General features: G+C 68.9%; 413 protein-coding genes, 8 tRNA genes, 1 other RNA gene and 15 pseudogenes (2 of these 437 cut by a window edge). 193 read left to right on the top strand and 244 right to left on the bottom strand.

The genetic code is table 11. The features are described from left to right. The 3 genes from fbaA to E1P53_RS09245 form a co-directional block, all read right to left on the bottom strand. A protein-coding gene (gene fbaA, locus E1P53_RS09235) for a class II fructose-bisphosphate aldolase (RefSeq protein WP_006900405.1) crosses the window boundary here: on the bottom strand, window positions 1–361 show its 5' portion. 677 nt of this gene lie to the left of the window's left edge; 361 of the gene's 1,038 nt are visible here — the first part of the coding sequence; its start codon is at window positions 359–361; its stop codon lies beyond the left edge, outside the window. 172 nt (window positions 362–533) lie between these two features. Further along, a complete protein-coding gene (locus E1P53_RS09240) occupies window positions 534–986 on the bottom strand; it encodes a hypothetical protein (protein ID WP_006900404.1) in 453 nt (150 codons plus the stop codon). Beyond that, window positions 976–2,625: a GMC oxidoreductase gene (locus E1P53_RS09245; RefSeq protein WP_244941149.1), complete on the bottom strand. Its 1,650-nt coding sequence runs from the start codon at window positions 2,623–2,625 to the stop codon at window positions 976–978. The genes E1P53_RS09240 and E1P53_RS09245 overlap by 11 nt, the downstream gene beginning before the upstream one ends. A 209-nt stretch (window positions 2,626–2,834) precedes the next feature. On the opposite strand from E1P53_RS09245, the gene E1P53_RS09250 reads away from it, so the two are divergent. Beyond that, window positions 2,835–3,560, top strand: coding sequence for a DedA family protein (locus E1P53_RS09250; RefSeq protein WP_131734110.1), 726 nt, complete (start codon window positions 2,835–2,837; stop codon window positions 3,558–3,560). A gap of 88 nt (window positions 3,561–3,648) precedes the next feature. On the opposite strand, the gene E1P53_RS09255 is transcribed toward E1P53_RS09250, so the two are convergent. The 5 genes from E1P53_RS09255 to E1P53_RS09275 form a co-directional block, all read right to left on the bottom strand. Continuing rightward, window positions 3,649–4,320, bottom strand: coding sequence for an MspA family porin (locus E1P53_RS09255; protein WP_131734111.1), 672 nt, complete (start codon window positions 4,318–4,320; stop codon window positions 3,649–3,651). A 261-nt stretch (window positions 4,321–4,581) separates the two neighbouring features. After that, window positions 4,582–5,289, bottom strand: coding sequence for a TrmH family RNA methyltransferase (locus tag E1P53_RS09260; RefSeq protein WP_131734112.1), 708 nt, complete (start codon window positions 5,287–5,289; stop codon window positions 4,582–4,584). Beyond that, window positions 5,282–5,863, bottom strand: coding sequence for an orotate phosphoribosyltransferase (locus E1P53_RS09265; protein WP_006900399.1), 582 nt, complete (start codon window positions 5,861–5,863; stop codon window positions 5,282–5,284). The genes E1P53_RS09260 and E1P53_RS09265 overlap by 8 nt, the downstream gene beginning before the upstream one ends. Window positions 5,864–5,936: 73 nt before the next feature. After that, window positions 5,937–6,902 (bottom strand): TtfA family protein, encoded by a 966-nt coding sequence (locus E1P53_RS09270; RefSeq protein WP_006900398.1) that lies wholly within the window; start codon window positions 6,900–6,902, stop codon window positions 5,937–5,939. Window positions 6,903–6,939: 37 nt separating this feature from the next. Continuing rightward, window positions 6,940–7,941, bottom strand: a complete 1,002-nt coding sequence (locus E1P53_RS09275) for a D-2-hydroxyacid dehydrogenase (RefSeq protein WP_109238589.1) — start codon at window positions 7,939–7,941, stop codon at window positions 6,940–6,942. An 88-nt stretch (window positions 7,942–8,029) separates the two neighbouring features. Between E1P53_RS09275 and E1P53_RS09280 the strand changes: the two genes are divergently transcribed. The 6 genes from E1P53_RS09280 (at window position 8,030) to E1P53_RS09305 (ending at window position 17,764) form a co-directional block, all read left to right on the top strand. After that, window positions 8,030–9,337: an aspartate aminotransferase family protein gene (locus tag E1P53_RS09280; protein ID WP_131734113.1), complete on the top strand. Its 1,308-nt coding sequence runs from the start codon at window positions 8,030–8,032 to the stop codon at window positions 9,335–9,337. A 4-nt stretch (window positions 9,338–9,341) separates the two neighbouring features. Next, window positions 9,342–12,407: an FAD-binding and (Fe-S)-binding domain-containing protein gene (locus E1P53_RS09285; protein ID WP_131734114.1), complete on the top strand. Its 3,066-nt coding sequence runs from the start codon at window positions 9,342–9,344 to the stop codon at window positions 12,405–12,407. Next, on the top strand, window positions 12,404–13,909 hold the full coding sequence (locus tag E1P53_RS09290) for an NAD-dependent succinate-semialdehyde dehydrogenase (RefSeq protein ID WP_131734115.1): 1,506 nt from the start codon (window positions 12,404–12,406) through the stop codon (window positions 13,907–13,909). Before E1P53_RS09285 ends, E1P53_RS09290 begins: the two co-directional genes overlap by 4 nt. A 115-nt stretch (window positions 13,910–14,024) precedes the next feature. After that, entirely contained in the window at window positions 14,025–15,218 is a 1,194-nt protein-coding gene (locus E1P53_RS09295) for a M24 family metallopeptidase (protein ID WP_131734116.1), read from the top strand. Between the two features lie 90 nt (window positions 15,219–15,308). Further along, window positions 15,309–16,550: an aminotransferase-like domain-containing protein gene (locus tag E1P53_RS09300; protein ID WP_131734117.1), complete on the top strand. Its 1,242-nt coding sequence runs from the start codon at window positions 15,309–15,311 to the stop codon at window positions 16,548–16,550. Continuing rightward, a complete protein-coding gene (locus E1P53_RS09305) occupies window positions 16,547–17,764 on the top strand; it encodes a M20 family metallopeptidase (RefSeq protein WP_131734118.1) in 1,218 nt (405 codons plus the stop codon). Before E1P53_RS09300 ends, E1P53_RS09305 begins: the two co-directional genes overlap by 4 nt. Window positions 17,765–17,774: 10 nt before the next feature. On the opposite strand, the gene E1P53_RS09310 is transcribed toward E1P53_RS09305, so the two are convergent. The 4 genes from E1P53_RS09310 to E1P53_RS09325 form a co-directional block, all read right to left on the bottom strand. After that, on the bottom strand, window positions 17,775–19,169 hold the full coding sequence (locus tag E1P53_RS09310) for an MFS transporter (protein WP_131734119.1): 1,395 nt from the start codon (window positions 19,167–19,169) through the stop codon (window positions 17,775–17,777). 135 nt (window positions 19,170–19,304) lie between these two features. Then, window positions 19,305–20,087, bottom strand: coding sequence for a GntR family transcriptional regulator (locus E1P53_RS09315; protein WP_131734120.1), 783 nt, complete (start codon window positions 20,085–20,087; stop codon window positions 19,305–19,307). A 14-nt stretch (window positions 20,088–20,101) separates the two neighbouring features. After that, complete coding sequence (locus E1P53_RS09320; protein ID WP_006900388.1) at window positions 20,102–20,608, bottom strand: DUF3830 family protein; 507 nt, start codon at window positions 20,606–20,608, stop codon at window positions 20,102–20,104. Continuing rightward, on the bottom strand, window positions 20,605–22,011 hold the full coding sequence (locus tag E1P53_RS09325; protein WP_131734121.1) for an amidase: 1,407 nt from the start codon (window positions 22,009–22,011) through the stop codon (window positions 20,605–20,607). The genes E1P53_RS09320 and E1P53_RS09325 overlap by 4 nt, the downstream gene beginning before the upstream one ends. Before the next feature lie 55 nt (window positions 22,012–22,066). On the opposite strand from E1P53_RS09325, the gene E1P53_RS09330 reads away from it, so the two are divergent. Next, window positions 22,067–22,813, top strand: a complete 747-nt coding sequence (locus E1P53_RS09330; RefSeq protein ID WP_131734122.1) for a maleate cis-trans isomerase family protein — start codon at window positions 22,067–22,069, stop codon at window positions 22,811–22,813. A gap of 16 nt (window positions 22,814–22,829) precedes the next feature. Here the strand turns inward: E1P53_RS09330 and E1P53_RS09335 are convergent, their stop codons facing one another. The 4 genes from E1P53_RS09335 to E1P53_RS09350 are packed head-to-tail and all read right to left on the bottom strand — an operon-like array spanning window position 22,830 to window position 25,598. Further along, on the bottom strand, window positions 22,830–23,777 hold the full coding sequence (locus E1P53_RS09335) for an aminoglycoside phosphotransferase family protein (RefSeq protein ID WP_131734123.1): 948 nt from the start codon (window positions 23,775–23,777) through the stop codon (window positions 22,830–22,832). A gap of 47 nt (window positions 23,778–23,824) precedes the next feature. Continuing rightward, a complete protein-coding gene (locus tag E1P53_RS09340; RefSeq protein ID WP_131734124.1) occupies window positions 23,825–24,223 on the bottom strand; it encodes a PPOX class F420-dependent oxidoreductase in 399 nt (132 codons plus the stop codon). Then, a complete protein-coding gene (locus E1P53_RS09345; RefSeq protein WP_131734125.1) occupies window positions 24,220–24,975 on the bottom strand; it encodes a maleate cis-trans isomerase family protein in 756 nt (251 codons plus the stop codon). Before E1P53_RS09345 ends, E1P53_RS09340 begins: the two co-directional genes overlap by 4 nt. Before the next feature lie 29 nt (window positions 24,976–25,004). Continuing rightward, the gene (locus E1P53_RS09350; protein WP_131734126.1) at window positions 25,005–25,598 is read right to left on the bottom strand and encodes a DNA-3-methyladenine glycosylase I; all 594 of its coding nucleotides are present in this window, start codon (window positions 25,596–25,598) and stop codon (window positions 25,005–25,007) included. 229 nt (window positions 25,599–25,827) lie between these two features. On the opposite strand from E1P53_RS09350, the gene sigK reads away from it, so the two are divergent. Then, window positions 25,828–26,388 (top strand): ECF RNA polymerase sigma factor SigK, encoded by a 561-nt coding sequence (sigK, locus tag E1P53_RS09355; protein WP_131734127.1) that lies wholly within the window; start codon window positions 25,828–25,830, stop codon window positions 26,386–26,388. A gap of 20 nt (window positions 26,389–26,408) precedes the next feature. Here sigK and E1P53_RS09360 read toward each other — a convergent pair whose 3' ends face one another. Both E1P53_RS09360 and clpB read right to left on the bottom strand, forming a co-directional pair. Beyond that, entirely contained in the window at window positions 26,409–27,518 is a 1,110-nt protein-coding gene (locus tag E1P53_RS09360; protein ID WP_131734537.1) for a GIY-YIG nuclease family protein, read from the bottom strand. Between the two features lie 122 nt (window positions 27,519–27,640). Beyond that, window positions 27,641–30,193, bottom strand: coding sequence for an ATP-dependent chaperone ClpB (gene clpB / locus E1P53_RS09365; RefSeq protein ID WP_131734128.1), 2,553 nt, complete (start codon window positions 30,191–30,193; stop codon window positions 27,641–27,643). Between the two features lie 478 nt (window positions 30,194–30,671). On the opposite strand from clpB, the gene E1P53_RS09370 reads away from it, so the two are divergent. Both E1P53_RS09370 and E1P53_RS09375 read left to right on the top strand, forming a co-directional pair. After that, window positions 30,672–31,919 (top strand): esterase/lipase family protein, encoded by a 1,248-nt coding sequence (locus tag E1P53_RS09370; protein ID WP_131734129.1) that lies wholly within the window; start codon window positions 30,672–30,674, stop codon window positions 31,917–31,919. 151 nt (window positions 31,920–32,070) lie between these two features. Beyond that, a pseudogene (locus E1P53_RS09375) lies at window positions 32,071–33,305 on the top strand (cytochrome P450). 22 nt (window positions 33,306–33,327) lie between these two features. Here E1P53_RS09375 and E1P53_RS09380 read toward each other — a convergent pair. Then, window positions 33,328–33,621, bottom strand: coding sequence for a metal-sensitive transcriptional regulator (locus E1P53_RS09380; protein WP_109238573.1), 294 nt, complete (start codon window positions 33,619–33,621; stop codon window positions 33,328–33,330). Between the two features lie 141 nt (window positions 33,622–33,762). Here E1P53_RS09380 and E1P53_RS09385 point away from each other — a divergent pair, with 141 nt between their 5' ends. Genes E1P53_RS09385 through E1P53_RS09395 form a run of 3 tightly spaced genes read left to right on the top strand, consistent with a single transcriptional unit; the run spans window position 33,763 to window position 36,959 of the window. Then, the gene (locus tag E1P53_RS09385) at window positions 33,763–35,925 is read left to right on the top strand and encodes an MMPL family transporter (protein WP_131734130.1); all 2,163 of its coding nucleotides are present in this window, start codon (window positions 33,763–33,765) and stop codon (window positions 35,923–35,925) included. 33 nt (window positions 35,926–35,958) lie between these two features. Then, window positions 35,959–36,360 (top strand): DUF302 domain-containing protein, encoded by a 402-nt coding sequence (locus tag E1P53_RS09390; protein WP_006900374.1) that lies wholly within the window; start codon window positions 35,959–35,961, stop codon window positions 36,358–36,360. Beyond that, window positions 36,357–36,959: a mycothiol-dependent nitroreductase Rv2466c family protein gene (locus E1P53_RS09395; RefSeq protein WP_131734131.1), complete on the top strand. Its 603-nt coding sequence runs from the start codon at window positions 36,357–36,359 to the stop codon at window positions 36,957–36,959. Before E1P53_RS09390 ends, E1P53_RS09395 begins: the two co-directional genes overlap by 4 nt. Window positions 36,960–36,984: 25 nt before the next feature. Here the strand turns inward: E1P53_RS09395 and E1P53_RS09400 are convergent. Continuing rightward, window positions 36,985–37,586 (bottom strand): annotated as a pseudogene (locus tag E1P53_RS09400) (DUF427 domain-containing protein); the annotation flags it as partial. Between the two features lie 60 nt (window positions 37,587–37,646). Next, the gene (locus tag E1P53_RS09405) at window positions 37,647–39,038 is read right to left on the bottom strand and encodes an IS256 family transposase (protein WP_131734132.1); all 1,392 of its coding nucleotides are present in this window, start codon (window positions 39,036–39,038) and stop codon (window positions 37,647–37,649) included. A gap of 297 nt (window positions 39,039–39,335) precedes the next feature. Between E1P53_RS09405 and E1P53_RS09415 the strand changes: the two genes are divergently transcribed. The 11 genes and pseudogenes from E1P53_RS09415 to E1P53_RS09465 all read left to right on the top strand — a co-directional run bounded on the left by E1P53_RS09415 (window position 39,336) and on the right by E1P53_RS09465 (window position 52,251). After that, on the top strand, window positions 39,336–40,232 hold the full coding sequence (locus tag E1P53_RS09415) for an MBL fold metallo-hydrolase (RefSeq protein WP_006900371.1): 897 nt from the start codon (window positions 39,336–39,338) through the stop codon (window positions 40,230–40,232). Between the two features lie 58 nt (window positions 40,233–40,290). Next, a pseudogene (locus E1P53_RS20925) lies at window positions 40,291–40,443 on the top strand (DivIVA domain-containing protein); the annotation flags it as partial. A gap of 107 nt (window positions 40,444–40,550) precedes the next feature. Beyond that, window positions 40,551–41,399: a 3-hydroxybutyryl-CoA dehydrogenase gene (locus E1P53_RS09425; RefSeq protein WP_006900369.1), complete on the top strand. Its 849-nt coding sequence runs from the start codon at window positions 40,551–40,553 to the stop codon at window positions 41,397–41,399. Between the two features lie 223 nt (window positions 41,400–41,622). Then, window positions 41,623–42,639 (top strand): ferritin-like domain-containing protein, encoded by a 1,017-nt coding sequence (locus tag E1P53_RS09430; RefSeq protein ID WP_131734133.1) that lies wholly within the window; start codon window positions 41,623–41,625, stop codon window positions 42,637–42,639. A gap of 250 nt (window positions 42,640–42,889) precedes the next feature. After that, window positions 42,890–43,354, top strand: coding sequence for a cupin domain-containing protein (locus E1P53_RS09435; RefSeq protein ID WP_131734134.1), 465 nt, complete (start codon window positions 42,890–42,892; stop codon window positions 43,352–43,354). A gap of 230 nt (window positions 43,355–43,584) precedes the next feature. Next, a complete protein-coding gene (locus E1P53_RS09440; RefSeq protein WP_131734135.1) occupies window positions 43,585–44,649 on the top strand; it encodes an MBL fold metallo-hydrolase in 1,065 nt (354 codons plus the stop codon). A 240-nt stretch (window positions 44,650–44,889) separates the two neighbouring features. After that, a complete protein-coding gene (locus E1P53_RS09445) occupies window positions 44,890–45,321 on the top strand; it encodes a Fur family transcriptional regulator (RefSeq protein ID WP_109238726.1) in 432 nt (143 codons plus the stop codon). A 49-nt stretch (window positions 45,322–45,370) separates the two neighbouring features. Continuing rightward, window positions 45,371–47,605, top strand: coding sequence for a catalase/peroxidase HPI (gene katG / locus E1P53_RS09450; RefSeq protein WP_109238567.1), 2,235 nt, complete (start codon window positions 45,371–45,373; stop codon window positions 47,603–47,605). Window positions 47,606–47,751: 146 nt separating this feature from the next. Then, window positions 47,752–48,117, top strand: a complete 366-nt coding sequence (locus E1P53_RS09455) for an ArsR/SmtB family transcription factor (RefSeq protein ID WP_006900363.1) — start codon at window positions 47,752–47,754, stop codon at window positions 48,115–48,117. After that, window positions 48,114–49,784: a SulP family inorganic anion transporter gene (locus tag E1P53_RS09460; RefSeq protein ID WP_006900362.1), complete on the top strand. Its 1,671-nt coding sequence runs from the start codon at window positions 48,114–48,116 to the stop codon at window positions 49,782–49,784. The genes E1P53_RS09455 and E1P53_RS09460 overlap by 4 nt, the downstream gene beginning before the upstream one ends. 223 nt (window positions 49,785–50,007) lie before the next feature. After that, on the top strand, window positions 50,008–52,251 hold the full coding sequence (locus tag E1P53_RS09465) for an NADP-dependent isocitrate dehydrogenase (protein WP_131734136.1): 2,244 nt from the start codon (window positions 50,008–50,010) through the stop codon (window positions 52,249–52,251). Between the two features lie 99 nt (window positions 52,252–52,350). Here E1P53_RS09465 and E1P53_RS20930 read toward each other — a convergent pair whose 3' ends face one another. After that, complete coding sequence (locus tag E1P53_RS20930; protein ID WP_269076034.1) at window positions 52,351–52,479, bottom strand: hypothetical protein; 129 nt, start codon at window positions 52,477–52,479, stop codon at window positions 52,351–52,353. A 57-nt stretch (window positions 52,480–52,536) separates the two neighbouring features. Here E1P53_RS20930 and E1P53_RS09470 point away from each other — a divergent pair, with 57 nt between their 5' ends. Then, the gene (locus tag E1P53_RS09470; RefSeq protein WP_006900360.1) at window positions 52,537–53,271 is read left to right on the top strand and encodes a mycothiol-dependent nitroreductase Rv2466c family protein; all 735 of its coding nucleotides are present in this window, start codon (window positions 52,537–52,539) and stop codon (window positions 53,269–53,271) included. 18 nt (window positions 53,272–53,289) lie between these two features. Here the strand turns inward: E1P53_RS09470 and E1P53_RS09475 are convergent, their stop codons facing one another. The 3 genes from E1P53_RS09475 to E1P53_RS09485 form a co-directional block, all read right to left on the bottom strand. Beyond that, window positions 53,290–53,769 (bottom strand): NADPH-dependent FMN reductase, encoded by a 480-nt coding sequence (locus E1P53_RS09475; protein ID WP_131734137.1) that lies wholly within the window; start codon window positions 53,767–53,769, stop codon window positions 53,290–53,292. Window positions 53,770–53,797: 28 nt separating this feature from the next. Further along, window positions 53,798–54,004 carry a cysteine hydrolase family protein gene (locus tag E1P53_RS09480; RefSeq protein ID WP_230823941.1) on the bottom strand — a complete coding sequence of 69 codons (207 nt, stop codon included), beginning with the start codon at window positions 54,002–54,004 and terminating at the stop codon, window positions 53,798–53,800. Window positions 54,005–54,129: 125 nt separating this feature from the next. After that, complete coding sequence (locus E1P53_RS09485; RefSeq protein WP_131734138.1) at window positions 54,130–55,455, bottom strand: MFS transporter; 1,326 nt, start codon at window positions 55,453–55,455, stop codon at window positions 54,130–54,132. 362 nt (window positions 55,456–55,817) lie between these two features. On the opposite strand from E1P53_RS09485, the gene E1P53_RS09490 reads away from it, so the two are divergent. Beyond that, window positions 55,818–56,528, top strand: coding sequence for a type 1 glutamine amidotransferase (locus tag E1P53_RS09490; RefSeq protein ID WP_131734139.1), 711 nt, complete (start codon window positions 55,818–55,820; stop codon window positions 56,526–56,528). A gap of 22 nt (window positions 56,529–56,550) precedes the next feature. Here the strand turns inward: E1P53_RS09490 and E1P53_RS09495 are convergent, their stop codons facing one another. Beyond that, window positions 56,551–57,621, bottom strand: coding sequence for an ADP-ribosylglycohydrolase family protein (locus tag E1P53_RS09495; protein ID WP_131734538.1), 1,071 nt, complete (start codon window positions 57,619–57,621; stop codon window positions 56,551–56,553). A gap of 180 nt (window positions 57,622–57,801) precedes the next feature. On the opposite strand from E1P53_RS09495, the gene E1P53_RS09500 reads away from it, so the two are divergent. Then, entirely contained in the window at window positions 57,802–58,194 is a 393-nt protein-coding gene (locus E1P53_RS09500; RefSeq protein ID WP_131734539.1) for a hypothetical protein, read from the top strand. 42 nt (window positions 58,195–58,236) lie between these two features. On the opposite strand, the gene E1P53_RS20935 is transcribed toward E1P53_RS09500, so the two are convergent. The 5 genes from E1P53_RS20935 to E1P53_RS09515 form a co-directional block, all read right to left on the bottom strand. Then, on the bottom strand, window positions 58,237–58,365 hold the full coding sequence (locus tag E1P53_RS20935) for a hypothetical protein (protein WP_255218608.1): 129 nt from the start codon (window positions 58,363–58,365) through the stop codon (window positions 58,237–58,239). Between the two features lie 29 nt (window positions 58,366–58,394). Further along, the gene (locus E1P53_RS09505) at window positions 58,395–59,030 is read right to left on the bottom strand and encodes an Rv1363c family protein (protein ID WP_131734140.1); all 636 of its coding nucleotides are present in this window, start codon (window positions 59,028–59,030) and stop codon (window positions 58,395–58,397) included. A 4-nt stretch (window positions 59,031–59,034) separates the two neighbouring features. After that, the gene (locus tag E1P53_RS09510; protein ID WP_244941151.1) at window positions 59,035–60,168 is read right to left on the bottom strand and encodes an MCE family protein; all 1,134 of its coding nucleotides are present in this window, start codon (window positions 60,166–60,168) and stop codon (window positions 59,035–59,037) included. Window positions 60,169–60,319: 151 nt separating this feature from the next. Further along, window positions 60,320–60,496, bottom strand: coding sequence for a hypothetical protein (locus E1P53_RS20720; protein WP_244941152.1), 177 nt, complete (start codon window positions 60,494–60,496; stop codon window positions 60,320–60,322). 26 nt (window positions 60,497–60,522) lie between these two features. Beyond that, a complete protein-coding gene (locus E1P53_RS09515) occupies window positions 60,523–61,008 on the bottom strand; it encodes an Mce/MlaD family protein (protein WP_244941153.1) in 486 nt (161 codons plus the stop codon). Here E1P53_RS09515 and E1P53_RS09520 point away from each other — a divergent pair. The 3 genes and pseudogenes from E1P53_RS09520 to E1P53_RS20945 all read left to right on the top strand — a co-directional run. Then, a pseudogene (locus E1P53_RS09520) lies at window positions 60,991–61,548 on the top strand (enoyl-CoA hydratase/isomerase family protein); the annotation flags it as partial. The gene E1P53_RS09515 and the pseudogene E1P53_RS09520 overlap by 18 nt on opposite strands. A gap of 38 nt (window positions 61,549–61,586) precedes the next feature. After that, entirely contained in the window at window positions 61,587–62,231 is a 645-nt protein-coding gene (locus E1P53_RS20940) for an AMP-binding protein (RefSeq protein ID WP_280526274.1), read from the top strand. Next, window positions 62,162–63,148, top strand: a complete 987-nt coding sequence (locus E1P53_RS20945; protein WP_280526275.1) for an AMP-binding enzyme — start codon at window positions 62,162–62,164, stop codon at window positions 63,146–63,148. Before E1P53_RS20940 ends, E1P53_RS20945 begins: the two co-directional genes overlap by 70 nt. A 198-nt stretch (window positions 63,149–63,346) precedes the next feature. On the opposite strand, the gene E1P53_RS09530 is transcribed toward E1P53_RS20945, so the two are convergent. The 5 genes and pseudogenes from E1P53_RS09530 to E1P53_RS21125 form a co-directional block, all read right to left on the bottom strand. Next, complete coding sequence (locus E1P53_RS09530; RefSeq protein ID WP_109238561.1) at window positions 63,347–63,616, bottom strand: helix-turn-helix domain-containing protein; 270 nt, start codon at window positions 63,614–63,616, stop codon at window positions 63,347–63,349. After that, a complete protein-coding gene (locus E1P53_RS09535; protein WP_131734141.1) occupies window positions 63,616–64,245 on the bottom strand; it encodes a hypothetical protein in 630 nt (209 codons plus the stop codon). The genes E1P53_RS09530 and E1P53_RS09535 overlap by 1 nt, the downstream gene beginning before the upstream one ends. Window positions 64,246–64,385: 140 nt before the next feature. Further along, complete coding sequence (locus E1P53_RS09540) at window positions 64,386–65,282, bottom strand: alpha/beta hydrolase (RefSeq protein ID WP_131734142.1); 897 nt, start codon at window positions 65,280–65,282, stop codon at window positions 64,386–64,388. A 258-nt stretch (window positions 65,283–65,540) separates the two neighbouring features. After that, a complete protein-coding gene (locus tag E1P53_RS21120; protein WP_512745586.1) occupies window positions 65,541–65,810 on the bottom strand; it encodes an IS3 family transposase in 270 nt (89 codons plus the stop codon). Window positions 65,811–65,895: 85 nt separating this feature from the next. Next, window positions 65,896–66,042 (bottom strand): annotated as a pseudogene (locus E1P53_RS21125) (IS3 family transposase); the annotation flags it as partial. Between the two features lie 400 nt (window positions 66,043–66,442). Here E1P53_RS21125 and E1P53_RS09560 point away from each other — a divergent pair. Together E1P53_RS09560 and E1P53_RS09565 are read left to right on the top strand one after the other, a co-directional pair. Then, window positions 66,443–67,294, top strand: a complete 852-nt coding sequence (locus E1P53_RS09560; RefSeq protein ID WP_131734144.1) for a mycofactocin-coupled SDR family oxidoreductase — start codon at window positions 66,443–66,445, stop codon at window positions 67,292–67,294. Between the two features lie 52 nt (window positions 67,295–67,346). After that, window positions 67,347–68,264 carry an acyl-CoA thioesterase gene (locus tag E1P53_RS09565; RefSeq protein ID WP_131734145.1) on the top strand — a complete coding sequence of 306 codons (918 nt, stop codon included), beginning with the start codon at window positions 67,347–67,349 and terminating at the stop codon, window positions 68,262–68,264. Window positions 68,265–68,397: 133 nt separating this feature from the next. Here the strand turns inward: E1P53_RS09565 and E1P53_RS09570 are convergent, their stop codons facing one another. Genes E1P53_RS09570 through E1P53_RS09580 form a run of 3 tightly spaced genes read right to left on the bottom strand, consistent with a single transcriptional unit; the run spans window position 68,398 to window position 71,029 of the window. Beyond that, the gene (locus tag E1P53_RS09570) at window positions 68,398–69,642 is read right to left on the bottom strand and encodes an FAS1-like dehydratase domain-containing protein (protein ID WP_131734146.1); all 1,245 of its coding nucleotides are present in this window, start codon (window positions 69,640–69,642) and stop codon (window positions 68,398–68,400) included. After that, on the bottom strand, window positions 69,639–69,881 hold the full coding sequence (locus E1P53_RS09575; protein WP_131734147.1) for a hypothetical protein: 243 nt from the start codon (window positions 69,879–69,881) through the stop codon (window positions 69,639–69,641). Before E1P53_RS09575 ends, E1P53_RS09570 begins: the two co-directional genes overlap by 4 nt. Further along, entirely contained in the window at window positions 69,878–71,029 is a 1,152-nt protein-coding gene (locus E1P53_RS09580) for an amidohydrolase family protein (RefSeq protein WP_131734148.1), read from the bottom strand. The genes E1P53_RS09575 and E1P53_RS09580 overlap by 4 nt, the downstream gene beginning before the upstream one ends. 220 nt (window positions 71,030–71,249) lie before the next feature. Here E1P53_RS09580 and E1P53_RS09585 point away from each other — a divergent pair, with 220 nt between their 5' ends. Both E1P53_RS09585 and E1P53_RS09590 read left to right on the top strand, forming a co-directional pair. Then, complete coding sequence (locus E1P53_RS09585) at window positions 71,250–72,320, top strand: DUF7064 domain-containing protein (RefSeq protein ID WP_131734149.1); 1,071 nt, start codon at window positions 71,250–71,252, stop codon at window positions 72,318–72,320. 2 nt (window positions 72,321–72,322) lie between these two features. Beyond that, a pseudogene (locus E1P53_RS09590) lies at window positions 72,323–73,552 on the top strand (CaiB/BaiF CoA transferase family protein). Between the two features lie 175 nt (window positions 73,553–73,727). On the opposite strand, the gene E1P53_RS09595 reads toward E1P53_RS09590, so the two are convergent. From E1P53_RS09595 to E1P53_RS09605, 3 genes are all read right to left on the bottom strand, one after another. Beyond that, a complete protein-coding gene (locus tag E1P53_RS09595) occupies window positions 73,728–74,036 on the bottom strand; it encodes a hypothetical protein (RefSeq protein WP_131734150.1) in 309 nt (102 codons plus the stop codon). Next, complete coding sequence (locus E1P53_RS09600) at window positions 74,033–75,532, bottom strand: class I adenylate-forming enzyme family protein (RefSeq protein ID WP_131734540.1); 1,500 nt, start codon at window positions 75,530–75,532, stop codon at window positions 74,033–74,035. The genes E1P53_RS09595 and E1P53_RS09600 overlap by 4 nt, the downstream gene beginning before the upstream one ends. Before the next feature lie 131 nt (window positions 75,533–75,663). After that, window positions 75,664–76,470, bottom strand: a complete 807-nt coding sequence (locus tag E1P53_RS09605) for a FadR/GntR family transcriptional regulator (protein WP_244941155.1) — start codon at window positions 76,468–76,470, stop codon at window positions 75,664–75,666. Window positions 76,471–76,632: 162 nt separating this feature from the next. Here E1P53_RS09605 and E1P53_RS09610 point away from each other — a divergent pair, with 162 nt between their 5' ends. The 3 genes from E1P53_RS09610 to E1P53_RS09620 are packed head-to-tail and all read left to right on the top strand — an operon-like array spanning window position 76,633 to window position 79,388. After that, window positions 76,633–78,126 carry an aldehyde dehydrogenase family protein gene (locus E1P53_RS09610; RefSeq protein WP_131734152.1) on the top strand — a complete coding sequence of 498 codons (1,494 nt, stop codon included), beginning with the start codon at window positions 76,633–76,635 and terminating at the stop codon, window positions 78,124–78,126. Next, a complete protein-coding gene (locus tag E1P53_RS09615) occupies window positions 78,123–78,311 on the top strand; it encodes a ferredoxin (RefSeq protein WP_131734153.1) in 189 nt (62 codons plus the stop codon). The genes E1P53_RS09610 and E1P53_RS09615 overlap by 4 nt, the downstream gene beginning before the upstream one ends. 36 nt (window positions 78,312–78,347) lie before the next feature. After that, the gene (locus tag E1P53_RS09620) at window positions 78,348–79,388 is read left to right on the top strand and encodes a spirocyclase AveC family protein (protein WP_131734154.1); all 1,041 of its coding nucleotides are present in this window, start codon (window positions 78,348–78,350) and stop codon (window positions 79,386–79,388) included. A 28-nt stretch (window positions 79,389–79,416) separates the two neighbouring features. Here E1P53_RS09620 and E1P53_RS09625 read toward each other — a convergent pair whose 3' ends face one another. Further along, complete coding sequence (locus E1P53_RS09625) at window positions 79,417–80,262, bottom strand: sulfurtransferase (RefSeq protein ID WP_131734155.1); 846 nt, start codon at window positions 80,260–80,262, stop codon at window positions 79,417–79,419. A 32-nt stretch (window positions 80,263–80,294) separates the two neighbouring features. On the opposite strand from E1P53_RS09625, the gene E1P53_RS09630 reads away from it, so the two are divergent. Continuing rightward, complete coding sequence (locus tag E1P53_RS09630) at window positions 80,295–81,533, top strand: metallophosphoesterase (RefSeq protein ID WP_131734156.1); 1,239 nt, start codon at window positions 80,295–80,297, stop codon at window positions 81,531–81,533. Window positions 81,534–81,621: 88 nt separating this feature from the next. Here E1P53_RS09630 and E1P53_RS09635 read toward each other — a convergent pair whose 3' ends face one another. Continuing rightward, window positions 81,622–82,398, bottom strand: a complete 777-nt coding sequence (locus E1P53_RS09635) for an enoyl-CoA hydratase (RefSeq protein ID WP_131734157.1) — start codon at window positions 82,396–82,398, stop codon at window positions 81,622–81,624. A 49-nt stretch (window positions 82,399–82,447) separates the two neighbouring features. Then, a complete protein-coding gene (locus tag E1P53_RS09640) occupies window positions 82,448–83,512 on the bottom strand; it encodes an enoyl-CoA hydratase/isomerase family protein (protein WP_006900344.1) in 1,065 nt (354 codons plus the stop codon). 103 nt (window positions 83,513–83,615) lie between these two features. On the opposite strand from E1P53_RS09640, the gene E1P53_RS09645 reads away from it, so the two are divergent. After that, window positions 83,616–84,497: a siderophore-interacting protein gene (locus E1P53_RS09645; RefSeq protein ID WP_131734158.1), complete on the top strand. Its 882-nt coding sequence runs from the start codon at window positions 83,616–83,618 to the stop codon at window positions 84,495–84,497. On the opposite strand, the gene E1P53_RS09650 is transcribed toward E1P53_RS09645, so the two are convergent. Continuing rightward, window positions 84,494–85,000: a MarR family winged helix-turn-helix transcriptional regulator gene (locus E1P53_RS09650; protein WP_131734159.1), complete on the bottom strand. Its 507-nt coding sequence runs from the start codon at window positions 84,998–85,000 to the stop codon at window positions 84,494–84,496. The two genes, E1P53_RS09645 and E1P53_RS09650, sit on opposite strands and share 4 nt — an antisense overlap. 64 nt (window positions 85,001–85,064) lie before the next feature. Between E1P53_RS09650 and E1P53_RS09655 the strand changes: the two genes are divergently transcribed. Next, window positions 85,065–86,447: an FUSC family protein gene (locus E1P53_RS09655; protein ID WP_131734160.1), complete on the top strand. Its 1,383-nt coding sequence runs from the start codon at window positions 85,065–85,067 to the stop codon at window positions 86,445–86,447. A 57-nt stretch (window positions 86,448–86,504) separates the two neighbouring features. Here E1P53_RS09655 and E1P53_RS09660 read toward each other — a convergent pair whose 3' ends face one another. After that, window positions 86,505–87,377, bottom strand: coding sequence for an SDR family oxidoreductase (locus E1P53_RS09660; protein ID WP_109238531.1), 873 nt, complete (start codon window positions 87,375–87,377; stop codon window positions 86,505–86,507). Continuing rightward, complete coding sequence (locus E1P53_RS09665) at window positions 87,374–87,877, bottom strand: MarR family winged helix-turn-helix transcriptional regulator (protein WP_131734161.1); 504 nt, start codon at window positions 87,875–87,877, stop codon at window positions 87,374–87,376. Before E1P53_RS09665 ends, E1P53_RS09660 begins: the two co-directional genes overlap by 4 nt. Before the next feature lie 100 nt (window positions 87,878–87,977). Between E1P53_RS09665 and E1P53_RS09670 the strand changes: the two genes are divergently transcribed. After that, entirely contained in the window at window positions 87,978–89,459 is a 1,482-nt protein-coding gene (locus E1P53_RS09670; protein ID WP_006900338.1) for an MFS transporter, read from the top strand. 83 nt (window positions 89,460–89,542) lie between these two features. On the opposite strand, the gene E1P53_RS09675 is transcribed toward E1P53_RS09670, so the two are convergent. After that, a complete protein-coding gene (locus E1P53_RS09675) occupies window positions 89,543–90,286 on the bottom strand; it encodes a GntR family transcriptional regulator (RefSeq protein ID WP_131734162.1) in 744 nt (247 codons plus the stop codon). Window positions 90,287–90,320: 34 nt separating this feature from the next. Further along, entirely contained in the window at window positions 90,321–91,472 is a 1,152-nt protein-coding gene (locus tag E1P53_RS09680; protein ID WP_131734163.1) for an acyl-CoA dehydrogenase family protein, read from the bottom strand. Between the two features lie 199 nt (window positions 91,473–91,671). Between E1P53_RS09680 and E1P53_RS09685 the strand changes: the two genes are divergently transcribed. From E1P53_RS09685 to E1P53_RS09695, 3 genes are read left to right on the top strand one after another with little or no spacing between them, the layout of a single operon-like run. Next, a complete protein-coding gene (locus E1P53_RS09685) occupies window positions 91,672–92,487 on the top strand; it encodes an HpcH/HpaI aldolase/citrate lyase family protein (RefSeq protein WP_006900335.1) in 816 nt (271 codons plus the stop codon). Beyond that, window positions 92,480–93,484 carry a MaoC family dehydratase gene (locus E1P53_RS09690; protein WP_131734164.1) on the top strand — a complete coding sequence of 335 codons (1,005 nt, stop codon included), beginning with the start codon at window positions 92,480–92,482 and terminating at the stop codon, window positions 93,482–93,484. Before E1P53_RS09685 ends, E1P53_RS09690 begins: the two co-directional genes overlap by 8 nt. Before the next feature lie 33 nt (window positions 93,485–93,517). Then, window positions 93,518–94,657, top strand: a complete 1,140-nt coding sequence (locus E1P53_RS09695) for a CoA transferase (RefSeq protein ID WP_131734165.1) — start codon at window positions 93,518–93,520, stop codon at window positions 94,655–94,657. Window positions 94,658–94,664: 7 nt separating this feature from the next. Here the strand turns inward: E1P53_RS09695 and E1P53_RS09700 are convergent, their stop codons facing one another. From E1P53_RS09700 to E1P53_RS09715, 4 genes are all read right to left on the bottom strand, one after another. Beyond that, window positions 94,665–95,606 (bottom strand): phytanoyl-CoA dioxygenase family protein, encoded by a 942-nt coding sequence (locus E1P53_RS09700; RefSeq protein ID WP_006900332.1) that lies wholly within the window; start codon window positions 95,604–95,606, stop codon window positions 94,665–94,667. A 239-nt stretch (window positions 95,607–95,845) separates the two neighbouring features. Then, the gene (locus E1P53_RS09705; protein WP_131734166.1) at window positions 95,846–96,631 is read right to left on the bottom strand and encodes a PaaI family thioesterase; all 786 of its coding nucleotides are present in this window, start codon (window positions 96,629–96,631) and stop codon (window positions 95,846–95,848) included. Window positions 96,632–96,654: 23 nt separating this feature from the next. Beyond that, window positions 96,655–98,013 carry a hydroxysqualene dehydroxylase gene (locus tag E1P53_RS09710; protein ID WP_131734167.1) on the bottom strand — a complete coding sequence of 453 codons (1,359 nt, stop codon included), beginning with the start codon at window positions 98,011–98,013 and terminating at the stop codon, window positions 96,655–96,657. 78 nt (window positions 98,014–98,091) lie between these two features. After that, window positions 98,092–98,364 (bottom strand): hypothetical protein, encoded by a 273-nt coding sequence (locus tag E1P53_RS09715; protein ID WP_006900329.1) that lies wholly within the window; start codon window positions 98,362–98,364, stop codon window positions 98,092–98,094. 230 nt (window positions 98,365–98,594) lie between these two features. Here E1P53_RS09715 and E1P53_RS09720 point away from each other — a divergent pair, with 230 nt between their 5' ends. The 5 genes and pseudogenes from E1P53_RS09720 to E1P53_RS09740 all read left to right on the top strand — a co-directional run bounded on the left by E1P53_RS09720 (window position 98,595) and on the right by E1P53_RS09740 (window position 103,538). After that, on the top strand, window positions 98,595–99,242 hold the full coding sequence (locus tag E1P53_RS09720; RefSeq protein WP_131734168.1) for a PAS and ANTAR domain-containing protein: 648 nt from the start codon (window positions 98,595–98,597) through the stop codon (window positions 99,240–99,242). A 220-nt stretch (window positions 99,243–99,462) separates the two neighbouring features. Continuing rightward, window positions 99,463–100,605: pseudogene (locus E1P53_RS09725) on the top strand (glycosyltransferase). Then, complete coding sequence (locus E1P53_RS09730) at window positions 100,598–101,701, top strand: glycosyltransferase (RefSeq protein ID WP_131734169.1); 1,104 nt, start codon at window positions 100,598–100,600, stop codon at window positions 101,699–101,701. Before E1P53_RS09725 ends, E1P53_RS09730 begins: the two are co-directional and overlap by 8 nt. After that, on the top strand, window positions 101,698–102,678 hold the full coding sequence (locus E1P53_RS09735; RefSeq protein ID WP_131734170.1) for a hypothetical protein: 981 nt from the start codon (window positions 101,698–101,700) through the stop codon (window positions 102,676–102,678). The genes E1P53_RS09730 and E1P53_RS09735 overlap by 4 nt, the downstream gene beginning before the upstream one ends. Then, entirely contained in the window at window positions 102,675–103,538 is an 864-nt protein-coding gene (locus tag E1P53_RS09740; RefSeq protein ID WP_131734171.1) for a glycosyltransferase family 2 protein, read from the top strand. The genes E1P53_RS09735 and E1P53_RS09740 overlap by 4 nt, the downstream gene beginning before the upstream one ends. Here the strand turns inward: E1P53_RS09740 and E1P53_RS09745 are convergent. After that, entirely contained in the window at window positions 103,528–103,953 is a 426-nt protein-coding gene (locus E1P53_RS09745) for an ATP-binding protein (RefSeq protein WP_131734172.1), read from the bottom strand. The two genes, E1P53_RS09740 and E1P53_RS09745, sit on opposite strands and share 11 nt — an antisense overlap. A 330-nt stretch (window positions 103,954–104,283) precedes the next feature. Here E1P53_RS09745 and E1P53_RS09750 point away from each other — a divergent pair, with 330 nt between their 5' ends. Then, the gene (locus tag E1P53_RS09750) at window positions 104,284–104,757 is read left to right on the top strand and encodes a hypothetical protein (RefSeq protein ID WP_131734173.1); all 474 of its coding nucleotides are present in this window, start codon (window positions 104,284–104,286) and stop codon (window positions 104,755–104,757) included. 2 nt (window positions 104,758–104,759) lie between these two features. After that, a complete protein-coding gene (locus E1P53_RS09755; RefSeq protein ID WP_131734174.1) occupies window positions 104,760–105,938 on the top strand; it encodes a zinc-dependent alcohol dehydrogenase in 1,179 nt (392 codons plus the stop codon). 63 nt (window positions 105,939–106,001) lie between these two features. Here E1P53_RS09755 and E1P53_RS09760 read toward each other — a convergent pair whose 3' ends face one another. Further along, window positions 106,002–106,805, bottom strand: coding sequence for an RNA polymerase sigma factor SigF (locus tag E1P53_RS09760; protein WP_131734175.1), 804 nt, complete (start codon window positions 106,803–106,805; stop codon window positions 106,002–106,004). A gap of 439 nt (window positions 106,806–107,244) precedes the next feature. Here E1P53_RS09760 and E1P53_RS09765 point away from each other — a divergent pair, with 439 nt between their 5' ends. After that, a complete protein-coding gene (locus E1P53_RS09765; RefSeq protein WP_131734541.1) occupies window positions 107,245–107,691 on the top strand; it encodes an STAS domain-containing protein in 447 nt (148 codons plus the stop codon). Between the two features lie 22 nt (window positions 107,692–107,713). On the opposite strand, the gene E1P53_RS09770 is transcribed toward E1P53_RS09765, so the two are convergent. Further along, entirely contained in the window at window positions 107,714–108,400 is a 687-nt protein-coding gene (locus E1P53_RS09770) for a GAF and ANTAR domain-containing protein (RefSeq protein ID WP_131734176.1), read from the bottom strand. A gap of 153 nt (window positions 108,401–108,553) precedes the next feature. Between E1P53_RS09770 and E1P53_RS09775 the strand changes: the two genes are divergently transcribed. From E1P53_RS09775 to E1P53_RS09790, 4 genes are all read left to right on the top strand, one after another. Beyond that, complete coding sequence (locus E1P53_RS09775) at window positions 108,554–109,546, top strand: isopenicillin N synthase family dioxygenase (protein ID WP_131734177.1); 993 nt, start codon at window positions 108,554–108,556, stop codon at window positions 109,544–109,546. A 94-nt stretch (window positions 109,547–109,640) separates the two neighbouring features. Then, window positions 109,641–110,606: a LysR family transcriptional regulator gene (locus E1P53_RS09780; protein ID WP_131734178.1), complete on the top strand. Its 966-nt coding sequence runs from the start codon at window positions 109,641–109,643 to the stop codon at window positions 110,604–110,606. 72 nt (window positions 110,607–110,678) lie between these two features. Further along, window positions 110,679–111,917 carry an acyl-CoA dehydrogenase family protein gene (locus E1P53_RS09785; protein ID WP_131734179.1) on the top strand — a complete coding sequence of 413 codons (1,239 nt, stop codon included), beginning with the start codon at window positions 110,679–110,681 and terminating at the stop codon, window positions 111,915–111,917. Window positions 111,918–111,972: 55 nt separating this feature from the next. Then, window positions 111,973–113,016: a hypothetical protein gene (locus E1P53_RS09790; protein WP_131734180.1), complete on the top strand. Its 1,044-nt coding sequence runs from the start codon at window positions 111,973–111,975 to the stop codon at window positions 113,014–113,016. A gap of 85 nt (window positions 113,017–113,101) precedes the next feature. On the opposite strand, the gene E1P53_RS09795 is transcribed toward E1P53_RS09790, so the two are convergent. Further along, on the bottom strand, window positions 113,102–114,289 hold the full coding sequence (locus E1P53_RS09795; protein WP_131734181.1) for an acyl-CoA dehydrogenase family protein: 1,188 nt from the start codon (window positions 114,287–114,289) through the stop codon (window positions 113,102–113,104). A gap of 137 nt (window positions 114,290–114,426) precedes the next feature. On the opposite strand from E1P53_RS09795, the gene E1P53_RS09800 reads away from it, so the two are divergent. After that, window positions 114,427–115,434, top strand: a complete 1,008-nt coding sequence (locus E1P53_RS09800; RefSeq protein WP_131734182.1) for a LacI family DNA-binding transcriptional regulator — start codon at window positions 114,427–114,429, stop codon at window positions 115,432–115,434. 2 nt (window positions 115,435–115,436) lie between these two features. Here E1P53_RS09800 and E1P53_RS09805 read toward each other — a convergent pair whose 3' ends face one another. The 3 genes from E1P53_RS09805 to E1P53_RS09815 form a co-directional block, all read right to left on the bottom strand. Next, entirely contained in the window at window positions 115,437–116,249 is an 813-nt protein-coding gene (locus tag E1P53_RS09805; protein WP_131734183.1) for a mycofactocin-coupled SDR family oxidoreductase, read from the bottom strand. Window positions 116,250–116,286: 37 nt separating this feature from the next. After that, entirely contained in the window at window positions 116,287–116,595 is a 309-nt protein-coding gene (locus tag E1P53_RS09810) for a DUF2470 domain-containing protein (protein WP_006901491.1), read from the bottom strand. Between the two features lie 181 nt (window positions 116,596–116,776). Further along, window positions 116,777–117,517: a tyrosine-protein phosphatase gene (locus E1P53_RS09815; RefSeq protein ID WP_006901492.1), complete on the bottom strand. Its 741-nt coding sequence runs from the start codon at window positions 117,515–117,517 to the stop codon at window positions 116,777–116,779. A 121-nt stretch (window positions 117,518–117,638) separates the two neighbouring features. Here E1P53_RS09815 and E1P53_RS09820 point away from each other — a divergent pair, with 121 nt between their 5' ends. Then, window positions 117,639–118,271: a flavin reductase family protein gene (locus E1P53_RS09820; protein ID WP_006901493.1), complete on the top strand. Its 633-nt coding sequence runs from the start codon at window positions 117,639–117,641 to the stop codon at window positions 118,269–118,271. A 3-nt stretch (window positions 118,272–118,274) separates the two neighbouring features. On the opposite strand, the gene E1P53_RS09825 is transcribed toward E1P53_RS09820, so the two are convergent. Then, entirely contained in the window at window positions 118,275–119,228 is a 954-nt protein-coding gene (locus E1P53_RS09825; protein ID WP_131734184.1) for a ribokinase, read from the bottom strand. Between the two features lie 76 nt (window positions 119,229–119,304). Continuing rightward, window positions 119,305–120,018 carry a GAF and ANTAR domain-containing protein gene (locus E1P53_RS09830; RefSeq protein WP_006901495.1) on the bottom strand — a complete coding sequence of 238 codons (714 nt, stop codon included), beginning with the start codon at window positions 120,016–120,018 and terminating at the stop codon, window positions 119,305–119,307. 234 nt (window positions 120,019–120,252) lie between these two features. On the opposite strand from E1P53_RS09830, the gene E1P53_RS09835 reads away from it, so the two are divergent. The 3 genes from E1P53_RS09835 (at window position 120,253) to E1P53_RS09845 (ending at window position 124,136) form a co-directional block, all read left to right on the top strand. Beyond that, window positions 120,253–121,665 (top strand): amino acid permease, encoded by a 1,413-nt coding sequence (locus E1P53_RS09835; RefSeq protein WP_131734185.1) that lies wholly within the window; start codon window positions 120,253–120,255, stop codon window positions 121,663–121,665. 147 nt (window positions 121,666–121,812) lie between these two features. Beyond that, complete coding sequence (locus tag E1P53_RS09840) at window positions 121,813–122,457, top strand: TetR/AcrR family transcriptional regulator C-terminal domain-containing protein (RefSeq protein ID WP_006901497.1); 645 nt, start codon at window positions 121,813–121,815, stop codon at window positions 122,455–122,457. Continuing rightward, window positions 122,454–124,136, top strand: a complete 1,683-nt coding sequence (locus tag E1P53_RS09845) for an acyl-CoA dehydrogenase family protein (protein WP_040527227.1) — start codon at window positions 122,454–122,456, stop codon at window positions 124,134–124,136. Before E1P53_RS09840 ends, E1P53_RS09845 begins: the two co-directional genes overlap by 4 nt. A gap of 111 nt (window positions 124,137–124,247) precedes the next feature. On the opposite strand, the gene E1P53_RS09850 is transcribed toward E1P53_RS09845, so the two are convergent. Further along, window positions 124,248–125,159, bottom strand: a complete 912-nt coding sequence (locus E1P53_RS09850) for a LysR family transcriptional regulator (RefSeq protein WP_006901499.1) — start codon at window positions 125,157–125,159, stop codon at window positions 124,248–124,250. 336 nt (window positions 125,160–125,495) lie between these two features. On the opposite strand from E1P53_RS09850, the gene E1P53_RS09855 reads away from it, so the two are divergent. Continuing rightward, window positions 125,496–126,647 (top strand): GGDEF domain-containing protein, encoded by a 1,152-nt coding sequence (locus tag E1P53_RS09855; protein WP_131734186.1) that lies wholly within the window; start codon window positions 125,496–125,498, stop codon window positions 126,645–126,647. A 1-nt stretch (window position 126,648) separates the two neighbouring features. On the opposite strand, the gene E1P53_RS09860 is transcribed toward E1P53_RS09855, so the two are convergent. After that, a complete protein-coding gene (locus tag E1P53_RS09860) occupies window positions 126,649–128,013 on the bottom strand; it encodes an FAD-binding oxidoreductase (RefSeq protein ID WP_131734187.1) in 1,365 nt (454 codons plus the stop codon). 165 nt (window positions 128,014–128,178) lie between these two features. Between E1P53_RS09860 and E1P53_RS09865 the strand changes: the two genes are divergently transcribed. Beyond that, window positions 128,179–129,117, top strand: a complete 939-nt coding sequence (locus E1P53_RS09865) for a serine/threonine-protein kinase (protein WP_109238497.1) — start codon at window positions 128,179–128,181, stop codon at window positions 129,115–129,117. A gap of 27 nt (window positions 129,118–129,144) precedes the next feature. Here the strand turns inward: E1P53_RS09865 and E1P53_RS09870 are convergent, their stop codons facing one another. Beyond that, a complete protein-coding gene (locus E1P53_RS09870) occupies window positions 129,145–130,320 on the bottom strand; it encodes an amidohydrolase family protein (RefSeq protein WP_131734188.1) in 1,176 nt (391 codons plus the stop codon). Between the two features lie 96 nt (window positions 130,321–130,416). Here E1P53_RS09870 and E1P53_RS09875 point away from each other — a divergent pair, with 96 nt between their 5' ends. Beyond that, on the top strand, window positions 130,417–131,568 hold the full coding sequence (locus E1P53_RS09875; protein ID WP_131734189.1) for a globin domain-containing protein: 1,152 nt from the start codon (window positions 130,417–130,419) through the stop codon (window positions 131,566–131,568). A 61-nt stretch (window positions 131,569–131,629) separates the two neighbouring features. On the opposite strand, the gene E1P53_RS09880 is transcribed toward E1P53_RS09875, so the two are convergent. From E1P53_RS09880 to E1P53_RS09895, 4 genes are all read right to left on the bottom strand, one after another. After that, complete coding sequence (locus E1P53_RS09880; RefSeq protein ID WP_131734190.1) at window positions 131,630–132,760, bottom strand: hypothetical protein; 1,131 nt, start codon at window positions 132,758–132,760, stop codon at window positions 131,630–131,632. Between the two features lie 142 nt (window positions 132,761–132,902). After that, on the bottom strand, window positions 132,903–133,205 hold the full coding sequence (locus E1P53_RS09885) for an antibiotic biosynthesis monooxygenase family protein (protein WP_131734191.1): 303 nt from the start codon (window positions 133,203–133,205) through the stop codon (window positions 132,903–132,905). A 331-nt stretch (window positions 133,206–133,536) separates the two neighbouring features. Continuing rightward, on the bottom strand, window positions 133,537–134,640 hold the full coding sequence (locus E1P53_RS09890; RefSeq protein WP_131734192.1) for a hypothetical protein: 1,104 nt from the start codon (window positions 134,638–134,640) through the stop codon (window positions 133,537–133,539). A gap of 19 nt (window positions 134,641–134,659) precedes the next feature. Then, the gene (locus E1P53_RS09895; protein ID WP_131734193.1) at window positions 134,660–135,133 is read right to left on the bottom strand and encodes an SRPBCC family protein; all 474 of its coding nucleotides are present in this window, start codon (window positions 135,131–135,133) and stop codon (window positions 134,660–134,662) included. A 143-nt stretch (window positions 135,134–135,276) separates the two neighbouring features. On the opposite strand from E1P53_RS09895, the gene E1P53_RS09900 reads away from it, so the two are divergent. Both E1P53_RS09900 and E1P53_RS09905 read left to right on the top strand, forming a co-directional pair. Next, on the top strand, window positions 135,277–136,911 hold the full coding sequence (locus E1P53_RS09900; protein ID WP_131734194.1) for a flavin-containing monooxygenase: 1,635 nt from the start codon (window positions 135,277–135,279) through the stop codon (window positions 136,909–136,911). Then, on the top strand, window positions 136,911–137,477 hold the full coding sequence (locus E1P53_RS09905) for an SRPBCC family protein (RefSeq protein WP_131734542.1): 567 nt from the start codon (window positions 136,911–136,913) through the stop codon (window positions 137,475–137,477). Before E1P53_RS09900 ends, E1P53_RS09905 begins: the two co-directional genes overlap by 1 nt. 35 nt (window positions 137,478–137,512) lie before the next feature. On the opposite strand, the gene E1P53_RS09910 is transcribed toward E1P53_RS09905, so the two are convergent. Then, the gene (locus E1P53_RS09910) at window positions 137,513–138,679 is read right to left on the bottom strand and encodes an oxygenase MpaB family protein (protein WP_230823871.1); all 1,167 of its coding nucleotides are present in this window, start codon (window positions 138,677–138,679) and stop codon (window positions 137,513–137,515) included. Window positions 138,680–138,784: 105 nt separating this feature from the next. Beyond that, on the bottom strand, window positions 138,785–139,393 hold the full coding sequence (locus E1P53_RS09915) for a TetR/AcrR family transcriptional regulator (protein WP_165484414.1): 609 nt from the start codon (window positions 139,391–139,393) through the stop codon (window positions 138,785–138,787). A gap of 182 nt (window positions 139,394–139,575) precedes the next feature. Here E1P53_RS09915 and E1P53_RS09920 point away from each other — a divergent pair, with 182 nt between their 5' ends. Next, on the top strand, window positions 139,576–141,645 hold the full coding sequence (locus tag E1P53_RS09920) for an SDR family oxidoreductase (RefSeq protein ID WP_131734196.1): 2,070 nt from the start codon (window positions 139,576–139,578) through the stop codon (window positions 141,643–141,645). A 17-nt stretch (window positions 141,646–141,662) separates the two neighbouring features. On the opposite strand, the gene E1P53_RS09925 is transcribed toward E1P53_RS09920, so the two are convergent. From E1P53_RS09925 to dnaK, 21 genes are all read right to left on the bottom strand, one after another. After that, a complete protein-coding gene (locus E1P53_RS09925) occupies window positions 141,663–142,304 on the bottom strand; it encodes a TetR/AcrR family transcriptional regulator (protein WP_131734197.1) in 642 nt (213 codons plus the stop codon). Then, window positions 142,301–142,978, bottom strand: coding sequence for a TetR/AcrR family transcriptional regulator (locus tag E1P53_RS09930; RefSeq protein ID WP_165484415.1), 678 nt, complete (start codon window positions 142,976–142,978; stop codon window positions 142,301–142,303). Before E1P53_RS09930 ends, E1P53_RS09925 begins: the two co-directional genes overlap by 4 nt. Continuing rightward, window positions 142,959–143,354, bottom strand: a complete 396-nt coding sequence (locus tag E1P53_RS09935; protein WP_181954826.1) for a DoxX-related protein — start codon at window positions 143,352–143,354, stop codon at window positions 142,959–142,961. Before E1P53_RS09935 ends, E1P53_RS09930 begins: the two co-directional genes overlap by 20 nt. 36 nt (window positions 143,355–143,390) lie before the next feature. Next, window positions 143,391–144,206 carry a hypothetical protein gene (locus E1P53_RS09940; protein WP_131734199.1) on the bottom strand — a complete coding sequence of 272 codons (816 nt, stop codon included), beginning with the start codon at window positions 144,204–144,206 and terminating at the stop codon, window positions 143,391–143,393. Further along, window positions 144,203–145,195: an MlaD family protein gene (locus E1P53_RS09945; RefSeq protein WP_165484416.1), complete on the bottom strand. Its 993-nt coding sequence runs from the start codon at window positions 145,193–145,195 to the stop codon at window positions 144,203–144,205. Before E1P53_RS09945 ends, E1P53_RS09940 begins: the two co-directional genes overlap by 4 nt. 5 nt (window positions 145,196–145,200) lie before the next feature. After that, window positions 145,201–146,226, bottom strand: coding sequence for an MlaD family protein (locus tag E1P53_RS09950; protein ID WP_131734201.1), 1,026 nt, complete (start codon window positions 146,224–146,226; stop codon window positions 145,201–145,203). Then, entirely contained in the window at window positions 146,226–147,362 is a 1,137-nt protein-coding gene (locus E1P53_RS09955; protein WP_131734202.1) for an MCE family protein, read from the bottom strand. The genes E1P53_RS09950 and E1P53_RS09955 overlap by 1 nt, the downstream gene beginning before the upstream one ends. Further along, entirely contained in the window at window positions 147,363–148,397 is a 1,035-nt protein-coding gene (locus E1P53_RS09960) for an MlaD family protein (RefSeq protein WP_131734203.1), read from the bottom strand. After that, entirely contained in the window at window positions 148,388–149,389 is a 1,002-nt protein-coding gene (locus E1P53_RS09965; RefSeq protein ID WP_165484417.1) for an MlaD family protein, read from the bottom strand. Before E1P53_RS09965 ends, E1P53_RS09960 begins: the two co-directional genes overlap by 10 nt. A gap of 8 nt (window positions 149,390–149,397) precedes the next feature. Then, window positions 149,398–150,444, bottom strand: a complete 1,047-nt coding sequence (locus tag E1P53_RS09970; protein ID WP_131734205.1) for an MlaD family protein — start codon at window positions 150,442–150,444, stop codon at window positions 149,398–149,400. Next, window positions 150,441–151,310, bottom strand: a complete 870-nt coding sequence (locus tag E1P53_RS09975) for an ABC transporter permease (protein ID WP_131734206.1) — start codon at window positions 151,308–151,310, stop codon at window positions 150,441–150,443. The genes E1P53_RS09970 and E1P53_RS09975 overlap by 4 nt, the downstream gene beginning before the upstream one ends. Then, window positions 151,310–152,167, bottom strand: a complete 858-nt coding sequence (locus E1P53_RS09980; protein WP_131734207.1) for an MlaE family ABC transporter permease — start codon at window positions 152,165–152,167, stop codon at window positions 151,310–151,312. The genes E1P53_RS09975 and E1P53_RS09980 overlap by 1 nt, the downstream gene beginning before the upstream one ends. Further along, on the bottom strand, window positions 152,161–153,207 hold the full coding sequence (locus E1P53_RS09985) for an alpha/beta hydrolase (RefSeq protein ID WP_131734208.1): 1,047 nt from the start codon (window positions 153,205–153,207) through the stop codon (window positions 152,161–152,163). The genes E1P53_RS09980 and E1P53_RS09985 overlap by 7 nt, the downstream gene beginning before the upstream one ends. Window positions 153,208–153,596: 389 nt before the next feature. Further along, complete coding sequence (locus E1P53_RS09990) at window positions 153,597–155,186, bottom strand: flavin-containing monooxygenase (RefSeq protein WP_131734209.1); 1,590 nt, start codon at window positions 155,184–155,186, stop codon at window positions 153,597–153,599. 16 nt (window positions 155,187–155,202) lie between these two features. Continuing rightward, window positions 155,203–156,054 carry an SDR family NAD(P)-dependent oxidoreductase gene (locus E1P53_RS09995; protein ID WP_131734210.1) on the bottom strand — a complete coding sequence of 284 codons (852 nt, stop codon included), beginning with the start codon at window positions 156,052–156,054 and terminating at the stop codon, window positions 155,203–155,205. Continuing rightward, complete coding sequence (locus E1P53_RS10000; RefSeq protein WP_220398980.1) at window positions 156,055–157,629, bottom strand: flavin-containing monooxygenase; 1,575 nt, start codon at window positions 157,627–157,629, stop codon at window positions 156,055–156,057. It abuts the gene before it with no gap. A 119-nt stretch (window positions 157,630–157,748) separates the two neighbouring features. Further along, window positions 157,749–159,155: an ABC1 kinase family protein gene (locus tag E1P53_RS10005; RefSeq protein ID WP_131734211.1), complete on the bottom strand. Its 1,407-nt coding sequence runs from the start codon at window positions 159,153–159,155 to the stop codon at window positions 157,749–157,751. A gap of 112 nt (window positions 159,156–159,267) precedes the next feature. Beyond that, window positions 159,268–159,663 carry a heat shock protein transcriptional repressor HspR gene (locus E1P53_RS10010; protein ID WP_006901508.1) on the bottom strand — a complete coding sequence of 132 codons (396 nt, stop codon included), beginning with the start codon at window positions 159,661–159,663 and terminating at the stop codon, window positions 159,268–159,270. A gap of 3 nt (window positions 159,664–159,666) precedes the next feature. After that, window positions 159,667–160,854, bottom strand: a complete 1,188-nt coding sequence (gene dnaJ, locus E1P53_RS10015) for a molecular chaperone DnaJ (protein ID WP_006901509.1) — start codon at window positions 160,852–160,854, stop codon at window positions 159,667–159,669. Between the two features lie 207 nt (window positions 160,855–161,061). After that, window positions 161,062–161,742 carry a nucleotide exchange factor GrpE gene (gene grpE / locus E1P53_RS10020; protein WP_131734212.1) on the bottom strand — a complete coding sequence of 227 codons (681 nt, stop codon included), beginning with the start codon at window positions 161,740–161,742 and terminating at the stop codon, window positions 161,062–161,064. Then, window positions 161,739–163,589 (bottom strand): molecular chaperone DnaK, encoded by a 1,851-nt coding sequence (gene dnaK, locus E1P53_RS10025; protein WP_131734213.1) that lies wholly within the window; start codon window positions 163,587–163,589, stop codon window positions 161,739–161,741. The genes grpE and dnaK overlap by 4 nt, the downstream gene beginning before the upstream one ends. 348 nt (window positions 163,590–163,937) lie before the next feature. Between dnaK and E1P53_RS10030 the strand changes: the two genes are divergently transcribed. From E1P53_RS10030 to E1P53_RS10045, 4 genes are all read left to right on the top strand, one after another. Then, window positions 163,938–164,174, top strand: coding sequence for a hypothetical protein (locus E1P53_RS10030; protein ID WP_131734214.1), 237 nt, complete (start codon window positions 163,938–163,940; stop codon window positions 164,172–164,174). Then, window positions 164,171–165,283: a DUF1214 domain-containing protein gene (locus E1P53_RS10035; protein ID WP_131734215.1), complete on the top strand. Its 1,113-nt coding sequence runs from the start codon at window positions 164,171–164,173 to the stop codon at window positions 165,281–165,283. Before E1P53_RS10030 ends, E1P53_RS10035 begins: the two co-directional genes overlap by 4 nt. After that, window positions 165,280–166,542 carry a sulfotransferase family protein gene (locus E1P53_RS10040; protein ID WP_131734216.1) on the top strand — a complete coding sequence of 421 codons (1,263 nt, stop codon included), beginning with the start codon at window positions 165,280–165,282 and terminating at the stop codon, window positions 166,540–166,542. The genes E1P53_RS10035 and E1P53_RS10040 overlap by 4 nt, the downstream gene beginning before the upstream one ends. Before the next feature lie 67 nt (window positions 166,543–166,609). Next, window positions 166,610–167,434, top strand: a complete 825-nt coding sequence (locus E1P53_RS10045) for a DUF1353 domain-containing protein (RefSeq protein WP_006901515.1) — start codon at window positions 166,610–166,612, stop codon at window positions 167,432–167,434. A gap of 62 nt (window positions 167,435–167,496) precedes the next feature. Here E1P53_RS10045 and lon read toward each other — a convergent pair whose 3' ends face one another. From lon to E1P53_RS20450, 6 genes and pseudogenes are all read right to left on the bottom strand, one after another. Then, window positions 167,497–169,824, bottom strand: coding sequence for an endopeptidase La (gene lon / locus E1P53_RS10050; protein ID WP_131734217.1), 2,328 nt, complete (start codon window positions 169,822–169,824; stop codon window positions 167,497–167,499). Between the two features lie 96 nt (window positions 169,825–169,920). Continuing rightward, the gene (locus E1P53_RS20440; protein ID WP_165484418.1) at window positions 169,921–170,070 is read right to left on the bottom strand and encodes a hypothetical protein; all 150 of its coding nucleotides are present in this window, start codon (window positions 170,068–170,070) and stop codon (window positions 169,921–169,923) included. 496 nt (window positions 170,071–170,566) lie between these two features. Further along, a complete protein-coding gene (locus E1P53_RS10055; protein WP_006901517.1) occupies window positions 170,567–171,928 on the bottom strand; it encodes a lipase family protein in 1,362 nt (453 codons plus the stop codon). Next, a complete protein-coding gene (locus E1P53_RS10060) occupies window positions 171,925–173,142 on the bottom strand; it encodes a hypothetical protein (RefSeq protein WP_244941182.1) in 1,218 nt (405 codons plus the stop codon). The genes E1P53_RS10055 and E1P53_RS10060 overlap by 4 nt, the downstream gene beginning before the upstream one ends. A gap of 228 nt (window positions 173,143–173,370) precedes the next feature. Then, on the bottom strand, window positions 173,371–173,754 hold the full coding sequence (locus tag E1P53_RS20445) for a RidA family protein (protein WP_051997248.1): 384 nt from the start codon (window positions 173,752–173,754) through the stop codon (window positions 173,371–173,373). A 39-nt stretch (window positions 173,755–173,793) separates the two neighbouring features. Then, a pseudogene (locus tag E1P53_RS20450) lies at window positions 173,794–174,177 on the bottom strand (SRPBCC family protein); the annotation flags it as partial. A 94-nt stretch (window positions 174,178–174,271) separates the two neighbouring features. Here E1P53_RS20450 and E1P53_RS10070 point away from each other — a divergent pair. Then, window positions 174,272–174,991 carry a cutinase family protein gene (locus E1P53_RS10070; RefSeq protein ID WP_131734220.1) on the top strand — a complete coding sequence of 240 codons (720 nt, stop codon included), beginning with the start codon at window positions 174,272–174,274 and terminating at the stop codon, window positions 174,989–174,991. Between the two features lie 98 nt (window positions 174,992–175,089). Here the strand turns inward: E1P53_RS10070 and E1P53_RS10075 are convergent, their stop codons facing one another. From E1P53_RS10075 to thiM, 5 genes are all read right to left on the bottom strand, one after another. Next, window positions 175,090–175,746, bottom strand: coding sequence for a GntR family transcriptional regulator (locus E1P53_RS10075; RefSeq protein ID WP_131734221.1), 657 nt, complete (start codon window positions 175,744–175,746; stop codon window positions 175,090–175,092). Between the two features lie 6 nt (window positions 175,747–175,752). Continuing rightward, window positions 175,753–176,481, bottom strand: a complete 729-nt coding sequence (locus tag E1P53_RS10080; RefSeq protein ID WP_131734222.1) for an HAD family hydrolase — start codon at window positions 176,479–176,481, stop codon at window positions 175,753–175,755. After that, window positions 176,478–177,413, bottom strand: a complete 936-nt coding sequence (locus E1P53_RS10085; RefSeq protein ID WP_131734223.1) for a sulfurtransferase — start codon at window positions 177,411–177,413, stop codon at window positions 176,478–176,480. The genes E1P53_RS10080 and E1P53_RS10085 overlap by 4 nt, the downstream gene beginning before the upstream one ends. Beyond that, complete coding sequence (locus tag E1P53_RS10090; protein WP_131734224.1) at window positions 177,410–178,780, bottom strand: LLM class flavin-dependent oxidoreductase; 1,371 nt, start codon at window positions 178,778–178,780, stop codon at window positions 177,410–177,412. Before E1P53_RS10090 ends, E1P53_RS10085 begins: the two co-directional genes overlap by 4 nt. Window positions 178,781–178,842: 62 nt before the next feature. Beyond that, the gene (thiM, locus tag E1P53_RS10095) at window positions 178,843–179,616 is read right to left on the bottom strand and encodes a hydroxyethylthiazole kinase (protein WP_131734225.1); all 774 of its coding nucleotides are present in this window, start codon (window positions 179,614–179,616) and stop codon (window positions 178,843–178,845) included. Between the two features lie 167 nt (window positions 179,617–179,783). Here thiM and E1P53_RS10100 point away from each other — a divergent pair, with 167 nt between their 5' ends. Continuing rightward, window positions 179,784–180,113: a hypothetical protein gene (locus E1P53_RS10100; protein WP_006901527.1), complete on the top strand. Its 330-nt coding sequence runs from the start codon at window positions 179,784–179,786 to the stop codon at window positions 180,111–180,113. 28 nt (window positions 180,114–180,141) lie between these two features. Here the strand turns inward: E1P53_RS10100 and E1P53_RS10105 are convergent, their stop codons facing one another. Genes E1P53_RS10105 through E1P53_RS10115 form a run of 3 tightly spaced genes read right to left on the bottom strand, consistent with a single transcriptional unit; the run spans window position 180,142 to window position 182,112 of the window. After that, window positions 180,142–180,783: a TetR/AcrR family transcriptional regulator gene (locus E1P53_RS10105; RefSeq protein WP_040527247.1), complete on the bottom strand. Its 642-nt coding sequence runs from the start codon at window positions 180,781–180,783 to the stop codon at window positions 180,142–180,144. Between the two features lie 43 nt (window positions 180,784–180,826). After that, complete coding sequence (locus E1P53_RS10110; protein WP_131734227.1) at window positions 180,827–181,708, bottom strand: LLM class flavin-dependent oxidoreductase; 882 nt, start codon at window positions 181,706–181,708, stop codon at window positions 180,827–180,829. Next, window positions 181,705–182,112 (bottom strand): winged helix-turn-helix transcriptional regulator, encoded by a 408-nt coding sequence (locus E1P53_RS10115; RefSeq protein WP_131734228.1) that lies wholly within the window; start codon window positions 182,110–182,112, stop codon window positions 181,705–181,707. The genes E1P53_RS10110 and E1P53_RS10115 overlap by 4 nt, the downstream gene beginning before the upstream one ends. 108 nt (window positions 182,113–182,220) lie before the next feature. Between E1P53_RS10115 and E1P53_RS10120 the strand changes: the two genes are divergently transcribed. After that, the gene (locus tag E1P53_RS10120) at window positions 182,221–183,273 is read left to right on the top strand and encodes a pirin family protein (RefSeq protein WP_131734229.1); all 1,053 of its coding nucleotides are present in this window, start codon (window positions 182,221–182,223) and stop codon (window positions 183,271–183,273) included. On the opposite strand, the gene E1P53_RS10125 is transcribed toward E1P53_RS10120, so the two are convergent. From E1P53_RS10125 to E1P53_RS10135, 3 genes are all read right to left on the bottom strand, one after another. Continuing rightward, window positions 183,267–185,381, bottom strand: coding sequence for a DUF6541 family protein (locus E1P53_RS10125; RefSeq protein WP_131734545.1), 2,115 nt, complete (start codon window positions 185,379–185,381; stop codon window positions 183,267–183,269). The two genes, E1P53_RS10120 and E1P53_RS10125, sit on opposite strands and share 7 nt — an antisense overlap. Window positions 185,382–185,493: 112 nt before the next feature. Then, window positions 185,494–186,762: an MFS transporter gene (locus E1P53_RS10130; protein ID WP_131734230.1), complete on the bottom strand. Its 1,269-nt coding sequence runs from the start codon at window positions 186,760–186,762 to the stop codon at window positions 185,494–185,496. Then, the gene (locus E1P53_RS10135) at window positions 186,759–187,409 is read right to left on the bottom strand and encodes a GntR family transcriptional regulator (protein WP_131734231.1); all 651 of its coding nucleotides are present in this window, start codon (window positions 187,407–187,409) and stop codon (window positions 186,759–186,761) included. The genes E1P53_RS10130 and E1P53_RS10135 overlap by 4 nt, the downstream gene beginning before the upstream one ends. Window positions 187,410–187,686: 277 nt before the next feature. On the opposite strand from E1P53_RS10135, the gene E1P53_RS10140 reads away from it, so the two are divergent. Then, window positions 187,687–188,877 (top strand): NAD(P)-dependent malic enzyme, encoded by a 1,191-nt coding sequence (locus tag E1P53_RS10140; RefSeq protein WP_040527249.1) that lies wholly within the window; start codon window positions 187,687–187,689, stop codon window positions 188,875–188,877. 58 nt (window positions 188,878–188,935) lie between these two features. On the opposite strand, the gene E1P53_RS10145 is transcribed toward E1P53_RS10140, so the two are convergent. From E1P53_RS10145 to E1P53_RS10165, 5 genes are all read right to left on the bottom strand, one after another. After that, on the bottom strand, window positions 188,936–189,622 hold the full coding sequence (locus E1P53_RS10145) for a 4a-hydroxytetrahydrobiopterin dehydratase (protein ID WP_131734232.1): 687 nt from the start codon (window positions 189,620–189,622) through the stop codon (window positions 188,936–188,938). Between the two features lie 107 nt (window positions 189,623–189,729). Then, entirely contained in the window at window positions 189,730–190,437 is a 708-nt protein-coding gene (locus E1P53_RS10150) for a hypothetical protein (protein WP_131734233.1), read from the bottom strand. A 141-nt stretch (window positions 190,438–190,578) separates the two neighbouring features. Further along, window positions 190,579–191,061, bottom strand: coding sequence for an enoyl-CoA hydratase (locus E1P53_RS10155; protein WP_131734234.1), 483 nt, complete (start codon window positions 191,059–191,061; stop codon window positions 190,579–190,581). Window positions 191,062–191,381: 320 nt separating this feature from the next. After that, window positions 191,382–192,557 carry a hypothetical protein gene (locus E1P53_RS10160; RefSeq protein ID WP_244941156.1) on the bottom strand — a complete coding sequence of 392 codons (1,176 nt, stop codon included), beginning with the start codon at window positions 192,555–192,557 and terminating at the stop codon, window positions 191,382–191,384. Between the two features lie 71 nt (window positions 192,558–192,628). After that, the gene (locus E1P53_RS10165; RefSeq protein WP_244941157.1) at window positions 192,629–193,498 is read right to left on the bottom strand and encodes a DUF8176 domain-containing protein; all 870 of its coding nucleotides are present in this window, start codon (window positions 193,496–193,498) and stop codon (window positions 192,629–192,631) included. Window positions 193,499–193,732: 234 nt separating this feature from the next. Between E1P53_RS10165 and E1P53_RS10170 the strand changes: the two genes are divergently transcribed. The 4 genes from E1P53_RS10170 (at window position 193,733) to E1P53_RS10185 (ending at window position 197,260) form a co-directional block, all read left to right on the top strand. Next, window positions 193,733–194,377 carry a hypothetical protein gene (locus tag E1P53_RS10170; protein ID WP_131734236.1) on the top strand — a complete coding sequence of 215 codons (645 nt, stop codon included), beginning with the start codon at window positions 193,733–193,735 and terminating at the stop codon, window positions 194,375–194,377. 31 nt (window positions 194,378–194,408) lie between these two features. After that, window positions 194,409–195,266 (top strand): esterase/lipase family protein, encoded by an 858-nt coding sequence (locus E1P53_RS10175; RefSeq protein ID WP_131734237.1) that lies wholly within the window; start codon window positions 194,409–194,411, stop codon window positions 195,264–195,266. 85 nt (window positions 195,267–195,351) lie between these two features. After that, window positions 195,352–195,427 (top strand) — tRNA-Thr (locus E1P53_RS10180). A gap of 282 nt (window positions 195,428–195,709) precedes the next feature. Continuing rightward, on the top strand, window positions 195,710–197,260 hold the full coding sequence (locus E1P53_RS10185; protein ID WP_244941158.1) for a hypothetical protein: 1,551 nt from the start codon (window positions 195,710–195,712) through the stop codon (window positions 197,258–197,260). A 228-nt stretch (window positions 197,261–197,488) separates the two neighbouring features. Here the strand turns inward: E1P53_RS10185 and E1P53_RS10190 are convergent, their stop codons facing one another. The 3 genes from E1P53_RS10190 to E1P53_RS10200 all read right to left on the bottom strand — a co-directional run bounded on the left by E1P53_RS10190 (window position 197,489) and on the right by E1P53_RS10200 (window position 199,732). Continuing rightward, the gene (locus E1P53_RS10190; RefSeq protein ID WP_131734238.1) at window positions 197,489–198,070 is read right to left on the bottom strand and encodes a hypothetical protein; all 582 of its coding nucleotides are present in this window, start codon (window positions 198,068–198,070) and stop codon (window positions 197,489–197,491) included. 282 nt (window positions 198,071–198,352) lie between these two features. Further along, window positions 198,353–198,862 (bottom strand): hypothetical protein, encoded by a 510-nt coding sequence (locus E1P53_RS10195; RefSeq protein WP_308071142.1) that lies wholly within the window; start codon window positions 198,860–198,862, stop codon window positions 198,353–198,355. A 294-nt stretch (window positions 198,863–199,156) separates the two neighbouring features. After that, the gene (locus E1P53_RS10200; RefSeq protein ID WP_131734240.1) at window positions 199,157–199,732 is read right to left on the bottom strand and encodes a TetR/AcrR family transcriptional regulator; all 576 of its coding nucleotides are present in this window, start codon (window positions 199,730–199,732) and stop codon (window positions 199,157–199,159) included. 147 nt (window positions 199,733–199,879) lie between these two features. Here E1P53_RS10200 and E1P53_RS10205 point away from each other — a divergent pair, with 147 nt between their 5' ends. After that, entirely contained in the window at window positions 199,880–200,722 is an 843-nt protein-coding gene (locus E1P53_RS10205) for an alpha/beta fold hydrolase (RefSeq protein WP_131734548.1), read from the top strand. A 129-nt stretch (window positions 200,723–200,851) separates the two neighbouring features. Here E1P53_RS10205 and E1P53_RS10210 read toward each other — a convergent pair whose 3' ends face one another. The 6 genes from E1P53_RS10210 to E1P53_RS10235 form a co-directional block, all read right to left on the bottom strand. Beyond that, window positions 200,852–201,049 (bottom strand): hypothetical protein, encoded by a 198-nt coding sequence (locus E1P53_RS10210; protein ID WP_131734241.1) that lies wholly within the window; start codon window positions 201,047–201,049, stop codon window positions 200,852–200,854. 62 nt (window positions 201,050–201,111) lie between these two features. Continuing rightward, entirely contained in the window at window positions 201,112–202,173 is a 1,062-nt protein-coding gene (locus E1P53_RS10215; RefSeq protein WP_131734242.1) for an ABC transporter substrate-binding protein, read from the bottom strand. Between the two features lie 51 nt (window positions 202,174–202,224). Next, the gene (locus E1P53_RS10220) at window positions 202,225–202,971 is read right to left on the bottom strand and encodes an ABC transporter permease (RefSeq protein ID WP_244941183.1); all 747 of its coding nucleotides are present in this window, start codon (window positions 202,969–202,971) and stop codon (window positions 202,225–202,227) included. Between the two features lie 125 nt (window positions 202,972–203,096). After that, a complete protein-coding gene (locus tag E1P53_RS10225) occupies window positions 203,097–203,900 on the bottom strand; it encodes an ABC transporter permease (protein ID WP_131734244.1) in 804 nt (267 codons plus the stop codon). Further along, window positions 203,863–204,711 (bottom strand): ABC transporter ATP-binding protein, encoded by an 849-nt coding sequence (locus E1P53_RS10230; protein WP_131734245.1) that lies wholly within the window; start codon window positions 204,709–204,711, stop codon window positions 203,863–203,865. The genes E1P53_RS10225 and E1P53_RS10230 overlap by 38 nt, the downstream gene beginning before the upstream one ends. A 383-nt stretch (window positions 204,712–205,094) precedes the next feature. Continuing rightward, window positions 205,095–206,381, bottom strand: a complete 1,287-nt coding sequence (locus tag E1P53_RS10235) for a DNA polymerase III subunit delta' (RefSeq protein ID WP_131734246.1) — start codon at window positions 206,379–206,381, stop codon at window positions 205,095–205,097. A 171-nt stretch (window positions 206,382–206,552) separates the two neighbouring features. On the opposite strand from E1P53_RS10235, the gene E1P53_RS10240 reads away from it, so the two are divergent. Beyond that, window positions 206,553–208,010 (top strand): adenylate/guanylate cyclase domain-containing protein, encoded by a 1,458-nt coding sequence (locus tag E1P53_RS10240; RefSeq protein WP_131734549.1) that lies wholly within the window; start codon window positions 206,553–206,555, stop codon window positions 208,008–208,010. Between the two features lie 47 nt (window positions 208,011–208,057). Here E1P53_RS10240 and topA read toward each other — a convergent pair whose 3' ends face one another. From topA to E1P53_RS10255, 3 genes are all read right to left on the bottom strand, one after another. Further along, window positions 208,058–211,159, bottom strand: a complete 3,102-nt coding sequence (gene topA, locus E1P53_RS10245) for a type I DNA topoisomerase (protein ID WP_131734247.1) — start codon at window positions 211,157–211,159, stop codon at window positions 208,058–208,060. A gap of 182 nt (window positions 211,160–211,341) precedes the next feature. Then, window positions 211,342–211,926, bottom strand: a complete 585-nt coding sequence (locus tag E1P53_RS10250; protein ID WP_131734248.1) for a hypothetical protein — start codon at window positions 211,924–211,926, stop codon at window positions 211,342–211,344. 180 nt (window positions 211,927–212,106) lie between these two features. Then, entirely contained in the window at window positions 212,107–212,310 is a 204-nt protein-coding gene (locus tag E1P53_RS10255; RefSeq protein ID WP_004022110.1) for a cold-shock protein, read from the bottom strand. Window positions 212,311–212,646: 336 nt separating this feature from the next. Between E1P53_RS10255 and sftH the strand changes: the two genes are divergently transcribed. After that, a complete protein-coding gene (gene sftH / locus E1P53_RS10260; RefSeq protein ID WP_131734249.1) occupies window positions 212,647–214,974 on the top strand; it encodes a DNA 3'-5' helicase SftH in 2,328 nt (775 codons plus the stop codon). Then, the gene (locus tag E1P53_RS10265; protein ID WP_131734250.1) at window positions 214,967–215,518 is read left to right on the top strand and encodes a hypothetical protein; all 552 of its coding nucleotides are present in this window, start codon (window positions 214,967–214,969) and stop codon (window positions 215,516–215,518) included. Before sftH ends, E1P53_RS10265 begins: the two co-directional genes overlap by 8 nt. Here the strand turns inward: E1P53_RS10265 and E1P53_RS10270 are convergent. The 10 genes from E1P53_RS10270 to E1P53_RS10315 all read right to left on the bottom strand — a co-directional run bounded on the left by E1P53_RS10270 (window position 215,515) and on the right by E1P53_RS10315 (window position 222,976). Continuing rightward, window positions 215,515–215,802, bottom strand: a complete 288-nt coding sequence (locus E1P53_RS10270; RefSeq protein WP_230823834.1) for a hypothetical protein — start codon at window positions 215,800–215,802, stop codon at window positions 215,515–215,517. The genes E1P53_RS10265 and E1P53_RS10270 overlap by 4 nt on opposite strands. A gap of 39 nt (window positions 215,803–215,841) precedes the next feature. After that, on the bottom strand, window positions 215,842–216,087 hold the full coding sequence (locus E1P53_RS10275) for a hypothetical protein (RefSeq protein WP_131734251.1): 246 nt from the start codon (window positions 216,085–216,087) through the stop codon (window positions 215,842–215,844). 262 nt (window positions 216,088–216,349) lie between these two features. Continuing rightward, on the bottom strand, window positions 216,350–216,721 hold the full coding sequence (locus E1P53_RS10280) for an Rv3654c family TadE-like protein (protein WP_006901554.1): 372 nt from the start codon (window positions 216,719–216,721) through the stop codon (window positions 216,350–216,352). Next, window positions 216,718–217,062, bottom strand: coding sequence for a TadE family type IV pilus minor pilin (locus tag E1P53_RS10285; protein WP_371830995.1), 345 nt, complete (start codon window positions 217,060–217,062; stop codon window positions 216,718–216,720). Before E1P53_RS10285 ends, E1P53_RS10280 begins: the two co-directional genes overlap by 4 nt. Window positions 217,063–217,118: 56 nt before the next feature. Further along, window positions 217,119–217,334, bottom strand: coding sequence for a DUF4244 domain-containing protein (locus tag E1P53_RS10290; RefSeq protein ID WP_109238467.1), 216 nt, complete (start codon window positions 217,332–217,334; stop codon window positions 217,119–217,121). A gap of 146 nt (window positions 217,335–217,480) precedes the next feature. Beyond that, window positions 217,481–218,095 carry a type II secretion system F family protein gene (locus tag E1P53_RS10295; protein WP_131734252.1) on the bottom strand — a complete coding sequence of 205 codons (615 nt, stop codon included), beginning with the start codon at window positions 218,093–218,095 and terminating at the stop codon, window positions 217,481–217,483. Continuing rightward, the gene (locus E1P53_RS10300) at window positions 218,092–218,937 is read right to left on the bottom strand and encodes a type II secretion system F family protein (protein WP_006901564.1); all 846 of its coding nucleotides are present in this window, start codon (window positions 218,935–218,937) and stop codon (window positions 218,092–218,094) included. Before E1P53_RS10300 ends, E1P53_RS10295 begins: the two co-directional genes overlap by 4 nt. After that, on the bottom strand, window positions 218,934–220,133 hold the full coding sequence (locus E1P53_RS10305; RefSeq protein ID WP_131734253.1) for a TadA family conjugal transfer-associated ATPase: 1,200 nt from the start codon (window positions 220,131–220,133) through the stop codon (window positions 218,934–218,936). The genes E1P53_RS10300 and E1P53_RS10305 overlap by 4 nt, the downstream gene beginning before the upstream one ends. Beyond that, window positions 220,130–221,200, bottom strand: coding sequence for a septum site-determining protein Ssd (gene ssd / locus E1P53_RS10310; RefSeq protein ID WP_131734254.1), 1,071 nt, complete (start codon window positions 221,198–221,200; stop codon window positions 220,130–220,132). Before ssd ends, E1P53_RS10305 begins: the two co-directional genes overlap by 4 nt. 336 nt (window positions 221,201–221,536) lie before the next feature. After that, the gene (locus E1P53_RS10315; protein WP_109239822.1) at window positions 221,537–222,976 is read right to left on the bottom strand and encodes an amidase; all 1,440 of its coding nucleotides are present in this window, start codon (window positions 222,974–222,976) and stop codon (window positions 221,537–221,539) included. Window positions 222,977–223,115: 139 nt separating this feature from the next. Between E1P53_RS10315 and E1P53_RS20735 the strand changes: the two genes are divergently transcribed. Continuing rightward, the gene (locus E1P53_RS20735) at window positions 223,116–224,114 is read left to right on the top strand and encodes a helix-turn-helix transcriptional regulator (protein WP_244941159.1); all 999 of its coding nucleotides are present in this window, start codon (window positions 223,116–223,118) and stop codon (window positions 224,112–224,114) included. A gap of 1,218 nt (window positions 224,115–225,332) precedes the next feature. On the opposite strand, the gene E1P53_RS10325 is transcribed toward E1P53_RS20735, so the two are convergent. Continuing rightward, a complete protein-coding gene (locus E1P53_RS10325; RefSeq protein ID WP_131734255.1) occupies window positions 225,333–226,088 on the bottom strand; it encodes a Fic family protein in 756 nt (251 codons plus the stop codon). Window positions 226,089–226,398: 310 nt separating this feature from the next. Here E1P53_RS10325 and acs point away from each other — a divergent pair, with 310 nt between their 5' ends. From acs to E1P53_RS10340, 3 genes are all read left to right on the top strand, one after another. Then, on the top strand, window positions 226,399–228,342 hold the full coding sequence (acs, locus tag E1P53_RS10330; RefSeq protein ID WP_006901574.1) for an acetate--CoA ligase: 1,944 nt from the start codon (window positions 226,399–226,401) through the stop codon (window positions 228,340–228,342). 163 nt (window positions 228,343–228,505) lie between these two features. Then, a complete protein-coding gene (locus tag E1P53_RS10335) occupies window positions 228,506–229,018 on the top strand; it encodes a phage holin family protein (protein ID WP_006901575.1) in 513 nt (170 codons plus the stop codon). Between the two features lie 3 nt (window positions 229,019–229,021). After that, window positions 229,022–230,083 carry an alpha/beta fold hydrolase gene (locus E1P53_RS10340; protein WP_131734256.1) on the top strand — a complete coding sequence of 354 codons (1,062 nt, stop codon included), beginning with the start codon at window positions 229,022–229,024 and terminating at the stop codon, window positions 230,081–230,083. Here the strand turns inward: E1P53_RS10340 and E1P53_RS10345 are convergent. The 4 genes from E1P53_RS10345 to nth are packed head-to-tail and all read right to left on the bottom strand — an operon-like array spanning window position 229,998 to window position 233,447. Further along, the gene (locus E1P53_RS10345) at window positions 229,998–231,191 is read right to left on the bottom strand and encodes a MarP family serine protease (RefSeq protein ID WP_006901577.1); all 1,194 of its coding nucleotides are present in this window, start codon (window positions 231,189–231,191) and stop codon (window positions 229,998–230,000) included. The genes E1P53_RS10340 and E1P53_RS10345 overlap by 86 nt on opposite strands. After that, the gene (locus tag E1P53_RS10350; protein ID WP_131734257.1) at window positions 231,191–232,021 is read right to left on the bottom strand and encodes an NUDIX hydrolase; all 831 of its coding nucleotides are present in this window, start codon (window positions 232,019–232,021) and stop codon (window positions 231,191–231,193) included. The genes E1P53_RS10345 and E1P53_RS10350 overlap by 1 nt, the downstream gene beginning before the upstream one ends. After that, window positions 232,018–232,761 (bottom strand): TlpA family protein disulfide reductase, encoded by a 744-nt coding sequence (locus tag E1P53_RS10355; protein WP_131734258.1) that lies wholly within the window; start codon window positions 232,759–232,761, stop codon window positions 232,018–232,020. Before E1P53_RS10355 ends, E1P53_RS10350 begins: the two co-directional genes overlap by 4 nt. Next, window positions 232,758–233,447, bottom strand: a complete 690-nt coding sequence (gene nth, locus E1P53_RS10360) for an endonuclease III (protein ID WP_230823982.1) — start codon at window positions 233,445–233,447, stop codon at window positions 232,758–232,760. Before nth ends, E1P53_RS10355 begins: the two co-directional genes overlap by 4 nt. 324 nt (window positions 233,448–233,771) lie before the next feature. On the opposite strand from nth, the gene E1P53_RS10365 reads away from it, so the two are divergent. Further along, the gene (locus E1P53_RS10365; RefSeq protein WP_131734260.1) at window positions 233,772–234,023 is read left to right on the top strand and encodes a hypothetical protein; all 252 of its coding nucleotides are present in this window, start codon (window positions 233,772–233,774) and stop codon (window positions 234,021–234,023) included. A 264-nt stretch (window positions 234,024–234,287) separates the two neighbouring features. After that, complete coding sequence (locus E1P53_RS10370; protein ID WP_005171581.1) at window positions 234,288–234,962, top strand: Crp/Fnr family transcriptional regulator; 675 nt, start codon at window positions 234,288–234,290, stop codon at window positions 234,960–234,962. 151 nt (window positions 234,963–235,113) lie between these two features. Here E1P53_RS10370 and E1P53_RS10375 read toward each other — a convergent pair whose 3' ends face one another. Next, entirely contained in the window at window positions 235,114–235,935 is an 822-nt protein-coding gene (locus E1P53_RS10375; RefSeq protein WP_131734261.1) for an MBL fold metallo-hydrolase, read from the bottom strand. 192 nt (window positions 235,936–236,127) lie between these two features. On the opposite strand from E1P53_RS10375, the gene E1P53_RS10380 reads away from it, so the two are divergent. Next, window positions 236,128–236,640, top strand: coding sequence for a nitroreductase/quinone reductase family protein (locus E1P53_RS10380; protein ID WP_006901583.1), 513 nt, complete (start codon window positions 236,128–236,130; stop codon window positions 236,638–236,640). On the opposite strand, the gene E1P53_RS10385 is transcribed toward E1P53_RS10380, so the two are convergent. From E1P53_RS10385 to sp36, 6 genes and pseudogenes are all read right to left on the bottom strand, one after another. Beyond that, window positions 236,627–237,769, bottom strand: coding sequence for a flotillin family protein (locus E1P53_RS10385; RefSeq protein WP_006901584.1), 1,143 nt, complete (start codon window positions 237,767–237,769; stop codon window positions 236,627–236,629). The two genes, E1P53_RS10380 and E1P53_RS10385, sit on opposite strands and share 14 nt — an antisense overlap. Window positions 237,770–237,966: 197 nt before the next feature. After that, window positions 237,967–238,185: an NfeD C-terminal domain-containing protein gene (locus tag E1P53_RS10390; protein ID WP_131734263.1), complete on the bottom strand. Its 219-nt coding sequence runs from the start codon at window positions 238,183–238,185 to the stop codon at window positions 237,967–237,969. 55 nt (window positions 238,186–238,240) lie between these two features. Further along, window positions 238,241–239,490 (bottom strand): annotated as a pseudogene (locus E1P53_RS10395) (MFS transporter). 103 nt (window positions 239,491–239,593) lie between these two features. Then, entirely contained in the window at window positions 239,594–240,355 is a 762-nt protein-coding gene (locus tag E1P53_RS10400; RefSeq protein ID WP_131734264.1) for a TSUP family transporter, read from the bottom strand. 4 nt (window positions 240,356–240,359) lie between these two features. Next, window positions 240,360–240,833, bottom strand: coding sequence for a RidA family protein (locus E1P53_RS10405; RefSeq protein WP_131734265.1), 474 nt, complete (start codon window positions 240,831–240,833; stop codon window positions 240,360–240,362). A gap of 2 nt (window positions 240,834–240,835) precedes the next feature. After that, on the bottom strand, window positions 240,836–241,000 hold the full coding sequence (sp36, locus tag E1P53_RS10410; RefSeq protein WP_006901589.1) for a Sp36 family protein: 165 nt from the start codon (window positions 240,998–241,000) through the stop codon (window positions 240,836–240,838). Between the two features lie 43 nt (window positions 241,001–241,043). On the opposite strand from sp36, the gene bagA reads away from it, so the two are divergent. Both bagA and bagB read left to right on the top strand, forming a co-directional pair. Beyond that, window positions 241,044–242,114, top strand: coding sequence for an ATPase BagA (bagA, locus tag E1P53_RS10415; protein ID WP_040527268.1), 1,071 nt, complete (start codon window positions 241,044–241,046; stop codon window positions 242,112–242,114). Next, on the top strand, window positions 242,114–243,208 hold the full coding sequence (bagB, locus tag E1P53_RS10420; RefSeq protein WP_006901591.1) for an ArsA family ATPase: 1,095 nt from the start codon (window positions 242,114–242,116) through the stop codon (window positions 243,206–243,208). Before bagA ends, bagB begins: the two co-directional genes overlap by 1 nt. Window positions 243,209–243,354: 146 nt before the next feature. On the opposite strand, the pseudogene E1P53_RS10425 reads toward bagB, so the two are convergent. Further along, a pseudogene (locus E1P53_RS10425) lies at window positions 243,355–243,664 on the bottom strand (WhiB family transcriptional regulator). Window positions 243,665–243,991: 327 nt separating this feature from the next. Here E1P53_RS10425 and E1P53_RS10430 point away from each other — a divergent pair. From E1P53_RS10430 to E1P53_RS10445, 4 genes are all read left to right on the top strand, one after another. After that, entirely contained in the window at window positions 243,992–246,442 is a 2,451-nt protein-coding gene (locus E1P53_RS10430; RefSeq protein ID WP_131734266.1) for a penicillin-binding protein, read from the top strand. A gap of 200 nt (window positions 246,443–246,642) precedes the next feature. Further along, window positions 246,643–247,650 carry a metallophosphoesterase gene (locus E1P53_RS10435; RefSeq protein WP_006901594.1) on the top strand — a complete coding sequence of 336 codons (1,008 nt, stop codon included), beginning with the start codon at window positions 246,643–246,645 and terminating at the stop codon, window positions 247,648–247,650. Between the two features lie 31 nt (window positions 247,651–247,681). Next, complete coding sequence (locus tag E1P53_RS10440; protein ID WP_131734267.1) at window positions 247,682–248,377, top strand: haloacid dehalogenase type II; 696 nt, start codon at window positions 247,682–247,684, stop codon at window positions 248,375–248,377. 22 nt (window positions 248,378–248,399) lie between these two features. Further along, window positions 248,400–248,591 carry a hypothetical protein gene (locus E1P53_RS10445; protein WP_131734268.1) on the top strand — a complete coding sequence of 64 codons (192 nt, stop codon included), beginning with the start codon at window positions 248,400–248,402 and terminating at the stop codon, window positions 248,589–248,591. Between the two features lie 103 nt (window positions 248,592–248,694). On the opposite strand, the gene E1P53_RS10450 is transcribed toward E1P53_RS10445, so the two are convergent. After that, window positions 248,695–248,768 (bottom strand) — tRNA-Pro (locus E1P53_RS10450). A gap of 208 nt (window positions 248,769–248,976) precedes the next feature. On the opposite strand from E1P53_RS10450, the gene E1P53_RS10455 reads away from it, so the two are divergent. Together E1P53_RS10455 and E1P53_RS10460 are read left to right on the top strand one after the other, a co-directional pair. After that, window positions 248,977–249,402, top strand: a complete 426-nt coding sequence (locus tag E1P53_RS10455; RefSeq protein WP_006901597.1) for a DUF7144 family membrane protein — start codon at window positions 248,977–248,979, stop codon at window positions 249,400–249,402. A gap of 118 nt (window positions 249,403–249,520) precedes the next feature. Beyond that, window positions 249,521–250,135: a lipocalin family protein gene (locus E1P53_RS10460; protein WP_006901598.1), complete on the top strand. Its 615-nt coding sequence runs from the start codon at window positions 249,521–249,523 to the stop codon at window positions 250,133–250,135. A gap of 138 nt (window positions 250,136–250,273) precedes the next feature. Here the strand turns inward: E1P53_RS10460 and E1P53_RS10465 are convergent, their stop codons facing one another. After that, window positions 250,274–250,702 (bottom strand): helix-turn-helix domain-containing protein, encoded by a 429-nt coding sequence (locus E1P53_RS10465; RefSeq protein WP_244941160.1) that lies wholly within the window; start codon window positions 250,700–250,702, stop codon window positions 250,274–250,276. Between the two features lie 231 nt (window positions 250,703–250,933). Between E1P53_RS10465 and E1P53_RS10470 the strand changes: the two genes are divergently transcribed. Continuing rightward, window positions 250,934–252,004 carry an acyl-CoA dehydrogenase family protein gene (locus tag E1P53_RS10470; RefSeq protein WP_131734269.1) on the top strand — a complete coding sequence of 357 codons (1,071 nt, stop codon included), beginning with the start codon at window positions 250,934–250,936 and terminating at the stop codon, window positions 252,002–252,004. Between the two features lie 18 nt (window positions 252,005–252,022). On the opposite strand, the gene E1P53_RS10475 is transcribed toward E1P53_RS10470, so the two are convergent. The 3 genes and pseudogenes from E1P53_RS10475 to E1P53_RS10485 form a co-directional block, all read right to left on the bottom strand. Next, on the bottom strand, window positions 252,023–253,384 hold the full coding sequence (locus E1P53_RS10475) for a dipeptidase (RefSeq protein WP_006901601.1): 1,362 nt from the start codon (window positions 253,382–253,384) through the stop codon (window positions 252,023–252,025). Between the two features lie 99 nt (window positions 253,385–253,483). Further along, a complete protein-coding gene (locus E1P53_RS10480; protein ID WP_131734270.1) occupies window positions 253,484–254,824 on the bottom strand; it encodes a DUF2252 domain-containing protein in 1,341 nt (446 codons plus the stop codon). 65 nt (window positions 254,825–254,889) lie between these two features. Further along, window positions 254,890–255,690, bottom strand: a pseudogene (locus E1P53_RS10485) (hypothetical protein); the annotation flags it as partial. Window positions 255,691–256,021: 331 nt separating this feature from the next. Here E1P53_RS10485 and E1P53_RS10490 point away from each other — a divergent pair. Next, window positions 256,022–256,522, top strand: coding sequence for a hypothetical protein (locus E1P53_RS10490; RefSeq protein WP_006901604.1), 501 nt, complete (start codon window positions 256,022–256,024; stop codon window positions 256,520–256,522). 90 nt (window positions 256,523–256,612) lie between these two features. On the opposite strand, the gene E1P53_RS10495 is transcribed toward E1P53_RS10490, so the two are convergent. The 7 genes from E1P53_RS10495 to E1P53_RS10525 all read right to left on the bottom strand — a co-directional run bounded on the left by E1P53_RS10495 (window position 256,613) and on the right by E1P53_RS10525 (window position 263,454). Beyond that, complete coding sequence (locus tag E1P53_RS10495; protein ID WP_006901605.1) at window positions 256,613–257,089, bottom strand: Dps family protein; 477 nt, start codon at window positions 257,087–257,089, stop codon at window positions 256,613–256,615. 97 nt (window positions 257,090–257,186) lie between these two features. Next, complete coding sequence (locus E1P53_RS10500) at window positions 257,187–257,618, bottom strand: organic hydroperoxide resistance protein (RefSeq protein WP_131734272.1); 432 nt, start codon at window positions 257,616–257,618, stop codon at window positions 257,187–257,189. A 223-nt stretch (window positions 257,619–257,841) separates the two neighbouring features. Beyond that, window positions 257,842–258,531 (bottom strand): hypothetical protein, encoded by a 690-nt coding sequence (locus E1P53_RS10505; RefSeq protein WP_109239840.1) that lies wholly within the window; start codon window positions 258,529–258,531, stop codon window positions 257,842–257,844. Between the two features lie 85 nt (window positions 258,532–258,616). Beyond that, window positions 258,617–259,909 carry a lipase family protein gene (locus tag E1P53_RS10510; protein WP_131734273.1) on the bottom strand — a complete coding sequence of 431 codons (1,293 nt, stop codon included), beginning with the start codon at window positions 259,907–259,909 and terminating at the stop codon, window positions 258,617–258,619. Window positions 259,910–260,019: 110 nt separating this feature from the next. Next, window positions 260,020–261,432: a two-component regulator propeller domain-containing protein gene (locus E1P53_RS10515; protein ID WP_131734274.1), complete on the bottom strand. Its 1,413-nt coding sequence runs from the start codon at window positions 261,430–261,432 to the stop codon at window positions 260,020–260,022. 121 nt (window positions 261,433–261,553) lie between these two features. After that, on the bottom strand, window positions 261,554–262,948 hold the full coding sequence (locus tag E1P53_RS10520) for a GntP family permease (RefSeq protein ID WP_131734275.1): 1,395 nt from the start codon (window positions 262,946–262,948) through the stop codon (window positions 261,554–261,556). A gap of 2 nt (window positions 262,949–262,950) precedes the next feature. Further along, entirely contained in the window at window positions 262,951–263,454 is a 504-nt protein-coding gene (locus E1P53_RS10525) for a gluconokinase (protein ID WP_109239844.1), read from the bottom strand. A 125-nt stretch (window positions 263,455–263,579) separates the two neighbouring features. Between E1P53_RS10525 and E1P53_RS10530 the strand changes: the two genes are divergently transcribed. Next, window positions 263,580–264,293, top strand: coding sequence for a FadR/GntR family transcriptional regulator (locus E1P53_RS10530; RefSeq protein WP_131734276.1), 714 nt, complete (start codon window positions 263,580–263,582; stop codon window positions 264,291–264,293). Here the strand turns inward: E1P53_RS10530 and E1P53_RS10535 are convergent. Together E1P53_RS10535 and E1P53_RS10540 are read right to left on the bottom strand one after the other, a co-directional pair. Next, entirely contained in the window at window positions 264,290–265,315 is a 1,026-nt protein-coding gene (locus tag E1P53_RS10535; protein ID WP_109239846.1) for an aspartate-semialdehyde dehydrogenase, read from the bottom strand. The genes E1P53_RS10530 and E1P53_RS10535 overlap by 4 nt on opposite strands. A 3-nt stretch (window positions 265,316–265,318) precedes the next feature. Then, window positions 265,319–266,584, bottom strand: coding sequence for an aspartate kinase (locus E1P53_RS10540; protein ID WP_131734277.1), 1,266 nt, complete (start codon window positions 266,582–266,584; stop codon window positions 265,319–265,321). A 169-nt stretch (window positions 266,585–266,753) separates the two neighbouring features. Between E1P53_RS10540 and E1P53_RS10545 the strand changes: the two genes are divergently transcribed. Continuing rightward, complete coding sequence (locus E1P53_RS10545) at window positions 266,754–268,064, top strand: putative hexosyltransferase (RefSeq protein WP_131734278.1); 1,311 nt, start codon at window positions 266,754–266,756, stop codon at window positions 268,062–268,064. A gap of 33 nt (window positions 268,065–268,097) precedes the next feature. Here the strand turns inward: E1P53_RS10545 and E1P53_RS10550 are convergent, their stop codons facing one another. Further along, on the bottom strand, window positions 268,098–268,772 hold the full coding sequence (locus E1P53_RS10550) for a TetR/AcrR family transcriptional regulator (RefSeq protein WP_131734279.1): 675 nt from the start codon (window positions 268,770–268,772) through the stop codon (window positions 268,098–268,100). A gap of 121 nt (window positions 268,773–268,893) precedes the next feature. Between E1P53_RS10550 and E1P53_RS10555 the strand changes: the two genes are divergently transcribed. Both E1P53_RS10555 and E1P53_RS10560 read left to right on the top strand, forming a co-directional pair. Further along, a complete protein-coding gene (locus E1P53_RS10555) occupies window positions 268,894–270,390 on the top strand; it encodes an MFS transporter (protein WP_109239850.1) in 1,497 nt (498 codons plus the stop codon). A 31-nt stretch (window positions 270,391–270,421) separates the two neighbouring features. Next, the gene (locus E1P53_RS10560; protein WP_109239851.1) at window positions 270,422–270,994 is read left to right on the top strand and encodes a nitroreductase family protein; all 573 of its coding nucleotides are present in this window, start codon (window positions 270,422–270,424) and stop codon (window positions 270,992–270,994) included. Window positions 270,995–271,098: 104 nt separating this feature from the next. Here the strand turns inward: E1P53_RS10560 and E1P53_RS10565 are convergent, their stop codons facing one another. Next, window positions 271,099–272,535 carry an MFS transporter gene (locus E1P53_RS10565; RefSeq protein ID WP_131734280.1) on the bottom strand — a complete coding sequence of 479 codons (1,437 nt, stop codon included), beginning with the start codon at window positions 272,533–272,535 and terminating at the stop codon, window positions 271,099–271,101. 395 nt (window positions 272,536–272,930) lie between these two features. Between E1P53_RS10565 and leuA the strand changes: the two genes are divergently transcribed. The 6 genes from leuA (at window position 272,931) to E1P53_RS10595 (ending at window position 279,220) form a co-directional block, all read left to right on the top strand. Then, window positions 272,931–274,781: a 2-isopropylmalate synthase gene (gene leuA / locus E1P53_RS10570; protein ID WP_006901620.1), complete on the top strand. Its 1,851-nt coding sequence runs from the start codon at window positions 272,931–272,933 to the stop codon at window positions 274,779–274,781. Window positions 274,782–274,954: 173 nt separating this feature from the next. After that, window positions 274,955–275,563, top strand: a complete 609-nt coding sequence (locus E1P53_RS10575) for a TetR/AcrR family transcriptional regulator (RefSeq protein WP_244941161.1) — start codon at window positions 274,955–274,957, stop codon at window positions 275,561–275,563. A 38-nt stretch (window positions 275,564–275,601) separates the two neighbouring features. Further along, window positions 275,602–276,621: an LLM class flavin-dependent oxidoreductase gene (locus tag E1P53_RS10580; protein WP_131734282.1), complete on the top strand. Its 1,020-nt coding sequence runs from the start codon at window positions 275,602–275,604 to the stop codon at window positions 276,619–276,621. 93 nt (window positions 276,622–276,714) lie between these two features. Continuing rightward, window positions 276,715–277,035, top strand: coding sequence for a putative quinol monooxygenase (locus tag E1P53_RS10585; protein WP_109239855.1), 321 nt, complete (start codon window positions 276,715–276,717; stop codon window positions 277,033–277,035). A gap of 302 nt (window positions 277,036–277,337) precedes the next feature. Then, window positions 277,338–278,072, top strand: coding sequence for a TetR/AcrR family transcriptional regulator (locus E1P53_RS10590; RefSeq protein WP_016895397.1), 735 nt, complete (start codon window positions 277,338–277,340; stop codon window positions 278,070–278,072). Then, a complete protein-coding gene (locus tag E1P53_RS10595) occupies window positions 278,069–279,220 on the top strand; it encodes an acyl-CoA dehydrogenase family protein (protein WP_006901625.1) in 1,152 nt (383 codons plus the stop codon). The genes E1P53_RS10590 and E1P53_RS10595 overlap by 4 nt, the downstream gene beginning before the upstream one ends. A gap of 72 nt (window positions 279,221–279,292) precedes the next feature. Here the strand turns inward: E1P53_RS10595 and E1P53_RS10600 are convergent, their stop codons facing one another. Further along, on the bottom strand, window positions 279,293–280,174 hold the full coding sequence (locus E1P53_RS10600; protein ID WP_006901626.1) for a LysR family transcriptional regulator: 882 nt from the start codon (window positions 280,172–280,174) through the stop codon (window positions 279,293–279,295). Between the two features lie 146 nt (window positions 280,175–280,320). Between E1P53_RS10600 and E1P53_RS10605 the strand changes: the two genes are divergently transcribed. From E1P53_RS10605 to E1P53_RS10615, 3 genes and pseudogenes are all read left to right on the top strand, one after another. Continuing rightward, window positions 280,321–281,550: an MFS transporter gene (locus E1P53_RS10605; protein ID WP_131734283.1), complete on the top strand. Its 1,230-nt coding sequence runs from the start codon at window positions 280,321–280,323 to the stop codon at window positions 281,548–281,550. A 96-nt stretch (window positions 281,551–281,646) separates the two neighbouring features. After that, a complete protein-coding gene (trxA, locus tag E1P53_RS10610; RefSeq protein ID WP_006901628.1) occupies window positions 281,647–282,012 on the top strand; it encodes a thioredoxin in 366 nt (121 codons plus the stop codon). Window positions 282,013–282,120: 108 nt separating this feature from the next. Further along, window positions 282,121–283,148 (top strand): annotated as a pseudogene (locus tag E1P53_RS10615) (EamA family transporter). A gap of 63 nt (window positions 283,149–283,211) precedes the next feature. Here the strand turns inward: E1P53_RS10615 and E1P53_RS10620 are convergent. After that, window positions 283,212–284,279 carry an alpha/beta hydrolase gene (locus E1P53_RS10620; protein ID WP_006901630.1) on the bottom strand — a complete coding sequence of 356 codons (1,068 nt, stop codon included), beginning with the start codon at window positions 284,277–284,279 and terminating at the stop codon, window positions 283,212–283,214. 75 nt (window positions 284,280–284,354) lie between these two features. Between E1P53_RS10620 and E1P53_RS10625 the strand changes: the two genes are divergently transcribed. From E1P53_RS10625 to E1P53_RS10635, 3 genes are all read left to right on the top strand, one after another. Then, a complete protein-coding gene (locus E1P53_RS10625; RefSeq protein WP_040527292.1) occupies window positions 284,355–285,656 on the top strand; it encodes a MurT ligase domain-containing protein in 1,302 nt (433 codons plus the stop codon). Further along, window positions 285,653–286,375 carry a type 1 glutamine amidotransferase gene (locus E1P53_RS10630; protein WP_006901632.1) on the top strand — a complete coding sequence of 241 codons (723 nt, stop codon included), beginning with the start codon at window positions 285,653–285,655 and terminating at the stop codon, window positions 286,373–286,375. Before E1P53_RS10625 ends, E1P53_RS10630 begins: the two co-directional genes overlap by 4 nt. An 87-nt stretch (window positions 286,376–286,462) precedes the next feature. Then, window positions 286,463–286,777 carry a hypothetical protein gene (locus tag E1P53_RS10635; RefSeq protein ID WP_006901633.1) on the top strand — a complete coding sequence of 105 codons (315 nt, stop codon included), beginning with the start codon at window positions 286,463–286,465 and terminating at the stop codon, window positions 286,775–286,777. A 13-nt stretch (window positions 286,778–286,790) separates the two neighbouring features. On the opposite strand, the gene E1P53_RS10640 is transcribed toward E1P53_RS10635, so the two are convergent. From E1P53_RS10640 to E1P53_RS10670, 7 genes are all read right to left on the bottom strand, one after another. Beyond that, a complete protein-coding gene (locus tag E1P53_RS10640) occupies window positions 286,791–287,540 on the bottom strand; it encodes a uracil-DNA glycosylase (protein ID WP_109239861.1) in 750 nt (249 codons plus the stop codon). Window positions 287,541–287,622: 82 nt separating this feature from the next. Next, window positions 287,623–288,192 carry a uridine kinase family protein gene (locus E1P53_RS10645; protein ID WP_109239862.1) on the bottom strand — a complete coding sequence of 190 codons (570 nt, stop codon included), beginning with the start codon at window positions 288,190–288,192 and terminating at the stop codon, window positions 287,623–287,625. 8 nt (window positions 288,193–288,200) lie between these two features. After that, window positions 288,201–288,812 (bottom strand): recombination mediator RecR, encoded by a 612-nt coding sequence (gene recR, locus E1P53_RS10650; protein ID WP_131734284.1) that lies wholly within the window; start codon window positions 288,810–288,812, stop codon window positions 288,201–288,203. A 65-nt stretch (window positions 288,813–288,877) separates the two neighbouring features. Continuing rightward, window positions 288,878–289,294, bottom strand: coding sequence for a YbaB/EbfC family nucleoid-associated protein (locus E1P53_RS10655; protein ID WP_006901637.1), 417 nt, complete (start codon window positions 289,292–289,294; stop codon window positions 288,878–288,880). Continuing rightward, window positions 289,272–289,601 (bottom strand): hypothetical protein, encoded by a 330-nt coding sequence (locus E1P53_RS10660; protein WP_006901638.1) that lies wholly within the window; start codon window positions 289,599–289,601, stop codon window positions 289,272–289,274. Before E1P53_RS10660 ends, E1P53_RS10655 begins: the two co-directional genes overlap by 23 nt. A gap of 127 nt (window positions 289,602–289,728) precedes the next feature. Then, window positions 289,729–290,607 carry a pseudouridine synthase gene (locus tag E1P53_RS10665; RefSeq protein ID WP_006901639.1) on the bottom strand — a complete coding sequence of 293 codons (879 nt, stop codon included), beginning with the start codon at window positions 290,605–290,607 and terminating at the stop codon, window positions 289,729–289,731. A gap of 68 nt (window positions 290,608–290,675) precedes the next feature. Further along, the gene (locus E1P53_RS10670; protein WP_006901640.1) at window positions 290,676–291,113 is read right to left on the bottom strand and encodes an SRPBCC family protein; all 438 of its coding nucleotides are present in this window, start codon (window positions 291,111–291,113) and stop codon (window positions 290,676–290,678) included. An 81-nt stretch (window positions 291,114–291,194) separates the two neighbouring features. On the opposite strand from E1P53_RS10670, the gene E1P53_RS10675 reads away from it, so the two are divergent. The 3 genes and pseudogenes from E1P53_RS10675 to E1P53_RS21160 form a co-directional block, all read left to right on the top strand. Further along, the gene (locus E1P53_RS10675) at window positions 291,195–292,577 is read left to right on the top strand and encodes an FAD-binding oxidoreductase (protein ID WP_131734553.1); all 1,383 of its coding nucleotides are present in this window, start codon (window positions 291,195–291,197) and stop codon (window positions 292,575–292,577) included. After that, window positions 292,574–293,893, top strand: coding sequence for a class I SAM-dependent methyltransferase (locus E1P53_RS10680; protein WP_006901642.1), 1,320 nt, complete (start codon window positions 292,574–292,576; stop codon window positions 293,891–293,893). Before E1P53_RS10675 ends, E1P53_RS10680 begins: the two co-directional genes overlap by 4 nt. 94 nt (window positions 293,894–293,987) lie before the next feature. Further along, window positions 293,988–294,239, top strand: a pseudogene (locus E1P53_RS21160) (protein kinase domain-containing protein); the annotation flags it as partial. 462 nt (window positions 294,240–294,701) lie between these two features. Here the strand turns inward: E1P53_RS21160 and E1P53_RS10690 are convergent. From E1P53_RS10690 to E1P53_RS10715, 6 genes are all read right to left on the bottom strand, one after another. Then, window positions 294,702–295,514, bottom strand: a complete 813-nt coding sequence (locus tag E1P53_RS10690) for a M15 family metallopeptidase (RefSeq protein WP_131734285.1) — start codon at window positions 295,512–295,514, stop codon at window positions 294,702–294,704. A 38-nt stretch (window positions 295,515–295,552) separates the two neighbouring features. Further along, window positions 295,553–298,300, bottom strand: a complete 2,748-nt coding sequence (locus E1P53_RS10695; protein ID WP_131734286.1) for a DNA polymerase III subunit gamma and tau — start codon at window positions 298,298–298,300, stop codon at window positions 295,553–295,555. 43 nt (window positions 298,301–298,343) lie between these two features. Beyond that, window positions 298,344–299,792, bottom strand: a complete 1,449-nt coding sequence (locus E1P53_RS10700; protein ID WP_131734287.1) for a glycosyltransferase 87 family protein — start codon at window positions 299,790–299,792, stop codon at window positions 298,344–298,346. A 109-nt stretch (window positions 299,793–299,901) separates the two neighbouring features. Then, entirely contained in the window at window positions 299,902–301,176 is a 1,275-nt protein-coding gene (locus E1P53_RS10705; protein ID WP_006901174.1) for an aspartate aminotransferase type Ic, read from the bottom strand. A 74-nt stretch (window positions 301,177–301,250) separates the two neighbouring features. After that, an RNA gene (gene ffs, locus E1P53_RS10710) (signal recognition particle sRNA small type) lies at window positions 301,251–301,345 on the bottom strand. Window positions 301,346–301,470: 125 nt separating this feature from the next. Continuing rightward, window positions 301,471–301,556: transfer RNA gene (locus E1P53_RS10715), tRNA-Ser, on the bottom strand. Window positions 301,557–301,636: 80 nt separating this feature from the next. On the opposite strand from E1P53_RS10715, the gene E1P53_RS10720 reads away from it, so the two are divergent. Next, complete coding sequence (locus tag E1P53_RS10720; protein WP_006901175.1) at window positions 301,637–302,485, top strand: NmrA/HSCARG family protein; 849 nt, start codon at window positions 301,637–301,639, stop codon at window positions 302,483–302,485. A 112-nt stretch (window positions 302,486–302,597) separates the two neighbouring features. Beyond that, window positions 302,598–303,554, top strand: coding sequence for a calcium/sodium antiporter (locus E1P53_RS10725; RefSeq protein WP_006901176.1), 957 nt, complete (start codon window positions 302,598–302,600; stop codon window positions 303,552–303,554). A gap of 55 nt (window positions 303,555–303,609) precedes the next feature. Here E1P53_RS10725 and E1P53_RS10730 read toward each other — a convergent pair whose 3' ends face one another. Both E1P53_RS10730 and E1P53_RS10735 read right to left on the bottom strand, forming a co-directional pair. Next, a complete protein-coding gene (locus tag E1P53_RS10730) occupies window positions 303,610–304,692 on the bottom strand; it encodes a DNA polymerase domain-containing protein (RefSeq protein WP_131734288.1) in 1,083 nt (360 codons plus the stop codon). Window positions 304,693–304,697: 5 nt separating this feature from the next. Continuing rightward, on the bottom strand, window positions 304,698–305,750 hold the full coding sequence (locus E1P53_RS10735; RefSeq protein ID WP_131734289.1) for an ATP-dependent DNA ligase: 1,053 nt from the start codon (window positions 305,748–305,750) through the stop codon (window positions 304,698–304,700). 184 nt (window positions 305,751–305,934) lie between these two features. On the opposite strand from E1P53_RS10735, the gene gluQRS reads away from it, so the two are divergent. After that, complete coding sequence (gluQRS, locus tag E1P53_RS10740; RefSeq protein WP_131734290.1) at window positions 305,935–306,849, top strand: tRNA glutamyl-Q(34) synthetase GluQRS; 915 nt, start codon at window positions 305,935–305,937, stop codon at window positions 306,847–306,849. A 9-nt stretch (window positions 306,850–306,858) separates the two neighbouring features. On the opposite strand, the gene E1P53_RS10745 is transcribed toward gluQRS, so the two are convergent. The 3 genes from E1P53_RS10745 to tgt all read right to left on the bottom strand — a co-directional run bounded on the left by E1P53_RS10745 (window position 306,859) and on the right by tgt (window position 310,828). After that, window positions 306,859–307,869, bottom strand: coding sequence for a hemolysin family protein (locus E1P53_RS10745; RefSeq protein ID WP_131734291.1), 1,011 nt, complete (start codon window positions 307,867–307,869; stop codon window positions 306,859–306,861). Further along, complete coding sequence (locus tag E1P53_RS10750) at window positions 307,862–309,292, bottom strand: hemolysin family protein (protein ID WP_109239875.1); 1,431 nt, start codon at window positions 309,290–309,292, stop codon at window positions 307,862–307,864. Before E1P53_RS10750 ends, E1P53_RS10745 begins: the two co-directional genes overlap by 8 nt. 276 nt (window positions 309,293–309,568) lie before the next feature. Then, window positions 309,569–310,828: a tRNA guanosine(34) transglycosylase Tgt gene (gene tgt / locus E1P53_RS10755; RefSeq protein ID WP_006901182.1), complete on the bottom strand. Its 1,260-nt coding sequence runs from the start codon at window positions 310,826–310,828 to the stop codon at window positions 309,569–309,571. 122 nt (window positions 310,829–310,950) lie between these two features. Between tgt and E1P53_RS10760 the strand changes: the two genes are divergently transcribed. Both E1P53_RS10760 and E1P53_RS10765 read left to right on the top strand, forming a co-directional pair. Further along, window positions 310,951–311,445 carry a hypothetical protein gene (locus E1P53_RS10760; RefSeq protein ID WP_006901183.1) on the top strand — a complete coding sequence of 165 codons (495 nt, stop codon included), beginning with the start codon at window positions 310,951–310,953 and terminating at the stop codon, window positions 311,443–311,445. A 59-nt stretch (window positions 311,446–311,504) separates the two neighbouring features. Next, a complete protein-coding gene (locus tag E1P53_RS10765; RefSeq protein WP_131734292.1) occupies window positions 311,505–312,302 on the top strand; it encodes a MerR family transcriptional regulator in 798 nt (265 codons plus the stop codon). A gap of 40 nt (window positions 312,303–312,342) precedes the next feature. On the opposite strand, the gene E1P53_RS10770 is transcribed toward E1P53_RS10765, so the two are convergent. Continuing rightward, on the bottom strand, window positions 312,343–313,158 hold the full coding sequence (locus tag E1P53_RS10770) for a tyrosine-protein phosphatase (protein WP_131734293.1): 816 nt from the start codon (window positions 313,156–313,158) through the stop codon (window positions 312,343–312,345). Between the two features lie 693 nt (window positions 313,159–313,851). Here E1P53_RS10770 and E1P53_RS10775 point away from each other — a divergent pair. The 5 genes from E1P53_RS10775 (at window position 313,852) to E1P53_RS10795 (ending at window position 319,898) form a co-directional block, all read left to right on the top strand. Beyond that, on the top strand, window positions 313,852–314,583 hold the full coding sequence (locus E1P53_RS10775) for a P-loop NTPase family protein (RefSeq protein WP_109239879.1): 732 nt from the start codon (window positions 313,852–313,854) through the stop codon (window positions 314,581–314,583). A gap of 62 nt (window positions 314,584–314,645) precedes the next feature. Further along, a complete protein-coding gene (locus tag E1P53_RS10780; protein ID WP_244941162.1) occupies window positions 314,646–316,553 on the top strand; it encodes a YhgE/Pip family protein in 1,908 nt (635 codons plus the stop codon). Window positions 316,554–316,673: 120 nt separating this feature from the next. Next, entirely contained in the window at window positions 316,674–318,071 is a 1,398-nt protein-coding gene (gene gad, locus E1P53_RS10785; RefSeq protein ID WP_006901188.1) for a glutamate decarboxylase, read from the top strand. Between the two features lie 100 nt (window positions 318,072–318,171). Next, window positions 318,172–318,849 (top strand): hypothetical protein, encoded by a 678-nt coding sequence (locus tag E1P53_RS10790; protein WP_109239882.1) that lies wholly within the window; start codon window positions 318,172–318,174, stop codon window positions 318,847–318,849. After that, entirely contained in the window at window positions 318,846–319,898 is a 1,053-nt protein-coding gene (locus E1P53_RS10795; RefSeq protein WP_109239883.1) for a helix-turn-helix transcriptional regulator, read from the top strand. Before E1P53_RS10790 ends, E1P53_RS10795 begins: the two co-directional genes overlap by 4 nt. Window positions 319,899–319,917: 19 nt before the next feature. On the opposite strand, the gene E1P53_RS10800 is transcribed toward E1P53_RS10795, so the two are convergent. After that, window positions 319,918–321,222, bottom strand: a complete 1,305-nt coding sequence (locus E1P53_RS10800) for a UDP-N-acetylmuramoyl-tripeptide--D-alanyl-D-alanine ligase (RefSeq protein WP_006901191.1) — start codon at window positions 321,220–321,222, stop codon at window positions 319,918–319,920. Between the two features lie 185 nt (window positions 321,223–321,407). Between E1P53_RS10800 and E1P53_RS10805 the strand changes: the two genes are divergently transcribed. The 16 genes from E1P53_RS10805 to E1P53_RS10880 all read left to right on the top strand — a co-directional run bounded on the left by E1P53_RS10805 (window position 321,408) and on the right by E1P53_RS10880 (window position 341,276). Further along, the gene (locus tag E1P53_RS10805) at window positions 321,408–322,484 is read left to right on the top strand and encodes a D-alanine--D-alanine ligase family protein (protein WP_040527083.1); all 1,077 of its coding nucleotides are present in this window, start codon (window positions 321,408–321,410) and stop codon (window positions 322,482–322,484) included. A gap of 105 nt (window positions 322,485–322,589) precedes the next feature. Next, a complete protein-coding gene (locus tag E1P53_RS10810) occupies window positions 322,590–323,009 on the top strand; it encodes a DNA-binding transcriptional response regulator (protein WP_006901193.1) in 420 nt (139 codons plus the stop codon). 148 nt (window positions 323,010–323,157) lie between these two features. Then, window positions 323,158–323,550, top strand: a complete 393-nt coding sequence (locus E1P53_RS10815) for an NADH-quinone oxidoreductase subunit A (protein WP_006901194.1) — start codon at window positions 323,158–323,160, stop codon at window positions 323,548–323,550. Window positions 323,551–323,591: 41 nt separating this feature from the next. Beyond that, the gene (locus tag E1P53_RS10820; RefSeq protein ID WP_006901195.1) at window positions 323,592–324,146 is read left to right on the top strand and encodes a NuoB/complex I 20 kDa subunit family protein; all 555 of its coding nucleotides are present in this window, start codon (window positions 323,592–323,594) and stop codon (window positions 324,144–324,146) included. Next, window positions 324,143–324,895, top strand: a complete 753-nt coding sequence (locus E1P53_RS10825; protein ID WP_131734294.1) for an NADH-quinone oxidoreductase subunit C — start codon at window positions 324,143–324,145, stop codon at window positions 324,893–324,895. Before E1P53_RS10820 ends, E1P53_RS10825 begins: the two co-directional genes overlap by 4 nt. After that, the gene (gene nuoD, locus E1P53_RS10830) at window positions 324,895–326,271 is read left to right on the top strand and encodes an NADH dehydrogenase (quinone) subunit D (protein WP_006901197.1); all 1,377 of its coding nucleotides are present in this window, start codon (window positions 324,895–324,897) and stop codon (window positions 326,269–326,271) included. Before E1P53_RS10825 ends, nuoD begins: the two co-directional genes overlap by 1 nt. Beyond that, window positions 326,268–328,331, top strand: a complete 2,064-nt coding sequence (gene nuoF, locus E1P53_RS10835) for an NADH-quinone oxidoreductase subunit NuoF (RefSeq protein WP_131734295.1) — start codon at window positions 326,268–326,270, stop codon at window positions 328,329–328,331. The genes nuoD and nuoF overlap by 4 nt, the downstream gene beginning before the upstream one ends. Beyond that, window positions 328,328–330,739: an NADH-quinone oxidoreductase subunit G gene (locus E1P53_RS10840; RefSeq protein WP_131734296.1), complete on the top strand. Its 2,412-nt coding sequence runs from the start codon at window positions 328,328–328,330 to the stop codon at window positions 330,737–330,739. The genes nuoF and E1P53_RS10840 overlap by 4 nt, the downstream gene beginning before the upstream one ends. Next, on the top strand, window positions 330,736–332,103 hold the full coding sequence (gene nuoH, locus E1P53_RS10845) for an NADH-quinone oxidoreductase subunit NuoH (protein WP_131734297.1): 1,368 nt from the start codon (window positions 330,736–330,738) through the stop codon (window positions 332,101–332,103). Before E1P53_RS10840 ends, nuoH begins: the two co-directional genes overlap by 4 nt. Beyond that, complete coding sequence (gene nuoI, locus E1P53_RS10850; RefSeq protein WP_131734298.1) at window positions 332,096–332,701, top strand: NADH-quinone oxidoreductase subunit NuoI; 606 nt, start codon at window positions 332,096–332,098, stop codon at window positions 332,699–332,701. The genes nuoH and nuoI overlap by 8 nt, the downstream gene beginning before the upstream one ends. Further along, a complete protein-coding gene (locus E1P53_RS10855) occupies window positions 332,698–333,519 on the top strand; it encodes an NADH-quinone oxidoreductase subunit J (RefSeq protein ID WP_131734299.1) in 822 nt (273 codons plus the stop codon). Before nuoI ends, E1P53_RS10855 begins: the two co-directional genes overlap by 4 nt. Before the next feature lie 4 nt (window positions 333,520–333,523). Further along, on the top strand, window positions 333,524–333,823 hold the full coding sequence (gene nuoK / locus E1P53_RS10860) for an NADH-quinone oxidoreductase subunit NuoK (RefSeq protein ID WP_006901203.1): 300 nt from the start codon (window positions 333,524–333,526) through the stop codon (window positions 333,821–333,823). 11 nt (window positions 333,824–333,834) lie between these two features. Continuing rightward, entirely contained in the window at window positions 333,835–335,748 is a 1,914-nt protein-coding gene (gene nuoL / locus E1P53_RS10865; protein ID WP_131734300.1) for an NADH-quinone oxidoreductase subunit L, read from the top strand. Further along, window positions 335,745–337,373, top strand: coding sequence for an NADH-quinone oxidoreductase subunit M (locus tag E1P53_RS10870; protein ID WP_131734301.1), 1,629 nt, complete (start codon window positions 335,745–335,747; stop codon window positions 337,371–337,373). The genes nuoL and E1P53_RS10870 overlap by 4 nt, the downstream gene beginning before the upstream one ends. After that, window positions 337,370–339,166: an NADH-quinone oxidoreductase subunit NuoN gene (gene nuoN, locus E1P53_RS10875; protein ID WP_131734302.1), complete on the top strand. Its 1,797-nt coding sequence runs from the start codon at window positions 337,370–337,372 to the stop codon at window positions 339,164–339,166. The genes E1P53_RS10870 and nuoN overlap by 4 nt, the downstream gene beginning before the upstream one ends. A 364-nt stretch (window positions 339,167–339,530) precedes the next feature. Further along, the gene (locus tag E1P53_RS10880; RefSeq protein ID WP_131734303.1) at window positions 339,531–341,276 is read left to right on the top strand and encodes a penicillin-binding transpeptidase domain-containing protein; all 1,746 of its coding nucleotides are present in this window, start codon (window positions 339,531–339,533) and stop codon (window positions 341,274–341,276) included. A gap of 25 nt (window positions 341,277–341,301) precedes the next feature. Here the strand turns inward: E1P53_RS10880 and E1P53_RS10885 are convergent. Together E1P53_RS10885 and E1P53_RS10890 are read right to left on the bottom strand one after the other, a co-directional pair. Continuing rightward, a tRNA-Asp gene (locus E1P53_RS10885) sits at window positions 341,302–341,378 on the bottom strand. A 90-nt stretch (window positions 341,379–341,468) separates the two neighbouring features. Beyond that, window positions 341,469–341,885, bottom strand: coding sequence for an NUDIX hydrolase (locus E1P53_RS10890; protein WP_109239895.1), 417 nt, complete (start codon window positions 341,883–341,885; stop codon window positions 341,469–341,471). Between the two features lie 175 nt (window positions 341,886–342,060). On the opposite strand from E1P53_RS10890, the gene E1P53_RS10895 reads away from it, so the two are divergent. Next, window positions 342,061–342,285, top strand: coding sequence for an amphi-Trp domain-containing protein (locus E1P53_RS10895; protein ID WP_006901210.1), 225 nt, complete (start codon window positions 342,061–342,063; stop codon window positions 342,283–342,285). 64 nt (window positions 342,286–342,349) lie between these two features. Here E1P53_RS10895 and E1P53_RS20745 read toward each other — a convergent pair whose 3' ends face one another. From E1P53_RS20745 to E1P53_RS10905, 3 genes are all read right to left on the bottom strand, one after another. Beyond that, window positions 342,350–342,589 carry a hypothetical protein gene (locus E1P53_RS20745; protein WP_006901211.1) on the bottom strand — a complete coding sequence of 80 codons (240 nt, stop codon included), beginning with the start codon at window positions 342,587–342,589 and terminating at the stop codon, window positions 342,350–342,352. Continuing rightward, window positions 342,586–343,194: a DUF5995 family protein gene (locus tag E1P53_RS10900; RefSeq protein ID WP_006901212.1), complete on the bottom strand. Its 609-nt coding sequence runs from the start codon at window positions 343,192–343,194 to the stop codon at window positions 342,586–342,588. Before E1P53_RS10900 ends, E1P53_RS20745 begins: the two co-directional genes overlap by 4 nt. Before the next feature lie 195 nt (window positions 343,195–343,389). Further along, window positions 343,390–345,048, bottom strand: a complete 1,659-nt coding sequence (locus E1P53_RS10905) for a nuclease-related domain-containing DEAD/DEAH box helicase (protein ID WP_006901213.1) — start codon at window positions 345,046–345,048, stop codon at window positions 343,390–343,392. Between the two features lie 258 nt (window positions 345,049–345,306). On the opposite strand from E1P53_RS10905, the gene E1P53_RS20750 reads away from it, so the two are divergent. The 4 genes from E1P53_RS20750 to E1P53_RS10925 all read left to right on the top strand — a co-directional run bounded on the left by E1P53_RS20750 (window position 345,307) and on the right by E1P53_RS10925 (window position 348,587). Then, window positions 345,307–345,756, top strand: coding sequence for a PASTA domain-containing protein (locus E1P53_RS20750; RefSeq protein WP_051997228.1), 450 nt, complete (start codon window positions 345,307–345,309; stop codon window positions 345,754–345,756). A gap of 138 nt (window positions 345,757–345,894) precedes the next feature. Continuing rightward, entirely contained in the window at window positions 345,895–346,716 is an 822-nt protein-coding gene (locus tag E1P53_RS10915) for a universal stress protein (RefSeq protein ID WP_131734304.1), read from the top strand. Window positions 346,717–346,811: 95 nt separating this feature from the next. After that, window positions 346,812–347,330 carry an OsmC family protein gene (locus E1P53_RS10920; RefSeq protein ID WP_131734305.1) on the top strand — a complete coding sequence of 173 codons (519 nt, stop codon included), beginning with the start codon at window positions 346,812–346,814 and terminating at the stop codon, window positions 347,328–347,330. A 171-nt stretch (window positions 347,331–347,501) separates the two neighbouring features. Next, window positions 347,502–348,587: an HNH endonuclease gene (locus E1P53_RS10925; RefSeq protein ID WP_131734306.1), complete on the top strand. Its 1,086-nt coding sequence runs from the start codon at window positions 347,502–347,504 to the stop codon at window positions 348,585–348,587. A gap of 26 nt (window positions 348,588–348,613) precedes the next feature. Here E1P53_RS10925 and E1P53_RS10930 read toward each other — a convergent pair whose 3' ends face one another. After that, window positions 348,614–349,327, bottom strand: coding sequence for a DUF1275 family protein (locus tag E1P53_RS10930; RefSeq protein WP_371831000.1), 714 nt, complete (start codon window positions 349,325–349,327; stop codon window positions 348,614–348,616). Between the two features lie 118 nt (window positions 349,328–349,445). Here E1P53_RS10930 and E1P53_RS10935 point away from each other — a divergent pair, with 118 nt between their 5' ends. Next, window positions 349,446–350,078, top strand: coding sequence for a GNAT family N-acetyltransferase (locus E1P53_RS10935; RefSeq protein ID WP_006901219.1), 633 nt, complete (start codon window positions 349,446–349,448; stop codon window positions 350,076–350,078). Here the strand turns inward: E1P53_RS10935 and E1P53_RS10940 are convergent. After that, window positions 350,075–351,031 (bottom strand): hypothetical protein, encoded by a 957-nt coding sequence (locus E1P53_RS10940; protein WP_006901220.1) that lies wholly within the window; start codon window positions 351,029–351,031, stop codon window positions 350,075–350,077. The genes E1P53_RS10935 and E1P53_RS10940 overlap by 4 nt on opposite strands. Before the next feature lie 125 nt (window positions 351,032–351,156). On the opposite strand from E1P53_RS10940, the gene E1P53_RS10945 reads away from it, so the two are divergent. Then, window positions 351,157–352,146 (top strand): hypothetical protein, encoded by a 990-nt coding sequence (locus tag E1P53_RS10945; RefSeq protein ID WP_006901221.1) that lies wholly within the window; start codon window positions 351,157–351,159, stop codon window positions 352,144–352,146. A 140-nt stretch (window positions 352,147–352,286) separates the two neighbouring features. On the opposite strand, the gene E1P53_RS10950 is transcribed toward E1P53_RS10945, so the two are convergent. The 9 genes from E1P53_RS10950 to E1P53_RS10990 form a co-directional block, all read right to left on the bottom strand. After that, complete coding sequence (locus E1P53_RS10950) at window positions 352,287–353,750, bottom strand: flavin-containing monooxygenase (protein ID WP_006901222.1); 1,464 nt, start codon at window positions 353,748–353,750, stop codon at window positions 352,287–352,289. 123 nt (window positions 353,751–353,873) lie between these two features. Further along, window positions 353,874–354,605, bottom strand: a complete 732-nt coding sequence (locus tag E1P53_RS10955; RefSeq protein WP_006901223.1) for an SDR family NAD(P)-dependent oxidoreductase — start codon at window positions 354,603–354,605, stop codon at window positions 353,874–353,876. After that, window positions 354,602–355,534 carry an alpha/beta hydrolase gene (locus E1P53_RS10960; RefSeq protein WP_131734308.1) on the bottom strand — a complete coding sequence of 311 codons (933 nt, stop codon included), beginning with the start codon at window positions 355,532–355,534 and terminating at the stop codon, window positions 354,602–354,604. Before E1P53_RS10960 ends, E1P53_RS10955 begins: the two co-directional genes overlap by 4 nt. A 33-nt stretch (window positions 355,535–355,567) precedes the next feature. Then, window positions 355,568–356,950, bottom strand: a complete 1,383-nt coding sequence (locus tag E1P53_RS10965) for a glutamine synthetase family protein (protein WP_006901225.1) — start codon at window positions 356,948–356,950, stop codon at window positions 355,568–355,570. Next, window positions 356,947–358,236, bottom strand: a complete 1,290-nt coding sequence (locus tag E1P53_RS10970; protein WP_165484420.1) for a glutamine synthetase family protein — start codon at window positions 358,234–358,236, stop codon at window positions 356,947–356,949. Before E1P53_RS10970 ends, E1P53_RS10965 begins: the two co-directional genes overlap by 4 nt. Beyond that, window positions 358,233–359,285: a hypothetical protein gene (locus E1P53_RS10975; protein ID WP_131734309.1), complete on the bottom strand. Its 1,053-nt coding sequence runs from the start codon at window positions 359,283–359,285 to the stop codon at window positions 358,233–358,235. Before E1P53_RS10975 ends, E1P53_RS10970 begins: the two co-directional genes overlap by 4 nt. Next, a complete protein-coding gene (locus E1P53_RS10980) occupies window positions 359,282–360,052 on the bottom strand; it encodes an SDR family NAD(P)-dependent oxidoreductase (protein WP_131734310.1) in 771 nt (256 codons plus the stop codon). The genes E1P53_RS10975 and E1P53_RS10980 overlap by 4 nt, the downstream gene beginning before the upstream one ends. Further along, window positions 360,049–361,335, bottom strand: a complete 1,287-nt coding sequence (locus E1P53_RS10985) for a YlbE family protein (protein ID WP_006901229.1) — start codon at window positions 361,333–361,335, stop codon at window positions 360,049–360,051. The genes E1P53_RS10980 and E1P53_RS10985 overlap by 4 nt, the downstream gene beginning before the upstream one ends. Then, a complete protein-coding gene (locus tag E1P53_RS10990; RefSeq protein WP_006901230.1) occupies window positions 361,329–362,060 on the bottom strand; it encodes an SDR family NAD(P)-dependent oxidoreductase in 732 nt (243 codons plus the stop codon). Before E1P53_RS10990 ends, E1P53_RS10985 begins: the two co-directional genes overlap by 7 nt. A 219-nt stretch (window positions 362,061–362,279) precedes the next feature. Between E1P53_RS10990 and E1P53_RS10995 the strand changes: the two genes are divergently transcribed. Next, window positions 362,280–363,014 carry a FadR/GntR family transcriptional regulator gene (locus E1P53_RS10995; protein ID WP_006901231.1) on the top strand — a complete coding sequence of 245 codons (735 nt, stop codon included), beginning with the start codon at window positions 362,280–362,282 and terminating at the stop codon, window positions 363,012–363,014. A gap of 3 nt (window positions 363,015–363,017) precedes the next feature. Here the strand turns inward: E1P53_RS10995 and glsA are convergent, their stop codons facing one another. Further along, window positions 363,018–363,956, bottom strand: coding sequence for a glutaminase A (glsA, locus tag E1P53_RS11000; RefSeq protein WP_006901232.1), 939 nt, complete (start codon window positions 363,954–363,956; stop codon window positions 363,018–363,020). Between the two features lie 244 nt (window positions 363,957–364,200). Between glsA and E1P53_RS11005 the strand changes: the two genes are divergently transcribed. The 3 genes from E1P53_RS11005 (at window position 364,201) to E1P53_RS11015 (ending at window position 367,476) form a co-directional block, all read left to right on the top strand. Next, window positions 364,201–365,790 (top strand): APC family permease, encoded by a 1,590-nt coding sequence (locus tag E1P53_RS11005; RefSeq protein WP_006901233.1) that lies wholly within the window; start codon window positions 364,201–364,203, stop codon window positions 365,788–365,790. A 149-nt stretch (window positions 365,791–365,939) separates the two neighbouring features. Further along, a complete protein-coding gene (locus E1P53_RS11010; protein ID WP_131734311.1) occupies window positions 365,940–366,710 on the top strand; it encodes an SDR family NAD(P)-dependent oxidoreductase in 771 nt (256 codons plus the stop codon). A gap of 31 nt (window positions 366,711–366,741) precedes the next feature. Next, window positions 366,742–367,476 carry a gamma-glutamyl-gamma-aminobutyrate hydrolase family protein gene (locus E1P53_RS11015; protein ID WP_131734312.1) on the top strand — a complete coding sequence of 245 codons (735 nt, stop codon included), beginning with the start codon at window positions 366,742–366,744 and terminating at the stop codon, window positions 367,474–367,476. A 59-nt stretch (window positions 367,477–367,535) separates the two neighbouring features. Here the strand turns inward: E1P53_RS11015 and E1P53_RS11020 are convergent. The 5 genes from E1P53_RS11020 to E1P53_RS11040 all read right to left on the bottom strand — a co-directional run bounded on the left by E1P53_RS11020 (window position 367,536) and on the right by E1P53_RS11040 (window position 369,529). Continuing rightward, window positions 367,536–367,626, bottom strand: a tRNA-Ser gene (locus tag E1P53_RS11020). 75 nt (window positions 367,627–367,701) lie between these two features. Then, on the bottom strand, window positions 367,702–367,911 hold the full coding sequence (locus E1P53_RS11025) for a CsbD family protein (protein WP_006901236.1): 210 nt from the start codon (window positions 367,909–367,911) through the stop codon (window positions 367,702–367,704). A 180-nt stretch (window positions 367,912–368,091) separates the two neighbouring features. Next, entirely contained in the window at window positions 368,092–368,364 is a 273-nt protein-coding gene (locus E1P53_RS11030) for a hypothetical protein (protein ID WP_131734313.1), read from the bottom strand. A gap of 81 nt (window positions 368,365–368,445) precedes the next feature. Then, window positions 368,446–368,961 (bottom strand): nucleoside deaminase, encoded by a 516-nt coding sequence (locus E1P53_RS11035; RefSeq protein WP_174320724.1) that lies wholly within the window; start codon window positions 368,959–368,961, stop codon window positions 368,446–368,448. Window positions 368,962–368,986: 25 nt separating this feature from the next. Continuing rightward, window positions 368,987–369,529 (bottom strand): tRNA adenosine deaminase-associated protein, encoded by a 543-nt coding sequence (locus E1P53_RS11040; RefSeq protein ID WP_040527088.1) that lies wholly within the window; start codon window positions 369,527–369,529, stop codon window positions 368,987–368,989. 79 nt (window positions 369,530–369,608) lie between these two features. Between E1P53_RS11040 and E1P53_RS11045 the strand changes: the two genes are divergently transcribed. Further along, on the top strand, window positions 369,609–370,595 hold the full coding sequence (locus E1P53_RS11045; RefSeq protein ID WP_040527089.1) for a prephenate dehydrogenase: 987 nt from the start codon (window positions 369,609–369,611) through the stop codon (window positions 370,593–370,595). A 62-nt stretch (window positions 370,596–370,657) separates the two neighbouring features. Here the strand turns inward: E1P53_RS11045 and E1P53_RS11050 are convergent, their stop codons facing one another. The 3 genes from E1P53_RS11050 to E1P53_RS11060 form a co-directional block, all read right to left on the bottom strand. Next, window positions 370,658–371,275, bottom strand: a complete 618-nt coding sequence (locus E1P53_RS11050) for a putative glycolipid-binding domain-containing protein (protein ID WP_165484421.1) — start codon at window positions 371,273–371,275, stop codon at window positions 370,658–370,660. Window positions 371,276–371,302: 27 nt separating this feature from the next. Beyond that, the gene (locus E1P53_RS11055; RefSeq protein ID WP_131734314.1) at window positions 371,303–372,046 is read right to left on the bottom strand and encodes a hypothetical protein; all 744 of its coding nucleotides are present in this window, start codon (window positions 372,044–372,046) and stop codon (window positions 371,303–371,305) included. A gap of 155 nt (window positions 372,047–372,201) precedes the next feature. Next, entirely contained in the window at window positions 372,202–373,899 is a 1,698-nt protein-coding gene (locus E1P53_RS11060) for a cation:proton antiporter (protein WP_131734558.1), read from the bottom strand. A 185-nt stretch (window positions 373,900–374,084) separates the two neighbouring features. Between E1P53_RS11060 and helR the strand changes: the two genes are divergently transcribed. Next, window positions 374,085–376,298 carry an RNA polymerase recycling motor ATPase HelR gene (helR, locus tag E1P53_RS11065; RefSeq protein WP_131734315.1) on the top strand — a complete coding sequence of 738 codons (2,214 nt, stop codon included), beginning with the start codon at window positions 374,085–374,087 and terminating at the stop codon, window positions 376,296–376,298. Between the two features lie 49 nt (window positions 376,299–376,347). On the opposite strand, the gene E1P53_RS11070 is transcribed toward helR, so the two are convergent. Next, window positions 376,348–376,420 (bottom strand) — tRNA-Arg (locus E1P53_RS11070). A gap of 45 nt (window positions 376,421–376,465) precedes the next feature. Next, window positions 376,466–376,554: transfer RNA gene (locus tag E1P53_RS11075), tRNA-Ser, on the bottom strand. A 117-nt stretch (window positions 376,555–376,671) separates the two neighbouring features. Here E1P53_RS11075 and hisC point away from each other — a divergent pair. Further along, the gene (gene hisC / locus E1P53_RS11080) at window positions 376,672–377,739 is read left to right on the top strand and encodes a histidinol-phosphate transaminase (RefSeq protein ID WP_131734316.1); all 1,068 of its coding nucleotides are present in this window, start codon (window positions 376,672–376,674) and stop codon (window positions 377,737–377,739) included. Here the strand turns inward: hisC and E1P53_RS11085 are convergent. Then, the gene (locus E1P53_RS11085; protein WP_181954843.1) at window positions 377,736–378,686 is read right to left on the bottom strand and encodes an alpha/beta hydrolase; all 951 of its coding nucleotides are present in this window, start codon (window positions 378,684–378,686) and stop codon (window positions 377,736–377,738) included. The two genes, hisC and E1P53_RS11085, sit on opposite strands and share 4 nt — an antisense overlap. A gap of 243 nt (window positions 378,687–378,929) precedes the next feature. Between E1P53_RS11085 and E1P53_RS11090 the strand changes: the two genes are divergently transcribed. Beyond that, a complete protein-coding gene (locus E1P53_RS11090; RefSeq protein WP_131734318.1) occupies window positions 378,930–379,418 on the top strand; it encodes an acyl-CoA thioesterase in 489 nt (162 codons plus the stop codon). On the opposite strand, the gene E1P53_RS11095 is transcribed toward E1P53_RS11090, so the two are convergent. After that, window positions 379,392–380,591: a hypothetical protein gene (locus E1P53_RS11095; protein ID WP_371830997.1), complete on the bottom strand. Its 1,200-nt coding sequence runs from the start codon at window positions 380,589–380,591 to the stop codon at window positions 379,392–379,394. The two genes, E1P53_RS11090 and E1P53_RS11095, sit on opposite strands and share 27 nt — an antisense overlap. Before the next feature lie 178 nt (window positions 380,592–380,769). Between E1P53_RS11095 and E1P53_RS11100 the strand changes: the two genes are divergently transcribed. From E1P53_RS11100 to E1P53_RS11110, 3 genes are read left to right on the top strand one after another with little or no spacing between them, the layout of a single operon-like run. Beyond that, the gene (locus tag E1P53_RS11100; protein ID WP_131734320.1) at window positions 380,770–381,840 is read left to right on the top strand and encodes a magnesium transporter CorA family protein; all 1,071 of its coding nucleotides are present in this window, start codon (window positions 380,770–380,772) and stop codon (window positions 381,838–381,840) included. Between the two features lie 7 nt (window positions 381,841–381,847). After that, window positions 381,848–382,777 (top strand): ABC transporter ATP-binding protein, encoded by a 930-nt coding sequence (locus tag E1P53_RS11105; RefSeq protein WP_131734321.1) that lies wholly within the window; start codon window positions 381,848–381,850, stop codon window positions 382,775–382,777. Beyond that, window positions 382,774–383,577 carry an ABC transporter permease subunit gene (locus tag E1P53_RS11110; RefSeq protein WP_006901251.1) on the top strand — a complete coding sequence of 268 codons (804 nt, stop codon included), beginning with the start codon at window positions 382,774–382,776 and terminating at the stop codon, window positions 383,575–383,577. The genes E1P53_RS11105 and E1P53_RS11110 overlap by 4 nt, the downstream gene beginning before the upstream one ends. Window positions 383,578–383,657: 80 nt before the next feature. On the opposite strand, the gene E1P53_RS11115 is transcribed toward E1P53_RS11110, so the two are convergent. After that, window positions 383,658–384,332 carry a winged helix-turn-helix transcriptional regulator gene (locus tag E1P53_RS11115; RefSeq protein ID WP_131734322.1) on the bottom strand — a complete coding sequence of 225 codons (675 nt, stop codon included), beginning with the start codon at window positions 384,330–384,332 and terminating at the stop codon, window positions 383,658–383,660. 175 nt (window positions 384,333–384,507) lie between these two features. Here E1P53_RS11115 and E1P53_RS11120 point away from each other — a divergent pair. Further along, window positions 384,508–385,236: pseudogene (locus tag E1P53_RS11120) on the top strand (class I SAM-dependent methyltransferase); the annotation flags it as partial. Here the strand turns inward: E1P53_RS11120 and E1P53_RS11125 are convergent. Both E1P53_RS11125 and E1P53_RS11130 read right to left on the bottom strand, forming a co-directional pair. After that, window positions 385,237–386,469: a multidrug effflux MFS transporter gene (locus tag E1P53_RS11125; protein ID WP_131734323.1), complete on the bottom strand. Its 1,233-nt coding sequence runs from the start codon at window positions 386,467–386,469 to the stop codon at window positions 385,237–385,239. It abuts the pseudogene before it with no gap. A 125-nt stretch (window positions 386,470–386,594) separates the two neighbouring features. Continuing rightward, window positions 386,595–387,473 carry an exodeoxyribonuclease III gene (locus E1P53_RS11130; protein WP_109239052.1) on the bottom strand — a complete coding sequence of 293 codons (879 nt, stop codon included), beginning with the start codon at window positions 387,471–387,473 and terminating at the stop codon, window positions 386,595–386,597. A gap of 157 nt (window positions 387,474–387,630) precedes the next feature. Between E1P53_RS11130 and E1P53_RS11135 the strand changes: the two genes are divergently transcribed. Continuing rightward, a complete protein-coding gene (locus E1P53_RS11135) occupies window positions 387,631–388,011 on the top strand; it encodes a hypothetical protein (RefSeq protein ID WP_131734324.1) in 381 nt (126 codons plus the stop codon). A 58-nt stretch (window positions 388,012–388,069) separates the two neighbouring features. Here E1P53_RS11135 and E1P53_RS11140 read toward each other — a convergent pair whose 3' ends face one another. Then, entirely contained in the window at window positions 388,070–388,846 is a 777-nt protein-coding gene (locus tag E1P53_RS11140; protein WP_109239053.1) for an SGNH/GDSL hydrolase family protein, read from the bottom strand. Window positions 388,847–389,169: 323 nt separating this feature from the next. Here E1P53_RS11140 and E1P53_RS11145 point away from each other — a divergent pair, with 323 nt between their 5' ends. Then, complete coding sequence (locus tag E1P53_RS11145; RefSeq protein ID WP_371830998.1) at window positions 389,170–389,511, top strand: ArsR/SmtB family transcription factor; 342 nt, start codon at window positions 389,170–389,172, stop codon at window positions 389,509–389,511. A 199-nt stretch (window positions 389,512–389,710) separates the two neighbouring features. Here the strand turns inward: E1P53_RS11145 and E1P53_RS11150 are convergent, their stop codons facing one another. After that, a complete protein-coding gene (locus E1P53_RS11150) occupies window positions 389,711–390,202 on the bottom strand; it encodes an ArsI/CadI family heavy metal resistance metalloenzyme (protein ID WP_131734325.1) in 492 nt (163 codons plus the stop codon). Window positions 390,203–390,302: 100 nt separating this feature from the next. Between E1P53_RS11150 and E1P53_RS11155 the strand changes: the two genes are divergently transcribed. After that, the gene (locus E1P53_RS11155; protein ID WP_006902596.1) at window positions 390,303–390,659 is read left to right on the top strand and encodes an Rv2640c family ArsR-like transcriptional regulator; all 357 of its coding nucleotides are present in this window, start codon (window positions 390,303–390,305) and stop codon (window positions 390,657–390,659) included. A 75-nt stretch (window positions 390,660–390,734) separates the two neighbouring features. On the opposite strand, the gene E1P53_RS11160 is transcribed toward E1P53_RS11155, so the two are convergent. The 8 genes from E1P53_RS11160 to E1P53_RS11195 all read right to left on the bottom strand — a co-directional run bounded on the left by E1P53_RS11160 (window position 390,735) and on the right by E1P53_RS11195 (window position 400,150). After that, a tRNA-Ser gene (locus E1P53_RS11160) sits at window positions 390,735–390,819 on the bottom strand. Between the two features lie 146 nt (window positions 390,820–390,965). Further along, window positions 390,966–391,613, bottom strand: coding sequence for a 3-oxoacid CoA-transferase subunit B (locus E1P53_RS11165; protein WP_131734326.1), 648 nt, complete (start codon window positions 391,611–391,613; stop codon window positions 390,966–390,968). Beyond that, window positions 391,610–392,395 carry a CoA transferase subunit A gene (locus E1P53_RS11170; protein WP_003890003.1) on the bottom strand — a complete coding sequence of 262 codons (786 nt, stop codon included), beginning with the start codon at window positions 392,393–392,395 and terminating at the stop codon, window positions 391,610–391,612. Before E1P53_RS11170 ends, E1P53_RS11165 begins: the two co-directional genes overlap by 4 nt. A gap of 10 nt (window positions 392,396–392,405) precedes the next feature. Continuing rightward, window positions 392,406–393,203, bottom strand: coding sequence for a hypothetical protein (locus E1P53_RS11175; protein ID WP_006900988.1), 798 nt, complete (start codon window positions 393,201–393,203; stop codon window positions 392,406–392,408). A gap of 77 nt (window positions 393,204–393,280) precedes the next feature. Beyond that, window positions 393,281–395,581, bottom strand: coding sequence for a hydantoinase B/oxoprolinase family protein (locus tag E1P53_RS11180; RefSeq protein WP_045538155.1), 2,301 nt, complete (start codon window positions 395,579–395,581; stop codon window positions 393,281–393,283). A gap of 35 nt (window positions 395,582–395,616) precedes the next feature. After that, the gene (locus tag E1P53_RS11185) at window positions 395,617–397,746 is read right to left on the bottom strand and encodes a hydantoinase/oxoprolinase family protein (protein WP_131734327.1); all 2,130 of its coding nucleotides are present in this window, start codon (window positions 397,744–397,746) and stop codon (window positions 395,617–395,619) included. Between the two features lie 22 nt (window positions 397,747–397,768). Then, the gene (locus E1P53_RS11190; RefSeq protein ID WP_006900985.1) at window positions 397,769–398,197 is read right to left on the bottom strand and encodes an acetone carboxylase subunit gamma; all 429 of its coding nucleotides are present in this window, start codon (window positions 398,195–398,197) and stop codon (window positions 397,769–397,771) included. A 45-nt stretch (window positions 398,198–398,242) separates the two neighbouring features. After that, window positions 398,243–400,150, bottom strand: coding sequence for a hydantoinase/oxoprolinase family protein (locus E1P53_RS11195; RefSeq protein ID WP_131734328.1), 1,908 nt, complete (start codon window positions 400,148–400,150; stop codon window positions 398,243–398,245). Between the two features lie 211 nt (window positions 400,151–400,361). Between E1P53_RS11195 and E1P53_RS11200 the strand changes: the two genes are divergently transcribed. From E1P53_RS11200 to E1P53_RS11215, 4 genes are all read left to right on the top strand, one after another. Beyond that, on the top strand, window positions 400,362–402,215 hold the full coding sequence (locus E1P53_RS11200; protein WP_131734329.1) for a sigma-54-dependent Fis family transcriptional regulator: 1,854 nt from the start codon (window positions 400,362–400,364) through the stop codon (window positions 402,213–402,215). Between the two features lie 176 nt (window positions 402,216–402,391). Then, the gene (locus tag E1P53_RS11205) at window positions 402,392–403,942 is read left to right on the top strand and encodes a class I adenylate-forming enzyme family protein (protein ID WP_131734330.1); all 1,551 of its coding nucleotides are present in this window, start codon (window positions 402,392–402,394) and stop codon (window positions 403,940–403,942) included. Next, window positions 403,939–405,105 (top strand): thiolase domain-containing protein, encoded by a 1,167-nt coding sequence (locus E1P53_RS11210; protein ID WP_131734331.1) that lies wholly within the window; start codon window positions 403,939–403,941, stop codon window positions 405,103–405,105. Before E1P53_RS11205 ends, E1P53_RS11210 begins: the two co-directional genes overlap by 4 nt. 54 nt (window positions 405,106–405,159) lie before the next feature. Continuing rightward, complete coding sequence (locus tag E1P53_RS11215) at window positions 405,160–406,125, top strand: NAD(P)H-quinone oxidoreductase (RefSeq protein WP_131734332.1); 966 nt, start codon at window positions 405,160–405,162, stop codon at window positions 406,123–406,125. Window positions 406,126–406,146: 21 nt separating this feature from the next. Here the strand turns inward: E1P53_RS11215 and E1P53_RS20455 are convergent, their stop codons facing one another. The 3 genes from E1P53_RS20455 to E1P53_RS11225 form a co-directional block, all read right to left on the bottom strand. Further along, window positions 406,147–406,305 carry a hypothetical protein gene (locus tag E1P53_RS20455; protein WP_006900979.1) on the bottom strand — a complete coding sequence of 53 codons (159 nt, stop codon included), beginning with the start codon at window positions 406,303–406,305 and terminating at the stop codon, window positions 406,147–406,149. 109 nt (window positions 406,306–406,414) lie between these two features. Next, window positions 406,415–406,897, bottom strand: coding sequence for a MarR family winged helix-turn-helix transcriptional regulator (locus E1P53_RS11220; protein WP_181954827.1), 483 nt, complete (start codon window positions 406,895–406,897; stop codon window positions 406,415–406,417). Between the two features lie 73 nt (window positions 406,898–406,970). Then, window positions 406,971–408,167 (bottom strand): cysteine desulfurase-like protein, encoded by a 1,197-nt coding sequence (locus E1P53_RS11225; protein ID WP_131734333.1) that lies wholly within the window; start codon window positions 408,165–408,167, stop codon window positions 406,971–406,973. 138 nt (window positions 408,168–408,305) lie between these two features. Here E1P53_RS11225 and E1P53_RS11230 point away from each other — a divergent pair, with 138 nt between their 5' ends. The 8 genes and pseudogenes from E1P53_RS11230 (at window position 408,306) to E1P53_RS11265 (ending at window position 417,790) form a co-directional block, all read left to right on the top strand. Next, complete coding sequence (locus tag E1P53_RS11230) at window positions 408,306–408,863, top strand: bacterial proteasome activator family protein (protein ID WP_131734334.1); 558 nt, start codon at window positions 408,306–408,308, stop codon at window positions 408,861–408,863. A 37-nt stretch (window positions 408,864–408,900) separates the two neighbouring features. Further along, entirely contained in the window at window positions 408,901–409,764 is an 864-nt protein-coding gene (wzm, locus tag E1P53_RS11235) for a galactan export ABC transporter permease subunit Wzm/RfbD (RefSeq protein ID WP_006900975.1), read from the top strand. Window positions 409,765–409,775: 11 nt separating this feature from the next. After that, complete coding sequence (gene wzt / locus E1P53_RS11240; protein WP_131734335.1) at window positions 409,776–410,615, top strand: galactan export ABC transporter ATP-binding subunit Wzt/RfbE; 840 nt, start codon at window positions 409,776–409,778, stop codon at window positions 410,613–410,615. Beyond that, on the top strand, window positions 410,612–411,556 hold the full coding sequence (glfT1, locus tag E1P53_RS11245) for a galactofuranosyltransferase GlfT1 (protein WP_131734336.1): 945 nt from the start codon (window positions 410,612–410,614) through the stop codon (window positions 411,554–411,556). Before wzt ends, glfT1 begins: the two co-directional genes overlap by 4 nt. A 178-nt stretch (window positions 411,557–411,734) precedes the next feature. Then, entirely contained in the window at window positions 411,735–412,613 is an 879-nt protein-coding gene (locus tag E1P53_RS11250; protein ID WP_006900972.1) for a TIGR03619 family F420-dependent LLM class oxidoreductase, read from the top strand. Window positions 412,614–412,671: 58 nt separating this feature from the next. Then, a pseudogene (locus tag E1P53_RS11255) lies at window positions 412,672–414,216 on the top strand (ABC transporter substrate-binding protein). Then, window positions 414,216–415,181 carry an ABC transporter permease gene (locus E1P53_RS11260; RefSeq protein ID WP_131734337.1) on the top strand — a complete coding sequence of 322 codons (966 nt, stop codon included), beginning with the start codon at window positions 414,216–414,218 and terminating at the stop codon, window positions 415,179–415,181. The pseudogene E1P53_RS11255 and the gene E1P53_RS11260 overlap by 1 nt, the downstream one beginning before the upstream one ends. After that, window positions 415,178–417,790: an ABC transporter ATP-binding protein/permease gene (locus E1P53_RS11265; RefSeq protein WP_131734338.1), complete on the top strand. Its 2,613-nt coding sequence runs from the start codon at window positions 415,178–415,180 to the stop codon at window positions 417,788–417,790. Before E1P53_RS11260 ends, E1P53_RS11265 begins: the two co-directional genes overlap by 4 nt. On the opposite strand, the gene E1P53_RS11270 is transcribed toward E1P53_RS11265, so the two are convergent. Next, on the bottom strand, window positions 417,787–418,302 hold the full coding sequence (locus E1P53_RS11270; RefSeq protein ID WP_006900968.1) for a GtrA family protein: 516 nt from the start codon (window positions 418,300–418,302) through the stop codon (window positions 417,787–417,789). The two genes, E1P53_RS11265 and E1P53_RS11270, sit on opposite strands and share 4 nt — an antisense overlap. 67 nt (window positions 418,303–418,369) lie before the next feature. Next, window positions 418,370–419,200 carry an aldo/keto reductase gene (locus E1P53_RS11275; protein ID WP_131734339.1) on the bottom strand — a complete coding sequence of 277 codons (831 nt, stop codon included), beginning with the start codon at window positions 419,198–419,200 and terminating at the stop codon, window positions 418,370–418,372. 204 nt (window positions 419,201–419,404) lie between these two features. Between E1P53_RS11275 and E1P53_RS11280 the strand changes: the two genes are divergently transcribed. The 6 genes from E1P53_RS11280 (at window position 419,405) to E1P53_RS11305 (ending at window position 427,488) form a co-directional block, all read left to right on the top strand. Continuing rightward, window positions 419,405–420,631, top strand: coding sequence for an alpha/beta hydrolase family protein (locus E1P53_RS11280; protein ID WP_411275861.1), 1,227 nt, complete (start codon window positions 419,405–419,407; stop codon window positions 420,629–420,631). A gap of 56 nt (window positions 420,632–420,687) precedes the next feature. Then, the gene (locus E1P53_RS11285; protein WP_131734341.1) at window positions 420,688–422,307 is read left to right on the top strand and encodes a phytoene desaturase family protein; all 1,620 of its coding nucleotides are present in this window, start codon (window positions 420,688–420,690) and stop codon (window positions 422,305–422,307) included. An 89-nt stretch (window positions 422,308–422,396) separates the two neighbouring features. Beyond that, window positions 422,397–423,821, top strand: coding sequence for a decaprenylphosphoryl-beta-D-ribose oxidase (gene dprE1 / locus E1P53_RS11290; RefSeq protein WP_131734342.1), 1,425 nt, complete (start codon window positions 422,397–422,399; stop codon window positions 423,819–423,821). Between the two features lie 72 nt (window positions 423,822–423,893). After that, window positions 423,894–424,655, top strand: a complete 762-nt coding sequence (gene dprE2 / locus E1P53_RS11295) for a decaprenylphospho-beta-D-erythro-pentofuranosid-2-ulose 2-reductase (protein ID WP_006900963.1) — start codon at window positions 423,894–423,896, stop codon at window positions 424,653–424,655. A gap of 46 nt (window positions 424,656–424,701) precedes the next feature. Continuing rightward, window positions 424,702–426,696 (top strand): galactan 5-O-arabinofuranosyltransferase, encoded by a 1,995-nt coding sequence (locus tag E1P53_RS11300; RefSeq protein WP_244941163.1) that lies wholly within the window; start codon window positions 424,702–424,704, stop codon window positions 426,694–426,696. A 3-nt stretch (window positions 426,697–426,699) separates the two neighbouring features. Then, the gene (locus E1P53_RS11305) at window positions 426,700–427,488 is read left to right on the top strand and encodes an MBL fold metallo-hydrolase (protein ID WP_131734343.1); all 789 of its coding nucleotides are present in this window, start codon (window positions 426,700–426,702) and stop codon (window positions 427,486–427,488) included. Window positions 427,489–427,511: 23 nt separating this feature from the next. Here E1P53_RS11305 and aroQ read toward each other — a convergent pair whose 3' ends face one another. Then, on the bottom strand, window positions 427,512–427,979 hold the full coding sequence (gene aroQ, locus E1P53_RS11310; protein ID WP_131734344.1) for a type II 3-dehydroquinate dehydratase: 468 nt from the start codon (window positions 427,977–427,979) through the stop codon (window positions 427,512–427,514). A gap of 91 nt (window positions 427,980–428,070) precedes the next feature. On the opposite strand from aroQ, the gene E1P53_RS11315 reads away from it, so the two are divergent. From E1P53_RS11315 to E1P53_RS11345, 7 genes are all read left to right on the top strand, one after another. Beyond that, a complete protein-coding gene (locus tag E1P53_RS11315) occupies window positions 428,071–431,436 on the top strand; it encodes an arabinosyltransferase domain-containing protein (protein WP_131734345.1) in 3,366 nt (1,121 codons plus the stop codon). A 125-nt stretch (window positions 431,437–431,561) separates the two neighbouring features. Continuing rightward, window positions 431,562–434,948 carry an arabinosyltransferase domain-containing protein gene (locus E1P53_RS11320; RefSeq protein WP_371830999.1) on the top strand — a complete coding sequence of 1,129 codons (3,387 nt, stop codon included), beginning with the start codon at window positions 431,562–431,564 and terminating at the stop codon, window positions 434,946–434,948. Then, window positions 434,941–438,297 (top strand): arabinosyltransferase domain-containing protein, encoded by a 3,357-nt coding sequence (locus tag E1P53_RS11325; protein WP_131734346.1) that lies wholly within the window; start codon window positions 434,941–434,943, stop codon window positions 438,295–438,297. Before E1P53_RS11320 ends, E1P53_RS11325 begins: the two co-directional genes overlap by 8 nt. A gap of 165 nt (window positions 438,298–438,462) precedes the next feature. Beyond that, window positions 438,463–439,002, top strand: a complete 540-nt coding sequence (locus E1P53_RS11330; protein WP_131734347.1) for a Dps family protein — start codon at window positions 438,463–438,465, stop codon at window positions 439,000–439,002. Between the two features lie 198 nt (window positions 439,003–439,200). Continuing rightward, window positions 439,201–440,361 (top strand): DICT sensory domain-containing protein, encoded by a 1,161-nt coding sequence (locus tag E1P53_RS11335; RefSeq protein WP_220398982.1) that lies wholly within the window; start codon window positions 439,201–439,203, stop codon window positions 440,359–440,361. A gap of 57 nt (window positions 440,362–440,418) precedes the next feature. Then, window positions 440,419–443,787: an arabinosyltransferase domain-containing protein gene (locus tag E1P53_RS11340; RefSeq protein WP_181954829.1), complete on the top strand. Its 3,369-nt coding sequence runs from the start codon at window positions 440,419–440,421 to the stop codon at window positions 443,785–443,787. Further along, entirely contained in the window at window positions 443,780–447,139 is a 3,360-nt protein-coding gene (locus tag E1P53_RS11345) for an arabinosyltransferase domain-containing protein (protein ID WP_131734349.1), read from the top strand. The genes E1P53_RS11340 and E1P53_RS11345 overlap by 8 nt, the downstream gene beginning before the upstream one ends. 83 nt (window positions 447,140–447,222) lie before the next feature. Here the strand turns inward: E1P53_RS11345 and E1P53_RS11350 are convergent, their stop codons facing one another. The 8 genes from E1P53_RS11350 to E1P53_RS11385 form a co-directional block, all read right to left on the bottom strand. Next, the gene (locus tag E1P53_RS11350; protein ID WP_006900917.1) at window positions 447,223–447,612 is read right to left on the bottom strand and encodes a carboxymuconolactone decarboxylase family protein; all 390 of its coding nucleotides are present in this window, start codon (window positions 447,610–447,612) and stop codon (window positions 447,223–447,225) included. Between the two features lie 78 nt (window positions 447,613–447,690). Beyond that, the gene (locus tag E1P53_RS11355) at window positions 447,691–449,241 is read right to left on the bottom strand and encodes an acyl-CoA carboxylase subunit beta (RefSeq protein WP_006900916.1); all 1,551 of its coding nucleotides are present in this window, start codon (window positions 449,239–449,241) and stop codon (window positions 447,691–447,693) included. 79 nt (window positions 449,242–449,320) lie between these two features. Then, window positions 449,321–454,747 carry a polyketide synthase Pks13 gene (pks13, locus tag E1P53_RS11360; protein WP_131734350.1) on the bottom strand — a complete coding sequence of 1,809 codons (5,427 nt, stop codon included), beginning with the start codon at window positions 454,745–454,747 and terminating at the stop codon, window positions 449,321–449,323. Between the two features lie 102 nt (window positions 454,748–454,849). After that, window positions 454,850–456,757, bottom strand: a complete 1,908-nt coding sequence (gene fadD32 / locus E1P53_RS11365) for a long-chain-fatty-acid--AMP ligase FadD32 (RefSeq protein ID WP_131734351.1) — start codon at window positions 456,755–456,757, stop codon at window positions 454,850–454,852. Between the two features lie 262 nt (window positions 456,758–457,019). Beyond that, entirely contained in the window at window positions 457,020–458,030 is a 1,011-nt protein-coding gene (locus E1P53_RS11370; RefSeq protein ID WP_006900913.1) for an LLM class F420-dependent oxidoreductase, read from the bottom strand. Between the two features lie 170 nt (window positions 458,031–458,200). After that, entirely contained in the window at window positions 458,201–459,205 is a 1,005-nt protein-coding gene (locus E1P53_RS11375) for a cutinase family protein (RefSeq protein WP_006900912.1), read from the bottom strand. Between the two features lies 1 nt (window position 459,206). After that, window positions 459,207–459,761 (bottom strand): DUF732 domain-containing protein, encoded by a 555-nt coding sequence (locus E1P53_RS11380; RefSeq protein ID WP_040526967.1) that lies wholly within the window; start codon window positions 459,759–459,761, stop codon window positions 459,207–459,209. 217 nt (window positions 459,762–459,978) lie between these two features. Continuing rightward, window positions 459,979–461,373, bottom strand: the 3' portion of a protein-coding gene (locus tag E1P53_RS11385; RefSeq protein ID WP_131734352.1) for an alpha/beta hydrolase-fold protein. 168 nt of this gene lie beyond the right edge of the window; only the last 1,395 of its 1,563 coding nucleotides appear in the window; its start codon lies off the right edge, out of view — the gene reads right to left on this strand; its stop codon occupies window positions 459,979–459,981.

Consider the following 461,373-nt stretch of genomic DNA (forward strand, 5'->3'; position numbering starts at 1 on the left):
GGCCCGCGTCGACGCGCGCCTGCGAGATCTCGATCAGCGGGCGGACGTAGGTGTCCAGCTTGTCCTTCGGGCAGTGGTCGGTGTGCAGGCCGATCAGGACGTCGTACTTCTCGGCGACGACGTGCGCGAACTCGGCGAGGGCGACCGCACCCGTCACCATGTCCTTGACACCCTGGCCGGAGCCGAACTCGGCGCCGCCGGTCGAGAACTGGATGATGCCGTCGCTACCGGCGTCGGCGAAACCCTTGATGGCCGCGTTGATGGTCGACGACGAGGTGCAGTTGATCGCGGGGAACGCGTAACCACCCTTCTTCGCCTTGTCGAACATCTCGGCGTACTGCTCCGGGGTTGCAATGGGCATTCGACGAATCCTCCAGGGTGTTGATGTGCTCTGGTGTTCGGGTTCGCTCACCCTCTGGTGATGTTCAGTGGCGAGCAGCCGGACTTCCCGCGGCCGGACTCCCCTCAGTATGGCAGGTGGCACACCGGCCGGTGCGCCCGCCATTGGGGCCCGGACCTGCGGCGTCCCCGGCTCAGGCGCGGGTGAGCAGCAACGGCGCGGCTAGCGGGGCGGACCACCGGCCGCCGACGAAGGTCAGGCCGATCAGCCGACTCTCGTCCAGCGCACGGAACTCGTCTCGTACCCACCGCCAGGGCACCGGCCCGTCCGGCCCGTACGAGCACACGAGGGCCGGCCGGCCGTCGCGCCACGAGGGCTCCACCGTCACCCGCATGGGAATGATCTCGCGACGACTGCCGTCGGCGTCGTCGACCAGGTTGACCGCACTGCCGGCGCCGTCGAATCGCTTCCCGCGCCAGCGCCGCATACCGCCGACGGCGATCGCGCGCGGCGCCACCACCCGCAGCGGGGCCGGGCCGACGAAGGTGATGAGGTAGTCGCCCGCGACGGGCGGTGCGGTCGGGGGCGTCGCCTCGGAGAACAGGGTGCGCAGACGTGCCAGGGACGTCGGAAGTTCAGTGGTCACGATGCTCCGATCGTCGAGGTCTGGTCGGGCTGCGCGCCCGGCGGGCACGGTAGCGGGCGGCGAACCGCTCGGCCATGGCCGTGATCGTCAGGCTGGGGTTGACGCCCACGTTCGCCGGGATCGCCGAACCGTCCACCACGTACAGGCCGGGATGGCCGAACACTTGATGATCGGTGTCGATCACACCGTCGGAGGCGTCGGCACCCATCGCGGCGCCGCCGAGGACGTGGGCGGTGATGGACTTGCCGCCCACGCTCTCCAGCAGCAGGTTGAGTGGCCGGCCGCCGACCGAATCCGCGAACCTCCGGGCCACCTCGTTGGCCTGCGGCAGGTAGCTCGGCGCGGCGGGCACTCCCTCACCGGTGCGGGACCGCAGGACCCGGCGCCACGGCCTGACCGGGGATCGGTCCATCACCAGGCGGATCTCGTTCTCCACGTTCTGCATCACCGTGAACGCGCTCAGCCGCTCGACGAAGTTGCGCGCGGTCATCAGCCGGAGCTGTCGGAGCGGGTGGCGCCCCAGCTCCGCCAGCGCCGCGCGCCGCCGCCGGGCGGGGTCGTCGCCGTCGACCAGCGGGCCGAGCTGCAGCCGCATGTGCCACCCGCCGACGTAGCGGTTCTGGGTGACGTGCGTGGCCTCATCCGGATAGAACTCGCTGGAGATGGTCGGTCCACGGGTGAGGTCGGCGTCCGGGTCGTCGGCGAGGACCGCGGTGATGGCCTCGGAGTTGGTGCGCACCCGGTGACCCAGCATCGGCGAGACGTTCGGCAGCAAGCCCTGCTCACGGGATCGGAAGAGGAGCTCGACCGTCCCGAGCACTCCCGCTGCCAGCACCACCTCGGCCGCACGCAGCATCTGGCCGTCGGCGGTCCGGACCTCGTATCCGCCGGGCACCGCCGCCACGGTCTCGACCCGGGTGTCCGGGACGATCCGGGCTCCTCGACGCTCGGCCAGCCAGAGGTAATTCAGGTCCAGGGTGTTCTTGCTGCCGTAGGGACAGCCGACGAGGCACGCGCCGCAGAGTCGGCACCCCGTGCGGTCCGGGCCCTCGCCGCCGAAGAACGGGTCGGGCACGGTGACGCCTTCCTCGCCGAACCAGATCGCCATGGGGGTGGGCCCGTAGGTCTCCCCCGCGCCCATCGCCTCGGCCGTGGCCTGGAGGTGACGGTCCATCTCGCCGACGAACCGGGTCGTCTCGCGCCCGAGCATCCGGGCGGCGGTGCGGTAGTGCTCGGCCAGCTGTGCTCGCCACCCGCCGGCCACCTCGGGCCAGGCCGGGTCGGTGAAGAACTCGTCCTTGGGCTCCAGCAGCACGCCGGCCCACACGATGCTGCCGCCGCCCACGCCGGCGCCGCCGATGATGCCGACGTGCCGCAGCACCCGCTGCCAGAAGAAGCCCTTCAGCCCCAGCTCCGGCATCCACAGGTACTTGCGCGGGTCCTTACGGGCGGCCATGAGGTCCTCGGGCGTGTGCCGGCGGCCCTGTTCGAGGACCAGGACGCGCCGGCCCTGCTCGGCCAGTCGCAGGGCCGAGACCGCACCGCCAAACCCACTGCCGACGACGATCACGTCAGCGGTGTCGCGGTCGTCCGGGGAGGTCGGTTTCTGGAGGTCGACGTTCGCCGAATCGGACATCATGGGAGGAGTGTAGGTGGGCGCCACGTGGCGGGCAGCGGGTGATCCCGGTCACCGCATCCGCCGGATTCCCGGTGGCGCGTGGAGCGACTCCGGTCGCGGCGAACAGGTCGCTCACCACTGCCGGAGCGCGATGCCACCGGCGACGGGGGACGTTCACGCGGGTTCGCGAGATTCTGCCCTGGTCACATCCGTGGGTACTCTGGATTTCCGTGATCGACTCCGCGCTCGCCCAGACCACGACGAACGTCGCCCTCATGCCGGGTTTCCTCGACCCGGTGACACTCCTCGGCTACTTCGGTGCCTGGGCTTTCTGGGGGCTGCTCCTGGTGATCCTCATCGAGTCCGGAGTCCTGTTCCCCGTCCTGCCGGGTGACTCCCTGCTGTTCGTCGCCGGCATGGTCGTCGCCGCCGGCGGCAAGGACGGCATCGAGAAGTTCGCCTCCCTGTGGCAGTTGGTGATCTTCATCCCGATCGCGGCGATCATCGGCGGCCAGATCGGCTACTGGATCGGCCGCTACATCGGGACCAGCATGTTCAAGCCCGACGCGCGGTTCCTCAAGGAGCGATACCTCCTCGAGGCGCATGAGTTCTTCGAGCAGCGCGGTCCGATCACGATCCTGCTCGCCCGCTTCGTGCCGATCGTCCGCACCCTCGCCCCGATCGTGGCGGGCGCGGCGCGGATGAAGTACCCGATCTTCGTCCTCTACAACGTCATCGGCGCCGTCGTCTGGGGCGCCGGCATCACGCTGCTGGGTTACTGGCTGGGACGATTCGAGTTCGTCCAGAAGCTCATCGAGCCGATCTTCATCGCGATCGTCCTGGTCTCGGTGCTGCCGATGTTCCTCGAGTGGTACCGCCGTCGTCGCAACGCGAAGGCCGAGGCCGCCGCTGCCGTCGACGCCGAGGCTCCCACCGAGGCCACCGACACACTCTGAACCGTCCTCGAGCCGGACCCAGATCTACGCACTCGATCGAGATCGATCCCGATTCATCACCGAAGCCCGTCGCCGCGAAGATCCTCGGTCACAGCTTCTTGATGGTGCCGTACGTGGAGTAGACGTACACGCCGGTGTCGGTGGTGACCGAGATCTTGGCGTACGGGCGCACGTTGACCGCGCCGAGCGCGTTTGAGACCGAGAGCTCGATGCCCGAGAGGACGATGTCGGCGGTGGGACGGGTCAGTGCGATCTCGGCGAGCTTCACGCCGGCGATCTTGCCCGCACCGACCTTGAACTCGACGTCGGCGGACGGGATGACCGTGGCCTCGGCCTCGAGTTTGCCGCCGACCTCGCCGATCGAGCCGCCGCCGGTTCCGGAGATCGTGACGTTCGGGGCGAGCTTCGCATTCACCCCGCTGGTCAGCTTCAGCTGCGGCGTGTGCGCGGTGACCGTGACCCCGTCGGGTGCGATGGAGACCGGGTAGCCGATCTGATACCCGACCTCGAGCGTGGCGCGCACCGACTCACCCTTCTCGATGCCGAGCACCGCTGCGTGGACGTCCGAGGACACGAAGGCCTCCCGGGACAGCGGCGAGCCGTCGAGCGGCGCGACCGACCGAACCCGGTGGCCGGCGGCGTTCAGCACGATCGTGTGACCGTCACGGGTGGAGTGGGTGGCCGACGCCGCTGGTCCCGCACCGGCGATCACCACCACGAGGGCGACGATCACAGCGGCGAGCAGAGTGGCCGACCACACGAGCCGATTCGTATCGGCGGTCGGTCGGCGGTCGGTTCGATTCGCGAGCACAGAGGTTCCTTCCCCCGGAGAACGTGGCGATGGCGTGCCGGGACCGGAGGGCCGCCGACATCGCCCGATCACCTGACCACCCGGCGCCGCCGAGTACAACGCTCCCCGGGTTCACGAGCCCGAACCGCCAGTTCACGACGCTGATCGCAGTCTCCGGTCCGGACCCGGATCACTCCGGACCGGACCGGTCCGGAGTCGTTCCGGCAGCGGTCACCAGGCCCGGTCGAGGTCGGCGTGCTGCCGTATCCACGTGTGCATGGCGATGCCGGCGGCGACCCCGGCGTTGATGCTGCGGGTCGACCCGAACTGCGCGATGGAGACCGTCAGGTCCGCCCTCCGCTGCGCGTCGTCGCTCACCCCCGGCCCCTCCTGCCCGAACAGGAGGACGCACTCGCGCGGGAGCTCGACGGTCTCGAGCGGAACCGATCCCGGCGTGTTGTCGACCGCCACGACCGCCAGTCCCCGCTCGCGCGCCCAGTCGATCAGTTCGGCGACCGTGTCGTGGTGCATGAGGTGCTGGTAGCGGTCGGTGACCATCGCCCCGCGCCGGTTCCAGCGGCGTCGGCCGACGATGTGGACGGCCGCGACCGCGAACGCGTTGGCGGTGCGCACGACGGTCCCGATGTTGGCGTCGTGGGCGAAGTTCTCGATGGCGACGTGCAGCGGATGCCGCCGCGCGTCGATGTCGGCGACGATGGCCTCCCGCTTCCAGTAGCGGTAGGCGTCGACGACGTTGCGGGTGTCGCCCTCGGCGAGGAGCTCCGGGTCCAACCGGTCGTCGTCCGGGACCGGTTCACCGGGGTGCTCGACGATCCACGGTCCGACGCCCACGGGCGGTCCGATCACCCATTCGGTGGGGCCGGGAACATTCGCCTCGGCGGTGTCGGGCGAGTCGGGAGCGTCTGCCGGATCAGGCAAGGCCGAGGTCGGAGAGCCCGAGAAGGTGTCGATAGGGCACGCCGAGCCCGGTGATCACCGCGTCGGCACCGGTCGCCCGGTCGACCACGGTGGCGACGCCGATGACGTTGGCGCCGGCCTCGCGCGCCGCCTCCACCGCGGTCGACGGCGAGGCGCCGGTGGTGCTGGTGTCCTCGACGACGAGCACATTGCGGCCGGCGATGTCGGGGCCCTCGATCCGGCGCTGCATGCCGTGGGTCTTGGCCGCCTTGCGCACCACGAACGCGTCGATGGCGCGGCCGTCGGCGTGCATGATCGACGTCGCGACCGGGTCGGCGCCGAGGGTCAGGCCGCCCACCGCGTCGTACTCCCAGTCCGCGGTCAGCTCGCGCATCAGGCGCCCGATCAGCGGGGAGGCCTCGTGATGCAGGGTCGCCCGGCGCAGGTCGACGTAGTAGTCCGCCTCTTTGCCCGACGACAGCGTCACCCGACCGTGCACCACGGCCAGTTCGCGGACGAGCTCGGCGAGCCGGGCCCGGGCGTCTGCGTCGACCTCGGGCGGCGTGGCGTCGGAAACCGGGGATGACGAGGACATGGGACTCACTCTCGGACTCTGCGGCTCACGGCCTGCGGTTGTGGACGACTCAACACCCTACGACGGCCGTCGGTCAGCCGCGGGGGCGGTCGGGACGCTCGCCGCCCTCGGGTGCGCGACGCGGCGCGACCTCGTCGGGGTCGACGGGCTTGCGCGACGCCGATCCCCGAACCGGCATCGGTGTCATGCCGCGTCCGGCGGTCGACGAACCCGGGTTCGACTCGGCGGGCCTACCCGGGGCCGGCGGGGGCTTGCGCACCGAGGTCGGGGGCACCGCGGACCGTGCGGCGGGTGCGGGCTCGCCCGCCGATGCCGCCGCGGCCTGTCGGCGACGCCGCTCCTTGTCGCGCATCGACTCGGTCTTCTCGTCGGCGAGCTCGGCGCTGGTCGGGCCGTGCGGGTCGCGGGGATCGGGTGTGTCCTCGGGGTCGCGAACCGGCGGCAGCACGCGCAGCAGGTCGGCGAACCGGCGCACCACCTCCAGGCCGGTGTTGAGCCGGGCCGGATCGTTGGTGAGCGGCATCGAGCCGAGTGCCCAGTTGCCCTCGTTCCACAGCACCTCGACGAACGCGGGCGCCTTGTTCGCGAGCGCGACCATCCGGCGGTCGCAGACCCGGCGCGCTACGTCGAGGTTGTTGGAGAACATGACGCGCGGACCCATCGCGCCGAGCAGTTCGACGTCCTCCTCGGCGGGCGCCAGGACGTCCTCGTGGCGGAGGTCGACGACGACCGGCGACGGCGTCGAGCGCCGGACCGCGATGACGGTCGCGGTCTCGGCGAGGTCGAAGACCACGGCCTCGGCGCCCGCGTAGCGCCCGTAGGCGACGTCGCGGACCTCGACGTGGTCGGGGACGTTCATCGTCGCCCGGCGAAACACCTTGCGCAGCTTGGTGTCCGTCTCGCGGAACTTGAACTCGTGCTCATCCCCCCAGATCGCACGCTGGTGCCGCGCAACACTGGAGCGTCTCCGGTCGAGCCACAGAAGCAGGCCCGCACCGGCGAGAGCCAAGGCGGCGATGAGGAAATAGACGGTGGTCATCGCGCTACAGCCTACTATCGGCAGGCTCGCGAGGGAGTCATCCGCCTCCGGATCGGTATCCGCGTTCCTTGTCGATGACGTTCACCAGCGATTCGGCGAGGTCACCCGGCCCCGCGGCCACGTATCGGCGCAGGTTCTCCAGCACCTGATCGGCGAGCGCCTCCCGCCAGCCGACGGCGTCCCCGCTCATGTGCGCCGAGATCGCCACGCCGGGCAGATCCCACAGCGGACTGTCGGCCGGGAGCGGTTCGGTCTCGAAGACGTCGAGGGAGGCCGCGCCCAGGCGCCCCGACCGCAGGGACTCGACGAGTGCCCGTTCGTCGACGAGCTCTCCTCGTCCCACGTTGATCAGGTGCGCCCCCGGCTTCATGGCGGCGAGCACACGGGCGTCGATCATCCGTCGCGTCTGCGGGGTGAGAGGCGCGATCGCCACCACGTTGTCGAACCTCCCGACGTGGTCGGCGAGATCGGCGGTCGCGATCACCTGCCCGAAGTCGGAATCGGCGTCCCGGGCCGCGCGGCCCGCTCCGACGACCTCCATCCCCACGGCGCGCAGCAGCCGCGCGGTGGCCCGCCCGATGCCGCCCGTCCCGATGACCAGCGCCGAGGTCCGTGACGTGCCGACGGTTTCGCGGTGCTTCCAGAGGTGGTCGCGCTGCAACGCCATCGACTCGTGTAATCGCTTGTCGCGAGCGAGGATCGATGCGAGGACGAACTCGGCGATGGGCCGGTCGAAGACCCCGTGCGCATTGGTCACCACGACATCCGACGCCTTCAGCTCGTCGAAGAGCAGCGAGTCGACGCCGGCGGCGCACACGTGCACCCACCGCAGCGACGCGGTCGCCTCACCCCAGTTGTCGGCGAGCGCCCGGGAGAAGAAGTCCCACAGCACCAGAATGTCGGCGCCGGGCAGCGCACGGTCGAGATCATCTGCGACGCAATGCCTCACGTCGGCCAGCTCGGCGATCTGCCCGAGATTGGGAGGTCCCGGCACACCAGGTGCACCGAGGAGCGCGAGGACCGGGCGTCGGGTGCTCATGAGGCCACCGTACAACCGCCGATCGCCGCACGGTCACCGATGCTGTCAAATTGTTGACAATCAGACGATTGGCCGTCACGGTGTACCCATGACCGCGAGCGTTGACTCCCCGTTCCGCACCGACCAGACCGCGTCGCTGAGCCCCGCCCTGAAACAGGCGACGCCGGTGGTCGTCGAACACGCCCAGGGATCCTGGATCCACGGCACCGACGGCCGCGACTATCTGGACTTCACCACCGGGATCGGCGTCACCAGCACCGGCCACTGCCACCCGCACGTGGTCGCCGCCGCACAGGCACAGTGCGCCAAGGTGATCCACGCGCAGTACACGACGGTCATGCATCCGCCGCTGCTCGAACTCACCCGGCGTCTCGGCGGCGTCCTGCCGCAGGGCCTGGACTCGGTCTTCTACGCCAACTCCGGTTCAGAGGCCGTCGAGGCCGCGATCCGGCTGGCGCGCATGGCCACGGGCAAGCCGAACATCATCGTCTTCCAGGGCGGTTTCCACGGCCGCACGGTGGCCGCCGCGAGCCTGACCACCGCGGGCACCCGGTTCTCGGCCGGGTTCTCCCCGCTCATGAGCGGCGTGCACATGGCCCCGTTCCCCTACGCCTTCCGCTACGGCTGGGACACCGACGCCGCCGTCGACTTCGCGCTGCGCGAACTGGACTATCTGCTGCAGTCGCGCGTGGCGCCGAACGACACCGCCGCCTTCCTCATCGAGCCGGTGCTCGGCGACGGCGGTTACCTGCCCACGCCACCCCGATTCCTGCAGGGCCTCCGCGAACGCTCCGACCGGCACGGCATCCTGTTCATCCTCGACGAGGTGCAGGCCGGCTTCGGTCGCACCGGGAGGTTCTGGGGCCACCAGCACGCCGAGGGACTCATTCCCGACATCCTCGTCACCGCAAAGGGTCTCGCGTCCGGGTTCCCGATCTCGGCGATCGCGGCCCCGACCGAGCTGATGAGCAAGGCCTGGCCCGGCTCGCAGGGCGGAACCTATGGCGGCAACGCCGTGGCCGCGGCCGCCGCCATCGCCACCCTCGAGGTCATCGAGAACGAGAACCTGGTGGAGAACGCCCGCGTCCGCGGGGAACAGCTCCTCGACGGCCTCCGAGAGGTGTGTGCACGGCACACCGGAGTCGGCGACGTCCGCGGCCTGGGCCTGATGGCGGGCATCGAGTTCGTCACCACGGACGCCTCGGGCGCCCGTGTCCCCGACGCCGCCGCGGCCCTCGCGGTCCAGCAGGCGACCACCGAGCAGGGCCTGCTGACCCTGACCTGCGGCCCGGCGGCGAACGTGGTGCGCCTCATCCCGGCCCTGGTCGTCACCGCCGAGGAGATCGATCTCGGCGTCGCCCGGTTCGGTGCGGCGCTCGACGCCGCACTAGGTTAGGCCGGTGGACATCGCGACCGAACTCGTCGAACTCGGCATCGATGCCGACGCATCACCGCGCCGGATCGCCGAATACTCCTACGACGCCTCCAACTACCGCATTCCGCCCGTGGCGGTGACCTTTCCGCGATCGGCGCAGGACGTCGCCGCGATCGTGCGGACGTGCCGCCGGGCAGGCATCCCGATCGTCGCCCGAGGCGGCGGAACGTCCATGGCGGGCAACGCGATCGGCCGCGGCGTCGTCATCGACCTGTCCCGTCACATGAACCGCGTCATCTCGGTCGACGCCGAGACGGCCACCGCGGTCGCCGGGTCGGGCATCGTGCTCACCACCCTCGCCGCCGAGGCCAGGAAGGCCACGGACGGACGGCTCACATTCGCCCCGGATCCGTCGTCGGCATCGCGTGCGACGCTCGGCGGGGCGATCGGCAACGACGCCTGCGGCAACCACTCGGTGCGCTACGGACGCACCAGCGATCACGTCGTCGAGGTGCACCTGGTCACCTCCGACGGCCTGCTGCTCACCGCCACCCGCGACGGCCTGTACGCCACCGACCCGGACGATCGCGCCGCCGCGGCACGCGCCGCCGAGATCGCCGACGCGCTGAAGGACCTCGCCGCGGAGAACCTGGCGATCCTGCGCACCGAACTCGAGACGATCCCCCGCCAGGTGTCGGGGTACCACCTCGCACACCTGCTGCCGGAGAACGGCTTCGACGTCGCCCGCGCGCTCGTGGGCAGCGAGGGCACCTGCGCCATCGTGGTGTCGGCGAAGGTGCGGCTCGTCCCCGTCGCGACCTCCCAGCTGCTGCTGTGCGTCGGGTACCGCTCCCCCTCCGACGCCGCGCGCGATGTGCCGGCGATCCTGCCGTTCGCGCCGTCGGCGATCGAGGGCATCGACGAGAAGATCGTCGCCACCATGGCCGCCCGGCGCGGACGCGACACCGTCGCGGGACTTCCCGAGGGGCAGGCGTGGTTGTTCATCGACGTCGACTCCGAAAGCGCTCAGGCGCAGGGCGAATCAGATGTCCCGGCCACGGCCAAGCGGCTCCTCGACCATCTGCGCGCACAGGGGCGCATGATCGACGCGACCGTCGTCGACGACCCGGCACGCCGCAAGGCGCTGTGGCGGGTCCGTGAGGACGGCGCCGGACTCTCCTCGCGTCTCGCCGATCCCGACGACGAGAACGCAGGCAGCGGATACGAGTCCTGGCCGGGGTGGGAAGACGCGGCCGTCGCCCCCGAACGCCTGGCGGACTATCTCGACGAGTTCGCCGGACTCCTGGAACATCACGGCCTGACCGGCGTCATGTACGGCCATTTCGGCGCCGGGTGCATGCATGTCCGCATCACCTTCGACCTGCGCACCCCCGAGGGCCGCGCAGTCATGGAGCGGTTCTGCTCGGACGCCGCGGAACTAGTTGTCCGGCATGGGGGTTCATTGTCCGGCGAGCATGGTGACGGCCGCGCCCGGTCGTCGCTGCTGCCGATCATGTACTCCCCCGCGATGATGGGCGCGTTCGCCCGGTTCAAGGAGATCTGGGACCCGGCCGGCGCGCTCAACCCGGGCAGCATCGTCGATCCGCCGTCGATCACCGCCGACCTCGCGCTGGCCGACGTGCCGCAGCGCACCTGGCCGACCGCCTTCGGCCTCAGCCGGCCCCACCGAGAGGCAGCCCCGGAAACCACCCTCGGCAGCGGGGCCGGCGACACCACGTCATCCGCCACGCCACCGGGGGCGGATTCCGGGGGCGGTTCCGAGTTGCCCCTCCTCGACCCCTTCGTCCATGCCGTGCAGGGCTGCATCGGCGTCGGGCGTTGCCGCGCCGACACGACCGGCGTGATGTGCCCCAGTTACCGGGCGACGCGCGACGAGAAGGACTCCACGCGCGGGCGTGCCCGCGTCCTGCAGGACATGGTGCGCACGGCCCCGTCGGTCGACGAGGGTTGGCGCTCGCCCGAGGTCCGCGAGGCCCTCGATCTCTGCCTGTCCTGCAAGGCGTGCTCCACCGACTGCCCGACCGGTGTCGACATGGCGACCTACAAATCGGAGTTCTTCCATCACCATTACCGGCGGCGCGTGCGCCCGTTGTCGCACTACTCGCTGGGCTGGATGCCCGCGTGGCTGTCGGCCGCGGGCGCGGCCGCGCCGCTGATCAGCCGTGCCTTGTCGTCCGGGCTCGGCCGTCTCGCAGCACGGGCCGGCGGCCTCGATCCGCGCCGCACGATGCCGGCCTTCGCGACCCGCCGCGCCCGCCGAACCCACCTCGACGCGTTGCCGGAGGTGTCGGCGGACTCGCAGGTCATCCTGTTCGTCGACTCGTTCACCAAGGCGTTCCGGCCGCACGTCGCCTCGGCTGCTGCCGAGGTCCTCGGCGCGACCGGCGACCGGGTGGGTTGCACCGCGGACAACTGCTGCGGCCTCACCTGGATCTCCACCGGCCAGTTGGGCAAGGCCGAACGCACCCTGCGACGAACCGCCGAGAACCTCGACGACGGCACCGACCGGCCCATCGTGCTGCCCGAACCCAGTTGCGCGGCCGCGCTCGCGAAGGATCTCCCCGAACTGGTGGCCACCGACGCCGCTCGTCGCGTCGCCGCCCGGGTCCGCAGCTTCGCGTCGTACCTGCCGACCCTGCTCGACGCCGGTTGGCGGCCGCCGGCGCTGCCCGACTCGGTGACGTTGCAGACGCACTGCCACGAGTACGCCGTGTTCGGCGCGCGCAGCGGCGTCGCCGCGCTCGAACGGCTCGGCGTCGAGGTCCACGCCGCCGAGGGATGCTGCGGCGTGGCAGGCAATTTCGGCTTCGAGAAGGGTCACTACGAGGTGAGCATGGCGGTGGCCGAGAACGCCCTCGCCCCCGCCCTCCGCGACGACCCCCGACGCCCGGTCGTCACCGACGGGTTCAGCTGCGCGATGGCGGTCGAGCATCTCGCCGCCGTCGACGACGACCTCGCCGGCACACGTGACGTGCGTGGCGTCCATCTGGCCGAACTTCTCACCCGGGCAACCGCCGGCAACCCGACACCGAAGAACCCCACACCCCCATCGAGGAGCGCCCGATCATGACCTCAGTCGCCGATTCCCCCGTCCGCGAGACCCTCTCGTCGGTCCACACCGATCTCTTCGTCGACGGCCGGTGGGTCCCCGCCGCCTCCGGCGACCGGTTCGAGGTCGTCAACCCGGCCACCGAGGAGGTCCTCGCGCGTGTCGCCGACGCCGACGCCTCCGACGCACGGCGCGCCATCGAGGTCGCGGCGGCGCACCAGGCGGAGTGGGCGGCGACCTCGCCGCGCAGCCGAAGCGAGATCCTCTATCGCGCGTACCAGCTCATCGTCGAACGCACCGACGAGATCGCCGCGGTGATGACTGCGGAGATGGGCAAGCCGCTGGCAGAGGCCAGGGGCGAGGTCGCCTACGGCGCCGAGTTCTTCCGCTGGTTCGCCGAGGAGGCCGTCCGCATCGGCGGCGACCACACCACCACCGGTGACGGCGGTCATCGCATCGTGGTGAGCCGTCAGCCGGTCGGTCCGTGCATCCTCATCACCCCGTGGAACTTCCCGCTGGCGATGGGCACCCGCAAGATCGGTCCCGCGATCGCGGCGGGTTGCACGATGGTGCTCAAGCCCGCCGAGCTGACGCCGCTCACCACCCTGCTGCTCGCCGACATCCTCGTCGAGGCGGGGCTGCCCGCCGGCGTCCTCAACGTCGTCACCACCTCGAACCCGTCCGCGGTGGTCACCGAGTGGATGGAGAGCGGACTGGCCCGCAAGATCAGCTTCACCGGATCGACCGAGGTCGGGAAGATCCTGCTGCGCCAGGCCGCCGGCACCGTCATGCGGACCTCGATGGAACTCGGCGGGAATGCCCCGTTCATCGTGTGCGCCGACGCCGACATCCCTCGCGCCGTCGACGGTCTCATGCTCGCGAAGATGCGCAACATCGGCCAGGCCTGCACCGCGGCCAACCGGGTCTTCGTGCACCGCAGCGTGATCGACGAGTTCACCGAGGCGTTCACCGCGAAGATGGCGGCGCTGAAGGTCGGCGACGGCGCCGCCGAGGGCACCCAGGTCGGCCCGCTCGTCGAACCGAAGGCGGTCGAGAAGGTCGCCTCGCTCGTCGACGACGCCGTGGCGAAGGGCGCGAGGGTCGCCTGCGGCGGACGGGCGCTCGACGGACCGGGATACTTCTATCCGCCCACCGTACTCACCGGAGTCGGCCTCGACGCCGATCTGGTGCGCACCGAGATCTTCGGCCCGGTCGCGGCGATCATCCCCTTCGGCGACGCCGGGCGCCCCGACGACCCCGCCGCCGACGACGAGGTCATCGCCCTCGCCAACGACACCCGGTGGGGCCTGGTCGCATACCTGTTCAGCCAGGACGTCGATCGCTGCGCCCGCCTGTCGGCCGCGCTCGAAGCCGGTATGGTCGGGGTCAACACCGGGATCGTGTCGAACCCGGCAGCTCCGTTCGGCGGGGTCAAGGAGTCCGGCCTCGGCCGTGAGGGCGGCCGTGTGGGCATCGAGGAGTTCCTCGACATGAAGTACACGGCGACCCCGATCCGACGCTGAGGCTCGGGCCGGCGCGCCCCGGCGTCGAGCACCGTCGTGAAGACACCGCGACCTCGAACCGCAGCCCATCAGAACACCGACGCCGACGACCCCTGATCCCGGTGAGGAGCAGCCCATGTATCTCGGTACCCAGCTGTTCACCGACAGCGAGTACGAACAGCGCCTGACGCGGGTCCGTGAGCGCATGGACCGTCAGGGGTTGTCCGCGATCGTCGTCACCGACCCGGCGAACATCTTCTACCTCATCGGCTACAACGCCTGGTCGTTCTACACCCCGCAGCTGCTGTTCGTGCCCATCGAGGGCGAGATGGTCTTCTACGCCCGCGAGATGGACGCCCATGGCGCCCATCGCACCACCTGGTTGCCCGACGAGCAGATCGTCGGATATCCCGAGAGCTACGTGCACCGCCCGCACGTCCATCCCTTCGACTGGGTGGCCTGGTCCCTTCGGCAGCGCCACCTCATCGCGCCGGCGTCGCGCAACGGCTCCGTCGGACTCGAGATGGACTCGCACTTCTTCTCGCCCAAGGCCTATCGCGCGCTGTTCAACGCGATCCCGGAGTGGAAGCTCGTCGACTGCTTCGAACTGGTCAACTGGGTGCGGTCGGTGAAGTCCGACGCCGAGGTCGAGCTGATGCGTCACGCCGGCGAGGTGTGCACCGAGGCCATGCGCGCGGCGATCGACACCATCGACGTCGGTGTGCGCCAATGTGATGCGGCCGCAGCGATCTCGCAGGCGCAGATCACCGGTACGCCGGACTACGGCGGCGACTATCCGGCGATCGTGCCGATGATGCCGACGGGCGCGGCCGCCGACACCCCTCATCTGACCTGGCACCAGGGCACTTTCGTCGAGGACGAGGCGGTCGTCATCGAGCTCACCGGCGCCCACAACCGTTATCACTGTCCGCTCGCACGCACCGTGTCGCTGGGTATCCCGCACAAGGACCTCGACTACGTGGCCAAGGCGACGGCCGAGGGCCTCGAGAACGTCCTCGAGGCGATCCGCCCCGGGGTGGCCACCCGGGAACTCGCCTCCACGTGGAACTGGACACTGGCCAAGTACGGTCTCGAAAAGCCCTCGCGCCTGGGCTATTCCATCGGCATCGGCTATCCGCCGGACTGGGGCGAGCGCACCATCAGCATCCGCAGCGAGGACGAGACCGTCCTCGAGACCAACATGACCTTCCACATCGTCTGCGGGATGTGGATGGACAACTACGGATTCGAACTCTCGGAGTCGGTGCGGGTGAGCCCCACCGGCGTCGAGTGCTTCACCTCCTTCCCGAGGGAACTGATCCAGAAATGACCATCACCCGAACCGACTGATCCGACGACGGCCCGAGTTGCACGGAGCACCGGCGACGCGCCCCGGGCCTGGAGAGATGAGGTGCACGACATGACGACTGCAGCCGAGACCGCACGCGACGTGCGCAACAGTGCCCCGACTCTTCCGCTCGCGGGTCGTGCCAAAGACCTGGTCGGCTCGATGATCGACTCGTCGACCTCGCTGCTGGCCGCCCAGTCCCACGACATCGTGCGCTTCGCGATGGGCTCCCCGGCCGACGAGGCGGTTCCCGCCGACGAGTTCCGCCAGATCGCCGGCGAGATCCTCGACAACACCTCCTTCACCTACGGCGCCACCGAGGGCGAACCGCGCCTGCTCCAGCTTCTGGTCGACTACCTGGCCACCACCCCGGACCCCTCGTCGCACGATCGGCTGGTCATCACCACCGGCGGGATGCAGGGTCTCGACCTGGCGTGCAAGCTCTTCGTCGACCCCGGCGACCTCGTCGTCGTCGAATCCCCCACCTACACCAACGGCAGCGCGACCGCGCTCTCCTACGGCGCACAGCTCCTCGAGGTCCCCGTCGACGACGAGGGCATGCAGGTCGATCAGCTCGAGGACCTCGTCGCGCGCACCCGCCAGACGCCGAAGGCGATCTACACCATCCCGACCTTCCAGAACCCTTCCGGCGTGACGCTGTCGGAGGAACGGCGCCGCGAACTGCTGCGCCTCGCGCACACCTGGGGCGCGATGGTCGTCGACGACGATCCCTACGGGCTGCTGCGGTTCGCCGGCACCGACATCCCCACCTTCCAGACCCTCAGCCCGGGCGATCCGCTCGTCTTCTCGGTGCGGACGTTCTCCAAGATCCTGGCGCCGGGCTGGCGCGTGGGCTGGGTCGACGCCGATCCCTCCCTTCGGCAGCTGCTCATCAACGGCAAGCAGGCCATGGACACCTGCACCAACGTCCCCAACCAACACATCGTCGCCGAGTACATCGCCCGCGGCGGCCTCGAGGACCACCTCGCCGGCATCCGCACGCTCTACCGCGAGCGCAAGGACGCGATGCTCGACGCCATCGCACGCCATCTCGGCGACCGGGTCACCACCACCAATCCCGAGGGCGGCTTCTTCCTGTGGGTGACGCTGCAGGAGGAGTTCGCCGAGATCGACGCCCGCGAGCTCTTCGAGGTCGCGCTCGCCGACGGCGTCGCGTTCATCCCCGGGCCGGCCCTCTCACCGGGCGGCCGCTTCCGCAACTCGATGCGCCTGTGCTTCGCCTCGAGCACCCCGGACCGGATCGACGAAGGCGTTCGACGCCTCACCTCGAGTCTTGAGAAGATGGCACGGTGAGCGATGCATCGGAACCCGACCTGAGCCGAGCCGAGCGGGGCGTTCTCGATCTGATCGACGAGACCGCGATCGTCGCATTGACGACGGCGCTGGTCGAGGCGCCGAGCGAGAATCCCGGCGGCACCGAGGCAGCCGCCGTCGACGTGCTGGAGAAGGCATGTCTGTCCCCCGGTCTGGCCGTCGAAACCCACGAGGTCGCGCCCGCGCGGCCCAACCTGGTCGCGACCCTGCCCGCCGGTGGCGGACCCGGGCTCATGTTCCTCGGGCATTCCGACGTCGTGCCCGCGGGCCCCAACTGGACCGGCGATCCGTATCGGGTCCGCAACCACGACGGCCTGCTCATCGGGCGCGGCACCACCGACATGAAGGGCGGACTCGCCTCGGTCGTCGCCGCGATGAGCGCTCTCTCGCGGGCCGGTGACTTCGGCGTCGAGCTGTCCGGGCCGGTTCGGCTGGTCTGCACGGTCGACGAGGAGGAACACGGCATCGGGGTGCGCGATCACGTGTCCCGGCCCGCCGATCACGAGTTCCTGGGCTGCGTGGTGGCGGAGCCGACGAACATGCAGGTGGTGCGCGGCTGCCGCGGGGCGTCGTACATCGAGATCGACGTGACCGGCCGGGCCGCGCACTCCGGCCGTCCCGCCGACGGCCGGTCGGCCATCAACGCGGCCGCGGCGATCGTCGAGATCATCCGCGCCGATCAGGAGCGCCTGGCCGGGTCCGCCGACGACCTGCTCGGGTACGGCACCTGGAACGTCGGGACCATCGCCGGCGGCCAGGGGATCTCGGTGGTCGCCCCGAACTGCTCCCTCGGGATCGACCGCCGTCTCATGCCCGACGAGGATCCGCACGCCATCGCCGAACAGTTGCGGAAGACGATCCGGGACAGGCAGATCGACACCGACGGGATCACCGTCGACGTCCGCGTGACGATGGAGATGCCCGGCTTCGCCACCGCCGCCGACCATCCGCTCGTCACCACCGCGGTCGGCGCGGTCACCGATGCCGGTGCCGCCACCTCGGTCGGCGGTTGGAGTGCTGCGTGCGACGGCGGTTTCGTCAGCCGCGACCTCGGCATCCCGTCGATCGTGCTGGGGCCGGGCAACATCAACACCGAGGCCCATCAGCCCGACGAGTCGGTCGCCGTCGCCGATCTGGTCACGGCGGCAAAGGCGTACGCGCTCGCCGGGCTGAGGATGCTGGGCCGGTCCTAGCCGTTCGGTCCTAGGCCTTCGTCTCCGCCAGCCGCTTCTGCAGCTCGCGGAAGTCGTTCTCCTTGCTGGGGATCTCGGTGCCCCGGATCGAGCATCCCGCGGTCTCCTTCAGGAACAGCAGGGCGACCATGCCGATCGCACAGGCGCCCATCATGTAGGCGGCCGGGAAGAGGCTCCAGCCGGTTCCCTCCACCACGGCGTCGTTGACCAGCGGGGCGGTGCCGCCGAAGGCCGCGGTCGCGACGTTGTAGGAGATCGCGAAGCCTGCGTAGCGGACCTGGGTCGGGAACATCGCCGGGAAGGTCGCCGAGATGGTGGCCAGCTGCGGGATGTACAACGCCCCGAGGATCACGAAGGCGACGATGGCCCAGGCGAATCCTTGTCCCATCAACCAGTAGAGCGGGATCGCGAGCACGAAGAGCCCGACGAGCGAACCCCACCACATCGGCTTGCGTCCGGTCGAATCCGACCACCACCCGAAGAACGGGATCAGAGCCATCATCGCGAGCTGCCCGATCAGGTTCACCACGCTGGCCGACGACTCGGTGAGCCCGATCGTGTTCTGCAGGTAGGTCGGCTGATATGCCAGCAGCGTGTAGTTCGCGACGTTGAGCGCGATCACCATGCCGAACATGATCAGGATCGGCTGCCAGTAGTGCAGCATCAGGTCCTTGAAGCGCGTCCACGGGGTGCCGGTGATCTCGTCTTCCTGCTCGAGTTCCTGGAACACCGGCGTGTCGTCCATCTGCGACCGCAGGTACAGGCCGATGAGGCCGAGCGGCAGGGCGAACAGGAACGGGATTCGCCAACCCCACTGGTCCATCTGCGAATCCGACAGTCCGAGTTGGAGGAACAGCACGAACGCGGTGCCGGCGCAGAAGCCGCCGAGGGTTCCGAACTCGAGGAAGGAGCCGTACTTGCCGCGCTTGTTGTCGGGTGCGTACTCGGCCATGAATGTTGCGGCGCCGCCGTATTCGCCGCCGGTGGAGAAGCCCTGGACGACGCGGAGCACGATCAGCAGGATCGGCGCCCAGATGCCGATCGACGCGTGCGTCGGCAGGAGGCCGATGAGTGCGGTGGCCCCGGAGATCAGCAGGATCGTCATCGCCAACACGGACTTGCGGCCGATGCGGTCGCCGATCGGGCCCCACACCATGCCGCCGAGGGGCCGGAGGACGAAGGAGACGGCGAAACCGAGCATGGTGCCGATGGTTCCGTAGTCTCCGGGGAAGAACGCCTGGGTCAGATAGACCGACGCGGCGGCGTAGACGCCGTAGTCGAACCATTCGGTGGCGTTACCGATGGCCGAGGCCCCGATGGCCTTGTGGAGGAGCTTTCTGCCTTCCGGCGATTCTGGATCTGGTGCGAGCTCGTCAAACGTGTCTACCGGTTTCGTATCGCTCATCTGCGCTTCCTGGGTTCGTCGGGCCGCCAGCGGGCCCGAGAGGTCGACGCGACCCTGGACAATGCGTGCGACGGCGGACCCCGCTCACGGTGGCGGCTCCTTCACCACCGCGAACATGAAGCGCTCGAGGCTGTTTCAGCTCCCGGCGGCTGCGAGGTCTCCGGCTTCGGGCCCGTCACCGATCAATCTGCGCAGCCCATCGGCCATGTGCGCGATCATCAGCTCGTCCGCCCTGCCGGCGTCCCCCGCAGCGATGGCGTCCACCAACGCCTGGTGTTCGTCGATTCGTTCCTTTCCCGAGAAATAAGTTCCCCGCATGGCTCGCAGGCACATTCGCGTCTCCACGAGTATGGTCTCGTGCAGGCGCGAAAGCCGTTGGCTTTCGGCATGTTCCACCAGGGTTTGATGGAATCTCATGTCGGCTTCGGCCATTCCCACGCTGTTCGGCTCGTCGATGAACTCGCGCATGGCCTCCACGGCCTCTCCGAGGGCGTCGACGGCGGCGGGATCGCCGTGCGCGATCACCTGCTCGACGGCGGCGCGTTCGACCGCCGTGCGTGCGACGTACATGTCGCGGATGTCGTCCTCCTCCATCGACACCACGAACAGACCGCGGTTGCGATGACTCACCAGCAGGCCCTCTGCCGTGAGTCGTTGCATGGCCTCACGCAGAGGCCCGCGACTCACCCCCAGGTCCGCGGCGAGGCCGGACTCGGTCAACTGCGACCCGGGCGGGAAGTCTCCGTTCGCGATTGCATCGTGCAACTTACGCGCGATGATCGCCGGTGTCGACTCCTGCACCAGCGGCGTGAGGACGCGACGACGTGTGGTACCGGCGCGTTTCCGCTGGCCGGACGCGTTGCGGCGACGTCCCGGTTCCTCTGCGCCCGGGGTCTGCCCATCCACCTTCGTCGTCACCGTCTACCTCTTTCTCACCGCTGAAGGCGCGCGTAGGTGAGCGTCTCGCCCCTCGCGCCGCCCATCCAGACGTCGTTGCAGGCAGCAGCAAAGTCTTCCAGACCATCGGTGATGGTCGCGAACACGTTGCCCGGAACCCACCCCACGTCGCCGTTGACCAGCAGATTGTTCCTTCCGTAGAACACTGCCAGATCGACGAGCAGGCGATGCTCGGCCGGTGCGGCGGAAGGGTCATACCCATATGCCGGGTTGTCCAAAACCCCGTCGAACGTGAAATAGCAGAGGTCGCCGGGGATCGGGGTGATCGTGGTGTTCTCCGGCCCCGGTTCGGCGGGCGCGAACGCCGGGAGTAGGGTGTAGACCTCGTTGCGGGCGAACTTGCCGTGGAACACCTGTCCGCCGAGCGGGAGGGCGTCCCACACCGCCTGCGCGGTGCGCGGGGCCTCGGCGTCGAGCAGGCGCGCGACCGCGGTCACGCCTCGCTTCTCCAGCGTCACGGTGATGAAGCGACCCTCGGTCATGCCCTGTCTCCCAACGTGGCGAATCCGGCGGCGGCCTCATAGGCCGCGGCCACCCGGAGGACGACGGCGTCCCGGTGCCGCGCGCCGACGAACTGCACACCCGTCGGCAGGCCGTCGACGAGTCCGCTGGGCACGGTGATCGCCGGTTGTCCGGTGAGGTTGAACGGGTAGGTGTAGGGCGTCCACGACGTCCAGTCCGGCGACGCCGAGCCCTCGGGCACGGTACGGCCGGCCTCGAACGCGACGGTGGGCATCGCCGGGGTCACCAGGATGTCGAACTCCCGGTGGAACAGGCCCATCTGGGTGCCCATCTCCATCCGCAACGCGGTGGCGCCGACGAAGTCGCTCGCCGTGAAGCCCCGGTGGCGTTCCAGCGCCTCCAGCAGCAGCGGGTCCACCTTGTCCTCGGCGCCGTCGCCGAGTGCACGCACCACGACGTCGGCGCCGGCGAACCAGATCACGTGATAGGCCCACACCGGATCGTCCCAGCCGAGATCGACCTTCTCGACGGTGGCGCCGAGTTGCTCGAGCACCGAGACCGCGCGGTCGGTGTTCGCCTGCACGCCGGCGTTGTTGGTCCCGAAGCCGAGATCCGTGCTGTACCCGATACGCAGACCGGACAGGTCATGGACGTCCGCGATGGCCTCGACCGCGGTCTGCGCGGGCGGCGGCAGCGCCGACCAGTCACGGGGATCAGGGCCGCTCAGCACGTCGAGGAGCACGGCGCAGTCGGCGACGGTGCGGGTCATCGGCCCCACGTGCGCGACCGGGGCGAACGGACTCGGCGGATACATCGGGACACGACCGAGTGTCGGCTTGAGCCCGACGATGCCGCAGTAGGCCGCGGGTATCCGGATGGAACCGCCGCCGTCGGTGCCGACCGACAGGGGCCCGAGCCCCGCCGCGACGGCCGCCGCGCTGCCCCCGCTCGACCCGCCCGACGTCCGCTCGGTGTTCCAGGGATTGCGGGTCACGCCGGTCCGCGGGCTGTCTGTGACGCCCTTCCAGCCGAACTCGGGGGTGGTGACCTTGCCGAGCAGCACCGCCCCGGCCTCGCGCAGTCGCGCGACGGCCGGCGCGTCGGTGTCCCACTCCATCTGATCGGGTCGGATCATCAGCGAGCCGCGCAGCGTCGGCCACCCCTTGGTGAGCAGCAGATCCTTGATGCTGACCGGCACCCCGTCGAGTGGCCCGAGGGGCGCACCCGCTCGGAATCGCTCCCCCGACTCCCGCGCCTGTGCGATCGTGGTGTCCCGGTCCAGCAGGCAGAACGCGTTGATCGACGGGTCGACCTCGTCGATGGCGTCGAGCAGCTCGGCGGCCACCGTCTCCGGCGTGAGCTCACCGCTCCGGTAGGCGTCGGCCAACTCCGTCGCACTGAGCCGGCGGGCCGTGTCGGACATGTACCCCCTCGATTGGGTTGGTAGATTGTTGACAATCTACCTTGGAGGTGTTCGGGTGACAACCACCGTCGCGATGCTCTACCCGGGCCACGCCGCCGAAGACGACTACTCGCTCATCGAGTCCGCGGTCTCGACCTCCGCGGTCGGCATCCGCTTGCCGGTGGTGATCACCGATGTCGACTCCGACGACCACACGGTGGAGGCCATGGCGGCGGTCGGTGAACCGGACCGTCTCGCCGACGGCGTGCGCAGGGCCGGGCACCACGATCCCGCCGCCGTCATGTGGGCCTGCACCAGTGGGAGTTTCGTCTACGGATACCACGGCGCCCGCCGGCAGGCAGACGGCGTGGCCGCCCTGTCCGGGGTCCCCACCTCGTCGACGTCACTGGCCTTCGTCGACGCGTGCCTGAGCCTGGGTGTCACGAGCGTCGCAATCGCGGCCACCTACCCCGAACCCCTGGCATCCCGGTTCATCGGGTTTCTCGCCGACGGTGGCGTCCACGTGGTCTCGTTGCGCGCCAACGACATCGAGACCGCCACCGAGGCCGGCGCCCTCGACGGCGACGGACTGTTCGGGATGATCCATGCGGCCGATCACCCCGACGCACAGGCGATCCTGGTCCCCGACACCGCGCTGCACACCGCCACCTGGATCACCGGCCTGGAACAGGAGGTCGGCAAACCCGTCCTCACCGCCAACCAGGTCACCGCCTGGCAGGGCCTGCGGCTGGCGGGTCTGTCACCGACGACACCCGACCTGGGGGTGCTGTTCCGGCAGCGACGCTCTTCGACGAACCGGTAAGCGTTCCGCGCAACGTTCAGTCCAGGACCGCCTTGGCGACCGTGATGCACGTGGTGATCCACTCCCGGTCGCCCATGGCCAGTCCACGAGATGCGTTCTGCGCGTCCACGATCGACCAGTGCGCGTTGAGGATCATCCGCACCACGACCCAGTCGCGGGCACGGTCGGGATCGAGCCCGGCCGCGTCGACGATGAGGTGAAACCGACGACGGATCACGGCACGGAGATCCCTGCCTCCGCCCGGCGGGGGATCCAGCCGATTCCAGAGCATGGGCGCAGGCTCATAGTGCGGATCCCCCGACACCGGGCTCGGATCGATGACCACCCAGGCCCTCTCGCCTCCGGACCGGTCGACGAGGACGTTCTCGTGGTGCAGGTCGCCGTGCACGATCACCCCCACGCTCCCCTCGTCGGTGACGAGGTCCCGCCCGAGCGAGAGCGCCTGCTCGACAAAGCGTCTCGGCACCGGCGCGTCGCGCGGCATGCGCGAGAGCCCGTCGAGCCAACGCCCGAGACGCGTGCTGAGCGTCGTCATCCGTCCGGGCGCCGGGATGTGCAGGGCCCGGTACAGATCCGCGACCGTCGAGCACGCCGTGTCGTCGTCGACGGCGGTGAGGTCTCGGCGTTCGAGGCGCTCGAGCAGCAGGGCGCGCCGTCGAGGGTCGGCGCGCAGCATCCGCACCGCACCCCGGCCGACCCAGTGCTGCAGCGCAAGGGCTTCCTGCGCACCGTCGTCGTCGCCGTCGAAGGCGACCTTGAGGACCGCGGCACGTCCGTCACCGCCGACGACCGGCACCACCAGCGACTCGAAGCCGTGCCAGAGTTCATCCCCGTCGCGGCGGAGATCCCACTCGTCGAGGAGCGCCGACGCGGTGGAGGGCAACCGTCGCAGCCATTCCGACCAGGCCGGGCCGAGCGAGACCTGCGACGCCAGCCCCGGCGGGATGTCGGAATGGGTGATCATCGGCCGATGCGCCGGGCAGGCCCCGCCGACCGCGACCACCGCATCCGCTACTCCCCGGCCGTGATCGCGATGCCGATCGTGCCGTCGGAGCCGCGCCGAATCCTGCTGAGAAAGGTCAGGACGCGGGCCTGGATTCCGTACTTCTCGATGAGCTTCTTGCGGACGTGCTCGGTACCCGCCGAGCCGAGGACGGCGGCCGTACCGGACACGGGCTCGCCGGAGAGGTTGCCGCCGCGCACGTCGCACGCCTGGACGACGACCTTCGGATTCCGCTTGATCCGCTTGACCTTCCACGACTCGGTCTCGGTCCACACGAGCAACCGATCTCCGTCCAGAACCGCCCACACCGGCGAGGAGACGGGCGTGCCGTCCTTGCGGTAGGTCGTCAGTTGCACATACTTCGCAGTGCCCGCCTCACCGAAGGGCGTCGAGTTCGCAGGGGTCATGCCGCAATGCTACGGGCGAACAGGGATTGGGCGAACAACGACTGGGCATGGCACGGCGCCCACTCGGCGGGGCCGGCGCCGAGCACACCCGCGTCCCACAGCGTCGCCCAGGCGGTCACCTGGTTGGCGGACAGGATCGGCTTGCCGAGCTCGGCCTCGAGGTCGCCGAGGATGTCGTAGGTCCAGAGGTTGGTGCAGGAGACGAAGATCGCCTCGGCGTCGGGGTGGTCGGCCGCACGGATGAGGTCTGCCGTCACGGCGTACGGGATGGTCCAGATCTCGTGGTCACGGCCGAGCCCCGCCTGGGCGGCGACGATCCGGCCGGACTCGGCGAGGAAGTCGCACAGCAGCCCGGTGAGCGCGGCGGTGTACGGAGTCGCCACCGCGAGGGTGCCGACGTTCATCAGATCGAGCGCTCGGATCAGCGCCTCGGAGGTCGTCACGGCATGCTGGGCGCCGTTGGCGAGCATGCACTTCGAGATCTCCACCGCCCCGGCCAAGCCGTACACGAAACTCCCCGACGCGCAGGCATAGCCGAAGGCCTTGGGACCGATCGACGAGACGGCACGGACCGCGGCGGCGATCTCCGCGTGGTTGTTCAGGTCACGGCACAGTTCGACGTCGACCGGCGCGTCGATGAAACCGGTCCGCGTGAAGTGGAGCGACACCGAGTCGGGCATCCACCGCCACAGTTCGCGGTCCAGCGCCATGTCGAACGGGACCACCATCCCGATGCCGATCTGCGGTGTCATGCAGGGATGATGGCACATTGTCCGATTGTCTACAATCGTTGCCGACGGGCATCCTCCACCGCATCGCGGATCACGCAGTCGTAGGCGTGGTCGTTGACGATCCCGGTCGCCTGCATCAGCGCGAACATGGTCGTCGGGCCGACGAACCGCCATCCCCTCTTCTTGAGGTCCTTCGACATCGCGATCGACTCCGGCGAGGTCGTCATCGAGTTCGGTTCGTGGTCACGGTCGGGTGCGTATCGCCAGAAGTACGACGTCAGCGATCCCTGCTCGTCGATCAGTTCCACGGCCCGGCGGGCGTTGTTCACCGCGGCCTCGATCTTGCCGCGGTGGCGGACGATCCCCGCATCCTGCAGCAGGCGTTCGACGTCGGCGTCGGTGTATCGCGCCACCTTCTCGACCTCGAATCCCGCGAATGCACTCCTGAAGTTCTCGCGCTTGAGCAGAATGGTCCGCCAGGACAACCCCGACTGGAACCCCTCCAGGCAGACCCGCTCGAACAGGGCGGCGTCCTCGGTGACCGGGAATCCCCACTCGGTGTCGTGGTACGTCGTCTCGGGCTCCTGACCTGCCCAGAAGCAGCGCAACCGACCGTCGGCGGCCATCACCGTATTCTCGGACATGGGCATCCTCCTCCACTCCGGTGCGAGCAGGTTACGCCACGGCCACGACAGAACAGCGCCGTTATCATTCCGTTACCAAAGATTGCGAATCCATCCCGTTGTCCGTGCCGGCAGTGGCTTTTCGGCCCCCGGCTCATAGCGTTGGAGACATCGCACCGAAGAGCACCCCGTCACCCGACGCAAGATCCCGCTCCGGAAGCGAAAAATCCACTGCCCCAAGGAGTTCGTCATGCGTGAAACCGATCTGAACACACTCCTTTCCCGGGTGGCGGCCGGTGACATGGATGCCTTCGCCCAGTTCTACGACGCCACCTGTGACCGGGTGTACGGCATGATCCTGCGGGTCCTGCGCGACCAGGGTTACAGCGAAGAGGCGACCCAGGAGACCTTCCTCGCCGTGTGGCGAGGCGCCGCCGGTTTCGATCCGGCATCGGGCACCGCGCTCTCGTGGATCCTGACCCTCGCCCACCGCCGCGCGGTCGATCGCGTGCGCTCGGAGACCGCCGCGACCCGTCGCACCGTCGCCTACGGCATCGCCGACACCGGCCGCGAGATCGACGAGGTCAGCGAATCCGTGGAGCGCCGCGAGATCGCCCGCCTGATCCACACCGGCCTCGAGACCCTGACTCCGCTGCAGCGTCAAGCCATCGAACTGGCCTACTTCCACGGTCTGACCTATCGCGAGGTTGCCGAGCACCTCGGTGTCGCGCTGCCGACGATCAAGTCGCGCATCCGCGACGGTCTGATCCGCCTGCGGCAGACCGTGCCGGGGTTCGCGGTCTCCGCCTGAGTCGTCACCGACAGTGCGCCTCAGACCTGCCCGTACGGATGCCATCCGGTGGGATTCCACTTGCCGCCGCGGCGCTCACGCACCTCGCGCAGGCTCGTTCCCACGAAGCGTTCCTCGAGTTCGGGATCGGGTCTGCCGGTGTACACCCATCGTTTCGGGTCGAGATTGCCGTCCTCGTCGCGGTAGGTCTCCCAGAAGTCGACCCGGTGCACGGCACGGACGATGTCCTCGGCGAACACCAGGACCGGCAGGTCGGGCACGGTCCGATGCGGCCCCGCCCGCCATCCGCTGCGTGACCACTCGTAGATCTGGTCAGCACTCGCGCCCGGCCGGGCCGCATCGTCGACCTTCACGAGAACGCAGAGCTCTGGTAGCGCCGGGGCGAGCGGCGCGGCGTGACGCAGGATGAGCTCGTCCAGCGGGATCGGGACATCGTCCACCGTTCCCGCGAGATCGGGGGCGTTAATCAGCTCCAGCCCGGACAACCCGGCGAGGTCGCCGGCGAACCGGGCCGCGAAATCCGCCGTCTCCTCGACGGATTCGACACCGGCGGCGCCGTAGCGCAGCACCCAGTGCTCCACCCCGAACCCGTCGGCGTCGATGTCGCCGATCCGGTCCAGCGTCGCCTCCAACACCTCCGGAGAATCCCCCTGCCCGATCACCTCACTCGGGTCCGGGACGGCGCCGGCGAGCGCCGCGCCGGTCTGATGGCGAATCCGGTTTCCGCGTCCGGCACCGACGTAGAACACCGACGAATCGCGGGGATCGACGAGCGCGTAGACGTAGACGCCGAGTACCGTCTGCACCTCCAACGGAACGGGTTTCGGAGGTCCCGGAACCGGGACCCCCACGGGCCGCAAGAGATCGAGCACCGCGTCGACGACGGTCGGCCGGACCCCGAATCCGCCGCCCCGCAGCCCGCCGATGATGGCCTCCCCGGCGCGTTCCCGGTCGACGAAACGCCGCCCGGCGTGCGCATCGACGGCGCGCAGGACGTCGACGATCTCCGCTCGCCGGGTCGCCGGGCCGCGCGGCGCCGACCGTTCCGCGTCGACGTCGAGCATCTCGGCGAAGGCCGCCGACTCGAGGAACTCGTCGAGCGCGGTCACCGGCAGCTCGACGGCATCCATCCTGCGCATGACCGCGATGATGCCAGGGCCGGGCCCGGCTCGCGGGTCCGACTCGCGCCCCGGCACGATGAAGGCCCCACCCTCGATCGAGAGTGGGGCCTTCGTGGCTGGTCGTCAGCGCATCAGCCGAGCACGAGCGATTCGCCGTCGGGGCTGACGTTGACCGGCACGACGTCCCCGTCACGGATCTCGCCCTTGAGCAACAGCTTGGCCAGCTGGTCGCCGATCGCCTTCTGCACCAGGCGGCGCAGCGGACGGGCGCCGTACACCGGGTCGAAGCCCCGGTGGGCCAGCCATTCCTTGGCCTTCGGCGACACCTCGAGGTCGAGGCGGCGCTGTGCCAACCGCTTCTCCAGCTGGCCCAGCTGGATGTCGACGATCCGGACCAGTTCCTCCTCCGTCAGGGCGTCGAAGATGACCACGTCGTCCAGGCGGTTGATGAACTCCGGCTTGAACGCCGAGCGCACCGCGGCCATGACCTGTTCGCGGTCGCCGCCGGCGCCGAGGTTCGAGGTGAGGATCAGGATGGTGTTGCGGAAGTCCACCGTCCGGCCCTGGCCGTCGGTGAGACGACCCTCGTCGAGCACCTGCAGCAGCACGTCGAACACGTCCGGGTGGGCCTTCTCGATCTCGTCGAACAGGACCACCGTGTACGGCCGACGCCGCACCGCCTCGGTCAGCTGGCCGCCGGCCTCGTACCCGACATACCCGGGCGGAGCACCGACGAGCCGTGCGACGCTGTGCTTCTCGCCGTACTCGCTCATGTCGATGCGGACCATCGCGTGCTCGTCGTCGAACAGGAACTCGGCGAGCGCCTTGGCGAGCTCGGTCTTGCCGACGCCGGTCGGGCCGAGGAACATGAACGAGCCCAACGGCCGGTTCGGGTCGGCGACGCCCGCCCGTGCACGACGCACCGCGTCCGACACCGCCTCGACCGCGGCCTTCTGGCCGACGACCCGCTTGCCGAGTTCGTCCTCCATGCGCAGCAGCTTGGCGGTCTCGCCCTCGAGCATGCGGCCCGCGGGGATACCGGTCCACGACGACACGACCTCGGCCACGTCGTCCGGCCCGACCTCCTCCTTGAGCATCACCTGCTGTCCGGCGTCGGCACCGGTCCGCTCCTGGGCGGCCTCGAGCTCCTTCTCCAGAGCCGGGATCCGGCCGTACCGCAATTCTGCGGCCCGTCCGAGGTCACCGTCGCGCTCGGCGCGATCGGCCTCGCCACGCAGATTCTCCAACTGCTCCTTGAGGTCTCGGACCGCGTCGATGGCGGTCTTCTCCTGCTGCCAGCGCGCGGAGAGCTCGCTGAGCTTCTCCTTCTGGTCGGCCAGTTCGGCGCGGAGCTTCTCCAGCCGCTCCTTCGACGCCTCGTCGGTCTCCTTCTCCAGGGCGAGTTCCTCGACCTCGAGCCGGCGGACAACACGCTCGACCTCGTCGATCTCGACGGGGCGCGAGTCGATCTCCATCCGGAGCCGCGACGCGGCCTCGTCGACGAGGTCGATGGCCTTGTCCGGCAAGAACCGGGAGGTGATGTAGCGATCGGAAAGCGTTGCGGCGGCGACCAATGCGGAGTCGGTGATGCGCACGCCGTGGTGCACCTCGTACCGGTCCTTGAGGCCGCGGAGGATGCCGATGGCGTCCTCGACCGACGGCTCGCCGACGTACACCTGCTGGAAGCGACGCTCGAGTGCGGCGTCCTTCTCGATGTACTTGCGGTACTCCTCGAGCGTGGTGGCGCCGACCAGCCGCAGCTCGCCGCGGGCCAGCATCGGCTTGATCATGTTGCCCGCGTCCATCGCCGAGTCACCGGTGGCACCGGCGCCGACGATGGTGTGCAGCTCGTCGATGAACGTGATGATCTGGCCTTCGGAGGCCTTGATCTCGTCGAGCACCGCCTTGAGGCGTTCCTCGAATTCACCGCGGTACTTCGCACCGGCGACCATCGAACCCATGTCGAGGGAGATGACGGTCTTGTCGCGCAACGACTCCGGCACGTCGCCGGCGACGATGCGCTGGGCCAGGCCCTCGACGATCGCCGTCTTGCCGACGCCGGGCTCGCCGATGAGGACCGGGTTGTTCTTGGTCCGGCGGCTGAGCACCTGCACGACGCGACGGATCTCGGTGTCGCGACCGATGACCGGGTCGAGCTTGCCTTCTCGTGCGGCCTTGGTGAGGTCGGTCGAGTACTTCTCGAGCGCCTGGTAGGTCGACTCCGGGTCCTCCGAGGTCACCTTCCGGGTGCCTCGAACGGCGACGAACGCCTCCCGCAGCGCCTGCGGGGTGGCACCTGCGTTGTGCAGGAGCTTGGCGACGTCGGAATCGCCGGTCGCCAGACCGACCATGACGTGCTCGGTCGAGACGTACTCGTCACCGAGTTCGACCGCCAGCTGCTGGGCAGCGGTGATCGCCGCGATCGACTCGCGGGAAAGCTGAGGGGTCGAGCTGGCCTGGGCAACCGTCGGCATGCGGTCGACCAGCGCCTGTGCCTGTGCGCGAACGTTCGACGGGTCGACGCCCACCGCCTTGAGCAGCGGGGACGCAATGCCGTCGGACTGATCGAGCAATGCCACGAGGATGTGGGCGGGCCGCACGTCAGGGTTGCCAGCGCCGGCCGCCGCCTGCACAGCAGCGCTGAGTGCCTGCTGCGTCTTCGTGGTGGGGGTGAAGCTGTCCACTAGCGTGCACCTTTCTCTTTAGTCCAACAGGCTCAAGTATGAGCCATTCGGCAGATGTAACGCCACCAAAGTTGAGTCCATTCCACTCAGGTCTATCTATTTTGTGATCTGCATCACCCCTATGGTGCTCCGATGCGCCTGCCCGCGCGTGGGATCGCGGGTACGCGGCACGATCGCGTGCCGGAACGTGCGCGACACCGGCACCCGACGACCGCTCTGCGGTCCCGCGCCGAACCCGAGCCGGCGTCGGACCCTCCGCCCCCTTCCCCGAGCACGCGGCCTCCGGCCCGTCGCGACGGCAGCCCGACCCGGGCCACCCACGCGACAGGCCTCTGCGCGAGAAGACCTCACGGCCGCACCCTGCAGCACGTGACCAAACGCACGACTGTTCACCGCCGACCACCATCTCACTGGCAAGAACACGCATCCGTGCAGGAAATGCACCCGGCGACTCAGTGGACATACGTACACTGAAACGATGCCCCCTGAACCCGCATCCCATCGCGAACTACCGGCGCTCGCCGCCCTGGCCCGCGAGGAGCTGACCAAAGCGGTGGGGGGCATCGCCACCGTCCACGCGTCCGCGACCGATACCGTCTTCGCCGGTCTACGAGCAGTCGGGGGCTCACGTGTCCGCACGGCGCAGAAGACGCACGACGTCATCAGGACATCCATCTACACGGCAGTCGCGTCGACCGTCGATGTGGCCGGCGACCTGGCCGAGTCGCTGGCGGCATTCAGTGACACCGTCCCCTCCGAGACCAGGCGAGGCGCCGAGACCCTCGGCTTTCTCGACGGGTTGATCGGGGACGAACTGACCGCCGAGGGTTCGCCGCTGGCCCCGGACATCTCGGTTCGCGTCGACGGCGCTGCCGTGCCGATCACGCCCGATGGCCTGGCGACCGCATTCCCCGCGGCCTCCGGGCACCTGACGGTGTTCGTGCACGGACTGATGGGGTCCGAATACACGTGGAGCCTCGGAGGCCGACCCACCTACGGTTCGCGGCTCGCCGACGACCTGGGCAGCACCGAGGTCCTGGTCCGCTACAACACGGGCCGGCACATCAGCGACAACGGTCGTGACCTCGCACGACTGCTCACCGAACTCACACTCTTGTGGCCGGTCCCCGTCACCGGCCTCACGCTCATCGGCCATTCGATGGGAGGCCTGGTGATCCGCAGCGCGTGCCACCAGGCCGTCGCCGAGGACGCGTTCTGGCCCGAGCTCGTTCGACACACGGTCTACCTCGGCACCCCTCACCTCGGAGCGCCGTTGGCGCGAGGAGTCCACCGGGCGTCGGCCGCCCTGCGCTTGTGGCGAACGACCCGGCCGATCGCCACGCTCCTCGGTCGCCGCAGCGCCGGGGTACGAGACCTGTTCCGCGGCGCGGTCATCGACGAGCATTGGCGCGACACCGACCCGGAGGCCTTCTGGCAGCCCGCCGTCGACTACCCGCCTCTCATGCAGGGGGTGCGACACCTCTATGTGACGGCGACGGTCACCCGGCGACCCGACCATCCGTTCGGCCGCATCGTCGGCGACGGTTTGGTGATGACCAGCAGCGGCGGGGGCCGAAGCCGGAAGCAGCATCTCGGATTCGAGCTCGACGACGGTTTCCACGTCGGCGGCGTCGGTCACATGGCCCTGCTGAACAACGATGCGGTCTACGAATGGATGCTCCCCCAGTTGACCCCTCGTCGCGCATTGCCGCCCGGGCGCGGCTGAGCGACACGGCGATCCCACCCACGGGCGACAAACCATGACACGTGGTGTCCCGGGGCCCGTCGAGTTCGCCAATCCACCGTCCCGGCAGCCACACGTATCGGACACTCGAACCACGATCCCGGATGGAAGGACGTGTCGCGTGACCAGCACGATGGACGATGCCGCCGCCGTCTTCGCCGACCCGACCGCATACGCCGACGAAGCCCGCCTGCACGCCGCGATGACGTATCTGCGGGCGAACAAGCCGGTGGCCTACGTCGACCGGAAGCCGTACCGCCCGTTCTACGCGGTCACCAAGCACGCCGACATCATGGAGATCGAGCGCAACAACGCCCTGTGGCTGAGCGAGCCGCGCCCGGTGTTGACCACGGCGGCGGCCGACGACGCGGCGAGGGCCCAGCTCGAAGCAGGCGGCGGGCTGCGCACCCTGATCCACATGGACGACCCGCACCACAAGAAGGTGCGTGCGATCGGCCAAGACTGGTTCCGCCCGAAGGCATTGCGCGACCTCGAGGTTCGCGTCGACGAGCTGGCCCGGCGCTACGTCGACCGGATGGCCGAGATCGGCCCCGAATGCGATTTCGTCGAGGACATCGCGGTCCACTTCCCGCTCTATGTGATCCTCTCGCTGCTCGGCCTGCCCGAAGAGGACTTCCCGCGGATGCACCAGCTCACCCAGGAACTCTTCGGCGCCGACGACGAGGAGTACCGCCGCGGCACCACCCTCGAGGAGCAGATGTCCACGCTCCTCGACTTCTTCGACTACTTCAGCGAACTGACCGCGTCACGCCGGGCGAACCCCACCGACGACCTCGCCTCGGCGATCGCCAACGGCCGCGTCGACGGCGAGCCGCTCTCCGACGTCGACACCGCGTCGTACTACGTCATCGTCGCGACCGCCGGCCACGACACCACCAAGGACGCGATCTCCGGTGGCCTGCGCGCCCTCGTCGAGAATCCCGACCAGCTCGACCGCCTCCGCCGGGACCCCGAACTCATCGGCACCGCCGTCGAGGAGATGATCCGCTGGTCCACGCCGGTCAAGGAGTTCATGCGCACCGCCGCCGAGGACACCGAGGTGCGCGGTGTCCCGATCGCCGCAGGCGAATCCGTCTATCTCGCCTATACCTCCGGCAACCGCGACGAAGAGGTCTTCGACGACCCGCACACCTTCGACGTCGGCCGGTTCCCCAACCAACATCTGGCTTCGGTTACGGCATCCACTTCTGTCTCGGGGCAGCCCTCGCCCGCATGGAGATGAGAAGCCTGTTCAGCGAGCTGATCCCGCGACTGGAGTCCATCGAACTCGCCGGACCGCCCGTGTTGGCCGCGACCACCTTCGTCGGCGGGCTCAAGCACCTGCCGATCCGGTACTCGCTGCGCTGAAACGGATTTCGCGCCGGACGGATCAGGCCAGCGCGAGGAACAGCCTCTCGAGCTCGTCCTCGGTGAGCGGCGGGGCGTCCTCGCCGTCGCGGGCCTCGATGCACTGCCGCATCCCGGAGGCGACGATCTTGAAGCCCGCACGGTCGAGGGCGCGGGACACCGCGGCGAGCTGGGTCACGACGTCTTTGCAGCCCCTGCCGTCCTCGATCATCGCAATCACGCCGGCCAGCTGCCCCTGAGCACGCTTCAACCGGTTCAGCACTGCGGCGCACGTCTCGTCGTCGATCGGTGCCCGGGTCCCGTCACCTGCCGCCATCTGCACTCTCCTTGTGTCGTTGCGCCGCGACGCCCGCCTTCGGGCGATCGCTGCCGCTTGACGCCAAGATACCCCCCTGGGTATGTTCGGCGCCACGTGAATACCCCCGGGGGTATATCTGGACCTACGAGAGGATCGACGATGGCGCCGACATCGGCACTGTCCACGGACGAACAGACAGGTGTGACGACCCGCCCCAGGGCCGGACTCCTCGGCCGCTGGGGAGAGGCGATGGTCGGCCGGGCACGCTGGGTCTTCGGCGTCTGGGTGCTGCTCCTGCTCGTCTTGGGTGCGGCGGCACCCACGGTGTTCTCCTCGCTCGCCGGTGCGGGCTGGCAGGCCGACGGGTCCGAGTCGGTGCGCGTCCGAGAGCTCACGCAAGAGCACTTCGGCGGCAACTCCTCGGCCGCCGTCCAGGTCGTCGTCCACTCCGACCGCAACGACGTCCAGAGCCCGGCCGTGCAGGAGGTCGTGCGTCGGATCAGCGATCTCGTCGCCTCCGACGACCGTTTCGCCGAGGTCGTCCCGCCTCAGCCCGGCATGTCGATCAGCCCCGACGGCCACACCGGGATCGTCCTCATCGGCGCGGCCGCCGACACCGACGACATGGTCCGCGCCGTCGATGAGCACAAGGATGCGCTGACGAACCTCGCCGGCGACGGCGTCGAGGTCTACCCGACCGGCGCCTCCGCGCTGTGGAGCGACTTCAACAAGGCCAACCACGACGCGATGATCAAGGCCGAACTGTTCTCCTGGCCGGTGACGCTGACGATCATGGTGCTCGCGTTCGGGTCGCTCGTCGCCGCCGGACTCCCGCTGCTGCTCACCATCGCGGGCCTCGTCGCATCTGCGGGCGGACTGGTCCTGCTCAACCAGGTCACGCCGATCTCGGTGTGGGCCATCAACTTCGCGATGATGTTCGCGCTGGCACTGGGCATCGACTACGCGCTGTTCATCGTGTCGCGCTTCCGCGATGCCATCCGGGAGAACGCCGACGACCTGCGGGCGGCGGTCGCACAGACCATGGACACCGCCGGAAAGGCCGTGTTGCTGTCGGGACTGACCGTGCTGGTGAGCCTTTCGGCCGTGTTGTTGGTCCCCGCGCCCGCGGTGCGCACGATGGCGGTGGGCATCATGCTGGCCGTCGTGTTCGTCCTCGCCGCGACGCTCTCGCTCCTGCCGGCGTCACTGGGCAGGATCGGCGCCAAGGTGAACGCGCTGGCGCTGCCGTATGCCCGCCGCCAACAGCATCGTTCGCCGGTGTTCGCCCGGTGGGGCGAGTACCTGCACCGGCACCCTTGGTCGGTGGCGGCCTGGTCCCTCGCGGTCCTGATCGCCTTGGCGATCCCGGTCTTCGGCCTGAAGGTCGCGATGCCGTCTATCAACGTCGTGCCCTCCGACGCCCCGGTTCGCCAGGGCTACGAACTCGTCCGGTCCCAGATGGGCGAGGGCGCGCCGGGCATGCTGCAGATCATCGCCCCCGCCGCCGAGGCGGATGCCATCGTCATGGCCGCCGGGAAGACCCCGGGCATCGAGATGGTCACGCCCCCGATGCCCGCAGCCGATGGGTCGGACCACGTTCTGCTGCAGGCGCTTCCGTCTGTCGACCCGTCGGACGAGCGGATGACGACGATCGTCGGCGATCTGCGCGCACACCTTCCGGACGGGGCTCTGGTGGGCGGCGCACCGGCCGAGAACCTCGACCTCCAACAGGCACTGAACGACTACTTCCCGCTCGTGGTCGCGGTCATCCTGGTGCTGGGCTTCCTCCTGTTGCTCGTCTCGCTGCAGGCACCGCTCATCGCCCTGATCGGCACGGTGGTCAGCCTGTTGTCGACGGCCGCCGCCTTCGGGGTCGCGAAGCTCGTCTTCCAAGACGGTCACCTCGCCGACCTGCTGGGCTTCACACCGCAGGGCTTTCTCGACGGCTGGGGTCCGGTGTTCTTCTTCGCGATGATCTTCGCGATCGCGATGGACTACACCGTCTTCCTGCTGGCGACCGCCAAGGAGTATTTCGAGCGGTCGGGCGACCCCGCGACCGCGCAGGTCGACGGCATGGCCCATTCCGGACGCATCATCTTCGCCGCGGCCGCGGTCATGGTGGCGGTGTTCTTCACCTTCGCTCTGGCAGAACCGCTTCCGCCGAAGGAGATGGGAATCATCCTGGGCGTCGCCGTTCTCCTCGACGCCGTCCTGATCCGGCTCACGCTGCTGCCCGCACTGCTCCGGATCACCGGGCGTGCGGCCTGGTGGGCGCCGGCGTGGCTCCGACGCGTCCTCCCCTCGATCAGCTTCGGCCACTGACACCTAGATCGCATGCACACGAAAGGAATCACCATGTCACTCGCCATCTCCACCTCTCTGTCCATCCCGTTCACCGAAGCCGTCGCACGCACCCGCGCCGCTCTGGCCGAGCAGGGCTTCGGCGTCCTCACCGAGATCGACGTCCAGGCGACGATGAAGGCCAAGCTCGGCGAGGAGATGGAGGACTACCTGATCCTCGGCGCCTGCAACCCGCCGCTCGCCCATCGCGCACTGGGCGTCCAGCGGATGATCGGACTGCTGCTGCCGTGCAACGTCGTCGTCCGAACCGATCCCGCAAGTCCGTCACGGACCCTCGTCGAGGCGATGAATCCGGACCTCATGGTCCAGGTCACGGGCGAGCCCGATCTCGAACCGGTCGCCCGCGAGGCCGCGGCGAAGCTGCGCGCCGCCATCGAGAAGCTGTCGCAGTCATGACCGAGATCGACTACTACTTCGACCCCGTCTGCCCGTTCGCCTGGGCCGCGTCGCGCTGGCTCACCGACCAGGCCGCCAGGAACGACGTCCGGGTCGACTGGCACGTGATGAGCCTCGCCGTGCTGAACGAGGGCCGAGAACTCTCGTCCGACAAGCAGAGACGCCAGATCGAGCGCTCCCGCCGTCTCGGCCGGGTCTTCATGGCCGCCGTTGCCGAAGCCGGTGACGGATCGATCGGACCGCTGTACGACGCGGTCGGTCGGCGGTTGCACCACGACGGCGCGGTCATGACCCACGAGGTCGTCGCGCAGGCGCTGAGCGACGCCGGGCTCCCCGCGGAACTGGCCGCTGCGATGGACGACGAGTCCTTCGACGGCTCGCTGGGCGAGCACCATCGACGCAGCCAGGACGCGCTCGGTGAGACCGGCGGCAGTCCGATCATCGGCATCGACGGCCGGCACTTCTTCGGGCCGGTCCTGTCCGCCATCCCGGTCGGCGACGAGGCCGATGCCCTGTTCTCGTCGCTCGTCACGCTCGCACGCATCCCGGCGTTCGCACAGCTGAGGCGCCCCGCAGACGGGCATCCGGTCTTCTCGTGACCGGCTTCCCCGGCCGCCGACGCGCTCAGCCGACCGTGACCTCGACCCGCTCGTCGTAGAAGCAGATCAGGTCGCGCACGGGTTCGGCCTCGGTCAACGGGTCGGTGTAGGTCCAGGCCACGTCGACCAGTAGGTGGCCTGCCCCTTGTAGGCGCACACGGTCACGGTGTCGGACCGCTGCAGCGCCTCCATCCGCACGTCCGCGCGCGGGATGTAGTGGCGTGGCGGGAGGTGCGTCTCCAACAACAGTGTCGGACGGTCGCTTTCGGCGAGCAGTGTGTCCCCGATCCGCACGGCCACGTGCCGGCTGGTCGGCAGGCAGTCGATCCGCTTGAACGGATCGTGGGGATGCCCCATCACGATCTGCTCCTCCTCACGCCACTCGTCGAAGGCGTTCCAGTCCAGCAGGACGTACCCGGCGAGGTCGGGATCGTCTGGCCGGAACGCGGCACCCGCGAGCACCCGGGGCCCGGCGGACACGTCGCAGCTCGAACCGGCGGCGGTGTGCATCGAGAACGGATGCTCCGGCGTCAGGATCGGCGGGTGATCGTCGACGGGGCTCACCGGAGTGGGGTGGTCCAGCGGCACCGCGACATCCGCAGCCGGAACCGCATAGCTCCCGACGACGGAGCTTGTCAAGATGTTTGTGTAAGAACGTGACTCCTGATTTTCTTGTGGTCGGTGGGTTTAGCCGAGGTGCGGTTCGATCCGGTCGGGGTAGGCCAGAGCGAGCTGTCCGAGGGCCTGCTTCCAGTTGGTGACGACCTGTCCCTCGACCAGTCGTCCGAGGGCCTTACGGGGCTGTGACCGCCTGGTCCCGCGTTCTTTGAGGCGTTGAGCGGCTCGTTTGTCTTCGATGTCGCAGATGGCCAGCCACAGCAGTTTGCGGACCGCGATGTCGTTGGGGAAATGTCCGCGGTTCTTGATGACCTTGCAGAGCTGGTAGTTCAGCGACTCGATCGAGTTGGTGGTGTAGATGACTTTGCGCAGCTCGGGCGGGAATGCCAGGAAGGGGATGAACCGATCCCAGGCTCGGTCGAAAGCCATTGCCGCACTCGGATATTTGGCGCCTAGTTCCGAGTCGCGGAAGGCTTCCCACTCGCGGCGGGCGGTCTCGGCATCGAGGGCGGTGTAGATCGGTTTAATCGCCCGAGCGACGTCTTTGCGGTCTTTGTAGTTCACGAACCGCATCGAGTTGCGGATCAGATGCACCACACAGGTTTGCACCGTGGCCAGCGGCCAAGTCGCCTCGATCGCTTCGGGGAATCCGGTGAGCCCGTCACAGCACACGATCAGCACGTCCTTGACGCCGCGGTTGGCCAGATTCGCACACACCCCGGCCCAGAACTTGGCGCCTTCCTCGGCCTGTATCCAGATTCCCAGCACATGCTTGACGCCGGCCATATCGACGCCAATAGCAATGTGGGCGTGCTTATTTCGGACATGGGCGCCGTCTTTGACCTTCACTACCAGGGCGTCAAGGTAGATGACGGGATACAACGGCTCCAGCGGCCGGTTCTGCCATTCATCGACCGCGTCGAGGACCTCGTCGCAGATCTTCGAGATCGTCTCGTGCGAGAGATCGGTGCCGATCGTGGAGGCCAAATGGTGTTGAATGTCGCGCAACGTCATGCCGCCGGCATACAGCGAGATGATGATGTCGTCGAGGCCGCCGAGGCGGCGCGAGCCCTTCGGGACCAGCCGCGGGGTGAACGTGCCGTCACGGTCACGAGGAATGTTCAGCTCGACCGGCCCGGCCTCCGAGGCCACCGTTTTCAGACTCGACCCGTTACGGGCGTTGGGCAACTCCCGCCCGGCCGGATCGCCCTTGGCATAGCCGAGGTGATCGGTCAGCTCGGCCTTCAGACCGCGTTCGAGGGCCAGTTTGATCAGACCTGGGATCAACCCGCCTTCGCCGGTGATCTGGACCTGGCCGGTATCGATCTGGGCGAGCAGCTCATCGACCATGCCCGAGGCCTGTAATGCCTCGGCGACTTCCGCGGTCGAGCGCGGCTCGGCCAGTTCAGGCAACTGCTCGTCGTCGTGGCCCTGCTGCTTGTCGTCTAACGCCATGCTCATAGATCTTCCTCTCACTGATGAGCACCGGACTTACACAGACCATCTGACACCCCCCGACGACGCGATGCGGTTCCCACACCTCGATCGCGTCGGTCGAATCGACGATCACCCGCCCGTCGACGAACGCCCGCACCCGCCGGTACATGGGCGTCCACCGCAACTGGGAGAGCTGCGCGAGCGAGACTTGTTCCAGTGTAGGGCCATGAGCCGATGGTCCTCTTGTCTGCCGATGCACGCCAGACCCGTGCGGACGTCAGGCCGTTGACACCGACCTCCGACGGCAGGTACTCAGACCAGATGACGACCGCCCGGAGCTTCACCGAGACCCGCTACGACGAAGTGACCGTCCTCGCCTCCGGAAACGGCGGCGCGTTCCCCTACGGCAACACCGTCGTCGCCCGCGGATCGGAGGGAACCCTCGTGGTCGATCCGTCCGTCGAGGTCGACCACGACCCGGTGGGTGCCGACGCGGTCATGATCAGTCACGCCCACGAGGACCACATCGCAGGTCTCCGCCATTTCCACGCGACGAAGTGGGCCCATCGGGAGGACGTCGCAGGCGTGCGGTCCCTCCAGGCCCTGCTCGACGGCTACGGGCTCTCACCCGACGAGCGCGACGCCGTGGACGCGATGATCGGCGACACCTTCGCGCTCACGCCCGGTTTCCCGGATGCGAAGGACGTCGAGGACGGCCACGTCTTCGACCTCGGGGACATCACCGCGACGGTTATCCATCTCCCCGGTCACACGCGCGGGCACTGCGGGGTCCTCGTCGAGCCCACCGGGTTCTTCTACATCGCCGACATCGACCTCACCTCCTTCGGCCCGATGTACGGCGACCTCGGCAGCAGCGTCGACGACTATCTCGCCTCCATCGCCCGCGTCCGCGAGATCGAGGCCCGCTGGTACGGGACCTTCCATCAGAAGGGCGTCGTGGAGGGAGTAGGCGAATTCCGTTCGCGCCTGGCCGAATACGAAGCCGTCATCCACCGGCGGGAAGAACGGCTGCTCGACTTCCTCGAGCGACCCCGGACGCTGGAGGAGATCGCCGACCGCCGCCTGGTCTATCGACCTCACGTCCAGATGCCCTTCGTCGACGCCGTCGAGCGCCGCACCGCCGAACTCCACCTCGACCGTCTCATCCGGCACGGCCAGGTCGGCGAGACCGACGAGGGCGCCTACCACCGACTGTGATCGGACACCTTGTGGACAACCACCCCGCGCGATGGGCACCGGGTGCGAAGATCACCCCATGCTGACTCCTGACGACGTCCATCACGTCGCCTTCGGTAAACCCCCGATCGGCCGCCGCGGCTACAACGAGGACCAGGTCGACGCGTTCCTCGACGACGTGGAGGCCACCCTTCGCGCCCTTTATGAGCGCATCGCGTACCTCGAAGGCCGTTCGACGACCTGACATCGGATTCACCTGCGCGTTCACCCGACCTCACCTGAGCCGAGCCCGACCGACGTACTACCGTTTGTCCTGTAACTCGACTCGGAGGTTTAACTGTGCAGAAGATCGGCGTCATCGGCGGCGGCACCATGGGTGCGGGCATCGCGGAGGTGTGCGCGAAGTCCGGCAGCGACGTCGTCGTCATCGAGGTCAAGCAGGAGTTCGCCGACGCGGCGCGTGCGCGTATCGAGAAGTCCCTCGGCCGCGCCGTCTCCAAGAACAAGCTGAGCCAGGAAGACGCCGACGCCGCGCTCGGCCGTCTGCGCGTCAGCCTGGACTACGCCGACCTCGCCGACCGCGACCTGGTCATCGAGGCGGCACCCGAGAACGAGCAGCTCAAGCGCGACATCTTCGCCCGCCTCGACGAGGCCGTCGGTGAGAACACCATCCTCGCCACCAACACCTCGTCGATCCCGATCATCAAGGTTGCGACCGCCACCAAGCGTCCCGAGCGTGTGGTGGGCGTCCACTTCTTCAACCCGGTTCCGGTGATGCCGCTGGTCGAGATCATCTCGACCCTGGTCACCGACCCGCAGGTCGCCGACGCCGTCGCCGGCTACGTCAAGGACACCCTGGGCAAGAACCCGGTCCGCGCGGGCGACCGGTCGGGCTTCATCGTCAACGCCCTGCTGATCCCGTACCTGTGCCAGGCCATCCGGATGTACGACTCCGGCTACGCCTCGGCCGAGGACATCGACACCGCGATGAAGGGTGGCTGCGGCTACCCGATGGGTCCGCTGACGCTGATCGACACCATCGGCCTCGACATCACCCTCGCCGCCGCGGAGTCGCTCTACGCCGAGTTCGCCGAGCCGCACTTCGCGCCGCCGGCCCTGCTGCGCCGCATGGTCGACGCCGGACACCTCGGCAAGAAGTCCGGGCGCGGCTTCTACACTTACAGCTGACCGAAAGCGGGCATAGCGCCCCAACCCGACACGATGTCGGGTTGGGGCGCTTTGTCTTTCCCTGCCATCCTGCTGTGACTCACTTCATGATCTCCTGAACACGTTGCGCCACAGCATCTCTCGGTGACGCAATGCTGCGAATCCGAAAACGCGCGTTACAAGACGGCGCATCGTGGCAACCCTCGAGGTGTACGCGTCCCCACCCAAGAGAAAGGGAGCGAGCATGACTGTTTCCACCACCACCGTCCAGCAGCAGCTTCGCGCGATCCTCGCGCTCACCCACACCGAGATCCAGGTCGCCGAGACCCGGCACGCCCAGGCCAGGACCGACGCCATCCGCAAGGAACTGGCACAGAACGCCGAGAACGCCCGCAAGCGGGCCGACCTCATCGAGGGCGCCCTCCGTGAACGCGGCGGCCTCGACGACGTCATCCGCCCCGTGCTCGGACGCGTCGGCGCCGTCACCAAGACCCTCCTCGAACAGGCACAGCCGCTCGACGAGGCACTTCTCGACGACGTCGCCCTCGAGCAGCGACTCCTCGCCCGGGCGACCTACCTGAAGGCGCTGGCCACCGGCCAGGAGGATGCCCACCTCGTCGAGCTGGCCGACGGTCTCGTCACCGCCCACACCGCGACCGTGGAATGGCTGACCACCGTGCTCGCCGAAGAAGCACTGGGAGGTCCGACCGCCTTGCGACGCGGTCCGAGCCAGTGGGTCAGCGGACTGGCCGCGCGGGCACTCACCGCACCCGCAGTGGGCGCCTCGTGGGCGCTCGACCGCACGGCCGAGATCGCCCGTCAGATCCCGGACCCGATCACCTTGGTGCGCAATCGTTTTGCCACCGCCGTCGACGAGGCCGCCGAGGCCGCGTCGCGCGCCGGTGACGCGCTCGGCAACGCCGGCACCGCGGTCTCCAAGACCGTCGCCGCCGGACGTGACGCCGCCCTCGAGGCCGTCGAGGAGAGCGCACGCGAGAACGGCGCCGACGGAGCGGCCGATGCGCTGCATCAGCTCCGCGAGTTCACCGGCACCGTCGACGCCGAGGATCTCCCGATCGAGGGCTACGCGGATCTCAACGTCAACGATGCGATCGCGGCGGTGAAGGAGCTCGACACCCCGCAGGACCTTCGCGTCACCCTCGCCTACGAAGAGACCCACAAGAACCGGCAGCGGGTCGTCTCGGCCATCGAGATCCGCTTCGCCGATCTGGCCAAGGAACTGGTCGGCATCGACAGCTGACACATCACGCACACGACGGCGGTCGTCACCACCCGGTGGCGGCCGCCGTCCGCTCGTCGCGCGGCCCTATCTGTTGACGCCCGCCGCACCGATCTGCACGGGCGACAACAACAGCTCGGTTTTCGCCTTCTCCTCTGGGATGTGCGAGTGCGATGCCGATTCGGCCGACCGTTGGTCTGAGCAGACGAAGATCGAGACCTCTTCACCACAACCGCAGGTCACGGCTGCCGCAGCGCCGTATCTTCTCAGCATGACCCGCAGCCTCCGCACCTCGGCGGCTGCCGCGATCGCAGCGGCCGCCGCACTCACCCCCATGTTCATCGGCACCACGGCCGCCGACGCGACCCCCTCGTCCGGGGTCTCGGCGGTCACACTGGCACACACCGACATCCCGGCCGGCCTCCTGCCGTTCGTCCCCAAGGGGGCGCATGTCGAGGTCCGCCAGATCAAGATCGAGCCGGGCGGGACCACCGGCTGGCACTACCACGACGCCGACATCTACGCCCTGGTCCGCCAAGGCACTCTCACCCACCCGTATGCGAACTGCAAGCCGGTCGTCTACAAGACCGGTGACATCATCGTCGAACCGGGCGGCAAGTCCAACGTCCACGAGGGCACCAACCTCGGGAAGGTCCCGGTCATCCTCGATGTCGTGTACGTGACGCCGTTCGGCAAGCCGCTGTCCGAGGACTCTCCCGCCCCGTCCTGCGCCTAGGGCTGCGCACCGGCGACGCCCGCCCGCGGCCGCCGCGGGACACGTCATCGACTCCGCCGTGCTCGTTCTCTCAAGTACGCCGTCGAGGGGGCCTCCGGGTCGGCCCGTCGCCCCAGGTCGGGCGCGCCGACGCCCCGATGAGGCACATCACCGACGCGACTGCCGTCGTGTGCGCGAGGTGCCGGGGCGAACCCCACCGATCGGGTCTCCCGGGACCTACACTTCTCGACATGCGCCGTCGCCTCGTCGTGGTCCTGTCGATTCTGCTGACCCTCGCCGGGCTCGCCGTTCCGCAGGCCGCGACCGCGCACGCCGACGCCACCCTGGTCGCGGCGCGGTCAGCGGTGTTCGGAGAACACAACGTCGACCAGACGACCGGCGCCCTGCGCGCCGACCGCATCGTCTTCTCGTGGTTCGGGGTGTCGGGCTTCGCGGTCGCCATGGCCGGCCACGTCTTCCTCACCGACGCGTGGGTGCCGAACGTCTACACCGGACACGTCCCCACGAGCAGGGCCCAGATCGCGGCGATCAAGCCCTCCCACATCTTCATCGGACACGGTCACTTCGACCACGCCGCCGATGCCGCCGAGATCGCGCGGGCGTCCGGAGCACGGATCGTCGGCTCGGCCGCGCACTGCGCCCACTTCCGCACGGCCGCGCCCGATGTGTCCTGCGATGCCGCGGTTCCCTCCGGCGCACGCCCCGGCAGCCTGCACCTCTACCAGGGACTACCCGGGATCACGGTGCGGGCCCTGCCGCACCTGCATTCGACGATGAAGGCCCCCACGGGCGAACATGCCCCGCTTCTTCCGATCCCGCCGAGTGGTCGACTCCTCGTCCAGCCGCCGCGTCCCGAGGAACTCCGCCGACTGGCCGGCCATCTGAACGACCCCGAGGGCGGCGCGGTCCTCTACGCCTTCGAGGTCGGCGGGCGCACGGTCGTGTGGAACGACTCCGTCGGGCCGCTCGGCCAGGACCCCGCCGGCCCCGACATCGTCGCCGCGCTTCGCCGCCTTCGGCCGGTGGATCTCCATGTCGGATCCATCCAGGGCTTCAACGAGATCACCAACGGCCTCGGGGACGCGGTGGGCTACATCGACGCACTGCAACCGAGGATCTTCGTGCCCAACCACCACGACGACTGGTTCCCGGTCATCGCCACGCCGGCCGTCAGCCGCGAACGCGCCTTCCTCGACGCGCTGTCGTCGGTCGACGCCGCCCCCGAGGTCCGCTACCTGCGCGACCCCGAAGACTACCTGCGCCCCGACAGGGTCACGCTCCCGATCGGCGGCTGACGCGAACCCCGAAGCGCCGCAATGGAAAACTGAGATTCCCCCGGGTCGGCGGGGCATGTCTGCATGCGGAGCGCGCAGGATACCGGTTTCCCCGAACGGACACATCAGCACAACGGAGGTCGACCCGGATCGTCGGTGAGCCGTCGCGATCACGCAGCGGCACCGCGAATTCGGGGACGAGTTTTGATCAGATCCAGAAAAACGACGCACAGCCCCAGACGCGCTCCTATGGTGGGTTCCGTGGCATCGACACCGGACTATGCCCAGCAACTCCGGGCCGCGGACCTCAGGGTCACGCAGCCCCGGGTCGCGGTCATGCGTGCGGTCGCCGATCACCCACATGCCGACACCGACACCGTTTTCGGCGTGGTCCGCCAGACCCTGCCGAATGTGTCCCGCCAGGCCGTCTACGACGTCCTGCGGGCGCTCACCGACGCCGGACTCCTCCGCCGTTTTCAACCGTCAGGGTCGTTGTCGCGCTACGAATGCCGCACCGGAGACAATCACCATCACCTCGTGTGCCGCGCCTGCGGCGCCATCGAGGACGTCGACTGCGCGGTGGGCGAGGCCCCATGCCTGGCCGCTTCGGAGGACCACGGCTTCCTGCTCGACGAAGCCGAGGTCATCTTCTGGGGACTCTGCCCGGAGTGTGTCAGTTCAGCCCCGACCTGATCACGCCTGTGATCGCAGCCCGATCGAGTTCACCATCGAAAGGAATCTCGTGACATCCGACAGCCGCCCACCCCATTCCGACGCCGGCACCGACAGCACCAGTGAGAGCGAGAACCCGGCGATCCCGTCGCCGAAGCCGAAAGCACATGCGCCGCTGACCAACAAGGACTGGTGGCCCGAGCAGATCGACCTGTCGAGGCTGCACGTGCATTCACCGCTGTCCAATCCGCTGGGACCGGATTTCGACTACGCGAAGGAGTTCGCGAAGCTCGACGTCGACGCCCTCAAGGCGGACCTGGTCTCGCTGATGACCCAGTCGCAGGACTGGTGGCCGGCCGACTACGGCCACTACGGCGGCCTGTTCATCCGCATGAGCTGGCATTCGGCCGGCACCTACCGCATCTTCGACGGCCGGGGCGGTGGCGGCCAAGGCGCGCAACGCTTTGCGCCGCTCAACAGCTGGCCGGACAACGCCAACCTCGACAAGGCCCGCCGCCTGCTGTGGCCGATCAAGCAGAAGTACGGCAACAAGATCTCCTGGGCCGACCTGCTGGTCCTCGCCGGCAACGTCGCCCTGGAGTCGATGGGCTTCAAGACCTTCGGCTTCGGCTTCGGCCGCGAGGACATCTGGGAGCCGGAGGAGGTGTTCTGGGGCCAGGAGGACGAGTGGCTCGGCACCGACAAGCGCTATTCGGGCGAGGGTGAGCGCGAACTCGCCAAGCCGTTCGGCGCCACGACCATGGGTCTCATCTACGTCAACCCCGAAGGCCCCGAGGGCAAGCCGGATCCGATCGCCGCGGCCTACGACATCCGCGAGACCTTCGCGCGGATGGCGATGAACGACGAGGAGACCGCCGCCCTCATCGTCGGCGGTCACAGCTTCGGCAAGACCCACGGCGCCGGCGACGCCGACCTGGTCGGCCCCGAGCCCGAGGCGGCCCCGATCGAGCAGCAGGGCCTGGGCTGGAAGTCCAGTTACGGCAAGGGCAAGGCCGAGGACACCATCACCAGCGGCCTCGAGGTCGTCTGGACCCCGACGCCGACCCGGTGGGACAACAGTTTCCTCGAGACCCTGTACGGCTACGAGTGGGAGCTGACCAAGAGCCCGGCCGGCGCCTGGCAGTACGTCGCCAAGGACGGCGCCGGCGCCGGGACGATCCCCGATCCGTTCGGCGGCCCGGGTCGTGCGCCCACCATGCTCGTCACCGACATCTCGATGCGTGAGTCGCCGATCTACCGCGACATCACCCGGCGCTGGCTGGACCACCCGGAGGAGCTGGAAGAGGCCTTCGCCAAGGCCTGGTACAAGCTGCTCCACCGCGACATGGGCCCGATCGAGCGCTACCTGGGACCGTGGGTCCCGGAGCCCCAGATCTGGCAGGACCCGGTGCCGAAGGTCGACCACGAGCTCATCGACGACGCCGACATCGCGTCGCTGAAGGGCACGCTCCTCGAGTCGCTCTCGCAGCAGCAGCTGATCAAGACGGCCTGGGCGTCGTTGGCGAGTTTCCGCGGCACCGACAAGCGCGGCGGCGCCAACGGCGCGCGCATCCGCCTGGAGCCGCAGAAGAACTGGGAGGTCAACGAGCCGGGCGAGCTGGCGAAGGTCCTGCCGGTCTACGAGCAGATCCAGAAGGACTTCAACGACTCGGCCACCGGCGGCAAGAAGGTGTCGGTCGCCGATCTGATCATCCTGGGCGGCGCGGCCGCGATCGAGAAGGCCGCCGAGGCCGCGGGACACCCGGTCACCGTGCCGTTCCACCCGGGCCGCACCGACGCCTCGCAGGAGAGCACCGACGTCGAGTCCTTCGAGGTCCTGGAACCGCCGGCCGACGGTTTCCGCAACTACCAGAAGGCCGGCGACAAGGGCCGTCCCGAGGATCATCTCCTCGAGCGCGCCTACTTCCTCAAGCTCACGGCTCCCGAGCTCACCGTCCTCCTGGGCGGTCTGCGCGTGCTCGACGTGAACTACGCCGGTTCCAAGCACGGCGTGTTCACCGAGCGTCCCGGCGTGCTGAGCACCGACTTCTTCCGCACCGTCACCGACATGAAGTACGAGTGGAAGTCGGGCACCGAGGAGAACGTCTACGAGGTCGTCGACCGCGCGACCGGCGAGACCAAGTGGACGGCGACGGCCGCCGACCTGGTGTTCGGCTCGCATTCGCAGCTGCGCGCCCTCTCCGAGGTCTACGCCCAGGACGACAACACCGAGAAGTTCGTCAAGGACTTCGTCGACGCGTGGGTGAAGGTCTCCGAGAACGATCGGTTCGACCTCCACCGGTAGTCCCCCCGACGCCGATACCCGGCACCTCAGCGCACCCCGCGGGCACCGTCCGCGGGGTGCGTTGCCGTGTGCGCTACAGTGGATTGAGCATTTTCGCAATCCATCAATCCGTCAACTCGTGACGCCGATCGCACCAGGAGCGAGCCGTGCCCGATCCCGGCCCAGACGCGCCGCTGTACGAGATCAAGGCCAACCTCTTCAAGGCGCTCGCGCATCCGGCCCGGATCCGGGCCCTCGAGGTGCTGAGCGCGAACGGCGATCCGACACCGGTCAGCGAACTGCTGGCGGCGACGGATCTCGAACCGACACTGCTGTCGCAACACCTCGGCGTCCTCAAACGCCACCGCGTCGTGACCGCCAACCGTGTCGGGAACGCGGTCTATTACGAACTCGCGCACCCCAAGATCTCCGACCTCCTGGTCATCGCCCGCACGTTCCTCGTCGACACGCTCGACGCCCAACGCGAGCAGCTCGACGCCATTTCCTCACTCCCACCGGTGACACGCTCGTGAGCACATCATCAGCACTGACCGACACCCTCACCCGCCTCAAGGGCTTCGTCCCCCGTCGCAGCGACTACAAGGGCCTACGGCGCAGCTGGCGCACCGACATCCTCTCCGGCGTGACCGTCGGCATCGTCGCGCTTCCGCTCGCCCTCGCCTTCGGCATCAGTTCCGGCGTCGGGGCCGCCGCCGGTCTCATCACCGCGGTGGTGGCCGGCCTCGTCGCCGCGATCTTCGGAGGCTCCCACGTCCAGGTGTCCGGGCCGACGGGCGCGATGGCCGTGATCCTCGCGCCGATCGTCGCCCAGCACGGCCTGGGCAGCATCGCGATGGTCACGGTCCTGGCAGGCCTGCTGGTCCTGCTCGCCGGCGTCTTCGGGCTCGGGCGCGCGGTCACCTTCATCCCGTGGCCGGTGATCGAGGGTTTCACCCTCGGCATCGCGGCGATAATCTTCCTGCAGCAGGTGCCCGCGGCGTTCAACACCACCGCGCCGTCGGGCCAGCGCACCCTCAACGCGGCGATCGACATCGTCGCGCATGCCGACTGGTCCAAGGCGTGGGCCACCCTCGCCGTCGTCGCCATGGTCGCGGTGATCATGGTGGTCCTGCCCCGCGTCCACCAGGCCATCCCCGAGTCGCTGACCGCGGTCATCGTCGTCACGCTGATCGTCTACTTCACCGACGTCTTCGACGTGGCGACCATCGGCCAGCTGCCGTCGTCGCTGCCCGCCCCGTCGATCCCGCACGTCGACGCCGAGGCACTCAAGGACATGTCCGGCGCGGCCGTCGCGATCGCCGCCCTCGCCGCGATCGAGTCGCTGCTGTCCGCGCGCGTCGCCGCGACGATGTCTCCGACCGGCCCCTACGACCCCGACCGCGAGCTGTCCGGCCAGGGTCTCGCCTCGATCGCCTCCGGCCTGTTCGGCGGCATGCCCGCCACCGGCGCGATCGCCCGCACCGCGGTCAACGTCCGGTCCGGGGCCCGCACCCGAGTCGCCGCGATCACCCACTCGCTGCTGCTGCTCGGCGTCGTGTACCTCGCCACCGGACCGGTGTCGGAGATCCCGCTCGCCGCACTCGCCGGCGTGCTGATGGTGACGTCGTTTCGGATGGTGTCGGTCGGCACGGTCCGCTCGATCCTGCGCTCCACCCGCTCGGATGCCCTGATCTTCGTCGTCACCGCGATCATCACGATCACCCTCGACCTCATCGAGGCGGTCGAGATCGGCATCGTCGTCGCGGCGTTCTTCGCGCTGCGTCAGGTCGCCAAGCGCGCGAGCGTCACCCGCGAACCGCTGCCCGGGCCCACCCGGCCCGGTGACGAGCGCATCGCCCTGCTCCGCCTCGACGGCGCGATGTTCTTCGGCGCGGCCGAGCGCATCACCTCGGCCATCTCCGAGGGCGCCGAGCGCAACGAGTCGGTCTCGGTCGTGATCATCCGCATGTCCCACCTCGGCATGCTCGACGCCACCGGCGCCCGGTCCCTCGCCGAGATCGTCGCCGACCTCGAGAAACGGGGGATCACCGTCATCATCAAGGGCGTTCAGCCCGAGCACCTCAAGCTGCTCGACGGGGTCGGCGTCATCGACGAGTTGCGCCACGAGAACCATCTCGTCGACACCCTCGACGAGGCGATCGCCCACGCACGCAGTCACGTCGAGCGCGAGGCCGCGTGACGGTCATGCGCTGCCACCGGGTATGGAGTGGAGGGATGAAGACCCAGCGTGCCGACCCCTCCGAACGCCAGACCCGAGGCCCCTGAACGCGAGGCTCATCACAGGGGGCAGAATCAGGGGGTAGTTGTCACACGAGCACACCGCAAGCGTGGTAACGGTGAAGCCTGACTCACAAGGTCGCCGGCGACACCGGAAATTACAGACAGAATCGAGATCATCAGGCATGAGCACCCAGAAGCCGACCATCATCTACACGTTGACCGACGAAGCACCCATGCTCGCCACGCACGCCTTCCTGCCGGTGGTGCGTACGTTCGCCGGAGCGGCCGGCGTCGACGTCGAAACGAGTGACATCTCGGTCGCGGCCCGAATCCTGGCCGAGTTCTCCGATCTGCTGCCCGAAGACCAGCGGGTTCCCAACAACCTCGCACGCCTGGGTGAGCTCACCCAGAAGCCGGACACCAACATCATCAAGCTCCCCAACATCAGCGCCTCGGTCCCCCAGCTGCTGGCCGCGATCAAGGAGCTGCGGGAGAAGGGCTACGACCTCCCCGACTTCCCGGAGAACCCGAAGACCGACGAAGAGAAGGACATCCGCGAGCGCTACAGCAAGGTGCTCGGCAGCGCGGTGAACCCGGTTCTGCGCATGGGCAACTCCGACCGCCGCGCGCCGAAGGCCGTCAAGGAGTACGCCCGCAAGCACCCGCACAGCATGGGCGAGTGGTCCATGGCCTCGCGTACCCACGTCGCGCACATGCGCGGCGGCGACTTCTACCACAACGAGAAGTCGATGACCGTCGAGGGCGACCGCAAGGTCAAGATGGAGCTCATCACCGACTCCGGCAAGACCCTGGTGCTCAAGCCGGAGGTCGAGCTCACCGACGGTGACGTCATCGACAGCATGTTCATGAGCAAGAAGGCGCTCATCAAGTTCTACGAGGAGCAGATCGACGACGCCTACAAGACCGGCGTCATGTTCTCGCTCCACGTCAAGGCGACGATGATGCGCGTCTCGCACCCGATCGTCTTCGGCCACGCCATCAAGGTCTTCTACCGGGATGCCTTCGAAAAGCACGGCAAGCTCTTCGACGAGCTCGGCGTCAACGTCAACAACGGCCTCTCGGACCTGTACGCCAAGATCGAGTCCCTTCCTGCTTCGCAGAAGGAAGAGATCATCGACGATCTGCACAAGTGCCACGAGCATCGCCCCGAGCTGGCGATGGTGGACTCGGCCCGCGGCATCACCAACTTCCACTCCCCCAGCGACGTCATCGTCGACGCCTCGATGCCGGCCATGATCCGCGCGGGCGGCAAGATGTACGGCGCCGACGGCCGTCTCAAGGACACCAAGGCCGTCATGCCGGAGTCGACGTTCGCCCGCATCTACCAGGAGATCATCAACTTCTGTAAGACCAACGGCCAGTTCGACCCGCGGACCATGGGCACTGTGCCGAACGTCGGCCTGATGGCGGAGAAGGCCGAGGAGTACGGCTCGCACGACAAGACCTTCGAGATCCCCGAAGGCGGCACCGCCAACATCACCGACCTCGAGACCGGCGAGGTGCTGCTCACGCAGACCGTCGAAGAGGGCGACATCTGGCGTCTGTGCATCGTCAAGGACGCCCCGATCCAGGACTGGATCAAGCTGGCCGTGGAGCGCTGCCGCGACTCGGGCATGCCCGCGGTCTTCTGGCTCGACCCGTACCGCCCGCACGAGAACGAGCTCATCAAGAAGGTCCACAAGTACCTTCCCGAGCACGACACCGAGGGCCTCGACATCCAGATCATGTCGCAGGTCCGCGCGATGCGGTACACCCTCGAGCGCGTCGTGCGCGGCCTCGACACCATCTCGGTCACCGGCAACATCCTGCGCGACTACCTGACCGACCTGTTCCCGATCCTGGAGCTCGGCACCAGCGCCAAGATGCTGTCGATCGTTCCGCTGATGGCCGGCGGCGGCCTGTACGAGACCGGTGCGGGCGGTTCGGCGCCGAAGCACGTCAAGCAGCTCATCGAGGAGAACCACCTCCGCTGGGACTCGCTGGGTGAGTTCCTCGCCCTCGCGGTCAGCCTCGAGGACGTGGGTAAGAAGTTCGACCGGCCGCAGGCCAAGATCCTGGCCAAGGCACTCGACGCCGCCACCGGCCAGCTGCTCGAGAACGACAAGAGCCCGTCACGCAAGACCGGCGAGCTCGACAACCGCGGCAGCCAGTTCTACCTGGCCCTCTACTGGGCCCAGGAGCTGGCCAACCAGACCGAGGATGCCGAGCTGGCCGAGAAGTTCAAGCCGCTTGCGAAGACCCTCGCCGACAACGAGGACAAGATCGTCGACGAGCTGAACTCGGTGCAGGGCAAGCACGTCGACATCGGCGGCTACTACTACCCCGACAACGAGAAGACCGACGCCGTCATGCGTCCGAGCAAGACGTTCAACGAGGCACTCGCCTCGGTGGGTGTCGAGGTCTGATCCGGCACACGCCGACACCGAAGCGCCTCGGGCTTTCCGCCCGGGGCGCTTCGTCGTTCCGGGAGGAATCTCCGAGCACGGCACCTCCGGACGAGGTCGTCAGAAGTGGACGCAGCGCAGCCGGGACCGGCCGCCGGTCCGATCGAGGAGCTCGCGTTCGAACTCCTCGGTCAGCGACCAGGAATTCACGAAGGCCGGCGTCGCGTGGGCGCAGCACCCGAACCGCACGCGCTCGAGAGTGGTTCCCCGCGTGACTCCACAGCCGACTCGACTACCGTCGACGCCATGGCCGATGCCGATATCCACTTCTACTTCGACCCCGTCTGCCCGTTTGCGTACATGACGAGCAAATGGGTGCGGAAGGTCCGGGCCCAGCGGGAGTACGCCGTCGAGTGGCGCTTCATCTCGCTTCGGGTCCTCAACGCGCACATCGACTATGCGAAGCACTTTCCGCCCGAGTACGAGGCCGGGCACACCGCGGGCCTGCGCCTGCTCCGGGTGGCCGCGAGCGTCCGCCGCGAGCACGGACCCGACGCGATCGATCCGCTCTACGCCGCATGGGGCCGACGCTTCTTCGACGAGCACCCCGGCGGTTCGTATGCGGCGGACGGCACGGATTTCCGCGGCACCGCGGAGTACGTGACCGCCGTTCTCGACGACCTCGGCTTGCCCACCCACCACGCGGCCGCGCTGGACGACACCGGTTTCGACGAGGAGATCAAGGCCGAGACCGAGGAGGCGCTGGCTCTCACGGGTCGCGATGTGGGCACCCCGATCATCCATTTCCAGCCACCGAACGGCGTCGCCTTCTTCGGGCCCGTGATCAGTCGCCTGCCGAGCGACGAGGACGCGGTCAGGCTGTGGGATCACGTCATAGGCCTGGCGGGCTTTCCCGGCTTCGCCGAGCTCAAGCGCAGCCTGCGCGAGAAGCCGCAGCTACGGTCGTTCGGCGTCTCCGACGCCGAGGTCGGCGAGCAGGAGGACTGGCACGGCGGCAGCCGTCGCACCCAGAAGGGATAGACGACCCCGCCAACCGGTTCAGCCCAGTACCGGCCTCCACCGCTCGACGTAGTCGGTGATCCGGGTGTCCTCGGTATAGGTCGAGTCGATCAGGTACAGGCCGGGCAGCGGGCACGTGGCACCGAGTTCGACCAGGACCGGCTTCAGCAGCAGGTCCGGAGCCATCGCGTGAGCCGGCCCCGCGCCGAGCATCAGCGGGACCGCGGTGACGCCCTCGAGCCCTTCCCCGGTGGCGAACTGGTCGAGGAACAGCTTCAGCACGCCGGTGTAGGTCGCCTTGAACGTGGGACTCGCGAAGACGACGAGGTCCGACGAGGCGACGGTGTCGACGGCCGCCGTGACCTTCTCGTCGCCCCAACCGAGGAGACCTGCGCCCAATTCGATGACGTCGACGACGTGATCGGGTGCGCTGCCGGTCAGCGCCTCGGCGAGTCGGGTGGCGGCGTCGAGCGTCCGCGAACCGGGCTTCGGGTTGCCGGCCACGACGGTGGTGGTCATAAGTGGTGTCCTCCTGAGGTGTCGGCCGTCATCGGGCGGCCGCGGTCAACTGCCCGAGGTACTCCTGGGCGCGCGCGAACGGCCAGACCTCGGCCATCTTCAGTTGCATGTCAAAGAGGTTGGCGTGACGGATCGCCCGGTCGCGATCCCCCCACCGCGTCTTCGACGATGATCGGGATGAAGCCGTGTGCATCGTATCGATCGTCGTCGCGCGAACGCAGCCGCTCGTCGACAACCCGCCAGGATCACCCGTATCGACCCGCAACGGATAAGAGCCCCGGCTCTCGAATCCCGATGCGTAGTCCCGCGGCCCACTCTTGTCGGCGAGGGCGGAAGACGGTGTCTGTCATGCGTTTTCATTCATCGTGACGGAGACCGTTGACTCGGGCTCGCCGACTGGCCCACCTGGGTGGGCGCCCCCTTGCCGCTGAGCGTGGCGGTGCCCGCCGCCTTTGTCGACCCTGCGCTCCGCCTCGATCGCCGGATCACCAGGCCGATGGCGATCACAGCGATCGCGGCATACACCGCCGCCGTCGTGACCGCGCCACCGATGGTGCCGCCGAGTTGCCCGGCGACACCGTCGAATACCACCATCACCCCGGCCCCGGCGTAGGCGAACGCCGAGAACCTCGACGCCACACGTCCCTGCTGGATCGCCGAGAGCCCCACCGTGATGTACGCCAGCGCAACGCGGTACCCACCGGCCTGGCCGATCCCGCCGATGACCGTGCCCAGCACGATGATCCCCAGGTGGCCGGTCACGAGACCCGCGATCGCCACCGACCATCCCACCATCAGAAGCAGGCCGACGGAGGGAAGAGTGGTCAGGACCCGCAACCCGACCCCGGCCAGGTTCGCGATCATCGACACGAGCAGGCACGCACCCCCGACGCATTGTGCGACGAGGAGCGAGTCGCTGGCACCGGTGGCCAGGAGCGCGTTGGGCATCGCCCCGACCGCGAGGGCGCCGATCGCCCAGGCGAGCGCCCCGATCAGGAACGCGCCCGGATCTCGCGAACGCGAGCGATCGGCGGCGATCTCGATGTCGCAGGTCCGGTCCGACGGCACCTCGGCGGGTTCCTCGTCGCCGACCGGCATCGGGTCGCTGCCCGGCGCCAGCAGGTCGGGCGCGGCGCGGAGGCCGGCGAACAGGAACCCGAGGCAGATCGCCATCACGATGGCGTGGATGGTGTACACCGTGACCAGGTGCCAGGGCAGGTAGACGGCGATGAGGATCGCGGCCATCAGTCCGGCGCCGGCGCCGATGAGCGAGCCTCTCGCGATGAACGCGCGTCCCTGCTCCCCCTCCGCGGCGACCATCATCGCCGCCGCGGCCCCGGTGCTCAGCGCCACCGAGGCTCCGGTCATCAGGCGTCCGGGGAAGAGCACCAACGGGATCCACGCGCCCGCGATCTCGACGAGATCACCGGCGATCGCGGTCAGGAACGCAATCGGCAGAACCTTGCGGGAGTGGCGGATCAGGGGCCCGCGGGCGGAGATGATCAGGATGACGATGATCGCGACGAAGTACATCGCGAACAGCACCGCGGCGGCGGCGGGTCCGAATCCGTGACGGTCCATGTACCCGGGCAGCAGCGGCGTCATCGCATTCGACCCGCAGATCGCGAGGATGAAGCCGACCCCCGAAGCCCCTGCGAGCAAACGGGTTCCGGAGTCAGAGGACATGAACGTCCTCGCGGAACGCCGAACGGCCGGTCCCGGTCGGGTTGGATGTGCGACGCCCGCCTCGTGGTGGGGCCGCCATGACCGTCGGTGTCATGAGTCCTGCCTTCCGTGCCGCCGACGCCTCCCGGGCGGGAGGTGTTGCCGTCATCGACGCACAGCAAGGACCCAATCCGATGTCTGTGACCGATCGGCAACCTGACCGTGGCGTGTGGATTGCGCAACTCGTCCGCCTCGGCGGATGGCGCTGACCTGCCGTGATTCACAGCTCCGGACGAAGCGCGCCGGTGACGGTCGTCTCCGAACCGGTGCCGGGCCACCGGAGACGACTACCCTGTGGTCGCAACTGACAGAGAGGAGTTCGGGTGAGCGGCAGGGTTCTCGCTCTGGTTCACGGTGTCCGGCCGGAATGGCGCGAAGCCGTACTCGGCACATTGCTCCCGGCGTTCCGGAACCGGGCGTTCTCGGTCGAGATCCGCGATGTCGAGGACGGACCGCTCCCAGATCCCGCCGGTTTCGACGTCGTGTGCGTGACCGGCTCGCCGGACTCCGCATACGACGAATCGCTCCCCTGGCTCCGGCCGGAACTGACCTACCTCGAGGACGCGATCGCGAGGGGCGTCCCGATCCTCGGCGTGTGTTTCGGGTCGCAGATCCTGGCGCGCGCGCTCGGCGGTTCGGTCGCGCCGAGCGCCCGGCCCGAGCACGGATTCACGACGGTCGACACCACTCGACCCGATCTGGTCGAGGCCGGCCCGTGGATGGAGTACCACCACGACACGGTCTCTGTGTCAGGCGTCGCAGAAGTGGTCGCGCGCAACGACGCCGGGGTCCAGGCGTATGTCTCGGGCCCTCACCTCGGGGTCCAGTTCCACCCGGAGATCACCCCCGACGTCTTCCGCGCCTGGCGTGAGGGTTTTACGAGCCCGAGGTCGGGCATCGACGACGGCAAGGTCGACACGAAGGGCATTGTCGCCGACATCGAGAACTCGTCCGCCGACGCCGAGGCCAGGTGCGACCGCCTCGTCGAGCGGTTCCTCGCCCACGCGGGCGTGAGGGTGCCGGCGGCGGGCTGACCGCCGCCGCCCGTCACCTGCCTCAGACCGCCGACTTGAATCCCGCGTAGCGGGCCGCCACCAGCGCGTCGAGTTCCCAGTCGACGAAGTCGTAGAGGTCAGATGCGACCTCGGTGATGACGTCCCGCAGTTCGAGCGGCTCAAGCCACCGTTCGGGGATGACACCCGACCCGTCCCGCGCACCGAGAAGGTTGCCCGTGATCGAGCCGGTGGAGTCGGAGTCGCCGCCATGGTTCACCGCGAGCACGACGCCGTGTTCGAAGTCGTCGGCGACGAGCGCGCAGTAGATCGAGATCGCGAGCGCCTCCTCACCGACCCAGCCTCCGCCGATCCGCGAGATGGCCTCGTCCGCGGCGATGCCGTCGGAGGCGAGTTTCTCGGCCAGTTCGATCGCGGCGAGGGTCTCTTCGTGCTCGCGCTTGGTGCGCAGCAGGTCCTTGGCGGCGGCGACCGCCGCGTCGAGCGTCGCACCCTCGACGCATTCGCGCACCATCACCGCGAGGACACCTCCGGGCAGCGATCCCGACGGGTGCCCGTGGGTGAGCGCGGCGATCGCGGTGCCCAGCTCGAACGTGCCCGTGGCCGACCATTCGGCTCGCGCGGCGAACAACCCGATCGGGGCGGCGCGCATCACGCCCCCACAGCCCTTGCTGTTGTTCGTCGCGGCGGTACCGGGTCTGGTGGTCGTGCGCAAGGCACTGACGCAGGTGTTGCCGGGAGCTCGCCGGCTGTGGAGTTCACGGTGCGACGAAAGCCAGCTCGATCGCTCCGACATCGCGAGAACGCCGTGGCGCGGTTGCTCCCCCTGCGTGATCAACCAGCGCAGATACGCCCTCGCGGTGGACGCCGCGAAGCACGAGATCCCGCCGTCGCAGTCCCGCAGCCACGCCCGCAGGACCCCCTCCGCGGTGAACAGCGTCATCTGCGTGTCGTCGGTGATCGTGCCGATCCCGCCGTAGGCGGGGGCATACGAGGAGATCCCCACCGGGCCGAACCGCTCGAGAATGGCGTCGCGCGACATGAACTCGACCGATCCCCCGAGGGCGTCGCCGGCCGCACCACCCAGAAGGCAACCAACAAAACGATCCTTCATCGCCTTCACCTGCACTTTCTTCAGTGATGCCATCAGTTTCACATGCGTCGACGACCCTCGCACGCCACGGAACAGATTGAGGGATATGCCTCAACCGGGCGGAATCGTGGAGCCCGTCCGCAGGCGTCGGGCACCAGCCTGCCGCGACTCGAACATACGTGCGAAACTGTGGTGGTGGGCATGAAGTGGATCGGCGGCGACACCGGCAGGCCTCACCGGCCGTCGTTCGTGCGCGTCGGGCACAAGGCCGTGCTCATCGACCTGGGTGCCCTCTTCCCGAACGCGCCCCACTTCGTGGGCGAGTACCACCCCGACGGCCTGCAGATCCGGTCGGTCCACCTCGGCGTCCTCACCGAGTGGGGCCGGGACGAGTGGGGTGCCTGGTACGGCAAGGTCACCTACACGATCACCGCGAAGGACCGCCAGGAGAAGGTCACCCATTGGGTCCCCGGATGGGCTCTCCGACCGGCAGGAGACCCGCCGGTCACCCGGAGGCCGCAGTCCGACGGCCAGGTCCCCGGACAGAACCCGGACCGGCCGCCACGACCCGATCGACACCGGCACGGCGGCTGACCGCCGACGGTCGCCGCGGTTGCCGGCGACTCCGGCAGCGGGTCAGGGCAGGTCGACCTTGCTCGCCAGCCACCGTCCGTCGACCTTCTCCATGGTCATCACGACGCGGCTGCGGTCGACGCGGGGTTCCGGACTCGCGGTGTTGGTGATCGACTGATCCACGAACAGCATCACCTCGACCCTGCCCGGGGACGCCGACTTCACCCCGCGTCGATGACGACACCCTTGCTGGTGGCCTTGTTGTCGACGAGCATCTGCTTGAGTTGGCTGCTCGACCTCGAGTACATGTCCTTGAACTCGCCCGTGGCGCCGGCGAGCACCTCGGCGAAGTTCTCGTCGATGCTGCCGGAGTCGATGCTGGTCAACGTCACCGCGTAGTCCTTCGCCGTCGCGACGGCCTGCTGTTCGGCCTGGTCGGCGACGCGGTTCTCGTAGAGCTTCCACCCGGCGTATCCGCCTCCGGCGCACAGCGCCAGGATCGCGAGCGCGGCGACGACACGGCGTGGCCGCCAGAGGCCGGACAGTCGGCCGGCACGGACCACCCGGCGGGACCGCGTGGACGAGCCCTTCTCCCCGACCGCGCCATCGGCCGCGGCCTCGGCCTCGTTCTCTCCGGCCTCGTTCTCTCCGGCCTCGTTCCCGGCCTCGATCGGTTCGGCCTCTACCTCGATCTCCGTGGTCTCCGGGGCCCGCACGGCGTCGAGGACCTCGTCCGCGTCGGTCGATACCGCTCCGGTGCGCGGGCGACGGCCCCGGCCCGCGCGGACGGGCGACTTCTTCACGACGTCCTTGCCCCTGGGCTTCTGGGTGGTCTCGTTCGTCGCGACGGTCTTCACGGTGTCACCTCTCAGTCGGGTGTGGCGGTGTCGGTCGGGGTCGGTCAGTGAAGCGGATGTGCGGTCCGCCGAACGGGGTGGGGATCGTCTTCGGCCCCCGCGGGGTCGGGTTGGACCGCGCGTGGGGGTCGCTGCCGGGTTCGGGCAGGTGGGTGTCGTCGCCCGGGGGCCGCGGCGCCGCGGCCGCCCCGCGCACGAGGTGCCGGGGGTTCGGGCAGTGGGTGTTGAGGAACGGCTCGGGGAAGTCCGGCCGCGACGGCGCCGACCTCGGGACGTTGTAGTCGCAGGGGACGCGCGGGAACACGTCCACGCTTCCCCACAGGCCGCCGTCGCGGAAAGCGGTGCTCAGCGCGTCGAGCACCGATCCGCCGCGTTGTTGCGGGAAGAAGAACTCGCGCAGGGCCGGCACCCTCAGGTAGGTCATCTGCGACACCGTGACGAGGTTGCCGAGCAGCTGCACCATCGTCGGCGAGTTGTCGGTGAAGAGCGCGTCGACGTCCTGCAGCGTGGCGGGGGTCTGGGCGAGCATCCGCCGGAATCCGGCGTCCATGGCACCCACCCCGGCGAGGGTGGATCGCAGGTTCTGCGAAGTCGCCCGCAGACCCGGCGCCGTGTCGGACAGGGTGCCCAGCACCACCTTGCTGGTTCTGATCACGCTGACGGTCTGCGGCAGAACGGAATCGAGGGTGGACACCAGGAACGTCCCGCCCCGGACGATGTCGCGCAGCTTCTGCGCCCCCTCCTCGCCGGTGCCGAGTTCATCCATGATGGACCGCAACTCCTGCGGATCGATCTGCGCGAGAGCGGGTTCGAGGTCGCCGAGCAGCGTCGCCATCGGAACCGGGATCGAGGTCCGCTTCTCGTCGATGACGGTGCCGTCGGTGAGGAACGGCGGGGAGTCGGTCTCGGGCTGGAAGTCGAGGAACTGCTCGCCCGCCGGGGACAGACTCGACACCCGCACCTCGCCGTCGGCCGGGATCTTCACGCCCGCGTCGATCGTCGCGACCACCCGGACCCCGTCGTCGTCGATGCGCACGTCGTCGACCCGTCCGACCTGGACGCCGCGCAGTGTGACGTCCTGATTCGGCAGCAGCCCGCCGGATTCGGGGAGCTGCACCTCGACGCGGATGGTCGACACCGTCGGGGTTGCGCTGGAGTGTGTCGAGCAGCAGGTAGGCCACACCGACGACGACGATCGTCAGCAGTCCGAGGACGGACAACACGTTCTTCCGCCGACGCGGCGCGCACCGTCCCGACGATGCCGCGCGCGCAGGTCTCCACCAGGTCTGTCATCGCGGCGCTCCGGGCTTCTGCGGGGGCTGCACGTGCTGGCGAATGCGCATCAGCGTGACCGACAGCGACCCGACGAACTGTTGCCAGTCCCGCATGTCGGGCAGCCGGGACCCGGGATCTCCCTTGTGGTTCGGGTCGTCGAACGCGCCGAGGGCGAACTGCGAGATCGCCACGTCCGTGTGTCCCGAAGTCGCGTTGGTCAGTTTGATGATCGGTCGAGGATGCGGTTGACCGCGGCCAGGCTCGCGCCCGGCGCGGTTGCCGCAGCATTGAGCGAGGCGGCGATCCGGTTGATGTCGTCCATCATCCCGCCGGCCGCGCCGCCCTTGACCGAGGGGAACGCACCGAGTTGGCGGATGATCCGGTCCACCTGGTCGACGGTCGAGAGGATCTGCTGCGTGTTGTTCGCGACCGTCCAGAGCGCGGGCCCGGCGGCCGCGATCGCGGTGTCGATCGTCTGCTGTCGCGCCGAGACCGTCGACGCGAGACGACTCGCCGCGCCGAGGACCTGATCGATCTCGTCGGTCCGCTCCGACAGCGACGACACCAGCACGGTGGATTCCCGGATGAGGGACCCGAGTTGCCGGCCGTCGTCGCCGAGTGATTCCCCGAGGCCGTTGACGAGGTCGGTGAGACTGCGGATGGCTCCGCCGTTGACCAGCATCGCCTGTCGCCGAAGATCCACCACCGGGTGTGGAAGCCGGTGGTGGCCGCGGTGCACGGCATGGCCGCCGGCGGGGCACAGTACTTCCTCAACGAATCCGACATCATCGCGTCGTCGGATGCGGAGTTCTTCGACCCGCACGCCAACGGCGGCATCGTCTCCGCCCTCGAGCCGATCGGCATGCTCAACCGAGGCGTCCCCCTCGGTGACGTCCTGCGCTGGGCGCTCATGGGCACCGAGGAGCGCATCACCGCCGAGACCGCGCTGCGCCTGGGCCTGGTGACCGAGGTGGTCGACCGCGAGAACCTGCATGCTCGCGCCCACGAGATCGCCGCCCGCAATCCGGTCGCCGTCCAGGGCACGGTGCGCGCGATCTGGGAATCCCTGGACATGACCCGCAGCGCCGCACTGCAGAACGGCATGGCCTACACCCACGTCGGCAACGAACCCGCCGAGGTGCGACGCGCGCAACCCCGTCGCAACGACCCCCGACCTACCGGTGACGCGGGCTGGACCGCAGCCACCTGGTTCGTCAATCAGATAACTGTTATAACCATCTGAACCCGCCCGTCGCAGGGTGGAGATCAACGGAGGCAGACGTGGAACATCCGTGGGACCGCCGTCTCGGCGTCTGGTGGATCGCCGAGGATCACCCCGACCAACCGGCGATCGTCGCCTCCCCCAGCGGACGGACACTGACCTTCGGCGAACTCGCCGGCAACGCACACCGGCTCGTCCACGCGTTGCGGGCCAACGGATTCGGCGCAGGGGACATCGTCGCCTACGCGTTGCCCAACGACGTCGATCCGGTGATCTGGCAACTCGCCTGCACGGAGATGGGGATGCGCTATCTCGCGCTCAACCCCGCCCTGTCCGCAACGGAAATCGATGACATCCTCCGCCATTCGGGTGCCGGCGCGGTGGTGGTGCATCCCGACTTCGGCGATCGCATGGGCGAGGTCGGCGACGTGAACACGGTCCGTCTCGCGGTATCCGTCGGCGGCGACATCCCCGGCTTCCTCCCCTATGAGGAGCTCGTCGCCGGCCACCCGGACACACTGCCCGACAACCGCGTCCTCGGTGGCGCGATCTCGTATTCATCGGGAACCACGGGCAAGCCGAAAGGCGTGGTCCGCCCGCCCCCGACCTCGAACCCTCCGCGGCCGCGAACGCGATGTCGACGTTCGGCCGGGCGTTCCGGTTCCTTCCCTTCGACGGCGTGCACCTGGTGTCGACGGGCATGAACCACGGTGGCTGCCAGGGCTTCTACCTCGGCGCGCTCAACGTCGGGCAGGCGCTGGCCATCGGCGGGAGGTTCGATCCCGAGCGCACGCTGCAGATGATCGAGCAGTACCGCGTCACCACCGCGTACATGGTCCCCACCCAGTTCGTGCGCCTGCTCCGACTGCCCGAGGAGGTGCGCAACCGCTACGACCACTCGAGCCTGAAGGTCGTGGCCCACTCCGCGGCACCGTGCCCGCTCGAGATCAAGAAGCAGATGTTCGAGTGGTGGGGCCCGGTGATCTGGGAGACCTACGGCGGCATGGAGGGCGCCGCGACCATCGCCAAACCGCATCGCTGGTTGGAGAAACCGGGCACCGTCGGCCGCGCGGTGGCCGGGATGACGGTGACGATCCTCGACGACGACGGGAACGAGTTGCCCCCGGGCGAGATCGGCAACGTCCATCTGGAGTCGGCGGCGTCGACCTTCGAGTACCGCGGCGACCCGGAGACCACGAGGTCGGCCTTCCGCGGCCGGTCGTTCACCATCGGCGACATCGGCTACCTCGACGAGGACGGCTATCTGGTCATCTGCGACCGCGCGAAGGACATGATCATCAGCGGCGGGGTCAACATCTACCCGGCCGAGGTCGAGGGCACGCTCGCCGCACATCCCGCAGTCGCCGACGTCGCGGTCATCGGGGTGCCCGATCCCGAGTGGGGCGAGCAGGTCAAAGCCCTCGTGGTCACCGCGGGCACCGTCACCGACACCGCCGGCCTCGACCAGGAGCTGATCACCTGGTGCCGGGAGCGGTTGGCGCGCTACAAGTGCCCGCGCAGCGTCGAGTTCCGCGCCACCCTGCCCCGCACCGAGACCGGCAAACTCCTCAAACGCACATTGCGCGACGAGTACTGGGCAGCCAGCGGACGCCGGGTCTGATCCGACCACCGCGTGAGGGAATCCACGCCCATGACCGACACTTCGACGTCCCAGCTGAGGGCACCCTGCACTCCTACACCATCGTGTCCTGCGCAACCCCGACTTCGACCCCGGACAGCGCACGGCCCCCTGGGTTGGCGACACAACCCGGCGAGCCCAAGGCACGGCGCGGATCTCGTTCTTGCGTCGAAAGCCGCCCTACCCATCCGGACCTACGTCACCGTGAGGCATCGGGTGACCCGGATACGTGGCGATAGTGAGAACGTCGCCAGGAGAACAGTCCAGCGCCCGGCAGATCGCCGTCAAGGTTGTGAATCGGATTGCTCGTGCGTGGTTGTTCTTCAAGAGCGATAGATTGACTGTCGACACACCAGTCCTGCGTGAAAGCTCTTTGAGTGTCATCCCGCGTTCTCGCAGAACATGCTCCAACGTACAGATGATGGCGTGTGACTCTTCATCTGATGGCATCAGACCAGCCCGGCAGTATCTCGTCGTAGACGCGCGCCGACCGTGAAGGCGGAAGCGATGATGGCGATCAGGAAGATGCCGCCCGAGTCTACTGCATAGTCTGTCCAGCGCAGCGCGAATGGGACCAGTTCCGGGGACGAGGTCAACTCCGACGCCGCAGACCAATGCCCCAATGCGGAGATCATGACACCGACGGTGGCCGCCATGGCATATCCGGCCGCCACCAATGCGACGATGAAAGTCTGCCGGCGGCCGAACAGGCGGCGTCGATTCAGGGAGTAGATGCTGAAACCGGCGAACGCCGCAAGTGCAATATTGGCGCCACTGGTGAGCATTGCCCCCAACGCGAGAAGCCAACGCGTCGAGTCGGATAGATTCGCTGCGATCACACTCACCTGGGATGTAGACCCTTCGACCAATTCTGCTGTGCCGTCGCCAATCCCATCAGGAAGGGGCGCACTGGCCGGGAGCACAAGATCCACGCCGGTGTTACTGCGAAGTGTGTCCAACTGCGCGATGAGTACGAGCACCATCACGGCGGAGTAGAGAACAACCACGGCGAAGATGGCCCAGCCGAGCACGGCAAGAGCCGCGCGCCAAAGGTTCCGAGAAGGTGAATGTGTTGTCATAGACCTCACCATACATATCGATTATCGTTACTCGCAACGATAATCGATATGCGCGCACCGGGACGGGACCCACACAAGGGTGTCCACCAGCTGCGCCTCACAACCAGGCACTGGGACCTCGCTTCCGCTTGAGTAGCGAATCAGGCCCGCCGGGGATCGGTCGGATCGGACTGAGCCTCCGCGATGAACGCATGCATCTGATCGAGTGCCGCACGCGCCTCGGGTGAGAACGGTGCCAACGCCTGGAAGACATGCGGCTGGTCCCGCCAGGCGTGCACCTCGACGTAAACACCGACCTGCGCCAGTAACTCCGCGAGTCGTTCATTGCCAGGACGAACCGGCTCGTCGGCTCCGAGTTGCAGCAGCGTCGGTGGGAACTCCACGAGTGCGCGCTCGAGCGGGCAGAGGTCCTCCGAACGTACGGCCAGGCGCGCGGCACGGTCGGCGAACCGAGTGGAGAAGAAGGCATCCCGCGGCGCACCCCGAGGCGGACGGTAGGAAGTATCGAGCCAGGCCGACATACCTACAGCAGCCGCAGGTAGCGGAAGATCGGGATGATCGGAAAGCTCTGCCATCAAGCTGACGAGAAGATTGCCGCCAGCCGAATCTCCAGATACTACGACCCGAGTATTGTTGCGGCGGTGGATAACCCAACGGTACACCGCGAGACAGTCGTCCAGACATTGCCGCGCAGTCACTTTGGGCAGCAGTCGATAGTCGAAAAGCACCACTTCTGTCTCACACGAGCGTGAGATCTGCATCGCGAGAAAGCGGTGGCTGCGGGTGCTGCCGAACACGAATCCGCCCCCGTGGATGTGCATAATGGTCGATTCCGGATCGACGACAGAAGGATGCCGAACCACGTCGACGCGGATCGCACCCAAGCGATGAGTCTCGACCACACCCCGCCACGACAGAGCCGCCATCGGCGCGCCCAGAATGATATTGACCAAGGTCATCGTGGCCGTGTTTATCGGAATTGCGTCGGCAATGACCCGGGCACACCGCAACACCCAGTTGGCCGCCAGCGTGAACACGCTTATGCGTGGATGTAACGCGACTTCAACGAGGCCCGGTTCACCACTTTCGTCTCGCGCAACTCTGGTACCCGTCAATGTTCATCCCCCCCCTGGATCGTGGTGGAGATCAAACCAGACGAACGCTCGGTACACAAGGGCGTGGGCAGCCCACGGTGACCGTCTGGCCACAGTGCTTGCGCGGCGCGCACATACACGCCGCACCGCTGGAACCGCTGTCGGCACACCTTGCTCGCAAAGTCCTTCGATCACGCCGCGTCACAGCGCTGGTGAATCGTCCCGGGTGTCGTGGAGGCCCGGTTGGTCAGATTGTGGTGAGGACCGGGTTCTTACGGTGCGCTCTTCGGTCTGGGATGCCCGGTGGTTGGGTTCGTTACCCGCGGCCGGGGCGAGCCCGATATCGTCGTGGAGCCTTCGGTGGTTGAAACAGTCGACGTATTCGGCGACGGCCATCTCGACGTCGCCGACCTTCTTCGAGTCACCCGCCGGCCGCATGTCCGGGTTGCGGATGCACTCGGCCTTGAACAAAGAGTTGAACGTCTCGGCCATGGCATTGCCATGGCTGTCACCCTACGACGCGGACGGACGCGACGGCCTCGGCGAGCCACTTGGGCTAGCGAATCGCTCGAGGCCGGACTCCTCTGTCGCGGTGGTGATCCTGCCCTCGGCTCGCGGCCCCGGCGCCGTCGCCGATGGTGGTCTTGCGGGTCTTCTCCCGGCCGATCCCACGCAGGCCCTCGACCCGCATCAGCCGCTCGACGGTGCAACCCGCAACCGTGACGCCCGCACGGTTGAGCTCAGCGCGGGTCGTGCCGCAAAGCCGACGACCGGGGCGTGAATTGGATGTTTTCGAGAAATCTCTCTTGAGCTACCACCCTCTTGATCGAACTCGAGCGGGACATCCCATCTCCGCGACCGGGGTCGCGAACGTGTGGGGACCTGCCACCGTCTCCGCGACGAGGCCGGTGATCGCCAGATAGAGGTCGCGAGAGTCAGTTTGACACAAGCGATCGTACCGGGCTCCGCGTGCCGGGATCTGCGTGCTCGAGCGTTCGCCCGCCCGACGGGACATCGGCCCAAAAGCACCACTGCGGTCGGCCGGCATGGTGTCTAATGGCTAAAAGAGTTAACTTGTTGTCCTGTATTCGCAAGGAGTCACCATGGCAGCCCGACTCGCGGGAAGAGTAGCGTTCGTCACCGGCGTGGCCCGGGGGCAGGGTCGCAGTCACGCGGTGCGACTGGCCGAGGAGGGCGCCGACATCATCGGCGTCGACCTGCCCCGCCCCGTCGGGAACATGACCTATCCGCTCGCGACGCAGGAGGATCTCGACGAGACGGTGCGCCTCGTCGAGAAGACCGGGCGAAGGATCGTCGCACGGGCCGCCGACGTCCGCGACCGCACCGCCCTCGACGAGGCGGTGGCCGCCGGTGTCGAGGCCCTCGGTCGTCTCGACGTCGTGGTCGCCAACGCCGGTGTCTGCCCGCTCGGACAGAATCCGCCCAACACCTTCCTCGACGTCGTCGACGCCAACCTGGTCGGCCTGATCAACACCTTCAACGCCGCATATCCGCATCTCGACGACGGGGCGTCGCTGATCGCAATCGGATCGGTCGCCGGACTCACGCCGGGCACGGTCGACAACCCCGCCACGGGCCCGGGCGGGGCCGGGTACGGCTATTCCAAACGAGCCATCGCCCAACTCGTGCACGACTTCTCGATCCTGGTGGCACCGCGCGGAATCCGGGTCAACGCCATCCACCCGTCGAACTGCGACACCGACATGCTCCAGAACGACGCGATGTACCGGATGTTCCGGCCGGACCTGGAATCCCCGACCAGGGACGATGCAGCCCTGGCGTTCCCGGTCATGAACGCCATCCCGGTGCCCTGGGTCGAACCGATCGACGTCAGCAACGCCGTGGTCTACCTCGCATCCGACGAGTCCAGGTACGTCACGGGCTCCCAGCTGAAGGTCGACGCCGGGGCGATCGCCAAGGCCGTTCCGCTCTGATCCGCCGGCGAACACCCCTACGGCGACGCGGCGGATCGGAGAGCGAGCAGACATGACAGCACACAACCCACGGGGCGCCCGGGACGCCGACGGCCGGGGGATCGGGGGCAAGCGCGCCGGCGTCGGGACGGTCGACGCGACATCCCCGTTCCGGGCCGAGTCCATCGCGGCCTCGGTGGCCGAGGCACTCGACCTCCCCCGCGTCGATGACGACGTCTTCGTCGCCGCACCCGCCAGCGGCGACGATCACCGTGGCCTCTATGGCGGCCGGCTGACCGCCCAGGCCCTCCGCGCCGCCTCGCTCACCCTGCCCGACGACCGGCTCGCGCACTCCATGCACTGCTACTTCATGGTCCCGGGCGACGCGACCAGGCCGATCACCTTCACCGTCACCCGCGAACGCGACGGCGGCCGGTACTCGGTGCGGCGCGTCGTGGCCACTCAGGACGGCGTCGCCATCCTCGATCTCGCAGCGTCGTTCCAGCGTGAGCAGACCGGCTCGGACTACCAGGCGCGAGAGATGCCGGACACCGACCCGCCGTCGGCCCTTCCCCCGGTCCCGCAGGACCCACGCATGCTCGACCTCGACGTCCGCATCCCGCAGGACAGCGGGCAGTACCACCGCTGGCCCACACGCCTGTGGATACGGATCACCGACCCGCTCGCCGAGGACGCGAACCTACGCGCCTGCGGACTGGTCTTCATCTCCGACATGTGCACCGGCCTCTCCAAGGCCCCGCACGTGGCACAGGTCGGCATCCTGCCGTCCATCGACCACTCCGTCTGGATCCACCGTGCCTGCGACCCCAACGGATGGATGCTCATGGACCTGGCACCGGAGTCGACCTCGCACGGCCGCGGCATGTACACCGGACGCATCTTCGACGAACGCGGCGTGCTGCTGGCCAGCCTCGCCCAGGAGTCGCTGTTCCGAAAGCGCGAGAAGCGCAACGGGCGCGCTCGGCCATAGCCCGCAGCGGCGTCGTCAGCGAGATCTCATACCGCCCAACCCATGAGGGCCGGTTTCCTTCGCGCCGATCCGATCGGATCGCACGGAAGGAAAGCGGCCCTTCTGGAGTGATCCTCATGCCGCCAGGATCGTCTCAGCCCTCCCGTTCGACCTGCTCCATCTCGTGCCGCAGGATGCCGTCGCGACTGTCGGCCGGCGGATCGGGCAACACCACGGCCGCGTCCCGGGTCGGCAGCAGCACCACCGCACTGGCCGGGGAGGTGACGACGCCGCGCTGGTTCTCGCACCGGAGCTCGATGTGGACCTCGTTGCGTCCGTCCACGTGTCGTTTGTCGACGACCTGCCCCTTCACCCAGGTCGTGTCGCCCATGTAGTTGAAAGCGCGATGCTGCACCGACAGCTTCCACAGCCAGCCGTCGTCGCCGATCCAGTCGGTGATCAGGTGGGTCAGCCAGGTCTCGCGCATGGCGCCGTAGTCGTACGACGTCGGGATGCCGAGTTCGCGCGCCCGCTCGGGTTCCCAGTGCAACCGCTGCACGGTGTCGGGGATGTTGAGCGCGTTGGGCGGATACAGGCCGGGCGCCTTCTTGCGGACCTTGTACGCGTGGCCGAAGGCGCCGTTCGGCGTCAGCTGCATCCCCCAGCCCACGTGCCAGACGACGACGTCGGTGGCGACCAGCGGTCCTTTGACCCTGACCGGCAATGCCTCACCGATCCGGACGTCCTCGAAGTACCGGGGCTCGGAGCCGCGTCGCGCCTCGGCCTCGTAAGCCGCGTCGATCTCCGCGAGCTCCTCGGCCGTGTAAGGAACCTGCTCGAGGTGCTCCTTCTTCCGCTTCTTGGACGCCGAGCGTTCGGCGTTAACCCAGGTGCCTCGACGGATGACGCAGGGCTCGCCGTTCTGGTTGTCGTAGATGAAGGCGCGGGTCACGTGCGCGGACCGGCCGCCGAACCTCGAGGTCTTCGGCACGACCCCGACCTGTGCTCGCAGGCAATGGAGCCGGTCGCCGAGACGCAGCGGTCGCCACCACTCGAACTGCATGATTGCCTGGTACGACCCCAGCCCGGCGAACGGGTCGCCACGGAACAGCGCCTTGGTCTCCGCGTCGGGCCTGGGCGCCGCGTCCTCCCCCATCGTGTAGTGGAAGTTCGGCGGAGCGATGAGCCCGCCCCATCTGGTCGTCGGCCCGTAGGACGGGTCGCACCACAGCGGGTTGTCGTCGCCGTAGGCCTGGGCGAAGTGTCGCACCCCGTCCCAGGTGACCTCGTAGTTGTGCGGCGCGTGGGGAATCCGCTCCGGCACACCGTTGCGGAGTCGGCTGCGTTCGATGGCCTCGTCGGTGAGGACGCCGAAGGTGCCGTTGTCGGTCACCGTCATGAGCCGCTCCGATCCGCGGTCAGCGAGCTCCGGATCTCGACCATGCGGTTGAGCCGGGTCTCGGCCTCCGCCAGCCTCGCGTCGTCTCCCGCACCTCGGAGCTCCTCCACCCGGGCCCGTTCGGCCTCGATCTCGCTGTCGAGCAGCTCGCCGGCCCCATCACGGGTCAGCAGGTCCATGTCGGTCCAGTCCGCGGCCGGGATCTGCTCGACGAGTTCGGGTTCGGGATGGTCGGTCATGACGTCCGCTCGAATCGGAAGAGCTTGCGGGCGTTGAGCTCCACCATCTTGTGGACGTCCTCGTCGGGGACGTCGCGCATCTGCTCGGCGACCACCTTGCGACTGTGGGGCCAGTTGGAGTCGCTGTGCGGGTAGTCGCACTCCCAGGTGATGTTGTCGATGCCGACCTCGTGACGGTTGTCGATGCCGTGCTGATCGGAGATGAAGCAACCGAACATGTGCTCGCGGAACAGATCCGACGGCCGCACCGTCTGGTTGATGTTCTGGTAGTAGCGGTGCTTCTCCCACGTCGCGTCGATGCGTTCGAGCATGTAGGGCACCCAGCCGATGCCGCCCTCGCTCAGCGCGAACTTCAGCTTCGGATGTCGGTGGAACACCGGCGAGAAGAGCAGGTCGGCGGTGGCGTACATCGAGTTGCAGCCGAACAGCGCGATCATCACCGCCATCGGCGCCTCGGGCGCGGTGATCGGGGGCTTGCCCGACGTGCCGAAATGGATCGACAACACCTGCCCGGTCTCCTCGCATGCGTCGAAGACACCGTCCCAGTGGTCGGTGTGGAAGGACGGCAGGCCGAGCGGGACCGGGTTCTCGACGAAAGCGATGGCCCGCGAGCCCTTCTCGGCGGTACGGTGTATTTCCGCGATCGCCAGGTCGGTGTCCCACAGCGGGAGGATCACCATCGGGATGTAGCGATCCGGAGCGGTCGGACACCACTCGTCGAGGACGTAGTCGTTCCACGCCTGCACGCACAGGTGCGCCAGTTCCTTGTCTTCCCCTTCGAGGAAGACGGTGCCGGCAAAACGCGGGAAGGACGGAAAGCACAGGGCCGCGTGCACGCCGTCGACGTCCATGTCGGCCAGACGCGCCTTCGGGTCGTAGCAGCCGGGCAGCATGTCGTCGTAGCGAACCGGCTCCGCGCCGTACTCCTGCGGCTTCTTGCCGGCGACCGCATTCAGTCCGATGTAGGGGTAGATCCGGTCCTCGTAGCTCCAGACCTGTGCCGGCGGACGGTCCGGATGTAGCTGCTTCTCGACGATCGTCGGCCCGGCCTCGAGGAACTTCCGAGGGAGCCGATCCGCCCACAGCATCGGGTGCTCGATGAGGTGGTCGTCGGTCGAGATCAGTTGCATGTGATCCTGCAGCGGCATTGCATCTCCTCGCGTTTCGCCCGATCAGGACCGGGCACCATCGGCTGCTCACGGCACCTGCCCAGCGCTGGGCCACGCTCCCATCGTGGCACGCACGAACCCGGCCGGACAAGGAAATCAGACGAATGAGTTATCTGTTTCAGCTTGGCGGAATCATCACTAAATGAGTTAACCCTATGCTAGCGTCCGAGAGGCGCCAGTCGACGAGAGAACCGGCGAGATCACCGCCGACACACCCTTCTCCCCGGAGGACGACACCTTCCACGTGCCGCCCACCGACGACCCGTACTGGGTGGAGACCAACTGGTGGTCGTTCAACGTGCCCGAGCGCCACCTCGGCGGCTGGTTGCACGCACGCTACGACGTGAACCGCGGCACGGTCACCTGGCGGGTCTTCGTCTGGGACCCGAGCGGTGCCGATCTCGGTCGGCTCGCGTACTACCGCACCGCCGTCGACAAGCCGATGCCCGAGAACCCCGACCTCCGCGACATCACGTTCCCGCACGGCGGATTCTCGGTGAAGATGCTCGAACCGCTGATGCGGTACCAGATCTCCTACACCGACCCGGACAACGACTTCTCCATCGCCTTCGAGCACGACGCGGTCCACCCACCGCGACGCTTCACCCCGGGCGAGCCCCCGGCGATGCACAGCCCGCACCTGGACCAACTGGGCCATCAGGTCGGTGAACTCGTCCTGCGCGGCGAGTCCATCCCCATCGACTCCTATTCCATCCGCGACCGCACGTGGGGCCCCCGGGGCGGCCACCACATGCAGTCCAAGAAGCCGGAGTACCTGCGCGGCGAGCACAAGGTGCTGCACCCGGGCGGACCCCGCTGGCGCGAGATCGAACGCGAGCGCGGCCGCGGCCGAATCCAGTACATCTTCGGTCATTCGGGTCCGAACACCGGCTTCCTCGGCTTCGTCCGTCCCCAGGACGGCGACGCCGCGGGTTGGTCCCCGCTCAATCACGGATGGTTGCTGCGCGACGGCCGTTTCGAGCGCCTCGACAAGACCCGCTCCCGCATGCGGAACTTCCGCGATCCGAGGACCGGGTGGAGCGCACACATGCAAGTGGACCTCACCGATCTCGCCGGCCGGACGATGTACGCCGAGGGTTTCTCGGTCAGTCACATGTGCGAGGGCGGGACCGGCAGCAATGCGCTGATGCGCTGGGAGTTCGACGGTGAGATCGGTTGGGGCGAGGACCAGGACGGCTGGAAGCGCTCCCACTGGGTCAAGATGATGAACGCGTTGCGCGCCACGAGCACCCCCGACCAGGAGAAGTGAGCATGTCCGCCGACGAGACCAATTCTGTCGCACCACCTTTCGACGGCGTGCGGGTCGTCGAGATCGCCGCGTGGACCTTCGTTCCGGGCGCCGGCGCCATCCTGGCCGACCTGGGCGCCGACGTGATCAAGGTCGAACCGCCGAGCGGGGACCCGCAACGCAACCTCCAGAACGCGCTGAACCGGAAGGAGGGGGCGCCGAACCCCTTTCTCGAGGTGCCCAACCGCGGGAAGCGCAGCATCACTCTCGATCTCACCACCGACGACGGCCACGACCTGCTGCTGACGCTCGTCGAGAAGGCCGATGTCGTGCTCACCAGTTACCTACCCGCGCAACGCGCGAAGCTCCGCGTCGACATCGACGACCTGATGGCGGTCAACCCGCAGCTGGTCTATGTCCGGGGCACCGGCTGGGGCTCCAAGGGCGACAAGGTGAATGTCGGCGGCTTCGACGCGGCGGCCGCCTGGTCGGCGGGCGGCACGATGCACAAGCTCACGCCGCCGGGAGCCGAGCGACCCACCATGCAGCCGGCCGCCTACTACGACCTGCAGGGCTCGAGCGCGATAGCGGGTGCGGTGGGCATGGCCCTGTTCCGCCGTGAACGCACCGGCACGGGAGGGGTCGTCGACGTCTCACTCCTCAACACCGGCATGTGGCCGCTGAGCCCGGACCTCACCGCGGCGCCCTAGATCGGGGAGATCCCGCGACAGGGCCGCACCGATGCCCCGAACCCGATCGTCAACGCCTACCGCACCAAGGACGATCGCTGGATCAACCTCGTATGCCTGCAGGCCGAACGGTTCTGGGGCGAGCTGTGCGCCCTCATCGACCGCGTCGACCTGATCGTCGACGAACGCTTCTCCGACGACCTGGCGCGCTATACCCATCGGCGCGAGTGCATCGCCGAGCTCGACAAGACCTTCGCCGAACGCACTCTCGACGAATGGAAGACCGTGCTGAGCGGGTTCTCCGGCGTGTGGGCGGCGGCCGCGACCGTCGCCGAACTCCACGACGACAAGCAGGTCCTCGACAACGGTTTCCTGCCCGAGGTGCCGGCCGCCGACGGTTCGGCGTTCCGGGTCGTCGCTCCGCCGTACCACTTCGACGAGCAGCCGACGACTCCGCGGCGCGCCGCCCCCGCGCTCGGTGAACACACCGAGGAGATCCTGTGCGAGGCGGGACTCGACGCGCAGCGGATCACCGAATTGAAAGAGCGTGGAGCGCTCGGCTGAGGCCGTCTCCCGACTGCCGCCGAGGATGCCCAGGGTGCCGGCGGACCTCCACACCGCGCGCCCGGTCGGGCGGCACTCTCCCACCCGTCGAGGTGTGGTGTGCGGACCACCTCGACGCGCACCGCGTCGCGCATACCGGTCTTGGCGCCGCGGCTCATGATGCCGACGCGCTCTCCTAGTCGCTGGCCGGAAGGGGCTTGGCGGCCTTGATCTCCAGGGGTGTGGTCCCGATCGCCAGTGTGCCCGCTCCCGCCTTGGTGACCAGCACCTCGAGTCCCGGTGCGTCCTCGGAGGTGTAGCGTTTGCCCAACTGGGTGCCGGTATCGAGTCCGGCCGAGATCTCCACCCTCTCGACCGGCTCGCCCTTCGGCACGAGAGGCGCACCGCCGCAGGTGAGTTCGACTTCGGAGTCGGGTGCGGTCACCACCACGACCTCCGTGTCGCAGGTCTGGCTGCAGAGTCTGGTGCCTGGCTTCAGGGTCATGACCTTTCCTGTGCTCGTTCGAATTGCGCCACCAACCGGCGGTGCAGGACCTTGCCGGTGGCGGTCTGCGGCAGCTCGTCCACCCAGATCACCTCGTCGGGCGTGCGAGACCCGCGCAACCGGGCACGCACGTGGGAACGCACCTCGTCCTCGGTGATGTCGGTCCTCGGATCGCGCACGACCACCGCGACGAGCCGCTGGCCCCATTCCTCGTCGGGAAGCCCGATGACCGCGGTCTCGCGCACGCCCGGGTGAGTGAGCAGCACGTCCTCGATCTCCGCAGGCGCGATGTTCTCCCCGCCCCGGATGATCGTGTCGTCGGCGCGGCCCGCGATGAACAGATAGCCGTCGGCGTCGACCCACGCCCGGTCGTTGGTGGGGAACCAGCCGTCCTCGTCGAGGACCGAGCCCTTGCCCAGGTAGGTGCCCGAGACCTGTGCGCCGCGCACGAAGAGCAACCCGATCTCGCCCGGCCCGACGGGGTTGCCGTCCGCGCCGCGGATCTCGATCTCCATGCCGGGCACGGGCCGCCCGACGCTCTCGAGGCGACGCCGGATCCGCGGGTCGTCCGAGGCGAGCGCGGCCGCATGGTCCTCGGGTCCCAGCAGCGCCAGCGTCGAACTGGTCTCGGTGAGCCCGTAGGCATTGCAGAACCCGGCTTCGGGGAACGCGCGCATCGCCCGTTCGAGAACCGGGAGCGGAAGGCGCGCACCGCCGTAGGAGACGAGCCGCAGCGCCGGCGCCTTCGCGACCCGCCCGTCGAGCGCGTCGACGATGCGCGCGAGCATGGTGGGAACGACGGTCGCCGATGAGATCGATTCCCGGGCAATCAGTTCCAGCCACTCCTCGGCGTCGAAGTCGGGCAGGTGCACGACGCGGCGGCCTCCGTAGAAGTTGGTGAGCGTCGCACCCACGGCGGCCACGTGGTACGGCGGCACGGTGATCAGCGCCGCCTCGTCGGGGGCCGCGCCCGCGAAATCCACGGTGGCGAAGACATAGGCCTGCAGGTTCTCATGCCGCAGCGGGACGATCTTCGGCTTCGACGTGGTCCCGCTGGTGTGGAGGAGGACCGCGGGCGCGTCGTCCGGGACATCGAGGGGAGGCAACGGCTCCGACGACCGCGCCATGGCCAGGAAGTCGTCGAGACCGAGGACCTGATCACGGCCGGCGACCTTGTCGCGGTAGCGCTCCTCCACGACGACCAGCGGGCGTCGGAAGTCGGCGATCAACTCCGCGAGTACCTCGTCGCCGAGCCGGTAGTTGACCGGCACGAACGGGACGCCCGCACAGACCGAGGCGAAGAACACCTGCGGGTAGCCCGGGCCGTTCCGGCCCAGGTAGATCACCTCGGACGGGTCACGCTCGGAGATGACCGCCGCCCCGCCGCGAGCGGCGGCGACGACGTCGGCATGGGTGAGCCCGGACTCGCGGCCACCGAGAGCGATTCGATCACCGAGCCCGGATTCGACCATGTCCAGCAAGAGCCCGACGCCCATGATTCCAGCCAATCCACGTGAGGTCACGGTCATGTGGCGCAGCACGCGGCCACGCATCCCCATCGTAGATCATTCAGTGCAATCAGTTAGCCGATTTGGACAACCATGGGCACCGCGAGGGCCCGTCGGGCTCAGTTGAAGAGGTCGACCACGGACTCGGTGGCGAAGCGGCCCCACAGCATCTTCTTCGCGACCGAGCTCATGTGACGCTTCCAGTGCGCCTCCGCACCGTCGGCATCCCCGGCCTCGACCAGCGCGACCAGCTTGCGATAGGCGCGGATCGTCTTCTTGAACTGCGTGACCACCTCGTCGGTGTCGGTGGTCCGGGAGACGACGCGCGACATGTGCGTGGCGACGACGTCCGCCAGGACGCGACCGACCAGGCCGAGCGTCTGGTTCCCGGCGCGCTCGAGGAGGAGGTCGTGGAAGCGGAACGCGGCGGTCGACCAGGTGTCGAGGTCGGCCGACTCGGCACCGGCGTCGACGAGGGCGGCGAGATCGTCGATGACCTCGGTGAGCGCCTCGATGTCGTCGTCATCGTGCCGGGCGGCCAGCATCCTCACCGCGGCGGGCTCGAGCACCATGCGGGCCTCGTAGAGGTCGGCGAGGGTGGTGTGCTGGATCTGCAAGAGGAGGCCGAAGTACCTCGCCGCGACCGAGACATCGGGCGAAACCACCTGCACCCCACCGCGAGACCCGCGTCGCACGACGATGAGCGACTCGTTCTCGAGAATGCGGAACGCCTCCCGCAGGGTGGGCCGCGATACGTCGAATCGTTGTCCCAGCACGGTTTCCGGCGGAAGCATGTCACCGGGCTTGAGCACGCCGCGGACGATCTGACCACGCAGCTGAGCGGCGATGAGTTCAGCCGTCTTCGGAACCTGAATCCGCTTGGGCAATCCGCTCTCGTCGAACGAGTTGTTGGCCAATTCCCACACCTTCCGGACGCCGGCGACAGCCGAGCGGGGTTCAGCCTAGCACCCGGCGATGACCGACCTCTGTTTTGACGGAACCATCGTAAAAATGAACACACCCATTGTGCGGTTTAATCATCTAACTGATCGAGTGACCCCCAACGGCGCAAAGGAGGGGCCGACGCCATGTCGGACACATCGCACGCATCCACCGGGCGTATCCGCAGCGGCCGGCTCTACATCGACGGCAAGTGGGTCGACGGTCACGGCGACGAGGCCATCACCGTCGTCAATCCCGCCACCGAGGAGATCCTCGGCGCCGTGGCCCAGGCCACCGTCGCCGATGTCGAGGACGCGGTCCGCGCGGCGCGCATCGCCTTCGACGAGGGGCCGTGGCCGCGGATGTCGGTCCGCGAGCGGCAGGCCGTGCTGCGGATGATGGCCGAGGGTTTCGCCGAACGTCGTGCCGAGCTGGTGGATCTCAGCATCGCCGAGGCCGGTTCCACCCGCGCACTCGCCGAGTTCCTGCAGGTCGGCACTCCGATCGAGCACTTCACCGATCTCGTCGACCGGGTGATGCCCGCCTTCGACTGGGAGACCCCGCTGCCGCCGATGGTGGGCAACGGCATCGGCCAGGGCGTCGTGGTCCGCGAACCCTACGGCGTCGCGGCCCTGATCACGCCGTTCAACTTCCCGCTGTTCCTCAACCTCTGCAAGGTCGGACCGGCCCTCGCCGCCGGGTGCACGGTGGTGCTCAAGTGCTCGCCGTACACGCCGTTCGAGGCGCTCGTCGTCGCCGAGGTCGCCGAGGCGGCGGGGCTGCCGCCGGGCGTGCTCAACGTCATCACCGGCGACGCCGACGCCGGGGAGGCGCTCACCACCCATCCGGGGGTCGACATCGTCAGCTTCACCGGCAGCGACATCGTGGGCGCCAAGGTCTACGGCCAGGGCGCGCAGTCGCTGAAGAAGGTGGTCCTCGAACTCGGCGGCAAGTCGGCGAACATCCTGCTCGACGACACCGATCTCGACAAGGTGATGCAGAGCGTGCTCGGGGGCTTCATCACCCACGCCGGCCAGGGATGTGCGCTCATGACCCGCGTCCTCGTCCACGAATCCCTGCACGACGAACTCGTCGGTCGCATCACGATGGCGCTGGACCACATCCCCGTCGGCGACCCCGCCGATCCGAACGTGGTCATGGGCCCGCTCATCCGCGAGGCACAGCGTGCCCGGGTAGAGGAACTGATCAAGGTCGGCCAGGCCGAAGGTGCCCAGATCGCCTACGGCGGTGGGCGTCCCGCCGGCCTGGACAAGGGCTTCTTCGTCGAACCCACCCTGTTCGTGGGCGTCGACAACAGCATGACGATCGCGCAGAGCGAGATCTTCGGCCCCGTCGGCGTGGTCATCCCCTTCTCCGATGACGACGAGGCCGTGCAGATCGCCAACGACAGCCCCTACGGCCTCTCCGGCGGGGTCTGGTCGGCCGACCCCGTCCGCGCACACGCGGCGGCCCGCCGTCTCCGCACCGGCATGGTCGTGGTCAACGGAGGCGGTGGCGGACTCATGCCCGACGGGCCGTTCGGCGGATACAAGCGCAGCGGCATCGGTCGCGAATTCGGCGCCCACGGGCTCTCGGAATTTCTGCAGCACAAGACGATCCAATGGCCGGCGGCGCGATGAGAATCGTCGTCGATCGGGAGGGGTGCGGCGGCCACGGACGGTGCGTCGCCGTCGCACCGGAGCTGTTCGACCTCGACGACGACGGGATCAGCCTCCCACTCGTCGACGAGCTCGCGACCGACCAGGAGGCCGCCGCCAAGGACGCGATCGCCAACTGCCCGCAGAGCGCGATCCGAATCGACTGAGACCGGCCACCGGTCGTCGGGAGGACTGAGGGATACATGTCGAGTTCGCTTGGGGAGAAACCCGATTCGGGAGTCGGGCAGTTCTCTCCGGAAGAACCGGTCGCCGAGCCGGTGGCCAAGGATTCCCCGCCGATCGTCTGGCTGGCCCGCCTGGGCGCGGTCTTCCTGGCCATCCAGGCCTATGTCTACATCCGCTGGATCTTCTCCGACTCCTTCACCCCGATCCCGACCGGACCGGACGCGGTGCCCACCCACACGCTGGTCATCATCCGGGCGTCGGAGGTCATCTGCGTCGTCGGCGTGATCGCGTCGATTGTCTGGCTCGTGCACCGCACCCGCAAGGACGGGCGGTTCCCGACCATCGGCGTCTTCATGTTCGGGTGGTTGCTCACCTGCTGGCAGGACGTCGGGGTCAACGCGGTGCGGCCGGTGTTCTCCTACAACTCGGCGTTCCTCAACATGGGCACCTGGGGCGAGTTCGTGCCGGGCTGGGTCAGCAAGGGCCCCGAGACACCGGCGCCGATCCTCTACGAACTGGCCGACTACATGCTGTTCCTGCCGCTGGCGGTGGTGGGCATCGACAAGGCGGTGCGGGCCGCGCGCACACGTTGGCCGCGGCTGAACAAGGCCGGGATCATCGTCGCGCTGCTCGTGATCTTCTTCGTCCTGGACACCTTCACCGAACAGGTCCTGCAGCGTCAGGGCCTGTGGTCGTACTTGCGGGTCGACGGGACATGGTCGATATTCACCGGCAGTGTCAACCAGTTCCCGCTGTACGAGGGCATCTTCTTCGGCTCGGTGATCATGGTCGTGTCCATGTCGTTCTACCTGTTCCGTCGCGACGGCGACCAACTCATCACCGACGCCGGCATCGAGCGGCTGAAGATCACCCGCGGTGTGGGATTCGTGCGCGTCCTCGCCTTCAGCGCGGTGATGAACGTGATCCTCGCCGTGTTCTTCCTGGGCTTCAACCTCGTCAACATGCACGCCGACGTCGCACCCGCGGACGTGCCGAGCTATCTGCACCAGAACATGTGCGGTCTGGCCGAGAACCCGCCCTGTCCGCACATCGAGTAGCCGGTGCGGCCGCGGATCGCGTGCCGGCTCAGCGCTCGGGCTCGTCTCCGGTGACGACGGGGCGGTCGGGGTCCGACGACCACTGCGAGAACGAGCCGGGGAACAACGTCGCGTCGACGCCCGCGACCGCCAGCGCCGCGATCTCGTGCGCGGCGTTGATCCCGGAGCCGCAGTAGACCACGACGCGCTCGGCGTCCGGTCCGACGCCGAGACCGGAGAACCGGCGGCGCAGGTCCTCGGCGGGCAGGAAGCGGCCGGAGTCGTCGATGTTCTCGACGGTGGGGGCGCTGATCGCACCCGGGATGTGGCCGGCGCGCGGGTCCACCGGTTCGACGTCCCCGCGGTAGCGCTCGCCGGCCCGCGCATCGAGCAGGACGGAGTCGCCCGCCGCGACCTCGTCGATCGTGGCGACCGGAAGGTTCCCGGCCGTGAGCGTCACGTTTCCGGGTCTGGGCCGTCCGCCGTCACCGCTCGTGGTCCGCAGGCCCTCGGCCGTCCAGGCGGCCAGGCCGCCGTCGAGGAGTCTCACGTCGACGATCCCCGCCCAGCGCAGCAGCCACCATGCCCGTGCCGCGGCGAGGTTGCCGGAGTCGTCGTAGACGACGACGGGCACGCCGTCGTTGACACCCCAGCGCCGGGCCGCGGCCTGCAGGTCCCCGATCGCCGGCAGCGGGTGCCGCCCGCCGTCGGCGCCCGACGGCGGTGCCGCGAGTTCGGTGTCGAGATCGACGTACACCGCGCCCGGGATGTGCGCCTCGCGGTAGTGCGCGCGTCCGTCGAAATCGCCGAGCCGCCAGCGCACGTCGAGAACCACCGGCGGGGTCCCGAGAAGCTGTTCGGCCAGGTCGAGCGGGGTGATGAGTACGTCGGGCATGTCGCGAGCCTACCGATGGGCAGAATGGTCCGGTGGCTCTCATCCCCGCGGTCGTGTTCGGCCTGCTCACCTTCTGGCTGCACCGACGCCTCGTACGGGCCACCGCGCTCCCCCGGCCCTGGTCGGTCGTCGTCGACGCAGCACTGGTCGTGCTCTGGGCCCTCGCACTGGTCGGATTCGTAACCGGGCGGTGGTTCGACCCAGGGTGGGCGCGGCCGCTCGCCTTCGCGGGGTTCGTCTGGCTGGCCGCCTTCTTCTACCTGTTCCTGGGGCTCGCGGCGGTGGGCCTGGTCTCGTTCGGTGCGAGCACGGTTCGCCGGCTCCGCCGACGGTCCCGGACCGAGGGCCCCGAAGCCGATGGCGAGCCCCCGGATTCCGAGACCCCAGACACCGAGACCCCAGACACCGAGACCCCGGACACCGAGACCCCGGACAGCTCGGCAGCCGCCCGTCTGCGTCGTCTGCGCATCGCGACCGCCGCGGTGATCGTCGTGGCGCTGGGCACCACCGCATACGGCATCGTCGAGGCCTCCAGGCCGCAGGTGACCGAGGTCGGCGCCGAATTGCCCGGACTGCCAGAGCAATTCGACGGACTACGGATCGCCGTCGTCTCCGACCTGCACGTGGGGCCGACCCGCGATGCGTCGTTCACCCGGCGCGTCGTCGATCAGGTGAACGCCCGGCGGCCCGACCTGATCCTGCTGGTCGGCGACCTGACCGACGGCAGGATCCCGCTCGTCCGCGACACCCTCGAACCCATCGCGGACCTCCGCGCGCCGCTCGGCGTCTTCGGGGTGAGCGGTAACCACGAGTACTACTCCGACGACGGCGGCCGCTGGCTCGACGTGTGGGAGGAACTCGGGGTTCGCACCCTGCGGAACGACCGGGTCCCACTGACGGTCGACGGGGCCACCATCCAGCTCGCCGGCGTGCACGACGCCACCGCGCCCGAACCGTATGAACCCGATCTCCCGGCAGCGCTCGAGGGCTCCGACCCCGACGATTTCGTCCTCCTGCTCGCCCATCAGCCCAAACAGGTCGTCGAGGCGTCTGAGCTGGGCGTCGGGCTGCAATTCTCCGGACACACGCACGGCGGGCAACTATGGCCCATCCGCTATCTCGTTCCGCTGCAACAGCCCTCGGTCACCGGTCTGGAACGTTTCGGGGACACGACCCTCTACACGACACGCGGCGCAGGGGCCTGGGGCCCGCCGGTCCGGGTCCTCGCGCCGCCGGAGATCACGATGTTCACGCTGCAGGCGAGTCCCTGACAAAAAGAACCCACCCTTCTTCTGCCAGATCCTCCGGCCGAGAACCGGGAGAAGTACCGAAGAAGGGTGGGTTCGTGACGAAGTCAGATCAGCGGTGCTTGAAGTCGGGATCCCGCTTCTCGACGAACGCGGCCATGCCCTCGGTCTGGTCGTCGGTGGCGAAGGTCGAGTAGAACAGGGCGCGCTCGGCGCGGACGCCCTCGGCCAGGCTCGACTCGAACGCGCGGTTGACGGCCTCCTTGGCCAGGGACGCCGCGATGAGCGACTTCGAGGCGATGACCTCGGCAACCTCGATGGCCTTGGCGAGCGCCTCCTCCTTCGGCACGACGCGGGAGACCAGGCCCAGCCGCTCGGCCTCGTCGACCTTCATCTGGCGGCCGGTGAGGATCATGTCCATCGCCTTGGCCTTGCCGACCGCGCGGGTCAGGCGCTGCGAGCCGCCGATGCCGGGGATGACACCGAGGTTGATCTCCGGCTGGCCGAAGACCGCGTTGTCGCCGGCGATGATGGTGTCGCAGAGCATCGCGAGCTCACAGCCGCCGCCGAGCGCGTAGCCGGTGACCGCGGCGATGATGGGGGTGCGGGTGCGCGACAGCTCGTCCCAGGCTCCGAAGAACTGCTGGTTGGCGACCTCGGCGTAGGTCTTGGTGGACATCTCCTTGATGTCGGCGCCGGCGGCGAAGGCCTTCTCCGAACCGGTGATGACGATGGCGCCGATGCCCTCGTCGACGTCGAACTCCTTGACGACGCCCACGACCTCGTTCATCAGCTCCGAGTTCAGCGCGTTGAGCGCCTTCGGGCGGTTCAGCGTGATGATGCCGACGCGGCCGCGGCGTTCGACGAGGATGGTCTGGTATTCGGTCACGGTCTTCCTTCTTTCCGTTTCGTGAGCTGCGGTGGTGGGCAGTGCCCGGTCAGGCGTCGAATGTCAGGTCGTGCGGCAGCGGCGCGAAGAACTTCTCGACACTCGCCTCGGAGAATTCTGCCCAACTCGGGTTCCGATCCTTGTCGATGACCTGCGCGCGGATTCCCTCGGCCATGTCGGGGTGCAGCAGGCAACGCAGGGAGACCCGGTATTCGCGGACCAGGGTGTCCTCGAGAGTTGCGTCGCCGGCGGCCTCGCGCAGCGAGCGCAGGGTCACCGCCAGCGCGGTCGGCGACTTCGCGGCGATGGTGTCGGCGGTCTTGGTCGCCTCCTCGGTCCCGACGGCTCGGCAACGCTCGATGATCTCCGAGACGGTCTCGGCGGCAAAGGCTTCCGAGATCCACCCGCGCTGCGCGGCGAGCTTGGACTCGGGTGCCTCGGTCGCGAACCGCCCGAGTGCGGCGTCGAGGCCCGAGGAGCCGATGGCCTCGATGAACTCGGGCAGCGACTCCGACGGGACATAGTGGTCGGCGAGGCCCATCGCGATGGCGTCGGCGCCGCTCAGGTGCGCCGCGGTCAGGCCGGCGTAGAGGCCGAGGCCGTCCGGGACGCGCGAGAGCAGGTGCGTGCCGCCGACATCGGGCACGAAGCCGATGCCGACCTCGGGCATGGCCAGGCGGGTGCGGTCGGTGACCACACGGGTGTTGCCGTGCGCGGACACGCCGACGCCGCCGCCCATGACGATGCCGTCCATGATCGCGACGTACTTCTTGGGGAACCGCGAGATCGCGGCGTTGAGCCGGTACTCGTCGAACCAGAACTTCGCCGACGGCGAGTTCTCCGCGTCGAGGTCGGTGGCGTCCGGGTTGCCGCTCAGCGCCGCGGCGTCGCGGTGGATGGCGACGATGTCGCCGCCCGCGCACAGGCCGCGCTCCCCGGCGCCGTAGAGGACCACGGCCGCCACCGCGTCATCGGTGGCCCAGCCGTCGAGCAGCTTCGCCATCTCGGTGACCATCTCGTGGTCGATGGCGTTGATCGACTTCGGGCGGTTGAGGATCAGCGACCTCGCCGATCCGTTCTCCTCCGCCAGGACCGACCCTGTTTGTTCCGACACGCGCGAACTCCTCTCCACACCGACAGGCCTCCACAGATGGTTGCATATCCTAGTAATAGAAACCAGTGCCCTTGTCCGCCGCCTCCGACGTTACGGTGGCCGGATGGGCTACTCGAGAGCACGCGTCACCCACGTCGCCGACCTGACACCCAACCTGCGACGACTCGTCTTCGCCGTCGCCGACCTGCCCGGACTCGGCCTGCCGGGTGTGGCCGACGAGGCGGTGGGCATCTACTTCCCGGCGCCCCCGCATACCTCCGCACCGGACATGGAGTGCCGGGACGGGACCTGGGCCTACCACGACGTCGACCCGGTTCCCGAGGGCCGCAACTATTCGATCCGCGCCGTCGACGCCACGGCGCGCACGGTCACCGTGGACTTCGTCGTCCACGACGCCGGCCCCGCGACGAGCTGGGCGCAGCGCGCCGAGCCCGGTCACGAGGTCGTCATGACCCACGCACGCGGCTGGTTCGCCCCGCCGCCGGATGCCCGCAGCCTGGTGCTGGCCGCGGACCTCGCCGGGCTGCCCGCACTCGCCCGCATCGTCGAGGAATGCACCCCGGACGTTCGTGTCACGACGATCGTCGAGGTCCCGACCCCGACGGACCTGGGCTACCTCGCGCGCGACGTGACGAGCGAGGTCGAGACGATCACCCTCGTCGGCGGCAACGGACGATCACCGAGCGGGCTCGCGGAGGCGATCCGCGCACTCGACCTGCCGACCGCCGGCGGCTATTGCTGGTTCGCCGGCGAGGCCGCCGAGTCCCGCGCCGTACGCAAGCACCTGCGTGACGAGTTGGGTTGGGGCCGAGACCGTTACGACGTCATCGGCTACTGGCGGCGCGACGGCGAGCGGTGGTCGCAGGCGTATGCGGAGCACAGTGCCGAGCTGTTCGCCGTCTATCAGCAGGCGCTCGCCGCAGGCAAGAGCGAGAAGCAGGCGGCGGAGGAGTTCGACGAGGCGCTCGAGCGCGCCGGCCTCTAGCCCCGCCCCTCGACGTTGCGCGTCACCCGCCGGAGCAGTTCGGTCAGCGTCGCGATCTCGGCGTCGTCGAGTCCGTCGAGCATCCGTCGCTCGGCCTCGGTGCGACGCGGGAACTGTTCGTCCACGAGGGCCCTCCCCTCGTCCGTCAGCGACAGGAGCACGACGCGACCGTCGCGTTCGAGGCGATGGCGCTCGACGAGTCCCATCGCCACCAGCCGTTCGACGTTCTTGGTCGTCGAGGCCCCCGATATCCCGGTCACCGACGTCACCTCGCTGGCGCGCAGCGGGGTGTCGCTGCGCGCCAGGGCGCCGAGGACGTCGAACTCGGTGCGGGTGATCCCGCTCGACGCGAGGTCGCGGTCCAGGCGGGCCAGTGCCAGTGCGGCGATCCGGACCGTCCGCCCGATGACGTCGACGGGCCTGAGGTCGAGGTCGGGGTAGCGCACCGCCCACCCGGCACGGACCTTCTCCACGACGTCGGCATCCTCGTGGCGCTCTGACATGCGGCGATCCCCTCTTCGGACAACTGTTTTATAGATAATTTACCAATAAACTAATATGGGGTGCATGATCGTCCCCTCGCCCGACCGCCTCCGCACCCGACTGCGCGTCTCACGTGGCGCGCTGGCGCATTCGGTGTCGGCGGCCGCCTGGCGGGGAGCGCTGGAGGTACGACGAGCGGATCCCACCACCGCCGTCGCGCTGCGGGTGGGGCTCGCGGTCCTGATCGTCCTGGTCGCGGGCGGACTGTCCGGGCAGACCGAGGTCGCCGGTTTCGCGGCCCTCGGCGCGCTGGCGTCGGCGTTCCTGCGCTACGAGCCGTACCCGCGGCTGGCCCACAGACTCGCCGGGGTGGCCGGGCTCATCGTCGCCTCGACGGCATTCGGGGCGATGCTCGGCGTCACGGGCGCCGGCATCTGGGTGCAGGTCGTCGCCGTGTCGGCGGCCGCCGCCCTCGTGTACTGGCTGGTGCAGGTCGCAGGCATCACGGGACCGGGACCGGTGGTGATGATCTTCGCGGCGACGGGCGCCGCCGGGTATGCCGACACCGCGGTCGCCGCCGGCCACGCCGTCGCAGCGGCCGCGGCGGGCGGACTCGTCGGCTGGCTCGTCGCGATGGCGCCGATGCTCACGCATCCGCACAGCCCGTCCCGGATCGCGTTCGCCCGCGCGCTGGCCGCGGTGGCCGAGGTCGAGCAGCTGGGCGCCGACGCGGTTCCGGCCGCACGGGCGGCCATCGATCGCGCGCGGGATGCGCTGGCCGACACCCCCTCGCGGCGGGTCGACCGTCACGTGCTCGAACTCCTCGCGCTCGTCGACGCCGCGAAGGCCACGCTCGACGGCCGCCGAGCCGACACCGCGGCCCTCGACGACTTCGCCCGCCTGGAGGCAGAGCTCCGCAGGGTGCGCAGCGACATCGGCACACCACGGGTCGACGCGGCGGCAGCCGGACTCCCCGCGTCACGCGGCCGCGAAACACGCAAGCGCACGACAGATCGCCGCCTGTGGTCCGGTGCGACCCGGGTGGGCGTCGCCTCGCTCGTCGCGGGCGGCCTGGCGTCGGCGTGCGGCCTGTCCCATCCGCTGTGGGCGATCCTCGGCGCGGTCGCGACGCTGCAGGGCGTGAACTACTCCCACACCGTGCAGCGCGGCATCCAGCGACTGCTGGGCAACGCGGCGGGCGCGGTGCTCGCCGCGGCGTTCCTGGCCGTCGATCCCGGCTACTGGCCGCTGGCGATCGCCGCCGTCGCCTGCCAGACCGGCGCCGAACTCACCGTGACCCGCAACTACGCCGCCGCGACGACCTTCGTCACCGGGACCGCGCTGCTGCTGACCGCGATCGGCAATCCGGTCGGGGCCGATGTCGCGGCCGCCCGCGTCGGGGACACGCTCATCGGCGTCGTCATCGGTGTCGCCTTGGCGGCGTTGACCGTTCGCGCGGACGACTGAGGTTCCCGAGCCCCACGCGGCCCGGGTACCCCGTCCACCCCGGGGACCCTGACGGCGTCAGTACTTCGCGACCTGCCCCTCCTTGGGCGCGCGGTACATCTTCCAGACGAGCTTGGGGATGCCGCGCAGCGGCAGCGGGGCCGGCCAGTCCCGGGTCCGCATGAGGGCCTCGGTCCCGCCGTCGACGGTGACGATGCTGCCGGCCATGAAGTCGGCGGCGGGCGACAACATGGTCATCACCCATGCGGCGAGCTGTTCGGGGGTCCCGAACTCGCGCACCGGAACCGGGAACGACGTGACCGCCTTGGCCTGCGGGCTGTTCAGCTGCGCCTCGAGCAGAGGCGTCATCACCGGGCCGGGCGCGATGACGTTGATCCGGATGCCCTGCCCCGCCCATTCGGGCTTGGTGCCCTGCCAGCGGCACCACTGGGTGACCGCGATCTTCGACGCCGCGTAGGCGACGGGCGCGGTGACGCCACGACGACGCAGGATCTGCTTGGTGGCGCGCGCGGTGTCGCCGTTGATCAGGCGTCGCACCGCACCGCGCGGGACCATCGGCGTGACGGTCGTCGAATTGGAGCCGAACACGACGACTTTCGCCTTGTCCGCGGCGGCGAGGGCCGGACGCCAGGCGGTGAGGAGTTCGGTGACCCCGAGGACGTTGACCTCGGTGATCATCCGCTCGCGACCCTTGCTCGGCCCCATGCCGGCGGCGAGAACCGCGCCGTCGAGCCTGCCGCCCGCCTTCGCCAGCACCTCTGCCGCGGCCTTCTTGCGTCCGTCGCCCGTGGAGAGATCGGCGACCACGTCGGCGTCCCTCAGGTCGACGCCGATGACCGTGTGCCCCGCGTCCCGCAGGGATGCGGCCACGGCCGCCCCCATTCCCGACGCCGATCCGGTCACCGCGTATGTGCCGCCCCCAGTGGTCATCCCAGTCCTCTCTTGAATCTCTCTTCGGTGTTCTCGTCACGCTCGCCGGCGCCGTGCCGGGTCTGCGTCCGTTCATAGGCGTCGTTGAACGCCCGCAATTCGTGCAGCAGCGCCTCGGGGCTGCCGGGTGCGAGGTCGGCGAACACCTGCTCGAGCCGCTCGGCCCGCAGCAGGCCGTCGCGCCGGAAGGCCTCGATCCCCTTCTCGGTGGGACGGATCAGCTTGGACAGCGATCCCTCGACCTCGAACCGTTCCAGGTAGCCGTGTTTGATCGCCGCGTTGACCTGCCGGTTGACGGTGGACTGCTCGAGCTCGAGCTCCGCGGTGAGTTCGCGCAGGGTGCGCGGCCGTCCGTCCGACAGGATCCACAGGATCGCGAACGCGGACTTCTCCAGCCCCACCGACGGATGGACCAGCCCCTTGCGCCGGGACATGCGCAGCAACTCGGCCGCCAGGTCTCGGTGCACCGGCGACTGCCACGGTGCGTGGTCCTCGGACATTGTCTCCTCCATCACATTCGACCAGGACAATCTACTGTCAGGTTTGTCTGTGTACGTTACATATGTATGCTGCATACCTCGAAGGAGGCCTCAGATTCGTATGAGCCATGGACACGGTTCGACGCCGGAAGCGTCACTCGACCAACCCGACGCCGCCCCGAAGGTCCCCGCCGGAGCCGTTCTCAGCGTCGTGACACTGTGCTTCGGCGGTCTCGTCGCAGCGCTGATGCAGACGCTGATCATCCCGATCCAGCCCGATCTCCCCCGCCTTCTCGGCACGTCGATCGGCAACGCCTCGTGGATCATCACCGCCACCCTGCTCGCCGCCGCCGTCGCCATGCCGATCGCCGGCCGCCTCGGCGACATGTTCGGCAAGCAGCGCGTCCTGCTGGGCAGCGCGGTCATGCTGACCCTCGGCTCGCTGCTGTGCGCGCTGGGCGACACGCTCGTCCCGCTGATCATCGGTCGCGCCGTCCAGGGCCTCGCGATGGGCTTCATCCCCGTCGGCATGAGCCTCATCCGCGAGATCACGCCGCCCAACATCACCTCGATGGCGGTGGCTGCGATGTCGGCGACCCTCGGCGTGGGTGGCGCGATCGGCCTGCCGCTGTCGGCGTGGATCGTCCAGACCTGGGACTGGCACGCGCTGTTCTGGGTGGCCACCGGTCTCGGCATCTTCATCGTCGCCGCCGTGGGCCTGGTCCTCCCGCGGATCAACACCGCTGCCGGCGGCCGTCTCGACGTCCCCGGCGCCATCCTGTTGGCCATCGGCCTCTCGGCCTTCCTCATCGCGGTGTCCAAGGCCAACGACTGGGGCTGGACCTCCGGCACCACACTCGGCCTCGGCGCCGCCGGCCTGGCGGTGCTGGTCGTCTTCGGATTCTTCGAGCTGCGCCAGAACGATCCGCTCGTGGACCTGCGCACCACCGCACGCCCCGCCGTCCTGCTGACCAACATCGCCGCCGCGGCCATCGGCTTCGGCATGATGGCGCAGTCGATCATCCTGCCGATGCTCCTGCGCATGCCCGAGGCCACGGGTTACGGTCTCGGCCAGACGATCCTGGCGGCCGGCCTGTGGCTGGCGCCCGGCGGCCTCATGATGATGTTCTTCGCCCCGCTCTCGGGTCTGCTGATCAACAAGATCGGCGCCAAGTTCACCCTCGCCATCGGCGCGACGATCCTCGGCCTGGGCTACCTGTTCGCCTTCTTCCTCATGGACGCGGCCTGGAAGTTGATGCTGGCCTCCATCATCTGCGCGATCGGCGTCGGCATCGGATACGCCGCCATGCCCACCCTCATCATGGGTTCGGTGCCGGTCACCGAGGCCGGAGCGGCCGTCGGCCTCAACGGCCTGATGCGTTCGCTCGGCACCACGATCGCCTCGGCGGTGATGGCCGCGATCCTGGCCAGCTCCACCATCTCGCTGGGCGGCGCGCAGATCCCCGACGAGTCGACGTTCACCTGGTGCTTCGTTGTCGCGGCGGCCGCCGCCTTCGTCGGTGTGGCGATCACGCTGCTGATCCCCACCAAGGGCGCGGTGTCCGACCTCGTCGACGAGCCGGTCGAGGCGCGCCGGCACTGACCCCTACCGATGCGCAATGGCCCGGCGGTCTCCCGACTGCCGGGCCATTTGCCTTGTCCCTGCCGACGTTTCGCGCGCGACCCTCACTGGTTGTTGCGCCGCAGCGTCACCCGATATGTGTAGTGCTCGGGCAGGAAGTGGCTGACCGCGAGCTCGACGGCGCGCCCCTGCGAGTCCGAGTAGAGCCGGTCGACGCGCAGCACCGCATGCCCGACCTCGCAGCCGAGCCGGCCGGCGGTCTCGGCGTCGGCGGTCGTGGCGGTGATGGACTGCGCGCACTCGTCGATCGGATGTTGCAGATGTGGTTCGATGAGGCCGATCATCGTGAGGTCGCTCGTGGCCCCCTGCCGCACCTGGGGCGAGTCGAGCACCAGGCGCGCCACGGACTCCGGCCAGAAGACCGTGGTCACCACGAACGGCACCTGGTCGTGGAAACGCTGGAAGACGATCCGGTAGACGACGTCGGTGTCGAGGCGCAGGCGGCCCGCGGCCGCGAGATCGACACGGCGCGAAGGTGCTTCGAGGACTTTCATCTCGGTGTCGGCCGAGAGGTTCATCAGGTCCTCGATCGAGCCGAGCTGACGAAGGTACTGTCCGACGTTCTCGGTGGCGAAGGTCCCCCGCCCGGGGACGCGGTACACCGACCCCTCGGTGACGAGTTCGAGGAACGCGCGCCGGACCGTCTGCCGGCTCAGCCCGTAGTCGCGGGAGAGCTCGGACTCGGTCGGCAGCCGGACCCCGCCGCGGTAGCGGCCGGCGGCGATGTGCGAGCGCAGTTCGGCGGCCAGCACCTTGTACGCCGGCTCGGACTGCCCACCCTCACTCATCACCGGTGCTCCCGCATCGTTTCGCGCCGCGTCCTCAGATGCCGCCGCGCGCAACCAGTTGCGACGCGATGACGTTGCGCTGGATCTCGTTGGTGCCCTCGCCGACGATCATCAACGGGGCGTCGCGGAAGTACCGCTCGACGTCGAACTCGGTGGAATACCCGTAGCCGCCGTGGATTCGCACCGCGTTCAGAGCGATCTCCATGGCGACCTCGGAGGCGTACAGCTTGGCCATGCCCGCCTCCATGTCGCACCGCTCGCCGCGGTCGTACTGCTCGGCCGCATACCAGGTGAGCTGCCGGGCCGCGGTGAGCTTGGTGGCCATGTCCGCCAGATAGTTGCCGATCGACTGATGCTTCCAGATCGGCTGCCCGAAGGACTCGCGTTGCTGGGCGTAGGCCAGCGAATCCTCGAGTGCCGCAGTCGCGACACCGAGTGCACGGCAGGCGACCTGGATACGGCCGGTCTCCAGGCCCTTCATCATCTGCCCGAATCCCTTGCCCGGGACGCCACCGAGGATCGCGGTCTTGGGCACCCGGTAGCCGTCGAAGGACAGCTCGCAGCTCTCGATGCCCTTGTACCCGAGTTTCGGCAGGTCGCGCGACACCGTCAGGCCCGGTCCGTGTTCGGCCAGAACGATCGAGATGCCCTTGTGGCGGGGCTGCGCGTTCGGGTCGGTCTTGCACAGCAACGCGATCAGCCCGGAGCGCCGGGCGTTGCTGATCCACATCTTGGCGCCGTTGACGACCAGGTCGTCGCCGTCCTCCCTGGCGATCGTCGTCATCGCCTGCAGGTCCGAGCCCCCGCCGGGTTCGGTGAGGGCCATCGTCGCGCGCAGCTCGCCGGTGGCCATCCGTGGCAGGTAGGCCTGCTTCTGCTCCTCGGTGCCGAACAGGGTGAGCAACTTGGCGACGACGGTGTGGCCGCCCATCGCACCGGCCAGGCTCATCCAGCCGCGTGCGAGCTCCTGCGTGACCTGCGCATAACAGGGCATCGAGACCGGCGAGCCGCCGTACTCCTCCGGCACCGCCAGCCCGTAGATCCCGATCTGCTTCATCTGCTCGATCCACTTCTCGGGATAGGTGTTGGCGTGTTCCACCTCCTGCACCGTCGGCTTGACCTCTCGATCGATGAACGACCGGACGGTCTCGACGAGGAAGGCTTCTTCGGCTGACAGCGTGCTCATGGACTGGTCCCAAGGTGTCGGAGACGGAGGATTTGTACGGCCATTTTTCGGACGGCCCGCATCGATGTCAACCCTTCACAAGCCTTATTGGGTTCTGATAGAACCGGAACGGCCTCACTTTGGCCGCACATTTGTCCGACTCGGGAACCGGGTCGTTACGACACTGGGAGCAATGGTGCAGAGACGACGAGGCGTACTGGTGGCGCCTGCCTCCGACGACCGCAAGGCCCGCAAGGCACTGGCATCCGACGCCGACGAGGTGGTCCTCGACCTCGAGGACGCGGTGACGCCGGAGAACAAGGATTCCGCCCGTGCGGCAGCGGGCGAGCTCGTCGCCGAGCACGGTGCCGGCCGCGCGGTCTCCCTGCGCATCAACGCGATCGGCACCCCCTGGGCGGCAGCCGATCTCGCGGCCTGCGCACAGATGCCCGGGCTGACGTCGGTGGTGCTCCCCAAGGCCGACAGCCCGACCGACCTCCAGGAGGCCGACCGGCGCCTCGGCGGGTCCGCGGTGCGGCTGCAGGCACTGCTCGAGACGCCCCGCGGGATTCGCGACGCCGCCGAGATCTGCGCTGCGACAGACCGGCTCGACGCCGTCCTGATCGGCTATGCCGACCTCGGCGCAGCCCTCGGCCGCACGCCGGGACTGCCGATGCAGACCTGGCACGTGATCCAGGATCAGGTCCTGCTCGCCGCCCGGGCCGCCGGCGTCGACGTGATCGACGGGCCGCACCTGACCATCGCCGACGACGAGGCCTTCCGCGCCGCCAAGCGCTGGGTGCGCGACCTGGGCTTCGACGGGACATGGGTCATCCACCCGGCCCAATTGGCCACGGCCATCGAGATATTCACCCCGGACGCGGCCGCCATCGAGGACGCCCGACGTGTGCTCGAGACCCTCCATGCGGCGGCCTCGGCAGGCGCCGGCGCCGCCGAGCTCGACGGGCGGATGCTCGACGAGGCGCTTGCCGTCGCGGCCAGGAAGACCCTCGCGAAGGCCGGACTCGATGGGTGAGGCGATCGAGGTCGGCGGGCCGTACTTCGACGAGCTGACGCACGGCCAGGTCTTCGACGACGCGCCGTCGCTCACGCTGACGGCAGGCCTGGCCGCAACCCACCAGGCGATCCTCGGCGACCGGCTGCGACTGTCGCTCGACGCCCACCTGTCCGGACGCGTACTGGGCGACGGCGTGCTCGCCCACCCCGGCCTGGTCACCGATGTCGCCATCGGCCAGTCGACGCTGGCGACCCACCACGTGAAGGCGAACCTCTTCTACCGCGGCCTGCGGTTCATCGGCCACCCCAGGATCGGCGACACCTTGACCACGGTGACCGAGGTCGTCGGCCTGCGGGAGAACAAGCCCAGGCCGGGACGCGCGCCCACCGGGCTCGCCGCACTGCACATGGTCACCACCGATCAGGACGGCGACACCGTCCTCGACTTCTACCGGTGCGCGATGCTCCCCTTGAGCCCCGGCGCCGATCCGGGCCGCACGATTCACGCCGACGACCTGAGCACGATCGGTCCCGCCGGCGACACCGCACCCGCGCTGCCCGACTGGGATCTCGCGGCCTTCCGCGAATCGGTACGCGGACGGCATTTCTCGACCGATCTGGAGGGCACGGTGTTCCGCTCCAGCGCGGATGTCGTGTCGAGCGCCCCGGAACTCGCACGGTTGTCGCTGAACATCGCCGCGACCCATCACGACGAGCGCGTGGCCGGCAAGGCCGCCGGCGGACGCCTCGTCTACGGCGGGCACACGATCGGACTCGCGCTGTCACAGGCGAACCGGGCGCTGCCGAACATCGTGACCGTGCTCGGCTGGGACTCCTGTGACCACACCGGGCCGGTCCGCGAGGGCGACACCCTCAGCTCGGAGATCACGGTGGTGTCCGCCACCCCGCTGCCCTCCGGCGGCGGGGTCCTGAAACTCCGGTCGAAGGTCGTCGCACACGGCGACGGCGAGGATCGCGATGTCCTCGACTGGCGCTACGACGTCCTGATGGCCTGACACCGAGAACCGCGACACCCGAGAGGTCTTTCCATGAGCACCAACCCGCGTCCACTCGACGGACTCCGCATCGTCGAGGTGTCGAGCTTCGTGGCATCGCCCCTGTGCGGCCTCACCCTGTCCCAGCTCGGGGCCGAGGTGATCAGGGTCGATCCGATCGGCGGCGCCGCCGACACCAACCGCTGGCCGGTGACCGCCGACGGGAGGTCGATCTACTGGACCGGGCTCAATCGCGGCAAGAAATCGGTGACCGCGGACTTCCGTGCGCCCGAGGGCCAGAAGCTGATCCAGGACCTCGTCACCGAGAGCGGTCCCGGCGGCGGCATCCTCGTCACCAACGCCGGCGGGCGTAAGTGGATGAGCCACGCGACCCTCTCGGCGAAACGTCCCGACGTCATCACACTGGCACTGCTCGGGCGTGCCGACGGAACCCCGGGCGTCGACTACACGGTCAACGCCGCACTCGGTTTCCCGGCGATCACCGGACCCACCGACTACGCGGGCGTGGTGAACCACGTCCTGCCGGCGTGGGACGTGGCCTGCGGCCTGTACGCGGCGTTGGCCGTCACCGCCGCGGTCCGCCGACGCGACCGGACCGGCCAGGGCGCCCAGATCACGCTGCCGCTCGAGGACACCGCGCTGGCCATCGCCGGGACCCTCGGCTACCTCACCGAACCGCAGCTGGGCAACGGCACCCGTCCCGCCACCGGAAACGACGTGTACGGAACCTACGGAACCGATTTCGTCACCGCGGACGGCGGACGGTTCATGATCGTGGCCCTGACCCCTCGGCACTGGCGCGACCTGGTCGCCATGACCGGGACAGGCGATGCGGTGGCGGCCGTGGAGAAGGCACTCGGCGCCGACTTCACGAAGGAAGCCGACCGGTACACGCACCGCGGCGTCGTCACCCCGCTGTTCGCGGCATGGTTCGCCCGGCACACCACCGCCGAGGTCGAGGAGGCGCTGTCCGCGCGATCGGTGCTGTCCGCGCGGTACCGGACCTTCGACGAGGTCGTCGAATCCGGAGCGCTGGAACGCAATCCGCTGTTCACCGAGCTCGACCAGCCCGGCATCGGCCGGTACCTCGCCGCCGGACTGCCGGCGGCGTTCGACGGCGAGCACTACTTCACCGGACCCGCCCCGGAACTGGGATCGTCGACGGGGTTCTAGCTTCTGCTCACCTGTGGGCCAGGTGATCCGGTCGTGGCGGCGTCCCTCCGAACGGCGCTTGCAGCGCATTGGATTTCGCGTTGAACACGACGAAGAGGTTGCTCCGCGGGTACGGCGTGATGTTGCCGCCCGAGGCGTGCAGGCAATTGGAGTCGAAGTACAGCGCCGACCCGGCCGGACCGGTGATGGTGTCGATCCCGAGCTCGTCGGCGAGCGCCCGCACGTCCTCCTCCTCGGGAGTCCCGAACGGCGGCCGGTAGGACGTCAGCGACTCGCGATGGTAGTCGTCCGGCGTCTCTCCGACGCAGCTCACGAAGCGCCGGTGCGAACCCGGGATGATCATCAACGGACCGTTGGTCGAGAGGTTCGGCGTGAGCGCCAGTGACACGCTGAGCGCACGCGGCGCCGGCATGCCGTCCTCGGCATGCCAGGTCTCGAAGTCGGAGTGCCAGTAGAAGGGTCCGCCCGCGAACCCCGGCTTCAGGTTGACCCGGCTCTGGTGGATGGTGACCTCGTCGTCCAGGATCTGTTCTGCGACACCGCGTATGGACTCGCGGTTCACGATCTCGGCGATCGCTTCACTGAGCCGGTGCACCGCGAAGAGCGATCGCACGTCACCGCTGGAGGGCTCGCGGATCACCCTGTCGTCGTCTCCCAGGCGTTCGGTGATCGCCGTGACCTCTCCGAGGCAGGTCTCGATGTCCTCGGGGGACAGCACCTTCGGCTCGGTGTGGTAGCCGCGTTCGGCGTACCGGCGGAGCTCGGGCGGCGACAGCGGCCCCGGGTTCTTCATGCTGCCCCACACGGTGTTGTGCGGCCGCGGCTCGATCTGGCCGCGATGCGGCAGTCGTGTTCGGTAGACGTCGACGCCCGCGGCGACTCCGGTCTCGCGGACATCGGAACGGGTGTCGATGATCTCGGTGTTCTGGCTTGCTGTTTGAGTTACCACGATCTTGCGATCCTTTCCCTCATCCGGCAGGCCGCTTGTGCGAATAGGTGATTACGAAGCGGCAGGCAAATGATTGTGTTGTGCACAAGCGTCGGCACAACCCTCTGTCACGCCGACGCGCGAGATGCGGCCACGCTCGGCGCGTCGGGTGACGCGCCGCGAAGGTCCGCCTGAGTGCACCCTGCCAGCCGCGGACGGTCCCGCGCAACCATGCAGGTGAGAGCCGCTCTTTGGGGGCGTCAGATCCTCTGCAGCACGACGGTCGCGATCGACGACGCCCGTCCCGGAGAGTTCGACGAGACCACCCGGACCACTGACAGCGAGCGACCACGATGGACGATCTCGGACGTGAAAGTCGTTGTTTCGGAAGCGATGCAGGGTCTGACGTACACGATGTCGACACTCGCCGTCCGGAACCTGCCACCCGCCTCGATCGCCGTCATCGCGGCGAGTTCGGAGGAGCAGACGAGGATTCCGCCGTGAACGCTGCCCATCCCGTTGGCGGACAACGGCGTCGGGGCCATCGTCAGCCGATCGGGCGTCGAGGTGCGCAGACCCAGTTGCTCGCGCACCGGGCTCTCGGGGGCGGACAGCAATTCTGGTGTGGCGTGGTCACCCGGCGTGCCGGGCGCCGAGACGAGGTGTGACCGCTGGATCATCGTCGCGATCGTGGCGCCCGACGCATCGGTGGCGACGCCCCTGCTCATGGCGCCGCCGTCGTAGCGGACTACCAGCTCTCCCGAGAGATCGAGGGGAGATCCGTCCAGCGCCGGATCGGCGATGAAATCCATCCGGATGCCCAGCGACACCGGCCACTGCCCGTGCGGGCTCCCGGAGTCGACGAGGTAGCCGGTCACGTCGTCGAGGGCGACGCCGAGCGCCCCGCGGGCGATGCCGGCGTCGGGATCGGCGAGCCACGGACCGGTCTGCATCCGGCCCGTGCCCCGCTCGGCGGTGATCTCCATGCCGCGTATCCGCAGCATGACCTCCGGGCCGCCGATGTAGAACGCAGAAGTCGTGGGCATGAGGCGAACCTAGCGTGTCGCGTCTAGGCGTGGTGGCGCGATCGTGCGTATTCCAGGATCACCTCGACCGCACGAGCGGCGCTCTGGCACGCGCCCTCCATCGTGGTGGTCCAGTCGGTCCGGGTCCAGTCGCCGGCGAGAGCCAGGCCCTCGACCGCGGTCCGCTGGTCGGGGCGGATGCCGGCCGTCCCCGGCCGCTGCGCGAAGGTCGATTTCGGCATCCGGACCACGTGGCTGTGGACGACCTGCGCGCCGGCGGCCTGCGGGTAGTACCTGCGTAGCATGTCCATCTGGATGTCGGTGATCTCGGCATTGGTCTTGCCGATGAGGTCGTAGGCGGCCGAGACGGTCGTCGAGTAGAACCAGTTGTCCTTCGGATCGCGACCGTGCATTCGCTGGCGATCCCACACCTGCTCGAGGACGCCCTCCCCGCCGTAGAGGATCTCGCCCCAGTCCTCCATCCCGATCGAGCGGTCGAGGTACAGGTTCACGCTCACGATCGGCACCGGGGTGAGGGTGTCGGCGGCCTCGTAGATCCTCTCGTGTCCGGGGACCTGATCGAGCATGCCCTTGACGTTCCAGACCGGGACGGCGCAGATCACCGCGTCGGCCTCGACCTTGGCCCCGTCGGACAGCGTGACACCGGTGACCTTGCCGTCGGCGACGTCGATCGACGACACGACGGCGCGATGCCGGACGTCGACGCCCGCGTCGGCGAACCTCTTCTCCGCCCCCGCGATGAACAGCGTGTCGAGGTCGACCGTCGGGAACCCGATGGACACCGGCGTGCGCGAGGCGAGCGCCCGGCGCGCCCCGGTGACCAGGAGATCGGCCGGGACCTTCGCCGACGAGATCTCGGTCTTGTCGCCGGTGAGTCCGATGACGATGCCGTCCCACAACGCTTTTCGCGCCGATTGTGGCATCCCGATACGGCGGAACCACTCGTCGGCGGTGACCTTGTCCAGCCACTCCGGCTGACGGAACGCCTGCCGGATCAACGTCGCCTGGGCACGGGCGGTCCGCAGCCTGTCCAGACCCGTGACGCCGGGAAGGTCACCGAGTGCGGCACGGAGGCCGGTCAGTCCGCCGAACGCCGATCTGCGGGTGCCCCCACCCGGCATGCGGAACGTCATGTGCCCGGGGAACTCGACGTGCTCACGCGTGCCGACGCTCTCCAGGTAGCGCATGAGATCGGTGTAACCGCTGGCGAAGACGTGTTGGCCGTTGTCGGGGATGTCGTCGACCGCGGCGAGCGGCATCGAGATGGTGCGACCGCCCAGCGAGCCGCGACGTTCGAGCAGGGTGACGCGTTGCCCCGCCTCGGAAAGCCAAACCGCTGACGCCAATCCGGCGAGTCCCCCACCCACGACCACGCAGTGCATGCGCCTCAGAGTAGCGGCCGATCACGCTCGAATGAGACGGTTCGAGAAATCGGTCTCACTCTTCTGGACCCGCCGGAGTCATCGTGACGTCCCTCGCGGCACCGAACGCCGCGATCGCCCCGAAGACGAGCGGGAGCGCGTGAACACGGTCTCCCCCTCGCGCTGCTCGCGGGCGGTGGTACCGGTGCGGTCGGCGGCGGTCCAGTCCTCGGGCGGGTCCACGCCGTCCTCGACGGGATCGCGGTCCAGGTGATCGGCGTCGACGTCTTCGGCGCCCACCGTCACCGTCAGGTCGGGGTTCACCCATTCGGTGGCCGCCGCTGCCTCTGACGCCTGGTCGTCTGCGCTCATGCCGACAGGTGTACCCGCAGGTCACAGCTCGAGACACCGGCGCAGGCATCCATGCTGGCGAAGGGCCGCTGCACGAAGACCCATACCGGGATTGGGTCCGATCGGCCGGTTCTCTCTGCTAACGGTTGTTCGGTACTATGCAGTCTCCGCCCGAGACCGCGGCTGAATTAGTGCTATCCGTGTGCCGATCCTGCCCGATAGGCGTGCTTCCTCGAGTCCAAGGGATAACCGTGCCAGAGACCGACGACCGCACCGCAGACATCTCCCGCATCCGTCACGTGGGAAGCTTCCGCTTCTGGTTCGACAGCGAGAAGTGGGAGTGGTCCGACGAGGTAGCGGTGATGCACGGGTACGAACCCGGCGAGGTCACCCCGACGACCGAGCTGCTGGCCAGCCACAAGCATCCCGACGACCGGCACGCCTTCGACGAGATGGTGGTGGAGATGATCCGGCGCCGCACGCCCTTCTCCAGCAAGCACCGGATCCTGGACACCTCCGGTCAGGTCCACCACGTCGCCGTCGTCTCCCAGCAGATGCTCGACGAGTCGGGCTCGCCCGTCGGCGCGGAGGGTTTCTACCTCGACCTCACCGGCTACGACGAGGAGGCGGTCAAGGACCAGGTCGACGAGCATGTGGCGCGCTTCCGGGAGAACCAGGGCGTGATCGAGCAGGCCAAGGGCATGATCTCCATGGCCTACGGCGTCAGTCCCGAGCGCGCTTTCGAGGTCATGCGCTGGCGCTCCCAGACCGCGAACGTGAAGGTCAACGAGCTCGCCAAGAACATCGTCTCGCGCGTACACAAGTACGTGGTGCTCCCCGACCCCGCGCGTCGCTCGTTCGACCATCTCCTGCTCAACGCCCACGAACCCGAGAACTGAACCGGGGTTCCGTCACACCTGCACCCGCAACGGGTTTCACCGCTTCATCCATCGGGTAGACGCTGTTCGCGCGCCGGCATCGTCGGCGCCCGGCGCCGAGTCGCCGTGATCACGCGGCCCTCCCCGGTTGAGCAGTCAGCCGTTCACGGCCTTGCGATGGATGCCCATAGGAGCAGTTGTGGACGGACAGCAGATCATCGGGTCCAGCGGTTCGGCGACGATCGATCCCGCCGGCGGTGAGATTCCCACCGCGAACGAGACCGGCTCGACAACGGCCGCGACTACGATCCGCGTCGCCTCCGTCCCCGCATCGCACGTGTATGTCCGACACCTCTCGCCGGTCAACGGCACGGTGAGCGACCTCGACACGGGCAAGGTCTCGGTGACCCGCCTGGCCGACCCCGTACCGGCCGACGGCGCCAAGGTCCCGGGTGGATGGTGGCCACCGCTCATGCTCGACCCCAGTTGGATCGCACAGCACCACAACGACTTCGACGTGTTCCATATCCACTTCGGCTTCGACGCGGTGGAACCCTCGGTGATGTCGGCGGTGGTGGCCGAACTCCGCAAGCACGGCAAGCCGCTCGTCTACACCCTGCACGATCTGCGCAACCCGCATCATCCGGACCCCGGAGCCCACGAAGAGGTCCTCGACATCCTCGTGCCCGCGGCAGACGAACTGATCACGCCGACCCACGGCGCCGCGGACGCAATATCCAGGCGCTGGAACCGCGCGGCCACGGTCATCCCGCACCCCCACGTGATCCCTCCCGCCCGTTTCGGCCCACGCGAACCTGCGACCGACGACTTCGTCGTCGGCGTCCACGCGAAGAGCGTCCGCGCGAACATGGATCCGCTACCGGTCATCCTGACGCTGCTCGACGCCGCGTCGGACTATCCGGACGTGACGATCCAGATCAATCTGCACGACGAGATATTCGTTCCCGGAAACCACTGGTACAACCCCGATTTCGGAACCGCGGCACTCGCGCTGTCCAGGCACCCGTACGCGAGCGTGCGGGTCCACGAATACTTCGACGACGACCAGCTGTGGGACTACCTCCAGGGAGTGTCGGTCTCGGTCCTGCCCTACCGCTTCGGCACCCATTCCGGCTGGCTCGAGGCCTGCCACGATCTCGGCACCGCGGTGATCGCCCCGTCCTGTGGCTTCTACCACGAACAACGGGACTGCTTGACCTATGAGCTCACCGAGGACCGGTTCGATCCCGACTCCCTCGTCGCAGCACTCGCGGACGCCTACGAGAACAGGCCGGTGCCGGCGCTGTGACCGGACCGGCGCACCGAGCGGATCTCCATCGCCGAACAGCATGCCGCCCTCTACACAAGGGTGCTGCATGCGTGAGTCACTGCGGATCGCGATCATCGCGTCGAGCCGGTACCCGATCGCCCAACCCTTCGCCGGTGGCCTGGAGTCTCATGTCTGGCATCTGACGCGCGCACTCACGACTGCCGGACACGAGGTCACCCTCTTCGCCGGGGCCGGCTGCGATCTACCCATCGACTCGGATCGGTTGCGGGGCCGCCTCTTCGAGCCGTCGGCCGCGGCCCGGGCGGATGTGTCCATGCCGCCGGCCGAGGTCCTGCACGAGCATCATTCCTACCTGTCCCTGATGCTCGAGCTGGCGCGCAACCCAGACGAGTTCGACGTCATCCACAACCACAGCCTCCACTACCTGCCCGTCGCGATGGGACCGTCGGTGCAGACCCCGATGCTGACCACCCTGCACACGCCGCCCACCCCCTGGCTCGAGTCCGCACTGACCCTCGCGCCGGGCACGCGATGCGTCGTGGTCAGCCGACACACCGCACAGGCCTGGGCGCACGTGCTGGGAACGGTCCCGGTCGTGCTCAACGGGGTCCGACTGGACCGATGGACGAGCGGACCCGGCGGCGACGACCTGGTGTGGTTCGGGCGGATCGTCCCGGAGAAGGGCACGCACCTGGCAATCGAGGCCGCCCGCCTGGCCGGCCGCCGGCTTCGGCTGGCCGGTCGGATCAGCGACGAGCAATACTTCCGAGATCGGGTGGCCCCGGCCCTGGGCGACCACGTCACCTATGAAGGACATCTTCGTCAGCGCGACCTGGCCCGACTGGTCGGGTCCTGCGGAGCCACGCTCGTCACCCCGGTGTGGGACGAGCCGTACGGCCTGGTGGTCGCGGAATCGCTGGCCTGCGGAACACCGGTTGCCGGCTTCGCCCGCGGCGGCATCCCCGAGATCGTCGACGCCGGCTCGGGGGTCCTCGTGGCGCCCGACGACGTCCATGCTCTCGCCGACGCGGCCGAGGAGGCGATCGTCCTCGATCGACGCCTCGTGCGCCGCCGCGCGGAGCAGCACTGCTCCGACGCCGCGATGATCGGCCGGTACCGCGCGATCTACGAACAGATGGTCGCCGGCAGGCGGCGTGCGCACCGGCCCAGCGTGAAGGTCTCGGCATGATCGGCTGCTACGTCCACCACCAGGGACAGGGGCATTGCTCGCGGGCCGCGGCCGTCGCCGCGCACATCGGGTCCGACGTCGTGGCGTTGACCAGCGCCGATCTGGCCGACCCCGCGTTCGCCGAGGTCGTCCGTCTCGATCGCGACGACGCCGACGCGTATCCGGTCGATGTCGACGTGCACGGGCTGCTGCACTGGGCGCCCCGTCACGATGCGGGACTCCGCAACCGGATGGCCCGACTCGCGGCCTTCGTCGCCGAGCGCAGGCCGAAGGCGGTGGTCGTCGACGTATCGGTGGAGGTCACCCTGTTCCTGCGCCTCCTCGGCGTGCCCGTCGTGGTGATAGCGATGCCCGGCGACCGCGACGACCCGCCCCACCAGCTCGCGTATCGCGCGGCCGACGCCATCCTCGCCCCGTGGCCGGAGGATCTGTACCGTCCGGCATGGCTCGAGGAGCACCGTCACAAGACCACCTTCACCGGTGGCATCTCGAGGTTCGACGGACGTCCGCCGGTCTCTCATCCGAGCTTCGCCGCCGACCTGCTGGTCCTCACCGGCGCCGGAGGCGATCAGCGGTCACCACACCCCGCATCACGGCTCGCCGAGGACCTGCCGGATCTGAACGTCGTGACGCTCGGGCCGGCCTTCGGGACGTGGGTCGACGATCCGTGGCCCTTCCTCTGCAGCTCTCGGCTGACCGTCATCAGTGCCGGTCAGGGAAGTGTCGCCGACGCCGCGACCGCCGGTCGGCCCGCCGTGGTCATCCCCGAGGACCGCCCGTTCGCCGAGCAGCGGACAACGGCGGCAACCCTCGCCCGCGCCGAACTGGCGCTCGTCGCCTCTACATGGCCGACGCCCGAACGATGGAGGGCGATCGTCGACTCGGTCGGCGATCGTGCGCCCGAATGGGATCGCTGGCACACCCGCGGCGCGGCCGAGCGGGCGGCGCGGGCCGTCGAGTCCGTGGCCCACCGATGACCGGCGGACCTGACCCGGCCGTGGCGGTCATCACGATCGTCTCCGGCCGGCATGCTCATCTGCGGAGGCAACTGGAGGCCTTCGCGCACTCCACCCTCACGCCGCTCGTCCACGTCGTGGTGGCCATGGACGATCCCCATATCGGCGGCCTCGTGGACGACTACGCCCCGCACGGTCATCCGGTCTCCCTGGTGCACATGCGCGGCAGCGGCGACGCCCTGCCACTCGCCGAGGCCCGCAATACCGGTGCAGCCGAGGCGATCTCACGCGGAGCTGGATTGGTGGTGTTCCTGGATGTCGATCGCATACCCGACCCGGCACTTCTCGCGCGGTACCTCCGTGCGGCCACCGACGCAGGACCACAACTCCTGTTCTGCGGCCCGGTCACCTACCTACCCGAGGACCAGCCGACATTCGACGCCCGCGAACTCCGCCGGTTCGCGGCACCGCATCCGGCCCGTCCGGCACCCCGCGACGACAGCGTCGAGTTCTCGTCTGCGATGACGTTGTTCTGGTCGCTCTCGTTCGCGGTCCTCGCCCCGGACTGGGAAGACACCGGCGGCTTCCACACCGGATACGAGGGTTACGGCGGTGAGGACACCGACTTCGCCCTGTGCGCCCGGAGCAAGCGATGTCGGAACGCCTGGGTGGGTGGCGCCCACGCCTACCATCAGCATCACCCGGTGTCCGATCCCCCGGTCGAACATCTCCGGGACATCCTGCGCAACGCGCGGGTCTTCCACCGCCGTTGGGGTTTCTGGCCGATGGAGGGCTGGTTGAACGGCTTCGCCGACCTGGGGCTCATCGCCTACGACGCGGCCGACGACGCCTGGAGAGCGACCGGGCGGGTCAGCCCCTGACCTTCGAGAACCGGATCGTGACCGTACGACCCGAATCGGCGCCGGTCGCGTCGTCGTAGGTGATGGTGTGGCTGTCGGTCACCGTCCGCACGATGCGCCACCCGAAGCTCGACTCGTCGAGGGTCACGCCGTCGACGAGGTCGCCGCGGACCTCGCCGGCGACACCGTTGTCCGTCATCTGGAGGGTGATCTGGATCGACGATCCCTCGACGGCTGCGGCGATGATCTGTGAGCAGATCTCATCGACCGCGACCTTGGCGTCGATCACGTCGTCGAGTACCCAGTCCTCGATGTAGAGGGCTGTTTCGACGACCGCGCGCACCAGCGCCAGGCGATCGGTGGCCGCCGGAACCCGTAGGACCGTCGGCGTCCCCCCGTCTACTGACAGCTGGGAAGTGGCATCAGGATCGGTCATCAAATGAGTCTTCTTCTCACGTCGAGTGGTGTGAATCTTCACCGGTCGGTTCATGAGTGCCCCACGCTGCTCTATTCCAAACGCGGCGACGGACATCCACGTCTCGTCGTGTTCCCCGTTACACCGTGAGGAAACGTTATCAGAGCCTGACCTGCGCAGACACTCAGAGATGGAGTCGATCACACGTCGTGGCGTTTCAGCATGGGGCCGCTGCGGTACCCGAGGCTTCACGATCACCGCCGGCGCGGCCGCGGTTCACCACTCGGCGTCGTCCGATCAGCCGACAGCTCTCGACCGACTCGGGTCGACGACCTCAACGAAAGGACCGACATGCCCGATCCCACACCGGAGCGTGAGATCGCCTCGCGGGAGGCGATCTCACGACGGCCAGAACGTAGATCCCGTGACCCCAAGGCGGTGGGACTTCTCGGATTCTTCTGCCTGGGACTGATGTTGGTGCTCGGAGGCGCCGCGATCGCCGCCGGCGCGAGCGACAACGACCTCACACCTTGGCTCGCGCTCGGCGCTGTTCTCGCCGGGATCCTCGCAGTCGTCCTCCTCGTCGGCGCCCGCACCCGGCTTCGGCGTCGTGCCGGGCTGGACGGCGAACGGGCCCACCAGGACCCGATCCAGCCGGAGACCACCGCCGAGGAGGCCGAACGGTACGAGGAGCGTTTCCACGACTTCCCCACAGATCACGCGGGCAAGCGCGCGGTCGGATGCCGTGAGCGGGTCGCGGACGACACCATCCGCGAGGACGCCGAAACAACTCGCGGAGCAACCGAACACCACCGAAAGGCCTGATCATGAGAGCAGTCACCTGGCAGGGCAAGCGGAGCGTATCGGTCGAGAGCGTGCCGGACCCGAAGATCGAGGAGCCCACCGACGCCGTCATCAAGGTGACGTCGACGAACATCTGCGGCTCCGACCTGCACCTCTACGAGGTTCTCGGACCGTTCATGCGCCCCGGCGACGTCCTGGGTCACGAACCCATGGGGATCGTCGAGGAGGTGGGTCCGGAGGCCGGCGACCTGAAGGTGGGCGACCGGGTGGTCATCCCGTTCCAGATCTCGTGCGGGTCATGCCTTTTCTGCAACCAGGGACTGATGACGCAGTGCGAGACCACCCAGGTCCGCGACCAGGGCATGGGAGCCGCCCTGTTCGGGTACTCCGAGCTGTACGGCTCGGTCCCCGGCGGCCAGGCCGAGTACCTCCGGGTTCCCCAGGCGCAGTTCACCCATGTCAAAGTCCCTGCCGACAAACCGGATTCACGATACGTGTACCTGTCGGACGTCTTGCCCACCGCTTGGCAGGCCGTGGCCTACGCCGAGATCCCGCGTGGCGGAACGGTCACCGTGCTGGGCCTCGGCCCGATCGGCGACATGGCCGCACGCATCGCGTCACATCAGGGGGCGCGCGTGATCGGCGTCGACCGGGTCCCGGAACGGCTGGCGCGGGCGCAGGAACGCGGCATCGAGATGATCGATCTCGATGCGGTCGACAACCTCGGTGACGCGGTCCGCGACGTCACCGGCGGTCTGGGCACGGACTCGGTGATCGACGCCGTCGGCATGGAGGCGCACGGCTCCCTGGTCAACAAGCTGGTCCAGGACGCCGTCGGCTTGCTGCCGGACTTCGTTGCGCGCAAGGCGATGTCGGAGGCCGGCGTCGACCGGCTGGGAGCCTTCTACTCGGCGATCGACGTCGTCCGGCGTGGCGGGACGATCTCGTTGTCGGGGGTCTACGGAGGGACCGCCGATCCGCTGCCGATGCTGACGATGTTCGACAAGCAGATCCGCCTGCACATGGGCCAGGCGAACGTCAAGCGCTGGGTCGACGACATCCTTCCCCTGCTGACCGACGACGATCCGCTGGGAGTGGACACATTCGCGACACACGAGATCCCGCTCGAGGAGGCCCCCCAGGCCTACGAGACCTTCCAGAAGAAGGCAGACGGGATGGTCAAGGTGATCTTGAAGCCCTGATCCTCAGGGCCCTGGTTGGGAAGCTGGGGACCCGCGCACGAGGCGTGGACCCCCAGCACCCGATCAGGCGTGAGCCCGCAACGGCTCCTCGTAATACTCATCGTCGGCAACCGCCTCACGCAAAGTCTCGAGGATGCGGGTGAGCAGCCTCGACACATGCATCTGCGAGATGCCGACCTCGCGCGCGATCTCGCTCTGCGACATCGATTTGAAGAACCGCAGAGTGAGGATCTTGCGCTCGCGCTCGGTGAGCATGGCCAGCGCGGGTTGGAGAGTCACGAACTCCTCGACCATGCCGAGGCGATCGTCGTCGTCGCCGAGAGTGTCGGCCAGGGTCCAGCCGTCCGTGGACGAGCCGGCCTCGGCGTCGATGGAACTCGCCGTATACGCCGAGCGAGCCACCATCCCCTCGATGACCTCACCGACGGGTAATCCGAGATGTTCGGCGATCTCGCTGGGGCGCGGCGACCGGCCGAGAGTCTGCAACAGCTCCTCACTGGCCTTCGCGATGTTCAACGAGGCTTCCTGCGCGCGACGTGGCACCCTGATCGACCACGTGCTGTCCCGGAAATACCGCTTGACCTCACCCATCACGGTCGGAACCGCGAAGGCGAGGAAATTGTTGCCGCGTTCGACGTCGAAACGATCGACCGCGTGCATCAGACCGATCCGCGCCACCTGGCGGAGATCGTCGACCGGCTCACCGCGATCGGAGAACCGGCGTGCGACGTGATCCGCGAGCGGAAGACACCGCTCGATCACCTCGTCGCGTTTCTTGGCACGGAGAACAGCGTCGGCCTCGTTGCGGATGTCCCGCAGCATGGGGAGGACGTCGCGATAATCGTCGTGCTCGGCTTGTGTCGCCATAGGAGTCACCACCCAGACATTTCTGATCATGAGAGATCGATGGGCTGAATGCCCGAAATCCAGCATGGAGCGGATGTGCGCACGCGACTCGACACACATCAACTACAAGGCAACCATGTTCCGCGCGTCACGTCCAGTCGGAAGTGACCGCCCGGTAGGTCACGGAAAGATATCGAATCCCTGGTCGTGGCAACAAGAGAGTAAAGGCCTTGTTCGGGCTGCTAAGCGTCCGTAGGGTGAGACGTACGGTTCAGGGCAGAGCCGGGACAAAGAGCGAATCGGGCGACCAGGGCCCGCCACTCACGACACATCACGGGTTATCTCCTCACAAGAGGATGATCGTGAACTTGGGATGCGGCCTAACCGGCCGGAAGACAACGGTTTTCGTCTCATGACGCGGCGCTACCGAGCACAACACCCAACCGAGATGAGCAACCTCATGCCCCTCAGTACATCGACGACGTTCCTGTCGGCATTCGGAGCCACAACGGAATCCGTGTCGAGAACCTCTACCCGCCGCTTCGATTCCTCGAAATCGTATTGCGTACAAGGCTTTTCCGGGAGCATCGACGCCGAGACCGGCGCCGACTTCGCCATCGCCCTTGATCGCGTCGTCCGCAGCAGGTGCGACGGAATCGTCTTGGATCTCACTGCCGTCAACTTCTTCGGCACCGTCGGCCTCGTCCTGCTCGACGCCTTCGTCGGCGACGCGACCAGGGCGGCGATCCCGGTCGCCCTGGCCGGCGAGCGGACCGTCTCGCGACCGCTCGAGGTGAGCGGGCTGACCGCGAAGGTCCGGATCTACAAGACCCTCGAGGAGGCCGGCCGCGTGCTCGCCGACGGCGACACAGGACCGAGCACGGTCGAGTTCGCCGTGCCTGAGTGATTCACCTTCCCCCAGAGGGAGGTCACCGCTTCTCGACGACCTGGCGCGCCACTTCCGAGAGCTTGGTATTCGACTCCTGCGACAGTCTCTTCAGCAGGTCGAAGGCCGCCAGGGCGTCGACTCCGAACCGTTCCATCAGCATTCCCTTCGCCTGACCGATGACGTCCCGGTTCGCCAGTGCGCTGTGGAACTGCTGGTCCTTCTGGATCGCGTTCCACGCCAGGGCCGCGTGGGTCGCGTACACCACGCCGATGTCCTCGGCGTGCAAGTCGAAGATCCCCGGTTCGTCCGCGAACACGTTGAGCGCCCCGATCCGGTTGCGGTTGGCGAAGAGCTGGAACGACAGGACGGACCGGATCGGGACCTCCGCCACCGCGCGACGCCGGTACTTCGGCCACCGGTTGTCGGCGTCCAGGTCGTCGGCGCGCACGATCCGCTCGTGCAGCGCCGCGGACAGGCACGGGCCCTCGCCGGTCTCGGCCTGAATCCGGTCGTGGATCTCCACGTACTCGTGGGTGGACCCGAGCGACTCGATGGAGCGACGATCCGTGGCCACCGTGAGTCCGGCATATTGCGCCCCCGGGATCTCGGCCAGCGCACCCTCGACGATGGTCTTGGCGATCAGCTCGTCGTCGGCGGTGTCGGCGTGCAGTTCCCGCGCCAGTTCCGCGATCCGCAGATGTACGACGTCGTCGGATTCATGGGTCACGACGGATTCCTTCCCAGGGCGTAGCCTTCTCAGACGCTCTCAGACACTTCGGCCCTCGAGACTCCAACGTACTGCCTGCAGGCGTGGTGAAGGCGCTTTCACGGTCTGTGAACGACCTTCCGTCGAAGCGCGGGATTCTGGCACTCTGACGGCATGCTCCCGATCCTCGATCTCCGCGACGCCGACACCGATCCGGCGCCCTTCCGCGCGGCGCTCCGCGAAGCGGCGCACGACCACGGCTTCTTCTACCTGACCGGCCACGGTGTGCCCCAAGAGGCATTCGACGAGGTCCTGCGACTGGCCCGGGAGTTCTTCGCCCTGCCCGACGAGGTGAAGAACGAGATCAGCCAGCTCCAGAGCCCTCAGTTCCGTGGCTACTCACGTCTCGGCGGGGAGCTGACCAACGGCAGGGTGGACTGGCGCGAACAGATCGACATCGGTCCCGAGCGCGAGGTCGTGCCGGATGCCGAGGGCTACTGGCATCTCCAGGGGCCCAACCTGTGGCCGTCGAGGCCCGAGGGTTTCCGAGAGGCGTTCGAGGCCTGGGGCGAGACCCTCTCACAGGTCGGATTGCGGCTCCTGCGCCACTGGTCGGTGTCGCTCGGGGCTCCGGAATCGTTCTTCGACACCGCCTTCGAACACCTGCCCGCCACCCTGATCAAGGTGGTGCGCTATCCCGGGAGCCCCGATCGCACGCAGGGGGTCGGCGCGCACAAGGACTCCGGCGTCCTCACCCTGCTGCTGGTCGAACCCGGCTCCGAGGGACTGGAGGTCGAGACCTCCGCCGGCGAGTGGCTCGAGGTCCCCCCGGTGGACGGCGCCTTCGTCGTCAACATCGGTGAGCTGCTGGAGGTCGCCACGGGCGGCTACCTGCGGGCGACCCAGCACCGTGTCCGCGCGCCGCGACCGGGCACCGACCGCGTGTCCATCCCGTTCTTCTTGAACCCCGCGCTCGATGCCGTCATCCCGATCATCGAGCTGCCGCCGGAGCTGGCCGCGTTGTCACGGGGCGTCGAGGCCGATCCGAACAACCCGATCTTCAACACCTACGGCGAGAACGCGTGGAAGTCGCGGACCCGCGCCCACCCGGACGTGGCCCACCTGCACCACGGGATCGTCCCGACCCAGCCCGCCTCCGCCTACTGACCGGCCGCTCGCCGGCCGGCGCCGGAGCCAGGGCTTTTCGGTACGCCTGAGCAGAAGTGTCTGCGAAGCACCGCGCGCGCTCTATGGTTTCGACGTGTTCGACGTGCGCAAGCTGGTGGTGTTCTCCGAGGTGGTCCGTCGGGGCTCGATGAGCGCTGCCGCCGCCGCGCTGCAGTACACGACGTCGGCGGTCTCCCAACAGATCACCGCACTGGAACGCGACCTGGGGCACCAGTTGCTCGTACGCACCCCGTCTGGGGTGCATCCGACCCCTGCGGGGCAACGGCTCGTCGGCCACGCCGAGGTGATCCTGGCTGCGGTCGAGGACGCCGAGCGCGACCTGTCCCGGTCCTCGGCGCCCGAACCCGGGCTCGTACGGGTGGCCTCCTTCTCCAGCGCAGCGTCGGAGATCCTCCCGCGAGTGATAGCACGATTTCGAGAAGCCTTCCCGCGCACCGAGGTCCGACTGGCCGCCGCCGACCCCGACGAGGCCGTCGAACTGCTGCGCGCCGGCGACGTCGAGGTCTCCGTCGTCACCGAGGTGCCCGGCGAGTCCCGCGGAGACTACGGGGACCTCTGTCTCACACCGCTGTTCGACGACGATTTCCATGTCGTCCTGCCGCCCGGCCACCGGTTGGCAAACGTCCGTGCGGTGCCGCTCGATGCGCTCTCCGGCGAGAAATGGGTCGTGAGTTCGGCGACCGGGACCTGCCCGGATGCGCGGGTCTTCCTGAACTCCTGCCGACGGGCCGGTTTCACCCCGTCGGTGTCGTTCCGGGCCGAGGATTACCCGACCGTCCAGGGACTCGTCGCCGCAGAACTCGGTGTCTCTCTGGTTCCCTCGCTCGCCCTCCGCAGTGCCCGGCACGACGTGGTGGTCCGACCGGTTGCCGGTCGTCCGCCGTCCCGCCGGATCTCGCTGGCCACCACCGAAGAACCCGAGGCCAATGGGGCTGTCGCCGCGCTGGTGGCCGTGGCCCGCGCGGTCGGGACACACCGCGAACGGGCCAGCGGGCGTCGGGCCTACACCGTTCCTGCACGACCTGTAAGTGTTGCTTGAACCACCGCCCACAGGCGATGCCGAAACCCTAGCGTGAGCGCGAACAGTGACGTCCACGAAAGGATTTCGACGTTGACACCGACGACCACCACCGACGCCCCGGCCGTACCGGTGCTGTCCGACGAGCACGCCGCACTCGCCGCTGCCGATTCCGTCGCCGCAGTCGTCGCCGCAGGGTCGCTGCGGCGCGAACTCGACGGCGAACTCCCCACCGAGGCATTGCAGACCGTGGCCGCCTCCGGTCTCCTCGGCATCCTCGTGCCCGCCGAACACGGCGGACCCGACCTGCCGCAGTCGGTGGCGGTCGAGGTGATCCGGCGTCTGGCACGGGCCGATTCCGCGGTCGGCCAGCTGCTGCTGTCGCACTATGTCCTCAGCGCAGGCATCCGCGGACTCGGCCGCACCGAGCCCGCACCGACGATCTACGGCGACATCCTGGCGGGCGCGCAGCTGGGCAACGCCTCCGCCGAGCGCGGCACACGCACCGCCGCCGAGCGCAAGACCACGGTGCGCCGTCTCGACGACGGCCGCTGGGAACTGCACGGCACCAAGTACTACGCGACCGGTTCACTCGGCGCGAGCTGGATCGGTGTGGGCGCGCGCGTCGAGGGCACCGACCACGGTGCGACCGTCTTCGTCCGTCCGACCGACTCGGGGGTGACCCTCGACCTCCAGGACTGGTCGGCCTTCGGCCAGCGGGGAACCGCGAGCGGGACGGTGATCCTCGATCACGTGATCGTCGACGACCGCCTCGTGATCGACGAGGGGCCCGACCCCGATCCCGTCACCGCGGCACCGTCGGTGCTCGGCGCCTTCGACCAGGCCCTGCACACCGCCATCGACGTGGGGATCGCGCGGGCGGCGCTGGAGGACGGCGCCGAGTTCGTCCGGACGAAGTCGCGACCGTGGTTCGAGGCGAACGTCGACCGGGCGGCCGACGAGCCCCACGTGATCCGCCGCTTCGGCGAACTCACCGCCCGACTGTGGGCACTCGAGGCGTTGCTGGAGAAGGGTTCCCGGCTCATCGACGCGGCGCGGGCCGAGCCCGAGCTGACCCGGGACTCGGCTGCCGCGGCGTCACTGACCATCGCGTCGGCGAAGGCCCTCGCCCAGGAATTCGCGATCGAGATCGCCTCGGGCGTTCTGGAACTCGCCGGCACGTCGTCGACCGACGGCAAGTACGGACTGGACCGGCACTGGCGGAACGTGCGCGTGCACTCGCTGCACGATCCCGCCCGATGGAAGTACGTCCACATCGGCAACCACACCCTGCACGGCACCCGGCCTCCGCGGCTCGGCGTGCTCCTGTGAACCGTTCGCTCGCCCGACATCACCTCTGTCTCCACCGTCACCCCGAGGATCACCCATGACGAATTTCTATCTGACCGGCAGCATCAACGTGCCCGACGTCGACGCGGCCTTCGCCCTCGTCGGCGAGAACCTGCAGCCGAACGTGCTCCGCGTTCCGGACGGAGAACCCGGAGATCGCGCGAACTGGGTCCTGACGCAACGGGATCTCTTCCTGGACAATCCGACACTCGACGTCGTCGGCGACCGGGCCCAGGTCAGGCCCGGCGTGGCCGTCGAGTTCGGCGACGTGGACTACCACTCCGTCGCCGCCGCGTCCTACCAGCGGTTCGTCGAGGTCCGGCGGACCGGCGTCCTGCTTCCCGAATCCCGCTTCCTGGTGTCGATCCCGACCCCGTTCAACGCGGTGAACTCCTTCGTGGAGTTCGACTCACAGGTCGAGGTCGCACTGGCCTACGAACAGGCGCTCCGCAGGAGCGTCGAGGAACTCTTCTCGCTCGTGCCCGCCTCGGATCTCGCCGTGCAGTGGGACCTGCCGACCGAACTCGCGACCGTCGAGGGCTGGTTCCCCAACCCCTATCCCGGAAACGAGGCGATCTTTGCGGCCACCGCGCGCCTGGCCTCCTGGATTCCCGACGAGGCCGAGCTGACCTTCCATCTCTGCTACGGGGATTCGAAATTCGGGGCGTCGCCGTTCATGGGCGACCCGCCGGACGCCGAGGCCGCAGCACGCGGCGGGCGCCACATCCTGCCCCGCGACGCGTCGGCGATCGTCACCGTCGCCAACGGCCTCTCCCGGCACGTGGGCCGGCGCATCGACGCGATCCACGCCGCGACCGTGGCGACCTGGAACCGGCGCGCGCACTGGCAGCCGCTGCAGAACCTCGCCGTCGAACCCTCCACGGAGATCTTCCTGGGCCTGCTGCACGCCGAAGACGGCGCCGAGGGCGCCCGCGACCGTGCGGCCATCGCCTCGGAGTTCCTGCCCGGGTTCGGCATCTCCACCGAGTGCGGCCTCGGACGGCACTCGCACGACCAACTCGACGCCGTCGTCGCCGCCTACCGCGAACTCGCCGGGACCCGAGAACTCGCGTCGGCCTGACCGGCCCGCGGACACCCACCCTTCTCCGGCATCTCGATCGCCGATTCGGCCGGCGATTCCACCGGAGAAGGGTGGGTCTCGTCTGTCAGCGGAACGCGTCCTGGCCGGTGAGGGCACGCCCGATGGTCAGCTGGTGGACCTCCGACGTGCCCTCGTAGGTGAGGACGGACTCGAGGTTGTTCGCATGCCGGATGACCGAGTACTCGAGCGTGATGCCGTTGGCGCCCAAGATCGTTCGGCATTCCCGGGCGATCTTGATGGCCTCACGCGTGTTGTTCAGCTTGCCGGTGCTGATCTGCTCGGGACGGACCTCGCCGCGATCCTTCAGCCGGCCCAGGTGGTAGGCCAGCAGATGTCCCTTGCCGACCTCGAGGGCCATGTCGGCGATCTTCGCCTGGGTGAGCTGGTAACCGGCGAGCGGCTTGTCGAAGACCTCGCGGGACTGCGAGTAGGCGATGGCCGCCTCGAGGCAGTCGCGGGCCGCGCCGATCGCACCGAATACGATGCCGTAGCGCGCCTCGTTGAGAGCGCTCAGCGGCCCGCGCAGCCCCTGTGCCTTCGGCAACATCGCCGAGGCCGGCAGGCGCACGTCGTCGAGGACCAGTTCGGCGGTCACCGAGGCGCGCAGCGACATCTTCTTGCCGATCTCCGGGGCGGAGAAGCCCGGGGTGTCGGTGGGCACCACGAACCCGCGGATGCCGCGGGCGCCCTCCTCGAGGCCGGTCTTCGCCCACACCACTGCGACGTCGGCGACGGAGCCGTTCGTGATCCACATCTTGGTGCCGTTGAGAATCCAGTCCTCACCGTCGCGCCGGGCGTTGGTGCGCATGCCGCTCGGATTCGAACCGAAGTCGGGCTCGGTCAGGCCGAAGCAGCCGATGGCCTCGCCGGCCGCCATGCGCGGCAGCCACTCGTTCTTCTGCTCCTCGCTGCCCCAGTGATGGATCGAGAACATCGCCAGCGAGCCCTGCACCGAGACGAGACTGCGGATGCCGGAGTCGACGGCCTCGAGCTCCAGGCAGGCCAGGCCGTAGGCGGTCGCACTGGTCCCGGGGCAGCCGTAGCCCTCGAGGTGCATTCCGAGAGCGCCGATCCCGCCGAGCTCGCGGGCGATCTCACGGACCGGGAGCTTCGCGTCCTCGAACCAGTCCGCGATGTGCGGGCGCAGTCTCGCGTTCGCGAAGTCGCGCACGGTGTCGCGGATCGCGATCTCCTCGGGTTCGAGCAGCGAGTCGAGCGCGAACAGCTGCGACAGGGTGCTGGGACTGGACATCGGAACCTCCGGAGACTTCACGAGCGGTCGGTGACGAGCATCATGAGAACGTTTGCGAGAACGTTTGCATCGACTAACGTAGGTGGTCCCTGACCCCCAGGTCAACAGGCGCGCCGGACGACAGACGGAGGACTCACGTGGGCGGTGGTCGACCGACACCGACTCTCAAGGAGATCGCCCGGCGCGCAGGTGTCCACGTCTCGACGGCGTCACGCGTGCTGCGACAGTCCGAACCGACCGACGGGTGGTCGGAATCCGCGCTGCGGGTACGACAGGTCGCCGAGGAACTCGGTTACCAGCGCAACCAGTGGGCCGCGAGCCTGCGGACGCGCAAGACCACCACCCTGGGAGTGGTGATGACCCGCCTCACCGACGGCGTGGTCGCCACGACCTATCAGGGCATCGAGCAGGAGGCGACCCGCGCCGGCTATTCGGTGCTCCTGTCCAGCCCGCCCGACGAGCCCGAGGCGCAACGTGCGGCCATCGAACTCCTGGTGGGACGCCAGGTCGACGGACTGCTGCTCAGCGGGCTGCACCGCCCCGGGAAGGACTTCATCGCGTCGCTGCGGGTCGGCGACGTGCCGATGCTGACACTGACCAGGCACGCCGATGCCGGTCTGCCGTTCGTCGGCGGCGACGACGTGCGCGGCGGGGCGCTCGCCGCACGGCACCTCATCGACCGCGGATACACCGACCTGGCGGTCATCGCGGGTCCGTCTCATGCGACGACGGCAACCGATCGCCTCGCCGGCTTCCGCGCCGAGACCGAGAAGGCGGGCCTCGCCCTGCCCGACGACCGGATCGTCGCGTCGAGTTTCGAGGTGCGCGGCGGCACGGAAGCCGGACGTACGCTGCTCGATTCACCCGACCGCCCGCGGGCGATCTTCGCCGTGTCCGACACCATCGCCGTCGGCGTCCTGGGTGTGGCCCGGGACCTCGGCCTGCGCGTGCCCGAGGACGTGGCGCTCATCGGCTACAACGACATCCCGATCGCCGCACAATTGCCGGTCCCGCTGTCCACCGTCCACTCCCCCGCCAAGGAGATCGGCGAGGCCGCGGTCCGAGGGCTGCTGGACCTCATCGCGGGGCGCGAGGTCGGGTCGCAGCGGCTCCCCGTCGAACTCGTCGCACGCGGCACCACCTGAACCTAGAAGTGCTGGGCACCACCGTCGATGGAGATCTCCTCGGCGGTGATGAACTTCGCCTCGTCCGACGCCAGGAAGGCGACCACTCCGGCAACCTCCTCGGCCTCCGCGGCGAACTGGTTCAGGAACGTCATCCCCATGCCGGCGAGACGGGGATTGGCCTCGTTCGTCTGCTGGATGCGGGCGACCATCGCGCCCGACCCCATCGGGGTGATCACCGCGCCGGGGTGGACGGTGTTCACCCGGATGTCGTGCTTTCCGAGCTCCGCGGCGAACGCCCGCGACATCCCGACGAGCGCGTGTTTGCTCGTCGTGTAGTGGACCATGAAGGGCTGCAGCTTCTTTCCGGCCAGTGAACTGGTGAGGATGATCGACCCGCCACCGCGCTCGATGAGATGACCGGCCGTGGCGGTGACGGTGTTCCACACGCCGGTCACGTTGATGTCCATGGTGTCGCGGAAACTCGTCGGCGTGACCTCGTCCCAGGTCTCCGGGATGCAGATCCCGGCGTTGGCGACCACGATGTCGAGACCGCCGAACGCCTCCACCCCGTTGCCGGCCGCGGCCCGCAACCCGTCGAGGTCCCGGGTGTCGCAGCGGGTGAGGATCGCCTTCGCGCCCTGCGCCTCGACGAGACGCTGCGTCTCGTCGAGATCGTCCTCGGTCGCCGAGTCGTAGGGCACCCCGGGAAGCTGTCCGGCCAGGTCCACCCCGACGATGTGCGCTCCCTCGGAGGCCAGGCGGACGGCGTGGGCCCGCCCCTGGCCGCGGGCGACGCCGGTGATGAACGCGATCTTTCCTGTGAGACGTCCCATGTCCGCGACTCTACGGACCGCCCCACCCGGCCCGGGGCTACTCCGAGGTGATTCCCAGGCGCGCCTGCGCCTCGCGGAACATGGCGACCACGGCCATGCGGATGTCATTGCGGTCCTTCACCGGACGGTCCCAGGCGAACCGCATCTCGACGACGCCCTCGGGCACGGTCACGTCGAAGACGGCGGCCTCGTGGTCGAGACCGGTCATCACCGCCGCGGTGGCGTCGGGTCGCTCGCCCAGCGCCTTGGCGATGACGAGCGAGTCGTCGGCATGGTCGGTGTTCATGTGGTCGAGGACCCCGGCCACGACATCGTCGGGGAACTGCGGCGTCTGGTCGTCGGACATGTGGATCTCTCCTCGTTCGTCGGCACTTCATCGTCGTCGGTGTTTGACCGGGCATGGTGTCGGGCATGCACCCCGCGGGACAAGCGCGCCACCCCGGCGCTTGTCCTCCCGCACGGCCCGTCGGGCGCCCACCCCTTGACGCCCGACGGGCCACCCGGAACGTTCTCTGCGGTCTGGCCCCTCATCTCCCGGCCCGGAACCGCGCCACCCAGGCCTCGAAATGGCCGACGTCGCCGCCATGGGCGTCGAACCATGCCCACGGCCCGCCCCGGAACCCCGCGACCGCGTCGAACACCAGGTCGATGGCCTCGCGCGGGGTACGCAGGATCGGCGCGTCGATCGTGGTGCCGGCCGGAATGCGCTTGCGGTCGCGCAGGCGGGCGAAGACACCGCCGATGTTCTCCTCGGTGCGCTGGTAGTCGGCGATGATCGCGTCCTCGGCGACGCCCGCCAGCATCTGGGCGATCGCCACGATCACGCCGGTCCGGTCCTTGCCCGCGGCGCAGTGCACGAGGGTCGTTCCGGCGAGGTCGAATTCGTTGAGCGCGGCGGTCAGTCGGTCGCCGCCGGTCCGGAGCATCGCGGTGTAGATGTCGGTGAGCGCCATCGAGGCGATCCGGTCCACTCGGGCACCCGACGACACCTGCTTGTGCACCAGGCGCACCTCGGGCGGCCACGACACGGCCTGCGCGCCCGGCTCGGTGTGGTCGCGGAGATCCAGGACCGTGGACGGCGGCCAGGGGACGCCCTGTGGGGCGTCGTCGCCGGGATAGGGGGCGTCGGAGCGGATCAGGACGCCGTGCGCGGTGGTCCCGCCCGAGACGAGCGGCAACCCGCCGAGGTCACGGACGTTCGCCGGTGAACGCGGCACCTGATCGGTGTCGGTCCCACCGGCTGCGGAGAATGTCACACCGGCCTCCATCGTCCTCGTGCGGCAGACAGGTCGGTGACACCGTACCGTGCTGCCGTACTGTGCTGCGGTACCGACGTTGATCGACGCGACGGGCACGACCCACCGCCCACACAGTCCAGGGAGGTCACCGATGACCGGCTACCACTCCTACGCCCCGTCCGAGGGACATGGGTTGGCACACGACCCGCTGAACGCGATCATCGCGCCGCGTCCGATCGGTTGGATCTCGACGGTGTCGCCCGAAGGCGTGCGGAATCTGGCCCCCTACAGCTTTTTCAACCTCTTCAACTACGTGCCGCCGATCGTCGCCTTCTCCAGCGTCGGCTGGAAGGACACCGTCGCCAACGCGAAGGCGACCGGAGAATTCGTCTGGAACCTGGCGACCGACGAACTGGGCGAGCAGATGAACGCCACCTCCGCCGCGATCCCCGCCGACGCCGACGAGTTCGAGCTGTCCGGCCTGACGGCGCGGGATTCCGACATCGTGGCCGTGCCCCGGGTCGCCGAGAGCCCGGTCAGCTTCGAGTGCCGGGTGACCGAGTGCTTTCAACTGCGTTCGGCCGCGGGCGATCCCGTCGACACCTGGATGACGTTGGGCGAGGTCGTCAAGGTGCACATATCGAACGAGTTGCTCGGCGAGGACCGAACCTACCGGACCGCCGCCGCCCGACCCCTGCTCCGCGCAGGCGGTCTCGGCGACTACTTCCTCCCCAGCGACGAGCACCATCGCTTCATGAAGCGACCGAAGCCGTTGTCGCGCTAGTCATCACGCCGAGCCGGCGCGCATCGCCCGGGCGATGGCGTCGGCCGTGGGCATCCCCGTCCTCGCACCTGCCCTCGTCACCGACAGCGATCCGGCCGCGACGCCGCGACGCACGGCTGTCGTGATGTCGTCCCCGGCGGCCAGTGACGCCGCCAGGACGCCGTTGAACGTGTCCCCGGCACCGGTGGTGTCCACCACCGGGTCGACCGAGACCGCGGGGATCGGGGTCGTCCGCCTCCCATCGGCGACGAGGGCCCCATCGGCTCCCAGCGTGACCACGACCGTCACACCGCAGTGTTCGGCGACGGCGTGTGCCATCTGCGGCACCGACGACGTCGTCCCCGGTGCGAAGAGACCTCGGTACAGGCCGCCGAGTTCGGCGGAGTTCGGGGTGACGACGTCGGCTGTCGTCAGGACGTCGATGATGCCCGCCGACACCGGCGCCGGGTTCAGCACAGTCGGGATTCCCTGATCGCGCGCCGCACCCAGCGCAGCGGAGACCGCGGCCGCCGGGATCTCCGTGCTGACGAGAACGCAACCCGCATCCCAGGATCGGGCGTGTTCGACAGCGCCACGGCACCGCCCGGGATCGACCCGGCGGTTGGCGCCGGCGGCGACGGCGATCTGGTTCTCGCCGTCCCGGTCGACGACGATCAGCGCCGCACCGGTCGAGACCCCGTCGATCACCGCGACGTGCGAGGTGTCGACGCCTTCGCCGGCCAGACCGTCGAGCGCGCTCGCCCCCATGTCCTCGTCGCCGACTGCGCCGCAGAAGCGGACCGATGCGCCGGCACGGGCCGCGGCGACCGCTGCGTTGGCCCCCTTGCCGCCGCCGTGACGGACCAGGTCCGATCCGACGACCGTCTCCCCCGGACCCGGCAGACGGTCGGACTCGACGACGAGGTCGACGTTCACCGCCCCGATGACCAGGACCCTCGCCGCTTCCGACTCACTCACTGCCTGCTCCTCTGCAGGGGCACCGGGCCGTGCGACACCGAAATCGGTGGCCGTACAGTCCACTCCGCGCGCCCTGCTAGCTCTTGGCGCTGTCGGCGGACTGCCCCACGTCGGCGGTGAGCCTCCGCGATATCTCCGCGACGGGGATGTTGGTGGACTGCGACAACTCTCGCAGGAGTTCGAAAGCGCGTCCATCGTCGACCGCGAAGCGCTCCATGATCACGCCCTTTGCCTGCCCGATCACGTCGCGCGAGGCCAGCGCGTTCCGGAACTGCTCGTGGCAACGGGCCGCGTCGACCGCGAGCGCAGCATGGGCGGCGAGCGCATACCCGCGCTCGACGTCGGCGTCGCTGAATCCGTCGACGCTCGTCGAGGTCAGCGTGAGCGCACCCAATCCCTGCCTGCGCGTGGAGAGCTCGAACGAGAGCGCGGACCGGACCGGGGATTTCTCGTCCACGAGCGCAGCGAGTTCGGGCCAGCGACCGTCGCTGGTCAGATCCGGAGCGTGGACGATCCGCCCCACACGCACCGCATCCAGCCCCGGGCCCTCGCCGGCCTCCTGCTGGAGACGATCGAACTGTTCGGCGACGTCGTCGCTGCGCACCGTCGAGCGGACCTCGTCCCCCTCCATGAGGGTCACGCCGACGAACTCGACCGCCTCGATGACGTCGGTGGCCGCCCGCGCGATCCGCGGGGCCACCGCCTCGACCCCGCACTCGCTCTCGGCGTGCAGGTCGCGGGCCAACTCGGCCAGCACGACAGAGGGTGCGACATCGTCGGTACCGGACATGGGCAACACCCCATCTCGTGGTCGGCTCGATTGTTGTCGGTTGCGAACAATACCCGGCGATCGCGGCCGCGAGGGCGAGTCCGGCGCCGAGCACCCACCCCGGTGCGCCGCCCACGGCCGCGACGTCGCCGCCACCGCACCAGAATCGGGCAATCCGGTCCGTAGCGCACGCCGGGTCGCACGGGTCTACCCTTTTCACGGCCAGATGAGCACTGGCGATCAGGAGTTCTCCAGGTGTCGATCGAGCACGACAGCGACGCTTCGGGCGTCGAGCCGAACGAGGGTTATCAGCGCGGGCTCACCGCGCGCACCGTCCAGATGATCGCCATCGGCGGCGCGATCGGCACCGGCCTCTTCTACGGCTCCGGCGCCGCCATCGAGGAGGCCGGCCCCGCCCTCATCCTGGCCTACGCACTTGCGGGCCTGGCGATCTTCGTCGTCATGCGGGCGCTCGGCGAACTCCTCATCTACCGGCCGATCTCCGGCGGCATCAGCGAGTACGCGGACGAGTTCCTCGGCCGGTTCGCCGGCTTCAGCCAGGGCTGGACGTACTGGGCGGTGTGGACGACCACCTGCATGGCCGAGATCACGGTGGCCGGCAAGTACGTGAACTACTGGTGGCCGTCGATCCCCGTCTGGGTCACCGCGCTGGTCGCGCTCGGTGTGCTGTTCGGGGCCAATCTCATCTCGGTCGGGCTGTTCGGTCGCGCCGAGTTCTGGTTCTCGACCATCAAGGTCACCGCGATCCTCGGCATGATCGTGATCGGAATCGGTGTGCTGCTGCCGATCTCGGGACTCGGCCCGGAGACCGGCCCGTCCGTCGCCAACCTGTGGAACGACGGCGGGTTCTTCGCGACCGGGTTCAGCAACGCGCTGCTCAGCCTGCAGATCGTGATGTTCGCCTACGTGGGCGTAGAGCTCGTCGGCGTCACCGCGGGAGAGGCGGAGAACCCCCGCGTCACCCTTCGCAAGGCGATCAACTCGGTCCCGTTCCGCATCGGCATCTTCTATGTCGGTGCGATGGCCGTGATCCTGTCGGTGCGCAGCTGGAAGGACTACCACGCGGGCGAGAGCCCGTTCGTCTCGGTGTTCTCCTACATCGGCATCCCGGGCGCGGCCGGCATCGTCAACTTCATCCTGCTCACCGCCGCGCTGTCGTCGTGCAACTCCGGCATCTACTCCACCGGTCGCATGCTCCGGTCGCTGGCCCACAGCGGCGACGCGCCGAAGCAGCTGACCCGCCTCTCCAAGCGCCGGGTCCCGGCCCTCGGCATCTGCGCGAGCGCCGCGATGATGGTGATCGGCGTCGTGGTCAACGCCCTCGACCCGAAGCATGCGTTCGCCTACATCACCGCGGTATCCACGGTCGGGATCATCGTGATCTGGGCGACCATCCTGCTCTGCCAGATGGCGTTCCGGCGCAAGGTCGCCCGTGGCGAACTACCTGCCTCGGATTACCGGGTCCCCGGCGCCCCGGTGACCACGTGGCTCGCGCTCGCCTTCCTCGCGCTGGTGTTCGTTCTCCTGTTCTTCGACGAGGACGGACGTGTCGCCCTCGTCGTCGGCGCCGTGTGGTTCGCGTGCGTCGGGATCGGATATCTGGCGTGGACGCGCTCCGCCCGAGACCTGTCCGATCGCGAGGCCTGAGCGCCCGTCCGACACCCACATCCTCGACGACGCCCAGGCCGCCCAGGCGGTCGTCGCGCTCGTACACCGTGACCGCGACCTTGTGACGCCCGCCATACCTCGTTATTGTTTGCCATACAAACACTGACCCCGACGAGCAGGATCTCCATGGCGACCACCGGACGCGCGAGCCGGGAAGCGGGCAAGGCGACCCGCCAGGCGCTCCTGCGCGCGGCCGCGGAGGTCTTCGCCGAGCACGGCGAGGCGGCATCGGTCGCGCAGATCTGCCGGCGAGCCGACGCCTTCCCCAACCAGGTCACCTACTACTTCGGGTCCAAGGAGCAGCTCTTCGTCGAAGTGGCCTGCGCCGGCATCCTGCGGGCGGGGCGCCGGGCCGAGGAGGCGGCCGCCGACGCGACCACGGTTCGCGAGTACACCAACACCCTCGTCGGAACGCTGCTCGGTCCGTGCGGTCGCGACGTCGAACTGTTCACCACCGCGATGCTGCTGGTCTCCCGCCGGACCGACCTGCGCCCGCACATCACCGACACCCTGCGAACGCTGCACGAGCGCGGCGAGCAGGCCCTCATGGCGACCCTCGTCCGTACCGGCTGGGAGCTCCGGGCCGGCATCGACGTCGAGGCCAGGGCGTTCTGGTCGGCGATCTTCGGCCTCGCGGTCCAGAAGGCCGCCACCGGATCGGACTTCGGCTACCGGCTCGAGGACGCGGTCGCGGTGATCTTCACGAATCTGCAGATCCCGGAACGGGTTCTGGATCGGCCACTCGAATACGCACCCCAGGAGGCACGATGACCCAGTCCGCGACACACATCCACCCGGAGCCGCACGTCACGCACAGCGTGTTCAACCAGGCTCCCCCGCGGGTCGACGTCAACGAGTACGAACTCGACACGGTGCTGGTCGAAGCGGTCCGGCGTCACGACGGCGCCTGGGGCGATGCCGAGCTCCGTGAGATCGGCGCACTCGTCGGCAGCGAATCCTTCAAGCACGACGCCCATCTGGCCAACACCATCACCCCGGTGCTGCACACCTTCGACCGCTGGGGCCACCGCATCGACGAGGTCGAGTACCACCCCGCTTACCACCGGATCATCTCCGCAGCGATCGCGCACGGAGCGCACACGCGCTGCTGGGCCGATCCGCAGCCGGGTTCGCACGTCGTGCGCGCGGCCGCGTTCATGCTGTTCGGCCAGATCGAGCCGGGCCACGGATGCCCGGTGTCGATGACCCACGCGGTCATCCCGTCCCTGGAGCTGCAGCCCGATGTCGCGGCGTCGTGGGTTCCGAAGGCGTTGTCGCGCAGTTACTCCCCCGAACTGAGCGCAGACAAGGAATCGGCCATCTTCGGCATGTCGATGACCGAGAAGCAGGGCGGGTCCGACGTGCGCGCCAACACCACCGTCGCCGTCCCGGCCGGAACCGGCGGCCCCGGCACCGAGTACCTCCTGACCGGACACAAGTGGTTCTGTTCGGCACCGATGTCGGACGCCTTCCTCGTACTCGCCCAGGCACAGGGCGCCGGGGGCGAAGGGCTCTCCTGCTTCCTGCTCCCCCGGGTGCTGCCCGACGGCACCCGTAACGTCTTCCGCATCCAGCGCCTGAAGAACAAGCTGGGCAACAAGTCCAACGCGTCGAGCGAGATCGAACTCGACGGCACCGTCGCGATCATGGTCGGCGAGCCTGGACGCGGGGTGCGCACCATCATCGAGATGGTCGCGCAGACACGACTCGACTGCGTCCTCGGCTCGACCGCGGGCATGCGTCAGTCCGTCGCCGAGGCGCTCTGGCACGCCCGCAACCGCGCCGCCTTCGGCGCGACGCTGGCCGACCAGCCGGCGATGACCGCCGTTCTGGCCGATCTCGCACTGGAATCCGAGGCCGCGACGACGACCGCGATCCGGTTGGCGCGCGCCCACGACGAGGACGCCGACGACCAGGAGCGGGCCTTCCGTCGTCTCGCCACCGCCGTTGCGAAGTACTGGATCTGCAAGCGCGGCCCCCACCACGCCTACGAGGCCCTCGAATGCCTCGGCGGCAACGGCTACACCGAGGACTTCCCGCTCGCGATGCGCTACCGCGAGCAGCCGGTCATGGCCGTCTGGGAGGGATCGGGCAACGTCATCGCCCTCGACGTCCTGCGCGCCATGACCCGCGAACCGGAATCGGTGGCCGCCTTCGACGCGGAGATCGGCAAGGCCCGCGGGGCCAACCGAATCCTCGACACCCACCTAGACCGCGTGCGCGACCAGCTCGGCGAGCTCTCGCGCCTCGACCCCGCCGGGGCGCAGCGACAGGCCCGATTCACCGTCGAGGCAATGGCTTTGGCACTTCAGGCCTCGCTGCTGGTGCGCTACAGCCCGGCCGCGGTCGCCGACGCCTTCATCGCCGCGCGGCTCGGCCCGGACCGCAGCTTCGAGTACGGCGCGCTGCCGACCGGCACCGATCTCGGGGCGATTCTCGAACGACACTGAGAGCAAGGCGGTTCCGCCGGTCGCCTCGTCGGACCGGCGACCTCCTCGATCCGGCGAGTTGCCCGCCCAGCCGTCGGTTCGTCGCGCAGTCCGGGTCGCGCCGGCCGCCTCTCACCGCGCCTCCTCTGCCGCAGCGAGGATCCGCCTGCGCAGCGGCGAGGCGGTGTTGGGCAGCCACATCGCGCGGACCGGCGCGAACGGCGGGTCGGTGAACTCGACGATCCGGATGGTGTCGCCGTAGAGCCAGCCGGGTTCGTTGGTGACGAAGGCGCACGCCTGCGGGTGCGCGATCACCGCGGTGTGCGGCGGTGTGCCCAGGAGCGTCGAGAGGATGATCCGCGGCTCGAAGCCGGCGCGTCGGCACAGGCCGACGAGGATGTCGGTGTACTCGTACTCGTGCTCCGGCCCCCACACGACGATCTCGTAATCGGCCAGAGCGGCCATGTCCACGCGTTCGTGCGCGGCCAGCGGGTGGTCACCGCGAACCGCGAGTCGCAGCTCGTGCTGGGTGGCGATGGTCGTCGCCATGTCCGGCGGTGCTGCGACGCCGCGGCCCAGCGCCAGGTCGATCGCGCCGGACAGCAACTCCTCGCGCATGGCATCGGCGAAGACCGGACGCACCGTGATGGGGATCGACGGGTCGGCGAGCACGACGGGCTCGATGATGCGGAACACCTCCGACGAGGCGAGGTCCGGTGCGTGCCCGATGACGAACGGAGCGGGAGCGCCGGCGTCGACCCGCCTGACGTGCGTCAAGAGCTGCTCGCCACCGGCGAGCAGTGGCACCGCACCCCGGTAGAGGGCCTCGCCGGCGGGCGTCGGCGTCAGGCTCCGGCGCGACCGCGAGAACAGCTCGACGCCCAGCTGACGCTCCAGTTCCCTGATCGCCGAGGACAACGCCTGCTGGCTGATGAACAGGGCGTCGGCGGCGACTCGGAGGCTCGGTGACTCCATCACGACGGCAAACATGCGCAGACGCCGAAGGTCGATGTCCCGCAGCCCGGAGTCGACACCCACGTTCATCAATCAACTCCTGTCAGTTATCCGGATTGATGTGATTGTAGGTTGATCTTTTAGACAATAGGCTCACTTTTGCCTGGCACTGTTCATCAGCTACCAGTTGCAGATCGGTTCCTGTCGGGGTCCCCCCGCGGAGGGGACGGGGGGACCCCGACAGGACGCCTTCTCCGGTGGTTGCGCACCACCTCGTCCTGGACCTCGACCAGACCGTTCAACGATTGTTCAACTTCGATGTGCTGACGTTGATCTCGTCTACACTCGGCCTGTCCCACAACTCGCGCGGTGCCATGGTCTCGGACCCGGATGGCCCGGCACCCACCGATTTCCGGAGTGGAGCAGGTGAAAGAATCGGCCGGCCGCAGGGAGATCGCGCGTGGAACCGCCATCTACGACGAGACGCATCACGTCCTGCAGCAGATCAGGCTGCGCGAGAGCCACATCAGATACTCCATCGCCGCGCTCGTCCTCGTCTTCGGCCTCATCGCCTTCTGCGGACTCTTCAGCCCGGCGAGCGCACAGGGCTCCGTCATCCGCTCGGTGATCATCGGCACCGCGGCGGCCAGCACCATCCCCGCCGCCGTCATGGTGAGCCGCATCCACCTCGGCGAGATCTGGTGGACCAAGAGGTCGCAGGTCCGCGGCTTCAACACGTGGTTCGTGATCTACGCCGACGTCGGCACTGCGATCTGCGTGTTCGCCACCGCCGACCCCCGCGTCGCGCTGTGCTTCTGCGTCCTGTTCGCGGTCGTGGGCTCCTATAGCGCGCATTTCGTGAAGCCCTCGGTCGCGTACGCGCACATGATCTTCTCCAGCACGGTCACCTGCGTCCTGGGCGTCGGCATCTGGCTCGACGGAGTCGCGCCGATCATCGCCTTCACCACGACCCTCGCCATCCTGGTCGCGGTCAACTCGACCGTGACGCTGCATCAGGGATACACCTCCGACATGCAACGGACGCTGCGGCATCAGCTGCGGATGGCCAACACCGACCCGTTGACCGGCCTGCTCAACCGGCGCGGCTTCATCCTCGCCACGACCACGCTGCTGCGTGACGGCACAGCAGGCCATTTCGCCCTCTTCATCGTCGACGTCGACCGCTTCAAGCGCATCAACGACGACCACGGTCACGCCACCGGGGACCTCGTTCTCCAGCGTCTGGCCGGAATCCTGGAGCAAGCGGTGGACGAGCCCGCCGTCATCGCACGACTCGGCGGCGACGAGTTCGCGATCGCCGTGCACCTCGACGAACTGGCCGCCGGAGTCGTCGCCGAGCGCATCTGCGGCAGCCCGGTCGAACTCGACGACGGCGACCAGACCACCGTGAGCCTCGGCGTCGCCGTCGGCCCGATCCCCGGCGGGCAGCTGATCGACGAGGCCGCGACCGCCCGCATCCAGCGCGATTTCGCCCTGGCCGACGCCGCGCTCTTCGAGTCGAAGTCGGCCCGGCGCGGCACCTACACGATCACTCGAGCCGGAGAGATCGCATCCTGACCTACAGAACCACCCCCGGGTTCAGGATGCCGTCCGGATCGAGTGCGTTCTTGATCCGCGTCGTCAGCTCCATGACATCGGGGCCGAGTTGATCAGGCAGCCACCCCTTCTTGAGGCGGCCGACGCCGTGTTCGCCGGTGATGGTTCCGTCGAGTTCGATCGCGAGGTCCATGACCTCGCCGAACGCGCGCTGCGCCCGCTCCGCCTCGTCGGCGTCGTCGGGATCGAAGACGATCAGCGGGTGGGTGTTGCCGTCGCCGGCGTGCGCGATCACCGAGATCATCACCCGGTTGGCGGCCGCGATCTTCTCGACGCCCCCGATCAGATCTGGTAGCGAGGGAAGCGGGACCCCGACGTCCTCGAGCAGCAACGATCCGAGTCTCTCCACGGCCGGGATCGCGGCCCGCCGCGCCGCGGTGAAGGCCTCTCCCTCGGCGGGATCGTCGGTGGCGAAGACCTCGCCCGCGCCGCAGTCCTCGAATGCGCGCCGGATCAGCTCCACCTCCGCGGCCCCCGCCGCGCCGGGAGCGTCCGACTGGGCGACCAGCAGGGCGCCGGCCTCACGGTCGAGACCCATCCGCAGCATGTCCTCGACGGCGTTGATGGACACCGAGTCCATGAATTCGAGCATCGCCGGCCGGATCTGCGCCGTGACCGCGAGCACCGCCCGGCTCGCCTCGTGGACCGACGGGAAGATCCCGACGACCGTGCACGCCCGGTCCTGCGGCGGCAGGAGTCGCAGCGTCACCTCGGTGATGATGCCGAGGAGCCCCTCGCTGCCGACGAAGAGCTTCGTCAGCGGCAGCCCGGCGGAATCCTTGAGCTGCCGACCGCCGATGCGGACCGCGCGCCCGTCGGCCAGCACGACCTCCAACCCCAGCACGTAGTCGGTGGTGACGCCGTACTTCACACAACACAGCCCGCCGGCGTTGGTGGCCACGTTGCCGCCGATGGAGCAGATCTCGAACGAGGACGGGTCCGGCGGGTACCAGAGGCCCGCGGCCGCCGCGGCGGCCTTGACCTCGGCGTTGAGCATTCCCGGCTGGACGATCGCGGTGCGGGTGGGCCGGTCGATCACGATGTCGCGCATCTTCTCGGTGGAGAGCATGATCGCGCCGTCGACCGCGGTCGCGCCGCCCGACAGGCTCGTCCCCGCACCCCGGGTGATGATCGGGACCCGGTTGGACGCGCACCAGCGGACGGTCTCCTGCACCTCTGCCGTCGACGTGGGACGCACCAGCGCCAGCGGCGTGCCGGCGTCGGGATCGGCGGCACGGTCCTGGCGGTACCCCGCGAGGATGTCGGGATCGGTGATCACCATTCCGTCGGGAAGGGTGGCGGCCAGCGAACTCGGATCGGCGCTCATGGGTTCAGCGTATTCGTCCGTGCACCCTGCCCGGCTCGGCTTCGCCGTACGTTCCCGCCGCACGTGCGAAGAGCTCGGGCAGGAAATTGCTTTCACTCGGCCCGGCCCGACGCGCTGGGCCGGGCGGACCGCCCTCGCGTGTCTCGTCCCTCTACCCTGGTCAGGGTGTTCGAGGTTGGCGACAGGGTGGCCGGCTTCACCATCGACGAATTCATCGGCGGGGGTGCGAGCGCGGACGTCTTCCGTGCCCATCGCGACGACGGCAGCGGGCCGGTCGCGCTGAAAGTGCTGCACCCGAACGCATCCGACCACGCGCGGGTGCGCGAACGATTCGAGCGCGAGTACGGCATCGCGTCTCTCCTGCACCACCCCCACATCGTCACGATGCACTCGCACGGCGAGATCGAGACGCCGCGGGGTTCGGCCCACCGGCCGACGCTGTGGCTGGCGATGCAATATGTTCCGGGCCCGTCGGCGACCGCGCTGGTCCCACCCGCCGACGACGAACCCGACGTCGACGCCATCCTGCGGGTGGCGGCCCAGATCGCCGACGCCCTCGACCACGCGCATCGCCAGGAGATCATCCACCGGGACGTCAAGCCCGGCAACATCCTCCTGTCTCGCCCCGTCGGCCCCGACACCGACGACGACACCCCGGTCGATGCACTGCTCTCGGACTTCGGAATCGCGCAATTCCTCGACGACACAAGGCCACTCGCCCGCAACGGCCGCGTACAGGGATCGATCGGATACGCCTCGCCCGAACTGCTCCAGGCGCAGCGGCTGACGCCGGCCACCGACATCTACGCCTTCGCCTGCACCCTCGTCGAGCTGTTCACCGGTGTCCCGCCCTACCCCCGCCACACGTCCTTCGCGATCACCTACGCCCACATCCACGCCGACCCGCCGAAACTCACCCGCCGACGCCCCTGGCTACCCTCGGCGATGGATTCGATCTTCGCGAAGGCCCTCGCGAAGTCGCCCGCCGACCGCTACCGGACCTGCACCGAACTCGTCGACATCCTCACCCGTCTCCTGCGCGACGTCCCGGTGCCCGAGGCGCCCGCTCGGTCTCGCTGGTGGGGACGCCTGCGGCAACCGTGAGATCCGCCCGGCGGACGCGCAGACACCTCAGATCTCGGATACGGGCTCGTCGAGGCGGTACACCCGCACCGCGGTGTCGCGAAGTATCCGCCGCAACGCCTCGTCGCCCCATTGGGACACCCGATCCACGAGGGCGCCGACGAGGACGTCGATCGCCGCATTGGGACGGTCGATCGGGAAGTTCGAGCCGAACATGATGCGGTCCGAACCGAAATGGGTGACGACGTGGTCGACGAACGGGCCGATCATCTCCCCCAGCGTCGACTGCCCGCCGATGTTGCCCCACCGCTCGTGCCCGTACCCCAGGATCGGCATCGCGAGTCCCGAGAGTTTCACCACCACATTGCGATACGAGGCCAGGGTGGTCATCCGCTCGCGCCACAACCGGTAGATGTCGGCGCGCGCCGCGGCCGTCGCCCCGGTGCGCGTGCCGATCGGCCCGAACACCCCGGCGGGCATCCCGAAGTGGTCGAGGACGATCGTCGTGTCCGGATACTCGCGGGCCAGGACGACGACATCGTAGAGCTGATGCGAGTAGACCGCGGCCTCGAAGACGAGATCCCGGCCGGCGAGCTCGGCGAAGCCGTCGAGGAACCGCGACGACGACAGGATGTTGTCGCTGTCGCCGCCGGACCGCACCTTCGGGTCCGGGTGCCGGGTCGCGACGAGGCGTACGCCACGGACCTCCGACGACACCGTGAACAATTCGTCGAGCATCGCGCCGAAATCGGGGTCGCGCGGATCACCGTGCGCGACGATCGCGCCGAGCGGCGGGGCGCCGTCTCTCCCGAACGGCAGCTGCCGGAGGTAGCGCGTCTCCTCGACCGCGGTGCTGTGCGCGGACATCTGCTCCTCGGCGGGCAGCGCCTTGCGCCAATGGGATTCGACGTGGACGACACACTCGATCGGCACGCCGAACACGGTCGGCACGAGCGCGCAGTCCGTGGCGTACTGGGGCGGTTCGTAGGGGCGGGCCACGATTCTCGGATTCAGTACGAACTCGCGATCCGCGCGGGATGCGATCAGCGGAAAGGCCCTGTCCCCCAGCCGGGAGACGAGCCCGGAGAGGCGTGATGCGCGTGTCGCCGCCCACGGCGTGCGGCGTGGATTCCAATGCTGCACGTGCGCGTCAACGATGCCCGGTAGGGCACCATCGAGGGACGTCATGGGTGTACCTTGCCACACCGGGTGATCGTCCGACATACGATGACGGATCCTGAATTGGATGCAGTCAAGGGACTACTCTGGAGTTTCTTGGGGGATGCGGGGACGAACGCCGACGGAGGTTGCCCAGACAGAATGGCGAGTCACACACGCCACGCTTTGCATCAGCTCCGGATCGAGGTGAACCGCGACCCGGAGCGGTTCGTCACCGAGGTCTATACGCGCATGTTCGCGATCGACCCCGACCTTCGCGATCTCTTCGGCGTGTCGATGGCGGCCCAGCACGAGGCCTTCCACCGTGTGATCGACCACGTGCTCGAGGCCATCCCGGCCGCGACCGGCCACACCGAGCTCGTCGAGCTCCTCGCCCAACTCGGCCGCGACCACCGCAAGTACGGGGTGGAGCCGGAGCACTACCACATCATGTACAGCGCCCTGATGGGCGAGTTCGCCGAGCTGATGGCCGACTACTGGGACCCCGAGACCCAGCAGACCATCTCGCAGGCGATGATGCTGGTCACCGGCGTGATGCGGGGTGCGGCGGAGACCGCCACCGATCCGGCGCGGTGGACGGCCGAGGTGGTGGAGAAATACCGGATCACCCGCGACCTCGCGGTGGTGCGCCTCATCGCGCACTCACCGCTGACCTTCCGGCCCGGCCAGTACCTCGAGGTGCACGTCCCGCAGTGGCCGAAGGTCTGGCGCAACCTGTCCCCCTCGATCCCGCCCAACCCGGCCGGGGAGCTCGAATTCCACGTCCGCGCCATCAAGGGCGGGACGGTGAGCTCGGCTATCGTCAGCGACACCCGTGTCGGCGACGTGTGGACCCTGGCCCAGAGCCACGGGACGCTGCACGTGGACAGGCAGCACCCGGTACTCATGGTCGCCGGCGGAACCGGCCTGGCGCCGCTGCGCGCACTGCTCATCGAGATGTCCAAACGCGTCGACAACCCGCCGACACACATCTTCTACGGCACGCGCCACCCCGGTGAGCTCTACGACCTCGCGGTGCTGCGCCGGGTCGCCTCGACGAACCCGTGGTTGCAGGTCACCGCGGTGTCGGAGCACGAACACGACCCGTGGTGGATCAACTCCGTGGCCACGCCGGAAGAACTCGGCATCGAGCACCACATCGGCACGCTCGCCGACGTGGTCCCCCGGGCCGGCAACTGGGAGGACCACCAGGTTCTCGTCGCCGGCTCACCTCAGATGATCGAGACCACGCGCCGCAAGTTGATCATCGCCGGGGTTCGGGCCAGCCGAATCCAGCACGATCCCGTGTTCTGAGGCCGACGAGATACCGCGCGAACCGGGACTTCCTCGAGGCAGCCGGGCAGAGCCGGTCGAATCAGGGGGTACCGGACGTGCCCGGGGTGCCGGGCGTCCCGGGACCGTAGGCAGGGGCCTGACCGGGCACCGGCACGGTCACGGTGGTGGTCGTGGTCTCGGTCACCGTCGCGACCGGTTCCTCGGATTCGGTCACGGTCGTCGTCCGGGTGACCGGCCGCGGGGTGCTGGTGACCGTCGTCGTCCGTTCCCGGGTCTCGACCTCGGTCCGCGTCTCGGTGACGGTTTTCGCGTCGGCGGTGACGGTGACCGCCGACGGCGTCCGGGTGACCGTCACCGGGGCGGGCTCCGGGGTGTCGCGCTCGGCGGCCACGATCAGGGTGAGCCCGACGGCCCCGAGGAACACCGCAGCCCCGATCGCCGCGCCCACGAACCACCAGCGCCGGCCCGTCGATGCACGATGCGGAGCAGGTTCGGGCGCACCGAGCGCAATGGCCGCGGCGTCGGCGGCACCGAGTGCCGACGTGAGCGCGGGATTGTCGGCGACAGTGACCGGCCGCTGGGCGGCGTATTCGATCGCCGGTGCGATCCCCGGCACCTCGGCGCCCGGACCGGACACGACGATGGACGAGATCTCGCGGCCTCGTGGTAGCCCGCCGATCGCGTCGGCGAGGCGCGATGCGCCGTCGGGATCGGTCACCGGACCGAGCTGACCGGCCGTGAAGTCGGCGGTGCCGAGCACGGCGCCCGTCGTGGTGTCGACCGTGGCCAGCGTGGTCCCGGCCGCCGGGGCCGCGTCGCGGTCGAGGTCGACGACGGCCACGACGCCCCCGCGGGTCGCATGCGTGCAGGCGATCTCTGCGAGCGCCGAGGCATGACCGGTGACGGTCACGTTCGCGGCCCACTCGGGGGCACCCGGCGTGGCGGGCGCGAACGCCCGTGCGAGGTGCGCGCGCACCTCCTCGCGCGAGACCGAGACACCGATCCGGTCGACGACCACGGGGACCGATTCGACGAGTTCGACGATCGCGGCCTCGGCCCCCTGTGCGGTCGAGTCGGGCAGGTCGACCAGGTTGCTGGCCAGGACGTGGCCATCAGCGTCTCGGACGACCGATGCGATCTGATCGTCGACGACGGAGATCCCCAGAACCACGGATCCGGGCAGCCCGCCCCCCTCCGGCCCCTGGGTCATCGTCACCTCCGCGTCGTCGTTGCCCTGGAGCCTAGTCGTTACCGGCGATCGCGTGGCAGCGGGACCTTGACCCGTCAACCGTCCGGACCACTGCGGGCTCGCCGGAGGCCGACGCGGGGCGACGTGAAGAAGACGTGGGTCGTCAGGCGGTGAAGTCCTCGATGAGGGTGTGCTGCTCCACGGCCGAAGGGGCCTGCATGCCGGGTGCCTGCTTGTCCGAGTGGGAAGCTCGGAACGAGTCCGACTTCAGCCAGGCGAGGAAGTCCTCCTTGGAGTCGAACTCCATGGTGCTGACGTAGGGCAGTCCGTCCGCCTCGGGACGCATCAGCGTCGCGCGGTGCAGGCCCGGCACGCCCTTCAGCGTGGTGCGCATGGATTCGGTGAACGCCTTCTCGAAGGCCTCGGCGTTCACGGTGACGTCGATCCGGTTGGTGACTACGAACATTCGTCGACTCCTGGTCTGGGAACAGCGGGACCCCGACAGTTTACCGACACAGTGTCGGTAAATCGTGCGCGGCCCCGTCACCCGAGCCGCACCACCGGCCATGTCGACTGCCGAACCGACCTGGCGTGCCACGGCCGGACACTTGCACGCCGGGCGTATCGCGGTGCCGTATGCCACCGATCCACATGCCACCGATCGACCTGACCGGAAACGCTGCGCGCCGACCTCACTGCACGACCACGTGCCGACCGGACGTTCGTCGTCGACGACGATGACGCAGGTCTGACGTTCGTAAGTCGACGACGATGACGCACGGTCACGGACCGCTCGATCAGACCGACTCGGCGGCCCGCTGGGTGTAGGCGGCGGCACGGACCGCGGCGTCGGACTCGAGTCCTGCGCCGAGCGCTCCGCCGACGGTGGCCAGCGAGCAGGTCAGCCACGCGACCTCCAGGTAGTCGAGGACTCCGGGGGTGTGGCCGAGTGCGCCGCCGAACACCTGCGGCACCACCAGGCACACCGCTCCGACGGCCGCGAGGACGAACAGCGCGAGGTAGAAGGCCGCCACACCCAGCACGACGGTGATGACGGTGACGGGGTTGAACATGACAACCTGCTCACGGGCCTGCGGGGTGGAGGCGCGTTCCCAGAGGTCGGCGCCGACGATCAGGGTCGTGGTGATGGCGACGATCGATCCGACGGCGACACCCGCGAGCCGCACCCACCCGAAGGTGTCCGCGAGCAACCAGATGTCGGCGGTCACGAGCGCGAACACGCCGGCCGCGATCGCACCCGTGAGCGTCTTGGTGAGGCCGAGCGCGAGGCGCCACGGCCGGTTGGCGCGGACCATCCCGGTGAGCAGCCGGAGGTTCCCGGTCAGCACCCGCGCAGTGAAGGCGATGCCCTCGTCGTCGGTGTCGGTCCCGAGTTGGCGTACCCGGTGTCGCAGCGGCGATCTCGACGGCGACCGGCGGTGCTCCCGCATGTCGTCGGGGTCCGCGCCGAGAAGCTGCCCAAGCAAACCGGTGAGGGTCTCACGCGCACGCTGACGGAGGCCGGTGGGACCGAGCGCCGGCACCGAGACCACCGCGACCCCGTGAACCGTGTTCGCGTGCGCCACCACGGGCCGTTTCCCGACGTGCAGCGGCAGATCGGTGAAACAGACGATCAGATCCCATTCGCGTTCGAGGAGAAGACTTCTCGCGGCGTACACGATCTCGGCATCGGTTGCGGGCGGCCGCACGAGCGCCGATTCGACGATTTCGACGACCCAGCGGGCACCGGGGAACAACGACTGCACGTGAGCGGCGAGGTCGGCGTCGAGGAGCTTGCGCGCCAGGCCGATCGGCTGTCCGGGCGCGGCCACGATCCCGAGCACGACGACCGGCCCCTCACCGGGGCCGCCCGCCGACCCGGCGGCGGGAGAACTCTGCACCCCGCGACCTTGCCCGCGACTAGGCGCCCTGAAACCTGCGCGCCAGCGCCCGCAGCGTCTCCTCGATCCCCTGACCGTTCTTCTTGTCGTAGCGGAGCAGTTCCATCACCTTGGGGACGGCGAGCGTCGAGTAGTCGAAGGTCTCGGTCACCTGCGTGGTGGTCGGCAAGAGCGCCTCGAGATCCCATCGCCAGCGATGCCCCATGGGGTGCCTCCACTCCACGACCCTGTCGGTCCGGACTTCGGTGGCCGTGGACGTGATCGTGTAAGGCACCCCGAACTGCCTCATCCGGACACTGAATCTGGCCCCGTCGGTGAGCTTTTCGGACCCCTTCACCGGCTTCTTTCGGACCGTGCCCGAACCGTCGAGATCTGGATGCCGATGCGGGTTGACGATGAGCTCGAAGATCTCGGCGGCGGGCGCGTCGACGACGACTCGCCGAGAGACGCGGTGTGGGCCCGTATCGACGGTGGTGACGAGGTCGGAAGCCATGTCCTCAACCTACGCGGATCGACCGTCGAGCAAGTCGGAATCGGAACTTGATTTATTCGAATGATGTGTCAGTCTTGTTGGAGTTCGTTTGTCTGCCGACTGGAGCGCAGTCGCCGGCGGCATCGTCACACAAGGGGGACCCGATGACCACGACGCAGCCACACCATGCCGATCCCGACTACGAGGTCGCGATCATCGGTTCCGGGACAGGAGGAATCTGCGCCGGTATCAAGTTGCAGCAGATGGGGATCGACGACATCGTCCTCATCGAACGCGCAGACGAGATGGGCGGCACCTGGCGCGCGAACACCTACCCGAACGTGGGAGCCGACCTCCCGTTTCTCGTCTACCAGTTCTCGTTCGCCCCGAAGGGCGACTGGGATCACTTCTTCGCCAAAGGGCAGCAGATCCAGGAGTACCACCTCGGACTCGCCAGAGAGGCCGGGCTCGACCGGAAAACCCTGTTCAACACCGAGATCGTGAAGGAGGAATGGGACGAGGCGAACCACCGATGGCTGCTGCACACCGCGGCCGGCGACGTCATCACCTCTAGGTTCCTGCTGAGCGCGATCGGCGCCTACATCAACCCGAAGGACAAACCAGACATCCCGGGACTCGAGGACTTCCGCGGCAAGGTGATGATCCCCGCGGACTGGGATCACGACTACGACTTTCGCGGCAAGCGGGCGGCGGTGATCGGGGTGGGTTCGAGTGCGGTCCAGATCGCGCCGGCGCTGGCGTCGGAGGTGGAACACCTCGACATCTATCAGCGCACACCGCAGTGGTACTTCCCCAAACCGGACTTCCGGACACCGCGCTGGATGCAACGCGCACTGGGGATGCCGGGGCTGGCTCGCGCGGTCCACGAGGCGGTGTTGTTCTTCCTGGAACTCGGCCTGCGGGTCCTGATCTACACTCCCCCGAGCCTGTTCGCGCCCGGCGCCACCGTCTTCGACCGTATCGCGCATCGCCTGTACGACTTCTGGTTGTGGCTGTGCGTACGGGACAAGAGCGTTCGGGACAAACTCCGGCCCAAGTACGGCGCCGGTTGCACGCGAGGCACCCTGGGCGGGGGATACCTGTCGATCTTCAACCGCAGGAATGTCGAACTACACACCACACCCATCGAACGCATCGAAACCGATGCCGTGGTCACCCGGGACGGGGTGCGGCGGCCCATCGACCTCCTGGTCCTGGCAACCGGTTACGAGATGTTCTCCGACCCCGAATCCTATCGAGAGGGAACGGTTGTCGGGCACAGCGGATTCGACCTGGGTCGCTACTACAATACGGTCGGGCTGCGCGCCTATCACAGCACGGCGGTCTCCGGCCTGCCCAACCGCTGGATTCTCGTCGGCCCATACTCGTGGACCGGCACGGCGTTCCACTACATCCTCGAGAACGCGACCCGGCACATCACCGCCGTGCTCGCCGAGGCCAAGCAGCGGGGCAGCACACGCGTGGAGGTCACCCGGGCGGCGCAGGACGCCTTCCATGACGACATGATCCACCGGGGCCGAAACCTGGCCCACTATTTCGGCGTGCACTGTGCGGGTTCCAACACCTACTTCGTCAACTCGCACGGTGAGGCCGTGTACGTGCGGCCGTGGACCATCTACCAATCCCGGCGTCGCAGTGTCGGTTTCGATCGGCACGACTATCGCTTCTCGTCGCTCGGCCCCGCCGCACCGTCCGCTCCGGCCGACGCGCTGGTGGGCGCCGGCCGGACAGACACGGACGACATCGACACCGACAACGACGACGAGGTGCGGGTGTGATGCAACCCTTCGCGCGTTTCCGCTTCGCAGCGACCCGTCCGATCACCGCCGACGAGGTTCCCGACTTCCTCATCGAGGCACCGTTCCGTACTCACGTCGTCTACGACTTCCCCGATCTCGACACCGGCGAACTGTGGAAGGTCGTCTCCTCCGACCGGATGTGGTCGTGGTTGCCCACGGTCTGGGGGTGCCGGTATCCACCCGGCGACCCGATCGGGCCGGGCACGGTCCGCGACTTCCAGATGTACATCCACCATTGGCTCATCTACGCCCAGCGCGAGCAGATTCTGGTGTGGGAAGCAGGTGAGCGTCTCGTGTACACCGCCACGGACGCAACGCTGCCGTTCTTCGGCACGTGGTGCGAGGAGTACATCGTCGAACCGCGGGCGGGCGGCGGTTCCCGGCTCCGATGGACCATGGGCGTCCGGGTCCGATTCCTGGGCAACGTCACGCTGCGGTTCCTGACGCGCCCGATGCAGGCGGTGTTCCGCTTCGGACTTCGCGGCCTGCCTCGCGAATCGGGTATGGGATTGTCTGATGTCGTCGAGCACCGGATCGGCAGGTGAGGAGAGGCCGGCACCCGCCGATCCGGCAGATCCGCCTATCGATCCAGCGAGCCCTCGTCGACGAGCGCGACGGCCGACCCCGCAGGCGTAGATCCGCGCCCGGGACGCCTCAGGCTCGTCGGAACGGCACCGCCGCCGGGCCTCCGGCCGTGATGGGGAATGGGCTGCGCCATGGGTGCCGACGGCGGGAGATCGGGCACCGGGTGCATCGTCCGCCGCGCGACGAATTCGGCGTGCAGCTCACCCGGCCGTCGAACACCGTTGGCGGCGAACGCTTCCCCCGGTGTCCTGGTCACCGGCTCGTGCGGCGGAACGTCTCGGAGCACCGGTTCCACCACCGGGTGGGTCGCCGGCGAGATCCATTTCAGCAGTGCCAGCTGACCGGTCACGCTCAATGCGGCCACGTGGAACGACAACCGCATGACCGGAACGATCAACGCGCGGGTGAGTCGCGACTGCCGGATTCCCGCAAGCCGGAGTTGCCACCGCGGCATCGTCGCCAGCGTCGCCGCACGAAGCCCTCGGCTGATCACCCAGCCACCCGGCCGCAGGAAGAACCACATGCGCGGGTACATGACATGGGCATCGAGCAGGTGCTCCATCGCGTACTGCGTGGCCTCGCTTGCGGCGAGACGCGGACGCATGGCCTCGAAGTACCGACGAATCCCTTCCCGCGTACGTGGCACCGCCGACGGCGCGCACGTCTGCAACTCGGCGGCGATCGCGCACTCCTCCCAATATCGCGATTCCTCCTCCTCGGTGAGCCGTCCCGGACCGAAACGCTCGTACGCATAGAGGATCGAGTGCCAAGCGGTGAGGTGGATCCACAACTGCTGCGCCGGGTCGTTGGCGTCGTACGGACGACCGCTCACCGGTTCCAGACCGTGGATGTGAGCGTGGGTCCTCGTCAGCATCTCGGCTGCGCGAACCGCGGTCCCGGAGTCGGCAAACGCCACCGTCGCGAAGTATTTCAGGGTGTTGTCGTACCGCTGCCGCGGTTTGGTGAAGATCTTCGCGGTGTGGTCGACCGGCGCCACCAGAAACGGATCGAGTTCTTCGATGACGACCGCCCGTTGGAATCCCACCGTCAACGAAGTCGGGTACGACCACACCTTCCAGGTGACCGACCCGGGTCCGAAGAAACCGTGATCTGCAGGCCGTGCGGCGACCCCACCGCGCTCGACCCCTTGCATGTCCGCCATCTGTATTCCCCCGTCTGATTACTACGTTCGCGTAGTAATTTAGGCCACGCGGCGGCCGACCGCCAGACCTGACGCGAAAATCGTTGAGGGAAACAGAAGCTCGGATCAGTTCCGCTTCACGAACGTCGCCGCGAGCTCTCGGACCACACCGACGAAGCGGTCCGGGGTGAAGGACTCCGGATCGGTCAGCACCAGCACACCGGCTTCCTCGAACGACGAGACGACGAAGTGTGCGAGAACCTCGACGTCGACACCGGCGTGCCCGGGCATGGACTCCAGTGCGGCGGCGACACCCTCGACCACCGCACGCCGAGCCCGATCCCGCACATCCTGAACCCGTCGAGGCAGCCCGGGCACGTGGATCAAGATGCATCGCCAACGCTCCGGCGCCTCACGCACCGCGCCGAGATAGCCGTCGAACAGGGCGGCGAGGTCGAACCGCGCCCCCACATCGGAGACCTCGGCCATCACCTGCCGGAGCTGGTCCATCGCACGACGCTTCTCCCGGTCCAGCAGGGACTCGAGGACCTCGTCGCGGTTGGCGAAGTGCGTGTAAACCACCGGTTTGGTGACGCCCGCCCGGGCGGCCACCGCGTCCATGGTCACCGCAGACAGGCCGGAATCGACGAGGACCGACAACGCCGCGTCCAGCACCTGGTCACGGCGTTGCGCCGCCGGAACCCGAGGCGCATAGGGCCGCCGCCTGCCTGCCACGATGCCTCCCACGCCACACCTATCGGTCGAGAGCGATCCTATCGACCCACGCCGGCCCCGCGGGCCGGCGCACGGACCCCATTGAATCTGACATGTCAGTCCGGTAAATTCGCGAGCACTCGGCGCAAACCTGGACGACCGACCAGGTCCGCCGCGGCTCGTCTCTTGGGGGAAACAGGCTCATGACCGACTTCATCGTCTCCGGCGCAACGGGATTCATCGGCTCCCGGTTCGTCCGGCAACTGCTGGAAACCGATCCCGAACACCGCGTCTACGCCCTGGTGAGACCGGCTTCGATTCCGCGGTTCGCCACCCGCACCGCGGGGTGGACGGGCCGCGACCGGCTGATCACCGTCGCCGCGGACCTGGCACAGCCCGGACTCGGACTGTCCGACGGGGCACTGCCCGACACCGTCGAACACGTCGTCCATCTCGGCGCGATCTACGACATGGACGCCGGCGCCGAGGAACAGTTGCGGGTCAACGTCCTCGGCACCGAGCGGATGATCGACATCGCCGAGTCGACCGGCGCGCTGATGCACCACGTCTCATCCATCGCCGTGTCCGGGGACCACCGCGGCCGGTTCACCGAGCACGACTTCGACAAGGGACAAGGATTCCCGACCCCGTATCACCAGACCAAGTTCGCGGCCGAGGAGCGGGTGCGTTCACGTCCCGGTCTGCGGTGGCGCGTCTATCGCCCGGCGATCGTGCTCGGCGACTCCCGGAACGGGGAGATGGACAAGGTCGACGGCCCGTACTACATGTTCAAGTATTTCCGTCTGGCCTCGAAGCTGCCGCAACGCGTCCCGCTGCCCCTTCCCGATCTCGGCCAGCTCAACGCCGTGCCGGTGGACTTCGTCGTCGATGCGCTCACGGCGCTGGTCACCTACGACCCGGAGGCAGAGAACCGCGTCTTCCACCTCGTCGACCCGAAGTACCGCAACACCACCGATTTCTACAACGCCCTGGCACCGGCACTGGGTGCACCGCACGCCGTCGACGCACTGCCGCCCTCGGTGGGCCGGACCGCACTGGAAATCCTCGGGCGCGAACCACTCCGCTCACTGCGCGACGGCATCGCGCGACGCGAGGGCATCCCGCCCGCGGTACTCGACACCGTCTCCCTGCCTGCCCACTTCACCACCGGCGAGACCTTCGCGACACTCGGCCGACTCGGTGTCGAGCTCCCGGAGATCACCGAGTACGGTCCACGGCTCTGGGACTACTGGGCGCGGCACCTGGATCCGGCGCGGCATCGCCGTGATCCCCGACAAGGACTGCAGGGAATCAACATCCTGATCACCGGTGCGTCGTCGGGAATCGGCGCCGCCACGGCAAGAGAGTGCGTCGCGCGCGGCGCCACCGTGTTCATGCTCGCCCGCGACGTGGAGACGCTGTCACTGCGCCGCACCCAGATCGCCGGGACCGAGCCCGTCGACACCCGTATCGGGCGGGGTCGCGCGTACGCGTATCCCTGCGACATCACCGATGCGGGAGCCGTCACCGAGGTCGTCGACGACATCCTCGACGCGCACGGCCGCATCGATGTGGTGGTCAACAACGCCGGGGTCTCGATCCGCCGGTCGGCGCGGCTCTCCCTCGCGAGGTCGCGGGATCTGCGGCGGACGATGGAGGTCAACTACTTCGGCGCGCTCAACGTGATCGACGCGGTCGTCGACCACTTCCGTGCAAACGGCGGCGGACACGTCGTGAACGTGTCCAGCATCGGGGTCGGTGTACACGCGCCGAGGTTCGGCGCCTACCTGGCATCGAAGGCGGCCCTGGAGACCTTCACCGATGTCGCGGCGAGCGAACTGCGTTCAGACGACATCACATTCACGACGATCCGCATGCCGCTCACCCGGACGCCGATGATCGAGCCGACGAGTGCCTACAAGAATGCCCGGGCGATGTCGACGGACAAGGCGGCGGCGATCGTGCTGCGGGCGATCATCGAGCGACCGGTCCTGATCGACACCCCGCTGGGCACCTGGGCCCGGCTGGCGCGGTTCGCGGCGCCGGGACTCAACCGACAGGCCCGAAACCTGGGTTACCACATCACCTTCGATCCGGCCGCCGACCGGGACACCGCCGCCGCCCCGCAGCCCAGCCGGGCGCACAAGGTGCTGCATCGCACCCGACACACGTTGGACGCCAAGGTCCGTCCCATGTATCGGGCGGCATCGCGATCACCGCTGCGCCGGTATTCGCGCCGCGTCGCCAACGCGGTCCCGGGCATCACGTGGTGAGGTGAGCGAGGGTCACGTCAGGCGTCCGCCGGCCACCCGCCGTAGAGGAGGAAACGGGCGAAGGTGGATGCAGACGCCTCGATGTCGATCTCCTGGTCCGGCTCCAACAGCACCGGGATGAGGAGACCGACCAGGCCGGACACCACGATCTCTCCGACGACCTCTACGTCGATATCGCCGCGAAGGTATCCGGCGTCGACTCCCTCTTGCAGGTAATCTGCACTGAGAGAACTCATCCGGTGGTAGTACGAGAGCATCTCCTGCAGCGCGGCATCGTCGACTCCCGGGGCCTCCATGGTGAGGAAAGCCAGCTCCGCGGGGCGCCGCAATGCGTATTCCAAGATGCGCGCGGCCAGGCTCCGGAGCTCGTCGGTGAACTCCTCGAGGGTTGCGGCGGGAGTGCGGTGCAGTTCGACCACCGCGACGATGTCGTTGACCTCGCGCGTCATCAGGGCGGCGAGCGCGTCCCGCTTGTTGTCGAAATAGTTGTAGAACGTCCCGTGGCTGACCCCGGCACGCGCGACGACATCGCCGACGCCGATCTCCCGGTAGCCGCGTTCCACGCAGAGAGCGAGGAAGGCGTCGAGCAACTCGGTCCGACGCTGCTGGGTGCGGTCGCCACCGCGGGTCGCCGCGGTGGACATCTGTTCCCTGGTCACCGGCCGGCCTGCCTCGCCACGATGCCGCGGCGGGCGACGTCGGTCGCCGTGCCGACCAACAGGTCGCGGAGGGCGGGGTCGGTCTTGCCCTCCACCGAAGCGACCACACCGGGAATGGTCAGGCTGGTGAGCAGCCGCGCGAGAATCGGCCTGCGTTCGTCGGGAACCTCGATCCAGCCCCGGTCGACGGCGATTCCCAGCGCCCGGACGACCAGCGAATTCAGGATCGCCTCGAGTCCCACGACGCGTTCGCGCAGGTCCTTGTCGATGGCGTTGGCCTGGACGGCGATCAGGCGGATGAGTGCCGGGTCCTCGTCGATGAGGCGGTACAGGCGCCGGCCGATCGTCGTGATCTTGGCAGCCATGTCGTCGAGCGACTGCGGGTCGGAATCGAACAGCGAATCCGGATCGACGGTCGAGAACAACCGGTCGATGGCGTTGTCGAAGACGAGGTCGAGCAGTTCGCGCTTGCTCTCGATGTACCGGTAGATGGTGCCCTGGCCGATTCCGGCCTCGCGCGCGATATCGGCGATCGTCGTCGCCTCGTACCCCTTGCCGGTGAAGACCTTGTACGCGGCCTCGACGATCTCACCGCGACGTTTCTCCGCCAGCCCCGCGACCGGGGGCCGTCCACGCTTCTGCGTCGGAGCCGAACTATTCGCCGGTGTCGTCATTCGTCCTCTCGCTGTCCTCGGGGACGCGGGGCGTCGCCCTGGCCAATGCGTGCCCGGCCAAGAATGCCACATAGGCGATGGTTCCCGCTGCCCCGATGGTTCGGGTCCGGCGACCCGCGATGGCCAGTCCGAGGACGGTCTCGGTGGTGCCGTTGGCGAACACCCAGGCGCGGGTTCCCCGTGGGAAGACGGGCCGGGTGATCGGCTCGAACAGCCGCGGGCTGGTGAAGTGGGCGAGCCCCGAGCCCGCGAGGCCGATGCCCACGAGTCGGGCCGATGCCGAATCGGCGGATCGCGCTCGGATGACGACGGGGCGGCGTGGCGTGCGTCCACGGACGATCTGATCGGCGACGCGACGTCGACTGCGGATATGCATACGGTGCTCCTGAAGGTGAGTGGTCGATGGGTCGGCCTATCGGGGCTCGGTGGGAACGGGCGCGGTGTCGTCGGCATCGTCCAGCACCCCGAAGTCGGAGATCAGCCGCCGGCCGTCGCGCTCGGTGACCGCGACGTCGAGGACCACCTGCGACGGCGCCTCCTCGGGCCGTTGCACGCTCCGAGAGATCTGGTTGCCGACGACGACGAACCGGTAGGTCGCGCCGTCGGTGCCCGGGTCGCCGGTGGACGAGATGAGGTGGGTGGCCAGCACGTCTCCGCGTGAGATGAGCTTCGCCTGCTGCATGACGCCCCGGATGAGGTCCACGGCCGACTCGTACTTCTTCGCGAACTCGGGCGTGATGCCCTTCTTCATCTCGGCCACGAAACCGTCCGGGTCGGTGTAGCTGAAGTTCATCGATCGCGTCGCGTATTCGGCTGCGATCTCGGCCGCGGCCTGTCGCGCCCGCTCGTGCGCTTGATCCTCGGCGACACGCTGGTTCACCGAATGCAGCGAGATCGAGACCCAGGCCAGGCCCGTCAGCGCGACGAGCAGGAGGACGGACAGGACTCCGACTAGCGGAGGGCGTGGGAGACGCCGGGGTTCGCGCCTGTCCACCGGGCCGATCGGGGGTGTCGTCGCATCGCCTTCCGCGGGGTGGATGTCATCGGCGGATTCACCTACCACCACGACCGATTCGTCGGTGTCATGGGCTTCGTGGGTGTCATGGTTGGCCACGGACGTCTTGGCCGCGGTCGTCCCATCCGGGGCCGATTCCCCCGTGACCGATTTCTCCGGGGCTGTCTTCTCCGGGATGTTCTCCTGTGCAGTCGCCTTCTCGATGGTCGTCATCGTGGCCCTCCTCGGGTCGGTGGTGGGTTCGGGGTCTCCTCGCCGCTGATGGCAGGCACCCGGATGGTCACGCGAGCGCGGCCGTTGCCCGGGAACACGCTGCGCCAGAGGTCGGTGATCGCGGCCGCGTCGACGCGCCAGGACCGCAAGTGCTGCGTCGCCGGTCGCAGCACGGTGGCGATGAATCCGAAATCGGGTGCGAGGGTGTCGAAGTAACCGGCGATGCGGTCGACCACGGGTCCGATGGTCTCGTCCCAGGTCGTGTCCGCAACGCGGCTGTAGGCGCCGAGGGACGTGATCAGGTGGCCCATCTGAGGCTCGAGATACGCCATCGGGGGTGCGGTATCGCCGAGCTCGGCGCCGATGTCGGCCTGACCCATCGACCGGGTGAGTCGCTGCGCGTTGACGAACAGCCGGCGCAGGGCGTCACGTTTCTCGGTGATGGTCTGTGCCATCAGCCGACCCGCTTCGCGCAGGTTCGCGGCGACCGCGGGGTCTCCGAAGGCGTTTCCGAGCACATCCGCGATGCGACGCATCTGCTCGGGGTCGACCTGATCGGCCAAGGTGCCCACGCGGGTGAGCATCTCGCTGACCGTACTGCTCACCCGGACCTGTTCGGGTGGGATACGGTCGCCGCCGGACAGGTACGGCCCGGAATCGGAGTCGGGCCGGAACTCGAGGTACTGCTCCCCCACCGCCGAGAGATTGGCGATCTCGACGGGACTGTCGACGGGCACACGGGTGCCCGGTCGCAATTCCGCGGTCACCTCGACATGGTCGCGCCGGGTGCGGATGTCGGCGATACGTCCGACCTCGATCCCTCGTAGAAGAACCCGGGAGGATTCCATGAGGCCGCCGGTCTCCGGGATCGTCAGTTCGATTCGGATCGGCTCACGCATCGGGTCCATCCGGAGCACACCGACCGCGAGGTACCCCACGCCCAGCACGGTGAGAGCGATCAGCAGGACGATCGAGAGCCGTCCGGTCATCTGCCTCATAGCAACCCCAGTCCGCGCAGGATGTCGGTCACGTCGCGCGCGCGCTCGACGTCTCGTCCGGTGTCGGTGACGCTCACGATGTCGAGCGATCCACCGCGCAGGAACGGGACGAGGCGGTCTCGAACCAGAACAGCTGCCCGATGAGCGTTCTCCGCGACCGAACGGTCGGCGTTCGCGATGGTGACCAGCCACGGGTCGACGGTCGCCAGCATCGATGTCAGCTCCTCGTGGACGGGATTCAGCACACCGGCCACCCCACGGCCCAGACCTCCGACCGCGATGATCAGGTCCACGACGCTGAGCAGGGTGTTCGACAACCCGCCCAGCCGCGTCTCGCCGTGCGTCAAGATCTCGTCGATCCGGTGCCGTTGTGCGGCGACGGTGGCCGCGACCTGATCCGCGCGCTCGAGGATCGCCTGGATCGGCCCGGTGTTCTCACCCAGGCCGGTCACCGCGGCGGCGCCGGCCGCGGCGATCCGCCGCAACTCGGCGGGCGGGACGTCGAGGGCCGCGTTGACATCCCTGATGGCCGACTGGAGCCGGGTGAGCGTCCCGCCGTTCACGAGGTTGCCCACGGTCGTCAGCATCGTCTCGACGTTGATCGGGGGTTCGGTGTGGTCCAGCGGGATCATCGACCCGTCGACCAGCACCGCGTCCCCGACAGGATGGGTCGGCGGGACCAGTGCGACATAGATGTCGCCGAGGAGCGTGGTCTGGCGCAGCTCCGCGCGGGTACCGACAGGGACTCGGCGCGTGCGGTCGAGGTCGATCACCGCGATCGCGCGGTCACCGGCGAGTTCTGTCGATACGACGGTGCCGGTTTCGACGCCGTCCATCAGGACCCGCGCGCGGTCCGGCAGATTCAGCACACTGGCGAACTCGGCACGGATACGGATGGTCGCATCGGTTCGACCCCCGGCGCCGAGCGGGATGTCGGTGAGAGTGGGGCCGCACGCGCTCGCGAGCAGGCACATCACCAGTATCGCGGCGGCACGACGCAACAGTGCGGGACGCGAACTCATCAGCGCCACCCCGCAGCACCGAGAACGATTTGCACGACGCCGAGATCCACGACCTCGCCACGGTTCGGTGCACGCGGGCAACCCGGCGGATTCCGCAGTGCGCGGCACACCTCACCGACCGATTCGGCGGACAGACGGACGGTCGGCGGGTGATAACGGATCCGACCGGCCCGCAGGTCGTCCGCGTACAGGGTACGCAGACTGTTTCCCACCGAAGGAAGTTGCTCCAGAACATCTTTCACATCTCCGGCACGCGCCGCGAAGAGGTGCACCGCCGGCACGATCCGGTCGGCGGCGTCGAGCAGCCGGTCGCCGTGGCGGTCCAGGACCCGGTCGAGGACCGGCAAGAAGTCCACGGCGAGGTCGATAGCCGCGGCGAACTCCCGGGCGAAACCCCCGAACGTGTCCGCCGTGATCGACAGGTTGCGCACAGCCTGCTCGAACTCGGGGAACCGCTCGGTGAAGCTCTGCAGGAGGACATCGAGATTGTCCACGAGACCACGGATCTGGCCGTCCATCCGCCCCGGATCGGGTAGGGCACGCGAGAGCGACGCGAACAGTTCCGCCGCGTCGGGGCCGGTCCCCGACACCGCGGCGTCGGCCTTGCGAACGAGTTCGCCGATCACGTCGGCCCGTTCGCGATCCACCTGCCCGTGTTCGTCGACGCCGAGAACGGCCGAGATCAACGCGTTGGTGGCGTCGAAGGACTTGCTGATGCCCAGTGGCGTCCTGGTCCGGGACTCGGGAATGCAATGGTCGCCGGAGAATTCGGGTCCAGCGGTGTAGGGCTTGGTGAACTCGATCCGACGATCGGTCACGATCGAACCGTCGATGGCCACCGCGCCCACGTCGGCGGGCAGACGGAGGTCGTCATCGACCTGCATGGTGATGCGCACGCCTCCACCGACAGAGGTGATCTCGTCGACCGATCCGACCGGTACACCCATCAGGGTCACCGCATTGCCCGTGTACACGCCGATCGAGTCGTCGAACTCGGCGCAGACGGTGCGGTGGGAGAACCGATCCGCGACGACCCCGAAGAGCGGCCTGGCGGCGACTGCGCCCACGGCGACGAGGGCACAGCACACGATGAGGACCCCAACGACGATGTTCCGGCGCGAGTGTGGTGACGTCATCTAGCACCCCCGCTCCGGGCTCGGGATGCACACGATGATCGCGGATTGCGGTGACCGCGCGGTCTGTGCGGCCTGTTCGCCGAGGAAACCCCTTGCTGCATCGAGGAAGTCGTGGATCGCCGCGATGGACTCGTCGAGGGACGACAGGCGCGCCGCGAGCTTGTCCATGATCGCGACGGCGTCGTCGACGGGCTGCTCCAGTGCCTGCGCGTAGGCGAGGATCGGCCGGTGGAGGAAGGCGAAGACCCGCTTGAGCCTGTTGAACACGCGAACCACGAGATCGCGCTGCACCCCGAGCTTCACCCCGATCGTCCCGAAGTTCCGCACGAAGGTCAGCAGGATCTGCCGGTCCCTCGTCGTGGCGCGCACGTATTCCTCGGAGACCCGCAGTCCCGTCGCCAACTGGTCGGCGCGGGTCGCCACGGTCGAGGCGAGGCGCGAAGAGTTCTGCAGCACCTCGCGGATCGCCTGTGGCCGGCCGGCGAGCGCGGCATCGAGTTCATCGAGGGTGTCGCGCAGCAGCGCGCCGTCGAGCTGGGCCACGCGGGGTGTCGCGATCTCCATCACCGACGACATGTCGAAGGTCGTCTCCGTCCGCGTCACCGGGATGATGCCGTCGCCGATGTCGGTGTCACCGACCGTGGTCAGCTGGACGAAGCGCCCACCGACCGGAGTCAGCAGCTTGATGGCGGCCCCGGAGGAATCTCCCACGAGAACGTCGGATCTCACGTTCAGTACCACTCGCACCCGATCGCCGTCGAGGCTGACGGTGTCGACCTTGCCGACGCTGATGCCTGCGATCCGGACGTCATCGCCGGCGCGCAGGCCGTTGGCGTGGGCGAACTGCACGGTTACCGACCGATGGCCGGGCGGCGCCAGGTAGAGCAGCGCCGAGGCGGCGAGCAGCGCCACCACGACGACGATGCCGACACAGCCGATGCCGACCTGGACACGACGATCGTGGTCGGCGGTCCGCATCGGACCTCGGCCCATCAACTCTGCGATGAGATCTGATGCGCGGTCGGTCATCGGCATACTCGCAATTCCTTCCCTCCGACCAGGAGTCGGGGCAGCGCCGTGGAGGTGAGTTGTCCACGGCTACACGTCAGGCCCGCAGACGGATGGGTTCCGACGGCTGAGTTGATCGCCGACAGCAGCGTCGGGATCGTGCCGAGCGCCTCGACGATCTGTGGGGTGGCGGGGAGTACCCGACGCAGGAATGCGTCGAGCGGTCCGTAGTTGGAGTCGTAACTGCCCGACATCATCTCGAGCAATTCGGTGGCGGGCACCAGGGCGCGGTCGGCGTCGTGCAAGGCGCGGTCGACCTCGTCGATGCGGCCGGTGAACTTGGTGACCGCCCCGTTGAGCACGGTGACGAGGCCGGCCACCCGGGCCGAGCGGCCGCCGATCTCGTCGGCCACCGCACCGAGATTCGCGATGAGCGTGAGGATCACGGCTTCCCGGTCGCGGGCGAGTGCGGTGAGCCGGTCCAGGCTCTCGAGCACCGGGGCGTACCCTCGTCCATCGCCTTCGAGCACGGTCAGGATGTTCGCGGCGAAATCGTTGAAGGCCGCGGGATCGAACGAGGCGAGGAGCGGACCCACACCGTTGAACAGTCGGGTGATGTCGAAGGACGGGATGGTCCGTTCCAGCGGTATGACCGCGCCGTCGTCGAGCCGCGACTCGGTGGCCTCGTGCGGTCCGGGGACCACCTCGAGATAGCGCTGGCCGATCAGGTTCTGGTATCGGACGGCGGCTCTCGCCGATCGTCCTGGGCGATGTCCGCGCTGCACCTCGAAGGTCACCACTGCGTTCCCCCGGTCGATGGCGATGTCGCGGACCTCGCCGACGAGAACCCCGGCCTGGCGGACGGGGTCGCCGGCGAAGAGCCCGGAGACATCCGAGAACACGGCCCGGTAGGTGGCCTTGTCTCCCGGCAGCGGCCGCGAGATCGCGGTCACGATCCCCCAGGACATCAGCGCCACCACGATGCCGAACGCCGTGAGACGGAGGATGGGAGAACGCATCTCGGTGGTCATTGGGTTCCTCCGCTGGAACGCAGGACCGGACCGATGCCCTGTGGGAAGACGTCGAACAGCACCTCGAGTTCGAGGTGGGGACGATCGGGCGCCCCGGTGAAGGCGGATTCTGTGTCGGCGAGCAAGTTGCCGATGCGGTTGTAGGCGTCGGGGATCGTCCCCGCGGACAGCACGAGCGGCAGTCCGATGTCGAGTGCTACCGCGATGATCGTGCCGAGGCTCGTGCGGTGATCGGCGAGGATCTCGGCGACGGGAAGCACGAGGCGGCTCGACAGGCCGCTCACAGCGGCGATCGTGCGCTTCTGCCCCGCCGCCGTCTCCAGAAACCGACTCGCATCCATGGTGGTGTTGACCACGCCGATGGTCGGTGTGAGGATCGCCCGGATGCCGTCGAGGATGTCGGTGGTCTCGCCCAGGAAATCACGGACGCTCATCGCGCGTTCCTCGCGGGCGTCACCCAGCAGGGTGAGGTAGGCGCGCGCCGTCCGGGCGATCGGTCCCGCATTGTCGGCCAGCCCGTCGATCGCGGCCAGCATCTCCGAGGAGGTGAAGGCGTCGGTCAGCGTGGTCGTCCGGTTCATCACACCGGTGACGGTTCCGACGGTGGCATCGCCGGTGATCCGCAACCGCTGCCCGCTCCGCAGCCGCTCGCCTCCCGGCCCGTTCGAGACCAGTTCGATCGCCGTCGTTCCGAAGAGGTTCGCCGACGAATAGCCCGGTACGACATCGGAACCCAGGCCGGATGCCTCCGCGGGGTCGATCGAGAGGCGCACCTGCTGGGTTCCGTCGGCGAGCGCGGTGATCTCGTCGACGGTACCGATGACGAAGCCGCGGTGCTTGACCGGCGCGCCCACCATCAGCCCGTCGCCGACCTGGTCTGCCTCCAGCAGGAGTTCGAAGCGATCGTCGAATCCGCCTTGCGCATGGGTGCCGAGCAGCGCGGCCACTGCGCACAGCACCGCGATGGTCATCACGCCGCGCAGGAACAGGCCGCTCGCGCTCGGGTCGCGAGGTGACCTCTCCCAGCCGCCAAGTGGATTCATCCCGAGATCGCAATCGTGTTGGTGAGGCCCCAGAACATCAGCGTCAGCACCATGTCCGCGCTGACGATCACCACGAGGCTCGCGCGGATCGCGCGGCCCGACGCCACGCCGACGCCCTCCGGGCCTCCTGAGGCGAAATACCCGAAGTAGCTGTGGATGAGGATGATCAGGACGACGAACACCACCGCCTTGACCACCGAGTAGACGATGTCCGAGCCGCTGATGAACTGGCCGAAGTAGTGTTGGTACGCGCCGTCGGACTCGCCGTGGACGACGATGACGACGAACGCGCACGAGACGTATCCGAGGATCAGCGCGATCAGGTAGAGCGGGACGATGGTGATCGCGCCGGCCACCATCCGGGTGGACACCACAAACGGAATCGAACGAATTCCATTGGCCTCCAACGCATCGACCTCCTCGGAGATCCGCATCGACCCGATCTCCGCGGTGATCCGGCACCCCGTCTGGGCGGCGAAGCCGACCGCGGCGATCATCGGTGCGAGCTCCCTCGTACTCGCATAAGCGGAGACGAGACCGGTGAGGGGACCCATGTTGACCATGTCGAGCAGCGCATACCCCTGGATGCCGATCGACGCGCCGACCGCAACGCCGAGGAATGCGAGGACCGCCAGGGTCCCGCCGCCGACGATGATCCCCGACGACCCCAGCGTCATGTCACCGATCAATGCGGCGATGTGTCGCCGATAGTGCAGCGCTGCATGGGGAATCGCGCCCAGTGACCGCGATACGAAAGTCGCCTGGTGCCCGGCCATCTGAAACGCGCGGACCGGCGCACCCACGACCTGTCCGGCGGCTCGGACCAGTGGCGCCGTGTGCGGCGGATAGTGGCGTGCCGGGACCATCAGCCCACCCGCTGCGGAAGGAACATCGTGACCAACTGGGTGATGACGAGGTTGATACCGAACGCGACCACTACGCCGAGCACCACCGCGGCGTTGACCGAGTCGGCGACTGCCTTGGGTCCGTATCTGGTCTCCAGACCACGCTGTGCTGCGATGACGACCACGACGACTCCGAAGATGAGCGATTTCGCCACGGCCACAGCCAGATCCGATGTCGATGCGAATGCGGAGAACGACGAGGTGTACGAGCCGGGCGTGATGTCCTGGAATGTCACGGCGATGACGTATCCGGTCGTGAGCCCCATGAAGATCACCAGCATGCACAGCAGAGGTGCGACCGCGATGATGGCGGCCATTCGCGGGGCCACCAGTCGCCGCAACGGGTCCACCCCCATGGAGCGAAGCGCGTCGATCTCCTCCCGCATGCTGCGGGCGCCGAGGTCGGAGGCAATGGCAGCACCACCGGCGCCGCCGATGAGCAGGGCCACCACGATCGGCGCGCCCTGCTGGATGACGCCGAGCCCGCCGGCGGCGCCGGACACCGAACTGGCACCGACCTGCTGGGTCAGACTCCCGACCTGGACCGCGACGATGACGCCGAACGGCACCGACACCAGCACCGCCGGGATCGCGGTCACCGTGACCAACAACCATGCCTGACGAACCGCGTCGCGCCACGGGAACCGCAGCGTGACGAGGTCGGTCACGAGGTACACGAAGCTGCTCATGCCGATCTGAACGGCGCGACCGAACGTGGCCAGCGAGGCAAGGCCGCGCGCGACCGCACGGCCGGCGAGGTGCCGTCCGCGGGCCGCCCATCGTCCCGGGATCGCGGTCACCGGCCGCGCCGTCACCATTTGGCCTTCTCCTCGATCCCGAGGGCGGTGTGCAGGAAGCCGGCGATGTTCTCGATCGCCCGACGGCCTTCCGGGACCAGGTCGGCGGCAGCCTGGAAGACGTGGAACTGCCCCTCCCACACCTCGAGCTCCACGTCGACACCGGCCTCCGCCAGCGCGTTTGCCATCAACTCTGCGTCATGGTGGAGGATCTCGCCCGAGCCCACCTGGATCAGCGCGGGTGGAAAACCGGCAAGCACGAGTTGATGCGCCGAACCCACCGGCGGCAGTGCGTTGTTCGTCTTGCCCACCCGACGTCGTGAGCGTATCTCGGCCCGTCGGGTCACCCGCAGCATCGCGGACACGGCGTCGGGCGTGAACAACGGGTCAGCAGAGCCCGGGGTGAGCGGCCGGTCGTCGCCGACGTCGACCAACGGCGACTGTCCGACCACTGCGCCCGGCGTGCCGAGCCCGAGTTCGGAAACCCGCGCCGCGACGTGGAAGGCAAAATAGCCTCCGGCGGAATCCCCCACGATGGCGATCCGGTCGGGCGCGTAGCCCAGGTCCAGCAACCAGCGGTACCCGTCCACACAGTCCGAGAGTGCCTCGGCAACCGAATACCGCGGTGCGCGACGGTAGTCGACCGCCAGCGCGGTCATGTGCGATTCGCGCACAAGTCGTGACACCAGCCGACGATGGGTCCGGATGCCGCCGAGGATGAAGGCGCCACCGTGGATGTAGAGGATGGCGCCGTCCGGGTCGGCCACCGTCCGCGGCGTCGAGTACTCCGCCCCGCAGTGCGCGAGTCGTACGCGGCGACGGGCAACGCCCGGTAGCGGCGGCAGCAGCGCGGCGAGATCGTCGAGCAGCCGGTACGGCCAGGGCAGATGCGGAACTCGGGACCACACGACGATCACGGTTCGCACGAAGATCCGGATGAACACTGCGATCATCCGGGAGCGCAGGCCGGGTGGACCGAAAGTCCGGCGGCGCACCATCCCCGGGGCGCCGACGGGCACCGGGACGGCCGCCGCGTCGGCCGCGGTGCGTGGCGCGCTCATCCTGCCACCTTCTCGACCGACCCCCGCGTGAGGCCCCGCTGCACGAGGAGGCCCACGAGTCCCCCCAACACCGCGACGATCGCGACGACGACAATCGCAACGACCATGTAGATCACCCCTCTGGTTCTGCTGAATCTCACGACTTGACCTCGGCTCGTGTGGAGGTGCGACGCCGAGGTCGCCGACCGGATGTCGGCGTCGGCACGACACCGTGAAGACGGTCACGCGTACCCCACCTGAAGCTCCCCCGTGGGGTACGCGTGATCCCCCTCATCTCGGGGTCCGAACGAACTCGTCCGGACCATCACCGGGTAGTGGAATATTAGCCGACTGACATGTCACCCTGCTTGGTTTTCGAGTGCATGCTCGAGATTGTCTGCAACGTGACGTCAGGCGCCGTCGGACGCGGCGACTGGCGCGAGCCCCCGCCGACGCCGTGCAGGAACCCGGTCGACGGTCCGGAATTCGAAGTCGCTCATCGGAATACGCTTGCTCGCCCGCGTGGATTGGTACGCCGTGGTGGGCCGGAGGAATCCGAAGTCACCGTGTTTGTCGATGTAGTAAGAGTTCGCGTTCACACAAGCCTTGCCGTGCATGAGTGTGTGCTTGCCGCGCTCGGAGATGAACTCGAAGAACCGATCGTTCGCCTCCTCGGTGACCGCCACCGACGTCGCTCCCCTGTGGTCGGCCTCGGTGATCACCGTGGTGACGATCCGCATGGCGTTCTCGACCATCACGTGCCAACTGCTGCCGCTCCATGCGAACGGCCCGAAGACCATGAAGTGGTTGGGCAGTTGCGGCATGCAGACGCCCTCGTATGCCTTGGCACGGTTGTTCTCGTAGAAGTCGGCGAGATCGAAGCCCTCACGCCCCCGCAGCGGCCGGCGCCGGTATGGCTCCGGACTCTGCGACATCTCGAATCCGGTGGCGAGCACCAGCACATCAATGGGGTGCTCGACTCCGTCGGCGGTTCGGATTCCGGCGGGCGTGACACGTTCGATGGGTTCGGTGACGAGATCGACGTCCTCCCGGGTGAACGTGCGGTAGTAGACGTTGGACACGCTCGGCCGCTTGCATCCGAACCCATAGGTGGGCGTTAGCTTCTTCCGTAGTTCCCGGTCACGAACCTGACTGAAGAGGAACAAGCGGCATGCCCAGTTCGGGACGAGCGTGAGGGGCGCGACCTGTTTGCCATACACCGTGATGCCGACGAGGCCGACCTCGACGAGCACCGCGACGATCCCGCGGATCACGCTCTGCAGGAACGGCAATCGACGGAACGCGAACCGCACCACGCGCGGGATCGGGAAGTCGGGTTTCGCGAACACCCAGATCGCCCGGCGCTGGAACACCTCGAGATGTCCGGCCTGTTCGGCCAGTTTCGGGACAAGCTGTACCGATGTCGCCCCGGTGCCGATCACCGCGGCCCTCTTGCCGGTGAAGTCGTAGTCGTGGTCCCACCGCTGGGATTGGATGATGGTGCCCTCGAAGTCGTCGAGTCCCGGTATGTCGGGTCTGCGAGGTTCCACGAAGGCTCCGATCGCAGAGACGACGTACTGAGCGGTCAGCGTGCGGCCGTCGGCCAGCGACACCTCCCAGCGCTGTCCGTCCTCGTCCCACTGGCGACAGACCACGTCGTGCCCGAGCCGGAGGTGGTCGTCGAGGCCGTAGCGCTCGACGAGGCCGTCGATGTAGGCGCGGACCTCGGCCCCTTTCGGGAAGGTCCTGGTCCAGTCGGGGTTCTTGGCGAAGGAGAACTGGTAGACGATTCCGGGAACGTCGACCGCAACGTCCGGATAGGTGTTCGCATACCAGGTTCCACCGACCCCCTCGGATCGCTCCAGGATGACGAAGTCGTCGATGCGTGCCCGTTTGAGCGCGATGGCCATCCCGACCCCGCCGAAGCCGGCGCCTATGATGATGACCTTGTGGTCGAAGTACGGTTCCGGCTCGTGCCTTCTGGTCCGTGCTCGTGGCATGGGAATCGTTCCTTCCTCAGCCGGCGACTTGCCGGGCGATCCGGTCGTCATACTCGGCCCGGGCCGCGCGGTCGTAGGGTTCCAGAGTGCGATCGGCGCCGGTCAACCGGCGCCCGAGAAGCCAGATCGGCTCGGGCACGACGTGCTGAAGCCGCAGGAGGGGAACGATGCCGCGCGGTGCGCCGACCACCGGGGGGCGACGCTCCAGACTCTCGAGGGCACGCCGTGCCACCGATTCGGGCGTGACGATCCCCCACTGTTCCCACCGTTTCATCGGAATACCGTCGATGAGCTGGGTTCTCACCGCCGACGGCATCACGACGGTCAACGTCACTCCGGTCCCGTTCAACTCTTCGCGTGCGCTGCGGGCGAAGCCGGTCGCGGCGTGTTTGCTCGCGACGTAGGTCGCCAGTCCCGGCGAGTGGATGGCGCCGGCCGCCGAGGTGATGTTGATGAAATGCCCTCGGCCACGGTCGATCATGCGCGGGGCCAGAATCTTGAACGAATGGTAGTGGGCCCAGAAGTTCACGCGCAGAGTCGCTTCCGCGACACCCGTCTGCTCGGCGAGCAAGGGACCGACCGGCATGATCCCGGCGTTGTTCACCACGATGTCGATCGGCCCGATGGTCGATTCGACCAGTTCCACCAGATCCTCGAACGCCGACCGGTCACCGACATCGAGGGCGAGGCCCGTCGCCCGCGGTCCCAGGCGCTGCGCGGCGGAATGTGCGTCCGCCCCGTCGAGGTCGGCGATCACCACCTGCGCCCCGGCGTCGAAGAGTCGTTGCGCCACCGCGAACCCGATTCCGCGCGCTCCTCCGGTCACGAGTGCCACGGCACCGCTGGTCGGAAAGGGACGGAACATCATTCAGATCACCGCTTTCGAGGTCGGGGACGATTCGTCGTCGGAGACCCGCGCGTGCGCCACGGACCCCGCCTTGGTGAACCGATAGGCGTCGAGGTCCACGTCGCGGCTGTCGGATCGCGCGCGGAACAGGCTCGTGGGCCGGATATACGGCGTGTCGCCGGCGGAGTTCACGTAGTAGGTCCGCAGGCCCGCGTTGACGGTGTTGAAGTAGTAATCGATGTTCTCGCCGTTGCGTTCGATCATGTCGCGGTATCGGCGATGGGCGTCCTCGGTGACCTCCACGACCTGAACATCCTGGCGCAATGCAGCCGAGATGACGTTGACCGCGTGCCCGGAGGTGATCTCGACGAGTTCGTGCCAGCCGGTGCCGATCCAGGAGTACGGCCCGACGAGCATCCACCGGTTCGGCAGGAATGGGACCGAAACCGATTGGTACGCCTGTAGTCCCGCAGAGTTGTAGAACCGACCGAGATCGAATCCGTCGCGGCCGACGACCGCACCCTCGACATAACTCTCGGGATCGGAGAAGAGGTGGTAGCCGGTGGCGAGCACGATCGCGTCGCACGGGTGGTGCACGCCGTCGCCGGTGAGGATTCCGTCCGGTGCGATCCGCGCGATCCGCTCGGTCACGAGGGCGACGTTGTCCCTGTTGAATGCCTGCAGGAACTCGTTCGACAGTGTCGGTCGCTTGCCGAGTAGACCGTATCCGGGCATGAGGGCCTGCCGCGTCCGTTCGTCGTCGACGACCCGACGCAAGTAGAACCGGTAGAACAATCGGGCGGTCCGGTCGAACCACGGCGCAGCGAGGCGGAACAGGGGCCGCGGCGTCTGATAGAGAATGCGCAGTCCGATCTCGACGACGATGTTGGCGATGGCCGACAGCACCGACTGGACACCGGGTAGACCGAAGATCGTCCGCAGCACCGGCCCGATCGCGAAATCAGGTTTCGGCAGCGCCCACACGGGAGTGCGCTGGTACACCTCGAGCGAGGCCACCTCGGGCGCGATCGACGGGGTGATCTGCACCGACGACGCACCCGTCCCGATCACCGCGATCCGCTTGCCGGCGAGGTCGTAGTCATGGTCCCACGCGTTGGGCCGAAGGATCTTTCCGTCGAAGTCGTCCAGCCCGGGAATCCCGGGGTCGTCCTTGGCCTTGATGTAGGCACCGATCGCGGAGATGACGAACCGCGCGGTCATGATCGTGCCGTTACCGAGATGTAGTTCCCACCAGCCGTTCTCGTCATCCCATTGCTCGGCGAGGACCTTGGTGTCCCACCGGGCGTGGTCGTAGAGACCGAGGCTGCGGGCCACTCCCCGATGATAGTCGAGGACCTCGCGACCTTTCGGGAACATCCGCGACCACTTGGGATTCCGTGCGAACGAGTACTGATATGTGAAGCCCGGGACATCCACCCCCAGCCCGGGGTAGTGGTTGTCGCGCCAGCTGCCCCCGAAATCCAGGGCCTGCTCGAGGATCACGAAGTCCTCGATCCCGCGCTTCTTGAGTAGTGCGGCGGCGCAGATGCCGCCAGGGCCGCCCCCGATGATGGCGACGAGTGTGTCCGGTGTCATGATCAACCCTCCCGCCACACAGACTGACATGTCATTCACTTAATGTCAACGGGCTGCCCCTGCGGCGTCTTCGGAAAAGAAGCCGCCCTGACCGGGCGCTTCCGGTCAGGGCGGCGGGTTCAGCGGTCCGGCCGACGGCGACGCCAGCGCGCGATCTCCTCCCCCATCGGAGTCGCCGGCCCGGAGATCCCGAGGGTCTCCCGGGCGATGTCGGACCAGGGCGCGGTCGCGTTCAGCCTGCCGAGCAGGGCCAACACGGCGAGTTCGTTGCGCCGCCCGAGCGCGTGCGCCTCGACGATGGCCTGGGCGCCGAACGTACCGATGTGGCCGCCCTGTGGGAGCAGCGCGGCGCTCACCGCGGCGGCGGCGACCTGCGGGGTGATGGTCAGGATTCCCGACTCGAGGTGCCAACCCGCGACGTCGCGGATGTAGGCGGTCAGCTCGTCCGGGCCCATGGCCTTGTCGTTCACGACGAATCCGGCCTCGCGGACCAGGTCGTACACCTCCCGGTGTCGTCCGCCGAGGAGCCCCTCCAGCGCGCGCCGTTCGAGGGCGTGCTCGTCGGGAGACAGCGTCACACATGACCCGAAGTCCACGAAACAGACCGTGCCACCGGGATTCACGAGGATGTTCCCGGGATGCGGGTCCGCACAGAAGTGCCCCACTCGGTACATCTCCCCGCAGTAGAAGCGGTAGATGGCCTCCCCGATCCGGTCCCGCTCCGGCGCGGGCAGAGCGGCTGCATCGTCGAGAGTCATCCCGTCGAAGAACTCCGTCACCAGCATGTCCCCGGTGCACAACTCCTCGACCGGAGAGGGTATTCGGATCACCGGGTGGCCGTCGAAGCGGTCTGAGAAGATCCGCTGGTTGCGACACTCCGCCTCGAAGTCGAGTTCGGTCGAGATCTGGCGCGCCACCTCGTCGACGATCGCCTCGGAGTTCACTGCCGGCAGATGGCGTCGGACCGCGCGGACCAGCAACCGCAGGTTCTGTAGATCGGCGCGGACCATGCGGTCGACGTTGGGGTACTTGACCTTCACCGCGACCGACCTTCCGTCGCGGAGGCGTGCCCGGTACACCTGCCCGATGGATGCTGTCGACACCGGCCCGGCGACGTCGGTCAGGTCGGCCACGTGCGGCCCGAGTTCGTCGGAGATGCGTTGCTGCATCGACGAGTCGGTCCATCGCGGGGCGGTGGCGAAGACGCGTTCCATCCGCCGGCTGAATTCGGCCCTGGTCTCCTCGTCGGCGATGCCGAGGTCGAGGACGGCCATTATCTGACCGAGTTTCTGTGCGGCACCGCGCATCCCGACTGCGACCGTGGCGATATCGTCGGCAAGGCGCAGGATGGTCCGCTCCCGCGCCCTGGCCTCCTGTTCGGGGCCGCGGAACCGGGAGGTCGCGGCCACGGCCGCCGAACGGGCGGCATGTCGTGCGGCCACCGCGCCCACGCGGCCGCCGCGGCGGAGCCGCTCCACCGGCAGTGCCGACGACCCTTCTGCGGATGACGTGCTGTCTTCGCTCATCGAACACCCCCTGCGACGATCAGCGGGCCCAGTGTGGCACGGTCCTGCCGGTGATCGCACCGAAACGGCGAATCGTCGCCGATCCGGCGGGTACTCTAAGGAGCGTGTCCGCTCAGTCGGTGCGCCGCTTGTGCCGCGGCTGCCACACGACCAGAGCGTTGGTGCGCGGTACCGGCACCAGTTCTCCGCTCCGGCGGCTCTGCGCGGCGGCCACCTCGTCGGTCAGTTCGCGCACGCGCTGTTGCAGCGCCTCGACCTGGTTCGTCAGGTCGATGATCCGCTTGATGCCGGCGAGATTGACGCCTTCCTCCTGCGAGAGACGCTGGATCTCTCGCAGGAGTTCGACGTCGCGCGGCGAGTAGCGGCGTCCGCCGCCGCTCGTCCGCTGCGGGGTGACCAGGCCCAGGCGGTCATAGGTCCGCAGGGTCTGCGCATGCATGCCAGCGAGTTCGGCAGCGACCGAGATCATGAACGTCGCACCGTCGTCGAAGTTCTTCTCACCGGCCATCACTCATCGCCCCCAGTCGGCCCGTGGGTCGAATCCGCTCTCCCGCTCGGCCTTGTCGTAGGCACGCATCGCCTCGAGCGCAGCCTCGTCGAGCTTGTCGGGCACCGCAACCTTCAGGGTCACCAGCAGGTCGCCGGCGCCTCCCGAACGCTTGGGCACGCCGCGGCCCCGCACACGCAGGGTCCGGCCGTCGGTCGTGTGGGGCGGGATCTTGACGCCCACCGAACCGTCGAGCGTCGGCACCGAGACCGTCGCCCCGAGAACGAGTTCGGAGAACCGCACCGGCAGCGTCACGCGCAGGTCGTTGCCGCTTCGCGTGAAGTACTTGTGCGGCGTCACGTGGACGACCACGTACAGGTCTCCCGACGGCGCCCCGCGACGACCGGCCTCGCCCTGCCCGGCGAGCCGGATGCGCTGTCCGTCCTCGACACCGGCGGGGATGCGCACGTTGATCGTCCGAGCGCGAACCTTCACACCGGTGCCGCTGCAGTCGGTGCACGGGTCGTCGATGCGGGAGCCGGTGCCCTGGCAGTCCTGGCAGGGTTCGCTGAACCCGAAGGCGCCCTGGTTGCGGCTGACGAAGCCCGAGCCGTTGCACCTCGGGCACACCCGCGGGCTGGTGCCGGGCTTGGCGCCCGAGCCATGACAGGTCGTACACGGCGACGGGCTCGTGACCCGCAGCGGGACGGTCGTGCCGAGTGCCGCGTCCTTGAACGACAGCGTGGTCTCGGTTTCGAGATCCTTCCCGCGACGCGGACGGCTGGCCGTCGACGTGCGCTGGGTTCCGCCGCCACGGTTGAAGAGACCCTCGAAGAGATCACCGATACCGCCGCTGCCGCCCGTACCGCCGAACAGGTCGCCGAGATCGAAATCCGCACCGCCCGTCGTGTAGGTCGTACCGCCGCCGCCGAATCCGCCGGGGAATCCGTTGCCGCCGCGGAATCGCCCGCCGGCGAACATCGCTCGCGTCTCGTCGTACTCTTTGCGCTTCTCGGGATCGCTCAGCACGCTGTGGGCTTCGGACACCCGCTTGAAGCGCTCTTCGGCCTCCGGGTCCCCGGGATTGGCATCCGGGTGCAGCTCGCGCGCGAGCTTGCGATAGGCCTTCTTGATCTCTTCAGCCGAAGCGTCAGAAGCAACGCCCAGGTCCTTGTAGAAGTCGTGTTCCAACCACTCTCGTTGGGGAGCCACCAGACGTCACCTCCTTCAAGTCTTCTGTTGTCTGGATTGTTGATTCAGTTGTGGACTCGCGGCCGCCGGCCGCGAGCCGGGGGACCACCCGATCCCCGGGGGTCGTGCGGGACGAGCCACGAAGGGCCGAGCCCTTCGTGGCTCGTCGCTCGAACTCCTCGAACATCCGGGAGCGACAGGCGATCCGCCCGGTTCTCGACGGTCGCTTTATTCTGCACCGGCCTGAGCGTCGGCACCCGGCTGATCGCCCGCGCCACCCGCCGGCGCGGCTCCGGGCTCGGGATCGGTGACCGTCACCATGGCGGTGCGGATCACCTTCTCGCCCAGCCGGTAACCGCAGCGGTAGACCTGGCCGATGACCGGGTGTTCGCCGGTCCCGTCGTGCTGGACCGCCTCGTGGAGTTCGGGGTTGAACTCCTCGCCGGGAGCGGCGAAGGGCGCGAGCCCTTCGGCGGTCAGCACCGCGACGAGCTTGTCGGCGAACATCTTCAGCGGGCCGGACTCGAGATCGCCGTGCTCACGCGCACGATCGAGGTCGTCGAGGATCGGGAGGAGCTTTTCGATCAGGATCTGCTTGCCGTAGGCGATCGATCCCTGCTTCTCCTCGTCCGCGCGCCGGCGGAAGTTGGCGAACTGGGCGCGTTCACGCTGCAGGTCCGCCAGCAGTTCCGCGATGCGGGCGTCCGACTCCCCGGACTCCGCCCGCTCGGCGCCGTCTGCCGATGCCTTGTCCTTCTCGTCCGCGACGGGTTCGGCCTCGGCCGGGCCGGGCCCGGCGGCCGACTCGTCGCGCACCTCGCCCGTCTCCGGGTCGATGCGACGACGGTCGGTCACCGTGACCGGCTCCTGCTCACCGGACCCGTTCGTCTGATCGGGTCCTGTGGTCACTTGTTCTCCTTTGCGTCTTCGTCCACGACCTCGGCGTCGACGACATCGGACTCACCGCTGTCGGCGGCGCCGGACGCGGCCTCACCGTTCGGCGACTCCGCAGCGGCGTTGGCGTAGATCGCCTGGCCGAGGGCCTGCGACTCCTCCGAGAGCTTCTCGATCGCGGAGCGGATCGCGGCGGTGTCGGTGCCCTTGAGGGCTTCCTTGGCGCCTTCGATCGCGGACTCGACCTTCTCCTTGACCTCGGCCGGGACCTTGTCCTCGTTGTCCTTGAGGAACTTCTCGGTCGTGTGGACCAGCGACTCCGCCTGGTTGCGGGTCTCGGTCTCCTCGCGACGCTTGCGGTCCTCCTCGGCGTGCGCCTCGGCGTCCTTGATCATGCGGTCGATCTCCTCCTTGGACAGGCCGGAGCCGTCCTGGATGCGGATCGAGTTCTCCTTGCCGGTGCCCTTGTCCTTCGCGGTGACGTGCACGATGCCGTTGGCGTCGATGTCGAAGGTCACCTCGATCTGCGGGACACCCTGCGGCGCGGGAGCGATGCCGCCGAGCTCGAAGCTGCCGAGCAGCTTGTTGTGCGCGGCTATCTCGCGCTCGCCCTGGTACACCTGGATCTGCACCGACGGCTGGTTGTCCTCGGCGGTGGTGTAGACCTCCGACCGCTTGGTCGGGATGGTGGTGTTGCGCTCGATCAGCTTGTGGAACACGCCGCCCTTGGTCTCGATACCCAGCGACAGCGGGGTCACGTCGAGCAGCAGCACGTCCTTGACCTCACCGCGCAGGACACCGGCCTGCAGGGCCGCGCCCACGGCGACGACCTCGTCCGGGTTGACGCCCTTGTTGGGGTCCTTGCCGCCGGTCAGTTCCTTGACCAGGTCGGTGACGGCCGGCATACGGGTCGAGCCGCCGACGAGGACCACGTGGTCGATGTCGTTGACCGAGATGCCCGCGTCCTTGATGACGGCCTGGAACGGCGCACGGGTGCGGTCCAGCAGGTCAGAGGTGATCTTCTGGAACTCCGCGCGCGTCAGCTGCTCGTCGAGGAACAGCGGGTTCTTGTCGGCGTCGACGGTGATGTAGGGCAGGTTGATCGAGGTGCTCTGCGATGCGGACAGCTCGATCTTGGCCTTCTCGGCAGCCTCACGCAGACGCTGCATGGCCATCTTGTCCTTGGTCAGGTCGATGCCGTGGCTCTGCTTGAACTTCTCGACGAGCCAGTCGACGATGCGCTGATCCCAGTCGTCACCACCGAGGTTGTTGTCACCCGAGGTCGCACGGACCTCGACGACACCGTCGCCGATCTCCAGCAGCGAGACGTCGAAGGTACCGCCACCGAGGTCGAAGACCAGGATGGTCTGCTCCTTCTCGCCCTTGTCGAGTCCGTACGCCAGCGCCGCGGCGGTCGGCTCGTTGACGATGCGGAGCACGTTGAGGCCGGCGATCTGGCCGGCTTCCTTGGTGGCCTGACGCTGGGCGTCGTTGAAGTACGCGGGCACGGTGATGACGGCGTCGGTGACGTCCTCACCGAGGTAGGCCTCGGCGTCGCGCTTGAGCTTCATGAGCGTGCGCGCGCTGATCTCCTGCGGGGTGTACTTCTTGTCGTCGATCTCGACCTTCCAGTCGTTGTCGCCCATGTGGCGCTTGACCGAGCGGATGGTGCGATCGACGTTCGTGACGGCCTGGTTCTTCGCGGGCTGGCCGACCAGAACCTCACCGTTGCGCGCGAAGGCGACCACGGACGGCGTGGTCCGCGAGCCCTCGGCGTTGGCGATGACGGTCGGCTCGCCGCCCTCGAGCACCGCGACGACAGAGTTGGTGGTGCCGAGGTCGATTCCAACAGCACGAGACATATGGCTTCCTCCTAGTTCGTGGGTGTGCACCCAAGTCCTTGTGCCCCCGCGGTCGGTGGACGCGGGGATGATGTCCGAACCCTACGAGGCGGACTTCAGTGCATCCGACTCAATGTCCTACTGAAAGCGGGGCGTCGAGTCAAACCTACTTGAGTCCCTCTCACTCAGGTTTCTCGAAGTGTGTAACGGGCCCCGTTCAGGGTTTGTTCCCGGTTCCCGGAAAGAGTTGAGCGGATTCCGCTCAATTTTGCGATGCATGGGTGTGATGCTTGACACATCAGGCCCGGACCGGCAGATTCCAACAGGAATCGCCCGGTTCCACTTCCCCACTCCCTGCGAGGACCATCCATGACGCTGACCGGCCCGGCCCGCACCGCCCCCGACACGACCGGACGGACCCACCGCATCGCGGCGTGGGGACCGGGCGAGGTCGGGATGGGGACGGGACACACCAACCCCATCGCCACGGCCTCGGTGCGCGCCGTGCTCGACGCCACCCCTGCGGTGGTCGCCGCCGGACCGGGCGTCCTCGTCGACGACACGGGACCGCACCACCGGCACGACGACCCGGTCCGCCCGTCGTGAGCCCCTCGGCGGACGACCGGGATTCGCGTCCCGAGGTGGCGGCGTGGAACGGACTGGTCGACGCCCTGCGGACGGCCGGCGAGAAGCTCGCCGCCGACACCTCCGAACTCGATCCGGCCGAGCAGGCCGACGGATTCCGGGCTCTCCTCCGCGGCCTGTCGAATCTGCTGTCGCGCATCGAGACCGACCGCGAGCGCCCCGAACTCGTCCCGTTCAACGGGTGGCGACAGAAGTTCTTGATGGACAACCCGGATTTTCGGTACTGGGTGACCGAGGTCCGCGGCGACCGCCGCTACCGCATCCGAGGCAACCGCGGCGATGCGACGTACATGTCCGTCACCGCCTATCGGCGCACCGGCGGCATCGGCGCCGAGGCGACCGACCGCCTCGACAGCGACGCCATCGCCTTCGACGACGAGGGCGGGTTCGAGATCGTCCTCGGCGGGGCCGACCCCGGGACCGACTCCGGGTCCGCCGACCGGCTGACGCTGCCGGAACGGTCCGGGGTGGTGTGGGTTCGCTTCTTCCACGACGACGTGGCACGGGACCGGCCGGGCTGGGCCGAGATCGAGCCGCTGGAGGACCCCGGAACGCCGCCGCCGATCGATCCGGTGCGCTTCGGCTCCGCGCTCGCCACGGTGTCGGCGACCACGTCGATGCTCCCGACGATCTTCGAGGCGTCGGTGCGAGACGACCTCGATCCGCCGAACGTCCTGCGCCACTGGTCGGAGATGGCCGGCGGTGCGGTGTTCACCGAACCGGGCATCCACTACCTGCGCGGCGGCTGGCGACTGGGCGCCGGACAGGCCCTGGTGATCGAGGGCGAGGTGGTGGACTGCCGCTACTGGAACATCCTCGCCTACAGCCGATTTCTCAACTCGCTCGACTTCCGGCACCGGACGGTCTCCTACACGGGAGCGACCGCAACCGTCGCCGACGGCCGCTACCGGTTCGTCGTCGCCGCCGAGGACCCCGGCAACGGCGACTGGATCGACTCGGAGGGAAGGGATTTCGGGATCGTGGTGATGCGCTTCCTCCACCCCGCGACGACCCCTCCCCTCCCGACGACACGCGTGGTCTCCCTGGACGAGTTGAGAGGACGGCGATGACGGCCTGGACTCCCCCACCGCGCAGCGAGGTCGCCGCGAGGATGCATGCCGCGGCCGAGGCCGACCGGGCCGCCCGGCCCGAGCGGTACCGACTCGGCGCGGATGCCGCCGACCTCCTCGTCGAGAAGGCTGCCGCTACGCACGGCGTCGATGCCCTGGGAGATCCCCGGCACTGGCGCCCCGGGCTCGAACGGTATCTGGAGTCGGCGGCCGAGGACGGGCGGTTGAACGCCGTCGGAATACGCAACGCGCAGAACGCCATGGTCGGGAAACTTCGGGCCCGTTCGATCTTCGGCAGGGTCCTGCGCGAGAACCCGGGAGTCGCCGAGCGCGAGGTCGCCCCACCGATCGTGATCATCGGCGGGTGGCGTACCGGCACGACCTTCCTGTTCCGCCTCCTGGCGCGCGACCCGCGGTTTCGCGCGCCGCGGCCGGTCGAGCTGTACGCGCCGTGGCGGGTCGCGAAGCTCTCCCCCGCCGAGCGCGAGGAGCTCATCGAAACCCAGGCGGCCGAGCCGAATCCGCTGCATCTGCTCAATCCGTCGATGGCCGCGGTCCACGACTCCGGTCCGGCGCTGCCCGAGGAGTGCGTCCTGGGCATGGGCACGACCATGCGGAACTGGGCCCTGAGCTCCACCACCCGCCTGGACTCCTACGCCCGGTGGCTGGCCACCCAGGACTTCGGCGGGGAGTACGCCGCGCATCGGACCATGCTGCAGATCCTCGACGACTGTTCGGGGCGGCGATGGCTGTTGAAGGCGCCGGCGCACACGCCGGAACTGGCGCATCTGGCCACCACCTACCCCGGCGTCTGCGTCGTGCACCTGCACCGCGACGTCGTCGAGACCGTCGCGTCGGGGGCCAGCCTCTTCGCCACGTACCGGTCGACCTACAGCGACGAGGTCGACGGCCACGACGTCGGGTGGTTCCAGACCGAACAGTCCGAGCTGTGGTTCCGGCGCGCAGTGGAGGTCCGGGGTTCGACCGCAGCACGATCGGCGACGATCGTGGACATCGACTATCGGGATCTGGTGGCGCGCCCGGAGGAGGCCGTCGGCCTGGTCTATGCCGCTGCCGATGTCGACCCTCCGGACATCACGACGATGCTCGCCGAGCACAACGCCGAGCAGCCGCGCCATGGCAAGGGGAAACACCGGTACACGCCCGAGGAATTCGGGATCGACCCGGACGCACTGCGGGAGCGGATGAGGTTCTACACCGACGCCGTGGCCGAGTGGACGTCGTCGCGGGTGTCCTGACCGGTCGGGGTCTGGTATTCACCATCCGGCGGGGTTATGTTCGCTGGTGTCGAGGGCTGGAGGCGGCATGAGCGACACCACGCGGACAGATGCCGGATCGAATTGGGTTCCATGGCGGGTCGCGCCCGACTCGGGTTTCGAGGTCGATGACCCCTCGGGCCGGGGAAGCGTCGAGATGGTCCAGGTCGACGACCGGCATTTCGTCGTCCGCAATGCCTTTCGCCACTCCGACCGCGCCGTGATGAAGGACCTGTTCGCGCTGCTGGTCCGCAACGGCATGGGCGAGAGCGAGGCGCGCCGGGCGATCGACGACGCCCGCACCTTCGTGCCCAGTGAGGACAATCCCACCGACCTGGCGTCGATTCCGCGCTTCATGCGGTGGTTCGAGGACCCGTACGGCCGTCACACGCTGGCGGCGATCCTGCACGACGAGCTCATCACCGACTCGGCCAACTCCGGATCGTTGCGCAGCGATGCCCTCGCCGACCGCTTCTTCCGGGAGATGATGCGGACCTCGGGAGTCCCGTGGCTCAAGCGATGGATCATGTGGTCGGCGGTGGCGCTCCGGACACGCTGGGTCGCAGGAGGTTTGCGACGCCTGAGCCTGGTGGTGTGGCTGGCGCTGAGCGTCGTCGGCATCACCACGTTCGTCGGCTCGCTCGGCGCGCTGGTCTTCGACTGGCCGTGGCCGGTCTCCCAGCCGGTCTGGACGCTCGTGGCGGCGCTGGCGCTGATCGTCGTCGCGGCCCCGCTCTGGGGGAGACAGTGGATGGCCGGTCTCATCGCCGCGGTCGGCGCGCTGTGGCTGGTGCCGGCCGGGGCGGCGGCCGGTCTCGCGGGAATCGTCTACCTGGTGCTGGAGTCCGTGGCCAGGGCATTGCGGCTGCGCTGACCACATGACGACGGGGCGCCGTCCGGTTTTCTCCGGACGACGCCCCGCTCCGTCATCGGTCGTCAGGCGGCCGCGACCTGTTCGCCGGCCGCCGGTTCCAGTGCCTGCGCGACGATCTCGGCGACATCGGTCATCGGGCGGACGTCGAGGGCGTCGAGGACCTCCGCCGGCACGTCGTCGAGGTCGGGCTCGTTGCGCTGCGGGATGAAGACGGTCTTCAGCCCGTTGCGTTGCGCGGCGAGCAGCTTCTGCTTCACCCCGCCGATCGGCAGGACCCGGCCGTTCAGCGTGACCTCACCGGTCATGCCGACGTCGGCCCGGACGCGGCGCCCGGTCGCCATCGACACCAGCGCGGTGACCATGGTGACGCCGGCACTCGGACCGTCCTTGGGCACCGCCCCGGCCGGGACGTGCACGTGGATGGTCTTGTCGAGGGCCTTCGGGTCGACGCCGAGTTGCTCGGCGTGGGCCCGGACGTAGGACAGCGCGATCTGCGCCGACTCCTTCATGACGTCGCCGAGCTGGCCGGTGAGCTTCAGCCCGGGCTCTCCGTCGGTGGCGTTGACCTCGATGAAGAGGACGTCGCCGCCCATCCCTGTGACGGCGAGGCCCGTCGCCACGCCGGGCACCGCGGTCCGCTCGGCCGACTCCGGCGTGAACCGGGGCCGCCCGAGGTACTCGCGCAGGTCGGGCTTGTCGATCACGACCGGCGGTGTCGCCGTTCCCTGTGCGAGCTTCGTCGCCACCTTGCGCAAAGCCTTGGCGAGGAGCCGCTCGAACTGTCGCACACCGGGTTCCCGGGTGTAGTTCGCCGCGATCTCGCGCAACGCCTCCTCTGTGACGGTGACCTCGTCGGTGGTCAGTGCCGCCCGCTCGGCCTGCCGCGGGAGCAGGTAGTCGCGGGCGATGGCGACCTTGTCGTCCTCGGTGTAGCCGTCGAGCGTGACGAGCTCCATCCGGTCCAGCAGGGCCGTCGGGATGTTCTCGACGACGTTCGCGGTCGCGAGGAACAGCACGTCGGACAGGTCGAGGTCGAGATCGAGGTAGTGGTCGCGGAAGGTGTGGTTCTGCGCGGGGTCGAGGACCTCGAGCAGGGCCGCGGCCGGGTCGCCCCGGTAATCCGAGCCGACCTTGTCGATCTCGTCGAGCAGCACGACCGGGTTCATCGAACCGGCCTCGGCGATCGCCCGCACGATGCGTCCGGGCATCGCGCCGACGTAGGTGCGGCGGTGGCCGCGGATCTCGGACTCGTCGCGCACACCGCCGAGTGCGACGCGCACGAACTTGCGCCCGAGGGCCCGGGCGACGCTCTCGCCGAGCGACGTCTTGCCGACACCGGGAGGACCGGCCAGCACCATCACCGCGCCCGACCCCCGGCCGCCGACGACCTGCAGGCCGCGCTCGGCACGCCGGGCGCGGACGGCCAGGTATTCGACGATGCGGTCCTTGACGTCCTCCAGTCCGTGATGGTCGGCGTCGAGGATCTCGCGGGCTCCCTGGATGTCCGTGGAGTCCTCGGTGCGGACATTCCACGGCAGGTCCAGGACGGTGTCGAGCCAGGTACGGATGTATCCGGTCTCCGGCGACTGGTCGCTGGCCCGTTCGAGCCGGCCGACCTCGCGCAGTGCGGCCTCGCGCACCTTGTCCGGAAGGTCGGCCTCCTCGACGCGCTTGCGGTAGTCGTCGGCGCCGTCGGGTTCGTCCTCACCGAGTTCCTTGCGGATGGCCGCCAGTTGTTGGCGCAGCAGGAATTCCTTCTGCTGCTTGTCCATCCCCGCGCGAACGTCCTCGGCGATCTTCTCGCTGACCTCGGTCTCGGCGAGGTGGTCGGTGGTCCACTCGATGAGCACGCGCAACCGCGCGGCGGTGTCCGGCGTCTCCAGCAGCTGTCGCTTCTGGGCGTCGGTCAGCCACGATGCGTAGCCCGAGGTGTCGGCAAGGGCCGACGGATCGGTCATCTTGTTCACGGCGTCGATCAGCTGCCACGCCTCGCGGCGCTGCAACATGGCGAGGACGAGCTTCTTGTACTCGCCGGCCAGCGTGCGGACCTCGTCGGTGACCTCCGGCTCGTCGACCTCGGTCACCTCGACCCACAACGCGGCGCCGTGGCCCGGGGTCCCGGTTCCGATCTGCGCCCGCTTCTCGCCCTTGACGACCGCGGCCGCACTGCCGCCCGGGATGCGTCCGACCTGCACGATCGACGCGATGACCCCGTAGGTGGGGTACCGGTCCTCCAGCCGTGGAGCGACCAGGAGTTTGCCGGACTCGCTCGCCCGGGCGGCGTCGATCGTGGCCTGCGCGGCGTCGTCGAGCGGGATGGGCACGACCATGCCGGGCAGCATGACGACGTCCGGCACGAACAGCACCGGTAGTGAATATGTCTGCGTCATGTAAGCCTCCAGAGTTAAGTCTGTTCGACTCAACCCAGGTGGCTGGAAGTTTGTTCCCGACTGATGTATGCCAGGGGCGAAATGGCGTCCCGACGCTCAGGTACCCGGGAGATCGACGGCGAGACGTGCCGCGAACACGACGAACTGGGCGACCAGGAGAACGAAGAACCCGACGATGAACGCTGCCGCCGTGACGAGGACACCCGCGGAGATCTTGAGCGCGTCCCACACCGTTCGCGCCGTCACGACCGGCCTCCGGGCCGCGTCGTGGCGGAGCCGTGGCCGAGGGACGTCTGTCGGCGGGCCGACAACAGAACGAGGGACATGGGGCTGAACCTCCGTGCGGACAAACCTCGGACGCCGGTGTCCGAGGTCACAATATGTACCACACACATGGCGCACAGGCGACACACCGGACGTACTGGCGGGTAACCCAATTCCCGACTGCCACACGGCTTCACGCCCAATCGAGGGCGCGACTGCGGGGCTCGACCCCGCGCTGTGAATTCATGGCATCGACGGCGATGGCCTCGTCGGGCCCGACGACCTGGTGGTCGCCGGTCCGGTGGCGACGCGGCTACGCATCCGGAGAATAGGCGGCGTCAGTTCCGGGTGCCGGACGATCTGTCGTCGGGCAGGGCTTGTCCCGGAAACACATCGACGCCGCGACCTCGGGGTGAGGTCACGGCGTCGTGGAAGGTGGCTCGTAGTCGCGGAAAACGCGACTACGAGCCAAAAGCCCCTACTTCTCGGCCAGCTTCTCGGCCAGCCAGTCCATCGTCTGCATGCCGAACAGGTCGGTTCCCCAGCCGTAGAGGTTGGTGAGGAACCGGAGCATGTTGCAGTCGGTGGGCTGGTAGTCGACCTCGGCACCGCGGGAGCGGTAGTCCTCCGCGAGCTTCTTGGAGTCCTTGGCCGGGACCAGCGACATGATCGAGTCGTCCTTGGCGCACGAGGCGATCAGGACCGGAGCACTCGGCGTGCCCTTGCCGAGCCGGTTGTCCTCGTAGACGTGCTGGAAGTCGGCGATGTCGGCCGGGTTCTGCCCGCTCTTGAACATCGTGTTCATCGGGATGAACGGCATCGTGAAGTACGCCGGGGTCTGACACTGGGTGCGGAAGACGTCGGCGATGGCCCGACCGGCCGGCGTGAACTTCTCGTTGAGCTTCATCTCCGGGTAGCGCGGTTCGAGACCGAGCAGCGTGGCGAGGACGAAGGCCGAACCGACCGAGCCGTCGGCGGTCGCGATGAAGTTCTTCTGGTCCACGACCATGCCCTCGAGGACGTAGCCCTTGATGTTCAGCTCGGGCGCATACTTCTTGGCGTTCTCGGCGGCGAAGGCCGCGCCCACACCGCCGCCGGCGATGCCGAACACGCCGATCGGCGACGACGCCGACAGCTGGGTCTTGTCGTTGCCGATCGCGGCGCGCAGACCGTCGAGCAGCGCCTTGCCCGCGAACTTGCCGGCGAAGACGCCGTGCGGCTTGGGGTCGCCGTCGTTGCCGACGTCGCTCATCATGACCGCGTAACCCTTGTCGAAGAACTGCGCGAGCGGGCCGAGCGCCGACCACGAGGCGCCGTCCATGATGTCGCCGCCGGTGAACATGGTGCCGGGGTGGCAGTACGCGCCGACGCTGTCGTTGGCCAGCTGGTAGCCGATGATGGGGCGGGTCTTGTCCGAGCGCCCGTCACGCGGGATGACGAGCAGGCCGGTGGAGATCTCCGGCTCGTCGTGCAGGCCGCGCGTCACGTACATGAGCTTGTAGGCGTCGAGGTTGCCGGGGCGGTAGCCCATGAACTGGATGGCGACCTTCTTGGCCTTCAGCACGTCGCCGGGCTTCTCGGTGCCCTTCAGTTTCGGCTCGTCGTAGAACTTGTCGGTCCGCAGGAACGGCTCGAGCAGCGGCTCGGCGATCTCCTGCGGGCTGCCCATCCGGCCGTCGCGCATGGCCTTGAGGAAGAAGCCGTTGAACACCTCGCCCGGCTCCGGGGTCCGATTGGGGGCCGCGGCTGCCGGGGCGACGAGTCCGACGCCGGACAGGACGATCGCGATGACGGCCGCGACCGTGATCCGACGGGTGGCGCGTGCGCTGGTTGAAATCACTGGTAGGTCACCTTGATCGAGGTCAGAACCGACTGGAAGAGCGGCAGCAGGTTACGGGTGGGACGGTGGGTTTCCATCTGCTCGAAGTACGGGACGCGCATCGCGGCGCTCAGAGCCGGCCAGTTGTGCTCGACCTGGTACTTGTACTTCGGCAGCAGCTGCTCGGTGATGTACTCCCAGCGGTCTTCGTAGACCGACCAGTTCCACTCCGGCAGCGGCAGGGTCACGATGGCCTTGCGGCCGTCGAGGGCGCGGCCGGTCACCTGCACCTGGTTGATGTCGCGCGGCGGGACCACACCGGCCACCGACGGCGCGGCGAGGATGGTGCTGGCGTAGGTCATCGCCTCGCCGACCCCGTTCCGGTAGTTGCGGGTGGCATCCCACTGCTTCTTGATGACCTCGCCCTGCTCACGCTGGAGAAGACGGGCGTTGCCGGCGGCGACCCGCTCCGGATCCTTGGAGGCGATGCCTTCCCAGTGGTGCATGATCTCGTCGTCGAAGATCCCGGCCTCGTGCATCTCCCGCAGCGCCGGCAGGCCGCCGGACACATAGGCGCGGTGCATCGGCATGAGGTCGGAGAAGATGTTCTTCTGCATCACCAGGATCTGCCCCTGCACGATGCGCAGGTCGTCGGTGGTGATCTTGGCTCCGACGCGTGCGAGCGCGGGCAGGCCGGCCGGCAGGCTGTCGACGGCCTGCTTGCCGGCGAGCTCGTTCACCTTCGCGACGATCGCCTGGACGACCGGCTGCAGACGGGTGAACTCGTAGATCTCGGTGGCGTCCTTGTAATCGAGGAGGCCGCCGCCGAAGTCGGCGCCGACCAGTCCGCCCATGCCGGCCCACTGCAGCTCACGGTGCGCCAACTGCAGGTCCTCGTAGTAGCGGTAGGACTTCAGCAGGTTCTGGTGGTTGGCCGCGACGCCCTTGCGCGGATCCCACGAGGCGAGGTCGATGCCGGCGCGCGTGGTGGTGTCGACCAGCCAGTACTGGAACAGCAGCGCGGTGTACGACGACGGCGGCAGACCGCGGTCCCGGGCCTCGTCGACGAGCTTCTGCAGCACCTTCGGGTCCGTCGGCAGCTTCGGGTGGACGCCACCCGGGCCCTGCGACGCATCCCGGTTGACGAGGGGCAGGTTCAGATAGGAATCCAGGGTGTCGGCGGTTGCGACGCCGCCTCCCAGGTAGGAGCCGAGGGCGACCACCACCGACACCATTGCGCACACCGACGCACGAACGAGCTTGTTCACGACGCTCCCGTTTCCAGGCACCGACCATCACGGCCGAATCACATTCGGATAACCGAAGTGAATCTAGTGCGTGGTGTTGTCAGAGACCAATTCTGGACGGCAACTGTGGCCAAATCCTCGAAAACCCGGCCGCGGCCAAAAGAAGTACCAGGACATACCGGGTTTCGTGCGGTGACCGCGCGCTCCTCGAAAAGGTCAGGCCGAACCGGGCCGCGCCTCCGCCTCGATCTCGACGACCCACCGGGGATCGAGGAGCCCGGCGACGATGATCATCGTCGCCGCCGGGCGGATCTCTCCGAACACGGCGCCGTGCGCACGGCTCACGCCCGCGGCCGCGTCGGGCGTCGTGATGAACATGCGGGTTCGGACGACGTCGGCGAGCGTCGCCCCCGCCTCGGTCAGTGCGGTCTCGATGATCTCCAGGCAGCGTCGTGCCTGGACCTCGGCGTCGGGGTCGCAGGAGCCGTCGGGCCAGACCGGTCCGGTGCCCGACACCAGGACGCGGTCTCCCACCCGGACCGCGCGGGAGAACCCGATCTCCGGCTCGTAGGGCGAGCCCGACGAGACGAGTCGGCGCATGGGTGGCCCGGTCGCGGCGCCGTCGGCCTCCTCGCGCGCTTCGAGTAACGACTGCAGCCGGGCGAGGTCGTCTTCGACCATCCGGGTGTCGCGGTCGAACTCGTCGTCGGACATGTCGCGCTGCCGCAGCGTGAACACCACCTCGGCCCCATCGGGGTGATCGAGGACGCGCAGCGGGTTGTGCACGACCGCTCCGTCGGGGAGCACGACATCGTGGTCGACGACCCCGAAGGGATTGCGCGGGACGAACCGGACGGTCACGGTGCCCATCGGCGACTCGGCGATCAGTTCCTCGCCGCGCCGGATCACCTCCGACCGGGCCAGGCCACCAGCCCATTTCGGCAGATTGTCCGGTTCGGAGACGAACTCGTACACGGCTTTCGCCGAGGCCTCGATCACCGTGCTGACGTGTCGACTGAACATGCCCCGATGATCGCGGGTTTGGTGGCATCGTGTGGCGGGAACGTCATGTCGTCGCGACCGCCGCACACGAGATGAGAGAACAGGTGTCCCGAACATGAGAAGAACCATCAGACGGCTCGGCGTGTCCGCCCTGTGCCTGTTTGCCGCGGCCACGGGAGCAGTGGCCGTCGGGACCCCGGACGCCCAGGCCGCCCCGTGTGCCGACGTGGAGGTGATCTTCGCCCGCGGCACCGTCGAGCCCGCACCACCGCTGGGCGTCACCGGACTGTCGTTCGTCGAGGCCGTCCGCAGCCAGCTGCCGGGCAGGTCGGTCGTCGGATACGGCGTCCCCTACCCCGCGAGCGACCGGTTCGGCGACCGCCTCGAGTTCGCCCGCACCGTCACCGACGGGGTGCGCAAGACGCAGGACCGCGTCAAGTACCTCGCCGCGAAGTGCCCCGCCACCAAGGTCGTCCTCGGCGGCTACTCGCAGGGCGCGGTGGTCGCGGGATATGCAGTCCACGCCGGTCTCGAGTTGCCCCCGCAGTACGCCGCCTACAACCGGTACGTCCCGCCGCCGCTGCCGGCGACCCTGGCCCGCAACGTGAAGGCGATCGTTCTGTTCGGGGCGCCGTCGGACCGGTTCATCGACGACGTCGGCGCACCGCCGGTGAAGGTCGCGGCCCCCTACCGTTCGCGGACGGTCCGGTTCTGCGTCCCCGGCGACACCATCTGCGACGGTTCCCCGGTCGGCGGGCCGAACGCCCTGCACACCCTGTATTCGGTGAACGGGATGACGCTCGACGGCGCCCGCTTCGTCGCGCGCCGGGTGTAGGACGGTCGGCCACCACCCGCTGACGCCTCGGCGGTCACGCAACACCCTCGTGGCATCGCGTGACCGCCGCGCGTGGCGTGTTCCGACGCCGAGGCCGGTCACGACGAGGGCTTGTCGGCCCCCATCGATCGGGACACCAGCTGCGAGATACGTACATCGCGATCGTGGTTGAGGTGTTCGAGCATCAGCAGCCGCGCCTTCTCGGCGGAGCCGTCGATGATCGCCTCGAGTATCTGACCGTGCTCGTCCACCGAACTGTCGAAGCTCTCCCGACCCGTCGGGGTGAACCACGGTGCGCCGACCTTGATCTGGTCCCGCAGCTCCCGTTCCAGGTTGTAGATCGTCTGGTTGTGCGCGGCGAGCATCACACAGTCGTGGAACACGTTGAGAGCGTGGCGGATCTCGGCCGGATCGGTCTGGCTGCGGCTGAGCGCCAGCGCCTCCTTGAGACGAGCGACGTCGACGGGCGTGTGCCGCTCCGCCGCGGCGGCGGCCGCACTCGACTCCAGGATGGCCCGCACCTCGAAGATCTCCAGCATCTCCTCGTCGCTGCGGATGCGCAGGACGAATCCCCGCGACGCCGCGACCAGCAGCCCCTTCCGCTCGAGCAGCCCCAGGGCCTCACGCACCGGGGTCCGGGAGACCCCGAACTCCTCGCTGAGAGCCTGCGGGATCAGCACGACGTCGGCGGGGTAGTAGCCGTGTGTCAGACGCTCGTGCAGCGCTTCGTAGACCGCGTCGCGGGCGCTCTTCATCGACGGTCACCTTCCGTGGGACTTCGAGGCGGGCAGTGCGAGTCCCTCGATCCTCGCAGACAGTTCGACGAGGGTGTCGACGCGCACCGAGGTCAGATCGTCGACGACGAGTGCCGTGTCCTCCGCGAACCGATGCGCGCCGGTCTGCACGCCCACGAGCGGAATCCGCAGCCGGCGAGCCGTGAGCTCGTCCCACTTGCCGTCGCCGAGGATCACCATCCGCCAGTCGTCACCTGCGCGACCGCGGGTGGCCTGGCCGATGGCGTCGAGCACGATCGCGGCGCGGTCGTCGTGTTCGGTTCCGGTGGCCAGCGGCACGTCGTCGGCGTCGACGCCGAGCAGCATCAGCTTGGTCCGGGCGAGGGAGCGGAACGACCCGGTGGCGAACGCCCAGTGCACGTCATCCCGGTCGGCCAACTCCGCCAGCAGTTTTCGGGCGCCGGCGATCTCGTCGACCACGCCGGTGGCGACGTGGGTGTCGAATTCCTTGTCGTACAGCCGTTCCAGCTCCGCGATGAACTCCGGGTCCGCCGACACGCCGTGCGTGTCCTGGTACACCTCGCCGGTCACTGCCGAGTCGGTGAAGGCGCGGTAGGCCTCCCACGGCTTGGCGAGGACATCGAGTCCGTGGCGGGCGAGGACGTCGATGGCCACCCGGTCGTGGGTGGCGGCCGAGTCGAGCAGCGTCCCGTCGATGTCGAAGATGACCAGGGTCTGCGCGGATTCGCGGGTCATCGCGGATCCGGTCCGGTCACGAGCAGGAGGTCGGGATCGCTGCGCCACTCGCTCAGGGAGCCGTCGTAGACGCGCGGCAGCGGATATCCGGCCTCGACGAACGCCAGCGCCGCCCCCGATGCGTTGATGCCGCCGCCGCAGTAGACGACCACGTCGGAGTCGGGCCCGATCCCGACGCCTTCCAGAACCTTTCGTGTCCGCTCCGGCGAGAACGTGCCGTCGTCGGAGAGCAGGTCGGGAAACGGCACACTCAGGCTGCCGGGGATGTGGCCGGGACGGTCGCCGCCGGATTCACCGGTGTAGTCCGGGGTCCGGAGTGCGCAGATCAGCGTCGTCGTCGAGTCCTCGTCCGCGGAGATCGACCGGACCTCGTCGAGACCGGCGAAGATCGACGTGCCGAGGTCGGCGAGTTCGATCGCACGTCCCGACCCGTCAGGCGCTGCGGGGTCGCCGGATTCGATCGGGCAACCCAGCGCGGCCCATCGGGCGAAACCGCCGTCGAGAACCCGGGCGCGCTCGAATCCGAACGACCGCAGCACCAGCCAGACCCGCGCCGCGTAGGCTCCGCTGAGCTGGTCGTAGACGACGATGTCGTCGGCCGGGGTGATGCCGAGTTCCGCGGCCGCGGCGGCCATCTGAGCGGCCGTGGGCCTGGTGAACGCGATCGGCGAGGAGGGGTCGGAGAAGGTCGCGAACAGGTCGGCGAACCGCGCCCCGGGGATGTGAGCGGCCCGGAACACCTCGTGGCCGGGATCGAACACCGTCAGCCCGGCGGCGTCCACCGACCGCGCGATGCTGGCGTCGAGGACCACCACCGAATCCGCATGGTCGCGAAGCCATTCCGCAGAGACCAGGGAACCCGAGAGCGAGGCTCCGAGGCCCGTCGAACCGGTCCCGACCGCCCCGGACGACGCGGTGACGCCCTGCGTCACGCGGTCGCCCCGTGAGCCACCGCGACGCTCTTGGCACGGTTGCGCCATTCGCCCCGCTCGGGTCGGTCGAGTCCCAGGTTCTCGCGAAGGGTCTCCCCCTCGTACTCGGTGCGGAACAGACCGCGCCGCTGCAGCTCCGGCACCACCTGGGTGGCGAAGTCCTCGAAGGCCGCGGGCACGTGGGTCGCCTGGATCATGAAGCCGTCGGCGGCGCCGGCGTCGATCCACTGCTCCATCGTGTCGGCGATGTCGGCGGCCGATCCGATCATGTTGCCCTCGGTGCGTGCCCCGTACCAGCGGCCGATCTCGCGGATCGAGAGCTTCTCGCGTTCGGCGAACTCGACGACCTCACGGTAATGACCTTCGACGCCGACGACCTCGAGCGACGGGAGCGGGCCGTCGAGGTCGTACTTCGTGAGGTCGACGTTGACGTGGTAGGCCAGTCGGGACAGTCCCGCCTCGGGGTCGACGAGCTCGAAGAACTCCTCGTGCTTGGCGAGCGCATCGCGGTGGTCGGCGCCGACGACGGTGGTCGCCGCGGGCAGGATCTTGAGCTGCTCGGGGTCCCGACCGTGTGCGGCGGCGCGTTCCTTCATGTCGCGGTAGAAGTCGATTGCGCTCTCGAGGGATTCGTGACTGCAGAACACGACGTCGGCCCAGCGGGAGGCGAAGTCGCGTCCGGTCGGCGATGCCCCGGCCTGGACGATGACCGGGTAGCCCTGCGGCGGCCGGGGAACGCCCAGCGGCCCCTGCACCTGGAAGAAGCGGCCCTTGTGGTCGATGGCCTCGACCTCCTCCGGCCGCGCGAACCGGCCGGATTCCTTGTCCCGGATCAGCGCGTCGTCGGACCAGGAGTCCCAGAGTCGGGTGGTGACCTCGAGGAACTCCTCGGCCCGGGCGTAGCGGTCCTCGCGGTCGGGCAGCTTGTCCTGGTTGAAGTTCTGCGCCTCCGCGTCCTGGAAGCTGGTGACGACGTTCCAGCCGGCCCGGCCGCCGCTGAGATGGTCGAGGGTGCCCATCGAGCGGGCGAGGTTGTAGGGCTCCTGATAGCCGGTCGACATCGTCGCCGCGACACCCAGTCTCGTGGTCACCGAGCTCATCAGGGTGATGACCGTCATCGGGTCCAGACGCGGGGTCCCGGTGCCGTATCTGACCGCGGGCTCGAACGAGCCGCCGAGGCTGCGCGGCACGGCGAGCGCATCGGGCACGAAGGCCATGTCGAACTTGGCGTCTTCGAGGACCCGGGCGATGTGCAGGTAGTGCTCCGCGGTGAGGAAACCGTCGCCGGCTTCCGGATGACGCCACCCGACCGTTCCCTGCGGACCTGCATTCATGAATGCGGCCAGATGGATCTGCTTGCGGGACATGTCATTCGCTCCTTTGTGACGGATCGGGGTGGGATGGCTGGTCGTGTCGTCGGCGGGGATCGTCAGAGTGCGGAGAGCTCGTCGACGAAGGCCACGGCGAACGACCCGGTGCCGGTGGCGCGGGCCCCGGCACGCTGACCTGCTGCGGCGAACGCGGCGTGTGCGGCCCGCGCGGCGGTGAACGGATCGGTGACCGCACAGAATCCGGCACTCAATGCGCCGAGGCTGCAACCGGTTCCGGTCACCTGCGGCATGCGTGCGTCGCCGCCCTCGACGGAGGTGGCACGCCCGGCCGGGTCGCACAGGTAGTCGACCTGCCCCGACACCGCGACGACGGCGTCGAGACGGACGGCGAGTTGCTTGACGGTGTCGACGACCTCGGAGGAGTCGAGCGTCGAGTCGACCCCGCTGCCGCCCTCGCCGCCGGCCAGCGCGGAGATCTCGCTGGCGTTGCCGCGGATGATCGCCGGCTTGTACTTCAGCAACGACTTGAGGATCTCGTCGTACTCGGTGGCCCCGGCACCGATCGCGACCGGGTCGAAGACCCACGGCGTACCTGCCTTGTGTGCGGTGGCCGCGGCCTCCTCGAGCGCCTCCGGCGTGACCGACGACATCAGGGCCGCGCCGTTGATCCAGACGGCGCCGGCGCCTGCCGGGAACGAAGCGGTGAAGCCCGGGGCGGCGCCGATGGCGGGTCCGGCGCCGAGCGCGAGCAGGACGTTGGCGCTCAGGTTCGCCGCGACGTAGTTGGTGAGGCCGTAGACGAACGGCGCCGTGTCCCGAAGGCTCGCGATGGCGGCCTGTACCTCGGGCGACTCGATGGTGGTCGTCTCCATCTCCACAGTTCTCCTTGTTCTTCGCACTTCGGGACTCGAACTGCATTTAGTTGTATACAGATGCATGCGGAGTGCTCCAGCCAGAAGCCGGTTAAATTCAGGCCGGTTTCAAAAGGTGCCAGGTGTCCTCATGTGGCCTCCGCCTCACATGGGCCACGATGGTCGGCATGCGTGATCTCACAGCCGACGACTTCGGCGTGCTGCTGTCGGTGTTCGCCGTCCTGCTGCTCGCCTTCGGAGCCGACTTCCACTTCTCCCGCCGCATGGCGAAGCGCCACAAGCTGAGCGCACGCCTGTTCATGACGGTCAACGTCGTGGGTGAGCTCGCCACCGCGATCGCACTGGTGCTCACCTGGGTCGCGCTGTGGAGTCCGGCTGCGTGGGAACGCATCGACGACCTGCTCGTCTTCGTCCCAGGCTGCATCGCCATGCTGTGCGTCGTCACCCTCGCGGTCGAGACCGTGGTGACACGAACGATGGATGTGTGGCGGGGCTGACCGCGAGGCCGAGGATCACGTCGGCAGCTCAGCCGGAGGAGAGGAGCGCGACGATCGCCCGCGCGAGGCCCTTGCGGGCGAGCTCCTGATCCTGGAAGCTGCCCAGCTGCTTCTCCGACACGAGGCCGCGCATGGCGCCCGGTAGGAATGCCGCGACCTCTTTGACCCGGTCGGGGTCGACACCCAGATCGGCGAACGCCCGCTGGCAGGCGTCCGTCCACGACGGACCCCAGGACGCGAACTCCGCCGCGGTCTTGGGGAACAGCCGGCGGAACTCGTCCGGGTCGCGGGGCAACGCGGCCCGCAACGTCTCGATCGCCCGGGACTCCTTCGTCAACAGCCCGTCGTACAGCAGGTCGACGATCGCCTCGACCCGCTCGGCCAGCGGCGCTTCGGGTTTCACGCTGACCGGCAGGTCGCCGCGCTGTTCGGCGGTGCGGCGCAGGACCGCGGCCCACAGCCCGTCGATGTCGTCGAACTGATACTTGATCGCGCCCCACGTGGCGCCGATGTCCTTGGCGATCCGGTTTCCCGACACCGACGCCGGGTCGCCCGACGCCAGCGACCTGATCGCCGCGTCGAGCATGGCGTCGCGCGTGGCCTGCCCGCGGCGATTCGCGCGCCGGCCGGCGGAGGCCGCAGGCTGCGTGGGGGCGTCGACGGGTGGCACGGTCGCCGATCGTAATCGCTCCGGGTTCGCCGGCATCGGCTGCTCAACCCTGCCGTTCCGCGGCGACGAGCTCCCGCACCGCGGGCACCACCTCGTCCGCGAAGCGCGCCAGATCATCCGGATCGTCGGTGGCGAGGATGTAGGTGCTCATCCCCAGCGTCACCGTGAGGTCGGTGAGTTGCTCCGCCCACTGCGCAGGGCTTCCCTCGAGGAGGCCGCCACCGGTCCCGAAGCTGCCGTCGATGTTGTAGATCCGCGCGATCTCGCCGGGATCGCGGCCGACGGCCTCAGCGGCATCGTCGATGATCGCGCTCTTCTCCGCGACCTTCTCGGGCGGCACGAACTGCAGGCTCGGGACCCAGGCGTCGGCGAGTTCGCCGGTCAGTCGCAGCATGCGCGGGCCGAGTGCGCCGAGCCAGATCGGGATGCGGTGCGCCGAAGGGGGTCCCGCGTGCAGTCCGTGGACGGGATAGAACTCTCCGTCGAGATCGACCGTGCCGCCGGACCAGAAGGCGCGCATGACGGCGATCGCCTCGGTCAGGGCGCGCACCGCCTCGCCCGGCGACCGCCTCGGTCCCCCGGCGGCGACCACGCCGTCCCAGAACGCCCCGGCACCCAGGCCGAGTTCGACTCGGCCGCCGGTGATCACGTCGAGACTCGCCGCCGCCTTCGCGAGCATCACCGGAGGCCGCAGGGGGAGGTTGGCGACGTTGGGCGACAGGCGGATCGACGACGATCTCGCACCGACCACCGACAGCAGCGTCCAGGTGTCGAGGAACCGCTTCTGGTACGGGTGGTCCTGGATGCTGACGAGGTCGAGGCCGCGATCCTCGGCGATCTCGACCATGCGCAGCAGGTTGTCGAGGTTGTCGGCGCGAGGGCTGGGAAAGAACCCGAAGCGCAACGGCTGTCCGTAGTCGGTCATGGGGACTCCTCACCGGATAGACGATCAAAGCGTTCGCGGGCCTGCTCGACGCGCGGGGCGAGCCGGATGATCACCGCCGTGAAGTCGGCGACGGCCGCGCGCACCTCGGCCCCGAGGTCGGTGAGCGTGTATTGCACACAGGAGCGCCGCGTCGGCATCACGCCGCGGTCCGCGAGCCCGTCGCGAACGAACCGGCGCAGCGTCTGGGAGAGCATTCGGTCGTTGATGCCGGTGACCGTGCGGCGGAGTTCCCCGTAGCGACGTGGCTCGGTGTCGAGGGCGATCAGGACCATCATCGGCCACACGCCGCCGATCGTCTCCAGCGCGGCGCGCACGGTCCCGGAGCCGGCCAGGACGTCGTCGACGGTCACCTCGTCCGACACCGTGGACCGGATCTCAGCCATACGGCGAGCCTACGCCTCTCTCGAAACGAGAGCACTCTTGAAATAAGAGTGGAGTCGCCGGTGTTGAGTCCGGCAGCATCGCAGACAGCGATGGGAAGGAACTTCACCATGACTTTCACCGAACAGAGCCGTCCGGCGACCCCGACCGCCCCCGCGGGACGCGTCGTCGAGCTCGGGCACCCGTGGCGCGGCGTCGGCCCGTTCCTCTTCGCCGCCCACCACGTCGACGCCTATCCCGCCGGCAACGAGCAGATGGGCCCGGCCGCCGGCATCGCCGACCGGGAACTCGGCAGCGACTTCGGGCATCCGTCGGGCTGGAACATGTACCACGGGCGCACGGTCCCCGGCTTCCCCGCTCATCCGCATCGCGGCTTCGAGACGATCACCATCGTCCGCAGGGGCGTCGTCGATCACGCCGACTCGACCGGCGCCAGTGCGCGATACGGGGACGGGGACGTCCAGTGGGTGACCGCCGGCCGCGGCGTCTCCCACTCGGAGATGTTCCCGCTGCTCGACACCGATTCCGACAACCCCTTCGAGCTGTGCCAGATCTGGCTCAACCTACCGGCGCGCGACAAGACCGCCGATCCCGAGTTCACGATGCAGTGGCGCGAGGACATCCCGGTGGTGACGCGCGGCGAGGACGGCTCGCGGGCCGTCGTTCGAGTCATCGCCGGACGGTTCGACGACGCGACCGCGCTCGCCCCGCCGACGCACTCGTGGGCGGCGGACCCGGCGTCGGACGTCGCCATCTGGCTCGTCGACCTCGAACCGGGCGCGGTGATCGACCTGCCCGCGGCCGACGCCGGCACCGCTCGCCTGCTGTACGTCCACGGCACGGGAGCCGGGGTCGAGATCGACGGCGTGGCAGTCGGATCCGGTCAGGGGTTCGAGCAGTCCCGGAAGGCGGCGCTCCACGTCGTCAACGGGGACTCGCCCGCGACGATCCTGGTCCTGCAAGGCGCCGAGATCGGCGAGCCGGTGGTGCAGTACGGCCCGTTCGTGATGAACAGCGCCGAGGAGATCCAGCAGGCCTTCGACGACTACCGCCGCACAGGGTTCGGCGGCTGGCCGTGGCCCTCGGACGCGCCGGTGCATGCGCGGTCGGAGACCCGCTTCGCCCGGTATCCGGACGGCCGGGTCGAGCGACCGCGTCACTGATCAGGTGCGGGAACCGGCGCCTCCGCCGGCGGCGGGACCGGTACCGGCGCCGGCGGGTAGACCTTCTCGTTGACCCGGTAGACGACGGTCTCGCCCTGACGGAACACCTCGGTGAGACCCGGCGCCCCGTTCTCGCGGAGTTCGAGGAACGGGTCTCCCTGGTGGCCGTTCTCGGGATCGGGTCGGCCGCGCTGGAATTCCCAGTAGCTGGGCGGGGAGTCGATCACGTAGTGCACGTTGAGGTCTCGCACGATCTGGTCGATCGCCGGATCGGCGCCGATCTTCGCGGCACCCCAGAAGAGGTCGCGTTGCCGGTCGGAGAACTCGTTGGCCCGATAGAACGGGAACAGCGGCGTCACCCCGGTCACCGGGTACAGCCATCCGGTGCCCTGATCGAGGTTGTTGAGGACCAGGACGTCGTAGGCGTCGGGCTGGGACGCCAACCACTCGTAGGCGACGAGATCGTCGGGGCCGATGTACTTGCCGCCGCGTTCCTTGGACGCGATCTGGGCGTTGGGCGGGTACCGGACCACGGCCGCACCCGCGATGAGCGCGAGCAGCACGACGTAGGTGGCGGCGACCAGCACCCGCGACTTCTTCGTCGGCGCGGGCGCGGCGTCGTCTCCGGACGGCGCGAGACGACGACCGAGGAAACGGGTCACCGCGACGAGCGCGACGCCGATGGCCGTTCCGGCGGCCGCGGCCGAGAACATCGCGACGACGAAGGTGAGGCGGTGCGGCGAGTTGTAGAAGTAGCCGCCGATCGCACCGAGCGGATACGACAGCGGGCCGAGCGAGACGACCGCATTGGTGGTGACGAGTGCGAAGACCACCCATCCGGCGAGACCGGCCCAGCATCGCAACCAGGCCAGCACGGCCAGGCCCACGACGGTGACGATGATGAGCGGCCAGTTCGGGTAGTGGTCGAGGTTGAGCGGGATCGTCCCGTTGAACGCCCCCTGGGCCAGACCGTCGAGAACGCCGATCCCGTCCTCGCGGAAGTCGAAGAACGGCAACTCGTTGGTGTCGGCGACGCGGATCGTGCCCAGCACGACCGGGAAGATCAGGACGAGGGTGAGGGCCGCGGTGACCGCGAGGGTCGCGAGGTCGGCGAGGCGGCTCGCCGCGGGACGCCATGCCCCTTCCAGCAGCCACCACAGGGCGACGATGACGCCGAGCAGGATCAGGCCGGACGGGTGGGTGGCCGTCACGCCGGAGACGGCCAGGGCCGCGGGTCCGACGCGGCGGCGGTCGCGGACGACGCTGATGACCAGCACGGCGACCGCGGGTGCCAGGCTCACGCCGACCGCGTTCGGCACCGAGGTCAACTGCACCTCGACGTAGGGCAGTGACGGGAACAGCGCGCCGACGGCACCGGCGACCCCGGCGATGAGGGCGGAGGTGTCGACGTCGTAGCGGTGCCGCGCGAACCAGTAGGCCAGCGAGGCGACCCCCAGCGGCACCGTGACCGCCAGCACCGCCGGCGAATAGGTGTTGTACATCTCGACCGGGTTGGCGCCGGTCAACGGGAACAGCAGCGCTCCCAGCGCATGCCAGGTGTTGGGGTAGTAGTTGAACCCGTGGGTGTCGTAGTTCATCAACTCGCCCATGCGCATGGCCGAGCCGATGCCCGTCTCGTTGATCCACCGCAGAGAACTGGCGTGCCACAACGAGTCCCACACCTGGGAAATGTTGTTCAGACCGGCGAACGCGGTCTTGGCCACCGGCCGGATGCAGGTGACGGCGATGATGACGCCGCCCAGGCCGAGCCCCGCCGCGACGCGCAGGATCGCGGTCCGGCCGACGCCGGGCTCACCGGTGTCTGCGGGCGCGGGGGCGAGTCGCAGGCCGATGCCGGTCTGCAGGAGTCGGGACCAGATCCAGGCGCCGACGAGCACGATGAGCAGGCCGACCAGCGCCGACACGGGGTTCCACACGAAACCGACGGCCGAGTACAGGACGGTGAGCACGGAGACCAGCGCGAATGTGATGGCCGGCCCGGCCGCGAAGGCGACCGGCCACGGCAGGCTCATGCGGCGGCCGACGAAGGCGCCGGGGAGGATCAGCACGAGCGCGGTAACGATGACCACCCACGCCGCCAGCACCATCAGCCCGTGCCCTTCCACAGTCGCTCGTCACACCGGAATGGGTCGGACCTCACGTCCCGTCGTCCGACTGACCGGCCCCGACCAAACATTCAGCAGGGTACCCGGCGACGGGTCACCGCGACTGTCCGGTGACCACCGCCCCGTCGTCGACGACGTCGGCGTCGATCACGATCTCCTCGATCCGGGGCCGGTTCCGCGCGTGCCCTGCCACGACGACGCCGAGGCAGCCCACGGCGGCGACCGCGCCGAAGCCGAACATCTCGGTGTAGGTGACCGCCGTCCACGTCTGGGAGATCCACGCCAGCAGGGCCGGCACGGCGAAGCCCAGGTAGGTGACGCTGTAGAAGACCGCGGTCAACCCGGCGAGGTCGTCGGGCCCGGCGATGCGCTGCACTTCGAGGAGCCCGGCGATGAGCGCCATGCCGTAGCCGCAGCCGAGCAGCGTCGCGGCGACCAGCGCCAGCCACACGGTCATGACGTGTGCCGCCGCCGCAGCCACGGCCATCCCCGCGACGAGGGTCGTCAGGGCGACGACCACGCCGCGTGACGTCCCAGGCACGTCGATGCGACGCCCGACGGACTGGATGGCGAATCCGGCGCCCAGGCCGAGCACGCAGCACAGCGCAGCGAAGGCGATGGGCGCGCCGGAGGTGCGGACCGCCATGACGGCCGGGATGATCGCGTACGCCGACGCGGCGGCGCCGAAGACCCACGGCGCGAGGGGCAGTACCACGAACAGGAACCGGCGGTGCCCGGCGGCGGGGATGCGCAGGTCGTCGAGCAGCGGGCCCGGGTTCGCACGGCGCAGCCGTGTCTCCGGCACTCGGGTCAGCAGAACGCCGGCCGCGATCGCGATCGCGATGTTCAGTGCATACGGCAGGATGTGCGGCTTCGGACCCCACTCGGCGAGCACGCCGGCCACTCCGGCGCCGATGCCGAAACCGGCGGTCAGGCTCATCGCGGCGCGTCCCGCGCCCGATCCGGGGCGCGCGCCGTCGCGGTCGGAGAGTTCCTTGATCCAGCTGCCGCCCACGGCCATCGACAGGCCGAGCGCGATCCCGCTGCAGACGCGACCGACGGTCAACAGGGCGACCGACTGGGAGCCGGCGGCGAGCAGCACCGAACCCAGTGCCGCGAAGACCGGCGCGGGCAGCATGAGCGGACGTCGTCCGAAGCGGTCCGACAGCGGACCGCCGATCAGCAAGGCGGGCACGATGCCGAAGACGTAGGCGAACAGCAGGGCGTCGACGACGACCGGCGACAGGCCGCTGATCTGCCGGTACATCACCAGCAGCGGGGTGAACTCGTTGCCGCCCCACGCGGTGGCGAACACCGCCAGGGACACCGCCGGCCAGCCGAGACGGGACGTGTTGTCACTCATGCGGATGCTCCCGGCAGGTCGTGGACTCCGGCGAGATGCCCCGCGAGGAGTTCTTCGAAACGGTCGGCGTCGACGGCCTCGATGGCGTCGAGCAACTCGAGATGGTCCTCGAGGATGCGGGTTGCGACGGCCGCGTCGCGATAGACCGAGGCGATCGTCATGCGGCGATGACGTTCGCCGAGCGTGACGTAGAAGTCGGCCAGGATCGGGTTGTCGCCCGCCGCCGCGATCAGCTGGTGGAACTCGGCGTCGAGACGCGAGAACTCGACGACGTCGGACGGATCGGCGTGTCGATGCGCCTCGAGGTTCTCGCGCAGTTGCGCGACGAGTTCGGGCACCGCGCCCGGACGCGACGTCACCGACCGCACCGCGTGCCCTTCGAGTAGGCGCCGGGCGTCGACGACGTCCCGCTTCTCCCGCTGCCCGATCGGCACGATGAGCGCGCCCTTCTTCGGATACAGACGCATCCACCCCTCGGCTTCCAGACGCAGGAACGCCTCGCGCACCGGGGTGCGGCTCACCGAGCACCTCGCGGCGATCTCGCCCTCGCTGATCAGTTCGCCGCCGGCGATGGAGTTGGTGAGAATCTGCTCCTTGACCTCGGCATACACCCGCTCAGCAGCGGATTCGGCCGAAGTATGCAACATAGACACAAGTTGTACCTTACCAATGCCCGATGAAGCCCTGACCACCCCATACCCCGGCGCTTCCACTGGGTGGGACGGTGAGACACTTGATGCAGCCGTGACGAGCGTCCACCCCCGCTCTTCGCGGCCCGACCGCGTCCGCTGAGCCACCCGCTCGCGTAGACGCGGTTATTTGAATAGCTCGCGGGCAGCGTCGCCGGCGAGACGATGCAACCCGCGCCGCACTGTGCGCGGCACCCAGGAGGACCCGACCGTGACGAGCACGGAGGACACACGCATGGGCGACATCCCCGAACCCTCGATCGCCGACATGCCGATCACCGACGAAGAGATCTTCTTGGCTCACTCCGGTGGCAAGTTGTCGGTCGAGCTGCGCGCGCCGATCGACTCCCAGCGCGACCTGTCGATCGCCTACACGCCGGGCGTCGCCCAGGTCTCGCGCGCCATCGACACCGACGCCACCCTGGTGAACAAGTACACCTGGACCGACCGGCTGGTCGCCGTGGTGAGCGACGGTTCGGCCGTTCTCGGCCTCGGCGACATCGGCCCGCGTGCGTCGCTGCCGGTCATGGAGGGCAAGTCGGCCCTGTTCCGCAGCTTCGCAGGGCTTAACTCGATCCCGATCGTCCTGGACACCAAGGACCCCGACGAGATCGTCGAGACCCTCATCCGCCTGCGCCCGAGCTTCGGCGCGGTCAACCTCGAGGACATCTCGGCACCGCGGTGCTTCGAGATCGAGCGCCGTGTGATCGAGGCGCTGGACTGCCCGGTGATGCACGACGACCAGCACGGCACCGCCATCGTCGTCCTCGCCGCCCTGAAGGGTGCCGTCACCCATCTCGGCCGTGACATCACCAACCTGCGCGTCGTCATCTCCGGCGCCGGCGCCGCGGGTGTCGCGTGCGCCAACATCCTGCTCGCGGCCGGCGTCACCGACGTCATCGTGCTCGACTCGAAGGGCATCGTCTCCCAGGGCCGTGACGGCCTCAACGAGTCGAAGGCCGAGCTCGCCTCGCGCACCAACCCACGCGGTGTGACCGGCGGCGCGGTCGAGGCGCTCGCCGGTGCGGATGTCTTCATCGGCGTCTCGGCCGGTGTCATCCCCGAGGAATTGATCGCGTCGATGAACAAGGACTCGATCGTGTTCGCGCTGTCGAACCCCGACCCGGAGATCCACCCCGAGACCGCCGCCAAGTACGCGGCCGTCGTCGCCACCGGACGCAGCGACTTCCCGAACCAGATCAACAACGTGCTCGCGTTCCCGGGCGTCTTCCGGGGCGCTCTCGACGCGGGTGCGCGCCGGATCAGCGAGGGCATGAAGATCGCTGCCGCCGACGCCATCTTCTCGGTTGTCGCCGACGACCTCGCCGCAGATCGCATCGTGCCGAGCCCGCTGGACAAGCGCGTCGCCCCGGCCGTCGCCGCCGCGGTCGCGAAGGCCGCCCAGGACGAGGGTCTCTGCTCGTAAGGGTCGGTCCACCAAGAGAATTCGACCAGCGGGGGCTTCGGCCCCCGCTGGTCTCGTCTCAGAGCGACATCATCTGGTCGTCCGGGTCCTGCCAGGTGCACAGGCAGATCTCGTTGCCCTCCGGATCGGCGAGGACCCACCATGCGGGCGCGTAGTCGTCCGACAGCAGCTGACCGCCCGCGGTGATCGCGGCCTGCAGGCGTCCGTGGACCACATCGTGTGGGAGGAACAGGTCGAAGTGGACCCGATTCCGTTGCTTGCGTGGCGAATCCATCTGCTGGAACCACACCGTCGGTAGCCGCCCGGACGGGTCGACGAGGTCGGCGAATTCCTCCGAATGACCGTCGGAGTATCCGAGCACGGCCTTCCAGAACGGGCTGATGGCCGCGATGTCGAGAGCGTCGATCGCCAGGTCAATCGCCGCCGCGGGCGCCGGCAACACCTCGAGTGCCATGTCTGCGGCGATTCCGGTGATCCGGTTCGCGAGCGCCACGTCGGCCTCGGTGAGCTGGTGCGCACTGTGCGTCGTGAGCGTGAGATGCACCGAGCCGTAACGCAGGTCGATGTCCGGATGGTGATTCGCCTCCTCGGCGGCATCGATGATCCGGGAGACGAACTCGCCGCCCTTCACCATCGAGCCCGTGCGGTATGCGGCGGCGAGTTTCCCGGCGACCACGCGCCACGGGTCGGCAACGGTCTCGGTGACCTGCTCGGCGGACAGTGGCGTGCGTGTTGACCCGGTCATACTCCCCCATGCTGCTCCACGTGCGGCCGATCCGAAAGGGGCACCGCGTTCGCAAAGGGTGTCGGGGTGTCGTCTCCCGATACCCCAGGTCGCACCCTGCCGGGGCTTCAGCGCCGGTTGGAGGTGGCCGAGGCGAGTTCGGCGATGGTCGCGGCGGTCGCCGGAAGGAAGCCGCGGCGCGCTTCGGCGTCGAGGCCGGTTCCCGCTCCGATCACCGGATCGTAGTCGAGGCCGATCACACCGCCGACCGCGCCGGACACCACACCGACCAGCATCTCGGCGAGTCCCTCCTGCCGAGGTACGGGCAGCGGGGTGGTGATCACGACGACGGTCTGCTCCAGCACTCCGGCGCGGTCCCACTCGGTGAAGACGACACGTGCCCGGTTGAGCAGGTCCGGTCGCGGGCTGATCACGAGGACCGGGGTGAGATTCGGCAGGTCGTCCTCGGCGAGTTCGGGCAGCAGCGTCAGCGGATGCGCGCCGGCGTCGACGACGGGTACGGCCCCTTGGCGCCACACCTCGACGACGGCGTCGGTGACGGTCGTCTCCTCGGGAGGAAGCCACAGACCGGTCCCCGACGAGGTGCGCAACAACTCGTCATCGCCGGTGCCGCGAAGGCGGAGCTCGATGTCGCAGTCGTTGCACGACGCGTCGACCCACCAGGACAGGAGGCCGAGACCCGACGCCGCGCGATACTCGGCGAGCAGCGCTGAGACGACGGACGTGCCGACGCCGCCCGCCGTGCCACAGACGACGACGGCCCGCTCATCCCAGGATTGCGGGTCGCCGTCGCGAAGAGGAGTTGAACCAGTCATCAGTCCTCATGGAACCAGAAGGTGGTCGCCGTGACCGCCATGGCCTGTTGTCTCTACCGACAACCCGTATCCAGGCCTCGGCACAGCGCCGCTCGCGCATCACAGCGTCGAACGCCTGGCTCCGAAGCACGCTTGAACGGGCTAGGAAACCAGAAGGTAGCCGCCGTAGCCATAGGACTGGGGCACTGCGACCGGGCTGTTCGCCGAGTACGCACTCACAGTGAACCCCACCAGTCCAGAGCCGGTATGCACGTCCCAGGTCTTGGTCTCTCCGCGCCTCGGCCCAAAGCTGACGGTATTCCACTTGTAGGCGTAATACGCCCGGGCCCTCGTGTAGATCGATGCAAACTTGATCCGACACTTGGGGTTTCGCTTCCAAGAGGCACCCTCACCGGTGAACCCGTGCGAACGAACCGTCACCCGCACGATCCCGCGGGTCTTCTCGGGCGCGTCGAGGGTCACCCGTACCGACCCTCGACAGAACGAATGATCACCGAACATCCCGAAATCGTTTCCGGTCGTCGAGACCTGGGGAATCGGTGCGGCAGAACTCACCCCGACTCCACCGGCCGACAACATGATGGCCGCACACACCGTTGCCGCGACAGCCAGGAACTTCTTCATTCTTCCCTCCATTTCACGCCACATCGTCAGCGGCTCATCACACTCGCGGAGATCAGGGGCCCAACATCCACAGCGCCCCCCATAACCCGCGGGCACGCGCACCGGACCATTGATCGCCACCGCTTCGACCGTCAGCTGCACCGGGCCGGATCCAGTCCGGATCTCCCAGGACGTCGTCTCACCTGGGCGGGGACCGAACGAAACCGTGACGGGTTTCGTGAGGTCGTGGCCACGAACGCTCACCAACCGACGAGAAACTGAAGATCAGGCGCCCGGCGGCGTGGATCTCGACCACTCTCCGCGGAACCATGGGCGTGGATCTACCCTGCCGCAGAGCCCTCACCGGGCCACCGAACGTCACTCCCCGGCACAGCACGCTTCAGATTGTCCGACTGCGTTCGGGTCCAGTGGCGAACCGACTTCGCCACACCAGAGCCGAGCACCGCATACGGCGCGCGCGCCTGCGCTCCCGACCACTTGTATTGAGACGCACCGACCTTCACGTCCACATCACCGCGGTTGTTCACCACGTAGTCGACGGCCGGAAGACCCGAACGGCGTGCCTGATCAGCAGACAGATGGAACTCGAACTGGTTCGGCCCCTTCATCTCTGGGGCAGCGCGACGAGGACCGTCCTTCTTCCACGGCTCATCGGGATTCGCACCCGGATCACCCGCACCCAGCGCGTATGCAAGCAACCCGCCGACAGTGCCACCGACCGCAAATCCCACCGCAGCGCCGGCCGCTCCTACGCCCGCGCCGCCGACAGCTGCACCGATCAACGCGCCAGGGCCGGTCTGGAGAGGCATCGGCTGAACAACCGAGCCGATGGATCCGCCGATGACGGCACCACCAACCGCGCCGACCACCGCCGACGGAATCCCCAGCGCCACGGCACCAGCCGTACCACCGGCCATCACACCGATGATCGTCGCCGCCGCACGACGCGACGCCTCATCCTCCGGCACACCCAGCGAGATCAAACCCTGCGCGATCTTCGCCTCACCATAAGCCGACCACGCATTGATCGAATTCACATCCTTCTCCGACAACCCCTCCGGAATATCCGACACGAAGTTGCCGATACGAATCTTCTCCGGCGGCGGAGCGATCGGACGCACCGGCGGAGCAACCCGCGGCGCAACAGGCTTGGTGATCACCGGCGAATACGGCTGGTCATACGACTGCGCCAGCGAATCGTCATACGGACGATACGGAGCCTCCACCGGCGGACCCGGAATCGAACCCGGCCCCGGAACCTCCACCGGCCGGACGATCGTCTCCCCCGACTCCGGAGCACCCGGCGCCACATCCGACGGCGACGTACCACCCTGTCCCGGAGCAACATCCGACGGGTCCGTGCCACCCTGCTGCGGAACCGCGAGCGCCGCACCAGCGCCCGCGGTGATCGACGCAGCAACCACAGCCGATGTCACCGACAACACCGACCCCGACGGCACCCGACGCCTACGATGCCGACCCCGCGACTGACTCATCCTCTCCTACCCTTCCCCGGCGCACCGCATGCGCGAGACCTCATGTGTGACGAATGCTGTTGCGTGCGAACTCATTCGACAGCCTTGATGGAATCGATGAAATACTTCCCGCCCGTCTTGGACGTGCGGATGATCTGGTTGTAGGTGATCGGCGTGGCGTCGGGCTGCAACTCGGTGAGCGTCACCGCATACTCGCCGGGCTCGAGTTCGCCGATCTTCAGGCAGTGCTCGGTGCCGACAGGACGCTGGTCGATGTACTGCTGCATCACATATTCGGATGCGACCGCGCCGGGGGCGGTCACGGCCCGCGCGGCTTTCGCCGACCGCAGCACGTAGTACGCATAATTGAACGCGCGGATCGCGCCCTCGCCGGATTCCTGATCGCCCCTGTCGTCGCTGTTCGACACCGTCGACCCCGCACCCACCGGGAGCTGTGCGCAGGCCGGCACCCTCACCGCAGGCGAGTTCGACGCGTCGGTCGGTGCAACGGACTCCGTGGTGTCGCCCGCGACGGGTCGTTCCGTCCCGCCGCCGGTGATCGACAGCGCGACAGCAACTGTGGCCGCAATCACAACGGTTGCGACCGCCGCAGCGGCGATTCGCGGGCGAGGACGTAGGAGCCGGCGCCACGCGGGCTCCTCCGGGGAAGCGGCCTTTCGCCTCTCCCGGACCGACTTCTCTGCTTCTGCGAGGAACGCATCCAGGTCCGACGGGCGATCCGGAACCTCCATCGGGACGCGTCCAGGGAAGTTCTCCGCCTCGTCGATCATCTGCTGCGGCGCGTCGAGGACGGCGATCGAGGATGTTGCGTCAGGCGGCTGAACCGCATCGACAGAACGGAATCGGGCGAGGTGAGCGGCCAGATCGGCGGCCGGCGTGGCACCGGTGGACGGCCATGCGGGGAGATCGGGGTACCACAGAGACCGTGGGCGCGACTGCACCAGAATCCCCCTCCCCCGAACGGCGATCGTCGTCGTCGATACGCACGCGACAGCACGACACCGCAGGAATCCCCCCGAAGGCGCCAGCGACAAGGCTGTCGCTGATCTCGGGTCACCCTACATCAGCTCTCAGGAAGGTCTCAGATGTCGTCCACAGGGTGACGACCCGGGACGTCGAATCACAGAACGTCGAATCACGGATCGCCGAATCCGGCCGCGGTTAGGCTCGGGCGTGTGCTTCTCACCGCGGCCGTGGCGCGCGGGGTCGCCGACGGATCGGTCGATCTCGCGTTCCGACGCTGGGCACGTTCCCGCATCCGCGTCGGGTCTAGTTTCATCGCGCTCGGTCACGTCATCGAGGTGACGTCGCTCGAGAAGGTCGACCCCGACCGCATCACGGCGCAGGACGCGAGTCGCGCCGCATACGACAGCCCCGACGACGTGCGCGCTGCGCTGTGCGTCAACGCCCACAATCCCACCTACCGGATCGGCCTGCGCTGCATCGGTGAGGACCCGCGGATCGCGCTGCGCGCCGACGACAACCTGTCCGACGACGATGTCACCGACATCCGCGCCCGCCTGGATGGGATGGACGCACGGTCCAGGCACGGTCCGTGGACGCGCGCGGTCCTGGTTCTCATCGGGCGACGCCCCGGCGTCGTGTCCACCGAGCTGGCCGCCGCACTCGGCCGGGACCGAAAGAGCTTCAAGGCCGACGTCACGAAGCTGAAGAAGCTCGGCCTCACCGAGAGCCTGGAGGTCGGCTACGCACTTTCGCCGCGGGGCGTCGAATTCCTGCGGCGCGAGGTACCGACGGATGACGATGTGCAGACGGATGACCAGGTGCAGACGGATGACCAGGTGCAGACGGATGAGTAGGTGCAGACGGATGAGTAGGTGACGCGCGACAATGATTTCCATGCGTCTTCTCCGGTCCGGATTCCTCGCAGCGGCCACCGGTCTCGCCGCCGCGCTCGCTCTCGCCCCGGGCGCCGCACACGCGGCGCCGTTTCCCGTCACCACCGACGTCAACCAGGCCGTCGCCGACCACTACTTCTCGCCGGCAACCGAAGCGCCGGCCGGAAGCAACCGGTGGGACTGCCGCGACGACCAGGGCCGCGACCCGGTGATCCTCCTGCACGCGACGGCGATGAATCAGAGCGCCAACTGGGCGTACCTCGCCCCGACCCTCGCCAACGCCGGCTATTGCGTCTTCAGCACCACGTACGGGCAGGCGTCGTGGAGCGGCAACACCGGTGGACTCGGCAACAAGGAGCGGGCCGCCGGGCAGGTCGCGTCGTTCCTGGATCGTGTCCTCGCCGCCACCGGCGCGTCGAAGGTCGACCTGGTCGGGCACAGTCAGGGCGGGGCGATCGCACAGCTGGTGACACAGCTGCCGGGACGGGCCGCGCAGGTGGACACCATCGTCTCGTTGTCGGCCACGCACCAGGGAACGTCCCGGGTCGGATCGATCACCGACCGACTCCCGGCCCGAGCCCCCGGAGAGGCCGACTGGGGTCCGCGGCATCCGACGATCCGCTACGTGAACTTCGCGACCCGGTTCGACAAGATCTCCACGCCCTACCGGGTCACGCTGATGCCCCCGGGGCCGAACGTGACGAACACGCTGGTCCAGGACGTGTGCCCGGCATCGAAGATCGGTCATGTGGGCATGGCGTACTCCCCGACGGTGGCCGCGCTGGTCCGCAACGCGCTTGATCCGACCCACCCGGTGCCCGTCGTCTGCGGGTCTGACTATCCCCTCTGAGGCACGCCAGGCCAGGAAAGTCCGAGCCGGTTTTTGCTGCGGGCCGTCGACTCGCTAGACTCGTCTGCGCTGCCTCGCGCAGCACGCCGCCCTAGCTCAGTCGGTAGAGCAATTCACTCGTAATGAATAGGTCAGGGGTTCGATTCCCCTGGGCGGCTCCACGAGTCACAGCCAGACGGTGTTCCCGGAAACCCCGAGGACGCCGTTTCTGCTTTTCCGATCGGTGCATCGCACCCAACCGATGTCGCCTGCCACGTCACTGCGTCGCGCGCGATCGGCCGAGGTCGCCGGGGCCGAACGGCGCCGCGGGCGAGATCCCTCCGAAGAGCCGGACACCCGCGCGAACCATGTTCGTTCTGCCGGTTTTGCGGGCCTTAATACGTTCGAATGACAGACACCATCCGCTCGACCTCAATAAACTCACTCCGACAATAGGAGGACACGTGGGGGAACGTCGCAGATCACGCCGGGCGTGGTCGGCGCGCACCACGAAGCCGTTCCGGGCGTCCTCGCGCTCCACGACAACCTCCCTGGCATTCAGCGCATTGGCCCTCGCCTCGGTCGTGCCCATCGCCGTGGCCTCGACCAACGTCGCCGCGGTGGTCGAATCACTCGTCGACCGCGAGGTCGCCCGTGACGGGACGCCGTACCGCCACGGCAGCACCACCGACCCCTTCTCCGGGCTGCCGCGCGGGACGATCAAGGTCGCCACGCCCGACGGGGGCACGATGCTCATCGCGGGCCTGCCGACGAGGGGAGACCGGCAACCGCCCGCCGCTGGGTACCCGGTGAGCCTGACCGCCGCCGGCCGCCCGACTCCGCTCGCGCCTCTCGCACCGGGCCGCGACGAAGCCGTCGCCGCGATGAAGCAGGATCTCGCGGTCATGGAGGCATTCGCGGACCTCGGTGGCGGCCGGCCCGGGACGCCCAGCCGGCCCGTCGTGATCGTCACCGACGTCCGCGATCACCCGAACGACCTCGAGCCGCTCAACGACCCACCCGAGAACACCGCGACCGACGACCGCGAGTGGGATGACGACTTCATCCTCCCCGACAAGGATCGAATCCTCGTGATCTCCGACCCCCGGAGCCCATGGGGTATCAAGGCGTGGTTCGACACCATGCCCTGGCTCAAGCCGTTCGTCGAGGCCGCCGGAATCAAGGCCAATGGCGCGCGCGACCCCGAGTCCTCCGGCAAGACCAAGGTCGTCTCGGTGATCATCGTCGGCGACCCGGTCAGCAACTTCCAGTGGGATCCGACCCGGCCGCTGAGCTCGATGCTGGTCAACATCGCCGGCTACATCACGATTCGCTCGGGCAACGGTCCGCAGAACTACGACGACCTCATGCGACTCGGCGATCCGAAGCTGTTCACGAGCCACAACACCACGTACGCGGTCTACGAGGCCGCGCATCCGCTCGCACTACTGTTGGCAGTCGTCTACGAGAAGCTCGGAATCCGCTACGACAAGGGTGATCTCGAGCGTTGGGACGAATTGGCACAGGATCTCTACCCGATCCGACGTCCCTCGGTGGACACCTCGGCCGTGCCGATGGACGACGGCGGCTCGTTGCCGTTCGATCCGGCCCACCCCGACGAGCCGAAGGAACCGGAGGACAATCCCACCCCACCTCCGAACCAGGGCATCGTGCCGCCGAATCAGGGCATCGTGCCGCCCGGGGTCACCTCGGTCGATGGCGGCGAGACCGGCACCGGGGGGCCGGATACCTCGGCCGACGAAGCACCGGCCGACGATCAGACGTCGAAGGACGAAACCCCTTCTCAGGACCGTGATCCCAGGTCTCCGGCCGATCCCGGAGCGGTTGGTGAGGACGGAGACGAAGGCGGTGACGCCGGGGACGCAGACGGCACCGACTCGAGTTCGGAGAGGCCGACCTCGGATACGTCGACGCCGACGCGGGGAGACGTCGATGAATCGACCCATTCCACTTCGTCCGAAAACGGTTCTGACAGCGGGGAGTCGACGGACTGATCGCAAGCCGGCCCACCGACCGACCGGTCTACGGACCGCGGCTCCCGCCATTGTGGTAGGACGCTTCCCGAGCCCATGGGCGCACAGGATGGAGACCGACCGTGAGGACATCGGAGCGCGGGCACCGGTACCGGGTGAGACCGGGAGAGTCGGGCTCACCCGGCACCGGTTCGGCCGGTGGGGTCGTCGGCCGCGAGGCCACCCGACCCAACTCACCGCGGGGGTGACTCAGGCGAGGCCACCGAACAGGCCGCTCAGGCTACCGTTGCCCGAGTTGTCGGGGCCGTCGTCACCACCAGGGCCGTCGGCGGGCTTGCCGGTGCCGGTCACCTTGTAGACCTGCGCAAGACCGTTGATCGTCAGGCCGGTGACAGGATCGGGAGTGGTGCACTCCTGGTAGATCGCGTAGGAGGTGTTGGCACGGTTCGAGTTCCACGTGCCGGTGGCCGAGGCGTCCTTGGCGATCGTCCTGGCGTCCCACAGGATCTCGAGCGCACCCTGAGCGGCATCCGCGCGGGCGTTGTCGAGCAAGGAAGACGGGATACCGGTTCCGAGAATCGCGTTGACCGCGGCCGCACGCAGATCGAGTTGGCTCTCCTTGCTCGCGTCGTGGATGGACACCCAGCACGTCGCCGTCTTGGTCGTCGAGTTGGTCACCGTCAGGGACAACGTTCCGTCGGTCAACGTCTGGGCGTGCGGGTAAGCCGACGGCAACAGCAGCGCGGCCGATGCCTCACCGTTCCCGGCGAAGACCACCGCAGCCGACGCCGCCAGCCCGATTCCCGCTGCGGCCAGTCGAGTCAAACGCATCTGTTTCCTTTCGATACACGCGATCCGCTGAATCGACAACATGTGTCGCGGACACGACCCGACACACCGACGAGTCGGCATCAGCGGAATGAGTTCTCCGGGGACGATTCCGATCCGTCCCCGGACACGACGCAACCCGGCACAGGCGGAGCGACACCGTCCTCGCCGGTCGTCGTGAAAACAGCAGATCCCGCGCCGCGCCGATCGCCGGCGCGGCGTCCACCAACGCCCCGGCGGAGAGTCGGGCATCATGGCCCGCACTCCCCGCCGACGGAGGTCAGGTCAGAAGAGGCCGCCGAAGATGTTCTCCAGACTGCCGGTGGAGCCGCCGCCGCCCGGGACATCGGGAGCCCGGCCGGTTCCGGTCACCCGGTAGGCCCGGGCATATCCGTTGACCGTCAGGCCCGTGAGGGGATCAGGGGTCGTGCACTCCTGGTAGATCGCGTATGACGTCTCGGTGCGACCCGAGTCCCAGGTCTTGGTGGTCGATCCGCCCTTGGAGACCGAGACACCGTTCGCCAGGATGTGGAGCGCTCCCTCGCGAGCGTCCGCGCGAGCGCTGTCGAGGACACCGGACTCGATCCCGGTTACCAGGATGGCGTTGACCGCAGCAGCACGCAGGTCCAGCTGCGACTCCTTGGTGGCGTCGTGCACCGACAGCCAGCATTTCGCCGTCTTCGACGTATCGTTGGTCACCTTCACGGACAACTTGCCGTTGGCGAGCGACGCCTGGTGCGGGTACGACAAGGGCAACAGCGCAGCCGAGGCCTCTCCGCCACCGGCGAGTGCCACAGCACCTGCGGCCGCCAATCCGATTCCAGCAGTCGCGAGCCGAGAGAATCGCATCTGTTTCCTTTCGGGTACACGTGATCCATTGCTCTACAACACGTGCCGTAGACACACCCCGACGGATCAACGACGTCCGGAGATTAGGAGAAGAAATTACCCGCCAGTATGGCCAGGTTTTTCGAAATCACGATTCTGGCTCAAATTTGCTGCGACAGAGATCATTCATCGAAAATGTCTCGGAAATGGTTCACTTGACCCACTTTTCACCGGCGGGGTGCGCGCCAACGTGAATCATCGTCAACTGGCGAGCGCGTGATCGATCAGAATCTCGGCAGCGCTTCGTGCGTCCACTGCGGCCTGAACACCACCGGAGATGGCCGCGGTGGTCTGGGCTCCTTCGGCCAGGATCGCCAGTTGCGCGGCGAGGTGTCGAGGACCGCCGAGCTCGGCGACGAGGCCGGCCACGTACTCCTGGAAGTCGGCCTTCTGCCGCCGAACCGCCTCTGCCACCGCCGGCGACTCGGCCCCCAGCTCCCCGTACGCGTTGATGAACGCACAACCGCGATACTCGTCGGTGCCGAACCAGTGCAGGAGGAAGTCGAAGATCGCCAGCAGCTTGTCACGCGGACCGGTGGCACCCTCCGCCGCCGCGGCGATCCCATCGTTCCACTGACGGCTGCGACCCTCGAGCACGGCGAGGATCAGCGCCTCCTTGGACGGGAAGAGCGAATAGATCTTCTTCAGTGAGACGCCCGCCGCGTCGCGCACCCTGTCCATGCCGACCGCACGCACACCGTGCGCGTTGAACAGCTCATCTGCTGCACGAATCACCTGCTCACGGGGGTCGATCGCAGTGCCGTTCGCCGATGCCACAGCGCACCGTCCTCTCTTTTTCCGACAAACCCCTTGCGCGGGGAACGCTCGTTCTCTAGTCTAGCAATCACCGCGGAGAACGAACGTTCTCCACGGAGCCGGAACAACGATCATCCCCACCGCCTCAAGAAGAGAGAAGTGATCGAAATGGGCTACATCACCGTCGGAAAAGAGAACACCACCGACATCGAGCTGTACTACGAGGACCACGGGAGCGGACAGCCCGTCGTCCTGATCCACGGGTACCCCCTCGACGGCCACAGCTGGGAGCTCCAGGCCCGCGCGCTGCTCGACGCCGGGTATCGGGTCATCACCTACGACCGTCGTGGCTTCGGCAAGTCGAGCAAGGTCGGCACCGGATACCACTACGACACATTCGCCTCCGATCTGAACACGGTGCTCGAGACCCTGGATCTGCGGGACGTGATCCTCGTCGGATTCTCCATGGGCACAGGAGAACTCGCGCGCTACGCGGCCAAGTACGGTACCGAGCGGGTCGCGAAGTTCGCGTTCCTCGCCTCCCTCGAACCCTTCCTGGTGAAGGCCGACGACAACCCCGACGGGGTGGACGGGTCCGTGTTCGACGGCATCGTTCAGGCGGCCAAGGACGACCGCTACGCGTGGTTCACCCAGTTCTACAAGGATTTCTACAACCTCGACGAGACGTTGGGCAGCCGCATCTCGCAGGAGGTCGTGAACGCCAACTGGAACACCGCCGTCGGCAGCGCACCGGTCGCGGCGTACGCCGTGGTCCCGACCTGGATCGAGGACTTCCGCTCCGACGTTGCCGCCGTTCGTGATTCGGGCAAGCCGGCGCTGATCCTGCATGGCACCGCCGACAACATCCTGCCGATCGACGCCACGGGCCGGCGCTTCCACGAGGCTTTCCCGGAGGCCGAGTACGTCGAGATCGACGGCGCCCCTCACGGCCTGTTGTGGACACATGCCGCAGAGGTCAACGAGGCCCTGCTGCGGTTCGTGAAGAAGTGAGCGGGAGAACCCCGCAGTCGATGACGGTCGTCGGGTGGACGCCACCCGACGACCGTCATCGCGTGTCCTGATCGCGAACGGTCCCGCTTTCGAAGGCACGTGCGACGCTGATCCGGTCGGCGAGATCGACTACTTCGCCGCCTCGCCCTCGACCGGCGTCTCCTCGACCAGCCCCTCGCCGGTCGCGCTCTCCGACGACTCGTCGGTATCGGTGTCATCTGCGAGCGGGTCGTACCCGGGCACGCCTTCGAGGACGGTCAGCTCTTGGTCGATCGCGGCCGCGACCGCCTTGGCCTCGTCCTTGATCTTGCGGATGAAGTCCGACATCGACTGCTCCCTCGCTCCTCGGTGCGCATGACCCCACGACCGTACCCCCATGATAGGGCGGCTCATCGCTTCAGATCGGGGTTCTCCTCGTAGACCTCCTTGATGAGGGACATGTCGAAGATCTGCTCGGCCTTGATGTCGTAGCCGGCCTTGGCCAGCGCCTCGATGTTCTGCTCGATGAGCTCGTCGGTCATCGTGAGCAGGCCGTTGACCTTGGTGTCCTCGGAGACGACGAGCGCGTTCTGGGCGATGGCCTCCTTCGTCTGCTCCGCCTCGTCGAGCCCCAGGTCCTTGCCGTACTTGGTGACCGCGAGCCTGGCCGAGCCGGCCGGGTCGGCAACCGCGTCGTACCAACCCTTGATGTCGGCCTTCAGGAATGCCTTGACCTTGTCGCGTTCGTTGTCGATGGTCTCCTGGCGCACCACGAGTGTCTCGGCGACCAGCGGCAGGTTGAAGTCGGCGAACAAGTAGTTGACGTTCGGGAAACCGCCGGCCTCCAGGGTGATCGGCTCGTTGGTCACGTAGCTGACCCAGCCGTCGACCTCGCCGTTCTTCAGCGGCGTCGGATCGTACTGGACGGTGATCTTCTGGATGTCCGACTCGGTCATGTCGTTGGCCGTGAGCAGCGCCTTGAACACGTTCTCGTTGGACGCCTGTACGCCGATCTTGCGACCCTTCATCTCCTCCGGGCTGCGGATGGGACGCTCCGCCGACGACACGATGCAGAACGGGTTGCGTTGGAAGGTGGCCGCGACGGTCATCAACTTGGCGCCCTGGAGGATCACCGGGGCGGTCAGCATCGGCGCGGTCATGCCGATCCACACCTTGTTCGACGTCAGGCCGGTCTCCACACCGGTACCGGCGCCGCCGCCGGTGAGGAGCTCCGGCGTGCCGAGCCCTTCCTCTTCGTAGTAGCCGTTCTCGAGGGCGAAGTACTCGCCGGCGAACTCGATGTTCTTCTGCCAGGACAGCTGCACCTTCGGGTTCATGGCGGAGGAACCGCCACCCGAGCTGTCGCCGCTGCTGCACGACGACAGCGCGCCGGTGAGGCCGAGTGCACCGGCCGCACCACCCGCCATCAGTGAGTAGCGCAGGAACGACCGACGATCGAAGGAACCGACCATGTGACAATCACCTTTCACCCGAAGCTGTTACGAGCTCGCGCCGATGCGATCTCAGGTCTGCCGCATCCCCATCTGCGACAGCACGACCGTCTCGATGACACCCACCACGGCGTAGATGACGATCGACGAGACGGTGATGACGAGGACGGAGGCCCATAGCTCGTCGTAGGCCGCCGAGGGCAGCGCCTGTTGCAGCGAGGCACCCAGCCCCTTGTTGGTGCCGAGCCATTCGGCGACGGTCGCGCCGATGAGAGCACCCGGCACCGACACCTTGGCCGCGCTGAACAGCGACGGCACCGCGGACGGAATCGCCGAGCGGCGCAACGCGGTCCAGCGTCCGCCTCCGTACACGCTGATCACGTCGCCGATCTGCCTGGGCGCGTTCGCCAGGCCGGTCATGATCATGACCAGGGCCGGAAAGAACACGACGATGCCGCCCATGACCGCGACCAGCGCGACACCCCGGCCGACGATGACGGTGATCAGCGGGGTCATCGCGACCAGCGGCACCGAGCGCAGCAGCATCGCGATCGGCATGAAGGTCTGTGCCGCCGGACGGGATACGACGAAGATCGCGGCGACGACGACCGCGGCGAGCATGCCCGCGACGAAGCCGATCGCCGCGTCGGTCAGGGTGATCCACAGATTGTCGAAGATCCTGTCCCGCGCGACCTTCGAGTCGGGGTCGGTGAACAGGAACTCGAACACGTCGGCGGGGGTGCGTCCGATGATCGGACCGATGTCGGGGTAGTCCAACAGGAACAGCCACCAGATCACCAGGATCAGCACGAACGACATCGTCAGCGAACCGAGGAACCGCGCGGCCGCGAGCACCCCACCGGCGCCGAAACCGCCTCTCGCGCTGCTCTTCGGCTCGACCCCGACCGGGCCGGTGGTGGCCGCCGGGCCCGTCACATCGGTACTCATCGTGCTGCCGCCGTTCCGGTCGACCAACGGGTCACGTACCTGGCGATCACCGCGATGATCGCGTAGCCGATACCGGCGACTGCGCCGCTCATCAGGGCGATCGCCCACACCTGCGGGATGTTGCCACTCTGTTGGGCGATGATCATCGCCGGCCCGGCCCCGGTCTCCGGCATCGCCAGGAACTCACCGAGTACCGCACCGAGAACCGCTGCGGGAGCGGCAATCTTGATGGCGGCCAGCGTGTTCGGCAGGGCGGCGACCGACCGGACGCGCCAGAGTTGCGCGACGCGCCCGCCGCCGTACACCTTGATCAGGTCGAGGCTGCCCTGGTGCGGCGATCGCAGGCCCGACAGTGTGCCGATCATCGTCGTGAAGAACACCGAGATCGCGGCGAGGAAGACGATCATCGTCGTCACCTCGGCGAACGCGACCTGGATGATCGGCGCCACGGCGATGATCGGGGTGCAATAGGAGAGGATCGCCAGCTGGGTGGCCAGCCCCTCCACCGGCGGGAAGAGGATCACCACCACGGCCAGCGCGATCGCCAACCCATTGCCCCACAGGAACCCGCGGAACGCGAGTTCGACTGTGAGAGAGAAATTGTCGAGATAGTAGGCGGAGCCGGTCTCCCCCATCTCCGTCAGGACCGACCACGGCGTCGGGATGGTGCCGCCGAATGCCTCCATCGCACCGAGAATCCACCACACGATGACGAGCCCGACGATCCCGAAGAGTCCGGCCGGCCATCGACCCGCCCCGGATCTAGCCACCCACGCCCTCCGCGACCATCTCCGACGCATCGTCGTCCGCGGCCCCGTGCTCCCCGGTGACCTTCCCGAACAGCAGGCCCGACAGGTAATCGTGGAGTTCGTGGAACTCCGGCGTGCGCATCATCTCCGGGACCCGTGGGCGCGGCAGGTCGATCGGCACGACCTCGACGACCCAACCGGGGCGCGGACTCATGACCGCGACGACGTCGGAGAGGAACACGGCCTCGCCGATGCCGTGGGTGACCATCAGGGTGGTGGCGGGCTTCTCGGTCCAGATCCGCAACAACTCGAGGTTGAGGCGTTGCCGCGTCATGTCGTCGAGCGCGCCGAACGGTTCGTCGAGCAACAGTGCCGTCGGCTTGACGACGAGCGCGCGGGCGATCGAGACACGTTGGCGCATACCGCCGGACAACATCGCCGGCTTGGCCTTCTCGAAGCCCTTCAGCCCGACGAGCTCGATGAGGTCGGTGACCAGGTCGTCGTCGACGGGCATCCCCCCGACCTGTAGCGGCAACTTGATGTTGGATTCCACCGAGCGCCACGGCAGCAATGCCGAGTCCTGAAAAGCGATGCCCAGCTCATGGTTTCGCTGGAGTTCGCGCGGCGACTGGCCGTTCATCAGCGCGGTGCCCTCGGTGGCCTCCTCCAGGCCGGCGAGAATCCGGAGCACCGTCGACTTGCCGCACCCCGACGGGCCGAGCAGCGACAGAAACGATCCCTCGGCGGTGGCCAGCGAGACATCGGAGAGCGCCGTCACCGTCGAGCTGCCGCGCAGCGAACGAGTGGTGAACGTCTTGGTCAGACCGGAGATGTCGATCCCCGTACCCAGCGGGCGTGTCATGACCGCAGACGTTAAGGATGCTGTGTTGCTTCCTGATTACCAACGCGTAAGAGTCGCAACGCCGTACGCCACCGACCCCGCGTCCGATCCGCTTGTTCGTTCGAGCGACGGGCGCCGTCGCCCGAGCCGGCCACTCAGCCGGCGGAGATCTCCGTGTATGCGGGCGCGGGGTGATAGGAGTCGAGGTCGACGATGTCGACACCCGCGCCGGTCGTCTCCGCGGCGACGAGGCCGGCCGAGGTGGTACTCCCAACCGGCCCGACGAGGGGGACAGCGGGACGAACGGGGTCACCGGCCGACCTGCGGCACTCCCCGGGGATCGGCACCGGGGATCGACCCCGGGCATCGTCGTCCTAGGTGTCCTCGTCCTAGGTGTCCTCGTCCTAGGCGTCGACCTGCCGCTTCAACGCCAACCCGATGCGGGCGACCATGTCGTCGACGGCGAACTTGGGCTTGACGTTCATGTCGAGGGCCTCGCGGCAGTCGAGCACCGCCTCGACACACTGCAGAAGTTGCTCCGGGCGGGCATAGCCTGCCATCGGGATGGTGATGTCGTCGGATTTGTCGGGGTGCATCGGCGTCACCCTCGCTCCGACGCTGACCACGAGGGCATCGCGGAACAGCGCCGCGAGATCGACGAGTGCGCGGTCGAGGACATCGCGGCCCACGCGGGTAGCCCTCGACTTCTGTCGCTTCTCGAGTTCCTTGAGCGCGCCTGCGGTGCCGCGCGGCATCCGCGAGGTGCCCTTACCCGTGCCACCGGCACCGAGCGCGGTCCGCATCTCCTCGGTCTCGGCCTCGTCGAGTTCGGCGGCGATCGCCTTGGCCGCGGCATCCGCGGACTTCACCAGCTCCTCCGCCGCGGCGTAGGCGGTGGAGTCCCGGGTGGCGGCCCGGGCCAGGGACAGGGCCTTCTCCCGCTGCTCCCGCGCGTCGGGATCGGTGGCGAGACGGCGCGCGCGACCGATGTGGCCACCGCAGACCGACGCCGCCCAGTGGGCCTGCTCGGGATCGAGTCCGTCCCGTTCGACCAGGACTCGCTCGATGTCCGCGGTGGTCGGGGTGACCAGCGCGATGTGCCGGCACCGCGAGCGCAGCGTCACCGAGATGTCCTCCGGGTCGACCGAGGGCGCGCACAGCAGGAACACGGTCCGCGGCGGCGGCTCCTCGACGACCTTCAGCAGGGCGTTCGCGGCCTGCTCGGTGAGCCGGTCGGCATCTTCGACGATCACCACCTGCCAGCGGCCGGTGCCGGGGCGCCGGGAGGCCGCCTGGACGATGTCGCGCATGGCGCTCACCGCGAGGCTCAGCCCCTCCGGGACGACGTGCCGGACGTCGGCGTGGGTCTTGGCCATGACGGTCACACAGGCGCGGCACTCGCCGCAGCCGATGTCCGCCGGATCGGGCGCCTGGCACTGCAGGGCGGCGGCGAAGCACGTCGCGGCCACCGACCGGCCGCTGCCGGGCGGCCCGGTGAAGAGCCACGAGTGGGTCATCGACGCGCGTGACCAGCCCGCGTCGACACCGGGGATCTCGTCGTCGGGCACGAACAGACCCTCGGAGTCGCCCGCGTCGAGGCGCTGCGCGAGCACCCGAGCGGCCCGCGCAGCGGCGCGGAGCTCGTCCGCGATCGCGTCCTGCCCGGTCAGCTGGTCGAAGACATTGGTCACAAAGACACCCTAAACCGCAGTTCGGACAGGCCTCGCGCAGGAACGCTGTTTAACAATTGCAAGCAGCCAGCTACCGTAGTCACCGTGGTGGAACAGAGGTCACGGTGGTCGAAGGTCCTGCACCTGGGCCGGTGGCTGATCCACACCCCGTGGCCGATCCTCGCACTGGACATGCTCCGGGCGAATCTCGTCGGCGCCCTCTTCACCTTCGCGTTCCTGCGCTTCGGCATGCCGCTGCAGGACTCGATCAGCCTCGACGAGATCACCGCGCTCAACCAGGTCATCTTCGCGGGCTACCTGCTCATCGCGATGGTCATCGGCGGTTACGCCTCCATCCAGTTGTCGTTGCCCGTGCTCCTGTGGCACCGGCGCCGCACCAGACTCGACAACGAGGCGGCCCGACGACGCGCCCTCGCCCTGCCCTCCCTGCTGACCGTGGTGAACGCGGCGTTGTGGGTCGTGGGCGGAACGCTGTTCACGCTGGTCAACATGACGGTGTCGTCGAAGAACGCGTTCATCGTCGCGATCGCCTCCGCGATCGGCGCCATGGTGACCTGCGCGCTGAGTTACATGCAGGCCGAGAAGGTGCTGCGTCCGATCACCGTCGCCGCGATGGCCAACAACCCCGAGGACGCGATCGCGCCGAGCGTCACCACCCGCATCACCGTGTTCTGGGTGATCAGCGTGGTGGCGCCGATGGCGGTGATCATCGGCCTGATCGTGCTGCACCGGCTGGGCATCTTCGAAGGCGATTCGACCGGACTCGAACGGCCGATCCTGTGGATGGCGACCTCCGCGCTGGCGTTCAGCGTGATCGCCATCGCCCGCGTCGTCGCCGCGATCAACGACCCGATCAAGCAGCTGCGTCAGGCCCAGGCGAAGGTCTCCGAGGGCGATCTGAACGTCGCGGTGAAGATCTACGACGGCAGCGACCTCGGTCTGCTGCAGGCCGGCTTCAACGACATGGTCGCCGACCTGCGCGAACGCCAGCAGCTGCGCAACCTGTTCGGTCGCTACGTCGGTGAGGACGTCGCCCGACGCGCCATCGAGCAGGGCACCGAACTCGGCGGGGAGGAACGCTATGTCGGCGTGCTGTTCGTCGACATCGTCGGGTCGACGCGGCTGGCGGTGAACCGTCCCCCGCGCGAGGTCGTGGAGTTGCTCAACCAGTTCTTCCGGGTCGTCGTCGCGGTGGTGGGACGCCACGGCGGCTTCGTCAACAAGTTCCAGGGTGACGCCGCGCTGGCGATCTTCGGCGCACCGCTCGACCTCGACGACTTCGCCGGACGCGCCCTGGCCGCCGCCCGCGAACTGCGCACCGAGCTGGAGGCCCTCGGCGACACCGACATCGGCATCGGCGTCTCCGCCGGCAAGGCGATCGCCGGTCACATCGGCGCCGAGCAGCGCCTCGAGTACACCGTCATCGGCGATCCGGTGAACGAGGCGGCCCGACTCACCGAGCTGGCCAAGGACGAACCCACCCGCGTCCTCGGTTCGGCGCGCGCGGTGTTCCTCGCCTCGCATCAGGAGGCCGAACACTGGGAGATCGGCGAGGGCGTCGAACTCCGCGGCCGCGGCATCGAGACACTGCTGGCCCGCCCGCACATGGAGCCCTACCAGCGGGACTGACGTCGGCCCGCGGGCTCCTGCGCGTCGGGTCACCGGGCTTCGGCGGCTCAGTTCTCCGACGACTCGGTTGGCTCCGCGGCAGCGTCGGCCGCGCTCTTCTTCGCGGCGGTCTTCTTGGCCGCAGATTTCTTCGCGGTGGTCTTCTTCGCGGTCGTCTTCTTGGCGGTCGTCTTCTTGGCGGTGGCCTTCTTGGCAGCCGTCCTCTTCGCGGCCTTCTTCGCCGGCGCCTTCTTGGCGGCCTTCTTCGCCGCCTTCTTGGCCGGGCCCCGCGCACGACGATCCGCGAGCAGCTCCATCGCCCGTTCCGGTGTGATCGAGTCGACCTCGTCGCCCTTGCGCAGGCTGGCGTTGGTCTCGCCGTCGGTCACATACGGCCCGAAGCGGCCGTCCTTGATGACCATCGGCTTGCCGCTGACCTCGTCGTTGGCGCCCAGGTCACGCAGCGGCGGCGCGGCGGCCTGACGACCCCGGCGCTTGGGCTCGGAGTAGATCTTCAGCGCCTCGTCGAGCGTGATGGTGAAGAGCTGCTCCTCGCTGGTCAGCGACCGCGAGTCCGTCCCCTTCTTCAGGTACGGGCCGTAGCGGCCGTTCTGGGCGGTGATCTCTTCGCCGGACTCGGGGTCGACACCGACGACCCGCGGCAGCGACAGCAGCTTCAGCGCGTCGTCGAGGGTCACCGTGGCGATGTCCATCGACTTGAACAGCGAGCTGGTGCGCGGCTTGGGACCGGCAGCCTTCTTGGTGGCCTTCTTCGCGGCCTTCTTGGCCGCGGGCTTGGTCTTGGTCGCGGTGCCGCCGCCGGGCGCATCGAGCGGGACGACGTCGGCGTCGCCCGGCTCCGCAGACGTACCGCCGCCGTCACGAGGCGTCGGGCCGGCCGGGATGGTCAGCGGCGCGTCGTCGCCCTCGTCGTCATCGTCGTCGGACGGGAGGATCTCGGTGACGTACGGGCCGAAACGGCCCTCCTTGACCACGATCTCGTGGCCGGTCGCCGGGTCGACACCGAGCGAGCGACCCTCCTGCGGCGTCGCGAACAGCTTCTCGGCGACCTCGAGCGTCAGCTCGTCGGGGGTCATGTCGGCGGGCAGGTTGGCGCGCTGGAGATCGGGCTCGACGTCCTCGCCCGACTTGGTCGCGTTCAGGTCGCGCTCGAGGTAGGGCCCGAACCGGCCGACGCGCACATAGACCGGACGCCCCTCGGAGTCGTCGAAGAGCTTGATCGAGTTGACCTGACGGGCGTCGATCTCCTCGAGGTTCACGCCGACGAGCTTCTTGAGTCCGCCGTACTTGGCGATCTCGGAGTGCGCGGACTTGCCGTCGTCGTTGGTGCCGGGGCGTTCCTCGCCGAAGTAGAACTCCGACAACCAGCGGGTTCGGTCCTCGTTGCCGGTCGCGATGCGGTCGAGGTCGTCCTCGAGGGTCGCGGTGAAGTCGTAGTCGACGAGGCTCTCGAAGTACGCCTCCATCAACCCGACCACGGCGAACGCGATCCACGACGGGACGAGGGCGTTGCCCTTCTTCACCACGTAGCCGCGATCCTGGATGGTGCCGATGATCGACGCGTAGGTCGACGGGCGGCCGATGCCGAGCTCTTCGAGGACCTTGACCAGCGAGGCCTCGGTGAAGCGGGCCGGCGGATTGGTCGAGTGGCCGTCGGCGGTGAGCTCGGTCGCGGTGAGCGTCTGGCCCTCGGTGAGCTGCGGCAGGCGGTTCTCGGCGTCGTCGGCCTGACCGCCGGTCTGCTCGTCGACGGTCTCGACGTACGCCGACAGGAAACCCGGGAAGGTGATCGTGCGGCCGGACGCGGCGAACGTGGCGCGCTCACCGGTCGACGCGGTGCCGGCGATCCGCAGGCTCATGGTGGTGCCCTTGGCGTCGGCCATCTGCGAGGCGACCGTGCGCTGCCAGATGAGTTCGTAGAGCCGGAACTCGTCGGTGTCGAGCTGGCCCGCGACCTGGCCCGGGGTGCGGAAGGTCTCGCCGGCCGGACGGATCGCCTCGTGCGCCTCCTGCGCGTTCTTCACCTTGCGGGTGTACTGGCGCGGAGTCGGGTGGACGAAGTCCGGGCCGTACAGCTCGCGGGCCTGTGCGCGGGCGGCGTTGATCGCCGACTCGCTGAGGCTCGTCGAGTCGGTACGCATGTAGGTGATGAAGCCGTTCTCGTACAGCCGCTGCGCGATGCGCATCGTGCGGTCGGAGGTGAACCGCAGCTTGCGGCCGGCCTCCTGCTGCAGCGTCGAGGTCATGAACGGCGCATACGGGCGACGGGTGTAGGGCTTCTCCTCGACCGAGGTGACGGTCATGGTGACCCCGCGCAGGCCCGCGGCCAGGCTTTCGGCGCGGTCGGCGTCGAGGACGATGACCCCGTCGGACTTCTTCAGCCGCCCGGTGGACTCGAAGTCGCGACCGGTGGCGACCCGATTGTCGTCGACGTTGACCAGGCGCGCCTTGAACGTCTGGGGGCTGGCGTCGGCGCCGGCGTCCATGGTCGCGGCGATGTCCCAGTAGTCGGCGGAGACGAACGCCATGCGCTCGCGTTCCCGCTCGACGATGATGCGCGTGGCGACCGACTGCACACGGCCCGCCGACAGCTTCGGCATGACCTTCTTCCACAGGACCGGCGACACCTCGTAGCCGTAGAGGCGGTCGAGGATGCGGCGGGTCTCCTGGGCGTCGACGAGGTCGGTGTCGAGGTCGCGGGGGTTCTCGGCCGCCGCCCGGATGGCCGGCTCGGTGATCTCGTGGAAGACCATCCGCTTGACCGGGATCTTGGGCTTGAGCGTCTCGAGGAGGTGCCACGCGATGGCCTCCCCCTCGCGGTCACCGTCGGTGGCGAGGTAGAGCTCGTCGACGTCCTTGAGCAAGGACTTCAACTCGCTGACGGTGGACTTCTTGTCCGGGGACACCACGTACAGCGGCTCGAAGTTCTCGTCGACGTTCACGCCGAGTCGCGCCCACGGCTGACCCTTGTACTTGGCGGGCACGTCGGCGGCTCCGCGCGGGAGGTCGCGAATGTGGCCGCGCGAGGACTCCACCACGTAATTGGGCCCCAGGTAACCGGCGATCTTGCGCGCCTTGGTCGGGGACTCGACGATCACGAGTCGTCGGATTCCCCCACTTGAGCGGGATGCGGTGCTGGTCTCGGCCACCGGGGCGTCCTTCGTTTGACTGGGTAAAACGTCCTGCGCTGGAGTTCAGGTGTGTTGGATGGGTTTGTACCTTATGTATAGCGCTGTTTGCACATCCGAATTCCGCGGCGGGTCGCAGAATATCCCGATCCACACCTCGATCAACGACGTTCGCCCAGGTCAGGGCGCCGCCGAGGCGGCCGTCAATGCAATTCGGCGGCGGGCCAGTCCGCGACGGCCGCCGGGCACGGCGGAGGGCCGACGTATTCATGGAGTCGCGCGAGACGCCGATGACCGGTGATCCGGAGCGCGGGGGAACTGCCCCGGGTGCCCACCAGCGTGGGCGCAATGCCTGCCCTCATGAGCGCGGTCGCCAGGTCTGCGTGCGTCTCGGGCGCGTGCGGGTCGAGTCCCAGCTCATAGCGCCCCTCGTCGGAGTGGCCGGCGGCGATCACCCACAGGCGCAGCGCGCGGAAGGTCGGAACCCAACCGGCCGGCATCGACTTCACCGCACCGGTCGACCACGCGGCATGCAGGGCGTCGAGGTCGTGGGACGGGGCGGTGCGCGCGAGCGGGGTGCCCTCGTCGGAGGTCGTCACCTCGGCCTCGAGACCGGCGGCCCGCGTCTGCTCGACGATCTGCTCCGCGCGCCAGCGGTCGGCGACCACGATCGAGACCCGCGTACCGGATTCCGAGCGAACCGTCTGGCCGTGGGCGGCGAGCAACCCCTCGAGATCGGAGTACGCAGGCTCCTCGGTCTCTGCGGAGAAGAACGACAACTGGCCCACGGTTCGAGGTTAGGGCCTCACAGGCGCCCGAACCGCTCTTTGGCCCCGGCGGTTCGTGCTCGATCCCTCCGCCCGGCATCCCCGAGAGGCGACGCCGGAAAAACGAACCACTCCCGTCTCGACGGATCGGGACGGGAGTGGTTGTCGGCAGGCTGCGGCTCCGCAGCTGCCCAGGAGTCTCTAGACGGCGCGCACGCCGGTCGCCTGCGGGCCCTTGGTGCCCTGGCCGACCTCGAACTCCACCCGCTGGTTCTCCTCGAGGGTGCGGAAACCGGATCCCTGGATCTCGGAATAGTGGACGAACACGTCGTCGGAACCCTCATCCGGAGCGATGAAGCCGAAGCCCTTTTCCGCGTTGAACCACTTCACAGTTCCCTGTGCCATGTCTTGCAATCCTTTACATATCAACTGTCGCGACGAGATGGGTCACCCCGTCGTGGCCGGTTGACCGCCATACCTCAAAGAGCCCCGCGATGATCTGCGTCGATCCGCCAAACTAGCCTCAGTACCACGGCTGCAACACGCTGTTCGCCCACCGCCGGTGGGTTGCGAAAGCTGCGGCCGAGCCCAGTCAATCACGTTCCGCCCGGTTGCGATAGTCGCACCAACCAAGTTGAACAAAAACCTCGCCAAACTTCAGATCCATGACACCCGCCAGTACCATCCGACCGGCCCAGACCCTAGGCGTCGGCACCACTTTGAAGAACATCCGTCAATAAAATGCAGTACTCCACATTCGGGACAGATCTCCTCGCACGCTCGCTCGCGGGCACCGATCCCGAGAGTTCCCCACTCACCCACCTCTCGGTAATCCCGTCGCGCCGTGAGGCTTTCGCAGACTGGCCGGAATGGGTGCCGGAGCCGCTCCGCGAGGCCTACGCGGACAACGGGATCGAGCGGGTCTGGACGCACCAGGCGCAGGCGGCCGACGCGGCCTTCACCGGTCGCCACGTCGCGATCTGCACCGGGACCGCATCCGGCAAATCGCTGGCCTACCAAATGCCAATTCTGTCAACCCTGTTGACGGAGAAGAACGCCACCGCGTTGTACCTTGCGCCGACCAAAGCCCTGGGCGCCGACCAGATCCGGTCGGTCACTGCGGTGATCTCCGGGCGACCCGAGTTCGGGCACCTGCAGCCGTGCGCCTACGACGGCGACACCGATCCGGAGATCCGGCAGTGGGCGCGGGTGCACTCGCGATGGATCTTCACCAACCCCGACATGCTGCACATCGGGATCCTGTCCCACCACGCCAAGTGGCGGCAGTTCTTCCGCAACCTCCGCTACATCGTGGTCGACGAGTGCCATCACTACCGCGGGGTCTTCGGCTCGCACACCGCACTGGTGATGCGCCGGCTGCTGCGGATCGCGCGCGCCGCCGGCGGCAACCCGACGGTGATCGGGGCCAGCGCCACCGTCGCCGCGCCCGCGGAGGCGTTGAGCCGTCTGATCGGCGAGCCCGCGGTCGCGGTCACCGAGGACGCCTCGCCGCGCGGGGAGCGAACCGTCGCACTGTGGGAACCCGATTTCCTGCCTGCGGTGACCGGGGAGAACGGCGCCCCGGTCCGACGTTCGGCCGGCGCCGAGGCCGCACGACTGCTCGCCGACTTCGTCGTCGAGGGCGCCCGGACCCTGTGCTTCGCACGGAGCCGGCGCGGCGTCGAGCTGACCGCCCTCACGGCGCGAAACCTGTTGGCGGACAGCGCCCCGGAGCTGGTGTCGAGGGTCGCGGCGTATCGGGCCGGCTACCTCGCCGACGACCGGCGGAAACTCGAGCAGGCCATCAACGACGGCGAGTTGATCGGCGTGGCGACCACCAATGCGCTCGAGCTGGGCGTGGACATCAGCGGACTGGACGCGGTCATCGTCAGCGGCTATCCGGGTACCGTCGCGTCGTTCTGGCAGCAGGCCGGCCGCGCCGGCCGACAGCGCGAGTCGGGCGACTCCCTGGTGGTGCTCGTCGCGCGCGACGACCCGCTCGACACCTACCTCGTGCACCACCCATCGGCGTTGCTCGACAAGCCGGTGGAGGCCACCGTGACCGACCCGTCGAACCCCTATATCCTCGGACCCCACCTGCTGTGCGCGGCCGCGGAGAAGCCGCTGTCGGACGCCGAGATCGACTCCTGGGACGCTCGCTACGTCGCCGAGGATCTCGCCGCGGAAGGGCTGTTGCGCAAGAGGAAGGCCGGTTGGTACGTCGCCGCCGGCGTCGAACCCCACGCCGAGGTCGACATCCGCGGCGGCATCGGCGGGCAGGTCCTCATCGTCGACACGACGACCTCGCAGGTGCTCGGCACCGTCGACACCGGGCGGGCGATGTCGACCGTGCACCCGGGTGCCGTGCACATCCACCAGGGCGAGACCTATCTGGTCGACGAACTCGACCTCGACGACGGCCTGGCCCTGGCCCACCCCGAGGACCCGGACTGGACGACCTCGGCCCGCGAGACCACCGACATCTCGATCACGTCGGTCATCGACAGCCGGACGTTCGGGGCGCTCACCGTCGCCTTCGTGGATGTCGACGTCACCCACCAGGTGGTGGGCTACCTGCGCACCCTGCGGAGCGGCGAGGTGCTCGACGCGGTGGAGCTCGACATGCCCGCGCAGACGCTGCACACGCGGGCCGTCATGTACACCCTCACCCCGGAGGCCCTCGCCGACGCGGGGATCGACGAGGCGAGGTTGCCCGGGTCGCTCCACGCCGCCGAGCACGCCGCCATCGGCCTGCTGCCGCTCGTCGCGACCTGCGACCGCTGGGACATCGGCGGCGTGTCGACCGACCTGCATCCCGACACCGGGCTGCCCACCGTGTTCGTCTACGACGGCTACATGGGCGGTGCCGGATTCGCCGAACGGGGGCACGCCGCGTTCCTCACCTGGATCGATGCCACCCGCGACGCCGTGGCGAGCTGCGGCTGCGAGAGCGGCTGCCCGTCGTGCGTCCAGAGTCCGAAGTGTGGCAACGGGAATGACCCGCTCGACAAAGATGGCGCAGTGACCGTCCTCGAGCTCGTATCTCGGCAATACTTGGCTCATGCATGACGAGGCACCCGATCATGGGGTCGGCACCAAGCGGCTGGTGACCCGGCCGTCACGCGCCTTCTTCCTGCTCGCGCGCCCGACCCAGAACACCGACACACTCCCCTCCTCCATCGGCGAACGCGACGTCTTCTTCTCCGAGGAGGAAGCGCTCGACGCGCTCGACCTCCACCACGGCTGGTGCGCCGCCCGGTCGGGCGGGTTCACCTCCGTGGTGACGACCGCGCAGTGGTACCTGCAAACCGCGATGATCGGTCCGCGGATCACGCCCGCACTCGGGGAGGTCTACCTGGCCGGATCGGACGCGCAGACCGGCCAGACGTGGGCTGCCGCAGGCGGATTCCTCACCGAGGGCGAGCTGATCCACTGGTCGTCGTTCGTGCGGGCGGCACGTTCGCTGATCCCGCTGCACATCGGGACCGATTCGTTCGAGCTCGCCTACCGCGGCGATGTGAACGTGCACTTCCACCAATTGTGGTTCGCCCCCGTGCGATCGGTGCGGGTGTACCCGAAGAAGATCGTCGTCGACGACGACAACAGGGGTTAGCCCTCTCCGTCACCGCGTCGGAGACGGCCGATGATGGCGTCGCACCCGGCCCAGAACCACCGGCCCGCCAGCGACATGAGCAGGAAGAAGGCGAGGAATACCGGGATCTGCCCCCACCGAACCGCCCACTCCGACAAGTGCGTGAGGTTCGCGGCGATCAGCAGCAGCAGGACGCATCCGAGCGCGAACAGAACCCAGGTGCGGGTTTCGGTGTGCTTCGGCGGTTTCGGTTGCGCGGGTTCGGCAGCGCGATGCGCGCCGCGGTGTTCGACAGCGTGGGTCACGGTGAAACTCCTTCTCGTTTGCGGTGTTCGTGGTGCCGGTCAGTCACCGACGAAGGCCGAGTCGGGCAGGTCCGGCAGCCCGGGGTGCTCGACGTCGGGGATGATCGGACAAGAACTCGGCCGCTGAAACATCCTGCGCACACCGCGCCTGCCCGATGCGGCTCCGATCTCGATGCGAGTGAAGATCTCGACCTGGCCGTGTTCCTCTGAGTTCAGCAGTGTCGCGAACTGACGGACGGTGATCCCGGCCGGTCCGGGGATGGTGAACCCGGTCGTCTTGACCAAGCGCGCCCCGGTTAATCGACGTGATCGCCTGTCCTGTGGAGCATGTCAGACGGGTTCGCGACACCCTCGAGATCCCAGGCCAGACATGTCGCATTCGGCGCGAATCCCCTCACGGTGTCGCCGGGTGAGGCGACCGTGATCGCATGCCGCAGGGACGGACTCTGCACCGGAGGCCAACCCGGCGGAAGTCCCAGCACTGAACTGGGTTCAGCAACTCTGATGCGCCAACGGTCCCCGACCTACGCCGGGTCCTTTGGCCGCGTCACTCGACCGGCCCCGCTCGTGCGACTGCGATCGCTTCACCGGTCCCGAAACCACCGAGTTCGACTGACAACCGCACCGACACCACGGCGTCGGCCCCGTCGATGCGGCACGAAACAACCTCGACCCGCGGACGTTGTACCCGTGCCAGCGAACGCGCCTGGCCGCAGGGATCGGCACCTCCTCCGGCGTGGTCCACGGCAGCCGCCAGTGCAGCCAGATCGGCTGCCGACTGCGCTCGATGGCGAGCGAGAACGGCTGCACCGACGTAGATCACCAGGACGAGAACCGCCGCGATCGCCGCAATCACGAACGCGCCCAGCACCGTCGCATTTCCGTCCTCGTCGGCGGCCGGACCGCGAATGGACCTCACGGTTCGGCCCCCGGCGCGAACACGACCTGATCCTCACCGCGCGGTTCCCTCACTGCCACGGCTCGTGCCGACAGGGTCAGCCCCGGCATGAGCGCCACCGACGTCCGAACGTGAACGATCACCCGCTCACCCTCTTCCGAGATGTCGACCACCGCCTCGTCACCAGCCAGACCCTTCGCGATCTCACGTGCCGAGTCGTCACCGGCCGCAGTCAACCGTGCGGCCTCGCGCGCGGCGTCGGTACACCGGATCTGCGCCGTCACACCGGAGATCGCGCCGATCGCCAGCAACGCCGCGACGACGATCGCAGCGATCGCATACGCCGCCTCGACGGACACCATCCCGGACTCGTCGCGGGCCAGATGCGAGAGTCGAGATCGACAGCCACGCAACAGCATCATCCGACCGAGGTACTGAGCGCCTTCCCGATGATCCCGGTCAACGCACTCACTATGTTGTCCCCGGTGATCACCGTATAGAGGATGGCCCCGAATGCCGCAGCCGCAATCGTGCCGATTGCGTATTCGGCGGTCGACATGCCGTCCTCGTCGGTCACGAGTCGGGTGACGTGCGCGCCGACCTGGTCAAGGATGCGAGAAGCATAATGTGTCACGAGATCTCCTGTGAGTCGAGTGGGTTGTCCGGATGGGGACACCGAATCGGTGCACATACTTGGACGCATCCAAGCGCCGATCGGATCCAGCGATTTGTCTGACGAGCTCGGACCGCCGCCACCGCTGCGGTCCGGCAACCGCCACCTCAGAACGAACCGAGAACGGTAGAGGCCAGACCCACGACCACCGGCACGATCCCGAGGCAGATGAATGCCGGGAGAAAGCACAGGCCCAGCGGACCGCTGATCGCCACCCCGGCGCGTTCGGCGGCGGCCAGTGCGTCGTCGTGCGCCCGGCGTCGCACGTCGTCGGCCAGCTCGGACAGGCCACCCGCCAACGACGAGCCGGCGCGCGCCGACCGTCTCGCCAGCGCGGCCAGGGCCTCGAGGTGCTCGTCGCCCGAGATGTCGCCGGCAGCGGGGTCATCGAGCAGCGCCGACCACGCGGTGTCGGGGTCGGCACCGAGTTGCAGGAGTTCGGCAACCCTGCGCAGCGGGCCGGAGACAGCCCCCGGCGCCCGATCCGCGACCGCCGTCGCCGCGGTGCCCACCGGCAACCCGGCCCGCAGGCACACCGCGAACAGGTCGAGGGCCGCAGCGACCGCAAACGGATCGCTCGCGGGCGGTCCCGCCCCAAGCCACCTCGGGGACCGGTCCGGCACCGGCGGTGGGTCGATCACCCGATACAGGTTCCACCGGGGTTCCGGCCAGAGCCACAACCCGACGGCCACGAGCACCGCAGCGACGGCGATCGCGATCATCGCGCCAGGACCTTTCCCGTGATCCGTTCCGCCCACACCACGCCCGCGGCAGCCAACCCGCACCCGACCACCAGCAGGATTCCGCCCAGGCCTTCGCCCATGAGCACCCGGAGCGGATCCGCCCCGGTCGCCTGCCCCAGTGCGATTCCGAGCAACGGCAGCCCGGCCAGCACCATCGCCGTCGCCCGCGGTCCGGCGAGGCCTGCACGCGTGCGGTCGACGAAGCCGCGGCGGGCCGACAGATCCGACCGCAACGCGGTCAGCATGTCGATCATCGGCAATCCATGCCGTTCTGCTGTCTGCCAAGCGATTCCGATGCGCCGCCAGGAAGCGGCGTCCGACTCGAGCGCCTCGTCTCCCGATTCGACCGCCTCGACCGTCGCACCGCCCAGCGAGGCCCGGCACGCCATCGCCTCGAGCCCGTCGGCGATCTCGGACCTGTTCGCATCGTCCGATGCGCGGCGGCGGAGTTCGGCGGCCGCGACCTCGCACGCGTGGACCTGCGGCGCGCCGACCGAGAGTTCCGCGATCATCAGCGACAACGCCATCAGCAGGTCGTCGAGCCTGCGCTGATGGTCGCGCTCCGAGCGTCGGCGCCGGCGAATCCACCCCACGACCGCCACCAGGATCGCCGTCGCCAGCGCGAGCCCGACTCCGACGAAGACCAGCGCCGACACCGGCACCCCCACCGCGAGGACGCTCGTGAGATCCGCTCTTCGCCGTGCGGCGTCCGGCCCGAACAGGCCACCGACGCGCAGCTCGGCCCGAGCGGGCGCCCACAGGAGCACCGCCGCACCCAGCGCCGCCAGGACCGGAGCGACCGGCGGCACGGCGACGCTCACGTCGTCCGCCCACGCGTGTCCGGGTCACGAGCGCCGATCATGGCGTCGAAGATTCGGCGGTGGGCTGTGAACCCGTTGTCGCGCTGCCAGATCGGCACGATCTCGACCCTCCCGTCGGCGTTTCGGCGCACCACGCCGATCTCGACCAGTCCGCGCGTTCCGTCGCCGCGACGCGCCACGCCGAGGATCACCTGGAGTGCCGCGCCGAGCTGGCTGTGGAGCGCATCACGGCCCATACCGCCCAGCGCGGCAAGGGCTTCCATCCGTGCCGGGACCTCGGCGGTCGAGTTCGCGTGGACCGTGCCGGCGCTCCCGTCGTGCCCGGTGTTGAGCGCGGTGAGCAGGTCGATCACCTCGCCGCCGCGCACCTCGCCGACGATGATCCGGTCGGGACGCATCCGCAGGGCCTGCCTGACCAGCACGCGCACGCCGACCTCGCCGGCTCCCTCGACGTTGGCCGCACGCGCCACGAGACGGACGACCTGCGGATGCCGGGGCGCGAGTTCGAGTGCGTCCTCCACGCACAGCACCCGCTCGCGCGGGTCCATCGCACCGATGAGCGCATTCAGGAGCGTCGTCTTGCCCGAGCCCGTGCCGCCGACGACCAGGAAGGCCAACCGGCATCGCAGGATCTCGTCGATGGTCCCGACCACTTCACCGGGGATCGCACCGGACTCGATGAGACCGTCGAGATCCTTTGTGGCCGACCGCAGGACGCGCAACGAGATGCAGCTCCCGTCGGCGGCGAGCGGCGGGATGATCGCGTGCAGGCGCACCGTGTAGCCGCGCCGCCCGACACCGGAGAGCTGCCCGTCGACCCAGGGTTGGGCGTCGTCGAGCCGTCGGCCGGCGCCGAGCGCCAGTCGCGCCGCGAGACGACGGACCGACGCCTCGTCGGGGAACCGGATGTCCGTCGGCTGCAACCCTTGTCCCCGGTCGACCCACACCTCGTCGGGACCGCTGACCAGGATGTCGGCGATGTCGGGCTCGGCGAGCAGCGGCTCGAGTTTGCCCGCCCCGGTCAGCTCGGTCTGGAGGAAGCGCAGCGCGGAGAGCAGGTCGGTGTCGCCGAGGACTCCCCCGGCCTCGGCGCGGATCGCCTCGGCGATCACCGCCGGGTCCGGGTCGGCCGACTCGGCCGCCAGTCGCGCGCGAACCCGGTCGAGAAGAGCGTCGTCGGCCTGCATGCGGCTCATGCGGCCCTCCCACCGGTGACGCGCGAATGGACCGCCCACGCTGCCCGACCCAACGGACTCCGGGGCCTCACCCGGAGGGGGCTGCTCTCGAGACGCATCGGAAGCCTCGGATCTGGGCGGTAGGCGGCCAGGAGGGGAACGCCGATCGCCGCGGCGACCCGGGCCGGACGGAGCCCACCGGGCGATGGCCCCCGCACGACGAGCTCGACCGCCACGGTGTTCCCGATCAGCCGGGCGTGCACCCGGCGCGCGGCCGCGCAGCCACCCACCGTCGGCGTCGAGACCAGCACCACGAGATCGGCCGACGACATCGCCGCCCGCACCACCGCCGAGTCGGACCGGGGCACGTCGAGGACGACGAGGTCCCCGTTCGTCCGGCCGGCGTCGATGACCGCGGTGACCGCTTCCGGCGAGATGCCGGCAGCCGGCACCCGTTCCGAGGTCAGCACGACGAGGTCGTTCTCGGCACGGGGCAACGCCCGGTGGAGAGCCGCGCCGCTGACGGCGCCGCCGTCGAGGGACAGGCCCTGCCAGCGGAGTCCCGGGCGCTGTTCGATGCCGAGCAGGAGATCCGCACCCGGCGCCACGTCGTCGAGGTCGAGCAGGAGTGTCGGTGAACCCCGTCCCACCCCGGTCAGGGCGACCGCCGCGGCGAGGGTCGATGCCCCGGCACCGCCGTGCGCCCCGATCACGGCGACGACGCCTGCCGGGTGCCGGCGCGGCACGCGGAAACCGGTCAGGGCCCTGACCAGGTCGTTCTCGTCGGCGGGCAGGGTGACGGCGTCGGTCGCGCCGAGGTCGATCGCCGAACGCCAGATGTCGCCGCCCGGATCGCCGGTGGCGACCAGGACGAAGGCATCCCGCCGTGGCGGGCGGATGCGGCCGAGTTCGGCGACCGCCGCCGGGTCGGCGACGACCGCCCGAGCCGTCAGCCATTCCCGACGGCAGTCGCCGGCCGGCACGGAGAGGACCCGGTACCCGGCCGCCGCCGCACATCGCGCGACGTCGTCATGCAGGTCCGGGCCGACGAGGACGAGGAGATCACACATCGGCTGGTCGTCGTACATGACAGCGATCCTCGCCCGCCCGGAGACGCGCAACGGCGATCAGACGACGGCTGTGGACGACAGAAGGCGCGCTGCGAACCCCTGTGGAGAGATCGTTCGGCATCGGAGAAGTGCCGGGTAAAAAGACCGCAGATAGAAGACAACCCCGGCCAGGGGGGAGGAGCCCGGGGCTGTCGCGTTTCAGCTCTACTCCGCCACCCCCGCAGCTACCGCATACAGCCAAGCCGACCGCTGATCGGTTCAGCTGCTGTCACCAACCTCATGACCCGCAACAGCTAGCGGTGAGAGCCTGATCGCCCGGCTCATGTAGCTGAGGCGAGCGACCAGGCGACGCGGTCAGACCGTCGTCACATGCACCGCCGGCCGCCGGTCCCGCCACGGCATCGCCGCTTCGAGCTGGGCGGCGACCCGCAGCAGCATCGATTCCGAGCACATCGGTCCGGCCAGCTGGACGCCGATGGGCAGGCCGTCGCTGGATTGGCCGAGCGGCAGGCTGACCGCCGGGGTGCCGGTGGTGTTGAACAGCGGCGTGAATGAGAACACATCAAAGATCCGCCGGGTCCAGCCCAGGGCGTCGAGATCCGGGTCGTTGGCGTTTAGGTAGCCGAGTTCCATCGCCGGGTAGTTGGTTGTCGGTGTGAGCAGGACGTCGTAGTCGCCGAAGAACTCTCCCACCGTCCGGGAGATCCTGACGAAGAGGGCGTTGGCGCCGGCCAGATCGAGGACCGTGAGGCCGCGACCGTACTGAACGCACGCCCAAGTCGTGGCCTCAAGGTTGTCGGGACCGGCCGACGTGCCGGTCATGGCCTCGACTCCCGCGACTGATTCGGCCAGGAACGCCGACCACGTGACTGCAGTTGCTTCGAGGAAGGGCTCCCAATCGAGGCTGGGCGTCGCGCGGTCGACCAGGTGACCAGCAGCCTCCAGCGTGTGGGCGACCTCCTCGACTGCCGCGACGACTTCGGAATCGACCGCGGTCCCCGACCAGGCGTCCGTGTGCAGCGCGATGCGGAGCCGGCCGGGATCGGCACCGGCCTCGTACGCGAACGGCCGCTCCGGCGGGGCGATGATGAAGCGGTCACCCGGGTAGCCGACCGCGACTTCGTCGAGCAGTGCGGCGGCGTCGCGCACCGAACGGGTGACGGCGAACTCTATTGCCAGGCCGCTGAGCGCATTGGCATCGAGGTCGGGACCGAGCGGAACCCGGCCGCGGCTGGGCTTCAGACCCACAAGGCCGTTGACCGCCGCAGGGATCCGTATTGATCCGCCGCCGTCATTGGCATGCGCGACGGGGAGAGCCCCGGCGGCGACAAGGACTGCCGAGCCACCACTGGAACCGCCCGCGCTGCGGCCGGTGTCCCACGGATTACGGGTCGGGCCGTACGCGAGAGCCTCGGTGTTGGCGCTATAGCCGAACTCCGGGGTCGTGGTCGCAGCGACGGTTGCGAGGCCGGCCGCCCGGAACCGCTCCATGAGGTGGGTGTCGGCCGGCGGCGTCACGCCATCGCCGAGCATCCGGGTGCCCATGCGCGTCGGAACACCTTCGGCATGGCAAACCAGGTCCTTGATGGCGAACGGAACCCCGGCGAATCGTCCCTCGGCAGCGTAGTCGAGCGGTCGGTCGAAAGGACCGGTCGCCACCGCGTTGAGCTCGGCGTTCACGGCGTTGATCGCGTCGGTCGCGAGCTCGGCTGCTTCGTCGGCGGTGACGTCACCGGAGTTGATCGCCTCGGCCAGGCCGGTGGCATCGAGCGCGGCGTACTCCTCGATGTTCATGGGATTCTCCTCAAATCGTCAGGCGCCCGGCACCTCGATTGCCGGACCGCCTTGACAATGGCAGGCTGTGTTCCACAGCACATCGGCCGAATAGCCGAGGTGACCGCACGCCTCGACCACGACTCCATCAGGAGGTCCAGTGAGCACAGACGTGACCTGGTGGGTGCGCGTCGCCGACAGCGTCCGCGCGGCCGGCCGTGGCGAGGCACCGATCGAAGAGCCTGTCCGAATGCTTCGCGACGGCCTCGGCTTCGACTGCGCGGCGCTCATCGGCAGACAGCGCACTCTGGCCAGCTCCCGGCAACCGATCATCGTCAACCTTGACTACCCCACCGAGGTGGCCGACTTCATCGCCACGACCCATGCGTTCGAGTGTGCTGGGCACCGGTATGCCATCGAGAGACGCGTCGCCCTCCGCTTCATCGATCTGCCATTCGACGTCCGCGACACCATCACCTATCAGGAAGCCTTGCGCCCCTGCGGATTTCACGAAGGTATCACGCTTCCGCTCGGCCGGTACACCGGCTCCCATCCTCGCCCGGCTTTCGTGGCGATGAGTTCGCTACATGGTCGAGCCCTGGCCGACGACGCACGCCTGGCGCTGACGATGCTCGCTGCCGAGCTCGCCGGCCTCGCCGCCCCGCAGATCCGCCCGGACCCCGAGTCTGCCGACGTTGTGGTTCATGTGTCACCAGGACGCGTGGAGCCCCGCCTTGGCGACTCAGCGGAGAGTCCGCTCGACGCTTCTGCTCTCCGTCGCGTCGCGACGCTTCTCTCACCCGGTTCGCCCCCGCTGCGGTTCCGCAGACGCGGCGACGACGGCCAATGGTGGTCGATTCGCGCTGACGCCGGAGGCGACGGTGTTCTCATCACACTCAGGCGCACCGATCCACCTGCCGGTCTCACGCCCCGCGAGCTCGACGTCGTGGGCCTGGTGTCCCGAGGCTGGCCCAACGACGAGATCGCCAATGCCCTTGGGATCTCAGTGCGGACGGCTCGGTCCCATGTCGAGTCGGCGTTGATCAAGGTCGGGGTCGCCAACCGGACAGCGTTGGCACGGGCGGCGTGGGAGCGGGGGCTGGATAGTTGGGATGCGGTGCGCTGTGCGCGGGTGACAGTCGCCCGGTCTCATGAGTAGCCTTCCTTCACTTCGGGCTGGTGCCATGCGTCGAGATGAGGCCATCCGAGTGACCCTCGCCGATCGCGGCGACGTCGGCGGATCTGCACGGTGCGGAGGCGGCTGGCGGGAGTGACGGGGCCTCAATGCGCGGCCGTCGTAGTCGTCGAACTTTCGTCGTACATGACGGCGATCCTCGCCCGCCCGGAGACGCGCAACGGCGATCAGACGACGGCTGTGGACGACAGAAGCCGCGCCGCGAACCCCTGTGGAGAGATCGTTCGGCATGGGAGAAGTGCCGGGTAAAAAGACCGTAGATAGAAGACAACCCCGGCCAGGGGGGGAGGAGGCCGGGGCTGTCGCGTTTCAGCCCCGGGGGGTCGGGCTGAAACGCGCCGGTATCAAACCGGTGTAAAGGACTATACACACGCCTACGGAATCTTTGCAAGCACAACAACCGCTTTTCGCGAATTCCTGTTCTGATTCCGCGCTTCACGAACCCGCGAATTGCCGAAACGATCGAAATTCGTTTTCATGATCATTCTTTGCGATGGTGAACCCGCGTGGAGACGCCCCTCCGGAGGAGCTCCTCGATGCGCGCGGCTCGGCGCGCGCATCGAGGAGGACATCGGCCGGCCAGGTCCAACCACGCCCGCCGAACCCTCGACGAGCAACCCGGCCACACCCGACGCCCCCGGTGCGGCAGCGCCAGGGTCCAGAACGCCGACACGTCGCACCTCGGGCCGGAATGCCCTGGCATACAGCAGATTCCGCCCCAAACCTCGGGTGTTGCGACATTTCGGGCCCAATCGCTTGATGTGACCGCGATCACGGTGTACAACAGTGTTACGGAAGTTCGGAAGGCCAAGCCCGATCCGGAAGAGAAGGACCGAGCCCCCGCTCCGAGCACTTCCCAGCACGGGCGGCAAGCACCCACGCGGAGCACGCCGCATAAAGGCAAAAGCGTTGTGCGCCTGCGACATCATGGCCAGGAGACACGACCGTCACACCAGATGCGCCACAGCCTCGTCCCGCCGGCGAAAGCCCGGGACGTTCGGCCCACGAAGTGGCAGCACGTGGACGGCACGCCCCTGACTCGTGATCCCTCGCCGAGGCGGTGACCACAACCCACCAAGCACGCTTGGTAACTTGAGTCCGTGCTACGCGGGCGGCAACCTCGTCGGAGACGACAGGGAGGCCGCCCGCAGTGCTGTCCGGGGTCTTTGTCTTCCCCGCCCCCTACTTGCCCCGAGCCGCGTCGGCGATCGACTTCGCCTCGGCCGCACCGGCTTCGAGGGCCTCGCAGCAGAACAGCAGCCACTCCCGCAGCCCGTCGGGCGTGCCGGCGGCGAATGCGTCGGCAAGCCGCCGGTAGTCCACCACGCGCTTGAACCAGGTGACCTCCGGGACGCCGAGGCAGTGCGGGTCGAGACCAGTCGCCGCCGAGACGAGTCGCGCCATGCCGCGCGCGACAACACCATTCGCCGTCGGGAACGGCGCCAGTGCGAGCAGTTCCCCGTGGACGACCGCCGTCAGCACCGGCGCCGGCACCGAGGTGGCGCCGGTGATCAACTGGCCCAGCAGATCGAGACGCGAAGCGATATCCGTCTCAGTCCGCGGGCGTCCGAGTTCCTCTGCGTCGTCGACCAAATCGGCCGCGGCCAGCGTGTGCAACCGGGCCAGTGCCTGCGCGGGCGCCCGCCGCACGACGCGCATCAGGTTCTCGAGCGATTCCCCGTCGAGTGCCTGCGACACGCGCATGGCCCCGGCCAGGATCGGGTCGTCGAAATCGCCGTCGCGCCGCAGTTCGACGCTGCCCCCGTCGATCGCGGCCGACGACCGGCCCGCCCGCCACGACGCCTCGGTGGCGGTCTTGTCCCACCCGCGCAGATTCGCGGGATGCCGATGCACGGCCGACAGCGCGTCACGCGCGCGATCGGCGGCGTCGGCGACACCGGGCAGATCCAGCAGCGGGGTCAGGGGGTCGTTGGTCACGATCCGACGATAGATGCGCACACCCGACCGGTGCGATCCGACCTGAATTGTTAGTCACCGTTTCGAAAACCGACGCGGCACCGAACCGTCGAACGACCGCGATATACCCTTCGTCCCGACCGGGTCCCGACCCGCGCGCCGTTCATCGCGGTGAGCACGCCGTTCGTCGCGTATCGGACTCGCTCACCGGAGGACGGGTACCCCGTTGCAACGTGGGGTGACTACGCTCACAACAGCGATCCGTCATCCGTCCGGATCACCCTCACCGTCGGGTGGTCCAGCCGTCGACAGCGAAAGGCTCTTACAACCGATGTCCTCAACCACCGTTCAGGCCTATCCACCGTCCGAGGAGTTCGCCGCACAGGCCAACGGCACCGCTGAGTTGTACGACCGGGCCGAGAAGGACCGGCTCGGCTTCTGGGCCGAACAGGCGCGCCGCCTCGACTGGGAGACCGACTTCACCGACGTCCTCGACTGGTCGAACGCCCCGTTCGCGAAGTGGTTCGTCGGCGGCAAGCTGAACGTGGCGGTCAACTGCGTCGACCGTCATGTCGCCGCCGGCAAGGGCGATCGCGTCGCCATCCACTGGGTCGGTGAGCCCGGCGACACCCGTGACATCACCTACAGCCAGCTGTTGGCCGAGGTCTCCAAGGCGGCCAACTACTTCGCCTCCATCGGGCTGAAGGCCGGCGACCGCGTCGCGATCTACATGCCGATGGTCCCCGAGGCCCTGATCTCGATGCTCGCCTGCGCCCGCCTGGGCCTGACCCACTCGGTGGTCTTCGCCGGCTTCTCCGCTGGGGCACTGCGCTCGCGCGTCGACGACGCCGAGGCCAAGCTCGTCATCACCACCGACGGCCAGTTCCGCCGGGGCAAGCCCGCGCCGCTGAAGGCCAACGTCGACGAGGCACTCGGCAGCGGCGACGACGCCGCCAAGTCGGTCGAGAAGGTCCTCGTCGTGCGCCGCACCGACCACGACCCGGATCTGAACTGGGTCGAGGGACGCGACGTCTGGTGGGAGGAGACCGTCGACAAGCAGTCCGACACCCACGAGCCGGAGGCCTTCGACGCCGAGCACCCCCTGTTCCTGCTCTACACGTCGGGCACCACGGGCAAGCCCAAGGGCATCGTCCACTCCTCCGGCGGCTACCTCACCCAGGTGAGCTACACCTTCCATTACGTGTTCGACCACAAGGAAGGCCGCGACGTCTACTGGTGCGGCGCCGACATCGGCTGGGTCACCGGCCACTCCTACCTCGTCTACGGCCCGCTCTCCAACGGAGCCACCGAGGTGGTCTACGAGGGCACCCCGAACTCGCCCAACGAGCACCGCCACTTCGAGATCATCGAGAAGTACGGCGTCACGATCTACTACATCGCGCCCACGTTGATCCGCACCTTCATGAAGTGGGGCCAGCAGATCCCCGAGGCGCACGACCTGTCCTCGATCCGCCTGCTCGGCAGCGTCGGCGAGCCGATCAACCCCGAGGCGTGGAAGTGGTTCCGCGAGGTCATCGGCGGCGGCAAGGCACCGATCGTCGACACCTGGTGGCAGACCGAGACCGGCGCGATCATGATCTCGCCGCTGCCCGGCGTCACCGCGACCAAGCCCGGCTCGGCCATGCGTCCGCTGCCCGGCATCAGCGCCAACATCGTCGACGACGAGGGCAACCCGGTGGGCGCCGGCGAGCAGGGCTACCTGGTGCTCGACCAGCCGTGGCCGTCGATGCTGCGCGGCATCTGGGGCGACGAGGAGCGCTACCGCGAGACCTACTGGTCGCGGTTCGCCGAGCAGGGCTGGTACTTCGCCGGTGACGGCGCCCGCTACGACGAGGACGGCGCGCTGTGGGTCCTCGGCCGCGTCGACGACGTGATGAACGTGTCGGGTCACCGCATCTCCACCGCCGAGGTCGAGTCGGCACTCGTCGGACACTCCGGTGTCGCCGAGGCCGCGGTCATCGGCGCGGCCGACGAGACCACCGGCCAGGGCATCGTCGCCTTCGTCATTCTGCGCGAGGGCGTGGAGGACACCGGCGAGAAGGTGATCGCCGAGCTGCGCGAGCAGGTCTCGGTCGAGATCTCCCCCATCGCCAAGCCGCGGGAGATCAACATCGTGCCCGAGCTGCCCAAGACCCGGTCGGGCAAGATCATGCGCCGCCTGCTCAAGGACGTCGCCGAGGGCCGCGAGCTCGGCGACACCTCGACCCTCGTCGACCCGTCGGTCTTCGAGGCGATCCGCTCGAAGCGGGCGTAGCGTTCCGCGGCGCCTGCCGACCATCGGGTGCGCCACCGGCTCTCACGCCGGTGGCGCACCTGCTGTTTCGGGGCGATGATGCGGCGGCTCCTCGGGTGGGCCGCCACCCCGAAGCCGCGCGCATGGCAACATATGCCCCATCAGCCGAACAACGGAGGATTCTGTGAGCCCCAACGAGCACGGCCTGCCCGAAGCGGGCCGGGACTCCGTCCCGTCGATCCCGCTCTCCGACCCGAACGCAGGTCCGAGTGGTGAGCCGACGATCGGAAGCCTGGTCAAGGATGCGACCACCAGCATGTCGACGCTGTTCCGTGCAGAGGTCGCACTCGCCAAGGCCGAGATCGTGGGCGAGGCGAAGAAGGCGGGAGCCGGCACCGGCCTGCTGATCGTGGCCGGCGTGATGGCGCTGTACTCGAGTTTCTTCTTCTTTTTCTTCCTCGCCGAACTGCTGGACGAGTTCCTGCCGCGCTGGCTGGCGTTCCTGATCGTCTTCCTGGTGCTGGTCGTCGTCACCTGCCTCGCCGCATTCGTCGGCTACATCTTCTTCAAGAAGGTCAGAGGCCCCAAGAAGACCATCGAGTCGGTCAACGAGCTGCAGACCGTCCTGCCCAACCGCGGCGCCGCCGGGCCCGGCCAGACCGCGCATCCGAGGATCCCTCCCGCGCGCGAAGGCTGAGCATTGAGCGAGGCGCCTGACCCCTCGAGCGTTCGTCTCCCCGGCGACTGGGTACATCTCGACGTCCGCGCGAACGGTGTCCGGTTCCATGCCGTCGAACCGGCCGGGACCCCCGCCGACCGCCCACTCGTGTTGTTGCTCCACGGGTTCGGCGAGTTCTGGTGGAGCTGGCGGCATCAGCTCACCGCGCTCGCCGACGCCGGTTACCGTGCGGTCGCGGTCGACCTGCGCGGGTACGGCGACACCGACAAACCGCCGCGCGGCTACGACGGCTGGACACTGGCCGGCGACACCAACGGGCTCATCCGCGCGCTCGGGCACACCAGCGCGACGCTGATCGGCCACTCCGACGGCGGTCTCGTGTGCTGGGCGACCGCCACCCTGCATCCGCGCGTCGTCGACCGCATCGTCGTCGTCGCGTCCCCGCATCCGCGAGCCCTGCGCCACCGCGCGCTGCGCGACCGGGCCCAGCGGTCGCAGTTCCTCGTGCCGTTCCTGCGCAACCAGCTCCCGCGTCTCGGCGAGCGCCAGGTCACCCGCGACGACGCCGCGTTCATCGCCGACTACTTCGCGCACCGGGCGTCGGCGTCGTGGCGCGGCACCGAGGACTACGCCCGCACCGTCGCGCTGAACCGCTCGGCGATGCTCATCCCGAACGTCGCCCACTGCAGCCTGGAGTACCGGCGCTGGGCGTACCGGTCCCAGTTCCGCCCCGACGGCTGGCGGTTCATGGAGCTCATGGACCAGCGGCTGCATCTGCCGGTGCTCGCGCTCCGCGGGCGCGACGACCCGTACATCCTGAGCGACGCGATGGCCGACGGCCACCGCTGGGCGGCCCACCAGACGTACCGGCAGATCGAGGGCGGCGGCCACTTCGTGCACCAGGAGCAGCCGGAGGCGGTGACCGAGGCGATCCTGGAGTTCCTGCGCTCGGAGCCGGAGGCGACCACCGACGTCGCCGTCCGCAAGACCCGCCGGATCAGGCCAGAACGCAGCTCCTGGTACTCACCCGCTCGCTTCGCCGCTCGGATTCGACGAAGTCGGCGCGCACCTGTCGGGCGGTGAGCACGAACCCCGTCTCGTCCTCGGCGTTCTCGGCCGCGCCGAACACGACGCCGAGCACCTCCCCGTCCGAGTTGATCAGCGGCCCACCGGAATTGCCCTGCCGGATGGAGCCGCGCACCGCATACACCTCGCGGGTGACCTCGCCGTTGCGGTAGATGTTGTCGCCGGTGTGCATGAACGTCGTGCGCACGCGCACCGGGCTCACGGTGAACGGACCGGCCTCGGGGAAGCCGAGTGCGATGGCGTCGTCTCCCGTCGACGCCGCGCGGGAGGCGAATCGGAGTGCTGGAGCGCGCAGGCCCGGGACGTCGAGAACCGCGATGTCGTTGTCGCTGTCGAAGAGCACCACCTTGGCCGGCAGCCGGGCGCCCGTGCTGGTCTCGACCTCGAGCCGCTCGGTGCCGGCCACGACGTGCGCGTTGGTCATGACCCGCTCGGGCGAGACGACGAATCCGCTGCCCTCGAGCGCCTGGCGGCAACTCGGCGCGACACCCTCGATCTTGACGACCGAGGGTCGCACCTGCCGCACGACGGGAAGATCCGCGAGCGCGGGATCCGGCGCGTCGACGTTGGTCGACGGCGTCGAGACGAACGGGAACTTGGGCAGTCCCGAACTGTCGAGGAGGGCCTTGAACTCACCGGGAAGGTCGTTGACCCACTGCGGTGACAGCACCTCGACGCCGGTCAGGACCTTCGAGTCGCGGACCGCACCGGCGATCGCCGGGTCCGCCGACTCGCGCAACGGGATGGCCAGCAGTCCCGCGGCGAGCAACACCGCGACCACCTGCAGGATCGAGCCGACCGCGCTGTCGACGGCGCGCAGGCCCGGCGACCGGATGCCTCCGCGGGCGGCCCGGCCGAGCACCATGCCCGCGACCTCGCCGATGACCACCAGCACGACGAGCACGAGGACACCGAGAAGCACCCGCATCCGGAGGTCGTCGAAGTGCTCGATGAGATGCGGTGCGAGCAACAGCCCGGCGACCGCACCGAGGGCGACGCCGATGAACGCGAGCGCGGAGGCCACCGCACCGGAGCGGTAGCCGCTCAGCGCCGCGAGCAGCGCGATCCCGATGACGATGACGTCGACCCACGTGGAGCCGGTCATCATCCACCACCGGGCCGGGCGTCGAGCTCACCGGGATCGGCCGTCTCGCGCGGGTGGAGCGCCTCGAAACCCGATTGCTGTCGGCTGCCGGCGAGTTCGATCATCTCGTCGAGCGGCCGCACGTCGTCCTTGTCCCACGGACGGTCCCAGCCCGACGCCTCGCTGATGGCGGCGATGAGTCCGCCGGTGAATCCCCAGACGAGCAGACCGTCGACGAAGAACGCCGGCCCCTGGTACAGCCTGCCGCCGAGGACCGAGCGCCGCACCTGGAAGCGGTTCTCCGGCGCGAGCAGATCACGCAGCCGGATGCGGTCGACGCGGGACGTCTCCCCCGGATCGACGGCGCGGACCTCGCCCGGCTCGTGCCACCAGGCGATCACGGGCACGACGTCGAAGCCCGAGGGCGGGACCGGGAAGCTGGGCAGGTTGGCCAGGATGTGCACGCCGGATGCGTCGAGGCCGGTCTCTTCCTCCGCCTCGCGCAGCGCGGTCCCGACCGGGAAGTCGTCGCCCGGGTCGGCGGCGCCGCCGGGAAACGCCACCTGGCCGCTGTGCTGTCGCAGCGTCGCCGCCCGCTCGGTGAGCAGGACCTCGGCGTCGGCCGGGACCCCGCCGGGATGGTCGTCGGCGGCATCCCACGAGCCGGAGAACAGAACCAGGACCGCGGCCGACCGGCGATCGCGGCGGAACATCTGCGCCCAGCGGGTGCGGTCGCCGCCTCGGTTGTTCACCGCCTCGGTGACGGCGAAGACGTCGCCGGTCAGCGTGCGCAGCCACGGCGGGATCTCCTCGGGGCCCACGAGGGGGCCGACGTGGGGTTCGGTACTCATACCGCCACCTTCACGCCCAGGTACTCCTCGACCGCGTCGGCGATCTCCTGCGGGCTGTCGAAGACGCCGGGGTAGACCTTCGCGACCGTTCCGTCGGGCCGCAGGAAGACCGTCGACGGGAAGACCCGGGGCGCGTTGACGGCGGCGGCGACGCGGCCGTCGGTGTCGAGCACTGCCGGCAACTGGACTCCGATCTCGGTGAGCAGGGTGAGCGGGAAGAACGGGTTGCTGCCGCCCTCCTTGGCGTGCAGGGCCAGCACGGTCACGCGGTCGCCCGCCTTGGCGGCGAATTCCTCGAAGTACGGCAACTCCGTCTTGCACGGCGCACACCACTGCGCCCACACGTTGACCACGAGCGGCCGGCCCGCGGTCGCGGCGCCGAGATCGTAGGGAGCGCCGGTGCCGAGGCAGGTTTCGACGATCCCGGCGAGCACCGACCCGGGACTCTCCGGCAGCCCGGTCACCGGGCAGTCGGGAAGCTCCGCGGCGGCGCGCGCCTCGGCGACCCGCTTCTCGTCGACCGGGGCGTCGAACGGACGCTGGCCGCTCGCCGACGGCGGTGCCGAGGTCATGGGGTCCGGGTCGTCTCCCCGAGGCCAGATGGCCACGATCAACGCGACCATCACGACGATGAAGACGACGGTCCAGCGCGCGGCGGGCGGGAACCTCCCGCCCCCGGCCGGCGGGACCTCCGTCGGGTCGGGCTCCGGGGCGTCTGCGCGGCTCTCGGCGTCGGTCACGGCTCCGCCAGTCCGGCCAGCTGCAGGAGATGCTCCCGCTCGGGGCCCTTCACGAGGGCGGCGGCCTCGATCTTGTCGGTGGGTCCGGTGCCGTACGACGGACAGTCCTTGGCGAGGATGCACACCCCGCAGGCGGGCTTGCGGGCGTGGCATACGCGCCGCCCGTGGAAGATCACCCGATGCGACAGGTCGGTCCAGTCCTTGGGCTCGAAGAGCTCGCAGATCGCGCGCTCGACCTTGACCGGGTCCTCCTCGTCGGTCCACTGCCAGCGGCGGACGAGTCTCCCGAAGTGGGTGTCGACGGTGATCCCGGGGATTCCGAAGGCATTGCCGAGCACGACGTTCGCGGTCTTGCGACCGAACCCCGGGAGCGTGACCAGCTCCTCCAACGTTCGGGGCACCTCGCCGTCGAACCGGGCGACGAGCTCCTGCCCCAGCCGGATGATCGAGTTCGCCTTGTTCCGGTAGAAGCCGGTCGGGCGGATCAACTCCTCGAGTTCGGTGCGGTCGGCCTCGGCGTAGTCGCGGGCGGTGCGGTACTTCGCGAACAGCGCCGGGGTCGTCTGGTTCACGCGCACGTCGGTGCACTGGGCGGAGAGGATCGTCGCCACCGACAACTCGAGGGGGTTGGTGAAGTCGAGTTCGCAGTAGACGTGCGGAAAGGCGACCTGGAGCGCCCGGTTCATGCGGCGCGCGCGGCGAACCAGTCCCAGTCGGGTCTCCTGCTTGCGGGCCGGGGACCTGCCCGCGGCCGCAGCCTTGCGTGCGCTCACGGGATTCAGGTTAGCGAGGTGACGGGCGACCCCGGCCCACCCGGCCGGGCGCGCCCGACGACGGCCCCTCTTCCGCGGCCGCATCGTCGCCGGTCAGAAGTGTTTTGCCGCCGGCTCCGACACCCGCCCGGACACCCGTCGGGGGCGTTCGGCCCGAACCTACGGTCAGGTAACAAGTCAGTGACGTCGGCCATTTCGATGCGGAATCCGCGGGGACGATTGTGTTTACTGGTCCCCATGCAAGGTCTCGCAGCGTTGCTGTTCCCGGCCGTACTCATGCTCTTCGCCATGGGCATGGACAAGTTGCAGGCCCGGGTCGACCGCGTGTCCGTCTCCAACGACGAGGTCGACGACTACATCGACCGCGCCGGCTCCCAGAACGCCGGGGCGCCGTCACGCCTGGCCGAATCCGCCGAGCTGCACAAGTTGCGGCCGCGGCGCATCCAGTCCCCGCCCTCCCGCGCCACCTCTCCGCAACGGGCCAGCTGACGTCCGGTCGCCCGGACCCTCCCCCGGGCCCATCCGTCGTCGACGGGATGCCCGATTCCGCAGGACGTTCTTCACGTCACTAAACTCGGGATTGTGTCCGGTTCGCCCGTTGTTCGTGAGGTCGCGACAGGCCATTGCGCAGACACACACTCCAATGCGCCGTCAGTGACCCATTCAACACATATGCTGATGCGCGGGGTAGCGTATCCAAGGGCGCGATCTCAACACGTGGCTGTAGCAGAGTTTTCGAGAAAGGTTCCCTAGGTGGAAGAAGTACTGGCGCGGGCAGGCATTTTTCAGGGCGTCGAGCCTTCTGCCGTCGCGGCGCTGACCAAGCAGCTTCAGCCCGTGGATTTCCCTCGTGGACACGTGATCTTCCATGAAGGCGAGCCCGGCGATCGTCTCTACATCATCCTGTCCGGCAAGGTGAAGGTCGGTCGCCGTTCACCGGACGGCCGCGAGAACCTGCTGACGATCATGGGACCGTCGGACATGTTCGGCGAGCTGTCCATCTTCGACCCGGGCCCCCGCACCTCGTCGGCGACGACGGTGACCGAGGTCCGCGCGGTGTCGATGGACCGCGACGCCCTGCGCGCCTGGATCAAGGACCGCCCGGAGATCGCCGAGCAGCTCCTGCGCGTGCTCGCACGCCGCCTGCGTCGCACCAACAACAACCTCGCCGACCTGATCTTCACCGACGTGCCCGGCCGCGTCGCCAAGCAGCTCCTGCAGCTGGCGCAGCGCTTCGGCACGCAGGAGGGCGGCGCCCTCCGCGTCACCCACGACCTGACGCAGGAAGAGATCGCCCAGCTCGTCGGCGCCTCCCGCGAGACCGTGAACAAGGCGCTGGCCGACTTCGCGCAGCGCGGCTGGCTGCGACTCGAGGGCAAGAGCGTGCTGATCGCCGACTCCGAGCGCCTGGCGCGTCGCGCCCGCTGACGCCACGACCCGGAGCAGGCACCCGAAAGAACGACGAGAGACGCCGCTCGCCCCACGGGGCGGGCGGCGTCTCTCGTATCCGTGTCTGTTCGACGGGGCGACGACGCCGCGTCCCGGGGTGAGGCCCGCCGCCACGGATCACCCGTGGGGATCAGTACACCTCGCGCAGGTACTCCAGCTGCGCCTTCACCGACATCCGGGCCGCCGGCCACAACTTCTTGTCGACGTCGCGGTACACCTTGCGCACCACCTTCATCGGCTTCGCCTCGTGCGGGCTCATCTTCATCTCGTCGAGCGCCGACACGATCTGGTCGAGGCGTTCCTCTCGATGCGACTTGTAGAAGCGCGCCACCGGTCCCAGGTCGTCATGGTCGGGGCCGTGCGCCGGAAGCAGCCGCGCCCCTTCGCCTTCGACGATGAGCCGGTTGAGCGAGTTCAGGTAGTCGCGCAGCCCGCCGTCGGTGGGATCCAGGACGGTCGTGCCGCTCCCCAGGATGGTGTCGCCGGTGAGCACCGCGCGCTCGTCCTCGTGCTCGACGAGGAAGCTGACCGAGTCACCGGTGTGACCGGGGGTGTGCAGCACGGTGATCCGCAGCCCGGCGGCCTCGATGACCTCGCGGTCTCGCAGAGGTGGCGCCTCGCGGCAGTACTTGTCCAGCCGGGCACGCACGGGTGCGCCGGTCCGCTTGTGGAGACGCTTGATCCCGCCGGTGTGGTCGAAGTGCCGGTGGGTGACCAGGGTCAGCGCGACGCCGGGGATCTCGGCGAGCTGACGTGAGTGGTGCTTGTACTTCGGCGGACCGGGATCGACGACGACGCACTCGTCGCTGCCCGGCGCCCGCAGGATGTAGGTGTTGGTGCCGTCGAGCTCCATCATCCCGGAGTTGTCGCACAACAGAACCGAGGCGAAGGGCGTGACGTCGCGCAGCACCCCGTAGGCGGGATGGGCGGGGGCGTCGTTCGGTGCACTCATACCTGCGAGCCTAACGATTGCCGACGGCCGGGACGCCGTTCACCGCGGGAATCCGCTCGCGAGGATCGGAGCACCTCGTCGGTCGGTTGCCGAACGATGGCCTGCGACCTTGGGATCACGCGATCTCGACGCGCGGCGACCCCGATTTCCGACGACCTTGAAACATCCGCCACGCCTCCTACAATCGCGGACGTGGCGCCCCTGAAGCGACAGGCGGCGGACGCCGCCGGACGACTCAAACGGTTCCTCTATCGCGACGGCCGACCGGGACGCGTCATGCGATGGGCGAACCGGTTCGATGCCTGGCTCTACGCCCGCGGTATATCGCGGGTGCCGCAGGCGGCCGTGCTGCGCGTTCCCGGACGACGTTCCGGGCAGCCGACCACGGTGCCGATCGCCGTCGCGGACCTCGACGGCGCGGACTACCTGGTGTCGATGCTGGGCCGGGAGGCGAACTGGGTCCGCAACATCGAGGCCAACGCGCGTCGGGCAACGCTGATCCGCCAGGGAGACGAGCAACCGGTGCGTCTGGAGGAGGTCCCGGCCGACGAGCGCGCCCCGATCCTGCGGCGGTATGCGGCCGTTGCCCCCGGCGCGCGTCCGCACCTGGGGCTGGGGCCGAAGGCCTCGCTCGACGAGTTCGCCCGGATCGCTCCCGAGCACCCGGTGTACCGAGTGCTCGGGGATCCGCTCAGCTCCCGCTGACCTGCCGCCCCTCGACCGGGGTGTCGCCATCGGTCTCGTCGACGACCGCGCTCGCGACCTGCTCCTGCAGGCTCTTCAGCAGCGCGGCTCCCTGCGTGATGACGCCGGTCATGATCTCGTTGACGCCCTCGGCGCCGTTGAAGACCGTCAGGTTGGCGTTGCCCAGGCCCTTCGACACCTCGCCCACGAGCGCCGGCAGCGCCTCGATGAGTTGCTGGTCGAGCGCGATCCGGTTGTGCTTGGCGATGGCCGCCGACTGGATCTCGGTGGCCTTGGCCTCCGCCTCGGCCAGGATCTCGCGGCGCCGCGCCTCGGCCTCCGCCGGCTTGACGACTTCCGAGATCAGTTCCTGCTCGCGTAGCTCGGCCTGCGCCTGGGCCAGCACCGAGCGCTCCTTGATGACCTCCTGGTTGACCCGCGCCTCGGCGAGCGGACCGGCCTGGGCCGCTTCGGCGTTCGCCTTGTCGGTCTCGGCCTTGATCGCCGCGCGCTTGATCGCGGTCTCGCGTTCGTAGTCGGCCTGGTTGCGCAGCGACTCCTGCTGCGCCTTGGCCGACTCCTGGTCGGCACGGGCGCGTTCGACGGCGGCCTCGCGCTGCACCTTGGCGATGTTCGGGGCCGCGAGGGCGTTGATGTAGCCGGAGTCCATGTCGTCGATCGACTGGATCTGGAACGAGTCGACGACCAGCCCGATCGACGCCATCTCCCGCTTGGACGCCTCGAGGACCTGACGTGCGAGGGTGTCGCGCTCGCGGATGATCTGCTCGACGGTCATCGAGCCGACGATCGACCGCAGATGACCCGAGAAGATCTGGCCGGTGAGCTGATTCATCTCGTTCTCCTGCTCGGAGATGAAGCGCTGACCGGCGTTGACGATCGACGCGACGTCGTTGCCGACCTTGTGGGCGATCACCGCGCGCACGTTCAACTGGATGCCCTGCGTGGTGACGCACACCTCGCGGATCGACGCCTCGTGCAGCGCCAGCGACAGGAAGCGCACCTTGCGGAAGAACGGCATGACCCACTTGCCGTGCCCGACCACCACATCGAACGGCGCACCGTCGATCTGGGTCTTGCCACCCGAGATGAGCATCGCCTCGTCGGGCTCCGGGACGTAGTAACCGAGCATGTGATTTCCCCTTGTCGTCGTAGGTGTGCCGCCTGCTCCTCGCTCCGGCGCACCGCGACAGATGCGAGGCGGGCGTCACGCGACATCCATCCGGTCACGCACGAGCACGCGCGGACCGCAGACCATCGGACTCATCCTGCCTCATCGAACGGCCGGCAACGGTCCTGCATCCACAGGCCCGGCCCCACCGGCATGTCCTACAGGCCCGGCAGCCTCGTCCACCGCTCGACATCGACGACGCGCCCGGGCATCTCGCCGACCACGAGCACCGCGGCGTCGACCTCGACGGGTTCGGTCGCGCGCGCCAGGAAGCGCTCGGTGCCGCCGGCGAACGACAGCTCGACCTCGCCGAGCTGCTCACCTCCGGGGATCGACAGCGTCACGATGCCGGTCCGCCCCACGAGTTGCTGCGACACCCTCACCTCTCCCTGTCCGGCCGTATCCCGTTCTCGGCGTCGAATGTCTCGAACTCTAGGCCACATCTCCGGCACGACGACCGCGCGCACCGTCGACCACCACATAGGCCGCGGTCAGTATCGCGATCACCGCGGCCGACAGGACGAGGACCGGGTACCCGAACGCGCCGACCACGACCCCCGCGAGGGCGCCCGCCGCCGCACCGGCGAGGCTCATCGAGGTGTCCGAGACACCCTGCGCGGCAGCCCGACTCGACTCCTCGACGGAATCGGTCAGCAGCGTCGACGCCGCGACCGTGGACGCCGACCATCCGATGCCGAGCAGGACGAGTGCGGCCACCAGGCCCGCCTGCGACCCGGAGAAGACGAAACCGAGGACGCAACTGCCCACGAGGATCGCCTGGCCGGCGAGGACGACCGGAACCCGACCGGCCCGATCGGCGAGGAGACCCATGACCGGGGCGAGTGCGTACATCCCGGCGATGTGCGCGCTGATCGACAGCCCGACGACGGCCACCGACGCACCGCCGTGGTGCATGTGCACCGGCGTCAGCGCCATGACCCCGACCATCACCGCATGCGCCGAGACCACCGCGGCGACCGCGGCACGCGCGCGCGGCGAGTGCACGATCGCGGCGAGACCCGCGGCGATCGAGGAGGTCGACGACGACGCCACTCCCCCGCCGGCCTCGAGGAGCGGATCGGGGCGCAACCCGAGGAAGAGAAATGCTGCAGCGCAGGCACATCCGCATGCACCGAGCAGGAACGGCCCGGCGAGATCGGCCATCCCGAGGAACGACGCGACCTCCGCCCCGGCCGGCACCAGCGCCGGCCCGACGACCGCACCGACCATCGTCATCCACACCACCAGCGACAGATCCCGGCCGCGCGATTCGGGCGACGCCAGATCGGTTGCGGCGAAACGGGACTGAAGACTGACGGCGGTGCCCGATCCGAGCGCGAACATCCCGGCGAGCATGAGCCAGAAGGACTCTGCGTCGACGCCGAAGGCCACGAGCAGCGCCCCGGTTCCCGCTATCAGGAGGCCGGTGGTCAGCGCGGGCCGCCGACCCCGAGCCGAGGCGAGTGACGCCAGGGGCAGCCCCGCCGCGGCCGCGCCGAGGGTGAGCACGGTCGTCGGGACGCCCGCCAACGATTCGCTGCCGGACAGCTGCTCTCCGATGATCGCGCCGAGTGCCAGCGCACCGCCCATCGAGATCCGGCCAGCACCTGGACCAGGCACAGCAGGGCGACGGTCCGGCGCTGGACCGCAATCCGCCTGGCCGTCGCCGTCGATGCCCTCACCCTCACAGCATCACCGGTCGCCGCCGACGGCGTGGGCGGTTCGCACCGGCGCGGGCCGCCGCTTCGGCGTCGCGCGGAGCGCCTGCGAGTCCACGACGCGGCCTCACCCGGTGACCAGGTCGTAGGAGAGCTTGCCGACCATCACCACCACGACGACGAGCAACACCCAGCGCACGAACGAGCTACCGCGCCCGATCGCCATGTGCGACCCGATCTGGGCCCCGGCGATGTTGGCCACCGCGAGACCGAGCCCGAGCAGCCAGAGCACGTTGCCCTGCAGCCCGAACACCGTCAGCGCACCGAGGTTGGTCCCGGTGTTGATGACCTTGGCCATCGCCGAGCTCTCCAGGAACGACGTCCCGACGAGCGCGGTCAGGCTGATGATGAGGAAGGTCCCGGTGCCCGGGCCCATCACCCCGTCGTAGAACGCGATGACGACCCCGGCGATCACCAGGCCCGCGATGGTCGAGAGCCGCGACCGCGGCCCCGCCGACAGGTCCCCGCCGAAGCCCGGTCGCAGCGCGACGAACAACCCCACGCCGACGAGCATCACCAGCACGAACGGGGTGAAGATCTCCGTCGGCAGCGAGATCGCCACCAGCGCACCGAGAGCCGAGAACACCAGCGCCGCGGCGAACACCGGGAGAAGCCGCCGGAGGTCGATGCGGACGTGCCGCATATAGCGCCACGCGGCCGACGCGGTCCCGAAGACCGCCGCGAGCTTGTTGGTGCCGAGCGCCGTCGCCGTCGGCAGGCCGGGCTGGGCGATCAGCATCGCGGGGATGAGGACGAGTCCTCCACCGCCGACGACGGCGTCGACCCACCCGGCTGCCGCGGCCGCGACGATCAGCAGCGCGACGTCCAGGGGGTCAGGCCACTTCGACGATCAGCTCGACCTCGACGGGAGCGCCCAGCGGCAGCTCCGCGACGCCGACGGCCGAGCGAGCGTGCACGCCCGCGTCCCCGAAGATCTCGCCGAGGACGTCGGAGGCCCCGTTGATGACCTGCGGCTGGCCGGTGAAGCCGGGGGCCGAGGCCACGAAGCCGACGACCTTGACCACGCGCACGATCGAGTCGATGCCGACGAGCGCGTTCACCGCGGCCAGGGCGTTGAGCGCGCAGATGCGCGCGGCCTCGGTGGCCGCCTCCGGCCGCACGACGCCCTCGGCGCCGTCGGACACCTTTCCGCGCACGGACAGCTCGCCGTCGACGATCGGCAGCTGGCCCGAGGTGTAGACGAGGTTCCCGGTGCGCACCGCCGGCGTGTAGCTGGCGACGGGCGGCACCACGTCGGGCAGGGTGATGCCCAGTTCGGCGAGACGATCGGTCCAGGTAGACGCCATGATCAGCCCTTCGGTCGCTTCATGTAGGCCACGTGCTGCTCGCCGGTCGGACCGGGCAGCACCGCGACCAGTTCCCAGCCGTCGGCACCCCACTGGTCGAGGATCTGTTTCGTGGCGTGCGTCAGCAGCGGCACGGTCACGTATTCCCACGCGGTCACTTCACTCATGGACTCAGCCTATCCGCAGGCGATCAATGGATATGGTGTTGCGGTGGCCAATCAAGCAGGCGCACGTTCCGGGGCGGGGGGACCCCTCGATTCCGGCGTGACAGACAACTCCTCCGTCACCGTCGACAACGAGTGGCCGGACGCGGCATCGCGTGCGCGTCTCCACTTCGTCTCGGGCAAGGGCGGAACCGGTAAGACGACCATCGCGGCGGCACTCGCACTGGCGCTCGCCGCCGACGGCAAGAAGGTGCTCCTCGTCGAGACCGAGGGGCGGCAGGGCATCGCGCAGGTGTTCGACATCCCGCCGCTCCCGCCGGCCGACACCAGAATCGCCACCGCCGAGGGCGGCGGCGAGGTGTCGGCGCTGGCCATCGACATCGAGCACGCACTGCTCGAGTACCTCGACATGTTTTACAACCTGGGCTTCGCGGGCCGGGCGATGAAGCGCATCGGCGCCATCGACTTCGTGACCACCGTGGCGCCGGGCCTGCGGGACGTGCTGCTCACCGGCAAGATCAAAGAGCGCGTCATCCACACCGACAAGCAGGGCAATCCGGTGTACGACGCGGTGGTGGTCGACGCGCCGCCGACCGGCCGGATCGGCAACTTCCTCGACGTCACCCAGGCCATGGCGGACCTGGCCAAGACCGGCCCGATCCGCAGCCAGAGCGAGGGCGTGGCGCAGTTGCTGCACTCCGAGCAGACCGTCGTCCACCTGGTGACGCTGCTCGAGGCGATGCCGATCCAGGAGACGATCGAGGCGATCGACGAGTTGCGCGGCAAGAACCTCAATCTCGGCAGCCTGATCATCAACCGGGTCAGCCCGCCGTACCTGCCGGCCGACTCCATCGACGAGATCGCCGAGGGCCGCATCGACGCGGTCCGCATCGAGGAGAACCTCAAGGCGGCCGGCCTCAAGCTGGCCGAGGGCGACCTGTCGGGGCTGCTCACCGAGACCATCGAGCACGCCACCCGGCTGCAGGCGCAGCAGATCGCGAAGGCACAGCTCGACGAGGTGGAGCTGCCGATGCTCGAGCTCCCGTCGCTCGGCGACGGCATCGACCTCGGTTCGATCTACGAGCTGGCCAACCTTCTCCAGAAAGCGGGGGCCTGATGCCACTCGACCTCAAGATGGGGGCGGTCCTGACCGACCCCGGGACCCGTGTCGTCATCTGTTGTGGTGCAGGCGGTGTCGGCAAGACGACGACCGCCGCGGCGATGGCGATGTACGCCGCCGAGCAGGGGCGCACCGTGGCCGTGCTGACCATCGACCCCGCCAAGCGCCTCGCGCAGTCGCTCGGGATGAGCGAGCTGACCAACGAGCCGCAGCCGGTGCCGATCGAGGGCAAGGGCAGCCTCGACGCGATGATGCTCGACATGCGCCGCACCTTCGACGAGATGGTGCTCGAGTACTCGACACCCGAACGGGCGGAGGCGATCATGCAGAACGCCTTCTACCAGACCGTCGCGTCCTCGTTCTCCGGCACGCAGGAGTACATGGCGATGGAGAAGCTGGGCAAGCTGCTCGAGAAGAACCACTGGGATCTCATCGTCGTCGACACCCCGCCGTCGCGGAACGCGCTCGACTTCCTCGACGCCCCGCAGCGCCTGGGGTCGTTCCTGTCCGGCCGCCTGATGAAGATGCTCGTCGGCGGCGGCCGCGGCGTGGGCCGCATGGTGACCGGCGCGATGAGCCTGGCGATGCGGGGCGTGTCGACGATCATCGGCGGCGAGATGCTGCGCGACGTCGCGACCTTCGTCCAGTCGCTGGACTCGATGTTCGGCGGCTTCCAGGATCGCGCGCTGAAGACCTATGAGCTGCTCAAGCAGCCCGGAACCCGGTTCGCGGTGGTGGCCGCCGCCGAGGCCGACGCGCTGCGCGAGGCCGCGTTCTTCGTCGACCGCCTGTCGGAGGAGTCGATGCCGCTGGCCGGCCTGATCCTCAACCGGACGCACCCGAACCTGACGTCGATCCACGAAGAGGCCGCCCTGGTGGCGCTCGAGTCGATCACCGACGACCTCACCCGCGGCGTGCTGCAGATCCACGCCGACCGCGCCGCCACCGGCAAGCGGGAACTGCATCTCCTGCAGCGGTTCACGGCGTCGCATCCGCGCGTCCCGATCGTCGGGGTCCCGGCGCTGCCTTTCGAGGTCGCGGACATGACGGCCCTGCGCGCGGTGGCCGAGCAGATCACGGGCAGGGGCTGACCGGACGGCTCGCGGTGACCCGTGCCGGCCGACGGCCCGGGTCACCGACTCGCGGACACCTCACGAAGAACGCCTCGCAACGAACATCGGCTCGACCGGGCAGGTCCGGTCGAGCCGATGTTCTCGTCTGTGAGGCGTCGCGGGGATCAGACCGCGTCGGCCCGCTGGCGGCGACGCTGGGCCTCGAAGAAGGCCGCCCAGGACGTCCTCGGGATGCTGACGGAGAAGGGCGCGGCGCTGACGCTCGGTGAGACCGCCCCACACGCCGAACTCGACGCGGTTGTCGAGCGCATCGGCCCCGCATTCGAGCTGGACCGGGCAGTGCCGGCAGATCGTCGCAGCCTTGCGCTGGGCTGCGCCCCTCACGAACAGATCATCCGGGTTCCCTCCCCGACACCGTGCCTTGGCCACCCAGGCCAGACGATCTTCTCCGCTGGAAACTGCAGCTGTCGCCATCCGCCACCCCTACTCGTCGTGTTGTGCATGGCCCCGAAGTCGAGACTCAACGCGCTGCTCAGGCCACATTTACAACAAACTGTTATGTGAGTCACATTCTGCACTCAATCTAGGGATCTGTGCATTGGTCCGCAACCCCTGCGGCTGAAGAAAGTGGGACAACCGTGCAAACTCATCCGATCGGAGGGTTGCGCGTACCCCCTTCGGCGGGCATCAGCGGGCCGTTGTCGTGGGACGATGCATCCCGGCCCCGGCGTCGCCGGGGCGACTGTCCCGGGAGCGAGGCACGACGATGTTCGTCCGGATCGCACGTATCCTGTCGGGGTGATGTCCAAGAAGCTGTGGTCACTGGCATGGGCGAGCCTGCTGGCCGGCATTCTCGTCGCCGGCCTCCTCTACCCGGTGGCCAGCGGTGTAGGTGTCGTCTCCAACAGGGCTGCCGCCGCGGTCGAGAACGTCTCCTCCGAACTGCTGAACGGAACGCTGCCGGAGGTCACCACGATGACCGACGCCGACGGCAAGCCGATCGCGATGCTGTTCGACCAGTACCGCATCCAGGTCGGCTACAACGACATCTCGCCCGACATGATCCGCGCGATCATCTCCGTGGAGGACCGCCGTTTCCTCGAGCACGACGGCGTCGACTGGAAGGGCACCATCCGCGCCGCGCTCAAGAACTCGTCGTCGGGCGAGGTCCAGCAGGGCGCCTCGACGCTGGATCAGCAGTACATCAAGAACTATCAGCTGCTCGTGCTGGCCCGGACCGAGGCCGACCGCCAGGCCGCGGTCGAGACGACGCCGGCCCGCAAGCTCCGCGAGGTCCGGATGGCGCTCACGCTCGAGCAGAGCCTCATCGACCAGGCCAAGCGCGACAAGGGACTCGACGACGCCGCCGCCAAGCAGGAGGCGAAGAAGCAGATCGTCACCCGGTACCTGAACGTCGTGCCGTTCGGCAACAACGCCTACGGGATCGAGGCCGCCGCCCAGACCTACTTCGGGATCCCCGCCAAGGACCTGAACGTCCAGCAGGCCGCGATGCTCGCCGGCATGGTGCAGTCGACCTCCGCGCTGAACCCGTACACCAACCCGGAGGGCGCGCTGGAGCGCCGGAACATCGTCCTGGACACCATGATCGCCAACTTCCCGGAGCGGCGCGCCGAGCTGGAGGCCGCCAAGGACACGCCGCTCGGCGTGCTCCCGCGGCCCAAGACGCCGACCCAGGGCTGCATCGCCGCGGGCAACGAGGGATTCTTCTGCGATTACGCGCTGCAGTTCCTCGCCGAGAACGGGATCTCGCGCAACTCGGTCATGCGCGGCGGCTACATCATCCAGACCACGCTCGACCCCGAGGTGCAGCGGGCCACCGACCGGGCCGTGAAGGCCCAGGCCAGCCCGACCGCCGACGGCGTCGCCGACGTGATGAGCACGATCCGCCCCGGCGACAAGTCACACGATGTGCTGTCGATGGCGTCGAGCCGCCGGTACGGCCTGAACCTCGCCGCGGGCGAGACCATGCAGCCGCAGCCGTTCTCCATGGTGGGCGACGGCGCCGGGTCGGTGTTCAAGATCTTCACCGTCGCGGCGGCCATGGAGAAGGGGCTCGGAGCCGGGTCGAGCATCCCGGTGCCCGGCTTCGTCTCCGTGCAGGGCATGGGCAACAGCGGCGGGGCCTTCGGCTGCCCCGAGAACTCCTACTGCGTCAAGAACGACGGACGGTACCCGGCGTCGATGTCGGTGACCGACGCACTCGCCCAGTCGCCGAACACCGCGTTCGTGCAGCTCCTGCAGCAGGTCGGGGTAAAGCCCGCGGTCGACATGGCCGTGCGTCTGGGTCTGCGCTCGTACACGATCCCCGGTTCGTCGGGCTACGGCGACAAGAGCATGGCCCAGTACGTCAAGGACGGGAACTTCGGCTCGTTCACCCTCGGTCCGCTGCCGCTGAACGCGCTCGAACTCGCCAATGTCGCGGCGACCATCGCCTCGGGCGGCGTGTGGTGCCCGCCGAACCCGATCAAGTCGATCAGCCGGGTCAAGCGCGACCAGTACGGCAACCCGGTGATCGGGCCCGACGGCCAGCGCGCGCTGACGTCGGTGCCGTTCACCCCGCCGGGCTGCGAGCAGGTCGTCGACAAGGGTCTGGCCGACTCCCTCGCCAACGCGCTGAGCAAGGACCACCTCGGCGCCGGCACCGCCGCGGGCGCCGCCGGGTCGGCCGGCTGGACCCTGCCGATGTCGGGCAAGACGGGAACCACCGAGGCACATCGCAGCTCGGCGTTCATCGGCTTCACCAACCAGATCGCCGGCGCGGCCTACGTCTACAGCGACGGCCCGAACCCGCAGGGCGTGTGCACCAGCCCGCTGCGGTCCTGCTACGACGGCGACCTCTACGGAGGTATGGAACCGGCACGCACGTGGTTCCAGGCCATGAAGCCGATCGCGACCAAATTCGGGCCGGTGCGGCTGCCCCCGATCGACCGCGCGTACTGGAACGGCACCGACCGCGGGCGAATCCCCCAGGTGAGCGGCCTGACCGCGAGCGAGGCGACCTCGCGCCTGCAGCAGTCGGGCTTCCGGGTCAACGAGCTCGAGGTCGACAGCGGCCGCCCGAAGGGGACCGTCGTGTTCACCGCGCCGTCGGACTCGGCGATGCCCGGCAGCACCGTGACGATCTACGTCAGCAACGGCCGGCGCGCCGGCGGTGACAGCGGCAACGGACCCACCGAGACGACCGTCGTCGTGCCCGGTGTCGGGCCGGTCGTGATCCAGCTCCCGGGCTGACACCGGCTCCCCGCCCCGGCCACCGGACCACGATCACCGTCTCTCGGCCCGCCGACCCCGCCCTGCGTCTCTCGGCCCGCCGACCCCGTCCTGCGTCTCTCGGCCCGCCGACCCCGCACTGCGGACGGTCGGCGGACCGGGCGGTGATCGCCATCCGCGAGCCGATCCGGTGTGCATCGGCACATGCGTATCCTGAACAGATGCAGCACTCCGACCTCGACTTCGCACGCCTGCGCCGTTCACGCCTCGGCTCGTCCGGTTCCGGTGTCGGTTCGCGAGCACTCGCGGGTGCCGCAGGACTCGCCGCCGCCGGGCTGGTCTACTCGACGGTCATCGAGCGCAACGCCTTCGCGCTCCGCCACACCACGATGGCCGTGCTCGAACCCGGCGCCTCCCCGCTGCGGGTCCTGCACATCAGCGACATCCACATGATGCCCAGGCAGCGCCTCAAGCAGGCCTGGATCTCCGAGCTCGAGGCGCTCGAGCCCGATCTCGTGGTCAACACCGGCGACAACCTCGCCCACCCTCAGGCCGTGCCCGCGGTCATCCAGGCCCTCGGCGGCCTGTTGAGTCGGCCCGGCCTCTTCGTGTTCGGATCGAACGACTACTTCGGGCCGAAGCCGAAAAACCCGTTCAAGTACTTCAAGACCGACCACCAGCGCACGTACGGCGACCCGTTGCCGTGGCAGGACCTGCGCGCGGCCTTCACCGAACGCGGCTGGCTCGACGCGACGCACACCGTGCGCGAGCTCGAGGTGAGCGGCGTGCGCATCGTCGCCGCCGGCGTCGACGACCCGCACATCGAGCGCGACCGGTACGAGACCATCGCCGGCCGGCCCAACCCGCTGGCACATCTGCGTCTCGGCCTCACGCACTCGCCCGAACCCCGCGTCCTCGACCGGTTCGCCGCCGACGGTTACGACCTCGTCATGGCCGGGCACACCCACGGCGGGCAGTTGTGCCTGCCGTTCCTCGGCGCGCTCGTCACCAACTGCCACATCGACCGGTCCCGGGTGAAGGGCCCCTCGAACTGGGGCGCCTCGATGAAGCTGCACGTCAGTGCGGGCCTCGGCACCTCGCCGTACGCGCCGGCGCGTTTCTGCTGCCGCCCAGAGGCGAGCCTGCTGACCCTGACGCCCGTCTCGCACGGCGACGCCGACTTCGACGCCGACCAGTCCCTCCCGCAGTTGGCCCGAGAGTCCCTGTGATGCGCGGGCGGCGGCCGGAGGTCACCCGGGGATGAGCGCCGCCGGCGTCAAGGTCCTGGCCTTCGACACCTTCGGAACGGTCACCGACTGGTTCACCGGCATCTCCGGGGCCGTCGCCCGAATCCTGCCCGAGGTCGACGCCGCCGAGTTCACCCGCGAGTGGCGCCGCCGTTATGCGCCGATCCTCGCCCGTGTCGAGTCGGGAGAACTCGGCTGGCGCGGCCTCGACGACCTGCAGACCGAGACCCTCCACGACGTCGCGACACTGTTCGGCGTCGCGCCTGACGACGATCAGGTCCGAGTCCTGGTGCGTGCGTGGCGGACGATCCCCGGCTGGCCCGACGCCGCCGAGGGCATCCGCCGGCTCAAGCGAGGATTCATCGTGTGCGCGCTCAGCAATGGCAGCGTGGCGCTTCTGACCGACATGGCCCGGCACAACGACTTCGCCTGGGACGTCATCGGCGGTTCCGACCTCTGGCACCACTACAAGCCCGCGCGTGAGACCTACTACGGCCTGGCCGAGCTGCTCGAGGTGCAGCCGTCCGAGGTGATGATGGTGGCCACCCACCAGAACGACCTCGACGCGGCACGCTCGTTCGGGCTGCGCACCGCGTTCGTCGAACGCCCCGACGAGTGGGGCGGTGCACCCAAGGACGACTCGGGATCACCGGACAACGACGTCCACGCGACGGATCTGCTCGATCTGGCGCGTCGGTTGGGCTGCTGAGGACCGGACGGCGGGAGGAACGGTGACCCTCGACGAGCTCCGACGCTGGGAGGATCTCGGGGCGTCCTGGCGGGTGGTCCACCGCGACTCGGGAGGGGTCACCGTCGCGCTGCTGCGGTGCGACGGCGGAGAAGAGGTGGACCGCTTCCACTCCGACGACGCGGAGATCATCGCCCACATCGGCGACCGACTCTCGTCCGAAGCGGACGACTGACACTCACGGATACGAGGAGACCCCGGTCGCTTTCGCGGACCGGGGTCTCTCTGCTGTGTCTCAACCAACACATTCTGTGTCGACCGGCGGACCCGGTCTCTTGTCGGGGTGGCGGGATTCGAACCCACGACCTCTTCGTCCCGAACGAAGCGCGCTACCAAGCTGCGCCACACCCCGTGGCGGTTTAGCCTGCGATAGCTTATACCCCACCCCCGCGAAGTACTAAATCGCCTGGTCAAACCTGTGCCGGAAGTGGCCGAAACGCTGTGCGGTGCGTGTCCGAGGGTGCATTCTCGGCTACGTTCGACCCGCTTCATCACCCACGGCGCCGTCGCGGAGCGCTCTCGAAGAGGGCGGCGGCGCTCTCAGAGCGAAAGGACTCCTCATGAGCTCCCCGACCGACAAGCAGATCGACTCTGCTGCGAAGCAGGGATTTGCCTTCGGCATCTCGATCGTCGCCGCGGCACTGCTGTTCGTCGCCGGCCTGGTGTCGATCTTCCAGGGCATCTCCGCCATCGCCAACGACGAGCTGTTCGTCATCGGCCCGAATTACATCTTCGAGTTCAACCTCACCGCGTGGGGCTGGATCCACCTGATCCTGGGCATCATCGGCGTCCTGATCGCCGGCGGTCTCGCACTCGGCGCCGACTGGGCCCGCGTCGCCGCCATCGTCATCGCATCGCTGTCGATCGTCGTGCAGTTCCTCTGGCTGCCGTACTACCCCGCGTGGGCGATCCTGATCATCGTCCTGGATCTCATCGTCATCTGGGCGGTGTCGACCTGGGACCCCGATCGCGCCTACAACCTGTGACCTGACCTCCGGGCCACAACTGACCGATGCCGGCGACGAAGGCCGCCGGGGTGCACGACCCATCCGTCGTGCGGGCCGGACCGAACCACTGGTGATTCGGCCCCACGAAAGGAACATCATGCGCGTCGTACGCACCCTGGCCGCACTTGTCGCCGGCATCGTCGTCGCCATCGGATTCGCGGCCGGGACCGGTTCCGCGGCCGCGGCTCCGCTGGCACCGGTGCAGAACCTCGAGGTGGATCGTTACCTCGGCAAGTGGTGGCAACTGGCCACCGTCCCGTCGTTCTGGGGCGTCACATGCGCCCGCGACACCAGCGCCTTCTACACCCGTATCGACGCGAAGACCATCGGCGTCGACAACCAGTGCACCGGCCCCACCGGTATGCGCGGCGGCGTCGTCGGACGCGCGACCGTCGTGGACACGACGTCGAATGCCGCTCTGAGCGTGCGCTTCCCGCAGACCCCCGCGAGCATCAACCCGAACGGGGCACCGAACTACATCGTCGCCCATCTCGAGGACGGCGACTCCCCGGACGCGCCCTACAAGTACTCGATCGTCGGCGACCCGAGCCGCGCGTCGGGCTTCCTCCTCTCCCGCGACAAGGTGGTGTCCGACGCCGAATTGCGCCGCCTCACCAAGGAGATCGAGCGGGTTGGCTTCAACCCGTGCACGTTCCTGATCTCGCCGACCACCGGCGGACGAAACGACTACTCGCCGCTGTGCGCCATCTGAACCGCCGGGGCACCGTCTGATCCCACAGGGGCGTCGCCGAATCCCGCACACCGTGCGCGATCACGCACCACCTGACGGGCAGACCTCTCACAGAGAATTCAGGGCAAGCACCCGAGGTGGTGCTTGCCCTGAATCGTCTCAGCTGGCTTCGGCCTTGGTGGCCGCCGCGGCCCGGCGGTACTCGTCCGGGGTCATCCCGTACTTCGCGCGGAACCGGTTTCGCATCGTCGCGGTCGACGCGAAGCCCGATGCGTGTGCGATTGCTTCGAGCTTGAGGTTGCCCGGACCGGTGAGGAGCCTCCGCGCCCACTCGAGACGACGCTCGGCGATCATCTCGGCCAGCGACGTCGGGCTCCCGGCCAGGACCCGGTACAGGTGACGCCGGCTCACGTGGAGTTGCCGGGCGATGACCTCCACACTGAAGTCCGGATCACGGAAATTGCGCTCGATGAGGTCGGCGACGGCGGCGCGCAAGTACCGCTCACTCGTCCGCAGGTCCGACACCCCGGCCCGGGAGAGCGGTTCGCGTTGCGAAACGGCACCTCCGACGGGCCTCGTCAGCTGCACGTCACGACCATTGGCACCTGGGCCCACGTGATTCCCTTCCATGAGAGAGGTTATGCTCCCACCCAATCTGAGACACTACCGACGGGCCAGGTGCCGGTCTTGGGCCTTAGGTCCCAATTCGGAAGGACCTTGTCACGGGATTGTGCTGCGAAAATGCCCACCTTCGTACTCACACGCGTCGGGTCGGGCAGGTCGGCCGTCGACCCGGGTCTTCCGTCGTAGGGTGAGGATGTGAGCACGCAGGACCCGGCCGCCAGGGCGATCGCGCTGCGATCCGAGGCGTACCGGATCGCCGAGGAGATCCTCTACCCGGCCGCCGGCGAGGTCGACCGCTCCGGCGTCATCCCGCACTCGCACTGGCGGGCGCTGGCCGAGGCCGGACTCTTCGGCATCGCCGCGCCGCCCGAGGCCGGCGGCCCCGGGCTGGAATTCCCGCAGGTCATCGAGATCCTCGAGGTCCTGGCCAGCGGCTGCCTGTCGACCTCGTTCGCCTGGCTCCAGCACCACGGGGTCGTCATCTCCCTCTCCCGCTCGACTAACACCGCCCTGCGCGAGGAGTTGCTCGACGCCACGGTCAGTGGCCGGCTCCGCGCCGGTGTGGCGTTCTCCGGCGCCGTGCGCACCCCGCCGCACATGACGGCCCGGCGGGTCGACGGCGGTTGGGTGCTGAGCGGGCACTCCCCGTTCGTCAGCGGCTGGGACATCGTCGACCTCTTCCAGATCTCCGCTCGCGACGTGGACACCGACGACGTCGTCGCCACGATCCTGCCGCTCACCGACCTGCGCAACCGGGTGCGGGTCATCCCGATGCAGCTGTCGGCCGCGAACGCCACCTCGACCGTGTCCCTGCACGTGGCCGACCTCTTCGTCCCCGATGCCCGGGTGGTCACCCGGGTCACCCGCGAGGACTTCTTCGCGAATCAGACCGCCGGCATCCGGATCAACGGGACGCTGCCGTTCGGGCTGATCCGCCGCTGCGCCGCGCTGTTGGACGCCTCCGCCCTCCCTCATGCCGCCCGTCGGCTGCGCGAACGCGCCGACGCCGCACGATCGGCGCTGGACACCGCGATGGGCGTGAGCGCAGACGCCCTGGTGGCGGCGCGCGCCGACGCCGCCCAACTCGCCCTCGATGCGACGTCCACGCTGGTCGCCGCGCACGGCGGGTCGTCGTTGATCCGCGGCTACGCGTCGGAGCGACTCCATCGCGAGGCGGCGTTCATCCTGGTCGCGGCGAGCCGTGCCGAGGTGAAGGACCTGCTGCTGCGGCGTTTCAGCGGACTCGACGACCCCGGCGCGGGGTAGCGCCGAGGGGCCTGCGGTTCACCCCTTCCGGGCGGCCAGCGCGGCGTAGTCGCGCAGGAAGATCGCCTCCGCCAGCGCGATCCGCTCGATCTCTCCCGGGGCCACGCTCTCGTTGGGGGCGTGGATCAGGCACTGCGGTTCCTCGACGCCGAACAGCATGATCTCGGCGTCGGGGAACGTCTCCTGCAAGACGTTGCACAGCGGGATGGACCCGCCCTGCCCCTGGATGGCCACCTCGGTGCCGTACGCGGTCGACAACGCGTCGGTCAGCGTCTCGTAGGCCGGCCCCGACGTCGAGCCGACGAACGGCGAACCCACCGCCTCGCGCTCGAACGACACCCGGGCGTTCCACGGGGCGACACTCTCCAGGTGCGCGATCAGCGCGTCCTGCGCCTGCGTCGGATCCATGCCCGGCGGCACCCGCAGGTTGATCCGCGCCCGGGCCCGGGGCTGGACGGCCGCCGACGATCCGACCACCGGCGGACAGTCGATGCCGAGCACGGTCACCGCGGGCCGCGCCCACACCATGTCCGACACCGTGCCCGAGCCGGCGAGGTCGACCCCGTCGAGAACCGTTGCATCCGAACGGAACTGCTCGGGCGGGTACTGGACGCCGGGCCACTTCTGATCGGCGTCGAGGCCGGCAATGGTGGTGTTTCCGTCTTCGTCGCGCAGCGACGCGAGCATGTGGATGAGGGCGGCCAGCGCATCCGGGGCGGCGCCGCCGAACATGCCCGAGTGCATGGCCGACCCCATCGTCTCGACCGTGACGTCGACGTTCGCGATGCCGCGCAGCGTGGTCGTCAGGCTCGGCTTGCCGACCGCGAAGTTGCCGGAGTCGGCGATGAGGATCGCGTCGGCGCGCAACAGTTCCGGGTTCTCGACGACGAAGTGCTCGAGGCCGCCGGTGCCCTGCTCCTCCGATCCCTCGCCGACGATCTTGACCGTGACGCCCAGGTCTCCGGCGAGTGCCCGGAGCGCGGTCAGGTGCACGGCGATGTTGCCCTTGCAGTCGGCGGCGCCGCGGCCGTACCAGCGACCGTCCCGCTCGGTCAATTCCCATACGGGGGAATCCCATTCGTCCTCGCCGAGCGGGGGCTGGACATCGTGGTGGAAGTACAGCAGCACGGTGGGCGCGCCCTCCGGACCCGGGATCTGTCCTGTCACCGCCTTGGAGCCGTCACTCGTCACGTGCGCGGCGACGTCGTCGAAACCCAGTTCACCGAAGGCGCCGAGCAGCCACTCGACGATCCCGTCGCATTCCTCCGGCGGGAACTGCTTCGGGTCGTGGACCGACCGGAACGCCACCATCTCGGCCAGATCGGATTTCGCACGAGGCATCAACTCCCGCACCCGCTCCCGCAACGTCGCGTCGTCCATGCGCTCTCTCCTCGGTCGGTCCGTGTCTGCGGGGTTCGCCCCTCGTCTGTGGTACCACAGCCGCCGGCGTCGACGGACACCCCGACGCCGGCGACTCGTTCACACCACCAGGTCGTGGACCTCCAGCTCACCGCGGTTGATCGCGGCGGTCATCTGCACGTGATCGGCCTCGTTGAGGTCGGCGTAGGCGACGGAGAAATCGGCGATGGCGCCGGCGAAACCCTTGGTCTCCGAGAGGTATCGGGCGATGTCGAACCGGGTGGCGGTGCGGGCGTGGGCCTGACCGAGCGCGAGTCCGCACAGCTGGGCGTACAGGGCCATGCCCTCGGGTTCGAGCGCCTCCACGACGACCGAGCCCTTGCCGTCGCGCAGTTGTCGCACGTAGAAGTCGCGGCGCTTGCCGGACTCGTCGAGTCCGGTGGACCAGCCGAGGAACAGGTCGCTCGCCGCCTGCAGGAGACGCTGGCCCTCGACGACGCGCCGCCCCTGGTTGTCGAAGCCCGGCGCGGGCACGTGGTCGGCCAGGACCGAGCGCTGCGCCTCTTTGACCTGCAGGAACAGCGGGTCGTCGAGGTTCTTGCCGATCATCAGGACCACCCACGTGCGCGTGCCGACGCTGCCGACGCCCACGACCTTGAACGCGATGTCGACGATGGAGAACTGGGCGAGCAGGGTTTGGACGTGCGACGGAAGCGACGCCCGATAGGACTCGACGCGTTCGCGCACCCGGTCGGCGAGCACGTTCGCGGTGTCGCGGGGGAACCGCTCGGCGAGCGGAACCAGCAACGGCGGATCGTTGCGGATGTGCGCCCTGCCGGCCTCGTCGATCACGCACAGCTTGGCGAGAGCCTGCGCACTGTCGCGGTGGCGGGCCTTGCGCAACGCCTTCTGGGTCCGTTTGGTCATCGAGGTGTCGAGCATGGGGCCGATCTCGGCCATCACCGACTCGACGTCGATTCCCGCGTACCAGCAATCGAGCGTGGTCATCGAGACGCTCCGCCTGATGGTGCGGCGGTAGGCCTTTGCGACGGTCTTGGCGATCGCGCGGTTGGTCTTGTCGTCGAACCCGTTGTTGCGCCCGGCGATCACGAAACTCGCCGCGAGCCGCTTGACGTCCCATTCGAAGGGGCCGGGATGCGTCTCGTCGAAGTCGTTGAGGTCGAAGACCATCCGGCGTTCGGGGCTGAAGAACAGGCCGAGGTTGCTCAGATGGGCGTCGCCGCAGAGCTGGGTGATGATGCCGGTGTTCGGCGTCCGCGCCAGATCGTCGGCCATCACCGCGGCCGCGCCGCGATAGAAGGTGAAAGGCGTCGCCGCCATCCTGGCGTGCCGGACCGGGATGAGGTCGGCCACCCGATCGCGGGCCTGTGCGGCGAGGATGGCGAGCGGGTCCGCTCTCTCGCCCCTGGTGGGGCAGGCCGCCAGATCCACGGTGGTCACCGTCTGTTCCTCCTCGTCCGCAGCGTCCGGGCCCGGGGACCCGGAACCGGCAGAGGCCGTGCCCCCTACTGGTACGAGATGAACCAGGGCGTCGGCCGGACCGCCATGGTCGCCTCGGGCGAGAAGGTCGGTGAGTCCTCCGTGTAGAAATTCTTCCAGCCCATCCACACCCCCGCGGGGAGATCGGCGAGCAATCTGCGCCATGTCTCGAGCTTCACCCCGGGCTCACCGTGCCCGTCGGCGTGGAGGACGACCTGCAGTTCGGGCCGGCCGGTCACGATCCGTTCCCGGTGGGCGAGCATGTCCGGGTCGAATTGGTGGAGCACGAACAACTTCTGCGGCAGCCCGCGCTCGCGAACCAGCCCGGCCAGCCAGTCCGACGTCCGGTTGATCTCGTCGGCACCCACCGATCCGATCTGGGTGAGGTGGACCTGGTCGGGCCGCAACCGCCATTCCGGGTCGAGCGCCAGGCCGACGTGCGGCTGCGCCAGCAGGTCGGCGTAACGCCGGGCCTGCGACAGGAAGTCCATCCGGCCCGGCTGGAGGTCGAGGGTCACGTACACCCCGGCCCGTCCCGCGGCCTCGACCCACGGACGCAGCTCCTCCGGGTCGATCATGTTCGTGTAGTTCGACCCCTCCCCCGGTTCGGCGGACGCGACGGTCGCGATGATCTCGAACGCCGGGATCACGGGTTCGGCGCTGAATCGCTGATAGTCGGCGGCCAGCGCGCGGACGCGCGCGATGGACTCGTCGACGCCCTGCCGTCCCAGCGGACCGAGCGCAGGGGCCCCGGGCGAGCCGTAGAGCGCGACCATCCGCCGCTTGGGGAACACGGTTCGCCCGCCGCCGGGCAGTTCCGGTGCGGCGCTCGCCGGTTCGGGGGCCTCTGCGTCGGCGGCGTCTGGGGCGCGGGCGACGACCTGCCCGGACGGCGAGGCCCCGGTCGACGATCCACCGGGAGCCGAGGCACCGAGGAGCAGTCCGGCGAGGACGCAGACGATCGCCGCACCCATCAGGCGAAACCTCACCCGCGCATCCCCTCCGTTCGTCGATGTACGTCGACGGTGTGGGCCGACGACCGCCCAACGTAGCAGCGACGAACCTCCCCGACGACCGTCCCGCCGGTGACCGGCGACGACGCCCACTCCTGTGACCTGGTTCACCTGGCGGGATGGTCGTCGTTGTAGCGTGTGAGCCGTGGATTACTGGGGTGTGATGGTCGGGTTGGGGCTCCTCGCGTCGGCGTTCGCGGTGGCGGCGTTCGTGCGCTATCGCGAGCGGGAGGCCGCAACCCTGCAGAAGCAGACTGTTCTTGCACGTGAGCTGCGCGATCTCGCCGGCGACGACGAGGTCCGGCTGGCCGCGGTGGACGAATTCTCCCTCACCATCTACCAGCGGTTGTTCTATGCGTCGGTGGTGGCGCCGTGGATTCGCAGCGCTGCCTGGGCATTCCTCGGGGCGGCGCTGACCGCGGTGGGAGCGCTCGCGGTCGACTCTCTCGACGGGGTGTATCCAGCCGTCGTGCACATCGTCCTGATCGCGGCGTCGGCGGTCTTCGCGCTGTCGACGCTCGTCTTCGCCGGGATCGCGCTGTACCACTCGGCGTCGACCCCGCGCGTCTCCTTTCAGGACTCCTACGCCGCAGACGAGACGGTGACGCCCGCGGCCGCGCCGGAGAAGACGACATCCGACGACTGACGCCGGGCACCGTCCTCGGCACGAGACGACGAACCCCGCCGGTGCGCCCGGCGGGGTTCGTCTGTGAGAGGGAGAGAGTGGTATCTCGGGTCAGGCGACCTGCGCCTGCCACATCCAGTGCAGCTGTTCGAGCTTCGACGCGAACGAGATGAGCAGGTCCTGGGTGACCGGATCGGCTTCCTCGGTGGTGCCGATGCGCTCACGCAGGCCGTCGATGACCGCCTTCAGGTTGGCGACGATGGATTCGACGACGTCGGTGTCCTTGGTCCAGCCCTCGCCGAATCCCTTGGTGCCGGCCGTCTTCGCGACGGTCTCGGCGCGACCGTCGGGGCTGACGCCGATCGCGGTGGCGCGCTCGGCGGCGGCGTCGGTGAACTCACGCGCGACCGTCACGAGCTCGTCGAGGTCGAGGTGCACGGAGCGGAACTGCTTGCCGACGACGTTCCAGTGCGCCTGCTTGGCGATCAGGGTGAGGTCGATGAGATCGACGAGCGTGTCCTGCAACGCCTTGCCGGCGACCGCCTTCTGCTCGTCGCTGAGGGTGCTGGTGATGGGGTTGGTGGCCATGATGATGACTTCCTTTCCTGTCATATCGGGCTGCATGAGGCGAGGGACGTCGCCTGGTGGGCGGCGGCCCTGCCTCGGGTGGTGAAGACCGGTCGGGTCAGACAACGACGGTCACCTTGTGGTCGATGTTTCCGCGGGTGGCCTTGGAGTACGGGCAGAACTCGTGTGCCTTCTCCGCGAGCTCCCGGGCCTTCGCCTCGTCGACGCCGGGGATGTACACCTCGATCCCGACGGTGAGGCCGAAGCCGCCGTCGGACGGGTCCTTGCCGATGCCCACGGTGACCTTCACGGTCGACTCGTCGGGAACCGGATTACCCGCCTGCTTCGACGTGGCGCGCAGCGCGCCGAGGAAACACGCGGCGTAACCGGCGGAGAACAGTTCCTCCGGATTGGTGCCCTCACCGCTTCCGCCCATCTCCTTCGGCATGCGGAGATCGAGGTCGATCTGCCCGGAGGCCGAGACGACCTCGCCGTCGCGCCCGCTGCCGGACGCCTTCGATGAGATGGTGTACACCGGTTCGATTGCCATCTGCCGGATCCTCCTGGTCTTCAGATGAGTGGTGCCTCGGTGCCGGCCCCCGCGCATCAGCGCGCACGAGCGGCACCGGGACGAGAAGAACCAACGTTCTTTCCAACCACTCTGTACCCGGATTCATTCCGGCCAAACCGCCTGGTGGCGGGGCTTACACCGGCGCGCGGACGTGTCGGTGGCCCCTGGTGTCGGCGGCCTCTGGTCTCGGTGGCCGCGGGTGTCAGCGGCCCCGCAGCATCCGGCTCGGGCGCATGCGGGTCGACTCCGGCAGCCACCGGTTCACCGATCGGCGCAGTGTCAGCAGTGCCGCGACGAGCACCAGCGCGAACTGCAGGTAGGAGAGGACGACCATCGCCGACGGGATGTCCGGGTAGCGGAACAGCAGGTCGACGCCGATCGGGATGCACAGCAGATGCACCACGACCATCGCGACGAAGAAGTTGCGACAGTTGCGGCTGTGGTGGGTGGCCGCCGCGATGAGCAACGGGTATTCGATGGCGAGCACCACCACGATCATCAGCAGCATGAACGGCGGGAAGAACCCGGCCAGGGTGTCGACCTGCGCCTCGGGGGCGGAGTTCGCGGGATCGGTTCGCACTCCTTCGAGCAGCCGCTCACGCAGGTCGTCGGTGATGGCGCCGAGGTTGAGGAATCCGTAGACCGCGAGGACCAGCCCGACGACCGCCGCGCCCCACCACGCCACTCGCGCGTGCAGCGCCAGTGCCGCCGGCGGCGGGCCGGGATCGCCCGGCCTCGACGGATAGAGCGCGGACTGCTCGCGGTCGCGGGACGACCGCGCCATTTCGGCGAGGTCCTCCGCGTCTAGTTCTGCCTGGGTCGGGATGCGCTCGGGGTCGCGGTCGGGGTGCTCCCCGGAGGCACCGCCCGCCGGTCCGTGCGGATCGTTCATTCCTCGATCCTGCCATCTGCGTTCCTCGCACGGACAGGGCCCGCCGAGCGACTCGGCGGGCCCTGTCGACGATCGGTTCGGTTCCCTACTTCCGGAACTCGCCCAGCAGGAATTCCATGCCGGGCACGAAGGTGCCGAGCATCGGGACCACGTGGTTGACGATCGACTTGGTCAGGATCGGCGGTGTCGGGTCCGTGACGAACCGGACGTCGGCTCCCTGCGCGCGCCAGTCGGCGGCGAGCTGTGCGACCTGCCCGTGAGGGATGACGTCGTCGTTGAGGCCGCCCTCGAGGAACACGGGCGCGTTCGGCTTGAGACGTCCGATGCGCTGCTCGTCGACGATCTTCTTGACACCCGGCGACCGGTCGATGAGCGCGGACAGGGTCTCCCCGGTGCGCGTCCAGTTCCTGGTCTGCTGGAACCCGAAGGCCGGGATGATGTCGGCGATGCAACTGGTGGACAGCTGCTTCAGCGCGGCCTTGCCGGACCGGTTGGTCTCCCGCTCCACCACCGTGGCGACCTCGGGATAGCGGGCGGTCAGCCCGTTGACCGCGAAGCCGATGGCGCCGGCGATCGTGGAGCCGTCGATGGCCGGGATGACCCGCTCGAGGTCGGCCGGCGGAGCACCCGCGTAGGTGGCCTTGACATTGAGGTCCGGTGCGTAGGTCGCGGCGAGTTCCGCGGCCGACGCGGCCGCGCCGCCGCCCTGCGAGTAGCCGGCGAACCCGACCGGCGCGTCGGCCGGCGCACCCGAGATCCGCAGTGCCGCGCGGGCGCCGTCGAGCATGGCGTGGCCGGTCTCGGCCCGGTTGACGTAGGTGTGGATGCCCGGGGTGCCGAGGCCGATGTAGTCGGTGACGAAGACCCGGACGCCGTTGAGCAGCATGTAGTACATCTCCGGCGCGGTGTAGTTCACGCCGAGGCTCGGTTTGGTGATGTCGACCGACATCGGCAGGCCCATGAGCTTGGACGCGGCGCACTGGTCGCCCTGCCCGATGGTGCCCGGGCCGATGACGACGGTCGGGCGGGGCCCTCTGCCCTGCCACGGCGCGGTGGGTTCCACGACGGTTCCGGTCACCGCGGCGGGCGAGCCGTCCTGGTAGGTGGAGGTGTACATCACCTTGCGTGCGGTTCCCGGCCACTGCCCCGGCACGCCCGGGATCTGCAGGCTCAGTGCGCTCGGCTGGCTGCGGATGACCGACCCCGGCTCACCGGCGATCTTCGCCGGCGGCGTGTAGAAATCGGCTGCGTTCGCGAGCGGGGCGCTCGGTGTGATCACCGCGGCCGCGCATGCCGCTGCGACCGCCCCCGCCGTCGCGCCCAGACGCAGGCGTGACCTGCGGCGGGACGCGATGTTCATTCCCGACTTGAGTTTCATGGATGAGTAACTTACCCCACAGTAAGGTGATGGGTGTGACGAGGGGTCACAGGAACGGCGCAGGGTGAGCGGACACCCGGCACGAGCACGCCCCCAGCACAGAACGACGATCAGCCGCCCGGCGCGATCTTGAGCATCCGGCCGACGGTCGCCTGCCAGAGCGAGCCGTCGGCGGCGATGGTCCCGGTCAGTTCCAACGGCTCGTCGAACGGGCCCGTGCCCACCTGCCGGGTCTCGACCCGACGACCGGTGGCGAACTCGGTCGCGATGTAGTCGACCGGCCCCACCTGCTGCGGGAGCCCCGGCACCGCCGGGCCGTAGCCGAGGGCGTGGATCAGCCCGTCGGCGCGGGACAGCTTCGGCAGGGTGGCGACGCGGTCGGAGTTCTCCCAGACGCGGCGGCACCCGGCCTCGGAGACGTCGATGCGGGTCATGCCGCCGGTGAACGGCGCGTCGGCCGGGATCGACGGGCCCGTCACCGCCATCGGCGGGTACTGGTAGCCGTAGGTGCTGGGGATGACGAGCGAGTCGCCCCACGCCATCGGGGAGTTCTCCGTTCCCTGCCCCGACCGGCCGAACGCCGGCATCCGGCACACCTGTGACCCGTCCTCGCTGCGGAAGACCAGCAACTGCGGGCGGTCCGCGTTGTCGACGATGGCCACCCAGCCGTCCCCGCCGGGACCGAAGTACGTCGGCGTGGTCCCCGACCCCCAGGTGAGCTGCCCCGGCTTACGGCCCCGCCCCCGGTCGTAAGCGCGGCGCCACACCACCGCCGGCGCGCGACCGTCGTCCGCCCGCATCTCGTACAGGGCGTGCGTGGTGAGGATCGATGCCCCGTTCCGCCTGACGGACAACCCGTTTCCCAGTTCCTCGCCGGCGGGGAGCCTCGTGGTCGTCACGACCCGGTCGCGGCCGATGACGCCGACGACGCCGCGCGTGGTGGCGAACCAGATGCGGCCGTCGGGATCCGGCGCCAGACCGGTGATCGCGTCGCCGGGCGGGATGTGCCGCGCGACATCGATCCGGTCGTCGACGTAGACCTCCCAGCCGGCGGCCCGCTTCCGGTGCGCGACAAAGAGAATCGAGTTGGTTCCGTCCGCGACGACGACTCGGTCGCGGTCGTCGAGATAGCCGTACACGCCGCCGAGGAGCCCGCCCTTGGCCAGTTGCCTCGATGCGAGCGGTTGCGCGGTGCGCGGGTCGAAGAGGACGACGGACGGGGCCGCGAAGGTCGGGCGCGACGTCCCGACGAACTGCGTGCACAGGGAGACCGGCATGCCGTCCGAACCGATGAAGGTCGCGGCGCAGGCACCGCCCGGCACCGACGACGCCGCGAGCCGCGCGCCGCGTCCCGGCCCGCGGTTCCCGGTCGAGTCGGTGGACGCCGGGTCGCCGTGCATCAGCGAGGTGTCCGACGGCCCGAGCCCGCTCGTCGTCGTATCCGGCTGCGCTGCCGCGGGATACGCGATCGACAACACGACGGCGAGCGCCATGGCGGCGATTCGGGGCCGGGCTCTCCTCATGAGTCGTCAAGCTACTGGAAAAGGCCCCTGGATTCCGCTCCCTGGAGAAGGTCCGCCGACCGTTCGTCGACGATCTCTGAGGGCCTGCTCCAGGGACGATCTCCGGCCGGGGTGCGGCCGGTCAGATCACCAACCCGAGCAGAACCACCACGACCAGGCCGCTCACCGACAGCAGGGTCTCCATCATCGACCAGGTCTTGAAGGTCTGGCCGACACTCATGCCGAAGTACTCCTTGACCAGCCAGAAGCCGGCGTCGTTGACGTGCGAGAGGAACACCGATCCGGCGCCGATCGCGAGTACGACGAGCGAGATCTCCCCGGAGCCCAGGGTGTCCACGAGGCCGAGCATCAGCGACGACGCGGTGATCGTCGCGACCGTCGCCGAACCGGTCGCGAGGCGGATCAGCGCGGCGAGGACCCAGGCGAGGACGAGGACGGGGACGTTCGCGCCGGTCGCCCAGTCGGCCAGCAGGGTGCCGATGCCCGTGTCGACCAGGACCTGCTTGAACCCGCCGCCCGCTGAGACGATCAACAGGATGCCGGCGATCGCGGGCAGCGCCGCGCCCGTGCATCGCGAGATGGTCTGCCGGTCCATTCCCGACCCGCGGCCGAGGGTGAACATCGCGACCACGACGGCGATGAGCAACGCGATCAGCGGGGTACCCAGGATGTCGAGGACACGACGAAGGACCTGGTCCTCGTCGTCGATGAAGATCTCGGCCAGCGCCTTGCCCAGCATCAGCACGACGGGCAGCAGCACGCTGAACATGGTGATCGCGAACGACGGCCGTCGGGTGGCCGGCCCGTCGTCGGGATCGACGTCGAACGTGTGCGGCGCCTCGACCTGCACCCATTTGCCGGCGACCGTGGCGAACAGCGGACCGGAGACGATGATCGTCGGGATCGCCACGGCCACGCCGAGGGCGAGCGTGAGGCCGAGATCGGCGCCGAGCGCGTCGATGGCCACCAGCGGGCCGGGGTGGGGCGGCACGAAGCCGTGCATCGCCGACAGGCCCGCGAGCGCGGGGATGCCCACCGGGATCAGGCCGAGACCGGAGCGGCGGGCCACGAGGTAGATGACCGGCATCAGCAGCACAAGGCCGATCTCGAAGAACATCGGCAGGCCGATGACCGCCCCCACCAGGGCCATCGCCCACGGCAGCATGCGCGGGGAGGCGTGCCCGACGATGGTGTCGACGATCTCGTCGGCGCCCCCGGAGTCGGCGAGCAGCTTGGCGAACATCGCGCCGAGCGCGATGAGGATGCCGACACCGGCTGCGGTGGAGCCGAATCCGCTGGTGAACGAGTCCAGCACGGTCGGGATCGACTCACCCGCGACGATCCCGACGGTCGCGCCGCCGCCGACGAGCGCGAGGAACGGATGGACCTTGGCGAGCGTGATGGCCACGACGATGACCGCGATGCCGGCCAGCGCCGCGACGACCAGCTGCCATCCCGGGGCGACCGGTTCGGGCAGGTCGGCGCCGGCGGCGAGAAGAACGGTGGACGACAGCATGATCAGTTCTCCTCGACGGCCGGAAGTGCGACGACCAGGTCGTCGATGATGGTGTCGACGTCTCGATCCACGTCGACGGTGACGCCGCGCTCGGCGGGGTCCAACGGCTCGAGGGTGTCGAACTGCGACCGGAGCAGGGCGCTGGGCATGAAGTGCCCGGGGCGGGAGGCCTGACGGCGGGCGATGACCTCGACGCTGCCCTCGAGGTGGGCGAACACCACCGTGGGCGCATGTTCACGGAGCAGGTCGCGATAGGACCGCTTCAACGCGGAGCAACTCATCACCCCGCCGTCGGAGTGTTCGGCGAGCCACCTTCCGATGTCCGCGAGCCAGGGGCGACGATCGGCGTCGTCGAGGGGCTGCCCGGACGACATCTTGGCGATGTTCTCCGGCGAGTGGAAGTCGTCGGCGTCGGCGAACGGCACCCGCAGGCGCTGTGCCAACGCCGCGCCGACCGTCGACTTACCGGACCCGGAAACGCCCATCACGACCACCGGAGATCCCATGCCCACTCCTCACATCACTGTGTTGCTGATCACGCAGCCTGCCTCAATAGTCATACTTTTACAAGTACCGGCCCGCATAACGTAGTCCCATTGGTCGGCGCCTCCATAAATGAGAAGATGTTTCGGTGAGTCAGAACACACGCGGCGCCGGGGAGCTCCATGACGAGGTCCTCGCCGCGATCGGCCGGCGGATCGTCTCCGGGGCACAGCCGACGGGCAGTGTGCTCACCCTCGACACCATCTGCACCGACTTCGACATCTCGCGCACGGTCGCCCGCGAGGTGATCCGGGTGCTGGAGTCGATGGGCCTGGTCGAGTCACGGCGCCGGGTGGGGAGCACCATCCAGCCGCGGACCCGCTGGAGCGTCTTCGACCCGCGCCTGATCCGCTGGCGGCTCGACGGCGCCGACCGCGCCGAGTTCCTGGCGACGCTCTCGGAATTGCGCAGGGGATTCGAACCCGTGGCCGCGGCGCTTGCCGCCGAACGCGCGGACGAGCACCAGTGCCGGACCATGGCGGCCGCGGTGTCGGACATGTCGGTCCACGGCCGCGACGGTGACCTGGATGCATACCTGGAGGCGGACAAGGTCTTTCACCGCACCCTGCTCGAGGCGAGCGGCAACGAGATGTTCCGTTCCCTGGCCGACGTGGTGGGCGAGGTCCTCGCCGGACGCACCCATCACGGGATGATGCCCCGCACACCCAATCCCGCCGCGATTGCGCTGCATGACGATGTCGCCAGAGCAATACGCCTCCGCGACCCGGAAGCCGCGGAGGCGTCGATGCGTTCGATCATCACCGAGGCGGCCGAGGCCGTCGCCGGTGACGCCGCCGACTAGACGAGAAGTTCGGCGATCTGGATCGTGTTGAGGGCAGCGCCCTTTCGGAGGTTGTCGCCCGAGACGAACAGCGCGAGGCCGCGCCCCTCCGGCACGCCCGGGTCCTGACGGATGCGTCCGACGAGCGACGGGTCCTTGCCGGCCGCGGCCAGCGGGGTCGGGACGTCGGTGAGCTCGACGCCGGGCGCCGACGCGAGGATCTCCTGGGCGCGCTCGACCGAGAGCGGGTTGGCGAACTCCGCGTTGATCGACAGCGAGTGCCCGGTGAAGACCGGCACGCGCACGCAGGTGCCGCTCACGAGCAGGTCGGGCAGGCCGAGGATCTTGCGCGACTCGTTGCGCAGCTTCTGGTCCTCGTCGGTCTCGCCGGAGCCGTCGTCTACGAGCGAGCCGGCAAGGGCCACAACGTTGAACGCGATCGGCGCGACGTACTTGTTCGGCGCCGGGAACTCCACGGCGGAGCCGTCGTGGACGAGCTTCTCGGCGTCGTCGGCGACGGCGCGGACCTGGGTGGCGAGCTCCTGCACTCCGGCCAGGCCGCTACCGGAGACCGCCTGGTAGCTGGAGATGACGAGGCGCTGCAGGCCGGCCTCGTCGTGCAGCGGCTTGAGGACCGGCATGGCGGCCATGGTGGTGCAGTTGGGGTTGGCGATGATGCCCTTGGGCGGGTTCTTCGCCAGCTCGCCGTTGACCTCCGAGACCACCAGCGGCACATCGGGATCTTTGCGCCACGCCGACGAGTTGTCGATGACGGTCACACCGGCGGCGGCGAAGCGAGGGGCCTGCTCGCGGGACATGGTGGCGCCGGCCGAGAACAGCGCGATGTCGAGACCGGCCGGGTCCGCGGTGGCCGCGTCCTCGACGACGATCTCGCCGCCCTTCCACGGCAGCTTCTTCCCCGCCGACCGCGGAGAGGCGAAGAACCGCACCTCGTCGGCCGGGAAGTTGCGCTCCTCCAACAGCTTTCGCATGACGGCGCCGACCTGCCCGGTCGCGCCCACGACTCCGATACGCACACCCATGGCCTATCGCCCCGTTCCGGCGTAGACGACGGCTTCCTCGTCGCCGCCGAGGTCGAAGACCTGGTGCAGCGCGCGCACGGCGTCGTCGAGTTCGGTGTCGCGGCACAGCACCGAGATCCGGATCTCCGAGGTGGAGATGAGCTCGATGTTGACGCCGGCGTCGCTGAGGGCCTCACAGAAGGTGGCGGTGACGCCGGGGTGCGACTTCATGCCCGCACCGATGAGCGAGACCTTGCCGATGTGGTCGTCGTAGAGCAGATCGGTGAAGCCGATCTCTTCCTTGAGCTTGTTGAGCTTCTCCACCGCGACCGGTCCGAGTTCGCGCGGCAGGGTGAAGGTGATGTCGGTCTTGCCGGTCTCGACCTTGGAGACGTTCTGCAGGACCATGTCGATGTTGATCTCGGCGTCGGCGACGGCGCGGAACACCCTCGCCGCGTAGCCCGGCTTGTCGTCGAGGCCGACGACGGTGACCTTGGCCTCGCTCCGGTCGTGTGCGACGCCGGTGAGAATGGCTTCTTCCACGGGAATGTCCTCCATCGATCCGGCCACGATCGTGCCGGGTTTGGTCGAGTACGACGAGCGCACGTGAACGGGAACGTTGTATCGGCGTGCGTATTCCACGCACCGCAGCATCAGGACCTTGGCGCCGCAGGCCGCCATCTCCAGCATCTCCTCGAAAGAGACCTTCTCGAGGCGGCGGGCGTCGGGGACGATGCGGGGATCGGCGGTGAACACGCCGTCGACGTCGGTGTAGATCTCGCAGACGTCGGCGTTCAGCGCGGCCGCGAGCGCGACGGCGGTGGTGTCCGAGCCGCCGCGGCCCAGGGTGGTCACGTCCTTGGTGTCCTGGGAGACGCCCTGGAAGCCGGCGACGAGGACGATCTTGCCCTCGTCGAGGGCGCTCCGGACGCGTCCCGGCGTGACGTCGATGATCTTGGCCTTGCCGTGGCTGCTGGTCGTGATGACGCCGGCCTGCGAACCGGTGAACGACTGGGCCTGTGCGCCCAGCGAGGAGATGGCCATCGCGACCAGCGCGTTGGAGATGCGCTCGCCCGAGGTGAGCAGCATGTCCATCTCGCGCGGCGGCGGCGTCGGATTGACCTGCTGCGCGAGGTCGAGCAGTTCGTCGGTGGTGTCGCCCATCGCCGAGACGACGACAACCACGTCGTTGCCCTGCTTCTTCGTCTCGACGATGCGCTCGGCAACGCGACGGATGCGTTCGGCCGTCGCGACCGAGGATCCGCCGTACTTCTGCACCACGAGGGCCACGTCGAGTTACCTCCCGCCGGCTCTCGCGCCGGTTCGATAGACGTCAGCTTGCTTCGGACAACCTTACCGGGCATCCGGTAACCGCTCTGACCTGGTCACCCGGTGCAGTGTGACCAGGCGCATACATCGATCGGGCGACACCCGGACGCCACCACCTAGGATCGCTGCCGTGGCCACCCGAACCGACGTCGACGTTGCGGGACGTCGAGAAGACCCCGACCGGCAGGAGCGCGGTGACCATCGCGCCGGGGAGTCGGCGGCGGAGTCCGCGACCACGACACCGCCGCACGCCGAACGACTCCGACGCCATCGCTGGTGGCTGGACGCCCTGGCCGTGTACCTGGTCATCCGCGCGGTCGGGATCCTCGTCCTGGCCCGCTTCGCCGACCTGCGCCACACCACGCTGGGCGAAGCGCTGACGAAATGGGACGGCCAGTGGATGCTGTCCATCGCCACGCATGGTTACGGCGGCGTGCCGGTGACGCTGACCGACGCCCGCGGCATCCACACCTCCGACACCGCCTACGCCTTCTTCCCCGGTTACCCGTATCTGGTCGGTCTCATCGCGAGGCTTCCCGGCGTGACGCCCTTCGGGGCGGCGCTGTCGCTCAATCTCGTCCTCGGGTGCGTGGCAGCGGCGGGCGCGGCCCGGCTGGGCATGGTGTGTGCCCGGCTGATGGCCGGGCGCTCCCCCATCGGTCGTGCGCCGGAGCGCGCGACCGGGCTGTTCCTCGCGGCGCTGTTCGCCGCGACCCCGATGTCGATCGTGCTCAACATGGCCTACACGGAGGCGATGTTCTGCGCCCTGGCGACGTGGGCGCTCGTCGGCATCCTGGAGCGACGTTGGCTGCTCGCCGGCATCATGGCCGGCCTGTGCGGCCTGTGCCGTCCGACCGCCGCGGTCATCATCGGCGTGGTGATCCTGGCGGCCGCCGTATACCTCTGGCAGGCGCGCGGATCCGGCGACGCGACCCGCGCCGACCGCCTCCGCGCCGTCGCCGCGATCGTGATCAGCCCCATGGGTTACCTCGCCTACCTCGGAGTGGTCTGGGCGCACACCGGCTCCCCGACCGGCTGGTTCCGCATCCAGACCGAGGGCTGGGACACCGAATTCGACTGGGGTGTCGCGGCATTCAACTTCGTCAACGATCAGCTGGTGAACGCCTCGGACGTTCCGCCGGTGGCGACCTCGTGGATCGTGTTGAGCACCGTGGCGATGGTCGGGGTCGCGGTGTGGTCGCGGGTGCCGTGGCCGGTGCTGCTGTTCGGGTCCCTGCTCGTGGCGCAGATCGTCCTGTCGAGCGGACTGATGATGAGCCGGCCCCGCCTGCTGCTGCCCGCCTTCGTCCTGCTGATCCCGCTGGCGATGGCGCTCGCCCGGATGCGGCGGGGCACCGCGGCGCTGATCGTGGTGCCGATCGTGATCGGGAGTTCGTGGTTCGGCGCGCACATGTTGACGGTCTTCCCGCACGCCATGTGATGCGGATGCCGGACGGCGGGCCGCCGCGCCGGGTCAACGCGCGGAGGCCTCGAATCCCGCGCAGAGGTAATCGATCCCGGCGTCGAGCCGGGCCCGCGGGTCGAGGAGCCGCGTCGCGTCGGGCCGGCCCGCGAGGCGGGCCAGGTGCTGCGGGACGTCCGCGTCGGACCTGCCGGAGATCACGTCGGTCAGGCAGGGCGCGTCCGGGCCGGACTCACCGCGGACCTGCTGGGCGAGCAGCTCGTCGCCGACCGCGGCCAGCGCGACACCCTGGACGAAACTCCACACCGACAGGGCCATGTCGGTGGCCTGCTCGATGTCCACGCCGAGCTCGAGGAAGCCGGCGGACAACCAGTCCAGGCATTCCAGCGAATCCTCGCCGTAGCTGTTGCGCGGGGACGAGTAGGCCAGCACCACCCACGGGTGCCGCGCGTAGAGCTCCCAGTCGACGTCCACCGCGATCCGCACCCGCTCGCGCCATGGCGGCGACGTCTCGACCGGGTACGGATACAGGCGCCCGATCTCCTCGGTCATCGCCAGCAGCAAAGCCTCTTTATCGGCGACGTGCCGGTACAGCGACATCGCCCCGACGCCGAGGCTGTCGGCGACCTTGCGCATCGACAGGCCCGCGAGCCCACCCTCGTCGGCCAGCCGGATCGCCGCGTCGACGATGGCCGACCGCGACAGCCTGGGCGTGCCCGTGGTCACCTGTGGCCCTCCTCACCGACCGGGAACATCTCGATTGCGTACAGCGTACTCATGATCGTAACCTGGTCCGCGTACGCCGTACGCGGCATGACCATCCGTGACCATCTCGTAGGAGCATCCCGTGTCAGCCCACCTCGCCTCGTCCGATCGGCAGGTCGCCAACACCGCCGACCGACGCACGTGGCTGGGTCTGGCGGTGCTCACCCTGCCCGTCCTCCTGGTGGCACTCGACGTCTCGGTCCTCTACCTCGCGATCCCGTCGATCACCGCCTCGCTCGCCCCGTCGGCGTCCGAGCAACTGTGGATCCTCGACATCTACGGCTTCCTCATCGCCGGCCTGCTCATCACGATGGGGAACCTCGGCGACCGGATCGGCCGGCGGCGCATCCTGCTGGCGGGGGCGACGGTGTTCGGACTCGCGTCGATCCTCGCGGCCTTCGCACCGACCGCCGGCATCCTCATCGCCGCACGCGCCCTGATGGGCGTCGGCGGTGCGACGCTGATGCCGTCGAGCCTGTCGCTGATCGCCAACATGTTCTCCGATCCCCGCGAGCGAGGCCGGGCGATCGGTGTCTGGACCGCGGCGTTCGCGGGCGGAAGTGCGATCGGCCCCGTCGTCGGAGGCGTTCTGCTGCACCACTTCTGGTGGGGCTCGGTCTTCCTGATGAACGTGCCGGTGCTCGCCGTGCTGCTGATCCTCGGTCCGCGTCTGCTGCCGGAGTTCAAGGCCCCGTCGGACGCGCGGTTCGACGTGCTCGGCGTGGTGCTGTCGATGGGCGGCATCCTCCCGGCGGTCTACGCCGTGAAGACGCTCGCGAGCGACGGCATGGACGCGACGACGGTCGCCGTCGGGATCGTCGGCGTCGTGATGCTGGCGGCGTTCGTGGTCTGGCAGCGCCGCGCCCCGGCGCCGCTGCTCGACCTGAAGCTCTTCGGCAACCTGCAGTTCGTCGGCGCGATCTCGGTGTCACTCGTCGGCATGGCGGCGCTCGGCGGCATGTCCTACCTGACCGGGGTCTACCTGCAGTCGGTGATGGGTCACGACGTCCTCGCCGCGGCGATCGCCGGACTCCCGATGGCGGTGGCCGTCGCGGTGTTCTCCGTCGGGGCCTCACGCGTCGCCGCGCTGATCGGCACGCGCGCCGCGTTCCTGCTGGCCATCGGCCTCGCCGCGGTGGGCAATCTCGGACTCCTGGCGCTGACCACCTCGTCCCCGATCTGGGTCTACCTGCTGTGCACCTCGGTCGCCGGCGTCGGCTACGGCATCCAGTTCAGCCTGGTGTCGGTCGTGGCCATCGGGGCGGTCCCGCCGGAACGGGCGGGCTCGGCCTCCGGCATCTCCGAGACCAGTTTCGAGCTGGGCAACGCCCTGGGCCTGGCGCTGCTCGGCTCACTGGCGACACTGATCTTCCGCTCTCACCGCAACGGGTGGGATTTCGGCGACACCCTCGGCGAGACACTCCTGCGCGCCCTCGACATGGGGTCGCCGGGCGAGGGGCTCGCGAGCGCCGCGCGGCAGGCCTACGTCGACGGCATGCACGCGGCGTCCCTCACCGCCGGGATCGCGCTGGCCGTCCTCGGGGTCGCGGTGTATTTCGCCATGCGCGAGCCCAAGTAGTCCGCGGACGCCGCCCCTCTACCCTCGGGGTATGCATGAGTTGATCGAATCCCGCTGGAGCGCACGGGGCTACGACCCCGGCGCCTCGATCTCCGTCCACGACCTCGAGACGATCGTCGACGCCGGCCGCTGGGCGCCGACCTGGGGACGGCTCCAGCCGGTGCGGTTCGTCGTCGGCAAGCGCGGGGACGACACCTTCGACACGCTCGTGGGCACGCTCACCCGCGGGAATGCCGGGTGGGCCCCGCGGTCGGCCGCACTCATTCTGGTCTGCACCTCCGACCGCCCCGACGACCCGAAGGAGCACACCTACGCGGCCGTCGACCTCGGACTCGCCGTGGCCCAGATGAGCCTGCAGGCCGTCGCCCTCGGCTTCAACGCACACCCCATGGCCGGGTTCGACGCGGCGGCCGCGGTCCGCGCCTTCGACATCCCGTCGGACCAGCGTCCTCTGGTGTTGCTCGCCATCGGCGTCCCCGCCGATCCGGCCACGCTGCCCGACGAGATCCGGGAGCGCGACGAACAGCCCCGGTCGCGCCTGCCGCTGAGCGAGGTCGCCTTCGCCGGGCAGTGGGGTACGCCCGCGTTCGGCGAGCGAGACTGACACCCGGCACACCGACGCGGCCCCATACGCAACATCCCCGCCGGACCGAGCGGTCCGACGGGGATGTTCTCATGTCGGCGGAAGATGCTGCGCCGCAGGGATGCTCAGCCGACGAGAGCCGGCTCCGACTCCTCCTCGACGAGAGCGCCCTCCTCGCGTATCGCCTTGTCCTTGGTCTCGACGATGGCGATCGTGCAGATCACGCTGACCGCCGACAGGCCGGCGAGCAGCACGCCCACCCAAATCGCGCCGGGCCCGGCGATGAGCGGCGCGGCGATCAGCGGCGGGATCGCTCCGCCGAGGATGCCGGCGAGGTTGTAGCCCATCCCGGCACCGGTGTAGCGGTAGCGGGCCTCGAAGAGCTCGGGCAGGAGCGCGCCGGCGGGGCCGTAGGCGATGCCGAAGATCAGCAGCGTGCCGACGAGTCCGACGACGAACGCGAAGCCGCCGCCCAGATCGAGGATCGGGAACAGGATGAGCACCCAGGGGACGGCCACGGCGCAGGAGGTCAGGATGACCAGGCGTCGTCCGACCCGGTCGGACCACATGGCCGACGCGGCGGTCGACAGGCCGAAGATCACGGCGGCGATCATGCCGGCGCTGAGCACGAAGGTGCGCGACAGCTCGAGGCTCTTGGTGCCGTAGTTGGTGAGGAAGGCGGTGCCCATGTAGAAGAGCGAGAACAGGCTGGCGAGCGCTCCGCCGGCGATCAGGATCTCCTTCCACTGGTACCGGAAGGCATCCAGGAACGGCAGTGCGGGTTCGTTCGACGCACCTTCGAGTGCCTTGCGGCGCTGGGCCTCCCGGAAGACCGGGGTCTCGGCGACGGCGAGGCGGACCCACAGTCCGACGGCGACGAGCGCGAAGGACAGGATGAACGGGACGCGCCAGCCGTACTCGAGGAAGGCCGAGCTGGTCTCGCCCAGGGTCAGCGACGCGATCAGGAACGTCAGGCTCGACAGGAAGAAGGCCAAGGCCGGGCCGAGCTGAGGGAACATCGCGTACAGGCCGCGTTTGCCCGCAGGTGCGTATTCGGCGGTCAACAGGGTCGCGCCGGCCCATTCGCCGCCGACCGCGAAGCCCTGCAGGAAGCGCAGCACGACGAGCGTGATGGGAGCGGCGATGCCGATGCCCGACTCGGCGATGCCGAAGACGCCGGTCCCGTAGCCCGGCAGCAGGCCGATCGCGACGGTCGCGAAGCCCATGATCAGCAAGGTCCAGACGAGGGTGCGCTTGCGGCCGATGCGATCGCCGAAGTGCCCGAACAACATCGCGCCGACCGGGCGGGCGAAGAACGCGACGGCGAAGGTCGCAAACGAGGCGATGGTGCCGGTCACCTCGTCGGCGGCGGGGAAGAAGACGGTCGGGAAGACCAGTGCGGCGGCGGTGCCGTAGATGAAGAAGTCGTAGAACTCGATGGTCGTGCCGATCGAGCTGGCCGCGGCCACGCGCTTGAGGCTGGTCTTCTTCGGGGGAGCCGCCTCGGGCGGCTGCAGGGCCGGGAAGTCGGCGCTCGGTGGATCTGCGGGGGTGGTGGTCACTGGCGTCGTCCTTTGCTGGCGGTCGGCCGCTTCGGGTTTGAACGGCCGTCGTCGGGTCCGGGCTGGGGGGTGGCCCGTCCATCCCCGGTCGGCGGACCCGAGCCCTCCGATGAACTCCGTCACTCGCTCGACCTGATGAGATGTAGGTCATATGGTGTGGCTCACACCACGTCCCGACCACCCCCCGAAGAGGGGTCGCATTCGAATCCCGGAGGGTCCAGCTATACGGTTGACCTGCGATTTTGTTCCTCTTGCACCGAGGAGTACAGTCGGATGCATGCAGCGTGCACTCCTCCTCGGTTGCCGCGGCGGGGTCTGACACGACCGGCCCTCCGTCGCGGGGCCCTTTCATGCGCCGGTCACTTTTCCACTCAGACACGGAGAATGACCCCGTAATGTCACCTGCAGACAACTTTTCTTCCGGCGCGAGCCGCATCGTAGAGCCCTCCGGCCCGATCCCCGCCGACCAGCCCTCCTGGAATCCGCAGCGCAATTCCGCGATGCCGGTCCACCGCTACCGGCAGTTCGCCGACGAGGTCGAGAAGATCTCACTGCCCGACCGCACCTGGCCCGACAAGGTCATCACCAAGGCGCCGCTGTGGTGCGCGGTCGACCTGCGCGACGGCAACCAGGCCCTGATCGATCCCATGAGCCCGGCCCGCAAGCGGCGCATGTTCGACCTGCTGGTCCGGATGGGCTACAAGGAGATCGAGGTCGGCTTCCCGTCGGCGAGCCAGACCGACTACGACTTCGTCCGCGAGATCATCGAGGACGACGCGATCCCCGACGACGTCACCATCCAGGTCCTGACCCAGTGCCGTCCGGAACTGATCGAGCGCACCTTCGAGGCGTGCCGTGGCGCCAAGAACGTCATCGTGCACTTCTACAACTCCACCTCGGTGCTGCAGCGCCGCGTGGTCTTCCGCGCCGACAAGCCGGCGATCGTGAAGATCGCGACCGATGCCGCGCACCTGGTCCTGGAGGAGAAGAAGAAGTACCCGGACACCAACTGGCGCTTCGAGTACTCGCCCGAGTCCTACACCGGCACCGAGCTGAGCTTCGCCAAGGAGGTCTGCGACGCGGTCACCGAGATCATCGCTCCCACCCCGGAGAACCCGATGATCATCAACCTGCCGGCCACCGTCGAGATGGCGACGCCCAACATCTACGCCGACTCGGTGGAGTGGATGCACCGCAACCTGCAGCGTCGCGACTCCATCATCCTGAGCCTGCACCCGCACAACGACCGCGGGACCGCCGTCGCCGCGGCCGAGCTGGGCTACATGGCCGGCGCGGACCGCATCGAGGGCTGTCTGTTCGGCAACGGCGAGCGCACCGGCAACGTGTGCCTGGTGACCCTGGGCCTGAACATGTTCAGCCGGGGCGTCGACCCGCAGATCAGCTTCTCCGACATCGACGAGATCCGTCGCACCGTCGAGTACTGCAACCAGCTGAACGTCCCCGAGCGGCACCCGTACGGCGGCGACCTGGTCTACACCGCGTTCTCCGGCAGCCACCAGGACGCCATCAACAAGGGCCTGGACCAGATGAAGTTCGACGCCGACGCGCAGGACGCGGACGTCGACGACATCATCTGGGCCGTCCCGTACCTGCCCATCGACCCCAAGGACGTCGGCCGCAACTACGAGGCCGTCATCCGCGTCAACAGCCAGTCCGGCAAGGGCGGCGTCGCCTACATCATGAAGGCCGACCACGGCATGAACCTGCCGCGGCGCCTGCAGATCGAGTTCAGCCGCGAGATCCAGAAGATCACCGACGGCGAGGGCGGCGAGGTCAGCCCGAAGGAGATGTGGGACGTCTTCGCCGAGAACTACCTGCACCCGATCTGGCCGCTGGAGCGCATGCGCCAGAGGGTCGACGCGGCCGAGGTCGACGGCGGCGAGGACCACATCACCGCGGTGGTGAAGGTCGAGGGCACCGAACGCGAGATCACCGGCTCGGGCAACGGCCCGCTGGCGGCCTTCGTCGACGCGCTGTCGACCATCGGCTACGACGTCCGCGTTCTCGACTACAGCGAGCACGCACTGACCGCCGGCGGTGACGCCAGCGCCGCGGCCTACGTCGAGACCGAGGTCAACGGCGAGACCGTGTGGGGCGTCGGCATCGCGTCGTCGATCACCACCGCGAGCCTGCGGGCCGTCGTCTCGGCGGTCAACCGCGCCTACCGCGTCACCTCGGCGCCGGAGGCCGACGGCGAGGCCGCTCCGCGGACCTGGGCCCCGTAGGCCGACACCGCGACAACAACCGGTTCGATCGGGCCGGGACCGGCGACGGGCGATCCTCGTCGCGGTCCCGGCCCGTCACGTTGTGCGCTCCCGCGACGGCACGCGTGTGTCGGGCGCGCAAATCGGTCATCCCTTCGACCCACAGGATGCGTGATGTGGAATACGGTGACCTCATGGCAGCCACCACACGGGAGTTGTACCTGGAGACCGGAATCAGCATTCTCGCCGATTCGGGCTACAGCGCGCTCAAGCTGTCCGAGGTCTGCGGGCGTCTCGGGGTCACCAGCGGCTCCTTCTACCACTTCTTCAAGAACTGGTCGGACTACACCGGCCAGCTCATCCGGCACTGGCTGGCCTCCCGGACCGAACTCGAGGTCGCTGCCGTCCAGGCCGTCGCCGATCCCCTGCAGCGGATGAGGGACCTCATCGAGTTCGCCGTATCGCTCCCCCATCACGCCGAGGCGGCCATCCGCACGTGGGCCAACATGGATCCGGACGTCCGCAAGGTCCAGGAGATGGCCGACCACGCCCGCTACCAGGTCGTCTTCGACATCGCGATGGAGTTGCTCGACGACCGCGACGCCGCCCACCGGTACTCGAGCTGGGCCAACTACGTGCTCACCGGATACTCGCAGTCCACGCTCCCGGACGATCCCGCGACCCTCACGTGGGCCGCACAGCAGTTCCTCGACTCGCTGGCGGATGCGAGCAACCGGCCTCGTCAGAGTCTGGCCCTCGCCGACGACCGACAGCAGGCGACCGTCGGCGGGTCACAGGAGTAGCCGGGAACAAAACCGGCCCCTGCGCCCTTCTCCGGATCATGAAGAAGATCGGTTTCCTGTCCTTCGGCCATTGGTCGGACTCCCCGGGCTCGCAGGTACGGTCGGCGTCGGACTCGCTGCTGCAATCGATCGATCTGGCGGTGGCGGCGGAGGAACTCGGCGCCGACGGCGCCTATTTCCGCGTCCACCATTTCGCCCGGCAGCTCGCGTCGCCGTTTCCGCTGCTGGCGGCGATCGGTGCGAGGACGACTCGCATCGAGATCGGCACGGGTGTCATCGACATGCGCTACGAGAACCCGCTGTACATGGCCGAGGACGCCGGCGCCGCCGATCTCATCTCCGAGGGCCGGCTGCAGCTCGGCATCTCCCGCGGGTCCCCCGAGCAGGTCATCGAGGGTTACAAGTACTTCGGGTACGTCCCGCCGGAGGGCTCCACCGACGCCGACATGGCCCGCCAGCACGCCGAGGTGTTCCTGCGTGTCATCGAGGGTGGCGGGTTCGCGCGGCCGAATCCCCGGCCCATGTTCCCCAACCCGCCGGGCCTGCTGCCGATCGAACCGCAGTCGCCCGGCCTCCGCGACCGGATCTGGTGGGGCGCCGGCACCCGCGCGACGGCGGAATGGGCCGCGGAGAAGGGCATGAACCTCATGTCGTCGACGCTGCTCACCGAGGACACCGGCGTGCCCTTCCACCAGCTGCAGGCCGAGCAGATCCAGCGGTTCCGCAAGGCATGGGTCGAGGCCGGCCATCCGCGCGAGCCGCGGGTGTCGGTGAGCCGCAGCATCTTCGCGATCGTCGACGACCGGGACCGCGCCTACTTCGGTCGCGGCGGCCAGGAGTCCGACCAGGTCGGCATCATCGACAACTCGGTCGCGCGGTTCGGCCGCAGCTACGCCGACGAGCCGGACAAGCTCATCGAGCAACTGCGGGAAGACGAGGCCATCGCCGCGGCCGACACCCTGCTGCTGACGGTCCCCAACCAACTCGGTGTGGAATACAACGCGCACGTGATCGAGTCGATCCTCACCCACGTCGCACCGGCCCTCGGCTGGCGCTGACGCGTGCTCTCGACGAAACCGCCACGAGAACGCCACCGGCTCCCATAACCTCACGACGACATCAATGTCCGCCCGTCAGAGGAGAGCCCGCCCATGCCCGAGGTCATCGTCGTCGCCACCATCTCCCCCCAGCCCGGCGAGGAGCAGGCGGTCCGCGACGCCGTGCTCGCCGCGATCCCGAAGGTGCACGACGAGCCCGGTTGCGTGAAGTACGCGCTGCACGAGGCGACCGGGGACTCGACCGATCTCGTGATGATCGAGCGGTGGGAATCACTCGAGGCGCTCGGCGCGCACAGCAAGGCGCCGGCGCTCGCCGAGCTCGGCAAGGCCCTCGGCCCCCTGCTCGCCGGACCGCTCGACGTGAAGACCTTCACCGCGGTCCCCGCCGGCGATCCCGCCAAGGGCGCGATCTAGGACACCCGAGCCTCTCCGCCCTGATCCGTGGCGGTGTTGCATCCGCGGGCGACGGCATGCTAAACCGTATAACGATCGTTAGATAAGTGATGGGCGCCATGCCGTGCCCGGTCACGTTCGCGACGACACACGGCGCCCGCCTGCGACGTGTCTCGGCCGCGACCGCCGACATCACACTCGAGAGGAACCCATGCCCGTAGCGGCAGTCGTCGACCCCAACCGCCCCACGGTCGGCACGCCCGGAACCGGCGCGTCCGGGTCGGGGCCCGTCGGACCGCTCGCCCCCGTCACCGCCGCCGACCGTGGCTGAGGCAGGCAAGGACGCCGCACCACGGCGGTTCACGATCGACACCGAGGGCGTGGACTGGCGACGGCGCGAACCCGTCCCGCTCCCGCCCACCCTCGTGGCCGCCAAGCGCGCGTTCTACGAGCGCGGCTTCCACGGAACCTCCATCCGCGACATCGCGTCGCGCGCCGGCGTCTCCCTGCCGACCCTCTACTACCACCACGACAACAAGCTCGGCATTCTCGTCGAACTCCTCGAAGCGGCGATGACCTCGGTCCTCGCCTGGGTGGGAGCCGCCATCGAGGCCGGCGACACGCCGTCGGAGAAGCTCTCCAACGCCATCGAATCCATCGTCCTGCACATGACGAGCGACCTCGAACTGGCAAGCGTCGCACACGAATTCCGCCATCTCGCAGCCGACGACCCGCGCCGCGAGAACTACGTCGCGATGCGCACGGAGACCGAGAACATGCTCGCCGAGGTCATCGAGGCGGGCCGCGAGTCGGGCGAGTTCCGGTTCGACGAGGACATCAAGGACGTGCTGCGGTACCTGTTCGGCGCCTGCCAGGCGGTCACGACCTGGTACCGCCCTTCCGGTGCCCGCACCCCCGCCGAGGTCGCCCGGTCCTACGCACTGATCTCGCTGCGTGTCGTGGGCGCGCAGAACGTCGACCACCTCGGCGACACCCAGACCACCGACAACGACTCCAACGACAGCAACCGAAGCCTGAAGGAAAGGAAGCAGCCATGAAACGCGCCATCTTCGAAGAAGAGCACGAAGCCCTCCGGGAAACCGCTCGCCAGTTCCTGATCCGTGAGTGCCTGCCGCACAACGAGGAATGGACCGCAGCGGGCATCGTCGACCGCGAGGTCTACAAGAAGGCCGGCGACGCCGGTCTCCTCGGCTTCAACATCCCCGAGGAGTACGGCGGCGGCGGCGCGATGAACGACTTCCGCTTCAACGCGGTCGTCGTCGAGGAGTTCGCCAAGTTCGACGGCGCATCGCCCGGCCTGAGCCTCCAGAACGACGTCGTCGCACCGTATTTCGTGCACCTCGCCAACGAAGAGCAGAAGAAGCGCTGGATGCCGGGCATCGCCACGGGCGAGACCATCCTCGCCGTCGCGATGACCGAGCCGGGCGCCGGCTCCGACCTCGCCGGCATCAAGACCTCGGCGAAGCTCGAGGGCGACCACTACGTCCTCAACGGCAACAAGACCTTCATCTCCTCGGGCATCAACGCCGACCTCGTGGTGGTCGTCTGCCGCACCAACCCGGATCCCGCGGCCGGTCACAAGGCGTTCTCGCTGCTGGTCGTCGAGCGCGGCATGGAGGGCTTCGAGCGCGGCCGCAAGCTCGACAAGATGGGCCTGCGCGCACAGGACACCGCCGAGCTGCACTTCAACAACGTGCGCGTGCCGGTCGAGAACCTGCTCGGCCAGGAGGGCATGGGCTTCTACCACCTCATGCAGAACCTCCCCTCCGAGCGCCTGTCGATCGGCATCGGCGCCATCGCCGGCGCCCGCGCGGTCTTCGAGGAGACCGTCCAGTACTGCAAGGACCGCAAAGCATTCGGCCGCCCGATCGGCACCTTCCAGGCCAACCGCTTCACCATCGCCGAGATGGCCACCGAGCTCGACATCGCCGAGATCTACATCGACCGCTGCCTACAGGGCGTGCTCGACGGTGAGCTCGACGCCGTCGACGCGTCCAAGAACAAGTGGTGGTGCACCGAGCTCGCCAAGCGCGTCATCGACAGCTGCCTGCAGTTGCACGGCGGCTACGGCTACATGAACGAGTACCGGGTCGCCCGCGCCTACAAGGATGCCCGCATCCAGACGATCTTCGGCGGCACCACCGAGATCATGAAGGACATCGTGGGCAAGAGCCTCGGCTTCTGACCCGCTCTCTCACGGGGTTCACGAAAGGGCCGTCGGTTCACGCGAAATGCGTGGGCCGGCGGCCCTTGTCGTTCAGGAATGCTCCGCTGCCGCCGCCGCGATCTGCTCGACGACCCGCTCGACCACGGTGCGCGACCTGGGCCTCGACAGCGCCTCGTAGACGCGGGCGGCCCGAACCCCTTTGAGTTCCAGGCGTTTCACCGCCGGGTGCCGCACCGCGAAGCGCGGCATCAGAGCGATACCGTGCCCGCCGGCGACGAGCGCCTCGATGGTGGTGAAGTCGAGCATCCGCTGCGTCACCCTCGGCGCGACCCCGGTCACCGCCGAGATCGACTGCAGCACATCGTCGACGGGGAATCCGCCCTCGACGCTGATCCAGTCGTGCTCGGCGAGTTCGGACACCGTGACCCGATCCGACGCGCCCAACGGGCTGTCGAGGGGCACGATGACGTCGACCGGTTCGCGCATCAGCTCGGTGACCCGCACCCGCGAGTGGTTGACCGCGGGAGTCCGCTCGTCGCGGTGGGTCACCACGATGTCGAAGTCCGCGAGCGCCGGCGCGGCGTCGGCATAACCGACGTCGAGGTGGAACGCGTCCACCTCGATTCCCGCGAGTGCGGCCCGATCGAGGACGCTGGGCAGCAGCAGGGTCGACCCGGACGGGAACATCGCCAGCCGCACGCGGGCCTTGCCCGACCGGTACGACGCCATCTCCTCCTGCGCACGTTCCACCGCTGCGATGACCTCGTCTGCCCGCAGCACCAGGGCATGCCCGGCCTCGGTGAGCCGCAGGCCACGGCCGTCGGGTTCGAACAGCGGCACTCCCGCCTCGTCGGCGAGCACCTTCATCTGCTGCGAGACCGCCGAGGGCGTCATGTGCAGCGCCTCGGCGACCGCGCCGATGGACCCGCGGTCGGCGAACTCGCGCAGCAGACGCAGTCGGCGCACCTCCATGGAGGTCAAGGTACCCGGCGAACCCGCCAGGGGCCCTTTGTGCCAGAACAGCGCTGCGATCGTGCCGCTCGCTCGTGGCGCTGCGATCAGGGGCCGCGCCCGGGCTACGGTGTCGCGCGTTGTCTCCCGAGAGAGTGAGGACCGTGATGACGAGCGAGGCGTCGACCACCCCGCAGACGGCCCGGGTGGGCATGCGGGGCAGTATCGAGCCCTGGTTCAGCGCCTATGCACTCGCCGGGTTGCTCGTGAACGGCATTGTGCCGCTGCTCATCCCGCTGACCGTGACCTCACGGGGCACGGTGGCGGTCGCCGCCGCGCTCGCCGCGTTCTTCGGCGGCCAGCTCTTCGCGCCGGTGATCGGGAAGATCGCCGACCGCACCGGCGGACAGCGGACGATCTTTCTCGGGTCATTCCCCCTGATGGGTGTCGCGGCCATCGGGTTCGGCTTGTCCGACGGACTCCTCGGCTGGTGTGTCGCGGCCGTGGTCGCCGGTGCCACCGCGGGAGCCGTGCAGACCCTGGGCAGCGTGTTCATCACCGAGGGCCATCCGGAGGACGAGTGGGACGAGCGCATCGGATGGTTCCGCTTCGTGTTCGGCATGGGCCAGGTGTCGGGACTGGCGATCGGAGCGGTGTTCGCCGACGGCCATGTCCACACCGGCTGGTACGTCGCAGGTGTCGTGATCATCTTCGGCACCCTGCTGGGCCGGCTACGCCTCCCCCACCTGGCGTCCGCAGGCTCCGACCCCGCCCGCCCCGACTCCGCACTGCCGACGCCGGGCGGCCTGCGTCGCGAACTGCGGGGACCGTTCGGCCGGTTCCTCGCGTCGTGGTTCCTGGCGATGACCGCCGTACAGACCTTCCTGAACGTGATGCCGCTGGTGATGAAGGACGCCTTCGCCGTGTCGTCGTCGCACACCGCGTCCTGGTACCTGCTGGCCTCGGTCGTCGGAGCCTGCCTGTATCCCGTGTGCGGGCGCCTCGCGGACCGGTACGGCTGCGGTTGGGTCCTGCGCACGGGTCTGCTGATCACGCTGACCGGCCTGGCGGTGATGACGGCCGCCTGGATCTGGCACCCGTCGGGAGACTCCTGGATCGGCATCGCCGGGCTCATACTGGTGGCGTTGGGCTACCCGTTCGACTACATCGGCGCGACCAAGATGGCCGCCGACCTCACCCTCGACGGCCAGGGGTCCGCGATGGGACTGTTCAACAGCGCGGTGGCCGCGGGCGCGATCGTCGGCGCGACGGTCCCGTCGTCCCTCGCCGCGAGGTTCGGCTACGGCTCGCTGCTGCCGCTGGCGGCCGGGCTGATCGTTGCCGCCCTGCTGGTCGGGTGGGGTGTTCTCGCGCGAGAGGCATACAAGCCGGCCTGAGTGCCCGGCCGGGCTGGACCCGCCGGACACAGCGCGGATTCGGAATCAACAGAACGGTCATGGAATGCCGGGGCGTCGGAAATGGTTGTGCCGACCGTGGCATCACATGACGTAACCCTGGAAACCTTCGAAGAGACTGTCACGAAGGACGGCATCGTGCTGCTCGACTTCTGGGCGAGCTGGTGCGGTCCGTGCCGCATGTTCGGCCCGGTCTTCGAGAAGGCTTCCGAGGAACATTCCGACATCTTCTTCGGCAAGGTGGACACCGAGGAGCAGCAACAGCTCGCCGGCAGCCTGGGCATCCAGTCGATCCCGACCCTGATGGCGTTCCGCGACGGGATCCTGGTGTTCAACCAGCCGGGCGCGCTGCCCCCGGCCCAGCTCGAGGAACTCATCAGTGCGGTCGAGGGCCTCGACATGGACGACGTGCGCGCCAAGGTCGCCGCCGCTCAGCAACAGTGATGCCGCCGGAGCCGTCGCTGTAGGGCACCCATCTCTGTAGGAGAACTTCAGCAAGGCTTCGATTAAATTCGATTGTCCTTCATCGTCGTGACCTCGACGATGAAGGACATGTCCTCTCGTGACCGGTTGCTCGCGCTCGGCGTGGTGTTCTTGTGGGGACTCAACTTCGTGGCGATCCACCTCGCCCTCGAACACTTCCCTCCCCTGTTCCTCGCCGCCCTGCGCTTCGCCGTCATGGCGCTCCCGGTCATCGCCTTCGTCCGATTCCCGAAGGTCCGCCTGAAGTGGTTCCTGCTGTACGTGGCCGGATTCGGCACCGTGCAGTTCATCTGCCTCTTCCTGGCGATGGACCTCGGGATGCCGGCAGGCCTGGCCTCGTTGGTCCTGCAGACCTCGGCCCCCTTCACCGTCGTCCTCGGCGTGCTGTTCCTCCGTGAGCGGATGACGCTGCTCCAGGTCCTGGGGCTCCTCGTCGCCGTGGCCGGGATGGGCGTCATCGCCTGGGATCGCGCCACCGGCAGCGGCATCGGCGCGGCAGCGCTCATCCCGATCGGGCTGACCGTCCTCGGCGGATTGAGTTGGGCGATCGGCAACATCGGCGGCCGCCTCGCGCAGCCCGACGACTCGTTCCGCATGACCCTGTGGATGGCCGTCGTCGCGGGTCCGCCCCTCTATGTCGTGAGCCTCATCGCCGAGGGCCCGACCGCAGGCATCGACGCCCTCATGACCATCGGCACCGAGACGGGCCTGCGCGCGCTCGGCGGACTGATCTATCTCGCCGTCCTCGGCACGCTGGTGGGCGCGGGCCTGTGGACGCTCCTGCTCAGCCGCAACGACGCCAGCCGCGTCTCCCCGATGTCGCTGTTGGTGCCCGTCGTCGGCATCTCGGCGTCGTTCGTCTTCCTCGACGAGGTACCCACCGTCGGGGAGATCATCGGCGCGACCGTCGTCGTGGTCGGCTGCGCGGTCGGCGCTGCGCGGTCGGCGTGATGGCGCGCCCGCGCTCACGTCCGCGGGTGCGTCCGACCCCGGTCCCACAGGCCACCGGGCCCGAACCCGTCACCGGACCAGACCGGGGAGGGCGGGCCAACGGGGAGACCGCGCCCCGGCCCGCGGCGCGCTCGGCGTGCCCCTGACCCCCGGTGCTCTCCGCTCCGTGTGTTCCGGTCCTGCGTGCCCCGACTCGGCCGACTGTTCCCCTACTGCGCGGCGGTGACGGCGTCGCGCACGGCCGCGCACATCCGGTCGACGGCCGCCCGCGCGTCGGGGCTGATGAGGGTCATGTTCGCGAAGCCGTGGATCAGCGAGCCCTCGCGCTGCACGGTGACCGGGACACCGGCCTCCTTCAGCCGCTCGGCGTAGGCCAGGCCCTCGTCACGCAGCGGGTCGAAGCCCGCGACGACGACGTGCGCCGGCGCCAGACCGCTCAGGTCGTCGGCCAGCAGCGGCGAGCACCGCGGGTCGGTGCGCTGGGCGAGGTCGGGGACGTAGTGGTCGCTGAACCACGTCATCCGCTCCTCGGTGAGGAAGAAGCCCGACGGGAACTCCCGGCGCGAGGCGCTCTTCTTCGACAGGTCCGTCACCGGGTAGATCAGCAGCTGCAGCAGCGGGGCGATGTCCTCGCCGCGCACCTCGCGCGCCAGCACGGTGGCGAGATTGCCCCCGGCGCTGTCCCCCGAGACGACGATGCGCCGCGGGTCGACGCCCCAGCGCGGCGCCGCGTCGACGACGAATCGCCACGCCGCGACCGCATCCTCCACCGCGGCCGGGAACGGGTTCTCCGGGGCCAGCCGGTATTCGACGGAGACGACGTCGAGGCCGGTGTCGTGCGCCAGGCGACGCACGAAGCCGTCGTGGCTGATGCGGCTGCCGATGACCCAGCCACCGCCGTGGAAGTAGAGGAGGATGCCTCGCGAGGAGGTCTTCGACCGGTACCTCGTGGCCCTCAGTTCGCCACCGGGGCCGTCGAAGACCAGGTCCTCCTCGGCCGCCATGGGCGGGAGGTCCTCGGCGAGGCCTGCGGCCGAATCGTCGATCTGCTTGCGGGACTCGGCGACGTCGTCGTTGCCCAGGCCGACGCCCGGCACGTGCTCGGCGGCCCAGCCCACGGCGAACATCTCGGGGGCGAGTCGCTCGCCGTCGGAGTTGGTGGGGGCCCACCGGCCGGCCAGTGCCAGGACACCCGGCGGGATCTTCGACGCCCCGCGCATGAGGCCGGCCTGGAGTCGAGCGGGCAGGGACAGTGTCTGATGCGTGTCGCGGCTCACATCCGCAGAGCCTACTTGCTGGTCGGCAGCCGCCACGAGCAACCCGGCGTGCGAGCCTGTGGAACACTCGTGGCCATGTCCGACCGTCCATCGTCCGCCGGTTCCGCATCCCGCCGGGGCACCCGTCTACCCGTCCGCACCTCGGTCGCGCTGGCCGCGGCCGCGGCGGCCCGGTGGGCGTCGCGCGCCACCGGCCGCGGCAAGGGGTCGATGATCGGCGGCCTCGTCGCCGCCAAGATCGACCCCGAGATCATGCGCCGCCTCGCGGCCGGCAAGCGCACCGCGATCATCACCGGCACCAACGGCAAGTCGACGACCACGCGGATGGCCGCGGCGGCGATGGCCGAGCTCGGCGAGGTCGCCACGCAGGCCGACGGCGCGAACATGGACGCCGGCATCATCGCCACGCTCACCCTGACCCGCACCGCGCCGTACGCCGCGCTCGAGGTCGACGAGCTGCACGTGCCGCACGTCAGCGACGCCGTCGACCCCGAGGTGCTGGTGCTGCTGAACCTCTCCCGCGACCAACTCGACCGGGTCGGGGAGATCAACATGATCGAGCGACGGCTCCGCGAGGGCATCGCGCAACATCCGTCGACGACCGTCGTCGCCAACTGCGACGACGTGCTGGTCACCTCGGCGGCCTTCGACGCCCCGAACGTCATCTGGGTCGCCGCCGGCGCGAGCTGGGTGGGCGACTCGGTGAGCTGCCCTCGCACCGGCGAGCCGATCGTGCGGTCCGGGGACGGCTGGCGGTCGACCGGGGACGAGAACTTCCGCCGCCCCACCCCGCAGTGGTGGTTCGACGACGAGAACATCTATGGCCCCGACGGCTTCTCCGCCCCGATGACCCTCTCGGTGCCCGGTCGGGCGAACCGTGGCAACGCGACGCAGGCCGTCGCCGCGGCCGTCGCGATGGGCGCCGACCCGGCCAAGGCGGTCGCCGCGGTCGGCACCGTGGGCGAGGTCGCCGGGCGCTACGGCGTGCACCAGATCGGCAACCACTCGGTCCGCACCCTGCTCGCGAAGAACCCGGCCGGCTGGCAGGAGGCGCTGTCGATGATCGACCAGGACGCCGACGGCCTGGTGATCGCCGTCAACGGCCAGGTCCCCGACGGCGAGGACCTGTCGTGGCTCTGGGACGTGCGCTTCGAGGCCTTCGAGACGATGCAGGTCGTCGCCTCCGGCGAGCGTGCCGCCGACCTCTCGGTGCGCCTGCTGTACGCGGGTGCCGAGCACACCACCGTCCCCGACCCGATGGAGGCGATCGCCTCGTGTCCGCCGGGGCGGGTCGAGGTGCTGGCCAACTACACCGCGTTCCGCGATCTCGGGGTCGCGATGGAGCGCGCCGCGCGGGCTCGGAAGGGCGAACAGTGAGCGAGTCGACTCTCCGGATCGGGCTGGTCCTGCCCGACGTCATGGGCACCTATGGCGACGGCGGCAACGCCCTCGTCCTCAAGCGGCGCGCGATCATGCGCGGCATCGACGCCGAGGTCGTGCACATCACCCTCGACGACCCGGTGCCCGATTCGCTCGACGTCTACACCCTCGGCGGCGCCGAGGACTACGCACAACGCCTCGCGACCCGCCACCTCACCCGGTATCCGGGGCTGCAGAAGGCTGCGGCCGCGGGACGCCCGGTGCTGGCGATCTGCGCCGCGATCCAGGTGCTCGGCCACTGGTACGAGACGTCCGCGGGCGAGCGGGTCGACGGCATCTCGCTGTTCGACCTGACCACGTCCCCGCAGGAGAAGCGCGCCATCGGCGAGCTCGTCACCGAGCCCGTCCACCCCGCGCTCACGCAGCCGCTGACCGGGTTCGAGAACCACCGCGGCGGCAGCAGGCTGGGCTCCGACGCGAAGCCCCTCGCCCGGGTCAAGCACGGCGTCGGCAACGGCGTCGGCGACAGCACCGAGGGAGTCGTGCAGGGCAGCGTCATCGGCACCTACATGCACGGCCCGGCCCTCGCCCGCAATCCCGAACTCGCCGACCATCTTCTCGCGACCGCTATGGGCGTCGATTCGCTTGCCCCGCTGGATCTTCCCGAGGTCGACCGGCTGCGCCGGGAGCGCCTGGCGGCGGGACGCCGCCGCTAGGACACCTCTGGCGAATCGCCCCACACGCACTCTGATCGTGGGGCAGGATGTGCACCAACCGACGTGTGCGAGTTACGGAGGTGCACCGTGACCGAGAACCGGGTGCTGCACGTGATTCAGCACGCCATCCTCACCTGCGAGGACGGCGTGTGGACGGGGCGATACGGCGGAGAGGACTGGTCGGTGATCGCCGGTTCGCACGACGAGGTCCTCGAGCAGATGGTCGAGACCCTGCACCGCCTCGGCGACGACGACGAACACCGATGGCGGATCATCTCGCTGGCCGAGGCGGTCGCCGCGGGCGAGCGCACCGAGGAGGGCTTCGAGGCGCGCTTCATCGATCGCGAGAGCTACGAGAACCGGGTCATCGAGGCGATGGAGTCGCAGTTCGAAGAGGAGTAGCCCGCCCTCCGGTTCACCGGCCCGCCGTATCGATCCCCGCCGTATCGATCCCTGCCGACCGTGCGGCCGCCGCGAGGACCTCGACCAGCATCTCGGCGGTCAGCCGCCCGGTGAAGGTGTTGTGCTGGCTGACGTGATAGCAGCCGAACACCTCGAGGGCCGCATCGCCGCGCGTCAACGTCGTCGAGACCCCGTGCCCGAACTTCGGTGCCGGCCTCGGCACCGTCCAGCCCAGCGCGGCGAACGTGCGAAGCGTTGACTGCCAACCGAATTGGCCGAGGGTGAGTACGGCCCGCACGCTGGGGGCGAGGAGTTCGAGCTCGGCGTGCAGCCACCGGGCACAGCGATCACGCTCGTCGACGGTCGGCTTGTTCTGCGGCGGGGCGCAGTGCACGGGGGCGGTGATGCGGGTCTCGACCAGCTCCAGGCCGTCGTCGAGGGACACCGAGTGCGGCTGGTTGGTCAGGCCCGCGGAATACATTGCCGCAAACAGGAAGTCGCCGCTCTGATCGCCGGTGAACATGCGGCCGGTGCGGTTGCCGCCGTGCGCCGCGGGGGCGAGGCCGACGATCAGCAACCGCGCGTCGGCCGGACCGATCCCCGGCACGGGGCGTCCCCAGTACTCCTCGTTCTCGAATGCGCGGCGCTTCTCGCGCGCCACCTGCTCGCGCCATGCGACGAGTCGCGGACACGCGCGGCAGTCGATCAGGTCCGCGTCGAGTTCGGCGAGATCGCGGTACCGCCGCCGTCGTCGGGTGGCCATGTCCCGACCCTAGCGGCCCGGGAGCCGCCGGATACCGGACCGCCCCAGACCGATGTCGCAGACCGGTGTCACAGACCGCATCTCACGGACGGTCGAGCACCACGCAACGCTCGCGGGTTCGGTCGACGGCGAACCAGCCGCGCTCGAACTCCTGCCACTGCCGAAGGTGCTCGCGGGACGTCTCGCCGTCGCGTGCCACCGCGCGTTCGAGGCGTTCCTCGGCGGTGCCGCCGTCGAGCCACAGGGCGTGCGTCAGACGCTCGGCGATACGCCGGCGCGCCGACGACACGCCCTCGATGATGAGCAGGGGCTGCCACTCGACCCAGACCGCCGGGCCGGGGGTCGCCACCCCGTCGTGCCACACCCTCGGACGGTAGCGGTAGTCGCGGCGTCGGACGAACGAGTGCAGGATGTCGGCCTCCAGTTCGGGCCACCACGCGACCGGATTGTCCCAGGTCGCGAAGTCGTCGGTGCGCACGAGCGTCACCCCGGTCCCGCGAGCCCGCAGACGCTCCACCAGCTGGTCGGCGACCGTCGACTTGCCCGCGCCCGACGGGCCGTCGACGGCGACGATCCCGGCGTCGAGCTGATCGGCGAGGTCGTCCAGACGGGTTTCGACGACCGCGGCGTGCGGCCTGAGCGACGAGGTCATCGCCCGGCTCAGGCGAGGACGCGCCGGCCCGAGAGTGCCCGGCCCAGGGTGAGCTCGTCGGCGAACTCGAGGTCGCCGCCCATCGGGAGGCCCGATGCCAGACGCGTCACCGACAGACCGGGGAAGTCCTTGAGCATGCGCTGCAGATAGGTCGCGGTGGCCTCGCCCTCGGTGTTGGGGTCGGTCGCGACGATGACCTCGGTGACGTCGACGCCGTCGGCCTGGTTGCCCAGACGGCGCAGCAGCTCGCGGATGCGCAGCTGGTCGGGGCCGATGCCCGACAACGGGTCGAGCGCGCCGCCGAGCACGTGGTAGCGCCCGGTGAACTCCTTGGTGCGCTCGATCGCGTGCACGTCCTTGGGTTCCTCGACCACGCAGATCTTGGTGGCGTCCCGGCGCGGGTCGGAGCAGATCCGGCACAGCCGGTTCGCCGCGACGTTGCCGCATTCGGCGCAGAAGATCACGTCGTCGCGGACCCGGCCGAGCGCCGCGATCAGTCGATCGATCTCGGACTTCTCCCCCGCGAGCAGGTGGAACGCGATGCGCTGCGCGCCCTTGGGACCGAGACCCGGCTGCTTGGCCAGTTCGTCGATCAGATCCTGGATCGGTCCTTCATACATCGCGTGGTGTCCGGGTTTCGTTCGGGAGTCGTCGGAAGTGAGTCGTCAGCGTCGGGCGGGCCGGCTCAGCCGCCGAGCCCGGGGATGCCGCCGCCGAGACCTCCGGCCAGCGGACCCATCTTCTCGCTGGCGAGCCGCTCACGCTTGCGCGAGAGGTCCTCGAGCGCGCCGAGCAGCAGGTCCTGCAGGGTCTCCACGTCGTCGGGGTCGACGATCTTCGGGTCGATGGACACCTTGGTCACCTCGCCGGTGCCGTTGCCGGTCACGGCGACCAGGCCGTTGCCCGCGCTACCGACGATCTCGGCGGACGCGATCTCGTCCTGGGCGGCGAGCAGCTTCTCCTGCATCTGCTGTGCCTGGGCGAGCAGACCTGCCATGGGGTTCTCGCCGCCCTGGCCGCCGCCGAACAATGCGCTGGGATCGAAAGGTTGCGTCACGGTGTCCAGCGTAGCCGCCGGGTCAGCGCAACAGTCGGTCGACATGCGCGGCGATGTCGTCGACGGTCGCGTCGTCGACCGGACTGACCTCGAAGGACAGCACGCTGTCGCCGAAGAGACGGCCCGCGCGGGGCGTCAGCGAGAACTCGAACCGGTCGTCGACCCGGCGCCACTCGACAATGCCGCCGTAGACCGGCGCGCTCGCCCCGGTGGTCACGCAGTGCTCGTCGGCCCGGGGCCCGCCGGTGAGATCCCGCTGGATCTGGAAGCACGCCATCGACTCGTCGTCGATGAACACGACGGCCTCACACCCGAGGTCGGGGTGCCGCTCGTAGGACGCTCGGATGCTCACGGTGGCCAGGGTAGATCCTCGGCCGCTGCCGTGAATCGCTCCCGCCCGCGAATGGACCCCCCCGAAAAGCACCCCCGGGAAGGAGCGGATGGCGATGGGGCATCCGCTGAGCGCTGGAGGGCGGAGTTCAGGGACGGTTCTCGGGCAGCACCGACCGCCGGCTCTCGTACCGCCGGTGCGTGCCGTCGATCGGGTCGGTGAACTCGAGAGCGTGCGCGACGAGCCGCAGCGGTTCGGAGAAGTCGCCGTGGTCGGGACGTTCGGCGAGTTCGGGACGGACCTCGGGGTACAGCGGGTCGCCGACGATCGGCACCCCCAGCGAGGCCATGTGCAGCCTCAACTGGTGGGTGCGGCCGGTGTGCGGCACCAGCCGGTACACGCCGCCGTGCGCGGTCCGCTCGACCAGGGTGATCTCGCTGATCGCGTTGACCGGACCGGCCACGACGCGGGCCCGCAGGTCGCCCGCGGTCTTCTCGATGCGGTCGGAGACGGTGACCGTGTCCGCGAGCCGCTCGTCGACGGGGGCGAGCGCGCGGTACTCCTTGCGCGCCCGGCGGGAGGCGAAGAGATCCTGGTAGGCGGCCCGCACCTCGGGTCGCAGGGTGAACAGCAGCACCCCGGCGGTCAGGCGATCGAGCCGGTGCGCAGGCGAGATGGTCTCGCTGCCGAGCTCCCGCCGCAGCCGCACCAGCGCGGTCTGGGTGACGTGCCTGCCGCGCGGCATCGTGGACAGGAAGTGCGGTTTGTCGACGACGACGATGTTGTCGTCGCGGTGGAGGATCTCCACGTCGAACGGGATCGGGACCTCCGCCGGCAGGTCCCGGTACAGATAGATCGAGGTGTTGACCTGCGACGGAGCGTCGAGGTCGACCGGCCGGCCGCCGGCGTCGACGATCTCACCGGCCGCTGCCCGGGCGCGCAGGTCCGCCGGCGTGAGTCCGGCGAGGGACGGCGACTGCAGCAGCGCCTCCCCGACGGTGGTGTCGGGACCGGCCCGCAGCACCACCCGCGTCGAGTCGACTCCGTCCCGGATCGGGAGCGGTGAGGGTCGCGCCCGACCGCGCCTGCGCCGGCTCAGTTCTCGAGACGCTTCTTGAGGTTGCCGAGGACCTCCGCCTGGATGCCGTTGAGGGCCCGGGGCGCGAAGGTGCGCTCGAAGAATCCGCCGATGCCGCCCGAGCCGTTCCAGGTGGTGGTGGCCGTCACCTTCGAGCCGTTGCCCGACGGCGCGACGGTGTAGGTGGTGACCATCGACGAGTTCGCGTCACGTTCGGTGACGGTGTCGGGGGTGACGCTGACCTCGGCCCGGACGTCGCGCTGTCGCTTCTCGGTGGCCTGCAGTATCCAGTGGACGACGGTGCCGTCGCCGTTGCCGCCGCTGATGACCTCGTAGTCGCGGTAGTGCGAGGAGAGGATCGCCGGACGCACCTCGGCGTAGTCGGCGAGGGCACCGATGACGGCATCGGGAGCGGCCGAGATGTCGATCGACTGCGATGCGGTTATCTGGCGCACGTTTGCACTCTCCTCCGGGACCAAAGATTGGCGGGCGAACTGATCAGGTCCTAGGCTAGCCGGGTGAGCTCTGGGCTGGAGATGGGGGGAGAGGCATTTGACCAGGGGGTGTCCACCCTGCTGGCCAGTTATCGTGCCATTCCTCCGAACGCGACAGTGCGGCTGGCGAAGAAGACGTCCAATCTCTTCCGCAAGCGCGCAGCCAATCCACATCCCGGGCTGGACGTCTCCGGGCTCGATCGGGTGATCTCGGTCGACGCCGAGAACCGCACCGCGGACGTCGCGGGGATGTGCACCTACGAGAACCTCGTGGCCGCGACCCTCCCCTATGGTCTGGCCCCGCTGGTGGTGCCGCAACTCAAGACCATCACCCTGGGCGGCGCCGTCACCGGGCTCGGGATCGAGAGCACCTCGTTCCGTTCCGGGCTGCCGCACGAGTCGGTGCTGGAGATCGACATCCTCACCGGCGACGGCGAGATCATCACCGCCACACCCACCAACGAGCACGCCGACCTCTTCTACGGGTTCCCGAACTCCTACGGCACGCTCGGTTACTCGGTGCGCCTGAGGATCGAGCTCGAACCGGTCAAACCGTTTGTCGCACTCCGCCATGTGCGCTTCACCTCGATCGCCGACCTCCAGGCGACGATGGACCGGATCGTCACCGAGAAGACCTACGACGGCGAACGCGTGGACTATCTCGACGGGGTCGTGTTCACCGCCGACGAGTCCTATCTGACGCTCGGTCGCCAGACCGACGAGGAGGGCCCGGTCAGCGACTACACCGGGAAGGACATCTACTACCGGTCGATCCAGTCCAAGACCACCGACCGTCTCACCATCCACGACTACCTGTGGCGCTGGGACACCGACTGGTTCTGGTGCTCAAGGGCTTTCGGCGCGCAGAACCCGAAGATCCGCCGGTGGTGGCCGAAGAAGTACCTGCGCAGCAGCTTCTACTGGAAGCTCATCGCCTACGACCACAAGTACAACATCGCCGACCGGCTCAACGCCCGCAAGGGCCTGCCGCCCAACGAACGGGTCGTCCAGGACATCGAGGTGCCGATCGAGCGCACCACCGAGTACATCGAGTGGTTCCTGGAGAACATCCCGATCGAGCCGATCTGGTTGTGCCCGTTGCGCCTTCGCGAGCCGGCTCTCCCGGGTTCGGACCCGGTGCGCCCCTGGCCGCTGTACCCGCTGGAGCCGCGTCGCACCTACGTCAACGTCGGCTTCTGGTCGGCGGTGCCGGTGACCCCGGGCAAGCCGGGCCACACCAACAGGCTCATCGAGCGCAAGGTCGCCGAGCTCGACGGCCACAAGTCGCTGTACTCCGAGAGTTTCTACGAGCCGGACGAGTTCGACGAGCTCTACGGCGGTGAGAGTTATCGGCTCCTGAAGAAGCGGTACGACCCTCGCGGCCGCCTTCTGGACCTCTATGCGAAAGCGGTGAAACGCCAATGACGACATTCAAGGACGCACCGGCCGGTGCGGACTCGCACTCGGGCAAGATGTCACTCGCCGAGATCTTCGAGACCCTCCTCGGCGGCAACCTCTCCATCCGCATCTCGGCCTACGACGGCAGCACCGCCGGCCCGGCCGACGCCCAGTACGGCCTCAACCTGAAGACGCCGCGCGGCACCACCTACCTCGTCACCGCACCCGGCGACCTCGGCCTGGCCCGCGCCTACATCGCAGGCGACCTCGAACTGGTCGGCGCACACCCGGGCGACCCCTACCCCGCGCTCAAGGCGCTGGCCGAGGACCTGTCCTTCCACCGCCCGTCGCCGCTGCAGCTCGCCCAGATCGCACGGTCGCTGGGCATCGAGCACTTCAAGCCGATCGCCCCGCCGCCGCAGGAGGCCGTCCCGCGCTGGCGCCGCTTCGCCGAGGGCCTGCGCCACAGCAAGGCCCGCGACGCCGAGGTGATCCACTACCACTACGACGTCTCCAACACGTTCTACGAGTGGGTCCTCGGCCCGTCGATGACCTACACGTGCGCCGTCTACCCCGACCGCGACGCGTCGCTGGAGACCGCACAGGAGAACAAGTACCGGCTCATCTTCGAGAAGCTGCGACTCAAGCCGGGCGACCGCCTGCTCGACATCGGTTGCGGATGGGGCGGAATGGTCCGTTACGCCGCCAAGCGCGGGGTGAAGGCGCTCGGCGCGACGCTGTCGGCCGAGCAGGCCGAGTGGGCGCAGAAGGCCATCGTCGACGAGGGGCTGAGCGACCTCGCGGAGGTGCGTCACAGCGACTACCGCGACATCACCGAGTCCGGCTTCGACGCGGTCTCCTCGATCGGCCTGACCGAGCACATCGGCGTGAGCAACTACCCGGCGTACTTCGGCTTCATGCGCGACAAGCTGCGCACGGGCGGCATGCTGCTGAACCACTGCATCACCCGGCCCGACAACTCGAGCCGCGCCAAGGCGGGCTCGTTCATCGACCGCTACGTATTCCCCGACGGCGAGCTCACCGGCTCGGGAAAGATCATCTCCAAGCTGCAGGACATCGGCGGCATGGAGGTCATCCACGAGGAGAACTTCCGCGAGCACTACGCGATGACGCTGCGGGACTGGAACGCCAACCTGGTCGAGCACTGGGACGAGGCGGTCGCCGAGGTCGGCGAGGGAACCGCCCGCCTGTGGGGCCTGTACATGGCCGGATGCCGGATCGGTTTCAACCGCAACATCATCCAGCTCCATCACGTGCTGGCGACCAAACTCGACGAGCGCGGCGGACACCAGGTGCCGCTGCGTCCGTGGTGGAACGCCTGACGGGACAGATCGACCTCGTCGACGGGGCCGCCTCCACGCCTGTGTGAGTGCGGTCCCGTCGCGTATCCGCCCCGATCACAGACGAGGAGTCCAATTGGGTTCGCTGCGTGCAGGCGACGTCCTCGCCGGATACACGATCATCTCCGAACTCGGTTCCGGCGGAATGGGTACCGTGTACCTGGCGCGCCACCCACGCCTGTCCCGCAACCAGGCGCTCAAGGTCTTGGACTCGGCCCTCGGCGCCGACCCGTCGTTCCGCGACCGGTTCCGCCGCGAGGCGCAGCTCGCCGCCCGCCTCGACCACCCCAACATCGTCGCCGTGCACGACGCGGGCGTCGACGACGGCGTCGGCACGGGAGACGACGACCGTGCGGGTCCGGCGACGTCGACCCCGCGCGTCGCGCAACCCACGCCCGGAGACGGGCGGCCGGCCCCCGTCCCCCAACCCACGACCGTGAATCCGCCTGCGGGCGCGCCGTTGACCGGGACCTGGCGCGGGGCGGTGACCGGTGACGACAGCGGTTTCGACGTCGTGGTGACCTTCGCGGGGTCCAATCCGGTGCGGGCCACCGTGGAGTATCCCCAGATCCCTTGTGCCGGAACCTGGTCTGAGGAGTCGAGGCGGGGTGACACGATCAGCCTGGTCGAGCGGGTCACGAGCGGCCCCTGCGTCACGTCGCAGATCACGCTGGATCGCCGACCCGACGGAACGCTCGGCTTCCGGTCCGACTACTTCGCCGAGTCCCGGGGCAGGACGCTGACCATCTACGCCACCCAGCGACGGGCGTGACCAGCGCCGGACGAGCGGTCAGGCGAGCGGGACGTCGATGATCGGACGCCGCACGTCGGCGCCGGGGCCGTCGAAGTGCCACCACTCACCGGGGTAGACCTCGAGTCCGCCGGCGGCCATCGCTTTTCGCAATCGCGCACGTGCCGCCTGTGCCGACGCGGAGACCCCCTGCGTGGCGTACGCGGTGGCGTTCGGGGTGAACGAGTCGAAGTCGGTGCCCATGTCGACCAGGCACAGACCGGGACCGACGCGGCGGTGCACGGGGCAGTTCGGGTTCCGCGCGGCGAGGGTGACGTCGACCGAACGTCCCGACTCGTGGCTCGTCGAGTACGGGCCGGGCGCGGCGACCCACGCCGGATCGGGGACCTTCTCGAACATCCGCTGCTGCACCGAGTGCGGCCGGTAGCAGTCCCAGAACACCAGAGTCTCGCCGCGTGCCCGCAGGTTCTCGGCGGCGGTGCGGAGTCCGGGTACCAGCGAGTCGTGCACGAGGCACCGTGCGTTCGCGGGATAGAGCCGCTCACCGACGAAGTTGCGCGGCGTCGCGTACCGGAGATCGACGACCGCGTCGGGCACTGCGGTACGCACGTCGACGAAGCCGAGTGCCCGCGCTCTGTCGTCCACGGCGGGCCGCGGGGTCGGCGAGAACGACTGCGGCGCAGGCGAGGCCGGGCTCGAGTGCACAACTCCCGAGGTATCGGGCGCCGACCGTGTCCCGGCCGCCGGGGGCTCCTCGCCCGGCGTTGCGCCCGCACATGCGGCGGAGAACGCGAGCGCCATCGCGGCCGACACGGCGACCATTGCTGCGCGCCGGGCAGATGACAACACCATCTCAGCGTTCTACCACGCCGACCGCGCGGGCCGGCGGATCACTCGATCGGCCGGGCACCCAACTCGGACTTGAGCAGCTCGAGCGCGACCTGATCGGGATCGAGGCGTTGGTCGGGGCTGGCGGTCCGGGCCTCGGCCACCATCTCCGCGCGTTCGTCCTCGGGGATGTCCTCGTCGGCGCGTGGCGGCTCGGGTTCCTCCGGCTCCGGCGGCGGCTCGGGCGCCGGGGCCGAGGGCGCACCCTGGCTCCGCCCTCGGCTCGGCCGAGAGAAAGACGGCTTCGGCTTGGGCTGCTGCCTCGGCGCCGGTCCGCCGCCCCTGGCCCCCGCCGGTGCGGCGGCTCCCGGAGGCTGGTGCACGGTGCGGACGTCGAGCGGCACGCCGAAGACCTCGGCGAGCGACTCTCGGATGATCGCGACCGCGTGCGGCGCGGAGAGACGTCCGACCAGGACCTCCACCGGATGGGCGAGCACCACGGTGTCGCCCTCGAGCGCGACGATGACCGCGGCCGACAGCATCGGCTCGAGGCTCTTGGAGCGTGACCGCACCGCGGCGCGGATGTCCTGGTAGCGCTTGCTCACCGTCTCGAGGTCGAGCCCGCCGGACGGCGCCGGCTCGGGTTCCGGTTCCGGGGTCCGCGCGGGCTCCGGCGGCCGGGGTCGGGCCGGCATCGCATCGGGCGGCGGCACCGAGTACTCGTCGACCGGCTCGTCCGGCAGCGGGATGTCGTCGTAATCGGCGGCCGGTGCCGGTTCCGGGACAGGAGCCGGCTTCGGCGCCCGGGTCTCGGATCCGCTGCGCTCGGGACCTCGGGCTTCTGTGCCGGTGATCTCCGGGCCACGGGTTGCGGGGCCACGCGACTCGGGGCGGGGCGACTCGGGGCGGGGCGACTCGGGGCCGGGCGACTCGGGGCCGGGCGCCGGCGCATCGGCTGCGGGCCGGCGTGACGGCGGTTCGGGCGAGGTCGGGGTGCCCGCGTTGCGGGCCGCGGGTTGGGCCGGCTCCTCGAACAGCGGCGCGGTCAGGTCCTCGACGGCCGCTTCCTCCGCGACCTGTCCGGCGGCGTCGTCACCCGCAGGCTCGGCGCCGGGCTCGTCGGCGCCCGGCGCCGGCGCGTCGACGGCCAGTTCGGACAGCGCATCCGCCAGGACGTCGGTCCCGGCCAGGACCTCGGGGTCGTCGGCGTCGATCTCCGCCGCGGCCTCGAGCTCGAGGTCCGGGTCGGCCAGACCGGGCTGTTCGACCGCCAGCTCGTCGAGCATGTCCTCGTCGGCGGTGGCGGGTGCAGCGGCGGCGGGCGCGTCCGCGACCGGAGCATCCGCCGTGGCCGCCGGCGCGACGTCGGCCGGCTCCGCGGCGGTCCGCGGCGCGACCGGCTGCGAGGCGACCGGCTGCGGGGCGGTCGGCTCGGGCGGCACCGGCCGGGCTTCCGCCGACGGCGCGTCGGGTGCCGACCGCATCGGTTGCGCGGCCGGAACCTGTTCTGCCACATCGGCTTCGGCGGCCTCGGCCGCAGCGCGCCGGGCTTCCTCGGCGGCCCTGGCCTCCTCCATCGCCTTGCGCTGCGAGGGCCGGATGAACTTCGGTTCCGGTTCGGGTTCGGCCGGTTTCGGCGGCACCGGGATCGACGTCGTGCCGACGCCGGACTCGAGGCGTTCGAGTCGTTGCAGCAGCGCGGCGTCGTCGGCGGATGCGGCCGGGAGCAGCATCCGCGCGCACATCACCTCGAGCAGGAGACGCGGCGAGGTGGTGCCGCGCATCTCGCCGAGCGCGTCGTGCACGATCTCGGCGAACCGCGTCAACGACGCGGGACCGAGCTTGGCGATCTGGGACTGCATCCGCGCCAGCTGATCACCCGGCGCCTCCACGAGTCCGCGGTCGGCGGCGTCGGGGACCGCCTGCAGCAGGATGAGATCGCGCAGGCGCTCGAGCAGGTCGACGGCGAATCGCCGTGGATCGTGCCCGGCGTCCACGACCTTCTCCACGGCGCCGAACAACGCGGCGCCGTCGGCCTCGGCCAACGCCTCCACGGCGGTGTCGATGAGTGCGATGTCGGTGACGCCGAGCAACGCGAGCGCGCGCTCGTAGGCGACGCCGTCCTCGTCGGCACCGGCGAGGAGCTGGTCGAGGATCGACAGCGAGTCACGGGGCGATCCGCCGCCGGCGCGGATGACCAGCGGGTAGACCTCGGGCGCGACGCGCACGCCCTCCTTCTCGCAGATCTTCTCCAGGAGGCCGCGCATGACGGGCGGCGCGAGCAGGCGGAACGGGTAGTGGTGCGTGCGCGACCGGATCGTGGGCAGCACCTTCTCCGGTTCGGTGGTCGCGAACACGAAGATCAGGTGCTCCGGCGGCTCCTCGACGATCTTCAGCAGCGCGTTGAAGCCCGCGTTGGTGACCATGTGGGCCTCGTCGACGATGAACACGCGGTAGCGCGACTCGGCCGGCGCGTAGAACGCCCGGTCGCGGAGTTCACGGGTGTCGTCGACACCGCCGTGGCTGGCGGCGTCGAGTTCGATCACGTCGAGGTTGCCGGGGCCGCCCGGGGCGAGCGCGACGCAGGATGCGCACACACCGCAGGGACGGGATGTGGGGCCTTCGACACAATTCAACGACCGCGCCAGGATTCGCGCCGACGACGTCTTGCCGCAACCGCGCGGACCCGAGAACAGGTACGCGTGGTTGATGCGCCCCGAGTCGAGGGCGCGGCTCAACGGTTCGGTGACGTGCTCCTGCCCCACGACGTCGGCGAAGGTAGCCGGGCGATAGGTGCGATACAGAGCCACGCGTCGAGAGTACCGGCGGACGGTGACACCCGAGGACCCTGCCTCACACTGCCGGGGTGGCCCCCGTGTCCGGGTTGTCGGCCATCGGCTCGCCGGCCGTTCCGACCAGGTCATCACCCCTGGCGGCGGCATCCCGCGTGCCCGCGTCCACCGGTCGACCATCGCCGTCGGACGAGGACGCGGCCGGTTCCGCGGGCAGGCCGCCGTCGGCGATCACGGCCGCTGCGACGCCCTTCGCGATGACCGGCGCGGTCGGGTCGGCCGTCGCGCCACGACGCCCGGACACCCGCAGCGCGACGACGGCGGCGACCAGGATTCCGAGGTAGCACCAGAGGTAGGGGCTGACGGTGAACCAGTTCATCCAGGTGACGCGGGTCTTCACGTACAGGCCCGTGTAGTAGGCGTCGGGCACCAGCTCGGGCACGTGCGTCGGCCACGCGAACACGATCAGGAACAGGGCGATCGCCCCGGCCGCGGCGAGTCCGCGGCGTACCGAGGCGAGCCGGGCGTCGAGGGCCAGGTGGACGCCGATGACGATGACCGGCACGAACCACACCCAGTGGTGACCCCAGGACATCGGGGACACCACGCACGCGGTCATGCCGACGATGCTCAGCGCGAGCAGCTCCTGCCCCTTGCGGTGGGCGTAGGTCGCGACCGCGAACCCGGCGACGAGGGTGGCCAGCGCCAGCCCTCCGTACAACAAGGTCGGCGGGTGATCGGTGTCGAGGTGGTTGGCCAGCATCCCGCGCAGGGACTGGTTGCCGCGCAGCTGCGCGGAGCCGACCCGTTCGGACTGGAACAGCTTGTCGGTCCAGTACGCCCAGGAGTCCCGCGGGAGCACGGCGAAGCCGACCAGCACGGTCAGCGCGAACCCGCCGAGGACGCCGCTGAACGCCCGCCAGTTCCGCTGGACGGCGTAGTACCCGGCGAAGATCAGCGGGGTGAGCTTGATGCCCGCCGCGATGCCGGCGCCGAAACCCTTGGTCCGCGAAGTGTCCGGACGCGTCAGGTCGGCCAGGATCAGCAGCATCAGGAAGACGTTGATCTGCCCGTACCAGATGGTCGTGCGCACCGGCTCGAGCAGCATCGACGCCGCGACCAGCGACATCGCGACGACCCGCAACGGCCAGGTCGGCGTCCGGCAGAGGGCGCGGAAGCTGAGCATGACCACCGCGTAGAGCGCCACGACGATCCCGATGGTCCAGATCCAGCGCGCGACGTCGAAGGAGATCAGCGCCAAGGGTGTGAAGAGCAACGCGGAGAACGGCGAGTACGTGTAGTCGAGGTCGCCGATCATCTTCACGTCATAGAGGTTCGCGCCCTCGGTGACCGCCTCCGCTCCCTGCCGGTAGACGGCCAGGTCGATCTGATTGTTCATCAGACCCCAGAACTGGGCTCCCCAGGGCACGACGACATCCTGGAGTGCCAGAGCGACGACCCCGAAGATGGCGAACCCGGATGCGAGAAGAACCGGCCTGGGCAGATTCACGATTTACAAGACTGTCATAAGAGACGGTGCATACCGGGATGCTCGCCCGCCAATGAGATCAATCTAACTCCGCCACCGCGTTTCGCCGACGGCGTGTCGCGTCGGCCGGTCAGGACTGCTGTGCAAGCAGCGTCTCGGCGGACGCGAGCAGAACGCAGGTCGACACCCCGTCCATCGCGGCCCGGAGGTCGTCGGTGTTCGGGAAGGTCGGCGCGAGCCGGATGTTCCGGTCGTGCGGGTCGACCTTGTACGGGAACGCCGAGCCGGCCGCGGTCAGCGCGATGCCGGCCTCCTTGGCCAGCTCGATGGTGCGGCGGGCCGCGCCGTCGATGACGTCGAGGCTGATGAAGTAGCCGCCCTCGGGCTCCGACCAGGAGGCGACCTTCGACTCGGCGAGCCGGTCTTCGAGGATGTCGAGCACGATCTTGAACTTCGGCTCGATGATCTCGCGGTGGCGCGCCATGTGGGCGCGCACCCCGTCGGCGTCGCCGAAGAACCGCAGGTGGCGCAGCTGGTTCACCTTGTCCGGGCCGATGGTCTTGAAGCCGAGGTACTTGGAGAACCACGCGACGTTCTCCGGCGACGAGCCGAAGAACGCGACACCGCCGCCGGCGAAGGTGATCTTCGACGTCGAGCCCAGCACGTACACGCGGTTGGGGTGACCGGCCTGCGCCGCCATCTCGATGACCGGCAGCGGGGTCGGCGGCGCGTCGACCAGGGTGTGCACCGCGTAGGCGTTGTCCCAGTAGATGCGGAAGTCGGGCGCGGCGGGCATCTCGAGCAGCCCGCGGGTGACCTCTTCGGAGAAGGTGACGCCGGTCGGGTTCGAGTAGGTGGGCACGGCCCACATGCCCTTGATGCTCGGGTCGCCGGCGGTGAGCTCCGCGCACAGGCGCACGTCGGGGCCGTCCGGGAGCATCGGAACCGGGATCATCTCGATGCCGAAGCTCTCGGTGATGGCGAAGTGCCGGTCGTAACCCGGTACGGGGCAGAGGAACTTGATCTTCTGGCGGCCCCACGGCTCGTCGGAGTCGGGGGTGCCGTGCAGCAGCCCGAAGACCGTGAGGTCGTGCATCAGCTCGAGGCTGGAGTTGCCGAAGGCGATGAGGTTCTCCGGATCGACGGCGAGCAGCTCGCCGAAGATCGCGCGCAGCTCGGGCAGGCCCTTGAGGCCGCCGTAGTTGCGGGTGTCGGTGCCGGTGCCGTCCCGGTAGTCCTCGCCGGGCAGCGACAGGAGCGCGTTCGAGAGGTCGAGCTGCTCCGGCGCCGGCTTGCCGCGGGTGAGGTCGAGCCTGAGGCCCAGCGCCTTGAGGTCGTCGTAACGCTTCTTCAGATCCGCCTGGGTGTCGCGAAGTCGGTCGGCACTCATCGAGTGGAAATTCAACGTAGGACCTTTCGCGGCACGACGCCGAAATGCGGGGGTTCCGACGCCGCAGACCAGAGAAATGTGAATGGGAGATAAGGGGACCCCGCGCACCCGAGAGAGCCCGTTGACCCTTGCTGCCTTCCGGCCCTGGGGGAGTTCACAGGATGCACGCCGCGCGGGATCCGTCGTCCAGTGTAGCGAGCGCTCGAAGGGGTGCGACACCGACCCTTCCCCAACGTCACGACCTGCGAAAACCCCGAGAAACGACGAAGGTCCGCGGCGATCGTGACGATCACCGCGGACCTCTCGCGGCGGAGGATAGGGGATTCGAACCCCTGAGGGCTGTTAACCCAACCCGCGTTCCAGGCGAGCGCCATAGGCCACTAGGCGAATCCTCCAACGCTGGCGATGATAGCGGCCTGACGTCCGCTCGCCCAAACCGCTTGCGACCCGCGTCACCCGCATTAGGGTCGAAGCCATGTCCGATTCCTCTCCCGTCGTCGTGATCGGGGCAACCGGAGGCCAGGGCGGCGCCGTGGTCGACGCGCTGCTCGAGGCCGGTTTCGGAGTGCGGGCCCTGGTCCGCGATGCGGTGTCGTCGAAGGCCGCGACGCTGGCCGGGCGCGGAGTCGAGATCGCCGTCGGCGACGTCGTCAGCGGCATCGGGCTCGCGGACGCGTTCACCGGCGCCTCGGGGGTGTTCGCGATGACGACGCCGTTCGAGTCCGGGGTCTCCGCGGAGATCGCGCAGGGCAGGGCGCTGATCGAGGCGGCGACGTCCGCGTCGGTTCCCTACCTGGTGTTCTCGTCGGTGGCGTCGGCCGACCGCGGCACCGGGGTGCCGCATTTCGACTCGAAGTTCGAGGTCGAGCAGATGCTGGCGGCCACCGACATCCGGCACACCGTCGTCGCCCCGGCGTATTTCTACGACAACCTGCTCGCGAGCTCGGACGCGCTGGCCGCCGGGGTCATGCCGATCGCGATGCCGGCCGACAAACCGCTGCAACAACTCTCGCGCCGTGACCTCGGCCGGTTCGTCGCCGGCCTGTTCGCGACACCCGACGACCACGTGGGCGAGCGCATCGAGATCGCCTCCGATCAACCCACCCCGAACGAGATGGCCCGGATCGCCGGCGAGGTCCTCGGCACCCGGGTGATCGCGGAATCATATGATCCCGAACGCATCCCGTCCCCGGACATGAGCGCGATGTTCGCCTTCCTCGGCGATCGCGGCTACGAGGTCGACATCCCGGCCCTGCACGCCCGCTTCCCCGACGTCGGCTGGCAGTCCTTCGCCAACTGGGCGGCCGAGGCCCTGCATCGGTGATCCGGCGGCACCGCCGATCCCGCGAACTCGGCGCGGCGCGCTGCCGTCCGATGCCGCATGATCGTCGGGTGCACACCCACCGAGCCCAGCATCTGACGAGTCGGGCGCACGCATGCTCGTAGACGCAGGACTGGTCGTCGCGGGCCTCGCCGGGCTCGTCATCGGCGCGGAGTTCCTCGTCCGCGGCGGATCGGCGATCGCCACCCGGCTCGGGGTGTCCCCGCTGCTCGTGGGCCTCACCATCGTGTCGGTCGGGACGAGCATGCCCGAGCTGGCGGTCGGCATCGACGCGACGCTCAACGACGCCGGGCCCCTCGCGGTCGGCAACATCGCGGGCACCAACATCGTCAACATCCTGCTGATCCTCGGCCTCTCCGCGGCGATGGTGCCACTGGCCCTGGGGAAGCAGACCCTGCGCCTCGACCTGCCCGCCATGTCGATCAGCGCGGTGCTGATGCTGGTGCTGAGCCTCAACGGCTCGCTCGGGCGGATCGACGGCGTGATCCTCCTGCTCCTCGGCATCGGCTACACGGCCGCGGCGATCCGGTCGGAACTCCGGGAGCGGGCCACCCCCGTGGAGGAGGAGATCGCCGAGGAGCTACCCGCGAAAGGCGGCCCGCTGTGGCTGCGCGCCCTCGAACTCCTCGGCGGCATCGCGGCGGTGGTGGTGGCGGCGGACTGGCTGGTCGACGGGTCGGTGTCGATCGCGACCGACCTCGGGGTGAGCGAGGCGTTCATCGGCCTGACCATCGTCGCGATCGGCACGTCGGCGCCCGAACTGGTCACGACCCTGATGTCGACCATCCGCGGCGACCGCGACCTCGCGATCGGCAACCTGATCGGCTCCAGCGTCTACAACATCGTGTTCATCCTGGGCGTGACCGCGCTGGTGAAGCCGATCGAGGTGACCAGCGACCTGATCCGGGTCGACATTCCGTTGATGACCGCCGTCGCCGTGCTCTGCATCCCGGTGTTCGTCTCCGGCCGGCGCGTGTCGCGGCTCGAGGGCATCGGGTTCGTGGCGTTGTACGTGATCTACCTGGTCGTCCTGCTCGTGTTCCGCACGTAGCCCGTCGGTGTTCGGCCCGTCGGTGTTCGGCCCGTCGGTGATCGCGGCCGCGAGGTCAGTCCGCTATCCGATTGCCCTTCTCGTCCCAGTGCGAGGCGACCTTCTTCGACGGCTGCACCCGCGGCGGCTCCCCCGGCATCTTCGGGTAGCTCGGCGGATACGGCATGTCCCCCAGCCCGTTCTCGTCGTCGCGGTGGACCATCTCGAGCAGCTTCTCGATCCCGCGGCGGTGGTCGGCGATGTCGGCCCACGGGTCGCCGCGCTCGGCGAGCATCTTCGGGACCGTCGCCATCGTGCAGTCGTCCGGGTTCACCTCGGCCAGCTCCGCCCAGGTCACCGGCGTGGAGACCCGCCCGATCGCGCTGCGCCGCACCGAGTACGGGGCCGCCATCGTCCGGTCGCGGGCGTTCTGGTTGAAGTCGATGAAGATGCGTTCCCCGCGTTCCTCTTTCCACCACGACGTGGTGACGTTGTCGGGGTCGCGGCGTTCGAGTTCGCGGGCGATCGCGATGACGCAGCGCCGGGTGGCGATGAAATCCCACAGCGGCTCGATGGGCACGTACACATGGATGCCGCGTCCGCCGGACAGCTTGACGAAGCCGCTGTAGCCGAGCTCGTCGAGCAGCGGCTTCAGCCCCTCGATGGCCACCCGGCGCACGTCGTCGAATGTGGTCCCCGGCTGCGGGTCCAGGTCGATGCGCAACTGGTCGGGGTGATCGTTGTCGGGGTGGAGGGTCGGCCAGGTGTGGAAGGTGACGGTGCCGAGGTTGGCCGCCCACACCAGGTCCGCGGGGACCGTGGGGCGCAGGGCATCGGCGGTTCGCTTGGAGGGGAACACGATCGGCGTCGCCTGCACGTGCTCGGGCCGTTTCTTGGCGATGTGCTTCTGATAGATCTCCTCGCCCTCCACGCCGTCGGGGAAGCGCTGCAGGAACGTGGGCCGGTCCCGCGTCGCCCGCATCAGCGGGCCGTCGCCTCCGCCGTCGACGCCGAGCGCCACCGTCTGGTAGTAGCCCACGAGATCCCGTTTGCGACCGCCGTTCTCGCCGAGTTCGGGGAAGTAGATCTTGTCGGGGTTGCTCAGACGCACGGCGATCCCGTCGACGTCGAGTTCTTCTGCGGGAGAACGAGATGGCATGGGCGTCATTCCCCTTCGAGGACGTCGTGCAGGTCGTAGGTGAGCGGGACCTCGAGTTGGTCGTAACCACAGCTCTCGGGGTCGCGGTCCGGCCGCCAGCGCAGGAACTTCACGGTGTGCCGGAAGCGCTGCTTCTCCATCTGGTCGTAGGCGAATTCGGCCACGAGCTCCGGGCGGATGGGTATCCACTCCCCCGATCTCTCCGACCGCCAGCGGGTGGGCTCCCCGGGCGATGCCTTGTCCGGGTCGAGCCGCATCGGCTCGAACATCTCCTGCAGTTCGATCCGCTTGGCGTCGGAGAAGGCGCCGGCGCCGCCGACCATCCGGAGTTCGCCGTCGTCGCCGTACAGTCCGAGCAGCATGGAGCCGAGTCCGGTGCCCGACTTGTGAATCCGGTAGCCGATGATCACGCAGTCCGCGGTCCGCTTGTGCTTGACCTTGAGCATCTCCCGCTTGTTCTCGACGTACGGGCCGTCGAGGCGCTTGGCCACCACGCCGTCGAGGCCGGCGCCCTCGAATGCGGAGAACCAGTCCTCGGCGACGGCCGGGTCGGTGGTCACCCGGCTGACGTGGAAGCTGCGATCGCGCTCGGGGCGCCCCACCGCTCGCAGCAGCGCCTCGCGCCGGACCTCGAACGGCTCGTCGGCCACCGAGGTGTTGCCCAGCGCGAGCGCGTCGAACCCGATGAAGATCGCCGGCGTCTTCTCGGCGAGCATGGTCACCCGCGACTCGGCGGGGTGGATGCGCTGGGTGAGCGAGTCCCAGTCGAGACGGTGGGTGCCGCAGATGAGCGCCGGCACCCCGATCTCGCCGTCGAGCACGGCCTTGTCCGGCAGTTCGGCCCTGGCCGCCTCGACGATCTCCGGGAAGTATCGCGCCAGGTCCTTGCCCCCGCGCGAGCCGATGACGACCTCGTCCCCGTCCCGGAACACGAGCGCCCGGAATCCGTCCCACTTGGGCTCGTACGAGAAGACCGTCTCGCCGTCGGGCTGATGGGGCACGGCGGTGACCGCCTTCGCCAGCATCGGGGCGACGGGTGGCATCACCGGGAGATCCATGGGTTCACTGTTCCTCACATCTCGTGGCGGGCGCAACGATTCGGGCCGGCATCGCGGCGGCCGCCGCGGCATGGTCATGCTCGGGTGGGTGCATCGTGAGGGACAGACCGGCGAGGCCCCGGTTTCTCATCGCCCGACCCGGGCGCGCCGGATTCGCTGCCTCCGAAGCGGTACCCTCGACGCGATGTCGACACAGCACGCAGCGGGCCGGTACGCCCCGTCGCCCTCCGGTGACCTGCACGTCGGCAACCTCCGTACCGCCGTGCTCGCCTGGTTGTTCGCACGGACCACCGGCCGCCGCTTCCTCATCCGGATGGAGAACCTCGATCGAGCCGTCGACGGGGCCGACCGGCGCCAGCTCGACGACCTCGCCGCCCTGGGCCTCGACTGGGAGGAACCGGTCGTCTACCAGACCGACCGGCGCGCGATCTACGCGGAGATCATCGACGAACTGCGTTCTGCCGGGCGCACCTTCGAGTGTTTTTGCACTCGTCGCGAGATCCTCGAGGCCCCGTCGGCGCCCCACGCGCCGCAGGGCGCCTACCCCGGTACGTGCCGCGACCTCACCGACGCACAGCGCGCCGAGAAGATCGCCGCGGGTCGACCCCCGGCCGTCCGCATCCGCGCCGAGACCAGCGAGTTCACCGTCACCGACCTGCTCCACGGCAGCTACACCGGGATGGTCGACGACTTCGTCATCCAGCGCAACGACGGGACCCCGGCCTACAACCTCGCGGTGGTGGTCGACGACGCGGCACAGGGGGTCGACCAGGTGGTCCGCGGCGACGACCTGCTCTCCTCGGCCCCGCGTCAGGCCTACCTCGCCACCCTGCTCGGCGCGACGCCGCCGACATACGCGCACGTGCCGATGGTGCTGAACCCCGAACACGTGCGCCTGTCGAAGCGCGACGGCGCGGTGACCCTCGCCGACCTGGCGGCCCGGGGCGTGTCGTCCGAGCGGGTGCTGGCGCACATCGCGCGGTCGCTCGGGCTCGCCGCGCCCGGCGAGGTCGCCGACCTTCCCACGCTCGCGGAGCGCTTCGACCCCGCAGCACTCCCCCGCACTCCCTGGATCCTGCATCCGGGAGAGTGGGACTGACCCCGCCCCCTACGCCGCTGTCGCCAGCAGCCGCTGCAGGAGGTCGTTGAGGGTCACCAGACCGATCGCGCGACCGGAGTCGGTGACCAGCGCCAGGTGGGCACGGCGTTCGCGCATGGCGGCCAGGGCCTCGTACACCGGCCGGCCGGCGTCGATCCGCAGGACCGGTCGCATCAGGTCGGCGGCCGTGGTCCCGGCCGGGGCCTGCAGGCTGTCGCGGACGTGCACGACTCCGTGCACGGTTCCGCCGCCCGGCTCCCGCACGAGCAGCCGCAGATGCCCCGAGGTCCGCCCGGCCGTCTGGATGTCGGCGGGGCCGGCCGCCGGCGGGACCGAGCCGAGCCGGTCGCGGGGGGTGACCACGTCGCCGAGGGTGAGCGATTCCAGTTCCAGCGCGCTCGTCAGGTGGGCGTGATAGCGCTCGTCGATGGTGCCGACCGTCGCCGAGTGCTCCACCAGGTGCCGCAGCGCGTCGCTGTCCTGGCCGGCCGCGACCTGGTCGACCGGTTCGACACCCACACGCCGAAGGCACCGGTTCGCGAGACGGTTCAGCTGCACGATCACCGGGCGCGTCACCCACATGAAGGCGCGCATCGGCAGGGCCAGCACGATCGCCGACCGCTCCGGGTGCGCGATCGCCCACGACTTCGGCGCCATCTCCCCCACCACCAGGTGCAGGAAGGTCACGATGACCAGGGCCAGCACGAAGCCCGCGATGTCGGCCGACCAGTAGGGCAGTCCCCAGCCGGTGAACAACGGCGTGAGCCAATGGTGCACAGCCGGTTTGGTGACCGAACCCAGCGCCAGGGTGCAGACGGTGATGCCGAGCTGCGATCCCGCGAGCAGGACCGAGAGCTCCGACGCGCTGCGGAGTGCGGCGCGTGCGCTGCTGCTCGACGCCGCGGCGTCCTCGAGCCGGTGGCGTCGGGCCGCGATGAGGGCGAACTCGACGGCGACGAAGAATGCGCTCGCGGCGATCAGGACCACCGTGAGCACCGCGACGATCCACGGGTCACTCATCGTCGGCCTCCTGCCCTGCGCCGGCCCCCGCGACGAGATCGCGGGCCTCGCCCGCCTCCGGTCGCATGGACACGAGTGCGGGGACGTGCTTGTCGACCTCGAGGACCGTCACCCGGACGACCCGAGGGGCGGGCTCCTCGTCGTCGAGGATCGCGGCGGGGTCGGGTTCGATGGTGACGGTCACCGTCTCCCCCTCCTGCGGCAGGCCGACGTACACGGCGATAACCAGACCGGCGACGGTCTCGTAATCCCCTTCCGGCAGTTCGAGTCCGATCGCCCGCGACACCTCGTCGACGTGGGCGTCACCGCGCACGATCCAGCCGTCCCCGGTCTTCTCGACGACGGCGGACGTCTCGGGATCGTGTTCGTCATCGATCTCGCCGACCAGTTCCTCGGCGATGTCCTCGGCGGTCACCACGCCGGCGAAGCCGCCGTACTCGTCGATCACGATCGCCATCTCCTCGTCGGCGTCGGACAGGGTCTCCAGCACCTCGGGAAGTGGCAGTGTCGAGGGCACGACGACCGCCGGACGGCACAGGCTTCCGGCCGTCGCATGCGGGTCGGCCTGCGCCGGGGTCGTCGTCATCGCGTGCGACCAGTCGAGCAGATCGTGCAGGTGCACCACGCCCAGCACCTCGTCGCCGGGGCCGGCCACGACCGGGTAGCGGGTGTGTCCGCCGCCCATCAGCGCGAGCAACTCCTCGGCGGTGACCGAGGCGTCGACGTGGTCGGTGTGCGGACGCGGGATCATCGCGTGTTCGGCCGTGCGCGTGGGGAACTCGAGAACCCGGTCGAGCAGGACCGACAGATCGGCGGGCAGTTCGCCGGCGTCGCGGGACTCCGCGACGATGTGCTCGAGGTCGCGCACCGAGGCCGAGTGCTCGACGTCGTGCACCGGTTCGATCCGCAGGGCCCGCAGCAGCAGGTTCGAGGCCTTGTCGAAGAGCGCGATCAGCCAGCCGAAGAGAGCGAGGTAGACGGTGGTCGACCTCGCCAGCCACAGGGCGACGGGCTCGGCGCGCGCGATCGCGAGGTTCTTGGGGAAGAGTTCGCCGAAGACCATCTGCATGACGGTCGAGAAGCCGATCGCGACGACGGTGCCGATCGCCACACCCACGCCGAGCGGGATGCCGACCTCGCCGAGCAGGTCGCCGATCCCCGAGCCGATCAGCGGTTCGGCGACGTAACCGACGAGCAGGCCGGTGACGGTGATGCCGAGCTGGGCCCCGGAGAGCATGAACGACGTGCGACGGGTGACGGAGAGCGCGCGCCGGGCGGCGGGGTCACCCGATTCGGCGCGGGCTTTCAGGCGGGAGCGGTCGACCGCCATGTAGCCGAATTCCTGGGCCACGAAGTAGCCGGTCAGGGCGGTGATCAGCAGGACCACCAGCACCCCGAGGCCGATGCCTGCGATCGTCAGCACGAGAGCGTCCGATCGTCGGCGACGAGGAGAGCGTCAGGGTGGGAGTCCCCGCGGGCGGCCGCGGGGTCGGGACTCGATTCAGGTCTGTGTGCCGGGTGGTGCCGTCGGCGTTTTCGGCGCTTGGCGCGTCTCATCTTTCTCTCTCGCTGGGCTCGGGTACCCGTACAGGGTGCCGAGTCGTCGACCGGTCGCGCAAGTCTGCGCTGGTCAGACAACGTGCGGCACCGCGGCCGGGTTCCGTGACCCGCCCCACATCCGCCGGTGGGTCCGGAACGCTCAGTCCTTCTTCGAGGCGTAGTAGCGACGCAGGAACTCGTCGCGGTACTCGACGTAGTTCCCGTCCTCGATCGCCTGGCGGGCCCGATCGACCAGCTGAACGATGAACGACACGTTGTGCAGGGTCGCGAGAGTCGCGGCGAGCCCCTCCTTCGCCTTGAACAGGTGATGGATGTAGGCGCGGCTGTACTGCGAGGTGTAGTTCTCGATCTCGGGATCGAGCGGACGGAAGTCGTTGCGGTACTTCGCGTTCGTGATGTTGTACCGGCCGTCGAGCGAGTAGATGGCGCCGTTGCGGGCCACGCGGGTGGGCGAGACGCAGTCGAAGGTGTCCACGCCGTTCTCGATGGCGGTGAAGATGTCGTCCGGTTCGCTGATGCCCAGCAGGTGCTTCGGCGCGTCCTCGGGCAGCTCGTCGTTGACCCAGCCGACGATCGTGCCGAGGTTGTGCTTCTCGAGCGCCCCGCCGATCCCGTACCCGCCGAAGCCCTTTCCACCGGCGGCGCGGTCCGCCTCGCTGAGCGCGACGAGATCGCGGGAGGCCTTGCGCCGCAGGTCCTCGTACTGCGCCCCCTGCACCACGCCCCACAGCGCCTGCTGCGGGCGATGCGCGCGCTCGGCACTCAACCGGTTGTGCTCGGCGAGGCAACGAATCGCCCACAGCCGGGTGCGCTCCAGCGAGTTCTCCTGGTATGCACGGGTGTTCATCAGAGTGGTCAGCTCGTCGAAGGCGAAGATGATGTCGGCGCCGAGCTGGTGCTGGATCCGCATCGACACCTCCGGCGTGAACCGGTGCGCCGACCCGTCGAGATGCGACTTGAAGGTCACGCCGTCGTCGTCGACGCGCGAGAGCCGTTCGCGGCCGTTCGCGGTCAGCGTGTCGTCGGGGTTGCCGACCTCCATCGCGATGACCTTCTTGAAGCCCGCCCCGAGGGACATGACCTGGAAGCCACCGCTGTCGGTGTAGGTGGGCCCGTGCCAGTTCATGAACTTGCCGAGGCCCCCGGCCTGGTCGATGATCTCCGGGCCGGGCTGCAGGTACAGGTGGTAGGCGTTGGCCAGCACCGCCTGCGCCCCGAGGTCGGCGACCGACTCGGGCAGGACGGTCTTCACCGTGGCCTTGGTGCCCACCGGGATGAAGGCGGGCGTGCGGATCTGTCCGTGGGGAGTCGAGATCACCCCGGTGCGCCCCCGGGTGCCGGGCAGGGTGGTGCCGACGGTGAAAGGACGATCGGCGACGAAACTCTCGGTACTGCTCACCGCAGCATCTTCGCAGGTCGCCGACGCCCATCCCAAACCGGCGACGCGGGCGGGTCCCGGCATCGGCCTGCGTCGCCGCGACGACGCGATGGCGCGACGGCGCCGTTCGATACGGTGGGACCATGTCGAGCCCACGAGTGCTGACCCGCCCGAGGAAGATCGCCACCGGTGTCGCCACCGCGGCAGTGGGCGCGTCGTTCGCCCTGCTGACCCTCACCGCGTGCGGCGGCGAACAGGATGTCACCGACACGGCCACCTCGAGCGCCGCGGTTGCGCCGGCGAGCCCGAACGCCTCCGCGCCCGTCGTGGCCGGGCGCAAGCCCGCGACGACACCCGCGACCTCCCGCACCACGACCTCCGGGGCGACCGCCTCCGAGGCCGGCGGTCCCGGCACCCAGTGCGGCACCGTCCCCGGCCCCGACGGCGCACTGACCGTCACGATCCTCGCCGGCGACGTGAGCTGCGAGACCGCCGACGAGATCGGGGCGGAGTACGGCCCGAAGATCGCCACCGGCACACAGCACGAGGTGTCGGGCTGGACCTGCGGCCCGTCTCAGCTGCGCGGTGTCCTCTCCGCGTGCCAGAAGGGCGAGTCGGTCATCGGCTTCGCGCCCTAGCCCCTGCCCGGCGCGCAGGACTTGACCCTGACGCGGCGTCAGGCCCGAAGGTGAGCGATGTGAGTGATGGGGAAGGCTCCCGACGAGCACGACCGACGCCGCCGCTGACGGTCGGAGCGGTCGCCGGCATGGCCGGTGTCAGTGTCCGCACGTTGCATCATTACGACCGGATCGGACTGGTCACGCCCTCGGCGCGCACCCCGGCCGGGTACCGCGTCTACGACGCCGCCGACGTCGAGCGGCTCTACCGGGTCCTGACCTATCGGGAACTCGGCTTTCCTCTCGAGCAGATAGCGACCCTGCTCGACGATCCCGATGCGGACGAACTGCATCACCTCCGCGCCCAGCGCGACATGCTCACGAAACGGATCGATCGCCTCCGTCGGATGGTCGCGGCCGTGGAGGAGATGATGGCCACCAAGAAGCAGGGAATCCGGTTGTCCGCCGCCGAGCAGGCGGAGATCTTCGGCGACGACTGGAACGGGGACGCATACGCCGCCGAGGCGGAGGAACGCTGGGGCGACACCGATGCGTGGCGCCAGAGCCAGACGCGCGCGTCCGAGTACTCGAAGGAGGACTGGAAGCGCATCAAGGCCGAGTCAGACGACCTCGAGCGCCGTCTGGCCGACGCCATGCTGCGCGGGGTGACGCCGGGATCGGCGGAGGCCGACGCACTGGCAGAAGAACATCGCGCGCAGGTCGGGCGGTTCTACGACTGCAGCCACGAGATGCACGTGGGCCTGGCCGACATGTACGTCGCCGACCCGCGTTTCACGGCGCACTACGACGAGGCGGCCCCAGGCCTCGCGGTCTACCTGCGCGAGGTGATCCGGGCCAACGCCGCGAAGCGCGGGTGATCCGCGGCATCGGCCCGCATCCCGGCCGTGGCGGCCGGCCTCACTGTTCCAGGTAGCGCTCCCGAAGCTTCTCGGGAACCGACGCATCCAGCCCCAGGCCTTTGGTGAAGTAGCCGTCGATATCGCCGAACTCCTTGACCATCTCGTCGAAGGCGCCTTCGAGGTACTCGCGCCGGACGCCGAGGAGCGCCGACAGCACATCCGGGTCGCCGCCGGCCTTCTCGAAGGCCGCGAAGATCGGGTGCAGGGCGGGGATGAGTTCGTCGTTGGTCAGCAGGTAGTCCTCGAAGACCTCGTCCCGGCTCACGCCCAGCACGGTGAGGAACGTGGCCGCCGCCCAGCCGGTGCGGTCCTTGCCGGTGGTGCAGTGGAAGAGCGCCGCACCCGAGGTCGACGGCTCGGCCAGCTCCTCGTAGAACCTCCGGTAGGCCGCCCGGGCGCTGGGCAGGGTGACGATCTGGCGATAGGTGCCCTCGATCAGGGTCTCGGCCTTGCCGCCGCCAAGTGCCTCGTTGGCCTTGGCGACCATCGCCGGGTCTGCGAGCACCGCGTTGAGGTGGGCCGGGATCGCCGTCGCGGAGTCGGCCAGCACGTCGAGCGGCACGTCGGTGACCCCGGGCAGGTCCGGATCGGGCGCGGCCTGCCGCTCCGCCGCGGTCCGCAGATCGAAGATCAGCGTGATGCCCAACTCCTCGAACTTCGTCCGGTCGTCTCCGGCGAGACGGTGGAGTTCGGTGGACCGGTAGACGCGGCCGGTCTGCACCTTCCGACCGTCGGCGGTCACCCAGCCGCCGAGGTCGCGGAGATTGGGAACGGTCGCGAGTTCGATGGCGTGAGCATGTTTCGGTTGGGTCATGGCGACGATTCTGACAGTTCCCCGATCGTCCCGATCCCGCGTATCCGAGGAAGAAAGCGGATATCGTGCCGCTCAAGAGCCGCCCGCGGACGGCTCGGCGGCGGATGCTGCCCGCCGAAGCCCGACAACCCCTGGAAGATGGAGCTTCCCGGCCGGTAAGTGAAATCGCGTGCCATCTTGCCGACACGCGCTCCGACACCGTTGCGACAGCGCTCGAGGGGCAGGAATCGGGCGTCGGCCGCCGGCCCGGCAACCTGAAAATGGCCCCCGAGCACCGCACTGTCGTCGCAGCCAGAGCAGGGTTGTCCGGTCTCGGCGACCCTCAGGGACAGCGTTACGGCGGTCGGAGCAAAATCCGTGCCATCACAGATGCTGCATGTTGCACGCAATCCGTTGAACCCGCCGAAGGCCGTGGGCTAGGTTCCATGCCATGTCCTGGAAAGTGGCAGTTCACGGTGGCGCATCCCGCGCCACCGTGCGGTTGCGGAAGAATGCGTCCCGAGAACTCCTCGATGGCACGGACCTTTACGTCGGCGCCCTGACGAATCCCGCATCCACTGCCGGAACCACTCTCCGAAAGATTCTCTGATTCTTCTCCGGTTGTTCGGCCATCCCGGCTGAGCAACCGAGAACCTGTGCTCGAAGTACGACGAAAGAAAGTTGGACGATGTGCGGCCTTCAGAACGGGCGACGATGAGTGACGTCCCGGAGCCGAGCGGCTCCTCCTCCGGCCTTCCGCTCCTGGAAGCTCGCGGCCTCACGGTGAACGCCTCGTGGGGGCACATCTTCGGGCCGGTCGACTTCACCGTCGCCGAAGGCGGCGTCACCGTGTTCGCCGGGCCGGAGAGCCGCGGACGCGCCGCGCTGCTGCTCACCGTGGCCGGCCGGATGCGCCCGAGCAAGGGAGAGCTCACCGCCTTCGGCCGGACCAATGACGCCCAGCACCTCTTCAACCGCGCCGCGGTCGCGTGGATCGACGAGGTCGACGGCATCCAGCAGGCCATCCGCATCCGCGACGTCGTGACCGAGCTCAAGCGCTGGTCTTCTCCCTGGTGGAAGTGGGTCACGCCGGCAGGTGAGGACGACCTCGAGCGCGTCTGCCGCCCGGTCTTCGGCTCCTACCCGCTCCCGGACCTCGAGGCCTTCGTGGAGGAGCTGCCCGAGCTCAGCTCCGCGCTGTTCCGCATCGCCGTGGGCAACCACCGGCGTCCCCCGCTGCTGGTCATCGGCGGCGTGGACAGGCTCACGCGGCGCGAGAACCAGGTCCTCCTGATGGAGCGGCTCGTCGATCTGGGCCGGACGCAGACGGTCATCACCGCCGACGTCAACGCCGTGGCACCCGCGGGCGGCGTGCGCGCCGTGATCCCCGTCGACAACCTGACAGAAGGCCAGTTCCTCGGCCTCGACCACGAAGATCGGACCTAGAGAACATGTTTGCCGCATTCTCCCCGGGCAGCGACATCAAGCGGTAGTACTACCGCGGCACGATGCCCCGGCTCGCACTGGTCGTCATCATGCTCATGCCGCTCCTCTACGGAGCGATGTACCTGTGGGCCTTCTGGAACCCCTTCGCCGCCGCCGACAAGATCCCGGTCGCGCTTGTGAACGAGGACCGGGGCGCCGTGGTGATGGGCGAGAAGCTCAACGCCGGCGAGCAGGTCGCCAAGGGCCTGATCGAATCCAAGCAGCTCGACCTGCACGAGGTCTCGCCTGCCGAGGCCGCCGACGGCGTCGCCCACGGCAAGTACTACTTCTCGATCACCCTGCCCGAGGACTTCAGCGAGGCGATCGCGTCCCCGACGAGCGACTCCCCGAAGTCCGCACAGCTGGTGTTCACCTACAACGACGCCAACAACTACCTGGCCACGATCATCGGCCAGGATGCCGCTCAGCAGGTCGTCAACAGGGTGAGCGCCCAGGTCGGCACCCAGACCTTCGACATCGTCCTCAACGACGTCGGCGGGGTGACCGGCAAGCTGACCCAGGCCGCCGACGGCGCGAACGAACTCGCCTCCGGGCTCAAGACCGCCAACACCGGCGCGGATGAGATCGCCACCAACATGGTCACCGCCAAGAACGGCGCCGATCAGCTCGCGAGCGGCCTCGGCGAGCTCGACTCCGCGCTCATCAAGGCGACCGATCCGCTGTTGAACGCTCTCGGCGCCGACCAGACCGGACTCTCCGCAGCCGAGGTCAACGCCGCCGCAGATCGTCTCGCGCGCAATGCCGGCGCGGCCTCGAAGGAACTGAGCGCCGCGGCCAACCAGCAGTCCCAGGCCAGCCAGGCGCTGGACAACGTGGTCAGCCAGCTGAGCGCGTCGTCGGACCCGACCGTGCGCGGCCTCGCCAATGCGCTCGCCCCGGCCCAGCAGTTCCTGCGTACCAGCGGGCTCGGCCCCGATGCGAACAGCCAGCTGAGCCAGCTCAACACCGACGCCACCGTCTTGTCGCAGCAGCTCGGCAACCCGAACAGCCCGCTGCGCCTGGGCCTCTCGCTGGCCGAGAACGGCGGCCTGCGCAACGACATCATGGCGGCCCGCGGCGCGGCCAACGAGCTCGCGAGCGGCTCCGCCGAGCTCGCCACGGGCCTCGGCGAACTGAGCGCCGGCGCCGACCAGCTGGCCTCCGGCATGAAGGAACTGGCCTCCGGCTCCCAGGAACTCGCATCCGGCCTCGACGAGGGCGTCAAGGCCATCCCGGCGTGGACCAAGCAGCAGAAGGAAGAAATCGCCGCGACCCTCGCCGACCCGGTCGAGCTGAAGCAGGCCTACACCCACGAGGCGCCGACCTTCGGCACCGGCTTCGCCCCGTTCTTCATGTCCCTCGCGCTGTTCGTGGGCGGCATCATCACCTGGATGCTGCTGACGCCGCTGCAGTCCCGCCCGATCGTGCAGGGCTTCTCGTCGATGCGCGTCGTCCTCGCCTCGTACGCCCCGGCGTTCACGATCGGCTTCGCCCAGGCAGCCATCCTGTACTCGGTCGTCACCTTCGCGGTGGGCCTGCGCGCCGTCCATCCGATAGCGACGTTCTTGTTCCTGTTGTTGGTGGTCGCGACCTTCATGGCGATGATCCAGATGTTCGACGCCGTGTTCGGCATAGCCGTGGGACGCGTTGTGACACTGGCATTCCTCATGGTCCAGCTGGTGTCCGCGGGCGGCATCTATCCGGTGCCCACCACCGCGAAACCGTTCCAGTACATCCACTACGTCGATCCGATGACCTACACCGTGGAAGGCCTGAGACAGCTCACGGTCGGCGGCATCGACTATCGACTCTGGCTGGCGATCGGCGTGCTCGCCGGTATCACCATCGTCTGCCTGCTCATCTCCGCATGGGCCGCGCGACGAAACCGCCAGTACACGATGGATCGGCTGTATCCGCCGGTGGAAGTCTAGGGAGGTCAAAACACCAAACCCCCACGAGAAACGGCTGTTTCGGGTAACACCGAGTGCAGTCGTCCGACCCCCGAAATCGGCACCAGTGAACCCGCATTGAAAGATCCAGGAGGAAACACCTTGACTTCCCAAGCTCGTGCGAACACGAACATCGGCGACGACCTGAACCTGCGCACCGTCTTCACCCGACCGGGCGAGGCGACCGATCTGCCGAAGTTCAAGCTCGCCGACAACATGTTGCTGCCCGAGACCGCCTACCAGATCGTCCACGACGAGGCGATGCTCGACGGCAACGCGCGCCTGAACCTCGCGACCTTCGTCTCCACCTGGATGGACGACGAGGCCAAGCGGCTGTACGCGGAGTCGGTCGACAAGAACATGATCGACAAGGACGAGTACCCGCAGACCGCCGCGATCGAGGATCGCTGCTGGCGCATCATCGCCAACCTGTGGCACAACCCGGACGTCGACAACGCCATCGGCACCTCGACGATCGGTTCGTCGGAGGCCTGCATGCTCGGCGGTCTCGCCCTCAAGCGCCACTGGCAGGCCCGCCGCAAGGCCGAGGGCAAGTCCATCGAGAAGCCGAACCTGGTGCTGTCCACCGCGGTCCAGGTGTGCTGGGAGAAGTTCTGCAACTACTTCGAGGTCGAACCCCGCTGGGTCCCGATCAGCGAGGAGCACCTGGTCCTCGACGGCCATGACCTCGAGAAGTACGTCGACGAGAACACCATCGGCGTCGTCGCCATCATGGGCCAGACCTACACCGGCATGTACGAGCCGGTGAAGGAGATCGCCGCCAAGCTCGACGAGATCCAGGCCAACACCGGCCTCGACGTCAAGATCCACGTCGACGGCGCGTCGGGCGCGATGATCGCCCCGTTCTGCCAGCCCGATCTGGAGTGGGACTTCCGCGTCGAGCGCGTCGTCTCCATCAACACCTCGGGCCACAAGTTCGGCCTGGTCTACCCGGGTGTCGGCTGGGTCGTGTGGCGCAGCGTCGAGGACCTGCCGGAGAGCATGGTCTTCCACTGCAGCTACCTCGGCGGCAACATGCCCACCCTGGCGCTGAACTTCTCGCGTCCGGGCGCCCAGGTCCTGCTGCAGTACTACCAGTTCCTGCGTCTCGGCTTCGAGGGCTACCGCCAGGTCCAGCAGGGTTCGCTCGACGTCGCCCAGTGGCTGTCGTCGGAGATCGCCAAGATCGACGCCTTCGAGCTGGTCAGCAAGGGCGACACCATCCCCGTGTTCGCCTGGCGCATGAAGAAGGGCCACACCGACAACTGGAACCTCTACGACCTGTCGGATCGCCTGCGCATGAAGGGCTGGCTGGTTCCCGCCTACCCGATGGCCGACGACCTGGCAGACATGACGGTCCAGCGCATCGTCGTCCGTGCCGGCCTCAGCCATGACCTCGCCCGCGCGCTCATCGCCGACATCAAGACCGAGGTCGAGTTCCTCGAGCGCCTCGAGGGCCCGATCCCGGCCGAGGGCGAGCGCAGCCACTTCCACCACTGATCGCCAGATCATCGCCAGTCGAGGTCCCCGGCCCGGGCCCCCGCCGGGCCGGGGACCTCGTCGCAAACAGGCTCGTCGCAGACAGGTAGGTAGGTAGACAATGAGCGTTGCCGCGTCGACCCCCGGGCGCAGCACAGTGTTCGTCCCGACACTGAACAAGCAGTGCTGGGGCTTCATGATCGGGTCGTCCCTGTTCGCGCTGAGCTCGGCGCCCGGCTTCGGCTCGTGGGCCGGTTCCGGCGCCGTCAACCTGTGCTGTTTCATCGGAGCCTGGTTCTTCACCGCGGCCGGCCTGATCCAGCTGATCCTCAGCGGCCCGGTGACCACCAAGGTCGACTACGGCAGCGGCGTCATGGTGCGGGCCGACTGGCTCGCCGCCTCGACGCAGTCGCTGGGCACCGTCCTGTTCAACGTCAGCACCACGGCGGCCCTCACCGCGCACTCGATTCCGTCGCAACGCGAGTTCGTGTGGTCGCCGGATGCGGGCGGCTCGATCCTCTTCCTCATCAGCGGCTTCCTCGGTGTGCGCGGCTACCGGCACGCGCACACCTGGTTCGATCCCCGATCGGCCGACTGGTGGTCGGTCCAGATCAACCTCATCGGCTGCATCGCCTTCGGCGTCGCCGCCGTCGGCGCCTACGTCTCCAAGGCCGGGGTCACCGTCGACACCGCGATGGCCAACTGGGGCACCTTCATCGGCGCCATCTGCTTCTTCCTGTCCTCGCTCGTCGTTCTGCCCGCGTGGACCCGCAGCAAGCCGGAGGCTGCAGCAGCGTGACCGAACTGTTCGATGACGCAATGGATTTCGGCATCCCGACGCCAGTCGTCGAGTCCTGGCGTGATCGGATCGGCGCAAACCGGAACGTGGGACGAGCCCAGCCGCTCCGCCTCTCCGGGCCCGAGGGCGTGGAGAACTACAGCCCGATCATCGAGGTACAGGTCGAGGACCCCGAGAAGTTCGACTCGCTCATCTACACGCGGCAGTTGTCGTTGATCACGACATTCTGCGCCCTGCACACGCCATTCCAACTGACCCGCACACCGCAGCTCGTTCTCGATACCCCCTCTGACGACCTCATCATCGCCGTCCACACCATGCGGGGCCGCCACACCGTCCGCCAAGGCACACGCGACTACGCATATCGGCCGGGGCAGTTGGCATTCGTCAGCAATGCGGCGCCCTACGTCGAGCGCACCTACGAAATCAACGACCCCGCCGGACTCGTCGTCCCTCTCGAGCTGCTCGGCAGTCAGCGCCGCATCGCCGAGCAGGCGCGACGCCCGGTCGCGTCCGACACTCTGCTGGCCCGCGCCACCGCGTCCTTCATCCTCCAGTTCACCTCCGACACGGCAGTCGAGGTCACCGAGGCCACCGAGGAAACCGAGATGGCCGCCATCGAACTCGTGCGTGCCGCACTCGGTCAGCTCGACTTCGAGCAGCGACCCATCACCGACAACGCGCTCTTCGTGCGCGAGGCGGTGAGCGACCTCATCGAACGCCATCACCGCGATCCGTCGTTCACGCCGAACCGGCTCGCGCGTCTTCTGCACATCAGCCGCCGACAGCTCTACCGCCACTTCGAGGACACCGAGGACTCGCTGGCCGCACGTATCGCGGATCGACGGCTCAAGACCGCGTGCGAGCTCCTGCGCACGCGTCCGGACCTGTCGGTCGCCGACGTCGCGCGCCTCTCCGGGTTCCCGTCCAGTCCCACGATGCGCAACCGGTTCCGTGCCGAGTTCGGTTGCGGTCCCAGCGAATACCGTACCCAGGCCGCCTTCGAGGACGGGGTGGTCCACCTCGGGCGCAACAAAGCCGCCGACTGAGGGTCGCACGGGGGCGCGCTCAGCCCAGCAGTGCCTGCGCGACGCGTTCCAGGGCGGCGACACGGCTGCCCTTGACCAGCACCGCATCCCCGGGCCCCAGGTCGTCGAGCGCGGCCACTGCCTCGTCGATGCCCGAGACGTGCCGTGCCGTGTCCCCGTAGTCCGGCTCGTCCACTGCGACGAGAGCGATCCCCAGGCCCGCGGCCTGCTCCGCGATCGCGAGGTGCTCGCGCGCCGAGTCGTCGCCGAGTTCGGCCATCGTGCCGAGCACCGCGACGCGCCGTCCCGCGGGCAGCGCCGCCAGCGACCGCAGTGCCGCCGACATCGACGTGGGGTTGGCGTTGTAGGCGTCGTTGATGATCGTGACGCCGCCGCTCGACCTCCCCAGTTCCATACGGAGACCGGACAGCTCGGCGGCCGACATCCCCGACGCGATGTCGGCGACCGACACCCCCAGTCCCCCGCCGGCCGCCGCGGCCGCCAGGGCGTTGGGCACCTGGTGCTCGCCGCGCGCGCCGAGACGCACGTCGGTGGATCCCCACGGGGTGTGCAGACGGAACGACGCTCGCAGCTCGTCGTCGAGGACGATGTCGGAGGCGTACACGTCGGCGTCCGGGGACAGTCCGTAGCGCAGCACCCGCGCCGAGGTGCGCTCGGCCATCGGGGCGACGTACGGGTGGTCGTTGTTGAGCACCGCGATGCCGTCGGCGGGCAGGGCCTCGACGAGTTCCCCCTTGGCGCGGGCCACGGATTCGATGTCGCCGAACAGTTCGAGGTGCGCGCCCTCGACGCGGGTGATCACGCCGACCGTCGGGCTCGCGATCGAGCACAACAGCTCGATGTGCCCGATCCCGCGGGCGCCCATCTCCAGCACGACGGCCTCCACGTCGTCGTGCGCGAGGGCCAGGGTCAGCGGCAGCCCGAGCTCGTTGTTGAAGGACTTCTCGCTGGCCGCGGTCCGGTAAGTGGTCTTCAGGACCCCGGCGAGCAGATCCTTCGTGGAGGTCTTGCCGACGGAGCCGGTGATGCCGACGACGCGGTCCGGGATGCGGCGGCGCACCGCGCGTCCGAGATCGGCGAGTGCGAGCGCGGTGTCGGCGACGCGGATCGCGGTGCCGCCGGCCGTCTCGGGCCTCGAGGTGAAGTAGGCCGGCGCCCCCGCCTCGAGCGCCTTGCCGATGAAATCGTGGCCGTCGCGCTCGGCGACGATGGGGATGAACAGCTGACCCGGGCGGATGTTGCGCGAGTCGATGCTCGCACCGTCGATCCGGACGTCGGGACCCGACAACTCGCCGCCGGTCGCCGCCGCGACCTCACTCGCCATGAAATGCACGTGCTCCACGCTAGCCGACGGCGCCGCCCGGCCCCTTCGGCCGACCGGGGCACCCTGCTCGTCGGCGCCGGCGTGCTCGCGGAGGAGGTATGCCAGGCGGCGGGCGACCGTGTCGAACTCCACATCCGCGCCGACTCCGCGAGAACCCGCTCGCCGGTGCCCGTATCGTGACAGGCATGTCATCCCGGCTGTTGCGTCTTGTGGTCCTCTACGGCGGAGTCTCCGCCGAACACGATGTGTCCCGGGTGACAGCCGCTCACGTCCTGGCCGCCGCCGATCGGACGAAATACGACCTGGTCCCCATCGGCATCGCCAAGGACGGCACCTGGCTCCGCAACGACAAGGCCATCGCCGCCCTCGCCGACGGCACCGCCCTGCCGGACTCGCTCGAGGTGGCGGGCACCGCCATCGACCCCCTCACCGAACTCCGCGGCCACGCCGGCGAGGCCGTCACCGTCGTCCTGCCGCTGTTGCACGGGCCGCACGGCGAGGACGGCACCATCCAGGGCATGCTCGAGCTCTTCAAGCTGCCCTACGTGGGCTCCGGCGTGCTCTCGTCGGCGCTCTGCATGGACAAGGCCATGGCGAAGATCGTCGCCGCCCAGGCGGGCATCCCGCAGTGCCGCTGGATCGAGTTCCGCGACGGCGTCGACGACCCGCGCGCCATCGTCGGACGCGTCGTCGAGGAGCTCGGCCTCCCGGTCTTCGTCAAGCCCGCGAACCTCGGGTCGTCGGTCGGCATCAGCAAGGCCCACGACGCCGCCGAGGTCGACGAGGCGATCAACCTCGCCCTCCGCTACGACAACGTGGTGATCATCGAGGAGAACGTCGACGGCCGCGAGATCGAGATCGCCGTCCTCGGCGACACCGCGCCGGAGACATCCCTGCCCGGCGAGATCGAACCCGGCAGCGATTTCTACGACTACGAGGACAAGTACGTCACCGGCGCCGCGAAGCTCGTCATCCCCGCCCCGCTGCCCGACGAGGCGGTGGCACAGGTCCGGGAGCTCGCCGCGCGGACGTTCACCGCGATGCGCTGCAGCGGCATGGCCCGCGTCGACTTCTTCTACGAGGAGTCCGGACGTGGGTGGCTGCTCAACGAGGTGAACACCATCCCTGGATTCACCCCCGGCTCGATGTACCCGAAGCTGTGGGAGGCGACCGGGATCGCCTACCCCGATCTGATCGACCAGCTCGTCACCTTCGCGCTCGACGTCCATCGACGCCGCGTCGGGTTCTCGACCGAGCACTGACCTCCCCGGCCGGGGCCCGTGCACCCGCCCCCGGCCGGACGGCAATCGCCACTCCGGTTGGCCAACTCCCCGAAGCGGACGCCGAACGGCGGTAGCATCGCTGCCGTGACCGACACCCTGCCTCCCCGGGCGCTGCGCGTGCTGGTCTACTCCGACGATCCCGACACCAGGGCGCAGGTCATCGCCGCCCTGGGATCCCGCCCGTCGAGCGCCCTGCCAGAGCTCGCCTTCACCGAAGTCGCCACGGCTCCAATGCTGTTCAGCCAGCTCGAGGCCGGCGTCGTCGACGCGGTGATCGCCGACGGCGAGGCGACCCCGTACGGCGGCATGGGCGTCGCGAAGCAGATGAAGGACGAACTCGACCCCTGTCCGCCCGTCCTGGTGCTGCTCGGTCGCGCCGACGACCGATGGCTGGCCGACTGGTCGCGCGCCGACGCGTATGCGCACCTGCCCGTCGATCCGATCGCCCTCCCCGAGGCCTTCGTCGAGATGCTGGGAAACGCCGAACTGTCCCAAAATGGCTGACGCCCGCCAGACGACCACCTAGGCTTGTGTCGTAGCTCACATACGTGTGGGAGGGGCCGGACCGGCCGCCCGCGCGATGAGGACAACCGCCGAACCGATCCACCCACCAGGTGGATGCCGGCACCCTGAGCGAGGAGGAGTCCACGCTGTGAACGCCTACGTCCCGATCATGATCCTCGGGGCAATCGGCGTGGCGTTCGCCGTCTTCAGCGTGTTCGTCGGCGTCGCGATCGGGCCGAAACGGTACAACCGCGCCAAACTCGAGGCCTACGAATGCGGCATCGAACCGGTTGAGAAGAGCTATCTGGCCCCCTCGGGCGGGGCGGGCGCGGTCCGCCAGGTCCAGCGTGTGCCGGTCAAGTACTACCTGACCGCGATGTTGTTCATCATCTTCGACATCGAGATCGTCTTCCTCTATCCGTGGGCGGTCGCGTTCGACTCGCTCGGATGGTTCGGCCTCGCCGCGATGCTGTTGTTCATCGTCAACGTCTCCGTCGCGTACGCCTACGAGTGGCGACGGGGCGGACTGAGCTGGGATTAGGGGCTTTTCGCCGGTTCACGACCGTCACCAGGAGGTGAGAGATGGGACTCGAGGAACGTCTGCCGAGCGGCTTCCTGCTGAGCACCGTCGAGGAGCTGGCCGGTTTCATGCGCAAGGGGTCGCTGTGGCCGGCGACCTTCGGGCTCGCCTGCTGCGCGATCGAGATGATGTCGACCACCTCCGGACGATACGACCTGGCCCGATTCGGCATGGAGGCCTTCCGCGCCTCGCCCCGGCAGGCCGACCTGATGATCGTCGCCGGCCGAGTCAGCCAGAAGATGGCGCCGGTGCTGCGCCAGATCTACGACCAGATGGTCGAGCCCAAATGGGTTCTGGCGATGGGCGTCTGCGCGTCGTCGGGCGGGATGTTCAACAACTATGCCATCGTCCAGGGCGTCGACCACGTGGTCCCGGTCGACATCTACCTACCCGGGTGCCCACCGCGGCCCGAGATGCTGTTGAACGCGATCCTCGAGCTGCACGAGAAGATCCAGGAGATGCCCCTCGGGGTCAACCGCGAGGAGGCGGTCTGGGCGGCCGAGCGCGCCGCCCTGGAGGCGACCCCGACCATCGAGATGAAGGGGCTGCTGCGATGAAGCCCGACGACCTCGACCCCACACGCGGCGACCCGGCCCACACGGGCCCCGCACACCTCGGCCCCGAACCCCCGACACCAGAACCGGATCCACCCGATCCGGAGGTGATTGGCGTCCGGCACGGATTGTTCGGGACACCGGGCACCGGCGACACCTCGGGCTACGGCGGACTCGTCCAGCCGATCACCCTGCCACCGAGCTCGACGCGCCCCTACGGCGGGTACTTCGACGAGATCGCCGACGCCCTCGAACGCGAACTCGCCGACCGGTACGACGCCGCCGTGGAGAAGATCGTGATCTTCCGCGACGAGATGACGATCCACGTGCGGCGTGACCACCTCCCCACAGTCGCTCTCACACTTCGTAATTGCCCCGACCTCCGCTTCGAGCTCTGCCTCGGCGTCAACGGCGTCCACTACCCGGGCGATCCCGGACGCGAACTCCACGCGGTCTATCCGCTGGCCTCCCTGACCCACTACCGCCGGGTCCGTCTGGAGGTGTCGGCGCCGGACGCCGATCCCCACATCCCGAGCATCTGCGACATCTACCCCACCAACGACTGGCACGAGCGGGAGACCTACGACTTCTTCGGGATCGTCTTCGACGGGCACCGCTCGCTCACCCGGATCGAGATGCCCGACGACTGGGAGGGACACCCCCAGCGCAAGGACTACCCGCTCGGCGGGGTGCCGGTCGAGTACAAGGGGACCCGCGTCGACCCACCAGACCGGAGGAGGTCGTACAGCTGATGCCCGACACCGTCACCGGCCCGGGGAACCCCGGGTCCACCGACGCCGCCCCAGGGCCCGACCAGGACGTGAAACCGACCCGCACCTACACGGTGTCCGGCCAGGACTGGGATTCGATCGTCTCCGACGTGCGCACCCGGGCCGAACAGCAGCCCGGCGACGAGCGCATCGTCGTCAACATGGGGCCGCAGCATCCGTCGACGCACGGCGTGCTGCGCCTCATCCTGGAGATCGAGGGCGAGACGGTCACCGAGGCCCGGTGCGGAATCGGCTACCTGCACACCGGGATCGAGAAGAATCTCGAGTACCGGAACTGGACGCAGGGCGTCACGTTCGTGACGCGGATGGACTACCTGTCCCCGTTCTTCAACGAGACGGCGTATTGCCTCGGCGTGGAGAAGCTGCTCGGCGTCACCGACGAGATCCCCGAACGGGCGTCGGTCATCCGCGTCATGCTGATGGAACTCAACCGCATCAGCAGCCACCTCGTCGCGCTGGCCACCGGCGGCATGGAGCTCGGCGCGGTGACCGCGATGTTCCTCGGATTCCGGGAACGCGAACTCATCCTCGACCTGTTCGAGATGATCACCGGCCTGCGGATGAACCACGCGTACATCCGGCCCGGAGGTGTCGCGCAGGACCTCCCGCCGGATGCCCCCGAGCAGATCGCGCGCGTCGTCGACGCCCTGCCGGGCCGGCTGCAGGAGCTCTCGGATCTGCTGACCGACAACTACATCTGGAAGGCGCGCACCCAGAACGTCGGCTATCTCGACCTGACCGGCTGCATGGCCCTGGGCGTCACCGGCCCGGTGCTCCGCTCCACCGGTTACCCGCACGATCTGCGGAAGGCGCAGCCGTACTGCGGCTACGAGACCTACGAGTTCGACGTCATCACCACCGACACGTGTGACTCGTACGGCCGCTACCTGATCCGCGTGAAGGAGATGCAGGAGTCGGTCCGCATCGTCCGGCAGTGCCTCGACCGGCTGAAGCCGGGACCGGTGATGATCGCCGACCGCAAACTGGCCTGGCCGGCCGACCTGGCGCTCGGGCCCGACGGCCTCGGCAATTCCCCCGAACACATCGCCGAGATCATGGGCACCTCGATGGAGGCGCTGATCCACCACTTCAAGCTCGTCACCGAGGGAATGCGCGTGCCCGCCGGACAGGTCTACATCGCCGTCGAGTCGCCGCGCGGCGAACTCGGCGTGCACATGGTCAGCGACGGCGGGACGCGCCCCTACCGGGTCCACTTCCGCGACCCGTCGTTCACGAACCTCCAGGCGGTGGCGGCGATGTGCGAAGGCGGCATGGTCGCCGACGTCATCACCGCCGTCGCGAGCCTCGACCCGGTGATGGGAGGCGTGGACCGATGACCGATCCCGTGTTCGTGGACCTGTCGACCTCTCCTCCCCAGGAGCCGGCGGCACCGACACCGTGCGCTCCGGCGCCGCCCATCGGCTTCGGCGGGCCGGACCGGTATCCCGACGAGGTGACCGAGCGGCTGGCTGCGCAGGCGGGGCCGATCATCGCCCGCTATCCCCAGGCCCGGTCGGCGCTGCTGCCCCTGCTGCACCTCGTGCAATCGGAGGACGGTCACATCACCCGCGCGGGCATCGAGTTCTGCGCGCAACAGCTCGATCTGACCCCGGCGCAGATCGCGTCGGTGGCGACCTTCTACTCGATGTTCCGCCGCACGCCGACCGGCGAGTACCTCGTCGGGGTCTGCACCAACACCCTGTGCGCGACGCTCGGCGGCGACGAGATCCTGCGCACCCTGTGCGAGCACCTCGGCGTGCAGCCGGGCGAGACCACCGCCGACGGGCGCATCACCGTCGAGCACGTGGAGTGCAATGCGGCCTGCGACTTCGCACCGGTGGTGATGGTGAACTGGGAGTTCTTCGACAACCAGACGCCCGAGTCCGGTGTCGAGCTGGTCGAGGACCTGCGTGCCGGCGTCACGGTCGAGCCGGCCCGCGGCACCGGGCGGGTGCGCTCGTTCCGGGAGACCGCGCGCGACCTCGCCGGGGTGACCGGCCAGGACGCGCCCGCCCGGCAGCCCATGCACGCGGACACTCCCGTCGGCGCCGCGCCCGAGCCGGAACCCGCCGAGGTGCCGGTCCTGTCGCGTCACTGGCACGACCAGAACTCCTGGACACTCGACAACTACTTGCGGCACAACGGTTACCGCGCCCTGCGCATCGCCCTGGACACCCCGCCCGACGACGTGATCGAGATGGTCAAGGCCTCCGGGCTGCGCGGTCGCGGCGGCGCCGGCTTCCCGGTGGGCATGAAGTGGTCGTTCATCCCGCAACAGCAGCCGTCGGAAGCCGAGTCCGGTCCCCCGCACTATCTCGTGGTCAACGCCGACGAATCGGAGCCGGGCACCTGCAAGGACATGCCGCTCATGCTCGCCTCGCCGCATTCGCTGATCGAGGGCGTCGTCATCGCGGCCTACGCGATCCGGGCGCACCACGCGTTCATCTACCTGCGCGGCGAGGTCGCCTCGGTCCTGCGCCGCCTGCGGACCGCGGTCGACGAGGCCTACGCCGCAGGCTTTCTCGGCCAGAACATCCTCGGCTCGGGCTTCGACCTCGAACTCGTGGTCCACGCCGGCGCCGGCGCGTACATCTGCGGCGAGGAGACCGCACTCCTCGATTCCCTCGAGGGCAGGCGCGGACAGCCCCGGCTGCGTCCCCCGTTCCCGGCGGTCGCGGGTCTCTACGCGAGCCCCACCGTCGTCAACAACGTCGAGTCCATCGCGAGCGTCCCGCCGATCGTCCGCAACGGCGTCGAATGGTTCCGCTCGTTCGGCACCGAGAAGTCGCCCGGTTTCACCATGTACTCGTTGTCGGGGCACGTCACCCACCCCGGCCAGTACGAGGCGCCGCTGGGCATCACGCTGCGACAACTCCTCGAGCACGCCGGCGGGGTGCGCGCGGGCCACCGGCTGAAGTTCTGGACGCCGGGCGGGTCGTCGACGCCGCTGCTGACACCCGAGCACCTCGACGTCCCACTCGACTACGAGGGGGTCGGCGCGGCCGGTTCGATGCTGGGCACCAAGGCATTGCAGATCTTCGACGAGACCACCTGCGTCGTCGGCGCGGTGCTGCGCTGGACGCAGTTCTACGCACACGAGTCCTGCGGCAAGTGCACCCCCTGCCGGGAGGGCACGTACTGGCTGGTGCAGTTGCTCGACCGCCTCGAGCACGAGGGCGGCACCGCCGCGGACCTCGACACCCTCGCCGACGTCACCAACTCGATCGTCGGAAAGTCGTTCTGCGCCCTCGGCGACGGCGCGGGGAGCCCGATCGTCTCCTCGCTGCAGTACTTCCGCAACGAGTACCTCGCCCACCTCGACCACGGATGCCCGTTCGACCATTCGCTGTCGACGGCCTGGGCGCCGTCGGCCGGGGCCGTCGGAGGTGCCCGATGACCCTCACCCACGGCAGCGACCCGTCCACCGAGGCAGACAACCTCGTGGGGATCGTCATCGACGGCCGGCCGGTCCGGGTTCCGAAGGGCACCTTGTTGATCCGCGCCGCCGAGCAGATCGGGATCACCATCCCCCGCTTCTGCGATCACCCGCTCCTCGATCCGGTCGGCGCCTGCCGACAGTGCCTCGTCGAGGTGGAGGGGCAGCGCAAGCCCCTCGCCTCGTGCACGACGGTCGCCACCGAGGGCATGGTGGTGCACACGCAGATGAGCTCGAAGGTCGCCGCCGACGCCCAACGCGGGGTGATGGAGTTGCTGCTCATCAACCATCCGCTCGACTGCCCGGTCTGCGACAAGGGCGGCGAATGCCCGTTGCAGAACCAGGCGATGGCCACCGGGCGCAGCGAGTCCCGGTTCGACGGGGTCAAGCGGACGTTCGTGAAACCGGTGCCGCTGTCGTCGGAGGTGCTCCTCGACCGCGAGCGGTGCGTGCTCTGCGCGCGGTGCACGCGCTTCTCCACCCAGGTCGCCGGCGACCCGCTCATCGAGTTGGCCGATCGCGGTGCGCTGCAACAGGTCAGCATCTACCAGGACGAGCCCTTCGACTCGTACTTCTCCGGCAACACCGTGCAGATCTGCCCGGTGGGCGCCCTGACCGGCGCGCAATACCGTTTCCGCGCACGGCCCTTCGACCTCGTGTCCACGCCGAGCGTGTGCGAGCACTGCGCCAGCGGGTGCGCGCAACGCACCGACCATCGTCGGGGAAAGGTGCTGCGCCGCCTCGCCGGCGACGATCCCGAGGTCAACTCCGAGTGGAACTGCGACAAGGGCCGCTGGGCCTTCGCCTACGCCACCGCCGCCGACCGGATCACCGCCCCGCTCGTGCGCGATCGTCACGGGGATCTGCGCGAGTCCAGCTGGGCCGATGCGATCCGCGTTGCCGCAGAAGGCCTCTCGACGGCGATCGGGAACACCGGCGTCCTGACCGGCGGTCGGCTGACCGTCGAGGACGCGTATGCGTACTCGCGGTTCGCCCGCACGGTGCTGCGCACCGACGACATCGACTTCCGGGCCCGCGTCCACAGCAGCGAAGAGGCCGACTTCCTCGCCGCCCGCGTCGCCGGGCGCGGACTCGAGACCACCTACGACGACCTGTCGGCCGCTCCCGCGGTTCTCCTCGCCGGCTTCGAGCCGGAGGAGGAATCGCCGATCGTCTTCCTGCGATTGCGGCGCGCCGTCCGCGCCGGCGGGTTGCGCGTAGCGACGGTGGCGCCGTTCGCCAGTCGCGGCGTGCGCAAGCTCGATGCGCAGCTGTTCACCGCCGTGCCCGGCGCCGAGCGGTCCGTCCTGAGTTCCGCCGAGGCGACCCACCATCTCCGCGAACCGGGTTCGGTGCTCATCGTCGGCGAGCGTCTCGCAGCGAGCCCGGGAGCGCTGACCGCGGCCGCAGACCTCGCCGACCGGACGGGCGCGCATCTCGCGTGGATACCGCGGCGCGCGGGTGAACGCGGTGCGCTCGAGACCGGGGCGCTCTCCGGGCTGCTGCCGGGCGGACGCCCCCTCGCCGATCCGGAGGCCCGGGCGGCGGTGGCCTCGGTGTGGGGCGCCGACCTCCCCACACGGGCCGGCCGCGACACCACCGGCATCCTCGACGCGGCCCGGTGTCACGGGCTGTCGCTGCTGATCGCCGGCGTGGACCTCGACGACCTGCCCGACCCTGCCGCGGCGGCCGAATCACTCGCCGCCGCACCATTTGTCGTCAGCCTGGAGCAGCGGCACTCCACCGTCACCGCCCACGCGGACGTGGTGTTCCCCGTCGCGGCGGTCGCCGAGAAGGAGGGCACCTTCGTCGACTGGGAGGGCCGCCCGCGCAGCTTCACGACCGCGCTCACCGAGACCGGGCACCTGCCCGATCACCGGATCCTCCACGCGCTGGCGCGTCGCATGGGCGTCGATCTCCGGTGCGACGGCCCGCAGACCATCCACATGGACCTTCGTCGCATCGGCGCCTGGGCGGGCAACCGGACGGCCATCGCCGCCCACGACAGTCCCCGGCACGCCCCGGCGGCCGGCCAGGCGGTCCTGGCGACCTGGCGCATGCTCCTCGACCTCGGACGCCTGCAGGACGACGAGCCGTACCTCGCCGGCACGGCGCGCACCCCCGTCGCCCGGATGTCGCCGGCCACTGCGGCCGAGGCGGGCGTCGCGGTCGACGGCCGGGTGCGGATCAGCACCGCCGACGGCGCCATCACGCTGCCGGTCGAGCTCACCGACATGCCGGACCGGGTCGTGTGGGTCCCGCTGAACTCCCCCGGCTCCCGGGTCCACCCCGACCTGCGTGCGCAGGCGGGCGACCTGGTGGCGCTGTCGCCCGCCTCGGCGGCCGACGTCCCCGGAGGCGACCGATGATCCTCGCCGCCGACGCCGCCACCCTGGCCATCGACTACCCCGACCTCGCCGACTTCGGGCACGACCCGATCTGGCTCGTGATCCTCAAGGCCCTCGGCGTCTTCGCGTTCCTCGTCCTCAACCCGCTCGCGGCGATCCTCCTCGAGCGCAAGATCATGGCGCGGATGCAGGGCCGCATCGGCCCCAACCGCGTGGGACCCCGCGGGATCCTCCAGAGCGTCGCCGACGGCGTGAAACTCGCACTGAAGGAAGGAATCATCCCGGCGGGAGTCGACAAGGTGATCTATCTCCTCGCACCGATCATCGCGGTCGTGCCGGCCGTCATGGCGTTCGCGGTGATCCCCTTCGGGCCGATGGTGTCGGTGTTCGGCCACCAGACCCCGTTGCAGCTCACCGACCTGCCGGTCGGCATCCTCTACGTGCTCGCCGTGACGTCGGTCGGCGTCTACGGCATCGTGCTGGCCGGGTGGTCGTCGGGCTCGACCTATCCGCTCCTCGGCGGCCTGCGCTCGACCGCACAGGTCATCTCGTACGAGATCGCGATGGGACTGACGTTCGCCGCGGTGTTCCTCGACGCCGGGACCATGTCCACCTCGGGGATCGTCGCCGCGCAGGAGCACCACTGGTACTTCATGCTCCTGCTGCCCTCGTTCGTGATCTACGCGATCTCGATGGTCGGCGAGACCAACCGCGCGCCTTTCGATCTGCCCGAGGCCGAGGGCGAACTCGTCGGCGGGTTCCACACCGAGTACTCGTCGCTGAAGTTCGCGATGTTCATGCTCGCCGAGTACATCAACATGGTCACCGTCTCCGCGCTGGCCACGACGATGTTCCTGGGCGGCTGGCAGGCGCCGTGGCCGTTGAGCGCCTTCGACTGGGCCAACTCCGGGTGGTGGCCGATCCTCTGGTTCACCCTGAAGGTCTGGGCGTTCATGTTCGTGTTCATCTGGCTGCGCACCAGCCTGCCGCGACTGCGCTACGACCAGTTCATGAACCTGGGCTGGAAGGCCCTCATCCCCATCTCGCTGGCCTGGGTGATGGTCGTCGCGATCATCCGGGTCTCGGCCGGCGACCACACGCTGGTGCGCGCCCTCGTCTCCGCGGCCGCGGGACTGGTGGTGACCGCGCTGATCGGTTACGCGATCTGGCGGCTGATGCGGGTCCCGACCGACCCCGACGCACCCGACCCCGGGTCCGCCCGGGCGGGCCCCGGCCGGTCCGAGCCGTTCGACCCGATGGCCGGCGGCTTCCCCGTCCCGCCCATGCCGGGGCAGGTCGTCGACCCGAAGGCGACCGGGTCCGCCGCCACACCCCCACCGGCCGGTGTCGAGCCGGCGCCGAGCAGGGAGACCACCGATGCCTGATTTCCTCAAGCCGATCGACGGCTTCCGCGTCACCTTCGGCGGCATGTTCTCACCGACGATCACCGAACAGTACCCGGAGGAGAAGCGGCCCACCGCTCCCCGGTATCACGGTCGGCACCAGCTCAACCGCCACCCCGACGGGCTGGAGAAGTGCATCGGCTGCGAGCTGTGCGCCTGGGCCTGTCCCGCCGACGCCATCTACGTCGAGGGCGCCGACAACACTCCAGAGGAACGGTATTCGCCCGGTGAGAGGTACGGGCGCGTCTACCAGATCAATTACCTGCGATGCATCGGCTGCGGCCTGTGCATCGAGGCCTGCCCCACCCGCGCACTCACCATGACCAACGACTACGAGCTGGCCGACGACAACCGAGCCGACCTCATCTACGAGAAGGACCGTCTGCTCGCACCGCTCCCGCCGGGCGCCGAGGCGCCCCCGCACGACATGGCGCCGGGTTCGACGGAGGAGAACTACTACCGCGGAGAGATCACCGCGGAAGGAAGGCTGGTGCCGCGCACCGGATCTCCCGGTGCGCCGCCGAGTGCGACGACCGGCGACGACGTCCGACCCGACGATGCCCGGGGGTCACGGGCATGACCGGTTGGGACACGGCCGGCACGCTGGGCCTGCTGGCCGCGGAATCGGTGCGCACCTCGACCGGCGAGGCCATCCAGTTCTGGGTCCTCGGCGCCGTGGCCGTCGCCGGCGCACTCGGGGTCGTCTTCGCCACCAGGGCCGTGTACTCGGCGATCTTCCTCGCGACCACCATGATCGTTCTCGCGGTGTTCTACGTGGCGCAGGGCGCGCTGTTCCTCGGCGTCGTGCAGGTCGTGGTCTACACCGGCGCGGTGATGATGCTGTTCCTGTTCGTGCTGATGCTCATCGGCGTCGACTCGTCGGATTCGCTGAAGGAGACGCTGCGCGGACAACGGTTCGCCGCGGGACTGATCGGGATCGGCTTCGGCGTCCTGCTGATCGCCGGGATCGGCAGCGCGACCGTCGCGGTCACCGCCGGCGCCACCGAACCGTATGCCCTGGCCAGTGACAGCAACTCGGCCATCGAGTCGATCGCCGAGCTGATCTTCGTGCGCTACCTGTGGGCGTTCGAGCTGACCGGGGCCCTGTTGATCGCCGCGACCCTCGGCGCGATGGTGCTGGCCCACCGGGAGCGCTTCGGCCCGCGGCTCACCCAGAAGGAGCTGTCGAAGGCCCGGTTCCGCAGCGGCGTGAACCTCACCCCGCTGCCGAGTCCCGGTGTCTACGCGCGACACAACGCGGTCGACGTCCCGGCGCGGCTGCCCGACGGGAGCCCCTCGGACCTGTCGGTGAACGCGATACTGGCCGCCCGAACGCTGCGTCGTCCCGGCGATCGCCGGCCTGCGGGCGAGGACCGACCCGGCTCGGATCGGCGGTGAGGCGATGAACCCGGAGAACTACCTCTACCTCTCGGCCCTGCTGTTCACGATCGGCGCCTCCGGTGTCCTGTTGCGCCGCAACGCGATCGTCGTCTTCATGTGCATCGAGCTCATGCTCAACGCGGCCAACCTGGCGTTCGTGACCTTCGCGCGGATGACGCAGTCGTTCGACGGCCAGGTGATCGCCTTCTTCACGATGGTCGTCGCCGCGGCAGAGGTGGTCGTCGGACTGGCCATCATCATGACGATCTTCCGGTCACGCCGTTCGGCGTCGGTCGACGACGCGGATCTGCTCAAGCGGTAGAGGAGGACTGGGTGAACGCCGAACTGACCGCGTCGCTGCTCTGGCTCGTTCCCGCGCTCCCCCTCGCCGGGGCGGCGATCCTCCTGCTCGGCGGCCACGCCACCGACCGGTGGGGTCATCTGCTCGCCACGACGACCGCCGTCGCGTCGTTCCTGGTCGGGGCGGCGATGTTCGTCGGGATGGCGTCCCGGTCCGCCGACGACCGCGGCGTCTCCGACATCCTGTTCAGCTGGGTCCCCGTCGGAGAACTTCAGGTGGACTTCGGTTTCCGCCTCGATCAGTTGTCGATGTGCTTCGTCCTGCTGATCACGGGCGTGGGCGCGTTGATCCACGTCTACTCCATCGGGTACATGGCGCACGACCCGGCTCGGCGACGGTTCTTCGCCTACCTCAACCTCTTCCTCGCGGCGATGCTGGTCCTCGTGCTCGCCGACAACTACCTCGGCCTCTACCTGGGCTGGGAGGGAGTCGGCCTCGCGTCCTACCTGCTGATCGGCTTCTGGCAGCACAAGCCGTCGGCGGCGACCGCCGCGAAGAAGGCGTTCGTGGTCAACCGCGTCGGCGACATCGGCCTGGCCGTGGCGCTGATGATCATGTTCGCGACCTTCGGGTCGGTGTCGTTCGCCGCGGTCTTCGACGGCGCGCCGCAGGTCGGCGAATCCACGCTCACCGCACTGGGCTTCATGCTCCTGCTCGCCGCGTGCGGCAAGTCCGCCCAGGTGCCGCTGCAGTCCTGGCTCGGCGATGCCATGGAGGGCCCAACCCCGGTCTCGGCGCTCATCCACGCCGCGACCATGGTGACCGCGGGCGTCTACCTGATCGTGCGGTCGGGGCCGGTCTTCGACCTGGCGCCCGGGGCCCGGGTGGGCGTCGTGGTCGTCGGCGCGGTGACATTGCTGTTCGGCGCCGTCATCGGGTGCGCGAAGGACGACATCAAGAAGGCACTGGCGGCGTCGACGATGAGCCAGATCGGGTACATGGTGCTCGCGGCCGGGCTCGGACCCGCCGGGTACGCGTTCGCGATCCTGCACCTGCTCACCCACGGCTTCTTCAAGGCCGGGCTGTTCCTCGGCGCCGGCTCGGTGATGCACGGCATGGACGACGAGACCGACATGCGCCGGTTCGGCGGGCTGTGGACCCTCATGCCGATCACGTTCGCCACCTTCGGGGTCGGCTACCTCGCGATCATCGGCGTGCCGCCGTTCGCCGGGTTCTACTCCAAGGACCACATCATCGAGGCGGCGTTCGGCGAGGGCGGAGCGAAGGGGCTGATCCTCGGCGGCGCCGCGCTGCTCGGCGCCGGCATCACCGCGTTCTACATGACCCGCGTGATGCTGTTGACCTTCTTCGGCGAGAAGCGCTGGCATGACGGCACCGACGCCCCCGCTCCGCACCCGCACGAGTCGCCGCGGGTGATGACCGTCCCGATGATCCTCATCGCGATCGGATCGGTGGCCTCCGGCGCGCTCCTCGCGATCGGCGGGACACTGGAGCACTGGCTGGCCCCCGTCGTCGGCGAACACACGCCGCATCACGTGCTGCCGGTGTGGGCGATGACGCTCATCATCCTCGCCGTCGTCGCCGTCGGCGTCGGGGTCGCCTACCGGCAGTACGCGACCCGCCCGGTGCCCGTCACCGCCCCCGAGGACGTCTCCCTGTTGACCGTCGCCGCGCGGCGTGACCTGTACGGGGACACCGTCAACGAGGAGCTGCTGATGCGGCCCGGCCGACGCGTGACCGCCGGCCTCGTCGCGGTGGAGTCCGACGGCGTCGACGGGCTCACCGGCGGTGTGGGCACCGCGATCGCCCGGACGTCGCGTCGAATACGGGGGTGGCAGAACGGCTACGTGCGTTCCTACGCCCTGTCCATGTTCGCGGGCACCGCGGTGGTCCTCGCTCTCGTGATGGCGGTGAACGTGCTGTGAGCATCCCCTGGCTGACCGTTCTGTGGCTCGTCCCCGCGATCGCCGCGGGCCTGGTGCTCGCCGTTCCGGCGAACCGACCGGTGATCGCGAAGTGGTTCGCGCTGACGGTGAGCGTCCTCGTGCTGGCCGTCGGCGTGGGACTCGCCATCGGCTTCGACCCGGCCGGCGACCGTTACCAGTTCGTGGAGGACGTCAGCTGGATTCCCGCACTCGGAACCCGCTATTCGCTCGGACTCGACGGGATCGGGCTCGCGCTGATCCTGCTGACCGCAGCGCTTCTCCCGCTGCTCCTGCTGGCCGGGTGGAACGACGCCGACACGGCGGGTTCGCTCGATCACGCGGGCGGCCTCGCACGCAAGAACCCGCACATCTACCTCGCCCTGTTCCTCGCGACCGAGGCGATGGTGCTGATGAGCTTCGTCGCCCTCGACATCCTGCTGTTCTACATCTTCTTCGAGGCCATGCTCATCCCGATGTACTTCCTCATCGGCGGCTTCGGCAACGGCCCCAACCGATCCGGTGCGGCAGTGAAGTTCTTGCTGTACAACCTGTTCGGCGGCCTGATCCTGCTCGCCGCGGTCGTCGGGCTGTACGTGGTCACCGCGCAGAACGCGGTCGGCGGGGGCACGTTCGCGCTGACCGACGTCGTGGCGGCGGTGTCGAGCGGCCAGATCGACGACTCGACCGGCCTCGCGAAACTCCTGTTCCTCGGGTTCATGTTCGCCTTCGCGGTGAAAGCCCCGCTGTGGCCGTTGCATTCGTGGCTTCCCGACGCCGCGGTGGCCGCCACCCCGACCTCCGCGGTGCTGATGATGGCGGTGATCGACAAGGTCGGCACCTTCGCGATGCTGCGGTTCTGCCTGCAGCTGTTCCCCGACGCATCCCGGTGGTTCGCCCCGTTGATCTGTGCGCTCGCCGTCGTCGGCATCGTCTACGGCGCGATCCTCGCGATCGGCCAGACCGATGTGATGCGGCTCATCGCCTACACGTCGATCTCCCACTTCGGATTCATCATCCTGGGCATCTTCGCGCTGACCGCGCAGGGCCAGACCGGCTCGACGCTCTACATGGTCAATCACGGGATCTCCACCGCCGCACTGTTCCTCATCGCCGGGTTCCTGGTGTCGCGGCGCGGCAGCCGGCTCATCGCCGACTACGGCGGGGTCCAGAAGGTGGCCCCGGTCCTCGCCGGAACCTTCCTCGTCGCCGGTCTCGCCACCCTCTCCCTGCCCGGACTGGCGCCGTTCATCAGTGAATTCCTGGTCCTCGTCGGAACGTTCACGCGGTACCCGGTCGCGGCCGTCGTCGCGACCTCGGCGCTGGTCCTGTCCGCGATCTACATCCTGTGGACCTACCAGCGGATGATGGGCGGCCCGCCGAAGAGCGGGGACTCGGCGGCGCCCGGCATCCGTGACCTCGCCGGGCGCGAACTGGTCGTCGTGGCCCCGCTGATGGCCCTGTTGCTCATCCTCGGCGTGTATCCGAAACCGCTGATCGACCTCATCGAACCGGCCGTGCAGAACACGATCACCACAGTCGGGGTCACCGGTCCCGAGCCCGCGGTCGCAGAGCCCGGAGACGGCCGAACACACGGCACCACAACCGAAGCGGAGGGACACCGATGAGTTCCACCGGCCTCACCCCCGTCTCCTCGACTCCGACCACCCTGGCCGCGATCGAGGCGCCGAGCATCGCCTACGGCGCGCTGTCGCCGATGCTCGTCGTCTTCGGAGCCGCGGTGATCGGCGTCCTGGTGGAGGCCTTCGCCCCGAGACGGTTGCGCTATCCGGTCCAGCTCGTCCTCTCGCTCGGCGGCCTCCTCGTCGCGCTGGGCGCCCTGATCGCGGTCGCCGCCGCCGAGACCTCGAACGGCGCCAACGGACAGATCACGATGTCCGGGGCGGTGGTGATGGATCGCCCGACCCTCTACCTGCAGGGACTGCTGCTGGTGGTCGGGATCATAGCCGTCGGCTTCATGGCCGAGCGCCGGCTCGAACGCGTGGTGGCGCCGGTGGACATGCGCCGGTTGGCGGGCGCGTCGGTCGGCGACGACCGTTCCGGCAGAACCGGGGTCAGCGGCGGTGGCGGTGGAAACGGCGGCGTCGACGCCGACATGTTCACGCCGTCGGGCGCGGCGGTCCCCAACACCGACGCCGAGTTCGAGGCGACCCGCGCCGGCGCGGTCACCACCGAGGTGTTTCCGCTGGCGCTGCTGGCGCTCGGCGGGATGATGCTGTTCCCCGCGTGCGGCGACCTGTTGACGATGTTCATCGCGCTCGAGGTGTTCTCGCTACCGCTGTATCTGCTCTGCGGTCTCGCCCGGCGTCGTCGCCTCATCTCGCAGGAGGCGTCGCTGAAATACTTCCTGCTGGGTGCGTTCTCGTCGGCGTTCTTCCTGTTCGGAGCGGCATTCGTCTACGGCGCAACGGGTTCGCTGAACCTGGCGGCCATCGGGGCGTCGATCGGCGAGGTCGCCGGCCTGGGCGGCGACACCACGCTCGCCCTCATCGGCCTGGCGATGCTGGCGGTCGGCATGCTGTTCAAGGTCGGTGCCGTGCCGTTCCACGCGTGGATCCCCGACGTCTACCAGGGCGCCCCGACCCCGGTCACCGCGTTCATGGCGTCGGCGACCAAGATCGCCGCGTTCGGCGCGCTCCTGCGGGTGTTCTACGTGGGTTTCGGCACGTTACGCGACCAGTGGGCACCCGTGCTGTGGGCGGTCGCGATCGCGTCGATGGTGATCGCGTCGGTGATGGCGGTGACCCAGACCGACGTCAAGCGCATGCTCGCGTACTCGTCGATCGCCCACGCGGGCTTCATCCTGCTGGGACTCATCGCCTTCGACGACGCCGGACTCGGCGCGACCCTGTTCTACCTGGCCGCCTACGCGTTCACCACGTTGGGCGCGTTCGCCCTCGTCGCGGTGATCCGCGAACCCGACGCCGACGCGACCGCATCCGCCCGCGCCGCAGCGATCCGCGGGCCGTCGGCGCCGGTCCGCAACCCACACCTGTCTGGGCGCGAGGCGACCGACCTCACCCAGTGGTCGGGACTCGGGCGTCGGTATCCGTTGGTGGGGGCCATGTTCGCGGTCTATCTGCTCTCCTTCGCCGGCATCCCGCTGACGAGCGGCTTCATCGCCAAGTTCGACGTCTTCGCCGCGGCCGCCGGGAACGGTGGCGGAGTTCTGGTGGTCATCGGCGTCGTCAGCAGCGCGATCGCCGCCTACGTCTACATCCGGATCATCGTCGCGATGTTCTTCGACGACGTGCCGGTCGACGGCGCCCCGCACGTGGTGAGGCCCAGCGTGCTGACCATGTCCGGTGTCGCGGTGTGCACCCTGGTCACGGTCGTGCTCGGCATCTTCCCCCAACCAGTGCTGGACCTCGCCGACGCCGCGGCGTCGTTCCTGCGGTGATCTCCAGCGGCGCCTCAGGCACCGACATCCCGTGTCCCAGCGTGGGTCGCCACGTGTCGTGCGGCCGGGCTTCTGATCTGTCGCTCTCGGCTCCCGGCCGGCAAACGGGTTGGTGGACGGCCTGATCGAGCACCGAGTGGTCTCGCAGGGCCACGGTTGTCGGTGGCCCTGCGCCTCGCGGCCTGGACCACGCCAAACGGCGAGTCCGCGCGGTCGACGGCAAATCCGTGCCACCCTGGAAACCGTGGATCTCATCAGGCACCCGCGACCTTCGACCACCAGAGCCGAGAAAGTCCACGTCGGGGAGGCGAGAAGCCGCCCGGATCGTCGATGCACACAGCTCCGATGGCCGGCAATCCTGGGCGTGATCCTCTTGGCCGTCGGCACCCTGTCGGGGTGCTCGCTGTTCTCCGACTCGCCCGAGGACACCCTTCGGTCATTCGCGGAGAACCTGCAGAAGGGTGACGTCGCAGCTGCCGCAGGCCTCACGGATGACCCGCCGGCCGCTCGCGCCGCGATCCAGTCGATGTTCGACGGCATGGGATCCAAGCCGAAGCTGAGCGTCTCCGCCGACCTCGTCGACGACAAGCAGGTGACCGGCACGCTCGAACACCGCTGGCAGATCCGAGACGACACCGTCGAATACCAGACAGATGCGACGCTGGTGGACAGCGGCTCCGGCTGGCGCATCCGCTGGCAACCAGCGGTGCTGCACCGTCAGCTCCGCGACGGCCAGACGTTCTCATACAGCGACGACCGCGCCTATCGCACCCCGGTTCTCGACGTCAACGGACAGCCGCTGATGACCTGGCAGGCCGTCTCGCTCGTCGACCTCGATCGCGCACAGATCGGTTCGGCGGACGCGCTGGCCAGGGCGTTGCGCCCCGTCGAACCGGATATGACCGGCGCCGGGATCCGAAAGCTGTTCGACGGCAACGACGCGGCCAAGCAGAACGTGATCAGACTGCGGGAATCGGACTGGAAACGCGTGCAGCGCGCCGTCCAGTCCATCCCGGGTGTGACCACGTCCGAGCAGGGCGCCCTGCTCAGTGCGACGAAATCCCTTCATTCCCCGGCTATGTCGGGGCTCGAGGGGATCTGGCGCCAAACCATCGACGCAACCGCGGGTTGGTCGGTGTTGCTGGTCAACGACGACGGATCCGCGGCACACCTCGTGGATTCAGCGCAACCCCGGCCGACCCCACCCGTGCAGACCTCCATCGACCGCGACATCCAGACCCAGGCCCAGCGCGCCGTCGACGCCGAGCGACGGCCGGCGATGATCGTCGCGATCGCACCATCCACCGGCGGGATCGTCGCCGTGGCGCAGAACGACGCCGCCGACAAGTCGGGGCCCGTCTCGCTCAGCGGCCTGTACCCGCCCGGTTCGACCTTCAAGACGGTGACCACCGCCGCCGCGCTCGCCGACGGGGTCGTGCAACCCACGTCGCAGGTCCCGTGCCCCGGCCGCACGACGATCGAGGGCCGCACGATCCCCAACGAGAACGACTTCGATCTCGGAACAGTGCCACTCGCGACGGCTTTCGCCCGATCCTGCAACACCTCGATGGGCGCGCTGGCCAACAAGCTGCCCGCGAACGCGCTGACGGACATGGCACGCCGATTCGGCATCGGCGCCGACTACGACGTCCCCGGCCTCACGACGGTGACCGGCAGGGTTCCCGTCGCCGATTCCCCGGCTCTGCGCGTCGAGAACGGCATCGGCCAGGGCACGGTGACGGTCAGTCCGTTCGGGCTGGCGCTGGCCGAGGCGAGCCTGGCGCGCGGCGAGACCGTCTCCCCGGTGCTCGTCGACGGACAGAGCACCAGCGGGGACGTCGAACCGAGGAAGATCCCCGAGGCGGTCACCGGCCCGCTGCGGAGCATGATGCGCGACACCGTGACCCGCGGCACCGCCACCGCGCTACGCGACGTCCCCGGCCTGGGCGGCAAGACCGGGACGGCGGAGTACGGCGACAACAAGAACCCGCACGGCTGGTTCGCCGGGATCGCCGGCGATCTGGCGTTCGCGACGCTGGTCGTCGGGGGCGGATCGTCGGCACCGGCCGTGGGTGTCACCGGGGAGTTCCTGCGACCGCTTCGGAACTAGATGCACGCAGACCATGTCTGCACTTTGGCGACCCTGACGGGGCTCGAACCCGCGACCTCCGCCGTGACAGGGCGGCGCGCTAACCAACTGCGCCACAGGGCCTTGCTGCGAACAAAGTACTGCATCCCGTCACCCGGGTTTCGACCACCCCCACCAGTGCGATCACGGGCGCCTTCCCGGGGCCCACGCCGGTCAGCGCTCGCCCGCCTCCCCGAGCTCCGCGGAGCCGGCGAGCAGGAACGGGAAGACGGCGTCCCGGAGCAGCGGGGCCACGGTCTCGTCGTCGAGGTCGCGCCAGGACACCTCCGCGATCTCGGCCTTCGGGGCGGCGACCTCCACGTAGGGGTGCTCGAACACGTCGGCGATCACCCGCCGCCCGCTCTCGTTGGCCGCGGCCGCCTCGAACTCGCCGAGCGCTCGCAGGTCGTCGGCCGAGATCGACACCCCGAGCTCCTCGAGGCACTCGCGCACCGCCGCGTCGACGGGTCGCTCACCGGGATCGGGCTTTCCGCCGGGGAACATGAACATGCTCGTGCCGCGCTTGCGAACCGTCAGCACCCTCCCGTCGGCGTCACGGATCACCACTGCACTGACCCGGATCGGCTCCATGCGGCCACTCCCCTTCCCGTTGCGCGGTCGTCTGGGCCATCATGTCGCAGATCTCCGGCGGCCCGTCGGGCACACCGGGACCGCAGCTCCGCGCCGGGACCTGCCCGGCGACGGCCGCCTGCCAAACCGTGCCCGACTTCTTGACCCGGTGTTCGCGATCGGCTCAGATGAACCCATGAGCGACGAACTGTTCGAGCACAAGGCCAAGACCACGCTGACGCGCGAGGACGCGGCGAAGCGACTCCACGCACTCGCCGACGCGATCGCGCGCCACAACGAGGTGTCATACGTGCAGAACGACAAGACCGTCCGTATCGACGTCCCGGCAGAGGTCGAGCTGAAGATCGAGTTCGAGAGCGGCGAGGGCGAGGGCGAGATCGAGGTCGAGATCTCCTGGTGAGCCCTGAAGACCACACGGGCCGGTGACACAGCGTCACCGGCCCGTTTCTCGTCGTGGGTGGAGATCAGATCTTACCGAGGTTCTCCATCTGATCCAGGGCGAACAGCGAGGTGCGGTACATCGCGTCGATCTCGGCGACCGTCGCACCGCGGGTCGCCGGGTTCTGCAGACCGAAGTTGTTCACGAGCGCGACGGTGCGCGTCGACTGGAACAGCAGGGTCGTGGCCTGGCTGTCACCGATCACGTCGCCCAGGAACCAGGCGGTGAATAGCGGATGCAGGTCCACGCCGTAGGTCTTCTTCACGTCCCGACGATGGTCGGGGTGGCGTCGACGAGCGCGTTGCCGAAGGCGTAGTAGTCACGCGTGTGTTCGGCAGTGGTGCCGATGTTCTCCAGCGCATACGGGAAGTCGACGATCAGGTGGGCGAAGATCTGCCCGAGGAGGACGCGGCCGGGACTGCGGTCGCACTTCTTGGTCAGCTTGAAGGCCTCGGCCCAGTGCGCCTGCGGGGTGCCGCCGGTGACGAACTCGTGGAGGTTCCCCACGTACAGCCGCACGACCTCGACTGCCAGGGCCTCGGCCCACTCGGGATCGTCGTAGGTCCCCGAGGCGATGCTCGGACCGACGAGTTGCAGGATGTTGTCGAAGGCGATCGGGAACGTGCCGAGATAGTTGTCCGACGTGCTGAGTTCCTTGCGCAGGTTGCTGATCGCGGTGCGCGCATCGTCGAAGGTCTTGATCCCGGATACGTCGGTGAGTTCCGCGAGGCGCTTCTCGCTCTCGGGAGTCGACGCGGGCACACAACGGGTCGCCGGCGCGGCTGCGGCCTCCGCTCCGACGAGGCCGGCTCCCCCGACCAGGACAGAAGCGGCCACGAGGCCTGCGCACAGGGCACGTCTGACGTTCATGACGGGTCGGCATATGCACGGCACGTAAGTCGACCTACACACCCCGACCGATATGTCCCGTTTCCGTGGTCGCTATCATGTGGCGGCGAGATTTCCTGTGTGAAAGTAGCGTTCGTTCACTCTGACACACTTTGGAACGGGTCGGGAATGGACAGCCGTCCCAGTGCACCGGACGCATTGCCGCGCTCCCCGAGATCACACCCCGATTCCCAGACGACGGGCCACCTGCGGTCCGCCGACCTCGCACACGAAGTCCGGGTCGCCACACACGACGAGTTCGTCGCGCGCCCGGGACAGGCCGACGTAGAGACGCTCACGTGACCGGTCCCAGGCCTTCTTCTCGTTGAGCGCCAAGACGACGACCCGGCGCTCGAGCCCCTTGAAACCGAGGACGTGCCCGTAGAAGACCTGCTCGTCGTCCCAGAACGACGCCCAGTAGGCCTTGTTGCCCTCGGCCTGCCGAGCCTTCTGCTCGGGATGGCGGCTTCCGGTGGTCAACAGCGCGATATCCTCCGGACGCCACCCCTCGTCGAGCAGCAGATCGATCTGGTCGTCGGCGACGTCGAGCGCCTCCTCCGGAGAACACGGGATGAACCGGACCTCGGGACCGTCGCCGCCGTGCAGCTGCATCCGTTGCCCGACAAGCGGTTTGAATGTCTCGGCGATCTGCTTGGTGTTGCGCAGGTTGTGGTCGAGGACCAGCGGGACGAGGTCGACCGGCGGCGAACCCTGCCGCGCGAAGACCCGCTGCGCCTCGTCGATGAACACGTAGATGCCCCCGTTCTCGGGGTCCTTCAGGCAGGCCAGCAACGGCTTCCACCAGTCGTCGGCGAAGTCCTGCGCCTCGTCGACGACGATCGCGTCGAACCGCTTTCCCGGCGGGAGTTGCTGTGCCAGTTCGTACATCTGACGCGGCAGAGTGTGCTCCCAGAACTCCTGGGCGGCCTCGGTGCGCTCCCGTTCGTCCGGACCCGTCGCCGCACCCCAGGTGATGCCGAGCTCGTGGAACTCCCCCACGTAGGCGGGACGTTCCTTGTGCCCCCATGTGGCGGTGAGCCTTTCGAGATAGGACGCCAGCCCGTGGGAGTAGCAGACCAGGGCCACGCGCCGGCCCGACTTCGCGAGGCGCCGCGCCTGCTCGACGGCCAGAAACGTCTTCCCGCTGCCGGCCCCGCCCCGGACCTCGACGCGGTTGAGCTGGGTGATCGCCCGCAGGATCACCGCCTGGTGGGAGGTCAGCGTGTCGGCGACGCTCTCGTTCTCGAGCGCCCTGGCCACGACGTCCCGCTGAGGCAATCCCCTGCCGCCCAACGCGATACCGAGTTGATGGATGCCGTCGGCGTCGATCGGCGGCAGGTCGAGGCCCCTCTTCAGCACGACGCTGCGGATCAGCGGCATGAGCTGGTCCAGCTGGGTCCGGTCGACGATCTTCCACCGGGGGCAGTCCGGGAGCGCGAACGCCGGACCCACCTCGGTGTGGGGCAACACGACGACGTGATCCCAGCGGAGTCGGCCGACGGTCCAGCGCGGGTCGGACTCGACGAACTCCCTCAGCGCGTAGCAGGCCTCCCGCGCCTGCGCGACCGGGTCGATGGGCTTCGGCGCCTGCCCGACCCGCTCCTGCCACCACGACTCGCCGTCGTGCCAGACCTCGCCGCCCTTGACCTCCACGCAGACGATCCCGGCGCCCTCGATCGCCACGACGAAGTCGATCTCGTGATCTTTCACGTGATCGGTGACCCGCTGCCCGACGACGAGCAGGTCCTCGTCGGCGAGCTGGGCGGCCAAGGCGTCGAAGACGATCTCTTCGCTGGCTGCCGCGAAGCGCGGGTTCGCGGGGATCACCGTCGGCATGTCGTGTCTCGTCCTCCCACAATCTGCTCGCTCGAATCCCGGGGCCACCGCGCCCGCACCCGTCACTCGGCGGGCGCCTCGTCGGATTCCGGCCTCGCCGCACGCTACCGCGTCCGGGCGACGGGTCCAGCGCGCCGCGGGCAGATGCGTCTCGATTCCTCCGATCGGACCAATCGCCTGTCCCGGGCTAACGACTCGCTCCCGCGGCGGGATCTACCGTTCGCCCGACAAACGCAGCCCCAGGAGATCGAAGACATCATGCGCAGCAGCTTCGTCCCGCTCGCCGCTGCGGTGAGCGTCTCGCTCGCCGCGGCCACGGCCTGCGGCGCAACCACGGACGAAAGGTCCGGGGCCGCCGTGACGTCACCGCTGCCGACGACCACCGTGACGGAGACGGTGACCGGCACGACCCCGGCGCCCGCCCCCGGACCGGCCCGACGAAGCCAGACCGAGACGCCGCCACCACCCACCACCGGTGCGCCGATCATGCCCGACGTGGTCTGCATGAACCTCCAGGACGCGCAGGACAGGATCCAGGAGGCCGGCGTGTTCTTCTCCCGCAGCGAGGACGCGACCGGCCGGCGACGATCGCAGATCCTCGATCGCAACTGGATCGTGGTGGGCCAGACACCGAGTCCCGGAACGCCTTTCGGTGAGGGAGAGGCCGTTCTCGCCGTCGTCAAGATCGGCGAGCCCCACGACTGCTGACCGCGAGGTCGACGGATCGTCGCCCGACCCGCCTGCGAAGCACGGCTGTCCGACTAGCATTTCCTCCGAGACCGGCCACGTGGCGGCCCCGGACATCGGCCGCCCCGGTTCGCGGAGGGGGAGGTCGTACTCGGGACGATGACGACCATTGCGGTGGGGCTCGACCACAGCCCGGAGTCGGAGGCGGCAGCTCGTTGGGCCGCGCCGGCGGCGATCCGTCGTGATGCCCGGCTGCTGCTCGTCCACGGCTATGCGCCGACGGGAACGGCGCAGGGTCTCGCCGAGTTCGACATCGAGAACATCCGCGACGCCGCCATCGCGCGCGCCGACGCCGTCGCCGCCGCCCTACGCGACGACCATCCGACCCTGCGCGTGGACACCCTCATCCGGCCGGATCTCCCCATCCCCCTCCTGCTGAAGGTGTCGGAGGAGGTGCGGCTCCTGGTCCTGGGGCACCATCGGGCCGGCTGGCTCGAGCGGCTCACCGCCGGCAGCGTCAGCGCCGCGGTCGCGGCCCGCGCGAAGTGCAACGTGGTCACGGTTCCGTTCGGCAACCTCTGCTTCGACGGGCCGGTCGTCGCGGCGATCGACGTCGACGCGCCGTCGGAGCAGGCGCTCCAGAGCGCCTTCGACGTGGCCCGTGAGATCGACCAGCCGGTGACCGTCATCTCCGCGATCTCGGATGATGCTGCGCCGGAGGAGATCTCCGATGCCTATGCGCGCGCAGAGGCGCTTCTCGCGCCATGGCGGCAGCGCTACCCCGACCGGCATGTGACCATCCAGCTCATCAACGGCGACCCGCATCGTTCGCTGGCCGAGGCCGTCCCGCACGCGTCGCTGCTGGTGATCAGCCGCCCGCGGTCCGGCGTCTTGTTCCCCGCCTGGATCACGTCGGTGACACGCGCCGCCCACCACGCGTCGAAGTACCCGGTGGCGGTGGTCGACCACTCCGTGTCCTGACTTCGGCGAGTTCGGATCACCGTGACGCTGAACGGTGTCCGCTCCCGGTTCTACGGCTAGCTTCGTCGGCACCGGATCCCACGCGAAGGAGCACCATGACCGAGACCGCCACCCGCCTCAACGACGTCGACATCGCCGCCGTCGGGCAGCTCGTCGAGGGCATCCGCGCCGACGAATCCAAGGCGCAGACCACCTGGGCGGCCCATGTCCAGTGGAACGGCGCGTTCGCCTCGCAGGCCCGCGTCCGCAATTTCTCGCCCATCGCGTCCGACGAGCCGACGGCGCTCGGCGGCGGCGACACCGCACCCAACCCGGTCGAACAGCTGCTGGGCGCCCTCGGCAACTGCCTCGCCGTCGGGTACGCGGCCAACGCCACGCTCGCCGGCATCGAGCTCAAGGATCTGCGCATCGACCTGAAGGGCGACCTCGACCTGAGCGTCTTCCTCGGACTCGCCGAGGGACACGCCGGCTTCACCTCGATCACCGCGAAGGTCACCATCGACTCCGACGCCCCGCAGGAGAAGCTCGACGAGCTGCACGCCCGGGTCAAGGCGAGCTCGCCCGTCGGGCACACGCTGGGCAACGCGGTGCCGGTGGACATCGTCCTCAACTGATCGCAGCCACCGACCTCGGGCCCGGCGACCGTTCGGCCGGGACCTGAAAGACAGCCGGCGAGCACTCCGATGGTGCTCGCCGGCTGTTTGCTCGTCGTGGCCGCCTCACATGCCGCGCCACTGTCGGGATCTGCACTGCCTCATGGCTCCACCACTCATAGACTCTGACCCGTGCCCCTGACCGTCGATCCGCTCACGCTCGGCCAGCGGCTCGTCGCCGTCCTCGAGGACGGACGGCGCACCGCCACCTACAAACTCGCGGTCCTGATGGCCTTGCTGGATCTGGCGGTCGAATCGGTTCCCGAGGACCCCGATGCCGCCGTGGACATCGATCTCGACGAGCTCACGACACGCGTCATCGAGCTGTATTGGCGGCAACTGCGTCCGCTCGACGGACATCGACTGCGCCAGTCCAACGACGGACGCGGCGTCATCTTCGACGCGCTTGCCCGCCTGGCGGAGGACGCCGCGGCGGGTCGGCGACCACCAGGTCTCCGCGCCGTGGCGGCTTCTCACCCGGACGAGTACCTCGCCACACACCTCCGCGTGAAACGAACCCTGGTGCGCTACCCGCTGAAGCTGGTGCAGAACCTCACCTCCGGGGGTTCCGAGGAGCGCTTTCTCTACGACGACTCGTGGATGGGAACGGATTCGGTGAAGCGCATCGCCGAGCACGGAAACAAGCTGACCCTCTATCCCGGTGTCTGTCACACGATTGCCCGCCTGGCACCGCTGCTGAAGCCCGCCTTCCAACTCGCGTGGGTCGACGACGTCCGACGCATGAACAAGGACTTGCTCTCCGACGGCCCCGATCTGGCGCAACATCTGTTCGGGGCCGACCGGATCTCGCTCCAACGCGCCGGCGACGTGCTGGCCGAGGCGTTCGATCCCTCCTGCTTCTACTGCAACGCGGCGGTCCGACGGTCACGCCACGTCGATCACGTGTTGCCATGGTCGCGTGTGGGAATCGACGGGCTGGCGAACCTGGTGTTGGCCTGCCGAGGCTGCAACAGCAGCAAGTCCGACCGGTTGCCTGCACCGGCCCATGTCACCCGCGCACTCGACCGGGGGCGCGGCACCCTCGATGAACTCGCCGCCCAGATCAACTGGCCGAGTCAGTACGACCGTGTGGTGGCAGCCGGACACGGCCTGTATCTGACCCAGCCGATCAACACCCCGGTGTGGGAGGGGCGGTCCGCCGTGCGAGCGCTCACTCGCGCCGATATCTCCTGGTTCCACGACCACCTGCCGCTCTGAGGACCAGACGACTCGGCCCGGTCTCGTCACACGGAAGTCGCAGGGTCGGCGCCCGCATGGGCGGCGAGGACGTATCCGCACACCACCACCCCGGCACTCACCGCCGCGGCCACGGCGAACACCGGCCACAGCGCGATCTTCAGCAGCAGCGCACCCACCAGGGCGCCGAGCAGGATCACGGCGATCGCGGCGAGGCGGCGGTTGAAGATCGTCGCCCTACTCGGGCGGGCGAACATGTCGATCGCCCAGGCCGTGATCGTCGACGTCACGACGACGGTCGTCACGTCGGCGACCCCGATCCGGCGTGCCGCCGCGGCCTGCATCCCCATCGCGGCGGCGGTCAGTCCCACCGCGGACAACCGGGCCGCGTGATCGCCGGCGTCGAATCCCGTCAGCACCGCGGTGACGGCGACCAGCACCGTGGAGACCGACAGGACCGAGACCAGCCTGGGACTCCAGCCCGCCGGCCCCGCCCGCAGGAACAGGCTCGCGACCCCTGCTCCGGCGATGAACGCCAGCAGCGCGAGGGCCGGCGAGAACACCGGCAACCCATGGGCACCGGCCGCTCCCATGCCCAGGATCAGCACGTTTCCGGTCATGTTGCCGAGGAACACCGTGTCGAACGCGAGGAAGCCTCCGGCGTCGACGATCCCGGTGGTGAAGGTCAGAACGAGCATGAGGACGAGGTCACGGGTACCGCCGGTAGGCCTCGGTGGCGGCGCGGGCGAACTCGCGGCGATCTCGTCTGTGCCCACGCTCGACTCCTCCCGCGATCGCACGATCCAGCAGATCGTATGCCGGTTCGTCCGCCTCCGCGACCGGCGGAGTGCACACCACGTCGCCGGGTATCGTCGTCCCGTGGCCGGATACGACGACGAATCCGCGGCTCCGACACGGCCTTCCGACGACGCCGCGCTCGACAATCCCGCGTGGTTCTCGCTCAGCGGCCCCCACGCGGGGCTCGCACAGCGCGTCGGGCGCGCGGTCCGATTCCACCCCGGCGTCGCCCCGATCGCCGCGCTGCCGACCGCACCGACGGGGAGCGACTGGTCCGATGCCGCCGAACTCGTCGGCCCCGGCGGGGCACTGCTCCTGTTCGCCGTCCCCGAAGCGGTGCTCCTCACCACCGACGACGTCCCCGAGATGACAGACCTGGCACGACGAACCCGACCCGGCCCCTTTCGGCCCCGCACCATCGAACTCGGCACATATCTGGGAATCCGGCACGACGACAGGTTGGTTGCGATGGCCGGAGAACGACTGCGCCTGCCGGGCCATACCGAGATCAGCGCGGTGTGCACCGATCCCGACCATCGGGGCCGAGGTCTCGCGACACGCCTGGTTCTCGCACTCGTGCAGCAGATCCGGGACCGCGGCGAGACACCGATCCTGCACGCCGACGGACGGAACACCACCGCGATCAGGCTCTATGAGCGTCTCGGGTTCGTCGTGCGCATGGAGGTCGTGTTCCAGAGGGCGGTGGCACCCTAGGAACCCGGGATCACGTCGCGTTTCAGCGATCTCGCGAGCGGCGCGATCTCGTCGAGGTAGATCGACGCGAGGATTCCCGACTCGTCGGCCATGTTGCGAACCCGATCGCCCTCGGCCCGATCGCGTTCGGCGTCGATGGCGTGCTCGAGTTCGTCGATCGCGCTGACCCGGTCGAGCCACGCCTGCTTCTCCTGACGCTGCTGGATGCGCGCGACGATCTGTTCGTAACTCGCGAAGGCCTCCAGACGTTCGACGAGACCGTCCAGCCGGGTCGAGAGCAGCCCCGCCTTCTCCGCGTAGGTCGCCATCACCTCGTCGTCGGTGCCGAGTGGACCGTCCGGCGGGTCGCCGAGGATCGCGAGCTGGTCGCGGATCCGGGTGGCGGCCCGGGCGATCGCGGTCACCTCGCCGGCCAGGTCGACGCGCACGGAATGCAGGTCGAAGAACTCCAGCCCCCAGGCCGGGTTCCGGCTGACGCGGTCGGCGACGAGCGCTGTGGTCCACGCGATCCGGCCGACCGGGTCCCGCACCATGTTCTCGAGTTCGGCGCGTTCCTCCCGGCCCGGCCGGTGGCGACGGGTGGACTGCGAGATCTGCTGGTCGTCGAGCGGACGGCCCGCCCAGATGTCGAGGGCGAGCACCCCGAAGTCGCCGACCCCGTCGTCGTCGGGACGTCGTGAGCCCTCGAGACGCTGCTGGATGTCCTGGCAGGCGGTCCAGCGGCGTGCGCGCGCGAGGCGCAGCCGGTCGGCGAGATCACCCGCGGCGTCGGCGGCGCCGACCAGACGTGCCGGGCGTTCGTCCGCGGTGACGGCGGCACCCGAGCGGCGGCGGCCGAGGTCCCTCTTCATGCCGCCGAACATCGCGGAGAAGGCTCCGATGGCCGCCGACGCGAGGAGGACGAGGGCCACCGCGAGCACCACCACGAAGACGGCCACCGCGACGAACACCATGAGTCCAGTAGAGCACGACGAGCCCACCGTCGGAGCAGTTCTTTAGCACCGATAACGAGGCGTCGCGGGCCTGTCGTACCCCGGGCCTAACGTGCCTTGTGTCCATCCCGATCGGAGGTCATCGCATGCCCGTCACCGTCACCGAGAGATCCCTCGATTTCGCCTTCCCAGAACTCCACGCCGACGCACGTCTCCGCATCAACGTCATGCGCACCCTTCGCGTCCCCGACGACGACACCACCTACGGATTGCCGCCGGGAATGGGCACATTCGAGTTGCGCACCGCCGCCGACACCTGGTCACGCGCGCACGGTTGGACACCGACCGACGTGGTGCTCCCGATGTGGCAGGCCGAGGCCGCGTGGTTCAGCTTCCACTGCCCGTCCGACTACCCGTTCCTGGTGCGGATCTCGGTCGGCGGGGTGAACGCCGTCACCGGCGAGGACTTCGCCGAGGAGATCGACTTCTTCGGCGAGGACTATTTCGAGGTGCCGGAGCAACCGTGGCTCGACGGGTTCCGCGTCGACGCCACGACCGTTCGGCAGTTCGTCGCGATGCCGCTCGGCCGCGGCTACACCGCCGCCGAGCAACTGACCGGCGACGACGACGGATCGATCCGAATCGAGGTCACGCCGCTGCGCGCCGACGTCTGGGAGGAGCGGGTCGCCGCCCGGCACGACATCGCTACCCCGGGGATGCCGGCCGGCGCGGTGTTCGACGGCCTCCTGTGCGAGGGTGTGCCCGACCCGGACGGGGCGACCGGCATGGGCCTTGGCGCCGGGGGCACGATCACCCAGTCGATCGCGACGCCGGTCGAGCCGCGCGGCAACTGGGACACCACCGCGACCAGCCGGTCGACCCTGCGCATCGTCAACAGCGCCGACTGGGAGGCCCTCACCGGCACCCGGCCGCATCACGAGCCGCCCACGATTGCCGAGTACGTCGAACACGGCTACCCGTGGTTCGAGTGGTACGACGACTCACTCGCCCGCCAGGGCGACTCGAAGTTCTCGTCGATCAAGACGGTGAAGGAGATCGGCGCAGAGAAGGGCGAGTCGCCGCTGCCGGACAACACGAGCTTCACCCCGCCGCAGCCGCACGTCGTCGGATCATGATCGGGCATCCACAGGATGTCATTTACGTCCCCTGACCGCGCGAGGTCGCCGGCCCCGATGTTTCCGGGACCGGCGACCCCGCACTCGTCATGCCCTCCTGGGGCGGCCGCCCTCGCCACCGGGTGGTGGCACCGGCCGGATCAGTCCGCGCGCGTACCGAGTCGACGGGCCACCTTGGTGGCGACCAGGTAGGGGGTGGCACCCAGCGGCCACTGGGAGACGATCCTGCCCTTGCCCGATTTCGCGCGGAAGTAGTTGGAGGTGTCCGCCCAGACCGTCTTCGCCAGCTGGTCCTGCAGCCACTCGTTGTACATGGCGTAGGCGCGCTCGCGTACCCGGACCCGGGTCAGGGACTTGTCGCGCAGCTTCGCGATCAGGCCGGCGGCGAACTTCGCCTGGGACTGGTAGAAGGAGACGAGCGGAACCGAGTTGGTGTTCGGGCCGTACATGATGAAGAAGTTGGGGAAGTTCGGCACCATCATGCCGAGCAGAGCGTCGGGTTCACCGGCCCACTGCTCGTGTAGATCGGCCCCACCCTCGCCATGCACCTCGAAGTTGCCCAGGTAGTTCGCCGCGTCGAAACCGGTTGCGAGCACGATGATGTCGAGATCATGCTCGTCGCCGTTCGCGTCGATCGCACCTTGCTTGGTCAGCCCCTTGACACCATGCGGGACGAGCGTCACGTGCGGACTCTTCAGCGCCTTGTAGTACGTGTCGCTGAGGACCGTCCGGCGGCCCTCGAACGCGAACTTCGGGGTGGCCATCTCCAACAGCTCCGGATGGGAGCCCAGCTCGCTCTGCAGGAACGCCAGCGACTGTGCGTACCGCATTCGGTTCGGCCGCCCGTTGGCGCGGGCGTGGCCGGCGAAGAACTGGCGCTTGTCGTAGTCGAAGTACAGCCGCAGACGGCGGTACCAGTACACCGGGGCGAACCGGTTCAGGCGACGCTCGGTCGCGGTGAACTCCCGGGCGTTCTTCGGCAGGATCCAGTTCGGCTCGAGCTGGAAGATCTTGACCTCGGAGGCGACCTTCTCCGCCTCGGTCACAATCTGCACCGCAGACGAGCCGGTGCCGACGACACCCACCTTCTTGCCGGCCATGTCGAGTCCCTCGATCCAGCGCGACGTGTGGCAGATGGCGCCCTCGAAATCGTGGTCGCCGCGAGCGAAGGGCGGGATGAGCGGGATGTTCAGGAATCCGACGGCGCTGATCACCGCGGTGAACGGCCCGTGGTCCTCACCCGAGCTCGTCTTGATCGTGTACTGGCGCTTCTCGTCCGACCAGGTCACGTCCTCGACCGCCTCGTTGAACCGCATGTGCTCGATCAGCCCGTGCTTGGCGGCCACGTAATTGAGGTAGCCGAGCAGCTCCTGCCAGTCGACGTGGGTGCGGGACCAGTCGTAGCGCTCATACGAGAACGAGTAGATGTGGGACTCCAGGTCCACCTCCGCCCCGGGGTACCGGTTGTAGAACCAGGTGCCACCGAGGCCGGGGGCCTTCTCGAACATGACGAAGTCGTCGATTCCCTTGCGCTGCAACTCGACGGCCGCGGCGATACCACTGAACCCGGTTCCGATGATCGCCACTCGTACTGGTGTTGCCATGTGGATGTCTCCCTGCTGATGATCCGACGCCGACCACTCACGGCGGTTGTTGACTATTGGCCTAGTCTTTAGACCTTATTTGGATGTGTCAAGGGCCTCTTGTGCCCTACTCGGACACCTTCCCTACTTGACCTGCACGCTCCAGCCGCCGTCGACGACGAGGTCCGTGGCAGTGATGAAAGATGCCTGATCCGACAGCAAGAATGCGATCGCTGCGGCGATTTCCTCGGGGTACCCCAGCCTGCGCATCGGCGTGCGCTCCTCCATGTCGGTCCGGCGCGCCGGATCCTCCACGTAGAGATGTTCGATCATGGGCGTGAGGATCGCGCCCGGGCAGACCGTGTTGCACCGGATGTTCTCCGGAGCCAGTTGCAGTGCGAGAGACCTGGACAGCGACACGATCGCCGCCTTGCTGACCTGATACGCGTCCAGGGGCGAATCCATCCCCCGCGTGCCGGCGATGCTGGCGACATTGACGATGCTGCGTCCCTTGCCCTTCCGCAGCGCCGGGACGGCCGCGGAGATGAGCGCACGGGTTGCGTGCAGGTTCACGCCGAGCGTCACATCCCACACCGCCTCGTCGGCGTCGAGCGCCGACCCGTCCCGGTCGAAGAACGCCACGCCCGCGGCGTTGACGAGGTGGTCCAGGCCGCCGTCGGCGAACGGACTCAGCAGCTCGTCCAGATCACCGGAACGCAGATCCAGGGGCACGTACCGCACATCGTCGGGCAGCGAGGCGGGCCGCTCCGGCTTGATGTCGGTCGCCACCACGCGGCAGCCGTCGGCGGACAGACGCTGCGCGGTGGCCAGTCCGATCCCGCCACCCGCCCCGGTGACCAGCGCGGTGCGGCTCATCGGGTTGCTCCCGTCGCGAACGCCTCACGCAGGCGCTTGCCGGCGAACTCCATCGCCTCGGACGCGGTCGGGAAGATCTGGTCGAGCCCGAAGAATCCGTGGATGAGCCCCTCGCTCTCGAACACCTCCACGGGCACGTCCGCCTCGCGGAGGGCCTGCGCGTAGAGCTCGCCCTGCGGACGAATCGGGTCGCACTCGGCCAGGATCACGGTTGCCGCCACGAGACCCTTGAGCTTCGCGTCGAGCACGGAGACCCGCGGATCGGTGGCCCAGTCCGGGCCCGGGAGGTAGTTGTCCTGGTGCCACTGCATCTCGTCGCGCTCGAGCATGATGCCCTCGTACTCGTCGTCGAAACCCTTGCCGAGGTCACAGGTGGTCACCGGGTAGATCAGCAGTTGATGCGCGAGCGGAGCCATCCGGTCACGCGCCTCGAGCGCGACCGCGGCGGCCAGGTTGCCGCCGGCGCTGTCGCCCGCGACGGCCACTCGCGAGACGTCGACCGGCAGGTTCCCGGGCACACGCGCCCATTCGAGGGCGTCGATGGCGTCGTTCACCGCGGTCGGGAACCGGTGGTCCGGTCCGCGGCGGTAGTCCACCGACAACACGGCGGATTCCGATGCGGTGGCGAGGAGCCGGGTCGTGACATCGTGCGAATCGATGCTGCCCAACAGCCACCCGCCACCGTGGTAGTAGACCGTGAGCGGCGGGTCCTCGGCCCCCGAGGGCAGGTACAGCCGTCCGCGGATGGTCTCACCGTCACGAGTGGGGATCGCGACGTCGCGGGTCTCGTGGATCGGCGGCTTCTCCAGCGCGGCGAAAGTGTTCTCGAAGTTCTCCCGCGCGGTCTCCACCGGCAGGAGGTGGGCATTCGGACGACCCGAGGCCTTCGAGTCGTCGATCATCTTCTGGGCGATCGGATTGAGGGGCATGACAGTCCTTCCTGGTGGGAATTCCGGTGCGGGTCAGACGCGCTCGTAGTAGCGCTTCTTCTCCCAGTCGGTCACCGCGCCGGAATCGAAGGCGAGCAGTTCGTTCTGTGAGGAGACGAGAAGATGTTCGAACTCTTCGTCGCCGAAGGCCGCGCGCAGCATCTTGCACTCGGCGAACCGGTGGAGTGCTGCGTGCATGGAGGTGGGTACCGTCTCGATCTGATGTGCGTCGTCCCAGGCGTTTCCGGAGAACACCTCGGGGGTCGGCAGGTCGCGCTGGACACCGTCGAGCCCGGCGGCGATGGTGGCGGCATAGGCGTAGTACGGATTGACATCCGCCCCCGGGATCCGGTTCTCGACGCGGAACGACGCGCCCTCGCCGACCAGCCGGAACGCGCAGGATCGATTGTCGGCACCGAGCGCGATCGCCGATCCGGCGAACTGATCGGGCTGGAACCTCTTGTAGGAGTTGATCGTCGGCGCGAACATCAGGACCACGTCGGCGGCGTGTTCGATCTGGCCGGCGACGAACGACCCGAACTTCTCCGACATGCCGCCGCCCTCCTTCGCCCAGCACAGCGGGGCGGGCGTGGGATCGGTGCTCCACATGCTCACGTGCAGATGACACGAGGAGCCGACCTCGTCGATGGCGGGTTTCGCCATGAAGGTGACGGTCAGGTCCGACTGGTTGGCCAACTGCTTGACCCCGTACTTGAAGAGCACGTGCCGGTCGGCCATCTCCAGTGCGCCGCAGTAGTCCAGCGTGATCTCCTGCTGCCCCAGGCCCCATTCGGGCTTGGACGACTCGATCGGGATGCCGAACTCGGGCATCATGTTCCGGATCTGGCGGATGAACCAGTCGTCGCGGGCGGACTGGATCAACTGGTAGTCCGACCGGTAATCGGACGTCATCGCCAAATTCTGGTATCCGAGCTCCCAGGCCTTGCGCGGCGGCGTCTGGGACAGGAAGAACTCGAGCTCGGAGGCGAACTGGAAGGCCAGTCCCTCCTCGGCCGCACGCGCTATCTGCTTCTTGAGGATCGTGCGCGGCGCAACCGACAGCAGCTCGTCGCGGTCGGCCTCGTAGGCGTCACAGATGACCATGGCACAGTTCGGTTCCCACGGAACACGGCGGAGGGTCGCCAGGTCGGGGACCAGGCGGATGTCCGCCCACCCGTTGGACGCGTTGGACACCGGCAGGTCGAGAGGGTTCATCTCGAGGTCGACCGCGAACACGAAGCTGCTCGCGTTGACACCGCCACCGTTCAGGCACAGCGAACGGAAGGCGTTGACGGTCAACCGCTTTCCGACCGTTCGTCCGTAGGGGTCGGGTGCGGCGCAGATGACCGTGTCGATCGTTCCGTCGGCGACATGTGCGTCGAACTCGTCGAGGGACAGGATTCCGGAATGTGTCACTGGTGCTCCAGGTGTCGTTGAAGTTCCCACGGCGTGATGAACGTGCGCATCCACGCCTCGTATCGCTGGTGCTCGGCTCTGCGGGTGGACGCGAATGCCTCGACGAACGCCTTGCCGAGAGTCTGTGCGGCATACCCGGAGTTCTCCAGGGCGGTGATCGCATCGCCCAGATTGTCGGGAAGTGCCTTCGCCCCGACGGGCCCGGCCTCCGGTAGGGGCAGCTGGTCCTGAAGTCCCACCAGTCCGCCCGCGAGCAGGGCCGCGGCGACGACGTAGGGGTTCGCATCGGCGCCGGGACGGCGGTGCTCGATCCGCGCCGCCTTCGTGCTCCCCAGAAGGGCTCGACACGTCGCGTTTCGGTCGTCGCTCCCCCAGAATGCCCGGTCGCCGACGAACATCGCCGGATCGGCCCGCTTGAACGAGTTGACGTACGGGCTGAACAGCACCGTGAAGTCCGTCATCGTCTGCAGCAGACCGGCCAGGTATCGCGAGCCCACGTCGGAGAACCTGCCCGGTTCGTCGACCATCACGTTCGCACCGTCTCGGACAAGACTGGAGTGCACGTGCCCGCCGGCCCCGGAGAAGCCGCCGAACGGCTTCGCCATGAAACTCGCGCGGAGCCCGTGCTCGGCACACAGGTCGCGGAGATACTGGCGCGCGCGGGCGGCGCCGTCGGCCGCCTCCTTGGCCGGCGCCGGCGCGAGCGCGAACTCGAAGAACCCCGGTCCGAGCTCGGAGTGGAAGGCCTCGACCTCGATACCAACGTGCGTCATGCGGTCGATGTACTCCGACGCCAGTTCGTCGGCCTCCACGGATCTGGTCAGGCTGTAGGCGTTGTGGGTTCGGCCGAGCGGGGTCAGTCCGGAGGTGCCGTGGAACTCCGCGCCCGGGGTCTCCCGGAAGATCCACACCTCGTACTCGTATCCGAGAACGGGCTCGAGATCGAGCGAGCGATACTCGTCGATCAGGCCCAGGAGCACACCGCGCGCCGAGGGGCCGAACGGCCGGCCGTCCGCGTCCACGAAGTCGGCGATGACCGCATCGGTCCCCTGCCGCCAGGGCAGCTCGACCCGGGTGGCCTCATCGGCGACGACCACCCCGTCGGGATATCCGTTCTCCGCGTTGCTGAACGGCGTGTCACTGGTGTCGTCCACCAGCGACAGCCCGTACGCGATGGTGCAGAACGCCATCCCCGAGTTCGTCTTGTTGGAGCGGACGAGTTTGCCCCGCAGGCCGAGGTCGTAGTCCGGGACCTCGATCTGGGTCATCGGCCTGAGTCTGCTCATGCCTTTCCTCCACGGTTTCCAGGGGTCCGTCCGACGCGGTGATAGACGCTGTCGGGGACCAGCGAGGGGTCTCGGTACACCCACCACGTGCACGCTGTCGCGGCACCGGGGTGTCCGGTCCAGATCGGCGGATCGATGACGCGCGTGGGGAATCCGATCCGGTCGATCGGCATCACCACGTTGAGCTGGCAGCAGTGGACGCAGTAGGAACAGATCCCCACCTCGTTCCACGCCCAGTCGTGCCGACGCGTCGTGGTGGCGAAGCCGTAGGGCGCCGCCGATCGCGGTTCGCCGCCGGTCACCTCGGCGTCGAGCATCCGGCCGCCGGAGCCGCAGGGCGCGAAGCGGAAGCCGATGCGGTCGGGTTCCTCGATCATCTCGAGGTCTCCCTGGCGATCCCGCCCGACCAGGTGGGCGTGGAACCCGTCAACGATCGCGACCATCAGCTGGTTCGCCGACACCTGCCACGGTTGGTTCTCCGGGGAGAAGCGCCGCTCGTGCGCGTCGTACCAGTCGGCCATGAGGAAGTCCCAGAGTTCTCCGAGGATGTCCTCGCCGCAGAGCCGGACCGCGATGTCGATGTGTCCGGCGACCCGATCCACGGCACGGTCGTGGATGCCGAGCCAGATGGCGTGCACCTCGTCGACGAGTTCGATCGCGCGACTGTCGCCGTCGCGGCATCGTCGGGCGGCGTCGAGGGCCGCGTCGCGGTACTCCGGCCACTCTGCCTGGATACCGGTCATGGCGACGTCGCCGATGACCGAACGCAACCGGTCCTGCTCACGTTCCAGTTCGGCGGGATCCACGCCCCGTCCGGTGAGCCACCGGGCGACCTCTGCCGGCCACCGCTCGTAGACGTCGCGGAGTTCGTCGGCCTCCTCGAGCGACACCTCGAGGAGGTCGGCCGCCGCTCGGTGGTCGCCGGCCTCGATACGCGCCTTGGCCGCCCTGAAGGTCCCCTGCGACAACTCGTCCCACGAACCGATGCGGGCCGGGCGCCCGAGGAACGTGCTGTGCGCGACGACCGGTGAATCCTGGCCCACGGTCATGTGAGCTCGAACCCGCCGTCGACCAGCAGTTCCGCACCGGTCGTGTACGAAGACTGATCGCTGAGCAGGAACGCCGCCGCGTGCGCGATCTCGTCGGGTCTGCCGAACCGCCCAGTGGGCACCCGCCGCTGCAGGCTGTCCGGCAGACGGGAGGTGTCACCGTGCGCCGCGGCCATCGGCGTGGCGACGAACCCGGGGGCGATGGAGTTCACCCGGATGCCCCGTGAGGCCAGCGCACGGGCCGCGGTCCGCGTGAGCATCGACAGCCCGGCCTTCGACGCCGCGTACTGCGGCGTCGGGTCCGGATCGGTCAGGGCCACGACGCAATGCGATTCGATCGAGCTGATGTTGACCACCGCTCCGCGACCGGACCGCTCCATGTGCGGCGTGACGGCGTCGATCAGGTTGTAGGCGCCGACCAGGTTCACATCCAGGGCCCGGCTCCACGAGTCCTGGCTCACGCCGGCGAAGCCCGTCGTCTCGAGCATGCCCGCGCAGTTGACCACGTAGCTCAGGCCTTCGCCGGCATGTTCGTCGACGATGTCCTGCAGGCCGCGACGATCGCGGACGTCGACCGCACACGGCACGTGGAGGTGGGCACGTGGGCCACTGACCTGTTCGGGTTCACGCAGGTCGAGTGCCAGCGTCCGGATTCCGGCGTCGATCAGCACCGCGGTCACGGCCGCGCCGATACCCGACGCCGCGCCGGTGACGACGGCGCCCTTCCCCGAAAAGGTCAGGGCCATGTGTGCGGTCGACGGGCTCATCGCGCTCCGTACCTTTCCTCGAACGCGGCCATGGCATTCTCGAAGCACTCACGCGGCGCGCGGATGACACCGGCACCGATCTGCCCGCCGTCGCGGCCCGCCAGGCCCACGTCCATCACGGGGTAGATGTCCTTCTCCAGGACCATCCGGGCGTCGACGCCGGTCGGGGTGCCGCGGAAGGAGAACAGCGGAATCCGGTAGGTGCCGTTCTCACCGTGGGTGATGGAGTACATCTCCCGATTGCGTTCGATCATCACGTCGGGAGATCCTCCCTGATAGTCCTGCAGCGACAGCGCGCAGGCCTGTGCGAAGCCTCCCAATCCGACGGTCTCTGTGATCGGGCTCTCGCCGCCCATCCAGGTGATCTCGTCCTCGGTGTGACCGGCGAACAGCTTGCCCTCGTGAACCGGCGGCGGTCCCTCGAACCACTGGTCGCCGAGGCCGGCGAGCTTGATGGCGAAGCCGCGGCAGCTGAACGCCATGGCGGACACCAGGGTCGAGCCCTCGACGACCATGGCGTCGGCGGACGCCTTCGCCGCGGCCATCGAGAGCCGCAGGAAGAAGTAGTCGTTCTCCGCGAGATGCAGCATCGTCTCCTGCACGCCGGGCACGCCTTCACCGACCATGCCCAGGACCGCGGGCAGGATCTCCCGGTTGAAGAGGATCGACGCCGCGGCGTTGCGGCTGTGGACCTCGTCGCCCATCCGCAGCGCCCGGGCGATGAGCGGCTTCAGCGCGATCCCGCCGCTGCGGCGGATCGCCTCGCCCACAACGGGCGCCAGCACGGTGTTGACGTGCAGCAGGCGCTCGTGGACCCCCTCGTCGTAGCAGCCGTAGTTGAGGCGGCGCGGTTCCTTGCCCTCGTAGAAGTTGCAGAACCCGACGTTGCCGTGGGCACGGTTCTCGACGACGAACACCGGCATCGAGGCCGTGTAGATGCCGGCCAGAGATCCCACCGCCGCGTAGTCATGGCAGGCGCCGATCTCGATGCGTCCACTGGCGAAGCCCTCGATGGCCTCCTCTCGGGACGTCGCGAGGCCTTCGAACAGCGCGCCGCCGATCAGCGCCTCACGCTGGCCTCCCGTGTAGTCCTCCCACGCCATCGGAGCACCGGAGGTGAGGACCAGGTTCTCCTTGTAACCGGGCAGCACCTCGCCCGCCGGCGCGACATCGACGACCCACGGGTCGGCGGCGTCCAACCGGGAGAATGCCTCGGCGTTGGCCTCGTCGACCGACACCGACGGCGCGAGGGCCACTCCCGACGCGCTCCCGCCGCTCACCATGCGACGACCCCGCCGTCGACGAGGAGGGTCTGCGCGGTGATGAACGAGGCCCGCGGCGACAGCAGGAACTCGACCGCCTCGGCGACCTCGGACGGCTCACCGATGCGCTTGAGCATGGCGTGGGCCGCGCTCTTCTCCTCGCCACCGGAAACCCGGGCCATCGATTCGCTCATGGGCGCACGGATCACACCGGGGGCGACGTTGTTGACCCGAATGCCGCGCTCGGCCAGCTCCTCGGCGACGTACCGCGTGTAGGCGGCGATACCCGCCTTGGTCGCGCCGTAGACCGACGCGCCCCGGAAGCGTCCGAAGTGCCCGGTGAGGCTGCCGACGTTGACGATCGCGGTCCCCTCGGTCAGGTGCGGCGCCACCGCGTCGGTCACGCGCGCCATGCCGGCGATGTTCACCTGGAACATCAGCTCCAGCTTCGCCTCGTCGATTTCACCGAGGAACGAATCACGGAGGACGCCGGCGCAATTGACGAGCCCGGCGAAGGTCTCACCCTCGTCGAGGACGGACTCGACGGCGCGGTCCACGTCGGCGCGATCGGTGACATCCATCTCGACGGTCACGATTCCGTCGCGCTCGACGAAGGCCGGGTCGAGTGCGTCGATGGCCGGCTCGAGGTCCGCGGCGACCGGGGTGTACCCCGACTCACGCAGCCGGTGGCAGATGGCCTGGCCGATGACCCCGGCACCGCCGGTCACTATGACTTTGTTCCCCACGAAGGGCTCCTTCTGCTCTGGATTACATTTCCGTGCGAGTGAGATCAGTGTCACCGCTAAAGGACTATTGGTCAAGTTTTCAGACCTATTAGCCCTTGCGGCTCCCGCGCCGGAAGGTCGTCGACCAGGAGAAAGAGTCATTGAGGTCTAAAGGTCCAACAATGCGCACTTGAGCGCCCGCATCTGCGCTACGCTGGGCAAAACCGAAGGGAGTGGCAGATGACCGCCGACAAGGCAGCCCTGGTCCCCGTCCGCCAGATTCCTGCCCACGAACTCGTACTCGATCAGATCAGGCGGTCGCTGGAGCTGGGCCAGTTCCGACCAGGCGACCGGCTGCCCACCGAACGCGAACTGACCGAGCTGCTCCAGGTCTCGCGGACGACCGTCCGGTCGGCGCTCTATGTGCTGGAGCGAGAGGGCCTCATCGAGGTCCGTCGCGGCCGCGGCGGCGGGTTCATCGTCCAGGCACCGAAGTACGACGCCACCGAAACGCGTCGCGAGATGCGCAAGAACAAGAAGGCGATCCGCGACGCCTTCGAGTACCGGAGCGCGGTCGAGGTCGCGGCGACACGCCTTGCGGCCGAACGCCGCCGGGTCTCCGATGTCAACGAGCTCCACCGCCTGCTCTCGGCAATGGACAAGGCCCTCGGGGTGGCACTGGGCGATCAGACCGCGCACAACGTCCACGAGTTCCAGACGCTGGACAACACGTTCCACCTGACGATCGCGCGCGCAAGCCAGAACAACCTGCTGATCGAGGCGGTGGCCGACGCCCGCCGGAAGATGTGGTTACCGGTGGGAGCGGTCTTCGGCCGACTCGAGCCCAACGCCAACGACTTCCACGAGGTCATCGTCGAGGCCATCGAGAACAAGGACCCCGAGACCGCCGGCGAGAAGATGAACGAGCACATCAACAGCACCCGGTCGACGGTCGAGTCCTACCTGAAGCGCTGACGGTCAGAAGACCGACCATCCCGCGAGCTCCGCGAAGCGCTCGATCGCGGCCACTCCCCCGGCCGAGTTCCCGTCGGAGTCCAGCGGAGGACTCCAGACGCAGACCGTCCCGCGACCCGGCATGATCGCGACCACGCCACCACCGATGCCGCTCTTGGCCGGGAGCCCGATCCGATAAGCGATGTCCCCCGCTGCCCCGTACATCCCGGAGGTCAGCAGGACCGCGTTGATGCGGCGCACGGTGGACAGTGTCAGCTCGGTCGAGGAACGCGTGCGGTCGGCCAGGAACAAGGCGGCCGACGCGACGGTCTGCACATCCGCGGCGATCGCGCACTGCTGACAGTATTGGGCGAGGAGTCGCTCGATCCCGCACGTCAATCGCCCGTGTTCGGCGAGGACATGCGCCAACGCCGAATTCCGGTGGTCGGCGATCATCTCCGACATCGCCACCGACTGATCCACCTCGACAACCCGGCCCGGAGAGCCCCTCCGGAGAAGGTCGAGGGTCGCCGAGACCGCATCGCCGGTCCGCTCGAGCAGGCGGTCGGTCACCACGAGCGCCCCTGCATTCACAAACGGGTTGGCCGGACGCCCACCGCTGCGCTCGAGCTCGGCAACCGAGTTGAAGTGCGCATTCGTGGGATGCCAACCGACCTGCGCCCACGAACGCGGGTCGTGCTCGAGAAGCGCACAGAGCGCGAACAACTTCGACAGGCTCTGGATCGAGAACGGCTCGGCGGAGTCGCCGGCATGGACGAGTTGCCCGTCGGTCGTGGCCACCGCCATGCCGAAGCGCGACGGCGTCACCTCGGACAGCGCCGGGATCTGCGTCGACACCCGGCCGCGCTCGGCCGCACGCGCACCCACCTCGACGGCCTCCTCCAGCCACTCGGACAGAATGCCGTCGTCGTGGGCGGGTTTGGTCATGAGATCCGTAACCATGGCGAACTCCCTCCGGGGACGTGACCGACCGGACCTTGAGATGCGGCGATGTTACGTTCGCTTTAAAGATCTAGTCAATAGACCTTTATGACCTGGGCGTTTGCCCCGGCCTGCTAGTTGCACAACGCACATTGGCATGAAAACTGTGGCCCAAGTCTCGTCGCCTGTGGTCTACTGGTCCTGCTTTTAGTCCTTTAGGCCTATGTCGGTTGCCGCGCAACCGAGGCATCACGAAAGGGGAGCCATGGCTCTCGATTCAGCTCGCAGTGGGCCTGCGCAGTCCGGCGCATCCACTGGCACATCCACTCCGCCGCAGCTCAAGAAGGGCGCCCTCGGACTGGTGGGCGTCGTCTTCATGGTGGTCGCGTTCTCCGCACCCGTCACCGCCATGACGGGCAACCTCCCGGTCGCGGTCGGTTTCGGCAACGGGATCGGGGCCCCGGCCGGCTTCATCATCGCCACCATCGTCCTGACCATCTTCAGCGTCGGGTTCATCGCGCTTGCGCGTCACATCACCGCCGCCGGCGCCTTCTACACCTTCGTCTCCCGTGGCTGGTCGCGCATCGTCGGACTCCCCGCCGGGGTGCTGTCGATGTTCACGTACATGACCATGGAAGCCGCCCTCATCGGCATCTTCTCGGCGTTCGCCCAGCAGGCGGTGGAGTCGCAGTTCGGCCTCGACCTGCCGTGGATCGTCTACGGCGCGGCGTGCCTGGTGGTGATCGCGGTGTTGTCCCACAAGGACATCTCGCTGGCCGCCAAGGTCCTGGGCCTCGTCCTCGTCCTGGAGATCGCGCTGCTCACCGCAACCGCGGTGTCCTCGCTCGTCAACGCGCCCGAGGGCCTCTCGCTGACGTCGCTGAATCCCGCCACGGCACTGAGCACCAACGGGGTCCCCGGCGGCGTCGTCGGCCTCGGCCTGCTGATGGCCTTCTGGTCGTGGGTCGGCTTCGAATCCACCGCCATCTACGGCGAGGAGTCGAAGGACCCCAAGCGCATCGTCCCGCAGGCGACGCTGATCGCGGTGATCGGAATCGGCGTGTTCTACACGTTCATCTCCTGGGGCGTGATCGCGGGCAACGGCGGCGCGAAGTCCGTCGAACTCGCCTCCGGCGCAGAACCGTTCGATCTGATCTACGCACCGAGCGAGATGTACCTGGGCGCATGGAGCGTCCACGCCTACCAGTGGCTGGCGATCGGCGGCTCCTTCGCCTGCGCGCTGGCGATCCACAACTCCGCCGCGCGCTACCTGTTCGCCTTCGGCCGCGACCGCATCCTCCCGAACAAGCTCGGCGCGGTGCACGCGACCCACAACTCTCCCTGGATCGCCTCGCTCACCCAGAGCTGCTTCGCCGGCATCCTCCTGCTCGGCTGCGTGATCTCCGGCTCCGACCCCTACGGCGTCATGTTCGTCCTCATCGGGATCATGGCCACCCTCTCGCTTCTGGCCGTGCAGGTGATGTGCTCGATCTCGACGATCGTCTACTTCCACGTCCGCGGCGAACACCCCGAGACCAAGCACTGGCTGCGCACCCTGGTCTGCCCGGTCATCGGCGCCCTCGGCATGTTGTTCGTCATCTACCTGATGGCCTCCAACATGCGAGCCGCAGCCGGCGCGGCCTCGGAGACGCTGCTGTTCAAGGCCATCCCGTACATCCTGATCGTCCTGTTCGTCGCCTCGCTGGTGACCGCCCTCTACCTGCGCAGGTCGCACCCGGCCGTCTACCAGCGCATCGGCAGCACGATCTTCGACGACCTGCCGGCGATGGACAGCCACGTGCTCGACGACGATCCCGATCCCGACCACCGAACGGGCACGCTCGGAAAGCCGTGACGGCCACCTGATCCTCCCCTCACCCCGTAGCAGCACCGGCTCTGGTTCACGATCGCAGCGATCGTGGCCCGGGGCCGGTGCTCGTTCGAGGGCGGCCGACGACGCGCCCGCACCATCACATCGACATCCCCGAACAGGAGTCCCCTGACATGACCGACTGGTCCACCAAACGAGTGCTCGTCACCGGAGGAAGCCGAGGCATCGGCGAAGGCATCGCCGCGACCTTCCTGGGTGCCGGCGCCCGCGTCGCCATCGCCGGGCGGAACCCGGCCGCCCTGGAAGCGGCCCGGAGCCGTCTCGAGTACGGTCTCGGCTCCGAGTGCCTCACCATCGAAGCCGACGTCTCGGACCCGCAGTCCTGCCGGACCATGGCCGCCCAGGCCGTCGAACTGCTCGGCGGACTCGACATCGTGTGCGCCAATGCCGGTATCTACCCGGAGACGTCGCTGTCCGAGCTCACCGAGACGGATCTGCACCGGATGTTCGCGATCAACACCTACGGCGCGATCTACACGACACAGGCGTGCCTGCCCGCCCTCGCCGAGGCAGGCAACGGCCGGGTGGTCCTCACCTCGTCGATCACCGGACCGGTCACCGGGTACTCCGGCCTCAGCCACTACAGCGCCAGCAAGGCCGCGCAATTGGGCTTCATGCGTTCCGCCGCACTCGAACTGGCACCTTCCGGCGTGACCGTCAACGCGGTATTGCCCGGCAGCATCCGCACAGAGGGCCTCGACGGGCTCGGCGAGGCCGCGATCGCCCGGATGATCGAGGCCATTCCGGCCCGCCGCCTCGGGATGCCGGGCGACATCGGCGCGGCGGCGATGTACTTCGCGAGTGACGAGGCCGCCTTCGTCACCGGGCAGACCCTCGTCGTCGACGGCGGTCAGACCCTGCCCGAGCACGCCGACGCCTTCTGACCGTCCTGCGAGTAGAGAGAACAACGTCGAAATGACCAAACGTCCGGTCATCGCGGTGACCTACAGCATCGCCGAACTACCCATCCTGATCCACTGGCGCCGCATGTTCGAGGGCATCAACGCCTCCGGGGCCACCGCACTGGCCCTCGACACGGGCAGTCACATCCACCACGACATGGACACCGTCATGGGCAACGTCGACGGACTGATCATCTCCGGCGGCGGGGACATCGACCCGACCCTCTATGGCGGCGACCCCGACGACACCACTCTGTGGGGCGTGAACGACGTCCGCGACGGCAACGAGATCGCCGCGCTGCGGAGCGCCCGGGCACGCGGGCTGCCCGTGCTCGCCATCTGCCGCGGATTCCACCTCGTGAACGCGTCCATGGGCGGAACCCTGTGGCAGGACCTGCTCCGCGACCACCCGACGTCGGTCCGCCACCGGCTCGGCGAGGAGAACGTGGTACACCCTGCTCATCGGGTGCACCTCGACGACGCGAGCGCGGTCGCACGATGGACCGGCGCGATCGAGCTCGAGGTCAACAGCCAGCACCATCAGGGCATCCGTGAACTCGCACCCGGGCTTCGTCCGGTCGCGCACAGCGCCGACTCACTGGTCGAGGGATTCGAGACCGAGGACGGACTCGTGGTCGGCATCCAGTGGCATCCCGAGCTCTTCTGGCACGTCGACGACCATGCAGCCGCCCTGCTCCGAGGCTTCACCGAGTCGTGCGCCCGAGACGAGGCCCACGTTCCGGGCTGACCGCTGCCGCCCGAAAAACGAGAATGGCCCCCGACCGGATCGGTCAGGGGCCATTCTCATGGCGGTGGCGGAGGGATTTGAACCCTCGGTACGGGGTTACCGTACACAGCATTTCGAGTGCTGCACCTTCGGCCGCTCGGACACGCCACCGCCGAAGACTGTACCGCAGGAGGGCGGTGAGTCTTAAATCGGCTGGTCAGAGGGCATAAAGGTGCGGTTTCGCGGCTAGTTGCCGGTCAGCTTGTCCTTCAGGTCGTCGACCTTGCCCTTCACGGCGTCGGCGGCCTCGGTGATCTTCTGCTTGCCCTGGGCCTCGGTCTTCTCACCCTTGCCCTCGTTCTTGAGGTCATCGTTGTCGGTGAGGCTGCCCGCGGCTTCCTTGCCGCGGCCCTTCAGTTCCTCGGCCTTGTTCTTGGCGTCGTCAGTGGTGCCCATGTGGCCTCCTGGTGTGAGGTCTCGGCGCGGCGGGATGCCGGCCGAGTCGTCGAACTCGGCAACCGTTCCCACGCCACTGGCTGGACGAGAGTGTCGCCATGCAGATCAGGAGATGACTCCTGTCCTCCACCGTGCCACAGGAATGCCCTGACCTGCAGAAACCGCAGGTCAGGGCTCAACTCACCTGCTTCCGCCGAGCTTCTGGACGACTTCGGTGATCTTGTCCTTCGCGGTGGTGACGACGTCCTGGACCTTCTCGTTGTCCGCGAGTTCGGTCAGCTTCTCCTTGGCGGTGCCGATCGCGTCCTGGACCTGCTTGCTCTCGACGAGCTCGTCGATCTTGTCGCGGGCGGTGCCGAGCGCCTCCTGCACCTTGCCGCTCTCGGCGAGCTCGTTGATCTTGACCTTCGCGGTGTCGAAGGCTGCGGTGACCTTGTCGGCCGGGTCTGTCATGACTTCTCCTCAGGTGTGGCGGACTCCATCACCAATCTGCCAGAGCACACCGCCGACGACCATGGGATCACCACCCTGAGATCACCCCGATTTTCCGCCCTGACCCGGCCAGACGCCCCGGTCAGACGCGGCTCCGCGATCCCGCCGGGCAGAGAAGAAGTCCACCATCAGAGCACGGCACTCCTCTTCCAGGACGCCGCCCTTCACCTGCGGACGGTGGGTCAGGCGCGGGTCGCGCACGACGTCCCACAACGATCCGACCGCACCGGTCTTGGGCTCCCACGCCCCGAAGACCAACGCGTCGACGCGGGACAGGGTGATCGCACCGGCACACATCGTGCAGGGTTCGACGGTCACGGCGATCGTGCAACCCGGAAGCCGCCAGCCGTCGCCGAACGCCTTGGCCGCCGCTCGCAGCGCGAGGACCTCGGCATGGGCGGTGGGGTCGCCGTCGGCCTCACGACGGTTCGCCGCTCGCGCCAGTTCGACGCCCTCGGGATCGAAGACCACCGCGCCGATCGGCACGTCGTCGGAGCCCGATTCCGCCGCGGCGTCGAGCGCCGCTCGGATCATCGACTCCCAGACGGGGTCGCGCATCATCGGTCCGGTCCCGGCTCGCCGGTCAGTGGCCGAGCGAGTCGAGGACCTTGCCCAGTTCGTCGGCGAAGCCGAGACGGGCGGCGATCATGCCGAGCTGCTCGTCGGCGTAGAGGTCGGTGTCGCCGACGATGATGCTCATCACCGCGTCGGGCAGACCGAGGTCGGCGAGAATGCCGAGGTCGCCCTCCTCCCACGGGTCGACCGAGTCGAGCTCGTCGGGGTCGATGTCGGGCACGTCGAGGTTCAGCGCGTCGAGAACGTCGGCGGCGACGTCGTAGTCGATGGCGGCCGTGGCGTCCGAGAGCAGCAGCCGCGCCCCGGAGGGCGCCGGCCGGATCACGATGAAGAACTCGTCGTCGACGTCGAGGAGACCGAACGCCGCTCCGGTGGAACGGAGTTCACGCAGCTGCCGCTCCGCGTCGGCCAGATCGTTCAGCGCCGACGGCTTGAGCGCGGTGACCTTCCACTTGGTCTCGTCGCGGACGACAGCGACCGCGAAACCATCGATGTCATCGTCCACGTCCTGCGCGTTCGATCCCGACTTCCCATATCCGGCACCGGCCATGGTGGAAACCGTAGTCGCAAACACCCACAGTCCCAAGTCCCGAGCCGCGGGCGAACCCCGATGTGGGAACGTTGTCAGGGTGACTGCTGATTCGTCTTCACGTTCTGCACACGGTTCACCTGCGCTCGCGACGCCGGTGTGCGTCCTGGGCCTGGGCCTGATCGGCGGATCGCTCCTGCGGGTGCTGCACGACGCCGGCCACTCCGCATTCGGATACAACCGGTCGTCGGAGACCGTGGACGCCGCCACCGCCGACGGCTATGACGCCTCCACCGACCTCGTCGCGACCCTGCGGCGTGCGGCGGAGTCGGATGCGACGGTCGTGCTCGCGACCCCGGTGACGACGATCGAGCCGCTGCTCTCGGCGATCGCCGAACACGCGCCGGGAGTGCTGATCACCGACGTGATCAGCGTCAAGCAGCAAGTCGAGAAGGTGATCGGGGCACAGCATCCCGGCGCCCGGTACGTGGGCGGCCACCCGATGGCCGGGACCAGCCGATCGGGATGGTCGGCGACCGATCCGACGCTCTTCACCGGCGCGATGTGGGCGGTCACCACCACCGATCACACCGACGCCGACGACTGGCGGACCGTCGCGTCGATCGCCCGCCTCGCCGGGTCGCTGGTCGTGCCCGTCGCCCCCGACGCCCACGACCGCGCGGTCGCCGCGATCTCGCACATGCCGCACCTGACGGCGGCGGCCACGGCCGCGGTGGGTGCCGGCGAGAGCGACCTGGCGTTGCGACTGGCCGCCGGCAGCTTCCGCGACGGCACCCGCGTCGCCGGGACGGCCCCGGCTCTGCAGCGGGCGATGATCGAGGCGAACGGCGTCGCCGTGCTCAACGTGCTAAGCGAGACCATCGACCGGCTGATCGCCGCGCGCGACGAACTGCGTGATCACGGCACCGTCGAGGTGCTCGTCGACGACGGCCACCGCGCCCGCACGGCCTACGAGCGCCTGCACGCCGGCGATCCGGAGCCGATCACGGGCGTGACGCCCGGCGAGCCCGGATGGCAGGAGGAGATGCGACGCCAGGCCCACGCGGGTCGGGTGTGGGTCGGCTGACACCGGCCATCCCGGTCGGGCCGATGTCGCGAGTCGCGTCCGGACGGGCCGACGGGCCCGGCCTACACCCGCCGCGCGAGGGTCGGATAGTCGATGACGAACCCGTTCTCGTCGAGCGTGAGCGTGGTGGTGGCCAGCGGCGACACGAGGCCGATGCCGTCCTCGCGGACGGTGTAGGAGACGGTCGCGGACTTGACCTCGCCGTCGGGCAGGTACAGGTACACGACCGGCACGTCGACGGTCGGCGAGCCCGGGCCCAGTTTGAGCCGTCGCAGCGGCAGCGCGTTGAACATCGGCGACAGCGCCAGGTCGACGTCCTCGGCACCGTCGAAGTCGGACTGGATGACCTCGCCGTCGGGGCGGCGCACGAGCCAGGTGCCCTCGCCGTCGCGGGTGATGCCGAACTGGGTCTCGCCGGCCTCTCGGATGAGGTGCACGGTGAGTCGCTTGGTGACGCCCGCATCGGTCGTCTGCAATTCGTACGACGCGGAGAAGGCCTCGTGCTCGTCGGTGGCGGCCGCGATGATCCGGCCGTAGGCCTTGATCCGCGAACCGGACACGACGAGGCGCACCTGCTCGAGTCGATCGGTGTCCTCACCACGCCACGTGAGCACGGTCTTGAACTCGTCGGTGGTGGCGGAGGACTGCCCGTTCTCGGGGGCTGTCTGCGGAGAACTCACACGACTACGGTAGCGAGCCGTGCTTGCTCAGGCGATGCAGGAGGCGGTTCGCCGCGGCGACGAGGCGCTGACGGCGTCCTCGACGACCACCTCGCCGTCCACGCGGATCACACACCGGGCGCCGCTTCCGGTGCCGGCGATGACGAGCACCCGCAGCGGGTTGTCGCTGCCGGTGAACTCGACGCTCCACGGATTCGACGGGGCGAAGTCCGATCTCAGGCCCACCGCGTCCACGTAGAGGATCGTGGCCTGGCCGTCGATGGTGACCTCGTAGCTGACCGACTTGTTCTGCGGATCGACGCGTTGCCCCGGCCGGCCGGGCACCGAGCCGCGGCCGTCGGGGGTCAGGGTCGGCGGTTCGAATGTCCTCGGGACGGTCTCGAGGAGGGTGGCCGGCGGGTCGGCGAGGGTGGTGTCGGGCGTGCGGTCGCGCCACACGCCGCCGAACCCGACGATCGCCACGGCGACGAGCACGACCATGCCGAGACACACGATCAGGGTCGAGGTCGACAGCCCGCCGAGGCGCGAGGGCTGCTGCTCCTCCCGTGCGGCGGCCTCTTCGGCCGCAACGCGTTCGGCCCGTGCCGCCTGCTCGGCCGCATGGAGTTCGGTGTTGGTCGGCTGGAACGGCCGGAACAACGGCGTACCGTCCGGGGCGTACCCCAGCGGCGGGTACAGCCGGGGACCCCTCGGGGCCGGCCCATACGGGTCGCCGCCACCGCGCCGCGTGTCCTCGGCGTCGGGGTTCGGCCCGCCGTACGGGTATGACATCGTCCGCCTCCGGTCGCAATGGGATGTCGTCGTCCGTCCTCGACCTTACGGCGCGCAGACGCGACGCGACCCCCGCCCGTCGCGCGAAGGCGGATCGAGGCGAGGGTCGCGGGGCGTGGATCCGGTTGGGCGGGGCGACGGCCGGGCATCCAGGGTCAGAGGCGGCTCTCCAGCCGGGCCGACAGTGCCGCCTCCTGGAGGTCGAGACGCTCGAGCATCGCCCGCACCGCCTCGTCCTCGACTGCGCCCTCGTCGCGGTTCTCGACGAGCGACTGCCGCTGGGCCTGGAGAACCGACCGGTACAGCGCGGCGAAGGCGACGCTGCGTGCGGTCTGCGCCTCGGGATCGGGCATCTCGTCGGCGTCCTGGGCCTGCCGGGCGACCGTCTCCCTGATGAACTCGACGGTCTCGGCGTCCAGGCCGGCGGGCGGATGCTGCACGAAGTCCCGGATCACCAACTCGGCGGCGACCCTCGCGATCCGCTCGGCGCGTTCGGTCTGCTCCGCGTCGTAGCGCTCCTCGTCCTCGTTGTGCAGATGGAGACGCCGGATCAGCCACGGCAGGGTGGGACTCTGGATGAGGATCGTGGCGACGGCGACGACGAAGGCGATCGCCTGGATCGCCGATCGCTCGGGGAACGGCTCCCCGTTGTCCATCAGCACCGGGATACCGGAGGCTGCGGCCAGGGTGACCACGCCGCGCATGCCGGTCCACGAGACGACGATCGACTCCTGCCAGGTGAGCGGCCGGTTGTCGATGCGTTCCCTCCACTGCCGGAATCGTCCGGGTTGCCTCAGCAACTCCTCGGGCGACCGGGCGGCGCGCCGGGGACTGGCGTCGACGTGCACCTGGACCGCGCGGTCGATCCGCCGGCTCACGACGCCCCGGCCGAACATCAGGAACACGCACAGCGGGCGGACGAAGAGCACCACGAGCAGCACCACCAGCGAGGCGATCCCGATCTCCACCAACGATTCCCGAGCTTCGCGCAGGTCGTCGATGATGAACCGCATCTGCAGGCCGATGTAGGCGAAGACGAACGCCTCGAGCAGGACGTCGACCGAGTTCCAGACGTAGCGCTCCTGCAGGCGGGTCTGGTAACCCGCACGCACCGAGCCGGTTCCGACGACGAAGCCGGCCATCACCACTGCGAGGACGCCGGAGGCGTGGATGTGCTCGGCCGCGAGGAACGCGGCGAAGGGCACCACGAATCCCTGCACCGTCTCGAGGGCCGGGTTCTTCATGTGCTTGCGTATCCACAGCGTCGCTACGCCGATGACGACACCGACCACCGGGCCGAGAATCGCGTTGTAGCCGAACAGGAGCAGCGGATTGTCGATGAACGCGTGGGTGTTGGCGATCTGCGCGATGGCGATCGCGAACAACGACAGCGCGGCGGCGTCGTTGACGAGCGACTCGCCGGTGAGGATCGCCATCAGTCGTTTGGGCAGACCGAGTTTGCGGCCCACCGCGACCGCGGTGACCGCGTCGGGCGGGGCGACGATCGCGCCGAGCAACAGCGCCAGCATGAAGGTGAACTCCGGGATCAACGCCGAGGCAACGAGTCCCACCGCGAACGCGGTGATCACGACCATCGCGACACCGAGGCCCAGGATCGGCTTGATGTTGCGGATGAAGTTGGGAATCGAGAATCCCAGTGCCGCCGTGTACAACAGCGGCGGCAACACGACCGTGAGGAGGATCTCCGAATCCAGTTCGACGCGCGGCAGACCCGGGAGGAACGACACCGCCAGCGCGACGACCACGATGACCAGGGCCGGCTGCATGTCCTTGCGGTCGGCGACGGCAGTCACGATGATGGCCCCGACCAGCACCAGGATGAGCAATTCCATGGCGGAGATCTTCTCAGGCATCCGGCCTGGTCGCCTGTCGCGGGTCCACAGCCCGCCCCCGGCGCGGTTATCGATCCCCTTTCACCATACGGGCCGACCAGGGGCTTGCCGCAAGGCCCCGTATCGGGTGCAGAATCGCACTCCCACGTGCTGCGATCCACCGCCCGCCCACCTCGGAGACGCCCTTGTCCCTCTCGCCCGCTGCCACACCCCGATCCCCGGAATCCGTGTTCGACCTGCCGCCCCGGCTCACTGCGAAAGCCGACCCCGCGCTCATCGCCGACGACGAGCACCACCTCTCGTCGATCGCCGCGACCCTCGCCGAGGCGATCGACGATGCCTCCGCCCGCCTCGCCGACGTGCGCCGCGCCGAGGGCGGCGGCGGACGTCGCGCCCTGGACCGGGATCTGGAGATCCACCACCTCGCCTCGCGCATCCGCACCCTGCGGCGGTTCGGTCTCGACCTCTGCCTCGGACGCACCGTCGGCGTCGACGGCAGCGTGCTCTACATCGGGCGCGTCGGACTGACCGCACCCGACGGGACGACGCTGCTGGTCGACTGGCGCACTCCGCTCGCCGGCCCGTTCTTCTCCGCCACCCTGCGCGACCCCGCGGGTCTGGCGAGCCGGCGCCGCTACCGCTGGTCGCGGGGACGCATCGTCGACTACTGGGACGAGGTGTTCGTCGACGATGCCGCGGTGTCCGCGCGGCATGCCGCGCTCGACGACCAGTCGGCGTTCATCGCCGACCTCGGCTCGGTCCGCACACCGCGGATGCGGGACGTGCTCGGCACCATCGCCGCCGACCAGGACGCGATCATCCGGGCCGGTTCCCGCGGCGCGCTCGTCGTCGACGGCGGGCCGGGCACCGGCAAGACCGTCGTGGCGCTACACCGCGCGGCCTACCTCGTGTACGCCGATCCCCGGCTGGGAGGCAACCGCGGCGGGCTGCTCGTCGTGGGGCCGCACCGGCCCTACCTCGCCTACGTGGCCGATGTCCTGCCGGGTCTCGGCGAGGACAGTGTGCAGACGTGCACCCTCGCCGACCTCGTCCCCGAGGGCGCCACGGCGACCACGGAACGCGATCCCGAAGTGTCGGCGCTCAAGTCGTCGGCCCGCATGGTCGGCGAGGCGGTCGAGACTGCCGTGCGGTTCTACGAGCAACCGCCCGCGACGCCGCTCGTCGTCGAGACCCCGTGGACCGAGGTCACTCTCACACCAGACGACTGGGCGGAGGCGTTCGGCGTCCCGGAGCCGGGTACGCCGCACAACGATGCGCGGGAGGAGGTGTGGGAGGAGCTGGTGTCGCTCATCGCCTCCCGCCATGACGACGAGGTGCCGTTCGGGGCCCTCCGCCGGGCCCTTGCCGCCGACCGGGAGCTCACCACCGCGTTCGGGCGGGCCTGGCCGCTGCTCGATCCCGCCGAGATCGTCGGCGACCTGTGGTCGGTGCCCGCGTACCTGAGGCTGTGTGCGCCCTGGCTGACGCCCCGGGAGGTGCGCACGCTCCAGCGCGAGGTCCCGGACGCCTGGACCGACGCCGATCTCCCGATCCTCGACGCCGCCCGACGCCGCATCGGGGACCCGGACGCGGCACGGAAGCGCCAGCGCTCGCAGGCGGCCGCCGAGGCCGACCGCGAGCAGATGGACCAGGTGATCGACGACCTCATCGCCGCAGAGGTCCACGACGACGGCGAGGGGTTGATGACGATGCTGCGCGGCGAGGACCTGCGCAACACCCTCGACGACGGTCTCGCCGTGCGGTCGGCCGACCCCGACCGTCTGGCCGGGCCGTTCGCGCACATCGTCGTCGACGAGGCGCAGGAGCTGACCGACGCACAGTGGCAGATGCTCCTGAGCCGGTGCCCGTCGCAGAGCTTCACCGTCGTCGGCGACCGCGCCCAGGCGCGGCACGGGTTCACCGGGTCGTGGGCGCAGCGCCTGCAACGCATCGGGTTCCGCGAGGTGAGGACGGCCGGTCTGACGATCAACTACCGGACGCCTCAGGAGATCATGACCGTCGCCGAGCCCGTCATCCGCGCGGCCCTCCCCGACGCCAACGTCCCGACCTCGGTCCGCAGCACCGGCATCCCGGTCCGCCACGGCGACCGCGCGGACCTCGACCGCGTCGTCGACGAGTGGCTGGCGGATCACGACGAGGGAACCGTGTGCGTGATCGGCGCCGGGGAGTTCGACCCGACCCTCGGTGCGCGCGTCGACCGTGTGCGTTCGCTCACCCCGACGCTCGCGAAGGGCCTGGAGTTCGATCTCGTGGTGCTCGTCGACCCCGAGTCGTTCGGCGACGGCGTCGAGGGCGCGGTGGACCGCTACGTGGCGATGACGCGGGCGACGCAGGAACTGGTGATCCTCGTCTCGTCGCACCGACCCGCCGGGCGGTGAACGACAAAGAAGAAACCCGCCACCGTGTCGGTGGCGGGTTTCTCGCCGGTGCGCCCGTAGGGATTCGAACCCCAAACCTTCTGATCCGTAGTCAGATGCTCTATCCGTTGAGCTACGGGCGCGTGGTGTTTATTCAGTTATACCGTGGTCGGCCGACCGCGGTTCGGCGGAGGCGAGAGGATTTGAACCTCCGGTCCCGTGTTAGCGGGACAACTCATTAGCAGTGAGTCCCATTCGGCCGCTCTGGCACGCCTCCCTGGCGGAGTCCTTTCGAACTGCCGGACGAAAGGTTACACACCCTTGGCGCTCACAAGCAAACCGTTTGGTCAGAGCCGGTTTTTGCCCCGATTCGCCGAGGTCTACATTGGATCGGGTGAGCCTGCGAATCCGCCCCGATCTCGATGACCTTCCCGTCTACGTTCCGGGAAAGACGTTCCCGGGCGCGGTGAAGCTCGCGAGCAACGAGGTGACCGAGGGACCGCTGCCCAGCGTCGCCGACGCGATCGCCCGGGCGGCGGCCGGCATCAACCGCTACCCCGACAACGGCATGGTCGAGCTGACCGCCGCGCTCGCGAAGAAGTACGGCGTGACCGAGGACGAAGTCCAAGTCGGCTGCGGATCGGTCATCCTCTGCCAGAACCTGATCCTCATCACCAGCGGCCCCGGCGACGAGGTGCTGTTCGGCTGGCGTTCGTTCGAGACGTATCCGCTGGCGACCCGCGTCGTCGGCGCGACCCCCGTCCAGGTGCCGCTGACCGGCGACCTCACCTACGACCTGCAGGCGATGGCCGCCGCGATCACCGACCGCACGCGCCTGGTCTTCATCTGCAATCCGAACAACCCGACCGGCACCGTCGTCGAGGCCGCCGACCTGCGCGCGTTCCTGGAGAACGTGCCGTCGGACCTTCTCGTCGTCCTCGACGAGGCGTACTTCGAATACCTGAGACTGCCCGAGAACCAGGCCTACGACGCCCTCGAGCTGCGACGCGAGTTCCCCAACCTGGTGATCCTGCGCACGTTCTCCAAGGCGTACGGCCTGGCCGGCCTCCGTGTGGGTTATGCGATCGCCGACCCCGAGGTCATCACCGCCCTCGGCAAGGTCCACGTGCCGTTCTCGGTCAACAGCGTCGCCCAGGCCGCCGCGCTCGCCAGCCTCGAGGCGTCCGACGAGCTCCTCGCCCGCACCGACGCCGTCGTCGCCGAACGCGCGCGTGTCACCGAGCGCCTGCGTGCCGCCGGTTACCGCGTGCCCGACTCCCAGGCCAACTTCGTCTGGCTCGACCTCGGGGCCGCAGCGATGGACTTCGCGCGGGCCGGGGTCGAGGCGGGCGTCGTGATCCGCCCCTTCGACGGGGACGGGGTGCGCGTGACCGTCACCAACGCCGAGGAGGGCGACGTGTTCCTCCGGTTCGCGGAGAACTGGGACCGCCCCCGGGCCTAGAGCCCCCGCGCGAGGGTCGGCCACGCGACCTCGAGGTCGCGCTCCCAGTAGCCCCAGGTGTGGGTGCCGATCAGGCGGAAGCCGTCGGTGTAGGGGATGCGGTTGGCCCGCAGCGTGAGCGCGAACTCCAGCGAGCAGCGGTAGGCCCCGAGCTCCAGCGCCGACGACGACGCGGTCACCACGTCGCGCGAGCCCTCCTCCGGCTCGATGCGACGCTGCAGGTCCAGCGGGCCGACGGCCCCGGAACCGGCCGCCAGGAAGATGTTCTTGCCGCGGAGCTTGTCCAGATGGTGACTCGGGTCGTGGGCGCGCCAGCCCGCGGAACCGAACGGGCCCCACATGTTGGTGGCGTCCCCGCCGTCACGGCCGACCGTGGTGCGCACGTAGGCCTCGTTGAACGGACCCGACACCGGCGGGCACCCGCTCAGCGAGGCGACCCCGGTGTACATCGACGGGTTGCGCACGGTCAGCGCGAACGCCGCCTGGCCGCCCATCGACAGGCCGAGGATGGCGTTGCGGCCGTTGCCGTTGAATCGTTCGTCGATCAGCGGGGGGAGCTCCTTGGTGAGGAACGTCTCCCACATCGGCTTGCCGAGCTTCGGGTCGCGCTTCTGCCAGTCGGTGTAGAAGGTTCCCGATGCCCCGGCGGGCATGACCACGTTGACGTTCTTGTCGGCGAAGAAGCGCCCGGCGTGCCCCTTGGTGATCCAGTCGCTGACGTCCTTCTCGTTCCCGGCGCCGTCGAGCATGTAGAGCGTCGACCGCGGCGCCGTGGCGCCCGGAGGCGACAGGACCGACACCCGGATGCGGCCGCCCATGGCCGGCGAGTAGACCCAGATGTCGGTGCGCTGGGCGCTCAGCTCGACGGTCTTGGAGATCCGCGCGACAGGCTTCTTGGGGGATTTCGGCGCGGCCTCGGCGATCGCCGGGGCCAGCGCAAAGGTCATGAACACAGCGGCAAGGCCTGCGATCCAACGCCTCGATTTCACGTCCAACTCCTCATCCGGACCAGGAACGTCCGGAGTCCTCGGCCATCGTGCACGTGCAACGCCCGCGCCGAACGGTTGGTTCCGACCGGGCATCTAGACTCACAGACTACCTGCGCGGCCGCGATCGCGACGGTTGAGAAAGCGGCGGCCCAGGTTGCGAGACAACACCCGATTCCGGCGCCCGGAGAGCGAAGGTCGACGATGCAGAACCCACCGGCCACCCCGGCCGACGAAGCCCCCGAGGGGCTCGGAGACGACGAGTACGCGTTCGTCGCAGAGGTCGGCGTCCGCTGGTCGGACATGGACGCCTTCGGGCACATCAACCACGCCCGGATGGTCACCCTCATGGAGGAGGCGCGGATCGCCTGGCTGCTGAGCGCGGGCGAGGAGTACCAGCCGCTGATCACCAGCGCGATGATCGTCCACGTCGACATCCGCTATCAGGCACAGCTCCGGCACGAGGACTCGCCGCTGCGAATCGGCATGTGGATCAAGGGGTTCCGGTCGGTGGACTTCACCATCGGCTACGAGATCCGGAGCGCGCACGCCGAGCCCGGCAGTCGGCCGGCCTGCGTCGCGGCCACGCGGATGGCCGTCGTCGACGTCGAGAAGAAGACGCTGCGCCGGCTCAGTGCCGACGAGAAGGCGTACCTGAAGGCCTGGTCACGACGGCTCGTATCGGGCAGGTAGCTCCCGCGGCACCGCCGGCGAGATACGGGCGATGTTGCCCTGCAACACATCTCGGTAGATGCGCAGTTGCTCCTCGCCGCTGCGCACCTGCTCGGTGAGGCGCTTGGCGTTGTCGACCGACATCTCGCGGTCGCCGGAGCGTGCGATCAGCGCGTCGATGCGGTCGTCGAGGGTCATCGCCCGGTTGTACTCGGCGAGCACCTGCAGTTCCATGGCCGCCGACTCGACGACGTGCGCGACCTCGCCGAGGGCCTGGACGCGGTCGATGAGCTCGGTCCACACCGGTCGCAGCGCGGTCTCGCGCCGGTCGATCTCGGCCGCGAAGCTGCGATCGAAACCGCCGTTGCGCTTGGCGCGGTCGAGGTCGATGCGCACCGCACGCAGGGCGATCACGTCGGCGGCGATCTCGGCGAGCTCGGCGTGGAGGTTCACCTGGGTGCGCTGCACCTCGAAATGGTCCGACCGCCAGGCCGGGTTGTTCACGATGCGGTCGTAGTAGTGGCCCGCGACGAACAGCAGGGTCTCGTAGCCGTCGACGAAGTTCGCCGACTTGGGGGCGCCCGCCTGCGAGTCACGGGCCGGGCTCAGCAACTGGTCGGCCCATTGCTCGGCCTGCGGGTTGCCGGAGCGCGCGGCCACCTGTCCGACGACGCCGGCGATCCGGTCGATCGCGGCGGTGCCCGCCCGCCGGACATACGACGACGCATTGGCGTTGGGGGTCGGGGTGCACAACAGGCCGGAGAACAGGCGCTCCCGCTCGTCGATCTCGAGGTAGATGTTCTCGCGGCGCTCGCGGCGGATCGCGCGCGTGCTCGAGGCCATCACGCCCTTGGCGGTCACGATCTGCTTGCGCGCATCCTCGCGACGACGCTGCAGGCCGTTGAGCCGGTTGCGTAGGACGGCGGCGACGACGCCGGGCACCATCGGACTGGCCAGCTGGTGTTCGAGCTGGACGATCGCACGCTGCAGGCGGCGGAGGTCGCCGAAGCCGTTCGGCAGGGTGGGCATCGGGCGGCCCGTCGAGATCCTGCGGACGACGATCGCGCGACCGCCGGGCGTCAGGTAGCCGGAGGCGATCAGCGTCGCCGTGGTGTCGGAGAGCTCACGCCGCTCACCGGGGACCGACGACCGGTCGCACCACTCACGGATCTGCTCGCTCGTGCGCGCGGGCATCCGACGATGTCCATCTGCGCCGTGTGAGACCATTCCTTGCCGCCTTACCTGGGAGAACCGGTGTCCGCCCCGTCGTAACCAGACACCGGAACCGATGCTACCCGCGGTCCGCGACACGCTTCGTGACGTCGACTACGCCCTGACGTCCGGCCGGCACCCTCGATGCCACGATGTGGGGGTGACCGAATTCGTCCCGGCCGATGCCGACGCCGATGGGCTGGAGCGGGTGCGCGGCCAGATCTGGCGCAACGGCGAGGCCGTCGAGGGTTTCGAGCTGGACCGGCTCTCCACGTGCCTCGAGGACGACGAGACGCTCGCCTGGGCCGATCTCGAATGCCCGTCGCACGAGACGCTGGCCCACGTCGCCGCCCAGCTCGACCTCGACCCGTTCGCCGTGGAGGACAGCGTCGCGGCCTCCGAGCGCGTGAAGACCGTCTCCTACGCCGGGCACACGTTCTTCATGGTCTACGCGGTCTCGCTGCGCGACGACGCCGACGAGGCGGACGCCGGCGCCCAGCGGGAGTCGTCGGGCGCACCGTACGCGCGGGCGCGACTGTTCGACCTGCACCGCATCTCGATCTTCGTCAAGCGCAACGTCCTGGTGACGGTGCGTCTGACGCCGGACTTCCAGATGGAGGAGGTCCGGCGCCGGTGGGCGGCGAGCGACGCCATGCAGTACGGCATCGGCGCACTCCTGCACGGGCTGCTCGACGTCGTCGCCGACGGCCACTTCGAGGCGGTGCAGCGGCTCGACGACGAGATCGAGGATCTCGAGGGGCTGCTGTTCGACGAGCGCGTGTCCGGCCGGGAACTGCAGCGGCGCACCTACGACCTCCGCCGGGATCTGGTCATCCTGCGGCGGGTGGTGTTCCCGATGCGCGAGATCATCGCGGCGATCCAGCGGCGCCGGTTCGTGAACCACGCCCCGCCCGAACTCGACCCGCACTTCTCCGACCTCTACGACCATGCGCTGCACGCGACCGAATGGATCGAGTCGTTGCGGGACATGATCACGACGGTCTTCGAGACCAATCTCACCCTCGCCGACGCCCGTCTCAACACCGTGATGAAGAAGCTGACCGGGTGGGCCGCGATCATCGCGGTGCCGACGCTGATCACCGGCTTCTACGGCGAAAACGTGCCCTTTCCCGGCGCATACGAGACCTCCGGCTTCGTCACGAGCGTCGTGCTGATAGTTCTTGTGGTCGTCATCTTGTACATCTCGTTCCGACGCCGCGATTGGTTGTGACCGCCACGTGTACTCACCCGCCATCACGATCGAGGGGCTGACCAAACGCTTCGGCGCGGTCACCGCCGTCGACGACCTGTCCTTCACCGTCGCGCCCGGCCGCGTGACCGGCTTCCTCGGCCCCAACGGGTCCGGCAAGACCACGACGCTGCGCATGCTGCTCGGCCTCGTCGAGCCCACCGCAGGCCGCGCCCTGATCGGCGGTCGTCCCTACCGCGAGATCCGCCGACCGGCCCGGGAGGTGGGCGCGGCGTTGGAGGCGTCGAGCTTCCACCCCGGCCGCACGGGTCTCGGGCACCTGCAGGCACTCGCCCCGCAGGTGGGCGTGCCGACCGCCCGCTGCAAAGAGATCCTCGACTTCGTGGGACTCGCCGACGCCGCGAACCGCCGGGTCGGCGGCTACTCGATGGGCATGCGCCAGCGCCTCGGCCTGGCGACCGCGCTGCTCGGCGACCCCGGGATCATCATCTTGGACGAACCCGCGAACGGTCTCGACCCGCAGGGCATCGTGTGGCTGCGCGGCCTGCTGCGGGCGCTCGCCGCCGAGGGCCGCACCGTGCTGCTGTCGAGTCACGTGCTCGCCGAGGTGCGGGCGACCGTCGACGACGTCATCGTGATAGGCAACGGCCGACTGGTCCGCGCGTCGACGCTGACCGAGTTCGAGGACCTCGCCGTGCACGCGGTGGCGGTGCGCACCCCCGATCCGGCGTCGTTCGTGGCGCTGGCCCGCGAACGCGGCTGGCAGGTCGAGGACGCGCCCGGCGGGTTCCGCGTCCACGGCGTCGACACCGCCACCGTCGGTTCCGCGGCCTTCGCCCATGGCATCGAGCTGCACGAGCTGTCCGACGCGGGAGCCGATCTGGAGGCGGTGTTCCTGCAGCTGACAGGCGCACCCGCACCGGCCGGCGTGCCGATGCAGACAGGAGCGATCCGATGAAGGCGGCACTGGTCGCGGAGTACCGCAAGTTCACCTCGACGCGGATGTGGTGGGTGCTGCTCATCGCGATGGTCGCGTACCTGGCGTTCATCGGTGCGGTGCTGGCGTTCTCGATGACCGTCGAGGGCGACTCGATGTCCGGACCGGTCCTGCTGTCGGGCGGCGATCTCGCACGGTCGATCTACGCCCTGACGTCGCCGATCGGCTATGTCTTCGCGCTGGTGATCGGCAGCCTGGCGGTGACCGGCGAGTTCCGCCACAAGACCATCACCGCGAGTCTGCTGGTGGAGCCCCGGCGCGGGGTCCTGTTGGGCGCCAAGCTGCTCGCCGGGATCCCGATCGGCGCGCTCTACGGCGTCCTCGGCACCCTGGCCGTGGTCGCCACGGCCGCACCGGTTCTCGCGTTCGCCGGCGACGGGGCGTACCTCGGTGAAGGCGCCACCATCCGGGTCATCGTGTTGTCGATGGTGGTGATGATCCTGTGGACGATGATGGGTGTCGCCTTCGGCGCCGTCGTCTCCAACCAAGTGGCGGCGATCGTCATCCTGCTCGCGTTCACCCAGCTCGTCGAGCCCATCGCGCGCATCGCGCTGGCCGCCTTCGACGCCACGTCGTCGGTGTCGAAGTTCCTGCCGGGCTCGGCGGCCGACGCACTGCTGGGCACGAGCTTCTATTCGAGCCTGGGCGAGGGCGCGTCGGATCTGCTGCCGCAGTGGGCGGGTGCGCTGGTGATGCTGGCCTACATCGCGGTCTTCGCGCTGATCGGCCGGTACACGACGCTGCGGCGGGACATCGGGTAGGGAGACGGCAGGCGGCCGTGCCCGGGGCGCGAAGGGCGTAAGCGGCGGCCTTGCCCTTCGCCGGAGGCCCGTCCGGCACGTCAGGCCGGCCGCGGGATCTCGGCCGTGAGCCCCTGGCCGATCCACGACGGCAGGTCGCGGGCGATCTCGGCCGCCGCATGGATCTCGACGAGGTTCTCGCGGAGCGCGATCCGCCAGTCGGTGTCGCCCCGCCAGATCTCGGTGAGGGTGCGCAGATCGGTCGTCACCGTCGCGTCGAGCTCGTACCCGGGGTCGAAGTCGCACACCTGCGCCTCGTCGCCGGAGACCACGAGCCACCAGGACCGCGCCTTGCCGACGACATCGGAGAAGACGAACTGCACCATGGTGCGGCGTCGGGGCCACCGTTCGACGGGGATGGTGCGTCGCATGTCCCACAGCAGCAGGTGCGGGTCGAGGTCGGCGTCGCCGAGTTCCCCGATCCAACGAATCCCCCACGCGCTCAACGCGTCGACCACGGTCTCGAGCTCCTGCCCCATCGTCGTCAGCGTGTACACCGACCGGCCGCCGACCTGCGATCGGCGGATCACGCCGGCACGCTCGAGGCTGCGGAGTCGCTTGGTGAGCAACGCGGGAGACATCTTCGGCACCCCGCGCCGGAGCTCGTTGAAATGACGGCTCCCCAGCAGCATCTCGTGCACGATCAGGATCGTCCACCGCTCGTCGAGGAGCTCCATCGCCTTCGCGACGGGACAGAACTGGCCATACGAGGTCATCACGGTCCCCCTCACGTCCTCGGGTTCAAGTACACACCCGACCTGCGGCGATGACCAGTACAGAATCTGAACCGCCGACGGTACAGATCTTGGTCTGGAGGCCGGGTCCCGGTTCGTCGGACGCTCGATGGTGTCCGGACATCCAACGACACCGACTCCACGAGGACTCACCATCATGACGACGATCCACTCCACTCCCTCAGACACCGAGATCAAGGCACGGCACCGCCGCCTGTGGGCATCGGGCGACTATCCGGCCGTCGCCGATCTGATCGCCCCACTGGGCCGGCGACTCGTCGACGCACTGGACATCCGCGCTGGGCAGAAGGTCCTCGACGTCGCCGCCGGGGCGGGGAACGTCGCGGTTCCCGCGGCACGCACCGGCGCCCACGTCGTCGCCAGCGACCTGACCCCGGAGCTGCTCGAGACGGGCGAGACACGCCACCGAGACCTCGGCATCACCTGGCGCACCGCGGATGCCGAGGACCTCCCGTTCGACGACGACGATTTCGACGTCGCCACGTCGTGCGTCGGCGTGATGTTCGCGCCCCACCACGGCAGGTGCGCCGACGAACTCGTCCGCGTCGTGCGCCCCGGTGGCCGGATCGGCCTCATCAACTGGACGCCGACCGGATTCATCGGCGAGCTGTTCCGCGTGATGAAGCCGTACGCCCCGCCGCCACCGCCCGGCGCGCAACCCGGTCCGCTGTGGGGCGATGCCGACCACGTGCGATCGCTGTTCGGCGACCGCGTCACCGGCCACGAGTTCGACATCACCACGGTGGCGGTCACCGCCTTCGACACGGGCACTGCGTTCCGCGAGTTCTTCAAGAAGCACTACGGCCCGACGATCGTCACGTATGGCACCATCGCCGACGACCCGGCACCTGACCCGCGGGCCGGATCATGCGTGGGCGAACGCCGCCTCGGACTCCGGGTTCCGGGCGACGACGCGCCGGCCGATCGCGAAGCAGACCGCGGTCAGGACCGACGACGTGATCATGATGCACGCCATCGGGACCGCGGTGTCGTCGCCGCCCAGACCGCCGAGCGGCGAGAGCGCTCCGCCGACGAGGAACATGATCCCGCCGAGGACCGCGCTTCCGGCGCCGGCCGCGTCGTGGGTGTGTTCCATGGCGAGGGCGGCCGCGTTCCCGAAGATGAAGCCGATCGACAGTGCGAGGACGAACAGCGGGATCACCAGTAGGACCGGCACCGACGACAGCGCGGCGCCCAGCACTCCGACGGACGCCAGGATCAGCACCGGCAGGCTGTATCCGATCGTCGTCGCCGGGTGCACGTGACGCCGCGAGAGGCGTGAGGAGACGACGCCGCCGATCATCATGCCGCAGGCGTTGGCGGCGAAGGCCAGCCCGTACACGAGCTCCGATGTGCCGATGACGTTCTGGTACACGAACGACGAGCTCGAGATGTAGGACATCAGCGCGCCGAAGGCGAACGCCTGCGTCAGCACGTACGCCATGAACGCGGGTCTGGCGAAGCGGCTGAGCACATCGCCGAATCGCAGGCGCGGGGCACGACGTTCGGCCGGCAGCGTCTCCGGGACCGAGGTCACCGCGCCGACGAGCTGCAGGACCGCGGTCGCCAGGATCACCGCGAGCACGCCTCGCCACGGGACATGGCCTGCCAGAAGCCCTCCCGCGAGGGGTGCCAGGACCGGCGCGAGACTCTGGATCGTCATCATGATCGTCATCGCGCGTGCACCGGCGAATCCCCGTGCGCGGTCGGCGATCACGGCCCGGGCGATGACCATGCCCGACGCCGCGGCCAGCGCCTGCACGAACCGGGCGCCGATGAGCACCTCGATGGTCGGGGCCGCGACGACCACCACGCCGGAGAGCACGGCGCCCGCGGAACCGAGGATCAGCGGCAGCCGCCGGCCGAACCGGTCGGAGATCGGCCCCCAGATGACCTGCCCGATACCCACGCCGATCAGGAACGCGGTCAGCGTCAGCTGCACGTGCGTCGCGTCGGTGTGGAGTGCGTCCTGGACCTCGATGAACGACGGCAGGTACAGATCGGTGGCGATCGGTGCCGTCGCGGACAGCAGCGCCAGGGTGAGCAGGAGGCGGGTGCTGATGCCTTCCTCTGATGGCGTCGGTGCGGAGCTCGTCACCGGCGGGAGATTATCAGCTGCGCTAACTACCTGCGGCTTCCGGCTCCGTCAGCCGGACGGGCCGCCCCGCAATCGCCACGGCCGGGAGTCGCCGCCCCCGGAATGCCTCGCAAATCGGGACGGTCTCAACCGTCGATCTCGTCGTATCCGACGACCAGCGGTGCATGGTCGGACAGCCGCAGCTCCGGGGCGGCCTCCTTGTCGACCTCGACCCACCGCGCCCGCCGGGCGAGTGCCGGCGTCGCGAGCTGGTGGTCGATCCGCCATCCGACGTCCTTGACGAACGACTCGCCCGCCCAGCTCCACCAGGTCAGGGGCCCCGGCCGGTCGCCGTGCAGTGCGCGCACGACGTCGACGAGCCGGCGGGGACCGGTGATCTGGCCGAACCACTCGCGTTCCTCGGGCAGGAAGCCCTCCATCTTGCGGGCGGCCCGCCAATTGGTGACGTCGTGTTCGAGATGGGCGACGTTGAGGTCCCCGAGCAGCAGGAACTCCCGGCCGGCGCGACGAGCCGCGAGCCGGTTGCGCTGCAGCTCGCGGGCGAACGCGGCGAGGAACCGCTGTTTACGGAAGTACTTGGCGCCGCCGTCGGGTTTCTCGCGCATCGAGCCCGGCCGCTGCAGTTCGGCGGGGAGCCCGCCTTTCGGCAGGTAGATGTTCGCCACGGTCAGGGGCGTGTCGGCCAGGTCGACCTCGACGTATCGGCCCTCGGCGGCAAAGGCGTTCAGGCCGCGGGCCTTCGGCGGGTGGGTCTGCCACGTGCGGACGGCAGCGGGTGCGGTGCGGGTGAGGATCGCGACGCCGTTGCGTCCCGGGATGGTCCCGACGTCGACGGCCGCGGTGTAATCGCCGAACCGGCCGACGTCGTCGATCCCGCAACGCAGTTCCTGCAGCCCTATGACGTCGGCGTCCCGCGCGGTCAGCCAGTCGTCGAATCCGCGGCGGCGGGCAGCCCGAATCCCGTTGACGTTGAACGACACGACCGTGAGATCGGTGTCTGTCACGCGTTCCTCGCTCGCCTCCACTGGGCAACCCCTCGCCGGTCGCCTACCCCTTCCCACGCTAGCGACCCCGGTCGACCGGTCCTTGGGCGGTGCCGCAGACGCCGGCGTCGTCGAAATCCCGGTGCGCCCGTGACACCTCGCCCCTACCGTGTTCCGCATGACCACCCGAGAACCCGTCCTTACCGTCTTCATCGATCCCGACGACGAGGGACGCGTCATCTATCAAGTCGCGCAGCGCTTTCCGCTGCTGCCGGCGATCTCCTTCGACGACGCCGCAGACGACCCGTCGCTGCGCGAGCAGTGGATGCACGAACATCCGCGCGTCGATCCGGGCGAACGTCGGTGCCGGCTCGTCGTCATCGAGCGCGGCAGCGGAGGCGAGACCGGCGAGGTGCCGGTGTCGCAGTGCGCCGAGCACATCCTGGACGTGATCGCGCCGCATGCACGCTCAGAGGCTGCGCGGACTCCCCCGTTCGAGGTGACGCCGGATGAGATCCCGTGGACCGCGCACGTCACGCTGTGGTCGCCGGACCGCTGACTGCCGACGGGCGCGGGACGAGTATCCCCGGAGTGAAGCGTCCCGGAGATGAATCGATTCAGTGCAGTTCGTGCTCGACCACCGGGGTCAGAGTCGGCCGCTTGGGTTCCCGGCCGTCGCCGAGGGACACGCCGCGGAGCTTGCGGATGAACCAGGGCGTGAAGAACTCGACCGCCCAGCGTGCGTCGCGGATCACGGCCGCCACCGGATGCGGCTCGGGCGCAGGCGGCAACGGCTTGCCCCAGTCCGGGTCGGCGTCGGGCAGACCCAGGGCGTGCGCGGCCGCGTCGGCAAACCGCTCGTGCCCGAACGGCGAGGCGTGCAGGCGATCCGACGACCACGACCGCGGGTCGGTCAGCACCGGCGCGGCATGCAGGTCGACGAGGACGAAGTCGTAGATCTCGGCGAACTCGCGGTTCATCTCGTTCAATGCGAGCAGCCGGTGCTCCTTGCGCGCGGCGAGAGGGATGGTCCGCGAGACGTTCGGGAACGTCGACACGATGACCGTCGCATCAGTCTTCGCGAGGTTCCGGTAGATCGTGTCGAGATCCGAGCGCACCTCGTCGAGGTCGGACCTGCCGATCACGTCGTTCATGCCGAGCGGGGCGGCGACGAGATCCGGTTCGAGGGCCAACGCCGGCTCGAGTTGTTCCTCGAGGACCTGCCGCGTCCGCTTGCCGCGGATCGCCAGGTTGGCGTATCGCAGGTCCGGGTTGTACGCCGCCAGGCGGTGGGCGAAGCGATCGGCCCAACCGCGGAATTCGTACTCCGGGTGCGGATCGCCCAGACCTTCTGTCTGACTGTCACCGATTGCCACGAAGCGCGAGTACTGCACGGCGACGATGATAGGGCTCGGCGCGCAGTGTCGGGGGTCACGGACGCGTGCGGGCGAGAGCTCGTCACAGAACCGCATCTCACGGACAGAGCGACCCCCACCGAAGGACGAGCGCGACGCGGACCGCATCGCCGGCCGGGTCGGGCGCCCAGTCCTCGGTCACGGGCCGGGTCCGATCTCGCTTTCGACGACCCACTGTGGTTCGTCGTCATCACGCCGTCGGCCTCGTGGTCGACCATCTCGATCGCTTGCGCAGGACGACCCCCTTGTGTCCCCGGCACTTCGACGACGGCCCATATAGATGAGTGTCGAATCAGAAACCGGTGACCGAACCGCAGGGCCTCGGCGCCGATCGAGCGCTGAGCGCGGCGCCGGCCCTCAAAGCGCTCGGTGATCCGGTGCGGTTGCGACTGCTGTCGGAGGTGGCGGCGCGTCCGGGCGGTGAGGCGTGCGTGTGCGATGTGTCGAGCCCGTTCGACCTGTCGCAGCCGACGATCTCACATCATCTGAAGGTGCTGCGGGACGCCGGCCTGGTCACCAGCGAGCGGCGCGGTACGTGGGTCTACTACCGGGTGAATACTGCGGTGTTGCAGCAGGTCTCGGGTTTACTGGCCGGTCTGGCCGCAGTCGAGGGCGAGCCTCGTCCGTGCGAGGACCCGCAGTGAGCGGGGGCGGGACGGCCGTGGCAGGGCGACTGCCGCTGCTCGACCGGTTCCTGCCGGTGTGGATCGGCGTGGCGATGGTGGCCGGCCTGGTGCTGCTCGCTCGCCCTGCGCGCCCGCTTCGTCCGCCGAAATCCTGCGCGATCGACCGCATCGAAAGACGACTGAGTCGCCGACGAGCCGGCGTGCGGTTCGTCGCTGCTCAGCAGCAGGACGGCGCGGCCTTACCGTCCTGCGCATCCTCGGGCATGGCCGCGGCGGTGCCGCAACACGCGTCGCCCGCTGCGGCGGCCGGTTCGCCCAGATGCTGCGGACTCGTGCCAAAGGTGTCCGAGTCGGCGAGGACGGTGTAGACCTCCCACTTCTCTCCGGCGGCGCCGGTGACCCAGACCTTGTCCTGGGTGGCGAAGCAGCAGGTGGTGCCGATCTCCTCATCCGTGAACAACCCTTCACCGGCGAGACGGGCGATCTCGTCGTGGACCTTCTCGCTCGACTCGACCTCCACCCCGAGGTGGTTGATGGTGCCGCCCTTGCCCGGGTTCTCCAGGAGAACCAGCTTCAGCGGGGGTTCGTCGATCGCGAAGTTCGCGTAGCCGGGCTTGCGCTTGGCCGGACCGGTGCCGAACAGCTTGGAGTAGAACACGATCGAGGAGTCGAGGTCGTCGACGTTGAGTGCGAGCTGCATCCGGGACATGGCAGCAACCTTTCACTTGTTAGACATATATCTAATTGACCGAACTATCGCAGGATGCCACCTTTTCGACCTATGTCAAGCACGTCGGTACGGTGGTGGCATGCCGAAGGCACTCCCGGTGGTCGACATCAGCGCCCCGATCTGCTGCGCGCCGGTCTCGGCGGCGCCACTCGACGACGACACGGCGCTCGAGATCGCGCTGCGGCTCAAGGCCTTGGCCGACCCGGTACGCATCAAGCTGCTGTCGATCCTGCTCACCGACGAGGCGGGAGAGGGAGTCTGCACCTGCGACCTGGCTGCTGCGGTCGGTCTCACCGAGGCGACGACGAGTCATCACCTGGGGCAACTACGCAAGGCGGGAATGGTGACGCCCGACCGTCGCGGGATGAACGTGTACTACCGCGCACGACCGGACTCGCTGGAAGCGCTCCGCACCGCACTCGCGACGACGGTGTGACGCCGTCTCCGAGACACAGCCCCGGCAGCATGGAAAAGGCCCGTCACCGGGGTCTCTCCGATGACGGGCCTTCTGCGGAAGCGGAGGGATTTGAACCCCCGGTGGTTTTACCCACGCTCGCTTTCAAGGCGAGTGCATTCGGCCGCTCTGCCACGCTTCCCTGACCAGCAAGGGTACGTCAGAGTCCGGCCCTGTCGAGCACCACCCCGCTCCCTTCCCACAGGCCCGCCGGGCGAAGGGATCGAACGCGGGAACGACTGCGGTCCGGCCGGCAGGGTGTCCGCCCGACAGGCCGGACCGTCTGGCCTACACCGCCTCCGGGACCGCGACGCGCACGGGCGCGCCGGTGGCGGCCACCGCTTCGTCGGTAGTGACCCCGGGGGCCAGTTCCACCAGCTCCAGGCCGTCGTCGGTCACGTCGATCACCGCCAGGTCGGTGATGATGCGATCCACGACGCCGGCGCCGGTGAGCGGCAGGGTGTTCTCGACGAGGATCTTGGGCGAGCCGTCCTTGGCGCAATGCTCCATGACGACGATCACCCGGCGCGCGCCGTGGACCAGGTCCATGGCCCCGCCCATGCCCTTGACCAGCTTTCCGGGCACCACCCAGTTGCTCAGGTCGCCGCGCTCGCTGACCTGCATGCCGCCCAGGATCGCGACGTCGACCTTGCCGGAGCGGATCATCCCGAAGCTCGTCGCCGAATCGAAGAAGCTGGCGCCCGGGATCACCGTCACCGTCTCCTTGCCGGCGTTGATCAGGTCCGGGTCCTCGTCGCCGGCGAACGGGTACGGGCCGAGGCCGAGGATGCCGTTCTCGGACTGCATGACGATCTCCACCCCGGGCGCCACATGCCCCGGGACCAGGGTCGGCAGGCCGATGCCGAGGTTCACGTAGTCGCCGTCGGAGAGTTCGGCCGCCGCGCGCGCGGCCATCTGATCGCGGGTCCAACTCATGCGGACACCTCCTCCAGCTCGCGGACCGTGCGACGCTCGATGCCCTTGTCGGCCGCCTGGGCCACGGTCAACGGCAGCACGGCGTCGACGTAGATGCCCGGCAGGTGGATCTCGTCCGGGTCGAGGTCACCGGGATCGAGGATGTTCTCGACCTCGGCGACGGTGTACTTCGCCGCCATCGCACAGAGTGGGTTGAAGTTGCGCGATGCCTTGCGGAACACCAGGTTTCCGTGGCGATCGCCCTTCCAGGCCCGCACGAACGCGACGTCCGGGCGCAGCGCCTCCTCGAGCACGAACGTCCGCGGCGCTCCGTCCCAGACGAACTCCGCCTGTGGTTTCGGGGCCGATGCCACCGCCACCGCGCCGTCGGCGTCGTGCCGCAGCGGCAGGCCGCCGTCGGCCACCTGGGTCCCGACGCCGGTCTGGGTGTAGAAGGCGGCGATGCCCGCCCCGCCGGCACGCAGCCGTTCGGCAAGGGTTCCCTGCGGCGTCAGCTCGATCTCGACCTCGCCGGTGAGGTACTGGCGTTCGAGCTCCTTGTTCTCCCCCACGTACGAGGCGATCAGCCTGCGGATCTGCCGGTTCTCCAGCAGCAGCGAGTTGCCGATGCCCGGGATCCCGCAGTTGTTCGAGACCACGGTGAGGTCGCGAACGCCGGTGCGTGACAACGCCTCCAGCAACACCGCGGGAATGCCGCAGATACCGAAGCCACCGGAGGCCACCATCATCGAGTCCGATACCGCCGACACCGCGGCGTCGGCGGAGGGTGCGGTCTTGTCCATGTGTCCCCCTTCAGGCGAGTCGGGCCAGCTTCTCGAGCACCCGCTCGGGCTGTGCGGAGGCCGGGATGCCGGTGAGCAGCGCGTCACCGGCGGGGATCTCGTCGTCGTCGGACCAGAACCCCTCCGGCAGAAGCGAGATCGTGGTGCCGTCGCTCGTCTCGACCTGGTCGTCGGTGCGCAGGGCGACCACCCAGTCCAGGTGCGAGGCGATGTTGGTGATCGCGCTGTAGTCCGACACCGACTCGGGCTGGGCGATGGGATCGCCGACGCGAGCCCGGGCGTCGAGAATCACCAGCGCCACCGGGAGTTCCGAGAGTTTGCCGAGCCATTCGGCGATGTAGGTCGACGCCGTGTCGGCGCGATCCGGGTCGATCTCGTCCAGCCCGGTACCGGCGACACCGTGCGCACGACCAAGCCAGCGCGCCGGCGACGGGAGCGAGAGGACCAGCGGACGACGGGCCGCGTCGGCCAGCGTCTTGGCGGTGCGTTGCACACCCGCGACGCCGTCCTCGTCGGCCAGCAGGGTACGGAGCGCATACCCCGTGCGGGAGCGCGCGCCCATCGCGGCGACCAGTTCCGGATCGGCCACCAGGTGCGCGCCCTGGACCGCGCCGACGTCGAGCCAGGTGGCGTCGGGATCGAGTAGGGCATGGACCTGGCCCTGGTGCCCGGTGAGTGCGGCCAGGTCGGCCCACGGGATCGGCTGCCCCTGGCGGATGACCGCGGTGGCGTAATCGGTGTGATCGATCAGGACCGGACGAGTGCGCCCACTGGCCGGCGAGGCGATCAGAGACTTCAGCGATGACATTGGTTTCTCCAGAATCGGTGTCGACCGGAAGGCCGGGTGCACCCGCGCGGGGTCACGGGTGCACCCGGCCGACCGGATCAGGCCAGTCGTCGGACGTTCTCGCCGTACTTCGACTCGAGCTCGGCGATCCGGGCCTCCAACTGTCCGATCTTGACCTCACGGCGGTCCGGGATCATGATCGGCGGCAGCTCGGCCAGCGGGGCGACCACGCGCTCGGGGCCGTCGATGGTGAAGACCGTGGCGGTCAGCTCCTCGACGTCTCCCCACGAGCCGTAGTAGTGGACGTCGGCCGGCGGCTCGTCCTGGACGAACTCCTTGCAGAACTCGTCGAAGGGCTTGCCGCGCTCCAGGCGCGCCTTGCGGGCGGCATCGCGCTTGGCGTTCGTCGCCTCGACGTCCAGGCGGAAGTTCACCGGGTCGTAGACCACGCCGAAGATGTCCTCGGCCACCTTCTGGGTGATGCGGCCCAGTTCGGCGTCGTGGACCACCGATTCGGGCAGACGCTCCAGCGGATCGCCGTAGCCGCCGCCGGCGCCCTGGCTGATCATGTACAGCTCGCCGTCCTTGGCCAGGTCGAACTGCAGGCCCATGTGGTAGGTCGAGTAGCGACCGTCCTCGAAGGGCTGCTCGTTCATGACCTTCTCGATCGACAGGTCGAACTTCTTCGGGTCCTTGCGGATGTGCTCGTAGACGTTCGTGCCCTTGACCATGCACAGCGGGTATGTGCCGCAACCGTATCCGCCGTACATGCCGTAGATCGAGGAGAACTTGGCGCCGGAGGTGACCGTCATGAAGCCCCACTGCGGGGTGCCCTCGGCGGCGACGATCATCTCGTAGCCCATGCCGCCGGTGAACTTGCCGAAGCCCATGTTGTCACGCACCAGTCGCTTGGAGACCAGCTGCATGAACGGGACCTCTTCCTCCATGACCTCCTGCTCGGCGGTGTCGGCCATCGCGCAGAACAGTGGCGAGACCGCGTCCTCACCGTCGCGGAAAGGCTTTGCGCCACCGGGCATGCCGTTCAGGTCGGCACACAGGTTGCCCACCATGTCGCCGTGCTGGGTGATGCCGCCCCACAGGAAGGTGTTGATCTGGTTGAACCAGTTGGCCACCACGTTGGAGTACTTGTTCGGCGTCGAGAAGCTCATCCGGCTGTAGAGCGCCTGGAAGGCCGAGAACCCGCGGAACGACGCCTGCAGCGACTGGCCCATCGGGGCGTCGTACGACGCGTCGGCCCAGGTCCCCTCGTCGGAGATGATCTCGATGCAGCTCATCGCCGAGGTGCAGCGCGGCAGGTCCGGCCACCAGAACGCCAGGATCGCCTGCATGAACATCGATTTCACCGAACACAGCGGCGAGTTGATGGCCCGGTTGAGGATCTCCGGCCCGGTCCCGCGCAGGTCCACGATCATCTTGTCGCCCTTGATCGTGATCTTGCAGGCGAACTTGATGAGGATGTTCTCCTTCAGCGTCGAGTCCATGAACTGGTCGAAGCGGTAGGTGCCGTCGGGCAATTCGCTGATCCGCCGGCGCACCTCGGCGTCGACGTCCTCGACCGTGACGCGCAGGGCCGCGACGAAGGTGTCGACACCGACCTCGTCGATCACCTTGTCGATGCGCTCCATGATCTTGCGGACCGCGGTGATCTTGACCTTCAGATCGGCCAGCTGCAGCTTGGGGTCGCGCACCGAGTGCTGCAGGAAGGTCAGCAGGTCCCGGCGCAGCTCGCCGCGCTCGACGATCTTGAACGGGCTCATCCGCAGGCCGTCGTCGAACGGGGTCTCCGAACCGGACGGCATGCCGCCGGGCTCGCAGGCGCCGTTCTCACCCTCGTGGATGGTGGCGGCCACCCAGGCGATGATCTCGCCGTCGCGGATGATCGGCATGATCATCGACTGATCGGTGTTGTGCACGTTCCCGAAACGCGCGTCGTTGTGGATGAAGCCGTCACCCTCGTGGACGCCCACCGTGGGCTCGTCCTTCCAGTACTTCATGATGTACCGAATCGGGTGGTGCAGGATCGCGCTGAACGCGATCACGCCGTGGCACGACAGGTAGGAGACGTCGCCGCTCGCGGTGTAGATCGCGGTGGTGAGGTCGCCCCACTTCGCGCCGGGTGCGGCGCCCTGGGCCTCGCACATCTCGTAACCCTCGTCGAGGGCGCCGGCGATGCGCTTGCGGATGCGCTCGACCTCGAGGCGGTCGACGCCGACGGCGATGGCCACCTCTTCGTGGTCGGTGCGGGGCGCGATCGCATGGCTGCGCATGATCTCCGGGTCGGGCCCGAGGAACAGCGTGGTCTCGTCCATGAACTTGTCGACCCACTCCTGCTCCTGCGGGGTCAGGACGCGGCTGTCATGGTCGTGAACTGCGGTCATGATGAACTCTTCTCTCGCTTGGAATGGTTTGTGGCTCAGTCCTGCAGGAACCAGACGGCACCCTGGCGGGTGGGCTCGAGGCGCCACTCCGGTTCGACGAGGAACGTGGTGTTCTCGGTGGTGACGATCGCCGGGCCGTGGATGACGTGCTCGTGGGTGAGTGCGCCCTGGTCGTAGACCGGGGTGTCGAGCGCCTTGTCGTGTCCGATGAAGTGGACGTTGCGCCGGGCCACCGGGGTCGGCTCAGTGCGGTCGCCGCCGGCGTCGAGGGAGTCGAAGTTGACCACGTCGCCGTCGACGTAGGACGCCACCCGGATGGTGTTGCACCGGATTCCGGCCTCCGGCGCCGCCGAGGACGCGCCGAAGCGGTGGCTGTAGACGTCGCCGAAGGTCTTGATGATCTCCAGCACGTCACCGACGCCGTTGATGCGGCTGATGCCGTCGAGCGCCACCGCCTGGGTGAGCAGCTGATTGCCGTAACGCATGTCCACCTCGAGGCGGTACCTCACCTCATCGCCGTCGAATCCCTGGCGCACCAGGTCTTCTCGGCCGCGGGCCTCCAGCTCCTCGACCACGGCGTTGAACTCGTCGTACTTGTCGTACAGCGTGCGGGTGGTGGCGTTGTAGAAGGTGACGTGGACGCCACGCTCGTGGAAGTGCAGCTGCTTCATGTTGCCGGCGCCGCAGGCGGAGAACACCGACGAGAAGGGCGGGGCCAGAACCCGGCGGATGCCGGCGTGGCGGGCGATGCCGCAGGCGTGCAGCGGGCCGTTGCCGCCGTAGGCGAGCATGGTGAAGTCCTCGGGGAGGTAGCCGCGCACGCGCAGCTCCTTCCCGATCCCGATCGCCATCTGCTCGTCGACGCTGTCCTTGATCACCCGGGCGATGTCGATGACGTCCATGTCCAGCGGATCGCACAGGGTGTCCTCGATCGCCTGGACCGAGCGCTTGGGGTTGAGCTTGATGTACCCGTTGGCGTAGTTCTCGGGGTCGAGGTAGCCGAGCAGCAGATCGGCGTCGGTGACGGTCGGCCGCAGGCCGCCCCGGTCGTAGCACGCCGGCCCCGGGTTCGAGCCCGCCGACTCCGGCCCGATCCTGATCGAGTTGTGGATGCGGTCGTAGCTGGCGATCGACCCGCCGCCGGCACCGAGGGTGTCGAGGTGGACCATCGGCACGCTGACCAGCCACCGATCGATGGTCGGCAGGAAGTCGTAGTGCTTGACGCCGCCCTCCGGCACCAGGCCGATGTCGAAGGAGGTGCCGCCCATGTCGGTGGAGATGACGTGGCCGAGCCCGGTCTCGGCGGAAAGGTGCTCGGCCGCACCGACACCCGCGATCGGACCGGAGTGGATGGTCTGCAGCGCGTCGGTGGAGTTCATCTGCGCCATGCCGCCCGAGTTGTGGATGACCAGCATCGGCTTGTCGTACCCGGAGTCGCGCAGGTTGTTCGACAGCTGCGACAGCGCGTGGAACATGATCTCGTGCAGGAAGCCGTCGATGATGGTCGACGTGGACCGCACGTACTCGCCCTTGCGGCCGGACACCTGATGGCCCAGCAGAACCGGGATGGCGCCGAGCTCGTGGGGCGGGAACTCGTCGAGGATGATCTCCTGGATCGCCAACTCGTGCACGGGATTCTCGGTGGCGTTGACCAGCGAGACGACGATGGCCTCGGCACCCTCGTTGACCAGCTCGCGCACCGTCTTGCGCACGTCCTCCGGGTCGAGCGGCGCGACGATCTTGCCGGCGGAGTTGATGCGCTCCTTGACCGAGCGGATCAGCTGACGGGGCACGATCGGGTCGGGACGCTCGGCGGCCGGCAGGTTCTGCTGCATGGTGTAGTCGAGGCCCTCGCCGTAGCCGCGGCCTCGAGACAGCGGGATGGTGTCCTCGAAGCCGTGGGTGACGATGGCCGCCACCTTCGGTCCCTTGCGCTCGATCAGTGCGTTGGTTCCGAGAGTCGTTGCGTAGCGGACGGAGTCGACCTCGCTGAGCACGGTGTCGCGGTCGAGGCCGGCCCGCTTGCAGGCCAGGTCGAGGGCCTCGTTGAAGCCGAGTGCCAGGTTGTGGTGGGTCGTCAGGGCCTTGGCGTCGACGTAGATGTCGTCCCAGACGAAGAAACAATCGGTGAAGGTACCGCCAATGTCGACGGATATGCGCTTCATGGTGCAGCTCCTATGTGGTGGGTCAGCGGATGTGGCCGATGGCCTTCAGTGCGGCGGTGTACTTCTGGGCGTCCTCGCCGGGTCCGTAGTTGAAGACCTCTTCGGGATCGACGCCGCGTTCCTCCCACTGCTTGCGCAGCGCGGCGACGTCGATGACCATGTCGACGGTCGGCGGATGACCCGGCGGCAGGTACTCGACCTCGATCTGGGTGCCGCATCCGGGGCAGTAGTACTCCAGGATCCGGCAGTAGGTGGGGTCGGGGCTGAAGGTGTACTCGTAGCGCTCCGGGTCGATGATCGGCTGATGGATCTCACGCGGATCGCGGTCGTACACAAGCGTTCCCGGCTTGTAGTTGTCGTGGGCGGAGCCCATATCGTGTTCACAGACCCGGCACACCCAGCGTTCGGTGTCCAGATCGATCACGAGGTACTCGGTCATGGGGACTCGCATCTCGAGTCCTCCTCTCAGATATCGGTGTCTTTCAGGGCGGGGATGTCAGAGGGTGTCGGTGAGCAGCAGGTCGCCGGCGGAGGTGACGCGGAACTGCCAGCCGGGCAGCACGCGGGCGGTGAAGAACGGGCCCTCGACGATGGCCGGCCCCTCGCCGGAGTTGCCGGGCGAGAGTTCGTCGAGCACGTGCACCGGCACCTCGTCGACCTGGTCGGCGCCGCTGCGCACCCGGCGGGTCCCGATGCTCGGCGCCGGGGTCGGGGTGACCTCGGTGTCGGCGGTCAGTTCCGGCTGGGACAGTTCGGCGGTGACGGTGAACCGCAGGGTCGCGAGCTGCTCGGGGTAGTCGACCGCGTCGCCGGGGATGTAGGGCCGCCGCTCGGCGATGTTGCCGTCGATCCCCTCGATGATCAGTTCGCTGGAGACCGTGCAGTCGGCGAGGGCGTACCCCTCCTGGAACATGTCGCGCTCGGCTCGCTCGACCAGCTCGGCGTGGGTGGCCGCAGCTGCCTCGGTGGTGGCGACGGGGACCGTGACCTCGTAGGTCTTGCCCACGTTCGAGAACGAGATGCCCAGTGCGGAGAACACCGCGGCGGTGCGCGGGATCAGCACCCGCTTGACGCCCGCGACGCGCGCCGCGCCCGCGGCGCTCATCGGGCCGGCCCCGCCGAAGGCGGCGAGGGTGGTGTCGGCGTCGACCAGGTGGGAGAAGGAACCGGCGACGGCTTCGAAGTACGCCTGCTCCATCCGGACGAGGGCTTCTTCGAGGCCCACCCCGAGCGGCTCGGCGATGGTCTCGGTGATGACCGCCTTGGAACGCTCGGCGTCGAGCTTGAAGGTGCCGTCCAGGTAGGTGTCCGCGTCGAGCACGCCCAGCAGGAGGTTGACGTCGGTGATGGTCGCCTGCTTGCCGCCGAAACCGAAACAGGCGGGACCGGGTGCCGCGCCGACCGACTGCGGGCCGACCTGGATCTCGCCGTCGACCACCTGGATCACCGACGAGCCGCCGACGCCCTTGGAGTGGACCTCGCTCATCGGGTAGGAGATCGGCACGCCCTTGATCGAGCCGCGCTCGCGGGTGGCGACCTGCTCGCCCTCGACCACGCCGACGTCGGTCGTGGTGCCGCCGATGTCCATCATCACGACGCGGTTGAGTCCGTAGACCCGGGCCAGGGCAGCGGTGCCCTCGAGGCCGCCGCGCGGACCGGACGAGTAGGTCTTGAGTGCCACGGACTTGGCGACGCGGGAGGAGGCGCCGTCGTTGCGGTAGACCAGCAGCGGGTTGGCGACCTTGAAGTCCTTGAGCCGGCGTTCGGCGCCGTAGAGGAATCGCTCCATGGTCGGGTGCAGGAACGAGTTGATGACGCACGACCAGGTGCGGCGGGCGTCGTCGCGGTCGCCGGCGAGGTCCCAGCTGTAGATCACCGGGATCGAACCCAACAGCTGGCGGGGGAACTTGCGGAGCAGGACGTTGCGCAGGCGGCGCTCGTCCTCGGGGTTGGCCGCGGTGACGACGACGCGCGCCGCGCCCAGCGTGGTGAGCCGGTTGACCGACTGGACCAGATCGAATTCGAGGTTCTCGTCCTCGACGTCGACGGTCAGGTAGCGGTCGGCGATCAGGCCGTCCCACAGGTCGTTCTCGGCGTCGGACTTGCGCATCACCGTGTCGAGGTTCGACAGCGTGGTCAGGATGCCGATCATCGGTCCGCGGCGTTCGACGAGGGCGTTGGTGCCCTGGGTCGTCGAGTACCGGATGTGGTCGGTGGCGTGCAGGATCTTCTCGAGGTCGGCCTGCCCGTAGAGGGACTCCGACACCTTCTCGATGCCGCTGAACAGGCACTCGGACAGGTCGTGTGGCGTGGTCAGGGTCTTGGTGAAGGTGAAGCCCTGGCCGTCCCAGACACAGATGTCGGTCAGGGTTCCCCCGTTGTCGATGTTGATGAGTGTGGTCACTGGGGCGCACTCCTTGGTCCGGGAGTTCTCGATGGAACTCGGTTGGTGTGGACCCGGCGTCGTCGTCGGGTTCGGGAAGTGACGCAGACCACTGTGACGCGTGTCTCACACCCTCGATCTGTCCCAAGTTCGGACACTTTCGAGGGTTGGTTGTGTCCCGCGTCACAGGGATGATGGTTCAGTCATCTTCCGAGGAAGTGAGGAGACGAGCGTGCCCAACGCCACGAATCGAATGCTGCGAACCGCCGCGGCCAGGGCGGATTTCCTCGAATCGGGCAGATCAGGCGCAGCGGGCGTACCCGACATCGTGGCCGCCTCGTGGGAGCGCAGCCAGGCTGCCGGCGTCGACCACTCCCAGCCGTGCACCGACTTCAGCGACGAGATCGACACCGGCTCCCTGCTGATGCGCTGCGCCCGCCCGGTCCTGCGCCAGCTGGGCACCGATGTCGGCGACACCCCGATGGTGATCGCGCTGACCGACAGCCGCGCCCGCGTGATCCAGCGGATCGACACCTCGGGCGCGGTCGGACGCCTCCTGGACCGGGTGAACTTCGCCCCCGGCTTCCGCTACTCGGAGGACTCGATGGGCACCAACGGGGTCGGCACCGTCTTCGAGGCGGGCCAGCCCATCAGCGTCGTCGGACCCGAACACTTCGCCGAGAACCTGCAGACCTTCGCCTGCACCGGCGCCCCGATCATCGACCCGGTGACCCGCCGCATCGAGGGCGTCCTGGACATCTCCACGCTGAGCACGGGCTGGAGCCCGCTGATGCACACCCTGGTCAAGGCGGCCGCCAAGGACATCGCGCGCAACCTGCTCCTGGACCGCAGCCAGTCCCAACAGGCGATCTTCGACACCTACATCCAGATCGACGCCAAGGCCGGACGCCAGGCGGTGCTCGCCTTCGGAGACTCGGTGTTCATGGCCAACGCCGCAGCTCAGGCACTGTTCTCCAGTGCCGAGCAGCAACTGTTGCGCGACCACGCGATCTTCATGATGGGCCGGCGGGACAAGGCCAGCGACACCATCGCCCTGCCCGACGACCGGCTGGTGACCCTGCGGGGAACCCGCATCCTGGTGGGCTCGGAAGTGGCCGGACTGGTGGTGATCGCCGAGATCGCCTCGGCCCCGCGCTTCGGCCTCCCCGGCGACTTCGACGAGCACGTGCTGCCGCAGATCGCCATCGCAGGACATTCGTCGTCGCGCGTGGTCGGGGACCTGACGCGTCAGCAGCACCAGAGCGTCGCGGTGGGCTCGACCCCGGCCTGGGTCAGAGCCTGCGAACAGGTGCGTCAGGTGCTGACCGAGAACCAACCCGCCGTGGTCATCGGCGAGAGCGGCTCGGGCAAGTTCACCCTGGTCGCCGAGATCTTCCACGACGCCTTCCCCGACGCCCGCAGCGTCAGCATCGACGCCTGCCAGATCGTCGACGAGGGTGACACCGACGTGGATCTGGACACCATGCTCGCCGGCCAGGCCGGGCCGACCCTGTTCATCATCCGCAACATCGACCAGGCGAGTACCGAAGGCGCCGAACAGATCTCGAACATCCTCAGGGCGCTGGCCGAGCACGAGGAGCCGACGTGGTGCGTGGCGACGCTGTCGGACTCGTCGCTCGACTCGGACCTGCCGTTCCAGATGCTGCTGTCGCACTTCGAGGTCGCGATCACCGTCCCACCCCTGCGGTTGCGCACCGACGACCTGCCCCAGATCGTGGCCTCGGTCCTCCGGCAGATCGCCCCCGAGCGTCGTGTTCGCCTGAGCCCGGCGGCGATGCGTGTAGTGTCGCGATACTCGTGGCCGCGCAACGTCACCCAGCTGACCGAGGCCCTGCAGCATGCACTGCGCCAGCGCCCGGTGGGCGAGATCCAGGAGCAGGACCTCCCCGGGTACTGCCAGACCACGGTCTCGCACAACCTGACCCCGCTCGAGCAGGCCGAACGCGACGCGATCGTGGCCGCCCTGCGCGAGTTCGACGGCAACCGGGTGGCGGCGGCGGCCCACCTCGGGATGGCCCGTTCCAGCCTCTACCGCAAGCTCCGCACGTACGGGATCACCGCCTGACCCTCCTCCCCTCTGCAACGCGCCAAACAGCCACGTCATCCCGAAATACCCTGGGCGACGGCCCTTCCGGGACCCGTCGTCCAGGCGTCTCGGGAGTGGTCCGCGCTGTCCACGGCCCGAGGCTGTCCCAACTTGGGACACGGCGACCCCCGGGACAGGTGACTACCGTCACAGCCATGGCCGAGACCTTTGCTGCCCTGTGGAACCGAGCGGTCCGCGACCACGGTGCGCGCGAGTTCCTGGTGTTCCGGGATCTCGACGGCACCGTCTCCTCCTGGACCTACGACCGCTTCGACGACGTCGTGGGCCGGGTCGCGGCCACCCTGGCCGAGCGTGGCGTCGATGCCGACGCTCCCGTCCACGTGATGCTGCGCAACTGTCCGGCGTTCATCGCGATCTGGCTGGCCGCCGCTCGGCTCGGCGCCTGGTTCGTCCCGGTCGATCCCGGTTCGACCCCGCGCGACGTCGCCCGTCAGCTGCGCCGCATCCGTCCCGCGGTGACGATCTGCGCCGAGGAGTTCGAGGAGACGGTCGCCGCCGGCGGCGCCGAGCAGGCGATCGCCCTCGCCGAGACCGCCGCCGACCTCCGGGACGGTTCGCCGCTGGTCGGTTCCGACCTGTGGCAGGAACCTGCGAGCGCGGCACCGGACGACCGGCTCGCGGTCATGTTCACCTCCGGCACCACCTCCGAGCCCAAGGGCGTGGTGCTCACCCAGGCGAACTACGCCCACGTCGGACGGACCATGGCCGACCTGGCACAACTCCGCCCGCATCATCGCTGGTACGTGTGCCTGCCGCTGTTCCACGCCAACGCGCAGTACTACTGCTTCGCCTCGGCGATCGCGACCGGCGCGTCGGTGGCCCTCACCGCACGGTTCACCGCGAGTCGCTGGCCGCACGAGGTCGACGAACTGCAGGCCACCCATGCCAGCCTGTTCGCCGCGCCGATCAGGATGATCCTCGCCCGACGCCGCGACGACGCGCCACGGCTGAGCCTGCACCATCTCTGGTTCGCCCAGAACCTGGCCCTGGGCCACTGGTCGGAGATGGCGAGGCTGTGCGGTGCCGCCCCGCGGCAGATCTACGGCATGACCGAGACCGTCGCCGTGGTCACCGCCAACGACCCCGATCGTCCCACCCATGACCGGATAGGACCGGAGATCGACGGTCGCGCAATCACTCTGATCGATCCGAACACCGGCCGACCGGCCGCCGACGGGGAGCCCGGCATCCTCACCGTGGCCGGGGTGCGGGGTCGCGACCTGTTCGCCGGTTACCTCGACAATCCCGCCGCCGACGCCCGCGCCTTCGTCGACCTCGACGTGCCGACGCCCGACGCCGACCATGTGTGGTTCAGCACGGGTGACCTCGTACGGCGTTGCGACGACGGCCAATTGACGTTCGTCGGACGCGTCGACGACGTGGTCAAGGTGTCTGGCGAGAACGTCTCGCTGACCGAGATCGAGGCCGCACTCGCCGAGGCGCCCGGCGTCCTCGAGGCCGCGGTCCTCGCGATCGACGACCCGATCCGGGACCACGTTCCCGCCGCCTGGATCGTGCCGGCCGACAAGGACGTGCCGCCGTCGCCGGAACAGTTGCGGCAGTGGGCCGAACAGAACCTGCAACCCGCGGCGCGGCCGCGCCGGTGGACCGTCATCGACGAGTTGCCGCGCACCTCGGTGGGCAAGATCCGCCGTTTCCAACTCGCAGCACAGGAGAGAGCATGACCAGCACACGCATCGGCATCACCGGGGTGGGCCACACCCGCTTCGGCAGACTCGTCGACGACGACCTGTCCTCACTGGTGTCCGCGGTCACCACCGAGGCCCTGTCCGACGCTCAGGCCGACGCCCGCGAGGTCGACGAGGTCTTCGTCGCCCAGTTCAACAGCGGCCTCACCGATTTCGCCTTCCCGTCCTCCTTGCCGATGCGAGCCGCACCCGGCCTCTGGGGCAAGCCCATGACCCGGGTCGAGAACGCCTGCGCCTCGGGCACGGCCGCCGTCCACCAGGGCGTCAAGGCCATCCTGTCCGGGACGGCCGACACCGTGCTCGTGGTCGGCGTGGAGAAGATGACGCACGTCGACAACGCCACCGTCGGGCGTGCACTGCTCGGCGCCGACCCGCAGCGCGCCGGGACCGATTTCCCCGGCGGCTTCGTGGGCGTCTTCGCCGAGGTGGCAGATCAGTACGCGCGACGCCATGAGATCGACGACCTCGGCGACGTGCTCGGCCGGATCGCGGCGAAGAATCATGCGAACGGGTGCGCCAACCCCTGGGCACAGGTCCGCAAGGATCTCGGCGTCGAGTTCTGTTCGACCGTCTCCGAGCGCAATCCGGTGGTGGCCGGGCAGCTGCGCCGCACCGACTGCTCGCTCGTCAGCGACGGCGCCGCCGCGCTCGTCCTGCAACGGAACCCGTCGTCGGCACTGGCCTGGGTCGAGGGGTTCGCCCACGCCAACGACCACCTCGACCCCGACCGCCGCGACATCACCGACTTCGTCGCCGGCCGGCTGGCCACCCAGCGCGCCCTGGAGATGGCGAAGCTGTCCCTCGCCGACATGTCCCTCGCCGAGGTGCACGACTGTTTCACCATCGCCGAGCTCATCGTCTACGAGATGCTCGGCCTGACCGAACCGGGTCAGGGACGCCGCGCGATCGAGGAGGGGTGGACCGCCCGCGACGGCCGGTTGCCGGTCAACGTCTCCGGCGGACTCAAGGCGAAGGGACATCCGGTCGGCGCCACCGGCGTGTCCCAGCACGTGATCGGCGCACTCCAGCTGGCCGGTCGCGCCGGGGACATGCAGCTGCCCGACGCGCACCACGCGCTGGTCCACAACATGGGCGGCCTGGCCGTCGCCAACCACGTCACCGTGCTGGCCGGTTCCTGACCGGGAGGATCGAAGGCCCTCGGGCCCACACGCCGCTGTGGAACCATCGACACCGTGAAAGCCATCGTCGTCGAAGCCGAGAATCTGTCCCTGCAGGATGTCCCCGACCCGTCGCCGGCCGCCGGCGAAGTGGTCATCGACGTGGTCGCGGCGGGAGTGAATCGCGCCGACCTCCTCCAGCGCGCGGGCAACTATCCGCCACCGCCCGGGGCGTCGGAGATCATGGGCCTCGAGGTGTCCGGCAGGATCTCGGCGGTCGGGGAAGGGGTCTCGGGCTGGCAGGTGGGCGACGAGGTGTGCGCCCTCCTCGCCGGCGGCGGATATGCGGAGAAGGTCGCGGTGCCGGCCGAGCAGGTGATGCAGGTGCCGCGCGGGGTCGACCTCGTCTCGGCCGCCGCGCTCCCCGAGGTCGCCTGCACGGTGTCGTCCAACGTCTTCGACACCGCGGGCCTGTCCACCGGGGAGCTGCTGCTGATCCACGGGGGTTCGAGCGGCATCGGCACCCACGCGACGCAGGTCGCGCACGCGATGGGTGCGCGGGTGGCGGTCACGGCCCGCAACCGCGAGAAGCTCGAGCGGTGCCGAGAGTTCGGCGCGGAGATCCTCATCGAGTACACGAGCGAGGACTTCGCCGCGGTCATGAAGGAGCACGGCGGCGCCGACGTCATCCTCGACATCATCGGCGCGAAGTACCTGGCCTCGAACATCAAGGCGCTGGCCACCGGAGGCCGGCTGGTGATCATCGGCATGCAGGGCGGCACCAAGGCCGAACTGCCCATCGGGCTGCTGCTCGCCAAGCGGCTCTCGGTGATGGGGACGACCCTGCGGGCGCGGCCGGTCCACGGGCCGGGAGGGAAGGCCGAGATCGTCGCCGCCACGGTCGGCCGGACGTGGCCGCTGATCGAGTCCGGAAAGGTGCAGCCGGTCGTCGACCGAACCTTCCCGCTCGCCGAGGCCGCCGCAGCCCATGCCCACCTCGACAGCGGCGACGCCGTCGGAAAGGTGTTGCTGACGGGCTGAGAGGGCCGGGCGCCCTCTCGCTCAGTCGCCTTCCTCGCGCTCGAGTTCGCGTCGGCGTTGCGCCGCTTCGATCACCTCGGGTGGAACGGGCTTCTTCAGCCAGTCCCGCATCCGCACCAGTCCGCCGACGACCAGTGCGACGGCGACCACTGCGATGACGATCCAGACCACTGTGGGCATGAGGCCATTGTCCGCCCCTCGGAGCCGAAAGGGAGCCGATCGCGCCGACCCGACGGGCGGCGAGGTCGCCTGGCCGGCGGTGCCGACCGTCGGACACCGGGCCCGCGGGCTACTCCCCGGCGTCCGCCGCGGCCAGGGCCGCACGGATCTTGCCGAACGCGGACCCGAGGGCGGCGAACTCGTCGGCGGTCATCGCGTCGACCACGTACCGCCGGATGACGCGGTCGCGAAGCAGGACGTGGGTCTCCAGCGTGGCCTGCCCCTGATCGGTCAGCCGCACGAGGCGATACCGGCCGTCGGCCTTGGACTCCAGCCGCTCGACGTCGCCGACGTCGCAGAGCCGCCCGATCATCCGGGACACGGTGCTCACCCGCATGTGGACCGCGTCGGCGACCTCGCTCACCAGTTGCCGCGGCGACTGGCCGATCACCTCCAGGATGCGCAGGTCAGAGAGCGAGAGCCCGCGCCGGACGAACTCGTCGTTGATGCGCTCGAAGAGCGCCCACCCGCCGTCGACCAGTTCGAGCCAGCTCTGCGCCTCGTCGGATGTCAACGCGCGCCGAACGGCCGTGGTGTGGTTCTTTCCCGACACAACGGGCCAACATACATTGTTGCAATTTTGTGCACGAGATAGTGAGTTTCTGTGACCCGGGTGCACCCTGCGCTCAGGCGAGCGACCCGAGAGTGCGCACCAGGTGGTCCACCTCGTAGGGGGTCGAGTACGGCGCCAGCCCGACCGTCACCGCGCCGCCGAAGTCGGGCGCGCCCATCCGCACCAGCGCCCGGTTCGGGACGTCGGCGAGGGCGCACACCCCGTTGTCGGCGAGACGCCGGACGACATCTTTCGCGCCGACCGAGTCCACCGTGAAACTCACCAACGGCACCCGGTTCTCCTCCGCGCCCACCACGTTCACATGGTTGAGCTGCGACAGCGTCGACATGAGGTAGTAGCCGAGCCGCTGCAGGTACTCGTAGACGCCGTCCATGGAGGCGACCAGGCGGCGACGGCGCTTGCCGATGACGTCCTCGTCCAGCCCGGCGAGATGCTCCACCGAGGCCACCAGCCCCGCCAGCAGCGACGGCTGCAGCGGCTCCGGCTCCAACCGCGCCGGGCCGGTCGCGGTCGGGTCCATCGACATCATCTTCAGCCGGTCGATCACGCGCGGTTCGCGGAACACCATCGCCGACACGCGCGGACCGCCCCATCGCTCGGCCGAGACGACCAGCACGTCGGCGCCGAGCTCGTCGATGTCGAGGGTCAGGTACGGCGCGGCGCTGGTGGCGTCGACGACGAGCAGCGCCCCCGCCTGCCGGGCGAGTGGGGCGATCTCGCCGATGTCGGTGATGGCGCCGATCGTCGACGACGCCAGCGTGACCGCGACGATCTCGGTGTCAGGGGTGATCAGCTCGCCGAACTGCCATGTCGGCAGGGCGCCGGTCTCCACGTCGACCTCGGCCCAGCGGATACGACCGGCGTAGCGCTCGGCGGCTCGGAGCCAGGGCACGATGTTGGGCTCGTCGTCCTGCCGGGTCACCACGACGTCGCCGCGGACGAAGGCGTGCGGCGCGAGCGCCTCGGCGAGGACGGAGAGCAACGCGTACCGCGACGCGCCGAGCACGACACCGGCGGCGTCGCCCCCGACCAGGTCGGCGATCGCGCGACGCGCGCTGTCGGTCACCTCGGCCGCGGCCCGCGCCGACGGGTACACCCCGCCCGGCGCGGTCGCGAGGTGCCGGAAGCTGGTGGTCACCGCGGTGGCGACGGAGTCGGGAACCTGCATCCCCGCCTGCGGATCGAGGTGAATCCAGCCGTCGCCCAGCGATGGAATCAATCCACGCACATAGGCGACGTCGAAAGCCATGGCACGAGGATAGACGCCGCATCCGGGCCCACCCCGGCCGTCCCGCGAGCCACGCACGACGCCGTCGTCGCGGCCCGAAAGCGGACGAAACCCGCGCCCCGGCCCATCGCCGACCGCCGACCGGGCACAATGAGAGTCATGGCTATCAATGGCACTCCAGGACAGGGTCCCGATCCCGGCGTGATCAGGCCCGACAACAACGTGATCATCGTCGGGTCGCGCGGAGAGCAGCCCGGCAAGGCCGAGGACCAGAACTCGTCCGACGAGTCGACGAGCGTGGCCGACATGGTCGAGCAGCCCGCGAAGGTCATGCGGATCGGCACCATGATCAAGCAGCTCCTCGAGGAGGTGCGCGCCGCTCCTCTCGACGAGGCATCGCGCAACCGGCTGCGGGAGATCCACCAGTCCTCGATCCGCGAGCTCGAGGACGGCCTGGCCCCCGAGCTGCGCGAGGAACTCGAGCGGCTCGCCCTCCCCTTCACCGACGAGGAGACGCCGTCCGACGCCGAGCTGCGCATCGCCCAGGCCCAGCTCGTGGGCTGGTTGGAAGGCCTGTTCCACGGCATCCAGACCGCGCTGTTCGCCCAGCAGATGGCCGCGCGGGCACAGCTCGAGCAGATGCGCCAGGGCGCGCTGCCGGCCGGCATGCAGGCCGCCCAGCACAACCCCGGTCACAGCACCGGCCAGTACCTCTGAGGTGGGACTCCCCGCAACGCGGGTACGCTGACTCCTCGTGTCAGCGGTAGTAGACGACGACGCGATTCCCGCGCGTCCCGAGAGCTCTGAGTCACGCACCTTCGCGCGTGCGGTCAAGGATCTCCGCGACGGTCTCGCCAGCCGCGAACTCTGGTTCCACCTCGGCTGGCAGGACATCAAGCAACGGTATCGGCGGTCGGCGCTGGGACCGTTCTGGATCACCATCGCCACCGCCGTCACCGCGACCGCGATGGGGCTGCTCTACGGCGAGCTGTTCGGCATGGACATCAAGGTGTTCCTGCCCTACGTCACCCTCGGCTTCATCTTCTGGAACTTCATCGAGAGCTCGATCCTCGACGGTTCCGAGGTGTTCTCCAAGAACGAGGGCCTGATCAAGCAGCTGCCGGCACCGGTGAGCGTGCACGTCTACCGGGTGGTGTGGCGAGCGCTGATCATCTTCGCCCACAACGTGGCAATCATCGTGATCGTCTTCCTGATCTTCCCGCCGCCGATCGGCTGGAGCGCGTTCCTGGTGGTCCCGGCCCTGGTGCTCTACATGCTCAACTCGATCTGGGTGACGATCGTGTTCGGCATCCTGTCGACCCGGTTCCGCGACATCGGCCAGCTGCTGACCACCGCGGTGCGCCTGGTGTTCTTCATGACGCCGATCATCTGGACCACCACCAGCCTGTCCAACGCCACCGGTGAGACCTCGTCGCGGCTGAAGCTCGTCGAACTCAACCCGATGTTCCACTACCTGGAGATCGCCCGCGGCCCGCTGCTGGGCCAGCCGGTGGAGTTCTACCACTGGGCGGTCGTCCTCGGATGCACCGCGTTCGGCTGGATCCTGGGCATGCTGGTGATGCGCAACTACCGGGCCCGCGTGGCGTACTGGGTGTAGGGACTGTACTGATGGCCAAGAAGAACATCGCCCCCGATACGCGGGTCCGCGTCGATACCTGGGACGCGTGCGTCGACTTCCCGATCTTCGACGCCAAGACCCGGTCGCTGAAGAAGACGGTCATCGGCGCGGCCGGTGGCGTCATCGGCGCCAACGCGTCCAACGTCGTGGTCGTCGAGGCGCTCAAGAACATCAACATCCATCTCAAGCACGGCGACCGCGTCGGCCTCGTCGGCCACAACGGCGCCGGCAAGTCGACGCTGCTGCGCCTGCTGTCGGGCATCTACGAGCCGACCCGCGGCGCCTGCCGGGTGCAGGGCCGGGTGGCGCCGGTCTTCGATCTCGGCGTCGGCATGGACCCGGAGATCTCCGGCTACGAGAACATCATCATCCGCGGCATGTTCCTGGGCATGACCCGCAAGGAGATGCTCAAGAAGATCGATGACATCGCGGAGTTCACCGAGCTCGGCGACTACCTGCAGATGCCGCTGCGGACCTACTCCACCGGCATGCGGGTGCGCATCGCGCTCGGCGTGGTGACGTCGATCGACCCGGAGATCCTGATCCTCGACGAGGGCATCGGCGCGGTCGACGCGGAGTTCATGAAGAAGGCACGTGGACGGTTGCAGGCGCTCGTCGAGCGTTCGGGCATCCTCGTCTTCGCCAGCCACTCCAACGAGTTCCTCGCCCAGCTCTGCGACCGCGCCCTGTGGATCGACAAGGGCGAGGTCCGGATGGAGGGCGGGATCGACGAGGTCGTCGAGGCCTACGAGGGCCCCGCCGCGGCCGCGCACGTCCGCAAGATCATGGCCGAGGTCAAGGCCGACGACTCCACGAAGGCGTCCGAGTGAGCCCGGATCACCCCGACCACGGCGCGACACCGGCCCCGGCCGAGAAGGTGATCGCGGTGGTGGTCACCCATCGTCGCGTCGAGCTGCTCGCCGAGTCGCTGACGATCGTGTCCGGCCAGGACCGCCCCGTCGACCATCTCGTCGTCGTGGACAACGCCGACGAGCCGGAGGTCGCCGAACTGGTTGCCGCGCAGCCGGTTCCCACCACCTACATCGGGTCCAAGCGCAACCTCGGCGGTGCCGGCGGCTTCGCCCTCGGCATGCTGCAGGCGCTGGCGCTCGGCGCCGACTGGGTCTGGTGCGCCGACGACGACGGCCGCCCCGACGGCCCGACCGTCCTGTCCACCCTCCTCGACTGCGCGAAGCGCCACGGCCTCGACGAGGTGTCGCCGGTCGTCGCCAACCTCGACGATCCGGACACCCTCGCGTTCCCGCTGCGCCGCGGGCTCGTGTGGCGTCGCAAGCGCTCGGAACTCTTCGCCGACGGCGAGGCGCAGGAGGACGACCTCCTACCCGGCATCGCGTCGTTGTTCAACGGCGCCCTGTTCTCGGCCGAGTGCCTCGAGCGGGTGGGAGTCCCCGACCTTCGCCTGTTCTTCCGCGGCGACGAGGTCGAGATCCACCGCCGCCTGGCGCGGTCCGGCGCGCGGTTCGGGACCTGCCTGCGGGCCGGTTACCTGCACCCCGACGGGTCGGCGGAGTTCCGGCCCATCCTCGGCGGGCGGATGCACACCCAATACCCGGACAACGAGGTCAAGCGCTACTTCACCTACCGCAACCGCGGGTACCTGATGAGCCAGCCCGGGATGCGCAAGCTGCTGCCCCAGGAGTACGCCCGCTTCGGCTGGTTCTTCCTTGTGCAGCAACGTGATCCGAAGGGCTTCGCCGAGTGGATCCGGCTGCGCGGCCTGGGGCGCCGGGAGAGGTTCGAGCGGCCGTAGGGCGAACGCTTCCCTGTTCCCCGAACACGCCGAGTCGCGGCATCTGGTCGCGGGTTCCAGCACCGGCGGCCGCATCTTCGCTCCCCCTCCGACCTGGGCGGACGGCAAATCCCCTCCCGCCAAACTAGAACGTGTTCTACTCTGGGTGGAGTCCGTCCGCGCCGTCACGAGGAGCACAATGCGGTTCACCTTCGCCGAGGCCATGACCGACCCGTCGTACTACGCGCCGCTCGCGCAGGCCGCGGAGAAGGCCGGGTTCGCGGGGTTCACGATCCCGGATTCGATCGCCTACCCCGAGGAATCGGACGCGAAGTACCCCTACACCCCCGACGGGAACCGCGAGTTCCTCGACGGCAAGGCGTTCATCGAGACGTTCATCCAGGCCGCGGCGCTCGGCGCGGTCACCTCGACGATCCGGTTCACCCCGTTCGTCCTGAAGCTGCCGGTCCGGCCGCCGGTGCTGGTGGCCAAGCAGGCGAGCTCGGTCGCCTACCTGACCGACAACCGCCTCGCCCTCGGCGTGGGCACGAGCCCGTGGCCGGAGGACTACGACTTCATGGGCGTGGACTTCCGGCGTCGCGGCAAGCGGATGGACGAGTGCATGGACATCATCCGCGGGCTCACCACCGGCGAGTACTTCGAGTTCCACGGCGAGTTCTACGACATCCCGAAGATCAAGATGACGCCGGCGCCCACCGAGCCGATCCCGCTGCTCGTCGGCGGCCACGCCGACGCCGCGCTCAAGCGGGCCGTCATCCGGGGCGACGGCTGGATGCACGGCGGCGGCCCGCCGGAGGAGCTCGACGCCCTGCTCAAGCGCATCGACGAGATCCGCAAGGCCGAGGGCAAGGCGAACGATCCCTTCGAGATCCACGTGATCTCGATGGACGCCTACACCGTCGACGGATGTAAGCGCCTGGAGGACAAGGGCATCACCGACGTGATCGTCGGATTCCGGTTGCCCTACATCATGGGCGAGGACACCGAGCCGCTGCAGAAGAAGATCGACCACCTGAACTGGTATGCCGAGAACGTGATCGCCAAGGTGAACGGCTGACCGTCTGACCGGGCCCCGGGGCGGTTTGGGGCGCGCCGTCCCCGGGTACGCGCGCGTCATGCCATTGAGCAGGCGCAGGTTCTTCACCCTCGCGGGTCTCACCGGAGCCTCGGTCCTCGGCGCGTCGGCGCTCGCCGCCTGCGGCGGGGCGTCGGTCTCCCCCAACACGCTACGGGTGGCCATCGCCGGCGAGCCCGACCAGCTCGATCCCCAGAAATCCAGCTCCTACTTCACCTTCGAGGTTCTCGAGAACGTCTTCGACACCATCGTCGAACCCGACGACCAACTCCGGATGCGCCCGGCACTGGCCGAGAGTTGGGAGGTCAGCCCAGACGGCCGGCGCTGGATCTTCCTCCTCCGACCCGGGATCACCTTCCACAACGGCGACCCGCTCACCGCCGCGGACGTCGAGTTCTCGTTCCGCTGAATCATCGACGAAGAACTGTCGAACGCCTGGAAGCTCGCGGCGATCGAGTTGGTCACCGCCCTCGACGAGCGGCGGGTCGAGTTCACCGTCACCGATCCGACCCCCAACCTGCTGACCAACATCGGCGGGTTCAAGGGACTCGCGATCGTCAACCGCCGCAACGTGGAATCCGGGGAGATCGCGACGAAGCCGGTGGGAACGGGGCCCTTCTCGTTCACTTCCCGCTCCCCCGGCGCCTGGATCGACCTCGCCGCCAATCCCGATCACTGGGCCGGCCCGCCGGCGATCGAGGGAATCCGGTACAGCTTCATCTCCCAGGGCACGACCGCCGCCTCCGCGCTCCGCTCGGGCGAGATCGACTGGACCGATGCCGTTCCCGCCCAACAACTGCCGGTCCTCTCCCGCGACGACGCCCTGGTCGTCGGCACCGTGGTGTCCAACGACTACTGGTACATCACGATGAACTTCGAGGCGAAGTCCTTCGACGATCCCCGCGTCCGCCAGGCCGTCTCGTATGCGGTGGACCGAGATTCGATCGCCCAGGTGGTCGGGTACGGTACCGCGAACCCCAATCAGCTGGCCATCCCGTCGACCAGCCCCTGGTACGCCCCCTACGACCGGTATTCGGTCGGCCCCGACCACGACGCCGCGCTGGACAAGGCGCGGGACCTGTTGCGGCAGGCAGGCATCCGGAGCACGGACATGCGCCTGATGGTCACCACCGAATACCCCGAGACGGTGACCGCGGCGCAGGTGGTGGCGTCCAACCTGGAGAAGATCGGCATCGCGGTGAAGATCGAGCAACTCGACTTCGGCGCCTGGCTCGACCGTCAGGCGGCCGGCGACTTCGACGCGCTGATGCTCGGCTGGCTCGGCAACATCGATCCCGACGACTTCTACTACGCGCAGCATCATTCGGCGGGGACGTCGAACGCGCAGAAGTACTCCAACCGCCGGGTCGACGAGCTGCTCGACCGCGGGCGCACCGAACTCGACGTCGAGAAGCGCAAGCGGATCTATGCGGAGGCGGCCGGTCAGATCGCCGACGACGTGAGCTACCTGTACCTGTACAACCCGTCGGCGACGCAGGCGTACTCACGTGCGGTCCGCGACTACACCGTCCGCTCCGACAAGGCGGTCCGCTTCCGCTCGGTCCGCCTGGAGAGGAACACCTGATGACGGTCCTGCGCTCACCGCTGGTGCGGTTCATCGTGATCCGCCTCGCCTACACCGTCGCGGTGCTCCTCGGAGTGATGGTCGCGGTGTTCTTCCTGATCCAGATCGTTCCCGGAGACCCGGTGCGCATCGCCCTCGGCACCCGCTACACGCCCGAGTCGTACGGCGCGCTGCGCAGCGCGTCCGGTCTGGACCAGCCGCTCATGTCGCAACTGGCGTCGTATGTGGGCAACGCGTTCACCGGGGACCTCGGGGTCAGTTTCCGCAACAGCGAACCCGTCACGACCATGTTGTTCGACCGCCTGCCCGCGACCATCACGCTGGCTCTCGCGGCGATCGTGGTGGCACTCGTGATCGCCGTTCCCCTCGGCTTCACGGCGGCACTGCGCGAAGGCCGTTGGGCCGACAACGTCATCCGCGTCATCAGCCAGTTCGGCATCTCGGTTCCCGACTTCTGGATGGGCATCCTGTTGATCGGGTTGTTCTCCACCGCACTCGGCTGGCTGCCGTCGGCGGGCTTCGAGTCGTTCGCCGAGAGTCCGGTCGGATGGTTGCAGCATCTCGTCCTGCCCGCGATCACCGTGGGTCTGGTCACCGGCGCCATCATGACCCGCTACGTGCGCTCCTCGGTCCTCGAGGTGGTCAACGCGCCCTACATCACGACCGCGGAGTCCAAGGGGCTCAACCGGAAACGGATCATGCTCGACCACGTCGGCCGCAACGCCCTGGTGCCGGTCCTGACCATCTCCGGCATCCAGTTCGCCGCCCTGCTCGGCGGCGTGATCGTCGTCGAGGTCGTGTTCGCCTGGCCCGGCCTCGGACTGCTGGTGTACGACTCGGTCGCCGCACGCGACTATCCGGTGCTGCAGGGCGCGATCCTGCTGATCGCGGTGATCTTCCTGCTCGTCAACCTGGTGGTCGACATCCTCTACGCCGCCATCGATCCGAGGATCCGCCTGTCATGACCAAGCCCGAAGCCATCAGCGGTGACGAGTCGGCCGCTGGCGCTCCCGCCGGTGCCGAACCCACGTCGACGGACTCCGCATGGAGGTTGTTCCTGCGCAACCGCGCCTCGGTCGTCGGGCTCGTCGTCATCGGGGTGGTCGTGGTGTGCGCGGTCTTCGGACCGCTCATCGCGCCCTACGGCGCCAACGAGATCGACGTGCCGAATGCACTCGCGGCGCCGAGCTGGTCGCACCTGTTCGGCACCGACGACCTGGGACGCGACGTCTTCTCCCGGGTGGTGCTCGCGGCCTCGGTGAGCCTGCTGGTGGCGGTCATCGCGGTGGCGATCTCGCTGACCGTCGGCGTGATCCTCGGCATGGTCGCGGGTTACGCCGGCGGCGTCCTCGACACCGCGCTCATGCGCATCGTCGACGTGGTCTTCTCGTTTCCGGTGCTCCTCCTGGCGCTGGCCATCGTGGCGATCCTCGGACCCGGCGTCACGTCGGCGATGATCGCCATCGGCGTCGTCTACATCCCGATCTTCGCCCGCGTGGCCCGTGCGGACACCCTGCGCGTGCGCCAGACGCAGTATGTGCAGGCGGCTCGCGCAACCGGGGTCGGGACCTCGCGGATCCTGGCCCGCCATGTGCTGCCGAACATCTCGGGGCCGGTGATCGTGCAGACCTCGATCTCGCTGGCCTTCGCCATCCTCTCCGAGGCGGCCCTGTCGTTCCTCGGCCTCGGCGTGCAACCGCCCGATCCGTCCTGGGGCCGGATGCTCTTCGACGCACAGGGGTTCATCACCGACGCGTGGTGGATGGGGGTGTTCCCCGGGCTGGCGATCCTGCTGACCGTGTTCGCGTTCAACCTCGTCGGCGACGGTGTGCGCGATGTCCTCGATCCCCGACAGCGCACGCTCCTGCGCAATCGCGGCCACGAGCGGAGACCGACGGTCGCCACCACCGCTGCCGCCCGCACCGATCCGGTTCCCGACGATGCCGTCCTGAGCGTCGAGAACCTCGTCGTCGGTGTGGGATCGCGAGAGATCGTCCACGGCATCGACTTCCATGTCGCCCGCGGCGAAACCCTCGGGATCGTCGGCGAGAGCGGATCGGGCAAGTCGCTGAGCGTTCTCTCGGCCACCGGGTTGTTCGACGCCCCGAGCGCCTACGTGACCGGGTCGTCGGTCCTCACCGGCACCGAGATCGTCGGCGCGCCGGCGTCACGGCTGCGCGCACTGCACGGCACCCGCGTGGGTTTCGTCTTCCAGGACCCGTCGTCGAGCCTGAATCCGCTGCTGACCGTCGAGCAGCAGCTCACCGAGGGGCCGCGGCGCCACCTCGGGCTCTCCCGTCAGCAGGCACGCGAACGCGCACTGCAACTGTTGCGCGACGTGCACCTGCCCGATCCCGAGAGCCGCTTGCGCGCCTACCCGCATCAGCTCTCCGGCGGCCAGCGCCAGCGGGTGATGATCGCGATCGCACTGGCCTGCGACCCCGACCTCCTCGTGGCCGACGAGGCCACCACCGCACTCGACGTCACCACCCAGGCCCAGATCGTGGACCTGGTGGCCGAACTGCAACGCGAACGAGGTATGGCGGTGCTGTGGATCAGCCACGATCTCGGCGTGATCGGCCGCATCGCCGACCGCGTCATGGTGATGCGCGACGGGCGCGTCGTCGAGAGCCGCGGCGTCGCAGAGCTCTTCGACGACCCGCACGACGACTACACGAAGAAGCTCCTCGACGCCCGGCCGCTGCTCAGCAAGGTCGAGCAGCGGGGACACGGGGCATCGACGGACAAGGCCCGCGACATCGCACTCCGCGTGGACGGCCTCGGCGTGGACCACATGGTGCGCGGCCCGGCCGGCCGTGTCCACGTCCATGCCGCCGACGGCGTCGACCTACAGGTCGCCCGCGGACGCACCCTCGGCATCGTCGGCGAATCGGGCTCGGGCAAGTCCACGGTCGCCGGCGTCATCACCGGGCTCATCGGCTCCGGACAGGGCACCACCGTCACCGGCAGCATCCGCGTGTCGGTCGACGGCCGCGAGATCGAGGCCATCGGCGCCCGGGGCGCCGACGAGGCCCTGTTGCGCCGACGCGTCGCGATGGTCTTCCAGGACCCGGCCGCGTCGCTCGACCCGCGGATGACCGTCGCCGCCTCGATCGGCGAGCCGCTGCGCACCCACCGACTGGCCCGCCGAGGCGGCGAGATCCGGGATCGCGCCGGGAGGCTGCTGTCCGACGTCAGCCTCGACGCGTCGTTCCTCGACCGCTACCCGCACGAGATGTCCGGCGGGCAGCGTCAGCGCGTCTGCATCGCACGGGCGCTCGCCTCCGAACCGGAGATCCTCATCCTCGACGAGTCGACCGCGTCCCTCGACGTCTCGGTCCAGGCCGGGGTGCTCGACCTCCTCGCCGGACTACAGCGCGAGAAGGGACTGACCTACCTGTTCATCGCGCACGACCTCGCGGTGGTCGAGCAGATCAGCGACACGGTCGCGGTGATGCAGCACGGTAGGGTGGTCGAGACCGGCCCGGCGTCGAGGATCCTGCACGAGCCCGAGACCGAGTACACGAGAACCCTGTTGGCGGCGATCCCGCCCGCGGTGCCGGCGCGGGCCTAGCGGATCCGGAAGATGACCACCCGCTGGACCACGAAGTTGATGACGGTCGCGGTCCCCTGGGCGATGACGAACGCGATCGCCGAGTAGAGCGCGGTCTGCGGCCACAGCGACGACAGCCAGCTGTAGAGGCCGACGTTCACCGCGAACGTGACGAGGTAGAGGATCACCACCGCGATGAACCGGGCGGCGCTCGGTTCGGCGCGGAACGTCCAGCGCCGGTTGATCAGGTAGGCGACCGTCGTGCCGAGGATGAAGCCGAACGCCTTGGCGACCCAGTCCGGGGTCCCGACCACGTACTGCAGGAACAGCGTCAGCCCGAAGTCGAGGACGGCCGATCCCGCACCGGTGACGACGAACCGGATCAGCTGCGTCTTGAGGTCGACGTCGGTCGACGCCTCTTCGTCGTCGAAGGGCAGCTCGATCGGCATGGGGGCATGCCGGGTCTTGAAGTCCTCGTGGTGATGAGGAAGTTCACCTGCGGGATCCTGGCTGCCGGAGTCGGGTCGAGACACGCTGACACCCTAGCGGAGTATCGGTGACGGCCATCCGCGAGCGCAGGGGCGCCCCGTCCCGCGGAGGTCAGAACTCCTCGTGGACGTCGGAGTCCTTCGCCGCGCCTTCACCCTGGTCGAGGGTCGCCAGGTCGGCCAGGTCGGTGGCGTCGAGCTCGAAGTCGAACAGGTCGGCGTTCTCCTGCTGCCGCCCGGCATGCGAGGACTTGGGCACGACGCCGATACCGTGTTGGACCGCCCACCGCAGCGCGATCTGGGTCGGCGACTTGCCGTACTTTCGGGCGATCCGCAGGATCACCGGATCGGCGAGGAGCCCCTGCTTGCGCCCGGTCGGATGCCAGGCCTGCGCGTGGATGCCGCGCGCGGCCATGAATTCGCGCAGCTCGGTGCGCGGCAGCGCCGGCGAGCACTGGATCTGGTTGATCGCGGGCCAGCAACCGGTTTCGTCGTAGAGCATCTGCAGGTGGTGCTGCTTGAAGTTCGAGACGCCCGGCGTGCGGACGTACCCCTCGTCGGCGAGCGTGAGCAGCGCCTTCCACGAGTCGACGGTGCGTCCCAGACTCGGACACGGCCAGTGGATGAGGTAGACGTCGATGTACCCGACGCCGAGGCGCCGGGCGCTCTCCTTGGCGGCGTTGATGGCCTCGTCGAAGCCCTGGTCGCCGCCGCTGAGCTTGGTCTGGATGATCACCTCGTCGCGGCGGGTAGCCGACTTCACCACGCCCATCCCGACGCTGAGCTCGTTGCAGTAGCGCGGGGCGGTGTCGATGAGCCGGTATCCCGCCTCGATCGCAGAGCTCACGGCGCCGATGCAGGGACGTCCCATCATGTTGTAGGTGCCGAGGCCGACGAGAGGGATCGATCGACCGTTGCCGAGTGCGACCGTTGGGATGTCCACACCGCAAGGATATGTCCGCAAGGCCCTCGTCGGCGCCCCGACGAGACCAACCGGAAACCACCGGACATTACGGCGCTCTCGCGGCGTCGGACGACATTTCTGCACGACGGCACGGAAACTGCCGGAGGATTGGCACGAATCGGCACCCGCTGTGGCAGTCGGGAGCGGTTTCGCCCTTTAGGGTTCGAAGACATGTCAGTCCTCATGTCCCGTTCCCCCGTGTCGCGATCGACACGCGCGCTCATCTCCGTCCTCACCGGGCTCGGCATGGTCCTGCTCGCGCTCGGCACCGCAGGTCCCGCCCGCGCAGACGACGCGGTGTCGGTGGGTGTCCCGAACTGGTCGGGGCTGAACGTCACCAACTACTCCGGCCCCATCCCCGCGAAGGCCGGCACGCTCGTCGCGCAGGTCCCGCTCGCCAAGCCGCTGTGGCTCCCGGCCGCAGGCGAGGCCTACCGCATCCAGTACTCGTCGCTGAACCAGCACGGCAAGATGGCGACGAGCACCGGCGCGGTGTTCCTGCCGAAGGGCAAGGCCCCGGCCGGCGGCTGGCCGGTCATCTCCTGGGCGCACGGCACCGTCGGCATGAACGACGACTGCACGCCGTCGGCCTTCCCGCGCAGCGAGCGCGACCAGGTGTACCTCGGCCACTGGCTCGACCAGGGCTATGCCGTCGTCGCCGCCGACTACGTCGGTCTCGGCACCCCCGGCCTGATGGCCTACCTCAACGGCAAGACCGCCGCGCACGCCATCGTCGACATCGTCGTCGCGTCGCATCAGATGAATCTGCCGCTGGCCAAGCGCTGGGCGATCATCGGACAGTCGCAGGGTGCGGCCGCCGCCCTCAACGGCGCCCGCTACGCCACCGAGTTCAGCCGCGGATCGGGCCTGGACTACCGCGGCGTCGTGGCCACCGGCATCCCCGCGAACCTGGAGTACCTGTACCAGAACCTGGGCCCGGCGATCCCGCCGTTCACCCTGCCCGGCAGCCTGAACGCCTACACCGCCTACATCCTGGCCGGGTTCAACGACACCCGTCCCGACCTGAACATCACCAAGGTGATGAACCAGAAGGGCCTGCAGCGTCTGCAGCAGGGTCGCACCACCTGCTACCCGATCCTGAAGAAGGCCCTCGCCGGTGACGACGTCCGCACCTGGTTCAAGGCCCCGCTGATGTCGATCCCGGGTCTGAGCCCGGCGCTGCACGAGTACATGGCCACGCCGTACAAGGGCTACGACCGCCCGATCTTCCTCGGCCAGGGCCTGCGTGACGTCGACGTCCCGGCGCCGTCCGCGCTCTCGCTGTACGCGCAGATGAAGGCGAACAACCAGCCGGTCACGCTGTTCGTCTACCCCGAGGACGATCACTCCAGCGCGGTGCTGGCGTCGATGAAGGACTCGACGCCGTTCGTGGCGCGCATCCTGCGCTGACGCGAGTTTTCCCTCCACGCCTCTGCGGTGCCCGTCGATCTGAGAACCTTGGATCGATGGGCACCGCAGTTGCTTTCTACAACGACATCGTGATCGGTGCGGGACACAACGGTCTGACCGCCGCCGCCTATCTCGCGCGTGCCGGACGCCGCGTCGTCGTCCTGGAGAAGGCCGACCACATCGGCGGCGCCACCATCTCCGCGATGCCCTTCGCCGGGCTCGACGCCAAGCTGTCGCGCTACTCCTACCTCGTCTCGCTGATGCCGCGGCAGATCATCGCCGACCTCGACCTCGACATCTCGCTCGTGCGCCGCCGCTACTCCTCGTACACGCCGCTGCCGTCCGATCCCGCCCGCGGCATCCTCATCGACAACGCCGACGCCGGCGCGACCGCCGCGTCGTTCCGGCGGGCGCTGCACGGCGACCGCGTGGGCTCGGACGCCGCGGGGTTCACCCCGGCCGCCTTCGTGGCGTGGCAGTCGTTCTACCGCCACGTCGGCAGCATCGCCCGGCGCGTCTTCCCGACGATGATCGAGCCGCTGCGCGCGGCGGCCGACATGCACGAACTCGCGATCGGCACCGACACCTCGGACGCCGAACTGTGGGAGTCGCTGACGACCCTCCCCCTCGGCACACTGCTCGGCCAGTACTTCGACGACGACGTCGTGCGGGGCATCGTCGCCACCGACGGGCTGATCGGAACCTTCGCCGACCTCGACGACACGTCGCTGCGACAGAACATCTGCTTCCTCTACCACGTGATCGGCGGCGGAACCGGGGACTGGGACGTCCCGGTCGGCGGCATGGGCGCGGTGTCCGGGTCGCTGTACCAGGCGGCCGCGATGGCCGGCGCCGAGGTCTGCACCGCCGCGGCGGTGACGGGCATCGACCCGGCCGACGGCACGGTCGAGGTCACCGACCCCGTCCACGGCGCGCGGACCCTGCGCGGATCGGTCATCCACGCGGCCTGCGCCCCACAGGCGCTCAACCGGCTGCTCGACGACCCGATCCCGTGCGACCCGGACCCGAAGGGCGCCCAGCTCAAGATCAACCTGCTCCTCGACCGGCTACCCGGACTGCGCGACACCACGGTGTCGCCGGTCGCCGCGTTCTCCGGGACCTTTCACGTCAACGAGTCCGCCGCGCAGCTGCACGAGGCGTGGAAGCAGGCCGCACGCGGCGAGGTCCCCGAGGTGCCGCCGTGCGAGATCTACTGCCACACGCTGTCCGACCCGTCGATCCTCGGCCCCGAACTCGCCGGCAGACACACCCTCACGCTGTTCGGGCTGCACATGCCGCCGGAGGTGTTCGACGAGCCGGGCGCCGTCGAACACGCCGTGGGCGCCACCTTCGCCTCGCTGAACTCGGTGCTGGCCGAGCCCATCCAGAACGTGATCGCCCACGACCTCGACGGCCGGCCGTGCATCGAGGTGAAGACCCCGCAGGACCTCGAGGAGAGCGTGGGCCTGCCGGGCGGCAACATCTTCCACCAGCCGCTGCGGTGGCCGTGGGCGGAGTCCGCGTCGGAGGTCGGCACCTGGGGAGTGGAGACCCCGCATCCCCGGCTGTTGCTCTGCGGCGCCGGCGCCCGGCGCGGCGGCGGGGTGAGCGGGATCCCGGGCCGCAACGCGGCCGCGAAGGTCCTGGGGCCCGATGCACTGCGGCCCCGCGACTAGCCCGACACCACAGGCGAGCCCGGTGTGCGACAACCCTCGCACCTCGTCTCTCACCGGTGGTCACCAGCGGCCGAGTAGTCTCTTCACCGATGTCTACTGAAGAGTTGCTGCCGATCACCACCCGCAAGCTGGTGGGCTGGTCTCGCACCACCCCGATCGAGGGCCACGTCCTGTCCACGCCGTACCCCGAGGTCATCGCCGAGGCGGTCGCGCGGGTCGCCGACCACAACGCGGACAAGCCGGACTACCTCAAGCGCGGCGTCATCGCCCGCGGCCTGGGCCGCTCGTACAACGAGTCGGCCCAGAACAGCGGCGGCCTGACCATCGACATGACGCCGCTGACCAGGATCTATGCGATCGACGAGGAGACGGCCACGGTCGATCTCGACGCCGGCGTCTCCCTGGACACCCTGATGCAGGCGGCGCTCCCCCACGGCCTGTGGGTCCCCGTCCTCCCGGGCACCCGCCAGGTCACCGTGGGCGGCGCGATCGCGCACGACATCCACGGCAAGAACCACCACAGCCAGGGCAGTTTCGGCAACCACGTCGTCGAGATGCAGCTGCTGGTGGCCGACGGCCGCATCCTCACCCTCACCCCCGACGGCACGGGCGACGACCCGACCGCCGAGATCTTCTGGACGACCGTCGGCGGCATCGGCCTGACCGGCATCATCCTGCGCGCGAAGATCCAGATGAAGCGCACCGAGAGTGCCTACTTCATCGCCGACACCGCGCAGACCGCGTCTCTGCAGGAGACCCTGGACCTGCACCTGCAGGACGGGTTCGAGGACGGCTACGAGTACGCGTCCGGCTGGTTCGACACCATCAGCGCGCCGCCGAAGCTCGGCCGCGGCACCTTCTCGCGCGGAAACCTGGCCCGCCTCGACGAGCTGCCGGAGAAGTACCGCAAGGATCCGTTGTCGTTCAACAACAAGCCGCTGCTGCGGTTCCCGGACATCTTCCCGCGCGGGCTGGCCAACAAGCTCAGCTTCGCCGCGGTCGGCGAGGCGTACTACCGGATGGGCCCGCCCAGCCAGGGCAAGGTCAAGAATCTCGCGCAGTTCTACCACATGCTCGACGTGTTCGGTGACTGGAACAACGCCTACGGCCGTGGCGGCGGTTTCTGCCAGTACCAGTTCATCGTGCCCACCGGCAACGAGGCCGAGTTCACCAACCTCATCGAGCACATCCAGGCGTCGGGCCACGTCAGCTTCCTCAACGTGATCAAGCTGTTCGGCGACGGCAACCGGGCGCCGCTGAGCTTCCCGTTCAAGGGCTGGAACGTCTGCCTGGACTTCCCGGTCAAGAAGGGGCTCGCCGAGTTCCTCAACGATCTGGACCGTCGCGTGATGGCGATGGGCGGACGCCTCTACACCGCGAAGGACTCGCGGACGTCGGCGGAGAACTTCCACGCGATGTACCCGCGGATCGACGAGTGGATCGCGGTGCGCCGCCGCATCGACCCGCACCGCGTGTTCATGTCCGACATGGGCCGTCGCCTCGAACTCGCCTGACCCACAACCGCTTCGAGACCTCCACCAGACCCACTGCCCCCTCGCCGGGGAGACAGAAAGCGAGAGCACACGATGATCAACGCCGTCGGCGTCCCCCAGTCCATCCTGGTCCTGGGCGGGAGCTCGGAGATCGGGCTCGCCATCACCGCCGAGTACCTGAGCAAGGGCCCGGCACGGGTCATCCTGGCCGCCCTGCCCGGCGACCCGACCGTCGAGGCCGCCGTGGAGAAGGCGAAGAAGGCCGGCGCGACCGACGTCAAGGTCATCGACTTCGACGCCCGCGCCACCGACACCCACCGCGAGGTCATCGACAAGGCGTTCGCCGACGGCGACGTCGACGTGGCGATCGTGGCGTTCGGCATCCAGGGCGACGACGAGCAGGCCTGGCAGGACCACAAGCTGGCCGTGGCCGAGGCCGAGATCAACTACACCGCCGCGGTGTCGGTCGGCGTCCTGCTCGGCGAGAAGCTGCGCGCCCAGGGCCACGGCCAGATCATCGCGATGAGCTCGGTGGCCGGCGAGCGCGTGCGCCGCAGCAACTTCGTCTACGGCTCCACCAAGGCCGGCCTCGACGGCTTCTACCTCGGACTCGGAGAGGCGCTGCGCCCCTTCGGCGTCCGCGTGCTGGTCGTCCGCCCGGGCCAGGTCCGCACCCGGCTGTCGGCCCATGTCGCCGAGGCCCCGCTGACCGTCGAGAAGGAAGACGTCGCCCGCCTGGTGGTGGCCGCGGCGATCAAGGGCAAGGAGATCGTCTGGGTGCCGGGCACCTTCCGCTACATCATGATGATCCTGCGCCACATCCCGCGACCGGTCTTCCGCAAGCTGCCGATCTGATCGCGGTTGCCCTTCAGCACTGCCCGCGCCGACTGATTGCGACGCAATGACGACACCTGTGAAGGCCGAACCCACTCCGCCCGTTCCGCCGACCGAGGGAACCGATTCCGCCGCAAGGCGATACGTCGGGGCCGCACTGGCCCTGTCGACCGCGCTGGTGGTCGGCGGACTCGTCTCCTTGGTGGGGCTGACGGCGATCGACTCCGTCAACTGGCCGGCGTTCAACTCGTCCAACGTCACCCGGTCGCTGACGACCGCCGGCCAGGTCCTCGCGATCGCGTTGCTGGTGGTCGTCGCGCTGCTGTACCGGTACGGCAAAGGGCGCCTGCTCGTTCCGTTCCTGTCTGCGGCCGCGATGAGCGCCTTCGTCACGGTGACCATCGGGATGCCGTTGGGCGCAACGCGTCTCTACCTTTTCGGCCTCTCGGTCGACCAGGAGTTCCGCACCGAATACCTGACGCGGATGACCTCGAGCCCGCGGCTCGCGGACATGACCTACGTCGATCTCCCGCCGTACTACCCGGCCGGATGGTTCTGGTGGGGAGGACGTTTCGCGAACCTGCTGGGCCAGCCGGGCTGGGAGGCGTACAAGCCGTGGGCGATCGTGTCGATGTCGATCGCGGCCGCGGTGTGCGTCATCCTGTTCAACCGCATGTTCGGCGCGGATCGCGGTGTGGCCCTGGCCCTCGCGGTCACCACGATGTCGCTGCTGTACGCGTCGCCGGAGCCCTACGCCGCGATCCTCGTCATGGTCGGCGTCCCGATGCTCATCACCCTGGCCTACGCGCTGCGCGGCAAGAGCCGCGCCGGCCAGGGACCGACCGGTCCGCTCGGCCGGGCGACGAGCTGGCCCGCGGTCGTGGCCTCCGGGGTGTTCTTCGGCATCTCGGCGGCGACGTACACGCTCTACACCGGACTCTTCGCGCTCACCGCCGTCCTCCTGACCCTGTGGCTGCTGGTCCAGGGGTGGCTCGCCGCCGCCAACAAGGCCCTGCCGGATGCCCAGGTGCGGGCCCGGCGCCGGCAGATCGTGGTCGCGGTGGTCGGGCGCCTGGTCGCGGTGGGCGTCATCTCCGGCCTCATCGCCCCGCTCGTGTGGGCGCCGTACCTGCTGAAGCGGCTGTCGAGCGCACCGGCGAGCGGCGGCACCGCCGAGCACTATCTGCCCGAACGCGGCGCCTACCTGCCGCTGCCGATGTTCCACGTGAACCTGATCGGGGCCATCACGCTCATCGGCCTCGTCTGGATTCTCCTGCGCTTCCGCACCCGCACCGCCGCGCTGGCCCTGGGCACCACGGTGCTCGCGGTGTACCTGTTCTGCCTGCTGTCGATGCTCATGACCGCGCTCGGCACCACGCTGCTCTCATTCCGCCTCGAGCCGATCCTGGTGTCGGTGCTCGCCGCCGCGGGCGCACTCGGCGTCGTCGACCTGGGCCGGTGGGCCGTCGACCGCTTCGGCGATGTCCGCACCGTCGTCTGCGCGGTGGCCGTGCTGGCGTCGATCGCGGTGGCACAGAGCATCCCCGGCCACCTCGGCACGGAGATCACCACCGCCTACACCGACACCGACGGCTACGGGAAGCGGGCCGACGAGCGGCCCGCCGGCGCCGAGTCGTACTTCGGGGAGATCGACCGGCTGATCCGCGAGCAGACCGGCAGGCCCCCGACCGACAACGTCGTGCTCACCGCCGACTACGGTTTCCTCTCGATCTACCCGTACTGGGGATTCCAGGGTTTGACCTCGCACTACGCCAACCCTCTCGCCGAGTTCGACAAGCGGGCGGCGACGATCGAGAAGTGGGCGGAGTCCGAGGACACCGAGCGGCTGATCGCCGAACTCGACTCCTCACCGTGGCGCCCGCCGAACGTCTTCCTGTTCCGGTACAGCTCGGACGGCTACTCGCTGCGGCTGGCCGAGGACGTCTACCCGAACGACCCGAACGTGAAGCGGTACAACGTCACCTTCGACCCCAGCGTCTTCGACGACCCGCGCTTCGAGGTCACCGAGATCGGCCCGTTCGTCCTCGTCGTCCGGAAGTGAGCCATGCGTCCCCCCTTCGCCTTCGACCGGCCCATGGAGATCACCTCCGTCGAAGGTGATTCGTCGACAACGCATTTCGTCCACACCGACGTGGTGAACTGGGTGCTGCTGGAACAAGACGGTCAGCTGACCCTGATCGACGGCGGTTACCCGGGGCAGGCCGCGCAGGTCGTGGAGTCGATCCGCCGGATAGGGCGGCACCCCTCGGACATCGCCGGCGCGCTGCTGACCCACGCGCACGTCGACCACCTCGGCGGCCTGGCAAAGTTGCAGTCGCGCTTCGGCTTCGCGGTGTACATGGACCCGGTGGAGGTGGACCACGCGCTGCGCCACCACCTCCAGCAGGCGAATGCGTTCGACCTGGCACCGCTGGCGGGCCAGCTGCGGCTCTGGTCCTGGCTGGCCAAGACCACCCCGCTCGGGGTGCTGAGCCGCAAGGGCCTGTCCGCGGCCCACCCGCACGACCGCGTCGCCGGCGAGGGCGCCGCACTCGACCTGCCCGGGTCACCGGTCCCGGTGGCCAGCCACGGACACACCGACGGCCACAGCTCCTACCTCGTCGCCGACGGGCGGGCCCTCGTCTCCGGCGACGCACTGATCAGCGGACACGAGATCTCCGCCATCGCCGGCCCGCAATGCATTCCGTCGCCGTTCCAGCACGACGAAACCACCGCCCGGCGCAGCGTCGAGCGCTTCACCGAACTCGACGCCGACCTCCTGCTGGCCGGTCACGGCCCGCTCTATCGCGACGGGGTCGCAGCCGCCGCGCGCCGGGCACTCGAGGTCTCCTGACCGGACCGGCCGAGGAGGCGGCGTCAGCCGATCAGCTCCGCCAGTCGCCGGATGGCGAACTCGTACCCGCGGATGCCGTAGCCGGCGATCACGCCCTCGGCGAGCTGCGAGACGTAGGAGTGATGGCGGAACGCCTCGCGCTTGTGCACGTTGCTGATGTGCACCTCCATGATGGGCACCCCGGGCACCACCAGTGCGTCGGCGAGGGCGACCGAGGTGTGCGTCCAGCCGCCGGGGTTGATCACGATGCCGCTGATCCTGCCCACCGATTCGTGAATCCAGTCGAGCATCTGACCCTCGTGGTTGGTCTGCGCGGCGCGCAGCCCGAAGCCCAGTTCCGCCGCCGTGCGCTCGGCGAGGTCGACGACGTCGGCGAGGGTCTCCGAGCCGTAGATCGCCGGCTCCCGGGTGCCCAGCGTGTTGAGGTTGGGACCGTTGAGCAGCAGGATCGGCAGGCGCTGCGCGCCGTCGGCGGGCGTGGCATCGGACATGGGTCACACCTTAGTACCCGTCACCTGGGTCGCCGGGGGTCGAAGCGCCGCCCACGGGCGTGAGACAGCCCAACGGCTACCATCTCTCTTTGTGCCAGCGCAGACCGTTCGACGAGCGAGGATCGTCGCCATAGTCACCGGCATGCTGGGCTTCCTGCTCGCGCTGGCCACCCCGCTGATGCCGGTCGAGCAGAAGACCGCCGAGATCAACTGGCCCCAGAACGGGCAGATCGGCTCGGTCTCCGCCCCGCTCATCGGCTACACCCCCGTCGATCTCGACGTCAGCATCCCGTGCACCGCCGTCGACGACCTGCCGCCCGGCGGATCGGTCCTGTTCTCGACCACCCCGAAGCAGGCCGAGAAGTCGGCCGAACGCGGACTCTTCGTCCGGACGACCGGCAGCGGCGACCGTCGCGGGGTCGAGGTGGTGATCCGCAACGTCCCGCTCGTCTCGGCAAGCGTCGCCGACATGCGCGCGCAGGGTTGCCGCGAGATCGTCGTGCACGCCGACTCCGACGCCGTCACCGCCGAATTCGTCGGCATGACCGATGATTCCGGTGAGCCCCTGAGCGGGTCGACCGAGGACAAAGAGGCCTTCGAGTACTCGCCCGACCAGCGTCCGCAGGTCACCGGGATCTTCACCGACCTGAGCGGTCCGGCCGCCGACGTCGCCGGACTCGACGCGCACGTCACCATCGACTCCCGCTACAACACCGCGCCCACCGTCGCCAAGTGGCTCGTCATCGTGGTCGGCATCGCCTGCACGCTGCTGTCTCTCGCGGCCCTGGCCGCGCTCGACGCCACCGACGGCCGCCGGCACCGGCGCATCTTCCCCGCCCGCTGGTGGCATCTCAACGCACGCGACTACGTGGTGATCGGCGCGCTGATCGTGTGGCACCTCGTCGGCCCCAACACCTCCGACGACGGCTACCTGCTCACGATGTCGCGGGTCGCGCAGGAGACCGACTACACGGCCAACTACTTCCGCTGGTACGGCGCCCCGGAGGCCCCGTTCGGCTGGTACTACCAGGTCTTCGGGCTTCTCAGCCACGTCTCGGTGGCCAGCCCGTGGATGCGCCTGCCCGCCCTCGCCTGCGGAATCCTGGTCTGGCTCATCGTGAGTCACGAGGTGATCCCCCGGCTCGGACGCGCGGCGGTCACCCGCCCGATGGTCGCCTGGACCGCGGCGTTCACCTTCCTGGCCTGCTGGTTCCCGTTCAACAACGGCCTGCGGCCCGAACCGATCATCTGCCTCGGCGCGCTGCTGACCTGGTGCTCGGTCGAACGCGCCATCGCCACCGGCCGCCTCCTGCCCGCCGCGGTGGCCTGCACCGTCGGCGCGTTCAGCCTCGCCGCCGGCCCCACCGGCCTGCTGGCTGTCGCCGCCCTCATCGCGGGTGCCCGGCCGATGATCATGGCCCTCATCAAGCGGGCCCGGGTCATCACCGAGGCCGTCGGTGGTCAGGACTCCAAGCGCGCCCTGCGCTGGTCGTTCGTCGCCCTGATCGCGCCGATCCTGGCGGCCGGCGTGTTCGTGGTCTTCGTGGTCTTCTCCAACCTGACGCTGCGCGCGTTCTCCGAGGCGTCGAGCATGAAGACCGCGCTCGGCCCGTCGCTGAACTGGTACAACGAGATGGGCCGCTACTCGCTGCTCTTCGCGTTCTCCGCCGACGGCGACATCGCCCGGCGCTTCGCCGTTCTCGCGATGATCCTCGGACTCGTCGTCTCCGCGGCGGTCCTGATCCGCAAGAACCGCATCCCCGGCACCGCGATCGGACCGACCCGCCGCATCGTCGCGATCACCTTCGCGTCGCTGGTGTTCCTCATGTTCACCCCGACCAAGTGGACGCACCACTTCGGTGTGTTCGCCGGCATCGCCGCGGCGCTGGCCGCCATCGCCGCCATCGCCGCGAGCGCGCAGTCGATGCACTCGCGCCGCAACCGCACACTGTTCTGCGCGCTGGTGCTGTTCATCGGCGGCCTGGCGTTCACCGCGCCGAACTCCTATTACTACTACTCGGCGTGGGGCATGCCCTGGGCGTATCAGCAGGTCACGATCGGCGGGGTGATGCTCGGCAGCGTCTTCCTCTACGCCGCCCTGGCGTTGCTGCTCCTGGCGCTGTGGTTCCACTTCCGGGAGCCCTTCACCGGCACCGACCCGCACTCCGGCACCGCCGCCGACGCCCCGGCGGCGCCCGCCGAGGACTCCGACCGCCCCTGGTACCGCCGCGCGGCCGGATCGGTGGCCGCCGCACCGCTGGCCTATCTCGCGTTGGCCGTCGTCGTCTTCGAGATCGTCACCGCGGTGTTCGCCGGCATCCACCAGTCCAAGTCGTTCTCGGTGCCGCGGTCGAACCTGGCCGCGTTCGCCGGCAAGCAGTGCGGGATGGCGGACAAGGTGTGGGTCGAGGAAGACCCCAACCGCGACATGCTCGAGCCCGTCGACGCGACGCTGGCCAACCCCCTCGGCGGCCCGCCGCCCGAGCCGGGCACGGCGCCCAAGACCGTCGGCTTCTCCCCCGACGGCGTTCCGCTGGACCTCGCGTCGACCGCCAGCGAGGGATCGCTGGGCGTGCTGTCCGGCAACGTGTGGGCAGACCCGAAGATCCTGAACTCCAACCCGGGCGGAACGGGGGGCGGCGAGCTCGCCGAACCCGGCGTCAACGGCAGCAGCGCGGCGCTCCCGTACTTCCTCGACCCGGCCACCACCCCGGTCATGGGCAGCTACTCCAAGCTCGACCAGGTACCGGCCCGCCTGACCTCCGGCTGGTACGCCCTGCCGAAGGACTGGCGCGACCGGCCGCTGCTGACGATGTCGGTGGCCGGCGAGTACAACAACCCGAACGTGATGCTCGAGTACACCTCGCAGCCCGTCGGGCCCGACACCCGCGACTCCGATCTCGAGCCCACCGGCGAGACCGAGCTGATCGATCCCGGCCCCCGGCCCGCCTGGCGCAACCTGCGCTACAACACCGACGAACTGCCCGCCGACACCACCGCGGTGCGGATCGTGGCGACCGACGACAACCTCAACGAGGACCGCTTCATCGTGCTCACCCCGCCCCGGGTCCCGCAGATGAAGACCCTGCAGGAGGTCGTGGGCGACGACGACCCGGTACACGTCGACTGGACGTCGGGCCTGGCGTTCCCGTGCCAGCGGCCGTTCACCCACGACGTGGGCGTCGCCGAGATCCCCGAGTGGCGCATCAAGCCGGGCTCGGACCTGGCCGCGGCGGTCTCGGCCTGGCAGAACGGCTTCGGCGGCGGCCCGCTCGGCTGGCTCGAGGTGTCCCAGGAGCCCACCGCGCTGCCGACCTACCTGATGTCCGACATCGGACGCGACTGGGGTGCGCTGGAACGCTACGAGCCCTACGGCGGGGTGGAGGCGCCGGCCGAGATCGAGACCGGCACCGAGACCCGCAGCGGGTTGTGGAGCCCGGCGCCGATCCGGTACTGAGCCGATCGGGCCGACGGGGCCGGTCGGGGTGATGGGGCCGGTCGGGGTGATGGGCCGGTCGGGGTGATGGGTCGGTCAGGGTGGGCGCTAGGTGCGCCCGCACCCGTCGCATACGATCAAGCACCGTGCCTGTGACAGCTCCGACGCCCCCAGAAGATCCCGCCGGCCGCTCGGCAGATCGGTCTGGAGCGACCGGTTCCGGGCTCGCGAGCACCCGCATTTCCGCACGTACCGCGGCTCTCGTCGCCGCCGTCGCGGGTGTGCTCGGCGTCCTGCTGTGCGCGATCACGCCGCTGCTGCCGGTCAAGACCGTCGACGCCGGCCTCGCCTGGCCCGCGGGGCAGGAACTGAGCGGCGAGACGGCCTCGGTCATGGCCCCGCTCATCGCGCAGACACCGCGGACCCTCGACGCCCGGATCCCCTGCTCCGTCCTCGCCGACGCGCCCGACGGCGTCGTCCTGTCGACGATGCCGGTCAACGCGCCGAAGTCGAAGGGCTCGTCGCTGTGGGTGACGAAGTCCGGAGCCGCGGTCACCGTGACCTTCCGCAACACCGTCGCCGCGAGCGCGCCGACCGCCGATCTCGACCGGTGCCGTGAGCTGCACATCTTCTCCGCCCCGACCGGGCCGGGCGCGCAGTTCGCCGGTCTCGGCGAACAGACGGTGCTCCCGCCGGACAAGCGCCCCGAGACCATGGGGATCTTCACCAACCTCACCCCCGAGCAGGCCCGCGCCGCCGGCAACGGGCTGGCGGTGTCCATCGGCATCGACAACCGCTACGAGTCGTCGCCGACCGTCCTCAAGCTGGTCGTGATGATCCTGGCCGCGATCTCGGTGATCGTCGCGGTCGTCGCCCTCGCACTCCTCGACCGGATCCAGGGCATGCACCGCCGGGTCGGCGAACGCGCCCGCCGCTGGTGGCAGGCGCTGCGACCGCGGGCCGCCGACCTGGTCGTCACGGCGATCCTCGTCGTCTGGCTCTTCCTCGGCGCCGGGTCGCCCGACGACGGCTACATCCTCAACATGGGCCGCACCGCCGAGGGCTTCGGCTATCTGGCCAACTACTACCGCTTCCACGGCATCGCGGAGGCGCCGTTCGACTGGTACTACGCATTCCTGTCGGTGTGGTCGTCGGTCTCGCCGTCGATCCTGTGGATGCACATCCCGCCGATGGTCGCCGGTCTCGTGTCGTGGTTCGTGCTCAGCCGGGTGCTGCTGCCCCGCCTCGGCCCCGCGGTCCGCCGCAGCGGCTGGGCGACCTGGGCGGCCGCGCTGACGTTCACCGCCTTCTGGCTCCCGTTCTGCAGCGGCCTGCGCAGCGAGGGCATCATCGTGCTCGGCTCGCTGCTGACCTGGTGGGCCGCCGAATACGCGATCGCCACGCGGCGCCTGCTGCCGGCCGCACTCGCCGCCGCCACCGCCGCGTTCACCCTCGCCCTCGCGCCACACGGCGTGATCGGGGTGGCGATCCTGCTCGTCGCCGCCCGCGCGCTCCTGCACATCCTGCTCGACCGTCGCACCGCGCTCGGCGGCTCGAAGTGGGTCGCGACCGTGGCGTTCGTCGCTCCCATCGTGGCCGCGGGGGCCTCGGTGCTCCTCGTCGTCTTCCGCGACCAGACGCTCGCGACGGTGTACGAGGCGGTCAAGCTGCGTTACACGGTCGGTCCGGTGATCCACTGGTACCAGGAGTTCCTGCGCTACTACTTCATCTCCGTGGTCACCGACGACGGCTCGCTGACCCGCCGCGTGCCGCTGCTGCTGCTCCTCGCCGGCATCTTCGTCGTCGTGGCGGTCATGTTGCGCCGCACGAGGATTCGCGGCGTCGACTCGGGCCCGGTGTGGCGTCTGGTGGGTGCGGCCGGCGTGACGCTGCTGATGTTCGCGTTCACCCCGACCAAGTGGACCATCCAATTCGGCGTGTTCGCCGGTCTCGCGGCCGCGGTCGCCGCCGTCGCGACCGTCGCGGTCACGCAGGCGGCCGCCCGGTCGGCGCGCAACCTCACCGTCTTCGTCTCCGGCCTGCTCTTCGCGATGGCCGCCGCGACGGCCGGTTACAACTCGTGGCCGTTCGCCTACGAATACGGCATCTCCTGGTTCGACCGCGCCCCCGTCATCGCCGGGTACTCGGCGTCGACGCTGTTCTTGATCCTCGCGGTGCTCGCGGCGGCGGTGGCGGTGTGGCAGCACCTGCGGCAGGACTACGTCACCAATCGCGGTCTCGCCCACAACCGCAGCGGCGAGCAGCAGACCCGCGGCGACCGCGTCCGACTGTTCCTCGCGTCCTCTCCGATCGCGGTCATCGCCGGCCTGCTCGTCGTCGTGGAGATGCTGCTGTTCGTGAAGGCGGCGGTCGCCCGGTATCCGGCGCCGACCGTGCTCACCGAGAACCTCAACACGTTGCGCGGCAACCCGTGCGGCCTCGCCGACGAGGTGCTCGTCGAGCTGGACCCGAACGCCGGGATGCTGCGGCCCGCCGGCGGCGAGTCGGCGAGCCGCGCGCTCGCGGGCGAGGACCCGGTCGGCTTCTCCCCCGACGGCGTCCCCGACGACCTGCAGCCCGAGCCGGGCACCCAGCGTCCCGGCCAGATGAACGTCTCCGCCTCGATGGCGCGGCCGTTCGCCATCACCGGCGGACTCGGCGCGGGCACCACCGGCGGCCGCGGGCCGAGGACCGTCAACGGGTCCACCGCCAAGCTCCCGTTCGGCCTCGACCCGGCGACCACCCCGGTGCTCGGCAGTTACGGATACAACGGCGAGGCCCGCCTGACGACCGGCTGGTACGACCTGCCCGCCGACCGGGCCGCGTCGCCGCTGCTGGTCTTCTCCACTGCGGGTGCCGTCTCCACGATCGACGTCTTCGGGGTGCGCAACTTCGGCCAGAAGATGGTCGTCCAGTTCGGCCGACCCGGACCCGACGGGTCGTTCGAGCAGATCGGGCCCGACGTCCTGCCGATCGATCCCGGACCGGTGATCCTCAACCGCCCGTGGCGCAACATGCGCGTGCCGATGTCGGCGGCCCCTCCGGAGGCGACCGTGATGCGACTGTCGTTGCAGGACAACAATCTCGGCGACAAGCAGTTCATCGTCATCACGCCACCGCGGGCGCCGAGACTGCAGACCCTGCAGGAGGTGGTCGGTTCGACCGCCCCGACGCTGATCGACTTCGGCGTGGCGTCGCACTTCCCGTGCCAGAACCCGATGGGCGTCTCGCACGGCGTGGCGCAGGTGCCGCAGTGGCGCATCCTCGGCGACTACCCGCTGACCAACAGCCAGTCCAAGACCTGGCAGGCGGGCGTCGACGGCGGCCTGCTCGGCGTCTCCGAGGCGACGACCTCCGCGCGCGCCGTGTCGACCTACCTCAAGGACGACTGGGCCCGCGAGTGGGGCGCCCTGGAGAAACTGACCCCGCTGGTGCCCGACGCACCGAACGCACAGATCGACACCGCATCTACGACGGAATGGGGCTGGTCACGCGCCGGCTCGATCAGGGTGGAGCCCGAATCCGATGAGTGAATCCGACCCCACGAGCACCACGCCTCAGGCGGCCTCCTCGTCCGAACCGGCATCGTCTGGACGAACCGGGGCAGTACGGTCGCGTGATCACCGGACCGCGAAGATCGTCGCCGTCGTCGCCGGCCTGCTCGGCTTCCTGCTGGCCGTGGTGACGCCGATCCTGCCGGTGAACCAGACGACCGCCGAACTGTCCTGGCCGCAGGGTGATTCGGTGTCCGACGTGGCCGCGCCGCTCGTCGCCTTCGTGCCCGTCGACATGGACATGTCGGTGCCGTGTTCGCTGGCGTCGCGCCTGCCCGAGCAGGGCGGCGTCCTGTTGTCGACGATCCCGGAGGGCGGGCAGGACGCCTCCGCCCGCGGCCTGTTCGTCCGCGCGACGGCGGACGCGCTGACGATGATCGACCGCAACGTGGTGCTCCTCAACGCCGATCGCGCCGCGGCGCAGTCGAATCCGGATTGCCGGATCGTCTTCCACGCCGACGGCGAGGGCGTCGCCGGTCGTATCGAGGGCATGCCGGAACCCGACGAGCGCACCGGCGCCCTGTACAGCTTCGACATCCCCGACCACGAGATGCGCCCGCAGATCGTCGGCGTCTACAGCGACCTGCCCGCCGGCGTCTCGCGCGACGGCCTGTCGCTGCACGCGACGATCGACACCCGCTACGTCAGTTCGCCCACGCCGCTGAAGCTCGCGGTGATCGTGCTGGGCATCCTGATGACGATCGCCTCGCTCGTCGCGCTCGGCATCCTCGACCACCGGGACGGCCGCCGGCACAAGCGGTTCCTGCCCGCGGGCTGGTGGACGATCCGCCCGCCCGACGTCGCGGTGCTGCTCATCCTCGCGTTCTGGTGGTTCGCCGGGGCGAACACCTCCGACGACGGCTACAACTTCACCGTCGGCCGCATCACGAGCGAGGCCGGCTACGCCGACAACTACTTCCGCTACTTCGGCGTCCCGCAGGACCCGTTCGGCTGGCACTTCCAGGTGATCTCCTGGATGTCGCACGTGAGCGTGGCGGCGCCGTGGATGCGCCTGCCGGCCTTCCTGCTCGGCCTGCTCGGCTGGTGGCTGATCAGCCGTGAGGTGATCCCGCGCCTGGGTCGCGCGGTCCGCAACAGCACCCCGGCGGTGTGGTCGGCGGCCTTCGTGTACCTGGCGATCTGGCTTCCGTTCAACAACGGCCTGCGTCCCGAGCCCGCCGAGGCCGTCGGGGCCCTGCTGACCTGGTGCTGCGTGGAGCGCGCCATCGCCACGCGCCGCCTGCTGCCGTATGCGGTCGCGGTGGTGACCGCCGCATTCACCCTCGCCCTCGCGCCCGGTGGCCTCATGGCCGTGGCGGCGCTGCTCGCGGGCATCCGCCCGATCATCAAGACCGTGGTGTCGCGGCGGTCCCGCGACGGGCTGCTGCCGATGCTGGCGCCGATCCTGGCCGCCGGCACCGCGGTGCTCTACCAGATCTTCTTCGACCAGCCGCTCGCCCCGCTGATCGCGGGCAACAAGGTCGCCTCCGACGTCGGCCCGACGCTTGAGTGGTGGCAGGAGCCGATCCGGTACTACTACCTCATCCTGCCCACCGCCGACGGCACGCTGTCGCGCCGCTTCGGTGTGCTGATGATGATCCTGTGCCTGTTCGTCGTGCTGTTGCGACTGCTGCGTCGCGAGCACCCGAACGGCGTCTCGCGCGCACCGATCTGGCGCCTGATCGCGGTCACCTTCGGCACGATGTTCTTCATCGCGTTCACCCCGACCAAGTGGACCCACCACTTCGGCGTGTACGCCGGCATCGCGGCGGGCCTCGCGGCCGCCGCCGGCGCCATGATGGCCCCGGCCATCCTGCGCTCGCGCCGCAACCGCACGTTCTTCGCCGCCGCCGTCCTGGCCGTCACCGGCATATCCTTCTCCGGCACCAACGGCTGGTGGTTCGTCGGCAGCTACGGCGTGCCCTGGTGGGACCGGCCGCCGACCCTGGCCGGTGTCGAGATCGCCTGGCTGATCCTGGCCGCCGCGGTCGTCACCGCGCTGGCCGGCCTGTGGTTCCACTTCCGCGACGACTTCGTCGACGAGCAGACCCGCACCCGCGGCGGCGACCACTGGTACTCGAAGCTGAAGTTCTCGCCGCTGCCGGTGATCTCGGGCCTGATGGTGCTGTTCATGGTCGCCTCGTTCGCCAAGGGCGCCTACGCGCAGCGCGATTCGTGGTCGTGGATGAAGTCGAACGCCCGTGCGCTGGCCGGCAATTCGTGCGGTCTGGCCAACGACGTCCTCGTCGAGGCCGATCCGAACGCGGGTCTGCTCGAGCCGGCCGCGGTCGGCGGCCGCCCCGCCCCGGGCATCGCGGCCGCGCTGGCCGGCCCGGACGCGGAGGGCTTCAGCCCGAACGGGGTCCCGAACAAGCTCTCGGTGGATGCCACCGTCGACGACGACTCGGCCACCTCGAGTGCGCAGAACACCGCACAGAGCGGGGCCGGCGCCGACGAGTCGGCGGACTCGTCGTCGGCCCAGGGAGGCACCGAGGGCGGCCGCGGCGTGCGCGGCATCAACGGCTCGACGGTGCGCCTGCCCTTCGGCCTCAACCCCGCCGTGACGCCGGTCCTCGGCAGCTACGGCTCGCCGTCGGGCACCGCCTCGCTGACCACCGACTGGTACCGGATGCCGCCGCGCTCGGCCGATGCCCCGTTGCTGACGATCGCGGTCGCCGGCCAGGTCGAGGCCGTCGACGGCATCGGCGTGGTTCACCGCGGACAGAAGGTGCTCGCCGAGTTCGGCCGCCTCGGCCCGGACGGCCGCGTGATCCCGGTGGGCACGATGTTCCCGATCGACATCGGCGAGGCCCCGACCTGGCGCAACCTGCGGTTCCCGCTGTCCGACGCCCCGGAGGCCGACGTCGTGCGCATCCAGGTCGCCGACACCTCGGCGGCGGATTGGGTGGCGATCACCCCGCCGCGCGTCAGCGAGCTGAAGACGCTCAACGACGTGGTCGGCACGACCGATCCGGTGTTCATCGACTGGCTGCCGGGCTTCGTGTTCCCCTGCCAGCAGCCGATGAAGGTCCGCAACGGCGTCCTCGAGGTGCCGAAGTGGCGGATCATGCCCGACGCCGAGGCCACCCGGAAGAACAGCCAGACCTGGATGTCGGGCACCGCGGGCGGTCCGCTGGGCATCACCGAGGCGATGCTGCGCCCGACCCTGATGCCGACGTACCTGCGCAACAACTGGGGACGCGACTGGGGCGGCCTGCAGAAGTTCACCGAGATCATCCCGGCGCCGCCGGCGCACATCGACCTCGGCGAGGCCCGGCGCTCCGGCCTGTACGACCCGGCTCCGATGCGGTCGAGCGGATACGCCTGACGGTCCTCGCCCGGGCGGGCAGGGGTGTGACGCGGCTACCCCGTGCACCCCTGCCCAAACCCCGCCGGCCTGCTTCGTGACCCCCTCGTGACCCGCAGTCTCGGTTGCGTCTCTCATCGTCGTCGGGCCTCGTCGCCGCGGCCCGTCACGCCTAGCGTCGAACCCATGACCAAGTTCACGGCACCAGGACTCAGTACCGAAGCAGCCGACGAGGTGGCCGGGATTCTGCAGGAGCGCCTCAGCGCCCTCAACGATCTCCACCTCACGCTCAAGCACATCCACTGGAACGTGGTGGGGGCCAACTTCATCGGCGTGCACGAGATGATCGACCCGCAGGTCGAGCTCGTCCGCGGCTACGCCGACACCGTCGCCGAGCGCATCGCGACCCTCGGCTCCTCGCCCAAGGGGACCGCCAAGGCCATCGAGGACGACCGCAGCTGGAGTGACTACTCGATCGGCCGCGACACCGCCCAGGCCCATCTCGGCGCCCTCGACCTCGTCTACGACGGGTTCGTGACCTCCCATCGCGACGCCATCGACAAGATCGGCGAGCTCGACCCGATCACCGAGGACGTCCTCATCGGCCAGACCGCCGAGCTGGAGAAGTTCCAGTGGTTCGTGCGCGCCCACCTGGAGAGCTACACCGGCGAGCTGAAGCACGCGGGGGCCACCGGCGAGCAGGAAGCCGCCGACGCCGCGCGCTGACCCGCCTCCCACGTCCGTTCACCGCCCCTGACGACGAGATGCCTGTGTAGGCTTGTGCACAGGCATTTCGCCGTTGAACAGGATGTGTAGAACCCGCGTCCATCGCATCCATCGGGGCACCTTCGCTTCGAGAGGGAGGTACGTGTGACCGACGCCGAGGCACGAACATTCACCCTGTTCGACGATCTGGAGCTCGACATGCAGTTCGCGCCGGTCTGCCGGCTGTCCGACGGCGCCCTCGCGGCCGTCGAGCTGCAGCTCCGCGGCCCGTCGGGCACCCGCCTGGCCACCGCCGCCGCCCTCAAGCGCGCCGCCCGCCTCGTCGAGGAGCATCCCGTCCTCGACCAGCGCAAGCGCAAGATGGCCACCAGCCCGCGCGCTCAGTCGATCGCCAAGATCCTGCCGCTGCTGGTCAACCTCGACCTGGACCTCATCGACGACCTCGACGACGAGACCACCCGCACGCTGGAACGCCACGTGATGGTGGCGCTCCCGGACGCCGTCGAGCGCAGCCCGCAGCGCGTCCTCGCCCGCGTGGCCCGCGCCCGCAAGGCGGGCAAGATCATCTGCGTCGACGGGCTCGTCCGCAGCGAGCACGCCGCGACCCTGCTGTCGCTGGTCGAGCCGGACATCATCGTCACCGGCCCCGACCTCCTCCGTCGGCAGGCCTCGGCCGATTCCGCCCAGCTCGCGCACGCGCTGGCCGCCCACACCGAACGCAGCCACGCCGTGGTGATCGCCGAGGGCGTCGACGACGAATCCAGCCGGGTCACCGCCCAGACGATGGGCGCTGCATTCGGCATCGGCGACCTCTATCCCCCGGTCTCCGACCCGGCCGTGCTGTCCGGCCGGACCATCGTCCCGTTGCCCGACATGCCGGTGTGGACCACCCCGGACCCCGACAAGTCGACCCCGTACCGGATAGCGTCGACGTCCATCGAACCCAGGATGGGCAACAAGCGCCTGCTCGTCGAGATGAGCAAGGCGCTCGAGCACCAGGCCGCGATCGGCGGCGCCGCGATCGTGCTGGGCACCTTCCAGTTCGCCAAGCACTTCACGCCGCGCACCGCCAAGCGGTGGCGCGAGATGTCGGAGAGGACCGGCCTGGCCGGCGTCTACGGCGTCGGACTCCCCGACATCCGCGACGGCAACGTGCACCGGGCGCCCCTCGACCCCGAGGACGACCTGGTCAACGAGTGGACGGTGGCGGTCCTCGGACCGCACTTCGCCGCGCTGCTGTCCGCCCGCGACCAGCACGACGCCGGCCCCGACCTCGAGCGCACCTTCGAGTTCGTGCAGACCTACGACCGGATGACCGTCACCCAGGCCGTGCACTCGATCCTCGCCCGGTTCGCCTGACCCTCCGGGCCTCCCCGGGGAGCGGACCGGAACACGACGGTTTGGGATTGTCACAGCTTGGCTGACTACGATGCGCCTGTGCCGAAGTCGCCTGGAGTCTCCGAATCAGACGAACCCACCGTCGGCGCCGAAACCTCTTCCGAGCAGTCCTCCGCCTCCTCGTCCCGCACCGCGGCCATCGTCGCCACGGTCGCCGGACTGGTCGCGGTCGTCGCCGGTGTCCTGACCCCGTTCCTGCCGGTCAGCACGTCGACGGCGTCGATCACGTGGCCGCAGGGCCAGGAGCTCGGATCCGGTTCGGCGTCGGTCACCGCACCGCTGGTCGCCCAGACCGCGCAGGATCTGCAGATCACGATCCCGTGCCGCGTCCTCGCGTCCACGCCGGGCGACAAGGCCACCACGGTCCTGTCCACGATGCCCGCCGGCGCCTCGAAGGCCCGCGAGAACGGGCTCTTCGTGGTCGCCGACGCCGCGAACGTGACGGTCACCAACCGCAACAAGACCCTCGCCTCGGTTCCCCGGGACGCCCTGGGCGGTTGCGAGACGCTGCGGATCTTCTCCGACGCCACCACCACGGGGGCCCGGTTCGTCGGACTCCCGCCGGGACCGGCCACCGCCGGCGGCGGTGACGTCGGGTTCGCCGAACCATCCCAGAATCCGCAGATCGCGGGCGTGTTCACCGGCCTGAGCACCGCACAGGTCCGGGATTCGGGAATCGACGTGCGCATCGAGATCGACGACCGCTTCGACTCGTCGCCGTCGGTCGTCAAGCTGCTGGTGATGATCGTCGGCATCCTGTCCGCGATCGCGGCCCTGATCGCCGTCGCCCGGCTCGAGCGCCTCCACGGCTACCACCGCCGAATCGGCAGCAGGATGAGGTGGGGCAAGGCGCTGCGACCCACGCCGACCGACATCGGCGTCACGCTGACCCTGGTGGTGTGGCAGTTCCTGGGCGCGGGCTCCCCCGACGACGGCTACATCCTGAACATGGGTCGCAACGCAGGCGACGCGGGATACCTGGCGAACTACTACCGCTACTACGGCATCCCCGAGGCGCCGTTCGACTGGTACTACGACTTCCTCGCCCACTGGTCGGCGATCTCGACCACCGGACTGTGGATGCGCCTGCCGGCGCTCGTCGCGGGTCTGGCGTCGTGGTTCATCCTCAGTCGCGTGCTGCTGCCGCGGCTCGGGGCCGCGGTACGGCGGTCGCACTGGGCGATGCTCACCGCCGCCGCGGTGTTCCTCGCCTTCTGGCTGCCGATGTGCTCGGGTCTGCGCAGCGAGGGCATCATCGTCCTCGGCACGCTGCTGACCTGGTGGGCGGTGGAGGTGGCGGTCTCCACCCGGCGCATGCTGCCCGCGGCGCTGGCCGCAGGCGCCGCGTTGATGACCTTCGCTCTCGCCCCGCACGGTCTGGTCGCCCTGGCGCTGCTCATCGCGAGTGCGAGACCGATGCTGCGCATCCTGGTCCGGCGACGGCGCGAGAACGGCCTGCTGCCGCTGCTCGCCCCGATCCTGGGCGCCTGCGCCGCGGTCGTGATCGTCGTGTTCCGCGACCAGACGCTGGCGACGGTGTTCGAGGCCCTGCGCATCCGCTACACGGTGGGCCCGACCCTCGCTTGGTACCAGGAGCTGCTGCGCTACTACTTCCTCGCCGTCAACACGACCGACGGCGCACTCGCCCGCCGCATCCCGGTACTGCTGTTCGCCGTGTCGCTGTTCCTGGTGCTGGCGATCATGTTGCGCCGCAAGCGGATCGACGGTGTCGACCCGGGAGCGGTCTGGCGCGCCCTCGGCGCATCCCTGCTGACCATCCTGCTGCTGTCGTTCACGCCCACCAAGTGGACGATCCAGTTCGGCATCTTCGCCGGGCTCGGCGCCGCGCTCGCCGCCGTCGCGTGTGTGGCGATCGGCCAGGCCGCACAGCGCACCCTGCGCAACCTGTCCATCCTGATCGCCGGCCTGCTCGTAGCCTGCGCCGCCGCGGCCGCCGGCAAGAACGCCTGGCCGTGGCCGTACAACTTCGGCATCGCCTGGTTCGACAAGGCCCCGGTGGTCGCCGGCATGCAGGCGTCGACGATCCTGCTCGCGCTGGCCGTCGTCGCGCTGGTCTTCGCCGTCTGGCAGCACCTGCGGATGGACTACGTCTCCGAGACCGGGCTGTCGCACGCTGAGGGAGCCGCGCCGGCCGGCTGGCGGGTGGGCATCGCCTCGGCGCCGATCGCGGTCATCGCCGTGATCATCGTCGTCTGCGAGCTGGCGGTCTTCGCCAAGGCGGCGGTCAGCCGCGCCGACACGTTCACCGTGCTGTCGAGCAACCTGAAGTCGTTGCGGGGCGACACCTGCGCGATGGCCGACGCGGTCCTCGTCGAACCCGACCCCAACAAGGGCATGCTCGCCCCGGTGAACGGCTCGGCGACCAGGACCCTGGAGGGCGACTCCCACGGCTTCAGCCCCAACGGGGTCAAGCCCGACCTCACACCGCAGGCCGGTGCGCAGAAGCCGGGCGCCATGAACACCTCGGCGGACCTGTCGAAGACGTTCATCGTCTACGGTTCCAACCCCGGCACCGCGGGCGGCTTCGGCCCCGCGGGCGTCAACGGCTCCACCGCCGCGCTGCCCTACGGACTCGACCCGAAGACGACCCCGGTGATGGGCAGCTTCGAGACCACCGACGGCCAGGCGTCGTTGACCACCGGCTGGTACCGCCTGCCGGAGCGGGACGCCTCGCCGCTGATCGTCATCACCGCGGCCGGCGCCGTCTTCACCCTCGACCGCGACGGCGTGCCGATCTTCGGCCAGTCGCTGCAGGTGGAGTTCGGCCGCGAGGAGAACGGGGAGTTCGTCCAGGTCGGCGCGCCCGCGATCCCGATCGACCCGGAGCGCACCAACCGACCGTGGCGCAACCTGCGCATCCCGATGGACCGGGTGCCCGCCGAGGCGACCGTGCTGCGGATCGTCGCCAAGGACAACAACCTCGACGCCGACCAGTGGCTGGCGATCACGCCTCCGCGCGCGCCGCAGCTGCAGACGCTGCAGTCGGTCGTCGGATCCACCGATCCGGTGCTCATCGACTTCGCCGCCGGCGCGTGGTTCCCGTGCCAGCGACCGATGACCGCACACGACGGCATCTACGACATCCCCGACTGGCGGATCCTTCCCGAGTCGTGGCTCGCCAACTCGCAGTCCAAGACCTGGATGGCCACCGAGGACGGCGGCCTGCTGACGACGGTCGAGGCGCTGACCCGGCCGTCGACGATGGCGACCTATCTCGACGACGACTGGTATCGCGAGTGGGGAAACCTGCAGCGACTCGACCCGCTGGAGCCGCAGGCGCGGCCGGCAGACGTGATGACCGGCTCGGCGACCACCTGGGGTTGGTCGCGACCCGGCCCGATCAGGGTGGTGCCCGAAGATGACTGACCGTACCGACGCTCCCGCAGCAGTCGCCCCCGCATCCGGGGACGCCGACGCGTCGAGCTTCTCCGAACACCACGCCGGCACCGCCCGCATCGTCGCGATGGTCGCCGGTGCGCTGGGCATCCTGCTGGCGCTGCTCAGCCCGTTCCTGCCGGTCGACTACACCAAGTCCGAACTGCAGTGGCCGCAGCAGGGATCGGTGTCCAACGTGGCCGCGCCGAACGTCTCGTTCGTGCCGGTGTCGATGGACGTCTCGGTCCCGTGTGAGCTCGGGAAGTCGCTGCCACAGGGCGGCGGCGTGCTCCTGTCGACGGTGCCCGAGGGCGGGGTCGACGCCGGCAAGGTGGGCCTGTTCATCCGCGCCACCGCCGACCAGCTGCAGGTGGTGCAGCGGAATGTCGTGCTGCTCAACACTCCTCGCGAGGCGGCCCAGAACACCCCGGGGTGCCGCATCGTGGTCGAGGCCGACACCTCCGGAACGCGCGGCGCCATCGAGGGCCTGCCGGAGACCGCAGGCGCCGACCACTCCTTCGACCTGAAGGACTCCAACGCACGGCCGCAGATCATCGGCGTCTACACGAGCCTGCCGCCGAACGTGTCCACCGAGGGGCTGTCGTTCCGGTCGGTCATCGACACCCGATTCGTGTCCACCCCGACGACGCTGAAGTTCTGGCTGCTCGTGCTGGGCGTGGCGTCGACGATCGTCTCGCTGATCGCACTGGCCGTCCTCGACGCCCGCGACGGCCGCGGCCACCACAAGGTCTTCCCGGCCGGCTGGTGGCGGGTGCGGCCGGTGGACGGGTTCGTGACGCTGATCCTGCTGATCTGGCTGTTCGTGGGCGGCAACACCGCCGATGACGGCTACCAGGTCACGGTCGGCCGCGTCGCCCGCGAGGCCGGCTACCTCGACAACTACTACCGCTATTTCGGTGTGCCGCAGGACCCGTTCGGCTGGCACTACCAGTACCTGTCGCTGTGGATGGACGTCAGCACCGCCACGCCGTGGTTGCGCCTGTTGCCGTTCGGGTTCGCGCTGGCGTCTTGGTGGCTCATCTCGCGGGCGGCCATCCCGCGCCTGGGCCGCGCCGTCCGTGAGTCGACCCCGGCGATCTGGGCGGCCGCGCTGGTCTTCCTGGCCGTCTGGATGCCGTACAACAACGGCCTGCGCGTCGAACCGCTCATCGCGCTGGGGACCCTGTTCACCTGGGTGTGCGTCGAGCGCGCGATCGCGACGGGACGATTCTTCCCGCTGACGGTCGCCATCATCTCGGCGGCGTTCACGCTGACGGTGCACCCGACCGGCGTCATCGCCGCGATCGCCCTGATCGCCGGCATCCGCCCGCTGCTGAAGCGATTCATGGTGCGCCGCAAGCGCGACGGCGTGTGGCCGCTGCTGCTGCCGATCCTCGCAGCGGGCCTCGCGGTGCTCTTCGAGATCTTCGCCGACCAGCCCCTCGCCCCGATCCTGGAGGCGGTGTCGGTCAACGGCCAGGTCGGTCCCACCAACAAGTGGTGGGAAGAGCCGATGCGCTACTACATGCTGATGAACCCGACCGCCGACGGCGGCATCGCCCGCCGCTTCGGCATCCTGATCGTGTTCGCCTGCTTCATCCTCGTCGTCGTCATGCTGCTGAACCGGCGGCGGCTGCCGGGGATCGCGACCGCCCCGACCTGGCGTCTGCTCGCGATGGTCGCTGGCTCGGTCGTCCTGATGGCGTTCCTGCCGACCAAGTGGACCCACCAGATGGGTGTGTACGCCGGCATCGGCGGCGCGCTGGCGGCGGTCGCCACGGCTTGCGCGGACCGCACGATCATGCGGCGGCGCCGCAACCGGACGCTGTTCGCCGCGGCCTGCGCCTACGTGCTGGCGCTGGCATTCTCCGGCCGGAACCAGTGGTGGTACGTCGGCAGCTACGGGATCCCGTGGCGCGACGCCACTCCCGACGTCAAGGGCATCCCGCTGTGGGCGGGCATCCTCGCCATCGCGATCGCGCTGACGCTGCTGGGGCTGTGGCAGCACTTCCGCGACGACTACGTCGACGAAGCGGTCCGCACCGGGTCGCGGCGTTCGCTGCTGTCGAGGTTGCGCAGTCCCTCGATCATCGTCGTGTCGGCGTTCATGCTGCTGTTCACCCTGGTCTCCTTCGCGAAGGCGGACTGGACGCAGCGCCATTCGTGGTCGTGGCTCAGCTCCAACGTCGCGGCCGTCCGGGGTCAGCCGTGTGGTCTCGCCGACGCGGTGCTCGTCGAGGCGGACCCCACCGCGGGCCTGCTCGAGCCGGCCAAGGTCGCCGGACAGGACAACCCGTCGGCCGGTGCCGCCCTAGCCGGACCGGACATGGTCGGCTTCGACCCGAACGGCGTCGCCTCGGACCTGTCGGAGGACACCGAGGAGGAGTCCGACGACTCCTCCGGCACGTCGACCGCCGAGGTCGACCGCACACAGTCGGACCCGACCGAGGATTCGAGCGGGTCGGATTCCGGCACAACCGGTTCCAGCGACACCAGCGGTGGCCGCACCTCACAGGCGGGCGTCAACGGTTCGACGGTCAAGCTGCCGTTCGGCCTGTCGCCGTCGAAGACCCCCGTGCTCGGCACCTACAACTCCCCCACCGGGACCGGGCGCCTCACCTCGGACTGGTACCAGCTGCCGGAGCGTCGCTCCGAGAACCAGCCGCTGATCACCATGTCGGTGGCCGGATATGTCGAGTACATCGACGACCTCGCGGTCACCCGGTCGGGCCAGAAGGTGCGCCTGCAGTTCGGCCGGGTCGAGCCCGACGGCACCGTCACTCCCGCGGGACAGATGGTCCCGCTCGACATCGGCGGCGCGCCGGAGTGGCGCAACCTGCGGTTCCCGCTCGACCAGGCCCCTCCGGGCGCGAGCGTGGTCCGCGTCCTGGCCGAGGACAACTCGCCGCTGCGCGACCAGTGGCTCGCGGTCACCCCGCCCCGGGTGTCGGAGATGGTGACGCTCAACGACCTCGTCGGGAGCACCGAGCCGGTCCTCATCGACTGGGAGGCCGGCCTGGCGTTCCCCTGTCAGCGTCCCGCCCAGGTCAAGTACGGCGTGCTCGAGACGCCGAAGTGGCGCATCTCCCCCGACCGCGAGGGCGAGCGGGTGAACTCGCAGCGCTGGATGTCCGGTGACGCCGGCGGCCCGCTCGGCATCATCGAGAACGAACTGCGCCCGCGCGTCTACCCGTCGTACCTGCGCAACGACTGGGCGAAGGACTGGGGCATGCTCCAGGGCCTGACCCCGATCCTGCCGCAGCGCAACGCCGAGCTGACCATCACCACCGAGACCCACAACGGTCTCTGGACGCCGGGGCCGATGCGGGCGATCAGCAACTGACGCGCCACCCACCCGTCTTCCATGGTGACGCTGGCCGTTTCGCCGGTGGCCCTACGGAAGACGGGTGGGTTCGCGGGCGCGGACTACGCCTCGTCGAAGACCTGCTGCACGACCTTCATCGCCGAGAGTGCCGCCGGCGCACCGCAATAGCCGGTGGTGTGGACGATCGCCTCGACGATCTCCTCGCGGCTGAGCCCGTTGTTCAGCGCCCCGCGCACATGCCCGGCGAGTTCCTCGTGGGCGCGCAGCGCGGTGAGGATGCCCAGGTTCAGCAGGCTGCGGTCGCGGCGTGGCAGGCCCGGACGGTTCCAGACCGCATCCCAGACGTGTTCGGTGACGAACCGCTGCATCTCCGCCGATTCCGTGCCGTCGGTCCGGGACAGTGCGCGGTCGACGAAGTCGTCGCCCATCACCTGGCGCCGAACCGCCAGCCCGTCGTCGAAGGCCTGGGAGGTGTTCTCGTAACTCGACATCCGTCGATTGTCCACCCACCGCAGACAACGGACCCCGGCGCCTCTGCGGGTGCCGGGTCCGTCGGGGGATGAGAGGGATCAGATGGGCATCAGGTAGTGCTTGCGCGGGGTCTTGAGGACCTGCTTGTCGCGCAACTGCGCCAACGCCTTTCGGAGCTGCAGCCGGGTCTCGGCCGGCTCGATGACCGCGTCGATGTAGCCGCGCTCGGCCGCGAGGTACGGCGTCGCCATCATCGTGTTGTAGAAGCTGATGAAGTCCTGCCGGACCTTGTCGGCCTCGGCGGCGGACAGGCCCTCGGTCTGCTTGCGGGTGAGGACCGCGGCGGCCGACTCCGCGCCCATCACGGCGATCTTGGCCGTCGGCCAGGCGAAGTTGATGTCAGCGCCGAGGTGTTTGGACCCCATCACCGCGTAGGCGCCGCCGTAGGCCTTGCGCAGCACCACGGTCACCTTCGGGACGTCGGCCTCGACGTAGGCGTACAGGAAGCGCCCCGAACGACGGATGGTGCCCTTCTGCTCCTCGGCGAGGCCCGGGAGGATGCCCGGGGTGTCGACGAGGAACACCAGCGGGATGTTGTAGGCGTTGCAGATGCGGACGAAGCGGGTGGCCTTCTCCGACGAATCGGTGTCCAGCACACCCGACATGACGCTCGGCTGGTTGGCGACCACGCCCACCGATCGGCCGTCCACACGGGCGAAACCGGTGATGATGTTGGGCGCGAACAACTCCGCCACCTCGTGGAAGGCGCCGTCGTCGAACAGCCGGATGATGATGTCGTGCATGTCGTAGCCGGCGTTGTCGTTGTCAGGCATGAAGTCGTTCAGCGACAGGTCCGACTCGGTGATCTCCGGCTCCAGGCCGGGATTGACCACCGGGGGCTGCTCGTAGGCGCTCGACGGCATGTACTGCAGGTACTCGCGCACCCATTCGAACGCCGCCTTCTCGTCGGGTGCGACGTGGTGGATGTTGCCCCAGCGTGCCTGGTTGTGGGCGCTGCCGAGGTCCTCGGCGGAGATCTCCTCGCCGTTGACCTGCTTGAGGACGTCCGGGCCGGTGACGAACATGTACGACTTGTCCTCGACCGCCACCAGGATGTCGGTGTTGGCCGGGGTGTAGACCGCGCCGCCCGCGCACTTGCCGAGGATGACCGACACCTGCGGGGCGAGACCCGACAGCAGGTCGTTGCGACGGCCCATCTCGGCGTACCACGCGAGCGAGGTGACGGCGTCCTGGATGCGGGCGCCGGCCGAGTCGTTGATGCCGACCATCGGGCAGCCGATCTTGCCGGCCCATTCCATCAGCGACGCCACCTTGCGGCCGAACATCTCGCCGACCGTGCCGCCGAAGACCGTCTGGTCGTGCGAGAACGCAGCGACCGGCCGACCGTTCACCAGGCCGTGGCCGGTGACCACGCCGTCGCCGTAGCCGCTGTCGGCCGCGCCCGGCATCTTCGCCAGCGCGCCGATCTCGACGAAGGTCCCGGGATCGAACAGCATCTCCAGACGCTCGCGCGGGGAGCAGATCCCCTTCGCCGCGCGCTTGGCGATCGCCTTCTCGCCTCCGGGCTCGCGAGCGGCCTCCAGCTTCGTGCGGAGGTCGGCGAGCTTGCCTGCGGTGGTGTCAGTCACGGTCCTTCACTTTCTACGCGACCACGATGTCTCGTGAAGCAACGGTCTGCGGACGCCTCTCGGCGTGTAGTCCGTCTGGCTATTTCTTACCAAGCTCTCGCAGACGGTTGGTCAGGTCGGCACCGATCTTCGCGATGTAGGGCTCGTCGACGATCGACAGGTGATCACCGCCGATGTGGATGATCTCCAGGTCGTCGACGACCTCGCCCCAGCGGCCGTCCTCGTCGATCTCGGCCCACTGCGGCTCGAGCTCGATCGCGCCCGCGTGCATCTTGTCCGCGCGGTAGAGGACCACCTTGCCGTCGTACGGGGTCGGCTCGATGTTGCTCAGCACCCGGTTCTCGATGAACGAGGTCCGCTGGTGCTCGATGATGCCGCCCGGGATCTTGGTGCCCGACATCGACATCATCTCCATGATGATCGCGAACTGACCCTCGTCGTCGGCCTCGACGAGACGGTCCATCGGGATCGGCACGTCGGGGTCGAGGTCGTAGTTGCGGATCGCGAACTGCTTCCACCGCTCGAGACGCGCCCGCTTGGTCTCGGGGGTCTCGGTCATGTCCTCGCGGGGGCGGACGACGTCGATCAGACCGACGAAGGCCACGTCCTCGCCCTGCTCTCGGAGCACCTGCGCGACGCCATAGGCCAGCGCGCCGCCGAACGACCAGCCGACGAGCACGTAGGGACCGTGCGGCTGCAGTTCACGCAGGCGCGGGATGTACTCGCGCACACGCTCTTCGATGGTGCCCTCGACGCCGCGGTCGAAGCCGATGACCGGCTGGTCGTCGGGCAGTCGCTTCAGCAGCGCCTCGTAGGCCGAGGTGTTGCCGCCCGCGGGGTGGAACAGCAGGATCGGCGTCGGGTCGCCCGCGGCCGGGTCGTAGACCTTCTTGCCCTCGGGAACCAGTCGCAGGTACCGCAGGAACCCGTCGGTCGCGGCGCCCGCGTCGAGGTGCTCGCGGACGTAGTTCGCCATCTCCTCGATGGTCTCCGAGTCCAGGACGTCCTCGACGTCGATGTCGCCGCCGGTCCGCTCGTTGAGCCGGTCGGTCAGCTGCTGGGCCACGTCCTCCGACAGCACCGGCAGCTTGTTGAAGATGCCGCCCGGGGACTTCTTGGTCACCACGGCGTAGGTACCGAAGGTCAGGCGCTCGGCCGCGTCACGCGGCGGGACGTCCGACCCGGCCGCCTCGGCGACCGCCTTCTGCGAGGTGATGTCCGTCTTCGGGGTCTCGGGGCTCGCCGCGGCCGCAGGGGCCTTCGCGGTCTCGGTGGCCTTCGCGGTTTCGGGGGCCTTCTCCGGCTCGGCCTTCACCGGCTCCGGTTCGGTGCCCGGGGACTCCGCGACCGCCTGCTCGACGTGTGCGGCGTCCTCGGCGACCTCGAGCTTCGGCTCGGGCGTGGTCGTGCCCGGACCGGCGGAATCGCCTGCCGGCGAACCGGACTCGGCCTCCTTGGCCAGCTGCTCGTCGATGTAGGCGTTGAGCGCGGCGGTGTCGAGCTCGCCGTCGCCGCCGGCATTGGCCAGGTCGTCGAGTTGATCGCGGTGGGTGACCGCGAAGGCGACGAACTTCTCCACGTCGGAGAAGTTCGCCTGGCGCATGGCCGTCAGCTGCAGCTGCGGGATGTCGAACTCGTACTCGACGCGGTTCTTGATGCGCACCGCCATCAGCGAGTCCAGCCCCAGCTCGATCAGCGGGATCTCGCGCGGCAGGTCCTCCGGGTCGTAACCCATCGACTCGCCGACGATGGTCGCGAGGCGATCACCCACGGTCTCACCCGATTCCGGGTCCCACTTGTTGCCGATGGTGTCGACGACCTCGTCCTCGACGACCACCGTGTCGTCGGCGAAGACCTCGGCGGCCGAACCCTCCGACGCCGCGGCGGGCGCGTTCTCGGCGAATGCGTCGAGGTCGCCGGTGACGACGGCCTCGAAGACGAGCCGGAAGTTCTTGTCCTCCTTGACGTGCAGGGTCACCGACGCGCCGCCCGGATGCGGGGCGAGCGTGGTGGTGACGGTGCCCGTCTTCGGCAGCTCGGCATGCGAGATCGCCGCGCCGACGGCCGCGTTGGACAGGACCTGCGATGCGGCGGCGCGTACCAGCGCGCGCGGGTCGGTCACCGCCGCGGCGTCGACCTCCCACGCATGCCGGCCGTCGGGCAGCGCGACGTGCGAACCGGGCACGCGGCCGGCCGAACCGCCGGAGGCGAGCTGCGCCTTGAGCCAGAACTCCTTGCGCTCGAAGCGCGTGCGCGGGATCGCGGCATAATCGCCGGCCCCGAACAGCGACGCGACGTCGACCGGATGGCCGTGCACGTAGAGCTTCATCAGGGCGTTGACGAGGCCGAAGCTCTCGTCCTCCTTGCGGCGCAACGTCTCGATCAGCTCGGCGTCGTGGACACCGGCCGAGAAGGTCACGGCCGCAACGGAGATCAGCACCGCGGGATTCGGCGACAGCTCGATGAAGGTGCGGTGACCGTTCTCGACCGCCTTCTGGATGGCCTGGCTGAACCAGACCGAGTGGCGCAGGCCCTTGAGGAAGTAGTCGATCGTGTGGACCGGCTCGTGGCCCGGACGGTAGAAGACCTCGCGGTCGACCGAGCTGTAGAAGCCGACGGTCGGGCGCTGCGGGTGGATGCCGGTCAGCTCGTAGGCCAGTTCGCCGAGGATCGGGTCCATCTGCGAGGTGTGGCTCGCGCCCTTGGTCGCCAGCTTGCGGCCGAGCTTGCCCTCTGCCTCGGCGCGGGCGACGATCGCGTCGACCTGTGCCTCGGGGCCGCCGATGACGGTGTGGGTCGGTGCGGCGTACACGCAGATCTCGAGATCCGGGTAGTCGACGAGGACGTCGTTGATGTCCTCGGCGCTGTACTCCACGAGCGCCATCAGGCGGATGTCGTCGCCGGTCAGCATCGCCTCGCCCTCGCCCATCAGGCGCGAACGCTGGCAGATGACCCGGGTGGCGTCCTCCAGGGACAGGCCGCCGCTGATGTAGGCCGCCGAGGCCTCGCCCATCGAATGCGGGACCAGCACGCCGGGTTCGGCGCCGTGGTGACGCAGCGTGTCGGCGAGGGCCACCTGGATGGTGTAGATGCCGACCTGGCTGGTCTCGATGCCGTAGGTCTGCTCGTCGTCGCAGAACATCTCCGCGATCGAGTAGCCGAGCTCGTTCTGCACGTACTCGTCGACGCGGTCGACGTACTTCTTGAAGATCGGGTTCTCGGTGTAGAGCTGCTTGGCCATCTTGCGGTGCTGCGAACCGAAGCCCGACAGCAGCCACACCGCCGACGCCGAGTCCGGCGAATCCGCCGAGTACACCAGCGGATTGGCCTTGCCCTCGGCGACCGCGCGGACGCCCTTGACGGCGTCCTCATGGGTGCGGGCCATCACCACGGCACGCGAGCGGCCGTGGTTGCGATGCGCGAGCGCACGGCCGATGTCGGCCAGCGGGGTCGAGCGGCCCTCCTCCGACTCCAGCCACTCGAGCAGGTCCGCGGCGGTCTTGCGACGACGCGACGGCAGGAAGCCGGAGATGACCAGCGGCACGACCGAACCCTCGACCGCGCACGGCGCGAAGCCCTCGGCCGGGTCGGTGACGGTCTCGGCGACCTCCGGCTCGGCCTTCTTCGCCTGCGCGGCGAGCACGGCGCGCTCGGCCTCGGTCAGGTACTCGTCCTCGTCGTCGAGATCCGGCTCGTCGGGGAGCGAGGTGGTCGCCGGCACGGCGGCCGAGGCGTCGTCGGCCGCCGCCGGCGCGGGGTTCAGGTCGCTCGGCAGCACCTCCCGCACGACCACGTGGGCGTTGGTGCCGCCGAAGCCGAAGCCGGAGACGCCGGCGATGGCGTGGCCGGAGTAGCGCGGCCACTCGGTGGCCTCCGGGATGACCTTGAGGTTGGTCGCGTCGAACTGGATGTACGGGTTGGGACCGCTGTAGTTGCGCGAGCCCGGGATCACCCCGTGCTGGAGCGCCAGCACGACCTTGGCCAGCGCACCGGCGCCCGCCGCGGACTCCATGTGTCCGTAGTTGGTCTTCACCGACCCGAGCAGCATCGGCTTGTCGGGGGTGCGGCCGCGGCCCACGACGCGGCCGAGCGCGTCGGCCTCGATGGGGTCGCCGAGGATCGTGCCGGTGCCGTGGGCCTCCACGTAGTCCACGGTGCGCGGGTCGATCGCCGCGTCGGCGTAGGCCGCGCGCAGGACGTCGACCTGGGCCTCCGGGTTCGGGGCCGGCAGGCCGTTGGAGCGGCCGTCGGAGTTGACCGCCGAGCCGGCGATCACCGCGAGGATGTCGTCACCGTCGCGGCGGGCGTCGGACAGGCGCTTGAGGACGACGAGACCGCCGCCCTCGGCGCGGATCATGCCGTCGGCGTCGGCCGAGAAGGCCTTGATGTGGCCGTCCTTGGCCTGCGCGCCGATCCGGTCGAAGCCGAGGGTCGCGGCCGGGGTGATGATCATGTTGACGCCGCCGGCGAGCGCGAGGTCGGATTCTCCCGAGCGCAGGCTGCGCACCGCCTGGTGGACCGCAACCAGCGACGACGAGCACGCGGTGTCGATCGCGATCGACGGGCCGCGGAAGTCGTAGAAGTACGAGACGCGGTTGGCGACGATGGCCGTGGAGGTGCCGGTGAGCGCATAGGCCGCGGTGTCCTCGGCGCCCTCGCCGAGGCCGAGGGTGGCCAGCAGCTGGTAGTCGTTCGTGGAGGTGCCGATGAACACGCCGACCGGGGCGCCCTTGAGGTCGCTCGGCGGGATGTGGGCGTGCTCGAGCGCCTCCCAGGTGAGCTCGAGCGCGAGCCGCTGCTGCGGGTCGACCATCTCGACCTCGCGCGGGCTCATCTGGAAGAAGTCGGCGTCGAACGACTTCACGTCGTCGAGGTAGCCGCCCTTGATGTTCGACGACTCCAGGATCTCGCGGAACCGCGGATCGGAGCGGAACTCGGTCCAGCGGTCCTCGGGGAGGTCGGAGATGCCGTCGACGCCGTTGATGAGGGCTTCCCACGTCGACTCCGGGGTGGTGCCGGACTTGGGGAAGCGCGTCGACAGGCCGACGATCGCGATGTCGTCGTCGGCGCTGCGCTCACGCACCCAGAACTGATCCGAGGCGTCGTCGGCCTGCTCGTCGGGATCGCCCTCGATGATGCGCTTGGCGAGCATCGCGATGGTCGGGTGGTTGTAGGCGGCGGTGGCCGTCAACACCACGCCGGTCTTGTCCTCGACGTCGGCGGCGAGCGCCACCGCGTCGCGCGAGGACAGGCCCAGCTCCTCCATGGGGCGGTCGTCGGGGATCTGCTCGGCCGGCACACCGGTGGCCTGCGACACCCATTCACGCAGCCACTCCCGCAGTTCACCGACGGTGAGGTCCCCGGCGGTTTCGCCGGGGGTCGCCTCACCGGAGTCGGCGGCAGTGCTCGTGTCGGCGGTCTCTCCGTCTACCGAACCGGGGGTCTCTGGGGACGAATCATCGGGCAGATCGGTGCTGCGCGACTCGTCGGTATTCAGTTCAGACATCGCTTCCAGACTACTGCTCTCGTCGGCACCCGAAACCGGGTGCCGGGTGACTGGGGTCGTCGATCACCGACACCGCGGGGGATGGGACGGTGCCCGACAGGGCTACTCCGCTGCCGCGTCCGGGAACGCCGTCTGCTTGTAGCCGCCTCGCAGGGTGCCGTCGATGTAGGCCTGACGGGTCGCGCGACGGGCGATCTTGCCCGACGACGTCCGCGGGATCGACCCCGCGGGGACCAGCAGGACGTCGCGCGCCATGACGCCGTGACGCTGCGCGATGGCGGCGCGGACGGTGTCGGCGACCTCCTGCGGGTCGGCCTTGCGGCCGGGGCCGCGCTCGGCGACGATGACCAGCTGCTCGGAGGCGTCGTCGGGGTCGGCGGTCAGGCCGCTGCCCGCGAACTCGAAGACCTCCTTGGGCAGCTGGTTCGCCGGCACCGAGAAGGCCGCGACGAAGCCCGGACGCAGCGCGTCGCTGGCCTCCTGGGCGCTGTACTCGAGATCCTGCGGGTAGTGGTTGCGACCGTCGACGATGACGAGGTCCTTCACCCGGCCGGTGATGTAGAGCTCGCCGTCGAGCCAGACGCCGTAGTCGCCGGTGCGCATCCAGTTCGCACCTTCCGGCGCGCCCTCGGAGTGGCTGCCCTCCGCCAGCGGCTTGGCCAGCTTGTTGTGGAAGGTCTCCTCGGTCTCCTTGGGCTTGTTCCAGTAGCCCGCGCCGATGTTGGGACCGTGCAGCCAGATCTCGCCGACGTGGCCGTCCGGGCGCTCCTCGCCGGTCTCCGGGTCGACGATGACAGCCCACTGGCTCACCGCGACCTGGCCGCAGGACACCTGCGCGACCGCGTTGGGCGAGTCCTGGTCGACGATGGTCAGCTTGCCGTTGTTGAGGTCGTCGCGGTCGACGTAGATGACCTTGGCCTCGTTCTCACGCTGGGTCGCGGAGACGAAGAGGGTCGCCTCGGCCATGCCGTAGCAGGGCTTGATCGCGGTCTTCGGCAGCCCGTAGGGACCGAAGGCCTCGTTGAACTTCTTCATCGAGCTGACCGTGACCGGCTCGGAGCCGTTGATCAGGCCGATGACGTTCGACAGGTCGAGCTCCTCGCCCTCCTTGGGCAGGCCGCGGGTGGCGGCATGCTCGAAGGCGAAGTTCGGGGCCGCGGCGTAGGTCTCGGCGCCGTCGGCGGCTGCGGCGAGCTCTTTGATCCAGCGGCCCGGACGGCGGACGAACGCCTGCGGGCTCATGATCGTGATGTAGCGGCCGCCCAGCGCGGGCAGGATGACGGTCAGCAGGCCCATGTCGTGGAACATCGGCAGCCAGGTCACGCCGCGCGCGTTGCGGTCGATCTGGATGGTCTCCGAGATCTGCAGGACGTTGGCGGCCACCGCCTGGTAGGTGATCTCCACGCCGGCGGGCACGCGGGTCGATCCCGACGTGTACTGCAGGTAGGCGACGGTGTCCTTGTTGTGGTCCTTGCCGGCGACCGGGGCGACCCAGCTCGCGCCGACGGAGTCCGGCACCGCGTCGACGGCGATGACGCGCGGGCGCTCCTTGGCGGGCAGCGGGGCGAAGAAGTCGCGGACCGCCTCGGCCGACTTGGTCGAGGTGAGGATGGCGGTCGGCTTGCAGTCGTCGAGGACGGCGTGCAGACGGTCGGTGTGGCCCGGCTCGTCCGGGGAGAACAGCGGGACGGCCACGGTGCTTGCGTACAGCGCGGAGAAGAAGCCGATGACGTACTCCAGCGACTGCGGGGCGAGGATCGCGACGCGGTCGCCCGGCTTCGTCACCTGCTGTAGGCGGGCGGCCACCGCGCGCAGACGCTTGCCGAACTGCGCCCAGGTCAGGTCCTGGGGCTCGCCGTCGCGCTCACGGCTGTAGTCGATGAAACGGTAGGCCAGCGTGTCGCCGTGCTCGCGTACATTCTGCTCGACGTAGTCGACCAGGGTCGCTTCCTCGGTGAATTGGAGATACCCATTCTCGTCGAGAAAGTCTTCGAGTTCAGTCTTCAGCATTCATTACTCCTGTGGCCCCCTCGTGGACTCCCCACGCGGGTGCAGGTTCTCCCGCGGTGCTGTCCTTCGGCACACCGCCGGGCAGTCCTGCCATCCACGTCTTGTGCCGACCGCGGGATACGGTAGCGCACGTCCATTGACACAACGAAAAGCTTGCGATCGTCATGCTCGGCTTCGCAGAAACGTAGGTCGGCCCCGCAACATGCGCCTCTGGGTCGCCATGCCCTCACCTCGCATTTCCGTCACGAGACCGACGGTCATCCTACTCCCCCTTCAACTGGGCCAGAACGGGCGCAAAGGCGTCCATCTGGGTCGGGAAGACCCCGACGTAGGACATGGTCGTCCGGCGCCGGACCTCGCGGATCTGATCGGCGATCTCCTCGAAGCTGCCGATCGCGATGTACGGCGAAGTCAACACGTCCTCGACGGTGAACTCCGTGTCGTGCGCGATGTTCGGCGGATACCCCTGTTCGAGGGCCTTCAGCGCCATCTCGGCGGTCGCGACGCGGTCGTCAGTGATGACGATCACCGCGATGGTCCAGTTCAGCTCGATCTCGTCGAAGCGGTCGCCCGCTGCCTGGCGGATGCGGTCGACGCGCTCGACCGTCTTCTCGAGGGTCATGTCCGACAGCTTCATCTTGCCGTCGGGCGTGGTGCCGGGAGCCACCGAGATGATGTCGGCGTGCTTGGCCGCCAGGGCCAGCATCTTGGGTCCGCCGCCGCCGACCGCGATCGGCGGGCGGGGTCCCTGGCGCGGGCGCGGGCTGCCCTCGAGGCCGCGGATCTGATAGAACTCGCCCTCGAAGTCCACCGTCTCGCCGCGCATCAGACCGTCGAGGACGGTGAGCGCCTCGTCGAGGCGGCGGATGCGGGTGCCCGGGGACTCGAACTCGATGCCGGCCTTGTCGAACTCTTCCTTCATCCAGCCTGCGCCGATGCCGAGCTCGAGTCGCCCCTTGCTCAGCACGTCGATGGTGTTGGCCTCCTTGGCGAGCAGCGCCGGATGACGCCAGCCGTTGGCAAGCACCGACGTCGCCAGCCGGATGGTGCTCGTCGCCTGGGTCAGCGCGCCGAGCGCGGCCAGCGGACCGACCTGGTTGCCGAGATGATCGGGAACCGCGAAGGTGTCGTAGCCGAGCTCCTCGGCATTCTGGGCCAGCTTGACGAACTTGCGGGCGCCACCTTCGTCCTTGTTGCCCTCACCACCCGCACCGAAGCGGAACTTGCGCAGACCGGAGGAGCTGCCACCCGCGTCGTTCGGGGGTTGCGTCATCGCTGTCCTCTCCTCGTGTCCGGCCGTGTCCGCCGAAGCCGCACGGCCCTGTATGTCGGTCGTCCGGACGATGTCCGGGCCAGCCCAACACGTTAACGCAGGGTGTCTGCCTCGCAAAACGAATCGGCCCGCTCGGCCGCAGGGTTACACCGTCGGCCGGCGTCGCGGCCTCAGCTGTGCGCCGGGCGCGGCGCCTCGTCGATGACGTCCTTGGCCCAGGAGTACAGCCACTGGGTCGCGGTCTTGCCCTCGTGTTCCCAATAGCGGGTCGTGGCGTACATCGCGTGGACGGGGTTGCCGGCGGCGTTCGCCAGCTTGGCGACGGCCTGGAGCGGATTGACCACCGTCGGCGAATCGCAGATGAGATCGCCTGGCGCGCAGATGGACTGCACCCGGTCCTCGAGTTCGCCGAATCCGCCGTTGCGCGGGCCGGTCATCGTGATGCCGGGGACGATGCTGCCCATGCCGCCGAGCGCGATCTCGGCCCCCACGCCCTCGGGGCTCGGGTCGATGTCGTTCTGCTTGCCGGGCTGGCGCCGGCCGTCGGCGATGAGCCCGACCCCAAGCACGAGATCCTGGTCACCGTCGGCGAGCACGCCCCGGCCGTTGCCGATGTTGCTGGCGAGGTCGCCGGCGATCACGGCGCCCTGGCTGAAGCCCATGATCACGTAGCGGGTGAGCGGGCAGCGCTTGTTGGTGGCGATGATCTTGCCGGCGGCGCGCTTGTATCCCTGCGTGCGCGAGACGTTGTAATCGGCCTGGCGGTCGGCGAGGTTCGTCGGGTTCCGGAACTGGGCGGTGTAGGGAACCGTGTAGATCTCCGCGCGCGAACGGTCGAACTGACCTGCGAGCGCCTTGGAGACGCGCAGCATCAGCGAGTTCGGGTTGGCCGTCGGCGAATACGGGTCGTCGTCTGGACTGGACTCCCAGGTGCCGGGGATCACCACGGTGAGGACGTCCGGACAGTCCGCCGGTTGCGCCTCGGGCCGCTCCTTCGACGGGGAGGTCGGGGGACGCTCCGGTCCGATCGGGGGCGGACCGGGCCGCGTGAGGATGACGACGAGCACCACGACGAGCACGATCGCCAGCGCCGCGAGCGCGAGCAGTGAGAGTCTTGCCAGCCGCCGGACCGGCCCCTTGCGGGTGCGGGCGGCGGATCCCCGTCGCTTCGCCACGTCAGCAGTAGTGCTGTTCTGCCGCGCGGATCACCTTGTCCGCCTTGGCATTCGCTTGTTCGACGGTCTCGGTGCCCGGACCGACCGAGGCGGTGACGAAGGCCTTCACCATGCCCGGGTCGGTGCCCTTCTGGCGGGCCCCGCACACGTACTTGGCCATGGTGAGGGCGACCGAGTTGTCGGTGTCGCCCGCGAACTCCACGTTCTGAGACTTCAGCGCCGCGAGGTAGGCCTTGGCCTTGTCGTCGAGCGGCTCCCCGGGCGGGCCGGGGAAGCTCTCGGGCACCTTGGTGCTCGGGTTGGGCGCGGTGTCGGGCAGCTTCGTCGTCGGGGCCCCCGAGGCCTCCGTCGACGGCTTCACCGAGTCTCCGGTGGGTGCGGTCGACGACGACGCCGGCGTGCCCGACGGGGCGGCCGAGTACAGCGACGTGGTCGTCACCGGGTTGTTGGTGATCGGCGCACTGGCGGTCGAGTCGTCCGAACATGCCGTGACCGAACCGAGTGCGAGCGCCAGGCCCGAGACGGCCAGCACCAGCCGAGCACACTTCGTTGTCATCGCCACTTCCTGTCGAACCTTGTGCGGAGTCGTGCCCAGGCTACCGTCCCGGGAGAGGCCCTCGGCCACCCCGAAGGGCGTCACCTGCGCAAACCCCGCGATTCCTCAGCGAAGTCTCAGGGCTTGCACACGCGTGGCCGAGATTGGGCCCGCCCCTTCCGGTCTCCGGACGCCCGGGCCTGTCGGCCGGGTGCCGGAGACCGGAGGGAGCACGACGTCACTTCAGGACCTTCGCGCCGTCCTTCGCGGTCCACTCGATGCGGCCGTGCTCGAAGAAGTTCACCCGGCCCTTGCCGTCGCGGGTGGGCTCCTCGTTGCTGACCGGCTTGCCGAGGCGTCCGCCCGGCCCGCCGGCGGCCGTGTAGGCGCCGCCGATCGCGCCGGTGACGAACCTCGGGCCCTTCGGGCCGCTGAAGATGCGGCCGTTGAAGAAGTCCTGGGCCTTGCCGCCGGGCACCGGGTAGGACGGGGTCAGGCAGCCGCCCAGGATGCCCTTGTTGGCGTCCCAGAGCTTGCGGAAGGCGTCGTCCACACGGCAGGCGACCGCATCGTTGGAGATGCCCAGTGCCGCGGCGGCCTGCGGCCACGCCTGGATCATCTCGAACTCCCAGTAGGGCCAGGTGTGCGTGCCCGACGGGCGGTAGACGGCCTGCCCCGGGATGCCCTTGCGGTTGAGCTGGATGGCGAACTGCTGCGAGGTCACGCGGGAGAGCATCTCCAGCCCCACGCCCGAGTAGTTGGTGGCCAGCAGCGGGATGTCCGACGGCTTGTCGTGCGGTCCGACCATGCCGTTGCCGGACGAGACGTACAGGCTGGTGCCCTGGAGCTTGTCGGCGAGCACGTAGGGATCGTGCTCCTTCCACGCCGGGTCGGACGGCGGGCCGAACATCTTCATCGAGTCGTAGCCGCCGCCGTCGCGCAGGGCGAACTGGATGGCCTGCGGCATGCCGAACGAGCTGAGCTGCAGGATGCCGGAGAACGACGCGGCGAACTTGTAGAAGCCGGGGTTGCGCGCGGCGAGCATCATGGCCGCCGAGCCGCCCATGGACAGGCCCTCGATGCCGCGGACGTCGGTCGAGCGCCACTCGTTCTCGAGGATCGGGGGCAGCTCCCGGATGAGGAACGTCTCCCACTTGTAGTTCTTGCCGCGGTCGGGTTCCTTCCAGTCGGTGTAGAAGCTCGACTCGCCGCCGATCGGGAGGATGACGTTGACGTTCTTGTCCTTGTAGAAGTCGATGATCTTGGTGTTGATCACCCAGCCGCTCTGGTCGTCGCGGGCCCGCAGGCCGTCGAGCATCGTCAGCTGGGGGAACTTCTCCTTCGGCTTGGCGTACCAGTCACGCGCCAGCAGGATCTGGACCTGGATGTTGGTGTTCATCGACGGCGAGTAGACCCAGAGGGCCACGCGCCGGTCGGTGTACCAGAAGGTGTTGACCACCTTGCCGGGCGGCACGGGCGCCGCGGCCGGGGCGGGCGCCGGCGGACGCGGGGCCTCCGACCGCGGTGCCTCCGACCGCGGTGCCTCCGACCGCGGTGCGGACGGTGCCGGCGACGCCGACGTGCCCGGGGGCGCCGGCGCGGCAGGGGGCGCGGCGGGCGCCGGTGACGCCGG

The organism is Gordonia paraffinivorans (assembly GCF_900683595.1).
In the GTDB taxonomy this organism is placed as follows: domain Bacteria; phylum Actinomycetota; class Actinomycetes; order Mycobacteriales; family Mycobacteriaceae; genus Gordonia; species Gordonia paraffinivorans.

What these genes read in the sequence shown, in the direction of transcription:
- E1P53_RS11180 (WP_045538155.1), bottom strand. Translation starts at nt 395,581, where the DNA reads ATGACCGCAGTTCACGACCATGACAGCCGCGTCCTGACCCCGCAGGAG.
- E1P53_RS09405 (WP_131734132.1), bottom strand. Translation starts at nt 39,038, where the DNA reads ATGAGCATGGCGTTAGACGACAAGCAGCAGGGCCACGACGACGAGCAG.
- E1P53_RS10790 (WP_109239882.1), top strand. Translation starts at nt 318,172, where the DNA reads ATGAGCGTTGCCGCGTCGACCCCCGGGCGCAGCACAGTGTTCGTCCCG.
- E1P53_RS10950 (WP_006901222.1), bottom strand. Translation starts at nt 353,750, where the DNA reads ATGGCAACACCAGTACGAGTGGCGATCATCGGAACCGGGTTCAGTGGT.
- E1P53_RS10030 (WP_131734214.1), top strand. Translation starts at nt 163,938, where the DNA reads ATGACGCTGACCGGCCCGGCCCGCACCGCCCCCGACACGACCGGACGG.
- E1P53_RS10295 (WP_131734252.1), bottom strand. Translation starts at nt 218,095, where the DNA reads ATGATCGCGATCGCCGTCGCTGCGGTGCTCGTGGCCGTCGGGTTGTGG.
- E1P53_RS20935 (WP_255218608.1), bottom strand. Translation starts at nt 58,365, where the DNA reads ATGCTGTTCGTGGATCAGTCGATCACCAACACCGCGAGTCCGGAACCC.
- E1P53_RS09875 (WP_131734189.1), top strand. Translation starts at nt 130,417, where the DNA reads ATGGCGAGTCACACACGCCACGCTTTGCATCAGCTCCGGATCGAGGTG.
- E1P53_RS11025 (WP_006901236.1), bottom strand. Translation starts at nt 367,911, where the DNA reads ATGGGCACCACTGACGACGCCAAGAACAAGGCCGAGGAACTGAAGGGC.
- E1P53_RS10210 (WP_131734241.1), bottom strand. Translation starts at nt 201,049, where the DNA reads ATGTCGGACTTCATCCGCAAGATCAAGGACGAGGCCAAGGCGGTCGCG.
- E1P53_RS11260 (WP_131734337.1), top strand. Translation starts at nt 414,216, where the DNA reads ATGACGGTCCTGCGCTCACCGCTGGTGCGGTTCATCGTGATCCGCCTC.
- E1P53_RS10975 (WP_131734309.1), bottom strand. Translation starts at nt 359,285, where the DNA reads ATGACCGTGGGCCAGGATTCACCGGTCGTCGCGCACAGCACGTTCCTC.
- E1P53_RS09765 (WP_131734541.1), top strand. Translation starts at nt 107,245, where the DNA reads ATGCCCCTCAGTACATCGACGACGTTCCTGTCGGCATTCGGAGCCACA.
- E1P53_RS09595 (WP_131734150.1), bottom strand. Translation starts at nt 74,036, where the DNA reads ATGACCCTGAAGCCAGGCACCAGACTCTGCAGCCAGACCTGCGACACG.
- E1P53_RS10220 (WP_244941183.1), bottom strand. Translation starts at nt 202,971, where the DNA reads ATGTCGTTCGTGCTGATCCTGGTGATCTGGTGGCTGTTCCTGTTGGAC.
- E1P53_RS09790 (WP_131734180.1), top strand. Translation starts at nt 111,973, where the DNA reads ATGACGAATTTCTATCTGACCGGCAGCATCAACGTGCCCGACGTCGAC.
- lon (WP_131734217.1), bottom strand. Translation starts at nt 169,824, where the DNA reads ATGACGCAGACATATTCACTACCGGTGCTGTTCGTGCCGGACGTCGTC.
- E1P53_RS09965 (WP_165484417.1), bottom strand. Translation starts at nt 149,389, where the DNA reads ATGCGTTCTCCCATCCTCCGTCTCACGGCGTTCGGCATCGTGGTGGCG.
- nuoN (WP_131734302.1), top strand. Translation starts at nt 337,370, where the DNA reads ATGAGTTCCACCGGCCTCACCCCCGTCTCCTCGACTCCGACCACCCTG.
- pks13 (WP_131734350.1), bottom strand. Translation starts at nt 454,747, where the DNA reads ATGTCTGAACTGAATACCGACGAGTCGCGCAGCACCGATCTGCCCGAT.
- E1P53_RS09245 (WP_244941149.1), bottom strand. Translation starts at nt 2,625, where the DNA reads ATGATGTCCGATTCGGCGAACGTCGACCTCCAGAAACCGACCTCCCCG.
- E1P53_RS10675 (WP_131734553.1), top strand. Translation starts at nt 291,195, where the DNA reads ATGGGGGGAGAGGCATTTGACCAGGGGGTGTCCACCCTGCTGGCCAGT.
- E1P53_RS09430 (WP_131734133.1), top strand. Translation starts at nt 41,623, where the DNA reads ATGACTGTTTCCACCACCACCGTCCAGCAGCAGCTTCGCGCGATCCTC.
- E1P53_RS09860 (WP_131734187.1), bottom strand. Translation starts at nt 128,013, where the DNA reads ATGAGCGCCGATCCGAGTTCGCTGGCCGCCACCCTTCCCGACGGAATG.
- E1P53_RS09670 (WP_006900338.1), top strand. Translation starts at nt 87,978, where the DNA reads ATGAGCCATGGACACGGTTCGACGCCGGAAGCGTCACTCGACCAACCC.
- glsA (WP_006901232.1), bottom strand. Translation starts at nt 363,956, where the DNA reads ATGGTTACGGATCTCATGACCAAACCCGCCCACGACGACGGCATTCTG.
- E1P53_RS10365 (WP_131734260.1), top strand. Translation starts at nt 233,772, where the DNA reads ATGCAAGGTCTCGCAGCGTTGCTGTTCCCGGCCGTACTCATGCTCTTC.
- E1P53_RS20455 (WP_006900979.1), bottom strand. Translation starts at nt 406,305, where the DNA reads ATGCCCACAGTGGTCTGGATCGTCATCGCAGTGGTCGCCGTCGCACTG.
- E1P53_RS09995 (WP_131734210.1), bottom strand. Translation starts at nt 156,054, where the DNA reads ATGATGTTCCGTCCCTTTCCGACCAGCGGTGCCGTGGCACTCGTGACC.
- E1P53_RS10110 (WP_131734227.1), bottom strand. Translation starts at nt 181,708, where the DNA reads ATGACCGACTACGGACAGCCGTTGCGCTTCGGGTTCTTTCCCAGCCCT.
- E1P53_RS11095 (WP_371830997.1), bottom strand. Translation starts at nt 380,591, where the DNA reads ATGCCCGCGCGCACGAGCGAGCAGATCCGTGAGTGGTGCGACCGGTCG.
- E1P53_RS10145 (WP_131734232.1), bottom strand. Translation starts at nt 189,622, where the DNA reads ATGACCGGGTCAACACGCACGCCACTGTCCGCCGAGCAGGTCACCGAG.
- E1P53_RS10720 (WP_006901175.1), top strand. Translation starts at nt 301,637, where the DNA reads ATGTCCGATTCCTCTCCCGTCGTCGTGATCGGGGCAACCGGAGGCCAG.
- E1P53_RS10240 (WP_131734549.1), top strand. Translation starts at nt 206,553, where the DNA reads ATGCTCCGGGCGAATCTCGTCGGCGCCCTCTTCACCTTCGCGTTCCTG.
- E1P53_RS09660 (WP_109238531.1), bottom strand. Translation starts at nt 87,377, where the DNA reads ATGACCACTGGGGGCGGCACATACGCGGTGACCGGATCGGCGTCGGGA.
- E1P53_RS09695 (WP_131734165.1), top strand. Translation starts at nt 93,518, where the DNA reads ATGAGCACCAACCCGCGTCCACTCGACGGACTCCGCATCGTCGAGGTG.
- E1P53_RS10800 (WP_006901191.1), bottom strand. Translation starts at nt 321,222, where the DNA reads ATGGCGAGTGAGGTCGCGGCGGCGACCGGCGGCGAGTTGTCGGGTCCC.
- E1P53_RS10075 (WP_131734221.1), bottom strand. Translation starts at nt 175,746, where the DNA reads ATGAAGAGCGCCCGCGACGCGGTCTACGAAGCGCTGCACGAGCGTCTG.
- E1P53_RS09610 (WP_131734152.1), top strand. Translation starts at nt 76,633, where the DNA reads ATGTCGGACACATCGCACGCATCCACCGGGCGTATCCGCAGCGGCCGG.
- E1P53_RS10820 (WP_006901195.1), top strand. Translation starts at nt 323,592, where the DNA reads ATGGGACTCGAGGAACGTCTGCCGAGCGGCTTCCTGCTGAGCACCGTC.
- E1P53_RS09615 (WP_131734153.1), top strand. Translation starts at nt 78,123, where the DNA reads ATGAGAATCGTCGTCGATCGGGAGGGGTGCGGCGGCCACGGACGGTGC.
- E1P53_RS09815 (WP_006901492.1), bottom strand. Translation starts at nt 117,517, where the DNA reads ATGGAGGCCGGTGTGACATTCTCCGCAGCCGGTGGGACCGACACCGAT.
- E1P53_RS11060 (WP_131734558.1), bottom strand. Translation starts at nt 373,899, where the DNA reads ATGGAATTGCTCATCCTGGTGCTGGTCGGGGCCATCATCGTGACTGCC.
- E1P53_RS11325 (WP_131734346.1), top strand. Translation starts at nt 434,941, where the DNA reads ATGAGTGAATCCGACCCCACGAGCACCACGCCTCAGGCGGCCTCCTCG.
- E1P53_RS11030 (WP_131734313.1), bottom strand. Translation starts at nt 368,364, where the DNA reads ATGACAGACCCGGCCGACAAGGTCACCGCAGCCTTCGACACCGCGAAG.
- E1P53_RS09840 (WP_006901497.1), top strand. Translation starts at nt 121,813, where the DNA reads ATGGCGACCACCGGACGCGCGAGCCGGGAAGCGGGCAAGGCGACCCGC.
- E1P53_RS09715 (WP_006900329.1), bottom strand. Translation starts at nt 98,364, where the DNA reads ATGAGCGCAGACGACCAGGCGTCAGAGGCAGCGGCGGCCACCGAATGG.
- E1P53_RS10350 (WP_131734257.1), bottom strand. Translation starts at nt 232,021, where the DNA reads ATGAGTACCGAACCCCACGTCGGCCCCCTCGTGGGCCCCGAGGAGATC.
- E1P53_RS10585 (WP_109239855.1), top strand. Translation starts at nt 276,715, where the DNA reads ATGCCCGAGGTCATCGTCGTCGCCACCATCTCCCCCCAGCCCGGCGAG.
- E1P53_RS09895 (WP_131734193.1), bottom strand. Translation starts at nt 135,133, where the DNA reads ATGGCTTCCGACCTCGTCACCACCGTCGATACGGGCCCACACCGCGTC.
- E1P53_RS11110 (WP_006901251.1), top strand. Translation starts at nt 382,774, where the DNA reads ATGAAGGCGGCACTGGTCGCGGAGTACCGCAAGTTCACCTCGACGCGG.
- ssd (WP_131734254.1), bottom strand. Translation starts at nt 221,200, where the DNA reads ATGTACGACGACCAGCCGATGTGTGATCTCCTCGTCCTCGTCGGCCCG.
- E1P53_RS10375 (WP_131734261.1), bottom strand. Translation starts at nt 235,935, where the DNA reads ATGAGTGCACCGAACGACGCCCCCGCCCATCCCGCCTACGGGGTGCTG.
- E1P53_RS09955 (WP_131734202.1), bottom strand. Translation starts at nt 147,362, where the DNA reads ATGACGTCACCACACTCGCGCCGGAACATCGTCGTTGGGGTCCTCATC.
- E1P53_RS20750 (WP_051997228.1), top strand. Translation starts at nt 345,307, where the DNA reads ATGCGCAGCAGCTTCGTCCCGCTCGCCGCTGCGGTGAGCGTCTCGCTC.
- E1P53_RS09290 (WP_131734115.1), top strand. Translation starts at nt 12,404, where the DNA reads ATGACCTCAGTCGCCGATTCCCCCGTCCGCGAGACCCTCTCGTCGGTC.
- E1P53_RS11190 (WP_006900985.1), bottom strand. Translation starts at nt 398,197, where the DNA reads ATGCGAGTCCCCATGACCGAGTACCTCGTGATCGATCTGGACACCGAA.
- E1P53_RS09655 (WP_131734160.1), top strand. Translation starts at nt 85,065, where the DNA reads ATGATCGTCCCCTCGCCCGACCGCCTCCGCACCCGACTGCGCGTCTCA.
- E1P53_RS09940 (WP_131734199.1), bottom strand. Translation starts at nt 144,206, where the DNA reads ATGACGACCATCGAGAAGGCGACTGCACAGGAGAACATCCCGGAGAAG.
- E1P53_RS11230 (WP_131734334.1), top strand. Translation starts at nt 408,306, where the DNA reads ATGGCTATCAATGGCACTCCAGGACAGGGTCCCGATCCCGGCGTGATC.
- E1P53_RS09775 (WP_131734177.1), top strand. Translation starts at nt 108,554, where the DNA reads ATGCTCCCGATCCTCGATCTCCGCGACGCCGACACCGATCCGGCGCCC.
- E1P53_RS10995 (WP_006901231.1), top strand. Translation starts at nt 362,280, where the DNA reads ATGACCGCCGACAAGGCAGCCCTGGTCCCCGTCCGCCAGATTCCTGCC.
- E1P53_RS09920 (WP_131734196.1), top strand. Translation starts at nt 139,576, where the DNA reads ATGACCGACTTCATCGTCTCCGGCGCAACGGGATTCATCGGCTCCCGG.
- sp36 (WP_006901589.1), bottom strand. Translation starts at nt 241,000, where the DNA reads ATGAGTGAAGTGACCGCGTGGGAATACGTGACCGTGCCGCTGCTGACG.
- E1P53_RS10940 (WP_006901220.1), bottom strand. Translation starts at nt 351,031, where the DNA reads ATGGTGTTCGTCGCGGTGGCCGTCTTCGTGGTGGTGCTCGCGGTGGCC.
- E1P53_RS10780 (WP_244941162.1), top strand. Translation starts at nt 314,646, where the DNA reads ATGCCCCGGCTCGCACTGGTCGTCATCATGCTCATGCCGCTCCTCTAC.
- E1P53_RS10970 (WP_165484420.1), bottom strand. Translation starts at nt 358,236, where the DNA reads ATGAGCAGACTCAGGCCGATGACCCAGATCGAGGTCCCGGACTACGAC.
- E1P53_RS10070 (WP_131734220.1), top strand. Translation starts at nt 174,272, where the DNA reads ATGAGAAGAACCATCAGACGGCTCGGCGTGTCCGCCCTGTGCCTGTTT.
- E1P53_RS11085 (WP_181954843.1), bottom strand. Translation starts at nt 378,686, where the DNA reads ATGACCTTTGCGCTGGCCCCGGCGATCGCCGAGGCCGCGCCGAAATCC.
- sigK (WP_131734127.1), top strand. Translation starts at nt 25,828, where the DNA reads ATGCGTGAAACCGATCTGAACACACTCCTTTCCCGGGTGGCGGCCGGT.
- E1P53_RS11250 (WP_006900972.1), top strand. Translation starts at nt 411,735, where the DNA reads ATGCGGTTCACCTTCGCCGAGGCCATGACCGACCCGTCGTACTACGCG.
- E1P53_RS10265 (WP_131734250.1), top strand. Translation starts at nt 214,967, where the DNA reads ATGCATGACGAGGCACCCGATCATGGGGTCGGCACCAAGCGGCTGGTG.
- E1P53_RS10115 (WP_131734228.1), bottom strand. Translation starts at nt 182,112, where the DNA reads ATGGCTGAGATCCGGTCCACGGTGTCGGACGAGGTGACCGTCGACGAC.
- sftH (WP_131734249.1), top strand. Translation starts at nt 212,647, where the DNA reads ATGCAGTACTCCACATTCGGGACAGATCTCCTCGCACGCTCGCTCGCG.
- dprE1 (WP_131734342.1), top strand. Translation starts at nt 422,397, where the DNA reads ATGTCTACTGAAGAGTTGCTGCCGATCACCACCCGCAAGCTGGTGGGC.
- E1P53_RS11135 (WP_131734324.1), top strand. Translation starts at nt 387,631, where the DNA reads ATGACCACCCGAGAACCCGTCCTTACCGTCTTCATCGATCCCGACGAC.
- E1P53_RS11155 (WP_006902596.1), top strand. Translation starts at nt 390,303, where the DNA reads ATGCCGAAGGCACTCCCGGTGGTCGACATCAGCGCCCCGATCTGCTGC.
- E1P53_RS11350 (WP_006900917.1), bottom strand. Translation starts at nt 447,612, where the DNA reads ATGTCGAGTTACGAGAACACCTCCCAGGCCTTCGACGACGGGCTGGCG.
- E1P53_RS10840 (WP_131734296.1), top strand. Translation starts at nt 328,328, where the DNA reads ATGACCCTCACCCACGGCAGCGACCCGTCCACCGAGGCAGACAACCTC.
- E1P53_RS10495 (WP_006901605.1), bottom strand. Translation starts at nt 257,089, where the DNA reads ATGGCCACCAACCCCATCACCAGCACCCTCAGCGACGAGCAGAAGGCG.
- E1P53_RS11090 (WP_131734318.1), top strand. Translation starts at nt 378,930, where the DNA reads ATGCAGAACCCACCGGCCACCCCGGCCGACGAAGCCCCCGAGGGGCTC.
- E1P53_RS10745 (WP_131734291.1), bottom strand. Translation starts at nt 307,869, where the DNA reads ATGAGTGACCCGTGGATCGTCGCGGTGCTCACGGTGGTCCTGATCGCC.
- E1P53_RS10405 (WP_131734265.1), bottom strand. Translation starts at nt 240,833, where the DNA reads ATGGCGTCTACCTGGACCGATCGTCTCGCCGAACTGGGCATCACCCTG.
- E1P53_RS10645 (WP_109239862.1), bottom strand. Translation starts at nt 288,192, where the DNA reads ATGACCTCGTCGCTCAGGCCGCACGCCGCGGTCGTCGAAACCCGTCTG.
- E1P53_RS09930 (WP_165484415.1), bottom strand. Translation starts at nt 142,978, where the DNA reads ATGACGACACCGGCGAATAGTTCGGCTCCGACGCAGAAGCGTGGACGG.
- E1P53_RS09535 (WP_131734141.1), bottom strand. Translation starts at nt 64,245, where the DNA reads ATGACAACACATTCACCTTCTCGGAACCTTTGGCGCGCGGCTCTTGCC.
- E1P53_RS11115 (WP_131734322.1), bottom strand. Translation starts at nt 384,332, where the DNA reads ATGACCTCGTATGGCCAGTTCTGTCCCGTCGCGAAGGCGATGGAGCTC.
- E1P53_RS10505 (WP_109239840.1), bottom strand. Translation starts at nt 258,531, where the DNA reads ATGAACGATCCGCACGGACCGGCGGGCGGTGCCTCCGGGGAGCACCCC.
- E1P53_RS09850 (WP_006901499.1), bottom strand. Translation starts at nt 125,159, where the DNA reads ATGAACGTGGGTGTCGACTCCGGGCTGCGGGACATCGACCTTCGGCGT.
- E1P53_RS10090 (WP_131734224.1), bottom strand. Translation starts at nt 178,780, where the DNA reads ATGTCCCGCAAGCAGATCCATCTGGCCGCATTCATGAATGCAGGTCCG.
- E1P53_RS10460 (WP_006901598.1), top strand. Translation starts at nt 249,521, where the DNA reads ATGCGCGTCGTACGCACCCTGGCCGCACTTGTCGCCGGCATCGTCGTC.
- E1P53_RS10475 (WP_006901601.1), bottom strand. Translation starts at nt 253,384, where the DNA reads ATGGACGACGCGACGTTGCGGGAGCGGGTGCGGGAGTTGATGCCTCGT.
- E1P53_RS10770 (WP_131734293.1), bottom strand. Translation starts at nt 313,158, where the DNA reads ATGACCCAACCGAAACATGCTCACGCCATCGAACTCGCGACCGTTCCC.
- E1P53_RS09465 (WP_131734136.1), top strand. Translation starts at nt 50,008, where the DNA reads ATGAGCACCCAGAAGCCGACCATCATCTACACGTTGACCGACGAAGCA.
- E1P53_RS10455 (WP_006901597.1), top strand. Translation starts at nt 248,977, where the DNA reads ATGAGCTCCCCGACCGACAAGCAGATCGACTCTGCTGCGAAGCAGGGA.
- E1P53_RS10155 (WP_131734234.1), bottom strand. Translation starts at nt 191,061, where the DNA reads ATGAAGAAGTTCCTGGCTGTCGCGGCAACGGTGTGTGCGGCCATCATG.
- E1P53_RS09970 (WP_131734205.1), bottom strand. Translation starts at nt 150,444, where the DNA reads ATGAATCCACTTGGCGGCTGGGAGAGGTCACCTCGCGACCCGAGCGCG.
- E1P53_RS09960 (WP_131734203.1), bottom strand. Translation starts at nt 148,397, where the DNA reads ATGCCGATGACCGACCGCGCATCAGATCTCATCGCAGAGTTGATGGGC.
- E1P53_RS10725 (WP_006901176.1), top strand. Translation starts at nt 302,598, where the DNA reads ATGCTCGTAGACGCAGGACTGGTCGTCGCGGGCCTCGCCGGGCTCGTC.
- E1P53_RS10255 (WP_004022110.1), bottom strand. Translation starts at nt 212,310, where the DNA reads ATGGCACAGGGAACTGTGAAGTGGTTCAACGCGGAAAAGGGCTTCGGC.
- nuoH (WP_131734297.1), top strand. Translation starts at nt 330,736, where the DNA reads ATGATCCTCGCCGCCGACGCCGCCACCCTGGCCATCGACTACCCCGAC.
- E1P53_RS09730 (WP_131734169.1), top strand. Translation starts at nt 100,598, where the DNA reads ATGCGTGAGTCACTGCGGATCGCGATCATCGCGTCGAGCCGGTACCCG.
- E1P53_RS10315 (WP_109239822.1), bottom strand. Translation starts at nt 222,976, where the DNA reads ATGAACATCGAGGAGTACGCCGCGCTCGATGCCACCGGCCTGGCCGAG.
- nuoI (WP_131734298.1), top strand. Translation starts at nt 332,096, where the DNA reads ATGCCTGATTTCCTCAAGCCGATCGACGGCTTCCGCGTCACCTTCGGC.
- E1P53_RS11380 (WP_040526967.1), bottom strand. Translation starts at nt 459,761, where the DNA reads ATGACAACGAAGTGTGCTCGGCTGGTGCTGGCCGTCTCGGGCCTGGCG.
- dnaK (WP_131734213.1), bottom strand. Translation starts at nt 163,589, where the DNA reads ATGTCTCGTGCTGTTGGAATCGACCTCGGCACCACCAACTCTGTCGTC.
- E1P53_RS09870 (WP_131734188.1), bottom strand. Translation starts at nt 130,320, where the DNA reads ATGTCGGACGATCACCCGGTGTGGCAAGGTACACCCATGACGTCCCTC.
- E1P53_RS09435 (WP_131734134.1), top strand. Translation starts at nt 42,890, where the DNA reads ATGACCCGCAGCCTCCGCACCTCGGCGGCTGCCGCGATCGCAGCGGCC.
- E1P53_RS11210 (WP_131734331.1), top strand. Translation starts at nt 403,939, where the DNA reads ATGACCAGCACACGCATCGGCATCACCGGGGTGGGCCACACCCGCTTC.
- E1P53_RS10960 (WP_131734308.1), bottom strand. Translation starts at nt 355,534, where the DNA reads ATGCCCCTCAATCCGATCGCCCAGAAGATGATCGACGACTCGAAGGCC.
- E1P53_RS09990 (WP_131734209.1), bottom strand. Translation starts at nt 155,186, where the DNA reads ATGCCACGAGCACGGACCAGAAGGCACGAGCCGGAACCGTACTTCGAC.
- E1P53_RS10730 (WP_131734288.1), bottom strand. Translation starts at nt 304,692, where the DNA reads ATGCCATCTCGTTCTCCCGCAGAAGAACTCGACGTCGACGGGATCGCC.
- E1P53_RS10010 (WP_006901508.1), bottom strand. Translation starts at nt 159,663, where the DNA reads ATGGCCGGTGAGAAGAACTTCGACGACGGTGCGACGTTCATGATCTCG.
- E1P53_RS09745 (WP_131734172.1), bottom strand. Translation starts at nt 103,953, where the DNA reads ATGACCGATCCTGATGCCACTTCCCAGCTGTCAGTAGACGGGGGGACG.
- E1P53_RS09810 (WP_006901491.1), bottom strand. Translation starts at nt 116,595, where the DNA reads ATGTCCGACGACCAGACGCCGCAGTTCCCCGACGATGTCGTGGCCGGG.
- E1P53_RS10285 (WP_371830995.1), bottom strand. Translation starts at nt 217,062, where the DNA reads ATGGTGTCCGTCGAGGCGGCGTATGCGATCGCTGCGATCGTCGTCGCG.
- E1P53_RS09280 (WP_131734113.1), top strand. Translation starts at nt 8,030, where the DNA reads ATGACCGCGAGCGTTGACTCCCCGTTCCGCACCGACCAGACCGCGTCG.
- E1P53_RS09830 (WP_006901495.1), bottom strand. Translation starts at nt 120,018, where the DNA reads ATGTCCGGTACCGACGATGTCGCACCCTCTGTCGTGCTGGCCGAGTTG.
- nuoD (WP_006901197.1), top strand. Translation starts at nt 324,895, where the DNA reads ATGCCCGACACCGTCACCGGCCCGGGGAACCCCGGGTCCACCGACGCC.
- E1P53_RS10125 (WP_131734545.1), bottom strand. Translation starts at nt 185,381, where the DNA reads ATGGTGCTGGCGGCGTGGGTGGTCATCGTTACCGCGCTCGTGCTGATC.
- E1P53_RS09295 (WP_131734116.1), top strand. Translation starts at nt 14,025, where the DNA reads ATGTATCTCGGTACCCAGCTGTTCACCGACAGCGAGTACGAACAGCGC.
- E1P53_RS09415 (WP_006900371.1), top strand. Translation starts at nt 39,336, where the DNA reads ATGACGACCGCCCGGAGCTTCACCGAGACCCGCTACGACGAAGTGACC.
- E1P53_RS09900 (WP_131734194.1), top strand. Translation starts at nt 135,277, where the DNA reads ATGACCACGACGCAGCCACACCATGCCGATCCCGACTACGAGGTCGCG.
- E1P53_RS11035 (WP_174320724.1), bottom strand. Translation starts at nt 368,961, where the DNA reads ATGCGCGACCCCGTCTGGGAGTCGATGATCCGAGCGGCGCTCGACGCC.
- E1P53_RS11300 (WP_244941163.1), top strand. Translation starts at nt 424,702, where the DNA reads ATGACGACACCTGTGAAGGCCGAACCCACTCCGCCCGTTCCGCCGACC.
- E1P53_RS09565 (WP_131734145.1), top strand. Translation starts at nt 67,347, where the DNA reads ATGACAGCACACAACCCACGGGGCGCCCGGGACGCCGACGGCCGGGGG.
- E1P53_RS10040 (WP_131734216.1), top strand. Translation starts at nt 165,280, where the DNA reads ATGACGGCCTGGACTCCCCCACCGCGCAGCGAGGTCGCCGCGAGGATG.
- E1P53_RS09580 (WP_131734148.1), bottom strand. Translation starts at nt 71,029, where the DNA reads ATGCCGCTGCAGGATCACATGCAACTGATCTCGACCGACGACCACCTC.
- E1P53_RS09885 (WP_131734191.1), bottom strand. Translation starts at nt 133,205, where the DNA reads ATGTTCGTAGTCACCAACCGGATCGACGTCACCGTGAACGCCGAGGCC.
- E1P53_RS11265 (WP_131734338.1), top strand. Translation starts at nt 415,178, where the DNA reads ATGACCAAGCCCGAAGCCATCAGCGGTGACGAGTCGGCCGCTGGCGCT.
- dprE2 (WP_006900963.1), top strand. Translation starts at nt 423,894, where the DNA reads ATGATCAACGCCGTCGGCGTCCCCCAGTCCATCCTGGTCCTGGGCGGG.
- E1P53_RS10655 (WP_006901637.1), bottom strand. Translation starts at nt 289,294, where the DNA reads ATGTCGACCGACTGTTGCGCTGACCCGGCGGCTACGCTGGACACCGTG.
- E1P53_RS09740 (WP_131734171.1), top strand. Translation starts at nt 102,675, where the DNA reads ATGACCGGCGGACCTGACCCGGCCGTGGCGGTCATCACGATCGTCTCC.
- E1P53_RS11175 (WP_006900988.1), bottom strand. Translation starts at nt 393,203, where the DNA reads ATGTCATCGCTGAAGTCTCTGATCGCCTCGCCGGCCAGTGGGCGCACT.
- E1P53_RS09620 (WP_131734154.1), top strand. Translation starts at nt 78,348, where the DNA reads ATGTCGAGTTCGCTTGGGGAGAAACCCGATTCGGGAGTCGGGCAGTTC.
- gluQRS (WP_131734290.1), top strand. Translation starts at nt 305,935, where the DNA reads ATGTCGACACAGCACGCAGCGGGCCGGTACGCCCCGTCGCCCTCCGGT.
- E1P53_RS09805 (WP_131734183.1), bottom strand. Translation starts at nt 116,249, where the DNA reads ATGGGACGTCTCACAGGAAAGATCGCGTTCATCACCGGCGTCGCCCGC.
- acs (WP_006901574.1), top strand. Translation starts at nt 226,399, where the DNA reads ATGTCCTCAACCACCGTTCAGGCCTATCCACCGTCCGAGGAGTTCGCC.
- E1P53_RS20445 (WP_051997248.1), bottom strand. Translation starts at nt 173,754, where the DNA reads ATGCGCCGACTCGTCTCGTCGGGCTCGCCCTACGAGCCGGAGATCGGG.
- E1P53_RS09665 (WP_131734161.1), bottom strand. Translation starts at nt 87,877, where the DNA reads ATGTCCGAGGACCACGCACCGTGGCAGTCGCCGGTGCACCGAGACCTG.
- E1P53_RS09475 (WP_131734137.1), bottom strand. Translation starts at nt 53,769, where the DNA reads ATGACCACCACCGTCGTGGCCGGCAACCCGAAGCCCGGTTCGCGGACG.
- E1P53_RS10560 (WP_109239851.1), top strand. Translation starts at nt 270,422, where the DNA reads ATGCATGAGTTGATCGAATCCCGCTGGAGCGCACGGGGCTACGACCCC.
- E1P53_RS10510 (WP_131734273.1), bottom strand. Translation starts at nt 259,909, where the DNA reads ATGAAACTCAAGTCGGGAATGAACATCGCGTCCCGCCGCAGGTCACGC.
- E1P53_RS09760 (WP_131734175.1), bottom strand. Translation starts at nt 106,805, where the DNA reads ATGGCGACACAAGCCGAGCACGACGATTATCGCGACGTCCTCCCCATG.
- E1P53_RS10855 (WP_131734299.1), top strand. Translation starts at nt 332,698, where the DNA reads ATGACCGGTTGGGACACGGCCGGCACGCTGGGCCTGCTGGCCGCGGAA.
- E1P53_RS09680 (WP_131734163.1), bottom strand. Translation starts at nt 91,472, where the DNA reads ATGAGCACGCTGTCAGCCGAAGAAGCCTTCCTCGTCGAGACCGTCCGG.
- E1P53_RS11370 (WP_006900913.1), bottom strand. Translation starts at nt 458,030, where the DNA reads ATGACGCAACCCCCGAACGACGCGGGTGGCAGCTCCTCCGGTCTGCGC.
- E1P53_RS11330 (WP_131734347.1), top strand. Translation starts at nt 438,463, where the DNA reads ATGACCAAGTTCACGGCACCAGGACTCAGTACCGAAGCAGCCGACGAG.
- E1P53_RS10520 (WP_131734275.1), bottom strand. Translation starts at nt 262,948, where the DNA reads ATGCTGTCGTCCACCGTTCTTCTCGCCGCCGGCGCCGACCTGCCCGAA.
- E1P53_RS09880 (WP_131734190.1), bottom strand. Translation starts at nt 132,760, where the DNA reads ATGACCCAGGGGCCGGAGGGGGGCGGGCTGCCCGGATCCGTGGTTCTG.
- E1P53_RS09755 (WP_131734174.1), top strand. Translation starts at nt 104,760, where the DNA reads ATGAGAGCAGTCACCTGGCAGGGCAAGCGGAGCGTATCGGTCGAGAGC.
- E1P53_RS11170 (WP_003890003.1), bottom strand. Translation starts at nt 392,395, where the DNA reads ATGGACAAGACCGCACCCTCCGCCGACGCCGCGGTGTCGGCGGTATCG.
- E1P53_RS10385 (WP_006901584.1), bottom strand. Translation starts at nt 237,769, where the DNA reads ATGCTCGGTTACTACGTCCCGGAGCCCGACGAGGCGATGCTCATCTCG.
- E1P53_RS09495 (WP_131734538.1), bottom strand. Translation starts at nt 57,621, where the DNA reads ATGAAGGATCGTTTTGTTGGTTGCCTTCTGGGTGGTGCGGCCGGCGAC.
- E1P53_RS11055 (WP_131734314.1), bottom strand. Translation starts at nt 372,046, where the DNA reads ATGTCATACCCGTACGGCGGGCCGAACCCCGACGCCGAGGACACGCGG.
- E1P53_RS09935 (WP_181954826.1), bottom strand. Translation starts at nt 143,354, where the DNA reads ATGCATATCCGCAGTCGACGTCGCGTCGCCGATCAGATCGTCCGTGGA.
- E1P53_RS09625 (WP_131734155.1), bottom strand. Translation starts at nt 80,262, where the DNA reads ATGCCCGACGTACTCATCACCCCGCTCGACCTGGCCGAACAGCTTCTC.
- E1P53_RS10435 (WP_006901594.1), top strand. Translation starts at nt 246,643, where the DNA reads ATGCAGCACTCCGACCTCGACTTCGCACGCCTGCGCCGTTCACGCCTC.
- E1P53_RS09390 (WP_006900374.1), top strand. Translation starts at nt 35,959, where the DNA reads ATGTCACTCGCCATCTCCACCTCTCTGTCCATCCCGTTCACCGAAGCC.
- bagB (WP_006901591.1), top strand. Translation starts at nt 242,114, where the DNA reads ATGCCACTCGACCTCAAGATGGGGGCGGTCCTGACCGACCCCGGGACC.
- E1P53_RS09950 (WP_131734201.1), bottom strand. Translation starts at nt 146,226, where the DNA reads ATGAGTTCGCGTCCCGCACTGTTGCGTCGTGCCGCCGCGATACTGGTG.
- E1P53_RS10890 (WP_109239895.1), bottom strand. Translation starts at nt 341,885, where the DNA reads ATGGAGCCGATCCGGGTCAGTGCAGTGGTGATCCGTGACGCCGACGGG.
- E1P53_RS10225 (WP_131734244.1), bottom strand. Translation starts at nt 203,900, where the DNA reads ATGCGTCGGAGATGGTCGCGGAGGGCGTGGGTGGCTAGATCCGGGGCG.
- E1P53_RS20945 (WP_280526275.1), top strand. Translation starts at nt 62,162, where the DNA reads ATGTCGACGTTCGGCCGGGCGTTCCGGTTCCTTCCCTTCGACGGCGTG.
- E1P53_RS09710 (WP_131734167.1), bottom strand. Translation starts at nt 98,013, where the DNA reads ATGCACTGCGTGGTCGTGGGTGGGGGACTCGCCGGATTGGCGTCAGCG.
- E1P53_RS10735 (WP_131734289.1), bottom strand. Translation starts at nt 305,750, where the DNA reads ATGGATCTCCCGGTGATGCCACCCGTCGCCCCGATGCTGGCGAAGGCG.
- E1P53_RS11335 (WP_220398982.1), top strand. Translation starts at nt 439,201, where the DNA reads ATGCAGTTCGCGCCGGTCTGCCGGCTGTCCGACGGCGCCCTCGCGGCC.
- E1P53_RS10140 (WP_040527249.1), top strand. Translation starts at nt 187,687, where the DNA reads ATGGGCGACATCCCCGAACCCTCGATCGCCGACATGCCGATCACCGAC.
- E1P53_RS09270 (WP_006900398.1), bottom strand. Translation starts at nt 6,902, where the DNA reads ATGACCACCGTCTATTTCCTCATCGCCGCCTTGGCTCTCGCCGGTGCG.
- recR (WP_131734284.1), bottom strand. Translation starts at nt 288,812, where the DNA reads ATGTATGAAGGACCGATCCAGGATCTGATCGACGAACTGGCCAAGCAG.
- E1P53_RS10920 (WP_131734305.1), top strand. Translation starts at nt 346,812, where the DNA reads ATGACCGAGACCGCCACCCGCCTCAACGACGTCGACATCGCCGCCGTC.
- E1P53_RS10205 (WP_131734548.1), top strand. Translation starts at nt 199,880, where the DNA reads ATGGGCTACATCACCGTCGGAAAAGAGAACACCACCGACATCGAGCTG.
- E1P53_RS11015 (WP_131734312.1), top strand. Translation starts at nt 366,742, where the DNA reads ATGACCAAACGTCCGGTCATCGCGGTGACCTACAGCATCGCCGAACTA.
- E1P53_RS09395 (WP_131734131.1), top strand. Translation starts at nt 36,357, where the DNA reads ATGACCGAGATCGACTACTACTTCGACCCCGTCTGCCCGTTCGCCTGG.
- E1P53_RS09360 (WP_131734537.1), bottom strand. Translation starts at nt 27,518, where the DNA reads ATGGATGCCGTCGAGCTGCCGGTGACCGCGCTCGACGAGTTCCTCGAG.
- E1P53_RS09845 (WP_040527227.1), top strand. Translation starts at nt 122,454, where the DNA reads ATGACCCAGTCCGCGACACACATCCACCCGGAGCCGCACGTCACGCAC.
- E1P53_RS10805 (WP_040527083.1), top strand. Translation starts at nt 321,408, where the DNA reads ATGTCATCCCGGCTGTTGCGTCTTGTGGTCCTCTACGGCGGAGTCTCC.
- E1P53_RS10080 (WP_131734222.1), bottom strand. Translation starts at nt 176,481, where the DNA reads ATGACCCGCGAATCCGCGCAGACCCTGGTCATCTTCGACATCGACGGG.
- E1P53_RS10905 (WP_006901213.1), bottom strand. Translation starts at nt 345,048, where the DNA reads ATGCCGACGGTGATCCCCGCGAACCCGCGCTTCGCGGCAGCCAGCGAA.
- E1P53_RS09560 (WP_131734144.1), top strand. Translation starts at nt 66,443, where the DNA reads ATGGCAGCCCGACTCGCGGGAAGAGTAGCGTTCGTCACCGGCGTGGCC.
- E1P53_RS09440 (WP_131734135.1), top strand. Translation starts at nt 43,585, where the DNA reads ATGCGCCGTCGCCTCGTCGTGGTCCTGTCGATTCTGCTGACCCTCGCC.
- aroQ (WP_131734344.1), bottom strand. Translation starts at nt 427,979, where the DNA reads ATGTCCGATGCCACGCCCGCCGACGGCGCGCAGCGCCTGCCGATCCTG.
- E1P53_RS10895 (WP_006901210.1), top strand. Translation starts at nt 342,061, where the DNA reads ATGAGCGACGAACTGTTCGAGCACAAGGCCAAGACCACGCTGACGCGC.
- E1P53_RS10215 (WP_131734242.1), bottom strand. Translation starts at nt 202,173, where the DNA reads ATGGTCGGTTCCTTCGATCGTCGGTCGTTCCTGCGCTACTCACTGATG.
- E1P53_RS10100 (WP_006901527.1), top strand. Translation starts at nt 179,784, where the DNA reads ATGCGTGATCTCACAGCCGACGACTTCGGCGTGCTGCTGTCGGTGTTC.
- E1P53_RS11165 (WP_131734326.1), bottom strand. Translation starts at nt 391,613, where the DNA reads ATGAGTTGGACCCGCGATCAGATGGCCGCGCGCGCGGCGGCCGAACTC.
- E1P53_RS10915 (WP_131734304.1), top strand. Translation starts at nt 345,895, where the DNA reads ATGACGACCATTGCGGTGGGGCTCGACCACAGCCCGGAGTCGGAGGCG.
- E1P53_RS10760 (WP_006901183.1), top strand. Translation starts at nt 310,951, where the DNA reads ATGTCGAGCCCACGAGTGCTGACCCGCCCGAGGAAGATCGCCACCGGT.
- E1P53_RS09385 (WP_131734130.1), top strand. Translation starts at nt 33,763, where the DNA reads ATGGCGCCGACATCGGCACTGTCCACGGACGAACAGACAGGTGTGACG.
- thiM (WP_131734225.1), bottom strand. Translation starts at nt 179,616, where the DNA reads ATGGAGACGACCACCATCGAGTCGCCCGAGGTACAGGCCGCCATCGCG.
- E1P53_RS09325 (WP_131734121.1), bottom strand. Translation starts at nt 22,011, where the DNA reads ATGTCCGACACGGCCCGCCGGCTCAGTGCGACGGAGTTGGCCGACGCC.
- E1P53_RS11280 (WP_411275861.1), top strand. Translation starts at nt 419,405, where the DNA reads ATGTCCCGTTCCCCCGTGTCGCGATCGACACGCGCGCTCATCTCCGTC.
- E1P53_RS09705 (WP_131734166.1), bottom strand. Translation starts at nt 96,631, where the DNA reads ATGCCCACGACTTCTGCGTTCTACATCGGCGGCCCGGAGGTCATGCTG.
- E1P53_RS09350 (WP_131734126.1), bottom strand. Translation starts at nt 25,598, where the DNA reads ATGTCCGAGAATACGGTGATGGCCGCCGACGGTCGGTTGCGCTGCTTC.
- E1P53_RS09485 (WP_131734138.1), bottom strand. Translation starts at nt 55,455, where the DNA reads ATGTCCTCTGACTCCGGAACCCGTTTGCTCGCAGGGGCTTCGGGGGTC.
- E1P53_RS09310 (WP_131734119.1), bottom strand. Translation starts at nt 19,169, where the DNA reads ATGAGCGATACGAAACCGGTAGACACGTTTGACGAGCTCGCACCAGAT.
- E1P53_RS09945 (WP_165484416.1), bottom strand. Translation starts at nt 145,195, where the DNA reads ATGACCGGACGGCTCTCGATCGTCCTGCTGATCGCTCTCACCGTGCTG.
- E1P53_RS09275 (WP_109238589.1), bottom strand. Translation starts at nt 7,941, where the DNA reads ATGAGCACCCGACGCCCGGTCCTCGCGCTCCTCGGTGCACCTGGTGTG.
- E1P53_RS09750 (WP_131734173.1), top strand. Translation starts at nt 104,284, where the DNA reads ATGCCCGATCCCACACCGGAGCGTGAGATCGCCTCGCGGGAGGCGATC.
- E1P53_RS09570 (WP_131734146.1), bottom strand. Translation starts at nt 69,642, where the DNA reads ATGACGGTGACCGACAACGGCACCTTCGGCGTCCTCACCGACGAGGCC.
- E1P53_RS10175 (WP_131734237.1), top strand. Translation starts at nt 194,409, where the DNA reads ATGATTTCCATGCGTCTTCTCCGGTCCGGATTCCTCGCAGCGGCCACC.
- E1P53_RS09645 (WP_131734158.1), top strand. Translation starts at nt 83,616, where the DNA reads ATGGGCTACTCGAGAGCACGCGTCACCCACGTCGCCGACCTGACACCC.
- E1P53_RS09795 (WP_131734181.1), bottom strand. Translation starts at nt 114,289, where the DNA reads ATGTCCAGTCCCAGCACCCTGTCGCAGCTGTTCGCGCTCGACTCGCTG.
- E1P53_RS10440 (WP_131734267.1), top strand. Translation starts at nt 247,682, where the DNA reads ATGAGCGCCGCCGGCGTCAAGGTCCTGGCCTTCGACACCTTCGGAACG.
- leuA (WP_006901620.1), top strand. Translation starts at nt 272,931, where the DNA reads ATGTCACCTGCAGACAACTTTTCTTCCGGCGCGAGCCGCATCGTAGAG.
- E1P53_RS10605 (WP_131734283.1), top strand. Translation starts at nt 280,321, where the DNA reads ATGACGAGCGAGGCGTCGACCACCCCGCAGACGGCCCGGGTGGGCATG.
- E1P53_RS10595 (WP_006901625.1), top strand. Translation starts at nt 278,069, where the DNA reads ATGAAACGCGCCATCTTCGAAGAAGAGCACGAAGCCCTCCGGGAAACC.
- E1P53_RS11305 (WP_131734343.1), top strand. Translation starts at nt 426,700, where the DNA reads ATGCGTCCCCCCTTCGCCTTCGACCGGCCCATGGAGATCACCTCCGTC.
- E1P53_RS11150 (WP_131734325.1), bottom strand. Translation starts at nt 390,202, where the DNA reads ATGTCCCGGATGCAGCTCGCACTCAACGTCGACGACCTCGACTCCTCG.
- E1P53_RS10525 (WP_109239844.1), bottom strand. Translation starts at nt 263,454, where the DNA reads ATGGGATCTCCGGTGGTCGTGATGGGCGTTTCCGGGTCCGGTAAGTCG.
- E1P53_RS10005 (WP_131734211.1), bottom strand. Translation starts at nt 159,155, where the DNA reads ATGAGCGAAGACAGCACGTCATCCGCAGAAGGGTCGTCGGCACTGCCG.
- E1P53_RS11040 (WP_040527088.1), bottom strand. Translation starts at nt 369,529, where the DNA reads ATGGCCGGTGCCGGATATGGGAAGTCGGGATCGAACGCGCAGGACGTG.
- nuoF (WP_131734295.1), top strand. Translation starts at nt 326,268, where the DNA reads ATGACCGATCCCGTGTTCGTGGACCTGTCGACCTCTCCTCCCCAGGAG.
- E1P53_RS09470 (WP_006900360.1), top strand. Translation starts at nt 52,537, where the DNA reads ATGGCCGATGCCGATATCCACTTCTACTTCGACCCCGTCTGCCCGTTT.
- E1P53_RS10160 (WP_244941156.1), bottom strand. Translation starts at nt 192,557, where the DNA reads ATGAGTCAGTCGCGGGGTCGGCATCGTAGGCGTCGGGTGCCGTCGGGG.
- E1P53_RS10985 (WP_006901229.1), bottom strand. Translation starts at nt 361,335, where the DNA reads ATGGTGAGCGGCGGGAGCGCGTCGGGAGTGGCCCTCGCGCCGTCGGTG.
- E1P53_RS09575 (WP_131734147.1), bottom strand. Translation starts at nt 69,881, where the DNA reads ATGACCGACCATCCCGAACCCGAACTCGTCGAGCAGATCCCGGCCGCG.
- E1P53_RS09820 (WP_006901493.1), top strand. Translation starts at nt 117,639, where the DNA reads ATGACCGGCTACCACTCCTACGCCCCGTCCGAGGGACATGGGTTGGCA.
- E1P53_RS09650 (WP_131734159.1), bottom strand. Translation starts at nt 85,000, where the DNA reads ATGTCAGAGCGCCACGAGGATGCCGACGTCGTGGAGAAGGTCCGTGCC.
- E1P53_RS09690 (WP_131734164.1), top strand. Translation starts at nt 92,480, where the DNA reads ATGGGTGAGGCGATCGAGGTCGGCGGGCCGTACTTCGACGAGCTGACG.
- E1P53_RS09265 (WP_006900399.1), bottom strand. Translation starts at nt 5,863, where the DNA reads ATGTCCTCGTCATCCCCGGTTTCCGACGCCACGCCGCCCGAGGTCGAC.
- E1P53_RS09380 (WP_109238573.1), bottom strand. Translation starts at nt 33,621, where the DNA reads ATGGCGGCAGGTGACGGGACCCGGGCACCGATCGACGACGAGACGTGC.
- E1P53_RS11225 (WP_131734333.1), bottom strand. Translation starts at nt 408,167, where the DNA reads ATGGCTTTCGACGTCGCCTATGTGCGTGGATTGATTCCATCGCTGGGC.
- E1P53_RS11005 (WP_006901233.1), top strand. Translation starts at nt 364,201, where the DNA reads ATGGCTCTCGATTCAGCTCGCAGTGGGCCTGCGCAGTCCGGCGCATCC.
- wzt (WP_131734335.1), top strand. Translation starts at nt 409,776, where the DNA reads ATGGCCAAGAAGAACATCGCCCCCGATACGCGGGTCCGCGTCGATACC.
- E1P53_RS10625 (WP_040527292.1), top strand. Translation starts at nt 284,355, where the DNA reads ATGTCCGACCGTCCATCGTCCGCCGGTTCCGCATCCCGCCGGGGCACC.
- E1P53_RS10130 (WP_131734230.1), bottom strand. Translation starts at nt 186,762, where the DNA reads ATGAGTGACAACACGTCCCGTCTCGGCTGGCCGGCGGTGTCCCTGGCG.
- E1P53_RS10190 (WP_131734238.1), bottom strand. Translation starts at nt 198,070, where the DNA reads ATGCGTTTGACTCGACTGGCCGCAGCGGGAATCGGGCTGGCGGCGTCG.
- E1P53_RS09675 (WP_131734162.1), bottom strand. Translation starts at nt 90,286, where the DNA reads ATGAGTGAGGGTGGGCAGTCCGAGCCGGCGTACAAGGTGCTGGCCGCC.
- E1P53_RS09985 (WP_131734208.1), bottom strand. Translation starts at nt 153,207, where the DNA reads ATGAGCGCGCCACGCACCGCGGCCGACGCGGCGGCCGTCCCGGTGCCC.
- E1P53_RS10305 (WP_131734253.1), bottom strand. Translation starts at nt 220,133, where the DNA reads ATGAGCCGCATGCAGGCCGACGACGCTCTTCTCGACCGGGTTCGCGCG.
- E1P53_RS10430 (WP_131734266.1), top strand. Translation starts at nt 243,992, where the DNA reads ATGTCCAAGAAGCTGTGGTCACTGGCATGGGCGAGCCTGCTGGCCGGC.
- E1P53_RS09345 (WP_131734125.1), bottom strand. Translation starts at nt 24,975, where the DNA reads ATGACACCGCAGATCGGCATCGGGATGGTGGTCCCGTTCGACATGGCG.
- E1P53_RS10000 (WP_220398980.1), bottom strand. Translation starts at nt 157,629, where the DNA reads ATGACACCGGACACACTCGTCGCCATCATCGGGGGCGGCCCTGGCGGC.
- E1P53_RS09340 (WP_131734124.1), bottom strand. Translation starts at nt 24,223, where the DNA reads ATGACCCCTGCGAACTCGACGCCCTTCGGTGAGGCGGGCACTGCGAAG.
- E1P53_RS10045 (WP_006901515.1), top strand. Translation starts at nt 166,610, where the DNA reads ATGAGCGACACCACGCGGACAGATGCCGGATCGAATTGGGTTCCATGG.
- E1P53_RS09910 (WP_230823871.1), bottom strand. Translation starts at nt 138,679, where the DNA reads ATGGCGGACATGCAAGGGGTCGAGCGCGGTGGGGTCGCCGCACGGCCT.
- E1P53_RS11345 (WP_131734349.1), top strand. Translation starts at nt 443,780, where the DNA reads ATGACTGACCGTACCGACGCTCCCGCAGCAGTCGCCCCCGCATCCGGG.
- E1P53_RS09335 (WP_131734123.1), bottom strand. Translation starts at nt 23,777, where the DNA reads ATGATCACCCATTCCGACATCCCGCCGGGGCTGGCGTCGCAGGTCTCG.
- E1P53_RS09905 (WP_131734542.1), top strand. Translation starts at nt 136,911, where the DNA reads ATGCAACCCTTCGCGCGTTTCCGCTTCGCAGCGACCCGTCCGATCACC.
- E1P53_RS10150 (WP_131734233.1), bottom strand. Translation starts at nt 190,437, where the DNA reads ATGACTGGTTCAACTCCTCTTCGCGACGGCGACCCGCAATCCTGGGAT.
- E1P53_RS11185 (WP_131734327.1), bottom strand. Translation starts at nt 397,746, where the DNA reads ATGAAGCGCATATCCGTCGACATTGGCGGTACCTTCACCGATTGTTTC.
- E1P53_RS10345 (WP_006901577.1), bottom strand. Translation starts at nt 231,191, where the DNA reads ATGACCGGCTCCACGTGGGTCGACGTCATCGTCATCGGGATCGCGCTG.
- E1P53_RS10600 (WP_006901626.1), bottom strand. Translation starts at nt 280,174, where the DNA reads ATGGAGGTGCGCCGACTGCGTCTGCTGCGCGAGTTCGCCGACCGCGGG.
- E1P53_RS10515 (WP_131734274.1), bottom strand. Translation starts at nt 261,432, where the DNA reads ATGAGGAGAGCCCGGCCCCGAATCGCCGCCATGGCGCTCGCCGTCGTG.
- E1P53_RS10680 (WP_006901642.1), top strand. Translation starts at nt 292,574, where the DNA reads ATGACGACATTCAAGGACGCACCGGCCGGTGCGGACTCGCACTCGGGC.
- E1P53_RS10060 (WP_244941182.1), bottom strand. Translation starts at nt 173,142, where the DNA reads ATGGTGTCGGTGGTGGTCGCCCTCGGCTCCTACCTGGGAGGCGGCGTC.
- E1P53_RS10575 (WP_244941161.1), top strand. Translation starts at nt 274,955, where the DNA reads ATGGCAGCCACCACACGGGAGTTGTACCTGGAGACCGGAATCAGCATT.
- E1P53_RS11285 (WP_131734341.1), top strand. Translation starts at nt 420,688, where the DNA reads ATGGGCACCGCAGTTGCTTTCTACAACGACATCGTGATCGGTGCGGGA.
- E1P53_RS10945 (WP_006901221.1), top strand. Translation starts at nt 351,157, where the DNA reads ATGCCCGTCACCGTCACCGAGAGATCCCTCGATTTCGCCTTCCCAGAA.
- E1P53_RS09980 (WP_131734207.1), bottom strand. Translation starts at nt 152,167, where the DNA reads ATGGTGACGGCGCGGCCGGTGACCGCGATCCCGGGACGATGGGCGGCC.
- E1P53_RS10980 (WP_131734310.1), bottom strand. Translation starts at nt 360,052, where the DNA reads ATGAGCCCGTCGACCGCACACATGGCCCTGACCTTTTCGGGGAAGGGC.
- E1P53_RS09500 (WP_131734539.1), top strand. Translation starts at nt 57,802, where the DNA reads ATGAAGTGGATCGGCGGCGACACCGGCAGGCCTCACCGGCCGTCGTTC.
- nth (WP_230823982.1), bottom strand. Translation starts at nt 233,447, where the DNA reads ATGAACCGGGCGCTCCAGGTCGCCTTTCCGCACGTCTACTGCGAACTC.
- E1P53_RS10900 (WP_006901212.1), bottom strand. Translation starts at nt 343,194, where the DNA reads ATGAACGTCAGACGTGCCCTGTGCGCAGGCCTCGTGGCCGCTTCTGTC.
- E1P53_RS11205 (WP_131734330.1), top strand. Translation starts at nt 402,392, where the DNA reads ATGGCCGAGACCTTTGCTGCCCTGTGGAACCGAGCGGTCCGCGACCAC.
- E1P53_RS10825 (WP_131734294.1), top strand. Translation starts at nt 324,143, where the DNA reads ATGAAGCCCGACGACCTCGACCCCACACGCGGCGACCCGGCCCACACG.
- E1P53_RS11010 (WP_131734311.1), top strand. Translation starts at nt 365,940, where the DNA reads ATGACCGACTGGTCCACCAAACGAGTGCTCGTCACCGGAGGAAGCCGA.
- E1P53_RS09600 (WP_131734540.1), bottom strand. Translation starts at nt 75,532, where the DNA reads ATGGGCGTCGGGCTCTTGCTGGACATGGTCGAATCCGGGCTCGGTGAT.
- E1P53_RS10690 (WP_131734285.1), bottom strand. Translation starts at nt 295,514, where the DNA reads ATGGTGTTGTCATCTGCCCGGCGCGCAGCAATGGTCGCCGTGTCGGCC.
- E1P53_RS10640 (WP_109239861.1), bottom strand. Translation starts at nt 287,540, where the DNA reads ATGGCCACCCGACGACGGCGGCGGTACCGCGATCTCGCCGAACTCGAC.
- nuoK (WP_006901203.1), top strand. Translation starts at nt 333,524, where the DNA reads ATGAACCCGGAGAACTACCTCTACCTCTCGGCCCTGCTGTTCACGATC.
- E1P53_RS09370 (WP_131734129.1), top strand. Translation starts at nt 30,672, where the DNA reads ATGCCCCCTGAACCCGCATCCCATCGCGAACTACCGGCGCTCGCCGCC.
- E1P53_RS10775 (WP_109239879.1), top strand. Translation starts at nt 313,852, where the DNA reads ATGAGTGACGTCCCGGAGCCGAGCGGCTCCTCCTCCGGCCTTCCGCTC.
- E1P53_RS10535 (WP_109239846.1), bottom strand. Translation starts at nt 265,315, where the DNA reads ATGGGTGTGCGTATCGGAGTCGTGGGCGCGACCGGGCAGGTCGGCGCC.
- E1P53_RS10120 (WP_131734229.1), top strand. Translation starts at nt 182,221, where the DNA reads ATGACTTTCACCGAACAGAGCCGTCCGGCGACCCCGACCGCCCCCGCG.
- E1P53_RS10955 (WP_006901223.1), bottom strand. Translation starts at nt 354,605, where the DNA reads ATGAGCCGCACCGCGCTGGTCACCGGGGCGGGTGGCGGGATCGGACTG.
- E1P53_RS10135 (WP_131734231.1), bottom strand. Translation starts at nt 187,409, where the DNA reads ATGTTGCATACTTCGGCCGAATCCGCTGCTGAGCGGGTGTATGCCGAG.
- E1P53_RS09320 (WP_006900388.1), bottom strand. Translation starts at nt 20,608, where the DNA reads ATGACCGAGGGTCGCTTCATCACCGTGACGCTGGAGAAGCGAGGCGTG.
- E1P53_RS09530 (WP_109238561.1), bottom strand. Translation starts at nt 63,616, where the DNA reads ATGCCATCAGATGAAGAGTCACACGCCATCATCTGTACGTTGGAGCAT.
- E1P53_RS09735 (WP_131734170.1), top strand. Translation starts at nt 101,698, where the DNA reads ATGATCGGCTGCTACGTCCACCACCAGGGACAGGGGCATTGCTCGCGG.
- E1P53_RS10580 (WP_131734282.1), top strand. Translation starts at nt 275,602, where the DNA reads ATGAAGAAGATCGGTTTCCTGTCCTTCGGCCATTGGTCGGACTCCCCG.
- E1P53_RS09975 (WP_131734206.1), bottom strand. Translation starts at nt 151,310, where the DNA reads ATGGTCCCGGCACGCCACTATCCGCCGCACACGGCGCCACTGGTCCGA.
- E1P53_RS10230 (WP_131734245.1), bottom strand. Translation starts at nt 204,711, where the DNA reads ATGACACGCCCGCTGGGTACGGGGATCGACATCTCCGGTCTGACCAAG.
- fadD32 (WP_131734351.1), bottom strand. Translation starts at nt 456,757, where the DNA reads ATGCTGAAGACTGAACTCGAAGACTTTCTCGACGAGAATGGGTATCTC.
- E1P53_RS09300 (WP_131734117.1), top strand. Translation starts at nt 15,309, where the DNA reads ATGACGACTGCAGCCGAGACCGCACGCGACGTGCGCAACAGTGCCCCG.
- E1P53_RS10500 (WP_131734272.1), bottom strand. Translation starts at nt 257,618, where the DNA reads ATGGCAATCGAACCGGTGTACACCATCTCATCGAAGGCGTCCGGCAGC.